This window comes from Paenibacillus sp. PK3_47 (assembly GCF_023520895.1).
Lineage (GTDB): Bacteria > Bacillota > Bacilli > Paenibacillales > Paenibacillaceae > Paenibacillus_AQ.
Map to the genome: position 1 here is coordinate 1267138 of NZ_CP026029.1, position 461373 is coordinate 1728510.

392 protein-coding genes, 2 tRNA genes, 3 rRNA genes, 5 pseudogenes, 3 riboswitches and 1 other annotated feature (1 of these 406 only partly in view) are annotated in these 461373 nt (G+C 50.9%); of the genes and pseudogenes, 107 read left to right on the forward strand and 295 right to left on the reverse strand.

Features of this window, described 5'->3' with window-relative positions; all coding sequences use genetic code 11:
• Nucleotides 1-58: 58 nt before the first annotated feature.
• From C2I18_RS05785 to C2I18_RS05805, 5 genes are all read right to left on the reverse strand, one after another.
• Complete coding sequence (locus tag C2I18_RS05785) at nt 59-1246, reverse strand: GGDEF domain-containing protein (RefSeq protein WP_249900318.1); 1188 nt, start codon at nt 1244-1246, stop codon at nt 59-61.
• Nucleotides 1247-1439: 193 nt separating this feature from the next.
• The gene (gene murC, locus C2I18_RS05790; protein WP_249900319.1) at nt 1440-2828 is read right to left on the reverse strand and encodes a UDP-N-acetylmuramate--L-alanine ligase; all 1389 of its coding nucleotides are present in this window, start codon (nt 2826-2828) and stop codon (nt 1440-1442) included.
• A 7-nt stretch (nt 2829-2835) separates the two neighbouring features.
• A complete protein-coding gene (locus tag C2I18_RS05795; RefSeq protein ID WP_249900320.1) occupies nt 2836-4212 on the reverse strand; it encodes a bifunctional folylpolyglutamate synthase/dihydrofolate synthase in 1377 nt (458 codons plus the stop codon).
• Between the two features lie 5 nt (nt 4213-4217).
• Nucleotides 4218-6914, reverse strand: coding sequence for a valine--tRNA ligase (locus tag C2I18_RS05800; RefSeq protein ID WP_249902016.1), 2697 nt, complete (start codon nt 6912-6914; stop codon nt 4218-4220).
• Nucleotides 6915-7465: 551 nt separating this feature from the next.
• Entirely contained in the window at nt 7466-8788 is a 1323-nt protein-coding gene (locus tag C2I18_RS05805; RefSeq protein WP_249900321.1) for a LysM peptidoglycan-binding domain-containing protein, read from the reverse strand.
• A gap of 292 nt (nt 8789-9080) precedes the next feature.
• Between C2I18_RS05805 and C2I18_RS05810 the strand changes: the two genes are divergently transcribed.
• Nucleotides 9081-10316 (forward strand): GGDEF domain-containing protein, encoded by a 1236-nt coding sequence (locus C2I18_RS05810; RefSeq protein WP_249900322.1) that lies wholly within the window; start codon nt 9081-9083, stop codon nt 10314-10316.
• A gap of 113 nt (nt 10317-10429) precedes the next feature.
• On the opposite strand, the gene C2I18_RS05815 is transcribed toward C2I18_RS05810, so the two are convergent.
• A complete protein-coding gene (locus tag C2I18_RS05815) occupies nt 10430-10990 on the reverse strand; it encodes a TetR/AcrR family transcriptional regulator (protein ID WP_249900323.1) in 561 nt (186 codons plus the stop codon).
• 135 nt (nt 10991-11125) lie between these two features.
• On the opposite strand from C2I18_RS05815, the gene C2I18_RS05820 reads away from it, so the two are divergent.
• Complete coding sequence (locus tag C2I18_RS05820) at nt 11126-11761, forward strand: GNAT family N-acetyltransferase (protein ID WP_249900324.1); 636 nt, start codon at nt 11126-11128, stop codon at nt 11759-11761.
• Nucleotides 11762-11861: 100 nt separating this feature from the next.
• Here the strand turns inward: C2I18_RS05820 and ypfJ are convergent, their stop codons facing one another.
• Nucleotides 11862-12722: a KPN_02809 family neutral zinc metallopeptidase gene (gene ypfJ, locus C2I18_RS05825; protein ID WP_249902017.1), complete on the reverse strand. Its 861-nt coding sequence runs from the start codon at nt 12720-12722 to the stop codon at nt 11862-11864.
• A 179-nt stretch (nt 12723-12901) separates the two neighbouring features.
• Nucleotides 12902-13789, reverse strand: coding sequence for a helix-turn-helix transcriptional regulator (locus tag C2I18_RS05830; RefSeq protein ID WP_249900325.1), 888 nt, complete (start codon nt 13787-13789; stop codon nt 12902-12904).
• A gap of 240 nt (nt 13790-14029) precedes the next feature.
• On the opposite strand from C2I18_RS05830, the gene C2I18_RS05835 reads away from it, so the two are divergent.
• Nucleotides 14030-16294 carry an FAD-dependent oxidoreductase gene (locus C2I18_RS05835; protein ID WP_249900326.1) on the forward strand — a complete coding sequence of 755 codons (2265 nt, stop codon included), beginning with the start codon at nt 14030-14032 and terminating at the stop codon, nt 16292-16294.
• A gap of 525 nt (nt 16295-16819) precedes the next feature.
• Here the strand turns inward: C2I18_RS05835 and C2I18_RS05840 are convergent.
• The 8 genes from C2I18_RS05840 to hemA all read right to left on the reverse strand — a co-directional run bounded on the left by C2I18_RS05840 (nt 16820) and on the right by hemA (nt 27062).
• Nucleotides 16820-17962: an RluA family pseudouridine synthase gene (locus C2I18_RS05840; protein ID WP_249900327.1), complete on the reverse strand. Its 1143-nt coding sequence runs from the start codon at nt 17960-17962 to the stop codon at nt 16820-16822.
• Nucleotides 17959-19260 (reverse strand): glutamate-1-semialdehyde 2,1-aminomutase, encoded by a 1302-nt coding sequence (gene hemL, locus C2I18_RS05845; protein ID WP_249900328.1) that lies wholly within the window; start codon nt 19258-19260, stop codon nt 17959-17961. Before hemL ends, C2I18_RS05840 begins: the two co-directional genes overlap by 4 nt.
• A gap of 28 nt (nt 19261-19288) precedes the next feature.
• Nucleotides 19289-20287, reverse strand: coding sequence for a porphobilinogen synthase (gene hemB, locus C2I18_RS05850; protein ID WP_249900329.1), 999 nt, complete (start codon nt 20285-20287; stop codon nt 19289-19291).
• 1205 nt (nt 20288-21492) lie between these two features.
• Nucleotides 21493-23037, reverse strand: a complete 1545-nt coding sequence (gene cobA / locus C2I18_RS05855; protein ID WP_249900330.1) for a uroporphyrinogen-III C-methyltransferase — start codon at nt 23035-23037, stop codon at nt 21493-21495.
• Nucleotides 23038-23042: 5 nt separating this feature from the next.
• The gene (hemC, locus tag C2I18_RS05860; RefSeq protein ID WP_249900331.1) at nt 23043-24014 is read right to left on the reverse strand and encodes a hydroxymethylbilane synthase; all 972 of its coding nucleotides are present in this window, start codon (nt 24012-24014) and stop codon (nt 23043-23045) included.
• A 112-nt stretch (nt 24015-24126) separates the two neighbouring features.
• Nucleotides 24127-24774 carry a precorrin-2 dehydrogenase/sirohydrochlorin ferrochelatase family protein gene (locus C2I18_RS05865; RefSeq protein ID WP_249900332.1) on the reverse strand — a complete coding sequence of 216 codons (648 nt, stop codon included), beginning with the start codon at nt 24772-24774 and terminating at the stop codon, nt 24127-24129.
• Between the two features lie 72 nt (nt 24775-24846).
• The gene (gene ccsA, locus C2I18_RS05870) at nt 24847-25665 is read right to left on the reverse strand and encodes a cytochrome c biogenesis protein CcsA (protein ID WP_249902018.1); all 819 of its coding nucleotides are present in this window, start codon (nt 25663-25665) and stop codon (nt 24847-24849) included.
• 5 nt (nt 25666-25670) lie between these two features.
• Nucleotides 25671-27062 (reverse strand): glutamyl-tRNA reductase, encoded by a 1392-nt coding sequence (gene hemA, locus C2I18_RS05875; RefSeq protein WP_249900333.1) that lies wholly within the window; start codon nt 27060-27062, stop codon nt 25671-25673.
• A 518-nt stretch (nt 27063-27580) separates the two neighbouring features.
• A riboswitch (purine riboswitch) is annotated at nt 27581-27682 on the forward strand.
• A 136-nt stretch (nt 27683-27818) separates the two neighbouring features.
• Here hemA and C2I18_RS05880 point away from each other — a divergent pair.
• From C2I18_RS05880 to hpt, 3 genes are read left to right on the forward strand one after another with little or no spacing between them, the layout of a single operon-like run.
• Complete coding sequence (locus C2I18_RS05880) at nt 27819-28379, forward strand: phosphoribosyltransferase (protein WP_249900334.1); 561 nt, start codon at nt 27819-27821, stop codon at nt 28377-28379.
• 28 nt (nt 28380-28407) lie between these two features.
• Nucleotides 28408-29919 carry an IMP dehydrogenase gene (locus tag C2I18_RS05885; protein WP_249900335.1) on the forward strand — a complete coding sequence of 504 codons (1512 nt, stop codon included), beginning with the start codon at nt 28408-28410 and terminating at the stop codon, nt 29917-29919.
• 33 nt (nt 29920-29952) lie between these two features.
• The gene (gene hpt / locus C2I18_RS05890) at nt 29953-30480 is read left to right on the forward strand and encodes a hypoxanthine phosphoribosyltransferase (RefSeq protein WP_249900336.1); all 528 of its coding nucleotides are present in this window, start codon (nt 29953-29955) and stop codon (nt 30478-30480) included.
• Between the two features lie 75 nt (nt 30481-30555).
• Here the strand turns inward: hpt and C2I18_RS05895 are convergent, their stop codons facing one another.
• The 37 genes and pseudogenes from C2I18_RS05895 to C2I18_RS06075 form a co-directional block, all read right to left on the reverse strand.
• Nucleotides 30556-30918, reverse strand: a complete 363-nt coding sequence (locus C2I18_RS05895; protein ID WP_249900337.1) for a hypothetical protein — start codon at nt 30916-30918, stop codon at nt 30556-30558.
• 186 nt (nt 30919-31104) lie between these two features.
• Nucleotides 31105-31749, reverse strand: coding sequence for a CueP family metal-binding protein (locus tag C2I18_RS05900; protein WP_249900338.1), 645 nt, complete (start codon nt 31747-31749; stop codon nt 31105-31107).
• Nucleotides 31750-32003: 254 nt separating this feature from the next.
• A complete protein-coding gene (locus C2I18_RS05905; protein ID WP_249900339.1) occupies nt 32004-32159 on the reverse strand; it encodes a hypothetical protein in 156 nt (51 codons plus the stop codon).
• A 118-nt stretch (nt 32160-32277) separates the two neighbouring features.
• Nucleotides 32278-32841: a YdcF family protein gene (locus C2I18_RS05910; protein ID WP_249900340.1), complete on the reverse strand. Its 564-nt coding sequence runs from the start codon at nt 32839-32841 to the stop codon at nt 32278-32280.
• 70 nt (nt 32842-32911) lie between these two features.
• A complete protein-coding gene (rfbB, locus tag C2I18_RS05915; protein ID WP_249902019.1) occupies nt 32912-33919 on the reverse strand; it encodes a dTDP-glucose 4,6-dehydratase in 1008 nt (335 codons plus the stop codon).
• A gap of 29 nt (nt 33920-33948) precedes the next feature.
• Nucleotides 33949-34509 carry a dTDP-4-dehydrorhamnose 3,5-epimerase gene (rfbC, locus tag C2I18_RS05920; RefSeq protein WP_249902020.1) on the reverse strand — a complete coding sequence of 187 codons (561 nt, stop codon included), beginning with the start codon at nt 34507-34509 and terminating at the stop codon, nt 33949-33951.
• A 19-nt stretch (nt 34510-34528) separates the two neighbouring features.
• The gene (gene rfbA, locus C2I18_RS05925; protein WP_249900341.1) at nt 34529-35407 is read right to left on the reverse strand and encodes a glucose-1-phosphate thymidylyltransferase RfbA; all 879 of its coding nucleotides are present in this window, start codon (nt 35405-35407) and stop codon (nt 34529-34531) included.
• 18 nt (nt 35408-35425) lie between these two features.
• On the reverse strand, nt 35426-36592 hold the full coding sequence (locus C2I18_RS05930) for a nucleotide sugar dehydrogenase (protein WP_249900342.1): 1167 nt from the start codon (nt 36590-36592) through the stop codon (nt 35426-35428).
• Nucleotides 36589-38028 (reverse strand): flippase, encoded by a 1440-nt coding sequence (locus C2I18_RS05935; RefSeq protein ID WP_249900343.1) that lies wholly within the window; start codon nt 38026-38028, stop codon nt 36589-36591. Before C2I18_RS05935 ends, C2I18_RS05930 begins: the two co-directional genes overlap by 4 nt.
• 7 nt (nt 38029-38035) lie before the next feature.
• Nucleotides 38036-39169 carry a glycosyltransferase gene (locus C2I18_RS05940; RefSeq protein ID WP_249900344.1) on the reverse strand — a complete coding sequence of 378 codons (1134 nt, stop codon included), beginning with the start codon at nt 39167-39169 and terminating at the stop codon, nt 38036-38038.
• A 50-nt stretch (nt 39170-39219) separates the two neighbouring features.
• Nucleotides 39220-40326, reverse strand: coding sequence for an EpsG family protein (locus tag C2I18_RS05945; protein WP_249902021.1), 1107 nt, complete (start codon nt 40324-40326; stop codon nt 39220-39222).
• Nucleotides 40327-40382: 56 nt separating this feature from the next.
• A pseudogene (locus C2I18_RS29790) lies at nt 40383-41616 on the reverse strand (ISL3 family transposase).
• A gap of 196 nt (nt 41617-41812) precedes the next feature.
• Nucleotides 41813-42736, reverse strand: coding sequence for an alpha-1,2-fucosyltransferase (locus C2I18_RS05955; RefSeq protein ID WP_249900345.1), 924 nt, complete (start codon nt 42734-42736; stop codon nt 41813-41815).
• A gap of 11 nt (nt 42737-42747) precedes the next feature.
• Nucleotides 42748-43620, reverse strand: coding sequence for a glycosyltransferase (locus C2I18_RS05960; protein ID WP_249900346.1), 873 nt, complete (start codon nt 43618-43620; stop codon nt 42748-42750).
• A 56-nt stretch (nt 43621-43676) separates the two neighbouring features.
• Nucleotides 43677-44513, reverse strand: a complete 837-nt coding sequence (locus C2I18_RS05965) for a glycosyltransferase (RefSeq protein ID WP_249900347.1) — start codon at nt 44511-44513, stop codon at nt 43677-43679.
• 17 nt (nt 44514-44530) lie between these two features.
• Nucleotides 44531-45382, reverse strand: a complete 852-nt coding sequence (locus C2I18_RS05970; RefSeq protein ID WP_249900348.1) for an NAD-dependent epimerase/dehydratase family protein — start codon at nt 45380-45382, stop codon at nt 44531-44533.
• Nucleotides 45383-45406: 24 nt separating this feature from the next.
• Nucleotides 45407-46018 (reverse strand): sugar transferase, encoded by a 612-nt coding sequence (locus C2I18_RS05975; protein WP_249900349.1) that lies wholly within the window; start codon nt 46016-46018, stop codon nt 45407-45409.
• 106 nt (nt 46019-46124) lie between these two features.
• A complete protein-coding gene (locus tag C2I18_RS05980; RefSeq protein ID WP_249900350.1) occupies nt 46125-47144 on the reverse strand; it encodes a copper amine oxidase N-terminal domain-containing protein in 1020 nt (339 codons plus the stop codon).
• On the reverse strand, nt 47144-47809 hold the full coding sequence (locus C2I18_RS05985; protein WP_249900351.1) for a hypothetical protein: 666 nt from the start codon (nt 47807-47809) through the stop codon (nt 47144-47146). The genes C2I18_RS05980 and C2I18_RS05985 overlap by 1 nt, the downstream gene beginning before the upstream one ends.
• 22 nt (nt 47810-47831) lie before the next feature.
• Complete coding sequence (locus C2I18_RS05990) at nt 47832-49664, reverse strand: polysaccharide biosynthesis protein (RefSeq protein ID WP_249900352.1); 1833 nt, start codon at nt 49662-49664, stop codon at nt 47832-47834.
• A 43-nt stretch (nt 49665-49707) separates the two neighbouring features.
• Complete coding sequence (locus C2I18_RS05995) at nt 49708-50397, reverse strand: CpsD/CapB family tyrosine-protein kinase (RefSeq protein ID WP_249900353.1); 690 nt, start codon at nt 50395-50397, stop codon at nt 49708-49710.
• Complete coding sequence (locus tag C2I18_RS06000; protein WP_249900354.1) at nt 50378-51157, reverse strand: YveK family protein; 780 nt, start codon at nt 51155-51157, stop codon at nt 50378-50380. Before C2I18_RS06000 ends, C2I18_RS05995 begins: the two co-directional genes overlap by 20 nt.
• A 104-nt stretch (nt 51158-51261) precedes the next feature.
• Entirely contained in the window at nt 51262-53241 is a 1980-nt protein-coding gene (locus tag C2I18_RS06005; RefSeq protein WP_249900355.1) for an S-layer homology domain-containing protein, read from the reverse strand.
• Between the two features lie 185 nt (nt 53242-53426).
• The gene (locus tag C2I18_RS06010) at nt 53427-54176 is read right to left on the reverse strand and encodes a tyrosine-protein phosphatase (RefSeq protein ID WP_249900356.1); all 750 of its coding nucleotides are present in this window, start codon (nt 54174-54176) and stop codon (nt 53427-53429) included.
• Between the two features lie 137 nt (nt 54177-54313).
• The gene (gene yihA / locus C2I18_RS06015) at nt 54314-54973 is read right to left on the reverse strand and encodes a ribosome biogenesis GTP-binding protein YihA/YsxC (protein ID WP_249900357.1); all 660 of its coding nucleotides are present in this window, start codon (nt 54971-54973) and stop codon (nt 54314-54316) included.
• Between the two features lie 140 nt (nt 54974-55113).
• Nucleotides 55114-57492: an endopeptidase La gene (gene lon / locus C2I18_RS06020; RefSeq protein WP_249900358.1), complete on the reverse strand. Its 2379-nt coding sequence runs from the start codon at nt 57490-57492 to the stop codon at nt 55114-55116.
• A 181-nt stretch (nt 57493-57673) separates the two neighbouring features.
• Nucleotides 57674-58075: a VanZ family protein gene (locus C2I18_RS06025; RefSeq protein WP_249900359.1), complete on the reverse strand. Its 402-nt coding sequence runs from the start codon at nt 58073-58075 to the stop codon at nt 57674-57676.
• A gap of 397 nt (nt 58076-58472) precedes the next feature.
• A complete protein-coding gene (locus C2I18_RS06030) occupies nt 58473-58976 on the reverse strand; it encodes a DUF2798 domain-containing protein (protein WP_249900360.1) in 504 nt (167 codons plus the stop codon).
• A 202-nt stretch (nt 58977-59178) separates the two neighbouring features.
• Entirely contained in the window at nt 59179-60888 is a 1710-nt protein-coding gene (gene lonB, locus C2I18_RS06035) for an ATP-dependent protease LonB (protein ID WP_249900361.1), read from the reverse strand.
• A gap of 162 nt (nt 60889-61050) precedes the next feature.
• On the reverse strand, nt 61051-62211 hold the full coding sequence (locus tag C2I18_RS06040) for a LolA family protein (RefSeq protein ID WP_249902326.1): 1161 nt from the start codon (nt 62209-62211) through the stop codon (nt 61051-61053).
• Nucleotides 62174-63637, reverse strand: coding sequence for a sensor histidine kinase (locus C2I18_RS06045; RefSeq protein ID WP_249900362.1), 1464 nt, complete (start codon nt 63635-63637; stop codon nt 62174-62176). Before C2I18_RS06045 ends, C2I18_RS06040 begins: the two co-directional genes overlap by 38 nt.
• Nucleotides 63634-64344, reverse strand: a complete 711-nt coding sequence (locus tag C2I18_RS06050) for a response regulator transcription factor (protein ID WP_249900363.1) — start codon at nt 64342-64344, stop codon at nt 63634-63636. The genes C2I18_RS06045 and C2I18_RS06050 overlap by 4 nt, the downstream gene beginning before the upstream one ends.
• A gap of 178 nt (nt 64345-64522) precedes the next feature.
• Complete coding sequence (gene ispG / locus C2I18_RS06055) at nt 64523-65662, reverse strand: flavodoxin-dependent (E)-4-hydroxy-3-methylbut-2-enyl-diphosphate synthase (RefSeq protein ID WP_249900364.1); 1140 nt, start codon at nt 65660-65662, stop codon at nt 64523-64525.
• Between the two features lie 120 nt (nt 65663-65782).
• Nucleotides 65783-67039 carry an ATP-dependent protease ATP-binding subunit ClpX gene (gene clpX / locus C2I18_RS06060; RefSeq protein WP_249900365.1) on the reverse strand — a complete coding sequence of 419 codons (1257 nt, stop codon included), beginning with the start codon at nt 67037-67039 and terminating at the stop codon, nt 65783-65785.
• Nucleotides 67040-67051: 12 nt separating this feature from the next.
• Nucleotides 67052-67642, reverse strand: coding sequence for an ATP-dependent Clp endopeptidase proteolytic subunit ClpP (gene clpP / locus C2I18_RS06065; protein ID WP_249900366.1), 591 nt, complete (start codon nt 67640-67642; stop codon nt 67052-67054).
• A gap of 286 nt (nt 67643-67928) precedes the next feature.
• Nucleotides 67929-69257 carry a trigger factor gene (tig, locus tag C2I18_RS06070; RefSeq protein ID WP_249900367.1) on the reverse strand — a complete coding sequence of 443 codons (1329 nt, stop codon included), beginning with the start codon at nt 69255-69257 and terminating at the stop codon, nt 67929-67931.
• Between the two features lie 95 nt (nt 69258-69352).
• Nucleotides 69353-70198 carry a hypothetical protein gene (locus C2I18_RS06075; RefSeq protein WP_249902022.1) on the reverse strand — a complete coding sequence of 282 codons (846 nt, stop codon included), beginning with the start codon at nt 70196-70198 and terminating at the stop codon, nt 69353-69355.
• A gap of 221 nt (nt 70199-70419) precedes the next feature.
• On the opposite strand from C2I18_RS06075, the gene C2I18_RS06080 reads away from it, so the two are divergent.
• Nucleotides 70420-70493: transfer RNA gene (locus tag C2I18_RS06080), tRNA-Arg, on the forward strand.
• 1343 nt (nt 70494-71836) lie between these two features.
• A complete protein-coding gene (locus C2I18_RS06085) occupies nt 71837-72370 on the forward strand; it encodes a CDP-alcohol phosphatidyltransferase family protein (protein WP_249900368.1) in 534 nt (177 codons plus the stop codon).
• Between the two features lie 271 nt (nt 72371-72641).
• Here the strand turns inward: C2I18_RS06085 and C2I18_RS06090 are convergent, their stop codons facing one another.
• From C2I18_RS06090 to C2I18_RS06120, 7 genes are all read right to left on the reverse strand, one after another.
• Nucleotides 72642-74315 carry an MGH1-like glycoside hydrolase domain-containing protein gene (locus C2I18_RS06090; protein WP_249900369.1) on the reverse strand — a complete coding sequence of 558 codons (1674 nt, stop codon included), beginning with the start codon at nt 74313-74315 and terminating at the stop codon, nt 72642-72644.
• Nucleotides 74316-74437: 122 nt separating this feature from the next.
• Nucleotides 74438-75928 (reverse strand): glycoside hydrolase family 43 protein, encoded by a 1491-nt coding sequence (locus C2I18_RS06095; protein WP_249900370.1) that lies wholly within the window; start codon nt 75926-75928, stop codon nt 74438-74440.
• A gap of 28 nt (nt 75929-75956) precedes the next feature.
• A complete protein-coding gene (locus C2I18_RS06100; RefSeq protein ID WP_249902023.1) occupies nt 75957-76799 on the reverse strand; it encodes a carbohydrate ABC transporter permease in 843 nt (280 codons plus the stop codon).
• A 54-nt stretch (nt 76800-76853) separates the two neighbouring features.
• The gene (locus tag C2I18_RS06105) at nt 76854-77747 is read right to left on the reverse strand and encodes an ABC transporter permease (protein ID WP_249900371.1); all 894 of its coding nucleotides are present in this window, start codon (nt 77745-77747) and stop codon (nt 76854-76856) included.
• An 89-nt stretch (nt 77748-77836) separates the two neighbouring features.
• The gene (locus C2I18_RS06110) at nt 77837-79501 is read right to left on the reverse strand and encodes an extracellular solute-binding protein (RefSeq protein WP_249900372.1); all 1665 of its coding nucleotides are present in this window, start codon (nt 79499-79501) and stop codon (nt 77837-77839) included.
• Between the two features lie 107 nt (nt 79502-79608).
• On the reverse strand, nt 79609-81273 hold the full coding sequence (locus C2I18_RS06115) for a response regulator (protein ID WP_249900373.1): 1665 nt from the start codon (nt 81271-81273) through the stop codon (nt 79609-79611).
• Nucleotide 81274: 1 nt separating this feature from the next.
• On the reverse strand, nt 81275-83008 hold the full coding sequence (locus C2I18_RS06120; RefSeq protein WP_249900374.1) for a sensor histidine kinase: 1734 nt from the start codon (nt 83006-83008) through the stop codon (nt 81275-81277).
• Between the two features lie 366 nt (nt 83009-83374).
• On the opposite strand from C2I18_RS06120, the gene C2I18_RS06125 reads away from it, so the two are divergent.
• The 4 genes from C2I18_RS06125 to lepB all read left to right on the forward strand — a co-directional run bounded on the left by C2I18_RS06125 (nt 83375) and on the right by lepB (nt 85950).
• Nucleotides 83375-83827 carry a hypothetical protein gene (locus C2I18_RS06125; protein ID WP_249900375.1) on the forward strand — a complete coding sequence of 151 codons (453 nt, stop codon included), beginning with the start codon at nt 83375-83377 and terminating at the stop codon, nt 83825-83827.
• Between the two features lie 75 nt (nt 83828-83902).
• Nucleotides 83903-84664, forward strand: a complete 762-nt coding sequence (locus C2I18_RS06130) for a hypothetical protein (RefSeq protein WP_249900376.1) — start codon at nt 83903-83905, stop codon at nt 84662-84664.
• A 119-nt stretch (nt 84665-84783) separates the two neighbouring features.
• Complete coding sequence (locus C2I18_RS06135) at nt 84784-85311, forward strand: hypothetical protein (protein WP_249900377.1); 528 nt, start codon at nt 84784-84786, stop codon at nt 85309-85311.
• A 30-nt stretch (nt 85312-85341) separates the two neighbouring features.
• Entirely contained in the window at nt 85342-85950 is a 609-nt protein-coding gene (gene lepB / locus C2I18_RS06140) for a signal peptidase I (RefSeq protein WP_249900378.1), read from the forward strand.
• A 46-nt stretch (nt 85951-85996) separates the two neighbouring features.
• Here lepB and C2I18_RS06145 read toward each other — a convergent pair whose 3' ends face one another.
• The 11 genes from C2I18_RS06145 to C2I18_RS06195 all read right to left on the reverse strand — a co-directional run bounded on the left by C2I18_RS06145 (nt 85997) and on the right by C2I18_RS06195 (nt 100711).
• Nucleotides 85997-86647 (reverse strand): response regulator, encoded by a 651-nt coding sequence (locus C2I18_RS06145; RefSeq protein WP_249900379.1) that lies wholly within the window; start codon nt 86645-86647, stop codon nt 85997-85999.
• A 614-nt stretch (nt 86648-87261) separates the two neighbouring features.
• Nucleotides 87262-88968: an extracellular solute-binding protein gene (locus tag C2I18_RS06150; RefSeq protein WP_249900380.1), complete on the reverse strand. Its 1707-nt coding sequence runs from the start codon at nt 88966-88968 to the stop codon at nt 87262-87264.
• 75 nt (nt 88969-89043) lie between these two features.
• Entirely contained in the window at nt 89044-89922 is an 879-nt protein-coding gene (locus tag C2I18_RS06155) for a carbohydrate ABC transporter permease (RefSeq protein ID WP_249900381.1), read from the reverse strand.
• 20 nt (nt 89923-89942) lie between these two features.
• Entirely contained in the window at nt 89943-90872 is a 930-nt protein-coding gene (locus C2I18_RS06160; protein ID WP_249900382.1) for an ABC transporter permease, read from the reverse strand.
• A gap of 255 nt (nt 90873-91127) precedes the next feature.
• Nucleotides 91128-92762 carry a response regulator gene (locus C2I18_RS06165; RefSeq protein WP_249900383.1) on the reverse strand — a complete coding sequence of 545 codons (1635 nt, stop codon included), beginning with the start codon at nt 92760-92762 and terminating at the stop codon, nt 91128-91130.
• Complete coding sequence (locus tag C2I18_RS06170; protein ID WP_249900384.1) at nt 92762-94561, reverse strand: sensor histidine kinase; 1800 nt, start codon at nt 94559-94561, stop codon at nt 92762-92764. The genes C2I18_RS06165 and C2I18_RS06170 overlap by 1 nt, the downstream gene beginning before the upstream one ends.
• Before the next feature lie 1266 nt (nt 94562-95827).
• Entirely contained in the window at nt 95828-96703 is an 876-nt protein-coding gene (gene pstA / locus C2I18_RS06175; RefSeq protein WP_249900385.1) for a phosphate ABC transporter permease PstA, read from the reverse strand.
• Entirely contained in the window at nt 96703-97647 is a 945-nt protein-coding gene (pstC, locus tag C2I18_RS06180; RefSeq protein WP_249900386.1) for a phosphate ABC transporter permease subunit PstC, read from the reverse strand. The genes pstA and pstC overlap by 1 nt, the downstream gene beginning before the upstream one ends.
• A gap of 88 nt (nt 97648-97735) precedes the next feature.
• Nucleotides 97736-98599 carry a phosphate ABC transporter substrate-binding protein gene (locus C2I18_RS06185; protein WP_249900387.1) on the reverse strand — a complete coding sequence of 288 codons (864 nt, stop codon included), beginning with the start codon at nt 98597-98599 and terminating at the stop codon, nt 97736-97738.
• 61 nt (nt 98600-98660) lie between these two features.
• Entirely contained in the window at nt 98661-100064 is a 1404-nt protein-coding gene (locus C2I18_RS06190) for an LpqB family beta-propeller domain-containing protein (protein WP_249900388.1), read from the reverse strand.
• Between the two features lie 203 nt (nt 100065-100267).
• Nucleotides 100268-100711 (reverse strand): hypothetical protein, encoded by a 444-nt coding sequence (locus C2I18_RS06195; RefSeq protein ID WP_249900389.1) that lies wholly within the window; start codon nt 100709-100711, stop codon nt 100268-100270.
• A gap of 182 nt (nt 100712-100893) precedes the next feature.
• Between C2I18_RS06195 and C2I18_RS06200 the strand changes: the two genes are divergently transcribed.
• The 4 genes from C2I18_RS06200 to C2I18_RS06215 all read left to right on the forward strand — a co-directional run bounded on the left by C2I18_RS06200 (nt 100894) and on the right by C2I18_RS06215 (nt 106902).
• Entirely contained in the window at nt 100894-101625 is a 732-nt protein-coding gene (locus tag C2I18_RS06200; RefSeq protein WP_249900390.1) for an ABC transporter ATP-binding protein, read from the forward strand.
• A complete protein-coding gene (locus C2I18_RS06205) occupies nt 101622-102665 on the forward strand; it encodes an ABC transporter permease (protein WP_249900391.1) in 1044 nt (347 codons plus the stop codon). The genes C2I18_RS06200 and C2I18_RS06205 overlap by 4 nt, the downstream gene beginning before the upstream one ends.
• A 58-nt stretch (nt 102666-102723) precedes the next feature.
• A complete protein-coding gene (locus C2I18_RS06210; RefSeq protein WP_249900392.1) occupies nt 102724-103419 on the forward strand; it encodes a TetR/AcrR family transcriptional regulator in 696 nt (231 codons plus the stop codon).
• Nucleotides 103420-103647: 228 nt separating this feature from the next.
• Nucleotides 103648-106902: a DEAD/DEAH box helicase gene (locus C2I18_RS06215; protein ID WP_481857919.1), complete on the forward strand. Its 3255-nt coding sequence runs from the start codon at nt 103648-103650 to the stop codon at nt 106900-106902.
• A gap of 87 nt (nt 106903-106989) precedes the next feature.
• On the opposite strand, the gene C2I18_RS06220 is transcribed toward C2I18_RS06215, so the two are convergent.
• Nucleotides 106990-108357: an exosporium glycoprotein BclB-related protein gene (locus tag C2I18_RS06220; protein ID WP_275100965.1), complete on the reverse strand. Its 1368-nt coding sequence runs from the start codon at nt 108355-108357 to the stop codon at nt 106990-106992.
• A gap of 42 nt (nt 108358-108399) precedes the next feature.
• Complete coding sequence (locus C2I18_RS06225) at nt 108400-108756, reverse strand: hypothetical protein (protein WP_249900394.1); 357 nt, start codon at nt 108754-108756, stop codon at nt 108400-108402.
• Nucleotides 108757-108983: 227 nt separating this feature from the next.
• Between C2I18_RS06225 and C2I18_RS06230 the strand changes: the two genes are divergently transcribed.
• The 3 genes from C2I18_RS06230 to C2I18_RS06240 all read left to right on the forward strand — a co-directional run bounded on the left by C2I18_RS06230 (nt 108984) and on the right by C2I18_RS06240 (nt 113719).
• Complete coding sequence (locus C2I18_RS06230) at nt 108984-109289, forward strand: hypothetical protein (RefSeq protein WP_249900395.1); 306 nt, start codon at nt 108984-108986, stop codon at nt 109287-109289.
• 220 nt (nt 109290-109509) lie between these two features.
• Nucleotides 109510-109729: a binding site (T-box leader), on the forward strand.
• A 41-nt stretch (nt 109730-109770) separates the two neighbouring features.
• On the forward strand, nt 109771-111765 hold the full coding sequence (locus C2I18_RS06235) for an arginine--tRNA ligase (protein WP_249900396.1): 1995 nt from the start codon (nt 109771-109773) through the stop codon (nt 111763-111765).
• A 751-nt stretch (nt 111766-112516) separates the two neighbouring features.
• Nucleotides 112517-113719: an IS4 family transposase gene (locus tag C2I18_RS06240; RefSeq protein ID WP_249900397.1), complete on the forward strand. Its 1203-nt coding sequence runs from the start codon at nt 112517-112519 to the stop codon at nt 113717-113719.
• 174 nt (nt 113720-113893) lie between these two features.
• Here C2I18_RS06240 and C2I18_RS06245 read toward each other — a convergent pair whose 3' ends face one another.
• From C2I18_RS06245 to C2I18_RS06255, 3 genes are all read right to left on the reverse strand, one after another.
• Complete coding sequence (locus C2I18_RS06245; RefSeq protein ID WP_249900398.1) at nt 113894-114157, reverse strand: hypothetical protein; 264 nt, start codon at nt 114155-114157, stop codon at nt 113894-113896.
• A 267-nt stretch (nt 114158-114424) separates the two neighbouring features.
• A tRNA-Arg gene (locus C2I18_RS06250) sits at nt 114425-114498 on the reverse strand.
• Between the two features lie 216 nt (nt 114499-114714).
• Nucleotides 114715-115071 (reverse strand): hypothetical protein, encoded by a 357-nt coding sequence (locus C2I18_RS06255; RefSeq protein ID WP_249900399.1) that lies wholly within the window; start codon nt 115069-115071, stop codon nt 114715-114717.
• A 144-nt stretch (nt 115072-115215) separates the two neighbouring features.
• On the opposite strand from C2I18_RS06255, the gene asnB reads away from it, so the two are divergent.
• On the forward strand, nt 115216-117060 hold the full coding sequence (gene asnB, locus C2I18_RS06260; protein WP_249900400.1) for an asparagine synthase (glutamine-hydrolyzing): 1845 nt from the start codon (nt 115216-115218) through the stop codon (nt 117058-117060).
• A gap of 422 nt (nt 117061-117482) precedes the next feature.
• Here the strand turns inward: asnB and C2I18_RS06265 are convergent, their stop codons facing one another.
• From C2I18_RS06265 to C2I18_RS06285, 5 genes are all read right to left on the reverse strand, one after another.
• Nucleotides 117483-118319 (reverse strand): aldo/keto reductase, encoded by an 837-nt coding sequence (locus C2I18_RS06265; protein WP_249902024.1) that lies wholly within the window; start codon nt 118317-118319, stop codon nt 117483-117485.
• A gap of 528 nt (nt 118320-118847) precedes the next feature.
• Nucleotides 118848-119303, reverse strand: a complete 456-nt coding sequence (locus C2I18_RS06270) for a cupin domain-containing protein (RefSeq protein ID WP_249900401.1) — start codon at nt 119301-119303, stop codon at nt 118848-118850.
• 83 nt (nt 119304-119386) lie between these two features.
• On the reverse strand, nt 119387-120322 hold the full coding sequence (locus tag C2I18_RS06275; RefSeq protein ID WP_249902025.1) for an SPFH domain-containing protein: 936 nt from the start codon (nt 120320-120322) through the stop codon (nt 119387-119389).
• The gene (locus C2I18_RS06280) at nt 120322-120744 is read right to left on the reverse strand and encodes an NfeD family protein (RefSeq protein ID WP_249900402.1); all 423 of its coding nucleotides are present in this window, start codon (nt 120742-120744) and stop codon (nt 120322-120324) included. The genes C2I18_RS06275 and C2I18_RS06280 overlap by 1 nt, the downstream gene beginning before the upstream one ends.
• Nucleotides 120745-120987: 243 nt before the next feature.
• Nucleotides 120988-122697, reverse strand: coding sequence for a glycosyl hydrolase family 18 protein (locus C2I18_RS06285; protein ID WP_249900403.1), 1710 nt, complete (start codon nt 122695-122697; stop codon nt 120988-120990).
• 502 nt (nt 122698-123199) lie between these two features.
• On the opposite strand from C2I18_RS06285, the gene C2I18_RS06290 reads away from it, so the two are divergent.
• On the forward strand, nt 123200-123985 hold the full coding sequence (locus C2I18_RS06290) for an ABC transporter ATP-binding protein (protein ID WP_249900404.1): 786 nt from the start codon (nt 123200-123202) through the stop codon (nt 123983-123985).
• Nucleotides 123986-124200: 215 nt separating this feature from the next.
• Nucleotides 124201-124533, forward strand: a complete 333-nt coding sequence (locus C2I18_RS06295) for a hypothetical protein (RefSeq protein ID WP_249900405.1) — start codon at nt 124201-124203, stop codon at nt 124531-124533.
• Here the strand turns inward: C2I18_RS06295 and C2I18_RS29795 are convergent.
• The 5 genes from C2I18_RS29795 to C2I18_RS06315 form a co-directional block, all read right to left on the reverse strand.
• Entirely contained in the window at nt 124465-124860 is a 396-nt protein-coding gene (locus C2I18_RS29795; RefSeq protein ID WP_481857920.1) for an SPASM domain-containing protein, read from the reverse strand. The two genes, C2I18_RS06295 and C2I18_RS29795, sit on opposite strands and share 69 nt — an antisense overlap.
• Nucleotides 124814-125272 (reverse strand): radical SAM protein, encoded by a 459-nt coding sequence (locus tag C2I18_RS06300; protein ID WP_249900406.1) that lies wholly within the window; start codon nt 125270-125272, stop codon nt 124814-124816. The genes C2I18_RS29795 and C2I18_RS06300 overlap by 47 nt, the downstream gene beginning before the upstream one ends.
• 225 nt (nt 125273-125497) lie before the next feature.
• Nucleotides 125498-126136, reverse strand: coding sequence for an XTP/dITP diphosphatase (locus C2I18_RS06305; RefSeq protein ID WP_249900407.1), 639 nt, complete (start codon nt 126134-126136; stop codon nt 125498-125500).
• A gap of 1 nt (nt 126137) precedes the next feature.
• Nucleotides 126138-126899, reverse strand: coding sequence for a ribonuclease PH (gene rph, locus C2I18_RS06310; RefSeq protein ID WP_275100966.1), 762 nt, complete (start codon nt 126897-126899; stop codon nt 126138-126140).
• Between the two features lie 151 nt (nt 126900-127050).
• Nucleotides 127051-128271, reverse strand: coding sequence for a GerMN domain-containing protein (locus C2I18_RS06315; protein ID WP_249900408.1), 1221 nt, complete (start codon nt 128269-128271; stop codon nt 127051-127053).
• Nucleotides 128272-128758: 487 nt separating this feature from the next.
• Here C2I18_RS06315 and C2I18_RS06320 point away from each other — a divergent pair, with 487 nt between their 5' ends.
• Nucleotides 128759-129355 (forward strand): phosphatidylglycerophosphatase A family protein, encoded by a 597-nt coding sequence (locus tag C2I18_RS06320; RefSeq protein ID WP_249900409.1) that lies wholly within the window; start codon nt 128759-128761, stop codon nt 129353-129355.
• Between the two features lie 1510 nt (nt 129356-130865).
• Here the strand turns inward: C2I18_RS06320 and C2I18_RS06325 are convergent.
• From C2I18_RS06325 to nifB, 15 genes are all read right to left on the reverse strand, one after another.
• Nucleotides 130866-131903: an MBL fold metallo-hydrolase gene (locus C2I18_RS06325; RefSeq protein ID WP_249900410.1), complete on the reverse strand. Its 1038-nt coding sequence runs from the start codon at nt 131901-131903 to the stop codon at nt 130866-130868.
• Complete coding sequence (locus C2I18_RS06330) at nt 131904-132638, reverse strand: class I SAM-dependent methyltransferase (protein WP_249900411.1); 735 nt, start codon at nt 132636-132638, stop codon at nt 131904-131906.
• 155 nt (nt 132639-132793) lie between these two features.
• Nucleotides 132794-134485 (reverse strand): glycoside hydrolase family 13 protein, encoded by a 1692-nt coding sequence (locus C2I18_RS06335; protein WP_249900412.1) that lies wholly within the window; start codon nt 134483-134485, stop codon nt 132794-132796.
• Between the two features lie 120 nt (nt 134486-134605).
• The gene (locus C2I18_RS06340; RefSeq protein ID WP_249900413.1) at nt 134606-135022 is read right to left on the reverse strand and encodes a hypothetical protein; all 417 of its coding nucleotides are present in this window, start codon (nt 135020-135022) and stop codon (nt 134606-134608) included.
• A 129-nt stretch (nt 135023-135151) separates the two neighbouring features.
• Complete coding sequence (locus C2I18_RS06345) at nt 135152-135925, reverse strand: Cof-type HAD-IIB family hydrolase (protein ID WP_249900414.1); 774 nt, start codon at nt 135923-135925, stop codon at nt 135152-135154.
• Between the two features lie 191 nt (nt 135926-136116).
• Nucleotides 136117-137265, reverse strand: coding sequence for a homocitrate synthase/isopropylmalate synthase family protein (locus C2I18_RS06350; protein WP_249900415.1), 1149 nt, complete (start codon nt 137263-137265; stop codon nt 136117-136119).
• Nucleotides 137262-138014 (reverse strand): HesA/MoeB/ThiF family protein, encoded by a 753-nt coding sequence (locus tag C2I18_RS06355; protein WP_249900416.1) that lies wholly within the window; start codon nt 138012-138014, stop codon nt 137262-137264. Before C2I18_RS06355 ends, C2I18_RS06350 begins: the two co-directional genes overlap by 4 nt.
• A 39-nt stretch (nt 138015-138053) precedes the next feature.
• A complete protein-coding gene (locus tag C2I18_RS06360; RefSeq protein ID WP_249900417.1) occupies nt 138054-138611 on the reverse strand; it encodes a DUF269 domain-containing protein in 558 nt (185 codons plus the stop codon).
• The gene (nifX, locus tag C2I18_RS06365; protein ID WP_249900418.1) at nt 138604-139014 is read right to left on the reverse strand and encodes a nitrogen fixation protein NifX; all 411 of its coding nucleotides are present in this window, start codon (nt 139012-139014) and stop codon (nt 138604-138606) included. The genes C2I18_RS06360 and nifX overlap by 8 nt, the downstream gene beginning before the upstream one ends.
• On the reverse strand, nt 138989-140317 hold the full coding sequence (nifN, locus tag C2I18_RS06370; protein ID WP_249900419.1) for a nitrogenase iron-molybdenum cofactor biosynthesis protein NifN: 1329 nt from the start codon (nt 140315-140317) through the stop codon (nt 138989-138991). The genes nifX and nifN overlap by 26 nt, the downstream gene beginning before the upstream one ends.
• On the reverse strand, nt 140307-141671 hold the full coding sequence (gene nifE, locus C2I18_RS06375; protein ID WP_249900420.1) for a nitrogenase iron-molybdenum cofactor biosynthesis protein NifE: 1365 nt from the start codon (nt 141669-141671) through the stop codon (nt 140307-140309). The genes nifN and nifE overlap by 11 nt, the downstream gene beginning before the upstream one ends.
• Nucleotides 141672-141811: 140 nt before the next feature.
• A complete protein-coding gene (gene nifK, locus C2I18_RS06380; RefSeq protein WP_249900421.1) occupies nt 141812-143371 on the reverse strand; it encodes a nitrogenase molybdenum-iron protein subunit beta in 1560 nt (519 codons plus the stop codon).
• Complete coding sequence (gene nifD / locus C2I18_RS06385; protein ID WP_249900422.1) at nt 143368-144825, reverse strand: nitrogenase molybdenum-iron protein alpha chain; 1458 nt, start codon at nt 144823-144825, stop codon at nt 143368-143370. The genes nifK and nifD overlap by 4 nt, the downstream gene beginning before the upstream one ends.
• A 24-nt stretch (nt 144826-144849) precedes the next feature.
• The gene (gene nifH / locus C2I18_RS06390) at nt 144850-145716 is read right to left on the reverse strand and encodes a nitrogenase iron protein (protein WP_249900423.1); all 867 of its coding nucleotides are present in this window, start codon (nt 145714-145716) and stop codon (nt 144850-144852) included.
• A 6-nt stretch (nt 145717-145722) separates the two neighbouring features.
• Nucleotides 145723-147099, reverse strand: a complete 1377-nt coding sequence (gene nifB, locus C2I18_RS06395) for a nitrogenase cofactor biosynthesis protein NifB (protein ID WP_249900424.1) — start codon at nt 147097-147099, stop codon at nt 145723-145725.
• 640 nt (nt 147100-147739) lie between these two features.
• Here nifB and C2I18_RS06400 point away from each other — a divergent pair.
• Complete coding sequence (locus C2I18_RS06400) at nt 147740-148567, forward strand: TerC family protein (RefSeq protein ID WP_249900425.1); 828 nt, start codon at nt 147740-147742, stop codon at nt 148565-148567.
• Between the two features lie 76 nt (nt 148568-148643).
• On the opposite strand, the gene C2I18_RS06405 is transcribed toward C2I18_RS06400, so the two are convergent.
• The 4 genes from C2I18_RS06405 to C2I18_RS06420 all read right to left on the reverse strand — a co-directional run bounded on the left by C2I18_RS06405 (nt 148644) and on the right by C2I18_RS06420 (nt 153773).
• Nucleotides 148644-150986, reverse strand: a complete 2343-nt coding sequence (locus C2I18_RS06405) for a YcdB/YcdC domain-containing protein (protein ID WP_249900426.1) — start codon at nt 150984-150986, stop codon at nt 148644-148646.
• A gap of 243 nt (nt 150987-151229) precedes the next feature.
• The gene (locus C2I18_RS06410; protein ID WP_249900427.1) at nt 151230-151952 is read right to left on the reverse strand and encodes an ABC transporter permease; all 723 of its coding nucleotides are present in this window, start codon (nt 151950-151952) and stop codon (nt 151230-151232) included.
• A 23-nt stretch (nt 151953-151975) separates the two neighbouring features.
• Nucleotides 151976-152752 (reverse strand): ABC transporter ATP-binding protein, encoded by a 777-nt coding sequence (locus tag C2I18_RS06415; RefSeq protein ID WP_249900428.1) that lies wholly within the window; start codon nt 152750-152752, stop codon nt 151976-151978.
• Entirely contained in the window at nt 152733-153773 is a 1041-nt protein-coding gene (locus C2I18_RS06420; RefSeq protein ID WP_249900429.1) for an ABC transporter substrate-binding protein, read from the reverse strand. Before C2I18_RS06420 ends, C2I18_RS06415 begins: the two co-directional genes overlap by 20 nt.
• A gap of 504 nt (nt 153774-154277) precedes the next feature.
• Here C2I18_RS06420 and C2I18_RS06425 point away from each other — a divergent pair.
• On the forward strand, nt 154278-154463 hold the full coding sequence (locus C2I18_RS06425; protein ID WP_249900430.1) for a hypothetical protein: 186 nt from the start codon (nt 154278-154280) through the stop codon (nt 154461-154463).
• A gap of 129 nt (nt 154464-154592) precedes the next feature.
• Here the strand turns inward: C2I18_RS06425 and C2I18_RS06430 are convergent, their stop codons facing one another.
• From C2I18_RS06430 to C2I18_RS06445, 4 genes are read right to left on the reverse strand one after another with little or no spacing between them, the layout of a single operon-like run.
• On the reverse strand, nt 154593-154973 hold the full coding sequence (locus C2I18_RS06430; protein WP_249900431.1) for a LytTR family transcriptional regulator DNA-binding domain-containing protein: 381 nt from the start codon (nt 154971-154973) through the stop codon (nt 154593-154595).
• 14 nt (nt 154974-154987) lie between these two features.
• The gene (locus tag C2I18_RS06435; RefSeq protein ID WP_249900432.1) at nt 154988-155125 is read right to left on the reverse strand and encodes a cyclic lactone autoinducer peptide; all 138 of its coding nucleotides are present in this window, start codon (nt 155123-155125) and stop codon (nt 154988-154990) included.
• Nucleotides 155122-155628, reverse strand: coding sequence for an accessory gene regulator B family protein (locus tag C2I18_RS06440; protein WP_249900433.1), 507 nt, complete (start codon nt 155626-155628; stop codon nt 155122-155124). The genes C2I18_RS06435 and C2I18_RS06440 overlap by 4 nt, the downstream gene beginning before the upstream one ends.
• 16 nt (nt 155629-155644) lie before the next feature.
• Nucleotides 155645-156157 (reverse strand): hypothetical protein, encoded by a 513-nt coding sequence (locus tag C2I18_RS06445; RefSeq protein WP_249900434.1) that lies wholly within the window; start codon nt 156155-156157, stop codon nt 155645-155647.
• Nucleotides 156158-157330: 1173 nt separating this feature from the next.
• On the opposite strand from C2I18_RS06445, the gene C2I18_RS06450 reads away from it, so the two are divergent.
• From C2I18_RS06450 to nagA, 5 genes are all read left to right on the forward strand, one after another.
• Nucleotides 157331-157555, forward strand: a complete 225-nt coding sequence (locus C2I18_RS06450; protein WP_019908812.1) for a helix-turn-helix domain-containing protein — start codon at nt 157331-157333, stop codon at nt 157553-157555.
• A gap of 164 nt (nt 157556-157719) precedes the next feature.
• Nucleotides 157720-158697, forward strand: coding sequence for a LacI family DNA-binding transcriptional regulator (locus C2I18_RS06455; protein WP_249900435.1), 978 nt, complete (start codon nt 157720-157722; stop codon nt 158695-158697).
• A gap of 355 nt (nt 158698-159052) precedes the next feature.
• Nucleotides 159053-159931, forward strand: coding sequence for a MurR/RpiR family transcriptional regulator (locus C2I18_RS06460; RefSeq protein WP_249900436.1), 879 nt, complete (start codon nt 159053-159055; stop codon nt 159929-159931).
• Entirely contained in the window at nt 159931-160659 is a 729-nt protein-coding gene (gene nagB / locus C2I18_RS06465) for a glucosamine-6-phosphate deaminase (RefSeq protein WP_249900437.1), read from the forward strand. The genes C2I18_RS06460 and nagB overlap by 1 nt, the downstream gene beginning before the upstream one ends.
• Nucleotides 160647-161831, forward strand: a complete 1185-nt coding sequence (gene nagA / locus C2I18_RS06470) for an N-acetylglucosamine-6-phosphate deacetylase (protein ID WP_249900438.1) — start codon at nt 160647-160649, stop codon at nt 161829-161831. The genes nagB and nagA overlap by 13 nt, the downstream gene beginning before the upstream one ends.
• A gap of 106 nt (nt 161832-161937) precedes the next feature.
• Here the strand turns inward: nagA and C2I18_RS06475 are convergent, their stop codons facing one another.
• Entirely contained in the window at nt 161938-162906 is a 969-nt protein-coding gene (locus C2I18_RS06475; RefSeq protein ID WP_249900439.1) for a YhcN/YlaJ family sporulation lipoprotein, read from the reverse strand.
• A 247-nt stretch (nt 162907-163153) separates the two neighbouring features.
• Here C2I18_RS06475 and C2I18_RS06480 point away from each other — a divergent pair, with 247 nt between their 5' ends.
• Nucleotides 163154-164224, forward strand: a complete 1071-nt coding sequence (locus C2I18_RS06480) for a glycosyltransferase family 4 protein (protein ID WP_249900440.1) — start codon at nt 163154-163156, stop codon at nt 164222-164224.
• An 81-nt stretch (nt 164225-164305) separates the two neighbouring features.
• On the opposite strand, the gene C2I18_RS06485 is transcribed toward C2I18_RS06480, so the two are convergent.
• From C2I18_RS06485 to C2I18_RS06565, 17 genes are all read right to left on the reverse strand, one after another.
• Nucleotides 164306-165346: a glycosyltransferase family 4 protein gene (locus tag C2I18_RS06485; RefSeq protein ID WP_249900441.1), complete on the reverse strand. Its 1041-nt coding sequence runs from the start codon at nt 165344-165346 to the stop codon at nt 164306-164308.
• Nucleotides 165343-166068 carry a glycosyltransferase gene (locus tag C2I18_RS06490; RefSeq protein WP_249900442.1) on the reverse strand — a complete coding sequence of 242 codons (726 nt, stop codon included), beginning with the start codon at nt 166066-166068 and terminating at the stop codon, nt 165343-165345. The genes C2I18_RS06485 and C2I18_RS06490 overlap by 4 nt, the downstream gene beginning before the upstream one ends.
• A gap of 33 nt (nt 166069-166101) precedes the next feature.
• Complete coding sequence (locus tag C2I18_RS06495) at nt 166102-166677, reverse strand: class I SAM-dependent methyltransferase (RefSeq protein WP_249900443.1); 576 nt, start codon at nt 166675-166677, stop codon at nt 166102-166104.
• A gap of 67 nt (nt 166678-166744) precedes the next feature.
• Nucleotides 166745-167464: a glycosyltransferase gene (locus C2I18_RS06500; protein ID WP_249900444.1), complete on the reverse strand. Its 720-nt coding sequence runs from the start codon at nt 167462-167464 to the stop codon at nt 166745-166747.
• Between the two features lie 2 nt (nt 167465-167466).
• On the reverse strand, nt 167467-168429 hold the full coding sequence (locus C2I18_RS06505) for an NAD-dependent epimerase/dehydratase family protein (RefSeq protein WP_249900445.1): 963 nt from the start codon (nt 168427-168429) through the stop codon (nt 167467-167469).
• Complete coding sequence (locus C2I18_RS06510) at nt 168426-169262, reverse strand: dTDP-4-dehydrorhamnose reductase family protein (protein ID WP_249900446.1); 837 nt, start codon at nt 169260-169262, stop codon at nt 168426-168428. Before C2I18_RS06510 ends, C2I18_RS06505 begins: the two co-directional genes overlap by 4 nt.
• Nucleotides 169259-170245: a polysaccharide biosynthesis protein gene (locus C2I18_RS06515; protein WP_249900447.1), complete on the reverse strand. Its 987-nt coding sequence runs from the start codon at nt 170243-170245 to the stop codon at nt 169259-169261. Before C2I18_RS06515 ends, C2I18_RS06510 begins: the two co-directional genes overlap by 4 nt.
• Nucleotides 170235-171329: a non-hydrolyzing UDP-N-acetylglucosamine 2-epimerase gene (wecB, locus tag C2I18_RS06520; RefSeq protein ID WP_249900448.1), complete on the reverse strand. Its 1095-nt coding sequence runs from the start codon at nt 171327-171329 to the stop codon at nt 170235-170237. The genes C2I18_RS06515 and wecB overlap by 11 nt, the downstream gene beginning before the upstream one ends.
• A gap of 34 nt (nt 171330-171363) precedes the next feature.
• Nucleotides 171364-172932: a glycosyltransferase family 4 protein gene (locus C2I18_RS06525; protein ID WP_249900449.1), complete on the reverse strand. Its 1569-nt coding sequence runs from the start codon at nt 172930-172932 to the stop codon at nt 171364-171366.
• Between the two features lie 407 nt (nt 172933-173339).
• A complete protein-coding gene (locus C2I18_RS06530) occupies nt 173340-174473 on the reverse strand; it encodes a CgeB family protein (RefSeq protein ID WP_249900450.1) in 1134 nt (377 codons plus the stop codon).
• Between the two features lie 32 nt (nt 174474-174505).
• Entirely contained in the window at nt 174506-175603 is a 1098-nt protein-coding gene (locus tag C2I18_RS06535; protein WP_481857881.1) for a CgeB family protein, read from the reverse strand.
• Between the two features lie 233 nt (nt 175604-175836).
• Nucleotides 175837-176010 (reverse strand): aspartyl-phosphate phosphatase Spo0E family protein, encoded by a 174-nt coding sequence (locus C2I18_RS06540; RefSeq protein WP_249900452.1) that lies wholly within the window; start codon nt 176008-176010, stop codon nt 175837-175839.
• A gap of 133 nt (nt 176011-176143) precedes the next feature.
• A complete protein-coding gene (wsfD, locus tag C2I18_RS06545) occupies nt 176144-177583 on the reverse strand; it encodes a glycan biosynthesis hexose transferase WsfD (RefSeq protein WP_249900453.1) in 1440 nt (479 codons plus the stop codon).
• Nucleotides 177584-177591: 8 nt separating this feature from the next.
• The gene (locus tag C2I18_RS06550) at nt 177592-179490 is read right to left on the reverse strand and encodes an LTA synthase family protein (RefSeq protein ID WP_249900454.1); all 1899 of its coding nucleotides are present in this window, start codon (nt 179488-179490) and stop codon (nt 177592-177594) included.
• 183 nt (nt 179491-179673) lie between these two features.
• Nucleotides 179674-180906 (reverse strand): hypothetical protein, encoded by a 1233-nt coding sequence (locus C2I18_RS06555; RefSeq protein WP_249900455.1) that lies wholly within the window; start codon nt 180904-180906, stop codon nt 179674-179676.
• Entirely contained in the window at nt 180906-181550 is a 645-nt protein-coding gene (locus C2I18_RS06560; RefSeq protein WP_249900456.1) for an RNA polymerase sigma factor, read from the reverse strand. The genes C2I18_RS06555 and C2I18_RS06560 overlap by 1 nt, the downstream gene beginning before the upstream one ends.
• Before the next feature lie 1186 nt (nt 181551-182736).
• Entirely contained in the window at nt 182737-184074 is a 1338-nt protein-coding gene (locus C2I18_RS06565) for a 5'-deoxyadenosine deaminase (protein WP_249900457.1), read from the reverse strand.
• 67 nt (nt 184075-184141) lie between these two features.
• Nucleotides 184142-184240: riboswitch (purine riboswitch) on the reverse strand.
• 245 nt (nt 184241-184485) lie between these two features.
• On the opposite strand from C2I18_RS06565, the gene C2I18_RS06570 reads away from it, so the two are divergent.
• From C2I18_RS06570 to C2I18_RS06585, 4 genes are all read left to right on the forward strand, one after another.
• Nucleotides 184486-185136, forward strand: a complete 651-nt coding sequence (locus tag C2I18_RS06570) for a GntR family transcriptional regulator (protein ID WP_249900458.1) — start codon at nt 184486-184488, stop codon at nt 185134-185136.
• Nucleotides 185137-185198: 62 nt separating this feature from the next.
• Nucleotides 185199-186491, forward strand: a complete 1293-nt coding sequence (locus C2I18_RS06575) for a cytosine permease (RefSeq protein WP_249900459.1) — start codon at nt 185199-185201, stop codon at nt 186489-186491.
• Between the two features lie 34 nt (nt 186492-186525).
• On the forward strand, nt 186526-188037 hold the full coding sequence (locus C2I18_RS06580) for an amidase (RefSeq protein ID WP_249900460.1): 1512 nt from the start codon (nt 186526-186528) through the stop codon (nt 188035-188037).
• 61 nt (nt 188038-188098) lie between these two features.
• Nucleotides 188099-188872 carry a LamB/YcsF family protein gene (locus C2I18_RS06585; RefSeq protein ID WP_249900461.1) on the forward strand — a complete coding sequence of 258 codons (774 nt, stop codon included), beginning with the start codon at nt 188099-188101 and terminating at the stop codon, nt 188870-188872.
• Nucleotides 188873-189600: 728 nt separating this feature from the next.
• On the opposite strand, the pseudogene C2I18_RS06590 reads toward C2I18_RS06585, so the two are convergent.
• From C2I18_RS06590 to C2I18_RS06645, 12 genes and pseudogenes are all read right to left on the reverse strand, one after another.
• A pseudogene (locus C2I18_RS06590) lies at nt 189601-190877 on the reverse strand (IS110 family RNA-guided transposase).
• 517 nt (nt 190878-191394) lie between these two features.
• Nucleotides 191395-191919, reverse strand: coding sequence for a GNAT family N-acetyltransferase (locus C2I18_RS06595; RefSeq protein ID WP_249900463.1), 525 nt, complete (start codon nt 191917-191919; stop codon nt 191395-191397).
• A gap of 252 nt (nt 191920-192171) precedes the next feature.
• Entirely contained in the window at nt 192172-192606 is a 435-nt protein-coding gene (locus C2I18_RS06600; protein ID WP_249900464.1) for a hypothetical protein, read from the reverse strand.
• Nucleotides 192603-192923 carry a hypothetical protein gene (locus tag C2I18_RS06605; RefSeq protein WP_249900465.1) on the reverse strand — a complete coding sequence of 107 codons (321 nt, stop codon included), beginning with the start codon at nt 192921-192923 and terminating at the stop codon, nt 192603-192605. The genes C2I18_RS06600 and C2I18_RS06605 overlap by 4 nt, the downstream gene beginning before the upstream one ends.
• On the reverse strand, nt 192920-193261 hold the full coding sequence (locus C2I18_RS06610) for an alpha-helical endospore appendage domain-containing protein (protein WP_249900466.1): 342 nt from the start codon (nt 193259-193261) through the stop codon (nt 192920-192922). The genes C2I18_RS06605 and C2I18_RS06610 overlap by 4 nt, the downstream gene beginning before the upstream one ends.
• 25 nt (nt 193262-193286) lie before the next feature.
• Entirely contained in the window at nt 193287-193580 is a 294-nt protein-coding gene (locus C2I18_RS06615; RefSeq protein ID WP_481857885.1) for a nucleoside-diphosphate sugar epimerase, read from the reverse strand.
• Complete coding sequence (locus C2I18_RS06620) at nt 193564-194103, reverse strand: hypothetical protein (RefSeq protein ID WP_249900468.1); 540 nt, start codon at nt 194101-194103, stop codon at nt 193564-193566. Before C2I18_RS06620 ends, C2I18_RS06615 begins: the two co-directional genes overlap by 17 nt.
• A gap of 101 nt (nt 194104-194204) precedes the next feature.
• Nucleotides 194205-194936 (reverse strand): sugar phosphate nucleotidyltransferase, encoded by a 732-nt coding sequence (locus C2I18_RS06625; protein ID WP_249900469.1) that lies wholly within the window; start codon nt 194934-194936, stop codon nt 194205-194207.
• A 49-nt stretch (nt 194937-194985) separates the two neighbouring features.
• A complete protein-coding gene (locus tag C2I18_RS06630; protein WP_249900470.1) occupies nt 194986-195723 on the reverse strand; it encodes a glycosyltransferase family 2 protein in 738 nt (245 codons plus the stop codon).
• The gene (locus tag C2I18_RS06635) at nt 195720-196751 is read right to left on the reverse strand and encodes a glycosyltransferase family 2 protein (protein WP_249900471.1); all 1032 of its coding nucleotides are present in this window, start codon (nt 196749-196751) and stop codon (nt 195720-195722) included. Before C2I18_RS06635 ends, C2I18_RS06630 begins: the two co-directional genes overlap by 4 nt.
• The gene (locus tag C2I18_RS06640) at nt 196748-197596 is read right to left on the reverse strand and encodes a glycosyltransferase family 2 protein (RefSeq protein ID WP_249900472.1); all 849 of its coding nucleotides are present in this window, start codon (nt 197594-197596) and stop codon (nt 196748-196750) included. Before C2I18_RS06640 ends, C2I18_RS06635 begins: the two co-directional genes overlap by 4 nt.
• Nucleotides 197597-197764: 168 nt before the next feature.
• On the reverse strand, nt 197765-202819 hold the full coding sequence (locus C2I18_RS06645) for a WIAG-tail domain (RefSeq protein ID WP_249900473.1): 5055 nt from the start codon (nt 202817-202819) through the stop codon (nt 197765-197767).
• Between the two features lie 236 nt (nt 202820-203055).
• Between C2I18_RS06645 and C2I18_RS06650 the strand changes: the two genes are divergently transcribed.
• The 3 genes from C2I18_RS06650 (at nt 203056) to C2I18_RS06660 (ending at nt 207367) form a co-directional block, all read left to right on the forward strand.
• Nucleotides 203056-204150 (forward strand): YheC/YheD family endospore coat-associated protein, encoded by a 1095-nt coding sequence (locus C2I18_RS06650; RefSeq protein ID WP_249900474.1) that lies wholly within the window; start codon nt 203056-203058, stop codon nt 204148-204150.
• Nucleotides 204151-204238: 88 nt separating this feature from the next.
• Nucleotides 204239-205030, forward strand: a complete 792-nt coding sequence (gene asd / locus C2I18_RS06655; protein WP_249900475.1) for an archaetidylserine decarboxylase — start codon at nt 204239-204241, stop codon at nt 205028-205030.
• Nucleotides 205031-205312: 282 nt separating this feature from the next.
• Nucleotides 205313-207367, forward strand: a complete 2055-nt coding sequence (locus C2I18_RS06660; protein ID WP_249900476.1) for a methyl-accepting chemotaxis protein — start codon at nt 205313-205315, stop codon at nt 207365-207367.
• A gap of 180 nt (nt 207368-207547) precedes the next feature.
• Here C2I18_RS06660 and gpmA read toward each other — a convergent pair whose 3' ends face one another.
• The 4 genes from gpmA to pdxR form a co-directional block, all read right to left on the reverse strand.
• Complete coding sequence (gpmA, locus tag C2I18_RS06665; RefSeq protein ID WP_249900477.1) at nt 207548-208297, reverse strand: 2,3-diphosphoglycerate-dependent phosphoglycerate mutase; 750 nt, start codon at nt 208295-208297, stop codon at nt 207548-207550.
• A 116-nt stretch (nt 208298-208413) separates the two neighbouring features.
• Nucleotides 208414-208686 carry a hypothetical protein gene (locus C2I18_RS06670; protein WP_249900478.1) on the reverse strand — a complete coding sequence of 91 codons (273 nt, stop codon included), beginning with the start codon at nt 208684-208686 and terminating at the stop codon, nt 208414-208416.
• A 375-nt stretch (nt 208687-209061) separates the two neighbouring features.
• A complete protein-coding gene (locus tag C2I18_RS06675; RefSeq protein WP_249900479.1) occupies nt 209062-209847 on the reverse strand; it encodes a helix-turn-helix domain-containing protein in 786 nt (261 codons plus the stop codon).
• 142 nt (nt 209848-209989) lie between these two features.
• On the reverse strand, nt 209990-211540 hold the full coding sequence (gene pdxR / locus C2I18_RS06680) for a MocR-like pyridoxine biosynthesis transcription factor PdxR (protein ID WP_249900480.1): 1551 nt from the start codon (nt 211538-211540) through the stop codon (nt 209990-209992).
• A gap of 141 nt (nt 211541-211681) precedes the next feature.
• Here pdxR and C2I18_RS06685 point away from each other — a divergent pair, with 141 nt between their 5' ends.
• The 4 genes from C2I18_RS06685 (at nt 211682) to C2I18_RS06700 (ending at nt 214575) form a co-directional block, all read left to right on the forward strand.
• A complete protein-coding gene (locus C2I18_RS06685) occupies nt 211682-212299 on the forward strand; it encodes a pyridoxamine 5'-phosphate oxidase family protein (protein ID WP_249900481.1) in 618 nt (205 codons plus the stop codon).
• Nucleotides 212300-212342: 43 nt separating this feature from the next.
• Entirely contained in the window at nt 212343-212894 is a 552-nt protein-coding gene (locus tag C2I18_RS06690) for a hypothetical protein (RefSeq protein ID WP_249900482.1), read from the forward strand.
• Nucleotides 212895-213006: 112 nt separating this feature from the next.
• The gene (locus C2I18_RS06695) at nt 213007-214308 is read left to right on the forward strand and encodes an aminotransferase class I/II-fold pyridoxal phosphate-dependent enzyme (protein WP_249900483.1); all 1302 of its coding nucleotides are present in this window, start codon (nt 213007-213009) and stop codon (nt 214306-214308) included.
• Between the two features lie 156 nt (nt 214309-214464).
• Nucleotides 214465-214575 carry a hypothetical protein gene (locus C2I18_RS06700; protein ID WP_020429695.1) on the forward strand — a complete coding sequence of 37 codons (111 nt, stop codon included), beginning with the start codon at nt 214465-214467 and terminating at the stop codon, nt 214573-214575.
• 488 nt (nt 214576-215063) lie between these two features.
• Here C2I18_RS06700 and C2I18_RS06705 read toward each other — a convergent pair whose 3' ends face one another.
• The 5 genes from C2I18_RS06705 to C2I18_RS06725 form a co-directional block, all read right to left on the reverse strand.
• Nucleotides 215064-216281, reverse strand: a complete 1218-nt coding sequence (locus C2I18_RS06705; RefSeq protein ID WP_249900484.1) for an ABC transporter permease — start codon at nt 216279-216281, stop codon at nt 215064-215066.
• Nucleotide 216282: 1 nt separating this feature from the next.
• Complete coding sequence (locus tag C2I18_RS06710) at nt 216283-217029, reverse strand: ABC transporter ATP-binding protein (RefSeq protein ID WP_249900485.1); 747 nt, start codon at nt 217027-217029, stop codon at nt 216283-216285.
• Nucleotides 217026-218486: a DEAD/DEAH box helicase gene (locus C2I18_RS06715; RefSeq protein WP_249900486.1), complete on the reverse strand. Its 1461-nt coding sequence runs from the start codon at nt 218484-218486 to the stop codon at nt 217026-217028. The genes C2I18_RS06710 and C2I18_RS06715 overlap by 4 nt, the downstream gene beginning before the upstream one ends.
• 107 nt (nt 218487-218593) lie before the next feature.
• Nucleotides 218594-219370 carry an SDR family NAD(P)-dependent oxidoreductase gene (locus C2I18_RS06720; protein ID WP_249900487.1) on the reverse strand — a complete coding sequence of 259 codons (777 nt, stop codon included), beginning with the start codon at nt 219368-219370 and terminating at the stop codon, nt 218594-218596.
• A gap of 30 nt (nt 219371-219400) precedes the next feature.
• Nucleotides 219401-219856 carry a chemotaxis protein CheX gene (locus C2I18_RS06725; RefSeq protein ID WP_249900488.1) on the reverse strand — a complete coding sequence of 152 codons (456 nt, stop codon included), beginning with the start codon at nt 219854-219856 and terminating at the stop codon, nt 219401-219403.
• Between the two features lie 356 nt (nt 219857-220212).
• On the opposite strand from C2I18_RS06725, the gene C2I18_RS06730 reads away from it, so the two are divergent.
• Together C2I18_RS06730 and C2I18_RS06735 are read left to right on the forward strand one after the other, a co-directional pair.
• The gene (locus tag C2I18_RS06730) at nt 220213-221115 is read left to right on the forward strand and encodes a LysR family transcriptional regulator (RefSeq protein ID WP_249900489.1); all 903 of its coding nucleotides are present in this window, start codon (nt 220213-220215) and stop codon (nt 221113-221115) included.
• 136 nt (nt 221116-221251) lie between these two features.
• Nucleotides 221252-222064 (forward strand): histidinol-phosphatase, encoded by an 813-nt coding sequence (locus C2I18_RS06735; RefSeq protein ID WP_249900490.1) that lies wholly within the window; start codon nt 221252-221254, stop codon nt 222062-222064.
• Between the two features lie 91 nt (nt 222065-222155).
• Here C2I18_RS06735 and C2I18_RS06740 read toward each other — a convergent pair whose 3' ends face one another.
• The 8 genes from C2I18_RS06740 to C2I18_RS06775 all read right to left on the reverse strand — a co-directional run bounded on the left by C2I18_RS06740 (nt 222156) and on the right by C2I18_RS06775 (nt 230271).
• Nucleotides 222156-222902, reverse strand: a complete 747-nt coding sequence (locus tag C2I18_RS06740) for an NADPH-dependent oxidoreductase (protein WP_249900491.1) — start codon at nt 222900-222902, stop codon at nt 222156-222158.
• 214 nt (nt 222903-223116) lie between these two features.
• The gene (locus C2I18_RS06745) at nt 223117-223653 is read right to left on the reverse strand and encodes a GNAT family N-acetyltransferase (protein ID WP_249900492.1); all 537 of its coding nucleotides are present in this window, start codon (nt 223651-223653) and stop codon (nt 223117-223119) included.
• Between the two features lie 66 nt (nt 223654-223719).
• On the reverse strand, nt 223720-224649 hold the full coding sequence (locus tag C2I18_RS06750) for a metallophosphoesterase (RefSeq protein ID WP_249900493.1): 930 nt from the start codon (nt 224647-224649) through the stop codon (nt 223720-223722).
• A 50-nt stretch (nt 224650-224699) separates the two neighbouring features.
• Entirely contained in the window at nt 224700-225428 is a 729-nt protein-coding gene (locus tag C2I18_RS06755) for an ion channel (RefSeq protein WP_249900494.1), read from the reverse strand.
• 31 nt (nt 225429-225459) lie between these two features.
• On the reverse strand, nt 225460-226305 hold the full coding sequence (locus C2I18_RS06760) for a DUF3891 family protein (protein WP_249900495.1): 846 nt from the start codon (nt 226303-226305) through the stop codon (nt 225460-225462).
• A gap of 262 nt (nt 226306-226567) precedes the next feature.
• Nucleotides 226568-227332: a succinate dehydrogenase iron-sulfur subunit gene (gene sdhB / locus C2I18_RS06765; protein WP_249900496.1), complete on the reverse strand. Its 765-nt coding sequence runs from the start codon at nt 227330-227332 to the stop codon at nt 226568-226570.
• A gap of 311 nt (nt 227333-227643) precedes the next feature.
• The gene (gene sdhA / locus C2I18_RS06770; RefSeq protein ID WP_249900497.1) at nt 227644-229386 is read right to left on the reverse strand and encodes a succinate dehydrogenase flavoprotein subunit; all 1743 of its coding nucleotides are present in this window, start codon (nt 229384-229386) and stop codon (nt 227644-227646) included.
• Between the two features lie 219 nt (nt 229387-229605).
• Nucleotides 229606-230271 (reverse strand): succinate dehydrogenase cytochrome b558 subunit, encoded by a 666-nt coding sequence (locus C2I18_RS06775; RefSeq protein ID WP_249900498.1) that lies wholly within the window; start codon nt 230269-230271, stop codon nt 229606-229608.
• A gap of 449 nt (nt 230272-230720) precedes the next feature.
• Here C2I18_RS06775 and C2I18_RS06780 point away from each other — a divergent pair, with 449 nt between their 5' ends.
• Nucleotides 230721-231620: a LysR family transcriptional regulator gene (locus C2I18_RS06780; protein ID WP_249900499.1), complete on the forward strand. Its 900-nt coding sequence runs from the start codon at nt 230721-230723 to the stop codon at nt 231618-231620.
• Nucleotides 231621-231718: 98 nt separating this feature from the next.
• Here C2I18_RS06780 and C2I18_RS06785 read toward each other — a convergent pair whose 3' ends face one another.
• From C2I18_RS06785 to C2I18_RS06810, 6 genes are all read right to left on the reverse strand, one after another.
• Complete coding sequence (locus C2I18_RS06785; RefSeq protein WP_249900500.1) at nt 231719-233371, reverse strand: type 2 periplasmic-binding domain-containing protein; 1653 nt, start codon at nt 233369-233371, stop codon at nt 231719-231721.
• Between the two features lie 56 nt (nt 233372-233427).
• Nucleotides 233428-234327, reverse strand: coding sequence for a carbohydrate ABC transporter permease (locus C2I18_RS06790; RefSeq protein ID WP_249900501.1), 900 nt, complete (start codon nt 234325-234327; stop codon nt 233428-233430).
• Between the two features lie 14 nt (nt 234328-234341).
• Nucleotides 234342-235298, reverse strand: coding sequence for an ABC transporter permease (locus tag C2I18_RS06795; RefSeq protein ID WP_249900502.1), 957 nt, complete (start codon nt 235296-235298; stop codon nt 234342-234344).
• 240 nt (nt 235299-235538) lie between these two features.
• Nucleotides 235539-237806 carry a helix-turn-helix domain-containing protein gene (locus C2I18_RS06800; protein WP_249900503.1) on the reverse strand — a complete coding sequence of 756 codons (2268 nt, stop codon included), beginning with the start codon at nt 237804-237806 and terminating at the stop codon, nt 235539-235541.
• Nucleotides 237807-238156: 350 nt separating this feature from the next.
• A complete protein-coding gene (locus C2I18_RS06805) occupies nt 238157-238825 on the reverse strand; it encodes a potassium channel family protein (protein ID WP_249900504.1) in 669 nt (222 codons plus the stop codon).
• 14 nt (nt 238826-238839) lie between these two features.
• Nucleotides 238840-240198: a TrkH family potassium uptake protein gene (locus C2I18_RS06810; protein ID WP_249900505.1), complete on the reverse strand. Its 1359-nt coding sequence runs from the start codon at nt 240196-240198 to the stop codon at nt 238840-238842.
• 267 nt (nt 240199-240465) lie between these two features.
• Between C2I18_RS06810 and C2I18_RS06815 the strand changes: the two genes are divergently transcribed.
• Together C2I18_RS06815 and C2I18_RS06820 are read left to right on the forward strand one after the other, a co-directional pair.
• Nucleotides 240466-242178: a CPBP family intramembrane glutamic endopeptidase gene (locus tag C2I18_RS06815; RefSeq protein ID WP_249900506.1), complete on the forward strand. Its 1713-nt coding sequence runs from the start codon at nt 240466-240468 to the stop codon at nt 242176-242178.
• A 1118-nt stretch (nt 242179-243296) separates the two neighbouring features.
• Nucleotides 243297-243971 carry a hypothetical protein gene (locus C2I18_RS06820; protein WP_249900507.1) on the forward strand — a complete coding sequence of 225 codons (675 nt, stop codon included), beginning with the start codon at nt 243297-243299 and terminating at the stop codon, nt 243969-243971.
• Nucleotides 243972-244109: 138 nt separating this feature from the next.
• On the opposite strand, the gene uvrC is transcribed toward C2I18_RS06820, so the two are convergent.
• Both uvrC and trxA (C2I18_RS06830) read right to left on the reverse strand, forming a co-directional pair.
• Nucleotides 244110-246155 (reverse strand): excinuclease ABC subunit UvrC, encoded by a 2046-nt coding sequence (uvrC, locus tag C2I18_RS06825; protein ID WP_249900508.1) that lies wholly within the window; start codon nt 246153-246155, stop codon nt 244110-244112.
• Between the two features lie 128 nt (nt 246156-246283).
• Nucleotides 246284-246601, reverse strand: coding sequence for a thioredoxin (gene trxA, locus C2I18_RS06830; protein ID WP_249900509.1), 318 nt, complete (start codon nt 246599-246601; stop codon nt 246284-246286).
• Between the two features lie 349 nt (nt 246602-246950).
• Here trxA (C2I18_RS06830) and C2I18_RS06835 point away from each other — a divergent pair, with 349 nt between their 5' ends.
• On the forward strand, nt 246951-247109 hold the full coding sequence (locus C2I18_RS06835) for a YqzM family protein (RefSeq protein WP_249900510.1): 159 nt from the start codon (nt 246951-246953) through the stop codon (nt 247107-247109).
• Nucleotides 247110-247183: 74 nt separating this feature from the next.
• Here the strand turns inward: C2I18_RS06835 and C2I18_RS06840 are convergent, their stop codons facing one another.
• On the reverse strand, nt 247184-249040 hold the full coding sequence (locus C2I18_RS06840) for an ABC transporter substrate-binding protein (protein ID WP_249900511.1): 1857 nt from the start codon (nt 249038-249040) through the stop codon (nt 247184-247186).
• A gap of 147 nt (nt 249041-249187) precedes the next feature.
• Here C2I18_RS06840 and C2I18_RS06845 point away from each other — a divergent pair, with 147 nt between their 5' ends.
• The gene (locus tag C2I18_RS06845) at nt 249188-250405 is read left to right on the forward strand and encodes an MDR family MFS transporter (protein ID WP_249900512.1); all 1218 of its coding nucleotides are present in this window, start codon (nt 249188-249190) and stop codon (nt 250403-250405) included.
• Between the two features lie 79 nt (nt 250406-250484).
• On the opposite strand, the gene dnaI is transcribed toward C2I18_RS06845, so the two are convergent.
• The 3 genes from dnaI to C2I18_RS06860 all read right to left on the reverse strand — a co-directional run bounded on the left by dnaI (nt 250485) and on the right by C2I18_RS06860 (nt 253514).
• A complete protein-coding gene (gene dnaI / locus C2I18_RS06850; protein ID WP_249900513.1) occupies nt 250485-251441 on the reverse strand; it encodes a primosomal protein DnaI in 957 nt (318 codons plus the stop codon).
• 17 nt (nt 251442-251458) lie between these two features.
• Nucleotides 251459-252994: a replication initiation and membrane attachment family protein gene (locus tag C2I18_RS06855; protein ID WP_249900514.1), complete on the reverse strand. Its 1536-nt coding sequence runs from the start codon at nt 252992-252994 to the stop codon at nt 251459-251461.
• Between the two features lie 223 nt (nt 252995-253217).
• Nucleotides 253218-253514, reverse strand: coding sequence for a YuiB family protein (locus C2I18_RS06860; protein ID WP_249900515.1), 297 nt, complete (start codon nt 253512-253514; stop codon nt 253218-253220).
• Nucleotides 253515-253820: 306 nt separating this feature from the next.
• Between C2I18_RS06860 and hemQ the strand changes: the two genes are divergently transcribed.
• Nucleotides 253821-254579: a hydrogen peroxide-dependent heme synthase gene (hemQ, locus tag C2I18_RS06865; protein WP_249900516.1), complete on the forward strand. Its 759-nt coding sequence runs from the start codon at nt 253821-253823 to the stop codon at nt 254577-254579.
• Between the two features lie 107 nt (nt 254580-254686).
• Here hemQ and C2I18_RS06870 read toward each other — a convergent pair whose 3' ends face one another.
• Both C2I18_RS06870 and C2I18_RS06875 read right to left on the reverse strand, forming a co-directional pair.
• The gene (locus C2I18_RS06870; protein WP_249900517.1) at nt 254687-254974 is read right to left on the reverse strand and encodes a hypothetical protein; all 288 of its coding nucleotides are present in this window, start codon (nt 254972-254974) and stop codon (nt 254687-254689) included.
• 1 nt (nt 254975) lies between these two features.
• Complete coding sequence (locus tag C2I18_RS06875; protein ID WP_249900518.1) at nt 254976-256169, reverse strand: NAD(P)/FAD-dependent oxidoreductase; 1194 nt, start codon at nt 256167-256169, stop codon at nt 254976-254978.
• A 326-nt stretch (nt 256170-256495) separates the two neighbouring features.
• On the opposite strand from C2I18_RS06875, the gene C2I18_RS06880 reads away from it, so the two are divergent.
• Entirely contained in the window at nt 256496-257470 is a 975-nt protein-coding gene (locus tag C2I18_RS06880) for an NAD(P)/FAD-dependent oxidoreductase (protein WP_249900519.1), read from the forward strand.
• A gap of 133 nt (nt 257471-257603) precedes the next feature.
• Here the strand turns inward: C2I18_RS06880 and sda are convergent, their stop codons facing one another.
• Nucleotides 257604-257747, reverse strand: coding sequence for a sporulation histidine kinase inhibitor Sda (gene sda / locus C2I18_RS06885; RefSeq protein ID WP_249900520.1), 144 nt, complete (start codon nt 257745-257747; stop codon nt 257604-257606).
• 317 nt (nt 257748-258064) lie between these two features.
• Nucleotides 258065-258727 carry a YheC/YheD family protein gene (locus C2I18_RS06890; RefSeq protein ID WP_249900521.1) on the reverse strand — a complete coding sequence of 221 codons (663 nt, stop codon included), beginning with the start codon at nt 258725-258727 and terminating at the stop codon, nt 258065-258067.
• Between the two features lie 225 nt (nt 258728-258952).
• Here C2I18_RS06890 and C2I18_RS06895 point away from each other — a divergent pair, with 225 nt between their 5' ends.
• On the forward strand, nt 258953-259162 hold the full coding sequence (locus tag C2I18_RS06895; RefSeq protein ID WP_249900522.1) for a hypothetical protein: 210 nt from the start codon (nt 258953-258955) through the stop codon (nt 259160-259162).
• Nucleotides 259163-259237: 75 nt separating this feature from the next.
• On the opposite strand, the gene C2I18_RS06900 is transcribed toward C2I18_RS06895, so the two are convergent.
• Both C2I18_RS06900 and C2I18_RS06905 read right to left on the reverse strand, forming a co-directional pair.
• Nucleotides 259238-259780, reverse strand: a complete 543-nt coding sequence (locus C2I18_RS06900; protein WP_249900523.1) for a GNAT family N-acetyltransferase — start codon at nt 259778-259780, stop codon at nt 259238-259240.
• 108 nt (nt 259781-259888) lie between these two features.
• Nucleotides 259889-260248 carry a HesB/IscA family protein gene (locus C2I18_RS06905; protein ID WP_249900524.1) on the reverse strand — a complete coding sequence of 120 codons (360 nt, stop codon included), beginning with the start codon at nt 260246-260248 and terminating at the stop codon, nt 259889-259891.
• 334 nt (nt 260249-260582) lie between these two features.
• On the opposite strand from C2I18_RS06905, the gene mqnE reads away from it, so the two are divergent.
• Both mqnE and C2I18_RS06915 read left to right on the forward strand, forming a co-directional pair.
• Entirely contained in the window at nt 260583-261689 is a 1107-nt protein-coding gene (mqnE, locus tag C2I18_RS06910) for an aminofutalosine synthase MqnE (protein ID WP_249900525.1), read from the forward strand.
• Between the two features lie 69 nt (nt 261690-261758).
• Nucleotides 261759-262820, forward strand: coding sequence for an NAD(P)/FAD-dependent oxidoreductase (locus C2I18_RS06915; protein ID WP_249900526.1), 1062 nt, complete (start codon nt 261759-261761; stop codon nt 262818-262820).
• A gap of 23 nt (nt 262821-262843) precedes the next feature.
• Here C2I18_RS06915 and C2I18_RS06920 read toward each other — a convergent pair whose 3' ends face one another.
• Entirely contained in the window at nt 262844-263098 is a 255-nt protein-coding gene (locus C2I18_RS06920) for a YuzB family protein (protein WP_249900527.1), read from the reverse strand.
• An 82-nt stretch (nt 263099-263180) separates the two neighbouring features.
• Between C2I18_RS06920 and C2I18_RS06925 the strand changes: the two genes are divergently transcribed.
• On the forward strand, nt 263181-263429 hold the full coding sequence (locus tag C2I18_RS06925; protein WP_249900528.1) for a NifU family protein: 249 nt from the start codon (nt 263181-263183) through the stop codon (nt 263427-263429).
• Between the two features lie 150 nt (nt 263430-263579).
• Here the strand turns inward: C2I18_RS06925 and C2I18_RS06930 are convergent, their stop codons facing one another.
• From C2I18_RS06930 to C2I18_RS06990, 13 genes are all read right to left on the reverse strand, one after another.
• Nucleotides 263580-264458, reverse strand: coding sequence for a MetQ/NlpA family ABC transporter substrate-binding protein (locus tag C2I18_RS06930; RefSeq protein WP_249900529.1), 879 nt, complete (start codon nt 264456-264458; stop codon nt 263580-263582).
• Nucleotides 264459-264511: 53 nt separating this feature from the next.
• A complete protein-coding gene (locus tag C2I18_RS06935) occupies nt 264512-265141 on the reverse strand; it encodes a methionine ABC transporter permease (RefSeq protein ID WP_481857921.1) in 630 nt (209 codons plus the stop codon).
• Between the two features lie 38 nt (nt 265142-265179).
• Entirely contained in the window at nt 265180-266196 is a 1017-nt protein-coding gene (locus tag C2I18_RS06940; RefSeq protein ID WP_249902027.1) for a methionine ABC transporter ATP-binding protein, read from the reverse strand.
• 100 nt (nt 266197-266296) lie between these two features.
• Nucleotides 266297-266437, reverse strand: a riboswitch (SAM riboswitch).
• Between the two features lie 103 nt (nt 266438-266540).
• Entirely contained in the window at nt 266541-267272 is a 732-nt protein-coding gene (locus C2I18_RS06945) for a Cthe_2314 family HEPN domain-containing protein (RefSeq protein ID WP_249900531.1), read from the reverse strand.
• A gap of 71 nt (nt 267273-267343) precedes the next feature.
• Complete coding sequence (locus C2I18_RS06950) at nt 267344-269116, reverse strand: UbiD family decarboxylase (RefSeq protein ID WP_249900532.1); 1773 nt, start codon at nt 269114-269116, stop codon at nt 267344-267346.
• A 48-nt stretch (nt 269117-269164) separates the two neighbouring features.
• A complete protein-coding gene (locus C2I18_RS06955; protein WP_481857922.1) occupies nt 269165-270142 on the reverse strand; it encodes a COX15/CtaA family protein in 978 nt (325 codons plus the stop codon).
• Between the two features lie 104 nt (nt 270143-270246).
• The gene (locus tag C2I18_RS06960) at nt 270247-270591 is read right to left on the reverse strand and encodes a thioredoxin family protein (RefSeq protein WP_249900533.1); all 345 of its coding nucleotides are present in this window, start codon (nt 270589-270591) and stop codon (nt 270247-270249) included.
• A 110-nt stretch (nt 270592-270701) separates the two neighbouring features.
• The gene (locus tag C2I18_RS06965) at nt 270702-272327 is read right to left on the reverse strand and encodes a putative polysaccharide biosynthesis protein (protein ID WP_249900534.1); all 1626 of its coding nucleotides are present in this window, start codon (nt 272325-272327) and stop codon (nt 270702-270704) included.
• Between the two features lie 26 nt (nt 272328-272353).
• Nucleotides 272354-272839 (reverse strand): DUF456 domain-containing protein, encoded by a 486-nt coding sequence (locus C2I18_RS06970; RefSeq protein ID WP_249900535.1) that lies wholly within the window; start codon nt 272837-272839, stop codon nt 272354-272356.
• A gap of 34 nt (nt 272840-272873) precedes the next feature.
• A complete protein-coding gene (locus C2I18_RS06975) occupies nt 272874-273647 on the reverse strand; it encodes a Cof-type HAD-IIB family hydrolase (RefSeq protein WP_249902029.1) in 774 nt (257 codons plus the stop codon).
• A gap of 78 nt (nt 273648-273725) precedes the next feature.
• Nucleotides 273726-275828 (reverse strand): peptidoglycan D,D-transpeptidase FtsI family protein, encoded by a 2103-nt coding sequence (locus C2I18_RS06980; protein WP_249900536.1) that lies wholly within the window; start codon nt 275826-275828, stop codon nt 273726-273728.
• Between the two features lie 142 nt (nt 275829-275970).
• Entirely contained in the window at nt 275971-277116 is a 1146-nt protein-coding gene (locus tag C2I18_RS06985; protein ID WP_249900537.1) for a transglutaminase domain-containing protein, read from the reverse strand.
• A gap of 54 nt (nt 277117-277170) precedes the next feature.
• Complete coding sequence (locus C2I18_RS06990) at nt 277171-277617, reverse strand: hypothetical protein (RefSeq protein WP_249902030.1); 447 nt, start codon at nt 277615-277617, stop codon at nt 277171-277173.
• Between the two features lie 266 nt (nt 277618-277883).
• On the opposite strand from C2I18_RS06990, the gene C2I18_RS06995 reads away from it, so the two are divergent.
• Together C2I18_RS06995 and C2I18_RS07000 are read left to right on the forward strand one after the other, a co-directional pair.
• Nucleotides 277884-279062, forward strand: a complete 1179-nt coding sequence (locus C2I18_RS06995; protein WP_249900538.1) for an MFS transporter — start codon at nt 277884-277886, stop codon at nt 279060-279062.
• Nucleotides 279063-279284: 222 nt separating this feature from the next.
• Nucleotides 279285-279635 (forward strand): DNA primase, encoded by a 351-nt coding sequence (locus tag C2I18_RS07000; protein WP_249900539.1) that lies wholly within the window; start codon nt 279285-279287, stop codon nt 279633-279635.
• A gap of 93 nt (nt 279636-279728) precedes the next feature.
• Here the strand turns inward: C2I18_RS07000 and C2I18_RS07005 are convergent, their stop codons facing one another.
• Nucleotides 279729-280577, reverse strand: a complete 849-nt coding sequence (locus C2I18_RS07005) for a manganese catalase (protein ID WP_249900540.1) — start codon at nt 280575-280577, stop codon at nt 279729-279731.
• 270 nt (nt 280578-280847) lie between these two features.
• On the opposite strand from C2I18_RS07005, the gene C2I18_RS07010 reads away from it, so the two are divergent.
• A complete protein-coding gene (locus C2I18_RS07010; protein WP_249900541.1) occupies nt 280848-281198 on the forward strand; it encodes a DUF2512 family protein in 351 nt (116 codons plus the stop codon).
• A 121-nt stretch (nt 281199-281319) separates the two neighbouring features.
• On the opposite strand, the gene C2I18_RS07015 is transcribed toward C2I18_RS07010, so the two are convergent.
• The 4 genes from C2I18_RS07015 to cyoE form a co-directional block, all read right to left on the reverse strand.
• Nucleotides 281320-282870, reverse strand: coding sequence for a glycoside hydrolase family 30 protein (locus C2I18_RS07015; RefSeq protein ID WP_249900542.1), 1551 nt, complete (start codon nt 282868-282870; stop codon nt 281320-281322).
• 89 nt (nt 282871-282959) lie between these two features.
• A complete protein-coding gene (locus tag C2I18_RS07020; RefSeq protein WP_249900543.1) occupies nt 282960-285602 on the reverse strand; it encodes a beta-glucosidase H in 2643 nt (880 codons plus the stop codon).
• 1047 nt (nt 285603-286649) lie between these two features.
• Complete coding sequence (locus tag C2I18_RS07025) at nt 286650-287273, reverse strand: SCO family protein (RefSeq protein ID WP_342760334.1); 624 nt, start codon at nt 287271-287273, stop codon at nt 286650-286652.
• 9 nt (nt 287274-287282) lie between these two features.
• The gene (gene cyoE / locus C2I18_RS07030) at nt 287283-288215 is read right to left on the reverse strand and encodes a heme o synthase (protein ID WP_249900545.1); all 933 of its coding nucleotides are present in this window, start codon (nt 288213-288215) and stop codon (nt 287283-287285) included.
• A gap of 252 nt (nt 288216-288467) precedes the next feature.
• Between cyoE and C2I18_RS07035 the strand changes: the two genes are divergently transcribed.
• Nucleotides 288468-289472 carry a metal-dependent hydrolase gene (locus tag C2I18_RS07035; RefSeq protein ID WP_249900546.1) on the forward strand — a complete coding sequence of 335 codons (1005 nt, stop codon included), beginning with the start codon at nt 288468-288470 and terminating at the stop codon, nt 289470-289472.
• Between the two features lie 230 nt (nt 289473-289702).
• A complete protein-coding gene (locus tag C2I18_RS07040; protein WP_249900547.1) occupies nt 289703-289897 on the forward strand; it encodes a hypothetical protein in 195 nt (64 codons plus the stop codon).
• Here C2I18_RS07040 and trpS read toward each other — a convergent pair.
• On the reverse strand, nt 289894-290883 hold the full coding sequence (gene trpS, locus C2I18_RS07045; protein ID WP_249900548.1) for a tryptophan--tRNA ligase: 990 nt from the start codon (nt 290881-290883) through the stop codon (nt 289894-289896). The genes C2I18_RS07040 and trpS overlap by 4 nt on opposite strands.
• A gap of 439 nt (nt 290884-291322) precedes the next feature.
• Between trpS and C2I18_RS07050 the strand changes: the two genes are divergently transcribed.
• Both C2I18_RS07050 and C2I18_RS07055 read left to right on the forward strand, forming a co-directional pair.
• Complete coding sequence (locus C2I18_RS07050) at nt 291323-292297, forward strand: aldose 1-epimerase (protein WP_249900549.1); 975 nt, start codon at nt 291323-291325, stop codon at nt 292295-292297.
• A 100-nt stretch (nt 292298-292397) separates the two neighbouring features.
• Nucleotides 292398-292637: an alpha/beta-type small acid-soluble spore protein gene (locus C2I18_RS07055; protein ID WP_249900550.1), complete on the forward strand. Its 240-nt coding sequence runs from the start codon at nt 292398-292400 to the stop codon at nt 292635-292637.
• Nucleotides 292638-292755: 118 nt separating this feature from the next.
• Here C2I18_RS07055 and C2I18_RS07060 read toward each other — a convergent pair whose 3' ends face one another.
• Together C2I18_RS07060 and C2I18_RS07065 are read right to left on the reverse strand one after the other, a co-directional pair.
• Entirely contained in the window at nt 292756-293169 is a 414-nt protein-coding gene (locus C2I18_RS07060; RefSeq protein ID WP_249900551.1) for an O-methyltransferase, read from the reverse strand.
• 369 nt (nt 293170-293538) lie between these two features.
• Entirely contained in the window at nt 293539-295338 is a 1800-nt protein-coding gene (locus C2I18_RS07065; protein WP_249900552.1) for a M3 family oligoendopeptidase, read from the reverse strand.
• Between the two features lie 167 nt (nt 295339-295505).
• Between C2I18_RS07065 and C2I18_RS07070 the strand changes: the two genes are divergently transcribed.
• Both C2I18_RS07070 and C2I18_RS07075 read left to right on the forward strand, forming a co-directional pair.
• Nucleotides 295506-295691 carry a YycC family protein gene (locus C2I18_RS07070; protein WP_249900553.1) on the forward strand — a complete coding sequence of 62 codons (186 nt, stop codon included), beginning with the start codon at nt 295506-295508 and terminating at the stop codon, nt 295689-295691.
• Nucleotides 295688-295918: a hypothetical protein gene (locus tag C2I18_RS07075; RefSeq protein ID WP_249900554.1), complete on the forward strand. Its 231-nt coding sequence runs from the start codon at nt 295688-295690 to the stop codon at nt 295916-295918. Before C2I18_RS07070 ends, C2I18_RS07075 begins: the two co-directional genes overlap by 4 nt.
• A 156-nt stretch (nt 295919-296074) precedes the next feature.
• On the opposite strand, the gene C2I18_RS07080 is transcribed toward C2I18_RS07075, so the two are convergent.
• Together C2I18_RS07080 and C2I18_RS07085 are read right to left on the reverse strand one after the other, a co-directional pair.
• Nucleotides 296075-296779: a DUF2225 domain-containing protein gene (locus C2I18_RS07080; RefSeq protein ID WP_249900555.1), complete on the reverse strand. Its 705-nt coding sequence runs from the start codon at nt 296777-296779 to the stop codon at nt 296075-296077.
• Between the two features lie 31 nt (nt 296780-296810).
• Nucleotides 296811-297194: a globin domain-containing protein gene (locus tag C2I18_RS07085; RefSeq protein WP_249900556.1), complete on the reverse strand. Its 384-nt coding sequence runs from the start codon at nt 297192-297194 to the stop codon at nt 296811-296813.
• A gap of 359 nt (nt 297195-297553) precedes the next feature.
• Here C2I18_RS07085 and ylbJ point away from each other — a divergent pair, with 359 nt between their 5' ends.
• The 4 genes from ylbJ to C2I18_RS07105 all read left to right on the forward strand — a co-directional run bounded on the left by ylbJ (nt 297554) and on the right by C2I18_RS07105 (nt 302625).
• Nucleotides 297554-298828 (forward strand): sporulation integral membrane protein YlbJ, encoded by a 1275-nt coding sequence (gene ylbJ / locus C2I18_RS07090; protein WP_249900557.1) that lies wholly within the window; start codon nt 297554-297556, stop codon nt 298826-298828.
• Nucleotides 298829-298951: 123 nt separating this feature from the next.
• Nucleotides 298952-299755: an NAD kinase gene (locus tag C2I18_RS07095; protein ID WP_249900558.1), complete on the forward strand. Its 804-nt coding sequence runs from the start codon at nt 298952-298954 to the stop codon at nt 299753-299755.
• 196 nt (nt 299756-299951) lie between these two features.
• The gene (locus tag C2I18_RS07100; RefSeq protein WP_249900559.1) at nt 299952-301127 is read left to right on the forward strand and encodes a copper amine oxidase N-terminal domain-containing protein; all 1176 of its coding nucleotides are present in this window, start codon (nt 299952-299954) and stop codon (nt 301125-301127) included.
• Between the two features lie 55 nt (nt 301128-301182).
• Nucleotides 301183-302625 (forward strand): S41 family peptidase, encoded by a 1443-nt coding sequence (locus C2I18_RS07105; protein ID WP_249900560.1) that lies wholly within the window; start codon nt 301183-301185, stop codon nt 302623-302625.
• 173 nt (nt 302626-302798) lie between these two features.
• Here C2I18_RS07105 and C2I18_RS07110 read toward each other — a convergent pair whose 3' ends face one another.
• Nucleotides 302799-303407, reverse strand: coding sequence for a YutD family protein (locus tag C2I18_RS07110; protein ID WP_249900561.1), 609 nt, complete (start codon nt 303405-303407; stop codon nt 302799-302801).
• Between the two features lie 658 nt (nt 303408-304065).
• Nucleotides 304066-304968: a lipoyl synthase gene (gene lipA, locus C2I18_RS07115; RefSeq protein ID WP_249900562.1), complete on the reverse strand. Its 903-nt coding sequence runs from the start codon at nt 304966-304968 to the stop codon at nt 304066-304068.
• Between the two features lie 199 nt (nt 304969-305167).
• Here lipA and C2I18_RS07120 point away from each other — a divergent pair, with 199 nt between their 5' ends.
• Complete coding sequence (locus C2I18_RS07120; protein ID WP_249902031.1) at nt 305168-306262, forward strand: M23 family metallopeptidase; 1095 nt, start codon at nt 305168-305170, stop codon at nt 306260-306262.
• Between the two features lie 25 nt (nt 306263-306287).
• Here the strand turns inward: C2I18_RS07120 and C2I18_RS07125 are convergent, their stop codons facing one another.
• Nucleotides 306288-307988, reverse strand: a complete 1701-nt coding sequence (locus C2I18_RS07125; protein ID WP_249900563.1) for a glycoside hydrolase family 13 protein — start codon at nt 307986-307988, stop codon at nt 306288-306290.
• 260 nt (nt 307989-308248) lie between these two features.
• Between C2I18_RS07125 and C2I18_RS07130 the strand changes: the two genes are divergently transcribed.
• Entirely contained in the window at nt 308249-309259 is a 1011-nt protein-coding gene (locus C2I18_RS07130; protein ID WP_249900564.1) for a LacI family DNA-binding transcriptional regulator, read from the forward strand.
• A gap of 190 nt (nt 309260-309449) precedes the next feature.
• Here the strand turns inward: C2I18_RS07130 and C2I18_RS07135 are convergent, their stop codons facing one another.
• From C2I18_RS07135 to C2I18_RS07160, 6 genes are all read right to left on the reverse strand, one after another.
• Nucleotides 309450-310127, reverse strand: a complete 678-nt coding sequence (locus tag C2I18_RS07135; RefSeq protein WP_249900565.1) for an alpha/beta hydrolase — start codon at nt 310125-310127, stop codon at nt 309450-309452.
• Nucleotides 310128-310318: 191 nt separating this feature from the next.
• A complete protein-coding gene (gene yunB / locus C2I18_RS07140) occupies nt 310319-311479 on the reverse strand; it encodes a sporulation protein YunB (protein ID WP_481857888.1) in 1161 nt (386 codons plus the stop codon).
• Nucleotides 311480-311615: 136 nt separating this feature from the next.
• A complete protein-coding gene (locus C2I18_RS07145; RefSeq protein ID WP_249900566.1) occupies nt 311616-312227 on the reverse strand; it encodes a TVP38/TMEM64 family protein in 612 nt (203 codons plus the stop codon).
• 189 nt (nt 312228-312416) lie between these two features.
• Nucleotides 312417-313292 carry a glycine betaine ABC transporter substrate-binding protein gene (locus tag C2I18_RS07150; RefSeq protein ID WP_249900567.1) on the reverse strand — a complete coding sequence of 292 codons (876 nt, stop codon included), beginning with the start codon at nt 313290-313292 and terminating at the stop codon, nt 312417-312419.
• A 12-nt stretch (nt 313293-313304) separates the two neighbouring features.
• Nucleotides 313305-314141 (reverse strand): ABC transporter permease, encoded by an 837-nt coding sequence (locus C2I18_RS07155; protein ID WP_249900568.1) that lies wholly within the window; start codon nt 314139-314141, stop codon nt 313305-313307.
• The gene (locus tag C2I18_RS07160; protein ID WP_249900569.1) at nt 314128-315336 is read right to left on the reverse strand and encodes a quaternary amine ABC transporter ATP-binding protein; all 1209 of its coding nucleotides are present in this window, start codon (nt 315334-315336) and stop codon (nt 314128-314130) included. Before C2I18_RS07160 ends, C2I18_RS07155 begins: the two co-directional genes overlap by 14 nt.
• Nucleotides 315337-315595: 259 nt before the next feature.
• On the opposite strand from C2I18_RS07160, the gene C2I18_RS07165 reads away from it, so the two are divergent.
• Nucleotides 315596-316153, forward strand: a complete 558-nt coding sequence (locus C2I18_RS07165) for a GbsR/MarR family transcriptional regulator (RefSeq protein ID WP_249900570.1) — start codon at nt 315596-315598, stop codon at nt 316151-316153.
• 145 nt (nt 316154-316298) lie between these two features.
• Here C2I18_RS07165 and C2I18_RS07170 read toward each other — a convergent pair whose 3' ends face one another.
• Nucleotides 316299-321398 carry a carbohydrate binding domain-containing protein gene (locus C2I18_RS07170; RefSeq protein ID WP_249900571.1) on the reverse strand — a complete coding sequence of 1700 codons (5100 nt, stop codon included), beginning with the start codon at nt 321396-321398 and terminating at the stop codon, nt 316299-316301.
• Nucleotides 321399-321704: 306 nt separating this feature from the next.
• Between C2I18_RS07170 and C2I18_RS07175 the strand changes: the two genes are divergently transcribed.
• Complete coding sequence (locus C2I18_RS07175) at nt 321705-322721, forward strand: LacI family DNA-binding transcriptional regulator (RefSeq protein WP_249900573.1); 1017 nt, start codon at nt 321705-321707, stop codon at nt 322719-322721.
• A gap of 1097 nt (nt 322722-323818) precedes the next feature.
• Here the strand turns inward: C2I18_RS07175 and C2I18_RS07180 are convergent.
• The 7 genes from C2I18_RS07180 to C2I18_RS07210 all read right to left on the reverse strand — a co-directional run bounded on the left by C2I18_RS07180 (nt 323819) and on the right by C2I18_RS07210 (nt 331841).
• The gene (locus C2I18_RS07180; RefSeq protein ID WP_249900574.1) at nt 323819-324829 is read right to left on the reverse strand and encodes a ketoacyl-ACP synthase III; all 1011 of its coding nucleotides are present in this window, start codon (nt 324827-324829) and stop codon (nt 323819-323821) included.
• A 277-nt stretch (nt 324830-325106) separates the two neighbouring features.
• Nucleotides 325107-326465, reverse strand: a complete 1359-nt coding sequence (locus C2I18_RS07185) for a glycoside hydrolase family 28 protein (protein WP_249900575.1) — start codon at nt 326463-326465, stop codon at nt 325107-325109.
• Nucleotides 326466-326489: 24 nt separating this feature from the next.
• Nucleotides 326490-327365 (reverse strand): carbohydrate ABC transporter permease, encoded by an 876-nt coding sequence (locus tag C2I18_RS07190; RefSeq protein ID WP_249900577.1) that lies wholly within the window; start codon nt 327363-327365, stop codon nt 326490-326492.
• A 23-nt stretch (nt 327366-327388) separates the two neighbouring features.
• Nucleotides 327389-328357: an ABC transporter permease gene (locus tag C2I18_RS07195; protein WP_249900578.1), complete on the reverse strand. Its 969-nt coding sequence runs from the start codon at nt 328355-328357 to the stop codon at nt 327389-327391.
• A 103-nt stretch (nt 328358-328460) separates the two neighbouring features.
• The gene (locus C2I18_RS07200) at nt 328461-330026 is read right to left on the reverse strand and encodes an extracellular solute-binding protein (protein ID WP_249900579.1); all 1566 of its coding nucleotides are present in this window, start codon (nt 330024-330026) and stop codon (nt 328461-328463) included.
• Nucleotides 330027-330821: 795 nt separating this feature from the next.
• Nucleotides 330822-331370 (reverse strand): GNAT family N-acetyltransferase, encoded by a 549-nt coding sequence (locus C2I18_RS07205; protein ID WP_249900580.1) that lies wholly within the window; start codon nt 331368-331370, stop codon nt 330822-330824.
• 126 nt (nt 331371-331496) lie between these two features.
• Nucleotides 331497-331841 (reverse strand): winged helix-turn-helix transcriptional regulator, encoded by a 345-nt coding sequence (locus tag C2I18_RS07210; RefSeq protein ID WP_249900581.1) that lies wholly within the window; start codon nt 331839-331841, stop codon nt 331497-331499.
• 106 nt (nt 331842-331947) lie between these two features.
• Here C2I18_RS07210 and C2I18_RS07215 point away from each other — a divergent pair, with 106 nt between their 5' ends.
• Nucleotides 331948-332331 carry a RidA family protein gene (locus C2I18_RS07215; protein ID WP_249900582.1) on the forward strand — a complete coding sequence of 128 codons (384 nt, stop codon included), beginning with the start codon at nt 331948-331950 and terminating at the stop codon, nt 332329-332331.
• 101 nt (nt 332332-332432) lie between these two features.
• On the opposite strand, the gene C2I18_RS07220 is transcribed toward C2I18_RS07215, so the two are convergent.
• Nucleotides 332433-333875, reverse strand: coding sequence for an extracellular solute-binding protein (locus tag C2I18_RS07220; RefSeq protein WP_249900583.1), 1443 nt, complete (start codon nt 333873-333875; stop codon nt 332433-332435).
• A gap of 273 nt (nt 333876-334148) precedes the next feature.
• Between C2I18_RS07220 and C2I18_RS07225 the strand changes: the two genes are divergently transcribed.
• The gene (locus tag C2I18_RS07225) at nt 334149-336488 is read left to right on the forward strand and encodes an AraC family transcriptional regulator (protein WP_249900584.1); all 2340 of its coding nucleotides are present in this window, start codon (nt 334149-334151) and stop codon (nt 336486-336488) included.
• 75 nt (nt 336489-336563) lie between these two features.
• Here C2I18_RS07225 and C2I18_RS07230 read toward each other — a convergent pair whose 3' ends face one another.
• The 3 genes from C2I18_RS07230 to C2I18_RS07240 all read right to left on the reverse strand — a co-directional run bounded on the left by C2I18_RS07230 (nt 336564) and on the right by C2I18_RS07240 (nt 340057).
• Nucleotides 336564-337274, reverse strand: coding sequence for a hypothetical protein (locus tag C2I18_RS07230; protein WP_249900585.1), 711 nt, complete (start codon nt 337272-337274; stop codon nt 336564-336566).
• A 421-nt stretch (nt 337275-337695) separates the two neighbouring features.
• A complete protein-coding gene (locus C2I18_RS07235; protein ID WP_249900587.1) occupies nt 337696-339525 on the reverse strand; it encodes an APC family permease in 1830 nt (609 codons plus the stop codon).
• 115 nt (nt 339526-339640) lie between these two features.
• Nucleotides 339641-340057, reverse strand: a complete 417-nt coding sequence (locus C2I18_RS07240; RefSeq protein ID WP_249900589.1) for a MarR family winged helix-turn-helix transcriptional regulator — start codon at nt 340055-340057, stop codon at nt 339641-339643.
• A 134-nt stretch (nt 340058-340191) separates the two neighbouring features.
• Here C2I18_RS07240 and C2I18_RS07245 point away from each other — a divergent pair, with 134 nt between their 5' ends.
• Nucleotides 340192-340665, forward strand: a complete 474-nt coding sequence (locus C2I18_RS07245; protein WP_249900591.1) for a DUF2798 domain-containing protein — start codon at nt 340192-340194, stop codon at nt 340663-340665.
• A 106-nt stretch (nt 340666-340771) separates the two neighbouring features.
• Nucleotides 340772-341140, forward strand: coding sequence for a hypothetical protein (locus C2I18_RS07250; protein ID WP_249900592.1), 369 nt, complete (start codon nt 340772-340774; stop codon nt 341138-341140).
• Nucleotides 341141-341233: 93 nt separating this feature from the next.
• Here the strand turns inward: C2I18_RS07250 and C2I18_RS07255 are convergent, their stop codons facing one another.
• From C2I18_RS07255 to C2I18_RS07280, 6 genes are all read right to left on the reverse strand, one after another.
• On the reverse strand, nt 341234-345037 hold the full coding sequence (locus C2I18_RS07255) for a GH32 C-terminal domain-containing protein (protein ID WP_249900594.1): 3804 nt from the start codon (nt 345035-345037) through the stop codon (nt 341234-341236).
• Nucleotides 345038-345125: 88 nt separating this feature from the next.
• The gene (locus C2I18_RS07260; protein WP_249900595.1) at nt 345126-346016 is read right to left on the reverse strand and encodes an ROK family protein; all 891 of its coding nucleotides are present in this window, start codon (nt 346014-346016) and stop codon (nt 345126-345128) included.
• A 14-nt stretch (nt 346017-346030) separates the two neighbouring features.
• Nucleotides 346031-347515, reverse strand: a complete 1485-nt coding sequence (locus C2I18_RS07265; protein WP_249900596.1) for a glycoside hydrolase family 32 protein — start codon at nt 347513-347515, stop codon at nt 346031-346033.
• Between the two features lie 284 nt (nt 347516-347799).
• Complete coding sequence (locus C2I18_RS07270) at nt 347800-349350, reverse strand: ABC transporter substrate-binding protein (protein ID WP_481857923.1); 1551 nt, start codon at nt 349348-349350, stop codon at nt 347800-347802.
• A 125-nt stretch (nt 349351-349475) separates the two neighbouring features.
• Nucleotides 349476-350357: a carbohydrate ABC transporter permease gene (locus C2I18_RS07275; protein ID WP_249900598.1), complete on the reverse strand. Its 882-nt coding sequence runs from the start codon at nt 350355-350357 to the stop codon at nt 349476-349478.
• An 18-nt stretch (nt 350358-350375) separates the two neighbouring features.
• A complete protein-coding gene (locus tag C2I18_RS07280) occupies nt 350376-351233 on the reverse strand; it encodes an ABC transporter permease (RefSeq protein WP_249902033.1) in 858 nt (285 codons plus the stop codon).
• Nucleotides 351234-351772: 539 nt separating this feature from the next.
• Here C2I18_RS07280 and C2I18_RS07285 point away from each other — a divergent pair.
• The 3 genes from C2I18_RS07285 (at nt 351773) to C2I18_RS07295 (ending at nt 355479) form a co-directional block, all read left to right on the forward strand.
• Nucleotides 351773-352813 (forward strand): LacI family DNA-binding transcriptional regulator, encoded by a 1041-nt coding sequence (locus tag C2I18_RS07285; protein ID WP_249900599.1) that lies wholly within the window; start codon nt 351773-351775, stop codon nt 352811-352813.
• Between the two features lie 170 nt (nt 352814-352983).
• Nucleotides 352984-354189, forward strand: coding sequence for an IS4 family transposase (locus C2I18_RS07290; protein WP_249898578.1), 1206 nt, complete (start codon nt 352984-352986; stop codon nt 354187-354189).
• Between the two features lie 393 nt (nt 354190-354582).
• The gene (locus C2I18_RS07295; protein WP_249900600.1) at nt 354583-355479 is read left to right on the forward strand and encodes an ATP-grasp domain-containing protein; all 897 of its coding nucleotides are present in this window, start codon (nt 354583-354585) and stop codon (nt 355477-355479) included.
• Here the strand turns inward: C2I18_RS07295 and C2I18_RS07300 are convergent.
• Nucleotides 355476-356183, reverse strand: coding sequence for a metallophosphoesterase family protein (locus tag C2I18_RS07300; protein WP_249900601.1), 708 nt, complete (start codon nt 356181-356183; stop codon nt 355476-355478). The genes C2I18_RS07295 and C2I18_RS07300 overlap by 4 nt on opposite strands.
• Before the next feature lie 168 nt (nt 356184-356351).
• Here C2I18_RS07300 and C2I18_RS07305 point away from each other — a divergent pair, with 168 nt between their 5' ends.
• Genes C2I18_RS07305 through C2I18_RS07315 form a run of 3 tightly spaced genes read left to right on the forward strand, consistent with a single transcriptional unit; the run spans nt 356352 to nt 359916 of the window.
• Nucleotides 356352-357818, forward strand: a complete 1467-nt coding sequence (locus tag C2I18_RS07305; RefSeq protein ID WP_249900602.1) for an FG-GAP repeat domain-containing protein — start codon at nt 356352-356354, stop codon at nt 357816-357818.
• A 14-nt stretch (nt 357819-357832) separates the two neighbouring features.
• On the forward strand, nt 357833-358528 hold the full coding sequence (locus C2I18_RS07310; RefSeq protein WP_249900603.1) for a response regulator transcription factor: 696 nt from the start codon (nt 357833-357835) through the stop codon (nt 358526-358528).
• Nucleotides 358522-359916, forward strand: a complete 1395-nt coding sequence (locus tag C2I18_RS07315; RefSeq protein ID WP_342760335.1) for a sensor histidine kinase — start codon at nt 358522-358524, stop codon at nt 359914-359916. Before C2I18_RS07310 ends, C2I18_RS07315 begins: the two co-directional genes overlap by 7 nt.
• 26 nt (nt 359917-359942) lie before the next feature.
• Here C2I18_RS07315 and C2I18_RS07320 read toward each other — a convergent pair whose 3' ends face one another.
• The 3 genes from C2I18_RS07320 to C2I18_RS07330 all read right to left on the reverse strand — a co-directional run bounded on the left by C2I18_RS07320 (nt 359943) and on the right by C2I18_RS07330 (nt 362525).
• Nucleotides 359943-360536 carry a flavin reductase family protein gene (locus C2I18_RS07320; RefSeq protein WP_249902035.1) on the reverse strand — a complete coding sequence of 198 codons (594 nt, stop codon included), beginning with the start codon at nt 360534-360536 and terminating at the stop codon, nt 359943-359945.
• A 26-nt stretch (nt 360537-360562) separates the two neighbouring features.
• Nucleotides 360563-361501, reverse strand: coding sequence for a ring-cleaving dioxygenase (locus C2I18_RS07325; protein WP_249900604.1), 939 nt, complete (start codon nt 361499-361501; stop codon nt 360563-360565).
• 247 nt (nt 361502-361748) lie between these two features.
• A complete protein-coding gene (locus C2I18_RS07330; RefSeq protein ID WP_249900605.1) occupies nt 361749-362525 on the reverse strand; it encodes an NAD-dependent epimerase/dehydratase family protein in 777 nt (258 codons plus the stop codon).
• A 151-nt stretch (nt 362526-362676) separates the two neighbouring features.
• On the opposite strand from C2I18_RS07330, the gene C2I18_RS07335 reads away from it, so the two are divergent.
• On the forward strand, nt 362677-364296 hold the full coding sequence (locus tag C2I18_RS07335; RefSeq protein ID WP_249900606.1) for a carboxylesterase/lipase family protein: 1620 nt from the start codon (nt 362677-362679) through the stop codon (nt 364294-364296).
• 50 nt (nt 364297-364346) lie between these two features.
• On the forward strand, nt 364347-365135 hold the full coding sequence (locus C2I18_RS07340) for a sulfite exporter TauE/SafE family protein (protein WP_249902036.1): 789 nt from the start codon (nt 364347-364349) through the stop codon (nt 365133-365135).
• A gap of 282 nt (nt 365136-365417) precedes the next feature.
• Here C2I18_RS07340 and C2I18_RS07345 read toward each other — a convergent pair whose 3' ends face one another.
• The 14 genes from C2I18_RS07345 to C2I18_RS07410 all read right to left on the reverse strand — a co-directional run bounded on the left by C2I18_RS07345 (nt 365418) and on the right by C2I18_RS07410 (nt 385030).
• Nucleotides 365418-366125: an SDR family oxidoreductase gene (locus C2I18_RS07345; protein ID WP_249900607.1), complete on the reverse strand. Its 708-nt coding sequence runs from the start codon at nt 366123-366125 to the stop codon at nt 365418-365420.
• A 48-nt stretch (nt 366126-366173) separates the two neighbouring features.
• Nucleotides 366174-366728 carry an NAD(P)H-dependent oxidoreductase gene (locus tag C2I18_RS07350; protein WP_249900608.1) on the reverse strand — a complete coding sequence of 185 codons (555 nt, stop codon included), beginning with the start codon at nt 366726-366728 and terminating at the stop codon, nt 366174-366176.
• A gap of 75 nt (nt 366729-366803) precedes the next feature.
• Complete coding sequence (locus C2I18_RS07355; protein ID WP_249900609.1) at nt 366804-367382, reverse strand: TetR/AcrR family transcriptional regulator; 579 nt, start codon at nt 367380-367382, stop codon at nt 366804-366806.
• Between the two features lie 89 nt (nt 367383-367471).
• Nucleotides 367472-367891, reverse strand: coding sequence for a hypothetical protein (locus C2I18_RS07360; protein ID WP_249900610.1), 420 nt, complete (start codon nt 367889-367891; stop codon nt 367472-367474).
• 154 nt (nt 367892-368045) lie between these two features.
• On the reverse strand, nt 368046-369956 hold the full coding sequence (locus tag C2I18_RS07365) for a beta-N-acetylhexosaminidase (protein ID WP_249900611.1): 1911 nt from the start codon (nt 369954-369956) through the stop codon (nt 368046-368048).
• A gap of 979 nt (nt 369957-370935) precedes the next feature.
• Nucleotides 370936-371052, reverse strand: a 5S ribosomal RNA gene (gene rrf, locus C2I18_RS07370).
• A 77-nt stretch (nt 371053-371129) separates the two neighbouring features.
• Nucleotides 371130-374177: ribosomal RNA gene (locus C2I18_RS07375) — 23S ribosomal RNA — on the reverse strand.
• Nucleotides 374178-374577: 400 nt separating this feature from the next.
• A 16S ribosomal RNA gene (locus C2I18_RS07380) occupies nt 374578-376135 on the reverse strand.
• Together the 16S, 23S and 5S rRNA genes form the textbook arrangement of a ribosomal RNA operon.
• A 601-nt stretch (nt 376136-376736) precedes the next feature.
• Complete coding sequence (locus tag C2I18_RS07385; protein ID WP_249900612.1) at nt 376737-377711, reverse strand: glycosyl hydrolase; 975 nt, start codon at nt 377709-377711, stop codon at nt 376737-376739.
• A gap of 193 nt (nt 377712-377904) precedes the next feature.
• Nucleotides 377905-379611, reverse strand: a complete 1707-nt coding sequence (locus tag C2I18_RS07390) for an ABC transporter substrate-binding protein (protein WP_249900613.1) — start codon at nt 379609-379611, stop codon at nt 377905-377907.
• Between the two features lie 88 nt (nt 379612-379699).
• Nucleotides 379700-380536, reverse strand: a complete 837-nt coding sequence (locus C2I18_RS07395) for a carbohydrate ABC transporter permease (protein WP_481857924.1) — start codon at nt 380534-380536, stop codon at nt 379700-379702.
• Between the two features lie 125 nt (nt 380537-380661).
• Nucleotides 380662-381618 (reverse strand): ABC transporter permease, encoded by a 957-nt coding sequence (locus tag C2I18_RS07400; RefSeq protein WP_249900615.1) that lies wholly within the window; start codon nt 381616-381618, stop codon nt 380662-380664.
• A gap of 87 nt (nt 381619-381705) precedes the next feature.
• Nucleotides 381706-383253 (reverse strand): response regulator transcription factor, encoded by a 1548-nt coding sequence (locus C2I18_RS07405; protein ID WP_249900616.1) that lies wholly within the window; start codon nt 383251-383253, stop codon nt 381706-381708.
• A complete protein-coding gene (locus C2I18_RS07410; RefSeq protein ID WP_249900617.1) occupies nt 383246-385030 on the reverse strand; it encodes a cache domain-containing sensor histidine kinase in 1785 nt (594 codons plus the stop codon). Before C2I18_RS07410 ends, C2I18_RS07405 begins: the two co-directional genes overlap by 8 nt.
• A 247-nt stretch (nt 385031-385277) precedes the next feature.
• Between C2I18_RS07410 and C2I18_RS07415 the strand changes: the two genes are divergently transcribed.
• Nucleotides 385278-386117: an AraC family transcriptional regulator gene (locus C2I18_RS07415; protein ID WP_249900618.1), complete on the forward strand. Its 840-nt coding sequence runs from the start codon at nt 385278-385280 to the stop codon at nt 386115-386117.
• Between the two features lie 182 nt (nt 386118-386299).
• Nucleotides 386300-388128, forward strand: a pseudogene (locus C2I18_RS29710) (ATP-dependent DNA helicase).
• On the opposite strand, the gene phnE (C2I18_RS07425) reads toward C2I18_RS29710, so the two are convergent.
• The 4 genes from phnE (C2I18_RS07425) to C2I18_RS07440 form a co-directional block, all read right to left on the reverse strand.
• Nucleotides 388118-388924: a phosphonate ABC transporter, permease protein PhnE gene (gene phnE, locus C2I18_RS07425; protein ID WP_249900619.1), complete on the reverse strand. Its 807-nt coding sequence runs from the start codon at nt 388922-388924 to the stop codon at nt 388118-388120. The pseudogene C2I18_RS29710 and the gene phnE (C2I18_RS07425) sit on opposite strands and share 11 nt — an antisense overlap.
• A gap of 16 nt (nt 388925-388940) precedes the next feature.
• Complete coding sequence (gene phnE / locus C2I18_RS07430) at nt 388941-389756, reverse strand: phosphonate ABC transporter, permease protein PhnE (RefSeq protein ID WP_249900620.1); 816 nt, start codon at nt 389754-389756, stop codon at nt 388941-388943.
• Complete coding sequence (gene phnC / locus C2I18_RS07435) at nt 389746-390531, reverse strand: phosphonate ABC transporter ATP-binding protein (protein ID WP_249900621.1); 786 nt, start codon at nt 390529-390531, stop codon at nt 389746-389748. The genes phnE (C2I18_RS07430) and phnC (C2I18_RS07435) overlap by 11 nt, the downstream gene beginning before the upstream one ends.
• Nucleotides 390532-390631: 100 nt before the next feature.
• Nucleotides 390632-391732 (reverse strand): phosphate/phosphite/phosphonate ABC transporter substrate-binding protein, encoded by a 1101-nt coding sequence (locus C2I18_RS07440; RefSeq protein WP_249900622.1) that lies wholly within the window; start codon nt 391730-391732, stop codon nt 390632-390634.
• Between the two features lie 194 nt (nt 391733-391926).
• Between C2I18_RS07440 and C2I18_RS07445 the strand changes: the two genes are divergently transcribed.
• Nucleotides 391927-393546 carry a bifunctional metallophosphatase/5'-nucleotidase gene (locus C2I18_RS07445; RefSeq protein WP_249900623.1) on the forward strand — a complete coding sequence of 540 codons (1620 nt, stop codon included), beginning with the start codon at nt 391927-391929 and terminating at the stop codon, nt 393544-393546.
• Nucleotides 393547-393950: 404 nt separating this feature from the next.
• Here C2I18_RS07445 and C2I18_RS07450 read toward each other — a convergent pair whose 3' ends face one another.
• Nucleotides 393951-396224 (reverse strand): beta-glucosidase family protein, encoded by a 2274-nt coding sequence (locus C2I18_RS07450; protein ID WP_249900624.1) that lies wholly within the window; start codon nt 396222-396224, stop codon nt 393951-393953.
• Nucleotides 396225-396359: 135 nt separating this feature from the next.
• Here C2I18_RS07450 and C2I18_RS07455 point away from each other — a divergent pair, with 135 nt between their 5' ends.
• Nucleotides 396360-397673 (forward strand): helix-turn-helix domain-containing protein, encoded by a 1314-nt coding sequence (locus C2I18_RS07455; protein WP_249900625.1) that lies wholly within the window; start codon nt 396360-396362, stop codon nt 397671-397673.
• A gap of 52 nt (nt 397674-397725) precedes the next feature.
• On the opposite strand, the gene C2I18_RS07460 is transcribed toward C2I18_RS07455, so the two are convergent.
• A complete protein-coding gene (locus C2I18_RS07460; protein ID WP_249900626.1) occupies nt 397726-398790 on the reverse strand; it encodes a suppressor of fused domain protein in 1065 nt (354 codons plus the stop codon).
• A 186-nt stretch (nt 398791-398976) separates the two neighbouring features.
• On the opposite strand from C2I18_RS07460, the gene C2I18_RS07465 reads away from it, so the two are divergent.
• Nucleotides 398977-399435 (forward strand): RidA family protein, encoded by a 459-nt coding sequence (locus C2I18_RS07465; RefSeq protein ID WP_249900627.1) that lies wholly within the window; start codon nt 398977-398979, stop codon nt 399433-399435.
• A gap of 3 nt (nt 399436-399438) precedes the next feature.
• On the opposite strand, the gene C2I18_RS07470 is transcribed toward C2I18_RS07465, so the two are convergent.
• Nucleotides 399439-399792, reverse strand: coding sequence for a thioredoxin family protein (locus tag C2I18_RS07470; RefSeq protein ID WP_249900628.1), 354 nt, complete (start codon nt 399790-399792; stop codon nt 399439-399441).
• 563 nt (nt 399793-400355) lie between these two features.
• Here C2I18_RS07470 and C2I18_RS07475 point away from each other — a divergent pair.
• The 3 genes from C2I18_RS07475 to C2I18_RS29800 all read left to right on the forward strand — a co-directional run bounded on the left by C2I18_RS07475 (nt 400356) and on the right by C2I18_RS29800 (nt 403510).
• Nucleotides 400356-400646 carry an ArsR/SmtB family transcription factor gene (locus C2I18_RS07475; RefSeq protein WP_249900629.1) on the forward strand — a complete coding sequence of 97 codons (291 nt, stop codon included), beginning with the start codon at nt 400356-400358 and terminating at the stop codon, nt 400644-400646.
• Nucleotides 400643-403129: an FAD-dependent oxidoreductase gene (locus C2I18_RS07480; RefSeq protein WP_249900630.1), complete on the forward strand. Its 2487-nt coding sequence runs from the start codon at nt 400643-400645 to the stop codon at nt 403127-403129. The genes C2I18_RS07475 and C2I18_RS07480 overlap by 4 nt, the downstream gene beginning before the upstream one ends.
• A gap of 72 nt (nt 403130-403201) precedes the next feature.
• Complete coding sequence (locus C2I18_RS29800; RefSeq protein ID WP_481857891.1) at nt 403202-403510, forward strand: DNA-directed RNA polymerase subunit alpha C-terminal domain-containing protein; 309 nt, start codon at nt 403202-403204, stop codon at nt 403508-403510.
• Nucleotides 403511-403592: 82 nt separating this feature from the next.
• Here C2I18_RS29800 and C2I18_RS07485 read toward each other — a convergent pair whose 3' ends face one another.
• From C2I18_RS07485 to C2I18_RS07510, 6 genes are all read right to left on the reverse strand, one after another.
• A complete protein-coding gene (locus C2I18_RS07485) occupies nt 403593-404531 on the reverse strand; it encodes a GNAT family N-acetyltransferase (RefSeq protein WP_249900631.1) in 939 nt (312 codons plus the stop codon).
• Nucleotides 404532-404673: 142 nt separating this feature from the next.
• A complete protein-coding gene (locus C2I18_RS07490) occupies nt 404674-405423 on the reverse strand; it encodes a tyrosine-protein phosphatase (RefSeq protein ID WP_249900632.1) in 750 nt (249 codons plus the stop codon).
• A 60-nt stretch (nt 405424-405483) separates the two neighbouring features.
• Nucleotides 405484-406263 carry a phosphonate ABC transporter ATP-binding protein gene (phnC, locus tag C2I18_RS07495; RefSeq protein WP_249900633.1) on the reverse strand — a complete coding sequence of 260 codons (780 nt, stop codon included), beginning with the start codon at nt 406261-406263 and terminating at the stop codon, nt 405484-405486.
• Between the two features lie 15 nt (nt 406264-406278).
• Nucleotides 406279-407133 carry a PhnE/PtxC family ABC transporter permease gene (locus C2I18_RS07500; protein ID WP_249900634.1) on the reverse strand — a complete coding sequence of 285 codons (855 nt, stop codon included), beginning with the start codon at nt 407131-407133 and terminating at the stop codon, nt 406279-406281.
• The gene (phnE, locus tag C2I18_RS07505) at nt 407133-407927 is read right to left on the reverse strand and encodes a phosphonate ABC transporter, permease protein PhnE (RefSeq protein ID WP_249900635.1); all 795 of its coding nucleotides are present in this window, start codon (nt 407925-407927) and stop codon (nt 407133-407135) included. Before phnE (C2I18_RS07505) ends, C2I18_RS07500 begins: the two co-directional genes overlap by 1 nt.
• Nucleotides 407928-407950: 23 nt before the next feature.
• Entirely contained in the window at nt 407951-408841 is an 891-nt protein-coding gene (locus tag C2I18_RS07510; RefSeq protein ID WP_249902037.1) for a phosphate/phosphite/phosphonate ABC transporter substrate-binding protein, read from the reverse strand.
• A 223-nt stretch (nt 408842-409064) separates the two neighbouring features.
• Between C2I18_RS07510 and C2I18_RS07515 the strand changes: the two genes are divergently transcribed.
• Nucleotides 409065-409703 (forward strand): GntR family transcriptional regulator, encoded by a 639-nt coding sequence (locus tag C2I18_RS07515; RefSeq protein WP_249900636.1) that lies wholly within the window; start codon nt 409065-409067, stop codon nt 409701-409703.
• A 109-nt stretch (nt 409704-409812) separates the two neighbouring features.
• Here the strand turns inward: C2I18_RS07515 and C2I18_RS07520 are convergent, their stop codons facing one another.
• Together C2I18_RS07520 and C2I18_RS07525 are read right to left on the reverse strand one after the other, a co-directional pair.
• A complete protein-coding gene (locus C2I18_RS07520) occupies nt 409813-411168 on the reverse strand; it encodes an MATE family efflux transporter (RefSeq protein ID WP_249900637.1) in 1356 nt (451 codons plus the stop codon).
• A 138-nt stretch (nt 411169-411306) separates the two neighbouring features.
• Complete coding sequence (locus C2I18_RS07525) at nt 411307-412167, reverse strand: helix-turn-helix domain-containing protein (protein WP_249900638.1); 861 nt, start codon at nt 412165-412167, stop codon at nt 411307-411309.
• 117 nt (nt 412168-412284) lie between these two features.
• On the opposite strand from C2I18_RS07525, the gene C2I18_RS07530 reads away from it, so the two are divergent.
• Complete coding sequence (locus C2I18_RS07530) at nt 412285-414603, forward strand: beta-galactosidase (protein ID WP_249900639.1); 2319 nt, start codon at nt 412285-412287, stop codon at nt 414601-414603.
• A 144-nt stretch (nt 414604-414747) separates the two neighbouring features.
• Here C2I18_RS07530 and C2I18_RS07535 read toward each other — a convergent pair whose 3' ends face one another.
• The 7 genes from C2I18_RS07535 to C2I18_RS07565 all read right to left on the reverse strand — a co-directional run bounded on the left by C2I18_RS07535 (nt 414748) and on the right by C2I18_RS07565 (nt 427045).
• Nucleotides 414748-414993 carry a hypothetical protein gene (locus C2I18_RS07535; RefSeq protein WP_249900640.1) on the reverse strand — a complete coding sequence of 82 codons (246 nt, stop codon included), beginning with the start codon at nt 414991-414993 and terminating at the stop codon, nt 414748-414750.
• 156 nt (nt 414994-415149) lie between these two features.
• The gene (locus tag C2I18_RS07540; RefSeq protein ID WP_249900641.1) at nt 415150-416709 is read right to left on the reverse strand and encodes a stalk domain-containing protein; all 1560 of its coding nucleotides are present in this window, start codon (nt 416707-416709) and stop codon (nt 415150-415152) included.
• Between the two features lie 174 nt (nt 416710-416883).
• The gene (locus C2I18_RS07545; RefSeq protein ID WP_249900642.1) at nt 416884-421794 is read right to left on the reverse strand and encodes a glycosyl hydrolase 53 family protein; all 4911 of its coding nucleotides are present in this window, start codon (nt 421792-421794) and stop codon (nt 416884-416886) included.
• 41 nt (nt 421795-421835) lie between these two features.
• A complete protein-coding gene (locus tag C2I18_RS07550) occupies nt 421836-423383 on the reverse strand; it encodes a DUF3502 domain-containing protein (RefSeq protein ID WP_249900643.1) in 1548 nt (515 codons plus the stop codon).
• 111 nt (nt 423384-423494) lie between these two features.
• Nucleotides 423495-425087, reverse strand: coding sequence for a DUF3502 domain-containing protein (locus C2I18_RS07555; protein ID WP_249900644.1), 1593 nt, complete (start codon nt 425085-425087; stop codon nt 423495-423497).
• A gap of 83 nt (nt 425088-425170) precedes the next feature.
• A complete protein-coding gene (locus tag C2I18_RS07560) occupies nt 425171-426052 on the reverse strand; it encodes a carbohydrate ABC transporter permease (protein WP_249900645.1) in 882 nt (293 codons plus the stop codon).
• Nucleotides 426053-426070: 18 nt separating this feature from the next.
• Entirely contained in the window at nt 426071-427045 is a 975-nt protein-coding gene (locus C2I18_RS07565; protein WP_249900646.1) for an ABC transporter permease, read from the reverse strand.
• Nucleotides 427046-427250: 205 nt separating this feature from the next.
• Between C2I18_RS07565 and C2I18_RS07570 the strand changes: the two genes are divergently transcribed.
• From C2I18_RS07570 to C2I18_RS07580, 3 genes are read left to right on the forward strand one after another with little or no spacing between them, the layout of a single operon-like run.
• The gene (locus C2I18_RS07570) at nt 427251-428807 is read left to right on the forward strand and encodes a response regulator transcription factor (RefSeq protein WP_249900647.1); all 1557 of its coding nucleotides are present in this window, start codon (nt 427251-427253) and stop codon (nt 428805-428807) included.
• 4 nt (nt 428808-428811) lie between these two features.
• Nucleotides 428812-430590, forward strand: coding sequence for a cache domain-containing sensor histidine kinase (locus C2I18_RS07575; protein WP_249900648.1), 1779 nt, complete (start codon nt 428812-428814; stop codon nt 430588-430590).
• 29 nt (nt 430591-430619) lie between these two features.
• Nucleotides 430620-431240 (forward strand): NAD(P)-dependent oxidoreductase, encoded by a 621-nt coding sequence (locus tag C2I18_RS07580; protein ID WP_249900649.1) that lies wholly within the window; start codon nt 430620-430622, stop codon nt 431238-431240.
• Between the two features lie 125 nt (nt 431241-431365).
• Here C2I18_RS07580 and C2I18_RS07585 read toward each other — a convergent pair whose 3' ends face one another.
• The 6 genes and pseudogenes from C2I18_RS07585 to C2I18_RS07610 form a co-directional block, all read right to left on the reverse strand.
• Nucleotides 431366-432046 (reverse strand): hypothetical protein, encoded by a 681-nt coding sequence (locus C2I18_RS07585; RefSeq protein ID WP_249900650.1) that lies wholly within the window; start codon nt 432044-432046, stop codon nt 431366-431368.
• A 106-nt stretch (nt 432047-432152) separates the two neighbouring features.
• A complete protein-coding gene (locus C2I18_RS07590) occupies nt 432153-432647 on the reverse strand; it encodes a hypothetical protein (RefSeq protein ID WP_249902327.1) in 495 nt (164 codons plus the stop codon).
• A gap of 96 nt (nt 432648-432743) precedes the next feature.
• Nucleotides 432744-432872: pseudogene (locus C2I18_RS29715) on the reverse strand (MarR family transcriptional regulator); the annotation flags it as partial.
• Nucleotides 432873-433071: 199 nt separating this feature from the next.
• Complete coding sequence (locus C2I18_RS07600) at nt 433072-433440, reverse strand: GNAT family N-acetyltransferase (RefSeq protein ID WP_249900651.1); 369 nt, start codon at nt 433438-433440, stop codon at nt 433072-433074.
• A 16-nt stretch (nt 433441-433456) separates the two neighbouring features.
• Nucleotides 433457-433933: a metallophosphoesterase family protein gene (locus tag C2I18_RS07605; RefSeq protein WP_481857893.1), complete on the reverse strand. Its 477-nt coding sequence runs from the start codon at nt 433931-433933 to the stop codon at nt 433457-433459.
• Between the two features lie 607 nt (nt 433934-434540).
• Entirely contained in the window at nt 434541-434759 is a 219-nt protein-coding gene (locus tag C2I18_RS07610; protein WP_249900652.1) for a hypothetical protein, read from the reverse strand.
• Nucleotides 434760-435034: 275 nt separating this feature from the next.
• On the opposite strand from C2I18_RS07610, the gene lgt reads away from it, so the two are divergent.
• From lgt to C2I18_RS07635, 5 genes are all read left to right on the forward strand, one after another.
• Nucleotides 435035-435772: a prolipoprotein diacylglyceryl transferase gene (lgt, locus tag C2I18_RS07615; protein WP_249900653.1), complete on the forward strand. Its 738-nt coding sequence runs from the start codon at nt 435035-435037 to the stop codon at nt 435770-435772.
• 436 nt (nt 435773-436208) lie between these two features.
• On the forward strand, nt 436209-436526 hold the full coding sequence (locus tag C2I18_RS07620; RefSeq protein WP_249900654.1) for an ArsR/SmtB family transcription factor: 318 nt from the start codon (nt 436209-436211) through the stop codon (nt 436524-436526).
• Nucleotides 436519-439020: an FAD-dependent oxidoreductase gene (locus tag C2I18_RS07625; protein ID WP_249900655.1), complete on the forward strand. Its 2502-nt coding sequence runs from the start codon at nt 436519-436521 to the stop codon at nt 439018-439020. The genes C2I18_RS07620 and C2I18_RS07625 overlap by 8 nt, the downstream gene beginning before the upstream one ends.
• Before the next feature lie 204 nt (nt 439021-439224).
• On the forward strand, nt 439225-439920 hold the full coding sequence (locus C2I18_RS07630) for an ArsR/SmtB family transcription factor (protein WP_249900656.1): 696 nt from the start codon (nt 439225-439227) through the stop codon (nt 439918-439920).
• Entirely contained in the window at nt 439917-441230 is a 1314-nt protein-coding gene (locus C2I18_RS07635; RefSeq protein ID WP_249900657.1) for an MFS transporter, read from the forward strand. The genes C2I18_RS07630 and C2I18_RS07635 overlap by 4 nt, the downstream gene beginning before the upstream one ends.
• Nucleotides 441231-441290: 60 nt before the next feature.
• Here C2I18_RS07635 and C2I18_RS07640 read toward each other — a convergent pair whose 3' ends face one another.
• The 10 genes from C2I18_RS07640 to C2I18_RS07680 form a co-directional block, all read right to left on the reverse strand.
• On the reverse strand, nt 441291-441740 hold the full coding sequence (locus C2I18_RS07640) for an Lrp/AsnC family transcriptional regulator (RefSeq protein ID WP_249902038.1): 450 nt from the start codon (nt 441738-441740) through the stop codon (nt 441291-441293).
• A 102-nt stretch (nt 441741-441842) separates the two neighbouring features.
• Complete coding sequence (locus tag C2I18_RS29805; protein ID WP_481857894.1) at nt 441843-442253, reverse strand: rhodanese-like domain-containing protein; 411 nt, start codon at nt 442251-442253, stop codon at nt 441843-441845.
• A gap of 57 nt (nt 442254-442310) precedes the next feature.
• Nucleotides 442311-442652, reverse strand: coding sequence for a thioredoxin family protein (locus C2I18_RS07645; RefSeq protein ID WP_249900658.1), 342 nt, complete (start codon nt 442650-442652; stop codon nt 442311-442313).
• Between the two features lie 92 nt (nt 442653-442744).
• Entirely contained in the window at nt 442745-443110 is a 366-nt protein-coding gene (locus tag C2I18_RS07650) for a YidH family protein (RefSeq protein WP_249900659.1), read from the reverse strand.
• Nucleotides 443111-443324: 214 nt separating this feature from the next.
• Nucleotides 443325-443501: a rhodanese-like domain-containing protein gene (locus tag C2I18_RS07655; RefSeq protein WP_249900660.1), complete on the reverse strand. Its 177-nt coding sequence runs from the start codon at nt 443499-443501 to the stop codon at nt 443325-443327.
• Between the two features lie 29 nt (nt 443502-443530).
• Nucleotides 443531-443878, reverse strand: a complete 348-nt coding sequence (locus C2I18_RS07660) for a GerMN domain-containing protein (RefSeq protein ID WP_249900661.1) — start codon at nt 443876-443878, stop codon at nt 443531-443533.
• On the reverse strand, nt 443875-444198 hold the full coding sequence (locus tag C2I18_RS07665; protein WP_249900662.1) for a thioredoxin family protein: 324 nt from the start codon (nt 444196-444198) through the stop codon (nt 443875-443877). Before C2I18_RS07665 ends, C2I18_RS07660 begins: the two co-directional genes overlap by 4 nt.
• Nucleotides 444199-444215: 17 nt before the next feature.
• Entirely contained in the window at nt 444216-444809 is a 594-nt protein-coding gene (locus C2I18_RS07670; RefSeq protein WP_249900663.1) for a TlpA family protein disulfide reductase, read from the reverse strand.
• Nucleotides 444791-445513 carry a cytochrome c biogenesis CcdA family protein gene (locus tag C2I18_RS07675; protein WP_249900664.1) on the reverse strand — a complete coding sequence of 241 codons (723 nt, stop codon included), beginning with the start codon at nt 445511-445513 and terminating at the stop codon, nt 444791-444793. The genes C2I18_RS07670 and C2I18_RS07675 overlap by 19 nt, the downstream gene beginning before the upstream one ends.
• Nucleotides 445514-445915: 402 nt before the next feature.
• A complete protein-coding gene (locus tag C2I18_RS07680) occupies nt 445916-446188 on the reverse strand; it encodes a hypothetical protein (RefSeq protein ID WP_249900665.1) in 273 nt (90 codons plus the stop codon).
• A 136-nt stretch (nt 446189-446324) separates the two neighbouring features.
• Between C2I18_RS07680 and C2I18_RS07685 the strand changes: the two genes are divergently transcribed.
• Nucleotides 446325-447044 carry a class A sortase gene (locus C2I18_RS07685; protein WP_249900666.1) on the forward strand — a complete coding sequence of 240 codons (720 nt, stop codon included), beginning with the start codon at nt 446325-446327 and terminating at the stop codon, nt 447042-447044.
• A gap of 51 nt (nt 447045-447095) precedes the next feature.
• Here the strand turns inward: C2I18_RS07685 and C2I18_RS07690 are convergent, their stop codons facing one another.
• The 3 genes from C2I18_RS07690 to C2I18_RS07700 form a co-directional block, all read right to left on the reverse strand.
• Nucleotides 447096-447782, reverse strand: a complete 687-nt coding sequence (locus C2I18_RS07690) for a response regulator transcription factor (protein ID WP_249900667.1) — start codon at nt 447780-447782, stop codon at nt 447096-447098.
• A 162-nt stretch (nt 447783-447944) separates the two neighbouring features.
• Nucleotides 447945-448265, reverse strand: a complete 321-nt coding sequence (gene trxA, locus C2I18_RS07695) for a thioredoxin (protein WP_249900668.1) — start codon at nt 448263-448265, stop codon at nt 447945-447947.
• A 29-nt stretch (nt 448266-448294) separates the two neighbouring features.
• Nucleotides 448295-448735: an OsmC family protein gene (locus C2I18_RS07700; protein WP_249900669.1), complete on the reverse strand. Its 441-nt coding sequence runs from the start codon at nt 448733-448735 to the stop codon at nt 448295-448297.
• A gap of 198 nt (nt 448736-448933) precedes the next feature.
• Here C2I18_RS07700 and C2I18_RS07705 point away from each other — a divergent pair, with 198 nt between their 5' ends.
• A complete protein-coding gene (locus tag C2I18_RS07705; protein ID WP_249900670.1) occupies nt 448934-449614 on the forward strand; it encodes a GntR family transcriptional regulator in 681 nt (226 codons plus the stop codon).
• A 78-nt stretch (nt 449615-449692) separates the two neighbouring features.
• Here the strand turns inward: C2I18_RS07705 and C2I18_RS07710 are convergent, their stop codons facing one another.
• On the reverse strand, nt 449693-451015 hold the full coding sequence (locus tag C2I18_RS07710) for a 6-phospho-beta-glucosidase (RefSeq protein WP_249900671.1): 1323 nt from the start codon (nt 451013-451015) through the stop codon (nt 449693-449695).
• Between the two features lie 159 nt (nt 451016-451174).
• Between C2I18_RS07710 and C2I18_RS07715 the strand changes: the two genes are divergently transcribed.
• Entirely contained in the window at nt 451175-452140 is a 966-nt protein-coding gene (locus C2I18_RS07715; protein ID WP_249900672.1) for a LacI family DNA-binding transcriptional regulator, read from the forward strand.
• A 281-nt stretch (nt 452141-452421) separates the two neighbouring features.
• Here C2I18_RS07715 and C2I18_RS07720 read toward each other — a convergent pair whose 3' ends face one another.
• Nucleotides 452422-452832, reverse strand: coding sequence for an Lrp/AsnC family transcriptional regulator (locus tag C2I18_RS07720; protein WP_249900673.1), 411 nt, complete (start codon nt 452830-452832; stop codon nt 452422-452424).
• A gap of 168 nt (nt 452833-453000) precedes the next feature.
• Here C2I18_RS07720 and C2I18_RS07725 point away from each other — a divergent pair, with 168 nt between their 5' ends.
• Both C2I18_RS07725 and C2I18_RS07730 read left to right on the forward strand, forming a co-directional pair.
• Nucleotides 453001-453759: an MBL fold metallo-hydrolase gene (locus C2I18_RS07725; protein WP_249900674.1), complete on the forward strand. Its 759-nt coding sequence runs from the start codon at nt 453001-453003 to the stop codon at nt 453757-453759.
• A gap of 36 nt (nt 453760-453795) precedes the next feature.
• Nucleotides 453796-454209 (forward strand): ester cyclase, encoded by a 414-nt coding sequence (locus C2I18_RS07730; protein WP_249900675.1) that lies wholly within the window; start codon nt 453796-453798, stop codon nt 454207-454209.
• On the opposite strand, the pseudogene C2I18_RS29810 reads toward C2I18_RS07730, so the two are convergent.
• From C2I18_RS29810 to C2I18_RS07775, 9 genes and pseudogenes are all read right to left on the reverse strand, one after another.
• Nucleotides 454183-454530: pseudogene (locus tag C2I18_RS29810) on the reverse strand (hypothetical protein); the annotation flags it as partial. The gene C2I18_RS07730 and the pseudogene C2I18_RS29810 sit on opposite strands and share 27 nt — an antisense overlap.
• A gap of 131 nt (nt 454531-454661) precedes the next feature.
• Nucleotides 454662-456074: an MFS transporter gene (locus C2I18_RS07740; protein ID WP_249900677.1), complete on the reverse strand. Its 1413-nt coding sequence runs from the start codon at nt 456072-456074 to the stop codon at nt 454662-454664.
• 26 nt (nt 456075-456100) lie between these two features.
• Nucleotides 456101-456568: a YdhK family protein gene (locus tag C2I18_RS07745; RefSeq protein WP_249900678.1), complete on the reverse strand. Its 468-nt coding sequence runs from the start codon at nt 456566-456568 to the stop codon at nt 456101-456103.
• An 81-nt stretch (nt 456569-456649) separates the two neighbouring features.
• On the reverse strand, nt 456650-457270 hold the full coding sequence (locus C2I18_RS07750; protein ID WP_249900679.1) for a nitrite reductase: 621 nt from the start codon (nt 457268-457270) through the stop codon (nt 456650-456652).
• A 23-nt stretch (nt 457271-457293) separates the two neighbouring features.
• A complete protein-coding gene (locus C2I18_RS07755) occupies nt 457294-459729 on the reverse strand; it encodes a heavy metal translocating P-type ATPase (RefSeq protein ID WP_249900680.1) in 2436 nt (811 codons plus the stop codon).
• 30 nt (nt 459730-459759) lie between these two features.
• Nucleotides 459760-459960 (reverse strand): cation transporter, encoded by a 201-nt coding sequence (locus C2I18_RS07760; RefSeq protein WP_249900681.1) that lies wholly within the window; start codon nt 459958-459960, stop codon nt 459760-459762.
• Nucleotides 459961-460043: 83 nt separating this feature from the next.
• Nucleotides 460044-460316 carry a metal-sensing transcriptional repressor gene (locus C2I18_RS07765; protein WP_249900682.1) on the reverse strand — a complete coding sequence of 91 codons (273 nt, stop codon included), beginning with the start codon at nt 460314-460316 and terminating at the stop codon, nt 460044-460046.
• Between the two features lie 128 nt (nt 460317-460444).
• On the reverse strand, nt 460445-460783 hold the full coding sequence (locus C2I18_RS07770; RefSeq protein ID WP_249900683.1) for a metal-sensitive transcriptional regulator: 339 nt from the start codon (nt 460781-460783) through the stop codon (nt 460445-460447).
• A 182-nt stretch (nt 460784-460965) separates the two neighbouring features.
• Nucleotides 460966-461373, reverse strand: the 3' portion of a protein-coding gene (locus C2I18_RS07775) for a universal stress protein (protein WP_249900684.1). Its footprint extends 12 nt past the window's final position; only the last 408 of its 420 coding nucleotides appear in the window; its start codon lies beyond the right edge, outside the window; its stop codon occupies nt 460966-460968.

Here is a 461373-nt window from a genome sequence, read left to right on the forward strand (position 1 = left end):
TCACCTTCCTGATCCCGAATATCCATATGTATGTCCGTTCCTGCCGGCTGCACTGATATCACCGGGATCTGACTACCCTGTTTCTGCCCTCCTGCTTGGCCTGGTACAGCGCCCGGTCACAGAGCTTGTAGAGCATATTCAGTGATGTCCGGTGATCCGGAAGAACGGTAATGACGCCTATACTGACCGTATATTCAAAAGAATGGCTGGATCTTGAGGAGTCAACGACCGCCTGGCGCAGCTGTTCTGCCTTGATATCACTGGCCTCTTCATCCAGCCTGTAGAGCAGTACAGCGAATTCTTCCCCGCCGACTCTGCCGAATAAATCCCCGTTGCCCAGATTCCGTTCAATGGCTTTGGCAAAATCCTGCAGCACCGCATCGCCCTTCTCATGTCCGTATGTATCATTGATCTTCTTGAAATGATCCAAATCCAGCAGCAGCAGTGAATAATGTTCCTGTTTTTTGGCGGCAAGCGCCAGCTTGAGCTCGGCTTCCAGCAGAAACGTTCTGCGTCCCAGGATGCCGGTCAAAGAGTCATAGGAGGCTATTCTCTTCAGCTTCTCATAGGAATGCTCATTCGAGAGCAGGATAAATGCCAGGGTTCCCCCGAGCATGAAAAAGAACATGCACAGGTAATAGGAATACTGCGCCGAATTTGCCGACAGCGCTCCCATCTCCGGTTCCACAAACAGTGCGGCGAACGATCTCCACAGCATGGCGGCGGCAAACACATAAAAGATCATGCCGAGCATGCTCTGCAGCGGCGTCTTCTCCTTCATACGCATCAGGCTGTGACCCGGATAGATTACGAACAGCATGACCCAGAAGGATGTTGTCGCCACCCGCAGGTTCGGCTGGTTAAAAAACAAAACTACGAAAATAAAGCTGATGATACTGCCCGCCGTAATCAGCAGATAATACAGCTTTTCGGTGCGCCCCAGCATCCCCATCATAAGCAGCAGTGCAGCAATCTCAAGACCGCCTCCGGCGAGAATCAGGCCGTTGCTTAGCGGAATCACGATATAATCGGGCATTTTGTTCCACAGCAGAATAGAGCTCCAGTACAGCACCTGCAGCCATTTGGCTGCAATAAAAGCCACGGAGGCTATATCTTTGGAAAAATGAACCCGGTAAAAGGTAATCAGCAGAGCGATAAATAGATTACCTGTAATAAACAGGTACAACAACGTTCGGATATCAAGCTGGAAACCCATGAATACACCCACCATATGCGCGGTAATCATTGTATTATTATCTGAAAACTATAGCATTCCCCTGTTATTATCGGCAACTATTCTTTACTAAAATTTGGAGCTCTCTAAAATTACAATAACAGAAAAATATAGGAGATTCATCGAGTTCCCCAAAAAAACACCTTCAAGGTGACAGTCTCTTGAAGGTGTTCTAATGGGTATTGTAATTTTTGCGTTGATCAGCTTATTCCTGTGCACCCGGTTTGCGCAAGCCGTCAGCAAGCGTGTAGCCCACTTTCCAGATATCCCCTGCGCCCATAGTGAGCACCAGATCTCCCGGGGCAATCCGGTTCTGCAGATCAGCCAGCACATCTTCCTTGGTCGGCAAATGCCTTGCGCTTGCGTTACTGTTCTGCACAATCAGTTCCACAAGCCTGGCGGAGGTAACACCTTCGATCTGCTTCTCCCCGGCCGGTGAATAGATGTCGGTGATAATAACCTCATCCGCTTCGCTGAAGGCACGGCTGAAAGCATCCAGCAGGAAGAAGGTGCGGGTATACCGCTGCGGCTGGAATACGGCAATAATCCGTTTGCCTGTTGCCTTGGCTGCGCTGATGGTCGCCTGAATCTCCGTAGGGTGGTGGGCATAATCATCAATAACGAGAATGTCATTGACCTCTCCCAGCACCTGAAAACGCCGCTTGGCGCCATGGAACTTCACAATCGCCTCAGCAATGGCTTCAAACGCCACGCCCGACTTCAGACAGGCGATTACTGCAGCCATGGAATTGTACAGATTGTATTGTCCCGGAATAGACAGCTCGATCCGGCCCAGCACTTCCGCCCCATGGTTCATGGTATAAGATACCAGACGGTCACCAAGTACGATATCTGTAGCAATATAATCCGCATCAGGCGAGTTAATGCCGTAGGTAATGACATTGCCCTTCACTTCAGTCAAAAGCGAACGGGCTGTCTCATCATCCGCACAGACAATCGCCGTGCCGTCTTCGCGCAGCTGATTCATAAACTGCACATATGCGGCTTTGAGCTTGCCGAAATCACCGCCGTAATTCTCCAGGTGATCGGCTTCAATATTCGTAACAATCGCCAGCCAAGGATGGTACTGCAGGAAGGAGCCGTCGCTTTCATCCGCTTCCGCTACAACAAACTCCCCTTGTCCCGCCTTGGCATTCGTGCCGACATTCATAATTTCCCCGCCGATAATGTACGTAGGGTCCACGCCGCACTCTTCCATAATCAGGGCGATCATCGAAGAGGTGGTGGTTTTGCCGTGCGCCCCTGCAACAGCAACTCCCTTGCGCTCATTCAGCAGGCGGGCCAGCATTTGCGAACGGTGAAGAACAGGAATTTTGAGCCGTTCCGCTTCCACCCATTCCACATTATCGCTTGCGAGCGCCGTCGAATATACGACCAGATCCGCACCTTTAACCTGCTCGGCCGTATGGCCGATATAGACCTTGGCCCCTTTGGCAATCAATTTCTCGGTCAGTTCCTGGGCCGCCACATCGGAGCCCGTAACCGTGTATCCCATTTCCAGCATTACCCGGGCAATCGCGCTCATTCCGTAGCCGCCGATCCCTATAAAATGCACACGTTCAGTAGTATCCAACAGTTTGTCACCAGCCTTTTTCAGAATCGGGTTGCTGCAAAAGCGTACCGCGCACATCAGAAATCAGATACAGCGTTCCGGACACGACAGCAAGGTCGTCCTCTGCCGTGATACTCTGCAGCAGTTGCAGCGCTTTTCCCCAATTACGTTCTACTATAATTTTCAAGTTTGGTTTGGCATATTTCTCCCGCAGCCGTTCTGCAATGGCCTGCAGATCTTCCGCGTCCATTTTCTTCCGGAAATCCGGTTCGGTCAGGATGAGCGTATCCACTATAGGCAGTATATGCTTGAAGTATGACTCATGATGCTTATTTGCCAGCATCCCCATAAGCAAATTTAATTTGCTGTACGTATAGAACTGCGGCAGGCTCTTTGCCAGGCTCTCCGCGCCTTCAGGGTTATGCGCCCCGTCCAGCACCATCCGCGGAGACTTGCTGACTTCCTCCAGTCTGCCGGCCCAGAAGGTGCGGCGGAAACCCTCCAGCACATCCTCATCCTCCAGCATAAACGCCATATACTGGCGCAGTACCTCCAGTGCCATCATCGCCCCGGCTGCGTTGCTGAGCTGATGCTCGCCCTTCATGCCAATGCCGACTTCAAGTGAACGGAAAGGTCCCTTGAAGTTAAAGCTCTGTACGCCGTCCTTGATCCGGACATCGTCATAGCTGAATTGTTCTCCGGCAAGATAAAGAGTGGAACGGCAGGCGGCCGCTTTGGCCTTCAGCACCGCAATGGCTTCAGGCTGGCTGACACAGCTGACGGCCGGAACGCCGGGCTTGATAATTCCGGCCTTTTCTCCGGCAATGAGCTCCAGTGTATCTCCCAGCACATCGGTGTGATCATGGCCGACATTCGTGATGATGGATACGATCGGGGTGACGATGTTTGTAACATCCATCCTTCCCCCAAGACCTGTCTCCCATACGACCACATCAGGGTAGCAGCATTCCGCGTAATACAGAATCGCCAGTGCTGTGGCCACCTCGAACATTGTAGGCGAGCCAAGCTCACCCTCTGCAATCTCCTGAACAAGCGGATGCAGGGTATTCGCGAGCTGAGTCAGCGTATCTTCCGGAATATCCTCGCCGTTATATTGAAAACGGTTGGTAAATTTGGTGATGTAGGGAGAGGTGAAGGTCCCTACGCTGTAGCCGCTTTGTATCAGCACGCTGGTCAGGAAAGCACAGGTCGATCCCTTTCCGTTCGTTCCTGCAACGTGAATGAATTTCAGCTTGCGGTGCGGTTGCCCCAGCTTCTCCATCAGCAGTTCGATCCGCTCCAGGCCCGGACGGATGCCAAAAGGGATGAGGCTGTTGATCCAATCTACCGCTTCAGTATAAGAATTTAAGGGAGCGGTACGGCCGCTCCCGATCAGTTCTTCCATGTCCCTTATCCTCTCAGCTCTGCGATGCGGGCCAGCACTTTCTCGCGTTTTGCGGAATAGTCTGCCTGTTTTGCCCGTTCCTCTTCGATGACTTTAGCCGGAGCCTTGGCAACAAAGCCCTGGTTGCTAAGTTTCTTCTCTACACGTTCCACTTCGCTGTTCAGCGTCTGCACTTCTTTCTCAAGACGGATAATTTCCTGATCAATATCGATCAGCCCGGACAGCGGCAGCAGCAGCTCCGCTCCAGTAACAACAGCCGACATCACCTTATCCGGCGTTTGCGGCTGCAGTCCCGCTTCGAAAGAAGAGGTATTGCAGAACCGGCTGATGTAATTGCCGTTACGGCTGATAATGCTCAAGGTCTCTTCGCTGCCTGCCTTGATGATCAGCTCAACCTTTTTGCTCATTGGAACGTTCACTTCAGCTCGGATATTCCGCACTGCACGGATGATGTCCATCAGCAGGTTCATCTCCGCAACCGCTGCGTCATTCTCAAGTGCAGGGTCGTATTTAGGCCATTCCGCCAAAGTGATGGTCTCACCTTCATGCGGCAGATGCTGCCAGATTTCCTCGGTAATGAACGGCATGAACGGATGAATCAGGCGCAGCGTGCGGTCCAGCACATAGGCCAGCACCGATTGCGTCTTCGCTTTGGCAGCAGGATCTGTACCGTAAAACGACAGCTTCGCAAATTCGATATACCAGTCACACAGATCATCCCAGATGAAGTTGTACAGCAGGCGGCCTGTCTCACCATACTCGTACGAGTCAATTAGACGCGTAATATCGCGAGAAGTTTCGTTCAGGCGGTGTAAAATCCAGCGGTCTGCTGTCGAAAGCTCACCTGTGATGTCGATATCCTTAAATTGTACGCCTTCCAGATTCATCAGTGCAAAGCGCGATGCATTCCAGATCTTGTTGGCAAAGTTCCGCGCCTGCTCTACCTTTTCCATCCGGAAACGCAGATCCTGTCCGGCAGTGCTGCCGGTGGAGATCATATAGCGCATGGCATCCGCACCGTACTGCTCGATAACATCCAGCGGATCGATCCCGTTGCCGAGCGATTTGGACATTTTGCGTCCTTCGGCATCACGTACCAGACCGTGCATGAGCACATCGGAGAACGGCTTCTTGCCGGTGAACTCCAGGGCGGAGAAGATCATCCGTGCCACCCAGAAATAAATGATGTCATAACCGGTAACCAGAACATTGTTCGGATAGAAGCGCTGATAGTCGGCGCTGCTCTCGTCCGGCCAGCCCAGAGTGGCGAAAGGCCACAGGTTGGAGCTGAACCAGGTATCCAGAACATCCTCATCCTGTACCAGATCATCGAGACCGCTGATTTGACGGGCTTCCTCAATATCATTTGCAACAAATACTTCACCGGTAGACTCTGAATACCAGGCCGGGATACGGTGTCCCCACCACAGCTGGCGGGAAATACACCAGTCGCGGATATTTTCGATCCAGTTCAGATAGGTTTTCTCAAAACGGTCCGGCACGAATCTAACCCCGTCGCCGTCCTTCTGCGCAGCAATGGCCGCTTCAGCCAGCGGCTGCATTTTAACGAACCACTGTGTGGACAGGTAAGGCTCGATAACAGCTCCCGAACGCTCACTGTGCCCCACCTGATGCACGTGGTCCTCGATGGAGATCAGCACGCCCTGCGCTCTGAGGTCTGCAACGATATTCTTGCGGCATTCGCTGCGGTCCTGGCCATTGTAAGGGCCGGCTTCTTCGTTCATAACGCCGCCTTCATCCATCACGTTAATCTGCGGCAGATTGTGGCGCAGGCCTACCTCGAAGTCATTCGGGTCATGGGCCGGGGTGATCTTCACCGCACCGCTTCCGAATTCCTTGTCTACATAGTCATCCGCAACGACCGGAATCTCGCGGCCGATGATCGGCAGGATCAGCGTCTTGCCGATCAGATCCTTGTAGCGTTCATCCTTCGGATGTACGGCAACCGCAGTATCACCCAGCATGGTCTCAGGACGCGTCGTAGCTACTGTAATGAAGCCGCTGCCGTCCTTAAGCGGATACTTCAGATGATAGAGATGTCCGTTAACTTCCTTATATTCAACCTCGATATCCGAGAGGGCCGTACGTGCAGCCGGATCCCAGTTGATGATGCGTTTGCCGCGGTAGATCAGGCCTTTGCGGTACAGCTCAATAAAGACCTTTCGCACACCGCTGGACAGCCCTTCATCCAGGGTGAACCGTTCCCGCGAGTAGTCGAGGGACAGGCCCATTTTGGCCCATTGCTGATGAATGGTTTCGGCATACTGGTCTTTCCAGGCCCATACCTGCTCCAGGAATTTCTCGCGGCCGAGATCATGACGGGAAATGCCCTGCTGGCGCAGCTTCTGCTCCACCTTGGTCTGGGTAGCGATCCCCGCATGGTCTGTTCCCGGCAGCCAGAGGGTGTCATAGCCCTGCATCCGTTTCACGCGGATCAGAATATCCTGCAGGGTGAAGTCCAGCGCGTGCCCGATATGCAGCATGCCTGTTACGTTCGGCGGCGGGATAACGATGCTGTAAGGCTCGGCGTCAGGACGCAGCCCGGCCTTAAAAAATTCGTTCTCCATCCAGTAGGTGTACCATTTCTGCTCAGCCGCCTTCGGATCATATGTAGTCGGCATGTCGCTTTGCTTGTTATTTGCAGCCGCAGCGTTCTCTGCCGTATTCTGCAGGTCCGTCATCTCAGCCGCGTTGTTAATGTTGTCAGCCATCTCTATTCCCTCCACTGTGCTCATAGTCCAAAATAAATACAAAAAGGCCCTTCGTCTCAAAGGACGAAAGGCCATTCTTTCGCGGTACCACCTTTGTTTCGCGCATATACAAAAATAAACTCTGCCCGGTTCCTCACGAACCCTAAGCTTAGCGCGACACTCATGCAGATAACGGCTGCGTCCGGCCACTTCCTAACCTGTACTCGATACACAGAGGACAAGCTCAGAGGGGCGACTCCGGGGCGACTTCGGGGGCTGCATCCTGCGGAAGTTCACAGCAATTACAATTCCGCTCTCTGAAGGGCTGACCGCCTACTCTTCCCGTTCCCAGTCTTTACGTCAGATATTACTTATTAACATAATACATTTAGTGCTATTCCTAGTCAACCAGCATACACACAAACCGCCAGGTATATACCGCCCGTTGCAAAAATTCGCCGTACCTGTCCCAAACGCACAAAAAATCCCGATCGCTTCCGATCGGGACCCCGCGCCGGGGCAGGCTCAAGCCTGCCTGAATCCTAGGGAATGTACAGCACCTGGCCTTCTTCCACGCTCTGCCCGGAGAGCCGGTTGTACATGACGAGCTCTCTTGCACTCAGCTGATATTTCTCGGCGATGGAATCCAGTGTCTCCTCACGCTGGACAATGCACAGCCGCACTGTGCGGAACAGATCCTTCCCGCCCAGTCCGCCGATGAAGCGGCTTTTCCATTCACTTTCATTGCCGGCTTCCCTGGCTGCTGGTGCAGCAGGTGCAGCAGCAGTATCCTCTTCAGCCAAATTCTCCGGCTCCTTCCGCAAGCGGCTGGAGCCAAGCAGAGTGGAGAAGGTGAGCGGATCTTTGGTAGACAAGGCTTCTTCTTTTTTGCTGCCCAGTGCGACCTTGAGATCCTGCTTCTCTTCCTGCGGAGGCGCTGCATCTATAGCTGAGAACAGTTCATCTGCGCTCCCCTGGTCAATGAAGACTGCCGCATCCTCCTGGACAGGCTGTGTATCGGGCCCGCTTGAGTCCGCAGAGAGGGTGGGTCCTTCGTCATGGACTACATGTATTTCTAGGGGCGCCGCTGCCTGTTGAAGCGGAACCGGATCAGCAGCAGGCTCCTCCTTCTCCCTGGCGGCAAAAAAGTGATTGGTCAAAGGCTCAGCACTGCCGGAACCTGCGCCTTCAGGACGGGCATTAATACTATGCGTCTGCACCTTGGCTTCCTTCTCCCGCTGTACTGTGGAAGAAATTCCGGCGGACTCGGTTATTTCAGCATCCTCCGGCAGCGCGGGGCTGACAGCTTCCCCGGCAAACACCGTATGAAGCTGTTCTTCCGGCTGCTGCTCCCCGGCTCCTTCGCCGAAGGTCCACAAGGAATTCTCATACAGGACTTCATTCTCCTGCTCCCGGAATTCTGCCGTTATGTCCTTCGCCTGCCCTTCCTCTTCAGGTGAATAGGCAACCGTATACTCTTCCTGATGCCAGGCAGGCTGTGAGTCCGCTCCGCCGATCCCCCGCAGCGAGAGTACACCGGTAATATTGACAGTGCGCATTGTAAGCAGGTCAATATCGAAATTTTCGATCTCCACCCCTATGTCATCGAGCGAGCTGACCCGGGTCAGCGGAACTGTGATTTCCACAGGTATGGCATGCTCCAGACGCTCGGTCCGGTCATTTTCTCCCCGGTAAAGACCGGTGAGCAGCAGCTGGCCGTACAGCTCGGCCCGGTCCTCCCGCTGAATCACCTGGATTTCCGGAATCAGCTCCACCTCTTCCAGCTCAGCGATTCCCGGAAGTTCATCCGATAGGTGGATGCGTTCATAAATATCAAACCGCAAACCGTGGGACTGGTCAAACACGGGAAATGTCCTCCTTCTTGGCATAATCTAACCCTGAGACAAGCCCAGAGTATAAGCCCAAAATGTTACTCCTCTCATGTATATGCTTCTTTCATGAAGGCATGCCAATTTTGGAGACATCCTTTCAGTCCTTCCGCATGAACAAAGTATTATATGAACCGGACCGGCTGCCGGACATGGATATGCGTCTTTTTCCATTTGAAAATACGCTTTGTAAATCTATTCAAAAGCACTTTCGCATTTCAGCTTTTCAGGTATAATCGTTATAAATCCTGAAAGGAATTCCAATGTGATGTCCAAAGAACGGATATTCGACTTCTCGCTGTTTGCCGCTGCCGTCGCTATAGCCTTCGCCTCCGGCACCGGAATAACATTTGATCATATATATATAACGGCTCTGCTGCTGTACTGGGCCTTCTCAAGCTTTTACTTTCACCTGCGCATTGTAAGCCGGAGCGGCAACTCTACGATTGACTACGCCATCAGCTACAGCTCCTCCTTCGGCATTTTTGCCGGGCCGCTGGGCACCTTGGCCTTTGAGTGCATTTACCGCTTTACCGTATATTTTTACAAAAAGAAAACCAAAACGGCCGATCCCGGAGAATTCCTGGATACTTTTTATAACATCGGTTCAGCTACGCTTGCCGGCTCCATGTGTTATTATCTCTACAGATTTCTCTATCCGTATGTAGAAGGAATTCCGTTCGGCTACTGGCTGCTGTTCCTCTTTATCGTGTGGATCACTTCCATGGTGACTTCCACGCTGCTGGTCCTGGTCTTTATCATTTCGGGGGATGTGAAGAACTGGAACGAGGCCAAGCACCTGCTGTTCAAGAGCAGAACGCTGCTGGATTTCAGCAAAATCGCCCTGACCAACGCCCTGCTGCTGCGTCTTGTACAAGCGGAACAGTGGGAGATGACGGTCGCCCTCTTTCTGCTTAATTACATTGTCAGCATCTCGTTCTACTCCAAATCGCAGAGTGCCCAGGATAAATTTGAACGGGACAAGTTCGAGCAGATGGCTTACCGCGACTTTTTGACGGGGACGTACAACCGCGCGCATATGGACCTGATGATGAAAGAACTCGGCCAGGGCACGGAATGGATCGGCATCGTTGTCGCAGATATCGACCGGTTCAAAAAAATCAATGATAATTACAATCACGCCGTCGGCGATAAGGTGATCATTCATTTTGCCGATACGCTGAGAGCGCATTTGCAGGAGGAAGACATCCTGTTCCGCAGCGGCGGGGAAGAATTCACCATGTTCCTGAGAAATAAGACCTTTGAGCAGTGTTATGCCGCGATCGGGGCCATACTCAATAATGGTGACGGGTACAAAGCCAGCGCTGATTTTGAGGATCAGGAGATTCAGGTCCATTATTCCGCCTCATTCGGCCTGTATTATTTCCGGACCGACCCAAGGCAGAAGACTTCCATGGAAAAAGGGTATGTCAGCGCCGACCAGCTGCTGCTGGAATCCAAGAAGCTCGGCCGAAACAGGCTTTCCAGCAAGCAGGAGCTTTAGGGCATTGATGTATTAAACCAAGTAGGCGTTTACGCCCGTATAGAGCAGGAATCCGTCATATCCTGCCTGTACGGGCTTTTTGCGTACCCTCCGCCTCAGCTGTCGCTGTGCGTTCACTCTTCCAGCTTCAGCAGCAGCTGCTGTATGCGCAGAGACATTCCCGCCGGTTCCTCCTCCATGCCGCGCATGATCCAGTTTTCAAGGACTCCGGATACTCCTGCCGCAATGAACAGGCTTTCCGTCTCTTCAAACACCGTGGGTACATCCGGGTATTTCTCTTCGTTAAGCATTTCCTGCAGAATTTTCCCTTTGAAAAACCGCTTGAATTTGTCGGGCGTCAACAGGGTGTCCTCCGGATTAATCATCATGTTAAACAATGTTTTGTTGTGATAGATATATTCCGTTATTTTGTTAAAAAACTGCAGGATATCCTGGCGGTCTCTGATTGGGAAAGACGCATCGTAGAACTCGTTTAACTGATCAAACATCTCCGCTTCAATTTCACTGTATAAGTGGTAAATATCCCTGTAATGCAAATAAAAAGTACCTCTGCCGATATCGGCCAGCTCCGTAATCTCATAAATGGTTATTTTAGAAATAGACTTTTTATCCAGCAGTGTCAGAAAAGCTTGTTTAACCGCTGCCTTGGTCCTGGCCGATCGTCTGTCTCCCACCCAATAACCCCCCGTTTCTGTACAATGATGATCATTTTGTTCATTAATGGACACCCGGAAGTACATTCACTATATTTTTGCGGATGCCCGCTTATTACAATAAGAAAAATCAAAACATTAAGCAGGGAGGCTGTCATGAATTCATACCGCTTGGCTAAAAAAAATGAACTGCATGAAGTTGCCGCATTGTTTACGGAGTCTTTCAGGGAATATCCTTTGTTCCAGCTGCTTCTGGCACCCGGCAAAGATTATAACAATCAGTTATTTAAGCTTAATTATACCAATACCAAGTCTTACTTCCAGCAGAACGCCTGCTTTGTCGGAACAATGGATGGTACAATCGTCTCTGCTGTCCTGCTTAAAAAAAGCGAGGTGAACCCTCCCGGGTTCTTTCAATATTTGTTCAATGGCGGAGTGGCGCTGGCGGCAGGGGCCGGTATCCGGAGGATTATCCATATTTTAAAAACGCTGGATACGATGAAGGAGGCTGTTAACCGTTACGGGCAGGACAGCTGGTACATTGATTCTTTGGCCGTTGCGGAAGGCTATCAGGGGAAGAGCCTGGGGAGCGGATTGTTTAATACCTTTATTTTTCCTTATGTCAGCAGGCACGGGGGTGGTCCCATTACACTTGTTACCCACACAGAACTGAACAAGAAGTTTTATTGCAAAAACGGCTTTGAGGTTTTTAGCGAATACAGCATCGGGCCAGAGGGCAATCAAATCACCAACTATAGTTTCCGGCAGGTTGTACCTCCCGGCAGTCCATAAATGAATATCTTCCGTAACCTCCTCCTGTATGGCGGTCTTAATGCAAAAGCCGTTCACCCGGATTCCGGAATGAACGGCTTTGTGATGTGCCGGATGAACCTTATAATGCTGTTGCGCCGAACGTGTCGCCGCCTTCAATGGTACCGGAATTAAAGCCTTTGTAAAACCATCGTTTGCGCTGTTCAGAGGTTCCGTGGGTGAAGCTGTCCGGCACCGCATAGCCCTGCGCCTGCTTCTGGATCGTATCGTCACCGACCGCGCTCGCCGCAGTCAGTGCCTCCTCCAGATCGCCTTCCTCCAGCAGGTTCATCCCCTGCGCATGATGCGCCCAGACCCCGGCCAGATAATCGGCCTGCAGCTCAAAGCGGACCTGATACTGGTTGTACTCTTTTTCGCTCAGGTTCTGGCGTGCCGCATTCAGCTTCTGTGAGGTGCCCAGGAGCGTCTGGACATGATGGCCGACCTCATGGGCAATTACGTAAGCCATCGCGAAATCACCCGGTGCCTGAAAACGCTGCTGCAGCTCATCATAAAAGCTGAGGTCAATGTACAGCTTCTGGTCCCCCGGACAATAAAACGGGCCTACCGCCGAAGTCGCCGTACCGCATGCCGAGCTCACACTTCCGCTGTAAAGCACCAGCACCGGCTCCTTATAAGTCATTCCCTCTGCCTGGAACACTTCTCCCCAGACCTCCTCCGTATCCGCAAGCACCACAGACACAAATTCCGAAAGCTCCTGCTCCTGTGCCGTCTGCTCATAAGGGGCGGAACTATTGGAGGTTGTCCCGCTGCCAGTCAGATTTCCCAGAATATCTCCGGCATTGCCGCCGCTAAGCAGCGTCACAATCACCACCAGAATAATCCCGCCGATTCCGCCGCCGATCATCTTTCCGCCGCCCATACCGCCCCGGCCCCTGCGGTCTTCTACATTCGAGCTGCCTCTTCTGCCCTGCCATTTCATCGCCATGCCCCCAGTCGTATTTATGATAAGACCCCCTGACCTCTGCCAGGTTCGATAGAAGTGAAAATAGCTTATTAGTGTTATACCCAAATTTTGCAGTTTATCACTTCCACTTGCTGGGGGCTGGCGGCAGGGAATTTAAGAAGGCATATATGACAGGTACCTATCCTCCCGCGCCCCTACACGTGGTGATTCTTCCGGAAGGCGGAGGGGGTGATGCCGAAAGTCCGCGTAAATACCCGGCTTAAATAGAAGCCGTTGTCGTAACCGGCCGCCTCGGCAATCTCGGCCAGCGTCATCTCTGTGTCCCGGAGCATCATCCGTGCCCGCTCCAGCCTCAGCGCCTTCAGATATTCGGATGGGGTCTGTCCATACGTCCGTCTGAAGCGGCGCGTCATTTGGACCGGGCTGAGTCCCAGCCCGTCCGCCAGGTCCCGCAGGTTGAAGGGCCCGGCGGCACCCGAAGCGATTCTCGCTGCGGCTTCCATCATAAGTGCATCGTCCTTCACCCCCTGCCCCTGCGTTTCCTGCTGTGCGGCGTTCTCAAGCTCCAGCAGCTCCAGCATGTCATGCAGCAGATGCTCCTTCCAGCGCCGGACTGCTTCCCTGCCGTCTTCGGCATAAAAACGCAAATAAGCATAATCGGCGAACAGCCGCTGCTGATCAAGAGGACGGTGTTTGCCAAAAAAGTTCAAAGACGGCAGCGCGGAAGTATGGGAAGCCTGCGGGCTTACCGGTGCGGGTGTGTGACGCATGCTGATGTCCGGTACAGACACGGCTGGCCCGCCGCAGGAATCCGGCTTCTGTTCGCTAAACTGTATGTAATGGAAGGTCAGCGGCGTTACTGTTCTTCTGGCGAACCGTACGCCCGGCGGACATACCACAATGTCACCGGGACCCGCGCTGCCGCCCGCCCGGCGCCCCTCTTCCCTCTCGTCCGCATCCCCGCCAAGCATGTACTGGAATTCCCCTTCTTCCACCGCGAAGGCAACCCAGTTGTCGTACAAGTCCGCCTCCAGCGCAAACCGGGTTTTATGCTGCCAGTAAATATGGTTTAGTAGCTTCAAACAATCTCCTCCTGGTTCCTGTCCGGCAGCTGCGCGCCTTCTCAAGGGTCTACCGCTGCCTGCCCGTGTACAGCCTGGTCAGTGCCGGACCTACTGCAGTGAAATAAAGTATATGGTTTATGATATAATAATGCATTTTAAAACTTTTTTCAGCCGTTATGATGAAATAGAGGACAATACTTCAAGCAGCGCACCTTACGCTCAGCTGCTTATAAAACCATTCGGGGAGTGTCTATATACATGAAACACGAGCAAGCGGTTTACGACGTGACGGTCATCGGAGGAGGACTGGCGGGCGTGTGTGCGGCGGTCGCTGCGGCCAGACAGGGAAGTAAGGTTGCACTGGTGCAGAACAGGCCGGTGCTTGGAGGCAATTCCAGCAGTGAGGTACGGGTGTGGGTATGCGGGGCAACAGCGCATGGAACCAACCGTTACGCCCGGGAAACGGGTATCATGGGCGAGCTGTTCGTGGAGAACCAGTACCGCAATCCGGAAGGCAATCCGTATATGTGGGACCTGATTTTGCTTGAAGCAGTAAAAGCGGAATCCAATATCACGCTGTATTTAAACACCGACGTGCATGAAGTTCAGGCAGATGGACCGGCAGAAGACCGGGTTATTCGTTCTGTTACCGGCTGGATGATGGGTTCGGAAAGGCGCATCACGCTGGAGAGCAGTTTGTATATCGACTGCACGGGCGACGGGCTTGTCGGATTCCTGGCCGGAGCCGAGTTCATGCTGGGCAGGGAAGCCCGGTCCCGTTTCGGCGAGGAATGGGCACCGGAGGTTGCCGATTCCATTACGCTCGGCAGCACGCTGCTGTTCTATACGAAGGACGCCGGGGAGCCGGTAGATTTTGTCCCGCCCTCCTTCGCCAAGGATATTACACACACGCCGATTCCCCTCCGGCGCGTTATCCGCAGCGGAGACTCCGGCTGTTATTACTGGTGGATCGAATGGGGCGGCGAACACGACACTTTGCATGACAACGAAATGATCCGCGACGAGCTGTGGTCAGTGATTTATGGCATTTGGGATTATATCAAAAACTCCGGCAATTTCGAAGCCGCCAATATGACGCTGGAATGGGTAGGCTCGTTGCCCGGCAAGCGCGAATACCGCCGTTTCACCGGCGATTACGTGCTGAACCAGAACGATATTATCGGACAGCGGGATTTCTCCGACGCCGTTGCTTTCGGCGGCTGGTCGATCGACCTGCATCCGCCGCAGGGCATGTACGCCGAAGAAAGCGGCTCTAAGCATTGGCATTCCGATGGCGTATACCATGTCCCTTTTCGTTCGCTCTATTCCGCCAATGTGCGCAACATGCTCATGGCAGGCCGGAATATCAGCGCGTCCCACGTCGCCTTCGGCACGACGCGCGTCATGGCTACCTGCGCATGCCTCGGCGAAGCGGCAGGCACGGGCGCGGCGCTGTGCGCAGCACTCGGCCTGACACCGCGCCAGCTGCACGGCGGGCAGCTAGGACTGCTGAAGCAGACGCTGCTGCGTGCGGACGCCTCTATCATCGGACTGCGCAGCAGGGATGAGCGCGATCTTGCACCGCGGGCGGATATCAGCGCTTCCAGCGCCTGGACGGAGCCTGCGCGCGAGGTCTCTGCCGGGACGCACCGCCTGGTGGCAGACGCCGCTCTGCTGCTGCCGGTGGACCCGGCGCTGGACGGGATCAAGCTGCTGCTTGATGCCGCAGACACCGCCGCCGTCCGGCTTGAGCTCTGGGATACAGGGAGAGCGGAGAACTACGTGCCGCATTGCCTGCAGGCGGAGGCGGAGGTCATCGTGACGCCAGGCGAGCGCCAGTGGGTGAACTTCGGCTTGCACTGGAAGCCGGAACATCCGCAGAATGCCTTCATCATCGTGAAGGCGAATCCTGCCATATCGCTGCACCAGTCGGAAGAGGCAGCGGGCGGTGTGCTGGTCTTCTTCCGTAATGACGGCAGCGGGCAGACGCGGGACTTCGGCGATCTTCAACCGGATCAGAAGGTGATGGAATGGCAGATGCGGGGCGAAAGCCGGCGGCCTTTCTGCTTCCGGCTGGGGAATCCGAGCGAAGCCTTTCTGCCCCGTCAGGCGGTTAACGGCTACCGCCGGCCGTACGGCGGTCCTAACATGTGGCTGTCTGCACCGATGCTTCCCGGCCGTGCGGAGTGGCTGCGCCTCAACTGGGATAAGGTGCAGACAGTGGCACAGGTGCATCTTATATTCAATGACGACGTCAATGAAGATCTTGTCAATCTGCACCATCACCGGACCCCGTTCCGGGTGATGCCTGAGCTGGTAAAGTCCTACCGGCTCGAAGCGCTGGCGGATGAAGGCTGGATCTCCGTGGCCGAAGGCCTGGACAACCGCCGCCGTAAAGCCGTCCATGTGCTGGCGCAGCCTGTCCGTACCTCCTCGCTGCGGCTCGTCGTGGAGGAAACCAACGGCAGCCGGCATGCTGAGCTGGTTGAAATCCGGGTGTACGGGGACGAGCAGCACGAGTAATGGGGATGCGTCTACCAATGATGAACCTAAGTGGAATTTCTCCAGCTAATTCTCCAGTAAATACGAGTATTACAACACTAGATGGAAAAACTCCACTTAAATGGACGCAATGCGTCTCCAAAACGATGTATCCGCCCAAATAGCTGGAGATTTTCCAGCTAAAGCTCACAAATGAGGAAAAAGGCTAAAATTAGGTGGAGAAAATCCAACTACGGCCCGGCAGCCATCTCACTGAGAAGCCGGATAGAATGCCTTCTTCAATACCCGCAGCAACACAAATAAAACGCGCCGGAAGCAGGGGATGACCCGCTTCCGGCGCGTTATTCAAGTTACTTGGGTGGCGGGAACTCCAATTGCAGCGCTTCTGTCAAAAGCTGCGTATACCATAGAGCTTAAACCACGCAGTGAAATTAATGTGCCTTTTGTATCGCCTGCAGCATAGCGTGTCAACCACAACGCCTGCATGTACATTACTGTGTACCTAATAATCATAAAAGCGACAGTGCAGCGTGCCCGCTGCCCGTTCTACTGCCCGCCAAGCTGCTTCCGCAGGCGCAGCATATCCTCCGGCCAAGGATCGGCGACCTCGATCCGCTCCTTGCTCCAGGGATGGCGGAACACCAGTGCTTCGCCATGCAGGGCCTGGCGGGCAAACACACCGGAATTCGCGGGAGTCTCTGCGGTCCCGCGGCGCCCGGTGCCGGCAGAATGTGCGGCAGCTGTGCTCCTGCCGGAACCGGAGCGATCCTGTCCGGCCGGGCCGGTTACCGGGCCGCCTTGTCCCCCGGCAGCCTTACCAAACCCGGGACCACCCGGCTTTCCGGTATCCAGCCACACGCTGGATCCATTCTGCACATCCGCGCCATAGCTCCAGCTCCGGCCGCTATACAGCTCATCGCCAATCAGCGGATGGCCCATATGGCTGAGATGGACGCGGATCTGGTGCGTGCGCCCGGTCTCCAGCTCTACCTGAAGCGAAGTTCCGCCGTTCAGCGCTTCGCGCCCGACAATCCGCGTCACCGCAGCCTGGCCGCCGGGCGAGACTCTTCTGCGCGCCGCATGATGGCGGTCCCGGCCAATCGGGGCATCGATCACCTTCAGCCCCGGCGGCACCGCTCCCTCCACAATCGCGGCGTACAGCCGCGATACTGCCTTGGCGCGCATATCTTCATCCAGCACCAGCTGCGCGTATTCATTCTTCGCGTAAAGGACAGGACCCGTGGTGTCCTTGTCCAGACGGTGAATATGCCGGACAGCAATCCCTCCGCCGGAAGCGGCATAATGCCCGGCAACAATATGGTCCAGCGTAACCTCCCTGCCGCTGCCGTCCGGGTGAACGGCCATCCCGGCAGGCTTATGGACAACAAGGCAGAAGTCATCCTCAAAAAGGACTTCCGCCTCCTGCCATACCGGCTCAATGCCGGCTTCCCGGAACGGGAACAGCGCCAGCCGCAGCCGGTCGCCCTTCCACTGGATGCCGCCCTCGCGGCGCAGCCGCGCGTGCAGCTTCGCCGGCATGCCTGCCGTCTCCAGCAGCCAGCGGTCGATGGCCACCTCCCGCTCGGCAGCCCCGGTTACTACCCGTCCGGGCATGACCTCCAGCCACTCCCCGCGCCGGGTCCAGGACCCCCCGCCCTTTACGGAGCTTCCTTCTCCGCCAGACGTCACAGGGATTTCAAGGCCTTGTAATGGGCCTCAATCGTATCATCGATATCCTGCTCGCTGTGCACCGCAGAGACGAACATGCCCTCGAACTGCGATGGCGGAACGCTGATGCCCTGATCGAGCATTTTGCCGAAATAGCTGCGGAACATGTCCAGATTACTGGTCTTTGCCGTTTCGAAGTTAATGACCGGCCCTTCGGTAAAGAACGGGCAGACCATGGAACCTACACGGTTAATCGTCAGCGGTATGCCGATTTCTTCACTGTTGCGTCTAAGGCCTGCTTCCAGACGTGCGCCCAGTGTTTCCAGACGGTCATAAACCTCCGGAGTCAGGAGCTTCAGCGTGCTGTAGCCTGCTGCCATCGCCAGCGGATTTCCGCTCAGTGTACCCGCCTGATAGATCGGACCGGCCGGAGCGATCTGCTCCATAATCTCCTTGCGTCCGCCATAAGCGCCCACCGGAAGCCCGCCGCCGATGACTTTGCCGAAGCAGGTCAGATCCGGCTCAATGCCGAACAATCCCTGCGCACAGCCCTGGTTCACCCGGAAGCCTGTCATGACCTCGTCAAAAATCAGCAAGGCCCCATACCCCGTAGTCACCTTGCGCAGTCCATCAAGGAATCCCGGAAGTGGCGGTACAACGCCCATATTTCCGGCGATCGGCTCCACAATCACTGCGGCAATCTCGTTGCCGTAACGTTCGAAGGCGATTTTGACACCTTCCAGGTCATTGTACGGTACCGTAATCGTATTTACTGCCACGCCTTCCGGCACACCGGGGCTGTCAGGCAATCCCAGAGTAGCTACGCCGGAGCCGGCTTTGATCAGCAGACTGTCCGCATGGCCATGGTAAGAGCCTTCGAATTTTACAATTTTGCTGCGTCCTGTGTATCCCCGGGCCAGCCGGATCGCACTCATTGTAGCTTCAGTGCCGGAGTTAACCATCCGGACGATGTCTACGGAAGGAACACGTTCTACAACCAGTTTGGCCATTTCCGTCTCCAGCAGGGTAGGTGCGCCGAAGCTTGTCCCTTTTACCGCGGTCTCCTGCAGCGCCTTCACCACCTCAGGGTGGGCATGACCCATAATGAGCGGTCCCCATGAGCAGACGTAGTCAATAAAGCTGTTGCCGTCAATATCATAAATGCGCGAACCCGCGCCGTGATCCACATACACCGGTGTTAAGCCTACGGATTTGAACGCCCGCACCGGGCTGTTCACCCCGCCGGGAATATACTGCTTCGCTTCTTCAAAAGCCTTCCGGGAAGCGTCTTCCCGGCGCGATAATGGCACATTGCCCATTCTTTACCCACTCCTGTCCTGTTGTTGGTTACCCGCGCAGCCAGCGTGCTGCATCCTTGGCAAAATAAGTAATGATCACATCGGCACCGGCCCGCTTCATCCCGGTCAGCATTTCCATCACGACAGCCTGTTCATCGATCCAGCCCTGCTGCGCCGCCGCCTTAACCATGGAGTATTCTCCGCTCACGTTATACGCAACAAGCGGCAAATCGAACTGGTCGCGGATCGTCCGGATGACATCAAGGTAGGCCAAAGCCGGCTTGACCATCAGCATATCTGCACCTTCCAGCACGTCAGAATCCGCCTCGCGGATCGCTTCACGGAGGTTGGCGGGATCCATCTGGTAGGTTTTGCGGTTGCCGAACTGCGGCGCTGAATCCGCTGCTTCACGGAACGGCCCGTAGAACGCGGAGGCGTATTTTACCGAATAAGACATAATCGGCACATGCTCGAACCCGTTATCATCCAATCCGGCGCGAATCGCCTGCACGAATCCGTCCATCATGTTCGAAGGTGCAATAATATCCGCTCCAGCCTTGGCCTGGGATACCGCAGTACGGGTCAGCAGCTCAAGCGACGCATCGTTGATGACATCACCGTGTACAACGCCGTCAACGGTATGCGTATGAACCATACCGCAGTGGCCGTGGTCCGTAAACTCACACAGGCAGGTATCAGCTACGACCAGCAGGTCCGGATACCACTTTTTGATCAGCCGTGTCGCTTCCTGCACAATCCCGTCATCCGCAAAGCCCGACGTACCGATAGCATCCTTCGTCTCGGGAATACCGAACAGCAGAACCGCCGGAATGCCGAGCAAAACGATTTCGTCGACTTCAGCCTTCAGCATATCCAGCGAAAAATGATACACGCCAGGCATCGAGCCGATTTCATTCTTGACGCCTGTTCCGTAAGTGACAAATATAGGCTGGATAAAATCCAGCGTGTTAAGCACCGTCTCCCGCACCATCCCGCGGATTCCCGCTGAACCGCGCAGACGGCGGTGCCGTGTAATTGGAAAGCTCATGATTACATCCTCCTGTTAATTTAATATGTAAAAAACCGGCATCGGCGCTTCCTTGTTGCTGATATTTGTTCACGGCAAGGAAGCTGCAGCATTCCATGTGCTCAGGTCTTGATAGGGAGCGCCTAAACACAGCGCTATCGTAAAGTTCATGGGCCGCACCGACAGCCTCACCTGACCGCAGTTATTACAAATTCGTACGCTGCACTGACAGTCTAATGCTGCCTGCAGTTATCATAAATTCGTACGCTGTCGGACAGGCAAATCCTGCCCGCAGTTATCACTAATTCGTACGGTGCACTGACAGTCTGACGCTGCCTGCAGTTATCCCATTAGCCCTATGCTTCCCAGACAGATTTGAACCGCCCAACTCCGCCGTAGTTGCACTTTATACATCTAAATCGCCAATTTTCCTCGGAGTAACTGGCATAGCTGTATTCTGTACAGTTATTTTAGCGGATATTGATAGTTTTAGCGGTTTTGGGCAAATTTAGTTGTACAGACTGCAATTATACGAAGCAAGCGCCAGAAAAGGCTGGTTTTAACTGTACAAAGTACAATTACTCGATATTAGCCGAACCGCCACAACCATTTGTTACCTGCCGCAGCCTCAACTTTAACGCTTATATACAAACTAGCTACCTTGCCACAGCCTCAACTTTAACGCTTATATACAAACTAGCTACCTTGCCGCAGCCTCAACTTTACCGATATATACAATCTAGTTACCTGCCGCAGCCTCAACTTTAACGCTCATATACAAACTAGCTACCTTGCCGCAGCCTCAACTTTACCGCTTATATACAATCTAGTTACCTGCCGCAGCCTAACTTTACCGATATACAATCTAGTTACCTGCCGCAGCCTCAACTTTACCGCTTATATACAATCTAGTCACCTGCCGCAGCCTCAACTTTACCGCTTATATACAAACTAGCTACCTTGCCGCAGCCTCAACTTTACCGCTTATATACAATCTTGTTACCTGCCGTAGCATCACTTTACCGCTTATATACAATCTAGTTACCTGCCGCAGTCTCAACTTTACCGCTTATATACAATCTAGTCACCTGCCGCAGCCTCAACTTTAACCGTTATATCAAGCCATTATACTAAGACGGAACCGCCAAACGTGAGTACCCTATTCTTCGCACCCGCCGCTTCTATACCCATTCTCCCGGCTATAAGCGATCAGCGCCGCGAGCCTATCAGGCTCTGGTGGATTCGTTCCAGCGGCACAGCTCCTGGATGAGCCCTTCAATCGTCGCTTCGTCAGGCAGCAGCCCCGGTGTCAGCCCGGCCTCTACGGCGGTCTGTTCGGTCACGGGACCGATGCAGGCGATCTTGACGCCTTCCAGCAGTGCAAGCGGATCTTCAATTCCCATCCGCTTCAGGATGCTCATGAAGTTGCGCACTGTCGAAGAGCTGGTGAAGGTCACCGCATGAATGCGTCTCTCTTCCAGCAGCTTCAGCAGCTCGATATCGTCTTCGCCGGTGACCACCGTCTCGTAGGTGTCCACCTCTGTCACTTCCAGTCCAAGCTCCCTGAGCTTGTCCGGAAGCCACCCGCGCGCCAGGTCGCCGCGCGGGAGCAGCACCTTCTGCCCCGGCTGCAGCCGCGGGCCGAAGGCTTCGATCAAGCCCTCTGCCTGGAACACGCCAGGCAGCTCCTCGGCCAACACCCCGCGCTCCGCCAGCGCCGCGGCTGTGGCCGGCCCCACCGCGCCGATCCGGGCGCGGTACAGCCCGCGGACATCCATCTTCAGCTCCGCCAGATGGCGCCAGAAGAACTCCACGCCGTTGGCGCTCGTGAAGAACACCCAGTCATAAGCTTCCAGCGCCCCCAGCGCGGAAGCAATGGCGGCTTTCTTCTCTTCGCCCTCCGGCATGACCGTCTCAATGACCGGGAACTCGTACGGTTCCCCGCCGAGCTCCTCAATCCGCTCCACCAGCTCGCTGGCCTGGCTGCGCGCACGCGTAACCACGATCCGCTTGCCGAACAGCGGCAGAGCTTCCGCCCACTTCAGCTGCTCGCGCTGCAGGACCACATCGCCGACGACAATGACCGCCGGCGGCTGGAAATCCGCCGCCTTCACCTTCGCCTCAATATCGGCGAGGGTGCCGGTCAGCGTCTCCTGGTCCGCACGCGTGCCCCAGCGCACCAGCGCCACCGGTGTTTCCGGCGGCCGTCCGTGCTTGATCAGCTGCGAGCTGATATAGCCGATTTTGGCCACGCCCATCAGGAACACCAGTGTTCCGGTAGCATTCGTCACCTTATCCCAATGAATGGAATGGTCCAGCTTATCCGGGCTTTCGTGGCCGGTAATGATCGACAGCGAGGAAGCCATATCCCGGTGGGTTACCGGAATACCGGCATAGGCCGGTACACTGATCGCCGAAGTAATGCCGGGCACGATCTCATAATAAATGCCGTGCCTGCGCAGCAGCTCCGCTTCTTCACCCACACGCCCAAAAATCGTCGGGTCCCCGCCCTTCAGCCGCACCACCGTCTTGCCCGTAAGGGCCAGATCGACAAGCAGCTGATTGATTTCCTCCTGCTTCATCGTATGGCGGTCCGGCAGCTTGCCGACATATATTTTCTTTCCGCCGGGCTTCATCCATTTGAGCAGCCTGGGACTCGCCAGCCGGTCGTAGACCAGCACATCCGCCTTTTGAACGCATTCAAGCCCTTTGACCGTAATCAGCTTCGCATCTCCGGGACCTGCACCTACAAGATATACCTTCCCCTTCATCTCCATCATCCCCTAACGTCCGCCAGAATCTTCTCCGCTCCCCGTGCAATCAGCTTGCCCGCAACCTCCTGGCCGAGCTTGACCGGATCTTCTCCGGTGCAGGTCTCCTTCAGGATCACCGAACCGTCAGGCGTTCCCACCATGCCGGTCAAAGTAATGGACTTTCCTGCAGCAGTACCGCCCTGTTCCGCAGCTTCCCCGCTGCCTCCGCCTTCCAGCACCGCATAGGCTCCAATCGGAACCTGGCACCCGCCGTTCAACGCGCCCAGGAATGTCCGCTCCGCCGCTACGGTAAGCGCCGTCTGCTCATCATTATACAGCGCCAGCAGCTTCCGCAGCTCGGCATCATCCTCACGGCATTCGATGCCGAGCGCCCCCTGGCCTACGGCAGGCAGGCATTGCTCCGGCGGCAGGTAAGCCGTTACCCGGTCCTGCCAGCCCATCCGGAACAAGCCGGCCGCAGCCAGCAGGATCGCGTCGTATTCACCGCTTTCCAGCTTTTTGAGGCGGGAGTCGATATTGCCGCGCACCGGCTCAATCGTAAGGTCCGGCCGCAGCGCAGCAAGCTGGCTGGAACGGCGCAGGCTGCTTGTGCCCACACGTGCGCCCTGCGGCAGCTCCGCAAGGCTTGCTGCTCCGGTAGCGATCAGACAGTCGCGCGGATCAACGCGCCTCGGAACAGCTCCGTTGATCAGCCCCTCCGGCAGTTCGGATGGCATATCCTTCATGCTATGTACCGCCATATCAATGACATGATCCAGCATCGCCTGCTCGATTTCTTTTACGAACAGTCCCTTGCCGCCCACCTTGGACAGGGTGACATCGAGAATGCGGTCGCCTTTAGTGACGATTTTGTGCACCTCAAAAGTAAAATCGAAGCCGTGTTCCTCACACAGCCGTTCCAGATCTGCTATAACATGCCCTGTCTGTGTAAGCGCCAGCGCGCTTTGTCTGCTGCCTACGATAATTTTACGCATATATACACTCCCCCTGGTCACTTGCTCTGCGTTATTCCTTTTATGTTCCACAAGCACTTCCCGGGCACCTGCTGCGCCGGAACCGCATTTTTACTGCATTAACTTTCCTGCTCTAACGCTCACGTTCTGCGGCGATCCATGCCTCAATGACCCCAGGGGTCCACTCTATAAAGGTACCCTGTCTCATCTCATTCAACACATCGAGACTGCCCAGCCTGCGCAAAAGACGGCTTCTCACTTCCGCTGACGGCTCCCGCCGCTTGATCTCGCTCCTCATTCTGTGCAGGAAGTCCAGATAAGGCTCATATTCAGCGCCCAGCACTCCGGCAAGCTGATCCGTGATCTTCGCAGCAATGCCGGGGCCTGCCCCGGAGGTCGATACGGCTACCGTCAGCCGGCCCCGGCGCAGTACACCCGGCGTGATGAAATTTCCCGCTTCTGCATGGCTGGCCACATTGACCGGAATCCCCAGCTTCCGCGCCTCTCCGGCTACTGCTTCATTGACCTCCGGCTGATTGCTTGCTGCATAGACAAGAAAAGCCCCGGCTAATTCACCTCCGGCATACTCTGCATTCATCCAGGTCAGCCTGCCGGCCGCTGCATGTGCAGCAAGCATATCCGTCAGCGAGGGGCTGATAATTACCACTTCAGCCTCCGCTTCCAGCAGCGGGCCGGTCTTACGCTCGGCAACAGCACCGCCGCCGACCACAACCACCCGCCGGCCGCCAAGATCCAGCATAACAGGCAAATACTTTTTCATGCGAACCCTCTCCCGCTGCTGCTAAATAAAGTCTTCATTCTATAAGCCTACTCCTCCATCTGCGGCCTCTCCTCAGCCCCAGCCGTGGAATTCAGACCAGGAGTTCAGCAGGAAATTCAGAATTATGAACACATAACCTGCAATCGCCCAGCGGGCCATGACCGTGCCGCTTCTGCGCCCCGACAGCTTCAGCACGATATAGATGATGTAGATTCCCAGCCCGGTAAGCGTGCTGAGCACCTTCAAATCCTGAAATAAAGGAATTTGCCCTTCCGCAATAATCGATATCCCGGCAAGCACCATTGAAGCGGTGAGCAGCGGCGCTCCGGCAAGGATCGAGGTGTACGAATATTTATCCATCGTTTCCAGGCTGGGCAGACGGCGGATCCGGTCATCCCACTTTTTGCTCTTCAGCCGGGTATGCAGGAACAGATACATTATCGCAAAAACTGTCCCCAGTGTCAGTGCGGCAAAGCTCAGATTAGCCAAAATCACATGCATCGCCAGCCAGCCGTGCACCGCACTCCAGCTCTGCAGCGTATGATCTTCGGCGGTCAGCCAGACCCGGTTCAGCAGGAACGCGCTGAAGCCTGCCATACTCAGCAGCAGAATCGTAAATTCACCGCCGCGGGTATAGGCTATGGCCAGCGAAATCACCACAATGCTGAAGGAGAACCAGAAGAGAAAGTCATACGGGGTAAAAATAGGCAGTCCGCCCTCCTGCGTGAACCGGATGAACAGCCCGGTAGCCTGCAAAAGGCCGACAACAGCAAGAAGCCCCGTGCCTAGCCGCTTCCCGCCCGGATTGCGCCGAAGGCAATCCGAGAAAACAAACAGCAGGCTCAGGGCATATAGCAGCAGAGCGGCATCATATATTCCGTCCAGCAGCATCAGGCTCACCCGCCCAGCAGGCCTGCCGGAGCAAAGACTGGTGCGGGCACTGCAAAGTCGCTGCCGGAAGCACGTTCAGTGTCCTTACGGTTAACGGGTGCAGGGCTGCCGCCGTCCGGGCCATTTCCGAGCTGCTCCTGCAGGGCAAAGATCTGAGTAAAATAATCAAGCGCCTCATTAGCCTGTTTGCCGCCGGAGAGCTCCTTGATGACATTGATCGGATCATGCATCATCTGATTCACAATACTCTTGGTAAGGCGGCGGATCACCTTGCGCTGGTGCTCGTCCAGCTCGGGCAGCTTGTTGAACAGACTGTCCATAGTGTCTTCATAAATTCCGTTAGATTTCTCCTGGAGCGCACGGATTACCGGCCGGACACCAAGTGTCTTCAGCCAGACCTGGAACTCCTCCATCTCTTCGGCAATCATGCGTTCAATCTTGACGGCTTCACTGCGGCGCATTTCGAGATTGCTCTCCACAATGCCCTCCAGATCGTCAATATCATAGAGGAATACATCCGGAACGCTGGCCGCTGCGGGCTCAATATCACGCGGAACGGCGATATCAATCATGAACAGCGGACGCGAAGGACGGCGTCTCATCCCTTCCGCGACCTGGCTTGCCGTGAGTACATATCCGTCTGCTCCGGTGGAACTGATCACGATATCCACTTCATCCAGATGCTTCAGGGCTTCATCAATCGTACTCGGTCTGCCCGAGAACTTCTCAGCCAGCTCTCTGGCCCGCGACAGCGTACGATTGGCGACAATCACCTCGGCTGCCCCGCTGCTGTAGAGATGCTTCACGGTCAGCTCGCTCATTTTGCCGGCGCCGAGAATCAGCACTCTTTTGCCGGTGAACATGCCGAAGATCCGCTTGCCCAGCTCCACAGCCGCATAACTGACGGACACTGCGCTTTCGCCGATCGATGTCTCGCTGTGCGCACGTTTGCCGAGCGTTACAGCCTGCTTGAACAGCTGGTTGAACCATGTTCCGGTTGCACCTTCCGTCTGGGCAGTCAAAAAAGAATTGCGCACTTGTCCCAGGATCTGCGTCTCGCCGATCACCATGGAATCCAGGCCGCAGGTCACACGGAACAGGTGGGCAATCGCCTGCTCGTCTTCATATATATACATATGCTGGGTAAATTGTTCACTCTTCACGCCGAACCACTGCTCCATAAAGCTGCGGATAAAATATCCGCACATCTGGAGGCGGTCCACGACCACATAAATTTCCGTCCGGTTACAGGTGGCAACAACGACCCCTTCCAGAACGCTTTTTGTTTCCATCAGCTGATGGAGCGCTGCCGGCAGGTCCTTCTCCGCAAAAGCAAACTGTTCTCTCACCTCTACGGGAGCCGTACGGTAATTCAGGCCAACGACGACGATATGCATCGCTTGTCACCATCCTAGTCTCTATTCATTGGTGTAGGCACTGGTACCTCATCCATAACATCCGAATTCGCTGTGTTAAGTATATCACATCAAAATAGAGCTTTTTACAAAACCTTTGAACTATTTATGACATCCAGATAATAATTATTATAAACAAGAAAAAATAAAATATCTATCCTGAAAACAGGATATTACAGCATATTCACTTGCAGTTATCTTGTTAAAATGTGATGTTTTCCGGATTTTTAATCACCCGTAACGTAATCTCCACATTCGCCCGGAGCGGATTTCGTTCTCCCTTTCCTTAATTATTTTTAACGTGCCCTATAATAAGGAAGGTTAGTATAAATAAATTTGTTGCAATCCCCCAAAACCTCACACCAAAAACGCATATTGACAGAAGCCAACAGCGATGATAGCATGATGAAAATCAAATGAAGTCACATTTATTAACATCAAAAGTCCCATTGTAGAAATAACAAATGAACAACCATCACAATCACGTCATATTTTATAACAAAATAATGATCTAATCTCCTTGTATAAGCCTGTTGATTGGAATGGGCGTCTCTACAGGCAACCGTAAATTGCCCCAGGCTACAAGAGGTACGGCAGACTTATGTCCCGGCCGGGAACCTGCAGTTATGCGCTGCAGCACATTCTCCAGGGCGACGAAGTGATGCCTGTGCCTCTTGTGACCTGGGTTTTTGCTATTTTCCGCTGGAATAAAGCAGTTTAATGAGGGAGAGTGACCGTATGAGCGCAAATTATGCCCGGTTAACGGAGTCGATCAGCAGCGCCAGGAATGTGAGGATTTATAAAAGCAAAGAGACCGCTTATGATTTCAAGCTGTATCCTTTCGGGGAACGGGGCACATATATCGACCCTGAGCTGATCACTGAAATTACGGATAGTCTTGCCAGCAGCATTACTGCGGAATTCCCTGACTTTGACTATATTGTCTCTCCAGAGCCGGGCGGTCATACGTGGGGGATGCTTGCGGCCTATAAGCTAATGAAGCCCATCAATATTCTGCGTCTCAGCACGGAGCTGTATGAGAATTATGAGATCTGTATCCGGCGGGAGACGGCGTATAACGAGAATTATATTTATTTTGACGGATTCACTCCCGGAGACCGTGTCCTTCTTCTTGATGATGTCATCAGCTCCGGCGCCACCATCCGCTGTATTGCTGACCAGTTCGCGAAGATGGGGATCAGGCTCATCGGTGTCCAGGGCATTTTGGCAAAAGGAGAGCATTATAAGGCACTTGAAGCGGACTATGGAATCCCGGTACGGGTACTGTCGGGCGTGTAAGCATATAACCTTGAGGGAGTGAAAACATATGGCTTTTTATTATGAGCAGCCGTCCAGAACCTTCAGCGAATACCTGCTGGTTCCGAATCTGACGACCAAAGCATGCATTCCGGCAAACGTGGATCTCAGAACACCTGTAACCAAATTCCGCCGGGGCGAGACGCCGGCCCTTACCATGAATCTGCCCGTGACCTCTGCGGTCATGCAGGCCGTATCCGACCACAACATGGCCATAGCGCTGGCCAAAAGCGGCGGGATCTCTTTCATCTACGGCTCCCAGTCTGTAGAACAGCAGGTGGAGATGGTCCGCAGGGTCAAAAAATTCAAAGCCGGGTTCGTGGTCAGTGACTCCAATCTCTGTCCGGAGGATACCCTGAAGGATGTGCTTGAGCTAAAAGCCCGCCGTGGGCACTCCACCATCGCGATTACCGACGACGGGGAAGCGACCGGCAAGCTGATGGGCATTGTCACCAGCCGGGATTACCGCGAGAACCGCCTGCCGCCGGAATGCCCGATCACCGAATTCATGACTCCCCTGTCTTCCCTGATCTACGCCGAAGAAGGAATTACTTTAACGGAAGCCAATGATATGATCTGGGACCACAAGCTGAACTGCCTTCCGGTTGTCAGCAGCACCGGACACCTGCTCTATCTCGTCTTCCGCAAGGATTATGACAGCCATCAGGAGTATCCGCTGGAGCTGCATGACAACAACAAACAGCTCATTGTCGGTGCAGGCATCAACTCCAGGGATTATAAAGAGCGGGTGCCGGCGCTGGTAGAAGCGGGTGCCGATGTCCTCTGCATTGACTCATCAGACGGCTACTCCGAATGGCAGGCGGAGACGATCCATTATATAAAGGAAACTTTCGGAGACGCCGTTAAGGTCGGCGCGGGAAACGTCGTGGACAAGGAAGGTTTTCTCTATCTGGTGGAAGCCGGAGCGGATTTCATCAAAGTCGGGATCGGCGGCGGCTCCATCTGCATTACCCGGGAACAAAAAGGCATTGGCCGCGGCCAGGCCTCCGCTGTGATCGAAGTGGCTGCCGCCCGCCAGGAGTATTTTGAGAAGACCGGTATATATGTGCCTCTCTGCTCTGACGGCGGCATTGTTCATGACTACCATATCGTACTGGCTCTGGCCATGGGTGCTGACTTTGTGATGCTGGGCCGTTATTTTGCCCGATTCGATGAGAGTCCCGGCCGCAAGCTGCTGGTGAACGGGAACTTCGTCAAAGAATATTGGGGCGAAGGCTCCAGCCGGGCCCGCAACTGGCAGCGGTACGACTTCGGCAATCCAGGCAAGGAGAGCAAGCTGGAATTCGAGGAAGGCGTCGATTCGTTCATCCCTTATGCCGGCCGGCTCAAAGACAATCTGGATCTCAGCATCAGCAAAATCAAATCAACCATGTGCAACTGCGGCGCGCTGAGCATCCCCCAGCTGCAGCAGAACGCCAAAATCACCCTCGTTTCCTCCACAACAATATACGAAGGCGGTGCACATGATGTAATATTGAAAGAAAAGGATAGATCCTCCTGAGGCTCATCCTGATTCATAAGGAGATTGCACGTAATGACTCAGATTCAACATGTATTGGTAAGCAAAGCAGATCTGGAACAAAGAGTAAGGGAACTGGGAGCCGAAATCTCCCGCGATTATGAGGGCAAAGAGCTGGTGCTTGTCGGGATTCTCAAAGGCGCAGCCGTGTTCATGTCCGACCTGATGCGGGAGATCACCTTCCCTGTCGGCATTGATTATATGTCCGTATCGAGCTACGGCAACAGCTCCACTTCCTCCGGTGTCGTCACGATCAAACATGACATCGACACGGATATCCGCGGCAAGCATGTCCTGCTTGTTGAGGACCTGATTGATACCGGCCTGACCCTGCAGCATCTGCAGCAGCTGTTCCTTATGCGCGAAGCTGCCAGCGTCCGCATCTGTACGATTCTAAGCAAACCTTCCCGCAGGCTCGTGGATGTCCCGATCGACTACTGCGGAATCGAAATCCCCGATGAATTTGTCGTCGGCTATGGTCTCGATTATGCGGAGCAGTTCCGGAATCTGCCGGAAGTATGGGTGGTAAAGACCGGGGAATAAACCGTTTGTCTCAACGCAAAATAAATCCCCTCTTTTCCGGCATTCACCTTTTGGATGCCGGAAAGAGGGGACTTTTTAATCATAAACCTCATATACACTGCCTGAACGGGAACACAAGTGCATTCCGCCGCCTTTCAGCTTATCCCACAGCTCCCCAGCTACGCTTGGATTATTCTCCTGCGGGTACATGAGTACCGTAACACATAACGTAATCCCGATGATAAACGGCCAGATCAGAATCGAATAACGGACGGACAACCGGCTGCAGACGAACAAGGCCAGACCAATGAGCAGCAAATTCATGAACACAATAATCGGCAGGGCAATCATTCTTCCTGCTCCCATATGCGGAAATCCTCTGACCAGCAGCAGCATCATAACCACACTCGGAAGAAGTGCAGCCACAGCCTTCAGTACAAATTGATATGATCTTCTCAATCCCCATCGGTCCTCCTTACGGGCTGGAATCAAGCTACCGGCTTACACCGCACACCTTCTCTCTATCGTCCAAAATTTTACACATTACCAATGTAAGCAGTTTTACCATATTAATACACCATTCAGCCTCTAAAATAACAAACAGGCTAACTTTGGACAAGTCCAAAATCAGCCTGATGTTCTTGCTTAACTCAACTGCATCGTAGTAATACAGGTATTATCCTCCTGGAATGTCGAAATCTCAGTCTCCGCCCGCTTTCCTTCATGCTCCACCGTTACCTGATACGCCTCGTCGCGCGGCAGCCACAGATCAATAAATCCGTTAGGCTGTGATTTCATCGCCTGCCTCTCCACGACCGGATTACCCTTGTCATCTTCAACCGTTACATAGAACTCTTCCTCCACCATCTCGCCCTGGCAGCCGGTCAAGCTATGGATCGCACAGGGATGGGTCTGATTCACATAAGGCGCAATCGATACAAAAAACTCATTTCCAGGCAGCTCGTAAGCGGTTGAGCTGGAACTGTCTTCGGTCACTATGAGCTCTGTAGACGAAATCGAAGCCGACTCCGCCTTCATGCTCCGCATACTGAACCCATGCACCAGCTGCTTGATCCCCTGCAGATCCAGTTCTTCAGTGGCTGCGCCTGCTTTGGGGCTGTGGGAGTCTCCGGTATTGTGCGCATCTGCTTCACTCCCGCTAGAATCTCCTACTGCGACGGTATCCCCTACTCTGGCAGAATTGTCTTCACCTTGGCTTGCTGTAAACAGATATGTCCCTGCTATAATGACGACTATTAATCCGGCCACAACCAGGATTTTATTGTTCATAGAATGAGCAGCCTCCTATCTTTTACCTATTATTATAAAGCAGGAATAAGGCTGGAGGGTGAGACGAAAGGGTGACAATGTAGTACAGCTGGTAAAGGCGTGGTTTGATGGGTCTTCAGTACATACATACTGCTGCTCACCGAAGGAACAATCGTACTGCTGCTCACCGAAGGAACAATGGTGCATATCTACACTCTCTCTGTCTGCGCCTTGAACTTTTCCGTTTGCTTATGCATAAAGGAAAACGGAGGCCCTCAAGCCTCCGTCTCCGTCTTATTCTCCTGCCGGCTCAGCAGCTGCCGCCGCCGTGACCCCAACTTGATCCACACCCGGTCATCATCATCCCGGAAAAACCGGATCTGCACCCATTTCAAGGGTGTCCATATTTCTTTGAAATAGTAGTTAGGCATAGAACTTCGCTCCCGGCTATGTAACTAGATTTAACTCTAATTATAGACCGGGACAACTCATTTGTTTGTCGGAACATGTCTCCGCTAACAAGGAAATTCCCAGCTATTTAAGCCAGAACTACCGGAACCACTGCTTAATCTCTCTCAATACACCCTTCGCTTCCGGTCCGTTATAACCAATAGCGTTGCCGATCATTTTCACATATTCATTAAACGTAGTCTCCCGGCTCCTCGGGTCACTCCACCACCACTTCGCATCATAACTCGAATCCGCCCCCACATACGTCAGCCTGATCCCCGAATCCTTATACACATGATCGAAGATGAACTTTACCCTGCGCATATGAAAGTCAGAAGACACTACAATGGCTGAAGTGAAACCCTGCTGTTTCATAATCGGGAGCGTGAACTCTGCGTTCTGGTACGTGCTGAGCGCTTCGTTCTCGGTAAGCAGGGCCTCTTGAGGGACGCCCAGGGACATAGCCGTATCCTGCATGTCTTTGCGATAGCTGCCGCTCTCACTTGCGTTAGACAGCAGCAATTGGGGAGCATACTTTTGTGAATACAATTCTGCTCCTTTTTCGATGCGTCCCCAGCCTCCGCTTAAGATCATGATGACATCCGCATTCTGCGGCGTTTGCGAGAGTGCCAGGAAGCGGCCAGCGAATAGGAGGAGGAACAAGATTAAAAGAAGAGGCAAACATAGAAAGAGGAGTCTCTTTTTGCGTTTGCCTGGTTTGGTTTTGATAGATTTAGTTCTCATAGGCTTTCCGGTATTCGCCGCTAAGGATAGACTTCCACCATTCGGTGTTGTCAATATACCATTGAATAGTCTGGGCTATTCCTGTCTCAAACGTATACGTAGGTCTCCAGCCCAAATTCTCCAGCTTGGTTGGATCAATCGCATAACGCTTGTCATGACCTAACCGGTCGGTCACAAATTCAATTAAATCTTCCGATTTACCTAATGTTTGGATGATGGTCTTAACGACTTCAAGGTTCGTCCGCTCATTATGGCCACCCACATTATACACTTTGCCACTTACACCTTCATGCAGCACGAGGTCAATAGCCGCACAGTGATCCCATACATGCAGCCAGTCACGGATATTCTTGCCATCACCATAGACCGGAACCTTCTGCTCATTCATTACCTTGGAAATCGTCAGCGGGATCAGCTTTTCAGGAAAATGATAAGGCCCATAGTTATTAGAGCAGCGCGTAATATTCATCGGTAGACCAAAGGTCTCATGATAAGCACGGACGAGCAAATCTGAAGCAGCCTTGCTTGCACTGTACGGGCTGTTTGGCTGCAATGGAGTTTCCTCTGTGAAAAATACAGTGGGATCAAAATCCAGTTCTCCATACACCTCATCTGTAGATACATGAACAAACTTGGAGATTCCAATTTTTTTGGAAGCATCAAGCAACACTTGTGTACCCATTACATTCGTACGCACGAATACCGCCGGGTCCGTAATAGATCGGTCTACATGGCTTTCAGCGGCAAAATGCACCACATAATCAAACTTTTCTTGTTCAAAAAGCGACATCACTGCCTCACGGTCAGCAATATCAGCCTGTACGAAACGGTAATTGGGCTTTTTTTCAGTCTCAACATGCTTAGCCAGTTCACCCGCATAAGTCAGCAAATCCAGGTTAGTAATATCATAATCAGCGTATTTATCAACCATGTATTGTACAAAGTTACCGCCGATAAAACCGGCACCACCTGTAATCAGCAATTTCTTCCTGCTCATCATGCACCTCAATTCATTCTTTCAGGGTTTTAGCTTTCATATGTAAAATTTATTGCAGCATCTTTCAGGAGCGGAGCATTCTCATCTTTACCGGATAGTATAGGTGTTATATCCATAGGCCACTCCACACCAATCGCAGGGTCATTCCAGAGAATACCGCCATCGCATTCCGGCGCATACAGCTCATCACATTTATACTGTACTTCAACATCCTCTGTCAACGTCATGAACCCATGTGCAAAGCCTTTCGGAATGAGCAGCTGCTTCTTATTCTCCGCACTCAATTCCACACCGAACCATTTGCTGTAAGTAGGACTTCCCTCTCTGATATCTACAGCTACATCATAAATGACTCCGCATGTGCAACGGACAAGCTTGGTCTGCGCCTTCGGATTTAATTGATAATGCAGGCCTCTAAGTGTTCCTTTTACAGCTGAATAGGACTGATTATCTTGTACAAAAGTAATATCAATCCCCTGCTCTTTGAAATTCGCATCACTGAAGGTTTCCATGAACCATCCACGATGATCTCCAAATACTGCTGGTTCCACAATATAAACACCTGGCAGCGCCGTTTCTGTCAGCTTCACTTCGTTCACCCCTCAGTGCTTAATATTGAATTTTCCCGGTAGCCACTTTAATCAGATATTGACCATAACCCGTCTTGCTTAACTTCTGGCCACATTTCAATAAGTGCTCTTTAGTAATCCAGCCATTGATGTAGGCAATTTCCTCAAGCGCTGCGATTTTAACTCCCTGATGATCCTCAATCGTTCTGACAAAATTAGTCGCATCCACAAGACTCTGATGCGTTCCAGTATCCAGCCAAGTGAAACCCCTGCCCAATAACTCTACATCTAATTCACCAAACTCAAGATAGGTTTCATTAATCGAGGTAATCTCAAGTTCGCCTCTTACAGAAGGCTTAACATTCTTGGCAATCTCAACAACACGATTATCATAGAAATACAAACCCGTAATAGCATAATTCGATTTAGGATCAGCAGGCTTCTCTTCTACGCTTAGTACCTTGCCATCTTCATTAAACTCTACCACGCCAAAACGCTCCGGATCTTGTACATGGTACCCAAATACAGTGGCACCCTGTTCCTTTTCCGAAGCCCGCTTCAGCATTTTCCGCATCCCATTACCGTAGTAAATATTATCACCAAGAATCATTGCCACGGAGTCGTCCCCGATAAACGATTCTCCTAAAATAAATGCCTGAGCCAAACCGTCAGGGCTTGGCTGCACTTTGTATTGGAGTGAGATACCAAACTGTGATCCGTCTCCCAAGAGACTTTCGAATCTCGGGGTATCTTCAGGTGTAGAAATAATGAGAATTTCCCTAATTCCTGCTAGCATAAGGGTAGAAAGTGGGTAATAGATCATGGGTTTGTCGTACACGGGCAACAGTTGCTTACTGGTTACCATGGTTAGTGGATAGAGGCGGGTTCCGCTGCCGCCTGCTAGGATTATGCCTTTCAAATAAAGCACCTCCGCAAATTAATCTCTTCCAAATAGATCTCTTGTATATACTTTATGACAAACATCTTGTAAATCATCTGATAACCGGTTTGCTACGATTACATCAGAAAGCTCCTTGAATTTTGAAAAGTTATTAACCACTCGAGAGTTATAGAATTGTTCATCCTGAAGATTAGGCTCATACACAATGATTTCAATGCCTCTAGCCTCAATCCTCTTCATGACTCCTTGAATTGCAGACTGACGAAAATTATCCGAATCAAGTTTCATTGTTAATCTATAGATACCTACAATTTTTGGTTTTCTTTGAAGAATCATCTCAGCAACATGATCTTTCCGGGTACGATTAGCATCAACAATAGCAGCAATAATATTGTTAGGGACATTCTCGTAGTTGGCTAATAACTGTTTGGTATCCTTAGGCAGACAGTAACCGCCATAGCCGAATGAGGGATTGTTATAGTGATTTCCAATTCTCGGATCAAGTCCCACACCATCAATGATTTGTTTGGCATCAAGGCCTCTAACTTCAGCATAAGAATCCAATTCATTAAAAAATGCGACTCTCATTGCTAAATAGGTATTAGCAAATAGCTTAATAGCTTCAGCTTCAGTGGAATTTGTAAAGAGTACTTCAATCTCTTCTTTTAAAGCTCCTTGAATCAACAAGTCAGCAAATATTTTGGCCCTTTCTGATTGTTCACCCACTATAATTCGAGATGGATATAAATTATCATGAAGTGCTTTTCCTTCTCTTAAAAACTCAGGTGAAAAGATAATATTACTACTTTCATATTTTTCTCTAATGGAGTTTGTATAGCCAACAGGAACTGTAGACTTAATAATTACTGTTGCAGCAGTATTAAATTTAATCACCTGCTCAATTACTTCTTCTACACTACTAGTATCAAAATAGTTCTTTTCCGGATCATAATTGGTAGGTGTCGAAATAATAATATATTCAGCTTGATCGAACGCTTGGGCTACATCGGTTGTAGCAGTCAAATTTAATTTTTCACTTGCAAGAAAGTGTTCAATATCATTATCAATAATAGGTGATTTTTTATTATTAATCATGTCCACTTTCTGACTGTCAATGTCAAATGCCGTTACTTCATTATGTTGGGACAGTAAAACTGCATTCGATAATCCAACATATCCAGTTCCTGCTACTGCAATTTTCATTTATCTATTTCACTCCTTTTTTTGTATTTTATCATTTCAAGTTTTTCTTTATTCAAAAGAAAATAAATAGCACTTAAACTTAAATAAAATAAAAAACCTACTACAATTTGAATAATAAGAGACACTACCGTGGTACCGAAATATTGTCCTATCAACCTCACTAAAAAAAACATCGCCACTCCAATTACAAAAAATGGTATTGAATCTTTGAGGTAACTGCTGATTTTCAATTGCAATCTAACAACCCACATTTGATAAATCATTACTGTAAACTCAGCGATTACTGTTCCTATAGCTGCGCCTTTTGCTCCTAGGCTTGGTATCAACAATAGATTAGCAATAAGATTCACCAAAGCCCCTATTATCACTGAAATTATATAAACATTCACATAATTATTAGGTATTAGATATTGAGTACGAATAACATTAGCCCAAGCAATAAATATTACACTTATTGATAAAATTATCATAATATCACTAGTAGGTATAAAATTCTTACCAAAGAATATTGGTGTGAAAATAGGTGAAATAGCCGCCAGACCAGATGAGATTGCAATTGAGGTGACAGATGAATAAAGCATAGAATTAGAAATTAAAAGATTTATTTTACTTGTTTCATTTTTCGCAATTAAATTAGATATTCTTGGCAACATCACAGTTCCTAAAGCTGTAATTAAACTTGTTGGAACTATCATTATTCTTTGAGCACTATCAAAATATCCAGTTTCCTCCATCCCACTCAACTTACCTAACATAATTTTATCCATGATTGTATAAATGCTCACTGCAATCACTGGTATAAACAAAGTGATAATTGGTAGTACATGTTTCTTAACTTCTATAAATTTCACAAGGGAAAAGGTGATGTATTTTTTAATTGTCACCCATAAAACAGCTTGACTTATTAGTGCACTCAACGCAGTAATAAGGGCGTAAACCCATACATCCTCTTTTGAGTGAACAAACAAAAATATTAAAAGAACAGAGATAACTTTAATAATCATATTCCGTACAACGGTTAGTTTGAATTTTTCCAAGCCAAAATAAAACCAATTGATATCGAAGGCCGTAGAACATACATATATTAACCATATAATTAGAAGTAATGATTCATCCTTAGTAAAAAAAATAAACAATATGTAAAAAAATATAACAATTAAAGAACTAATTAATTGTATTACATAAATACTCAAAAAAGTTTTACTTAATATTTTGTTATTATCTTTAACAGAAGCTATAGTTTTATTTCCATAATTATTTAACCCTAACATAGCAATAACTACAAAGTAATATGCAATTGATTGAGTATAAGAGTATTTACCTAGCATCTCAGGACCAATTACTCTAGATAGATATGGAATTGTTATTAAAGGTAAAATAATATTTAAAATCTGATAACTTACATTATACAGATAATTTTTCGTGATTTCTTTCATCTACTATTTACCTTTCATAACTCATTTTTTCCAAAACATTTTTCATTTGTTTTACATAAAGCAGGTTATCTTCAGCAAATCTTATCATTTCATTCTTATAATCTTCGTCCTTAAAACTTTTATACCAACTTATTATCATGTCCCAATCAAAAATTGTTTCATCTTTTGATATTTGAAATTGATATTTGAAACTTTGGGGAAATGACAAATCAGTGTTTGTTATTATAAAAGGCAAGCCTTTAGCGCAATACTCTTTATTCTTTATAGAAGTATCATATTTTGCATTTCTTCTAAAATATCCTATTCCTCCTAGCGCAACATGATAATTTGATAGCATAGCATCTAAATTATCTACATCATTATATTTTATAAAATTAACATTTTTCTCTATCCCAAGTTCTAAAGACATTTTTTTCAAGTTTAGAATTTCTTGAGTTTCGTCGCTAATTATATCCAAAATAATATTTAATTTCCCCTTGTATAACGCTATACTCTTTAATGCTCTATCATAACCATGCCAGTAGTTAACATGTGCCAAGGCCAATACATTTATTGTATTAGATAATTCAGTTTGGTTTTCATTTTTGGCAGTTAGCATTTTTTCATCAATTCCATTATTAAAAGGAATCATTTTTTTATCTAATACACAATCATTTTGTAATATAACAGGAATAAAATCTAAATACTTGTAAATAAAAAGGTTGAAATAGATTTTTTCAAATAAATTAGCCACCTGATATTTCATTGTTTTTATCTTATCAAAAGGATAGGTAGGAAATTCATAAAAAATCAATCTAGTTGAATCTTCTTTTATTTTTTTAAATATCCCTGCCCATCCTGTAATATCAAGTCCCAACCTTCTAAAATAAATAGCTTTAAAATCATATTTCAAGAGATATTTTTGAATTAGATCTCTCAAATTCCTCCTATTTACTAATGTATATTTTTTATAGCCATTTATTTTCACTCGCTCAATCTCAATTAAATTTTTATTTACATATTCATATAAAAAACATTCCCCCTGGGCATTAATTGTTAATAAAAATGTATTATAACGATAAGCCGAAATAGCGTTAAGTTGACCGGAAATTTTATTCTTATAATTTTCATAGTCATAAACTATATATAGAGCATTCCGCATATAAGACTTCCTCCAGTATTAAGTTCAAAATGCTTTTTCAAATAAAAAAATTAATTCGAAACAAAGAAGCTAAAAATATAATTATTTTCCAATAATATTAAAGCTGAGTCTTTCATCATATAAAATCTTAAAAAAAGTATGGTTAATAAACTAAAAAGCAGAACTGCCCTTGCTCTAGAGTTTAAATTAAATACTTCTTTTGAGATTACAGCATAATTAATGAACAACACTGGCCTGATAAACCTCTCAAAATCAAGTGATACTAAAAGAAATGGTAAAATGAGCAAATTAATAATATTCAATAACAATAAATAATTTGTGGTATGGCTTTCGTTTTTTTTATTTATATAGGTTATTATAAAAACAAAAAATATCATAAAAAAAATAATTGCAAAAGAAGTTAGAGGATTCAAGTCATAACCAATATTCCCCACAGAATATTGTTCAATTTTATCATAAGATATAATATTATTAATGATATTAACAATACTTATATTTGAGATAAATAAATATAATGTAATAATAAAACTCAATATACCTAAAGCTTTTAGAAGCGTTTTAAAATTTAGAAAAACCAAAAAATACACAAAATAAAAAAGAGCCGTCAAATGAAATAACGATGCAAATAGTACTAATATAAAATATTTCTTATAATCTTTATTATTTTCAAATAATAGATATCTGAGAGCAAAAACTATGATTGAATAGGCAAAGAAAAATCTAAATTGGATGGCATCATAAAAAAATGGAAATATAGTATAAAAAACCAGGACAGCATTATAATTATTGGTTATCTTCTTAACAGTGGATCTTATCAAAAAAAAGCTGATTATTGAAATCAAAACCAAAAAAGCGTTATAAGTAATATTTAGTTTTGATACCCAATACAACAAGGTCATATAACCAAAATCAGTCTGATAACCAGCAATATTTGCTAGAGTTCCACCATTCAAAAAATGATTGTAAAGATTGGAGTATGCTCTATAATCACCGTTCTCTCCATTACTATTATTAGTGGCTGTCATTAAAATAAACATTAGGACAAAAAGCAAAATTGCAAAAAGTCTTGACTTTTTCTTAAAAACTACAGTAATTAAATTTAAAAAATAAATACATGCAGAAAAAAAATAAAGGATCATGGCAGCCTCCAAAATCATTTTCAAAATAATAAGAACTTATACGGGCTCAACCTAATAATTAGCGGTTGATATTCTCACCCTGATAAGCGTTGCCGATTGCATTCAATTAAAATCCTGGCTTTGTAATATCGACGATTGCGCGTGAAATAATGTCGGCGTTGGTACGCTTTAATACGATTATGCCGTCCTTCGACTGTCGCGTTCGTCCAACGGTAATGATGGGTTCACGATTTCCTCTTCCCAGTTCCGCATCGTTTTCAAAGCGTTTTGCACAGCTTCATGCTCGATACCTTCTCCTTGCTGACACCAACGAATAAAACAAAGCCGTGCCACATCAAAGTTCGGGGAATAATCATACCACCGGGAGAAGGATTCTTTCCATTCCCATACCTCACGCAATATCGGAGAGAAGGCCAGTAGTTGAATGAGCTGAGTTTTGCTCTTATCCGGTAAGGAATCTGCCGGTGGATTTAACAGTCGATGATGACTTTTTAAGATCCCTTTAGCCCGGGGGGAAAGAGTAGATTGAACGGATTTCCGGACGGCTTGGACACTTTCAATGACATAACCATGAACGTGAAAGCGGTCAGCAATTCAAATCGCCTTTGGAAAACACTCACTGATCCAGGTGTGATACGCTTGAGCCAGATCCATGACGACAGCCTTGGGATTCAGGTCTAAATTCAGGATGCTGCTCGGCATACGTGCGTAACGCATCCAGCTTTCGACCCAAAAGTAGGTCGAGCATAGTTTCGCCTCGAAGATCGTGAATACCGGTGTTGTAGGTGTGACCCTTTTTAATCGCAAAATCGTCGATGCCGAGCACTAGATCCGTCTGTTCTTTCGCTTGATGCCAGGCTTGCTGGAGCAAACGATCGCTCTTTGCTGGAAGAGCTTTCTGATGCATGCGCTGAACGGTGCTAGTCGGTGCTTCTTGCATTCTGGCACTATGCGCTGCCGTGGAGCCTAATGCCTGGTTTACGGTTTGCAAGCGAAAAGCACGACTATATCGTTCCTTGGAGCCCACACACGAATACGACCAAACAAATCCAATATTGCAGCACGAGCAGGCCAAGCGTAGTGAGGGAATGTGTAAAAAACACTTTTTACCATGCTGATATGACGAATCTTACGCGTCGTATTACGGCCGTCTCGCTTTACCGCTTCTTCGGAGTGGCAGAGGGGACAGGCTTGTTTGTAGGCTACCGGTGAGGCTTCTAGATGTACTTCTGTTTCCTGGATCGAGACCACGCTAAGAAGTTGTAGCTCTGGTAATCCGAGCAGTTCGTTGATATACTGGATGGGCATCTGTCATATCCTTTTCGTGTTGTTTGGTAGGACTTACAACATTACAGGATTTGCAGATGTTTTTCCATTTCTATCCACGTTTTTTTACATTTTAATTTTCAACCGCTATTTTTGGTTTTGGGCCAAAATTATTCATTATATTTATAAAATGTTTAAAGCATTTGCATAAATATAATCGCTGTCTATTTGCCTATCCTTACATCCGTATCATATTTGGCAAATATATATCTTCACCTTCATTTTTTTTCCTATACCACATTTTTGGAGCGATAATAATCTTATCAACATTAGTTGATAAGTATGCTCCAAACCATGAAAAAGAACTATTTGAAATAACGAAGTGCTTGCAATTCGTCATAATAGAAATACCTTCATAATCGGTCATATTATCTAAATAGGTTACTTCTTGTTTAAAAGAAAAAAGTTCTTTACACTTCTTAATATCATCACTAAATATATAAAATTTCGCATCACTAACATGGTTTTCAATATGTTTCATACTCTTATAAAAAAATTCCTCGGAAAAAACATTTAAATCAGTACTAAGATAATCTGAGCCGCACCTAATACTCACTGCAACACTATTAGTCGAAGAAACTTCATTCAATAGATCATGATGATTGTTCATGAATTCCTTCTTAACAATTAATTCTTTTCTCAATTCTTCCTCGATAAGATCAAAATAGAATGGGCTTTGAAAATAACCATAAACAAATAGATTTCTGACTTTATCAATCTTTTTATGCTTGTAATAAAATACATCGAAGTTATATATAAGCCCCATTCTCGTAAGTAAATCAAATAAGGTATTTCCCATTTTATTTTTCCTGGTAATTTTCCTTACACAATATTGCATCAAATGATACATCTTCCTAGTAATTGTATATAGAAGAAAATCTTTTTTTGAAATTTTATTTTTATCGAAAATATGAATTCTATCGTTAAGTTGGAAATTGTCTAATGAAAAGCTACGTACCTTATACTTCTTGTACTCTTGTAAATCCAAATAAATATCAGCATCATAAATTTCTTGAAGATACCTGGCATATCCGTATTGGAATAACTGATTCCCCAGCCCCCCCATAACACGTAATATTATCTTCTTCTCTCTAAGCATCATTCATTTCACCATCACCTAGTTGGATTATATTTATTCATTCTTCTCTTTACATAATCTTGATAAGCTTTAATTATCATTCTAATTTTCTCACTTTTATTTTTGTCAAAAAGTATAATAAAAAAAATCTGTCTTAACCCTCCGAGGAAGCTAAACGTAAACTTTTTTAATCCCACAAGATGTTTATCTGAGTAATACAGTCTATTTCTGAAGATATAATAGTTTCTCAAAGTATTGTGTTCCGAATATTGAACTCCAAATAAGTTCCTAGTACCTTCACCTAGTCTTTGATTCAGAAAAGACCTATTTAGAACAACTACCTTAAATCCCAAGGAGTTTAACTGCTTACAGTAATCATAATCTAATCTGTCAATAAAGTAGTTCTCATCAAACCCAGAAGTGCTCAAGTACGCTTTGAGATTCATTACACTACCCGATGTAATAACCCAATCAACAATACTATTTTCATTAGAGTCATTACTTGCCTTTAGTTCTTTTTCAATCGTGTTAGATTTCCAATTGGAGTACAATATCTTAGGAGCAATAATTCCAACATTTTCTAAATTATTAGTTAAAATAAACTCTAATAGTACATTTAAATTTGAATGTTCGAAAACACTGTCTTGATCCATGGTAATAATATAATCATATCCGTCTTTAATTGCTCTATTGCATAAATCGTTTAGAGCCTTAGCCATTCCCATGTTTCTTTTTTGAGGCATATAACAATAGAACTCATTATTTGAGAATAAATCCGCATTTTTTAAATCGGAATCTTCTGTATTATCATATATATATATCTTGTTTATAAATTTTGAATACAAAAGTATATTATTTATATTATCTTGACTGGGATAATATAGAACAACCCCTAAACATAAATTCATTTATTATCCCCCTAACATCTATTGTAAAAACTATTGAATCCTCAATCTATCAGGCTTTATATATTATTCTTTGTATCAGTTCTTAAAAAGATCTTATAAATCTTCATTCTTATATTATTAGGTAAAACTGCCACCGCGCCCTGAGCAAATGCAGACGTAAGAAAATCGAAAAACGAATAAAACCCTATCTTTCTTAGATGCCACTTAAAATGAATGATACACTTAAAATAAGAAATTCCTCCTCTCCTCTTATACATGTTTCTATTAGCACGCATATAGAGTAAAGGTTCATCGATATTCGCACCGATGGCATTGTTCATAAGAATTCTTGCCCATAAATAATAATCTTCAAACAGCTCAAAATGCTTATATCCCCCAGCCTGTAACACGACTGACTTCTTATACATTACAGCAGGATGATTAAATGGATTTCTTTTTTTCGCAAACTTTAGAATTTGTTCATGCGTTAATGGAAGTCTTTTTATTGCCTTCACATTATCCACATCAACCTCAAATTCCATAATTGATGAACTAACAATTGAGAGCAACTCATTTTCTTCAAACAGTTTAAATTGCTTCTCGCATCTATCTTTTTTAGAAATATCATCTGTATCCATACGAGCTATAATTTCATTTTTACAATAATCCATACCGATGTTTAAAGCTTCTCCCAAGCCTTTGTTCTCGCTTAAAGGTATGATTTTCAGACAGGGCTCATTAGCAAACTCATTCAATACCTGCTCAAGGGCCGGTGTCAGAGTACCATCCTTAACTATAATTATTTCATCTGGCTTTAAAGTTTGCTGCAGCATACTTTCTATACTTTCACGCAAATAATTAGGATTTTCTTTGAAATATATAGACATTAATACAGAATATTTTTTATCGCCCATAGTATATACTCCAATTATTAATTACTTTTTTTAATTGTATTTTCAAACTCCTCAACTTCCACTAAGTTATCTCCTGATAGCTTATAATCATAAACTAATGAACCAAATAGCTTGTTGAAAATTTTAAATTCAGGAATAATCGAAATAAATCTCGCGAGAAGACTAGAAAATACTATCCGCTTATGATTAGTTGATGCTATCTGATTAACAAGCTCTTGAATATCAACATATTGTTTGTTTTGAGGATGAAACGTACCTCTTTCCCCCCGATCGATTAACCCGCGTATGTAATCAGATAAGTTATCTATATAAAGCATACTTCTCTTATTATTTATTCGAGGAAACAGCGGGGTTATAAGCACCAACTTTTTCAACTTCGAGTAATTTCCTGGACAATCCGGTCCATAAATAATAGGAGGTCTGATTATTGTTACTTTAAAATTCTCACTTTCCATCTCTTTAATTTCATTCTCAGCTTTAAACTTCGATTTTCCATATAAAGTGCTAGGCTGTTCTGTAGTACTGTTACCTATTATTACCTCACGTCTTGTACTCCCTTCCACTCCAAAAACTGCCATTGAACTCAAGAACACAAATTGACTAACTTTATCCTCTTTTGCCTTCTTTGAAAGTTCAACTGTCAGATCCCTATTAACTTTGTCATATAATTCACTCAACTCTAGCTTTTCTTTTTTGTGAACTAATGCTGCTGTATGAAATAAAACGTCATATTCAGAAAAATCCCGTTTCTTCCACTCATTATCTCTAACAGATATAAAATCCACTTTATAATCCTCTGGCCATTGTTTCAACCACGCAGCAAACTTATTGCCTACATAACCATTTTGACCTGTTATAAGTATTTTCATATTAATCTCCAAACCATTGTAATCTCAATATTTATAGGTCCTAGATTTCTCATTCCCTTCAATAACACCTTCGCTCTTTAATACATTGAAAATAGTCTTTAAAAACACTTTAAAATCAAATGAGAGTGACAACAGGTTTAAGTACTCACCATCAAACTTAGCTTTCTGTTCAATAGGCAGTTCATCCCGCCCATTAATCTGAGCCCATCCTGTTAATCCAGGCTTAATATCGTTTGCTCTATATTTATCCCGTTCAGCAATCAAATCATATTGATTCCATAGAGCTGGACGGGGCCCAATAATACTCATTTCACCTTTAAGAATATTTATGATCTGAGGAAGCTCATCCAGGCTTGTTTTCCTCAGGAATTTACCGACATTAGTAATGAAGAAATCCGGATCTTGCAATAAATGCGTAGGCATTTCTGCAGGAGTATCTGTACGCATAGTTCTGAACTTAAGTATGTAAAACTCTTTCTTGTTCTTACCGATTCTCTTTTGTCTGAACAAGATTGGTCCCTTGGAGCTTAACTTAATTGCAATAGCAATAATCAAGAAAAAAGGCCATAACAGGAGAATTCCGATTAGAGCCAATAGAAAGTCGATGATTGGTTTTACAATGACATAAGGCCTCATAGCTTCACTTCACCTGATCCTTTAAGAACTGATATTTTATTACTTGAACACAACCTCAACTTCATTAATATGTGAGCGGAGGTTGTGCTCCATAAATGAATAATTTCTAATTCCCCATAGATTCAGCTATCTTCTTCCCTGCTTCCAATTCAGCTTCAAAAGTTGCTCTGTACTGGTTAATAATCTCTGTGCTGTAGCCATTAGCAGTCAGCTGCTTCTCGGCATCCGCAATGATGTTATTGAAGCTGGCAGTGAAAGATGAAAGCTGCTGTTGGCCTTTAGCAAGCAGGCTGGATTTCGTAGCACTATCCGTTGCACTGACATATTGAATGGCAAGACTAGTTAAGGCAGAAGCACTTTCAGAGCGTAATGCTGTAAGCTTGGCTTCTGTCGCACTGGTAATCTGATTATATGTGACTGTACCTGTACCTGCTCCGCCACCGCCAGCTGCTGCTCCACCTGCCGGTGCTGGAGTTGCTGTTGCAGAAGGTTTCGTAGTATTGGATGCATTACCACCTGTTGTATTACTTCCAGTTAAATTATTGTTCTCTTCCTGATAACCAGCGGAAGCCGCAGTTATTGTTTTTGTCTTCTGATCCCAGGTAATCTTGTTTCCTACCGACTCAGACAGGAAGCGAAGTGGAACGTACATTGAACCATTGAGCATATAACTGGCTTGACCGGCAGGTACAGCCTTAACCGATCCGTTAAAGACGTAACTTGCTTTCACCTTATTAAGAACGATACTTTTGTTTGCCGTTGCTGCATTGTTTGTGTTGCCGGCATTCATCAGATATTCTTTGATGATCACCAGCTCGGAACTTGTTGGTTCAGCAACAGTAACCTTCAGATTCTTGGCATCCCAGCTCACACTTTTCTGAAGAGCATACGAAACAAACCGGATTGGTACATAAGTAGTGTTGTTATAAATGAATACATGTTGACCTGCCGGAGGCTGGATATTCACCCCGTCAAAGATCATCTTTACATTCATACTCTGTACTTTAATAGAGTCCGATACAGCTGCCGCAGAAGCCGATATTGGAGCAGAAGCCGTTAAGGGAGCAGCACCTGTTAAAATGACTAACAAGAGCGCTGCTGCTGGTATTTTAGCTTTTGACATCATTACTCACTCCCTTGTTCCTGAGCTTTAATCTGTTCTTCTTCAGCAATAATTTGATCACGCGTTCTGCCTTGACTCACACCATATTTCTTCGCGATCTGTGAGAGTTCATTATATTGTTCTTCCGATACTTTCCCGAGAATAATACTGCGTGCTTCGCGCTTTTCTTCATTCGTTAATCCACCACTGGCCAACTCCTGAAGTCTCTTAATATCCGAAACACTCAGTTGTTGAGCCACAATCGCAGCAACATTTGCTTTATCTGTTAAAGTGACACTATCTTGTACTTCCAGCGCTTTGTCGGTCGATATATGAGCGATCCCGTCAACACCTTCAGCTGTTGGAACAGGAGTAGCCGCAGGCTTATCGGTAGCAGAAGCTGATTGTTCTCCACTATTCTCTTCATTAGTATATGCTTCAGCAGCAGGAGTACTCGCAGGTGCTTCTGTTGCTACTGGATTTTCCGTTGCAGCTGGTTCAGCAGATGCATCTCCTGCAGCCACTGCCGGTTCAACAATAGCGCTGTTATCATCCGCTTCAATCTCAAAACCGCCAGCCATCGAATTCATCAGCTTGTCCACTGCATAATTTGCAGCAAACAAGCCTCCCACTCCAAGTACAACGACGACTGACAACGTCCAGATCAATACTTTCTTCCATCTCTTCACGTCTTGTACCTCCACACAATAGTTAGCTGATCGCCGCTTGGACTACAGGCTGCATCGGCACAATCTGATTGATTACTTCACGAATAGCTTCCGGCTCTTCGGTCAATACACGTTCCAGTCTCTTAAATTCCAGCTCAAGCTGATTCTGACTGATCACATTTGGTTTACCTATATATATACGGTTATGCTGCGTAGATCCCAGATTCTCTTCGTCGGTCAACAGCTCTTCATAGAGCTTCTCACCTTCACGAATACCGGAGAATACAATATCAATGTCTTTGTAAGGCTCATAGCCGGACAATGTAATCAGGTCTTCCGCCAGTGTTAGGATCTTAACCGGTTTGCCCATATCAAGAACGAATACTTCCCCGCCTTTGGCAAAAGAACCAGATTGAATAACCAGCTGTACCGCTTCAGGAATGGTCATAAAATAGCGGACCATCTCGGGATGGGTTACAGTGACCGGGCCGCCGGCAGCGATCTGCTGCTTGAAGGCTGGAATCACACTGCCTCTGCTGCCGAGAACGTTACCGAACCTTACAGCCGAGAATTTGGTGCGGCTTGTGGTGTGTAAACTCTGTACATACATTTCGGCAATCCGTTTGGTTGCGCCCATCACACTGGTCGGGTTAACGGCCTTGTCCGATGAGATCATCACAAAACGTTCCGCTCCATAACGGTCAGCGCAATCTGCCACATTCCGGGTTCCGAATACATTGTTCTTAATTGCTTCAGAAGGATTACGCTCCATTAAGGGAACATGTTTGTGCGCTGCCGCATGAAAGACCACATGCGGTCTAAAGGTCTCGAATACATCCATCATCCGGGCGCGGTCCTGCACATCGGCGATTACTGTTACGATCTCAAGTTCTGGAAACTTCTTGCGCAGCTCCATTTCAATTGTATAAATACTGTTCTCCCCGTGCCCCAGCAGCAGCAGCTTCTCCGGAGCAAAAGGCAGCACCTGCCGGCATAGCTCCGAACCTATAGACCCCCCGGCACCCGTTACCATAACCGTCTTGTTATGTACATAACCAAGAATCCCGTTAAGATCCGCAACAATAGGCTCACGTCCGAGCAAATCTTCTACACTGACATCTCTAAGCTTCTTGACTGATATTTTACCGGCGATCAGGTCATTCAGCGCAGGAATAATCTTCAGCTTCGCGCCAGTTGTCTTGGCAAGCTGGATAATCTCTGAAATTTCTGTCCGTGATACGGAAGGCATGGCAATAATAATCTCATGAATATTCTTCTCTTTGACAATACGCGGCAGATCATATCTGTTGCCCAGCACGGGGCATCCAAGAATGGATAGGTGATATTTGTTGGGATTGTCGTCTATGAAGCCGATAATTCGGGTATGGGCAAACGAAGGCCCCATCATTTCCTTGGCAATAAGAATGCCGCAATCTCCGGCACCTACGATTAAGGCATGGGTTTCCGTATTCTTGTTGTTGATCCGGTCATTATGGAAGACTCTCCAGATGAACCGCACTCCCCCGACCAACACCAGGATTGTCTCCATCGATCTGACTTCCACGCCAAAAGGCACGCGCGCCGGAAGCAGCAGCATAGCCAATCCGTACGATAATAATGCACCTACCAAGATCGCTTTTAGGATAGATACTATTTCACCAATGCTGGCATACTGCCACATACGCCGGTATAAACCGAAATAAACCAAGGTTCCCCCAATGACAAGAGACGAGATTAATCCGAATTGCAGCATTTGCACCACATAATCATCCGGGATTCCATCCTGGAACCGGAACATATATGAAGTAACTATACTGAACCATATGATAAGCAGATCAAGGAGGAATAACAAGAACACTCTTGTTTTTGCTGTCATTTTTAGTGCCTCCAAAAATAACAATTTTCTTTACGCAACAATATTAATTTCCGTAGTAATAGTAATAATAGCCTTCACTGGCTTTACGCTTAACATTATTGAGGACTACCCCCAGCATCTTGGCACCCACACGATCCAGATTCCCCTTCGCTTTGGCAGCAATATCACGTTTTACTTTGCCGTAGCTGACCACCATAATGACCCCGTCACTCTTGGAGGCGACAATCTGTGCATCAGTAACAGCCAGCAGCGGCGGAGTATCGACCAGAATGACATCGAATTGCTGGCGGAGTTCCTGCAGCACTGTGCTCATCCGGTTAGAAGCCATCATCTCAGCGGGATTGGGCGGAATCGGTCCTGAAGTCATAATGGATAGATTCGGAACTCCTGACTCCTGAAGCACCTCAGCCAAATTGGATTGTTGGGACAATAGCGAAGACAGTCCATAGCGGTTACTTAATGAAAATGTCTTATGTGCCGTAGGCTTCCGCAAGTCGCCATCGATCAGCAGCACTTTCTTGTCTGCTTGAGCATAGGCTGCGGCCAGATTGGCTGTAACTGTAGACTTTCCTTCTTCAGGGCCCGTAGAGGTCACCATAATAATCTGAATTCGTTCATCCACCGAAGAAAAATCAATATTCGTACGCAAAGCGCGGAACGCTTCCGACACCGGAGAGCGCGGGTTCGTCACGGTTATGAGATGGCGTTGTTGTTTATTTGGCTGCTGTGACATGTTCGAGTTCTCCCGCCTTTCTGGATAACTTCTGTGCTTGCAGTTCTGTGGACTTTGTCTCTTCCTGACCAAGTCTGGTAATCATTGCGATGGTAGGCAGACCCAGATATTTCTCGATATCCTCTTCCGTCTTCAATGTATCGTCCAGATACTCCAGCAGGAAGGCAATGCCGAGGCCGATCATTAGCGACACGATAAAAGCAATCGCCAGGTTCATCACTACATTCGGTTCAACCGGTCCCGGTGCTACAGGCGGATCCAGCTTGGCCTCATTCAGAATCGATACATTCTGTACATTGAACAGGGAAGGGATCTCCTGCTTGAACACAAGTGAAATGGCATTCACAATCTCTGCGGCTCTCTGGTACGAATTATCTCGAACGACAAGTGTCATCACCTGCGTATTATTTACGGAACTCACATTAACCTTCTTCAGCAGCTCTTCGGCAGTTGTAGCAAACTCCGGGTAATTCTTGGCCACAACATCGAGAATGGCCGGGGTCTTGATAATTTCCTTGTACGTATTGATCAATTGGATATTGGTGTTAATCTGGTTCAAATCCAGCTGAGATGCTGTATTCTGTACCTGCTGTGTCTGATTTACAATAATCTTGGTCGAAGCTTCGTATACGGGTTCCTTAATGTAGAGGCTGTATACGCCGGCAAGAAGACATACTACGATAACAATACTGACAATCATGAGCAGTCTCTTCCTGACAATCTGAAAATAATCGCGCAGATCCAATTCTTGTGCTGACAAGTGAATTTCCCTCCAAGCTGTTTCTATAATTGTTCAATTCCCGCTAAAAAAGTGCCCCCTCTCACACTGACGAGAGGAGGCTCTCCACTTGCTTCATTATTTACTTACTTGAAGTTAATTGTACGATAGATAATTACGGCTGCTTCAGCACGGGTAGCAGTATCGTTCGGGTTGAATTTGCCTGCGTTACCGATGACCAGATTGTTGCTGGCTGCAAAAGCTACACCATCTTTCAGGGAAGCGCTAATCTTTGCCGCATCCGAGAATTGGTTCAGCGCAGTTGCACTGGTTGTTGCTTCAGAGTTAATTCCTTTGAATGCACGGGAGATCATGGTAGCCATCTCTGCACGTGTAATGGTTGCCGACGGATCGAACTGGGAAGCCGAACGGCCAGTGATGATACCTTTCTCAGCTGCTACAGCCACATACGGAGCATACCATGCTGTGGAGCTTACATCGCTGAAGTTCTCAGTGGCAGTGCTGTTCTCCAGGTTCAGTGCACGGATCAGCATTTTGGCGAATTCAGCACGGGTAACATTGCTCTTAGGCGCAAACTTGCCGTTGCCGATCCCTTCAATGGCACCCTTGGCAGCTACCACTTGAATCTGTCTGCCAGCCCAAGCTTGTACGTTCGAGATATCGTTGAAGGATACCTTGTTCTCAACGGTTGCATATGAAGAGAATGTGTCGCGCGGCTCAACGATGTAATCCCCGTCAACCACACCACCTTGGAATTGCAGCTCATCGTATACGATCTTCGCTACAGACAGCAGTTCTTTATCAAGACCTTCTGTGCCTTTAAGCGGAAGCTTGATCGTCAGCGGCTGCTTGAAGGTAGTTGTAGCCACACCGCCAACAGTCAGACCGAAATCATATACGCTGGAAGCGAGCTTCAGGCTTGTGATTGAAGTTACGGCTGTATCAGCAGCTGTAGTAATGGACAGAGCAACGGATTCACCGAATTGGCCTACTGGGATCGTAACTGTCAATCCGTTCACTGTAACAGCTACATTAGCGATACCTTTAGCTTTGGCTGCTTCAATAATCGCTTTGGACAGCGGAACTTCAACGGTTGGAGCAGTTACAGTACCCAGGTTCAGTGTAAGCGTGAGATTAGTCTTATCCGCGCTTGCTGCTACCAGAGCATCAAATGCTTTCAGTACATCAGCTTCCACCAGATTCAATGTTGCTTTGTTACCTACTACAGTTACCAGCTTGGATACATCATAGCTGCCTGGGGTTGCAGTAGGGTTGGTAACCGGAGGAGTGACCGTACCAGTACCGCCACCATTATTGCCACCCGATCCAGGGTTCTCAGGATTAACAATCGGGTCCGCTTGCAGGTAAGCATTGTAATAAGCATGAGCCAGAACTAAAGCCGCTGCTTTTGCTTTGGCAGGAGATACAGTCTGCTCCAGATTGGTCTTCACTGCGTTAAGATCTGCTTTGGTAACTCCGAAATCATTAAGACCGTAAACGACATCATTAACGGTGGAAGTACCAACTTTGACTCCCCGAACCGCTGTTTCCACTTGTTTGAACAGTTCACTGTCCGGATCAAGCAGCGCAGATGCAATCACAGTCTCGCCTTTACCTTTGAGAATCGGAATCAGAGTTTGTTCTACACCTGTTGGGCCAAAGAGTGCATTGTATACATCGTCAACTGTAAGGCTTGGCAGACCTACGTTGACTGCAACTTTCTTCAACAGCTCTTTGTATTGCGGATAGTTCGGTGATTGCTGAATATCAGTTACTGCTGAATAGTCAGGTGTAAAATAAGAATTAACAAGTTCATTATAAAGTTCAACAAACAGTGTCTTATCGGTATCGTTCAAGAAAGTGAGCTTGTTCACTACTGGTGCAAAAGCTGCTTTCAGTTGTGCTTCAGTCACAGCCTGCAGCTCAGTACGGAAATCGCGAAGAATTGTTTTTTCTTCAGGAGTCAAAGAGCTGTAGAGCACAGTAGCACGAGTCTTAACGATATTAAAAATATCAGTGCTGGTTGCTGCGGATGCAACACCACTCAAATGCTTCGTAAGTCCTTCGCTGCTGAACGGAAATCCTGCAACGGATGCTGCAGCCATGCTTACAGCCAAAGTTGACACTGCTAATTTCTTCTTCAAATTCACTTTTCATCCACCTCTTGGTATGTATTTAGTACTATTACCGCTGTTATAACAACTCTCTTTCCGCCCTACCTACGCCTGGTTTGGCAATAAGTAACTTTAAAACCAATAAAACTCATTCTACCACTATTAATTTGCTGCGTTCATGACTTACGCGAAAAAAATCCGAACATTCTATGAAGTTTCTTGTTGGTTTTGGTATAAATCACTCGGATTAGCTCCTCATTTGCGATAATGCTCTGCGAATTCTGGCGGAAGATTCCGCTTACCACAGTCCCCAGCTCTTCCTCCAGAACCTTGAAAGCTTCGCTTAGTCCGAAAGGACGGTGGCGGCTGTCATGCGCATCGGATGCGATCACATGGACAGCATTTCTGCGGCATAGTTCAAGGGACAGCTTCTGCAGCTTGCTTCCGAAGGTTCCGGCCAGACTCTGGGCGGTTACCTGTCCAACAGCACCCAGCTCGATTAATCGTTCTAATCTGGCAGGACTCGCGGCAACCTCAGCATTGCGTTCCGGGTGGGCGATGACCGGAACGAAGCCCTGGATTACCAGCTCGTGGCAGGTCTCCTCCATTGTGCGCGGCACGAGTGACGAAGGCATTTCCAGCAGGATATATCTCGAACCCGCAAGCGTCAGCAATTGACTCTGCTCCAAATCATCCAGCAGATCCCCGTACATGCGAATCTCCTGGCCGGGAAGCACAAGCAGCGGAATTCCTGACTCCTGAATTCTCTCATTCAGCAGCCGCACTGCTTCTCCTATATTTGGAGCGGGATTCATATATACTCCATTAGCATGATGTGGTGTGGCAACAACGGTGGAAATGCCATCTTGTACGGCATCCTGTGCCATGGTGAGGGCCGCTTCCCAGTCGGCAGCTCCATCATCCATAAAAGGCAAAATGTGGCTGTGAATATCTATCATATCCTTTATATCGGTCCTTTTCTATTAAAATTGAAGAGAATTCACAAAAAAAACAATCATTTCCCTTGGAAATGATTGCTAGCTCGATGAATTCCCGCTTGATTTTAGAGAGATTCATCACTCTGATGTTCTGGTTCATTTGTCTCATCCGGGCTATCCGGCACTGTCTCTTCTTCAGCATTCCAGCTGTAGCTCTCAATCAGCGCCCACAGCTCGTCCTTGCCAAGACCGATTTCCGAGGAGAAGGGTATGAAGTTATCACCCGGCAGCACACCGAGCTCCTGCTTCATAATCTTGATATGCTTCGGCCAGCGGGTCTTCGGAATTTTGTCCGCCTTGGTGGCAACCACACAAAGCGGCAGATCATAATGCTTCAGCCAGTCGAACATCATTTTGTCGTTGGCGGTTGGCGGATGCCGCAGATCCACGACGAGCAGAATCAGCTTCAGCGTGTCTCTTTCCTCCATGTATTTCTCAACCATTTTACCCCACGAAGCACGCTGGGTCTTGGATACCTTCGCATATCCGTAACCCGGAAAATCGACAAAATACATATCCTGATTCACACGGTAATAGTTCATATGCTGGGTCTTGCCGGGAGTAGAGCTGGTTCGGGCCAAATTCTTGCGGTTGATCATCCGGTTAATTAGAGATGACTTCCCCACATTGGAGCGCCCTGCCAGAGCGATCTCCGGCAAGGCATCCGTCGGGTATTGATCAGGGCCCACGGCACTGATAATAAATTCTGCATGATTAACTTTCATAAGACTTCCTTTCTAACCTGAAATAACGATGTCCCGACTGAGGACATTGTTATGGAAGCCTCGAATTCGGCAAAGCCGAATTGAGGGTCTTCTGCGAAATTGCATCATTTGAAATGCCGCTTCAAAAGCGGCATGAATGTCTAATGCACACTACTCTGCGCTTCATTGCTGCTGACTACTGATTCCGGTTCTGAACGGTGCTCCACCAGCGCATGCTGCAGCACCTGATCCATGTGGGATACCGGGACAAACTCGACATCATTACGCACACTCTCCGGAATATCCTTGAGGTCGCGTTCGTTATCCTTCGGCAGAAGGATTTTTTTGTATCCGGCACGGTGGGCAGCAAGGGATTTCTCCTTCAGTCCGCCTATCGGCAGAACGCGTCCGCGCAGCGTAATTTCGCCTGTCATCGCTACATCCTTGGAGACATAACGCTTGGTAAGAGCGGAGATCAGCGCCGTAGCAATCGTAATCCCAGCGGACGGGCCATCCTTCGGTATCGCACCTTCGGGAATATGAATGTGGATATCGTTCTTCTCATGAAAATCCGTTGCCAGGCCGAGCTCCACCGCTTTAGACCGGGTGTAACTGAAGGCGGCCTGCGCCGATTCCTTCATGACATCGCCCAATTGTCCGGTCAGCGTCAGCTTGCCTGTTCCTGGAACCACAGTTACTTCGATCAGCAGCGTATCGCCGCCGACTTCAGTCCAGGCAAGGCCTGTAACTGTACCGATCTGATCCTCAAGCTCTGCCATCCCATAGCGGAATTTGGCTGCACCCAGATAATCCTTGATCTCTTCCGGAAGAATGGTTACCTGTTCGCTGTCTCCGGAGACGATTTTTTTGGCAGCTTTGCGGCATAGCGCAGCAATCTGCTGCTCCAGATTCCGCACCCCGGATTCCCGGGTATATTCGCGGACAATCTTCAGCAGGCTGTCACCTCCGATCGTCAGCTGTCCGTCCTCCAGGCCATGATTCTTCCGCTGCTTCGGCAAAAGATAACGGCTGGCAATCTGCAGCTTCTCCAGCTCCGTATAACCGGGAATATAGAGCATTTCCATCCGGTCCAGCAGCGGACGCGGAATGTTGTGCACGGCATTGGCAGTGGTGACGAACATAACGTTCGATAAATCGAACGGCAGCTCTACATAGTGATCGCTGAACGTATTATTTTGTTCCGGATCCAGCACTTCAAGCAGCGCCGCTGATGGGTCGCCGCGGAAATCCGCCGCCATCTTGTCGATCTCATCCAGCAGGAACACCGGATTGAGGCTTCCCGACGTCTTCATCCCCTGAATAATCCGTCCCGGCATTGCCCCGACATACGTACGGCGGTGACCGCGGATCTCCGCTTCATCCCGCACGCCGCCAAGCGAAATACGGACGAATTTGCGGTTCAGGGAACGGGCGATCGAACGGGCAAGTGATGTTTTGCCGACACCCGGAGGACCTACCAGACACAGAATCGGGCCCTTCAATTGCTTCACAAGCTTCTGGACAGCCAGGTATTCAAGCACACGTTCCTTCGGCTTATCCAGACCGTAGTGGTCGGAATCGAGTATCTCTTCCGCCTTCTTGAGATCCAGATCATCCTCTGTAGACTCACTCCACGGCAAACCTAGCAGCCAGTCCACATAGTTGCGGATTACACCGCCTTCTGCCGAGCTTGCCGGCATTTTCTCGAGACGGTCAATTTCCTTCTCAATCTTCTCCTGCACGCGCTCCGGCAGATTCTTCTCCTGCATCTGGCTGCGCAGCTCATCGGCTTCGCCGGCCCGGCCTTCTTTCTCCCCGAGCTCCTTCTGAATGGCTTTCATCTGCTCACGCAGGTAATATTCCTTCTGGGTCTTCTCCATCTGCTTCTTGACCCGCTGGTTGATCTTGCGTTCCAGCTCCAGCACCTCACGCTCATTGTTGAGGATATCCAGCAGCTTCTCCAGACGTTTGCTGACATCGATGGTTTCGAGAATCTCCTGTTTGTCCTTGATCTTCAGCGACAAATGGCTTGTAATTACATCGGCCAGGCGGCCGGGTTCTTCAATATCGGAGACAGCGGCGAGTGTTTCGGGCGTCACTTTTTTGGACAAAGTGATATAGTGCTCGAATTGGCTCAGCACCGTACGCATCAGAGCGTCGCTCTCCTGATCGACATCCTCCTGCTCCGGCAGCTCGCGCGCCATGACTTCATAGTATTCCTCGTTATCCATATAATGAATAATCTCGGCCCGCTCCACGCCTTCCACCAGCACGCGGATGGTTCCGTTTGGCAGCTTCAGCATTTGCCGCACGTTAGCAACGGTCCCGACCCGAAAAATATCCTCTTGTCCCGGCTCCTCAATATTCACTTCCGACTGGGAGCAGAGGAGAATCAGGTTATCTTCAACCATAGCTTTTTCCAGCGCCCGAACAGACTTCTCACGCCCTACATCCAGATGAAGAACCATGCTAGGGTATACAAGAAGACCTCTAAGCGGCAATAAAGGAAAACGACGACCTTTGGCTTTGCTTTGTATCATCGCTTTCGCACCTCCCATGGCTCTCAAGTTATGTCATATGCATCCATTCTAACAAAAGCGGCATCAAAACACCAACAGGGCAGCACTTAATCATAACAAACCGGACCGGTTCTGTAACAGCAAATTCTGTGCAGTTTGTAGTATTTGCTTGTTGCGGGGGGAGTATGCTTGACTACATGGATCAGGCAGAACCGATCTTTCTAATACCGATTGCCAAAAGTAAACCAAACAACACTCCGGCACTGTCGATTCCTACGTCATACAGTCTTCCGTCGCGTCCGAAATACAACTGCAATACCTCCGTAAAAATAGCATATCCCACAGATAGAACCAAACTCACGCTCACTTTCTTACTCATATGCAGAATCAACCCTGCAAGTATTGCAAAACCGGAAAAATGGCCAATTTTCCGGATGATATAACCTGGTGTTAATTTTAGATCCGTTAACAGCATTTTGTGAAAGTCTGGCGTCCCCTTCCAATGAAAGTAAGGAAGATCTCCTGCTGACCAAAAGCCAGAGTCACCAGCACAAGTAAATACAAACAAGATAAATCCCCATATCAATACCAAGACAACTTTCATTTAAATCCCGCTTTCTATCCGTGTTCATTTATACATTACAGTATGATATGACATTATAGCATTTTAATTAATCACGGTAATCCATCCGATTTTGAAAACAAAAAAGACGCCTCACGGCGTCCGGCTTAATCTATACGATCTATATGAATACTCGCGGGCTTTCAATTGGAGCTCCATCCGTTTCTCAGGAATGAGGCAGTCTGCATGAAGGGTTTCGTAATACCCGGCAAGAAAGTCGTTCCACTTCCGTCTAAGTTCCCGTAACATGAAAAATCCTCCTTTACCCTTAGCTATTCAGTATTAGTAATTAACCATAAGTTCCGGGTATTAAGCAGATAAATACTGGTCCCGCTGCAATAAAAAAGAACGCCCTGAAAGGACGTTCTCTGCGGCGTGCTTATGCACTTATATTGTCCGTTGCACGGGCCTGCCTTGCATGTAATGTTCTCATTACGAATCTCGCAACCGGCTGCGCAACCAAAAGTTCAATCCAAAAGGCTATACCAAAGTTTCTTGGCCAGATGTGAAGATAGTTCCTGAGAGGCGCGAGGCTTACTTCCCGGGTCCCCACCCAAGTGCCGATAATGGACATTAACATAGATATCACTGTAACATTCAGCAGGGTATTTAATAAAATTCGGGCATTAAATCCGTCGGTCTGTCCCGCGAATTTCGGCATTAACATTCCTGCAAGCGGACCTGCCACTAACTTCACCAGCAAAACAACGATTACCCACATGACCGGAATAATCTTCAGTGTATCCAAGTACACTTCCTTGCTGAAGCCGCGCTCCAACCCTACAATAACAGGGGCAATGGTGTTTGCTGAGATCATCGAAATGATCAGTAAAAATAAAAGTCCTTCCTTGGCGTTTCTGGGCAATCTTGCGTCTCCATGCATAGCTGTCATCTCCAAAAATTAGATTTCAGATGGCAGACGTATCATTGAGACATATATTTTCGGCCGGTAACCCTGACCGATATCTCTACACACTGATTTCATTATTATATCATTTTATTAAAAAACGGTCTAAGTAAAAAAAGATGACCACCCGCCGATTGCTGCCGGATGACCATCTTAACATGAACCCAACGTTTGCGTACTAACCCTGCGCACTCTCGCCCGAAGCATCCGCTTTGAACAGCGAAGGCCCTGCGGAGAACGTCTCGCCGGATACGGCCGGCAGCCTTACATCGGCCGTGTCCGAACCGAACAGGTGGCGGAACACTTCCTCTACGGACTCCACGGGAATGACTCTCAGCTCGCCCAGATCTGCAAATAACGACTGCCAGTTTTCCTTTGGAATCAGCACCGTGGTTGCCCCCGCCTGAAAAGCTGCTTCCACCTTGGCAATGACGCCGCCGACCGGTTTGACCCGGCCATGGATGCCGATCTCCCCGGTAATTGCTACGGTGTTATCCACCGGCAGCCGGCGGATCGCGGAGACAATGGCTACAGCCATTGCGACTCCTGCAGAAGGCCCGTCAATCGGCGTTCCGCCGGGGAAGTTCACATGCAGGTCATAGCGGTCAGGCTCAAGGTTCATCATGCGCAGAACGGTCAATACATTCTCCACCGACCCCTTGGCCATACTCTTGCGGCGGATCGTCCGCGAGCCCCCGCCGATCTCTTCCTCATCAACTACACCGGTGATGTTGAGTCGTCCCTGCCCGCTCAGTGCAGGTGCAGCGGAGACCTCAATCTCAAGCAGGGTGCCCATTCCCGGACCATAGACGGCGAGGCCGTTGACGAGTCCGATCTGCGGCGCTGTCGGAACTTTGCGTTCTGTACGCAGCGGCAGCTGGCTGCTGCCCGCTACCCATTCCACATCTGCGGCGTTTAAGGTATCACGCTGTTCCGTTAGTGCAAGCCCCGCCGCCAGCTGGATCATGTTCACCGCTTCCCGGCCGTTGGTGGCATACTGCTGCACTACAGCTACTGCGTCCGGGCTAGGCCTTAGGCCAATCTTCTGGACCGCATCACGCGCGATCACGGCCACCTCATCCGGCAGCAGCGGACGGAAATAAATCTCCATGCATCGCGAACGCAGCGCAGGCGAAATTTCATCCGGCGACCGGGTGGTCGCTCCGACCAGCCGGAAATCGGCCGGCAGGCCGTTTTGAAAAATATCATGAATATACGCAGGCGTATTGCTGTCCTCGGAGTTGTAATAGGCGCTCTCCAACAGCACTTTGCGGTCCTCCAGCACCTTGAGCAGCTTGTTCATCTGAATCGGATGCAGCTCCCCGATCTCATCCAGAAACAGAATGCCCCCATGCGCCTTGGTCACCGCACCCGGCTTCGGCTGCGGCACGCCGGCAATGCCCATAGCACCTGCGCCCTGATAGATCGGGTCATGTACGGAGCCGATCAGCGGATCGGCAATGCCCCGTTCGTCAAAACGTGCCGTAGTCGCATCAATCTCCGTAAATTTGGAGTCATTTTTAAAAGGGGACAGCGGGTTCCGCTTCGCTTCCTCCATGACGACGCGCGCTGCTGCAGTCTTGCCGACGCCCGGCGGCCCGTAAATGATCACATGCTGAGGATTGGCGCTGCACAGCGCCGCCTTGAGAGCGCGCAGCCCGTCTTTTTGCCCGACAATGTCTCCGATCGATGCAGGACGTGTCTTTTCCGAGAGCGGCTTGGTGAGGGAGATCATTCGCATTTTGCGCAGCTTGTCCAGCTCCTTGCGTGATTCCCGGTCTACCGCCGTCTTATTGGTCTTCTGTCCCCGCAGCAGATTCCAAAAATAAACGCCGATAACCAGCGCGAAAAAGAGCTGCACGATCATCAGCAATATACTTAATTCCATAGGTCATCCTCCCGTTTCATTCAGTCTACCTGTCCTTCGCTCTTGGCTGCTACTAGGTAGTATAGCCTTTTCAAACATTCATAAACGCTGTTTCGCCTGTAATTATGAAAGTTTAGCAGGACAGGGGAGTGAAACGGGACTACAGGATGCCTGACAACCGGTTTATTTATTGGATAACTTCAGTTCCTCCGCCCATGCCTGGAGCTTTTCCTGAGTCCAAGCCTCATTCCCCCCCATAGCAGAATAGCGCAAGCCTTCCTCATCCCAGGAAAGGTTCCGGATGCTTTTCATAAAAGAAGCTTTAGCACCGCGAACCTGGGTGGCCGACTCATCCGGCAGCAGCATATCATCTATGTTCCCCTCGGGCTTTTGGAAGATGGACAGGCTGACCTCAACCTTATCGCCCTGCACATAATACAAGGTCACTTCATTTCTGCCGAGTTCTCCCTGCGAGGTATACAGCTCAATCCGCGACAGCTTAAGCTCTCCGCCCGCATCCTGCAAAAAAGGCTGCCCCAGCGCGTCTTCCGCCTCCTCCAAAGTCACTTCCGAGGTCTGCGTAAGTTCACTCATGTCCTGCACCTCCACGCCCTCGGGAATATCAAGTGTGAACGTATCTGCCGCAAATTCAGGATTATACTGTACCGGATCATAGATAAGCTCTGATTTTCCGTCCCCATAGGAGCTGATCACCTTGACTACCATCCAGGTTGCGGGATCTACCCAGTACTCGGATGAGAGGGATAATGTGCCGTCTTCCTTGGGTGTAAGTTTAATGTGAAAAGTATCCTGGCCGTTCAGCTCCGCTTCCCCAACCATCTCTACATCATGTGAGTCCCGCAGCTGTTCCAGCTGATCGACCAGCGCCTGCTTCTGGGTCTGCCCCGCCTGTTCACCCAATGCAGTTACATCCATCGAATACGCGGTTTCCGTCGCTTGCTCATAGACCAGGATCTGTGTCCCGTCATTAAGCGCATAGCTTACATTTCCGTTCTCCGCTGTTTCAGTACGTTTCCGCCCGGTTGAGCCGTCCACCCATTCTTTTATAGTCAGCGTGTTCGTCAGCTTCTCATCAGTCCATATCTTCATCTCACCTTCAGCAAAATAGGACACGGGCTCCGCCTCGGCCGCAACCACCTTATCGATCATCTCGTCACCGGACAAGCCCAGCACCTCACCGTTCGCACAACCTCCAAGCAGCGATCCGGCAAGCACCAACGTACCGAGTGTCATCCCTATATTTTTCATCGTTACTCTCATCCTCTCCTGATTCATGTCCGTCTCTTTAAGTCTCCGGCAACCGGCAGGCTGCCAATGTTCCATATCCCTCTAAAGACCACATCCGGAGGTCCCCTCCGTGCCTGACAGCAATCCGTTTTGCAATGCTCAGTCCCAGCCCGTAGCTGCCGGCATAACTTTGATCTCCGTGATTCTGCAGCTGGACATACGGCTCAAAAATGCGCTCAAGCTGCCCCGCAGGGATCGCCGGCCCTTCGTTCTGCACCAGGATCAACGTTCCCCCGGCCCGGTAATCGTTCAGCTCCGGCCCCCATAATAGATGAATCCACTCCGGCAATTCCTGATCTGAAGCGATCACCGCAAGCCCCATCACACCACCAGCCCGGGTATAGCGGACGGCATTGCCGATCAGGTTGTCGGTCAGGCGCGTCAGCTGCTCGGGATGAACCTTGTACATATGATCCGTACGGACCACTGACTTGACTGCAATCTGCTTCTGCTCTGGAAGTCCCACATAGCTCCCGAGCAGCATATCGAAGAATTCTTCCCCTTCCACCTCAAGCAGTTCCAGCTCCAGGCCACCGGAACCCAGCGCCGTATACATCTCCAGCTCACCGATCATCTGCTTCATCTGCTCTACTTTTCCGGACAGCACCTTCCGGTATTCCTCCCTCTCCGCGGCATCCAGCCGGGAGTCACTGCTGAGAGCCTCGGCATAGGCGCTGATCGACATTAACGGTGTTTTCAGATCATGGGATAGCGAAACAACCATAAGCTCTTTTTCCTGCTGCTCCCGTTCTACCTGAACTTGAGTCCGGGTAATTTTTTTCTGCATATTGTCAAACTGCCCAATCAGCCTGCCCATTTCGTCATGACGGACCGGTACCTCCACCTCGGCCGGTTTGCCCTTCGCAAAGTCATCCATCCGCTGCATCAGCTGCTTCATCGGCCGGAAAAGCTTTCTGGACAGCAGCGAGATCACCGTACCGTACAGCAGGATGAAAAAAGCGGCAGCACTGCCGATGACCCAGGATGTCCGCAAGGAGATGCCTTCCAGCCACTCCCCGCGCAGCATAACGATTTCGTAAATGCCGATCAGCTCACCCTTTTGCCAGACAGGTTTTTTGAGCGAGAAGGTGCGGTGGCGGATCTGCAAATCATAGAGGTCACGGTATAATTCCGGCCCGCTAACGGTGTACAGCCCTGCAGACCATGCCCCTCCGCCGGATGAATACACTTTGATGCCTGTGGGCAAATACAGCTCGAAGCTGACCTGATCGCCCGCAAGCGCAGAGAGTTCCGTATAGGCATCTGACGGCTGCAGGCGGTACAGATCCGGATCGGATAAAGCCTGCTCAATGGGTGCCATCTCTCCGGATAGCTTCACATACTCGGTTAAGCTGCGCTGGTCGTTATAATAGCTATACAGGGAGAAGAGTGAGAGACCCGCCACGACCGGCAGCAGCATGACAATGAGAAAAGCGAGCATTAACCAGTACTTCAGCTTCATGGTCTCCGCTCTCCCGTGAACCGGTAGCCGCTGCCCCATACCGTCTGAATCCAGCGCGGAGCATGCGGCTCGTCCCCGAGCTTGGCGCGCAGGCTTTTGACATGTACGGTCACTGTCCCCATGCTTCCGCCTGCCGGCTGGTTCCATACATGCTCATACAGCTCCGCCTTGGTAAAGGCCCGGCCGGGATGAGCGGCCAGCAGTGTCAGCAGTGCCCATTCCTTCGCGGTTAAATCAAGCGCTTCACCCTGAAGCTGCGCCTGCTGGTTCATGTGATCAATTGATAGTCCATCGTTATACCGCTCTGTTGAGGCTTCCGGCTGAATGCCCTGGTATCTGCGGTACCGGTTCAGATGGGATTCGATACGGGCTGTGAGCTCAGCCAGGCTGAAGGGTTTGGTGATATAATCGTCCGCCCCCAGGCCCAGGCCTCTAACCTTGCTCTCCTCTTCGATCCGCGCACTCATCATTAGCAGCGGAACGTCGCTGACCAGCCTGATATTCCTGCAGACCGTAAAGCCATCCATCTCCGGCAGCATGAGATCCAGCAGAACCATCTGATAGCTCCCCTGCTTGAAATCTTCCCAGCTCTCCAGGCCACTTGAAGCCCAGGTGACCCCGTAACCCTCACGCCGTAAATGGTCTCTTAGAATACGGGCAATCTCCGGGTCATCCTCCACCAGCAATATGTTTACACTCTCCTTCATCGCTGTCTCATCCTCCCATGATTGTATTGTAGCGGGGAAGCTCCGCTTCTTCGCAAAGTTCATACTTTCTTTATAAATTCCTGCAGTCTGTATAAAAGAAAAACGCCCCGTTTCACCACCGGACCACCGGGGCAAAAGGGACGTTCTCCGTCACTTCGTTAACATACAATAAGTTCGGTTAAGCTTCCGTGCTTCCCACCTGCACGGCAGGAGCAAGATTCGCATGTTTGCGGCCGGGGATTTCACCTGTAGCCTCATAGGCGACCACAATGGCGTCAATCTCCTTCTTCAGCTCAGACACAAGCTCGGCCTCAGGTACTTTGCGGATCATCTGGCCGTAGCGGAACAGCAGGCCTTCTCCGCGGGCACCGGCGATGCCGATATCCGCTTCGCGGGCTTCTCCGGGACCGTTGACGGCACAGCCAAGCACAGATACCTTAATAGGCACCTTAAGCTTGGAAATGTACTCTTCCACTTCGTTAGCGATCGAGAAGAGGTCAATGTCCAGACGTCCGCAGGTCGGGCAGGAAATCAGTGTGGCTGCATTCGAAATCAGACCGAAGGTTTTCAGCAGCTCACGGGCTACCTTTACTTCTTCTACAGGATCAGCGCTCAGCGAGATCCGCACAGTGCTGCCAATGCCCATGGAGAGCAGCGCACCGATACCGGCGGAGCTCTTCACCGTACCGGCGAACAGCGTACCGGATTCTGTAATGCCAAGATGCAGCGGATAAGGAATGACCTCTGCAGCTTTGCGGTAAGCTTCGATCGCCATCGGCACATCGGAAGCTTTCAGGGATACGATAATATCGTGGAAATCCAGCTCCTCGAGAATCCCGATATGGTACAGGGCACTCTCAACCATAGCTTCAGCAGTAGGGTAGCCATATTTCTCCAGGAGATGGTTCTCCAACGAACCGGCGTTCACGCCGATACGGATGGGAATCCCTTTCTCCTTACAGGCCTTAACCACGGCTTCTACCTTATCACGGCGGCCGATATTACCTGGATTGATCCGCACCTTGTCGATGCCGTTCTCAATCGCCATCAGCGCCAGTTTGTAGTTAAAATGAATATCCGCTACAAGCGGGATATGAATCCGTTTCTTGATCTCCTTGATCGCCGCAGCGGCTTCTTCATTGTTGACCGTAACACGGACGATCTGGCAGCCCGCTTCCTCCAGCCGCAGAATTTCCGCAACTGTTGCTTCCACGTCAGCTGTTTTGGTCGTACACATGCTTTGAATAGCGACCTCGTTGTTTCCCCCGATAATGACCCCGCCGACGTTAACGGGACGGGTCTGGTGTCTCAAGAACATGGTTTTCTCCCCCATAACGATCAAAGCTCCACCTCTTTCTCCCGCTTCCGCCAGCAGTAGACGGATGAGCGGGAGAGCGGTGGAGACTGTGACTTGTATTGTTAAGGAAAGCAGCCTGTATTAGGCGCTCTCCTCTTTTTTCTTGTCTTTCTTAATGCCCAGCTCAGGCAGTGCCTTCTCCTGGACAACCTGCTCCGTAATGACACAATCCTTAATGTCATCGCGGGACGGCACTTCGTACATTACGTCGAGCATGATGCTCTCAATAATCGCACGCAGGCCACGGGCACCCGTGTTGCGCTTGATGGCTTCCTTGGCAATTGCCTCGAGAGCCTGCGGCTCGAACTTCAGCGCTACATTGTCCATTTCCAGCAGCTTGATATACTGCTTGGTCAATGCATTCTTCGGCTCGGACAGAATCCGCACGAGTGTAGTCTCGTCAAGCGGCTCCAAAGTGGAGATGACCGGCAGACGGCCGACGAACTCTGGAATCAGACCGAACTTCAGCAGATCCTCAGGCAGTACCATGGAGAGGTATTCGCCCGGTTTCAGATCCTTTTGCCCTTCAACAGCTGCGTTGAAGCCGATCACCTTTTTGCCGATACGGCGTTTGATCATTTGCTCCAGGCCGTCAAAGGCACCGCCCACGATGAACAGAATATTCGTCGTGTCGATTTGGATGAACTCCTGATGAGGATGCTTGCGTCCGCCTTGCGGAGGTACGGAAGCTACAGTTCCCTCGAGGATCTTCAGCAGTGCCTGCTGCACACCTTCACCGGAAACGTCGCGTGTAATGGACGGATTCTCGGATTTACGTGCCACTTTATCAATCTCATCAATATAGATAATGCCGCGTTCGGCCTTTTCAACATCATAATCTGCAGCCTGAATCAGCTTCAGCAGAATGTTCTCCACATCTTCACCGACATAGCCGGCTTCTGTAAGGGAAGTTGCATCTGCAATGGCAAAAGGAACGTTAATGATCTTCGCCATAGTCTGCGCCAGCAGCGTCTTACCGGAACCTGTCGGTCCAAGCAGGAGGATATTACTCTTCGTCAGCTCAACATCCTCGATCTTGCTCTGGCTGTTCACACGCTTGTAGTGATTGTATACGGCAACGGAGAGCGATTTCTTCGCCTGCTCCTGGCCGATTACGTACTGGTCAAGAATGTCGCGGATTTCCTTCGGTTTCGGAATATCCTTCAGATCCAGCTCTTCCTCATGGCCGAGCTCTTCCTCCACGATCTCCGTGCACAGCTCGATGCACTCGTCGCATATATAAACACCAGGTCCTGCTACAAGCTTACGGACCTGTTCCTGAGATTTACCGCAAAAGGAACATTTCAGCTGTCCTTTTTCATCGTTAAATTTAAACATCTTACCACCCCTTTAAGATATGATCGGTGAAGAGAGTACCTGGTCAATAAGCCCGTATTCCTTCGCTTCTTCCGCGCTCATGAAATTATCGCGGTCTGTATCCCGTTCGATTTTTTCAAGGGGCTGACCCGTGCGATCCACATATATTTGATTCAATTTTTCTCTAGTTTTGAGAATCCAGTCGGTATGAATCCAGATATCGGATGCCTGCCCCTGAACGCCGCCAAGCGGTTGGTGAATCATAACTTCACTGTTCGTCAGCGCGTATCTTTTGCCGGGAGCCCCAGCTGTAAGCAACAGCGATCCCATACTGGCCGCCATCCCTACACAAATCGTTGACACATCGGGTTTGATGTATTGCATCGTATCATATATACCCATGCCGGCTGTAACAGAACCACCAGGCGAGTTAATGTATAGGTGAATATCCTTCTCCGGGTCGTCAGCTGCCAGAAACAGTAACTGGGCAATAATCAGATTGGCGACATCATCGTCAATCGCATTGCTCAGGAAAATGATACGGTCCTTGAGCAATCTGGAATAGATATCGTATGAGCGTTCTCCCCGGTTCGTTGATTCAACAACCATTGGTACCAGACTCATGCCACCAACCTCTTTTCTCTATACAGATTAGTTTTGCCGTTTCAGAAATATTTTAACACGTTCATGGCGGGATGTCATTTTTCACAGCTTCATAAAAAACGCATTGCTCATGTGCCTGCCATTATAGCGCAAATCGGAGCACAATGCCAACTTCTCACCGGTTATGTACCTTTATATATGCGCCGCCGATAAAAATAAGGCACGTAACTTAAATTACGTGCCTTATCTGCTCTGTATGGAGGCCGTACTGCTTGGCCGTTCTAGGTTAAATTAATTCGAACGAATATTACTCAGCGCTTGCTTCTTCAGCAGGTGCTTCAGCTGCTTCAACTTCGACGCTGTTAGATACCAGCAGGTCGATCGTCTTACGCAGGGAGATTTCTTCGTTCAGGCTGCTCAGGGAACCGTTAGCTGCCAGGATGCTGCGGATTTCTTCAGGGGAACGTTTGAAGGATTCAGCCATGGAAGCCAGCTCTTGGTTAACTTCCTCTTCGGATACTTCAATGTTCTCTTCCTTAGCAATCACTTCAAGCACCAGGTTGTTGCGGACGCGCTTCTCAGCATCGCCCTTCATTTGGCCCTCAAGATCTTCACGGGTTTGGCCGGAGAAGCTGAGGAACATGTCCATGTTCATGCCTTGTTGACGAAGACGGTTGTCGAAATCACGAACCATGTTAGCCACTTCGCTGTTGATCATTGCTTCAGGGATTTCAACTTCAGCATTAGCTGCTGCTGCATCAACTACAGCATTTTCGCGAACGCCTTTCAGTTCATCCTGCTTGCGGGACTCCAGCTGTGCCTTCAGGTCTGCTTTGTATTCTTCCAGAGTGTCGAATTCACTAACATCCTTAGCGAACTCATCATCCAGCTCAGGAAGCTGTTTGCGTTTGATTTCGTGCAGCTTCACTTTGAATACTGCAGCTTTGCCGGCAAGGTTCTCTGCATGGTAAGTCTCAGGGAATGTCACTTCAACATCCTTGAAATCGCCAGTAGCCATACCTACAACCTGCTCTTCAAAGCCAGGGATGAAGGAGTTGCTGCCCAGCTCCAGGGAGTGACGCTCAGCGGAACCGCCTTCGAACAGTTCACCGTCAACGGAACCTTCGAAGTCGATTACAGCGATATCGCCGTTAGCTGCTGCATCTTCTTCAACGACAACAAGCTCAGCGTGACGCTCTTGCAGGCGTTTCAGTTCAGCGTTCAGCTCGTCTTCAGTAACTTCGGACTTTTGAGCCGGAACTTCCAGACCTTTGTACTGGCCCAGTTTCACTTCAGGCTTCACTGTGATCTTCGCTTTGAAAATGAAGGATTGGCCTTTGCCGAATTGCTCGATGTCTACTTCAGGACGGTCAACAGGGAAGATGTCAGTTTGTTCAACGGCTTCGCTGTATACTTCAGGAAGAAGAATGTCGATTGCATCCTGGTACAGGCTTTCTACACCAAAGCGGGATTCAAAAATCGGCCGTGGCACTTTACCTTTACGGAATCCAGGTACAGTTGCTTTCTTAACTACTTTATTAAAAGCTTTGTCGAGTGCTGCAGCTACGCGTTCTGCTTCTACTTCGACTTCAAGAACTCCAAGGTTCTTCTCTATTTTTTCCCAGGTTGCTTTCATAATATACTTTTCCCTCCAAAAATAGGTTGCATATTTACTTGAAAAAACATGATATTCACGCACAGAATAACCATTATATTATATACAACATTACTCTAATTATCAAGTATGGAAGTCTTCACAAATCCCTTCAGAGACCGGTAGGCTCCTTCAAATTGAAAGCGCATGCCGTCTGTGATTCCATACATCGCCCGTGTTTCCTCTTCCTGACGGCTTCCGTTCAGGCTTTCCGACACCATCTGATGCAGCGCTCCCGCCCAAATGTCGAGAATGTCGTCGTCACCATCCAGCAACTTGCGGTACTCTGCCGAGCCATAAATCGACATCATAAACTGTCCCCACAGCTCCTGGGCAAAATAATACAAAGTCGGCTCATGCACCTCCGCCTGCTCGGCTACCCGCTCCATCACCTGGCTCACCTGCGGCGGGAAGTCTTCATTCTGCAGCGGCACGGATTCAATCTCGACGAGGGAGGTTTCGTGTCCGCGCTTCAGCCGGATCGTCCCCTGGGCTCCGCGCCGGCGGAGTGTCTGGAGTGCACGGAATTGCAGCAGCGGATGAACCGCGGAATTTTGCAGCCATTCTGTCAGCTTCTCATCGATATCGCCGCCTTCCAGGTAGGACAGCTGCTCCAGCGCCAGGATCGTGTTCTCGGACAGCGGTTCATTCATGATCCGCCCCAGCAGCTTGGAAGGATATTCAGCATCCTCTTCCAGCTTCGAATTCGCCAGAATCCGGGCCATATCTTCTTCTCTGAGATCCTGGTCGGATTCTTCCGCTGCTCCTTGATGCTCACTATTCTGCGCCGCATAGGGAAAAGCCGCCTCCAGCCAACTAAGGAGCGACTGCCACTCTTCGTAGTGCCGCTCTTCCTGACCTTGGCATTGCAGCAAAAAACGCAGCAGCTCCATCGCTTCCCCGTAACGTTCACTCTCCAGCATTACCGTAAGTTGAATCTGGTAGTAATCCAAGGTCTTCGGGAACAGCACGATATTCTCTTTCGCGGGGGAATTGAATTGATTAATGAGGGCACCTCCTTTATTCCGGACCTTAGTCAATTGTAGATTATAGCATATCCTTCAGCGGTTTCAAAAAAACAGGTTGAAAAAGTTATCCATGTATGATAACATAATTTTTGCTTGCTTTTGAGTAAGCTGCTTTTGTCCCGGTAGCTCAGCTGGATAGAGCATGCGCCTTCTAAGCGCACGGTCGGGGGTTCGAATCCCTTCCGGGACGTCATACAGAAACAGCCTTCCTTTGGGGAGGCTGTTTTTGCGTTTGGATGACGCTGGGTAACGCCATGCGGCTCGATTCAACGGGACTTTTCCCGTTGATTTCCCGCCTTCGCGCCTTTCGGCTCGATTCAACGGGACTTTTCCCGTTGATTTCCCGCTTTCCCGCCTTCCGGCTCGATTCAACGGGACTTTTCCCGTTGATTTCTCACTTTCGCGCCTTTCGGCTCGATTCAACGGGACTTTTCCCGTTGATTTCCCGCTTTCGCGCCTTTCGGCTCGATTTAAAGGTACTTCTACCTCTCATTTCCCGCTTTCTCACCATTCGCTCCCATTCAAAGGTACTTCTACCTCTCATTTCTCACTTTCTCACCATACGCCCTAATTCAAAGGTACTTCTACCTCTCATTTCTCACTTTCCCGCCATACGTCCTTATTCAAAGGTACTTCTACCTCTCATTTCTCACTTTCGCGCCATTCGCCTCAATTCAAAGGTACTTCTACCTCCCATTTCCCGTTTTCCCGCCATTCGGCCCAATTCAAAGGTACTTCTACCTCTCATTTCTCACTTTCTCACCATTCGCCCCTATTCAAAGGTATTTCTACCTCAGCACCTCATAACCGCGAAAACACTGGTTAGTTCAATTCACTGTGCTGTCTAAAACTATTCGGCACTATAATTAACATGCAGTGGAAGGCCGCTCAAACATGTAAGGTAACGCTCAGAGTTAATCAGATAGCCTAAGACATATCATTTTCTGCAAATCCATTAACCTATCAGAGTCTGTGAAAACCACTAACCTGCTGATTTCTGCAATTTACGTCTTACCCTTGACCGTGCTATCTATGTTACCAACCGATTGGATCAGATCATGTTACTTAAGGTATTAACAGGCCTGGAACGAACGACTTAACGTCCTTAATAAGTAATAAAGTAATATGTCTTGCCATTGAAGTCCTGAGTGTGTACAAAACAGCTGCTATATCCGCACCGCAACAGGAGCAACAACTTGGCTGTGAGCAGATCACCTGCTAAATAATGAATTCTGACATATTATAGTCTGTAGCCAACAGGTTAAAGTGTGTGTAAATACAGGCTGGTGTGCAGGCAAACGAAATAGTCGAGTATAGCCATCACTACGTACCAGGGAGGAACCGATGCCTAAAGGATCAGATAGAGGTCGCCTAAACTGTAGAAGCCCCCGCCAAATAAAAGACTGCCAACTCCGAAGAGCCCGCTGGAAGTGTGTCCTTAACCGGAACAGAAGCGGGAGAAGCGGGAGAAGCCGGGGAAGCGGCGGAAACAACAGCGGCAGCAATGACTTGCAACGGAACATAAGCGCCAACATGAATAAAACTAATCCCCTCCCCAATATTCTAAGCCTGATGCGGATGTTGTGCTCTGCGATCCTTCTATTAGTAGCACCGTTGTCTATTCTGTTCTATGTACTCTACTTACTGTGCGGGGTGAGTGACGCTCTGGATGGATACATAGCGAGGAGAACGAACAGCACCAGCTCCTTCGGGGCAAGTTTGGATAGTGTGGCTGATTTCGTTTTTATCGGTGTAACATTAATAGTTTTTCTCCCTATTCTTCATTTATCGTTATGGTTACTGTGCTGGATCGGAGCGATTACACTCGTTCGCATAAGCTCGCTGATCATCGGGTTTGTTAAATACCGGGCTTTTGCCTTCATCCATACCTATGCCAACAAGGCAACGGGATCTGCACTATTCTGTTTCCCCTTTCTGTACCACACTACCGGACTGACTCTGACCTCATGCATACTGTGCGGATTAGCGACTTATTCAGCAGTAGAGGAACTGCTTATTCATGTACGCTCCAAAGAACTGCTAAGAGACGCCAAGCGTATCCATTAAAACCAAAACCAGCGTTCATCCACACACCACACTAAGCGGCTCTAAGACACATTCGGCAGAAGGAGAGGGAGAGCCTTACCCGTTTTACCAATACACCTTCCATTATAAAAAACGATAGAAAAACGACCCCGCCTCCCGGCAGGGCCCCCGCAACTAGTTACTATTAACTCACAAGACTATTCCAATTAACACACACTACTCTCCATACAATTCACACTACTCTCCATACAACTCACACTTCTGTCCAAATAACTCACATCACCCACACCACTCACACCACTCCACGCGCACGCCCTGCATCATACTCCGGCACAATCACCCCGATATCCGAGCCTTTTTCAAACTTCCCTTCATTAAAAATAATCCGCTCGTTGCCTTGTAGGGTCACGAAGTACGTCTGTCCTTCCCATTCCACCTGCCCCTCTGCAGGCTGTGCCATCATGCCGATTAGGCTGGTCAGCTTTCCGCTGCGGTCAGTGACGGCTCTTATGCCGTATGGAAAAGAAAGATGGGGCCGCCCATTCTTGTACAGCTTCGCCCGTTCCCGGTTATTTACCAGCTCGTAGACATCGCCACCCACTGTGCGGGAATAACCCGTCGATGCTGCAACCTCCTCCCCGTGATCCATCGGATAAGGGACAAGCCCGGTGAACCACAGCTCCCCGTCCGGAGTTGGCAGAATACCGCAGGTCCGTTCCACGAAATCGAGTACGCACAGAATCGCCGGTGAATAGGTGTCCGTGTAGCCTTCTGCTCCGGTCCACGGGCTCAGTGTCTGGGAAAAACGCTCCATTCTCGCCGCCGCATTCAGAATCGGATTCATGATCCACGTCAGCTCCACAAACCGGCCATGCGCTTCAAACGCATGCGGCGTACGGATCAGCGTCAGAAAATTAGTTGTCCCCGCCCAGCTGTTGTATGCCGACGACGGGTCGAAGCGCGGATCATCCAGCGCGATGGAGGTCAGCGGGTATTTGGCGAAGAACTTGGAAGTGTTCAGCAAGTACCGCTTCAGCGCCTCATCGAACAAACTGCGGTCACCTGCCTCACAGGCCAGGACACGCAGCAGTACATCCGATTGAACCCGGACGAAGCTGTCATTACGGTCCAGATCATAGAAGAAACCGTCAACCTCGTCATAACAGTACTGAAAAAGACTCTCCAGGCTCTGCGCCGCTTTCTCCTCCCAGTCCGTTCCGCCGTCCTCACCCAGAATCCGGGCCATGCGGGCCAGATATAGGCGCTGGCAGTACACGTTGGCTGTAAGGTCAGGGGCCAGCAGCGGCAGAACCGGCGATTCCGGGCTGAACAGGCGCGGGTCCCCCAAATGCGGAGTATCCGGGATATGCCAGAAGCGCGGTGATAAGTCATGCCCGGTATCAAAAGTGCAGAACGCTTCTACACAGCCTGTTCCCCGTGTATTGCGGTACTGCGCAAGCCAGCCGTCGAATCCGGCCATGGCAGAATACATGGTCCGCAGAAATTCCTCATCCTGTCCGTTCAGGGAATAATGATTCCAGACGCTTCTGGCCAGCGGCGTTACCATCTGGATCTGCCTGTACGCCGGTCCGGCAGCCGTAACCTTATATGGGATAAGCCCGTCCTCTCTCCGGTATGCAGCGAACCGAAGGAAGGTGGCCTGTGCTACCTTAGGCATGAACCGTGACAGAAGTTCGGCATTGATCGTCCCGGTACTCTCCAGCCAGGTGCCGTGGTAAGCGCCTCCTTCATGAAGCACCGGCGTGCCTTGCTGATCCGGGACAATGCAGTCCAGCAGCTTCCGGACCGCATTGTAGTAGACGTCTTCCAGTCTGCCGGAAGAGGCGGCGAACTTCACGCCGGAGCCCACCCATTCCTGCAGCACCTGCTCATCTGACAGTTTCCCCAGTTCCCCGACGACTGCTGCCGTATCCAACCCTCTCAGCCTCTCAAGCAGTTCCTTCATTATTACGCACCATCCTCATTCACGTCTTGTTGCACCGGTTCAGCCCAGTCTTTGCGCATCGCCACTATTCTTGTCATGACTCTCAGCGCTATCCTCGCCTTTACGCATCGCCTCTGTACCAGTCATGGCTTCCCGCCCCGGTCCACATCATAATGAAACCAGTGGAACCCGGCGCTGCCGCCGCTCCCGCCGGCCGTATAGCTGAACAGCGCTACCCGCGCGCCCTTCCAGAATCCGGAGGTCATCCGGCAAGGACCGCCGAAGGAAATCCAGCCCTCACCCGGGCTGAAGAACAGCCGGGTCTCTCCGTCCAAATCAATGACGCTGCCCAGCCCTAATGTATCACCGGTCAGCTTCGGCCCGTGATATACCGTTCCTCCCGTGACCGCCCGCAGATAGATGCCGTCCGGCTCCGCGGCGGCTCCGATCCAGTTCTCCTCCCGGGCGCACAGGAAGGCGAGTCCGGCGAACTGGCCGGGCTTCATGTCCGCAACGGACAATCTGGTGCAGACGGTTCCCCGGGGGCCGATGATTTTTTGCGTTAACGTGTTGCGGGCTTCCAGCAGGCCCGGAGCTTCCAGAGCATCAAGCCGCAGCCCTGTCCCGCCAAGCGACCAATGCCCGTCTGCGGGATTATGGTTCCACTGCCACTGGAGCGCAAGCTCCGGCCCGGCAAAGTCATCCGATGCTGCCGGCAGCATCGGCTCACAGCCCTCAGCTACCCCCGGTTTGGCGTACAGCTCAACCGGTTCTCCTGCTGCGCCGATGACCGGCCAGTCCTCCTCCCAGCGCACAGGCTGGAGATGGCAGACCCGGCCCAGAGCTCCCGCACTCTGGAAATGCAGAAACCAGGTTTCCCCGCTCTTCAGCTCCACCAGTGCGCCCTGATGCGGACCGTTAATCTTCGTAGCGCCCTGGCGGAGTACAACCTTCCGCTCAAAAGGTCCGTACATACTGCGGGAACGCAGCACCGTCTGCCAGCCGGTTTCCACGCCGCCTTCGGGAATGACGAAATAGTAGTAGCCCTGTCTTTTATAAATCTTGGTTCCCTCGGCAATTTTGCCGACATACACGATAATGCCGTCATCCAGCAGCTCGCGCCCGTCCGCACTCATGCGGTGTACAATGATCGGGCCGGCTCCCACCGTGCTGTGGCCGAGGTAAGCCTGGCCATCCTCATCCCAGAACGGGCAGGGATCTTCCCAGCCGCTTACACGGACTACTTCATGCAGCGGCTCCCACGGACCGGCCGGATCGGCGGCGGAGCTCATATACAGCCCTTCATCCGGTGTGCAGAAGTAGACGTAATAACGCCCGTTATGATAGCGCAGCGCAGGCGCCCAGCTTCCTTTGGCATACGCCCGCATTTCGTCATAGGCCGGATCGATCTCGAGCCGGTCATATATTTTTCCGAGGAGACGCCAGTTCACCAAATCCCTGGAATGATACACCTGCATGCCCATAAAGTGAAAGTCCGAGCAGACCATATAGAAATCATCTTCCACGCGGATCACGTCAGGATCGGATACATCCATATTCAGCACAGGGTTGCGGTAATAACCGTTCCCCAAATCCCCCCAGCAGGACAGCCCGGCAGAATTGTTTATGCTCACAGACATCTCACCTTCCCGGATGCCCGGCTTATCCTTTGACACTGCCCATCACCAGACCCTTCATGAAGTATTTTTGCAGGAAAGGATACACGAGCAGAATCGGCAGTGCCGCCAGGAACACCTGAGCCGCCTTGAAGGTCCGGTCCGAAATCGCCGACATATCAAGCAGATCATTCGTCGCTGCCGTGCTCGGATCTACATTAATGATGATGGTCTGCAGATAGCTCTGCAGCGGATAATTGGAGGTCGAGTTCATATAGATCAGGCCGTCGAACCAGGAATTCCAGTGGAACACCACGATAAACAGCGTAATGGTCGCCACCGCAGGCTTGGATAACGGAAGATAGATGCTCCACAGTGTCCGCCAGTGTCCGGCCCCGTCGATGTTGGCCGCCTCCTCAATTTCTTTGGGCAACTCCCGGAAAAAGTTCATCAGCAGAATCACATTGAACACCGATACGGCAGACGGCAGCACCAGCGCCCAGATCGTGTCCAGCATGCCTACGCTTTTAATGGTCATATAAGTGGGAATCAGCCCGCCGTGGAACAGCATCGTTACAATGAAGAACCAGGCGTAATAATTGCGTGAACGCAGCACCTGCTTTTCCTTGGAGAGCGGGTAGGCGATCAGAATGCTGACGGCGATGCTGATGGCATACCCCAGGACCACCCGCTGGAGCGATACCCAGAATCCGTCGACAAACTCATGTTTGGTCAGGGCAAATTTATAGGAGGCGACGGTGAAATCCACCGGCCAAAGCTTGACATACCCCGCCGCCGCTGCGCTGCTGGAGCTGAAGGAGATCGCCAGCACGTTGATCAGCGGCAGAATGCAGGCAATCGCGGTGATGCTTAAGATCACGTAGTTCATAATCAGAAAAGCTTTTCGGCTGGCAGTAGGCTTATGCACATTCTTTCCTCCTTATTAAAATATCCGGTAGCCCGCATAGCGGTTGGCCAGCCTGTTGGAGACCACAATCAGCACCAGCGAGATGACAGACTTGAACAGCCCGACCGCTGTCGCCACCCCGTACTGCGCCTCCACCAACCCCAGCCTGTAGACAAACGTATCTATAATATCACCGGTGCTGTAGACCATCGGGCTGTAGAGATTGAACACCTGCTCAAAGCCGGCATTCAGCACATTCCCGAGGCTCAGCACGGTCATCAGCGTAATTATAGGCAGCATCCCCGGCAGCGTTACATTCAGCATCTGCTTCCAGCGGCTTGCACCGTCCACGGTTGCTGCTTCGTACAGGCTCTGGTCAATCCCCGTCAGTGCAGCAAGATAGACGATCGTGCCGTACCCGAAGCCTTTCCAGGTATCCGTAATTACCAGCGTGTAAGGGAACCATTTGTCATCCCCGAGGAAAAAGACAGGCTTCACCCCGAACCACCCCAGAAATTGGTTCACAATCCCGCTGGATGGCGAGAGGATATCGATCAGGATTCCGCCCAGAATGACCCAGGACAGGAAGTAAGGGAAGTAGATCGTGGTCTGGATCGTGCGTTTAAAAAAAGCGCCGGAGACCTCATTAAGCAGCAGGGCAAAAATAATCGGAATGATCAGCCCGGCCACAATCTTCAGAACCGCAATAAAAATGGTATTCCACAGCACACTTGAAAAGTTCGGCATATCCAGCATGTAGCGGAAATTATCGAACCCGATCCATTTGGAGTTGAAGATCCCTTTGGAAGGGACAAATTTCTGGAAAGCAATCACGATGCCCATAATCGGGATATAGCTGAATACCAGGGTTAAAATCACGCCCGGCAGCAGCATCAGATGCAGCGGCAAGGTCTTCAGTTTGTTTCCCATACCGTCTCTACTACCTCGCTTCCATTCTTCCGTTCCATCCGGGGAAGCGTGCTCAAGGCTGCTTCCCCGCAGATGGAATACAGAATCTCTTATTTATTTTTGGCCGCCCATTCATTAACTTCCTTCGTAATCTGCTCGCCGCCGAGCTTCTTCCAGTCCTCTACGAACTTGTCAAACGTATCGATAGACTGGCCCATGACAATCTTCGTGAATACTTCCTCCTCCATTTTCTGGAGTGTGGCATTTTTCTCAACCATGGTAGCTGTAGGAGACCCGTAGAAGGCGTCAAAAATATAGTTATCCTCCTGCACATACTGGTCAATCACATCGAAGCTGCTTGGTGTACCGAATACGCGCTCGGTTCCCCAGTTCGATCTGTCCCCGCCGCGGAAAGACAGAATCCGGTCGTAATACCCCTTATCCTCGGCGGACAAGCCGGAAGGATCATTCGCTTCAAGTGCTTTAATTGCGTTGTTATGTGCATTCAGGTTTTTCTTGGCCGGATCTGCTGCAATGAAATTGTAGAGGTAGACCGGAATATTATTTTCGCTGATGCCGAATTCGTTATTCTCCTCCGCGTTCTCGTCATAGCCCTGCATTCCAAAGTTCAGCAGTTTGAAGATAGCCTCCGGATGCTTGCTGTCCTTGCTGACTCCGTAGTACGTAGTAATCGGCATGATCCCGATCGGCGTAGCCGGTTCAGTATCGACAGACACCAGCGGCAGCGCTTTCCATTCGGCGTCCGGATCATTATCCACATTCTTCTGGATGACCGAGAGCGGTGCGGACATGGAGCCGTAGAACAGGCCAACTTTTCCTGCAGCAACCGATTCCGTCACCTTAGCCCGGTCCTTGACGCCGAACTCCTGGTCCAGCATTCCCGCCGCATACAGATCCTGAAGCTGCTTCAGTGCGTCCTTGACTCCAGGCTGAGTGCTGCCGTATACGAGCTGGCCGGAATCATCCTTCACCCATTTGCCGGGATGCACATGAAAGCCGGAGAAGTAGCCGGAGGTCCCGAAGTGGGAATCTGTCAAAAAGGTTTTGGTCAGCGCCAGCCCGAAGGTATCCGCCTTGCCGTTGCCGTCCGGATCCTTGGTTGTGAAGGCTTCCGCCACCGCCATGGCCTGCTGCATCGTCTTCGGCTCAGATAATCCCAGCTTGGTCAGCCAGTCAGTGCGCACGTACAGAATCGGCAGACCGTCTACAGCCGAGGAGGTGCGCGGCAGGGCCATCAGCCTTCCGCCAATCTTGGCCGTGTCGAAGCTGGCCTGGTCCTGCAGCATGATTTTTTTGGATAAAGGGGAAGCGTATTTCTCGAACAGGTCGGTCAGATCATACAGCATATCATTTTCGGCCAGATCGGTAAGCTGCTTGTTCTTCAGCCACATAATATCCGGAAGATCGCCGGAGGCAATCGAGACATTCATTTTCTGGTCAAACTGCTCTATAGGCACGGTCCAGTCATATTTAAGATTGATGCCCAGATCACTGGCATAGGTTCTCGTGTAAATATTGTTCTCAATCGTATCGCCATTCTCGTATTTGTATGTGGACTCCGTAAATCTCCAGCCGGTAATATCGACCGGCGGATCATATTTGGCATTGATATCAATCGTGGTGTTCTCTGCATTCGCGCTGCTGCTGTTATCTGTCCCCGCCCCGTTATCCCCTCCGTTGCCGCATGCGGAAATGACCAGCATCCCCGCTGCGCCAAGCAGTGCCATGCTCTTGATTCTGCGATTTGTCTTCATGTGAACCTCCCTAATGAATATTCTGTTAACTGGGCCCCCGGTAATTCAATGATAGAACTGATACCGCTTTCATTCAATATTCATCTCTTTACTTTTGAATCTCCTGTTTACCTGCTCAGCACAAGCGAACGGTATTCCTGGGGAGTCATATTCATAACTTTGCGGAAGGAGCGGGTGAAGTTCGTGGCGGTTCCATAACCTACCCGCTCGGCAACCTCCTGTATTTTGATATCCGGATCACCCAGCAGCTGCTTGGCTTTCCCCATCCGCGCGCCGGTAATATATTCGGACAGATTGATCTCGGTCACCTGCTTGAACAGCCGGGACAGATAAGATGGATTGAAATAGACCAGCTCGGCCAGACGGACCAGTGAAATTTCATCCGGGTCATGCAGATGCTCCAGAATATGCTTTTGAATAATTGTGACAACTGCCTTCGCTCTGCGCTCCTCCTCCTGGGTCTGGAGACTGAACAACAGCTCGCCCACCTGAATCATATACCCGAAGGCTTCCTGCCAGGAAGCATGTTCGCCGGGCTGCATCAGCTTGTGGAGTCCCACCTTGGGCGCTGCGGTATCGACCAGGTTCCAGCGGTTCATATATGTCAGGAACACGAGGCCGATCGCGTAATATACCTCCATTGCAGGGGTATAGTGCATACTGTCCACAGCGTTAAAGGTAGCCGCGCACTCCTGCAGTGTCTTTCCGAATTCCTCGCGCTGCCCATGCTCCAGCTGGTCGCCGAGCAGCTCCAGCCGGGCGTGGCGGAAGGATGGCTTCCGGCCCGCTGGCTTCTCTGTCTGGAGCATCTCCTGCCGGATCAGCTGCTTGTCCAGCAGCAGCATCCCGCCTCCCTGGCCGATTCTGTAGTTCATCATCATCTCCAGGACCGAGAACCGGCCTGCCGCCTGCTCCCAGCTGACCGGACTGTCATCCAGCACGAACGAGAGCACTTCGCCCACCGATTCCCGGCAGGCCAGCTGGATCAGCTCCAGATTGCCTTTGATAAAAGTCAGCACCTTGTTCCATTCTTCTGCCGGATTCTGTCCGGGCTGCGGCTGGATCAGCCAGATGAGATCGGACTGCTCATTAACCGTCTCTACAAATACAGCATGGGCGGAGATATACTGCCGGGCAATCAGCCGGATCCGGTAGAGCTGGCTCATCCGGTGGGAATACATCGATTTGTTCTGGAAGCTGTTGACCCGGCCCAGCAGAATTAACACAGAGTGATCGGCACGCAGCTTGATACCCAGCTCGTCCAGCTGCTCCTGGTTCATCTCCCGGATGTTCAGCTGCTCGTTCAGAATGCCTTTGATATAATCGTTCTGCCGCATTTCCCGGGTCAAATCGAGCTGTTCCTGCGCCTGCTGCAGCAGCGACTCCGCCTTCATCTCTGTCTCTATCTCCCCGACGGCCTGCCTGACCAGCTGGATTACCTTGTTGTAGCCTTCCGTTTTGAGCAGATAGCTGACTCCGTCATATTGAATGGCTGAATAAATATAGGAGAACTCATTGTGGCCGGTCAGAAAAATAACCTTGCACGCCGGCCATCGCTCCCTGATCCGGTCCAGCAGCTGCAGCCCGCTGATTCCGGGCATACGTATATCCGTCAGGACAATGTCAAAGCGGGTCCGGTCAAACAGCCTCACTGCTTCTTCCCCCGAATAGGCCTTATATACATCCAGTTCCGGCTCAGGGATGCCCTGCAGCACCTCATGCAATCCGTCAGCAATAATCCGTTCGTCATCTACTACCAGCAATCTGAACATGTTAAGGCTCCTTTCCTGTGTCCGCAATACGAATGGTTGCTTTCAGGCCGCCAAGCCCGCTCCGTTCCAGCAGCAGCCCGCTGCCCTCACCGTATTTCAGCCTAAGCCGCAGGTGGATATTCAGCAGACCGGTGGTTTCCACGTCTTTCCCTGTTAAAGAACGGTTCATGGCCTCAAGCCGCTCCCCGCTTAATTCTGATCCGTTGTCTTCAACCATGAGCAACATTTCATCGGCCGTATGCTGAAAGTGCACCTTGAGAATCCCGCCCTCCGGTCTCTGCTCCAGTCCGTGATTAAATGCATTCTCAATGACCGGCTGCAAAATCAGCCGCGGAACCATCAGCCCGCCCGCCTTCTCCGGAAGCTCTCCGAACTCAGTCACGTTGCGGCCATAAAAACGTGTGGTCTGAATTTCCGTGTATACCTTGGCATGCTTCACTTCGTCGGCCAGCGTCACTTCCTCCGTATGGCTGCGAGTAATGAACTGAAAATAAACGCCCAGCTGGTTGGTGAACTGCTCCAGATTCTCGTTGTCGCCCAGCCGGGCCAATGTGTTGAGAATGAAGAAGCTGTTGTACAAAAAATGCGGATTGATCTGGGACTGGAGCTGCTTCAGCTCCGCCCGGTGGGTCAGAATCTGCTGCTTGTACACCTGGTCAACCAGCGACTCCACATTTTCCAGCATGCTGTTGAAGCGGGCATAGATGTACCGGAACTCATCATCGACATCATGGGCGATCCGCACGGAGAAGTCCTCATGCTCCACCTTCCGGAATGCCTTGACCAGCTTGAACAGCGGCTTGTGAATGTATTTGTAGGCGTAAAGGGAATAGAGCACGATGATCAGCACCGATACGGCTGCCAGCATGACAAACCAGCTCTTGAACTTCTCCAGCGGCTCAAACACACCGCTTACCGGCACATATTTGCTCAGTACCGCATCAAAAAACGGGGAGTAAGAATACACCGCCAGATAGCGCGTATCCTGAAAGTCAACAGTTCGGGTGCTGTTCATGTCTCTATGATCCGACAGAAATGCCGGAATGACCGGGTCGGAGCTGATCTCCCTGCCTGTAGCGATCGTGTACTCCGGATTGCTAAGGAGCAGCTGCTCCTCAGGGGAATTGGCCATTTTCATCAGATTCTCCTGAAGCTTAGGTTTGGAGAACTCTACCGTAAGCATAAAAATAGGCTTCCGGCTGCTTCCCGGTGAAGTCGTAGGATAAGCTGCGCTTAAGGTTAATCCGCCGCTGTGATCACGCAGCTGGGAACCCGGCTGATTCTGCACGTCCTTCAATTCATTGAACTCGTCCAGATTCAGCGACCCTACAGTCAGCGCGGACACCTTCTTCTGGATTGAAGGAATGTAGGCGTAGACATCAACAATGTAAGTGCTGCTGTTCCGGATCGCATTCAGCCGCTGCTGCAGTCTCAGAATGCTCTCCATCCGCTCGATATTGTTCATCGATTCGGGAATGGAGCCCAGCGCATTCAGATTGTCGTCTGTCAGACAGTCATACTGCAGCAGCTGGATTCTGCGGAACTCCTGCTCCAGATTGCCGAAATACTGCGACACCTGTGAGCTCATGGAGCGGGAAATCTCCTGCTTGAGAGTGTGCACCCCCCAGTTGTAAATGATCATGCTGAGCACAAAGAGCGGCAGAAGGATGCAAATGAATGAGAAGATCAGCCTGCGCAGCACATTTTTCTTCCATGGCAGCTTGTGTATGTTCATATAACCCCCTGTATGATAGCGTTTTCTTTCACTTTGAGTTGTAGCACACCAAGGCGGCGCAGGCAATGCAAAATTAATGACGGATACGGCTCTGTCCCGTCATAAACCGCCTGAAGGTAGAAGATGATCCGGTACTTTGGAGCGAGAAGACTGGCGGGCCGGGGGAAATAACAGGCTCGGTCGGGAGACTGTCCTTGAGCCGGCAGTAGAATCCGGAAGTCTCCCGGAGGGGCGGATTGAACCTATTGTGTTACTCTGCAAAATTATCCTTTGTAGTGACGAATCGCCCGTTAAAGGGTTCTATACTTAAGTCATTCCCGCAGCGAAGCACGCTGCACACACAGGAACGAAGGAGACAGGAAAACGATGCGCAGAAGGCTGAAGACAGGAATTGCCGCTGCAGGCATTATGGCAGCACTCGGGTCAGGCAGCATCTATGCCGCCCTGGATTCCGGGAACACCTGGGGGAACTGGTATCACCATCTGTTCACCTCTGCTTCAGAGCCGGTCGCTCATGACCGGATACAGGAAGCAAACCGTGCTGCATCTGCCCTGTTGAAGGATGATGGGCTGTCCGCCGGGGCAAGCGAAAGCATCGCTGCCGAGGAGGACAAGGTGCTGGGGCAATCGCTTCATGAAATCGGAAGCCGTCAGCGCAGATACATACAGAACCTCGAAGAAGCTGCTGATGAAGCTGCCGGCAGTATTGCAGGCCAGTTTACGGCAGCGGAAGAGGAGCAAAAGCAGCAAATCGATCAGCTGCTGGAGATGGCAGCCAAGGAGCTGCTGGATCAGGCTGGCCGGAAGCTGGAACGTTAGGAAGAAGGTTGTTCGCAAGCAGTCTTGTTTTCAATGAAATTCCACTATAAACCCCATTAAAGGAGAAATGAACAAATGAAATCAGTTAAAAGCAAAGTAGCAGTAGGCGTAATCGTAACCGGACTTATGGCAGGAATGGGTACCGCTTTTGCAAGCACAGATGCCGGAGTCCAGTTCAAAGCCTGGTACAGCACAGTATTTAACACGGCTTCAAGCAAAGTAACCAAGGACATTACAAGTACTTATCAGGCGAAGCTGGGCAGCTACAATGCAGAGTATGAAGCGCTGAAAAGCTCCTCCGTGCAAAGCATCAAGGACAGCACGGAAGCCAAGCGGATTGATACCATGAAAACGATCAATGCCGCCAAAAACAACTATATCTACCAGGTAGAAAATGCAGAAAAAAGCACCACCGTTGAGACAGATTTCGCCGTGTTCGCCAGAGGGATTAACGAGCAGGTAGACGCTGTTAAGGAAGGTGCCAAAGCCTATGGGGAGACCGATCTGAAGAACAAGCTGAATGCCCAAGGTTCCGCAAGTGTAACAGAGATCAACAAACAGGTCGCTTCCCAGCAGAAATCCTCCACCGAAGATTTGACCAAAAAAATCAAGGAAGCCCAAGACAATATTAACGCCCTTGTAAAACAACACAGTGAAGCTGCCGACAAGGATATCCGCAGCCACATTGAAGCCAAAATTGCCGAGCTGAGAGCGGAGCTGACCAAATATGCCGCAGATCTGACTGCTGCTAAGCAGGCTGAAGTTGCAGCTGCCGGTGACAAAGCTCAAGCAGAAGCACTTGCTGCGCTGGATGCCATTGCCGCTTCGATTAAATAAGGAATATGCAGCAGAGGCCTCTCCTCCGGGAGACGGCCTCCGGCTTGCTGCCGACATGCAAAGGAGATCATAGCATGAGAATGAGAAAAGCAAAGGGTTGCCATTCCAAGCATAGAAGCATGAAACAGAGACTCCTGATTGGAATTGTTTCTGTAAGCACGCTAACCGTCTTCTCTACGGGTCTGACATTTGCCGATACCGATCTGAAGGCCAAGGTCCGTATTTGGGCTGATCAACAGGCCGGGTCTGCCCTGTCTGTGCTGAAACAGAGCATCAGCTCCGAGACCGAGGTGCAAAAAGCGCGTTTGCAGGAAGAGTTACGCCTAGGACTGCAGCTTCAAGCTGAGGAGATGAACAAATTTACGGAGCAGCAGCGCAGCAAGTACAGCGATGAGCTGCGGGCGCATGCCGATTCCTTGATTGCCGGGCTTGAGTTCGAAAGTGAAGAAGACAAAGCGGAGATGCTCCGTAAGCTCGAAGCCATCGCCGCAAGCGCGGAGCAGGCTATGAACCATCTGGAAGACAGCTATACGCCGCCCGCCCCTGTCATGGAGAACCGGGAACAGGCAGTGACGGCTCCGGAATCACAGACCATAAGCGGTGAAGAGACTCCATCTTCTGTTACGGACGATGTATACAGCGAATAAACGAAATGGCCGGATAAGGAGATGAACCACGTGGCAATTCCCCACCTTCAGGATTCAGAAAAAAAGGACGAAGCTCCAGTCTTACCCGGTTCAGGTAATGCTGTCTCTCCGTCCGCTGCGGGCGGCAAAAGCGGGTTCTGGGGCTGGGTGCGGTTTCTGGCTGTTCTGGGGATATCCTGTTTTCTGATCTTTCACAGCATTGGCCTGACTAGAATATCGGGAAATTCCATGAATCCCAGTCTGAATAACGGTAACGTGCTGCTCGTCAACAAATGGCCGTTGTATACGGGTTCACCCGGATTCGGCGACGTAGTTGTCATCCGTACTCCGCAGCTTCCCTACGATATTATCAAAAGAGTGATCGGCACAGAAGGTGACACTGTAGCTATTAAAGACGGAACTGTCCTGGTTAACGGGCATGATTTCCCTGAACTGTATGCTTACGGCATTCCGGAAGATATGGACGAAGTGTATGTAGGTGCGGGCGAAGTCTTTGTACTCGGCGACAACCGCACTCCGGGAGAAAGTCTGGACAGCCGCAGCCCGGAGCTGGGGCTTGTCCCGGAAGAGTATATTACGGGTTACGGATTCATAAAACTGATTCCCTGGGGAGCTATTGCACGTCCCCTGGAGTTCTAGCCTGCTGTTCCTTCACGGGAATGGCGGGCTGTTCCTGCTTGTCCTGTTAAACGCTCCCGGCAAAAAGCTTCTGGCTGGCCTGGACATTGTGACTGTGAAAATACAAAGCGGCCTTGGTCCGGTCCGGAAGATTGAGCTTCGACAGTATCTGGCTGACATGCTTCTTCACCGTATATTCCGTAACGATCAGTCTTGAAGCAATCTCTCTGTTGGACAGCCCTTCACTAAGCATGGCGAGCACTTCCTGCTCTTTGGGTGTCAGATCATATTCATTATCTGCCGTCTTCTCCATCAGCTTGGACTCCAGTAGTTCAAAATCATAGTACCTCCGGCCCCTGCCGACATGCCTGATCGCATACAGCAGCTCTTCCGGCAGCGCTTCCTTGAGCAAAAGTCCTTCCACTCCAATCGACAGCGCCTTGCTAAGCTCGGAAGGATGAAGCGAAGAAGTCAGATAGACAAACTTGCAGGCGGCTCCGGCATGCTTGAGCTTTTCGATGACATCCAGGCCATTCTGCTGGTTAATCCGGTTGTTCATAATACACACATCGGGCTGCATGGATTCAATGAGTGCCATGGTCTCTTTACCGTCCGATGCCTCGCCGCAAATCTCGATATCGGGATCCCCCGACAAAATGGAAGTGATGCCTCTGCGTACCAGTTGATAAGGATCGACCACGATTACTTTGACTAACATTTGCAAGTCCGTACTCCCTTCTCCCAAGAATCTAGGTGTTCAGTCCTGTTAAAAATAAGATAAGATATGTAAAAAGTCCTATTTCTAACTATACAATTCTTACCAAAAACCGTCAATGAAGTTTTTCTCTGTATTTTGGTACATTTGTCGTTGTTTGAGGTACTTCAAAGACATGACGGTACGGCCTAAGTGTACTTTGTACAGCTAATCCGCCGCATTTTTGGGATAATTTGAGTTTAGTTGTATTCTGTACAGTTAAAGTCGGGGATTCTGTCCAAAAATGCTTGTTCCGGTGATTATAGTTGCAGCGAATACAGTTATATCCCTTACCCGCCACTTTTCACGAGGAACAGGTGTACAAAGTGCAATTATCTCCTCTCAGAGCACCTTCCCGCTGCTGACACGGCCATTATAAGGTCCCGCGCCCGCTCCGCAATCCCGACCACATAATAGAGTCTCTAAGAGACTCTGCCCTGCCTTGCCTGCCTTGCATGCCTTGCATGCCTTGCCTGTCTTGCCCGGCTCCACCCGGAACGTCCTGTAAGCATAAAATACAGCGGACGGCCGGATATCCGGCCGCCCGCTATGGCGCTTACTCTCCCTCTATTGGACTGCTACAACCCTTTTTTCTTGAGGTCATCCAAATGGCGCTGGTACATCACCTTTTCCACTTTTTCTGCGCCGACCTGATCCATCTGTTTCACAAATTCATTGTAGGCGGCATCGAATTCGGCGTCGGATTTGGACAGAACCAGCTTCGGAATCGTTTTGTTCCACAGATCCTTCACCTTCGCATTGATTGTGCCTTCTGCGGTTGCGCCGTCCGGCTCCAGGTTTTCCATGCCGAGCGGGTAATTGTCGAAATTGTATTTCTCCAGCATCTTCATCGCCTCGAATTGCACCGGCTGGCTTTCTTTTAAATCTCGTGCAGAAGCATCATCCCACAGCTTGCCGGCTCTCATGAGCAGATGTGAATTGTTGAAGCCGTACTTGGAGTTGAACGTGGCGTTGTCCTTGATGGACATCTCTAAGATTTCCGGTTTGTACTTCGGAAGCCCGTCAACCATGTCATAGGTTTCACCTTCGGTACCGTATCTCATATCCAGCTGGCCTTCATCTGACCAGGCATATTCCGCGAACTGGATAATGCGCTCCGGGTTTTTGGCATTCTTCGTAATGAACAGCCCCTGCCAGCCCATTAAGCGGGAAGCCGGATAACGCGGGTCCTGACCATCTACCTTCAGGCCGTCCAGAATGGTGTACGTCTGCTCCTTGCCGAGTGTGCTTTCAATTTTCGGGTTGTACTGTGTATACATATTCGTCATGAACTGGGAGGCTACTGCATATTGCGCGCCGTACAGCTTTTCTTCATATTGTTCCTGCTTGTAGATCAGCAGCTGCGGATCAAACAGGCCTTCACTGCTCAGCCGGTTCAGGAACCGGAAGGCTTCAATAAATCCTTGGTTGCGCATCGGGTACTCCACAATTTGCTGGTCATCCTTCACCCGCTCTTCAAGCAGGTGCGGCGAGAAGGAATAGATCAAATAGTCCATCGAGTTGCTGCCATGGAAACCATTCTTCGCCACGTCAAAGAACTCCACGCCTACAGGGCTCACATCCGGGAACTTCTCTTTGGCCTGCTTAAGCGCGTTGACGAGATCATCCGGTGTCCCGATAGCAGGGCTGCCGATCGCCGCATAAATGTCAGAGCGGATGAACCAAGGCCGGACCGGAGTGATCGGCACGCCGCTGGTCAGACGGTCTGCGGTCTCATACAGGTTCGGGAGATACCAGAGCTTGCCGTCGATGGAGTGGTATTTGACCATGTCGGGGTCCAGCTGGGCTTTGAGCTCTGGCGCATACTTGTCCATCAGCTCATCCATGGAATAGACCATTCCGTTCTTGATCAGCTTGGTCACTGCCGGGTTGTTCCAGTCCAGCATGATGGTATCGGGAAGGTCCCCTGAAGCAATCATGGTGTTCAGGTAGTCATCATCGCTGCCGGTTGCCAGCTTGCGGTCGATGGTGACACCGGTTTTTTCGGTAGCAAGCTTCATGGCAAACTGGTCTTTCCACAGATAGTTGGACGCCCAGTTGCCGTAGAAATATTGGGTGAAGGTGAATGGCGAAGTATCCTTCTTCCAGGACGGGCCAGTCTCGGCTGCCGGAGCGGAAGCCTGGGCATTTCCGCTGTCCGCCGCAGCCGTTTCCGCAGGAGTTGCATTGGTATTGCTGTTTGCATTGTTTCCGGAATTACAGCCTGCCAGCATACTCATTGCCACAATGGCAAGCGCGCTTATCTTGAAACCCTTTTTGTTCATAAACTGACCTCCCTGATATTTGTAATTGCTGTTTGCTATATGCATGAACGCCCGGGCCGGAAATCCTGTTCCGGCTTATCCCTTCACCGAGCCTATCATGACTCCCTGGACAAAATATTTCTGGACGAAGGGATACGTAAATACGATCGGCAGCGTCGTAATGACCATCGTCGCCAGCTTCAGCGAGGCCGCTGAGACTGCCCCGTAGCCAAGCTGGCTGGCCAGCTGGCTGACATTGCTGTTGGAGCTGATAATCTGCATCAGAATCTGCTGCAGGGTCAGCAGCTTGTCGCTGCCGAACAGCATCGCGTCATACCAGGAGTTCCAGTGGAACACGGCGTTATACAGCGCAATCGTGGCCAGCACCGGCTTGGATACCGGAAGCACCAGCTGGAAGAAGATCCGCAGATCATTGGCACCGTCAATTTTGGCCGATTCTTCAATCTCCTTCGGCAGTGCCTTGAAAAAAGTCAGCATAATGATCGCATTAAAAACATTGAACAGATTCGGGATGATGTAGACCAGGAAATGCCCTTTCAGATGAAGGTATTTGGCCACTACCAGATAATAGGGAATAATGCCGCCGCTGAAATACATCGTAACAATCGCCAGCAGCAGGAATATCCGCCGTCCAACCAGCTCGGTCTTGGAAATCCCGTAAGCAAAAGCCCCAGTGAACAACACCGCTGTCGCCGTGCCGAGAAGCGTACGGGCAATGGTGACAACAAAGGCGCGCAGCATATTCTCGTCCTGGAACACAATCCGGTAGTTGTCAATGGAGAATACGCGCGGCCAAAAAGTTATCCCGCCCCGTGCTGCATCCGTCGGATCATTAAACGAGGTAATCAGTATGTTATAGAACGGATACAGTGTGATCAGACACAAGGCGAGCATGACAACAATGTTAAACACATCGAATACCCGGCTGCCTAAGCTTCGCGAATGGGTTAGCATACGTTCCTCCTCCTCCTATCCTAGAACAGGCTTTCTTTCGTAATTTTGTTAGATGCGAAGTTGGCGATGTACATCAGGATAAAGGCTACAATAGACTGGAACAGCCCGATGGCGGTTCCGTAGGAGAAGCGTCCGGCGACGAGCCCCATTTTGTAGGAATAGACCGAGAGTACATTAGCCGCATCCTGAGTCAGGGAGTTCTGCATCATGAACATCTGGTCAAAGTTGGAGTTCACCAGCCCGCCGATCGCCAGGATGAGCAAAATAATAATCGTCGGCTTGAGCGCGGGCAGCGTGATGTGCCACACCCTTTGGAAACGGTTCGCTCCGTCTACCACTGCCGCTTCATAGAGCTGGGGATCAACGCCGGCGATAGCTGCGAGATAGATGATGGAGTTCCAGCCGATATTTTTCCAGATTTCCGTAAATACGACGAGCGTCAAGAAGGAGCTTGAATCGCCCATCAGCATGGTATCGCTTCCAATAATTCCGAGGTTGACCAGCAGCTTGCTGATAATACCGGTATCCGGATCAAGCAGCGTGTACATAAAGCCGACGACGAGCACCCATGAGACAAAATACGGGAGATACGTGAGCGACTGCACGATGCGCTTGAAACGTTTGAAGACCAGTTCATTCAGCAGCAAAGCCAGGATAATCGGAGCCGGGAAGCCGAAGACAAGCTTGGCGATGCTGATTTTAAAAGTGTTGTACAGCGAATCCCTGAAGGTCGGATCGGCGAAAAGCTCCCTGAAGTTGCCAAGCCCGAGCCACGGGCTGTGAATAAAGCCCTGAAACGGCGTGTATTCCTGAAAAGCAATAATTAGACCGTACATTGGAATGTAATTGAACACAATCATCCATAGAACTACAGGCAGGGTCAAAATCAATAGATAGCGCTGCTGCCAGATGCGGTTTCTCAGCCTGTGCTTGGCGGGTATGCTGTTCATGGTCCTACTTCCTTTCCTGCGGTGTGGGTTCTGTTGTCTATAGGCTTATTATAAAAACGGTTTCATCTGCAGGAAATATTAAAAATGCACGGCAGTATCAAAAACGAACGGCTTTTGTAAGCGTTATCTTAACGATGAAGCTTGCAGGCAATTTGCGGTAATGCCGTAAAAAAATCCGCCTGATCAGGCGGACGGGTGAAGGATGCTATCTGGTTTTACATGAGCGTGCAAAATGTGGAACACCACTATGCAGGCTCAGCGCTGCGATACTGCCTGGTATTCTCCCGGGGACATGCCGTAAGCCTGCTTGAACAAGGTCCCGAAATAGGAAGTATTCGGGATGCCCACCTGCCCGGCGATAACGGCAACCCGCTGTTTCGTCGTCCGCAGGAGCTCCTCGGCACGGGACAGCCGGTACTGCTGAATATACTCAATCGGGGTCCGTCCCGTATTCTTCTTGAACAGCATGCCGAGATGATTCGGGGAGATAAACGTCTCAGAGGCCAGATAGGCCAGGCTGAGCCCGGGGTTGCCGTATCGCTCCTCAATCAGCGAAATGACACGGCGGACCACGTAATCCTCCTTGTGTTCCCGCTTTTCCTGCAGCCGGGAAGCTATATTGCGGATCATGGACAGCGTCTGCCGCCTCATCTGTTCCCGGCTCCCGCAGGCCAGCAGGCACTCCAGACTGCCCGGGGTTGTCTCCGGCTGGCCGGGATGACCCGGTGCGGCAAGTGCCTGCAGATGATCGATCAGCCCGCTCAGCAGACTTGCAGTATAGTGCCGTCCCGCGCCGGGATAAGCGGCGAACAGGTCAAATACATCACCGGTTAACGTTTCCGCCTCCTGCAGCTGCCCGCTTCCAAGTGCGGCGCGGATGCGCTTCTCCAATTCCTTGAATCCTCTGGTCAGTTCCTCCGCATCAGAGGCAAAGCTCTGGCGCGCCGCTTCCGCTTCCCCCGCAGCGGTAATGCCGGACAAGCCGGTCCAGACCGCATATCCCAGCGAGCCGGCGGCCTGAATGCCCGCGTCCGGCAACCGCGCAAGCTCCTGCACCGCTACCCCGTACACGATGATCCAGCCATCTTCCGAAGAGCTCACTGGTGCCGGTGACTCTGCGGTCTCTGCTCCGGCCAGCCCGCTCAGGAGCAGCTGCGCAAGCTCCCGCTGCTCTTCGTCCGCTCTCAGCGCATACAGCAGCACGGACTGTCCAATGCCGCCGCCCGGAAGCGCCGCCGGAAGCACCGGCCGGTCCAGCAGCGCTTCTGCCAGACTGGCCGGCAGCTCGGGACCGGCATGTGCCGGAACGTGCACTGCAACCAGTGCATAGGCCTCCGGCTGCAGCTCTCCCTGCCGGGTAAGATGAAGCTCAAGCTCTGCCGCAATCTCCGGCAGCTTTTCCGGCCCCGCTGCCCGGCCTGCCAGCAGTCCGTCCAGCGCATGGCGGAGAAAAGCCAGGCGACCTGCTTCAAGCAGGTCGAGCCTGTTCGCTTCTTCGAGCCGGAGCTGGCGCTCTTCCCGGCACCGGCCCACTACCCGCGTGATTACGGCGAGCATCTCCGCCTCTTCAACAGGCTTCAGCAGATACTCCGCAGCATGAAAGCGGATCGCCTCACGGGCGTAAGTGAAATCGTCGTATCCGGTCAGAATGACGATATGCACATGCGGCAGCTGCGCCCGGATCTCCTTGGCCATATCCAGCCCGCTCATGCCGGGCATCCGGATGTCAGTGACAATGATATCGGGCTGCAGCAGCAGCGCTTTTTCCAATCCGTCGATGCCGTCAAAGGCAGTCTCCACCCTGCTTATCCCGAGCGCAGGCCAGTCCAGAAATTCTGCCAGCCCTTCACGTTCCCAGCGTTCATCTTCAACAATCAGCATTGTAAACATCAGGTCAGCCTCCTGGCTTGGAAGGTGATAGTAATTACTGTGCCGATGCCCGGCCTGCTGAAAAGCTCCAGCCGGTGCTCTTCACCATAATGCGAGCGCAGCCGGCTCGTAATATTCGCCAGCGCGTATCCGCTGCCGGCCGATTCAAGCGGCCGCTGCTCACGGACATCTGCCAGCCGCCGCGCCGTCATGCCCACACCGTCATCGATAATCCGCAGCACGACCCGGCCGTCCTCCACGCCCGCCTTGATAATAATCGTGCCATGGGAACGTTTCGGATCGATGCCGTGGACAAGCGCATTTTCTACCAGAGGCTGCAGTATATTTTTAAGGGTGACATACTCCCCCACCTCATCTTCAATCTCGAACACCGTATCAAAACGCTCCTCAAAACGGAACTTCTGGATCACCAGATAAGCCTTGACCATCTCCAGCTCATTCGCAACCAGCGTCTCCGAGCTCCCCTTGTTCAGCACCAGCCGGTAAAATTTGGCCAGCGAATCAGAGATCCGCGTCACATCCGGAGCGTTGGCCTTGCGCGCCACCCAGGAGATTGTCGCCAGCGTATTGTACAGAAAGTGCGGGTTAATCTGCGATTCCAGCGCCTTCACCTCCGCTTCCCTCTCCAGCAGCTCGGATTTGTACACCCGCTCCACCAGATCGTGAATCCGCGTGGTCATATGGTTAAAGCTGTGCGTCATCTGGGAGAATTCATCATTGCCGGTAACCGGAACCGACACGCCCAGGGAATCCTCGCGTACCTGCTTCATGGCCTTCAACAGCATTTTCATCCGGGACAGCAGCTTGACCGTGACAAAATAGACGAGCAGACTCAGCACCAGCAGCGCCGCAGCCAGCACGAACAGGGTGGTATAGAGCGAATCCTGCACTTTTTCGACGACATGGCTGACCGGGAATACGCCGATAATCCGCAAGCTTGGACCGGCAAGCGGAATGGAGATGACAATCGAGCGGCTTCCGTTCACCTCGGCAAGCGTGTTGACAGACTCACCGGAAATCCATTCCTCAAGCCCCATCTGCTCCGCGCTTGCCCTGTACGCTTCAGCGACATGATCCGAAACGATCACGCCCTCGCCATCCGCAATGTAAACGTCACCAATATTACCCGACACTGAATCCCGTACAGGCTTGAACAGCTCGCCTTCCGTAATTTCAATTTCAACCAGCCCGGCAATGCCAAAGTCGTGGAAGGAATAAATTTTGCGGTTATACGAGAACACATCTGCTACCGGAGAAACATCCGGCCGTACAAGCAGCAGCTTTTCCTTGTGTATACTCCGCCATTCCGATTTGATGGTGTTGTCGTCCAGCAGGCTGCGGTAATTCTCATCGTCCTCAATTCTGCTAATGCTGAAAAAGCCGTCATACCCTCCGTACAGCTCCGGGATTTGCGGATTGCTCATATAGACATGAATGGAGTGGATGTATGGATTCTGCCTCATAATATTGTCGATGCTGGGGGCCACATTGTCGCGGTAATCCTGCAGTTGAAAGCTCTCATTGGTAAAATTGCTGTCCAGCAGCGTCTGTATCCGCGAGTCGAAGGCGATGATCTGAGAAATATTCTCGGTCATCTTGACCTTCTCCTCAATGCTGGTCTTGGTCTGCAGCAGGTTCTGCTCCATAATCACCTGCGCCTGCTCAATCGCCGATTCAGCCGCCTGTCTGTAAAGGGTATAGCCGGTCAGCAGCAGGGATACAAACAGGATGGACACAAAAATAATGACAAACTTCGAGGTCACGCTCCAATTATGATAAAACCGCAAAATCCGCCTCATCCCCATCCACCCTCCCCTGGCTATCACCATTTATTAGCCACCATACATTAGTCACTATTTATTAGTCAGCAAACATTAGTCACCATTTATTAGCCACTACTTATTAGCAAACATTGGTCACCATTTATTAGCCACCATTTATCGTTCTCCCATTGTACTACTCCGTAAGCGCTTCCGCTACAGGAATTGAATTGGTGAGACTTCTATTTTGGGATTGGTGGTCACTCTGTTGATTTGCCGGAAAAAGGTGATAAAAAAAGGGGAGGATGGGCTGATGGGCTGATGGGCTGGTTTAGCAACGTCTTTCTGTAATTATAGGAGTGTGTGAAAGTCTGCTGCAGTGATAGGCTTCAAAGAGAGCGTATGTTTTAGGGGCGTGTGGTTCAGTGAGCGTGTGTTCAGTGAGCATGTGGTTCAGTGAGCGTGTGTTCAGTGACCGTGTGGTTCAGTGAGCTTATGGTTCAGTGAGCGTGTGTTCAGTGAGCATGTGGTTCAGTGAGCGTGTGTTCAGTGAGCATGTGGGTTCAGTGAGCGTGTGGTTCGGTGACGTGTGTTCAGTGAGCATCTGTTTCAGTGAGCGTGTGTTCAGTGAGCATGTGGTTCAGTAGCGTGTGTTCAGTGAGCATGTGGTTCAGTGAGCGTGTGTTCAGTGACCGTGTGGTTCAGTGAGCTTATGGTTCAGTGAGCGTGTGTTTCAGGGGCGTGCTCCAGAGCTTAGCGGGAATTCCTCCACCTAATTCTGTCCTTTTCCATCATTTATGAGCTTTAGTTGGAAATTCTCCAGCTAATCAGGACGATAATGGCCTATAGAAGCTAATCCAGTACATTTAAGTGGAGTTTTTCCAACAAGAATTGGAATACCGGGATTTACCGGAGGATTAAATGGAGAAATTCCACTTAGCAGGTTCTGTACGCGCTCCCTAGGATACCCCCGCTCCCTAGGATCTGTACACAATCTGTACGCACCCCTAGAATGACCGCACTCCTTAGGATCTGACCACACCCTAGGATGACCGTACTCCCTAGGATCTGACCACACTCCCTAGGATGACCGTACTCCCTAGAATGACCGCACTCCTTAGGATCTGACCACACTCCCTAGGATGACCGCACTCCCTAGGACTGTCCACGCTCCCTACAATCTCAACACGCTTTCTAAAATCCCGCTGTATCACGGCGGATCACAGGCCTGCACTTTCTTATCCCTCCCGTACGAAACAGGCCGCCGGGTAATTCCGGCGGCCTGACAGTGGAACATCATCGGTATTATCCCTTGCGGCGGTTGCCCAGCCACAGCGGGAAGCGGAAAATAAAGTTGATCAGCAGCACGACGAAGACAAGCACCGCCGCCGATTTGTCGGCAATCTGGCGGGCGTCCTCCACAATCGCTTCGGACTGCACATACCACAGATGGACTGCAAGCGTCTCGCCCGGCGAGAACAGGTTGAAATCCCACATCTCACCGGAGGTGCTTAAGCCTGCGGTCAGGATAATCACAGCCGATTCTCCGAATGCGCGTCCCGCAACGAGACAAATCCCGGTAATGATGGCCGGCAGAGCGACCGGCAGCACCACCTTGCGGATGACGTGGAACTTGGTCATTCCCAGCGCATACCCGGCTTCACGGATGTCGCCCGGAACTGCCCGGACGGCCTCTTCCGTTACCCGGGCAAGCATGGGCAGGTTAAGCAGCGCCAGCGACACACCCCCGCCGAGAATGGTCAGTCCGATCCCGAAATATTCGGCGAATATAGCCAGACCCAGCAGACCGAACACAATCGAAGGCACGGAAGACAGCGACTCCACGCAGATGCGCAGCGCACCGGTGAAGCGGTTGTCCGGAGCGTATTCCGCCATATAGATCCCTGCTCCCACACCGATCGGGATTGAAATCAGCAGGGAGATGAACAGGATGTAGAACGAGTTGAACAGAACAGGGCCGATCCCGCCGCCGGGGTCGATTTCTTCCGGAAGCTTGACCAGAAATTCAGGTCTGAGCTGCGGCAGCCCTTTGCTGAGAATCGTAAAGAGCAGCCAAAAAATCAGCAGCATCACCAGGGCACCCAGCGTATAGAAGCCGATGGTGGCTATCTTGTTGTTGCGCTGGGAACGTGCACTATGGCGTGTACGGGTAAAGTTCATCAGGCATCCTCCCTTTTCCGGCCCAGGACACGGATGATGAGGATCAGCACGAAGGAAATCAGCAGCAGCAGGAAAGCCATCATATGCAGGGCATGGTTCCACGTCGAATCAAATTCCACGTTGGAAATCTGCATCACGATGTTGCTGGTCAGCACCGAAGACGGTGTGAACAGGCTTTTGGCCAGCTGCGGCGTATTGCCGATAACCATAACTACCGCCATAGTCTCACCGACCGCCCGGGTCATTCCGAGAATAATAGCCGAGATAATCCCACGCTTGGCTGCAGGCAGCACCACTCTCATGATCACCTGCAGTCGGGTGGAGCCGAGGGCATAAGCAGCATCCCTGTACTTGCGCGGTACGGCAACGATGGCATCGTCGCTGATCCGGCAGATCGTCGGCAGCACCATCAGTGCCAGGACAAGCGCAGCGGCCAGGATTCCGTCACCAAGCCCCTCACCGCTGACTCTGCGCAGGAACGGCAGCAGCACGGTGAGACCCAGGTAGCCATATACAATAGAAGGAATGCCGACGAGCAGGTCCAGCACCGGACGGATAAAGCTTTTCATCCACTTCGGGGCAATCTCCGCACAGAGCACTGCCATTCCGACCGAGACGGGCACCGCAATCAGCAGGGTAAGCGCGGTCAGAGATAATGTATTTACAATAAAAGCGGCTGCCCCAAAAATATCCTCCTCCGGTGTCCAGTTAAAGGACAGGAAGAACTCGGCCGGAGAGACCTCTCCGAACAGGAGCAGCGCCGTTTTTCCGATGAATACAATAACAAGTCCAAGCACGAAACAGAGCGCCAGGATGCTGAAAAAGAAATAATAGCGGGATAACGTGTTGCCAAGCAGATGTCTTTTGTGGCGTTTATCATTTAAGATGCTGTGTTCAGCCTTCTTTGGCGCTTTGGATGCCAGGCTCTGGAGTGGTGCCCCCATACTTTCCCTCCTGTAAGCGGCCACCCCCGTACTTTCCGGAGCTGGCCGCTTTACCGTTCAATATGATGAAACTTTGCTTAACTCTTGATTAACCCTTCATTGCTGCAATCGGGATGAACTTAAGCTTTTTGAGCGATCCGTTCTGGAACTTCTTGCTTTGTACATACTCGATGAATTCCTTGGTTGCTCCGGTCGGCTGGCCTTTAGTCATGTAGTAACCGTATGCCCATACCTTGTAGGAGCCGTTGATCACGTTATCTGTAGTTGCTGCAACACCGTTGTGTTTTACGGCTTTAATATCGCTGCCTGTTACATATACGAGGTCGATGTAGCCGATGGCGTTAGGTGTTGTTGCCACAGCAGTCTTCATGTCACCGCTTGAGCCTGTTTCCTTGTAGTTCTTTTCTTTCTTCACGATATCACCGCCGCCCAGCGCTTTAGCCTGGTAGTTAACGCGTGTGCCGGAACCGAACGCACGGGTGATGACCACGATGTTGGCATCCGATCCGCCGACTTCCTTCCAGTTGGTGATTTTACCGGAGTAAATGCCGGCCAGCTGTGCAGTCGTCAGGTTGTCTACACCGACATTTTTGTTCACGATCGTGGCAAAAGGAATAACAGCTACCTTGTTCGCCACCTGTCCGTCAAAAGCCTTGAAGCCCGGAACGTCCATGCTGGCATCCCAGTCACAGGCGCCGATATCGGCGATGCCCTTCTTCACAGCCTGCGGCCCGGTTACGGAACCTTTGCCGGAGGCAGCGATTTTCACTTTCGGATGCAGCTTCTGGAATTCCTTAGCCGCCTGAAGGGTCAGCGGAAGCAGTGCTGTAGATCCGTTAATGGTGATTTTACCTTTCAGCGTATCAGCCGCTGCTGCAACGCCTGCGAATGATGCGGTCACCGCGATTACTGCGGTCAGTGCTGTTACTGTGAATTTTTTGAAAAGCTTCATGTTTGATTTCTCCTCCCGGCGCTATGCCGTTATATTGTGTGGGTGGTGAGCGGGACCTGCCCTATTTCGTGAGCTGCACAGCTTTGCCGCCCTGGATCAGCAGCACTTTACCGTCGCTTACAACCGCCAGCCTGCTGCCGTCACGGGAAACCGCAACCTCGGATACATCTTCAGCAGTCTGATACAGTACGGTTTTATTGCCGCTTGCATCGATGGAATAGATTTTGGTGCTTCCGTCTGTTGCTGCGCCGGCTACAACCAGGCCTGTAGTCACACCGGCAGACCAGACAGCTTCAACATCAAGTGCGATATCCGTGATTTTTCCGTCCGCACCAATAGTTTTTAGGGTGTTAGCTGCATTTCCATCCGGGTCTGCGCTCAGGTATACCACTCCGCCGTCTGCTGCAATTTCAGGGTACAGCTTGTTATCGAGCGCCGTAGTCAACGCTGCAGGCTTGGCATCTTTGGTTGCGAGGTCCAGCTTGTAGAGCTGTTCTCCGGCTTTACTGTAGTCAACAGTCAGTGAATCTTCAGTGCTGTCGGCGTCATTCTTGGCCACACCGGTCACATTTACGATGTAAACTGCGCTCTTGCCGTCTGCCGAGAAGCGCAGTGCGGATTTGTTTTCCACTTTATCCTCAAGCAGTGCCTTAACGGTTCCGGTCTCCACAGAAATCTGGGCAATCTTCTCCTGCTTGTCGCCTTGGATAAAATAGATCGTCTTGCCATCCTGCGACCAGACCAGGTCTGTTTTTACGCTTTTATCGGTACCCAGGGCAGTGATTGCGCCGCTCGACAGATTCAGCAGATTCAGCTGGCCTGTCTCATCTGTGAATGCACCCCACTTCTGATCGGCGGAAACCGCGAAATCAAGTGCACCTTCATTGGAAGTGAACAATTCGTAGTCGCCCGGATAAGCGCTGAACTTGAACAGCTGCGCCGTTTCGGCATCGCTTTTGTTCGCAATGATGCTGCCGTCAGCAGTCCAGTGCAGGGTATCATATTGGCCTTCCGGACGTGCAAAGCTCATAATCTCCTGGCCTTCAGCTGTAAGCTCCCCGCCCAGTGCGGTTACGAGTTTAGTCAGCTCCACATATACTTTTCCGTTATATACTACAGGGGCTACTGTGAACTGCTGTGCTTCGCCGTCCACCAGATAGCTTTTGGATCCTGCTTGAAGTTGTACATTATGTAATCCTTTGCTGTCGTTCAGTTCAAAGCCGTTATTGCTGAGAATCAGCTTGGCGCCAAGCTCTCCGGCGACCTGGCTAAGCGAATACAGCTTGTAGCCGCTGTGGTCTATGGTGCTGAATGTAACCGGAATGCTGTTCACATTCCATGCAGCTGTCCCTGTGGTGACAACGGCTGCAGCATTCACGCTGGTTGCCCCCAAAACATTAACCGCTCCCCCTGTTACAAGAATTGCAGAAGCCAATGCCGCGCTGACCCATTTACTTTTCTTCAATTAAATTCACCCTTTTCATATAGGTAACTGCTAATGTTATTTTCATCCACGAGTGTCAATTCTGTTCCAGAGGATTGTTTGGCAAATATTAACTGAACAAAAAGACCGGCCCCCAAAATTGCCCGGGCCAGTCCAAAGGTAAACGCTGTGTAAAAAGTCCTACTTCTAGTTAATAAGAAGCATTGATATAAATATGTGCTGTGTTAATTCTCGACCCAGGTCACAATGATTTCGGCACCGCCCGGTTTTTCCGCTGAGCTGCTGCCTATAATCGAATAGGAGTAATCGCCCGCGACTTTCCCGTTAATAATCAGGTTGTCTTCATCGATAATTTGTGTCCCCTGCTCCAGTTCCTTGTCCTTCACGTATTGTGAATATGTATTTCCGAGAAGGGCCATGCTCTCTTCGGTCTCGTAGATCAGCATAGCGGATTTTTTGCCGCCGACAACCTCACCTTCGGTATAGGTGATGCCTGCTCCGGCCGGAATCGGCAGATCCCCGGGAAGATACTGGGGTGCGCTTACCTCCTCCTGAGCCAAAGTGTGAAAATCAGTACCGCCCGCTTCCCGCTCCGGGTTGCTGCATGCACTAAGTCCGGACGCTGCAGCCAGCATCAGCAGGGATAAAGTAAGCCCCTTGACGGCCATCCGTTAACCTCCTCCATTTCGCTTCAGAGTGTCGAGTTATGTCTTATACCCACATTTAACCAAAACTGCACTATTAAAACCGTTTTATCTAAAATAACAAAACTATTTACAGTTCTCCCACTACACCCTACAATAATGAGTGAGTACTCACTCATTATTGATGTGAAGGCAGGCGATCTGAGATGGATCAGGCAAGCACCATAATTTCCGTCAACCATGTCAGCAGGGCATTTGGCAGCAAAGAAGTGCTGAAGGATATTTCACTGCAGGTTAGCAGGGCCGAGACTTTTGGCATACTTGGACCTTCCGGTTCCGGCAAAACCACACTGGTAAAGCTGCTAACCGGCATCGACGAGGTGTCCGCAGGCAGCGTAGATGTTCTGGGGGTGACCATGCCAAAGCTCGCAATGCTGCAGCAGATCGGTTATATGGCCCAGTCGGACGCCCTGTACACCGAGCTGAGCGCAAAAGAAAATCTGGAGTTTTTCGCCGCAATCTATGGATTAAAGGACGGAAACCGGACCCGCCGGATCCGCGAGGTGATGGAGCTGGTCAACCTGCAGGAGCATTTGCGTAAAAGAGTGGATCAATATTCGGGCGGAATGAAGCGCCGCTTGTCGCTGGCCATCGCTCTCCTGCATGAGCCGCCGCTACTTATTCTTGACGAGCCTACAGTCGGCATCGATCCCGTCCTGCGCCAGTCGATCTGGCGTGAGCTGAAGGCGCTGAACCGCAAAGGCACAACCATTGTACTCACCACCCATGTGATGGATGAAGCTGAGAAATGCGACCGGCTGGCGATGATCCGTGACGGGAAACTGCTGGCTGTGGATACCCCGGCGGGACTGCTTCAGTCGACCGGCGCTGCTTCAATTGAAGCAGCATTCCTGTTTTACGGAGGTGTCCGGTCATGAAAATCCGTGCCATTACCCTGAGAATTCTCCGGCAGTTCATCCATGACAAAAGAACCATGGCGCTCATGTTCATCGCTCCGCTGATCGTCCTGAGCTTAATGAGCCTTGTGTTCAACGGCGATGCCTATGAGCCGAAAATCGGCGTAACCGGGAGTGCTGCAATCTTCACAGGCGCGCTGGAAGCGCAGAACGTTGACGTTATTGAATATGCCGCTGACGGGCCGGGGAATACCGCTCTTAAGGACGGGACCATTGATGCCCTGATCAGTCTTGACGGAGCCTTGCCCGTTGTTGTCCTCGAAGGAAGTAATCCTTCAGCTAATCAGGCTGTAATGATAGCCCTGCAGGAGAGCATGCTGAAGGAGAATCGGCTGCCGGGAGTTTCCTCACCCCAGCAGATCCGGCCGCAGATCAGTTATCTGTACGGTTCTGCTGACATGAAGACCATCGACCGCTTCGGCCCCATTATGATCGGCGTGTTCGTGTTCTTCTTCGTCTTTCTGATAGCCGGAGTCTCCTTCCTGCGGGAACGGACCACCGGAACTTTGGAGCGGCTGCTCTCCACTCCCCTGAAACGCCGGGAAATCGTACTGGGTTATGTGTGCGGCTTCGGAATATTCACCCTCATACAGGCTGCGCTGATCTCCTGGTTCTCTATTCATATCCTTGGGATTATGATGGCCGGCAGCTTCGGCTATGTCCTGCTGATGACTCTGCTTATGGCGGTGACAGCATTGACGCTGGGCACCCTGCTGTCCGCTTTTGCGGGTAGTGAGCTGCAGATGATCCAGTTCATCCCGCTGGTGATTGTCCCGCAGATTTTCCTCAGCGGCCTGTTCTCTCTGGACACACTTCCGCTGTGGCTGCAGCGTATCGGGCTGGCCACCCCCATCTATTACGGCTCTGAGGCGCTGATGGATATTATGATCCGTGGCAAAGGCTGGACTGCCATCGCGCTGGACGTCTATGTACTGATCGGGTTCTCCCTGCTGTTCATGCTGCTGAACGTATTGGCCCTGCGCAAGCACCGCAAAATGTAACTCCGGTCAAGCCTGTGTTAATATAGACGTCAAAGAAAATATTTGGAGGAACGGCAAAATGGGGAACGACAAGACCGGGGAACAGCGGAACGGCGATCTGTGGATTGAAGGGCTGCTGGCGATCGGCAGGGATCAAAAAATGACGCCCAAGCAGAAATCCATCCTGCAGGCGGCGATTGAGGTATTTTCCGAGAAAGGTTACTCTTCTGCAGCTACCAGTGAGATTGCCCAGAAGGCAGGGGTGGCCGAAGGAACAATTTTCCGCTATTACAAGACGAAAAAGGATCTGCTGCTGTCCATTGTCGGGCCGGCGATGGGCCAGATGATTGCCCCCTTTGTGCTGCGTAATTTTAACGGCGTGCTGGATATGCCCTTTGAGCGGTATGAGGATTTTCTGCGGGCGTTTATGGTCAACAGGCTGGAGTTTGCCCGGAAGCACTTTAAGATCCTGCGGATTCTGATCCAGGAAATCCCGTTTCAGCCTGCGCTCAAAGAACAGTTCATAGAGAACGTCCTCGGCCAGGTTGTTGAGCGCGTTACCGCCATTACGGAGCATTTTAAAGAAAAGGGAGAAATCAGCATAGAGGTGCCTACGCCTGCCGTCATACGGTTCACAGTATCCTCGATCTTCGGCTATCTGCTTGCCCGCCTCCTGCTGTTCCCGGAATATGACTGGAACGACGCAGCGGAGATTGATCTGACGATCCAATTCATACTGCACGGGATTGGCGGTCCTGCACTGAATGCTGAGTGAACTGTGCATGATCTGACCTTTACCCTGATAAGCCCCTTCCTCCGCCCCATAACCTGCTGCAGGAATGGGTTTCTTTTCTTTGTAGGCGTACGCTTGTTCTGTTATTATGGGTACTATACGCAAACTCGGCTTGCAGGACATTGTAAAAGGAAGTGGAAAACGGTGGGGTACCATGTGCCGGAACGTGTCATCAAATTATTGTGCGGCAGGGCCGCTCTGGATCAGGGAATGGCTTTTTACGAGTCGGACCGGGTCCTGCTTACCTATTCGGAACATAACGAGCAGCAGGAATATTCGAAATACCGGGCAACCGTCCAGGGACTTGAAGATTATCTGGTGACGCTCACTATCGACAACGACGGCGATGTGGACGGGGAATGCAGCTGTCCGGCATACTACCGCGGAGGGCCATTTTGCAAACATATTGCGGCCGTACTGGTGAATGTGCTTAAACTGGAAGAAGATGATTCAGCTGCAAAACCGGGAGCCTCATCCGGCAGCGGACTTGAAGCTTTTACCGGAGATACCGGGGAGCTTACACCGCGTTATAGAGAATCCGAAGGGAGCAGCGCCGACCGGAAGTTCGTCAGCACAATGCTGGATATGTTCGGTCATTCCCGCCAGCGTCCCAGCAGTACCGGAACCTATGTCGATCTCAGAACGCCGCTGCAGGTGGAATTTATTTGCCGGCCTTTTTCCTATAATTACGGGCACCAGATGATGGGGATTGAGCTCAAGGTTGGACCGAAACGTCTGTACGTTGTCCCAAAAATCAGAGCCTTTCTGGAGCGTGTGCAGCATGGCGAGCCATTTGAATTTTCCAGGCATTTCAGCTATGATCCCGGCCTGTACAGCTTCAACAAGGAAGATAATGATGTTCTGCTGAGGCTGATTGATATTTTGACCAATGAGAAAATGTACCGCGCCACGCCGCTTGCTCCTTATTCCGGCCAAATGGGCGGTGAGCGGCTGCTGCCGGTTCTGCCCTTTTTCTGGAACGGTCTGCTCCCGTTACTTACGGCTGCGCCTAACGTGCATTTGCAGCATGGAGGAACCCTGACGGAAAGGCTTGAGCTTTCGCTTGACGTGCCTCCGCTGAATTTCGAAATTGACCGGGCTGCCGGAAACGGATACCGCCTGGCGATTCAGGGCCTCTCCCGGGTGATGGTCATGGAGGATTATGGCCTGGTACTGACGGAAGGCAAGCTGCTGAAGCTGCCTCCTGATGAGACGCGCCGGCTCGCGGAGCTCAAAAAAATGCTGGCCCATTCCCGCAGGGATGAGGTTCAGATTGCTCCCGGGCAGATGGAGTCTTTTATGGACAAGGTGATTCCAGGATTGAAAAAGCTCGGTGACGTGCATATTGCCGAAGCCATCGCTGACCGGATTGTGCAGAGCAAGCTGCAGGCGAGGCTGTTTCTGGACCGGGTGAGGGACAGGCTGCTGGCAGGACTGGAGTTCCAGTACGGGGACATTGTGATCAACCCGCTGGATGAAGCGGCCCGTGAGCGCGGCAATGAGATTATTCTGATGCGGGACAGCGAAGCCGAGCGGCGGATTCTGGAGCTGATGGGCCATGAATCTTTTGTACAGACTGAAGGCGGATATATTATGGGTGATGAAGAAGGCGAATATGACTTTCTCTATCATACCGTGCCGCTGCTGGAGCCCCTGCTGCAGGTCTTCGCCACCACGGCCGTCAAAGGCAGAATAGTTACCGGCACACCGGCGCCCAAAGCAACCTTAAGCTGGAATGAGAAAACGGACTGGCTGGAATTCAAATTCGCCATGGACGGCATTCCCGAATCGGATATTACGCTGCTTCTTCAGTCCCTGCAGGAAAAACGTAAATATTACCGCCTTCCGGACGGCGCACTGCTGCCGCTGGAAAGTGCGGAGATGCTTGATATCATCAACTTCATGAACGAGCTTGGTGTGCAGCGGAATGATCTCAAAGGAGGGGCCGGCTTCTCCCTGCCGCTGGTGCGCGGCCTTCATCTGAATGCGGAACGGAATAAAGGGGATGCCGTTACCCTCGGGCGGTCCTTACGGCGGCTGCTGGCCAACATGCACAATCCCGAAAATCTGGATTTCCCGGTACCGGACAGCCTTGCCCCTGTGCTCAGGGATTACCAGCTCTACGGGTTCCAGTGGATGAAGACCCTGGCGCATTACCGGTTCGGCGGGATTCTGGCTGATGATATGGGCCTCGGCAAAACCCTGCAGAGCATCGCCTTCCTGCTCTCCGAGCTGGATTCTATCCGCAGCAGCGGCCTGCCGGCATTAATTGTAGCCCCTGCCTCCCTGCTCTATAACTGGCAGAATGAGCTGCAGCGTTTTGCCCCGGAGATTAAGGCTGTTATCGCAGACGGAAGCCTGGCCGGACGTACCCGGACGCTGAAGAATACCGCAGGAAATGATGTCATTATCACATCCTATCCCCTGCTGCGCAGGGATGTTGCGCTGTATGCCAAGAAGTCTTTTCATACACTGGTGCTGGACGAAGCGCAGATGATCAAGAACCATGAGACCCAGACTGCCCAGGCGGTAAAAGCACTCCAGGCACGCTACCGCTTCGCGCTGACCGGAACGCCGGTGGAGAACGCGCTGGAGGATCTGTGGTCGATCTTCGGAGTCGTCTTTCCCGGGCTGTTCCCGGGCAAGAAGGCCTTCCATGACCTGCCGCGCGAGACGGTCGCCAGACGGGCCCGGCCTTTTCTGCTGCGCCGCCTGAAGAGCGATGTACTGACAGAGCTGCCGGACAAAATCGAAACCCTGCAGGCCTCCGAGCTGCAGCCGGAGCAGAAAAAGCTGTACGTCGCCTACCTGGCCAGACTGCGCAAGGAAGCGCTCAAGCATCTGGACGCAGACAGCTTCGGCCACGGCAGAATCAAGGTGCTCGCCGGGCTTACCCGCCTGCGCCAGCTGTGCTGCCATCCGGCGCTTTTTGTGGACGGCTATGCCGGCGGCTCGGGCAAATTCGAGCAGTTGATGGAGATTATGGAGGAATGCCGCAGCTCCGGCAAACGGATGCTGGTCTTCTCCCAGTTCACCGAAATGCTTGGCCTGATCAGCCGTGAACTGGGCATGCAGGGCATCTCCCATTTTTATCTCGACGGCAAAACGCCTGCCCCCAAACGGGTGGAGCTGTGCAGCAGATTCAATGAGGGTGAACGCGACCTGTTCCTGATTTCTCTAAAAGCAGGCGGTACCGGCCTCAACCTGACAGGTGCCGACACGGTGATTCTCTATGATCTGTGGTGGAATCCCGCTGTAGAGCAGCAGGCCGCTGACCGCGCCCACCGGATCGGACAGAAAAAGGTGGTTCAGGTCATCCGCCTGGTCGCCCAGGGCACTGTCGAGGATAAAATGTATGAGCTGCAGCAGAAGAAAAAAAATCTGATCGACGAGGTCATCCAGCCTGGACAGGAGGCGCTCTCCTCCTTGAGCGAGCAGGATATACGCGAAATTCTGATGATCTGATCTATGTAATAACAGGAACTATCCCGGCTTCAGGCAGGGATAGTTCCTGTTTGTTTATTGCTGTATTCTATGCGAAGCCCGGATGCATCAGACAATTGTAACCCCGGCACTGGCATATCCGGCAACGGTTGTCGCAACATCCAGACCTGCCGTCACTGAGGATGAGAACACCATCAGCAGTCGTGTTCCGGCAGTGACCGGGATGCTGAGTCCCGAGGTTAGACCGCTGCTGATTGTACCCAGAGCGATCACCCCGGTCAGCGGCGGAGCTAAGGTTACGACTGCTCCGGGCACTGCGGTAAAGCTGTTATTCGGTGCGGTGGACTGGAATAATTGGGCGGTAACAGTGATTGTGGAGCCTACTAAGGCAAGTGCGGCAGTGGTACTGAAATAAGCAGCCAGCGAAGTAATCGTTCCGGCACGGGGTACAGAGAAAGCAAAGTTGAGCAGCGTACCTGCCGCTCCGGTAAGGTCGATGACCCCGCCGGCAACGGTGACTCCTGCAGCGTTGTTGCCGAAGGCTACCAGACTGGAGGTGTTAAGCAGCCCGCCAAGCACGGTGGACATGACAGCCGGAAGCCCGGAAGCGTACGGTACAATCGCACCGGATCCGGTTGCACCTGTGGCTCCCGTTGCGCCGGTGGCACCCGGCGTACCTGTGGCACCCGTTGCGCCGGTGACGCCCGGCGTGCCTGTGGCCCCGGTTGCGCCGGTGACGCCCGGCGTACCTGTGGTTCCCGTTGCGCCGGTGACGCCCGGCGTACCTGTGGTTCCCGTTGCGCCGGTGACGCCCGGCGTGCCTGTGGCCCCGGTTGCGCCGGTGGCACCCGGCGTACCTGTGGCCCCCGTCGCGCCGGTGACGCCCGGCGTGCCTGTGGCCCCGGTTGCGCCGGTGGCACCCGGCGTACCTGTGGCCCCGGTTGCGCCGGTGGCACCCGGCGTACCTGTGGCCCCCGTTGCGCCGGTGGCACCCGGCGTACCTGTGGCCCCGGTTGCGCCGGTGGCACCCGGCGTACCTGTGGCACCCGTTGCGCCGGTGACGCCCGGCGTGCCTGTGGCTCCCGTTGCGCCGGTAGCTCCCGCCGCTCCTGTAATCCCTGCGGGCTGGCCCAGCAGCTCAGCAGATACGACCCGGTGTGATGTCACCAGCTGTCCGGCGGCATTTTTTCCCCAGACAGAAATCTGGATGGGATCGTCAGCCGTCTCCGGCGTAGTGAACAGAAATTCAAAAGCGTCCAAATCTGCAAAATAGCTGACCGTTATGACCTGGTTAGGCGTCAGGCTGAGGAATTCACTTACATATAGATTTCTCGTGCCGGTTAAATAATACCCCTGGATCAGCACGGTCGAATTTGCTGTATCGCTGCGGTTGTCAACTCTGACCGTTACCTGCTGCGTAGGCCTTAAACCGTTCACCATCATATTTTCAATAGGGCCGGTAGATAAGAAACTCATGGGTCACCTCACCTTTTCATCACAAATTTGCATTACTTTGAGCTATTCATCCCCGCCGCGACCTTGCTCAAGTGCCACAACCCTGTGGGCATCGACCAGTTGGCCTGAGGCCTGTTTGCCCCATACCGATATCCCGATCTCCTCTGCCTCTTCCGCTGTAAACACAAATTCGAACGCATCCAGATTGGCAAAATAGTTCCGGGTCAGCACCTCATTAGGTGCAATATTAACCATTTCGCTGACATATAAAGTCCTTGCAGCACCAAGCAGGTACCCTTGTATGCCTACAGAAACAACGCCCAAAGTATCGCGTGCGGCAATTTTCACCGTTACCAGCTGTGTGGGTCTGACTCCGGCTACGGGATTGTTTTCTATAGGTCCTGTAGATAGAAATGCCATCTTTGTCCAAACCTCCCTTCGTTTCTCTCAGCTGTCATATGAACCTCTGATTCTAGCGTGCTCTACTTCCGGCTGCACAATATATTCTTATTCGGATGTTAAAAGGACGGTGTAGACGTAAGACAGGCTCCATTCACCAATAACTTCCACGCCGCATAAAGTATACACAGGAGAGAAGATCCGCAGTATGCCGTTTTCCTGAAAAGTATACGGAAGAAGGGAGTCCCATGCCCCCTCCTGCAAAAGGCAAGAAAACAAGCACCAAAAAACAGCCGGCAAATCCCAAGGCGCAGAGCCCCAAAGGGCTGGAGTTCGCGGTAGCTGCGCTTTTGCTGACAGGCAAGCTGAAGGTCGACTCTGTTCAGATGTTTACGGATGCTTCCCTGCTCGTCAGCCTGGTCGGAAAATATAAATCGCTCGACAATTTAAGCCAGAGCAATGTGGATAAGCTGGTCAGTTTTCTCGATGATAACAGCAGCCTGACCTTGAACGAAATTATGACCGCCTTGAAGCAAAAAGCGGATAACTCATAACGGACTGCAGCGTAATAAAAAGGGAGGCCGGGAGCAAATGGACAACTTTGACGGAGAAGATTTTGCCGGGGGAATATTGCTGGTGATTGTAATTGCCCTGCTGATTTTTGGTTCCACTGATATCAAGACACTTACCGCTGCACCAACCTCCGATTAACATAAAGTTAAGGTACGGCTCTTGATTTCTGCCAAAAATTCGCTATACTGATAAAAATCAATATTGCGATCGATGAACGGGATAGTAGTAAACCTAAGCCTAGTCACAGCGAGCCGGAGCAAGTGTGAACCGGTACAGGCCGGTTAATGAAGCGCACCCGGGAGATGGACTTCTGAACGGACAGTAGGAAGCCCCGGCCAAAGACCGTTATTCTGTCAAGCGGCTGAACCCTGTGTTCGGCAACTAGAGTGGTACCGCGAGCGCCCAGGCCTTCGTCTCTTTTTAGAGATGGAGGTCTTTTTGTATTCCAAGGAGGTCATTCCCATGCTTAGTCAACTTATCAAAAACAATCTGCAGCAAAGTGTATCCCAAGTCTTTCAAAATCTCGGCATGCCGGGAGATGAACAGGTTCAGGTTGGTGTTGAGCAGCCTTCCAATGCTGATTACGGCGACTACTCCAGCAACATTGCCATGCAGCTGGCCAAAACACTGCGCAAATCCCCCTTGGCCATCGCCGAGCTGATTACGGCTGAGCTTCATAGACAAGGTACCGCGGGCGGACTGTTCCGGACCATCGACATTGCTGCTCCCGGATTCATTAACCTGTACATCGATTGGCAGCAATGGGCGGAGTACAGCTTTGAACTGCCGCAGCCGCAGGTGGGCGGGCAAAAAGTGATTGTCGAACACACGAGCGTGAACCCGAACAAATCGATGCACGTCGGTCACCTCAGAAATGCCTGCATCGGAGATGCGCTGGTCCGGATACTGAGAAGGACAGGATACAACGTGGAGGTACATAACTACGTCGATGATCTCGGCAATCAGCTGGCGGATACCGTCGTAGGCTTGCTGAATGTACCGCTGACGGGGGAACATGTCCGCTTCGGCGATTACTGCTGGGATATTTATGCCGGAGTCAATAAGGAGTATGCGCAGCACCCCGAGTCAACGCTCAAACGTACGGAGACTCTGCATGAGCTGGAGCAGGGAGACGGCAACACAGCCTGGCTGGGCAGCCTCGTCGCTGAGCGGATTGTGCGGGAGCATGTTCAGGAGATGAAGAACTTCGGCATTCACTATGACCTGCTGGTATGGGAGAGCAGCATTGTGAAGGAGGGCTTCTGGTCTTCGGCGTTTGAACTGCTTGCGGGGACAGAGCATTTTGTACAGGAAACTGAAGGCAAGCTGGCAGGATGCTGGGTTCTGAAGCAGGCTGCCGCAGAAGATGACGGTGCAGATGATGATGAGCATTCAAAGGATAAAGTGCTGGTCCGGTCGAACGGAATTTTGACCTATACCGCCAAGGATATCGCCTACCATCTGTGGAAATTCGGACTGCTGGATAAGGATTTTGCCTACAGCGAATTTAATAGCGGGTTATGGACGACCGGGTTAAGCGGAGAGCTGATGCCTTTTGGCAAAGCAGACAAGGTGGTTAACGTCATCGACTACAGACAGGAGTATCCGCAGCTGATGGTGAAGCAGGCTTTGGAGATTCTTGGCTATACTGAGCAGGCCCGGGGGCTGCATCATGTCAGTTACGGCGTGGTTTCGCTGAGTCCCGCTTCTGCGGCCGTGCTCGGCATTGACACTTCGGATGCCAAAAGCTCCTACGCCATGTCCGGCCGCCAGGGTATCGGTATTAAGGTTACGGATCTGGTGGAGCTGATGGAGAAGGCAATTGACGACACCCGTTCCGATAAAAGCGGGCTGTCCAGCCGGCTCATTGCCACCGCTGCCATCCGCTACTATCTGCTGCGGTTTAACCTCGGAACCGAGATTGTATTCGACTTCAAGCAGGCGACTGAAATCTCCGGCAATACCGGAGTGTACCTCATGTACACTTACGCGCGTGCGGGCAGCGTGCTGGGGAAGGCCCGGGTACCGGAGGTGCAGATGGGGCACGGGAAGCATTTGCAACAAGGGCTGCATGCGGAATATACGAAGCACAGAGAGCCTATGGAACTGAGGCACGCGGAATATACGAAGCATGCCGGGCATAGCGGACACAAGGAGCGGATGGCCGGGATCCCACAGTTCCCCGCTGAACTGGACAAAGCAGAGCTTGCCCTGCTGAGGCATCTCAGCACCTGGCAGGACACCTTGTTTACCGCAAGCGTGGAGCTGACGCCGAATACCATCTGTAATTTCGCGCACACTCTGGCCTCGCTGTTCAACAACTTCTATTCCGCCTGTCCGATCCTAAAGGGTGATGAAGCTTCTGTCACCTTCCGTGTCTGGCTCACCTCCAGGTTTCAGGAGACACTGGGCGAAGTGCTGGAGGCACTCGGACTGCCGAAGCCGGAGCGGATGTAATACAGGGGTAGGATCATGCTAACTTTACGGCTGCAGGTGATGAGCTGGTAGCGGAGGAAATAATGGTTACTGTACGGGAGGGGGATTCATGCAGCGGAGACGGAATAGCATGGGCATGGATTTGCTCCAGTTACTATGAAGAGGACTGTGTGCCATATCCTCTCAAGGCAGCGTCTGCGGGATTTCCCTGCTCCGGTTACCAATGCGAGAGACGTTCCCGCTAATAATGACAATGACAGTGACACTGGCGCTAGGAGTGGCAGCGACGCTTGATCTAGAAAATGAAAATGACACTTGAGCTTATCGGAAGGGCTCTGCTGCAGCTGATGATGGAATAGGTTCTGGCTGGGGTAAGAAGAGTAACTGTTGTTCTGAGATCTTATAAAATTGGCGCGTCCTCCATCCCCCGCTAAGTTCCTCACACCAAACTTGCAATCGGCAGAGTTACTTGGCCCCGTTAACAAACTTCTAACTTCCTGGTGCTGCTCCGGATAGCGCGTTAAAAGAAAATCAAGAGTAGAATTACCTTCGATTCGGGCCGATCCGCGTGCATGCGTGATATCAAGGGTAGAAATACCTTTGATTCAGGCCAATTCGCGTGCATGCGTGATATCAAGTGTAGAAATACCAGTAGCGTTGCATAAAAGCTGACATTAACTAAATGGGATAAACTAACTGTCCAGACACAGAAAAAAACTCTAATGTAAGAAGGTAGGCACGTTGTCCATACCCCCTTACAAAGGAGCCTCTAATGGATAACGTTAAACCAAATTCAGTCATTCGTCAATTCGTATCTTTACTGCCGGTCCATGTTCTGGAACCGACCGTGTTCGATTACTACACTAAAAAGCTTACCGTGATGAAAAGTATCTTCATTTTCGTTGCCGCCCAGTTAAACCGCTGGTCTTCTTACAGCGAGATCGAAGCTCAGATTCGTGCACAAACCGAACTTCAGCGTCTGTTTCATCTGGAGAGCATCAGTGGTTCCCAATTATCCCGTTCGTTGGATCGTCTACCCACGGAACTTCTGGAGTGGCTCTTTCAGCAACTGGCCTTGCGTGCCAAACGGCGGACCGCTTCTCTACACGGAATGTCCAAAATTATTGGTAAACTGAGCATCGTCGATGCTTCCACGATTTCGTTGCCGCTAACTTTGGGGAATTGGGCACAGGTGAGTCGTAAAGCCAGCAGCGTCAAGATGCATCTGCGCCTCGTTGCTGCCTCACCTGACACCATTTTTCCCGACGCCATGGTGCCTACGACAGCCAATGTAGGGGACCGTGCATGTGCCGTCGATCTCGTCATTCCTTCGGACACGACTTACGTCATGGACCGTGGCTACGACGACTACAAAAAGATGGAAGCCTGGAGTACAGAAGATATCCGATTCGTCATGCGTCTGCGTGACCGGGCCTTTACCACGATTTTGGAGGAGTCCACCGTCGAGCCGGAAGGCCGAATCCTTCGGGATGCCAAAGTCCATATGGGCAGTGCCTCCCGTGCCGACAAGCAAGAACTACGGCTCATTGAGTTCATGGACGAAAAGGGCCGCCGTTACCGTCTGGTCACTTCCATTTGGGATCTGTCAGCTGAGGACATCGCTCAAATTTACAAATGCCGCTGGCTCATCGAGTTGTTTTTTAAATGGATAAAGCAGCATTTGCAGGTCGTGCATGTGCATAGCTATAAGCCACCACAAGCCATCTGGAATCAGTTATTCCTGGCTTTAATTACAGCGCTTCTGGTACAAGAGATGAACGCCTCGCTGCCCCGCAAAATAACACCCTGGCAGTTACTAAAACTGATGCGGGTCTATCTCTATCTACCGTGGTCTGCCTTGGAAGACGAGTTACTTCGCGTGCGAAGAACCTCCAATGGGAAACCAGCAGGAACGAGGCAGAAACCAAAGATCTTGCGGACAAGCGTAGGAGAACTCCGGCCGAGCAAGAAGTAATTCGAATGTAAATATGGATTAAATTGACAACTAGTGACCTACATTTAACTCCTCCTTCTCTTTGAATCTTAGGAGAAAAATAACATGTTAAAAATATTCATTTAAACCAAATATTAAACATCTGTTAGTCTTATGTCAGGGTTAATGCAACGCTAGTGTAGAAATACCTTTGATTCAGGCCAATTCGCGTGTAGCTGCGAGATCAAGGGTAGAAATACACTTGATTCGGGCCGAGCCGCGTGTATGCGTGATATCAAGGGTAGCAATACACTTGATTCGGGCCGAGCCGCGTGCATCCGCGATATCAAAGGTAGAAATACCTTTGATATGAAAGGCAAAGCCCCATAACATGAAGTCAACGGGAATTCTCCCGTTGATTTGAGCCGTACAGCCCCAAATCATGAATTCAACGGGAATTCTCCCGTTGATTTGAGCCATACATCCTCAAAACATGAATTCAACGGGAATTCTCCCGTTGATTTGAGCCATACAGCCCCAAATCATGAATTCAACGGGAATTCTCCCGTTGATCTGATCCATACAGCCCCATAACATGAATTCAACGGGAATTCTCCCGTTGATCTGAGCCGCACAGTCACAACGGGCTGATCGCGCACGAAGCTTACCCTCCAACGTCCCCAACCCAGGGGTTCTCACCCCCGGAACGCAAAAAACAGCCTCCCAAAGGAAGGCTGTTTCTTATCACGTCCCGGAAGGGATTCGAACCCCCGACCGTGCGCTTAGAAGGCGCATGCTCTATCCAGCTGAGCTACCGGGACAAATGTAAAATAAAATCTTTTAATCAATATGTATTAACGCAACGTTATCTATTATAACGTATTCAGCAAATTTTTCAAGGCCGGGTAAAGAAAAAAAATCAATTCCAGGCATTTCTGCCCCCGGGGCGGAAAATCCAAGCGCATAAAACCGCTTGTTACCGGTTCCGCCACCGGGGCAGATTAGCGGCATGTCTGCCGCAGCACAACCCTAAAGGCTCAGGAGTATGCCCGGAAATGCCGCTCCAGCTGTTTTTTCAAATCCCCAAAAATCAGCAGTTCACGCTGGAACTTCGAACGTTCATCCTCAGGGCTCATTACGATGCTGCCGGTAAATGCGCTGTACGTCACGTCCTGAAAGGCATCATGCATGTTGTTATCAAACCAGTCCGTTTCAGTGTCCGCGTCATTCGTCAGAATGCGTACAATCTCGTACCCATCCTCCCGGCGGTCCTCAACAATGTACACTAAAAGCGCGGAATCTTGTGCAGCCCCCGGCAATACACCCACCTCTGCACAAGGTGCACCGTCATACTCGGTCATTCTGCGGATTTTGGCGTCTTTAATGTAATACACTTGTCATCATCCCTCCTGGCTAATTTCCCTCTCCCTTAGTGTTCGGATAAGGACATACATTTTATCCCTTCAATCGGCATATATCTGTATTACTTGGCAAAAAAGAAAGGACAACAATCGCACAAAAAGAGAGGATGAACCATCATGTGCGGAATAACCGGATTTATCCAGTGGCGCGGCGACCTTACCCAGCACTCGCAACTGCTAGTTAAAATGACTGAAACTTTGGCCAACCGCGGACCGGATGCGGCCGGAACCTGGATCTCAGGCCCCTGTGCCTTCGGCCACCGCAGACTTAGCGTCATCGATCCCGAAAACGGCGCACAGCCGATGATCGCCCGCCATGAAGACCATGTGTACGCCATTGTGTATAACGGTGAATTATACAACGCCCCGGAACTCAAACAAGAGCTCAAGCAGCGGGGACATCATTTTCTCACCCAGTGCGACACGGAAGTCCTGCTCCATGCTTATATCGAATGGGGTCCGGAGTGCACGGAGAAGCTGAACGGCATCTTTGCTTTTGCTGTCTGGGACGGCAGGCATGACAGAGTGTTTCTGGCCCGCGACCGTCTCGGTGTAAAGCCTTTGTTCTACAGCAGGGTAGATGATGTGTTTGTGTTTGGTTCCGAGCCTAAAGCGCTCCTGCAGCATCCCAAGGTACAGCCGAAGGTTGGTCCGGAGGGACTCTCGGAGATTTTCATCGTCGGTCCGGCCCGGACACCGGGACATGGTGTATACAAAGATATATTCGAGCTTCGTCCAGGTCATGCCATGATTTACAGCCGGGAAGGAATCCGCAGCTATGCATACTGGAATCTGGAGAGCTATAACCACACCGATAATGTTGAGCAGACAGCCGCCAAGGTACGTGAGCTGCTGCAGGATACGCTGGAACGCCAGCTCGTCTCTGATGTTCCCGTCTGCTCCCTTCTCTCCGGGGGACTGGATTCCAGCGCGCTCACTGCGCTCGCCGTAAATTACTACAACAAGAACGGCCAAGGCAGGGTGGATACTTATTCTGTCGATTATGTGGATAATGATAAGCATTTCAAAAGCCACTCTTTTCAGCCTGGCGCAGACGGGCCATGGATCAAGCGGATGGTCGATGAACTGAACACAAATCATCATTATATTTCATTTGATACGCCAGAGCTTGTGGCAGCACTCGACAATGCGCTCTATTCCCGGGATTTGCCGGGGATGACGGATGTGGACTCCTCGCTGTACCTGTTCTGCGGAGAGATCAAAAAGAACGCGACCGTCGCCATTTCCGGCGAAGCCGCGGATGAGATCTTTGGCGGATATCCCTGGTTCCACCGTGAGGATATGCTGTCTTCCGGCACATTCCCCTGGTCTGTGGCACCCAAAATGCGCGCAAGCCTGTTATCTCCGGAAATCCATGAATGGATCCGTCCGCTGGAGTATTTGGGCGACAGATACAGCGACGCAGTGGCAGAAGTGCCAAAACTTGACGGCGAGACCGGTAAGCAGGCCCAGATGCGCGTGATGTCTTACCTCAACATTACCCGCTTCATGCCGACCCTGCTGGACCGCAAGGACCGGATGAGTATGGGCGTAGGGCTGGAGGTCCGCGTTCCTTATTGTGACCACCGGCTCGTACAGTATGTATTTAACATTCCCTGGGAAATCAAGACCGTTGGCAACCGTGAAAAGGGGATTCTGCGCAAAGCTCTTGAGGGTGTCCTGCCGGATGATGTACTTTACCGTAAAAAAAGCCCTTATCCCAAAACGCATAATCCCGCTTATTTGAACGCTGTACGGACACGGATGCTCAACATTCTGGATGATAAAAGTTCACCTATTCTGCCCTTAATTGACGCCGCCAAAATCCGTGAAATCGCAGCATCCCCGGAATCCTCCAGCAATTTGCCCTGGTTCGGCCAGCTGATGTCCGGCCCGCAGCTGTTCGCTTATCTGGCCCAAGTGGATCTCTGGCTGCGTAAGTATAATGTGTCCATTGGTTAACAGCGCGCACGGGACATTCCGAGCCGTGTAGAGTTGCATAGAATTCCGTTGACTCTGCTCCAAGACCGCCATCTGAGCTTTAACTGCATATCGTGCAATTAAAACCGGCTACTTTTGTAGAGGAAGGACTATAATTGCATTCTCTGCAGTTAAAAACCCCCGTATAGCCTCCAAGAAGGCAATAAGCCAATTTTAGATGTACAGAATACAGTTAAAGCCCCAAATCCGCTATTTCACGGTTCTTTAACTGCAGGAAGTACACTTAAAGTTACTACACTTCACATAAGCTATCAGCGATGGGTCTGGCGCAGGGGTTAAGGAGCAGTATTCTCCGGTTCGATTTTATGCAGCCATCACTTCACTTCTCAACGCAAACCGGCACGCTTCCAGTAGGAGACGTGCCGGTTTTATAAATCTATACCTTAGAAATTAAAATTATCCGGATCCGGACCGAACCGGTGATTCTGATTCAGATCCTCAATCGCCTTCACATCTTCATCGCTGAGCGTGAAATCGAAGAAGCCGGCATTCTCAACGATCCGCTCGGCATGCACCGATTTCGGGATTGTGATTACGCCCTGCTGCAAATCCCAGCGGAGCACAATCTGCGCTACGGTTCTGCCGTATTTCTCGGCCAGCTCCTGCAGCAGCGGCACATCCAGGTTCCCCTGCATCAGCGGGCTCCAGGCCTCCAGCTGAATATCATGCGCGCGCGTGAATTTCAGCAGCTCACGCTGGGTAAGCAGCGGATGGAACTCGACCTGGTTAACGACCGGTACCACGCCGGAATCGTCGATAATATCCTGCAGGTGATGAACCTGAAAGTTGCTTACGCCAATCGATTTGACCAAGCCTTCCTTCTGCAGGTGGATCAGCGCTTTCCATGTATCCCGGTATTTCCCGGCCACCGGCCAGTGGATCAGGTACAGGTCGATGACATCCAGCCCAAGCTTTTTGCGGCTCTCCTCGAAAGCCTTGAGCGTTGATTCGTAGCCCTGATCGGGATTGCGCACCTTAGTGGTGATAAACAGCTCGTCCCGTGGTACACCGCACTCCCGGATGGCCTGTCCGACGCCTTCTTCATTATTGTAACCGGCCGCCGTATCAATGCTGCGGTAGCCGGTCTCTATTGCTGTTTTCACCGCGTTGATAACCTCTTCGCCGTCTTTGGTCTGCCATACGCCCAGCCCCAGCCACGGCATCGTTACTCCATCATTTAACGTGGGTCCACCTGAAAATGGTCCGTTTAATTGACTCATCATTAACCCTCCAAGCCTATTGGTGTGATCAAACTTCCTTTAACCGTAAAAGCGGTCTCATAATCATGCAGAGTTCAGAAACAGTATAGCAGATGACTGCGCAGGAACCAAAAAGACGGAAAAGTTGAGAATTTCAAAGGGGAAGGTCCTTCCAGATCAGACGTTTCAGCATCGATTAGAATAATCCGGTCTGAATAGTTCTCGCAGAAGGCGCACACAAACCAAGCGAAGTGGATTTTATCCATCTAATCCTCCGTCAAATAGCGTTTTATGAATACTAGTGGGAAAATCTCCATTTAACTAGACTAATTTAGTCACTAAAGGCCTGTATCCGCCTGAATAGCCGGAGTATTTCCAATTAAATCTCATAAATCAGGAAAAAGGTTAAAATTAGATGGAGGAATTCCTGCTACGTATTATCACATTTTTGTGAAGCGGATTTTGTCACACCTGTTGAATTACGAAATCTGTACACGCAGCAAAAAAGCGCCCCTGCATCTGCAGCCGGCGCTTCTTCTGTAATCCGCCTTACTTCTCGATCATCTTGAAATCGTCAAAATGGAACTCCGGAGATACAATGCAGGAGACCAGTACAGGCTCATCGCCGAGTACCCGTGCAGCCTGCCATACGCCTTCCGGAATTACCACCTGGGGCTGCTGTCCGGCTGCGATGTCGATGCCGAGGATGACCTCTGTGACGTCTTCCGGCTTGTCGCCGCTGCCGCCCAGACTCAGTACGATCGGGCTGCCCGAATGCCACAGCCAGATTTCCGAAGACAGCACCGTGTGCCATTCCGAGGTCTCACCCGGATGAAGCAGGAAGTAGATGGACGAAGCCGAGGCTCTCGGTCCGGAATAGCTGCCGCCCAGCGTATCGTGCGGGATTTCAAAGGATGAATTCCAAAGTCTCTTGTACCATCCGCCTTCAACGTGAGGCTGCAGCCCCAGCGCTTCCACCAGCGGGGAAATTTCTTTGTGCGTCACAGTATCTTCTCCTTAAAGTAAATATACACACCAATGTGCTTTTACTTTAACGGAATGTGCCGCATTTGTCTAATACTCCCGGCTTACTTGCCGTCCTTGCCGGACTTGAACACCTCGGCGATGGCCCCCAGGCTGCCCAATGTCTCGACGGCGCTGGTCGGCAGGAACACCTTGTTCGCTGCACCCTTCGATATATCGGTCAACGCTTCAAAAGACTGGTAAGCCAGCACCCGCTCATCCAGCCCCGCGGTGCTGATCAGTGCAATCCGCGCCTTCTCGGCTTCGGCGACCGCTTCGATCGCTTTGGCCTGACCCAGCGCTTCCAGCTCCTGCGCCTGCCGCAGGCCTTCCGCCTGACGGATCCGGGCTTCCTTGTCCCCTTCCGCCTTCAGAATCTTACTCTGCTTGTCACCTTCGGCCCGCAGGATCATATCCTGCTTGGCAGCTTCCGCCTCAAGTACAATCGCCCGTTTACTGCGCTCTGCCTTCATCTGTTTATCCATCGCCTCCTGGATATCCAGCGGCGGCTTGATGTCGATCACTTCGACGCGCTCGATCCGCACGCCCCACTTCTCAGTCGCTTCATCGAGGGCGAGACGGATGTCCGAGGAGATTTTTTCCCGGCCGGACAAGGTTTCATCCAGCTCCAGCTTACCGATAATCTGCCGCATTGTTGCCGTAGAGATGTTGCGGACACCGTATACATAATCGGAAATTCCGTAAGTTGCTTCTTCCGGGCCAACGACCTGGTAGAAAATAATCGTATCGATCTGCACCTGAACATTATCCTTCGTAATTACCGTCTGCGGCGGAACATTCGCCTGCTGAATCCGCAAATCATGATACGTGCGCACCTGATCAATTACCGGAATCAGAATATTCAGCCCCGGTGTAAGCAGGCGGTTGAATTTACCCAGACGTTCTACAACACCTACTCTTTGCTGCGGTACAATTTTGATCGTCAGTGCAATAAAAACTACGACTACAACCACAATAATACCGATAATCGCCCATTCCATCAGTACATATCCCCCCATCGCTCTACTTCAATAATAGTGTTGCCTCTTCGGATCACTCTGACTACCTCATCCTTCTTCAGTGCCTGAACAGAGGTTGCGCTCCAGGTATCCCCGCCTATCTTGACCTGGCCGTAACGGCCCATCTCAATCGGCTCCACCACAATTCCCTGTCTGCCTACGATTTCTGTCCCTGTATCCTTGAACCCCCGGGAACTGCGGAATCTCGCCACCAGCGGCTTCGAGAACAGCGTCAGCAGCAGTGCAGCGGCACAGCCAACGGCCACCTGCAGCAGAAAAGCCTCCGGAAACAGCAATGATACCAGACCTGCTGCCAAAGCCCCGATACTGAGCCACAGCAAGTAAAATGTGGTTACCATCATTTCAATCACGAACAGGATGCCGGCTGCGATCAACCAAATCACCCATACCTCCATCGGTCAACACACCACCTTCCTCTATATACTCCTATAACGTAATAAACTGCAATCCGTTGCAAAGTATGTCAAAGATGGGCACTGGCGTATGTAGTTATTATATTTCAGCGGATGGAAGCTTATGAGCGTCTCTGTTAAAGTCTATAAGCATGCCGCGGCAAAAAAAAGCCTGCAGAGCAAAGGCAATGCCTTCTCTGCAGGCTCTTCGGATTACATATTAAACAGGAGTTCTTATCTCAGCAGCCAGAGAGCCGGTACAACAGGCGGCTCCCAGCCCTGCAGCGAGGTATGGGACTGCCTGCACGTATACGTGGCACCGTTGTAGGAGACAACATCCCCTGTTTTATACGCTACTCCGGCGGCCCATGCGGATACACCCGGGGTTGGCGTCGGTGTAGCGCCAGGTGTTGGCGCCGGAGTCACTGTTGGCGTTGCTGTTGGCGTGGCGCTAGGCTTTGGCGTCGGAGTCACTGTTGGTGTTGCTGTTGGCGTTGCTGTTGGTGTGACGCTAGGCTTTGGCGTGGGAGTCACTGACGGCGTAGGGGTAGGCGTTGGAGTAACAGTTGGTGTCGGTGTTGGCGTAACCACCCCGCCGCCAAGCTCGGCGAACAGCTTGTTTGTAAGCGTTCTGTTGCGGTCACCGCTGGTCTCCCAGAACATGGCACCCGCCAGCCCTTTGCTTTTCAGATAGCTGGCCTTATGACCGATCGATTCTGCATCATCATAGCTGATGAAGGTTTGTGTGGACGGATTATACAGATAAGGAACCTTGGAGGTGTTGTTCCAGTAACGGGTGTAGCCGTTTTTGTTGATATAATTTGCTTCCAGATCATAAAAATCGTAGTTGCCCTTCTCCCAGGTCCCTGTAGAGGAGATTCCGGCGGATACCTGATACTGTCCGTTGCTCGCAGCAGGAGCTCCGCCCCATCCGCGGCCGTAGAACGGCATTCCCAGCACGAGCTTGCCCGCCGGGACTCCTGCAGTCAGATAGCTCGTTACCGCCTTGTCGATATTGTAATTCGCCGGCTCTGTCAATCCTGTTGAAGCAGCGGCGGGATCATAGTAGAGAGGGGCATTATGTCCGGTTGTTGTATTCCAGCTGCCGTTAAAGTCATAAGTCATAATATTAATCCAGTCGACAACCGCAGCAATGCCGCTAAGGTTGTTATTTTGAACATAGGCCGGTGAGGCACCGGAGGCAATCGTCAGGAGATAGGTTTTGCCGTCAGCAGCGCCGGCGGCATTCAGTTTTTCACGGATTTTTTGCAGGAGCAGCACATAATTCCCTTTGTCCTCAGGTCTGACGCTGTTGCCGGCCAGCCCTCCGCTTACAGGGTATTCCCAGTCCAGATCAACACCGTCCATTTTGTATTTGCGGATGAAATCCACCGCAGAATTGGCAAACACCTCACGGGTAGCTGCCGTTGCCGCCACATCCGAGAACCGGTTCGACCAGGTCCAGCCGCCGACGGAAATTACCGTTTTGAGATTCGGATTCCGCTCTTTCAGCTTCCACAGCTGTTTCAGGTTGCCTTTGATGGGATCATCCCACTTGTCATCGCCGAAGCTTTTTTGGGCATCAATCCAGGGATCGCCAAGCACAATTGTACCGTTAGGCACACTGATTGTCTGGCCTTGTTCATTCTGGCAGCTCCAGGTGACCGGGTTCGGACCGGTAGGATCAGGATTGCCATGGACACCGTTCCAGCAAATATCGGCAAAGGCGTAATTGATGACATTCATTTTGGTCGGATCAATATCACTTACATTAAAAGTCCGTCCATAGGCAGCCCACGAAGCATAATAACCAACGATCTTGTAGTCTGCTGCCGCACTTACCGTCTTTGCACTGGTGCCAAAAACCGGAATAAGCGAGAAGAGAATCGCCACGATGATGCCGAGCGTAAAGCTTTTACGGGATCTGTTATTAGTGAACTTCATTTCGGTATCTACCTCCTTAGGTTCAAAACACAGCACACACCCTGTTCAAAAAGCCCCTGCGCTCACCCCCCGCTCGGATTTGCCTTTACTCTGCCTTTCTATCAACCTTCGTACATTCCTGATGATAGACAAGCTTAAAAAGCGCACAAAAACTGCACTTCCCGGTGTTTCGCTCCTTCAAGAGGATACTTTGCTGATGCTGTCAGTAGATAGGTGTCAGGAAATATGTCTGGCAGGAGGGATCTTTTACAATGTGTGGAGGGATGGCATGGAAATGTATGAAGGCAATTCTATTCTCTTACAAAGCACCGGATTATACCAGGGGGAAATTTCCATAATATAGGGATATTATTATCTTGTTTCTAATTCCTTGAGGGCTTTTAACTTCTTTTAAATCGGTGATGATTTGCATTAAACTTTGTTCTATATTTCACAATATCTATATTTTCTTCAGCTGGGTGCCAACGGCGCCGGAAAGTCCACTCTGATGAATATTCTCGCCATGATTGATAAGCCGTCCGGCGGGCGGATTCTTTATGAGGGCCAGGATGTTTATAAAGCCTCCAGTTATTACAAAAGCAGGCTCGGCTATCTTCCCCAGAGTATCGGACTGATCCCTGCCCTGAGCGGACGGGAATTTCTGATGTACATCGCTGCCATGAAGGGTCTGCCGGGACGGGAAGCTGCCCTTGTGGTAGAGGAGCTGCTGGAATCTCTTAATCTGTCCGGGATCGGCGACCAGCCGATCCAGAGCTACTCCGGCGGGATGAAGCAGCGGGTCGGCATCGGCCAGGCTCTGCTCAATCAGCCCTCTGTCCTGCTGCTGGATGAACCCACTGTAGGTCTCGACCCGGATGAGCGGGTGTTCTTCAAGCAGCTGATTGCCAAGTATGCCGAACGGTCCACAGTCATATTATCTACCCATATTGTCTCCGATGTTGAGGCACTTGCCACACATATTATCATTATGAAAAAGGGCCGGGTTCTTGCCTCCGGCGACTCGCGTACCCTGAAGCAGTCCCTTCACGGTAAGGTCTGGAGAATTCCGGCGGCGGGCACCGGGACAGATCTGAAGGTGCCTCATATTTACGGCGGCAGCCAGATGAACCGTGAGGGTCTGGAGACCCGTGTCCTGTCCTATACGCGCCCTGCCCCTTACGCAGTTGAAACAGAGCCTTCGCTTGAAGATGTCTACTTATATTATATGCATCAGAACCAGCTGGTCCAGGATTCCTCCGGCAGAAGCCATCCGCTGGATGGCCATGGCGGATTGGCGGGTGGCCTGTGATGATCAAACCGTCGGTTTCCGGACAGCTGCAGCTTGTCCCTCCGCAGGTCAAAGAACGGACCCGCAAACGCACATTTATATGGACACTGCTGCTGTTTGCCATACTAACCTTTTTTTAGTTTCCATCCGGCAATGCAGCCTATACAACACTGACAACAGTCATTCACAGCAGCTCGTTTGAAGGCGGTTACCGCGGAGTATACAATTAAGCCTGGATGGGGCTCCTGGTGGTGCTGTTCCTTCATACCGTCCTGATATTCAGCGGGATCTACTTCATCCGCAGCTCCATCAGACAGGACATGGACTCCAAGCTCGATGCATATATTAAAAGCTCTCCGCTGCCCTTTCACCGTTACCTGGAATCCAAAAGATTGTCTAATTTCATCTACTTGTGCTGCATCGCCGGCGCAGTGGAGGTAATGGCCGTGGTAATGCAGCTCAGCCGCGGGGAAAGCGGGGAGATCGTCCTCCTGTCCTATCTATTGCCTTTTATATTGCTTGTTGTGCCCTTTCTCTACGTTCTGGCCAGGTTGAGTTGCAACGGGTGACGGCTCCGCTGCTTTGACTTCATGAATCAGCCAGATCATATGTTTGGCGTTATAGCGGATGGAGTCACAGCGGGGATCTTTTTTTAGCGCCGCGACGTAAGGACAGCCGCCCAGACAAGCAGGCAGTACCGCACAGTCCGAGCATTTGGTGACCTTGAAAGGATCATATTCCATATAGTTAACAAGAACCGAATTATACTTCACACCGCCGCTTACCGTTCCGACACTGCAGTCTTTTCTGCCGATTTCATTCCAGCACTTATAGAGATCCCCAAGCGGGTCAATAACATAACTGGACGGAGAAACGGCTCCGCATCCGGATCGTATTAAAGCCGCGCTGCAGCGCCTTACGGTATACCTGCATTTCTTCCCCTGAAAACTCGTAAGAAGAAAAGCAGTCCGGATTGGCGCAGGAGCTAGCGGAATCATCCACAGCCGCAATGTAAAAGCCCACTTTGTTCCTGAGCCCATGCTCCTCCAGCAGGTCCAGAATCTGATCTACATGGCCGATATTCGTTCTGTCGACATTGACGCGGATATTGATTTTGATCTCTTCATGCACATCCTTGATATTCTGCAGAATCCTGTGGAATGTAGGACCTGCCTTCCGGCCGTCACGGCCGATCAGAAATCTAAAAAAAGCGGATGTATACCTGTGTGACGAAATATCTTCGGCTCTCGATCCCGAAAACCAGCAGCTCGTAGCAGAATTATTGTCCGAGTTATCGCAGCGCTCCATTGTGATCGCTGTATCTCACCACCAGGATGCCGGGAGCCTCGATACAATAACGGAATATAACGGCCGTAATTCCCCTGTCCGGATTTCCAGACTGCGCAGCATCCAGGAACTTAGTCTGGCTGTAACATAATTTCTGATTCAGCTGTCCTATATGCTGCCTTGCGGGAATTTCCAAATATAAAGGGGCTATGCTCACGCATAGCCCCTTTTCTGTATTTTATAAAACTACAATCCGTTCTGCTTCGCGGCAAGCTTCCCGGTCAGCAGCCGCAGCGCCATTCCCCGGTGGCTGATCTTCTGCTTTTCTTCCAGCGTAAGCTCTGCCATTGTCTTGTCATACTCTGAAAGATAGAACAGCGGATCATAACCGAAGCCCCCGCCGCCGGCCGGCTCAGAGGTGATCCAGCCTTCCACCGTTCCTTCAGCGGTCAGCTCCTGGCCGTCAGCCGGATCATACAGCGACAACGCACAGACAAACCGCGCCGTGCTGAGCAGCGGCTGACCGGTGTCCTCGCCCTGTTTCAGCCGTTCCAGCTCACTCAGCAGCTTCAGGTTATTCTCGCCGTCTTCGGCTCCTTCTCCCGCATAACGTGCGGAGTAGACACCCGGTTTGCCGTCGAGGGCATCCACACACAGCCCGGAATCATCCGCGAGCACCGGCAGTCCGAGGGCATCGCCTACGGCTTTTGACTTTTTGAAAGCATTTTGGGCAAAGGTCTCCCCGTCCTCGACGACATCCGGCAGTTCCGGATAATCGAACATGCTCTTCACAGTCAGTCCAAGCGGCGCAAAAGCATGCTGAAACTCCCGCACCTTGCCTTTATTCTTCGTCGCAACAATCAGAATTCCGCCGCCTGAGCTCATATTACACCTCTTGTCCCGGCAAGCCGGAATTAATTTTGAGTGCGATCGGGCCCAGCACTTCCTTTTGCACGGCGATCAGCTCGTAGATCCCCTTCTCTCCAAGACCCAGCAGCTGGTCCAGCTCCTGGCGGGTGAACGGACGTTCCTCCCCGGTACCCTGCAGTTCAACAAACGCACCGCTGCCCGTCATCACCACATTCATATCGACCTTCGCCTTGGAATCTTCCTCATAATTCAGGTCCAGCAGTGCTTTGTCGCCTACCACACCGACACTGATCGCCCCAAGGTAGTCTGTAATCGGGAATACGCTCAGCTTGTGCTGAAGCGCGATTTTGTTGATGGCAAAAGCCATAGCTACAAAAGCACCGGTAATCGAAGCCGTCCGTGTCCCCCCATCCGCCTGAATAACATCGCAGTCCAGTGTGATGCTGCGTTCGCCAAGCGCCTGCAGATTCACTACGGAACGGAGTGCCCGTCCGATCAGACGCTGAATTTCCATCGTCCGTCCGGTCAGCTTGCCGCGTGCGGCTTCACGCTGGTTGCGTGTCTGCGTGGCCCGGGGAAGCATCGAATATTCGGCGGTTACCCAGCCTTTTCCCTGTCCCTTGAGGAACGGCGGGACTTTTTCATCTACTGTTGCTGTACAGATGACCTTGGTATCTCCCATTTCAATAATTACGGAGCCCTCGGCATATTTATTCGTCTCGGTTGTTATAGTCAGCGGCCGCAGCTGGTCGTCGTTTCGCCCGTTTGATCTCATCATTATTTGCCTCCTGCATCTTGGGTAGAATTGCGGTATTTCCGCATAAAACGGATAACATCCCTGGTCCGGGACATTATCCGTTTCTTATTGGCAAGCTTTATTCTACCAAAGAGAAGACGCAAAAGCATCTTTTTGAGCCTGCGGTTTAATTTTATAAAGGCAGAACGTTGACATACTCAGGTGCGGATACCGGCTTGCCGTAGTCCACCTTGTTCGTTCCGGTAACCGTATCCAGACCGTTCAGACGGATCTGAACCGGTGCATCTCCGGCATTCTGGGCCACCGTAAGCACGACTGATTCCAGCATCTCCTCAGGCACATTTTGGCCGTCTGCAAACATATCGTCCTTAAGCGATACAGTGACTACACCGTTCTGCCCCGCTTCGATGGAATCCAGTACCGTTCCCTGGGTCATAACCATTTCAAGACCGTTATTGGAATCAGGTCCGGCGATCAGCTCATTCAGCGCTGCCTTCACAGGTTCTTCCCCTGCGGGTACAAATCGTGTAACCGGAACATAATACTGATGAATACCGTCAGGCGCCTGTGCGGAAAAATAAACCGTTACCGCGCTTGAGTTCATCAGCATCGGCCCGTGCTTCGGCAAATTGATGCCCATGGTGCGTGACAGCGGACGGTCCAGCGGAATGCCCTGCAGCGGCATCTCGGTCAGCTTTTTGCCGTCCACCCAGAGCTGGACGCCTTCAATGCCTTCCTGGCCGGTCAGCGTCCAGGTGATGGCTTCGAGGATTTTACGTTCATCCCGGGGCTCGTAGTCATTAAAAGAGGCGTTAAATTCAACAACGGCCAAGTTTGACTTGTCTACCGAAACATTTTTCACTTCTGTTCCGGCAGGAAGCACCGCCTGGAAGCCTTCAGGCAGGGCTGCGGCCAGGGTGCCCTTGCTTACCAGTGCCGTGATGGAATCCTTGAGCATCGTAACTTTGTCACCTTCCGGCAGGCTCAGCGATACGGGTGCGAGGAGACCGTTGCCGTCCTCCAGGAAGACTGTTGTCCGTTCGCCAGCCGCCGCTGCTGTTTCAGTATCGGCAGGGCTATCTGCTGCTGCAGCGGAATCCTCTGCAGCAGCCGAATCGTCTACGGCAGCGGAATCCTCTGCAGTAGCGGAACCCTCTACGGCCGCAGTTTCCGTGCTGTCTTCTGTGACCGGCGCAAACACTCCGGAATCAAGCGTGTTATTCTCGCTGAACTCCAGCATTTGTGCCTCCACCTCACCCGGGGGCGGATCGACCGCTGCCGATTCCGAGCCGAACAGGCCGCAGCCGGACAATGTCAGGGGAACCGCCAGCAGGCAAGCCGCGGACAACCCGCGGATTTGTTTCATAGGCTTCTTATGTTTCTTATGTTGCATCTAATCATTACCCCTTTCAAAAGCTAATGTCAGTTGGTACTGCTATGTATACGAGCCCTTTGTCCAAAAAATAACACAGCTTATCCAAAATATTCGGACAAAGGCTGTGCGGAGAGCGGTAAGTGTTTTACAGGCGAGGAATCAAGGCAGAATCCTTGCCATATAGGTGTGCAGAGAGTCTGCTTCAGTGGGAATGTTACAGCTAAAGAGCTTAGTTGGATTTCCTCCGTCTAATCCGGTCTTTTTCATCGTTTATGAGCTTTAGTTGGAAATCCTCCAGTTATTCGGGCAGGTAAAGGCCTCTGGTGGCTTTTCCAGTACATTTAAGTGGAGTTTTTCCAATAAAATTTGTATTACCAGTGCTTATCAGAGAATTAGACGGAGAAATTCCACTTAGCTTTATTTGTACACGTTCCCTAAGCCGCCAGTGCCGAATTAGGGTAATATATTTTAGCAAAATAAAACTACTACCTTAGGGGTGACGAAGATGACTATTGAGAAAATTCCCTACAGCCTTAACAGCAAGGCAGTGGCCGAGGCCACCAAGCAGTGGATGCATATACGCGGGGTAACTGTGGCGGAAATTGCCGAGCTGGTCATGCTGCTGCAGCAGAAATACTATCCGGATCTGACGATGGAGGAATGTATCCATAACGTGGAGATGGTACTGAGTAAACGTGAAGTCCAGAATGCTGTGCTTACTGGCATCCAGCTTGATGTGCTGGCCGAGGAAGGCAAGCTCTTCCCTCCGCTGCAGGATATGATTGAACATGATGAAGGGCTGTATGGAGTCGATGAGATTCTGGCCTTTTCCATTGTCAATGTATACGGCAGTATCGGCTTCACCAACTACGGATATGTGGACAAGCTGAAGCCCGGTGTACTCGAGCGGCTGAACGACAAAACAACCGGACAAATCCACACCTTCCTCGACGACATCGTCGGCGCAGTCGCCGCTGCCGCCAGCAGCCGGATCGCCCACCGCAAACAGGCTGAGCGCGAAAAGGAACTCGGTGAGCCACACGTGCCGGAAGATGCCGAAGAGGCCGCCAGAAAGCTGGAGGGTAAGGATAGGATAGAATAAAAACAGACATGCAGGCGTACGGTGTTAACTTGAGCGGCCAGACTGGATTGGTGAGGCTACGACGGTTTGAGGAATGTTCGCGGGATTGCTGAATTTGCGTCGACCCGAAGATTAGCATGGTCAGTAAGTTAGTGTTTGCTGGCGGTTGCTCGGGGAGTGACGTATGTTCGTTGAATCAGCGTTGATCCGAGGAGTTACATTGTCAGTAAGTTAGTGTTTGCTGGCGGTTGCTCGGGGAGTGACGTATGTTCGTTGAGTCAGTGTTGGTCCGAAGAGTAACATTGTTAGTAAGTTGGTGTTGCTGGCGGTAGCTCGGGGAGTGACGTAGGTTCGTTGAATCAGCGTTGGTCCGAAGAGTAACATTGCCAGTAAGTTGGTGTTGCTGGCGGAGCTCGGGGAGTGACGTAGGTTCGTTGAATCAGCGTTGGTCTGAAGAGTAACATTGTTAGTAAGTTGGTGTTGCTGGCGGTAGCTCGGGGAGTGACGTAGGTTCGTTGAATCAGCGTTGGTCCGAAGCGTTACACTGTTAGTAAGTTGGTGTTGCTGGCGGTAGCTCGGGGAGTGACGTAGGTTCGTTGAATCAGCGTTGGTCCGAAGCGTTACACTGTCAGCAAGTTAGTGTTTGCTGGCGGTTGCTCGGGGAGTGACGTATGTTCGTTGAATCAGCGTTGGTCTGAAGAGTTACATTGTTAGTAAGTTGGTGTTGCTGGCGGTAGCTGGGGGAGTGACGTATGTTCGTTGAATCAGCGTTGGTCCGAAGAGTAACATTGTTAGTAAGTTGGTGTTGCTGGCGGTAGCTCGGGGAGTGACGTATGTTCGTTGAATCAGCGTTGGTCCGAAGAGTAACATTGTTAGTAAGTTGGTGTTGCTGGCGGTAGCTCGGGGAGTGACGTAGGTTCGTTGAATCAGCGTTGGTCCGAAGAGTAACATTGTCTATAAGTTAGTGTTGCTGGCCGTGGCCTGCGGATCGGCGAAAGTACGGTGCAGCGTACACGTGGAGCTTGCAATAGACGGCGATAAATTTAGCATTGGGGTCTGGGAGCCCGGTGCTCCAGGAACTTAGCTGTATTTTGTACACTTATTTTGAGTAGACAGACCACTAATTTGTTGTTTAATTGCAGAACGTACATTTAAATATTCACTTTTACTCTAAATAGGCTGTTTTGCTGAAATTTAGCTGTAGAGAATGCAATTAAACCTGGGAGCGAGCGAGTAACAGAGCTTTTAACTGTACGAAGTACAACTATAAGTACAACTATATCAAACCGGTCCTGTAACGGGTAACCATAAAGTTACCCGAACGGAATGAAGCTGCCTATATACCAACCACAGCAACCAGCAGCCAAACTAATAGCCGGATTAAACGCCAAGAACCACGATCAAGCTAAAAAGCCATGCCGCACATGGGAAGCAGCAGTCTCCTGCTCCCCCATGTGCAGCATGGCTTCTTTACGTTAGTACATCCCATCATGCTTAAGGTCAGCAGCTACCGTTCTGAACGGTCGATCCTTCAGTTCAGCGCCGCATACAGGATAATCCCGTCCCCTGCGGGCTCCACCTCCGCCGCCCGCTCCCGGCGGACCAGCTCAGTGAGATGCGCCAGCGTTTCGCTCATGGCAAAGCGCATCTGGTGCGCGCTGCTCACGCGGCTGCGGAACAGCGCCTGGCACACGGCGAACCCGCTCAGCGGTCCGCCTTCCAGCAGGCGGCTGACGGTGTCCAGCCGCTCCTCATGGTGCCGGAGCAGGCTGTCCGCCCGCTCCGCAAAGCCCGTGAACGGTACCCGGTGCCCCGGGAACGCACGGGTAACCCCGAGGCTGCGCAGCTCACGCAGCCCCTCCATAAAGGTCCGCAGCGGCTGCGGATCGCTGCCGGGCTGCAGGCCGACATTGGGCGAAATCTGCGGCAGCACAGCATCGCCGCAGAGGATCAGCCCGCTGGCGGCCTCATACAAAGACACATGGCCCGGCGCATGGCCGCCGGTCGTAAGCGGCCTCCACGCCCGGCCGCCCAGCACAAACGGCGCCGCAGTATCGATATAGCTGACTTCCGGCTGCGGCGTAACCTGGATCAGGAAGCTCTCCAGATGCTCCCTGACCCCCTGGACCGTCTCCTCCGGCATGCCGTGGCGGAGGAACAGCTGCGGCAGCGTCTCGTTCAGACTCGCCCCCGTGCCCCAGCTCATCCGGGCCTCGGCATGGGCCCGCTCCGTCATCCACACCCTCCCGCCGCTTGCGGCCTGCATCCAGCCCGCAAGCCCGTAATGGTCGGGGTGGTGATGGGTCACTACAATCTCCCTGACCTTATCCCAGGTCAGGTCCAGCTCTGCCAGCACGGCCTGCCAGGCAAGCTCTGCCTCCGGCTTGTGCGGGCCCGGATCAACGACCGTAATTCGGCCGTCCGGCCCGGTCAGGATATAGCTGTTCACCTGACGCAGAGGAGGGTCCATCGGCACCGATACCTGCAGAATGCCGCCCTCCCATGATGTCATCTCCGCCTGCTGCATGGAGCTATCGCCGCCTTCTCTGAGTCTTTTTCCTGATACCATCTAAGGCCGCACTCCCCTGAAAATCATCCTTGCCGAGTGCTCCGGAACATACTTCTCCTCATCATAGCTTCCGTGCACCTCATCCAGCTGCAGCCCGGCCGCGGCAATCATCTCGCTGAACTGCTCCCGTGTGTAAAGCTTTACCCGTTCATGATAGCGGCGCGGCTCCCCTTCAGGCCCTGTGGTTAGCACAATATCCTTTTTGACATATCCGTCTTCAATCCGGCGGGTCTCATCAATCAGCACCCCGTGCTCCTCGCGGACGGAATGGGGCACCAGATGGCGGATGACATGCTCGGGATTCAGAAAATCAATAATGAATTTACCGCCCGGTCTCAGCATCCGCTGAATTTCCCGCAGCACTTTGACCTGCTCCTCATCCTTCTCAAAGTAGCCAAAGGAAGTGAACAGATTAACCACGGCATCGAAGCCGCCCGCAAGCGGCAGCTCCCGCATATCGGAACGCATCCAGGTCACCGCCTCCGCGCCTTTCTGGGAACGCGCCTCTGCCAGAAGCGTCTCTGAGAGATCCACACCGGTAACCTTGTAACCTGCTTCAGCCAATGCCAGCGAATGGCGGCCCATGCCGCAGCAGAGATCCAGCACCCTGGAGCCTTCCGGCAGGCCAAGCCAGCCTATCATCTTCTCCACCTCGTGCCTCGCCCCGCTGAAATCCCTGTGCCTGTATACGATCAGATAATCCTCTCCGAAGCTCTTCTCATACCATTCGCTCATCTTCCCCGTCTCCTCCCGCAGTCAGACTCCTGCAAACTCTCTCTATGTATGACAATGTAAAGCCATTGTACCGTCTTTTGCAGTGATCTGAAACAAAAGTTGCCATTTCGCCATACTTCCCGCGCCGTGGCAACTCTTGTCATCCAACTGATTTATTAAATTTGGCGCTGCAGATAGACTCTGGCTTCATACGGGCGGAGCTTCAGATTCCGGAGATCATCCTCTTTGGCTGGCGGATAGTTGGAGATCAGCAGCTCCTGCTTTCCGGCATCGAAGCCTTCAGGCAGTTCAAAGACCGGCTCATGCTCAAAGAAATTAAGGATCACGAGCAGCCGCTCATCCTCCAGCGTCCGGGTATAGGCGTAAATCTCCGGATGGTCCTCCAGCAGCAGGCTGTATTCACCATATACAATCACCTTATGCGTCTTTCTCAGCGCAATCAGCTTCTTATAATAATGATAGATGGAATCGGGATCCTTAAGCGCATTCGCCACATTGATCTCCTGCGAATTGGAATTCACCCGGATCCACGGCACACCTGTGGTGAAGCCGCCATTCTCGCTGTCATCCCACTGCATCGGGGTGCGGGCGTTGTCCCGGCTTTTTTTATGGATATTGGACATGATCTGGGCTTCGGGAAGCCCCTGGTTGCGCTTTTCCTCATAATAATTCAGCGTTTCGACGTCCCGGTAGTCATCGATGGACTCAAAGGAGACATTCGTCATCCCGATTTCCTCACCCTGATAAATATAGGGCGTTCCCTCGAGCATATGAATGAAGGTCGCCAGCATTTTGGCCGAAGGAACACGGTAGTACAGATCATTGCCGAACCGCGAAACCGACCGGGGCTGGTCATGGTTGCACAGATAGTTGGCGTTCCAGCCTTTGTTATGCAGGACGGTCTGCCAGTTGCTGATGATTTTTTTGAGCTCAAGCAGACTCCATGCGACCGTATCCCATCTTCCCGCGCCCGGTGCCGCACAATCGATATTCATATGCTCGAACTGGAAGGTCATATTCAGCTCGCGGCGACCGTCACCGACATAATCCAGCGCCTGCTCCGGCCCGAGGCCCGAGGTTTCGCCGACTGTCATAATATCGTAGAAGTACAGCACCTTATCGTTCAGATTCTGCAGCAGGGTATGGACATCCGCCAGGTTGGAGAACTTCTCATACGCGCGGACGGTCGCAGTTCCTTCGGGGTTATGCGCATCCGGAAACCCTTCCTCTTTCACAATGTGGGAAATGGCATCAAACCGGAAACCGTCGACGCCTTTTTTCAGCCACCACTCCACCATATCATGCAGCTTTTCAATCACAACGGGATTCTCCCAGTTCAAATCAGGCTGGTATTTGGAGTACAGATGCAAATAATATTCATCCGTTGCCGGGTCCAGCTCCCAGACCGAGCCGCTGAAATAGGATTCCCAGTTGTTCGGGGGCCCGCCGTTTTTGGCTTTTTTCCATATATAATAGTCGCGTTTGGGATTGTCCTTCGAGCTCCTTGATTCAATGAACCAGGGGTGCTCATGGGAGGTATGATTCAGCACGAGATCCATCATCAGCTTCATCCCTCGCAAATGCATCTCCCGGAGCATCACGTCAAAATCCGCCATCGTCCCGAATTCCTTCATTATGTCGCAGTAATCACTGATATCATAACCGTTATCATGGTTCGGCGATTTATAAATCGGACAGACCCAGATGACATCGACACCGAGATCCTTCAGATAATCGAGCTTGGATATGATGCCGCGCAGATCGCCAATACCGTCGCCGTTACTGTCCATGAAGCTGATCGGGTAAATCTGGTAAGCCACACTTTCCTTCCACCATTTGGGGTTCACTGGCCTTCCCTCCACTTCGGTTCCTGTTCTGTTTTTTTGCAGACATATTAATATATCTTAACCACAGAACTTAAGACCAATAACAAAAATCCGGTTAAAACATGACATCATCTTTGTGATTTAAGCCTCCGGATCCGCCAGCAGGAGAAGGTCTGCAACCGCCCCTTTAATCTTGGCATCCAGCTCCTGCTCTACAGCCTGGCCGAAATCCTGAACGTAATACAGCAGCAGCGAACCCTCCTGATAAACCTTGTACGGAACGGGATCCGCCGTCCTGGTGTGCTGTTCAAAATCCTCCATACCCGCTTCTCGCTCTTCAGCCGAAGGGAACGGGTAGAGGGATATCTCGTCGCCATTCAAAAGAAACACCAGCGGCTCCTGTCCGTTCAGCTCCCTCTGAAAAATACTCTGCGGCCGCACATCCGCCTGCGTCACCTCCAGCCCCCGGCCTTCAAAAGCAGCAACAATCTCCTCAGCCGTAAGTATTCCTGCCCTGGCCCCGCCAGCCTCATCCGAATGGCCGCAGCCGGTAAGCATCAATAAGCATATTAGCAGAAGCAGTATATTCCTCCGGTACATCGCCTTCCCCCGCTTCCTCAAGTATCCTGCTGTTCATCCTATTGACGTAACGGCCGGGGGAAGGTTGCACGCCTCAAGCCCGCCGGGCTACAGCAGCCCCACCATTTTCAGCCCTTCCAGAATCCCGTCCTCGCTCACATGTTTTGTTACATAACGGGCGGCTGCCTTGGCTTCCTCCTCCGCATTGCCCATCGCAATCCCGTGGCCGACAAAGCTCAGCATTTCCAGATCATTCAGACCGTCCCCAAAGGCATAGATATCCTCCTTCTGCACCCCGAGCGCCTTCATCATTTCAGCGATCCCCTCCGCCTTGGAGCCGTTCCCCGGCAGCACATCCATACAAAGCGGGTGCCAGCGGACGAAATTAAAGGCGGGATACGCTGCAGCATACATCTCCTGGCTCTCCGGCTGGCAGAAGACCAGTGCCTGATAAATCGGATTCTGCAAAAAATACTCCGCATCATGCGTCGGAAAAGCCAGCTTTAGCGTTCCGATGCTCGTAGTGATATACTCATGCTCCGCAACGCTTACTTTCATGTCAACATCATCGATATAACCTACCGGATGGTCATGCTTCTCTGCAAACAGGGTCAGCTCCTTCAGCAGCTCCGTATCCAGCGCATTGCTGTACACCACTTTCCCCTCAAACACCACATACTGTCCGTTAAGCGATACATAGGAATCAATCCCCAGCTCTTCACGCAGCTCCTTGAACATATAGGGTGCTCTTCCGGTGGCAATTGCCACATTGTGGCCCCGTCTCTTCAGTTCCGCAATGGCTTCCCGCGTGGAAGAAGGAATTTGCTTGTCTTCATCGTAAATGGTGCCGTCAATGTCAAAAAAGATCGTTTTTACAGTCATGGTCAGCTGTTCTCCTTAGTCTCTCTTGTTTATGGTTTCCTTCAAAAGATTGTAGAGGCTTGTTACCGGGGATGCAAGACAGGCTGCCGTAAGAACTGCATTTCCCGCAAAAAAAGCAAGCAGCAACTGCCCTCACGGGAATAGTCTGCTGCTTGCACCGGCAACGATACATTGCATCCATTTGATATATTCTAGCCCCACATCATATTATGGGTCCGCTGCTGCTCTTCCATCAGCCACTGCACCAGCATATACTCCGGTACATGGCCCTTACTGGCTTCCGCATATTCCCGCACCTTCTCCAGCAGCCGTGCCGCCGTCTCCTCGGTGATCGTCAGCCCCCGCTGCTCCAGGACATGGGTCACACCGCCGGAGCCGGAATGCTTCCCGAGCACAAAACGGTGGGCCCGGCCCAGCTCTGCCGGGTCAAAAGTCTGGTAGGTCGACTTCTCCTTTATCAGCCCGTCCACATGAATGCCCGACTCATGGGTAAACGCCAGCTCGCCGACAATCGCCTTGGCGTCGCCGACACTGCGGCCCGAAGCGGCAAGGACCTTGTCAGCCAAAAGCTTCAGCCGGTCCAGCCTTACACCGCATTCGCCGCCGTATAAAAAGCGCCAGGCCATGGCAACTTCCTCCATGGCCGCGTTGCCGGTCCGTTCACCTATACCGGCCACCGTAGTACTGGCCCAGACTGCCCCGGCTGCAATGCCGCTCAGCGTGTTGGCCGTGGCCAGCCCGAAATCATTGTGGCAGTGCACCTCCAGCTCCACATCAGAGGGCACGTTGCCCAGCAGCATGCCCACACGCTCTGCCATTTGTCCCGGATGATGGGCGGACACCGTATCCGCATACCGGAACCTTGTGATCCCTTCACGGTGCAGGGTATTCACGGTCTCAATCAGAAACCCCATATCCGCCCTGGAGGAATCCTCCAGACCGGCCGACACCGTCATGCCCTGCCGCAGGCCGTATTCCGCTGCACGCAGCAGCTTGTTCAGCCCTTCGGCCGGTGTCAGCCCGAGCTTGCCGTGCAGCTGAATCTCCGAAACCGGAATGGAGACATGGCACCAGTTCACCCCGGTGCTCCGGGCCTTGTCGATATCCCCGGCCACCGAGCGGTTCCAGGTCATCAGCTTCATCGGAAGCCCCAGCTCCGCTATGGCCGCGATATCCTCCTGCTCCCGCTTGCCCATTGCAGGAATGCCTACCTCTGCCTGTTCTACTCCGCACTCCGACAGCAACTTTGCGATTTCCAGCTTTTCCGCCCGCGTGAATGATACTCCAGCCGCCTGTTCCCCGTCCCTCAGTGTCGTGTCACATAACTTGAGACTTTTCACGGTGTACCTCCTTCTCCGCAGCAAGCGCAGCCCGGATTACGGGTAATAGTGACGCTGTAACAGGCGAAGTCGAGTGAGCTGAAGCGATGCATTACGCCCGCATAAGTTGTCCCTACCCCTGTAATCCATTTTACGGCCTCCAATGCGGCCAGACAACCGGCAATTCCCGAGGTTGCCCCCAGCACCGGAAAGCCCAGCGGCTCCCACTGCGGCTGCAGATCCGGGTACAGACATTCAAGACATGGCGTTACACCTGGAATCATCGTCGTGAGCGATACTTCGAACCCGTACATCGCAGCCTCTACCATAGGTGTTCCGGTATCCACACACAGCCGGTTCAAGGCATACCGTTCCGGAAAATCATAACGGGCGTCGATGACTATATCCGCCTCTTCCACCCACGGCTTTGCCGCGGGATATTCAACCCGTGCATTGTAGCCTTCGATCTCCACATGCGGATTCAGGCGCTGCAGATGGGCTATGGCTGTGCTCATTCTTTCCATGCCCAGATGCCCGCTGTCCATCAGAATCTGGCGGTTGAGATCCGGCTCCGCAATGACTCCCTCATGGGCAAGAATCAGCTTACCCACTCCGGCCGCCGCCAGATACAGTGCCGCTGTCCCCCCCAAGCCGCCGATTCCCGCCACCATCACTGCAGCATCCTTCAGCGCACGCTGTCCCTGTTCACCCAGCAGCTTCAGCTGCCGGGCATACCGCATGCTCTCCAAATCTGCGGCAAGCTGCTCCATCCGGCCCTCACCCCTGTGACTGATAATTAATTTTCGTCCCTAGCCTTCCAGGCTTAACAAACCGTGAAGGGCCGTGACCTCCTTGTATTTATTCAAAAAGCATAGGCCCTCCTCAATGCATTCCACCCCGTAACGGATCAGCTTCTCTTCCGAGGTGAACGGGAAAGGAAAGCCGGCGCGCAGGCTCTTCAGAACCAGAATGACACGCCCGCTGTACAGCAGTCCCCGGCCAAAACCCTCACCGTTAATCTCCGCTGTGCTCTGAACCAACGCCCCGCTTTTTTCCTCCATGACTCCCGCTGCCGCCTGAAAGACCAGCGGAACCTGCTGACGGACCTTCGGCGAGACCGCGCAATTGAAATCAGACTGCTCCCGGTCTGCAATGGAAGCCAGAAACTGCTGCGCGATTTTGCCCTGCGGCGTTAAAGATGATAATCTTCCGAAGTAATCCCCGGCATCCAGAAGGCTGCACAAACGGCGGACAAATGCATCCGCCGTCTCAGGATCCACTTCCCGTGGGGTTCCCCGTCTGCGGTTCTTCAGCGCACGGACTTCACGGACAACCGTCTCCCCAAAAGCCGCGGCTTCTTTAGCCATGGGTTCCATCTGCATCCTCCCCTTCGCGTATGTCATCCGCCTCAGCCCGCAGTACCTTAGCCAGCCACATCGGCGGCTTGCCCTGCAGCATTTCGGCGAGCCGCTTCACCTGCTCCTCTATCGGACTGCCATGCGGCACCTTGACCGGCATAATCTTGCGCCGTGTCACCCGCGCAGCCGCTGAAGCGCCAATCTGCATGATGAACAGCAGTGTGCAGTCACTGACTGCTTCAAGGCGGCTGTCTATTTTGCCCGCTTCGTCCTGATTGAGTACTACCGGCAGCCGGCGCAGCTCCAGGAATTCCCCGCCGTTCTTCGTAACATTATAGACAGCGAACATCGGGCTCTGTCCGAAATGGGCATTCACCCGGCTTCCATCATCTGTGGCGAACGCTACTTTCACGGCGCTCCGCCTCCCTTCGCATTAAGAGATTGCCTGCCTTGTTGCTCCATTCCATCGCTCCCCTGTAGCCGACCGAGACTGACATATAAGCGCCAAGCTCGCTCCAGACCGGAAATCCGGCCGGCATAAAGGCAGCTTCAATCCGGCCGGCTCCGGCAATGCCATGCGAGCTGCTGATCCACAGATCTGCACCTTTGCCCAGCACTTCGGCATCATCCAGATCCCCGATCCACACCTCGCGTTCCATTCCGGCAACGAGCGGTGTCTCATAGGAAGCTATGAGCGCCTTCTGCTCCACGCCGAGCTCCTCCAGCCACCCGGATACCGAATAGAGGTGATCCGGCTCCAGCGCTGCCACCGCCGATATGCCGGCGAACTGGAAATGCGCGTCCAGCATGCCATCAAGCAGATTCTCCCGCTGCCAGCAGTAACGGAGCGGAACCGGTTCTCCGCTGATCTGATGCAGAAAATGCAGCAGCTCATCAGTGGCCTTAAGTCCCATGGCTCCGCTGAACACCTTGTATGGCGTGCCAAGCGCATTATGCAGCCTTCTCGCCGGTCGTTCCATGCTGCCCCCTACGGCAATGGTCAGTCCGGATTGCAGGCTCTGCAGCATGGAATCCAGCGGTACCCCGCCTCTGGTCAGCGGGGAGAAGCCTGTCAGCAGATGTCCGGAGAGAGAAGTGGAGATATCCGGCACTGAGATGACATCGAACCCGAAGGAAGAGATCATCTCCTTGAGCTCCATCACGTCTGCCGGGGTGAGAAATGAACCCGGAAGCAGTGTGATCTGCCGGGTGTTCACGTTTCTTGAACCCCGGTGTCCCACCTGCTGGATCAATTCATCAATCATTGCCTCCACCGCGCTGCTGAATCCCGACTCCAGCGAACCTCTGAAGTCCGGCAGCACGACAGCAAAAGCCAGTCCGCCGCGCATATTCCGCTCCCGCTTGTAGGTCTTGAGCATGGTCTGGTAATCCACTCCGGCGACGTCGGTAAGCTCTGTGCCGACAATCCCGATAATATCGGGGCGGTGCTTGCTCAGCACGATGTTCAGCGCCTCTTCCAGATTGCGGTTCGCATCGAAAATCACATCCATCTCCTGCAGCGCCGAGGTCTGTACGGCAATCGGCTCCCGGAAATGCCGGGTCAGCAGCGCCTTGGGAAAAGCGGAGCAGCCCTGTGAGCCGTGGATCAGCGGCATAGCCCGGTAGCAGCCCTGCAGCGCCAGTACTGCGCCGAGCGACTGGCCAATCTTGACCGGATTAACCGCAGCCGGCTTCTTCCTTCTGTTAACGGTCATACGGCGGTGCCTCCCTATCCCATGGAGCAGGGCTTGCCGCCAGCTTCCAGACCGGATTCGCCAGGGAGTACGTAAGCTCCTTGGCCAGCCGCAGCAGGCCCTCATAGCCGGCATAGGCTTTATGCCGCTCCTGGTTGATGTCGATGAACGGGATCTGCTCCTTCATGGCCACATACATATTGCGCCCGCCGGCGATCATGATATCAGCCTTACGTTCCTTTACCGTCTTCAGAATCCGGCTGGCCCCGCCTTCCGGGATATACTCCGTGTCATCGCCTACCCGGTCTGCAATCCGGCGCACATCATCCTCCGTGCTTTTATTTGTGCCGACGCCGACCACCTGTACCCCAAGCTCCTTGAGCGCGGAGATTACCGACCAGCTTTTAACACCGCCGGTATACAGCACAGCCTTTTTGCCTTTAAGCAGCTTGCGGTAAGGCCGCAGGTCCTGGGCCAGACGGTTCTCCTCCCGCTCGGTGAGCCGGTCCACCCGGCGCTCCATGTCCCTGTCATTCATCAGATAAGCCATCTGGCGCAGCGAATAAGTTGTCTCCTTCGCCCCGTAGAAGGAGCCTTCGAAATACGGAATTCCGTATCTTGACTCCATCTCCCTAGCGAGTCCCAGCAGCGCCCGGCTGCAGACGACCATGTTCACCCTGGCCCGGTGCGCCCAGGCAATTTCCTTATATCTGGCATCGCCGGTGATGCGTGAAGTCACAGCGATCCCTGCGCTGTTCATCAGCTTCTCAATATCCCACATTTCGCCGGCGATGTTGTATTCGCCGATCAGGTTCACGCCAGGCTGCATTTCCGGTTCGGGTTCTCCTGTCCCGATCACATACTGCAGCAGGGCGTCGCCTGCCAGCCGGTTGCCGAGATTTTTGCTGCCGACGAAGCCCGGGCTGTTCACAGGGACTACAGGAATGCCCAGGCGGTCTGCCGCCTCCTTGCACACAGCATCCATATCCTCGCCAATGAGTGCAGTCACACAGGTTGAATATACAAATATTGCCGGAGGCGCAAAGCGCCCGGCAATATAGTCGATACTCTCCTTCAGTTTCTTCTCTCCGCCAAAAATAATATCGGAATCATTCAGATCCGTAGCGAAGCCGTACTGCGACAGGGAGGGGCCGCTCGAAAGAGCGCCTCTGCTCTCCCAGCTGTTCCCTGCGCAGGCTATCGGCCCATGGACCAGATGCGCAGCATCCATGATCGGCAGCAGTGTAATCTGCGCGCCGTCGAAGGAGCAGCCTCCAGCCGCTTCTCCCGGCTTGGGCCGCGGACAGGCCTTGGTTTTGGGGGCCAGGCTGCCGCAGGCTCCGGAATCAAATTCCTCTTTCCGAACAGGATCCATCGGCTCTTCATCTCCTTCGCAAAAGGTGGATGCCAGATATACAAATAAAACTATATTTAGGATAAATTATCACTTTGCATTTTTTCAGTAATTTTCATCACTATTTTCATCGAACACTTTGTCTAATCAGACTATACGTTTTACCTTACCAGATCATAATTGAAGCCGGAGTTATTGCGGTCCAGCTCATCCAGAACCGTATTTACAATCAGCCCGATTAAATTCAGCGCTCCCTGATACCCGATAATCGGATGTCGGTGCATGTGATGGCGGTCAAAGATCGGAAAGCCTACCCGGATCAGCGGAACACCCGCATCTTTGGCGGCAAACTTCAGGTGGGAGCTGCCGATGGCCAGATCCACAGGGTCGTTCAGCAGCAGGGAGCGCATATGCCACAGGTCGTTCCCCACATAGACGGCCGCCTCTGAGCCGTAAGGGCTGGCTGACAGAAGCGCCTCCGCTTCCTCTTTGAATTTCACACCGTCAAAATCCACATCACCGTTGGAGCAGACAATATGCACCGGCTCCATGCCGGTCTCCAGGCAGAAGCCGATCAGGCCAATGAGCAGGTCAGGATCGCCGACAAGCGCAACCCGTTTGCCGTGAATGTACGGATGGCTGTCTGTAAGGGCATCGACCACCCGGCCCCGTTCTTCTGTCAGCGATGCCGGAACCGGAAGTCCTGTCAGCTCACTGATTGCCTCCAGCAGCTTGTCGGTACCTGTGATTCCAAGCGGCGCAGATAGGGCAGAAATCTGCTGTTTCCAGGTTCCGCTGATGTACTCTTGGGTTTTTCTCAGCGTGTATTTCTGCAGGGATAATGTGCCAAGCGCCTTCGCGGCCAGCGGAACATCTTCAAGCTTTGTGCCGCCGTAGTAGTATTCGTATTCACCTGTGGCAGGTGAATCATAATTGCCGCTGTGATCACCGAGCAGGGTGTATTTGGTATCAAAAGCATCCAGAATTTTGCGGATCTCGGCAAAGTTGCCGGTATAGGGCTCGAAGCCGAGCATCACGTTCAGCTTTTCCCCTGTTTCTTCACCCCTGCCCGGAGCCGCCTCAACACCGGAACGTTCATACAAGTAGCTCAGAATGCCCTTGAGCATGGAATCATAGCCGGTAATATGGGAGCCGACGAAGCTTGGCGTATTGCAGAAGGCTACCGGGAAGTCCTCTGCAATGACTCCCTTTTGGCGGGCATTGCCGATAAACGCGGACAAATCGTCACCGATAACCTCGGCCATGCAGGTCGTACAGACCGCCACCATCTCCGGTTTGTACAGCGCCACACTGTTCTCCAGGCCGTCAATCAGGTTGTTCATGCCGCCGAATACCGCTGCATCTTCCGTCATGGATGAGGAAACTGCCGGTGTCGGCTCTTTAAAATGGCGGCTTAGATGACTGCGGAAATACGAGTTGCAGCCTTGGGAGCCGTGTACGAAGGGCAGTGTCTTCTCGAAGCCGAGCGCGGCCATAATCGAGCCCAGCGGCTGGCAGGCCTTATGCGGATTAATAACCACCGCTTTGCGGCTGAAATTCTTCTCCATATACTCTGCAGATTTCGAATAGGCGAGCGCTTCCGCTGTCTCCTGCTCACTGCAGGGTGCTTCGAACTGCTGCTTGTTGAGCCGCTGCTCGACGAACCGGTGCTCCGAGAACAGCGTGTTATAGTCCGGTATATCCAGTTTGTCCTTGCTCATATGCTCGCCCCCTCTTTTTGGACCGGCGTCTTCTTCCGGATCAGATTCCAGACCGGACTGTTCACAGTCATATCCATATCCTTGGCAAAAATCTTGAAGCCGTCGAAGCCGTGATACGGTCCGCTGTAATCCCAGGAATGCATCTGGCGGAACGGGACACCCATTTTGTGATACACGTATTTCTCCTTGACTCCTGAACCTACCAGATCGACATTCATCTTCTGGGCCAGCTCCTCCAGCTCATAAGCGGTCGGGTCATCCATAATGATCGTGCCTTCCTTCATCATCGGGAAGGTTTTTTCGTAGTCATCCTTATGGGCAAACTCATAACCCGAGGCGACGATATCCATGCCCAGATCCTCATAGGCGCCAATGGTATGACGGGAACGCAGGCCGCCGATCATCAGCAGCACTTTCTTATTTTCAAGACGCGGTTTGAATTTATGGATAATCGCATCCATGGCCGGCTTATGCTTGGCAATCATCTTCTCGCAATTTTCCTGGATCGTCTCATCGAATAATGCGGCAATGGCCCGCAGGCTCTCATAGGTTTTGGAAGGGCCGAAGAAGTTGTATTCCATCCACGGAATTCCGTAGGCCTTCTCCATATGCTCCACCATATAGTTCATGGAACGGTGGCAGTGAATCAGATTCAGCTTGGCCTTGTGGGCGATCTCCAGTTCATTCAGGGTACCGTCACCGGACCACTGGGCAATGACCCGCAGACCCATTTCTTCCAGCAGGATACGTGAAGCCCATGCATCACCGCCGATGTTGTAGTCACCGATAATATTGACATCATAGGGTCCCGTTTCCGCCAGGTCCGCTTTGCCGAGCACAAAATCACGGATTGCATCATTGGCGATATGGTGCCCAAGCGACTGGCTGACACCGCGGAAGCCTTCGCAGCGGACCGGCACCACCGGCATTTCCAGCTCCTTCGCCATTTTTTTGGAGACTGCTTCAATATCATCGCCGATCAGGCCGACCGGGCACTCCGATTGAACCGAGATCCCTTTGGCCAGCGGGAACATTTCCGTAATCTCGCGCATAATGACTTCCAGCTTCTTATCACCGCCAAAGACGATATCCGTCTCCTGAAAATCACTTGTAATCTGCATCGCGGTAAAATTATCAATCCCCAGTGTCCCGTTCGCATAGTTGCGGCGCGTGCCCCAGCTGTACTGGCCGCAGCCGATCGGGCCGTGGCTGATGTGAACCATATCCTTGATCGGGCCCCAGACCACGCCTTTGGAGCCTGCATAGGAGCAGCCGCGCGGTGTCATGACGCCGGGACGGGATTTGATATTGGACTTCAGGGCACAGGTGCCGCAGGATTGCGATTCTTCAGTATTGATCTGGTAATGCTTCTGGCGGTCTTTCCGCGCCTTTTGGGGATAGGCTTCCAGCACCTCTTCTACCAGCTTTTTATTTGCCTCGATATCCAGTCCCATTGGGTTGACCCTCCTTCTTTAAGCTTATTGTCCGGAAGCCTGCAGCTTCTTGATCGCAGCTTCTTCGTCCTCGATGATTCCGAATTCCATCAGCAGCTCTTCCAGCTCCTCCATGGAGATCGGGGTAGGAATGGTCAGCATTTTGTTGTTGAGGATTTTCTCGGCCAAAATTTCGTATTCCTTCGCCTGTTTATGCTCAGGGTTATACTGGGCAACCGTCATTCTGCGCAGCTCGGCATGCTGGACAACATTGTCGCGCGGCACAAAGTGAATCATCTGCGTATTCAGGCGGCGGGCCAGCTCTGTGATCAGTTCATCTTCGCGGTCCGTGTTCCGGCTGTTGCAGATCAGTCCGCCAAGCCGTACCCCGCCGCTGGTCGCATACTTCAGAATCCCGCGGGCGATATTATTGGCTGCGTACATCGCCATCATCTCGCCGGAGCAGACAATGTAGATCTCCTGGGCCTTGTTCTCGCGGATCGGCATGGCGAACCCGCCGCAGACCACGTCACCCAGTACATCGTAAGATACAAAGTCCAGGTCACTATAAGCGCCTTCCTGCTCCAGGAAGTTGATGGCTGTAATGATCCCGCGGCCTGCGCAGCCGACACCCGGTTCAGGTCCGCCGCACTCTACGTTGATAATGTCGCCGAAGCCTGTCTGCAGCACATCATCCAGCTCCAGATCCTCTACCGAACCCAGCTCAGCCGCCAGATGCAGTACCGTCTGCTGCGCTTTGGTGTTCAGAATGAGCCGGGTGGAGTCCGCTTTCGGGTCACAGCCGACGATCATAATGCGCTGTCCGAACTTCGTCGCTAACTGAGCCAGGGTGTTTTGCGAAGTCGTGGATTTACCGATACCGCCTTTACCGTAAAAAGCTATTTGTCTCATTGTTCATCATCCCTTCGAAATGTTTGTATTTTCAAAATAAGAGCTGTACTTGACGCTTTCGAGAATCGCCTCCTGTATTCCGCCTTTGCGGACTAAGGGCAGCACTCCGGCTTTGTTCAGGCTGGCCCGCGGGCCGTCACCGATTCCGGAGCAGAGCAGAATGCGGCAGTCGCTTACAATAGAGATAATTTCCTGCAGTGTTCCGGCTTTGTCGCCGTTGCAGTCGGCTGTGCCATGGCAGTACGCCTGAATCTTGCGGACACCGATCAGCTTCACCTCTGTACCGTCGGTATCATAAATCAGGAACTCTGTCGCATGCCCGAAATGCTGGTTAACCTTGTCGCCGCCCCGGGTAGCCACTGCGAGTCTTGTTTTGTGCGCGCTGTCCCACTGGCCTTTGGTTCTTGCCCGTCTTGCACTGGCCCGTTCACGGATTTTGGAATCCAGATCACTCTGGAAAAGCGCCCTCGCTTCCGTGTTGATGATCGGATCAGCCTCCATGGCCTCAAGCGGAAAGTCCCCGTTGCGGTCCTGGCCCAGCAGCCCGATCGCATCCGCCCGGCACTGCCGGCAGTGGCGCATCACCTTCATCCCGTCACGCCCCAGCAGCTCCTGCAGATTGTGCAGTTCCTTCGGACGGGGGGCTTTGCGGCCCTCCGCTTCATACTGGCTCCCCGGTGCGATTATCAGCGGAGTTACATTGTGCAGCGTGGCCCCGAGCTCTTTTACTCTTTTGGACACGGCAGGAAGATGATGATCGTTGACCCCCGGAATCATAATGGAATTGACTTTGACGAGAATCCCCAGCTTCGCCAGCATCTCCAGGCCTTGCAGCTGACGCCCGATGAGCAGCTCCGCCGCTTCCCGTCCTTCATACCGGATCCCCTCATCGTACACCCAGGGATAAATTTCCCGGCCGACCTCTGGATCAATCGCATTGATCGTAATTGTGACATGGCGGATACCCAGCTCAAGGATTTCATCCACATGCCGGTAAAGCGTAAGACCATTCGTGCTCAGGCATAGGGCTACATCAGGCACATGCTTTTTCACCCGGGCAAAGGTATCGAAGGTCTGCTCCGGATTGGCCAGCGGATCACCGGGACCGGCAATGCCGACCACCGAAAGCTGCATGAGCTGGGCGGCCACGCCCTTTACCTTGCGCTCCGCCTGATCCGGTGTCAGCACTTCGCTTACAACACCCGGCCTGCTCTCATTTACACAGTCAAATTTGCGGTTGCAGTAGTTGCACTGGATGTTGCAGGCGGGAGCAACCGGGATATGCATTCTGGCATAATACCGGTGGGCCTCCTCGCTGTAGCACGGGTGGCGGCTGATCTCCTCCTCTGCTTCATTGGATATGCACGGCGACGGCTGCATCATTTCCCACCTCCTGAAAGTCTGTTTTGGTTGGCCTGAAATCAGAAACGACAGAGACTGTGACTGGATAGTTTCAGTGTTTGTAAGGTTTCATTACAACGGCTATGCTTGATCTCTTGAATTAACTTCATCATATTTTCAAGCCCCCTTATCGTCAATGTGAAACAAGCTTAAAAAGCCTATATTTTCCTTATGTTTGCATTTTCGCCATATCAAACGTTATGTTAATTGACATACACATACCATGTTTCCGTTTCCATTCTTCTCACGATTTCAGCAGTTATTTGTTTTATCAGCCATTGACAACGACTCTCAGCTCATATATGATACTTTTAGTAATCACGCAAATCACAAATTTAATATATCCCGTAAAGGGGAGTAGCTGAGTAATATAAGAGTGCAGTATAGCGCTTTGGCCTGTACTTCTTATATCTAAATAAAGTCGTCAATACGAGAATATGAGGATATTCTCCGGCTTTATTGGCAATTAACCATTGTTAGCGAGACCTTTACCAAATAGGTTAGACCTTTATCCCAAAGGCTGATCTGTTTGGTAAAGGTCTTTTTTATATAAATTTGGTTACACTAAGGATGTTGTGGGTATCTTTTCAACATACTTACATCCATATGAGGGGGAAAGTTAATGGATTGGGGATTATTATTAGAGTATGGCTGGGTACTGCTCGTTCTGGTAGCACTGGAAGGGCTGCTCGCCGCAGACAACGCACTTGTATTGGCAATTATGGTCAAACACCTTCCGGATGAAGAGCGTAAAAAGGCACTCTTTTACGGATTGGCAGGAGCGTTTGTGTTCCGGTTCGGATCACTGTTCGTTATTTCATATCTGGTCGATATCTGGCAGGTACAAGCTATCGGCGCAATCTACCTGTTGTTCATAGCCGGTAATCATATCTTCCGAAAACTTCTGATTAAGAAGCCGGTCACGGATGAAGCCAACGAGAGCGGCACCCAAAAAGCTGTCGACAAAAAGAAAGCCGGTTTCTGGTTTACTGTACTGAAGGTTGAAATAGCTGACATTGCGTTTGCCGTTGACTCCATTCTGGCGGCGGTTGCCCTTGCTGTAGCTCTTCCGCCAAGCGGCATCGGCCACATCGGCGGTCTTGACGGCGGCCAGTTCCTCGTCATCTTCGCCGGCGGATTTATCGGTCTGATCATCATGCGGTTTGCAGCTTCCTTCTTCGTTAAACTGCTGCACACCCGTCCGGGTCTCGAAATCGCTGCCTTCTTCATTGTAGGCTGGGTAGGGGTTAAGCTCGCTGTTATCACACTGGCCCACCCGTCCCTCGGCGTTCTGTCTGAAGACTTCGCCCACAGCACCTGGTGGAAGACAACCTTCTACGTTGTTCTCATTATCATCGCCGCTACAGGCTGGTTCATGAGCAACAAGGTTGAAGAAGTAAATACAGGCGAAAACCCTGTTAAGGAAATCGATAGAGAGCTTGGCAAATAATAAATAAACATAAAGATCGGCCTGAGGTTCAGCTGTACAGCTGCACCACAGGCCGATCTTTTGTATTTCTGTGTAATCAGTATCGTTCACCAATGGCCTGATCGACCCTGCCCTGCAGCTCCACCAGCTTCATGACGATGGCAGCGGCCTGCGCCTTGGTTACATTCTGCTGCGGATTGAATTTGCCGTTCTCAGCCTGCAGCAGCCCCAGTCTGACCGACAGAGCAGCTGCTCCTTTATCCTGGATGGCAGCACTGTCACTGAATCCGTTCAGGACAGCGTCATCCTGCAGGAAGGCAGAGAGCTTGGTATATTTCAAAAATGTGACCAGCGTGACAGCCAGCTCTTCACGGGTAAGCTTCTTCTCCGGCTGCACAACCTCATCGCTGCTGATCCATGAACGGGTGACGGCATAATTAATCGCGTTATAATACGGACTTTCGGGATGTACGCCTGCAGCATCCTTGGCTTCACCAGAGGAATAGCCGGAGAAATACGGTGTCGATGCTTTGGCAATGATGGTGTACCAGTCCCCTACCGTAATTTCCTGATCCGGGTTAAGCTTCCCTTCTTCATCAGGTGTCAGCACACCATACTTCAGCAGCTCAGTAAGCTGCTTCTCCGCAGGATGTCCCTTAAGATCAGCAGCAGAGTCCGCTTTTGCACTCAGCCCTGCACCTTCATACACGGTCACCCATTTGCCTGACACGGCATCGAGCACTCCAAAAGGCCTGTCGGAATCTTTTTGCTGCGGACTGTATACAAGCTTAATCTCCGGTTCAATATAGCCGGTCATGTAATAGCCCCCGATACGGCTGTATTGCAGCTTTAATTCATACATATCCAGGTAGCTTTGCAGCGCTTTAGCCTTGGGAACCGCCGGCACCGGAGGCTCTGCAATATCCTCGACTCCCGAGTCGCCTCCGCCATAATAGGCCGTTACTACTCCGTAATTATCAAGCTGAAGGGTAACATACCCGTCATTTACCGGAATACCTTGGTGGTAACGGATGAACTGGTACCGGTAACCTTGTTCTTCCGGGAGCACGCTCCAGGTTCCGCCGTGCTCAATCAGCTTGAGTTCACTGCTGGCATTGTTATACAGACGGCTGATCAGCGCAACCGCTTTTTGCTTCGCTTCAGCCGGTGTCAGCTTCTTTCCCGCAGCTTGAGCCTTTGGTTTATCGTTAACCGCCGAAGAAAACTGGTCCAGCTGAAACTGGCTGATTTCGCCTGTAGAAGCGTTAATTACTGCAAAAGAACGGCCGGGCATGCCTCCCCGCATATCCCCCATAGCATCTCCCCAGTTCAGCATCCACTGATTCTCACCCTTCTTCAGATAAGAAGGACTGAGCGTTTGGGAGACCAGCTTGCGCTCCTTGGGCAGTCCTACAGCTTCCTGCACCCGCTTGGCCGCTTCCTCGGCGGTAAGCTCTTTACCGGAACTTACCGGCTGGAATAGCTGCTTGCCTGGCGGAACAGCCTCATAAGACAGCGGGCCGTCAGCAGCTTCGCTGCCTTCAGAGTCGATTTTGCGGCCGCTCTGGGCATCAATCGCATATACAGACTGCTCCTGAGGCTGCCAGCCCAATACCCACTTCTTAATGGTTCCATTCTTGTATACCGGGATATAGGAAAGTGCGACCTCAAAGCCATCCTTAAATTTCTTCTCCGCCTGCTCCAGCGTAACCGCAGGTTTGGCAGAAGGATACTGCTTTGATGTAGATGGTTTGTTAAAGCTAGTTACATTCCCGTCGCCGTCCAGGACAATCATCAGGGAATCGGATGAGGGAAGCCCGTTCTTCAGCAAATTGAAACTGAACGAATGCTGTACCGGCCCGAACAGCGCCTGACCATTCCCTACATAAACCGTGTTCTCGTCCAGCTGCAAATCACCGCTCTTCAATGAAGGTGCCGCTGCGGTAATAAAGCTCTTTGCCTTCTCCAACGCTTCTGCCCGCGTTACCTTTGGAGGATAATAAGAGACATCTTCGGCAAAAGGGAAGTGGAGATATGTAGATATTAAATCTCCGTTCATGGCATCGACCGTACTTGAAAACCCGTAGCTCGAGTTGCCAATACTGTATTGCCAGTTGATGTTCCAGATCATCTGATTCTCTGCAGGAGGGTAAACGGTCCCATTGTCGCCCAGCTGAACATTGGATACGGTTGCATCTTGAAGTGCAGGGAATAATTTACGCACCTTGGCCACTGCTTCGTCCTTAGTGATCTTCGCATCCGCCGGATCCGGCGTCCCCTTGCTTACAGTTTCTCCTGCAGCCTGCTGCAGCCCCTCTGCCGGCGATACCGCCTTGACGGATTCTGCCGCAGCTAAGTTACCAGGCAGCAACAGGGCCAATGCCACCGTAGTAATCAGTGCAGCTTTGGTCGTCTGATGAATAATTTGGTTACTCTTCAAAAGGTCATCCTCCTTAAAGTTGTAATGCTTGATAAAACTGGATACAAGCAGATCTCTTTGATTATACCCCTGATTAGTACAATTTTCCATATTTTATTGGTCAAAGGAAATCCGAACAGCTGCAGCGGGCTGCAGTTTCAGGCTGTCAGACTGCACAGCAAACAGCCTTTTCTCTACCGCTTAAGGGTAAGAAAAGGCTGTTGATACGAGACTTATAATAGCGGCACAGGTGAACGTCTCCCGTTACCTCCGCCATTTCATGAACTTGTAATCCAGCAGGTCAACCAGCAGAAACAGCACAAACCCGACAAAGCTGAACAGCAGGATTCCTGCATACATCTCCGGATAATCCAGCCGCAGCCAGGCATCCATGATGAAGAAGCCCATGCCGTGCTCTGTTCCGTAAATTTCGGTAAAAAACAGCACGGAGATCGCGGTGCCCAGAGAAATCCGGATGGTACTGAGGATAACGGACAACGCTCCAGGCAGGGTCACATTCCAGAATTTCTGGGCAGAACTGGCACCGATGCTTGTCAGGACATCATACGTGCTCTCCGGGATGGCCTTGATGCCGTCCCGGACGGAAATAATGACCTGAAAGAGCAGAATCAGCATAATCATCAGCACCTTGGAAGTTTCGCCAAGACCGAAGAACAGCATCACCACTGGCAGCAGGGCAATTTTGGGTACAGGATAAGTCAGATAGACTACAGGATCGAGCAACCGGTTCCAGAGCGGGGAGCGTCCCATGAGCAGTCCGACAAGCAGCCCCAGGATCAGCGCCAGCAGGACGCCTTCAAAAATCCGCAGCAGACTGTATCCGACATTCTGCGCTACATCCGCCGCCCCCAATTCGAACATGGCCTTATAAACTGAACCGGGGCTGGGCAGAATGGCATGATCCATCAGCAGAAAGGCAATATACCAGAGAACATTCATGCACAAAAATACGAATAATAACCGCAACAAGTGAAATAACCGCTGTCTGTTCACCATTTTTCCTGCATTACCTTTCTGATCGCCTTGGCCTGCTCAAAATACTCATTACTGTCCCGCTTGTCTGTATGCTTCATTCCAAATACGCCTGTATTATCAAGGATTATGGGAGCGTCCTGTGCCGCCGGAGCCATCATGATGATCTTCTGGCCCAGAAGGATTGCTTCTTCCACATCGTGGGTAACGAACAGGGTCGTTGCCGGATGCGCCTGCCAGTTATCGAGAAAAAGCTGCTGCAGCGCTTCGCGCGTAATGGCATCCAGTGCCGAAAACGGCTCGTCCAGCAGCATAATAGTCGGGCGGATGGCAAACGCCCGGGCAATCGCCACCCGCTGCTGCTGGCCTCCGCTCAATGAGAGGGGGTAACGGGCGGCCAGGTCTGCAATGCCCATCGAGGTTAGCCAATAGGTGATCTGCGCCTCCCGTTCCTCCTTCCCCGTACCTGCAGAATTTGTAATTTTCATTGCAATCCGGATATTATCGCGGACTGTTTTCCAGGGCAGCAGCCCGTAATTCTGCGGGACCAAGCCGATCAGCGTGTCCTTGTCATGGACGGATTTCCCGTTGAAGGACAGTTCTCCTTCATAGCCGGGCAGCAGGCCGGCTATGGCCCGCAGCAGTGTCGACTTGCCGCTGCCGGACGGGCCGATAACCGTGTAGATGCCATGCTCCGGCAAAGCCAGATTCATTTGCCCCAGAGCCAGCCGGCCGCCTTTATATTCTACTTGAAGCTCCTGAATCTGCAGCCCGCTATTCCTTAAACTGGACATCGGAGATCACTTCTTCAGCCGAAATAGTTTTGGTTAAGAGCCCCTTTTCCCGTGCCCATGCAAAAGCAGCCTCCACTTCCTTCACATCCACCTGATTGGCAGGCAGGTATTCCGGCACTGTGATCTCGTCCTTCAATGTCTCCGGATATCCCACTTCCTCAATAATCAGGTCAATATATTCCGTTTGATCATGAGACTTCATATATTCAACAGCTTCATCATAGGCTGCATACATATCACGGATCGCCTGTGCTTTGGCATCAATTGCGCTCTGCGGGAATGCCAGTACGAACGGGTTCACGCCGGCGGATACCGTAGAGCTGAGCACGCGCAGACCGGAGGTTACACCCATCGTGACAAACGGTTCAGGCAGAATAGCCGCGTCAGCCTTCTTGTTCTTCAGCAGCTCAAGCCGGGTTGGAATCTGCGGTACCTCAGTCACGGTAATGTCGTCTTCCGTCAGTCCCGCCTGCTTCAGCATCATCGCCACGGTATACTGGGTAGAGGTGTTCTTGGACAAAATCACCGTCTTGCCCTTCAGATCCTTTACCTCTTGCACTTCGTCATTGCCGGTCAACAGATCAAATTCCCCTGTAGTTGTACTGGTAATCTTCACATCCAGTCCGGCTTCGTTGTAAATCGAGATCGCCACCAGATCCGCACTGATTCCGTCCAGCTTACCGGCCTGGAACGCTACATCACGGTCTTTGGCACTTTTAAAGGTCTGGATATCCAGGTTCACATTATGCGCTGTATCAAACCCCTGCTCGTGGGCAATGATGAACGGAATAGCGTCTATGGAAGGCAGCAGACCCAGCGACAGCGTTGCAGCTTCAGCCGGTGCCCCGCTTGGCTCCGGCGTTCCTCCAGTATTGTCTGCGGCATTCCCCGCACCGGCGCCGGCAGCATTATTACCCGCGTTGTTTGCAGCATTGTTATTACCGCAGCCTGCTGCCACCATACTGACCGCAGCGATCAGCATTAACAGCATCATCAGGTTTTTCAGGTTCCTTCTCTTCATGAATCTTCTTTGCCTCCATCTCATTCTCTAGTAATATCCCGCATGCGTAATTATTCACATACCTGCATGCAAAGACCCCTATGCTTCCCCGGGAAGCACCAAACAATGCCATTTTACACCTATTGTCCTATTTTGTATATTTATAAATTTTAAATATTAAGCCTCGACAGAACAGACCGGTGTTGCCTGATCCGTGAAAGCGTTAGAGCTTTTTCTGCTTCCCCTGTGCTTTCCCTGTGCTTTTTCCGCCGGATTTTTCCTTGGTTCATAACCCGCCGAAATTATCCGGATCAGCTGATCTATAGCGGTCAATCAATTGTCCTCTGTACAGAGACAACAATCTTTTGTATGAGCACAAAACCTTCCAACCATCATATTCCGTTAAAAAAATTTGTCTTTTCAGAGCGGACACCCCTTCCAAAAAGATGAAGTTATGTTATAATGTAAGCGTAACCAAAGTTGTTCATAAAAACTATTTTTCATCTCTCAAGGAGGATGAACGCAATGCTGGCAGGACTGAAAGAATTCAAAAATTGGGTAACCGGAATGTGGCAGCCGGGAATGGATTCGGACCAGGAGGACTATTGGAAAATGGAGTACTCCATGAATCATCATCTGCACACCTCAAGAGTTCCAAGCCCGCTTACTTACGAAGAAGAGTCCCGCATCAAGACGGTTAAATATCAATAGTCTCAGCGCAGAATATATATAATTAACATAGGCCGCCAGTGCCGGAAGCTCCTTCCGGATGCTGCGGTCTTTTATTGTTGCAGTCAGGGAAATGCCGGAAGATAAAAAAAAACTACCCCGGAGGATAGATCAATTAAATACCACTTGTGAATTGGTTTCTCCAACAAGCTGGCACACTTTTTTGAGTCCGCTCTTGGACATCGTACAGTATTTGGAGTTCTTCGTACGTTCCCGCTCGAAATAAGCGATTTTAAGAAAAGTGTTAATCTCCACAATATTCCGGATGTTGATGCTGTTGTTGCGGTCGGCAAGATAAAAGGTATAACCTGAAGCATTGAGTACTCTTGTCCAATACTTTAGTGTGCCGGTCGTGTAATAAACAGAATCTACAGTATGCAGTAAAATAATACTCGCTGAACTTTCTGTGCCAAGAAAGATAATATCCTCAGCTTTTACAGAAACAAGGCCGGAACGTCCCTCTAAATCTCTGGTTGCGCTAATAATACACATTTTATACCTCCAAACTACTTCAACAGCTCTTCGGGTACTTCCGGCTGGTTGACGTAAACGATACTGGCGCTCACAGTAACTATCAATGCAGCCATTCCCGACAGCGCAGTTGCAAGCCTGTAAACCGCTTTGCGCTGCAGCTTCTTGATCATGCAGAGTTCACCCCCTTCCTGGCAATCAGCAGACTGACGGATTGAGCCAGGAAGCTTGCTGCAATGACAGATGAACCTATCAGGAAGTTGGACAGGATCAACGCGGCAGCAATTACCTTAAGAAGAGGCCAGTACCGCTTGGGGATCCTGGTCTGCCTGTCGATGCCTATGGGAGCCAGCCACAGTACAAGCGACAGGCTGATCAAATTCATGGACTGGATGTAAATACCGGGAAGGTCTGCGTAAGATAATAAAGTGAACAGGGTAACCGTAAATAAAACACATTTGGTTCCTGACTTGAGATGCACTCCGCCCGAGACCTGCCGCAATAAGGCAAAGGAGATCAGGATTAACACGGCTTTACTTGTCTGTCCGGTAAACACGGAGATCCCCAGAGTCAGGGAGATAATAAATGATACATTGAGAACGGCCGCTATGGCAAATTTAAGAACTGCATGGGATGCAGGATGCTCCGGTACTGTATTTTTAATACCAGCTGCCATTTTAGCAGACATTGTATCAATCACTGTCTTCCTCGGTCTCCTTCCGGATGGCGTAATACAGCAAAAACATCATGACTGCAGCGAAGAATACGATGTTTACGAACAAATCATTATAATAGAAAATGACTGAAACGGAGATCAGGAACACAACGATCAGCATAATGATGAAGATATCCTCGAATCTGAAACGGAGCCGCTCAAAATCGAACTTAAAGCCCATGCCAATCTTGTAGAGTCCTACGGACAGCAGTATCGTAATCAATCCGCTGGCAAATTGCAGTAAGTACCCGTTGGAGATATCTTCTTGAGCAGCTGCTATGGAGCCGAACAACAGCTTTGCAAATCCCGTCTGTAAAAAAGCGTACGCTACATATCCAAGCACTGTAACGATTACGGACCAGATCAGGGGAATCTTCACTACCACTTTAAAGAAAGCTGCAAACAACAAGATTGTGATCAACGGAACAAGGAAGGCGAGCGAAAGCTCATTCCTCATTATGTAGCTCTGCAGATTGATTAACAGAACCATAAATAAAGCCTGCCAGATATGATTCTGGAATTTGAATCTGAAGAGAGACATGATCAGACAATATACCGATATTGTCTCAATTGTAGAGAAAAACATATACCCAAAGGGCTCCCAAGACATAATGCACCACCTGCGACGTATTCTTTTGAAACTATTATATATCTTAGGTCCTAGTCCCGTATAGAATAATTACCTGAATTTAATAGACTTTTTCTGTTAATTTGGTGAAGATGTCCACGGGCGGCATGGGTCTATGGTACTTTGTGCGGCAGAAGCTTTTATCCGGGCTGCTTTGGTGTGGAACGGTGGGCTTTTGTCCGGCTTTTTGTCTGCCTATGCTCCACAACAATAGCACTATTTAAAGATTTAATCGGAAAAACTCCACCTCATTTGAATGTTTTTTGTAGATTAGGCTCATTAATTGGAAAACCTCCAGCTATTTCGGTGTATTTATGCTTTTAAGGGTGAATTAGGTCCATTTAAATGGACTTTTTCCTACTAATATCTTGATTCGGGCATTTGGAGGAGAATTAGCTGGAGAAATTCCACTTCGATTTTGTGTGAGGCTGCCGGGCTGCCTTTGACGTTTAGCTTTCGCTTTACATTGGAGATGTGGTTGCGAACCAAAGCCAGTATAAGGGTAAGGATGTGTAAAAACCCCGAGGTGATGATCATTATGAGAAGTTTGTTAAGGAAATACTTCTCCGGCAGGCGGGTTGTAAGTATCAAAGGCTATTTGTTGTACCTCCTGTTCTTTCTGCTTTCTTGCCGCCGTACTGATTATCCGGTACCTTGGCGGGTAGCGTTTGATTCAAAGGAAAGGGTCAGCTGCCGGCACTATATTTTCCGCAACAAAACCCTTGCTATGGAATCCATTTCATAAATTACACTGGAGCAGTACCAGGCTTACCGGAAAAAACCGGCGTGACCGCAAGGGCGTGACGGGCCGGTACGTCTCCCTATATGCCGCCGTCAGGCGGTTTTTTGCTGTAATCAGACGAAATAATTGTACTTGTCCGGCGTTCCCCGGTACCCCGTCCATCCTTTGATAGATTGCCCCGCCCATTTTAGAGCCGCGACAGCACCATTGACATTCCCTATACATAAGATGTTTTGACTGTATCCCTTTACCTTGTTATACCAAACAAACCCGAGCAAGGAGGGGTGACACCATTGAAGGGGAACGAACACCATAGCAAATTTCTGTTGACTCATCGTGAGCGCGAAGTTTTTGAGCTTCTCGTGCAGGACAAAACAACACGCGACATCGCTGGCCTGCTGTTCATCAGCGAGAAAACGGTTCGCAACCACATCTCCAATGTTATGCAAAAATTAAACGTCAAAGGCCGTTCGCAAGCGGTTGTCGAGCTGATCAAGCTTGGGGAGCTGAAGATATAGCTGCCGTGCTTCGATAGTGACACGTTTAAGCCTTCTTTTACCCTTAGGGTGAAAGGGGGTTTTTTGTTGTTTGGATTGCCGAAGCTTCAGCCGCAGCCCGAAGGAACCCGGGGATGTGCTAAAATAAAACCATTATCCACTCTGATCCGGGAGGCTTAAGGCCGATGGCAAACATTAAAGAAATTGCCCGCATTGCCGGCGTCTCCGTGACGACCGTTTCGCGCGTGCTTAATAATCATCCTTATGTCAGCAAAGACAAAAGAGCCGCAGTCCTGGAAACGATCGAGCAGCTCAATTACACGCGCAATATGAACGCTGTCCATCTGATAACCGGACGTACCGGAGCGGTCGCTGTGGTTCTCCCCTACATCAATTACTTTTATTTCTCCATCGTGATGGACGGTGTGGCCCGTGAAGCGCTGCTCAGCCAGTACCGGCTTATTCTCTGCCAGACCAACTATTCAACTGAAGCTGAAATCAAGGTACTCGAAATGCTGCGCAATAAGGAAATCGACGGCGTAGTCATTATATCAACGGCACTTCAGCCGGAAGTCATAGAGGAATATACCGTTTACGGCCCGATTGTTACCTGTCAGGATAGCGGCGAACGCGGTTACTCCTCTGTATATATTGAGCATTATGCCGCTTTCCGCCACGGCCTGCAGTATCTGCTGGACAAGGGTTACCGTAAAATCGGATACTGTGAGGGAAGGCAGAACGGCAGCAGCGCGGTGATCCGGCAATCCGCCTTCCGGGATTTTCATGACGAGAACGGTCTCCGGTTCCAGGACGAATGGCTGGTCTATGACTGTATCACTGAAGAATCAGGCGCTGCGGTGGCACGTTCGTTGCTTGAAATGAAGGAGCGTCCGGAAGCGTTTATTATTACCGGTGACCATGTGGCCGCAGGGCTTATTATAGAAGCCAGGAAACATGGACTGAGGATACCCGGGGATCTGGCCGTTTTGAGTTTTGACAACCAGCCGATCGGCCGGCTGCTGGATATCACTACGATCGATAACCAGCTTAATGAAATGGGAGCCGAAGCCTTCCGTATCATTCACGGGCAAATTAACAATGACTGCAACAGCCCCGTATACCGCAAGCTCGACTACCGGATTATTGAACGCGGTACGGTGTGACTGAGGAGAGCCGGCCGGCGCTCCTGGGCAAAAATCTGAAATTAGCAGCAAATTGCAGAGCTAAAAGATGACTTCACAAGAAGCAGAGCAGCAGTTCTTCCTGTACGGGAGGGGTGCTGCTTTTTTTGGCCCACCCGGGATTAACGGATCCTGTGTCCGTTAGCTTCCGCAGCACCCAAGCCCAGCCTCAGCTCCCTGGATATTTTTTTGGTAAATCCCCCTTGCATCCCTCCGCTTAATGCTCTATTCTATTAGTGAAAATAATTTTCTTATAAATAAAAATTTTGTTAAAAATATTTTCAATAAAATAAACTATCCTATACTGCCTAAAAAGCTACAAAGAAAGGTGACCCTCATGTCCCCCATTCTGCATGCCCTGGAGCACGACAAAAACAAACTCTCCCAAATGGAGCAGCGGCTGGCCGAGCGAATTCTGGCATCACCGGCAGATATTATCCATATGGGAATCACGGAGCTTGCGGAGCAATGCGGTGTAAGTCCGGCTACGGTTACACGTTTTTGCAAAGTGCTGCATTTCAGGGGCTTTCCTGATTTCAAGGTTAAGCTCGCCGCTGAAATTGCCCACAGCGATGCCTCACCCCAGGATGGCGGCACATCGTATCAGGACATCGTCGCCGGCAATCCGCTGTCTGTAATTGTGGAGGCGATGCAGAACAACCATTTGGCCTCCATCCGCGATACGACTTCACTGCTTGACCTGGAGCAGCTGCAGGCGGCCGTTCATTTACTGTGCCGGGCACGGCGGGTCGACCTCTACGGGATGGCAACCTCTTCCATCGTCGCGCAGGACTTCTACCAGAAGCTCGTCCGCATCGGTGTAAACTGTACGGCTTTTGCCGATTCGCATATGCAGATTACTTCCGCCTCTTCACTGTCGAAGGACGATGTCGCCTTTGCCGTCTCCTACTCCGGAGAAACCCCGGAGACGATCGATGCCCTGAGCTGTGCAGCAGCCAGCGGTGCGGCCACCATTTCACTGACGTCCTATGGAAGCAGTTCACTTGCCTCACTGGCCGATATCCCGCTGTTCTCCTCATCGCTTGAGCAGGGGATGCGCCGCGGGGATATGGCTTCGCGGATTGCGCAGCTGCATATTATTGATATTTTGTTCACCGGAATGGTTAGTACGCGGTTTGGGGATTTTATTCCCAAGCTGGAGCAATCTTATCTGAATGTCCAACATTACCGTCATAAAAGGGGAGGCCAATCGTAATGAACATTTTAAAATTCCGCAGTGAAGAAGACTTTGCACAGACCGGAGCCAATCTTATTGCCAGTCTGCTGCAGAGCAATCCCAAAGCCGTGCTCGGCCTGGCTACCGGAAGCTCTCCCGTCGGCGTCTATGCCAAGCTCGTGGAAATGCACCGCAAGGGCATCGTCAGCTTCGCCAAAGCCTCTTCTTATAATCTGGATGAATATGTCGGTCTGCCTGAAGATCATCCGCAAAGCTACCGCAGCTTCATGAACCAGCATCTGTTCAATCATATCGATATTGACCTTGCCCGTACCCATGTTCCTGACGGCAACGCGCCGGATCTGGAAGCGGAATGCCGGGCCTATGACCGGATGCTGGATGACAATGGTCCGGTGGATCTGCAGATTCTCGGCATCGGAAGCAACGGCCATATCGGCTTCAATGAACCGGATGCCAGCCTCAGCAGCGGCACGCATGTAGTCGATCTGCTGGAAGAAACGCGTGAAGCCAATGCCCGCTTCTTCGCAAGGCTTGCGGATGTGCCCCGCCAGGCGGTTACCATGGGAATCGGCGGTATCCTCAAAGCCCGGCAGATCGTACTGCTGGTACGCGGCGAGGAAAAGGCCGAAGCGGTTAAAAATGCGCTGGAGGGCCCGATTACGACACAATGCCCGGCATCCCTGCTCCAGAGCCATCCGAACGTTGTCGTGCTGCTGGATGAAGGTGCTGCAAAATGGCTGAAATAAATATTGCAGCAGGCGAGCTGCTTTACGGCAAGGTGCTTACCCCGCAAGGGCTGATTGAAGCGGGTGTCATCGCCGTATCGGATGAAGCCATCCTCTATGCCGGTGAAGCCGCCTGGCTGCCGGAGGCTTATGCGCATTGGCCGTCCGCCGCAAAGGAGCAGGGCGGATATTTGATTCCCGGGTTTGTCGATGTGCATGTCCACGGCGGCAACGGACATGACTTCATGTACTGTGACAGCCAGTCGCTGGACAGCATCACCGGATTCCACGCCTCACAAGGAACAACCACCATGCTGGCCACTACGATGACGGCTGCCAAAGGAGATATTGACCGGGTCCTTGCAGAGGTGAATGCCTACCGCAGCCGTACGATGCGTTTTGCCCAATTGGCCGGCGTGCATCTGGAAGGCCCGTTTATCAGCCCGAAATGGCCGGGAGCCCAGAATCCGGGGCATATCGTTCCGGCCAATACGGGGTGGCTTATGGAATGGGAGCAGCGCTACCCCGGCTTGATCCGCCAGGTTACACTGGCACCTGAACGCGAAGGCGCGCTGGAGGCTATCACCTGGCTGCGCAAGCACGGCATTACGGCAGCGCTCGGTCATACCGATGCCACCTTCGAGGAGGTCATCGCCGCAGCCGATGCCGGTCTGAACCAGGCGGTGCATATGTTCAATGCCATGACTCCGCTGCATCACCGCAAGCCCGGGACTGCGGGTGCCGTGCTGTTTGATGAACGGATCCGCGCCGAAATTATTGCCGACGGCATTCATGTGCATCCGGCAGCGGTCCAGCTTGTTACCAGGCTCAAGAGCAGCAATCTGCTGCTCATTACCGATGCCATGTCTGCGGCCGGACTTCCTGACGGGGAATATGCAATCGGAGACCTGCCTGTCCTCGTCAAAGACGGAGTTGCAACACTGAAGGATAATCCTGAGGCGCTTGCCGGCAGTACACTGACCATGATCCGCGGCTTCCGGTACCTTGTCCGCGAAGTGGGGCTCAGTCTGGAGGAGGCTTCCCGTGCGGCGAGTATGACCCCCGCCCTTTCTCTTGGCCTGGATCGGAGCATCGGCTCTCTGGAAGCAGGCAAACGCGCCGATATTCTCCACCTGGATGATGAGCTTCAGCTGCGCGGAGTATGGATTTGCGGACGCCGGCTTGATAGGTAAGCCTGTATATAGAACAGCCATCCAATGCCGGAATCCCGGCAGGATGGCTGTTTTGCTGTACTGTCATATTTTCCGCTTGATGAAGGCACAATAGCCGGACAGCCTGTTATTGTCCGCTTCGCGTCGGGAAGATACGCTCCACCATGGTACGCAGTTCATTTGCAAACCCCCTGAGCGGATGTCCTGCCCGGAATTGTTCAGCATATACGTTGGCCCGTTCAACAAAATCGGGATTTGCTGACACGTAGACATTCGTAATGCTGCGGTTATTTTGCTTAACCAGGACTGCAATTTTGTCCTTTACCCCTCTGGATACATCCGTACCGCTGATGATATTGCTGCCGCTGCTGTCCGGAGTCGTGCTGCGCATGCCGATACTCCCCCTGCCCATGCTCTCATCGATATCACGTCTCATCCGGGTGCCGTCCACATAATTGCTTCCGGAGAAAATTCCGTTTCCGCCGTTACCGGCATAATGTTCCGGATTGGCCATTCCCGTGCCCCCTGTCGTTCCGGTTCCGGTCAGGCTTTTGGGAACACCAGCCATGGAGCCTCCTGTTCCGGTCATGCCCGGATTGGCATCAGCTGACCCGCGTCCCCCGTTCAATCCTGCTGCCGTATTGCCCGTATCTCCGGCAGCCGCGCTTCCGGTGCCGTTCATATTCCCGGTATCCATGCCCTGCATCGGCCTTCCGGAGCCGGTCATCCCGTCAGCGGTAAAATTTTCACCTCCCAGGCTTTTAGAACGAATGGAATTGTTATTGGCCTGTACTCCGCCCTGAGCGTGAACCAGCTGCACGGCCACATAAGCATTTTTGCCTACGAGCATGACATTGGCAGTACGCACCTCAGGCATGGCAGCAATCCGGTCCGCAAGCCCCTGGCTCATCTTCATGCTGCTAAAGTTATTATCCTGCGCGGAATTTACATGAATCCGGCCGCTCTCTTCGCCCCGGACATTTTTGGTTTCAACCTGATTGCCGTTTGGCGTACTGCTTGTACCGCAGCCGGCAATGCTGACCATGCCCAGCAGCAGCGCAGCGGAGACTGACATGCTGATCTTTGATCGCAACAATAGCTCCATCCTCCATCTCTATAAATGTAATGAGAGTGCATTGTAACAAATCTTAGGATTACCTTGGCCGGACCAGGCTATAACTGAAAGGATTTGGCACATCCCCTGAACATCGTCACATGCGGAGGAACATTCGCGTATTCTGTAAAAGACAATCATGCTGTGTGTTTGTGGCAGCATTTTCAGAGGACCCGGACACTGTTATTTCAGGATAATATCTCCGCAAAGTATATCAGGAGGGGTGAGCATGAAGGTTTTATTCACGTTTTATGTACCCAGTGGCGGGGTGGAGACGCTGAACAAGCTGCGGTGTGAAAGCCTGCAGCGCTCCGGAATCGAAAGTCATGCCCTGTATCTCATGCCGGGATCGGGAAACCTGAATACACCGGGTTTTCCGGTGTTTATCACTTCCCTGGATGAAGAGATCAAGGCACTGATAGATCGGGAACGTTATGATGCCATCATTGTTACATCGGATTACTTGATGCTGGAACGTCTGCGCAGATTGGGGTACGGCGGCATTCTGATCTATGAGTCCCAGGGGCTGGGCCAGCGCCGGGATGCGGAGAATCTGATTCTCGATGCCATTCCTTATTTGCGTGCCCATTGCAATGCTGTATTAATGCCGCCGACCTCCCATATGCTGGAGCTGTTTATAACCATCTGCCCCTGGCTTCACCGCTATGTCATCCCCAATATTGTAGATGTGAATTCCTTCCGGCTGATTCCCGGAGAGCCCCCGCGTGACCCGGTTATCGCCTGGGTGGGGCGTCTGGAGAGCAACAAAAACTGGAGCGAATATCTCAAAATCGCCGCCCGGCTCCGTCTCAGGAAACCTGATCTGCATCTGTGGATGTTCCACGATCCGGATCTTGCTGCAGAGGAGGAGAAGCTTAAATTTAACGATGAGCTGTACGCCCTCGGGCTGAATGACCGGCTGAACGTATTTACGAACATCCCCAACCATGTCATGCCGGTCTACTATTCTTCTATCGCGGGATCAGGCGGGTTTCTGCTGTCCTCCTCCATTACAGAGGGATTCGGATATGCGGTTGCCGAAGCGGTCTGCTGTACCTGTCCGGTACTCAGCACCGATTCAGACGGTGTCAAGTCGTTTATTGTCCATAATCTGTCCGGCAAATTCTATCCGCTTGGAGACGTGCAGGCAGCCGTTAACGAAGCCCTGGAGCTGATGGATAATATCCCGCTGCGCAACCTTATCCGTGAGCAGGGCAGGGAGCTGATGGTATCCCGGTTTGGTTCCGATAGCTATGCCCACTCCTTCCGCCAGATGATGAACTCTTTTTCTATATTCTGATCCCTCTCCGACTAAAAAACCTTCAAACCACGCTTATCCGTGGTTTGAAGGTTCTTTTTATAGGAACCGGGCAGATAAAGTTCAGCCCTGTCTGGACATAATATATAAAAGCTCATTCTGGAAAATTTCAGCGCTCCTGGCCCAGGTGTACCGCTGTGAATCATTTTCCCCCTTGCGGGCAAGATGCTCACGCTTTGCCTTATTGCGGATTAAGGTGATGATATCTTCTGCGAGGCGGTTCTCGAACCGGTAAGACATCAGACAGTTATGGCCATGCACACCATATTCCATATTACCTCCGGAATACAGTGTAACCAGTGCCGCTCCGCAGCGCATCGCTTCCAGCCCCGGCAAAGATCCGGTATCATAGGTGCTGGAGCTGACAAAAATGTCGCTTTCATTATAATGATAGCTCAGTTCAATGTCATCGGAAGGCGTCCGCACCTGGTAGCGCTCGTCTGCCAGCAGGGACTGCAGTATGGCCGAGCTTGCATATTCACCCGGTGGGGTGATTAAATACAGCAGCACCTCCGGATGAGCCTGCTTGACAAGATTCAGCTGCTGAAGCAGGTATTCCTGCTCGCGGTGGCCGGAGAAACCTCCCTCCGGCTTGCGCATGATGGCAGATACAATAAGCTGTCCAGGCTGTGCCTCGCGCAGGTTCATATTCCTGAACTCCTCGTTGACTCCGACCGGCACGATTCTGCCCTTAATTCCATGGTTAAGACGGACAATCTCCTGCTGCCAGCGGGACAACACGAGCAGATTGCGGGTAATGCTGTAGGACGAGAAGGACAAATTGTTGTCAGGCAAAAAAGACGGCTCATAACATAAAGCCAGACGGACATGCACTCCCTTGCCTTGTTCACTGGCCCGCTGGGCTACAGGCACTGTAGTGTAGTAATTGGAAATGATGCAGTCACCATAAGGAAAATCATTCTCTGACAGCACAGGCCCCGCACCAAACAGGACGGGACAGGCCAGCTCATATTCCACTATGCCATCGGCAGGCATCAGGATAACCACTTTGTGGCCTATTTCTGTCATCCGGTTGGCCAGCTCTGCCAGCATCCGCTGGGCACCGCCTCTGGATAGTGTCAGAATCGGGAACGTCAGCTTCATCTCCCTCTCCCCTTTCTGAGCAGCTGCGCAAGAACCGCTGTATGCCGTGCCTGTACCACACCAATCTCCCGGGTCTGTGCCTCCCTGTGAATGACGGAGCCCATTCCCTGATGCACACGGTAGTCAAGCAGAGGCTCCTCAATATAAGACCACTCATAATGAGGCAGAATGCGCAGCCACAAATCATAATCCTGCGTGTAGAGCAGCTTTTCATCAAATACCCCGACTTTACGGAGTACATCCATATCAAGCAGAACAGAGCTGCCATTAACCGGGCAGCCCATCATCATCGTCTCAATAAGCTCGCTTCTGCTGCGGAAAGGAACACTGATAACCGCCGAAATCCGTTCGCCGTGTTCATTTATATAATAGTAGGCAGTGTGGTTAAAGGAGGTCCCCGTGTTTGTCAGAGTATCCAGCTGGCGTTTGATTTTATCAGGATGAAATTGGTCATCCGCGCTTAACCAGGCAAAATAATTCCCGCTGGCCAGCCTAATCCCCATATTGAGCGCCGAGCCGGTGCCGCCGTTGGTTTTACGCGCATAAATAATCCTGTCTTTATAAGGTTCAAGCTTCTCTGTATACTGCTCCGACCCGTCATCCACAACAAGGATTTCGATATCCGGATAACTCTGGTTAAGGACACTCTCTATGGCCAGATCCACGTAAGGACAATTGTAAAACGGTATCACCACCGAAACTCTCTGATTGCTCCGGTTCATGCGCTCACCTCCTTTCTTTTGTAGCGGTATGGTCTACACTGTTTTGCAGGCTATCAGGGCATCCAGAGGCTCATGATTCTCTCCGAAGGCCTGAACAAAAGCGGGATTCTCCGCATGATGATAACCTTTAAGCACAGTGACCGAATAACCCAGCCTCTGAAAGTCCTCAGGCTCCCATCCGCTCCAATGCCTCTGGTAATGCTCCCCGTTCAAATGGAAGTGATCCGTCCCCTCCTGCGGGAAAAACCCGCGCGGCGTAAAAACCACCACGCGGTTCGAGGCAATGATTTCCGCTTTTCTCAGCAGCTGCATTCCGTCACTCATCGAAAAATGCTCCAGAGAATCGATAAGCGTTACTGCGGAGAAGGTTCCCGGCAGAAACAGCTTATCGATATGGGCTGCATCGGCATGGACCGGAATAATATGCGGCGATGTGTAATGGCGGTGAACCAGATAAGGTCTGTGAATATCAAGGCCGATAACAAGCGAAGCTTCATAACGTTCAAGCAGAATACCGGTGCCGCTGCCGATATCCAGAATACTCTCGGAGAACTTCAAATGCTCCAGCAGGACCGGCAGGAAGTCCTTAACCTCAATCTCCCGGTACATAATACCCCTCCCCGCTTCCATTAATAAATAACAGCCGGCTGCCAAGGCAGCCTGCTGTCCTGGCGGGTCAGCCGCCCATTGAAGTTATCAGATTGCGGAGCATGGGCTGATAACGGGCGTTGGTAGCCGCAGCTTCAGCCATAATCGTGTTATAGTGCTTGATGGTGCCCATGCCGTCATGACGGCGGTAAGCGGTCAGAGACTGGTTCAGCATAATCGGCGGATAACCGTTGAGAATCGCCCGGAACCATAAATCGTAATCATGGGTATAAGGCAGCGACTCATCAAACAGGCCGATTGCCGCGAATACCTCCCGTTTGAACATCACGGTACAGCCGTTAATCGGGTTGCCGTGCAGGAAGCAGCGTAAATATTCAAGATGGTTCGGGAAAACCGGGGAGGCATTCATCTCCGTTGCCTGGGAGGCCCCGTTAATAAAGTTGAAGTTGGTATAGGAAATCATCAGGTTGTTCTGTTCCATAAACTTGACCTGATTGTTGATTTTGTCATGGTAAAACATATCGTCCGAGCTGAGCCAGGCTACATAATCGCCCGAGGCACGGGCAATGGCATGATTCAGCGCCGAAGCGGTACCTCCATTGCTCTTGCCGAGATAATGGATTCGGGATAAATAAGGCATGATCCGGTCGGCATGAACACTTGATCCGTCATCGACAACAATAATTTCATAAGGCTCCCAGCTTTGCGCCAGAGCGCTCTGCAGCGCCTGCTCTATATAAGGGCAATTGTAAAAAGGGATGACTACCGACACTCTTGGAACCCTCATAGCTACCTTCCTTCCTTGCCGTTCCGGTAATAGTCCAAAATATCCGCAAGCGATTGCTCAATCCCCGTTTCCGCTCTCCATCCGAGCCGGGATACATTATCAGCGGAGGCTTCAGGCGGTTCCGGTTTCCCGGCAGCTGACTGTACCGGCGGCGGAGCAGCGTGATCACCGGGCTCAGGTCCCCAATCCATGGGTACAGGCGTCTTTGCAAGAGCCAGCAGCCTGCCGGCGATTTCACCGAGCTCCCTTTCAGTTCCGGAATCAATCTTGTACACCTTGCCGGTTTCCCCGTATTTCAGGATATAGTCATAAGCCCTGACCGCATCCCGCACATCCAGAAAGTCCCGCAGGGTATGTCTGGAGCTGAGCTTGAACGGCTGCGGCAGGCCCTCTGCTCCGCCGGCAGCCTCACTCCGCACAATATGCTCTGCAAGCAGGGAACAGAAACCGGTAGAGGGCCCGGGTCCGATCAGATTGCACGGCTCTGCCAGCAGCACGGGCTGCTTGAACAGCGTTCCCCAGGCAAGGGACACCAGCTCCTCCAGCGTTTTGCTGAGACTGTAGGGATGGGGCGGCCCGGCATCTTCTCCGGGTCTGTATTTCAGCCTGGAGCCGGCCACAAGTATTCTGCAGCCCGGCCGGGAACGCAGTCCTTCAAGCAGATAGAGGGTCGCCATTACATTCGTCTCCATGTAAACAAGAGGATCCCGCCAGGATTCCGGCACAGAGTTCCTGCCGGCCAGATGCAGCACTTCATCCGGCCGGACCTCATCCACCATAGCCTGAACTGCCTTGCGGTCACTTAAATCACAGACATAGGGCTGCGCCCCGTCCTGTACGGCGGATACCGGGGACGGCTTACGCACCACAGCGGTTACTTCTGCTCCGGCTGCCTTGAAGTAAGCCACGGCATGCCTGCCGGTAAAGCCGGCGGCTCCGGTAATCAGCAGCCTCCGCCCCTTCATGCCTCGGCCATCCCGTTCATCCACTCCGCCAGCTCAGCCAGCATGACAGGATAGGATGGAAGCTGGTACTGTACATCCTTTCTTGTGTTTACCAGTGTCCGGTCCTGGACGTGGACCTGATCGGGAATGATTTCAACATCATCCTTATGAAAGGCATGCTGCATATGCCGCAGCAGCTCATATTTACTGAGCGGCTCCGGATGAGCCAGATGAATCAGACCGGAAACTTCGGAATCCAGCAGGGAGTCTACGGCTTTGGCCAGCTCCAGCGTGGTCACCCCGTTCCACATCACCCGTTCATAACCCGAGACTGGTCCTTTTTGGGCGAGAAACCACTCCATCAGACCGATGCCGCCGGCACGGATTTCCGGCCCGATAATCGAAGTACGGATCGTCAGATGACCGGGTGCCCGGACCTCCCCGAGACTTTTGGTGATGGCATACACAGAGTTGCCGTCCGGCGTATCCTCTTCCGTATAACCGCCGCGTGTTCCTTCGAACACGCAGTCGGTGCTGATATGAATCAGCCGGGCTTGAACGCTATCCGCTGCCCGGCGCAGCCGGTGGGGAAGAAATCCGTTCACATGATAAGCCTGGATCCGGTCACGTTCGGCAAATTGGTTAAGCACGCCCAGTGCATTGATAATGCACTGGGGGGAGACGATTTCGACCAGCTTTTCTACTCCGGCGATATCATCTGCATCTATATACAGCCCGCCAGGATCACGCTTATCCCGGGTTGTATGGAAGACGTGATGTTTGCCCTGGCGGCGGAAATAATCCGCCAGCATATGACCCGCCATACCGTTTCCGCCGAGGATAAGCAGCTTCATTGCAGAAACCCTCCCCGGATCAGGATGCTCTTGATCTCCTCCTGATCCATCAGGTTGTTCTCCGAGCTGAAGCTGTTGAAGGATACATGCGGATAACTGCTGTAATGGGCTTTCAGCTCAGGCATATCCAGCGTCGGAAGAATGACCAGATACTGCTCATCATAGACGACGGTGGTCAGGCTCTCGAAATCGCTCATCAGGATTTCATGGATTTTCTCGCCCGGACGGATGCCCGCTTCGACGATGCTTACATCCTTTTTGCCGGAGGCTTCAATCAGCACCTCGGCGAGATCGCTAATTTTGCAGGTAGGCATGGTCATGACGAAGATTTCACCGCCGATGCTGACCTCCGAAGCTTTGAAGAGCAGGGTAATGGCATCGCGCAGCGTGAAGAAGAAGCGGGTCATTTTCATATCGGTAATGCGCACCTGGCCCTTTTCCTGGATCTGCTTCATGAACAGATGGACCACACTTCCGTTCGTTCCGAGCACATTGCCGCCGCGTACCGTTACGAACCGGGTGCCGGTGCCGAGCAGATTCGCATAGACGAACAGCTTCTCGCCGATTGCCTTGGTCATGCCGTAGAAGTTGGAGGGATTGGCGGCTTTGTCCGTGGAAATATAGATCGCTTTTTCCACATTGTTGACGACGGCGGCTTCAATGACATTCTGGGTGCCGACTACATTTGTTTTGAGCGCCTCGTAAGGCTGATCCTCACAGACGGGAACATGCTTCAGCGCTGCCAGGTGGAAAATATAATCCACGCCGCGGCAGGCTGCCACGAGCGCTTCCTTGTCGCGGATATCCCCGATGACAAAGCTCAGGCGGTGATCCTCAAACTCACGGCTCATCGACACCTGTGCCGATTCACTGCGCGAGAAGATTATGATCTCTTTTGGATTCTGCGGCAGAAGCTGCCGGATTAATTCATGCCCCCAGGAACCGGTGCCGCCGGTGACCATAATCCGTTTATTATTGAACATGCAGGTTCCCTCCAAGCAAAAATTTAACTACCTTTGCCGAGACATCCGGGGTCATATAGCCTTCCGGTGCCTCCCATTCAGGACGAAGTGACGTCATCAGGCGGACGCAGCGCAGAATGCTGTTCTGTTCCACGCCCGATACTACATTACTGCCGCAATCTACCGTCTCCGGACGTTCAGTCGTCCTGCGGATGGTGACCGTCGGCACTCCCATCAGGCAGCACTCCTCCTGCACGGTTCCGCTGTCGGTAATCGCACACAGGGCATGCTGCTCCAGATGGACAAAATCAAAAAATCCGAAAGGCTCATGGAATTCTACAAGAGGGTTCATCGTCAGCGGGAACTGCTCCGTCAGTTTGGAGCGTGTACGGGGATGGATGCTGCAAATCAGGCGGATTCCAAAATGCTCTGCCGTGAGGTTGAGTCCGGCCATAATCTGCACCAGCGACTCGGGATCATCGACATTCTCTGCCCGGTGGGCAGTGACCAGCATATACTCCTTCGGCTTCAGGTTCAGCCGCTGCAGAATATCGCTTTGGCTGATGCGTTCTCCGTAGTGCGTGATGACCTCGTGGATGGGGTTGCCGGTCAGCACGATACGCTGGCTGGGGAAGCCTTCGCTGAGCAGATGTCTTTTGCTCTGCTGCGTATATGGCATATTAATGGTGGAAACAGCGTCTATGACACGGCGGTTTTTCTCCTCCGGCACTTTTAAATCGTAGCAGCGGTTTCCCGCTTCCATATGCACAACCGGAATCCCCATCCGCTCGGCGAGAACGGCACACAGTGCACTGTTCGTATCGCCCAGCAGCAGAATACGGTCCGGCTGTTCCCGGATCAGGATGCTCTCCAGGCTGCCGAACATGGCGGCAAGCTGTCCGCCAAGGCCGGCCTGCTTATCCTGCAGCACATAATCGGGTGCCCGCAGCCCCAGCTCGGCGAAGAAAATGCCGCTGAGACTGGCCGTGAAATTCTGGCCCGTATGCACCAGCACATGCCGTTCCGCATGCTCATCTAGCAGCGGAATGATGACGCTGAGCCGGATGATTTCAGGCCGCGTGCCCAAAATCGTCATGATCTTCATGGGTTCACTCCCCTGCCTTATTGGTTTGATCTCTTCAGGCCGCTTTGCGGCGGCGTTTCACGCCCCGCCGCGCGCGGTGCCCCTGGCGGCGCTGCTTGCCGCCGCCACTCTTCCGGCGCGCGGGCTTCACCGCGCGCCGCTTGCGGGCCGGGCGCGCTGCACGCCGCGCCCGGGCTGCGGCGCGGCGGAGCCTGCCGCGCCGGAGCTTGCCGCGCCGCAGACGGAGGCGGCGGCGCACGATCAGCCTGCGCCGCAGCGCCTGCGGCGGCGCAGGAGCCCCGGCGGCAGCAGGCGCGCTGCCGCCAGGATCGCCGCCTGCCGGCACGGCGGCGGCCGGAACTTCATCGATCACCACGACGGTGTCGGTGATCTCGGGGGCTGCCGCCGGCTCCGCGCACGGCGGCTGCGGCTGCGCCTGGCAATAGCGCAGGTACCAGCGCTCCGCCAGGCCCTGCAGCCGCGCACGGTACGCATCCGGCCCGTACACGGCCACAATGCGCTCCCTCGCCATGCTGCCGACACCCGCAGCATATCCCGGCGCGGCCAGCAGGGCATTGACCCGCTCGGCCAGCGCCGCAATGTTCTCCGCCGGGGCGAGCTGGTCCCCGCAGCCGGCAGCAAGCAGAATCTCCCGCAGTCCGCCGGAATCATAGGCGACAACCGGCTTGCCGAAGGCCATTCCCTCCAGGGCCGTCATGCCGAAGCCCTCGCGGATCAGGCTGGGGACAACCAGGATATCCATCGCGCAGTAGGCTGCCGGAAGACATTCTTCATAGCCGGCGAATTGGAACTTTGCGTTCAGCCCTTCCAGCTTGACTTTGCGGACACAGCGGTCGTAATAATTTTTGTCGCCGGGGGTTCCAATAACGAGAAACTTTGCATCAGAGTGGAGCGCGCTGACCTGGACCGCCATTTTGACGAAATGCTCCAAGCCCTTCTCTTTATTAATGAAGGATGAAATATATCCGATCAGCGGTTCGTTTGGTGCAACCTTCAGCTCACGGCGGCGCTCGCCCCGGAGCATGCTCCAGGCTTCAAGCATCATATCCTTGTCATCCCAGGACGGCGGGAGCTGGGTTACCTTAAGCTCCCGGATCTCCTCGGGAAAACAGGCGGCAGCCGTATGCGAGATCGCCAGAATCTCATCACTGTTGCGGTGAATCAGCTCCACACTGAGCGGAGTGAACTCGTTGTCCGTGATCGTCTCCGATATTTTCCAGACTACCGGAATCCCCAGCGATTTCGCTGCCATCGCCGGCAAAGCATGCACACAGGTACTGGAGATTATAAATGCCGGGCGCAGAGCCGTGAGCCAGTCACATAATTCGAGATACTCCCTGCCTTCCTGAAACTTGCGGATATCCGCCTCCAGGCCGGCATACGGTGTATACATCCCGTAAACAAGGGGGATCGGCAGCAGCTCTACATTCATTCCGGATTTGCGGGCCAAGCGGGTCAGCTTGCCCTCTTGAGGCGCTACGAGTATGCAGTTGAAGTATGGAGACAGCTCCCGGCCGAAGAACAGCAGCAGCTTCTCCGCACCCGTTATACTGCGTGAATTGGAAACATGGGAAAAGAGGACGATTGTAGCTTTGTCGGCCATGGTGTTTCGGCGCTCCCTGGCATAGACCCCGAGCGACCATTCACCTCCCTAAAAGTTTTACGAAGCATCCGCTACGGAGAAAATTCTTCGCAGTAAAACTCGCTTCGGAAGCATCCGCTTAGTTTTACGAAGCATCCGCTACGAAGAAATTCTTCGCAGTAAAACTCGCTTCGAAAGCATACGCTTAGTTTTACGAAGCATCCGCTACGAAGAAATTCTTCGCAGTAAAACTCGCTTCGAAAGCATCCGCTTAGTTTACGAAGCACTGTGCTGCCCGGCGAACCCGGCCGGCGGGCTAACGCCAAGGTCCGGTACTCCAGTATATTGAGGGGGCACAGATGCCGGCACGACACCTGTCCCCGGATATACGCACAATTTTCGGGTGTTTGCTGATGCCCTTTGTCCGCTTAGCCGTAGATTACTGTCAACAGCTGGTTCAGGCGTTTGGTATACGTGTGGTCTTTCAGGGTGCGTTCAAAGGCACGCAGGGCCATTTCCCGGCGTTCCTCCTCATGGGTCAGGTAATAACGCACCTTTTCCATCAGCTCCAGCGGAGTGGAGAAGGTGTCTATTTCCTCGCCTATTTTGTAAAAGGTGCCCATATCCTCTCTTGCATCACTCAGCTGCAGCGTACCGGCGGCTGCGATCTCGAAGGTGCGGGGATTGGGGGAGACAGCGGGAATGGACAATGCATTATTATTTTCCACTTCATCTACATGGGCACGGTGAAGGTTGATTACTATTTTGGAGCCGCTGTAGGTAACGGCTGTCTCCTGGGGCGACATCCATTTGCCGACCTCAATCCGGTCACCGTAAAGAGGAGCCTCGGGCAGACGGTCCCACCAGATTCCGTTAATTACAGTGTTGTAGCTCATCAGCTCAGGCATGATATTGCGGAAAAAGCTTACCCGGTTCCAGTAAGCAGAGCCGATAAAGCTGACATCACGGATGATCTGCGAACGGCCGGTTACCGGGCGGTAATGCTCACGGTGTGCGGCAAAAGGCAGATAATGCACCTGTGCGCAGCCAAGGCTGCGGTACACTTCCACACAATTGCGCTCCAGCGTGAAGACATAGTCATAGTGCACTACGATTTTCATCGTGTAATCGGTATAATAAGGATCATCTGTCAGCCATATCGCGGTCTTGAAGCCCTTGCTCCGGAGTTCGGCGATTTTCTCGGTCGACAAGTCCAGCCCATCCAGGACCAGGATGAGATCAGGGCGCTGTACCGCTGCCTGTTCAACGAGATTCTGGTGAACATCCGTAACCGTTACCTTGGCCGTCAGCTTCTGCAGGGAGTACAACACCGCGTCATCCAGCGGAGAATACGGATAGCCCTTGCCGGAGGCTACATACATAACATGAATATTGCGTACAGGGAGCGGTTCCTCCGGCCGGCCGTCCAGGATGGCAAGCCGCCCCCGCAGATACCCCTCATCATAACCGGCCTTGAAGCCGGTCAGGCGTCCGCGCAGCTTCTCATCCTCCGCCGGGGTCCGCGGAAAAGGCGGGACGGGCATAACAAATTCAGTGTTCATGAATACTCGCTCCTTCATCCCAATATTGGATTTCACATTTTCGCGGTAATAACATTTAACAATTGAGGCAGACGGGCGGTGAATGTATGCCTCTGCATCGTCGTTTTAAGGCCCCGCAGCGCGTATTCCCGGCGCTCCTTTTCATGGTTCAGGTAATAGTCGATTTTGTGCTGCAGCTCTTCGGCAGAGCCGAAGGTTTCCAGATCACGCCCGGCACGGTAATGCCGCCCCAGATCATCGCGGATATCGGTTAATTGCATCGTTCCGCAGGCGCTGATTTCATAGGTCCTGGGATTTATGGAGCGCGACGGCAGCTGGTAGGAGTTGCGGTTATCCATGCCTCCCTCCCAGGGGCGGTGGATGTTAATGACCAGCTTCGCGCCGCTGTAATAGTTCGCTGTCTCCTCTGGAGGCATAAAGCCGTCCCTGATAAACGGTGAGAGCTGCTCGTAATTGGCCAGACGCTCCCAGAAGCCGCCGGCGATCAGCACCTTTTTCCCCTGCAGGAATGAGCTGAGCTTATCAAACAGCTCCGTGCGGTTGCGGAAGGCATTGCCGACGAATACAACATCGTAATGGTAATTGCGGCTGGTCCGCCGAGGATAGAACATGTTCGGATTTACACAGAGCGGAAGATAATGGACGGAAGCCGCACCCAGCGAGCGGTAAAATTCCACACAGCCAAGCTCATGTGTAAATACATGGTCATAATAGTGGCAGATCACTGAAGTATCCTCTGTAAAATAGGGGTCATCCGCAAACCAGATTGCTGCTGTGATGCCCAGCTTCCTGATTTCCGTGATCTGGTCCAGATGATTCTCCGGAAACACATGCAGCCCGTTCATTACAAGCACAGCCCCCGGCCGCTCGCGGGCCGCGGTCTCCAGCATATTCTCGGGACTGCTTATAACCAGTTCGCTGACGAGCTGCCCGAGCGCTTCCGTAATTCCCGTATCTATCGCCTGAAATCCCTGGGGTACATACATCAGCTTGAGCGGCCGGCATGCCTCCACCTCCGGAATGCTCAGGCGCTTTACGGCTTCATACAAGCCGAGATGATATCCTTCCTGATAACCTTCGAGGTAATCCGGCGGATGCTCTTTTCGCTTTTTCGCTTTCACAGCCTTCACCCTGCCCCGTCATATTCTCAAGACAGTATAACTATATGCGGAGTCAGCATCCGCCTCATGGACATCTGTCCTTCTTCCGCCGAAATTGGCAGATGCCCCCTGTCTTCCGCCCGGCTTGCCCGAACCTTTGCCAAATCCGTCCACCCGGGCGGCTTGACACAACACAAAAAAAGACACGTCAACATCTCTGTTAACGTGTCTTCTGATATTTATTACCTTCTTCAGGCCAGGACCTAATCGGGTAAATCATCCTTGTCCGTAAGGCAGTCGGTATACTCATTCAGCAGTGCATCCAGCTTCACGGATTGGCGGAGAACCCTTACATCCTGCATGCCGTATTTAAGTGCCAGCCGGTTCAGTTCCTGCCTGGCCTCTTCAATTCTATCCCTGTGGCTATCATTTCCCATAGCGGCCCCCTTACCCGGATAAAGCTGTTCTTCAAGCCCTTTCAAAATGTTGCAATAAACTTCCAAACACATTGTATTCTATTATTCAGAGAGGGTCAATTCATCTCCCTGTAATTGGAATTGGGGTAATTTCTCAGTACCTGCGTTTACGTCCGGAAGCATTGTTCCAGAGGCCGGCAAGGAGATGCACAATCCAGCCGAACATGGCCACAGCCATCATATCAAAGCACACATTGAACATAAATAAGTGCTTGCCGATATCTGCCCGGCCGTCGCCAAGGATCGGAACCATAAAGGAGAACAGCCCGATCAGCCCCAGCAGCATCATCAGTTCTCCGGCAATCCGTCCGCTGGTCTCCCGTGTGCGGAAATACTGGAACAGCACTCCGGCGTAATAGACCAGATAGAATATAATGAGGAAGCCGAGTGAATCCGGCAGCCGGCTATTCTTGAACTCGCTCCAGCCGCTGTATGTCATGGCAATTGCCCCTGCCGGTTTGCCTTCACTTTTCTCATAGCTTCCCAGATAATAAGGGCGGATCGCCATGCTGTTCTCGGCTGCATATTTCATATTGTCTATCAATCTTCCGGGATGCTTCAGATAAAAGAACAGCACGTCTTTATGGGATACACGGTCATAGAAATCCGGCGTAAGGGAAGGATCATCCTGCTTGATCGCCGTATCTGTCTGGAAATAATTCGTCCCCGCCAGCACCTCAAGCCGCTCCGGCAGTCCCAGATCACGCAGATCGCCCTTCACGTCCGGTGATTCATTAAGTATTCCGAAGAACACCGTCTGGTAGAGATTGATATGCTTCAGCTCCTTGGGTGCAGCCACATATATAATGATCGATACGAGTGCTACTGCCACAGCAAACCGAAGGGCCAGCTTCCGCCATTTGCTCTCCCCCTTGAGGGCAGCGATACGCAGGAAGATCAGCGCAAAGGCGAGGCCGACCGGCGCATTCTGGATTTTGGAGCATACCAGGAACAGCACAGCTACAAAAAACAGCGTCATTCCCTTGCCTGTAGGATGCTCCTGCAGCACCAGCCTTAATCCGAGCGCAAAGGTCAGCAGCATGAATACCATCGACACCGGCTCGCCGAACAGCGAATTGAAATAAGCCAGATAGCCGATGTCATAAAAAACAAACAGGATTGCCGCACCGAGCAAAATTCCGGTGATATAGGAGCTGCGCGTCCCGATTTTTACAATCAGCCAGGTGGCAGCCAGCAGCAGCAGGGCGTACACCGCACCCAGCACGCGGATATCGAAATAACTGCCGTGAAACAGCCCTGCCAGCAGCCTCGGCACCAGGATAAGCAGGATTTGCGAGGAAGGATAGAACCCCCTGAACAAATTGTCATAGGCAAATTCCGAATGGCTGAAGCTGAAAAACCGGTCGGCATAGCTTTCTGCGGCATCATAATAATTCAGCCCGACCGTATTCATCATACGCAGGAAATCACCGTTGTCGGCAACGCCGACGAACGGCTTCAGAAACAGCAGATAAACAATAAGTCCGCAGCCGGCGAGGGCTGTGAGAATTTGTGGCTTGAACAGCTTTTTCATGGTTCCCCCTATCGCTGCGGAAGCAGCTTCACGTATTCATCAGACAGGTCCATCAGTTTCAGAATGTAGTCATAATCGCTTTTGTATTGGCTGAAGTCCTCTACAGGCTCCAGCGTATCGAGCGATATGGCCTCTCCGTCCTCAAAGCCTTTGCCGGGAACGAACAGAATCTCATCGTTAAGGAAGGTGCCGGACGGCGAGTAATAACGCATGCCGATCACATTCCGGTCAATGTTAAGCAGATCATGTCCGAATGCCGTATACCCTTCTTCTTCCAGTGACACACCGAGGAGATTGGCTACCGTCGGGAGAATGTCAAGCTGGCCGCCAGTCCGTTCCAAGGTCTGGCCTTCGGTCATTCCCGGCACACGCACAATCAGCGGAATATTAAATCGGCTGATCCGGGAATCGTATATCACTCCCAGCGCCTCTTCCACCTGCTCCGGCGGCACATCCTTGGTCTGGAGCCCGAAATGATCCCCGTACAGCACCAGCACCGTGTTGTCCCACAGTCCGTTTTGCTTCAGTCCCTCGATTAGCGTGCCAACGGCATAATCCGTATAATTAATGGCCGTCAGGTAGTCGCCTAACATCGTATCCTGCAAATTTGCGGGCAGCGTAATTCTTTTGTAGGCATCCGGGATTTTGAAAGGATGGTGACTCGAGGCCGTGACAAGCTGGGCGTAGAACGGTGTGCCTTTCTTGTGCAGCGCCGACAGCTTCTCTACAGCCGTAATGTAGAGCTGCTCATCGGAAGCGCCAAAGGCGTTAAAATGATCATTCTCAAAATCATCCTTCTCGTAGTACCCGTTAAATCCAAGCGCCGGATACATCTCATTGCGGTTCCAAAAGCCGACCTTGTTGACATGGAAAGTGTAGGCCTCATACCCCTTGTCCCGCAGCAGGCGCGGCAGACCCGGCAGCTTCCGGTCCCCGAAGCCGGTGGACATAGCCAGCGTACCGATCGGGTAGATGGAGGTATTGCTCATGAATTCCGCATCCGAGGTATTCCCCGGGCCGATCTGCTGATAGACCCGCGGGAAATAAAAGCCCTCTCCCGTCAGCTTATTGAGCACAGGTGTCAGCTCCTGCCCTTCCAGCGACTGATGCAGCGGAAAATTCTGAAAAGCCTCCAGCTGGATGACGATGACATTCCTGCCTTTTTGCGAACCGAAGTATTGCGGCACTGTACCTTCCGGCTTGTTACTGTAAGGATAAGTGTCTTTCAGCGCATTAACCTTGGCTATCGTTTCATTAATGTCACCCGTTCCAATCAGCCCGTTGTCCTCCTGGGCCTTGAGGGTAGCCACTACTTCGTAGTTAAGAAAGCCTGCGCTTTCCGCCTGGACCAGCTCATTGGTGATATCACGCGCTGCATGTATGGAGTAGGCTGACAATGCGCTCCCGCCGAGAATTGCCACCAAAATAACCACCAGATGAACTCTCCGCACCCGTGGTGTGATGTAACTGCGTACCGGAACCGACGGCCCGCGCTGCCATCTGCGGATTAAGGCATAGATGATCATGATTACAATATCCGCAAAAAACAGAAAGTCTACAGGTTGTATAGTGGACTCTACACTCTCTTTAACCTGAAACACCTGGTTCAGCTCATAAAAGGCCAGATAGGTCGGTACGGAGCCGAAGTGGTTGAAGTAGACACTGGCCGCAAACAGCAGCAGCGACAAAATCCCGTTAAAGCTCCAGTAGACCGCCGTTTTCATCCTCCCGGGAATAACAACAGCCAGAATCCCCATAATCAGCAGCACCGGAGCAAGATCCGCGGCAATCCACTGCCAGGCAATCCGGTCAAAAAACAGCATCCTAAGCAGCAGCAGTTTCAGCCAGATCAGTCCGGATACAATATAGAAATGGGCATTCAGCAGCCCGTATTTATTCCTGCTCATTCAATCGCCTCATAATATATAATATAGTTCTGTAAATTCTGTTCTAGTTTTCTGTAAATGTTCAGATTTATCTAGTATAGCAAACTTGAAATATTTATCAAAACTGCGGATTCATGCCGCACAAAAAGGACGCTGCGCTTGTTGGCGCACGTCCTTGGGGGCGGATGTCTTTATAGCAGATCGTTACGGCACAGGAGTCTGCTCTATACTGTAAATCTCCCCTTTCAGATTAAAGGAGGCATTAACTACGAGGTCTCCATCCGGGCTTTTGAAGGTAAGAAGTCCAGGTGCTGTCTGGTCAACCACCCTATAATCTTTCAGCCGGATGCCGAACAGTTTATCAGCAAGGGCAGCGGCCGAGATTTGCAGCTTGCTTTCATCCATATTAAGCAAATTCGCATCCTGCTCGCCGCGGATTTTGGAATCATATGACTTTTCAATGTAGAGGGCCAAATCGGATACCTGCAGTATTTCCTGCGTGGCATAATCCATCATTACTGAAGCAGCCGCATATTCATCCTCCCCATACGTCAGAACGAGCATATCCCACTCCGGCGCTACGGTACGCTCGATGGAGTATAGATGATCCGTCCCCTGGTCCCTAAGCAGTTTAATAGCCTTAAGCCCCGCCTCCCTCACTTCAGCACCTGCTTCATTCTCACTCATTTTATAGGTTGAAAGCTTGTATAAGCCGTTTACATAATCAATTGTGGCTTCCTCTCCCATAAGGCCGTCATTGGTCTGAATGCCCGGCTCATCATTTGTTCCATAGTGAGCAGAATGCCTCAGGCCGGTGACCGTGAATTTTCCTTTATAGCCGGCTCCCTGCAAATTCTTCGTCGCTTCTTCAATGAACGCAGGGTCTATTTCTTTAACACTATAAAAGGCGTCCATCACCGTCCGGATGACCTCGCCTGTCTCTGTATTGAACCAGACCCTGGCTGAATGATCTCCTTCCTGAAAAAGAACCTCCGCTTCCTCAACTCCCTCTATCGGATTTTCAAGCCGCTTCAAGCTGATGTACGGATATTTCTTTCCTAGCTGTTCCTGCATCAGCCGCTCAGCGGTTTGTTTAAACCCGGCATCTGTAAGATCCGCTGCGCCCTCCTCAGGAGAATCATACATGACAGCACTTGCTGCCACTGACGGATTAAACCCCCTGTTCCTGCCGGAAAAGTCACTTCCCAGGTAAAGTACACCCGCACCCAGCAGCAGCAGGACGACAGCAGCAGAAAGCATCCGTGCGCGGAATGCTCTGCGGCGCCGGACGGCCGTCATCTCCCGGCTACGGGCAGTCAGGCCTTCCTGAAGCTGCCGGACGATATTGTCGGCATTCGCTTCACTGAATTTTGTACGGGGGAATGGACCTTTGCGGGCCAGATCATACCACTGCGGCTTCTGCTCATGCTCCTCCATTACTCCATCCTCCTTAATTTGTCCTGGACTTTGCGGCGCGCACGGTGCAGCCTGGATTTGACGGTGCCGGGGGATATCTGGATTAATTCAGCGATTCCCCTGACCGACAGCTCTGCCTTGAGATCAAGCACCAGTACTTCGCGCAGCTTATCCGGCAGTCCCATAATGAGGCTCCAGATTTCATCGATCTGCCGGCTGCCGAGATACTCCATTTCTGCTGAGCGGGCAGCACCTGCTGTAACGCCACTATTTTCACGCTGCCCTGTATCATTCTCTTGTGTTAACGGCTGTACTCCGCCCCACAACCCCGCTCGGAAAAAACGCGACTTCCGGTAGGTGAACACCGTATTGCGGGCAATGGTGAACAGCCAGGTTTTTAACGATGAAGCGCCGCGGTATGTCCCGATCCGGTAGTAGCATTTGATGAACACCTCCTGGGTGAGCTCATCCGCCTGATCGCTGCTTTTGGTAAGAAAATAAATATAATTCCAGACATCCTCGCCGTACAGCTTCATGATCATCCGTAATTGTTCTTCGCTGATAGCCTCTGCCTGCTCCAGTCCATTCAGTTCCAATAGGTTCACCTCACTTGATTTGACCTCATAAACGGAGAGACGGTTCATTTTTTCAAAAAATAATTTCACAAGTCAAAACATCCGTCTAACGGATGGGTTGTTCGTGGTGTATATCTCGGGGTATAACCCCCACACATTTCGCTTGCCCACGGCTTGCTCTTGCACATGTATACCTCTCGTCTCATCCCTGCCCATTTACAGCGGAAAAAGGGTCCATTGGACACGAAAAACCGAATACATTGAGCCACTGCGCAGGGAATGTAGCCCATTAAACTCGAAAAACCGAGTACATTGAGCCACTGCGCAGGGAATGTAGCCCATTAAACTCGAAAAAGTGAGTACATTGAGCCACTCTGCAGGGAATGTAGCCCATTGTACTCGAAAAACCGAGTACATTGAGCCACTTCGCAGGGGAAGTAACCTATTAAACTCGAAAAAGTGAGTACATTGAGCCACTCTGCAGGGAATGTAGCCCATTGTACTCGAAAAACCGAGTACATTCAGCCACCACGCAGGGAATGTAACCAATTAAACTCGAAAAACTGAGTACATTGAGCCACTCTGCAGGAAATGTAGCCCATTGTACTCGAAAAACCGAGCCATTGAGCCACTTCGCAGGAAATTTAGTCCATTGAACTCGAAAAACCGAGTACATTGAGCCACCGCGCAGGGAATGTAGCCCATTAAACTCGAAAAACCGAGTACATTGAGCCACTGCGCAGGGAATGTAGCCCATTAAACTCGAAAAACCGTGTACATTTGAGCCACCGCGCAGGGAATGTAGCCCATTGTACTCGAAAACCGAGTACATTGAGCCACCGCGCAGGGAATGTAGCCCATTAAACTCGAAAAACCGAGTACATTGTGCCACCGCACAGGGAATGTAGCCCATTGAACTCGAAAAACCGAGTACATTGAGCCACCGCGCAGGGAATGTAGCCCATTAAACTCGAAAAACCGAGTACATTGAGCCACCACACAGGAGATGTAGCCCATTGGACACGAAAAACCGAATACATTCAGCCACTCTGCAGGGAATTTCTGTACTTAAAGTACCTACAAAGAGTTTTATGCCTCTCCATTTGCCAGTAGCCCAGCTCCGGTAATTCCTTAGGGATTTGCTCCCCCCGCCCGAACAGCGGCTGATTTCTCATTTTGCGCATTTCACGCACTCCTCTGCCTGCGCACAAAAAAAGAGGACCCCAGGTCCCCTGCACATTGTAGCTTTAAATTTCATAATCCACTATTACCTCGGTCACCCCAGCGGGGAGCGGGCCAGCAGTCTTTTAATGGAGCGGTTGGCTTCATGGAGTACGACTTCCTTATCGACGGTCTTGAGCAGCCCTTTATCCATCAGGATCTCACCGTCTACAATGGTTGTCTCCACATCCGCGCGGGTAGCCGAATATACAATTCGGGAGATCGGGTCCACATCATAGGAAGGGAACGTGTGAAAATTATAAAGGTTGAGGATGGCCAGATCGGCTTTTTTGCCTACCTCGATGCTGCCGATTTTGTCCTCCATGCCCACCGCCTTGGCTCCGCCGATCGTCGCCATCCGGAACACACTTCTGGCATCCATGGTCGTCGGCCCGTGCAGCGGCTTTTGAATAATCGCAGCGAGCCGCATCTCGTTGAACATATCCAGATTATTGTTGCAGGGCGCCCCGTCCGCCCCGAGGCTTAAGTGCACATGCTCATGAAGCATGCCCGGTGTGTCGGCAATCCCGGAGGCCAGCTTCAGATTGGAGCCCGGACAGTGGCTGACATGAACTCCGCGGTCCCGTAAAATCCTTTTCTCCTCATCGTCCAGCCAGACGCAGTGGGCCAGGATCAGACGCTCATTAGCAAGACCCAGATGATCCAGATAGACCACGTTGCGCATGCCGGTCATCGCCTGGACAATTTCAATCTCCCCCAGATTCTCCGACGCATGGGTATGAACCTTAACCCCGTAACGGGCAGAGAGGTCGCGGACCTCTTTTAACAGCGGTTCTGTACAGGAGATCACAAACCGCGGGGAAAAAGCATACTGGATCCGTCCGTCTCCGTAGCCGTTCCATTTCTCCAGCAGGTCCATGCTTTCCTGTAAAGATGCGTCGGTCTCCTCCTGAAGCGCTGCGGGAACATCATCGTTTTTCTGATCCATCATCACTTTACCCGACAATGCGCGGATACCGCTCTTCGCAATGGCCTGAAAAGCAAAATCCGTATGATGCACTGTCTCCATATCCACTATGGTCGTCGTACCGCTGGTGATCAGCTCTCCAATTCCGAGCATGGCGGAGTAATACAGCGAATCCTCGTCATGCGCCGCCTCCAGCGGCCAGATCCGCTTGCGCAGCCAGTCCATCAGCTCCAGATCATCGCCCTTGCCGCGGAACAGCGTCTGGCATAAATGAATATGGGTCTGCACAAACCCGGGGATTACCGTGCGGTTCGTTGCATCAATGACCCGCTCATCCCCCTGCGCCTGCAGGCCGCTGCCGATCTCTGCAATCATACTGCCCCTGATCCGGATATCCCCGTACAGAATTTCCTCCTGTTTGTTCATCGTAACAATCTCCGCGTTTTTGATCAGTATATTTGCCATCGCCGTTTCCCCCTTGATTGTAAGGTAAAACTTCTTTAGTGCCAGATAACACAAAAAGGCCACAAAATATGCCTCAGCATATTTTCGTAGCCGGAAATTTACGGTTCCCGGTAGAGACCCTTAAACCAATTATTAAGGATATACGAAAAAGTGGATTATGCAATTGCTGTTGAATAAACCCATAATATAGCACGGACAAGTTTTATGTCAATATACCTTACTTATAATTATAAAAAATCAACTTTTTAAACAATACGACCAACATAATGTTATGTATTTTAACCTATTATTCAGTAATTTAAGATTTTTTTCATAAAAAACATTGAATCACGCTCTATTTAGTGTTATGTTACTTAACAATAAATTCAAAGTGTGATCACACATCACAAATCATCTATGAAAGGAGCTCCTATGAAATCAGACCATATCCAGGTCACCTCCATTAATGATGAGGTCTATAACCGCTTAAAACATCAAATCACCCATGCGCAGATTGCACCCGGCGAGAAAATCTCGATCCGTCAAATCGCTGAAGCCTTCGGCGTAAGTACAATGCCCGTCCGGGAGGCGCTGCGCAAGCTTCAGGCGGAAGGCTTTGTCCATTTTGAAACGAGAAGTGTCATTGTGCGCAGTCTCTCCCAGCAGGAAGTCAAAGAGATTTTTGCCATACGCGAGCGTCTGGAATGCCTTGCTACCGAATGGGCGATTGGCCAGGTCAAACCCGAAGATATTGAAGCACTCCGGGAAACCCTTGATGCCATGGATGACAAAGAGGTCGGGCTGACGGACTGGCAGCGGATGAACAGGGAATTTCACCTGCAGCTGTATGAGTTGTCGGGGTCCCCGAAGCTGATTCAGCTGATCACGAACGTATGGGATATGGTAGAGCCCTATATGCATATCTACACTTCGTCCGTAAGTTCCCTGCAGACCGCACAGACCCAGCATCATGAAATGCTGAAGCTTGTGGAGCTGGGCGAACTGGAGGAGCTGCTGGACTGGATCCGCAGTCATTTGTCCTACACATGCGAGGTAATTCTCGAGGCACTGCCGGAGTCCTGACCCCCAAACTTTATAAGATTACGGCATAACAAATCAGAGATATTTTAAGGAGGGAACCTGTAATGAGCAGCACTTCTGCAGACAATCAGTTACTGGAAAGCGAATATGAGAGCACCCCGATTCCCGCTGATAAAAGAAAATCCCTGTTCAGCAACTCGATGGTCTGGGTAGGCTTCCCCATGATTATCACCAGCGCGGTTACAGGGGCAACCATTGTGCATGGACTGGGTTTCTCCAAGGGACTGACTGCCATCGTGCTCGGTAATCTGCTTCTCTTCTTATATGTCGGGCTGCTAAGTATGCTTGGCGCCAAATATGGCATTAACTTCTCCATGCTCGCCACGCGCACCTTTGGCAAAAAAGGCTATGCCGTCTCTTCCATACTGCTCTCAACGCTTGTTGTCGGCTGGTTCGCTGTCCAGACAGGTCTTACAGGCGTCAGCATGGAGAGCGCATTCGGCTCGAATCCTGTAACCATCGCACTCATTGCCGGAATTCTATACGTACTGCTTACGCTTGTAGGCATCCGTGCCCTTTCCTTTATCGGCATGATTTCCGCACCTCTCTTCTTCCTGATTGCGATTTATGCGGCTGTGGAGGCCGCAAGGGGCGGCGGCAGCGCCTGGGACTACCAGGGAACAGGAACAGGGCTGTCCATCGGCGCGGCTGTAACCCTTGTCTTTGCTCTTTTTGCCGACTCGGGCACCATGACCGCCGACTTCACTCGCTGGGCAAAGAACCAGAAGCATGCAGTCATCGCCACCTTCTCAGCGTTTCCGCTGGCTACGGCGTTCGCCATGATTATGGGCGGATTCATTGCTGCAGTATCCGGCGGCGGCGGCGACGTCTTTGGGGTTATCGCCGAAAAAGGCGGTATCTTTGGAATCATCGCCGTCCTCTTTCTCTTCGTTAATCTCGGCTCGGTCTGCAGCCATTGCTTGTATAACGCAGCGGTTGGCTGGTCGTACATTCTCGGCGGCCGGATGCGCATGCTTACGCTGATTCTGGGCGTAATCGGCACTGGAGTAGCCGCGCTTGGCGTGTGGGATTACTTCGTCAACTGGCTGAATCTGCTTGGCGTAATCGTTCCGCCAATCGGCGCCGTAATTATCATCGACCAGTTTCTGGTCAGAAGAAACCTGGAAGAATCCCGGGCGCTGCGGATCAAACCGTTCATAGCTTGGGCTATCGGCTCTACGGCCGCCCTGATTGTCCATTATGAATTCCCTTCCCTGTCTGTCGCAGTCGCCGGGATCATCGTGTCCGCAGCTGCTTATCTGGTCATCAGCCTTGGCGATATGAAAGCTGCCAATGAAGCGAGCACTCCTGCCCGTCCAGTTAAAACAAATGCATAAACAACTAAAACATGTGACATGGAGGCGTTAACCAATGGGAACAAATGCAGTTACTTATACGGAGATTACAATTGCAGAGGTCCAGCAATCGATGCTGGCGGGAGAACTGACTGCGGCGGAACTTGTATCCTGGTACCTGGAGCGTATTGGCTCACTGGATAAAGAGGGTCCCTCCATTAACGCGATCGTCAATGTCAATCCCCGGGCGCTTGAGGAAGCCGAAGCACTGGACCGCTATCTGAAAGCAAACGGACAGCTAAAAGGGAAGCTGCACGGCGTTCCTGTTCTCGTCAAGGATCAGGCGGAGACAGCCGGCATCCCTACGACTTTCGGAAGCAAGGCGTTTCATAATTATATCCCCGAGCAGGACGCTACGCTGATCACCCGTCTGCGCGAGGCAGGGGCCGTCATTCTGGCCAAGACCTCTATGTGCGATTTCGCGGCAGGCTGGTTCTCATTCTCCTCCGAAACGGAGCATACCCGCAACCCCTATGCGGGAGAGCGGGAGACCGGCGGATCAAGTGCAGGCACAAGCGCAGGGATCGCCGCCAATTTCGGCCTTGTCGGAATCGGGGAAGATACGGGCGGTTCCATCCGTCTTCCCTCCTCCTTCAACAATCTGTTCGGTCTGCGGGTGACGACGGGCCTCGTCAGCCGCGCGGGCTTCTCTCCGCTCGTTCATTTTCAGGATACTCCGGGCCCGATTGGCCGTACCGTAAGAGATACAGCCCGGCTCCTGGATGTTATAGCAGGCTATGATCCGAATGACAGCTTCACCGCCGCAGCCGTTCAATCTGAAGAGATCGGACATTATGAGGACATGCTGGAATCTGCAGACCTTACAGGCAAAAGAATCGGAATCCTGCGGGAAGCGTTCGGTCCGGACAGTGACCCGGACTGTGAACCGGTTAACCGCCAGGTATCCGAAGCGATAGAGCGCCTCCGTTCCCTCGGTGCAGAAATCGTAGAGGACGTAACGATACCGGATTTGCAGGAGTATTTGGCTGAAACTTCATTGTATGCCATGCAGTCAAAGTTCGATATTGATAACTTTTTAAGTAAACGTCCGGATGCGCCGCTCCACTCCTTCATGGAAGTGTATGAATCGAACGGCTTTCATGAATTAAACGACCTGTTCCACGACATCGCGGCAGGGCCTGACGATCCGGCCGAATCGCCGGATTATTACCGCCAGCGGTTGGCACAGGAGGAATTCCGGCGGGCTATTCTGGGCGTATTCGCCAAGCATTCACTGGATACGATCATCTATCCCGCGGTACGGGTTCTTCCGCCGACAAGGGAAGCTCTTGCCGCCGGCAAGTGGACCTGTCTGACCTTTCCGACGAATACGGTTATCGCTTCACAGTCCATCCTGCCTTCACTCTCGGTCCCTGCCGGATTAACGGAGGACGGAATTCCGGTCGGATTGGAGATGCTTGGCCTGCCTTTTAAAGAAGGCAAGCTGCTGCAGCTGGGATATGCTTATGAGCAGGCTGTCCAGCCGCGTCAGGCTCCGGTTTTGGCAGACCGCCTTTTAAGTAAATAAAACAGCAAAACGGACCGCGAGGGCCGTCCAATTCCAAAAAGTACAAGCAGAGGTGAACTCCATGCAGCAAGAAATCGATATCAACTGTGATCTTGGGGAGAGCTTCGGCGTATACCGCTACGGTGCTGACCATGAATTATTCCCTCTGGCCAGTTCAGTGAATGTAGCCTGCGGCTTCCACGCCGGTGACCCGCGGATTATGCGGGAGACCATTGAAGCAGCCGCAGCATTTCACGTAAAAATCGGAGCACATGTAGGCTTTCCCGACCGGCTCGGGTTTGGCCGCCGGATGATGGATATAAGCCCGGAAGATGCCTATGACTATTGCCTGTACCAAATGGGAGCCCTGGAAGCCTTTCTGAAGGCTGCCCGGCTTCCGATGTCCCATCTTAAGCTTCATGGGGCCTTCTACATGATGGCGGCCGTCCGTTCTGATGTGGCAGGCGCGGTCGTCCAGGCCGTGCTGCGGTTTAACCCGCAGCTGGCTGTGTACACTCTCCCGGATTCGGAGCTGGCCGTTCAAGCCGCCGGTGCAGGTCTTACTGTTGTAAATGAAATTTTTGCCGACCGTCCTTACGATGCGGACGGGGTAAAGATGTTCGGCTGGACCCTTCAGGAAGTAGGCGGGCTTCAGGAGATCGGCAGCCGGGTCCTCCGGCAACTGCAGGATAACCGTAATGCCGGGCCAAGCGGCCGGGTTGGTACGATTTGCGTCCATAGCGATACACCGGATTCACCGGCAATCGTCAGGCATGTCCGCAGCGTTCTTGAGCAGGCAGGCTGGACCATCGGTAAGGCGGCGGCAGCGGCAGCAGCAACGGATCTTCGTCCATAACCGGATACTCTCCCGGCAAAAAAAGCCTCTTTCAGAGGCTCAGGCTGTCGAGAAAGCCTTGACAGTCTTATCTGTGTGATTTTATTTCATATGACACCGCGATAACAATTTCCGGCTCCAATCCATTGCCTTACGCGCACCAGAACCTATTAATTACTTGGCAATATTAAAGCTAACGGACAGGAGGTCCGTTATTTTGCGCAGAAGGTGTGTTTTGAAATTCTAACGGACCCTGGATCCGTTATTTCATCCGAATGGGCGTTATTTATCCAGCCTTTGGCAGATTAAAGGAACTACGGTCCGTTAGCAGCGAAAACGGGGCGAACTCCGGCAAATAACGGACTCAGGGTCCGTCCCTCGTATTTAAGGGGTTTTCTCACGAATACTCACTCATTCGCAGGATTTCATCGTCATGAAACGGTGGAGATGGTTGGTTTGTGGTGGAGGTTGAGCCGTTAGTCTGCTGGCGGGCATGCAGGAACAGAAGCAACGCATGACGTGCTTTTTGAGACATCGATTCCTGCACACTCCACTTGGCCCACGGAGGTTCACCCTCCCAGATCTCAACGGGTCTATGCCCTTACATTCCTTCGTTACACCTGTCCATGGCGTGGAGACCGATAGCGTTTAGTTAACGGGTCAAAGCCCTTCCGGACCGCGTATTCGGTTCTCTTTGTGCACGTTATGCTGTACAATCCTGCGAATAAGTCAATGCCCGTGGTTCGGATTTACGCGGCAGCCGGGGCTGGAAGTGGACTGCGGTAGGTTTCTTCTCGCTGCACCATGCCAATCAGAATGCGGGCCAACTTGCCAATCAGCTTAAACAGCGAAGCCTGTTTCTTCATCCCTCGCGCCTGGTTGTTCGCATGCCACCGCTTGAAATCAGGATTTTGCCGCACCAGGCCCAGCATCCCCCAGTATAAATGTTTACGGAGCATACTGTCGCCACGCTTGGAGAGCTTGATTTGCCCTTTGAATTTACCAGAGGTGCACTCGGCCAGATTCAGGCCGGCTCGTCGCAATAATTGCTTGCCATGCGCATAGAGGCGCAGGTCGCCAGCCGAGGCCAGGACGGCTGCCAGCGTCATGTTTCCAAGCCCGCAGATGCTCCGTAGTTGCTCGGCCAAGGGGATTTCCGTCAAGACCGATTGGATGGCCTCATCCATTTCACCTAGCATAGCGCTCACGTACTCGTAGGTTTGAAGCAGGCGGCAGCTGTCTTGCCGGGCTTCTTCCGTTGCCCTTGTATCCCCAATGCTTCGCTTTGCTGCTGCCAGCAAGGCTGCTGCCTTCGCTCTGCCGCTGACACCGGAGGCACGCTTCATCCCTTGTTCGCGCCAATGGTCAATGACTTCGTCGACGCTCAGTCTCTTTAGGTCGCACGGCAATGGACAAGCGCGGAGTGATGCCAGCGACCGAAGCACCGTCCAGTCCGGGAAGACTTGGCGGAATTCCGGAAAGTACAGGTCAATCCAGCGGACGATCCGGTTACCCAGACTTGTCAGTTGCTTCACCCAGTATTCTCTGTCGCTCATCAGTGTCTTTAGCCGCTCAAACGCTGCGGCCTGAGTCACGTAGTCTGTATAATACCCTCGGCTGACGACGTCTGCAATGACAAGCGCATCCTTTGGATCGTTCTTGGATGGGCTATTGTCCCGATTTTCCTTATTGCGGTGAGTCGTTACGGGATTAACCAGTACCACCTCAATCCCTTGCTGAAGCAGCCAATTCGCGAGGTTAAACCAGTAATGTCCGGTGGGCTCCAGACCGATGAGGAGGGACGTCAGCCGATGTTTTGACTGAACCTCTTTGACCCAGCGCAAGAGTTTCTCAAAGCCTTCCAGCGTGTTTGGAAAAGACAGGTGACGCGGAGTCAGGGAACGTCCACGAAAGTCAGTCATTTGTGCGGCATGCGTATCCTTAGCGATATCGATTCCGACCACGGCATGTTGCATAGTAATTCGTCAATACGTTGATTCGTTGTATGGTTTCGGTTAGACTTCATAGTAAGCGCCTCCTGATGGGTTTTGGGCTTCGGACCCCTTATACCCCCATCATACGAGGCGCCCTTGTTTTTGTCTAAGCCAAAAACTTAGCGTTTACAGGAATGTTTAGCGAGCGAAAGGGGAGGGGGCAACTAACGGATGAAGCGTCCTAATCATTGAGATTCGCGCCCAGCAGCCTTTCATCCCTGCCCAAATATTTTAGCGGCGCACTTTGGCCGGAGTGCAAACTATGTCCTATTTACTGACCAAGCCCGGCGCCCACGCCGACGGATGCACAAGTCTTGCACGGACTGCCACATGTCAGGGAACAGGTGCGGTTAACGGCAGCTGTGCCGGACATGAAGAAAAGGTTAATCCAGCTGAATCGCGGGAAAAACGGCCTTATTTCATCGTTCCCGGCACGTACAGCCATGGAAACATAGAAAAGAAACCCAGGCCATTAAATGAGCTGGGTTTCTCAACACTCTGAGCCTCTTTTCAGAGGCTTTTTACAGTTAAACGTCTGATATATGGCGGTTAATTATTGCTGTCTGTCAGCACTTTTTCAAACACCGGAAAGCTTGCCGTACGGCCCGGAAAAAAGATCTCGCCTCTCTTTTCATAACCAAGGTTCGGATAGATCGCCAGCGCTCTTGTATTTCTTGCATATGTATCCATCCGGATGCTTGTATATCCTGCCAGGCGCGCGTGCTCCTCGGCAAAAGCGATAAGCTTGCGGGCAATGCCCTTCCCCTGTACCTCAGGGTGAACCGCCAGACGGTGCATGACCAGATGCGGCCCCTGCTCCTGTGTCCACTTGATGTCACGGTACTGCTCCGACTGGTTCTCATCCAGTACAAGAATACCTGCGATCGCCCCGTTGTCCACATAGGCATATAATGTACCATTCTCTATATCTGAACTGATAATTTCCTGGTTTGGATAGCTGTCATCCCACTGATCGCTGCCGCCGGCCTGCATGACTTGTACACATTTGGCAATCAGCTCCATGATCTCTCCGACTTCTTCTCTCTGTGCTTTGCGAATCTCATTCCCGCTCATGTGTATCCTCCAACGTTCTGTAGACTTGTGAATCCGTTAAAGATTCTGTATTGAAGTCTACCATATCCGGAGGCACAACCGGAAGTGTGGAGGTTATGGAAACGGAAGGGAGGCTGCATCAGCTCCAGCGGAGCCTGCTTCCTGTGCTGAGCAGGCCCCCTAATGGGCAGGGACCGGAAGAAACAGGGGCATTCCTTTCCTGCCTGTAACTCTTGAAAATCCCCTTCATTATATACCGGTTAGCGGCGTGGCTCAGCCCAGCTCCAGCTTATGCCCGTCCTCGAAGCCCTTGGCGAAACCGGCGTCGAACCCCACGTTGTATGCTTCGGTGTAGCCCTGCTGAAAGGCGTCGCCCGGCGGAGTTTCCGGAGGAACGCCAAGATCCGGGGGGAGCTGAACGACCTGCTGAACAGGCACCGGAGGGATTTCTATGACCGGCACCACCTCTACCGGCGCTTGAACCAGCTGAACGCTCTTCACTGGCGGGGGCAGAATTCTTCTTTTTTTGCGGATGATGATATACTTCCGGGTTCTTCTGGAACGCACCTTACGGGCTTTGCGGCCTTTGTGGATCTTACGGGCTTTTGGGCCGTATGGTTTACGTACTCTGGCCTTGCGCACCAGCAGCAGTGTACGCCGTCTCCGGGTGGCGCCGCCGGTACGCTTGATGATTTTCTTCCTCTTCATTCTTCGACTCCTCCTGTACTCCATGTACTTCTTGCGCTTTTTGCGGTGCCGTCTGCACACGTCTTGCTCAGCCATGGCGCAGCAGGAATTCCCTGTTTGGGCTGATGCAGGGAAATACCGGTCATCATCCGGCACATGGCGCTTTGATACTGGCTCAGGATACGGATATTGTCGCTAAGCTTGCGGGCTGTCAGCTCCGATTGCCCCGTAATTTCGGCGATGCTCTCCAAGATCGCTGCGAGTGCGGCCTGGCTGCGGGCAATGGAGCGGATCATCTCCAGCTTTACGGCATGTTCGGAGAGGAGCCCGCCGCTCATTTGTCGTCGTCCCCGAAACTGAAGCCTTCGCCGCTCATATCGCCAAAGCCGTCCCCGCCTCCGTCTTCACCGCTGCCCAGCACTGCTTTTAAGTTACTGTACAGCCCGTTTTCCAGCTTGGTTAACCCCTCCACCATCTCCACAATGACCTCATGAATGGATATGGTCTGCTTCAACTGATCTTCATGGGAGTCGAACGCTCTAGCGTGGATATGATGCTGCGTCCACTGCTTCACCTTTTCCGCTTCCACCGCCTTGGCTTCGAGAATCATCGCGATGTTCCACTGGATAGTAGCGGTCGACTCCAGCATTTGCAGATAAGCTTTTTCCCTGCTCATCTCTCGCCTCCTGCTCTTCTAAGCGCTACTCTTCTTCCTGGCCGTCCAGTTCCTTGATGACCCTGCCTACCCCTTCAGCCATCGCTTCTTCCAGATCAGCCAGCGCGTTCAAGTAAGCTATAATATTCTTGTTAACCTGACCTGAGCTTTCCACGAGCTCGCTGAATCCGCCAAAATCAGGATCGGTATCCGGCAGATCGTGGACGATTTGCGACATACGGACGGCAACGTGGCGTTCGGCGTCAAGAATCCGTGCCATCTGTTCGTGCGTATGGGCCATGTGCTGCAGGATTTTTGTTATTTTATTCTGCACCTTCATGTCTCCTTTGCTCAAACGCCCTGCTACAGCATATGCGGCTAACGCCTTGGCGGTGCAGGCTGATATTAGAATGGGGGACCGGGTTAGCCGGCGGCGGCGGAATCAACGGAACTTTTACCGTTGATTTGGCCGGTTTAGCTGGAAGCAGCAATTTCAAAGGTACTTTTACCGTTGATTTGTCCGGTTTAGCCGGCGGCGACGGAATCAACGGGACTTTTACCGTTGATTTGTCCGGTTTGGCCGGCGGCGGCGGAATCAACGGGACTTTTACCGTTGATTTGGCCGGTTTAGCCGGCGGCGACGGAATCAACGGGACTTTTACCGTTGATTTGTCCGGTTTAGCCGGCGGCGACGGAATCAACGGGACTTTTACCGTTGATTTGGCCGGTTTGGCCGGCGGCGGCGGAATCAACGGGACTTTTACCGTTGATTTGTCCGGCTTGGCCGGCGGTGGGGGATTCAACGGGAGTTTTACCGTTGGTTTGGCCGGCGGCAGCCTTTCGCCCGCATACAGCAAATTCAAAGGTACAATTACCTCTCATTCCCACCTTTCACCCCACAATTGCCCGCATTCAATATTGTCAGAAGCACGCCTGTCCTCCCCTTCACGGAAAAAACGCCGCCCTAAGGCAGCGTATCTTTCAGCTTTTCTCCGGCCTCGAATAAGGATTGGAAGGTTCCCGCGTCGCTCCACCATTCCTGCAGCACGTCATAGGTCAGCTTGCGGTCGGCGGCATAAATGTTGTTCACATCGGTAATTTCCAGCTCCCCTCTCTGGGAGGGCGAGACCCGGCGGATAATATCGAATACAGCTTCGTCATACATATAAATGCCGGTTACGCAGTAATCAGTCTTGGGCTGCTCCGGCTTCTCTTCAATATAGGCGATCAGGGATGAATCCTCGCTGTCGAACACCGGAACACCGTATCTTCTTGCATCCTCCACCGGTTTCAGCAGTACCTTGGCCGTCCCCTGAGGCTGCTGCAGATAACTGTCCACATAAGGTGTCAGATCATCCATAAAAAGATTATCACCAAGCAGCACGACAAACCGTTCCCCCGGGGGAATGAACCCCTCCGCCAGCTCCAGCGCTTCAGCGATGCCTCCTGCGGCCTCCTGGATTTTATAAGTCAGAGACACGCCAAATTCCGCACCGCTGCCCAAAAAATCCGTATACTGCCCCGCAGACTGCTTGCTGATGACCAGGAGAATATCGGTTATGCCCCCCCGGCGCAGCCGGTCTATACCGTAACACACCATAGGATATTTGCCGACCGGAAGCAAATGTTTGTTCATAAGCCGGGTCAGCGGATAAAGCCTTGTTCCAGTCCCGCCCGCCAGTATGACTCCTTTCACTTACTTTCCTCCTCTTTGTCTGTGTCTTAAGCCACCCGGGCAATATTGATCAGAAGTACTGCAACGGATCCACTCTCCACTTTTCCATAAAAATACTGCGGTTGCGCTCCACAAGCTCCCGGAGTCCGGAGGCGTATACTTCCTTGAAGCTGGCGCTTCCTTCATGATGCACCAGACAGTCCCCTGCAATCAGCAGCCGGTAGCCGCGCAGCCGGGCACGGTAACAGTAGTCGTCGTCTTCGTAATGCCCCGGCGAAAACCGTTCGTCAAGCAGACCTATGGCGTTCAAGAGTTCTCTTTTGAACAGAAAACAGAGCCCTACCAGCCGCCCCGTCTCCATCCATTTCGCGGGATCCGGAATATTCACCCTCTGTGCTTCAGCATGGAAACCGGGCATATCGCTGTAAGCCACCTGTACCTGCTGCCGGCCGCTGGCGTAGTTCGTCAAAGGGCCGACGATGCCGATATCCGGGGCGCTGTAGAGTGCTGATTTCAGATTGGACAACCAGCCCTGCGAGACGATCACGTCATTGTTCAGCAGCAGCAGTTCATCACCCGAAGCCATCTGCAGCCCCATATTGCAGGCTGCCGGAAAGCCGCAATTCACCGGCAGCGAGATAAAAGGAATACCGTTGATCCGGCAGTACTCGCCGGTACCGTCAGTCGAGGCATTATCGATCACTATAATTTCATAAGGAGTGTCTGTGTATGTCCGAATGGCCTCAATACAGGAGTGAAGCAGCTTCAGCCCGTTGTAGGTTGGAATAATGATACTGGTCAGTGTCATAGCCCGTTCCTCCAGTCGGCCATTTGCGCGCGCTGCCTCAGCAGCTGCTCCCCGGTGACAAATCCGGAAATCTCCCGCTCTGCAAAATAAGCCCCGAGCGCTTCAGCGTGGTCGCCGGCAATCAGCTGCGCCACCGCATTGCCTGCTCCTGTATTTTCTTTACGCAGCCGGTTATGCTTGATGACATTTACGCTTGCTGCCTTTTCTACGCGCAGGCCTTTTAGAATCGAGATAGCCTGCGCTTTGGGAGGAACCATCAGCTCCCGGCAGCCAATGGCGCTCAGCGCCTGGCGGGAGAGCGCATGCGGAACTGCCGTCATGGAGCTGGCGCCCAGATCACTGCGTCCCAGCACCATATTCAGATACATTTTATAGCGGCTGACATCATCGCTTGCACCGAATGGCGGAAGAAGATTATCCAGATCATTCAGCGCAACATCAACCCCTTTGTCTACGGCAGCGGCAAAAGCAGCCAGCTTGCCGGCCGGAATGGCCATGTCCCCGTCCAGGAAAAGGAGGATGTCCCCACGGCTAACCTTGGCGCCCATCGCACGCCCTACATCATGGCCGGCGGATTGCGGGCAATGCATAATGATTGCCCGGCTGCACATTCTGGCACACTGAAAGCTGTTGTCCGTGCAGCCGTTAAGCACCACAATGATCTCTGCAGGATTCAGCAGTTCTACCTGCTTCAGCAGGGCAGGAAGCGTAGAAGCTTCATTCCTGGCGGAGATGATCACGGACAGTGTACCGCGCAGTCCGGGACCAAACCGCACCGGATTAGACCCGGAAGAAGACTTGGCAGGTAAGGGCCGGGCAGCTGGCCTGCCTGCCCTATGTTTCCGCCGCACGCCGGATTTGCCGGAATCTGGAGCAGCTGTCTTGTTCGGGTTCTTACGCTGTACCGCTCTGCTGACTGAAGAGCGGCCTGCAGGAACCTTCAGCCCGTTCCGGCGGGGAGTAGAGCTGGCGGAACCTCCCCGCTTGCGCTGCGGCAGGCTGACAGACTGTGTGGCGGCAGCAGTCATCTCACCATCTCCCTTCGCCGGTTACCGTCGCTGTATCCCGCTCTGTCCCCCTTGTGCTCAAGAAGCTGCTGCACGGCATCCAGATGATCCCTGATGACGGCCTCCTGCAGGGGATCTTTGCCCCCTGTCTTACGGCGGACGGCATTCAGTTTACCTACAGGCACCCTAACCACCGGCTTGATGAGCAGACCGTCCAGCACCGCACGGGCATAGGCCATGGGGGGGCGGGATAACAGGCTGCTTCCCAGAGCAGCCAGCGCCTTACGGCTGATGGCATGCGGAACTGCCGTCAGCGAGCACCCCTTCAATTCCGGACGTCCGAGCATCATATTCAGCACATGCTTGGAGAGCACTACAGGATGAGGAAACCTGCTGCGGACCGGACCCGAATAATCATTCAGAGCCAGGTCGGCTCCGCCGCTGATGGCGGACACAAAAGGACGCAGCTGTTCTGCAGGGATCACCAGGTCACCGTCTGTGAACAGCAGTATCTCACCCTTCGCCGCCTCTGCTCCGACACTGCGGCCAACATCGTGTCCAAGCGGCTGTTCAAAGGCAATCACTTTTGCACCTGAGGAACGGGCAACTTCCGCTGTTTTATCGGCAGAGCCGTTAACAATTACAATAACCTCACAGCGCGGATGAACTCCCCTGGCACCGGCAATCACCTTGGCAATCGTCCGCGCCTCATTCATGGCCGGAATAATGACCGACACATAAGGCTCGGGGTGATTTCCTGCAGGCTTTACCGCCGCATGAGGCCCGGGCCGGGTGTTCCGCCGCACTGTCTGAGAAGCCCGCCGACCCTTGGGGCGGGCAGATGTTCGTTTTATTTTCAAGCTCATCCACCTTCCTTGCAGGGCATACTGCCGGGCTTAGGGTTACATCACAGTCTATGTAATCCGGGACGCCGGGTAACGGCAAATGTCTCCCTGCCGGGCCAAAATTGGACAGATGCCGCGTCCGCAGCGAAGGCGCAGCCAGCGGCTGCGCCTGTTAATGACAATCCTTATTTAATCAAACACCCGGTTTTCCGTATGCGGTTTGGTCAGCGGAGAACCGAGGGCGATCCAGGACAGCACGCCGTAAAAATGCTGGGTTTCCCGCAGACGGCACACCTGAATGACTGCATCGCCGCCGCCTCTGCTCTTCAATGAAGCATGGAAGAAAGGTTGATTGGTCATGGCAACCAGCACATAGCCGGTATGGCCAAAGTTTTCGTCGAACGAGACGCTGACTTCCACACTCTCTTCATCGCCTTTGAACATAAATGCGGTCATTCCAAACTGCTGCAGCACCTCGCGGTTGCCGGCACTCTGCACCGGACTGAAGGACAGGTGCTCTGGCCCTACTGCGCCGCGGGCCAGATGCGCTCCCGTTACTGCGCCGGAAGCAATGTGGTGGTTCTGCACGCTTTCTTCTTCCAGGTGGCGGGATTGGACTGCAAAGGAAGCAATTTTGGAAGCATCCACCGCCTCTTCCTGCAGTTCTGCCGGACCCACCGCACCTTCAGCAAGCTTAGCTGTTCCAATACTGCCGTCAGCCAGCTTTTCTCCGGTAATACTGCCGTCCAGAAGCAGTCCGTCACTGCGGACCTCATCATCCAGATGGGCCAGCTTGATGACTCCCGGAAGCAGATGACGCTCCTCCAGGATGCCGTCAACCAGATGTTCGCCGTACACGCTCTCGGGCTGCAGATGCTGCGGACCCACCGCCGCGTCAGCCAGCTTCTCTCCGCCAAGGCTTCCGTCAGGAATCAAATCCGGAGTCAGCGCGTCTTCAGCCAGATGCTTCAGCGTAATACTGCCGCTGCGGATATGGCGGCTGTCTACCGACTCTGCCGATAAATGGCCGCTAAAGACACTGCCAGGAGCCAAATGGGAGGCGCCAACCGATCCGCCTGCCAGCTTCGTCCCGCTGAGTCCTCCATCCGGGATCAGATCCGCAGTCAGAGTGTCCTTAGCCAAGTGGCTCAGCGTAATGCTGCCGCTGCGGATATGGCGGCCCTCCACTGCTTCAGCTGCCAAATGCTCTTCGTACACAGCGCCGGAAGCGAGCTGCGACGGGCCGATTGCTCCTTCTGCCAGCTTCTCTCCGCCAAGGCTTCCGTCAGGAATCTGATCCGCGGTCAGCGCGTCTTCAGCCAGATGCTTCAGCGTAATGCTGCCGCTGCGGATATGGCGCCCCTCCACTGCTCCTGCACTTAAATGCCCGCCATTGACACTGCCAGGGGCTAACTGAGAGGAGCCTACCGACTCTTCCGCCAGCTTCTTCCCGCTCAGGCTGCCGTCGATAATCAGATCCGGGGTCAGCGTTTCAATGGCAAGATGCTGCATGGTAACACTGCCGCTGCGGATATGGCTGCTGTTAACGGTGCCCGCGGCCAGATGTTTTCCGTTTATGCTGCCTTCGGCCAAATGGCCGGAGCTGACTGAACCCGCAGCGAGCTTCTGTCCGCCAAGACTGCCGTCAGGGATCAAAGCCGGGGTCAGTGTCTCTGCTGCCAGATGGTTCAGCGTAATGCTGCCGCTGCGGATGTGCTGTCCTTCAACAGCCTCCGCCGCCAAATGCCCGCCGTTCACGCTGCCAGGGGCTAAGTGAACCGATCCGACGGATGCGCCTGCCAGCTTGTTACCGCCGAGGCTGCCGTCAGGGATAAGCTCAGAAGTCAGCGTTTCCTCCGCCAGATGCGCAAGCGTAATACTGCCTTCGCGGATGTGACGGCTCTCCACTGCTTCCGCCGCCAAGTGCCCGCCATTCACGCTGCCCTGGATTAACTGGAGCGATCCGACGGATTCTGCAGCCAGCTTCTGTCCGCCAAGACTGCCGTCAGGGAGAAGATCGGGGCTAAGTGTCTCAGCCGCCAGATGCTTCATAGTAATGCTGCCGCTGCGGATATGGCGGCTTTCCACCGCTTCTGCAGCCAGATGCCCGCCGTACACGCTGCCGGCAGCCAGATGGAAAGAGCCTACAGCACCTGCAGCCAGCTTCTTCCCGTTCACACTGCCGTCGGGAACCAGGTCCGGGCTCAGCGTCTCCGGGGCCAGATGCTTCATAGTAATGCTGCCGCTGCGGATATGGCGGCTTTCCACAGCCTCAGCTGCCAAATGCTCTTCCCCCACACTTCCGGAGGCCAGCTGGAAGGAACCGACAGCATCCTTGGCAAGCTTCTCTGCACCGATACTTCCGTCAGGGAGAAGGTCCGGGCTTCTCGTCTCTTCTGCCAGATGCTTCAGGGTGATGCTGCCTTTACGGATGTGGCGGCTTTCTACAGCTTTTGCCGCCAGCTGTTCCCCGTTCACACTGCTGAGAGCCAGATGTGAGGAGTCTACCGACCCTTTTGCCAGCTTCTCCGCACCGATACTGCCGTCCGGAAGCAGGTCTTGGCTCAGTGTCTCTGCGGCCAGATGCGTAAGAGTGATGCTGCCGCTGCGGATATGACGGCCATCCACTGCCTCTGTGCTCAGATGCCCGCTGCCTACACTGCCCTGAGCCAGCTGGAGCGGGCCGACGGAACCTTCTGCCAGCTTATCTGCACCGATACTGCCGTCCGGAAGCAGGTCGGGACTCAGTGTTTCTGCGGCCAAATGCGCAAGGGTGATGCTGCCGCCGCGGATATGACGGCCGGTAACCGACTCTTCGGCCAACTGCTCTCCGCATACGCTGCCGGAGGCTAACCGTGTGGCGTCAATGGTACCCTGGGCCAACTTATCACCGGTGATGCCTCCTTCAGGCAGCCACTCCGCGCTGCGGACCTCTCCGGCCAGATGATCCAGGGTAATCCCGCCCTGACGGATATGCCGCCCTTCCACTGACTCTTCTGCCAGATGGCTGCCGGTTACAATTTCGGGGAGCAGGTGGCGGGAGGATACAGCCCCATCAGCGAGCTTGGAGCTGCTGATGACGCCCTCCTGCAGCTGAATAGCCGAGATAGAGGCGGGCAGGATATGTCCGTTCCCGATGGTCATCGGCCGGATATGCGCCCCTCCTACACTTCCCGGTGCCAGATGTCTGCCCTGCACCGCCGTATCGCTGATCGAAGACGGCCCTACCGCTCCAGCCGCAAGATGCTCGGGACCAACCGCAGAAGCTGCCAGTTTCACGGCATCCACGCTGCCATCGGCCAGCTTGCCGGAAGTGACTGACAAATCGCTGAGCTTATCTGTAGAGACGCTCTCCGGTGATAATTTCAATGAAGTAACCGCATGATCGGCCAGATGATGCGGCTGCACTGCTCCTGCGGCAAGATGGATTTCCTTCACGGCGCCCGAGGCCAGCTTATCGGCTGAGACTGAGCCGGATTGCAGGGCAGATGAAGTGACGCTGTTCTCCGCCAGATGTCTGCGTTCTATAGCTCCCGGAGCCAGATGCTCCGCATCCACCACCGCACCCTGAAGTACTCGACCGCTGACGCTGCCGTCTGCCAGATGTTTCTCCTCTACCGTGCAGACAGCAATATGCTCTCCGCTGACCGCTTCCTTCGCGATTGCATTTGCGGCAACTGCCCCTGCAGCAAGCTTGGAGGCAATAATGGCGCCGTCCGCCAGCTTCGCGGCTGTAACACTTGACGGCTGCAGATGTTCTCCTGCTACAGCCTCATCCGCCAGCTGGTCACCGGTCACCGCACCGGATGCAAGGTGGCTGGTCAGAACCGACTGTTCCTGCAGCTGCTCTGAACCTACGGATTCCAAAGCCAGGTGGGAGTGATCTATAACCTCCCGCTGCAGATGGACCCCGGAAATCGCCTGCATGGCAATCTGCGGGCCCCGTATGGCTGACTTGGCGATATGCCGGGTAGTGACGGCTTCGTCTGCGATTTTGTTCGCCACAATACTCTGATCTGCAATTTTGGATGAAGTCACGGCCTGCTCGATCAGCTGGGCGGTTCCTACCGCCCCTTCCGCCAGTTTTACGAAGGAGATACTGCGGTCAGCCAGGTGGCGGCCGGATATTTCGCCGTCGGCGATATGACTGCCGTTCACACTTTCCGGGTTTAAATGCTGGCTCCGTACAGCTTTATCCCCAAGCTGCCGCGAACCTACTGCACCGTCAGCGAGATGGCTGCTGTCGATCACGCCCGCCCCCAGCTGATCTTTGCCGATCAGCCGGCTGGCCAGCTGCTCCCTTCCGATCGCGCCGGGGGCCAGGTGCTTCGCCGTAACGGCACCGTCACTCAGGTGCCGGCTTTCAATGACCGCATCTCCCAGCTTGGCGCCGCTGACTTCGCCGTCGGCGATTTTGTCGCCGGATACAGCGCCGTCAGCCAGCTTGGAGCGGTCGATGCTTCCGTTGACCAGATGACGGCCGACTATGCTGCTGGTCAGAATTTTCTCGCCGCTTACCGCGCCGTCCTCCAGCAGATCCGCTGTAATCAGCAGCTCGCTGAGATGGCGGCTGGAAATCGCGCGGTCGGCAATCTGCCCGCCGCCGATAATCCGGTCGGCCAGCTTTTCCGGACCGATGCTGCCGTTCTTGAGCTTTTCGCCGCCGATCGAATGATCGAGAAGCTTTCCGCCGCTTACGCTTCCTTCCGCCAGGTGCTCACCCGAAACAGACTCGGGGGCAATTTTGGCAGAGGTGATCGCCTTGTCCGCGATGTTGATGCTCTGGACTGCGTAGTCCTGCAGCCACGGTGTTCCGATAATGCCGAATTTCAGCTTGGACCCGTCAATAGTGCGGGGAGCGATTTTTTGGCCGGTAACCGCAGCATCTGACAGATCGTCGGTGTAGACAGTCTGCAGACGCTCTTTTTCCGGCACAGGCAGCGCCCGTTCCGGCACCGGCGGCGGAATTTCCTCCATTAACTGCAGCTGATGCACCGCAGGTTCCTCCTGCTCCTTATCCGGCACAGCAGGCTGCGGCGGAGCTTCAAGCTCAGCCACATCTACCCCGCTGACCTGCAGGGACTGATCCTGGACATCCGGCTCATCACTGCCCGCTGGAGCCTCTAACCCTCCTTGCAGCTTTGGACTGCTGCCCAGCATGCTCAGCTCTGTTTTATTAGGATTATCCACGTAATAGAGTCGCTTTTTCGAATTGCGGTACCCGTTCTTTCTGGAGCCCTTCACAAGCAGTCTCCTCCTTCCATCTGATGTTTCTCCTAGGCATCATATGCAGGGAAGTGGGCGAATGACACCCTTGCAGCTTTCAGTTTACTTTACGGCAGCACCGGATATATCCATTCTGATACTTAAAAAAAGGCTCCTGCCTGCACACATTCGTCCATCCTGACTCCCCCGTACAAACATACAATGGGAAATGAAGGGAAGATCCGTAAATAGGCAAGTTAACAGGAGGAACACACATGGGGCAAAAGCTCGTTGGAATACTGCTAAATGCCGCTATGCACCGGGGCGTTCCCCGGTCTGAGACGGGACAGGAGTCCATTGCCAGCTATGAGGAGGCAGCCTCCGCATACGGGCTGGTCCCCTGTTTTCTGAAGCTGTCCGATATTGATCTGGAAACCGGATTCAGCATGGCTTATATGAAATCCCCCCAAGGCTACCGGAATGTCGTCATTCCGACGCCCGGAGTTATTCATAACCGGGCGATTTACAGCCCTGAAAGCAGCGGAATTGACCGGCTGATCCGCAAGGGGATTCTGGTATACAATTCCTGCAACCGTTACGGCAAGGACCAGATTCACGCTCTGCTGGAGCAGAATGCAGAACTGCAGGACTATCTGCCGGCCACAGCGACCGGACTATCCGGCCTCAAAGAAATGATGGAGGAATTTCCCGATCTGATCCTTAAGCCGTGCCGCGGGAGCATTGGCGCCGGAGTCATGCGGCTCTCCCGTGTCAGCCCGCAGCGCTGGATCTGGAGCTATCAGCCTGGCGGGTCCAATGAGTGGATCAACACTTTTGTCGATCAAGACAGCCTGCCGAAGGCGCTGCGGATGTTTTTTGCGAAAAGCCATTATCTTGTCCAGGAACGCATTCCGCTGGCTGAGATCGGCGGCAGGCCGTATGACCTGCGGGTTACGGTGCAGCGCGGCTGGGGCGGCGGATGGCGGGTAACCGGTATGTTCGCAAAGCTTGCTGAAGCAGGCAGCTTTGTCTCGAACATTGCCCGGGGCGGCGAAGCGCTGAACTGCGCAGAGGTGCTGGAGCAGACCTTGGGAGGAGAGACCGCGGCCCGCATCCGTATGCTGGTTACGGACCTCAGCCTCAGCATCGCCCGTGAGCTTGCACAGAGCCTGCCCGGACTTGCCGACATCGGTCTTGATATCGGCGTCACCCGTGACCAAAAAATCTATTTCATTGAATGCAACGCGCGTGATCAGCGGTACGGTTTCCAGAAAGCCGGACTGGGTGCCGCCTGGAAGGAAAGCTACCGCAGACCCATGGGGTTCGCGCGCTATCTGCATGAATACCCCTCACAGTATAACGGTTATTGATTTGTCTCTTATTCTATGTCAATATAATGCAGAGCGGAGTGCGGTCCCGAAAGGGGCCGTACCGCTGCATCATGGAAGGGAGATGGGCATGGTTAAACAATTGCTGCGGCTGATGACCGAGCTGTCCTCACACCGGTGGCTGTCCCGGTTAATGGGAGCTTTTTCCCATAGCAGACTCAGCCGTTTTCTGATTCCGGCATTTATTCGAATGTATCAAATCCCCGCCGACGAAGCGGAGAAGCATTCCAGGGAATACCGTACGCTTAACGAGTTTTTCAGCCGCAGGCTGAAGCCGGATATGCGTCCTGTTGCGGGCGAAGCAGATGCGGTAGCCAGCCCGGTAGATGCGATAATTACCGCCATGGGCGATATCCATTCCGGAACCATTATGAATGTAAAAGGCCAGGATTATGAGCTGGAAGATCTGCTCAATCACTCTCCGCACCTGGAGCTCTACAAAAAAGGGTTCTATCTGGTGCTGTATCTCAGCCCGACGGACTATCACCGGATTCATTCTCCCTTAACCGGGCGGAAGATTGAGAGCGACCATATCCGCGGCAGGGCTTATCCTGTCAACGAGTTCGGCATGAGACACATGAAGGGTGTATTGAGCCGCAATGAACGGCTCATTACATATATTGCGGGAGCAGGCGGCGAAGCCGCTGTTGTCAAAGTCGGTGCAATGAACGTAAGCAGTATCCGCTACAGTGATGAGCAGGCTGCCGAATGGCAGATCGGCGACGAGCTGGCCTATTTCGAGTTCGGCTCCACCGTGGTATTGCTGCTGGAAAGCGGCACCTTTACTCCGCGCCCCGGACTTGCCGTAGGGACCAAAGTGAAGATGGGCGAGCTGCTGGGCGTCCTGCGGCGTCCTTCTTAGAACGACTACTGATTTCAAAAGCTAAAAGCCCCGTTCCGGAAGTGTGCCTGCGCTCTTTTGGACGGGGATTTTTAATGAATAGACATCCCCTCTTTTCACAGTACTTCACCTATTGAAATTCCGCAGAAGGAACTCCATTCAGTCTCCAAAAGCAACCCTCCCGTTGTTTCACGAATTCCCTTTAAACTTAAAATATTTGTAAAATCATTCCTCTATAAAATCCAGAATCCCCCTCCGATAAAGGGTTATGACGCAACATGACATCCAGGGGGAGAATTACAGATGCGCAAAGTAAAGCAAGCCTTCACCAAATTAAGCAACGTCTCATTACAGATTAAACTGCCAGCACTGATCACTTTGTTAGTGATTGCCAGTGTGCTACTTTTGTCTGTTTCCGTATACCGCATGGGCTCAGGTCTGCTCCTCAAAAAGAGCAAGGATGAAATTACCGCGAACGCGGACAGAATCGGGGAGGGGCTGTGGACAGCCGCGCAGCTGCAGATGCAGTCTTCCTATCTGATTTCCTCGGAGGAACTGTTCCGCGTAATGTTGGAGCTCCGGGAGTCAGGGACGATGTCCGATGACGAATTTTTTTCCGGGGAAAACCCGTACCTGAACGCCGCCAATCAAAAACTGGCGAACTTCCTTAAGAATACACAGGGCAGCCAGTCCCTTACCCTCCTCGATACCAATGGAATCATTGTAGCCGGAAGCAATCCGGAGACCGTCGGGGATTCGCGTGCGGATCGCGAGTATTTTCAGAAGGCCCTGCTGGGCCAGCCTTTTATCAGTGATGCCATCACCTCCGCCAGTACGGGCAAGCTGATTGTTGCCTTTTCACAACCGGTTAAGGATATGAACGGCAAGATCATCGGCGTATATTCCACCAATATGGACTCGTCCTTTTTTACAGATAAACTGGGGAGAATCTCCATCAACGGGCAGGGCCAGATCGAAATCCTGAGCAGAAGCGGAATTGTGCTGTACAACTCGAGGGATGAGACAAAAATCGGGGTGAAACCTGAAGGCATCGAATCTCTGCTGGAAATGAAACCTGAGAACGATATTATCACCGGGGAGGCAGATCTCGGAACGCAGTATTTACGGTATAACAAAATTCCCGGATCGGACTGGAGTGTGTCGGTCATCGATTCATACAAAGATATTAAAATGCCGATCTACTCCATGCTGAAGCAGATTGTACTTCTTGCGGTTGCGGCCGTGGTGATCGCCACATTCATTGGCCTGCTGATCTCCAGATCGATTACCCGGCCGATTGTCAAGCTCAGCAGACTGTTCACACAGCTGGCTTCAGGAGACCTGAAGGTTACAGCAGACGGCGATTACACGAGTGAGTTCAAGGAGCTGGCCGGCAGCTTTAATACGATGGTTCAGCACAACCGGGCGCTCATTACGAATATGAATGCTTCGATCACTGTGCTCAATGCCAGCACCAGGGAGCTGGACAACTCCTCCAGTCAGACGGCAAGATCCATTTCCGAGACCACAACCACTACCGCTGAAATAGCGCTGGCCATGGAATCGCAGGCGAATGATACCGGAACGATGGTGGAGAAATTCTTCAGCTTTGGCGGAAAAATCGTCTCCATGAACGATAAAGCCCAATCCGTGAAGGAGCGGGCGGATGAGATCGTCACCGTCTTCCATGACAGCAGCAGAGTGATTGAAGAGCTGGCCAGAGTCAGTGAAAATAATGATGCCGAGGTAAGGAAAATCTCTGACATCACCCGGAGGCTGCAGGAAAGCTCGGACAGCATCGGCAGAATTACCGGCGCGATCAACAACATTGCCAACCAGACCAATCTGCTTGCCCTTAACGCTTCCATTGAGGCGGCAAGAGCAGGTGAACATGGCCGGGGGTTCGCAGTGGTTGCTGCCGAAATCCGCAAGCTTGCCGAACAGAGCGCTGCGCAATCCAATGAGATTAACGGGATCATCGGGCAGAACATGGCTTTTGTAGAAGAAAATTATCAAAGCGTGCAGCAGATCCGGGATATCTCACAGCTGCAGGATGAGTATGTAGAAAAAACAAAACATGCCTTTGAAGCCATCCATCACAATGTGCTGGACATCACCGGACAAATTAACAGCATGGCCGGCGACATCTCGCTTATGCAGCAGGATAAAGACGAGATGCTGGAGTCCTCCCAGAATCTGTCCGCTTCCGGTGAGGAAGTATCCGCTTCTGTAGAAGAGGTTACGGCCACGATCCAGGAGCAGTCCTACATGGTGCAGCAGCTGTCGGAGATGGTCCGGACCATTGACCGGCTGTCAGGGGATCTGGCCGAAGCGGCATCCAGATTCAAGACGGAGTAATCCGGTCCGTAAGCATACAATAAGCAGCATGTCCCTCGGGAACTGAACCTGCCAGAGTGTGATCTGCAAATCTCTGTGTCGGCTGGTTCGCCGGATGGGACATGCTGCTTTTTGGCTGTTCAAGCTCAGGTATTGATGTCCGCCGTGCCGGCACAGACATGCTATAAGCCTTATATGCTGTTATTCTGTCACCTTGCCCGGGTTCGCCACCTCGCGGGCTTTCTGCTGGACTTCTTCCGGTACACCCAGATAAAAACGGCTGAGCGGCTTCACATCATCATCCAGCTTGTATACCAGCGGCACACCGGTCGGCACATTGAGGTCGAGCAGCTCGGTCTCGTCGATGTCCTCCATATATTTAATCAGTGCCCGCAGGGTATTGCCGTGTGCCGAGACCAGCACCCGCTCCTTCTTGCGGATCAGCGGTACAATCCGTTTGTTCCAGAAATCGCCGACCCGGTGGACGGTATCCTCCAGGCTCTCTCCGCGAGGGATATCACCGGGCCGCACATCCTTGTACCGGACATCACTGCGGGCATACCGCGGATCATCCGGCGTAAGCAGCGGCGGACGGACCGACAGGCTGCGCCGCCAGATGTGCAGCTGCTCGTCGCCGTATTTCAGCGCGGTTTCGCTTTTGCTCAGACCCTGCAGGGCACCGTAATGGCGCTCGTTAAGCTTCCAGGATTTCTGTACAGGAATCCAGAGGAGATCCATCTCCTCAAGCACGTAGTGCAGTGTTTTGATCGAACGCTTCAGCACAGAGGCAAAGGCCAGGTCGAATGTATATCCCGCCTCTTTTAAAAGCCTGCCCGCAGACTTCGCCTCCTGCACCCCTTTTTCCGTGAGATCCGGATCGCTCCAGCCGGTAAACAGATTCTGCCGGTTATATTCACTTTCCCCATGGCGTAACAATACGATTTCGTACATGTCCTCACTCCTTCGGCTTTGAATGTATTATTGTATTAATACAGCTTTGGGCTGCCGATTGCCGGGTTTCTCTTGTGGGTGGGATGGGTTGGAATGGTTAGTTGGAATTCCTCCGCTTATTTTGGCTCACTTGCCGCAGATGAGGGGAAATACATACTTTTAGGTGGAGTTTTTCCCGCTACGCTGCTCATTCCGCGCTTTTTTCTAGCATTAGCTGGAGTATTTCCACTTCGCTGAATCAGCTGCCCCACCGCCGCGCCAAGACCTGCTCCAATTAACCTTATGCCCTGAAAAAAGCAGAGAGATACGCATTCCGGTCCGCCGTCTGCACGATATATGTTTTCTGGGTTGCCGTCTGCACTATATATGTTCTGCGCTGCTGTTTCCATCCGCCACTTGTGGGTCCTCCGCTGTCTGCCCTGCCGCTTTCACACACACTTTACAGTTAATCCCAAGCCATCTGTCCGCCCGGCCAATCATTACAAAAAACCGGCGCCTCCTGGCCCCGGTTTCTCTGCTGTATATGTTCTATGTTGTACGCTCTATAATTAGAACCAAGTTGCGGCCAGTTCGCTGGCCTGCTTCAGACGTCTCCAGCGGTTACGGCATACTCCGGTGCCCCCACCCTTGCATGCGTTATTGAATATCCGGCGTCCTCTAATCATCTGGTCGTTCTCCCTTCTCAAGCTGCTATGTAAATCCTCTGTAAACCAGGTTGCAACGTATTTACCCTTACGGCAATAACCTGAAACAACGGAGGAGCATCAGCGGATTTCGGAGGGACTTTTACCGGTATGCTGTTTGAACTGGCGGCTGAAAAAGAAAATATCACGGTAGCCCAGCGCATCAGCCACCTCTGTAACGTTCATTCCGGCATACAGCAGCAGGTGCTGCGCCCGTTCAATCCGTGCCCGGATGACGTAAGACTGGACGGATGAACCGGTAATTTCCTTGAATTTGATGGAAAAATAACGCGGCGACAGCCCCGCCCGGGCTGCCAGATCCTCGACCCGGTGCGCAGCACCCGGATGCTGGCTGATATAGTTGGCCACTTCATGAATGACCTCCGCCAATTGGTTGCTGACATGCCGCTCTACCGGAACCATCCGGTCCTCGCGCAGCAGATGAATCATCAGCTGCTTCAGAATGAGCTGGCCCTCCTCTTCGGCAGCAAAGGTCTTGACCAGGAAGAGCCGGACATAACGCGCGAGCAGATGCTCGAACTCCACCGTCTCGGTCAGGATATGGTAAGGCTCGGGAATATCCGTTACCTCTTCAGTTACATCAAAATGGATGTATGTAATAACAAGCGGTTTTTGCGGATTATGCGTCGCATAGGTATGGTCGCCCGGACGGAACAGGAAGCAGCTTCCCTTGCCGACCTGAAAAGGCACCCCGTTGCGCACAACCGTCCCTTCCCCGCTCCAAATATAAAACAGATCATAATTTTGCAGCGGCTTCTCTCTCTTTTGCCATTTCCAGCTGGGCTCGCAGACAATTTTGGCCAGGGCAGGCAGGACTACAAAAGAGGACGGCGATGCATGAAGCATAAAATCCCCTCCTAAAAAGCTTACTTCTTATTAAATAACGGTCCCGACGGGGACCTGGCTATTTCAGCTCAAATTTGGCGGTGCCAAACTGAGGCCTTCTGCGGAATTTCGTTATCCGCATGGATGTCTATATCATACCTTGTCACCTCATGTTTTGCACATCCTCCCAGGCTGAACGCAGCCGGAAAATCCCTTCCTCCAGCTCTGTTTCATTCAGATGCGAGAAATAAAAGCAGGCAGCGGGCGCTCCGGGAGACATCCGGTACAGCCTGGCATCGCGGAAGCCCGTACTGCGCAGTGCGGCAGCTGCCTGGAAGGCGGCGAATTCCTCTGCACTCCGCAGCCACCTCGCGTAAATATGCAGCCCAGAATCTCCGGGATGCGGCTCGAAGAGCATGCCCAGCTGCTCTGACAGCAGGCTGCGGAAGAAGCGGGCCCGCTCGCCGTAGATCCGGGTCATGCGCCGCAAATGGCGGCTGTACTCCCCCGTATTCATAAAGCGCGCCAGAGCCCGCTGCTCCAGCTGGCCGCCGGGAAGCGGCTCATACAGCGCTTTGGCGGCAGTTACGGGAGCTGTAAGCGCCGGGGGAAGCACAGCATAGCCAAGCCTTAGCCCGGAGAACATGCTGTTTGAGAAGGAGCCGATATAGACCACCCGCTCCTCCCGGTCCAGCGCCTTCAGCGGCTCTATGGGCCGGCCTGTCCAGCGGAACTCGCTGTCATAATCGTCCTCGATAATGACGGCTTCATGCCGCTTCGCCCATTCCAGCAGGCTGCGACGGCGGTCCAGCGGCAGGACGGCTCCTGTAGGAAACTGGCGGCTTGGTGTCACGAACAGCAGCCGGGCATCCCAGTCTTCAGGGACAAGCCCGCTCTCATCCACCCGGCCGGGCAGCAGATGCCCTCCGCTGATCTCCACCGCCCTGCGGATCCCGTGGAAGCCGGGTTCCTCGACAACCGCAGCGCTCCCGGGTTCCAGCAGCAGCTGTGTCAGGAGAACAATGCCCTGCATCGAGCCGCTGAACAGCACGATCTGCCCGGCATCCGCGCGGATGCCCCGGGTAATCCCCAGATGGGCGGCAATCGCCCGCCGCAGGCTCTCGTCGCCCTGCGGCGGACAAAAACTCTCCATCCGTCCGCCGCCCTTGCCACCGGCGTAATTGAGCGCACTCCGCCATTCGCTGTACGGGAAATGCTCCATCGGCATGGCAGAGCTCTGGAAGCTGATAGAGCCTTCGCCGGCGTCCTTATAGACGGATATCTGCCGGTTCATCAGCCGCTCTCCCCAGGCCGAGAGCGGGATGACGGGGCGCGGCGAAGCTTGATGTTCACCGGTTCCCGGAGAGGACCTATCGGACGCGTCGGCAGCGGATACTGCGCCTGCATCAGCCGGCGGTGTCTGCACTCCCCCCTCTGCAGCGCTCCCCGCATCAGGCGGGAAGCTGCCGTCCGACACAAAGGTGCCCCGCCCCGTTTCCGTCTTGATGTACCCGTCAGCCAGCAGCATATCATATACCTGGGACACGGAGCCTCGGGACATTACATACAGTTCTGCCAGATGCCTGGTAGACGGCAGGCGTGTCCCCCCGGGCAGCTTACCTTCGAGAATGGCTGTGCGGAGTGCATGGTACAGCGCCAGATATTTGTAGCGGTAGATGGACAGATAGTGGTCATACGGCAGCGTAAAGTTCATGCGGATTTCCTCTTCATTTTATAGTGGACTACTAATTTTAATGTAAACTGGTCCTTTTTTATTGTCAATTGTTCCACTACTCTAAGTAAAACCTTAACAGCTCCCAAGCTTGGATATTTCATAGAGAGAGGAAGAACCGATATGCGCAGACAAGAATTTAAGATTGAACAGGAAGAGGAAGTGACGGAGTTTCTGCAGGGGATGAGCTTCGGCTTTCTCGGCACCAGCGATGAAGCCGGATTTCCGCGGGTAACTCCGCTTAACTTTGTCTATACGGAAGGCTGCTTCTATTTTCATGGCAGTCATGCCGGCGGCAAAATGGAGGCCATCCGCCGGCAGCCTCAGGTTTGTTTTACCGTAGCTGATGAATATGCACTGATTCCTTCCTACTTCAGTGACCCCGAGCTGGCCTGTCCAGCCACGGCCTATTTTAAAAGCGTAACCGCTTATGGAAAAGCCGAGCTTGTGGAATCCCCTGACGAGAAGGCTGCCGTGCTGTCACAATTTATGAAAAAGCTTCAGCCCGAAGGCGGTTACGCCCCCATCGATGCCGGGGATCCCAAATACCGTCCCCGCCTGAAGGGTGTAGCCGTGATCCGCATCGTTCCCGAAGAGCTGACGGCCAAATTCAAATTCGGCCAGAACCTGAAGGAAGACGCAAGGGATAAAGTGACCGGGGGCCTTGCCGGAAGGAACGGGGCGCGGGATGCCGAAACCATAGAGATGATGAAAAAATACTGCCCTTACCACAACGGCTAAGCTTCTGTTTCCATTAAGACTACTGCAGATTGGCGGAGATTATATGGATTACTTATATCACTATTATGATGAATCTACCGGCCCCTTCCGGAATCTCTCTGACTTGAGTCCTGAGGAAGCGGAGAACGTTCTTGCAGACATCCGCCGTAACAAAAAGGGGTTCGCAAGCAGGCGTTCTGCCGATTACCTTGAGATCCGCCGCGCGCTGGAGCTGAAGGCAAGGGAAGCCTTTATTGCCAAAGGGGGCCGGCCGCTCCGGCAGCATCCCCACTGCATGACGCTGGGCAGATGCCCCTGGCTGCTGGAGTGGTATCCCGAGGGAAAGGAGCTGCAAATCCCGCTGTCAGCGTTCGCTGATGATACGGTCAGTTTTACATACGGCGACCTCTTCCCGGCCATGCGGTTTCAGGACGGCAAACCGTACCGCGGGCAGGTCTATACACTGGACGAAATAGGAACTGTTATAGAGCGGTTCGGGCTGCCGCAGGACTGGAATCCGGACGGCGGCCTGGGGCCGGAGCGTTATATTGAGGTCCAGATCTGGGATGATGCACCTTTGGACAAGTGGTATGTACAAGCGCCACAAATTTTCTGAAAAGTATTTAAAAAAATGACGCTTTCTTCAGTGACGACAGCATGGTGCGGTGATATAATGTTAGGCAATGTTAGCGTATATATCCCAGAAGAATACCGGAAGGATGAAACTGATGAATCCACTGGCTGGACAATTGAACGAAAGCATCAAGGCAGGCAATGAACATGTGTACGATATGCTCTCTGATCTTGGCAAAGCGATCTATTTTCCCAAAGAGGGCATCCTGAGCCAATCGGCTGAAGCAACAGCTCACGCCAAGAAATACAATGCAACCATCGGTATCGCTACCGAGAATGGCTTGCCTATGCACCTGGGCGTTATTCAAGATAAGCTCTCCGCCTACAGCCCCAAAGACTTGTACGGGTATGCCCCGCCGGCAGGCAAGCCGGAGCTGCGCACCGTATGGCGTGAGAAAATGCTGCGCGAGAATCCGTCCCTTGAAGGCAAATCCTTCAGTAATCCTATCGTTACCAATGCCCTGACCCACGGGCTTAGCATAGTTGCCGATCTGTTCGCTGAACAGGGTGATGCCATCATCTATCCGGACAAGAACTGGGAGAATTACGAGCTGACCTTCGGAATCCGCCGTCTCAGCGAAACGGTCAATTATCCGCTTTTCACTGAAGATATGAGATTTAACAGCGATGGGCTTCTTGATGCCCTGCTCGCCCAGAAGGACCGGGGCAAAGCGATCGTGCTGCTTAACTTCCCGAATAACCCGACAGGCTATACTCCCGGCCTTGAGGAAGGCGAAGCCATTGTGGCCGCCATTCTCCGCGCCGCTGAGGAAGGCATCAACATCGTAGTTGTCAGTGATGACGCCTATTTCGGACTGTTTTTCGAGAACTCGCTTAAGGAATCCTTGTTCGGCCGCCTGGCGAATATCCACCCGCGCGTGCTGGCTGTGAAGATCGACGGGGCAACTAAGGAAGAATTCGTCTGGGGATTCCGCGTCGGCTTTATCACTTTCGCTTCGGAGAACAAGGAACTGCTGGCTGCTCTGGAACAAAAGACGCTCGGCATCATCCGTGCCACGATCTCCAGCGGAGCCCATCCGTCACAGACTTTTGTACTGGATGCGCTGAAATCGCCGCAGTTCACCGAGCAGAAGGAAGAGAAATTCCAGATCATGAAAGGCCGTGCCAACAAAGTGAAGGCGCTGCTGGACAGCGGCAAGTATGGCGATGATGTCTGGACTTATTATCCTTTTAACTCCGGTTATTTCATGTGCCTGAAGCTGCATACCGTCTCGGCTGAAGCCCTGCGCCAGCATCTGATTCATAATTATGGTCTCGGGACCATTGCTTTGGGTGAGACCGATCTTCGTATCGCCTTCTCCTGTATCGAGGAGGAGCAGCTTGAGGATCTGTTCGACATGGTGTATGCCGGCATCCGCGACCTGGAAAAGGCCTGATCTTATAACCGTTCTTTATACCCCTCAGCTCCGGATTAACCGGGGCTGATTTTTTTATGCCGCCTGACGGCATTGGCCTATACACGTTGTTCCCCCGGCACATACAATACGATGTACTCAAGTACAAACGACCAACATCCGAAAGGGGAATGAACAATGAGCGAAGAAGTAAGAGGCGGATACGGATACCCTGGATTTACCAGCACAGGTGCAATTCTGGTACTCTTCATCCTGCTGGTTATCATCAGCCGTTCACTTTTTGTCTAATCGGGACTGATCCTTCCGGGAAAGAGCCTCGCGCTCTTTCCCTTTCCCGCTAATCGGCAACATTCCCTATAGCAAACAGGGATGTATCAGGCTCCGGCCTTCTTTAGGATGTAGCACAAAGACGCCTTAACGGAAGCTTCCGCTCCCGTTAAGGCGTCTTTGGTGCTTACTCATCGTCGATCAAGCATTCTTGTTCTCATGCTAAGGGACACTGGGTCCGTTATTTGCCGGAATTCGCCTCATTGCCGCCGCTAACGGACTGTAGTTCCTTTATCCGCCAAATGTTGGATAAATTAAGCCCTTTCGGATGAAATAAGGGACCTGGAGTCCGTTAGAATTTCAAAACACACTTCTAGCGCAGAATAACGGATATGTTGTCCGTTAGCAATAGCATTGCCAAGTAATCAATATGTTCTGCCGCACGTGAGCGGATATCATTCGCATTAAATCATGGGTCCATGCCCTCATAAACAATTGATCATGACCAGTTACAGGTCCTCGTCATTTACAGCTTCCTTGCGCTTTAAATGGCCCATGAAGAGATACGCGAGCACCGCGCCGGCAGCAAGTGTACCGATGGCTTCAAGCGGACGGTCTCCCAGTGTAACCAGAAAAGGCAGGCCTGTCAGCAGGGCCAGAAACAGATGACTCCGGAAAACAAACCGGGTCGTGCTCTTGCCTCTGCTGCCATCCGGCAGAGGGTATACGGTCAGCCAGAAGGACTCGCTGTGCAGCTTGCGGAGTGCAGTCAGCTGAATGCCCATAATGAACAGGAAGAACAGGTAAATGCCGCTGCCGATGTAGCTGCTGCGGTTCCACCAGACCAGCAGCAGCGCCAGGACGGCCATCCGCAGGATGATCCCGAAGATATCTCCCCTGGCAAAGCTCTTGGTCAGCAGAAAGCGGTAAGCTTTGCTTTTCTGCCAGGGAAGGCCTGTACCCCAGCGGGACAGGTACCGGCGGGGATAGACACGCTGCTCCCGTCCCGGAACATCCACGAACCAGCCCAGAACCATCAATGCCCGCGTTCCCTGGTTCTTCTCCATGGCAATCAGCCGTTCCCAGGGGACGGGATGACGCCCCGGAACTGCAAGCGCCGCCACGTAAGCCGCAGCCAGGATCACAATGAAGATCAGGGCCCGGCCCTGCGGCTGCCAGAACCAGGCAGCAATCATCAGGCCGCCTGCAGCCCAGCGCAGCAGACTGTACCCTGCTGCAGCCGGACGGGACAGCATGGCTGTCTCCCGCCACAGTCCGAAGCTGGACAGCAGCTTCACTAGAATAAGCACCAGAGCGGTGGATAGCAGCCCTCTTGGCGACTCTTCAGCACGTATGTATAACGGCCAGATGGTGATCAGCACGACGGCCAGCCTCAGAATCTTCCATACATTGCCGCTCACCCAGGCTGGACGGAAATATTCCTTCATCCGGTGTCCCTGCGGGAGCAGAAAAATAGTGTCCGGCGTCTGCAGATAGGTCCGGAAGCTGCTGTGCACTGCTGCCGGCAGCAGCAGAACCAGCATAATCCAGCGGATCGGAATCCCGGGCGGAATGTCGCGGAGCAGTGCGGTGTACCATGCTGAGAAAATGATCAGTACCAGAATGAAGACCATGGCCACGCCGCTCTGGATAATATAGCCCATGTAGGGCAGCAGGCTTCCCATAAAGCGGCTGCGGCGCTGCCGGCGCAGCTCCTTCAGATCCATATCATTTCCCTCCCTGAACCAGCTCGTAGAACAGCTGCTCCAAATTCAGCCCCCGCAGCCCTGCAGCTTCGCCCATCTCGGCAAGCGTGCCTTGTGCAATAACCTTACCGTGATGCAGCACAATAAAGCGGTCGCAGTAATTCTCAATCGTAGACAGAATATGTGAGCTTAGCAGGATGGAAGCCCCGGATTGCTTCAGATTCATCATAAAGTCCAGCAAAGAACGGATCCCCAGCGGATCAAGCCCCAGAAAGGGCTCATCAATGACATACAGCGCAGGACGGGCAACGAAGGCACACATGATCATTACCTTCTGCTTCATCCCTTTGGATAAATGGGAGGACAAGGTATCCATCTTATCCTCCATATTGAACAGTCCGGCCAGCTGCATACTGCGGGACTCGTAATCACTGCGTTCCACGCCGTAAGCTCTTGCCGTGAACTCCACATGCTCGCGTACCGTCATCTCCTCATAGAGCAGCGGAGATTCCGGTACAAAGGTCAGCGCGTTATGGTAGCCTTCCGGATCGGCACTGCGCGACTTGCCCTGTACGGTGATCTCGCCTTTATGTGGCGACATCAGCCCCAGAATATGCTTCATGGTTGTGCTCTTGCCCGCTCCGTTAAGCCCGATCAGCCCGACCATTTCTCCCGGCTTCACGTGAAGTCCGATATCATGAAGTACCGGCTTGTTCAGGCTGTATCCGCCGCTTAATCCCGTGATTTCAAGTACGGGGGCTGTGTTCATTGACCGTTACCTCCCGGATTTTTGTTCTTGAGCCATTTCGGGGCTCCCTTGTTCTTACGGTTCTTCTCACGCTCTGCACTGCTGCGGGCTTTACCTGCGGGAGCTCTGCCGGAGGCACCGGCTGCCGGTCCTGAGCTGCGGTGCTGTCCGCGCCGTACTCCGCCGTCTGTATCCTGTCCTGTCTGCCTGGTGCGCAGCGGCGCTGCTTCGGCATTTCCCTGTAGACCGGAGACCGTAACATCCGGACGGCTGTTCCGGGAGACCTCACCCTCCCGGCGGGCCCCGCTGCTCTCGCCGCGCCCGCGGCTGGCCCGTGCTTCATCTGCCCCGAGCACCTTGCCTGCGAACAGTTCACGCTGCTCCAGATTAATATCCAGCTCACGGGCAAATTTGCGCATGATGAAGGTCTGCTGCTCTGTCACAATGGAGACGGAGAGTCCACGCTTGCCCATACGTCCGGTGCGTCCGGCCCGGTGAACATAATGCTCCGCATCGAAGGCCGGATCGTAGCTGACTACAAGCGTCAGGTTCTCAATATCCAGCCCTCTGGCTGCTACGTCACTGGCTACCAGCACGCGGAACTTGCCGTCCCGGAAGCGGCTAAGCACATTGCTGCGGGTGACCTTGTCAGCATCGCCGTACAATGCTGCTGCAGTCAGACCAAGATGGTTCAGCTTCGCTTCCACCTCGGCAATATCCTCGGTGGCGTTAACGAATACAATGGCCCGCTGCGGGTTGTAATGGCGGATGACCCGGCGCAGCATGTCTATTTTGTTGCGTTCCTCAGTCACCACGTAATGGTGCTCCAGACTCTCTGCAGTCATTACGCCGGGATCAATACCAACCTCTGCCGGATCCTTCATTTCCCGTGCGGCTAACGCCTTCGTATCCGGTCCGATCGTCGCCGAGAGCATGACCAGCTGGCGCGTACGCAGCGCACTGCTGACAATCTTCGCCACTTCTCCGGCTCCGCTGAGCTGGAACATCTGGTCCGCTTCGTCGATTACAATGGTCGTTACCTCATGCATCTTCAGCTTCCGGAGTCCGATCAGCTCGCGGATACGCCCCGGAGTGCCCACGACCAGCTGGGGATGCTCGCGCAGCTTGTCGATCTGGCGTTTGATCGCCGCTCCGCCGATCAGTCCCATGACTTTGATCCCGCGATGGGCTCCGTAACGCTCCGCTTCGCGGACGATTTGCATCGCAAGCTCCTGGGTCGGGGCAAGCACCAGCTTCTGCATCACCCTCTGCTCGGGATTGATACCCTGAAGCAGCGGCAGAAGATAGGCCAGGGTCTTGCCTGTTCCAGTCTGGGAAGCCGCCAGCACGTCTCTTCCCTCCAGCAGAAGCGGGATCGTCTGCTCCTGCACAGGGGACGGTTCGGTAATGCCGAATTCCGACAACCGGGCAGCCAGGTCTTCCTGGATACCGATCGCCGCAAAAGAAGCTTTAGTCATAACTATGATTCATCCTTTTCGCTTAAGTTAATATCTTCATTATATGCCAAAAAGGCCTCTCCACCAAATGGGAGGCCCCTTCAGCCAATCTTTCTTACAGGAAGGCTCTACTTTCTGTTCATCAAATTATAGGTAAGCTTGTCCGCAAGCCGCGGAAAAAGGCCGTAAAGCCGGATGCCAAGGGCTGCAAAGCCCGGAAGATCCACTTCCTCCCTGCCCTTCTCCATCAGCTTAACAATCTTTCCGGACACATGCTCCGGCGTCATCATCATTCTGGCTACGCTTTTCTCGTACTTGCCGGAAGGGTCTGCCGTTTTGAAGAAGTCAGTGGCAATCGGTCCCGGATTCACTGCCGAAACCACGATTCCGCTCTTCCTCAGCTCCTGGCGGAGCGCATTCGTAAAGCCGAGCACTGCATGCTTGGTAGCTGTGTATGAAACCGAACGTGCGGTGCCGATCTTGCCGGCCATGGAGGCTACGTTGACAATCTGGCCGCTTCCCCGTTCCAACATATTCGGGACAACCGCTTTGGTGCAGCGGACTATCCCCATATAGTTGACGTCCATCATGTCAGCGAATTCTCCGGTTTCCATGTCTGTAAAGGACGTAAATTTCCCGTACCCCGCATTGTTGAGCAGAATATCGATTCTTCCGTACACCTTGAGTATTTCGGCAAAAGTATGCTTAACCTCCGCTTCACTGGTGACATCACAGGTATACAGTCCAAAGACGCCCGGGATACCGGCCGCCGTCGGCTTGAGCTTCTCCTCCGAGCGGGCAAGCAGGACAGGCACTGCGCCTCTCTTGCTTAACATTTGCGCCGTAAGCGCTCCAATCCCGCTTGAAGCTCCTGTAATAACTACAATCTTGTCCTTAAGTAGCATGAATGTTCTTCAGCTCCTTGTCCCCTAAGCCTAAGAGATCATCACCTGAATATCGAGTTCCCCGATGCCTTCCATCACGAGCGGAATGCTGAGTGCCTTGCGCGGCAGGGAGGCCATGCTATCCGTTTTTACCAGCTTCGGCGGGGTAATATCCACAGCGACACCCTGATTGGAGAGAATCGTGCTTGCGTTGCCGCTGATCATGTTGCCGAGCTCGGAAATCGCACTTTGCCCCATCTCGTCCATCTCTGTGATGACATATCCGCCCATCATAGCCGATACCATCCGCAGTGCTACACTCTCGGCAATCCCAAAAATAATATCACCACTTAATTGACCTGTCATTCCCACTTGAATCCATATATGATCATCGATCAACTCAATATCCTTGATACCCAGATTACCGGTGGATGGCGAGACTTGGATCACCTGCTCAATTACAATTCGTGCAGACTCTAAAAACGGATTAATTACTTCTGCTTTCATTAAAGTGTTATCCCCCCGCTACCAGGCTTTAGTCATATACCAAAAGTCCTAAGCAATATTGTTTAATTATACTTCATATATCGGTATTATTCACCAAAAATTAATGGCTTTGTCGAAGGAATTCATAAGATACTTTGGGAAGCAACATTGCTCTGCCCCGTGGAATCTCCTATAATTTAATCAAATGCCGACACCCTGCGTAATATATACTTGTATATTCACGCCGGGAACGGCTCCCGTTCCGGCCTGAAATCAGGCGGAATAACGGCTTGGCGGTTCTGGAAACAGTCATGATTCTTGTCATTTATGCAACACACGGCGGCACCATTCGGTAGGCCAAAAGGGGGGCAAACGCTATGAATATCAGCCAGCTGGAGACACTGATTACGATCTCCAAAACGATGAGCTTCCGGAAGGCAGGCGAACTGCTTAATCTGACCCAGCCTGCAGTTTCAGCACAAATTAAAAGCCTGGAGGAAGAGTTCAAAACACAGCTCGTGGACCGGAACCAGCCTGTTACCCTGACGGACAGAGGCAAGGTATTTCTCACCCATGCCGAGCAGATTGTGAGCATTGTCGAAGAGCTTAAGCAGCGCCTTGCGGATCTCGAGGAGAATCCCCAGGGGCATATTATTCTCGGTACGACAACCTCAATCGCCATTCAGATTCTGCCGCGCATTCTGTCTTATTTCCAGGACCAGTTCCCGCATATCAAAACTTCGATTTCCTCCATGTCCTCATCGCAGATCTATCAGCAGGTGGAAAACGGGCTGGTCGATGTCGGCATCGGCTACCTGATCGGACGGAATCCGGGAATGACGACTTCAGTGCTGTATTACGACACCTTTGAACTCGTTGTCTCACCAAGGCATCCGCTGGCCCAGGCCAAAACCGCCGGAATCGAAGCGCTGGGCAGGACACCGCTGATTCTGCTCTCGCCGGATACTGTCGGGCGTAGATTCGCCGAGGATGTGTTCGCGAAGCACGGCATCCAGCCGCAGGTGATTATGGAGCTGACCAGCAGTGAGGAAGTGAAGCGGATGGTCGAGCTTGATCTCGGGGCGGCGATTATTTCCAAACAGTCAGTCACTGCGGAGGTCCGCAGCGGGACGCTCAAGATTGTACCGATTATAGAGCTGGAGGTCACCCATCCTGTAGGGGTCATCACCAAGTCGGGAAAATATGTGAATTCGGCCATGAGGCAATTCCTGAGCGATCTCAAAGGAATGCCTGAAACACAATTTATCGGCTCGGAATGAGCCCGGCACAGTGAAGCTTGGAGAAGCTTGGAGAAGCCTGCATCATTTACCCGGGACCTGAGAATAACCCCATTATGTGGGGCGTATGCTGTGAGTCATGGTTCCGCATACTTTGGCCTAAGGAGATGTTCAATCGATGAAATTTGACCTGCATACCCATCATTTCCGCTGTGGCCATGCCGACGGAAACATCAGGGATTATATTGAAGCCGGTATTGCCGCCGGTCTTAACGTTATCGGAATATCTGATCACACACCTTATTTTGGAAGCCCTGAAGAACAGGCTTTTCCCAAAATAGCCATGGCCAAGTCCGAGCTTGCCCGTTACGTGGATGAAGTGCTGTCTCTCAAAAAAGAGTACGAAGGAAAGATTGATGTCCTGTTGGGGATCGAATCCGATTATTTCCCGCAGCATGCCGAACTCTACCGGAAGACCCTTGCCGCCTTTCCTTTTGATTACATTATCGGTTCTGTGCATAGCGTGGATAATGTCAGTATTTTTAATAAAGGACGCTGGAAGGGGCTGGGTACAAGGGAGAAAGTTGCTGCCAAAGCAGAGTACTACCGGCTGATCGCCGAGTCCGCCCGCAGCGGCATGTTCCAGATCCTCGGCCATATTGACGCGATGAAGGGCAACTATCCTAAGTTCTGTGAGATTCCTGCTGCCGCCGAGATTGATGAATGCCTGCGTGTCATCGGTGAATGCGGTACCGCAATCGAAATTAATACCTCCGGGGACACCAAGCTGTGCGGCGGCTGGTATCCGTCAGATGATATTCTGGAGCGTGCGCTTCATTACGGCGTGGAGGTCACCTTCGGCTCCGATGCGCATAAGCCTTCACGGGTCGCTGACCAGCATGAAGCGGTTGCCGCCCGTCTCAGGGAAATCGGCTTCACTCACTGGGTCTACTACAAGCAGCGTGAGAAGGTTACCGTTCCGGTCTCGTAAAAAGTACAGGATTGCTAACTCCCAAAAAATGCACCGCAGAAACACGGATGGAGAGCTCTCCACTCGCGTGTTGTCTGCGGTGCATTTTGTTCTAATCTTTAAGATTATCGCAGGTAAAGCCCTGCTGCGGAAGAGTCCGGCCGGAATCTCCGTACTGCGGGTTGAGCGCATAAAAATGGGCCACCGTTGCGCTCCAGTCTCTTTCGGTCAGCCCCACAGTGCCCAGGTATTCACGGAACGCAGTGTTGTACTCCACAATATGCCCTTTTAAATCCGGATGATATCGCTCCTCATGGTACACAGCCTCCAACGGAAGACGCGGCTTCTTCGGCAGCTCCTCATCAGGATATCCGACACATAGGCCGGCAACCGGAAATACATATTCGGGCAGCTGCAGCAGTTCAATGACCTCTGCAGTATTTCGGCGTATTCCGCCTATCGGGATGATGCCAAGCCCGAGAGATTCCGCAGCAGCGGTCGAATAAGCCAAGGCAATTCCGGCATCGGTTGCCCCGACGAGCAGGGCATCCACATCACGGGCGGCCTCAAAAGGCTGTCCTTCCAGCTCGCCGGCCAGCTTGGCCCGGTAGAAGTCAAGGCAGAAGACCAGAAAGACAGGCGCGTCTGCCACATGCTTCTGATTTCCGCTCAGCACAGAAAGCTGCTGCTTCCGCTCTTTATTGGTTACAGCGATAATCGTCACCTGCTGCCCGTTAACCCACGAAGGCGCCGCCTGGGCCGCCCGGATCATCAGCTGCAGCTTCTCCGGCTCCACAGGCCGCGGGCTGTATTTGCGGTAGGACCGGTGATCCATTAACGTCTTAAGTACATCATTCACTGTATGAGATCCTCCTAAGGGTAAAATTGAATTGTAAATATCATATACCAAGAGACTGGAGAACCGCCAGTCTGTCCCCTGCCCGCTGACCCGCAAGTCTGAGAGGGCAAAAAAATGGACCCGATTTCTCGGGTCCCAACAGCATTTATATTTCAAAAGGGGGTCATGTACTTAGTTTAACCGCTGACTGTTAGAGTTTGATAACGGCATTATTTCAATTGTGTAACAATGTGAATACTTTCATTACATCACCCGAGCCATCCGCCATCGGCATGATCCGTCCGAGCTTCATGCCGTTGGCCAGCATAACCCTTTCGGACCGGTAGTTATCGCCGCGGCAGCGCCCCTCCACCTGGACCAGACCCAGCTCACGGATACTGTAATCCAGCAGCAGGCCTACAGCTTCAGATGCAAGACCGCGCCCCCACCATAACGGATCTACCATATAGCCGAGCACCGCCTTGCCTTCATGACGGTTCCAGCTCTGCAAAGATACTGTTCCCACCAGCTCCTCATTACCCTTGAGATGAATTCCGGCATGCAGGGCACAAGGGTCGTAAGGATACAGCATCCTCTTCACCAGCTTATCCAGCTGCTGCGGACCGGCTCCGCTGCGCATCAGGATATGACGGCGCACTTCCGGGTGAGAGAGCATCGTCTTAAGCCTGTCACGATCCTCTTGTTGCATTGCCCGGAGGCAAGCCTTTTGCCCTTGCTGGGCTATGACGGATACGGTCTCATAAGTACTCATGCTGCAGCTCTCCTTCCCGGAAGTTATGCGCTTTAAGCATCCTGTTCCATGGCCGGTTCCCTGATTCTAGCCCCGGCGCAGCGTAAGTATCGTCAGCTCCGGCCTGCACAGCAGGCGGAACGGCATGTAAGTCTCGCCAAAGCCTCTGTTCACATATACCGGCAGCTTCTTCGCGGTATAGTACAATCCGCTTATGTATTTAAGTGAGCCGTAAGGCGTATAAGGTGCGCCCACAAAGGGCAGGCGGATCTGCCCGCCGTGGCTGTGTCCTGACAGCTGGAGATGGACAGGATAGCCTTCCGCCGTGTCGGCGTAGTCCGGCTCATGCATCAGCAGCAGGGTAAATGTGCCCTCCGGAACGTCTTTCAGTGCAGCAACCGGATCGGGAGTGCTCTGCAGCAGGTCATCCAGGCCGGCCACCGCCATAACCGCTCCGCCCTGCCTGATCAGAAACGACTGGTTTCTGAGCACCGTGAAGCCGGCGGACTGGAACAGACGGCCCAGCAATTCTGTATTTTTGTAATCATGATTGCCGAAGATGGCGTATTTACCGAGCGGGGCCTGCAGCTCTGCAAGCAAGGCAGCAGAGTCGGTCAGATCTTCCGCATCGCTGTCCACGATATCACCGGTGAAGCAGATGATATCCGGCTGCGCTTCCTTAATGTGCTTCGTCAGCCGGGCCAAATCTCCGGCATCCTTGTTGAAGCCGAGATGCACGTCACTGAAATGGACAAGCCGGGTACCGGAGAAGGCGGAGGGCAAATCAGGCAGCGGCAGTTCCATCCTGGTTATATCCAGCCAGTTGGGCTCTCCCTGCCAGACATAGCCCCCTGCGAGCAGGCCGGCACCGAACACAGCCGCTGCCCCGCGGGTCAAGAACTGCCGGCGGGTAATTTTGCGTCCGCCCCCGCTGCCTGGAACAGGGCCGCCGTACCGGCTGTATTCCGCACCTGCTGGAGCATGATCGGGAGAAGCCCCGGAGGATTTATGGTTCATAGGGAGTTTCTCCTTCCTTGGAACAGAGCATACAGTGCTCCGGTTAAGTCTTATTTTTGTTCACAATCCGCTTCTTCCTTTATTTCCTCTTTGGCGCCATCTACCGCTTCGCCCACAGCTTCATCAACCTCACTGTCCACCTCCTGCTTAATTTCCTGTTCCGTGCCGGGACCAAGAATCTTCCGGAACAATCCCAGCATGGAGAGCGCGTAGGCTACGGTGATGAAGCTGAAGCTGATCTGCATAATGACCACAAGCCGGGAAGTATTGTCTACAGGCGCCACATCCCCGTAACCTACGGTTGTAAAGGTGGCCACACTGAAGTACAAAAAGGTAATCAGCTGGCTTACAAGATCATCCCCGAGCCCCTCACCATTAAAGGAGGACTGGCCAAACAGCTTATATATGGATGTATATACGATCGTAAAAAAGAAAATGCAGGTGATCGCGGCAATACTGATCCGGATGAGCGTCTGCTGCAACTTGACTTCTTCGCTGTTGGATACCTTGATTTCGTGAAAAATAAACAGGATGTAAAAAATCACTGAAGCCAGCACAAAAAGCAGAATCAGACCCTGCAGCCCCCGGTTGCCCGGTACAATATCACCAAGCTCAATCCACCCCAGCAGATCCTCCACCGAAATCAGCGTGTAGATCAGAACGGGTGCGAGCAGGATGCCTTTTCCCATCCAGCTCATCTTCATCCGGTAAAACCACAGGGCCAGCGCAGCAATAAACGCCAGATTTAAGGTCCATACCCACCAGTCCACAGTCCTCATTTCCCTGTTCCCCTGGCTATTGTCATTGGCATCAGTCCTGCTCCCGGTTCCGCTCTGCCATCCGGCTGTCAGCAATAGCCTTCAAAGGAGACTCCGGCCGGCAGGTGACGGTAATCCGGCATTCTTCCTCCGGTGTTTCACTGTATGCAAGGGCAATTCCTTTGCTGTTAATTGCTGTTTTGCTCACTCGGCGGATGTTAAAAGCGACTTCGACATCTCCTGTGAACGGAAACGGTTCGAGCAGCAGGGTCGAAGCATCCTGCCATTCCGCAGAAATGGCCCGGCCGGAGGTGAAACTGAAATCCTCGGTTCCCGAGAACCCGTCAGTCCACCATGGATGCTCCTCTGACTTGGGACTTCCCGGCTCATTCAGGGCCAGGTACAGCGAGAGATCGTCGCAGAACTGCAGCAGCCTGGCATCATAATACAGCTCACCTTCACTGATAGGCGCACTTTGCTCCAGCTCGCGGTGGATGCGGGATCTGCGCTCCTCCTCATCCTTGAGATAGGCAGTCAGCTCCGGACTCTGTTCCCCGGACACTTCGATCAGCCGTTCAAAATGCAGACTGCACAGCAGCGCGCCGTAGGCTGTCTCTGCTTCAATCTCGTTAAGTCCCCGTTTGTAGAACGTCAGCTTCGGCACCACCGGAAAATCAATAAAGCTGTACGGCGCACCCTCCGCATCATTCCAGAACGGCGTCTCATCCAGATCAATCCATCCCCGGTCATGGTTGCTGATGGCCCATACCACTTCTTCCTGTCTTTTACCCGCCGGCACCTGCTCTTCCTTGAAGTGAAGCGCAAATTCCCCGGCCACACGGCCATGCTCATGCTGCTTAACCATTACAAATACATCGTCCTGCTCACGGCTGATCATTCCGAACCCTCCCCGATTGTTCACTGCCCCTGGATATGTATGATTTAGTGTAGATTATAACATATACCTCTAGATTTGCTTAAGTTTGGTTATTCTGTCCTGTAAGGACTGTCTAAGAATGTACCCGTTTCAGCCGTTATAAGAAACACCATACACTCAAGCTTCACAACTCTGGAATCTATTGGCACAATCCAAAAAGCCACACCTTCAGGCAGGTGCCTTCGGGTATGGCTCTATGAACAATTTTGGTCAGACTGCTTCTTTATACACCCAGCCAGCGTTTGAACATATGCTTTGTGGTCTGCTTGTTAATTTCGGCAATCGAGGTGGTCAGCGGAATGCCTTTCGGGCAGGCACGCACACAGTTCTGCGAGTTGCCGCAGCCGTCGATTCCGCCGTCTTCCATCAGCGCGTCCAGACGGTCGTCGGCATTCATCTCGCCCGTTGGATGGGCGTTGAACAGACGCACCTGGGAGATCGCTGCAGGGCCGATGAAATTGGTCTTCTCGTTGACATTCGGACAGGCCTCCAGGCAGACCCCGCAGGTCATGCACTTGGATAGTTCGTAGGCCCATTGGCGTTTTTTCTCGGCCATCCGCGGACCGGGGCCCAGGTCATACGTACCGTCAATCGGAATCCAGGCCTTGACCCGCTTGAGCGCATTGAACATCCGGCTGCGGTCGATAACAAGGTCACGTACGACCGGGAAAGTCTTCATCGGCTCAATGCGTACCGGCTGCTCCAGGTTGTCAATCAGGGCGGCGCAGGCCTGGCGCGGCTTGCCGTTGATCACCATGGAACAGGCACCGCATACTTCCTCCAGGCAGTTGGAATCCCAGCAGACCGGAACCGTGTTATCGCCTTTGGCATTGACCGGGTTACGCTGAATTTCCATCAAAGCGCTGATTACATTCATGCCCGGACGGTAAGCCAGCTCAAACTCTTCGACATATGGTGAGCTTTCTGGTTCGTCCTGGCGGGTGATGATAAACTTTACGTTTTTGGGAGCTGCAGCAGTTTCCGCCATATCTGTTACCTCCTAAAGTGTTTTACGTTACGGTGATGTTACGATTCCGGAATAACTGCACTCGGTGCAATTAAAACCGGCTTTTTTCTGCCCGGCACACGAGTTAACTGCACTTTATACATTTATATTTCAGAAAATTGCTGAATTCCGCCTATCCGCCAAATTATAGCTGCATAGAATACAGTTATTCCGCCTGAAGGTCCACAGGGTGGGTATTATAGTTGTATAAAATACAATTAGCCACCGTGTTCTGCATGTAGCGTGTTATACCGGCTGCGGTACATTGATGTTCAGCCGCCAAGGTCTATCTATTAGTCCTTCGAGTAATCGCGTACCCGCGGAGGAATGAGCGAGACATCCACGTCCTCGTAAGAGATCTGCGGGCCGTCTGCTGTCCAGGCTGCTTTGGTCGTCTTCAGGAACTCCTCATCGTTACGGTTCGGGAATTCCGGCTTGTAATGCGCGCCGCGGCTTTCGTTGCGCAGCAGTGCGCCAAGCGTCATCGCTTCGGACAGCTCCAGCATATTCCACAGCTGGCGGGTGAAGGCCACGCCCTGGTTGTTCCAGCGCGAGGTGTCACTCATGTTAATCCCGCGGTAGCGTTCCTTGAGCTCTTTGATTTTACCGATCGTAGACTCCAGCTTTTTGTTATCCCGGACGACCGTCATGTTCGCCGTCATCCATTCGCCAAGCTCTTTATGGATGACATAAGCGTTCTCTGTACCGGACATATTCAGCAGAGACTCGTATTTGTCGGTCTGCTTTTTATGGAAGCCGTCGAACACCCGGGAGGAAACATCCTGCACCGATTTCTTCAGTCCCTTAATATATTCGACAGCCTTCGGACCTGCGACCATCCCGCCGTAGATTGCCGATACCAGCGAGTTCGCGCCCAGCCGGTTTGCACCGTGGTACTGGTACTCACATTCCCCTGCTGCAAACAGCCCGGGGATATTGGTCATCTGGTTGTAATCCACCCACATGCCGCCCATCGAATAGTGTACGGCCGGGAAGATTTTCATCGGTATTTTACGGGGATCATCGCCCATGAATTTCTCATAGATTTCGATAATGCCGCCCAGCTTGACGTCCAGCTCCTTCGGATCCTTGTGGGAAAGGTCGAGGTAAACCATGTTCTCGCCGTTAATTCCCAGCCCCTGATCCACACATACGCTAAAGATTTCCCGGGTGGCAATATCGCGCGGCACCAGATTTCCGTATGAAGGGTATTTCTCTTCAAGGAAGTACCATGGCTTGCCGTCCTTATAGGTCCAGATGCGTCCGCCCTCGCCGCGGGCCGATTCCGACATCAGCCGCAGCTTGTCATCGCCGGGAATCGCCGTCGGGTGAATCTGGATGAACTCCCCGTTGGCGTAATGTACGCCCTGCTGATAGACAGCACTTGCTGCCGTGCCTGTATTGATAACCGAGTTGGTTGTTTTGCCGAAAATAATGCCCGGGCCGCCGCTGGCCAGAATGACCGCATCCGCCGGAAAGGTCTGAATCTCCATTGTCTTCAGATTCTGTGCGCTGATGCCGCGGCAGATGCCCTCGTCATCGAGGACTGCCGAGAGGAATTCCCAGTTCTCGCTTTTGGTTACCCGGCCTTCCGCTTCCCAGCGGCGCACCTGTTCATCCAGCGCGTAGAGCAGCTGCTGGCCGGTCGTTGCCCCGGCAAAAGCCGTCCGGTGGCGCTTCGTTCCGCCGAACCGGCGGAAATCCAGCAGACCTTCCGGCGTGCGGTTGAACATGACGCCCATCCGGTCCATCAGATGGATGATTCCCGGAGCGGCTTCGCACATCGCCTTGACCGGCGGCTGGTTGGCCAGGAAGTCACCGCCGTATACGGTGTCGTCGAAGTGCTCCCAGGGCGAGTCCCCCTCGCCCTTCGTATTAACGGCACCGTTAATGCCGCCTTGCGCGCATACCGAGTGCGATCTTTTGACAGGTACCAGTGAGAACAAATGCACATGCGCGCCGGACTCCGCCGCCTTGATGGTAGCCATCAGACCAGCCAAGCCGCCGCCCACGATAATGATATCGGCAGATGCCATAATTGTTCACTCCTAAAGTTTTGTTAGGGATACTTCTACTGATATTGCTTCGTACAAAACTTGCTTCGGAAGCATTAGCTTAAGTTTTGTGAGGGTTACTTCTACTGATATTGCTTCGTACAAAACTCGCTTCGGAAGCATTTGCTTAAGTTTTGTGTGAGTATACGCTTTCTTGAATTACATCATAAAGGCCGTGCACCGGACAGGCGCTGCCCTGTGTTAAGTAAAGGTCCGCAATACTTCTGCAGCAGAAGCAGCGATTTTGAATTCATCGTCCCGGAAAGCAAACAGCGAGATCAGGAACATGAATGTAACAATGGCGAAAAGGCCCATACAGATATAAGAGGACACTCTTTGCGAACGCGGCCCCACGGTAATGCCCCAGCTGATGAGGAAGGACCACAGGCCATTGGAGAAGTGGAAGCAGGCTGCAATAATGGCAATTACATAAATGACAAGCATCAGCGGCTGGGTTGCAATGTCATGCATCACTCCGCCGAGCTCTTCGTGCTCAACGTTACCTACGGCAACCTGAACCCGTGTCTCGAACATATGCCATACGATGAAGACGAAGGTGATGACACCGCTGATCCGCTGCAGGGTATAACGCCAGTTTCTTTCCAGGTTAAAACGGTTCAGGTTCGGCTTGGATTGATAAGCAATGTACAGCCCGTAAACTCCGTGGTAGAGCAGCGGAAGCCAGATACCGAACAATTCCAGGAAGAAGACGAGCGGCAGGCTGTTCAGCCACAGCACACTGTCGGTGAAACCAGAAGCGCCACCCTCTACTGCTGCGAAATTCGTCATCATATGTTCGATGAAGAAGAATCCGAGCGGGATAACGCCGAGCAAGGAATGAATCTTTCTGGAATAAAATCCTCTCATGCAAAGTGTCCCCTTTCCAATTAAAACAGCGTTTTCATTAATGAGCATACACTCCCGGGAGTACAGTTGAAACAGGGGAAGCCGGAGGCCGAAATGCCGCCTGAATCTCTATTTGCAACGTTATCCGTGCTTTTCCCGGACTTTGCTGAATAATTCACAATATGTGAATATCTTGTGTCACTTTGTATGTTACTCTTTTTTAGCTTATAAGGGAATTGCAATCTAATTATTAAACGTTATAGAATAAACGCATAAGAATATTTTTAATATGATAATAATTCTCATTTAGAAGAAAGAATCCCAGGAAATCCGTTCTTTTTTCATACATTTCAAAATAAAAGGAGCGCCGCGGCTATGCTTTTTGTCACTTTCAAGCCCGGCATTTACACGTACAGTAAATTCAGATTACCGCTACTACTATACTATCTGGACCACGGGAGGCCTCTGTTATGTTTGACGATTTGGATATCTTCGCCGCAGTGGTGGAGCACTCCAGCCTGAACCGGGCATCACGCCAGCTCAATCTGTCCCAGCCCGCCCTTTCACGCAAAATCTCCAAGCTGGAGGAAAGGCTCGGCGTGGATCTTTTCAACCGTTTCGGCAAACGTCTGGAGCTCACTGAGGTGGGCCGCCTTACTTATACCTATGCGCTTGAGCAGCGGCAGCAGCGTGCCAAATTTCTGGAGGCGCTGTCTAAATTCAAAGAGGGTGAGCCCCAGCTCGTGACGCTCGGCGCCAGCCTGACCACGCTTCAGACTACCCTTCCGCCGCTGGTGAATGCTTATACAGAAAAATATCCGGCCGCCGAGCTGAAGCTGATCACCGGAAAAACGCATGAAATCGTCTCCTCGGTCAGTGAAGGCAAATCCGATGTCGGCATTATTGCCTCCTCCATTCAGGAGCCGGGCCTGCGCTGCATTCCGCTGTTTGAGGATCAGCTGAGACTGGTCGTTTCGGAGAATCATCCCCTGACCCGGCCTGCCAAGCTGACGATGGATCATCTGTCCAAGCTGCCGATGATTCTGTTCTCCAAGGGTACCTGGTACCGCCGGATGACAGACGAGCTGTTCCAGCGCTGCGGCGTCGATCCCGATGTGCGGATGGAGATTGACTCCTTCGAGGCGATCGTCCGCCTGCTGCCGACGATCAAGGCGGCGGCACTGCTGCCGAAGTCTTATCTGCGCCCGGAGCTGCTGAACGGCGGCGGGCTGATGTCCCTGCATATCAAGGAGCTGGAGCAGACACAGCGGACCACCTGTCTCATCTATCCGACCAGCGGCGGGCTGAGCACGGCCGCACGCTGCCTGGTCCAGGTCACCGAGGAAGTGTTTCTCTCGGGACATGAATAACATGAAATCCCCGTTGTTTCAGTCCACTGTTCAGTGGACCGGACCAACGGGGATTGTTCAATGGTACGGCTGTTCAGTTATGTTCTTGACTTACTGGATTAACGGAACTGGCCAGCGTCGATCGCTTTTTGCTTCTCATCAAGGATTTCCTGGTAGCCTGCATCAAGGTATGCTTTCTTGGCTGCTTCATAGTTGGCATCGAATTCAGCTTCAGGGCCCAGCACAATTTTTACGTACTGCTCCTGGAACAGGGTGTTGAGATCTGCCTTGTACTCATTAACCTTTTCAAGGACAACAGTGAACATGGCGTCAGGTGTGCGGAACTCTGCAGTTTCGTTATAATATTTCACCAGATCTTCAGCAAGATATTCATGCCCGGCCGGTGCCCAGTTGCGGAGATTCGCCTTGAGCGTTTTGTCAGCATCCGGATACTGTGCAATCTCGGTTACAAGGCCCCAGTAGTCTTTGTTGTTGTTCTGTGACAGGACAGACTCGCCTTTGTAATCCGGGTTCTTCACAGCAATGCCTTCTGCGTCAAGCGTATAGTTTTCGCCTTCAACACCGTTCTGGAACTTGAACAGGTTCTCCGGCTGGCTCAGCCACTCGAGATACATCCAGACTGCAGCGCGTTCTTCATCTGTAGTTTCATAGTTGATCCCCATGATGAAGCCAAACGGCCAGTATGCCCGTCCTTGCGGCTTGCGGCCTTCCGGAACACCTGCGTATGGAGGCACTACCGCAAATTCGGCATCCGGATTGTTTGCCAGGGTTGAAGTAATAACATCCGTATTGTTGGTCAGATAGAATCCGAAAGTGCCTGTTTTGCCGGACACGAATTCAGCTTTGATCTTATTCTCGTCGGTACGCAGATAGAACTCCTTATCAATGAGGCCGTTGTTATACTGATAGTTCAGGTTGCGCAGCCAGCGCTCTGTATCAGCAGTGGTGAGATCAGCAACGCTCAGGTCGGAATACAGCGCACGGTAGTTAGCGTCGACCGGCCAGTCACGGAAAGCATAGTTGTAGTTGAAGCTGTTGGCAGTCAGGCTGCCGCCGGTTACCCCGAGTCCTGCTTCCTTCCATTTCACCAGCATCTCATTGTATTTCTCAAGAGAAGTCAGATCTTCAACCTTCATACCGACCTTCTCCACCCAGTCCTTGCGGATGATGTTGACAAAGTTATCGGCTTCAGGGCGTGCAGCATAGAAAAAGATATTCTTGTCATCTACAACACCGTACTGCTTAATCGTCTCGCCCATGTTTTTCCAGTAGGTCGGTGCGTAATTTTCGATTTCAGCCCAATCCAGCGGCTGCATAACATCCTCACCATAATAAGTAAGCGCTTGCGGCATATCGTAATGGAAAATAATATCCGGTGCCTTGTGCGATGCCAGCAGCTGCTCAAAGTCAATAACCTCGCTTTTCCGGGTAATCGGAATATAGTTGACGTCGATATTGTACTTGTCGCCGAACTCCGACTGAACCCAGCGGGTGTAGTAGTTATCGGTTACATTCCAGCCTTCAAAAGCGCGCTCATAGACCGGGATATCGATCGTAACTCTTTCTTTAAAACCTTGGGAGTAATCGGCGAATCCGCCTTCGGCCTGGTTATTGGCTGCCGCCGTTTCTGCAGGGGCGTTCGGCTCATTCGCGGCACTCGTGTTATTGTTATTTCCTCCGGAGCAACCAGCCAGCATACCCGCCGTCATCACGGATGCCATCATTAACGATACAAATCTTTTTTTGTTCATTGCAATTCCCCCATTTCGATTTTCGTAAAAGTAGAATTACTAAAGAAGCTGTAAGATTACTCTTTGACTGCCCCCAGCATAACGCCCTGAACGAAGTATTTCTGGACAAAAGGATACACGCAGAGAATAGGCAAAGTTGCAAATACAACAACGGAGGCTTTAAGCACTTCAGGATTACTTAACTGTACCGTGGTCGCTTCCAGCTGGAAGCTTTCACTGGCCTGAATGACAAGATAATACAGCTTCAGCTGCAGCGGCCGCAGATCAGTCGCATGCTTGATATAGAACAGGGCATCCTGGTAAGCATTCCAGCGTCCGACCGCGTAAAAAAGTGAAAGGGTGGCAATAATCGGTTTGGACAGCGGAATTACAATGCTCCACAGAATCCGGAAATGTCCGGCACCGTCAATCCGTGCGGATTCTTCCAGGCTGACCGGAATACTGCTCGTCAGAGAGGTCTTCATGATCAGCAGGTTGAAGGCACTGAAAGATAACGGCAGGACCAGTGACCAGATCGTATCCATCAGTCCCAGGTTATTAATGTTCATGTAATCCGGGATAATCCCACCGCTGAAATACATCGTGAAGAGGAAAATGAAGGTGATGACCCGGCGGCCCTTGAATTGGGTTCTGGACAGCGGATAAGCTGCGCAGATGGTCAGAATCATCCCCAGAATCGTGAACAGCACGGTTACGATGACCGAAATATACAGGGAGCGGAGGATACTGGCATCCGCAAAAATCTTCTTGTACGCTTCAATGGTGAAGCCCTGCGGCCAAAGGAAGACCTTGTTGGCTATGACAAAAGAGTCGGCACTGAGGGATTTGGATACGACATGTACAAACGGCAGTAAACATACCAGCGAAGCTATAACCAGGGCAATTTTGATCAGCAAATCCCAGATGTCTAAACGCCCTCTGCTTGATACGGCAGGACTTACGGTTGATGCTCTCATGGGTTCTCTCCTTTCTAGAGTATTCCGTCCTCGCCGAGCTTCTTGGCAATGCGGTCAGCCGTTATGACAAGCACAATACCGATAACGGACTGGAACAGGCCCACCGCTGTCGCCCGGCTGAAGTTGCCGGATTCAATCCCCCAGCGGTATACCAGAACCGGTATGGTTGTTGTGAACTCTGTGGTGGCTTTGTTCTGCAGGGACCAGATCCGTTCAAACGAACCGTCCATCACTTTACCCAGGTTCATAATCAGCAGGGTGACAATGGTTGCACGGATCGAAGGAAGCGTAATATTCCATACCTTTCTCCAGCGTCCGGCTCCATCCACGGTGGCCGCTTCATACATTTCCGGGTTAATCCCGCTGATGGCTGCCAGATAGATGATCGTTCCCCAGCCCATGCTGTGCCAGACACCAATGGCCAGATAACTGATCAGCCAGTTCGTGTCCTCCTGCAGGAACGGAATCCGGGTCCCGCCGAGCAGTTCAATTAAGTTGTTGACGACACCGCTTCCTTCACTAAGCAGCTGGTACGCAATGGCCCCGATGATAACCCAGGACAGGAAGTGCGGCAGATACAGCAGAGTCTGGTTAACACGTTTGAACCTTACACTTTTGACTTCATTCAGCATCAGCGCCAGCACGATCGGCATGGTAAAACTGAAGCAGAGGTCAAGCACATTAAGCAGCAGTGTGTTGCGGACGGCACGGCCGAAATCCGGCTTGGAGAAAATCTCCTGAAAGATTTCAAAACCGACCCACTCACTGCCCCAGAAGCCTCTTGCGATCTTATAATCTTTAAAAGCGATTACAAGCCCGCCCATCGGCAGATACTTGAAAACGATTACAAAAGCCAGCGGTAAAAATACAAGCAAATACAGCTGCCAGTCACGCTGGAGATAATAAAGCGGCCCCTGCTTTCTGCTTAATAAAGTAGTCTGATTTGTCTTTGAAGCGTTTACAACTTTCAAAGTTTCACCTCCTGCCCCCAATGTTCCCTCACCAGCCTGTGCTGCCTGGCTTGAATCCTATGCTAGCTCCTTTAGCCGGTCTTGAAAATCATGAGTATTGATGATCCCCATCAAATTTGATTAGAACCCGGTATTATCGGCTAGTGCAGCGGTTAGATAATCAAATATGATAGGCATTCCCAAAAATAAAACGCTTTCATTAACAAAAAAGGGCCGCCGGCCCCGGCCAGGAGCAGCCCTCTAGGAGCTTTTACTCTTGGCCGACTTGTAGCTGCTCGGCGGCATTCCTTCATATTTACGGAAAAAACGGTTGAAGCTCTGTACATTGAAATAGCCAACCTCTGCGGCAATCTGCTTGATCGTCAGTTCGCTGTCCAGCAGCAGCTCCTTGGCTTTGTCGATGCGCAGCTGGTTCAGGAAATCGATCATGCTTTTTCCGGTTTGCTCGTACACGATTTTGCGCATATAGGAGTAGCTGATCCCGATCTCTTTTGCCATATCCTCGAAGACGATTTCTTCACGGTAATGCTCTTTTAAATATTGAATGATCCGTTCCCCGTGATTGCTCTCACCAGTGCTGTGATCCAGGCTCTGCACAATTTCCCGGAACAGCTCATGCAGATATCCCTCCAGCTCTTCCAGTGTATCCATAGCAGCCAGGATGCTGTAAATGTTGCCTTTCCCCATAATCATTCTTCCGGTGCTGATATGATTCTCACGCAGATGCTTAATCGTCGCACCTAGCAGCTGATGGTAAATGAACATGATGTTATCATAAGAAATATTCTCTTCGGCGCTAATCTGGCTGCGGATAACCTGCAGCTCTTTGAAAATCCCGTCCAGATTGCCGGCGTCCAGGAAATTGAGAATCCGCCGCTCGCTGCAGTCGAAGTCGATATATTTGCGTCTGCTCTCCTCTTCTTCCTCCCAGTACATAATGCTGCCGGCTCCGTTAATCATCCGCTGCTTAATCAGCTCCATCGCTTCAAACAGCCGCTCTGATACCAGTTCAGGCGCATCTGCCGTATCACTGACTGCGATCGTCACAGAATGCGTAAGCAGCGCATGGGATTCACTCCGGATCGTCTCCATGACCTGATGGATCTGCAGCCTGCTCTCCTCTTCCTCCTGCGGTGCAAAGTTCATTACAATCACTATGCAGCCGTCGTTATGATAGACAGAGGTGGCCAAAATCCCTTCCGGAAAAAGACTTTCGTACTTCGTATTCAGCAGATACCGGTGATAGCTGCGGGTCTCCACATTGGTGTTGCCTACATACACCCTGTACCGGTCGATGGAAACTACGGCAATCCTGTAACACGCTTCCGGAAACATCTCCGTGATCCGCGGCGGAATTTCACCGCGCAAAAGACGGTGGACGGCCAGACTCCGTGCATCCTGCTCACGCTCCTGCAGCAGCTGGAACAGGCTCTCCTCTTCCTCCTGCATCCGCCTGAACGCCATATCCAGGAAGGCAAGTTCATTCCTGCCTACAACACCGAGATCGCTTTTGGAGCGTATCGTCCGGACCAGCTGCCTGAGCGGCCTTGACAGCCATGTGGCGAGAAAGACAGCCAGTACCGTCCCCAGCGCAATAATTGCCCCTGTAAGCAAAATAATATTCCCCTGCATATCCCGAGACTTGCTCATGAGGTCGTCCAGAGGACTCCAGCTTACATACCACCATCCGGACGATTCTGAACGGTTCCACGCATAAACCATCCGTCTGCTGTCAAGATCATGAAACGTATAGCCTTCTCCTGACTCAAGGGTCAGCATATCCCGCAGAAAAGGCAGCTCCAGGCCGTCGGTGAGCAGCAGTGCTTTGTCTCTGTGGGAAATCACCCGCCCTTCCGCATCCAAAAGCAGGTGGCTGGTGTCTCCGTCCTCTGAGGAATGCAAATACTTTCCGATCTGGCTCTCCTTCATGTTGACGACAATGATTCCGTTGGTAGTAGTGGACAAGCGGTTGAGGGGGTAGACATACGAAACAACATTGATGCCGGATTCAAGCTTGCGCGGAACCCATATGCCGCTGATTCCCCGCTGCTCCGCAAGAGCCTCTGTTGTCCAGTCGATGGATTCATAGCGGTCCAGGGTTGTGGCCCCGCTGTCCGTGGAAATCACATAATCCGAATCTTTCAGATAAAAGTATGAGGAGGCTACACCATCTACCCGGCGGTTTAAATTAACCAGCTCCTTGGTCACTGACTGCGCCCGGCTTACATTGTTGTAGTTGGAGTTGAGTTCGGAGTAGGTATAGATACTGCGGATGCGGTCAAAAATATTGGTTGCAGCCAGACGCGACGTATCCTGCGCCAGGTTGGCCAGCGCATTCTCGTTCAGCTCACGGCCGGCATTCAACCCGGCAAGCATGGATTCCCCGATGGCTGACTCGGAATTCTCAATAATCTGTGCTCCGCTGTACCAAGTCAGAACGGCAGTAGGAATGGCCATGATGCAGAATAGAATCAATGCCAGCTGCAGCATCATCGGTATCTTTTTCATTGTTGATCCCCCTATTGTTTCTGTAAATCCTTGAGCAGCCCTCGTTCTCCCCAGCAGCAAACAGGCTCACACCACATATATAAGCGCTTACATTAATCCTAATATAATATGAAACACCAGCTGGCGTATATCCCGATTATTATTATTTTATCATTTTAAGAAACATTTCATATATATCCCTCAGGAAATTTCCCGGGCAAATTTGTAAAAATTTTAAAATATTCCAGTTGACGCAGCAATACACACCCAGCCGCCTCTCCGCAAAGTCCGGAGTCATCATCATAAAAAAATAACCCGGACACGTGTCCGGGTCTGCTTTGTATTTTAACCTAAAGTATCTTGATCCCTTTCTACTCCGCGTTCACTGCCTCCTCCTCAAACTCTTCAATACTCTCATTAGAGCCGATGACAACCATAATATCGCCCTCATTCACATAATCATGTGCGGTAGGCGCCACGATAATCCCGTCGCTGCGGTTCAGGGCAATAATGCTGCACCCGTATTTTGCCCGTGTATTGAGATCAGAGAGGCTTTTGCCGTCCATACAGGAGGGCACGGTCAGTTCAACTACTTTGTAATCCTTCGATATCTCAAAATAATCCAGCAGATTCGGAGTCACCAGCTGATGCGCCACCCGGATGCCCATATCCCGCTCCGGAAAAATAACCCTGTCCACCCCCAGCTTCGACAATGCGCGCCCGTGCAGAATGGAAATGGCTTTGGCCACCACCTGTTTCACACCGAGCTCCTTGAGCAGAATCGCCGCCAGAATGCTGCGCTCCATATTGTCCCCGATCGCGACGATGCCGCAGTCAAAGTTACGCACACCAAGCGAACGCAGAATCCCTTCATCTGTAGCATCGGCCATCACTGCATGCGTCAGCTGTCCGGTCATTTCCTCGACCCGCTCTTCCTGATGATCGATGCCAAGCACTTCATAGCCCATAGTCATCAATTCAAGCGCCAGACTGGCACCGAAGCGGCCCAGGCCGATCACAACAAACTGCTGTGGTTTCATAATTCCATTAACCCCTATCCAATTATCATTTTACCTTCCGGATACTTATACAATGGTTTACCCTGTTTCGGCCCCAGCGCAAACGCCAGCGTCAGCAGGCCGAGCCGTCCGGCGAACATCGTGAGGCAGAGCAAAACTTTCCCGATCTCCGTTAATTCCGGTGTCAGCCCCATACTTAGACCTACAGTGGCGAATGCCGAAGTAGTTTCGAACAGAATCATTAAGAACGGACGCTGTTCCGTCGTGGAGAGCACCATGGATACCGTTACGATCAGGAGCAGGGCCAGCAGGGCGATAGTCAGCGCCTTGAACACTCGCTCCTGTGCCAGACGGTAACGGAACAATACGATATCCTCGCGCCCGCGCAGCATGGAAATGACCGCGCCGACCATTAGAGTAAAGGTAGTGGTCTTGATCCCCCCGCCGGTTGAGCCGGGCGAAGCCCCGATGAACATCAGAATGATAATAAAAAACTGTGTAGCCTGGCGCAGCCCGGCAATATCCACTGTATTAGCCCCGGCTGTCCGCGGCGTGGCCGATTGAAAGAAGGCAGCCCATAGTTTGCCCCCGAGATCCAATGCCCCGAGTGTACGGGGATTTGTAAATTCAAAAATAAAAATCACTGCAGTTCCGGTCAGCAGAAGCGCTGCAGTCATGGACAGCACCACTTTGGTATGCAGCAGCAGCCTGCGCTTTTTACGGTAATCCACCAAATCCGACATCACAATAAAACCGATGCCCCCGGACACAATCAGGAACAAAACGACAAGATTGACAACAGGATCGCTGACATATCCGGTCAGACTGCGGTATTCTCCGAACAAATCGAACCCCGCATTATTGAACATGGATACGGCGTGAAAAACACCGTAATACAGCGCCCGGCCAAACGGCATGTCAAAGGCCCACCGGAGCGTAAGCACGGAAGCTGCCCCGGCTTCTATAACAAGCGAATACAGCAGCACCTTTCGGATCAGCCGCACGATGCCCTCGATCGAACTCTGGTTCATCGCTTCCTGCAGGATCAGCCGGTCACGCAGTGAGATTTTGCGTCTCAGCAGAAGAGCGAACAAGGTCGCCATCGTCATAAACCCCAGGCCTCCGATTTGAATCAGCAGCAGGATGACGGTCTGCCCGAAAGTGCTGAAATAGGTCCCCGTATCCACCACCACCAGCCCGGTAACACAGGTCGCAGACGTCGCGGTAAACAGCGCATCAGTGAACCGCATGGGAAGCCCAGAGACACTGGATACAGGCAGCATCAGCAGCAGGGTACCGATCAGTATAACAGCGGCGAAGCCGGCAACGAGAATCTGCGGCGGAGACAGCTTCAGGATTCTGATTCCGGTTATTTTGTTAAATGGTGAAGCCAAACTTCTCATCCTCCCGCGGTCATGCTTGTTTATATCTGCACGTGTAATGAAATATCATACATTTATATTTCGGAGTAGAAACATACAAATTATATACGTTATTGTCCAACTTCACAAAGGCAGATTACAAAACAAGCATAAGCCTGGCCACACTAACGTAAATGTAGAACAGACACAGGAAATTTTTTGTAAGTTTCCGTCCTGTTCCATTATAATGAGACAGGACACATACTGAACAGAATTGAATTGAACACAAGGAGGCGTTTCATGAATTCCGTCGGCCAGCCCTTACAGCAGCGGCCTCTTACCACAAGGCTCATCCTCATGGGTATTCTGGGTCTAGTTGTATTTGTGATGTTCCAGGTGGCTCCCCAGCTCCTCGCCGGTACCTCAGGAACCAATACGAAAGTTATCAGCAAAGCTGAAGCGCGGGAGCAGGCTGCCGCCTTTGCAGCCCGGCAGCTTGGGCATACGGAGACCGCAGAGGACAAGTGGACGGTAAGTTACCGTACAGACTCTGCCTTTTACGGCTACATGTCCCGGGAAAAGCTCCTTGAGGACTATACCAAAAGAAAGCTCGACCAGTCTTACCCGTTTGATGTATTTCATGCAGTACTACATAGCCCGGACGGAGCGGATGCGCTCTTCGCTATTGATCTAAATATGTATACGGGAAAAGTTGTCGCTTTCGCTGCGGGGGCTCATGCCGATTCCGGCGAAGGGCTGGATTACGGGGAAGCGCCTGCATCTGCGCTTGAGGGCAATCGATCCGGTGTGCTCCGCAGCGACGGCCTCACGCTGGTGCAGAAGGAAAGCCTCGCCCTCCCCTGGCTTAAGCTATGGGGTGCAAATCCTGCCAGCCTGCAGATTGAGTCCAATACGGACGGATACGGTCTTGTCTACAGTGACAGCTCGGTCAAAGTCGGGGAATCTCCGCTGCGCTACAATTTCAACTTCCAGAATGGAGAGGTCTCCTATTTTCAGGCCGGATTCTCTGCTCCTGCCTGGCATGTGACCTATGTAGAGGACCAGACCTCGCTGGCCGAGCGGCTGACTCTGCTGGGATATGGCCTGCCCACACTCGCACTGGGCATTCTGGCGCTGATCTACAGCATTTTGCGCAGGGAGAGCACTTCCTTTAAGCGCGGAATCTTCCTCAGCTCCGTTCATTTTCTTATTATGATGGTCAGCACCTACAATTCGCTGCCCGAATCCGGCGACCACAGCCCGGAAGCCCGGGTCACGGCTGTAGTTCTGTTCATTATTTATACGCTGTACAGCCTGCTGATGTCCTCGCTGCTCTACTTCTCACTGGTTGGCGGTGATGGTCTATGGCGCCAGGAGGAAGGCCTGAACCCGTGGGCGCGTGCCAAAGAGCCCGGCTACGGTAAATTTGTGCTGGACAGTATGCGTATAGGTTATGTATGGGCGTTCATTCTGCTCGGTGTGCAGACGGTCCTGTTCATTATTCTCTCGCTGACGCTGGACAACTGGTCCACCACGGATGCGGGCCAGTCGCCTTACAACATGAGATATGCCTGGCTGCTGCCGGTTGTTGCCTGGCTGGCCGGTCTGTCCGAGGAAGCGGTGTACCGCCTGTTCGGCATCCGGATGCTCAAAAAAATCGTACGCAGCACGTTTGTCGCCTCGCTGATCACTACCGTGATCTGGGCCTTCGGGCATACGCTGTATCCGATCTATCCGATCAGCTCGCGTCCGCTTGAGCTGACGGTGATCGGCCTGCTGTTCAGCTATATTTTCCTGCGCCACGGCTTCATTGCCGTCATGTTCAGCCATGTGGTGTTCGACAGCATTCTGATGGGAGCCACGCTGATTTTCATGCAGGGTACAGTAAATATCGGAGCCGGTATTGTCACGATTGTCCTGCCGTTTATCGTCGGATACATCGTCTACCGCTTCAATCCCCCGACAAAACCTGACCGGCCCGAACCCTCCGCTCCGGCAGGCAATCTGATGTAAGTGACAAGGTGTTCCGAAGGCTGCTTGCAGCCTTTGGAGCACCTTTTGTTGTGCTGGTGTGCGGCGGGTGCGGCGGGTGCGGCGGGTGTGCGGCGGGTGTGCGGCGGGTGTGCGGCGGAATGACAGGCGGTTTGCCGCTTTCCTTTCATTTCCTCCGCCAGTCGCACCTTTATCTTTGTAGCAGCACATTGTGCTGGGGTTTTCGTGTATAGGTGGTTCGTTTGACTTCACGGTAACGTATTGTGCTCGGTTTTTTGTGTATAGTCGGCTCGTTGGCTCCCCGGTAGCGTATTGTACTCGGTTTTTCGTGTATAGTTGGTTCGATAGCTCCCCGGTAGCGTATTGTACTTGGTTTTTCGTATATAGTTGGTTTGTTAGCTCCCCGGTAGCGTATTGTACTCGGTTTTTCGTGTATAATTGGTCCGTTTGACTTCACGGTTGCGTATTGTACTCAGTTTTTCGTGTATAATTGGTCCGTTTGACTTCACGGTAGCTCATTGTACTCGGTTTTTCGTGTATAATTGGTCCGTTTGTCTTCCCAGTAGCGTATTGTACTCGGTTTTTTGTGTATAATTGGTCCGTTTGACTTCACGGTAGCTCATTGTGCTCGGTTTTTTGTGTATAGTTTGCTCGTTTGACTTACCTTTAGCGTATTGTACTCGGTTTTTCGTGTATAATTGGTCCGTTTGTCTTCCCAGTAGCGTATTGTACTCGGTTTTTCGTGTATAGTTGGTCCGTTTGATTACCTATTAGCGTATTGTACTCGGTTTTTCGTGTATAATTGGTTCGTTTGACTACCTATTAGCGTATTGTACTCGGTTTTTCGTGTATAGTTGGTTCGTTTGTCTTCCCAGTAGCGTATTGTACTCGGTTTTTTGTATATAATTGGTCCGTTTGACTTCACGGTAGCTCATTGTGCTCGTTTTTTTGTGTATAGTTGGCTCCTTTGACTTACCTTTAGCGTATTGTACTCGGTTTTTCGTGTATAGTTGGTTCGTTTACCTTCTTATGAGCAAGCATGCCTTAAGCAGCATTCACATCAAGTGAAGTCAATCAAGACACAAAGGGCCGTCTCGATGGAATTAGAGGTAATTATACCTTTTATTTCGGCCGATCGTATGATTTCGGCGGAATCAGAGGCATTTATACCTTTGATTTCAGCCGATTGCCTGATTTCGGCGCATTCAGATGTATTTATACCCTTCATTTCGACCGATCGCCTGATTTCGGCGGATTCAGATGTATTTATGCCTTTGATTTCAGCCGATTACCTAATTTCGGCGAATTCAAAGGTATTTATACCGTTCATTTCACTCGCCAGCCGCATTCCCGCCAATTCAACGGGATTTTTCCCGTTCATCTTACTCGCCAGCCAAATTCCGGCCAGTTCAACGGGAATTTTCCCGTTCATTTCCGCCGACAGCCGCAATCCGGCCAATTCAGCGGGAATTTTCCCGTTTATTTCACCCGCCAGCCGCATTCCCGCCAATTCAGCGGGAATTTTCCCGTTCATTTCACCTGCAAACCGCTTTTCGGCCAGTTCAACGGGAATTTTCCCGTTCATTTCACCCGCCAGCCGCTATCCGGCCAATTCAACGGGATTTTTCCCGTTTATTTCACCCGCAAGCCGCTATCAGGCCAATTCAACGGGATTTTTCCCGTTTATTTCACCCGCAAGCCGCTTTCCCGCCAATTCAACGGGATTTTTCCCGTTCATTTCGCCCGCCTCATTCCGGCATGACCTTATCCCTTACTGGAAGGTCTGCATCCTTTGGCGGCCTGATACTCTATGACCGCTTCTTCAAAAAGAGATAACAAAAAAGGACTGACCCTCAGGCCAGCCCAACTAAAGAAACAAAAAATAATTATTCCTCGCCAACCAAAAAGCTGCCCTCAACCGGTAAAACGGCTCTTTGTACAATAGCCTCTTTTTATACCGACGGCTCCTCATCCCTAAGTGCCTCCAGGATTTGTCCGGCCAGCTTCTCACCGATGGAGAGCGGACGGAAATCCTCGATGGAGGCCTCCTTGATCTTCTTCAGCGAGCCAAAATGCTTCAGCAGCGCCTTCCGCCGCTTCTCGCCGATGCCGGGAATGGAGTCCAGCTTGGAGGTAACCATCGATTTGGCGCGCTGCTCACGGTGGAACGTGATCGCAAAACGGTGCACCTCATCCTGAATACGCTGCAGCAGGTAGAATTCCTGGCTGTCCCGCGCCAGCGGTACCGGCTCAGCGGAATCGCCGATCAGCAGCTGGGCCGTCTTATGCTTATCGTCCTTGACCAGACCGCACACAGGGATGTACAATCCCAGCTCGTTCTGCAAAATATCAATGGCCGAGGAGATCTGCCCCTTCCCGCCGTCGACCACGATCAGATCCGGCTGCGGCAGATCTTCCTTCAGCACCCGTTCATAACGCCGCCGGATAACCTCACGCATCGTTTCGTAGTCATCCGGTCCCTGCACGGAACGGACTTTATATTTGCGGTATTCCTTCCGGGCAGGCTTGCCGTCAATGAACACGACCATGGCAGAGACCGGATTACTCCCCTGGATGTTGGAGTTATCGAACGCCTCAATACGGTTCAGCGACTCCAGGCCCAGGCTTTGCCCGAGGCTGAGTGCTGCACCGGAAGTACGCTCCTCGTCCCGTTCAATGAGCCGGAACTTCTCGTCCAGCGCCACACTGCTGTTCTTGCAGGCCATGCCGACCATCTGCTTCTTCAGTCCGCGCTGCGGCACCAGCACCTTCACGCCCAGCCACTGCTGCAGGGCAGCCGCTCCGCCTGCCGCATCCACATTGCCTGCTGCCCCGGCCTCAACTCCTTCACCTTCGCCTCCTGTAATAGCTGCTGCCCCGGATTCCGCCGCAGCCCCTTCACGCCCGGCGGCATCTTCATCCTCACCAGCTGCACCGGACACCTCCTCTGCCGCCGCTTCCGTCTCCTGCTCATCCTCTTCCTTGAGCAGGGCCTCTGCGTTAGGCATCTCTGCGGTGCCTTCCGCTTCAGGCGGCTTCGACTTGCCCCCGCTTTCACCCAGCACTTCCGGAAGCAGAATCTCCTGCGGCAATGCCGGATTCTCGCTGTAGTATTGGGTCACATAAGACATAAAGTCGCTGTAGGCCTCGCCATAGAACGGAAACACGGAAGAGTGGCGCTGGATCATTTTACCCTGCCGCATATACAGGATCTGCACACACATCCAGCCCTTATCCACCGCATAACCGAACACATCGCGGTCCTTCGTATCTGCAGTATTGATCTTCTGCTTCTCCATCAGGGCATCGATATGGATGATCTGATCACGCAGCTCCTTGGCCCGCTCGAAATACAGCTCCTCCGCGGCTTCCTCCATTTTCTTCTGGAGATCCTTTTTCACCGCTTCGTGGCCGCCCCCGAGAAAAGAAGAAATGCTCTGAATGATCTCATCATACGCGGACTTCGGCACTTCTTTCTCACAAGGCGCCAGACATTGGCCCATATGGTAATACAGACAAATCTCCTTCGGCATCACACCGCATTTACGCAGCGGATACATCCGGTCCAGCAGCTTTTTCGTCTGATGGGCCGCGTAAGCATTCGGGTACGGACCGAAATATTTGGCTTTATCTTTAATCACCCGGCGTGTAACCTCAAGGCGCGGATGAGCTTCATTCGTAATTTTTAAATACGGGAACGTCTTGTCATCCTTCAGCAGCACATTATAACGCGGCATATGCTTCTTGATCAGGTTGCACTCCAAAATGAGTGCTTCCATATTGCTGGAGGTAACGATATATTCAAAATCAACAATGTTGGCGACAAGCCGCTGTGTTTTACCGTTATGGCTGCCTGTAAAATAGGAACGCACACGGTTCTTCAGCACCTTGGCCTTGCCCACATAAATAATGGTGCCTTCTTCATTCTTCATCAGATAGCACCCGGGCAGGTCAGGCAGCAGCGCCAGCTTGTTGCGGATATTATCCATATAGTCCATGATTTCTCCCCCACCTAGACTTGCTTGAGCTTATAAGCCAAGTGTAGCACACAAAGCGCCTCCGGAAAAACCGAAGGCGCTTTGCGGCCGGGCCGGAAGGCCCGCGTACAACTAATGGTTCATTACTATTATTGATGCTTAGCTACAATATTCTTCAGGGATTCCTTGGAGTTCAGTCCAACGACTTTGTCCACCGGTTGACCGTCTTTGAAGAAGATCAATGTAGGGATACTCATTACGCCAAAGCGGGAAGCCGTTTCCGGGTTCTCATCCACGTTCAGCTTAGCAATTTTTACGCTGTCTCCAAGTTCGCTGGACAGTTCATCCAGGATAGGGGCAAGCATTTTGCAAGGGCCGCACCAAGGTGCCCAGAAATCTACTACTACAGTACCTTGACCTTCCACTTCGTTGCCGAAAGTTTGGTCAGACACGTTCACGATAGCCATGATATTGTTCCTCCTTCAAGTTTTGCGAAGCAATATCCGCTTCTATAGCCTGCGCTAAATGCGGCGAATTCACTCCGAAAGGTTAGGGTTAAAATGCTTCATGTAATATGATAACCAGATTACCATATACCGACACATGAACAGTATAACATATATATAGTGCATTTGTTAATTATTTTATAAAACTAGATTGTATAAAATCATTTTTCGGGTGCACAGACTTTCCTTTACATCTTTTCAGGGAGTCACTATAATTGAGGAAAGCGCATTATTTGTCAATGACTTCTCTCACATGTATAACTGTAACTTAACAAGTAGCAGGCATGCAAGGCCCAAGGAGGATGAAGCTATGGATGTCAACGCGCAGGTCCGTGACCCGCGGGAGCATGTCAACGAAGAGCCCCGCAATGATCTAGGCGATCTAATGGCCGGTTTTTTCGGCATGACGGGATTTATGACTGTGGTCTTTTTCGGCATGGTTATCGTCAAATTTATTATGTCTGACTGATCAGCTTAGCAAGACAGCCTCACAATCCGGGCCTTCCCTGCGGGAAGAGACCGGATTTTTTTGTATCACAATGATTAATGGACCAGCTTCCGGTGTGCACCCTGGGGATGGAACCAGATTGTATGAAAGTCAAGCCAGCCGTAGGCGTTAATGGAGACTCCCCGGACGGATTCATGGTGGGATGCATTGCTTTTCTTGTGAACGAGGAATAATACCGCAGTTGTATCCCTGAGAATCTGTTCGAGTGCGGCCAGCCCATGCTGCCTTTTCCCTTCATCCTCTTCCCTGAGTATTTGCCTGATTTGATCATTTACAGCTTCAAATGTGGGCTGATCGAAGGCGGACAACAGATAGTTTTTCTGCAGGTACATCTGAAGCTCGCTTACTTCATCATTTCCGAGCACACTGCCAAACAATCGGGCATCATGCTGTGAAGACATATACCCGCCCTCCCCCTCCTCAATACGGTCAATGACTTCAACTTCCACTTTGATCCCGTACCTTTCGGCTTGTTTCTGAATCCAGAGTGCATCCGCATAGTGAAAAGAACCCACGGCCAGCCGGAATATTTCACCGCGGTAGCCGCTTGCTGCAAGCAAGGAAATAAGCTGTGAATCATCAAGCTTCGGACTGCTTTCTGCCCCCTTAACTTGCCCGCCTTCCTGGTAGCGGAATCCGTATGCCGGATGAATGCGGTCTTCCCCCAGCTCGGATATGATGCGCTCACGGTCAATGATGTGATCAAGCACTTGCCGGAACAAAAGGCGGTTATGTACCCCCTTCTTATCCTGATTGAATACAAGCAGATTGCAGCAGGAGAACAGCGTCTCCACATCAAGCCATACACCGCCGCCGTCTCCAAGCACTTTCCGGTGTTTTTGTGAAGTATCCCCGTGTGAGGACATAACCACCGTCCAGTCAGGCTCCCCGAAATAACCCGATTCCACGCCTGAAAAAATAAGAATCTCCACACGGTCCAGATGCGGCCTGCCGCGGAAATGGGTCTGGAAGGCTTCCAGGCTGCAGATCCCTTCATCCAGCCGTACCATGCGGAAGGAACCGGTACCTACCGGCTGGAGTTCAAACTCCGCCCCTTTATTACGCATTACATCCTCAGGCACAACACTGGCTTGGACGGTACACAGAAATCTCAAAAATAAATAATTCGGTTCCTGCAGACGAATCCGTACAGTTCTGGAATCTATAGCCTCTATCCCTTCAATATCCTGAAACATCCAGCTTGCTTCATAGGCACCGGGGTTACGAAGGAAACGGTTCAGTGTAAAGATGACATCATCCGCAGTCAGCTCTCTTCCGTGATGAAACATCACCCCTTTTCTTAAATGGAAAATCCATTCGCGCGCATCCCCGCTGCATTCCCAGGAGTGGGCAATACAAGGCACCACTTTCCGTTGTTCCTGGTTATATTCCACCAGTGTATTGAACAGCTGGCCGGCCACGTGGCAATCAAAAGCATAATAGACCCGGCCCGGGTCCAGCGTAAATATTTTGCGGTACACAGGGAACTGCAGCGTATCCTGCAAGGTATTGAGCACTGTCCGCGTAGAGAAGCCCATCTGTTCAGAGAGCCAGTTCCTGAATCGCTCTTTGGTTTCATACCCTCCGAACCTGTTCATCAGCTCCATCGCCTCTGTTACATTTCCCTCTTCCATTCTGAGCTTTGATTCACGCAGCAGAATATTGTCGAAATCGCCCACCAGGGTCAGTAAAGAGGTATTTCCGCGCCCCTGGCCGGCCTGCCACTGAACAAGCCCTAACCCGCAGAGCTTCCGGATAATCAGCTTTGAATACCGCGGCGTGCAATGCCAGATCTCGGTAAGTTTAGCGACAGTGGTGTGGAAAGGCTCCTGCAGCTCATGGTCGGCAAAGTAACGGCGAAGCTCTAAAAAATGCAGTGTGGCAGTCAGCATATAGGACCTCTTTTCAAACCCGTAAAAGGTGAAGTAGTTGGGTAACATTGTACCCTTTTCGTCACCTTTTAGATAGCTATACTTAAGCAAAGCGGGATATTCCCACAAAGAATCGGCCCGGAAACCTGACAGCAAAGGATGAGCAAGATGAAGTTAAAAATGAATTTGAAGGCAGCGGACTTTCATCCGGTTGCCTGGGGTGTAATCTTGGGTACCTTTTTATCACGCACCGGCTTTTTTATGACCATTCCATTCCTTGGCATTTACCTGGGTAAAGTTAAGGGAATGGACCCGGCAACGATCGGTGCCATATTGGCGGTAAGCCTGTTCGCAGGTACCTGGGGAAGCTTTATAGGAGGTGCAGTATCCGACCGTCTCGGGCGTTATCCGGTGATGATTGTCTCCATGGGCTTGTGGAGTCTGGTTTTTGCCGGCTTCGCTTTTGCAAATGCCACCCCGGCATTTTTCATACTAAGCGGCTTGAACGGCCTGTTCCGCAGTCTGTTTGAACCTACTGCACGGGCATTACTTGCGGATGTAACCCCTGCTGAACGCCGTACAGACGTGTTCAACGCCAGATATTTTGCAATTAATGTCGGCGGAGCCATCGGTCCTTTAATTGGGCTGCAGCTCGGTATTGGGGGCACTTCGTCCATGCTGCCCTTTATGCTAAGTGCCGCTATCTACGCCCTGTACGCGGTTCTTCTGACCGGCTTCAGCTTCAGATACAAACTTCAGTCCGGGCAGAATGCGGATGCAGTTCCGGTAAGGCAAATGGTGACCATCATTTTTACCGACAGGGTGTTCCTTTACTTTCTGATCGGAAATATCTTCGTGTTCGGAGCTTATTCCCATTTGGATACGACCTTGTCCCAGTATATCGGCCATGACCGGATCGGCGTGTATTCGTATCTGTTTGTCATCAATACACTTTCAGTCATCCTGCTGCAATATCCGCTGGCGAAGCTGATGAAGCGGTTCTCGTCCATGCTTGCCTTAAAGGCCGGATGTATATTTTTCGGGCTCGGCCTGCTCGGACTCGGGACGTTTGACCATTTGTTCCTGCTCGGCTTTTCGATGGTAGTGTTTACGGTGGGTGAAATTCTCTGCTTTGTCATAGGCGATGTGCTGATCGGAGAGATTGCACCGGCACACCTGAGGGGCTCTTATTACGGGGCAAGCGGATTTGCCTTTATCGGACAGAGCCTGAGCACCTGGATAGGCGGTATGCTGCTCCAGCATCTGGGCTTTGACCAAGGCCCCCTGATATTCAGCATCCTCATGCTGCTTACCTTTATCGCCTATCCTTTCTTCTATAAAGGGCAGCAGCTGCGGGAGCAGCAGATATCCAAAGCCTCCGTATAACAACAGTTTACAGCCTGGTTAAAAAACAAACAGCGATGCTGTGGATTGATATCCCGGCATCGCTGTTTACGTATATTATCTATTTCCCCCTGCCGCGCTGATTCTCCCCATGCAGAGGGATCACTTCCACGAACGGGGCAATCCGGTCCATCAGCCGCTGTCCCTTATAGGCCTCTTCGCCGTCTTTACTGGTAAAGCTCAAGTGCTTCTCCAGCCCGTCCAGCGGATAATTGGAGGTATAGAAGGTAGGCTTGCGGTTCATGCGGTAGTTGAGGATTGCCCCCAGCACATGATCACGCGCCCACGGATTCAAATTCTCCGCCCCGATATCATCAAAAATCAGCAGATCACAGTTCTTTAGAGTATCGACAGTCTCCTTCAGCTTCTGGCCGTCCATCATAATGGATTTCAGATCCTCAATAAAATCAGGCATATAGACGATCACGCCGCTGTAACCGGCCACCGCCAGCTCGTGGAGCAGATAGCACATCAGAAAGGTTTTGCCTGTTCCGAAGGTGCCGTGCAGATAGATCCCCTGGGAAGTCAGACCCTCGTCCTTAACTCCTGTGATGTAATCAAATATTTTATTTACGGCTGAGGCCCGGCGCGGGTCCTTGCCCATAATATCCATCTCGTCATAACCGCCGTTCAGCACGCGTTCATCCACATAAAAACTGCGGATCCGTTTGCGGATGCTGTCCTGGTTGTCCTGGGCCACTTTGAGACCGCAGGCTGTCTTGCGTTCATACAGATCCGGAAAGCCATTAACCGTTTCGACTGTCAGCTTGCTGTAGTGTCCCTGAAAATCATTGGGACACCGTTCAAGGCCGGGGCAGTTCGCACAGTTGCGGGCCTCCTCAGTATATTGATACAGCCGGCTCAAGTTAATCTTCAGCCGCGACTCATCCAGCTCGGGATGCTCCGCCTGCAGCTGCTTGACCAGCGGATGATTCAGCAGATTGTGCTCAAGATCACGGGAACGCTGGCGCAGAGCGGAATTGTTCATCGAACGCAGCACATCGCCCATAGATTCCATTGCTGCACCTCACTTTCTTATGGCGTTTTGGATACGCCTTTTTTCTTGCTGGCCTTAATCTCGGCCGCCTTCTTCATCATCGCCGCGAATTCCTCTTCCGATACGGTTCCGGCACTGCCGTCATCCGCCACCATCGGAATTTCCGGCTTGGGTGACCGTCCGCCGCTCTTGGCATAGGAACGCTGGCGCGTACCGGACGCTGGCGCTGCACCCGACCCTTTGCCTTTGACCTTGGACTGGTCCCGGATATAACGTACCGCCTTCTCGTACGTGTTCACCTGCTTCACAAGCATGTTGGAGGCAATCGCCTCAACGAAATTGCGGTTCATCCGCTGTTCGCCGCCGGAGGCCACCATGGTCATCAGATAGTGAATCAGCACATTGATGACTTCACCGCTTAATTTATAGTTCAGATCGATTTTCTCGAAGATATCCATCAGCTGACCCGGAACAGCTCCCGGAAAAAAAGTCTGGAGCAGCCGTGTATAAGGCTCGTTCCGCAGCATCATATTATATTGGTGTATATCGCATTTGCTGAGGAACTGCGGCGGAACCTCCACATAATATTCCATCTCGACGGATTGCTCCGGCGGAGCAATGGCTTCATCTTCTCCGCTGGCGGCAGAGCGCAGGGCTACGACTTTGGCTGCGGCAATCTCCCGCTTCTCCTGGCGCTTCATATCCTGGCGGAAATGCTGGCTGGCCTTATACTGCAGCGCGTCCAGAATCACCTCGCCATCCGGCGTGAATACCCCGTCCTCATCAAGCAGGCGGCATAAATCCTGCGGACTCAGCTCGTACTTATGCGCTACATAATTAATTATGCCCATCTGGGCATGATCAAAGCGCAGCTTCTCGACATGCATCCGGTTGACCGATTCCCGCGGAAAACGCAGGATAATGTCACTGTAGCCGATAGCCGGCTCACTTTTCTCGTGCATACCCGGCTGACGGACAGTCGCCACTTCGGCCAATGCCTGCTCCAGCTCATAATCTATAACATGTGTATTTAATTGAAAGATATCATAAAAGGGCAGTGAAATATTCTCTTTGCCGATCGACTGGCGGCTCCATTCCTCCGGTTCCCGGTTCCAGAACTGCTCGCGCAGCGACAGCACGGCGAATTTGCCGATCTTGTCACGCAGCAGCAGCGTCAAATGCTGGGTTGCAAAAAAATCAGCCGGCGAAAGCGGCGGCAGCAGTTCGTACTCATACATATAATCATCGGATTCCGCAGCATAGATCCGGCAGGTCTGGAGCAGTCCCACCGCCTCAAGCCGGGAAGCCTGATCCACTAAATATTTACGGCCCTTCTCATTCGGTTCCACTCCCAGTGTCATAAACAGCCTGCGCTGCTGCTCCACATCGGAGTAGCCGATGGCCTCGGCCGGAATATGCTCGAACAGCAGCCTGTACAAACTGATAGCAAAAGCCCCGACCATCGGCTGGTATACGGAGCTGAGCATACGGCTGTCTACACTACTCAAACCGAATTCGCGGGAAACACAGTACCGGTGATGTTCGGTGAAATGATGCAGGTTGCTCATGCGCATCTGCGGATACTTCCCCCTCTTTTATACGAATTCATATAGATTTCTATTCTATCACAAAACACCACGCCGGAAATGTAAAAAAAGAACCAAATAAGGCGCTTTTCGCCGCAAAACAGGCCCCATCTTAGCACTTGCTGGCGATAGCTGTCCAAAAAGAAAAAAAACGGCTTTGTCCTCATTATGCAAGGAAAGCAGCCGTTTCTTATATCTAAAACGCATGTAATCAAAACATTTTGTAGCCGCCCAGCCGCAGCTTCTGGATGGTCCAGCCGCTGAGCACAGCGCCCGCCAGCCCGGCGATACCGGTAAGATAATCCACCAGATGAAAGGTCGTCAGATGCTGCCACAGCGTCATGGCGCTCCGGTCCCAGATCGAATAGACCACAACAGGCAGAATGACAATTACAAACAGGTAGGCAGGAAACCAGGTGGTCTTCATCAACATATTGAGGATAAAACCGATGCCGAACATCATCACGAAGAACAAAACGGCCAAGACAAACACAGGAATAAATCCCATGAAACTGCCATCCCCTCTCTCTATAAAGAACCGCACACCAAGCCTTAATTAATAGTAAGTTTACTAGAAAAATTGTAACGAAGCAATGAACTTTATTGTTACGAAAAGGCTTTCTCCGTGAAAACAGGGGGTGTGCGTTTGCTCTCTCCCATCACCTTGCGATACAATGCAAATAGATCACACGATCGTTACATATAAGCATATGTTTGCGATACAGATTTTACGCGGTTTATTTCTGACGGAGCCCACGCTTCGTGCAACTAAGCGCAGGATTCCGATGCAAGTAAAACTTTAAGGAGTGAGAACATGAACGAAGCCGCTTTGACGCTGGAAGGCTGGTATGCCCTGCATGACTTCCGCTCGCTGAACTGGACAGCCTGGACGGCTGCCGATGACGAGGAACGTGCTGTAGCCCTGGAGGAATTGCATGCTTTTATGCAGGAATGGGGACCGGTGGAGGAAGCCAAGCAAGGAAGCTCGGCAGTATACGCTATCGTCGGCCAGAAGGCTGATTTCGTGATGATGTTCCTGCGCGAAAGCCTGGAAGCACTGAATGCACTTGAAACTGCCTTTAACAAAATCGCGTTTGCCCAATATACGACCAAAGCCTACTCTTATGTAAGTATTGTTGAGCTCAGCAATTACGCTGCGGGCGGCAGCGCGGGAGACGGCAGCGATCCGATGCAGAATCCGCATGTAGCAGCACGGCTCAAGCCGGTTTTGCCGCAAGCCAAGCATATCTGCTTCTACCCGATGAACAAGAAGCGCGAGCTTGCCGACAACTGGTACATGCTCGATATGGAGAAACGGCGGGAGCTGATGTATTCCCACGGGCTGATCGGCCGCGGCTATGCCGGCAAGGTGAAGCAGATCATTACCGGTTCCGTCGGCTTTGACGATTGGGAATGGGGCGTAACCCTGTTCGCTGAAGATGCGCTGCAGTTCAAGAAGCTGGTCTATGAAATGCGTTTTGATGAAGTCAGCGCCCGTTACGGCGAATTCGGTCCTTTCTATGTCGGCAATCTGCTGACTCCGGAGACCTTTGAAGAAATGCTTAAATTGTAATAACCCCCCAAGCGGGGCTTTCCTTACGAGCTTACGCTGATTGTCAAAAAAGGGTGTGTCCTCTGTTGAACAGAAGACACACCCTTTTGTATATTCCATTAACCGGCTCACACTGTGGAGCCGTTACGTTCATCCTCATCTTCCTCATCATCATCCATATCGATTGTCCGCAGGCTTTCCAGATATTCCGCCGTGGCCCGGTCACGGGCCCGGCTCTTATCCTTCAGGCGTTCAATCGCCGGGAGAATGAGCACATCAATTTCCTTTTGGATTATGTAAGCCAGATCGTATTTGTTCTGATCCTCCAGGTAGGAGCCTACCTCGATCAACCCGTTGTACCGGTCCAGCTCTTCACGTGTCAGCAGTCCGCGAACTTGTACACTGCAGTGGCGCATCTTAAAGGAATCTTCCTTTTTTGAGTACAAGCGATATGCCGCCGATGATGAACAGGTAGCGCATATCCACGAGCTTCTTGAGCTGGGCTGCCGTCCAGCCTTTGTAGGTCTTGTCACCGACAACGGCAATGCCTTGTCCTTTACCGAGTGAAGCGACAGTACCTTTGTTGCTGAAGGCAAATTTCTTCGGCTGCTGGCCGCGGATCGCAGCTACAAGATTATGCGCACAGCATTCGCCCTGCTGCATGGCAATCTGGGCTGTCGGCGGATAAGGACGGCCCTCCGGATTAATCATCAGGGACCCGTCACCGATAATGAAGATATTCTCATGTCCAGGAGCATGCAAATAATCATCCACCTTCACACGTCCGCGCATAGCTTCAAAGCCTGCCGCTTCAATCAGACGGTTGCCCCGGATTCCGCCGGTCCAGACAATCGTGGAAGCCTTGATCTCTTCCCCTGTCGCCAGAATAACACCGCCCGGCAGGCACTCCTTGATCGCCACTCCCATCTTGAAGGTTACACCCTTCTTGGAGAGCACGGTCATGGCATGCTCTACCAGCTCGGGAGCAAAGCCCGGCAGTGCTGTAGGTGCAGCTTCAATATTGTAGATATTAACCATACCCGGATCCACATCATATTCTTTGCACAGGGCCGGAATGCGGTCAGCCAGCTCGGCTACGAACTCAATGCCGCTGAAGCCCGCGCCGCCGACGACGAAATTGATATGCTCCTGCGCGCTGTTCTCATTCTTGTATTTGGCAAATTGATATTCAATATGTTCACGGATCAGACGGACGGAATTAATGCTGCGGATGGTAAGCGCGTATTTATCAAGTCCCGGAATGCCGAAGGTTTCCGGCTCGCCGCCCAGTGCAATTACAAGATAATCATAAGATAATGTACCGTCTTCAAGGATTACTTTTTTCTGTTGGGTACGGATTTCCTGCACGGAAGATTTCACAAGATCAATCTTGAATTCATCAATCAGCTTGGAAATAGAGACGCGTGTATGTTCAATGCTGTCTGTTCCCGCAGCGGGCATATGCAGGTGTGTGGTGAAATAGTGGTACTCATGGCGGTTAACCAGCGTTACATCCGCTTCATTATAGTTCAAAGCTTTCTGCAGCCGCTGGGCGGTCAAAATACCTCCATATCCCGCGCCTAGGATAACAATTTTGGGAATACTGCTCATGTTCCGGCTCCTTCCAACAGGTAAATCTGTCTATGTGTTATTTTTTGTCAAAAAGTTCATGTTCTTTTGTGAATTTATACACTTAAATTCAGAAGAATTTCCAATTAAACTTAAAGGATTACTAAAATAATCATATCCATTGTAAACCTTAGTATCGTATTAATCAAATATAATCATACAACAAAATGTCACATTTTTCGGCCTGCTCAAAGCCTTTGCAGGTCGCTCTTACTATGTTTATAATGAGTAGGTATACACAAGTATGGCAAATTGAATATATCAACTCGGAGGTGTAATAATACGTGACACTAGAGCAATCCGTACCTATGAGCGATCTGCTTATTATAGGTGGAGGGCCGGCCGGCATGTTCGCCGCTTTTTATGGCGGGATGCGCCAGGCATCGGTAACACTTATTGAAAGTATGCCCCAGCTGGGGGGGCAGCTCGCTGCTCTTTATCCTGAAAAATATATCTACGACGTAGCCGGATTCCCCAAAGTGACCGCACAGGAGCTGGTGGATAACCTCTCCCGGCAAATGGACCTGTTCCAGTCTGATATCCGGCTGGAAGAGAAGGTTGTATCCGTTGAGAAGCGGGATGAACGCCATTTCGTCGTGACTACCGATAAAGCGGAGTACCACAGTAAAGCGGTAATTATTACTGCAGGCGTAGGCGCCTTTGAACCACGCCGTCTGGAGCTGCCTGAAGCACCGCGGTTTGAGAAGGCGAACCTGCATTACTTTGTAAATGATCTCAATGCCTTCAAGGACAAAAAAGTGCTGATCAGCGGCGGAGGCGACTCTGCAGTGGATTGGGCGCTGATGCTGGAGCCGATCGCAGAGCAGGTAACACTGATTCACCGCCGCGATAAGTTCCGCGCACATGAGCACAGTGTAGAGAAGCTGATGGCTTCCAAGGTAAATGTGATTACCCCTACGGAGATTACCGAACTGCACGGGGAAGAATTCATTACCAAGGTAACCCTGTCGCATATCAAAACCAAAGAAACCCAGGAGATCGAAGTGGACAGTGTCATCGTCAATTTCGGCTTCGTGTCCTCGCTTGGACCAATTGCACAGTGGGGCATTGAGATTGAGAGCAATTCCATTGTCGTGGATTCACGTATGGAAACAAGTATTCCGGGAATTTTCGCCGCCGGCGATATTACCACTTATCCGGGCAAGCTGAAGCTGATCGCTGTCGGATTCGGGGAAGCGCCTACCGCTGTGAACAACGCCAAGGTGTATATTGACCCTGATGCCAAGCTGTCACCGGGACATAGCAGTAACCTCAAGCTCTAAAGCTTAAACACCCATACTTAAGCATAATAAAAGGGTATCCTTCAGTTGATTCACATCAACCCGGAGGATACCCTATTTGTGTGCCGCTTGCGGTTTCAAGGTAAGCAGCTGCTGCGAATGTAATCTCTGTTCTTTAATGAAGAACCGCATGTTCTGGAGAGTGTAAGTTCCGTTTGCGAATTTCAGCGAGGAGCAGAGCGATGAAATCATGCTCCAGTTGCAGCTCAATTGCTCTATGGTAAGAGTCAAGCAGCATCTCATCCGACAATTCAACCATAACGTTCACCTACCTTTCCTTTATTTGGATCTGAATCTATCATATCAAACTATCATTAATCGAACAAGCGTTCTTAGTATCCACAAGCTGCTGTGGAAATCCTGTGCACAAAATGTGAGTAAGGGCTCTGAGTGGCTAAATTCCGCAGTGGAGTGTGGGGATAATAGTTATACACAGGGCCGGACCGCCAAAATTCAGTGAAAAAAATTTTTCAAACGTTCACACATATTAACATTATTTACCTCAATTCTGGCATAACTAAACGCTATTCTAGCGCATTAATATATTTATCGTCAATTCTTTAAAGATTAATTAATTTATTTTGGTCTCGTATTCACTTCCAGTATCCAAATCCTTCCCGCCTGGTCCACAGCATAATCAAAACCAAGCTCACCGATGCCCGGAAAACGCCGCTCCATCAGTTCTATGCATGTTATAGTCAGACGGCGCATCTCCGCTTTTTTGGCAGATGTTTTAACAGATGGAAGAGATCCTCTAAGCCCTTGGCGGCAGCTGAGAATCGTTCCCCCTTTGCACAAATTCGTTACGAACAAGCCGGGGCGGGCCAGCCGTCCCACCATTGAGCGGAACTCCCAGCGCGGACCGTTCTTGACTACTTTTACACGGTAATCTATGGGGCGTCCGTTAATGCGCGCCAGTGAAATCCCCTGCTGGATTAAATATTTCCGTCTGACCTTTGCCCGTTCAAGCGACCGCCTCATTGCCGGAAAACTGCTGTATACCCGTGTTCTGTCCATATAAGTAAAGCCGTATCCCCGCTGGTCCCGGAACACCTTGATGACCCCGTAACCCCCGCCGCCGACAACCGGTTTGATCACTACATTCCCGTATCTTTTCAGCATTTTGAGCAATCCGGCAGCACTGTACTCCATCGTTCTCGGAATGTAACCGGCAATCCGTGCATCGCTAAGCAGCGCCTCGGTTTTCAGCCATTTGCTGGCCAGTTGTCTTCCCGCCATTTGCCTCCCTCTCCTTTCGCAATCCCAGCCTACTACCCTATAGATTACTCAGAAAAGGTTCTGCCCTCTTGTATGATTGTCCGTGTAAGAATGCGTTCACAGCAAAAAAGGGCATATGGCTCCGGGCCTTATGTCCTGATAAAATCCTATTGACCGGCGCTTCCCGGAAACCGCTGGAAAAAGCTTAAAATTCATTGTATTATATCTGCAAAAGGAGGTCTGGACATGGCACAGTTATTCGAGGTTCTGTATTGGGTCGCTATGATTGGAATGTCTGTTGTTCTAGCCGGCACCACGATTCTGGTGTGCGCACTGGGGTTCAAATTCATCAAAGACCGCCGCAGAGTCCTCGGCGCGAGCTGTATCGCCTTTTCCCTGGGAGCCGCCGCCCTGGTTGTCTTCATGATCAACTATAAGTTCATACTCGCAGCCTGACTGCCGGATGCCTTCGCAGAGATGCTACTATACTCTATGAAAAAAGCGGCACCCGGCTTGTGCAGATAGACAGCTTCATTCGCTGAAATCCTTTTTATACTCTTGCTCAAGTATCGAATACTGGCAGGAGTCATGCCATTTTCCCTTATGCCACTTATGCTCTCTGAGATGGCCCTCAAAGGTCATTCCGGCTTTTTGCATGACTCTGGCAGAGGCTTTATTCCCCGGCCGGCAGGTCGCGTAGATTCTGTGCAGGCCCAGATCTTCGAATCCGAAGGCAATCAGCCTGGCAGCCGCCTCAGCCGCAAACCCCTTCCCCCAATATTCCCGGTGAAAACAATACCCGATCTCCCCCTGGCGGGGAGGTGAAATATGTATTCCGCAGCCGCCGATCAGCACACCGCCGGCCCGCAAAACTACGGCGAACTCGAAGCCTTCACGCGGGATCTTCTGCTGCATGTCTATAACATAATTATTGTAGCTTTTCGTTTCTTCTTCCGAATTCGGTCCCCAAATCATATGCTCCGCTACAGCCGGATCTGATGCATAGCTGTGAACAGCGGGGAAATCTTCAGGCACAAACTCCCGGATCAGCAGCCGCTCTGTTTCAAATAACATGGTTAAACTCCCTTCCTTCATGCACCAAATTCCTCTTAGCAAAAAAACCTCCAGAATGTACACCATTCAAGAGGTTCAAAATGCAATTTGCAGTTCACTGATTAAGTTTTAGCAAGGCTCCGCGCTCGGATTCCCCGCTTCTTCCTTCGTACGGAACGAAGATCCGCAGCCGCAGGTAACCGTTGCGTTCGGGTTGTGGATGGTGAAGCCTCCGGTCATGCCGGATTCCTCGAAGTCGATCTCCAGGCCGTTAAGGTAGCGGATATCGTCTTTGGTGACAACGACCTTGAGGCCCTCTACATCCATATATACATCTTGATCAGATTCGTTATCGTCAAAGCCCATTGCATATGAGAATCCGCTGCAGCCCCCGGCTGTCACACCAAGGCGCAGGAACATATTCGGCACTTCCTGTTCAGCCAGCATCGCTTTTAATTGTCCTGCCGCTGTTTCACTGATTGTAATCATGTGCTTAACCTCCTTAAAATGGTAGTGCTATAGCAGCCTTCCGGCCAAAAGTAATGTTCTATATAAAATCAAGTATACTCCACTATGCCTTCACCCTCAAGTCATAACTGTACTGCAATAGGAGATATGCAGACTGGGCATATCCTCCCGCCTGTATGGATGTTGCTCACCTTTGGAGAGAGGTTTATAATAAAGCGAAAGCAGTAAAATTCAGAAATTTGTCACGGAGGCCGTACCGCCTCTATTTTTTATGCTGGACAGCTGCATTTATATCATTGCGGTAAAGTTATAAGCGGGTGTACGCACACCGCCAACCGCTTCAGGAGGATATCATATGTCTACTCTTATTACGCCTCACACAGATGCCAGAATGGCGAACATCATCGAGAAGGTTCGCGGCGGAGAACGATTGAATCTGGAAGACGGTGTCTACCTGTATGAGAGCAACGATTTGCTCACGATCGGACAGCTGGCCAATGAAGTGAACCAGCGCAAGAATGGAAACAAGGTGTATTTTATCGAGAATATGAGCCTGTATTTCACCAATGTCTGCGAATCCCGCTGCGCATTCTGCAATTTCCGCAAGGATGACGGGGAAGAAGGCGCATATACCCTTTCCGGTCCGGAGATGGTGCAGTATGTTGAACAGCATATTCATCCGGGTGTGCGCGAGTTCCATATTGTCGGCGGCCATAATGATAAGGTTCCCTTCCAGTATTATGTTGATTCATTAAAAGCCTTGAACGAACGGTTCCCGGAAGTGACTCTGAAGGCCTACACTGCGGCTGAGATTGATTTCTTCACCCGGATCAGCGGCTTGAGCATCCGTGAAGTGCTGGAAGCACTGCGTGCTGCAGGACTCCAGTCACTGACCGGAGGCGGGGCAGAAATTCTGTCCGACCAGTACCGCAAAAAAATGCGTGTCGACAAAGCCAACGTGGAGGAATATCTCGAAGTTCACCGGGTTGCGCACCAGCTGGGGATGAAGACACACACCACCATGCTGTACGGATCGATCGAATCCCGCGAGGACCGTATCCGTCATATGCTGCAGATCCGCGAACTGCAGGATGAAACAGGCGGCTTTATGGTATTCATCCCGCTGTCGATGCAGCCGAAGAACAAAAATGCCGGAATTATGCGCCGCAACTCCGCTTATGAGGATCTCAAAACCATTGCGGTCAGCCGATTAATGCTGGACAATTTCGACCATATTAAGGCTTACTTCATTAATATAGGTGCACAGCTGACCCAGGTCGCCCTCAGCTTCGGGGCATCCGATGTCCATGGCACAATTCTTAAAGAACGGATCAGCCATGCGGCAGGCGCATTAACACCGGAAGGGCTGACACGTGAAGAGCTGATCTGGCTCGTCAAGGGCGCCGGCAAAATTCCGGTGGAACGCGATACCTTCTATAACGAAATCAAGGTATACGAGTAACTGGTGCAGTCGGACCGTTAAGAATGTGAATCATATCATTGAGCTGTACTCGAAAGGAAGATTGGTCATATGAGAACACTGCTTGTACTAGGAGGCGGCTATGGCGGCCTCGCTCTAATTCAGGAATTGCTCAAGAACCATCTCCCCCATGATGTAGAGATCGTTTTAATTGATCGCATGCCTTACCAGGGAATCAAAACAGAGTACTATGCGCTGGCCGCAGGTACTGTAACCGATTATCATCTGCGCATCCAGTTTCCGGTACATCCGCGGCTGACCGTCCGTTACGGAGAAGTGGGCTCTATTGATTTAGAGAGCAGAATTGTATTCATGGACAGCGGAGAGCCGGTTTCTTATGATATTTTGGCGATTGCATTAGGATGTACGGATAATTATCACGGCATACCGGGAGCCGAAGAACACAGCTGCAGTATCCAGACTTTTTCTGCTACGCGTGAAACCTACCGCCGCCTGAACGACGTGAAGCCTTATGGAAGTGTCAATATCGTGGGCGGGGGTCTAAGCGGAGTGGAAATGGCTGCCGAACTGCGGGAGAGCCGTCCGGACCTGAACATATCGATTCTCGACCGCGGGGAACGGGTACTGTCTGCTTTTCCGGCGAAGCTGTCCCGGTATGTCGAAGAATGGTTCAGCGAGCATCATGTGGAGACACTCAGCCGCATCTCTGTCTCCCATGTAGAGAAGGATGCCGTGTATAACGGCACGGAAGCTATTCCTGCCGATGTAACGGTATGGACGGCGGGAATCCAGCCTGTGCAGGTCGTTCAGCAGCTGGAGCTGCCGAAAGACCGCGGCGGCCGGGTCATTCTGGGACAATATTATAATGTACCGGATTATCCCGAGGTCTATGTGATCGGGGACTGCGCCAGCCTGCCGTTTGCGCCCAGCGCACAAGCTGCAGGAGCGCAGGGCGAGCAGGTAGCCCATATTCTTCATGCATTATGGCGTGATGAAACGCCGAAGCTGCATGCGATCAAGCTGAAAGGGACGCTGGGATCGCTCGGCAAAAACGCCGGATTCGGACTTATGGGCCGGCGTTCTGTCATGGGGCGTGTTCCACGCCTGCTCAAGAGCGGCGTACTCTGGATGTCCAAACGTCATTTCGGGTAGGAACGCTTGAGCAGCGCAGCGGGCTAATCGATTTCCAGATTGGCCCAAGCCTCCTGCTCCTTAATCGCGGCTTCGACCGCTGCTTCCAGTTCTTCGGGGGTATCGGCTGTAATAATCTCACCGTCGACCATGACGAACGGCTGCAGGTAGCATTCACCGCAGTTGTTCAGACAGCCATATTCAACGACGTCGTAATCCGGGTTTTGTTCCAGCTTATTTTTGAGCTGTTCCGTGCCGTGTCCGATGTTGCTGGCACAAAATTCAATAATTGGTCGCATGTTGTTCTCCCTATTCTGTCCTAACCATTTTATTTTTTAACTTTTTGTACTATAATGAACTTACGAAAGGAGTGATTGAGAAATGAGTGAGAATGCACAAAGCACCACGATGTACGATGAGGTACTTGAAGTGCTCGATAAACTTCGTCCGTTCCTGCAGCGCGATGGCGGTGACGTGGAACTGATCGATGTTGAAGACGGCATTGTCAAGTTGAAGCTTATGGGTGCCTGCGGCAGTTGCCCGAGCTCCACGATCACGCTGAAAGCCGGGATCGAACGCGCCCTTGTTGAAGAAGTAGAAGGCGTTGAAGAAGTCGTTCAAGTATTCTAATCCCGTTCTATAACCGTCCCGTCTCTTCCGTTAAGGAAGAGCGGGATTTTTTATATTATAGAGGATTTCACTGAGGGTAACAACTGCTGAACACAAAAACCCCGGCATCCCAAATGGGCAGGCCGGGGTTTTGCATTATGGATATTGTTCTTAGAATGCCGGGATGATCGAACCTTGGTATTCCTCTTCAATGAAAGCCTTGGCTTCAGGAGAGTTCAGTGCTGCAGCCAGCTTCTGGATCGCATCGGAATCCTTGTTGTCAGGACGGGCTACCAGCAGGTTGGCGTAAGGGGAATCTGCACCTTCGATGAACAAAGCGTCTTTGGTTGGAACAAGATCAGCTTCAAGCGCAAAGTTGGTGTTGATCAGGGCCAGATCCACTTCATCCAGCTGGCGCGGCAGCATAGCTGCATCCAGTTCGATGATTTCCAGGTTCTTAGGATTTTCAGTGATATCAGCTTTGGTGGAAGTGATGTTCGTGTCGTCTTTCAAAGTGATCAGGCCGTTCTTGGCAAGCAGGATCAGCGCGCGGCCGCCGTTAGTGGCATCGTTCGGGATCGCAACCTTTGCACCGTCAGCCAGCTCGTCAACGGATTTAATTTTTTTGGAATAGGCACCGAAAGGTTCAACATGAACAGGAACTACAGATACAAGGTCAGAACCGTTCTTGCTGTTCTGGTCATCCAGGTAAGGCTGGTGCTGGAAGAAGTTCGCATCAAGCGCCTTCTCGGAAAGCTGTGTATTCGGCAAGATGTAGTCCGTGAATTCTTTGATTTCGAGCGTGATGCCTTGTGCTTCAAGCAGCGGCTTGATTGCGTTCAGGATTTGCGCGTGCGGTACAGGAGATGCTCCAACCACCAGTGTTACCGGTTCTGCAGCCGGTTCGGTTGTTGGCTCTGCAGAAGCATCTGCAGCAGGTGCATTGGTTGCAGCGGAATTCGCCGCATTATTAGTGGTGTTATTGTTGCCGCAAGCTGCCAGCACCAGCACCAAGGTCAAGCTGAAGAATGTAAGCAGTACTTTTTTCATCTGTAAATCCCCCTCCAATAAATTGTATGAATAAGGCTATATATGGTTGTACCTTATTTCCGTGTGAAATATCTGACCAGTCTGTCCCCGGCCATCTGCAGCAGCTGTACCAGGATAACCATCAGAATGACCGAGATAATCATGACTTCCTTCTCATAACGGTAGTAGCCGTAACGGATCGCCAGGTCGCCAAGTCCGCCGCCGCCGATCATTCCCGACATCGCTGTATAGGATACCAGGGTGACTAAAGTAATGGTCACTCCGGCCAACAGACCCGGACGAGCCTCTGGCAGCAGCACCCGCATCACAATCTGGCCCGCAGACGCTCCCATTCCCTGAGCGGCTTCGATAACCCCGCGGTCTACCTCACGCAGCGCCGTTTCCACCAGTCTGGCAAAAAAGGGTGCAGCCCCGATGACAAGCGCCGGAATGGTTCCCAGCACACCTATGGAGGTCCCCATAATTGTCTTGCTCAGAGGAATCAGTGCCACCATCAAAATGAGAAACGGAACAGAGCGCAGGATATTAACTAGCAGTGATAATACCGAGTAAATACCTCTGATAACAATGTTATTTGATCTTCCCCATAAATATAACACAATTCCGAGTGGTAAACCAAGAATAATTGTGAATATTCCTGAATAAGTTAACATTTGAAGCGTAGCGACCGTTGCATCAAGCATTTCTTCCCAGTTAATATCGTTAAAATTCAAACCGCCCACTAGGAAATCACCTCCACATCAAGCCCTTGTGCAGTCAGCTCCGCAATGGTTGCCTCAACTGCTTCAAGCGGTCCCTCAAACCGGACGATCAGCTGGCCGTATGGCACATCCTTGATCGTCGAAATGGTTCCCTGCAGGATGGCAAAATTGACGCCTGTACCGCGTGCCACATGCGATAATGTGGACTCGTACGTTTTTTGTCCGAGGAAGGTAATTTTGACGGCTTTATTGAACTCCCCGTTCACCGCTTCTATTGCCGTACGCAGCGGCCCCTCATTCTGTGTCTCGCTGCGGATGAATTCCTTCGTAATTTCATGCTGCGGCTTCAGGAACACCTTGGCCACTTCACCCTGTTCAACAATGCCTCCGCCATGAATGACGGCAACGCGGTCACAAATGCTCTGAATGACATGCATCTCGTGGGTAATCAGGACGATGGTCAGGTGGAACTTCTTGTTAATATCCAGCAGCAGGCGCAGAATGGAATCCGTCGTCTGCGGATCCAGCGCCGAGGTCGCTTCGTCACAGAGCAGCACATCCGGATCACTGGCCAGCGCCCGGGCCACCCCCACGCGCTGTTTCTGCCCGCCGGACAGCTGGGCCGGATATTTATTGCGGTGCTGTTCCAGGCCGACAAGCGCCAGCAGATCCTTCACCTTATGTTCGATCTCCGCCTTGGAGGTCCCCATCAGCCGGAGCGGAAAGGCAATATTGTCATATACCGTTGCCGAAGACAGCAGATTAAAATGCTGAAAGATCATCCCGATCTTACGGCGTTTTTCCTGCAGCTGCCCCTGACTGAGCGATGTAAGCTCCACACCGTCCACCCATACCTCGCCCTCTGTCGGACGTTCCAGCAGGTTAATGCAGCGGATCAGCGTACTTTTGCCTGCACCCGAATGGCCGATAACGCCAAAAATCTCACCCTTCTTAATGGACAGATTCAGTCCGGAGAGTGCTGTGGCAGCCTTGCTGCCCTTTCCGTATACCTTGGTCAATCCTTTCAGCTCTATCAATTCCCGTCCCCACTCCTTCATAACAATCCTGATATCCAAAAAAGACCCCTCACGATCGATTGCAGATCGCAAGAGGCCCTGTGCGTGTATTTACAATGCCTTCTCATCTGCCAAAGACCGCAAACCCTGCGGCATTGTAGGAATTAGCACCATGACATTCATGCAGAACACGTGACCGTGCTGTACACAAATCGGTTGCCGGGCTTCATCGGGCCTATCCCTCCGCCGCTCTCGATAAGAAAAATATGAAGTTAGCTTTTGATTTCATGTAAGCAGCTAATGCAAGCCTAAGTATAGATAGTTTCAGGATTTTTGTCAAAGGTAACTTTTAGCGGGGTAACCAGTCATTTCTCCGCCTGCCGGCCTGCTGTATTGCGGTGCCACTGCTCATTGCTGTACCTGAAGGCCACGTTCAATGTTTGGCACACCATTTCCAGTCCCTGCTTCAAATCCTCCAGATGGCTGTCCAGATCCTCAAGCCGGATTTTGTCATGCAGTCCCTGGTGTCTTTGCCATAGATCATCCTGCATTTCCGAATTCATATAATGAACCTCGGCATTGCGGCGTTTACGCAGGTTTTCCAGCGGCTCCCGGTAAGAATCCTTGATCCGCTCCAGCTCCTCAGCCAGCGGAGCATGCACCTTAAGCAGCTGAAACTGCCGCAGCACCGTAAAATATGAAAAATGCGCTTTGACCCTGGAAGTATTCAGATCATACAGGCTGTTCAGCACCGTACCCAGCTTGTCCAGCAGCGAGAACACTCGGATAAAGCCGTTTTTGTAAAAATAGACATATCTGGCGTACTCCCCTTGTTCCTTTACCGACATATCATCCATATACCCGGCGACAACCGACCTGCGGTAAAAGGCTGCGGCGAACCAGCTCTGCTCCAGTTCATCCAGTGAAGAGATCAGCCCGCGTGTCCATATCTCCAGCTTACGGTATTCGTGGTCATGGTCTTCATGAGCATTCATCTCTTTGCGCAGCATGGATGCGGCCTCTGCCATATTGTCCATGGCTTCCGCCAGCACACCGCTGTTCTCGCGGGGCGGTTCTCCAAGTAATATCCGCAGCATGATTGCCCTCCTCAAAGTGTAATGCAGTAAATCCGGCTCCGGAAGAATCGGTTAATTTTGCGAAAGGTATGCTATACGCCGGGAAAATATTGCTTCCAGTTCTGTTCCACTTTTTGCACAATATCTTCAGACGGATGCAGCTCTTCAGGATCATTTGGTTTTCTTCGTGCATCAATCACAATGGGCAGCTTATAGCTGATATGATGGCGGTTCACTTCCGATGCGGCATAAATATGATCCGCCGGATGGAGGCGGCTGAATACGGACCATAAAAAAGATGTCTGTGAAGCAGCACATTCAGCAGCGTTATCGGCCAGGATGACCAGCGGCCACGCCGTCTCCTTCTCACGCAGTGCAGTAATCAGGCGCCGGGCAAGCTCCGGATCTTCTTCATAGGATGCACCGGAAACGGCCAAACATCCGCCGCAATAGGGAATTGCATCAGTAATGCCTGGAAGTCCCCCTTCATCGTAGCTGCGGGGAAGCTCACGGACAGGAAGCCCTACCCCCATGATAATCCCCTTACTGCCAAGACTAGGCTTCGGGGAGCTGTCATCCGGAAGATCAGGAGACATATTGTCCAGCACAAGCAGATCTGTGGCCGGATCGAAGCGCTCAAGCACGGTCTCCAGCAGTTTCGGGAAATCGCCGAGATCAACCGGTTCACTGGTCAGCAGCAGCAGCTTGCTTAAAGACAGTTGGCCTTCTCCAAGAATCCGGAAGGCGGATACCAGCGCTTCACGCGAATAGCTTTCCCGTACAACAGCTGAGACAAGGGCATTTGTCCCTGCTTCGGTATAACTCCACAGGGCTCTGACTGACGGCATAAGCAGGGGATAGGCCGGAGCCATGAGCCGCTGGATAAATTCCCCCAGATAGTAGTCCTCCTGGCGCGGCTTGCCGGCAATCGTTGCCGGATAAATCGCATCCTTCCGGTGCCACATCCGCTGCACATGCATCACCGGAAGATGACGCTGTCCGGAATAATACCCGGAACGCATCCCGAACGGCCCCTCAGTGCGCCGCTCCAGCGGCGGAACCAGTCCGCGGATGGCAAATTCCGCTTCAGCAGGGATCCGGTGGCCTCCCAGAGGATCATCCACCATCGGCAGCCGCCCGCCCATGACGAACGAGGCCATCAGCAGCTCCGGGAGCCTTTCGGGCAGCGGTGCTACTGCCGCTGCGGTCAGCGCCGGCGGGCCGCCGATAAATACCGATACCGGCAGGGCTTCACCAAGAAGCTCTGCTTCACGGTAATGAAAGCTGCCGCCTTTATGATTGTGCCAGTGTATACCAGTAACGCTGTCGTCATGAAGCTGAACCCGGTACATGCCAAGATTATGGTTCTGGGGATTGGTTATACTCTCCGTATAGACAAGAGGGAGGGGAATCGCGGATCCGTTGTCCTTATGCCAGCTTGTAATACGGGGAAGTCCCCTGAGCGGGTCAACGCTGTGGCAGACGCCAAGTACTGGTGCCTCACCCTGGGGTACATTACGGACGCCAACCTTCAGCATATCGAAAAAGAGCCCCTTTTCCTTCCAGATTCCGGATGCCGTCGGCGGCAGCATCGACTCCACCGCTCCCGCGAGCGACTTCATCAGCTGCTCCGGGCGTGTTCCAAATACCTGATTCACCCTGCGGACAGATCCGAACAGATTGGTCGCTACAGGAAAAGCAGTTCCTTTTACCGAGGTAAACAATAAGGCCGGACCTTCCTCCTGTACGACGCGCCGGTGAATTTCCGCCAGCTCCAGATGGGGATCCACCGGGGTATCAATTACCGCAAGATCTTTGTCTTTTCTCAGCTGCTCGATCCATTGACGCAAATTACCATATGCCACTTTATTGTTCCTCCTAACAACAGAGCTGACTCCGGAGTATGACCGGATTTATTCATCAGAGCTGGCAAGGCTGACGGAGGATACCGTAAGTCCTGCAGCTTGTGTCTCTGTTCTGCTCATCTGCCATACGCGAACACTCATATAGCACAGGACGCCGAACAATCCGGCAATCAGTACGATATGGGATAAGGCAGCAAATATGTACAATCGTTCGTTATACAGTGTGTGGACTACGGCCGCGCCGCTAAGCACCTGCATCAGACAGAGCAGTACCGCAGCAAGCCCCAGTGCCCTCAGTTCAGGAAGATTTTTATGTCTCCAGAAAGCCAGATGTCCAAGCACAGCCACCAGCACGAACAGCAGCGCTGCAGCAATCCGGTGAACAAATACGACAGCGACGCCGCCCGACAGCTCCGGTATAAACTCACCGTTGCAGAGCGGCCAGCCGGAGCATCCGCCCTGTGAATCGGTGTGGCTGACATACGCTCCAATATACACGACAACATAGGAATAAAGAGCCGTAATCCAGGTCAGGTTGCGGAAGCTTCTGCTTACCGTATAATTACCGGCTGCAGGATCTGAATCTGCCGATTCCCGCCTTTTCGCTCCAAGCGCCAGCATGACCGAGCTTGCAAAAGCGATTAATGAAAAGCCCATATGCAGCGCCATGACCGCAGCAGACTGCGGTTTCGTTACCGCAAGCGCTCCCATTCCGCCCTGCACGACAACAAAAATAAGCGTCAGCAGCGCATAGGCAAGCAAGTCCTTCCGCTCTCTGGCGTAACGCCAGAAGGCATACATGGAAGCCAGGGACAACAAACCCGCCAGTCCGCTGAACAAGCGGTGTGTGTACTCAATCATGGAGCCTACTGTATAAGCCGGGATCAGTTTTCCATGGCAGAGCGGCCATTCATTTCCGCATTCCAGTCCGGAGCCGGTTTTGGTTACTACAGCGCCTCCAAGCAAAGCAAGAAACATAATAAGGCAAGTGACATAGCTGAGCCGCTTCAATTGATTCATCGTCAATGTGATCACCCGCATTTCCATAGGAATGAAATGGAGAATATGCTGCCCGATTTAAAAAAACACCGCTTTTGCTCTGACAGGGCGAAAGCGGTGCAGCAACTTCATTACTTGTGAATGCTCTGATATACCTCAAGCGCCGTATTCAGGAAATTTTCGATTTCCTCACGCGACTTGCGCAGCTTGTTGACGAACCGGACCAGCTCCCGTCCGTCACTGTAAGCAACGAAGCTCGGGATACCAAGAATATTCTGTTCCTGGCTGACATCTCCTACCGCATCCACATCCACTTCAACCAGCGTGAGCCGGCCGTCGTATTTCTGTTCAACATCCGGCATAAACGGATCTATAAATTTGCAGTCGACACACCAGTCCGCCTTAAACACCGCTACGGTCAGCCGCGGAGATTGAATCGCCACCTGAAACTCGGCAGGGGAAGTAATTTTATCCATCAAACATCCAGTCCTTTCTAATTCTTACTGTGGAAAGCCTTGCTATAAGTGAAGCAAAATGTGCTTAATAAGTCAATCAAAAGAAGAAAATTAAGACAAACATCACAGCCTTATTCGTGTGTACGAACCCTTGCAGGCTGCAGCTTCATCAGCGGGTTCAGAAGCTTCTGCAGGGCACGCGGATAACCGGCAATTTCCTGGCGGGTAATCACACCCAGAACGATCAGCAGGACAAGGTAGATCACAACCACTGCAGCCCCGACAACCAGGCATGTAATCAGGAACGCAAGACGATCAGGCATGAGACGGGTCAGTATAATTCCGGCTTCGTTCAGACCGTATCCGATTCCGCCGGAGGCCAGAACCGCAACGGCAAATCCGCTCCAGCGTCTGCCCATAATCTCAAAAGACACAATGGATTTCAGCATGCGCAGGTTCAGATAAGTAATGACGAGGAAGCAGAGCGCTGTCGCTCCGATAATGCCGTAGATCCCGAAGATTCTGCTGAACAGGAGGCTGCCCGCCAGCTTCACCAGGATTCCCGCAAACACATAATACATGGAGATACGTGATTTCCCCATACCCAGCAGGATGGAGTTGGTGGTCATCATCGTAATCTGAAAGATCGCCCCGAAGGTAAGCATCGCAATAATCCCGCTTCCGTCCAGACTGCTGAACAAAAGACCGTTAACAGAATATGACGCAGCAACCAGCGCGAGAACAATCGGAGTACCGGTAAGAATCGAGATCCGCAGCGCCAGGGTAACCTGGCGTTTCAGATGCTGCTCGTCCTTCCGCGCAAAGGCGGCAGAAATAATCGGAATCAGCGAAGTACTAAGGGCAATCGATAGTACAGGCGGTATGCCTGCCACACTCTGTGCCCGGCTGCCGAAAATCCCCAAAGCCCGGGTCGCTTCCTCTATTCCCAGCTGTCCGCTAAGCAGCGGCACGATCAGGGAGGTATCAATAAAGTTAACAACCGGCACAGTGACCGAAGACAGCACGATCGGGATCGATAATTTGAAAATATCTTTATAAATACCGAGCAGCGGCAGTCTGGCTGCACTGCTGTCATACAGCGCCGCCTTCTCTTCCGTCCGGCGCATCCGGGCCGCGTAATACAGCATGATTGCGAAAGCCCCCACGCTGCCGAACACGCTGCCGAAGGAAGCTCCTGCAGCCATCCAGGTATTATCATACCCTTGGCGGAGCAGGATATAAGCTAACAGGATTGCGGTGGATACCCGGGCGATCTGCTCGACAATCTGCGAGATGCCCCCGGCCATCATGTTGTTGCGTCCCTGGAAATACCCGCGCATCATGGCGATGGCAGGGAACAGCAACAGCGCCGGAGCAATGGCCCGGATAGCCAGCGTGCTCTCGGGAACCTTGGCATATGCCGCATAATAAGGAGCGCCTATGTACAGGATGGTGCTCATCAGCACCCCGACAATGGCGGCAAAGATCAGTGCCGCCCGGTAGATCTGCTGCGCCTCATGCGGCCGGTTAAGCGCATAACGCTCGGAGACCATTTTGCTGAGCGTACTCGGAATTCCGGCTGTAGCGAGAGGCAGCAGCATCAGATATACCGTATTGGCCTGTGTAAAGGATGCGTTGCCGATATCATTGAATAAATGCTCCAGCGGCACCCGCTGGGCCAGCCCCAGCACGCGGGCCACGAGCGCCGCTGCAGCCAGAATGAGTGTACCTTTGATAAAAGACTCTTTCTTGGACAAACCGTTTCGCCTTCTTCGCTGTTAATTTAATTCACGCTGATCCAGATAAAGAAAAGAACGACCATGGCAATCTGCAGCACGATTTTGACAACAGTACTGCTGAATAGTCCAAGCAATGAACCGAAGCTTACCTTCACCGCTTTGCCTGGCTGGGAACCTGCAATCAGTTCACCTACAAAGGCACCGATAAATGGACCCAGAATCAGGCCAAACGCCGGAATCACGAATGGACCGATAATGATGCCGATCGTACTGCCGATGACCGAAGCGCTTGAGCCGCCGAATTTCTTGACTCCCCACGCGCCGACGACATAGTCGGCAACAAACAGAACCACAACAATCAGCGTCTGGATAATCCAGAACCACACGCCGAAGGATTCGAACGAAAAGAACCATCCATATACAAAAAAAGCCAGATATATCGCCAGGGCACCGGGCAGAATCGGATACACCGCCCCGGCTAGCCCTACCGCAAATAAAGCAATAATTAGTATCCAACCCAGGATCGCCAATGGCCTCAACCTCCATCGTTATAAAAGCTGATTTTTATTTGCCGGAATGCTCAGCAGGAGCCTCAGCATCACTTAAAATATACTTTTGAATCACTTCTGCGATACCGTCCTCATTATTGGAGGAGACTACAGCATCCGCTTCCTGCTTCACGGTCTCCTGGGCATTGCCCATCGCTACCCCAAAGCCGCACTGCTGAATTGCCGCCAGATCATTCAGACTGTCCCCTACGGCAACCACCTGGGACATATCAAGCCCCAGCAGCTTGCAGACTTCACGGATGCCGGAGGCCTTATTGACGCCAAGCGGGTTAATCTCCAGATTCGTCGGTGATGAATTCGTAATCTCAAGGCCGCCCAGATCCTGAAGCAGCATCAGCAGCTTATGGCGAATTTCATCATCTTCTGTGGAATAACCGAATTTCAGCCATTCCCTCCCCTGGATGTCACCATCCCAGTTGTGCTTGTTGTACACTTCATCTACAGAATACGCCCAATACCAGATCCCCAGCTCCTGGGCAATATCGTACATCTTCTGGACGAGCACCGGGTCCATCAGCGACCGGCGGTACAGCTCATGAGGCGCACGCCAGACTTCGCTGCCGTTCACCATAATCATCGGAGTCTTAAGGCCAAGCTGCTCAGCGTAAGGCATCGCACTGCGCGAAGCGCGACCCGTGGACAGGCAGACGTGCACCCCGGCATCGATCGCTTTTTTGATCCATTCCACAGTTTTGGGTGTAATCAGCTGTTCATCATTCAGTAAGGTTCCATCCATATCCAGTGCAAGCAGGCGGTATTTGGCAGCCATGTGCCACCCCTCCATTCTCACAGCCCCCTATATTTATAGAGGGCTGCATTTTAGTTGTATTATTCCTTTTATTCCAAGTTAGTCGTTAGCTGCTGTATCAGCATTTTCACCATCAGCATTCGCCGCTTTTTCCAGCGACTTCTTCGGAACGCCATCCAGACCGTATTCATAATCGTATGCGTCAAAAATCTTCCGTGCAACCGGAGCCGCACTGTTGGAACCAAAGCCGCCTTCCGGAATAACAACGGCTACAGCCAGCTTCGGATTCTCGCGCGGGGCAAAAGCAATAAAGACCCCGTTATCACGGTTTTTATTTTTGCGGTCTGTCTGTTGCGAGGTTCCTGTTTTGCGGGCAAAATCATACGGGAAATCAGAGAAGGCACTGACATCACTGTTCATGCCCTTAATCACTTCTTTCCAGTAGGAATCCTTGAAGGTAGTTACTTCATCCAGCACTTCGCGTCCAAACTGCTTCACCACATTTCCGTTCTGGTCGGTGATTTTGCTGACGAGCTGCGGTTTGATGCGAACACCTTTATTCGCCAGAGTTGACGTATACTGGGCAAGCTGCAGTACAGTGTATCTCCCCTGCTGGCCGAACGAAGCATATACAAGCGCCGCCTGGGCACTGCCCGCTGCCTTCGTATCCGTATAGTTGATCTGGCCCAAATATTCGTTAGGCAGACCGCTCTGGGTGGAGACGCCAAGACCAAATTCCTTCATATAAGTATCCCAGATCTTGATCCCCTCATCCCGGTACTGCTCATACAGCTTCTCTCCGACCATATCTACCATAAACGCATTGGACGATTTCTCAATCGCCCGGGCCGGATCCATGGCACCATACACGTGACCGGAAGAGTTACGTACAGAGGCATTGTCGTTTTTACCGAAATATGCAATCCCTTTGTCGTTATAAACAGTTGATGTAGTGAAAAAGCCTTCATTCAGTCCAATCAGTACGGTCAGGGGTTTAATGGTCGATCCCAGCAGAACGGTTGAGCCGAATTCATTACCGGACATTCCGGAGGAATACGGCGTAATGGTCCCGTTCTGATAGTTACCCATAATCTTGTTCCATACCTCACTGTCCAGCTTCTCCGCCGTCCATACATTCGTATCATAGTCAGGCATGCTGGCCATGGCCACGATGTTTCCGGTATCCACTTCCATGGCTACAGCATAGCCGGTAAGGGCATCCCTGTGTGTCTGGCCTTGAACAGGATGCGTATGCAGCCAGTCAATCTGATCAAGGATGGCCTGTTCGGTCTTGAGCTGTACGTTCTTGTCAATGGTCATCCAGACGTCATTGCCCTTCACAGGAGGAACAACGTCTTCAATTTTCTCGGCCATGTTCTGCGGGTTGACGGAAATGACCTGATATCCGTTTTTACCGCGCAGCTCGCGCTGATACTGGAGCTCCAGGCCGTCGAAGCCGACAAATTCATCATCTTTATAGCTTAGGCCGGGATCGGCATCGATCTTCTTCATCGCATTCTGAATATTCTTGTAAATATTAAGGGTGCTGGATGATTTGAACGGCTTAATGTAGCCTACCGTCTGCACAGCTACAGTGTCTTTGTCATAATGCCTGTTGCTCTCCTCGACAATTTCAAGCCCGGGGTACTCGCTCTTATGTTCCATAAAATAAGCCACTTCACGGGTAGTCAAATCCGTCTTGATCCGGCGGGCCATAAAACCGGAATACTTTCTGAAGTATAAGTCCAGCGAATCAATAATGTCCTCTTGTGTCAGCTTTGCGGCATTCGGATCACCGTATGTGTTAAAATCTTCAACCAGCTTTGCCGCCAGCTCGTTCGATTTGGCCTCTGCCTCCGGAGAAAGCACCGTCTTCCCGGTTTCCTTATCGGTGACCTTTGCCGTATATTCTTTGGTAAGTGTAATGTACAGCGAATTCACAGCTGACGAATAAGCAATTTCCTCCCCGCCCGCTGCCCGGATCGATCCTCTGATGGCGGCAAGCGGCACATTTTTGGTGTCACGGCTGGTTTCCACCTCGGTCAGCGTAGGGCCTTCGACAAACTGCAGCACAGCAAGCCGGATAATAATGACACAGAAGATCACAAACGTGCTGAAGAAAAACACATTTATCCGCAGGCCGAGAGTGCTCTTGCTGCTGGTTTCTTCTGTGTTTGAGGCCTGCTTACGGAAAAAACTCAAAGTTTTTCACTCCTTTACATCTAAAAAATAACCTGTTGTCCAGCAGTGGACTCCGGCACAACGGTCAGGCTGACTCAGGGTACAATAACGGCATTTGCTCTGCAGATATTGTACCATATAACCTGAGCCTCCTGCCTCCATATCAAAGTATGCTTTCTTTAATGTGGGTTTTATCGAAATCCTTGGAATTGAACCAGTCTCCGCTGCCCGCCCAGGTGGAATCCAGCGGTATCCAGGCCTGCCGCTCAGCGATATAGACTTCATTCCAGGCATGCGAACCATATCCGCCCTGGCCGTCATACCCCAGGCCGGTCACCACGCGCACCTGGAGTCCCTGGGACCGCGCCATCACTGCATACAAACGGGCATAATCAATGCATACGCCAAGCTTGGTATCAAAGGTATCCTGCGGGGTCTGCTCATGCCAGATCCCGTTCTGCACGTAGTTCTCCGCTTTACTGTAATCATAATCAACCCGTGAGCCGATCCAGTCGTACAGAAGCCTCGCCTTCTGCTCATCACTTCCGGCTTGTCCGGCAATATCCGCGGCAGCACCTGTAATATCAGAGGAGACTTCGCGGTCAATAACCTCATATCTCCGGCGCAGGATATCATTCATCTCCGCAGTTACCGCTTTGGTCAGTACCGGCAGCCTGCTCCGGACTTGTTCACCGGCCAGCGGCTCAAATACCGCATCCGCACTCTGACGGTAGATCGGAGAGGATTCCACATACCGGCTGAAGCCGCTGCCCGGATTCAGACCTACGCTGATGTAAAGGACAAACACCACCACCAGTCCGCGCACCAGTCCTGCAGCCGTCCCGATTAAAGCTCCGGATAACCTGCTCGCCAGTGTAATCTTCCTGCCGTGGGGTTTCACCTGACGGCTGGGCATGCGCAGCGGCATCAGCATGAACAGCAGTCCAAGCACCATGCGGATGGCACCATAGGATAATCCCAGCAGCAGCAAAAACCGCACCAGCGGCGAATCCGCCAGAACGGATACAAAAGTGTAATAAAGCTGCTGCCACTGGTTCAGCTGAATATCGGGCGGTACAACACCGCCGGCCCAGCTTTCTGCGCGGGGGGACAGATAAAAGGCGGCAGGCAGGGATAAAGCCAGTGAGGCTATTGTAAGCAGGCCCGTACCCAGCAGGCCGAACAGCCCTCCGGCCGCCCGGCTGAAGCCTTTTCTCCAGCCCTGCAGCAGTGAGAACAAGACGATCAGCAGAAGGAGAATGGAGACGACATTAGCCTCGCTAAGACTATCCAAACACTTGTTCAGCATGTCTGGCCCTCCTTTGTCTGCGTAATCATGCCGGCTGAATGTGTAACAGTTATATTAATTCGCGGTCCCGTGCTTCCGGGCCTCGTCGATAAATGTTTTGGTTGTATCGGTAACACTCCATTTCCCAAGACTCACTCCGCGGAAAATCACTTCTACTTTATCCTCACCCGCTGCACCCTTGACTTCCAGATTCGGAGTGGTGATCGTAAAAGTACCGTCACCGCCGGAGGTATATTTTGCTTCCTTCGCTTCCTTCAGCATAACTTCCTGTGCTTCGCTCTTCAGCGTGTTGACCGTACCGTCAGCCACTTTATTAACAGCGTCTCCAATCTGGTCCATCGTAACCCCGCTGTAGATGAACAGCCCCGCTACGATTACAATGACAATCGCCCATTTCAGCACGGTCTTAACCAGATTCACCACAGCAAACAGCAGGACAAGCGCTATAACGATAACGAGCCAATTCTCTCTAATAAATTGTGACCACACTGCCGGATCCATCAATTTCACAACACCCCTATTCAAATTCATCGCCCCGGAAGCCTTGTCCCGGGACATTTCATTACTATTCATTATTATACATGAATGCTCCTTATAATTCATGGGAACGCCGCCGGCATTACAGCTGCCAATAAATTGGTATAAGCCCATGCCTGTTCACGTAGAGTACAAGTAGGCCTGTATTATTCGTATGAGCCGGATAAAAAGCTTAAGATGCCCGCCTGCGCCTGGAGCGCAGTGACCGGCCCTTCCCGGAGGTGTTATCTGTGAAAACTGCACTGTGGCTGTATCTGTTTTTATTCCTGGCATTTTTTGATCTGCATGCCCAGTATCCTATTCTTACGCCTTTTGCGATGTCACTGGGCGCAGGGCCGGCTTTTATCGGCTGGATGATGGGGATGTATTCCCTGACCCACCTTCCCGGCAATCTGCTGGCAGGGGTACTGGTGGACCGCAACGGCAGCCGGCGCTACATTGTGTTCAGCCTTACCGTGGCAGGGGTCATCCTGCTGCTGCAGGCCCATGCCCAGCTCCCCTGGCACCTGCTGCTGCTGCGCGCAGCCAGCGGATTCGCGCTGGCCTTTCTCTCCCCGGCCTGCATGACACTGCTGGCTTCGCTCTCTTCCAATCCCGCGGTCCAGGGCAAATACATGTCCGGCCACGGCATCATCCACACCCTGGCCTCCGTTGTATCCCCTGCTGCCGGCGCCTATATTGTGCATCAGGCCGGTTACTCCGGCACCTTCAGCACACTCGGCTGGCTGCTGATTGCCACCGGGGTGATGGCCTTCTTCAGTGTTCCGAAGCATGCCGGTTCAGCACTGCCTGCTGCAGATGCCCCCGCTGTGCCTGAGCCGCAGGCCGCTGCCAAACCTTTGCGGGAGAGCCTGCCGTTCACCAAACGGTATTATCTGCTGCCTTTTTTCGTCTCCTGCTCCCAGGGGGTCCTGTTCTTTGAGCTGCCTCTGTCACAGGGCAAGGACGGGATGGTCTCGACCGGCATCCTCCTGTCCCTGTTGAGCCTCGGGGCACTGCTCACCCTCAGCCTGCTCTTTCTGAACCGGCTGTCGCCGGGAATCCGCATTGCCGCAGCAGTGCTGGGCATGGCCCTCTGCTTCTTCACACTTGCGGCTTTCCGCAGCATACCTGCCGGAGCGGTTCTGTTCGTGCTGGGTGCCGCCAAAGGCGTGCTGTTCCCGGCGATGGCCTCACTCTTCATCAGTCTGGGAAGCGGCGGGCGCATGGGCCGGACCTTTTCCCTGCAGTCGATCGCCATGTCTCTCGGCGCCTTTGCCGGTCCGGTGGTCGCAGGACAGCTGCGCGACTCCATTTCCCCTTATTTTATTGCTTTTCTCCTGCTGATGACTGCACTGCTGCTTTTGCCGCCCAAAGACCCGCAGAGCCGCACGGCCTATCTCCCCGGCTGGAACAGCCCTGCAGCCTGATACTGTTTCGTCTTAAAGATCATGCAATCACCCGGCTGGTCAAGTCGGGTGATTATTTCTTTTTACGACATTTCCCGGGGAATGAAGGTTCATCGCCTCCAGACTCTGTTAAAAATGATGAACGTTAGGTACAATATGAGCAGGAATAGCAATACACCTTATATATGCTAGAGGCAGAACAACCCGCCAGCACACACTTATACTGACAGGGGGCGACAGAATATGTCCATTACCATCATTGTCGAAGGCAAAAATGACCGCAGCCGCTTGCGGCGTCTGCTGACGCCTGAGGTTGACATTCTTTGCACCTTCGGAACGCTCAATACGCTCAAACTGGATACCCTGCGCCGCAAAATTGGCGATGACGACGTTTATTTATATCTCGATAATGACAGCTCAGGCAAAAAAATCCGCGGTATTCTGCGCGATGCTTTTCCGGATGCCGTTCATATCTATACAAGAAGGGGATATGCCGGAGTGGAAGGCACTCCTGACGAGTATAATATTACCCAGCTCGAAAAAGCAGGACTGGAAGAGTACATTGTCTACCCGCAGCCGTTCCCGTTCTATTAATATAGGCGTCAAAATATATGTATCAAAAAAGGCTCCCCATACAGCGGCACTCATTGCTGCCTGCTGTATGGGGAGCCTGTTATTTTACGGCAATTAAGCTTTGCCTTTATTCACCACATACGGTCCAGTACCCGGTACCGAGTGCTGATGATCCGCCGGAGTGTTCAGCACCGGAACGCCGCCCATCGCTTGCGGCTTCGGTACATATTCGAAATTGCCCGTACCATCCGGCAGCGGGCCGTTGGCCCAGGCTCCCAGGCTGCTCTCTTCACCAGCCGAGAAGTTCATGAATTGGCGTGTCGCCGGTTCCACGGTCAGCTCACGCGGGAAGGATGCCGGAGCGATCGGACCGTCGATGGCCTCAATTTCTTCAATCGCAGCCAGCCACTGGTTCTGGTGCAGAATATCCCGGGAGATCATGAACTGCAGCATGTCACGCACGCCGGGATCTGTAGTTTGTTCATACAGGCGGACCACCTGAAGCAGGCCCTGTGATTCCGCGTTCAGATTGGCACGGAAATCAGCCAGCAAATGTCCGCTGGAGACAATGTAACGGCTGTTCCAAGGGAAGCCGTTGCTGTCTGTAGGCGCAGCGCCAAGGCCCGATACAATGGCATGCTGCGGATTCATGCCGCCAAGTACAGAGGCGATAAGCGGGTCTTTGGCCGCTTCATCCACCTGGTCTGCAGGCGCCCCGTCCAACAGCTGCGCAATCATGGTACACAACATTTCCACGTGACCAATCTCCTCAGTCCCGATGTCGAGCAGCATATCGCGGTACTTCTGTTCAGCACGGCAGTTGAAGCCCTGGAACAAATACTGCATCATTACCGACATTTCACCGAACTGTCCGCCAAGCACCTCCTGCAGCTTTCTGGCGTAGACCGGGTCCGGCTTTTCAGGCTTTGCACGAAATTGAAGTTCTTTGATGTGAAAAAACATTATGGTTTCCTCCTTCATCATGTAGGTTACGTGTTGCGTTCCTCTATGTCTTACCCCTGCCAGTTCTTGGTCAATCACCCCCGGAGCAGTCAAAAAACTTTCTCTTTACCTGGCTTCACTGCGCTGAATGGTGCATTAATGAAAGAAAAAAAGGAGATTATTTAAAGGGGGCCGCAAAAAAAATCAATGCCGTTAAATGACGTTTACCGGAGGAAATAGAGGGTTATAACATATCCAGAAGACAATTCAACCACGAAAGGGGCAACAAAGATGGAAAAGCTGATCGTTAAACTGCTTGTGCACGGTGTTATGATTACAGCTCTTCTGGTGGCGCTGTCAAATGCGACAGTAGGTTACGCATTGCTCGCAGCTCTGGGCATCGGGATTGTAGCTTATCTGCTGGGTGATCTTGTCATTCTCCCGAAAACCAATAACATTATTGCCACTGTATCGGATGCTGTGCTGGTCTTTCTGAGTCTGTGGGTCATCAGAGAGGCCGCGGAGTGGACACTTTCATTCGGCGACATGCTGATTATTACGCTGCTGGCAGGGGTGTTCGAATACTTCTTCCACATCTGGCTGCTTCGTGATCATGATCCGGTCAGAAAACAAAGAGCGTAAGAACAGATCGACTGATACAGGTATACTGCTGCAACTGGCAGTATTTCCGACACGGCAAAAGCCATTGCCTGCGCATGTTACGCAGATAATGGCTTTTTTGGCGTCATATTCATTCACGTGCTTAATCCTGCTCTGTATCCCATTTGAAGGTTGCGGCCGCACGGGCCGGGAGTGTGAAGGTATACATGCGATTTTCCCACTGCACCTTGAACGTCCGGTTCTCATCCCAGGTATTCAGTGCGATCAGTACGAGCGAATGATCGGGATTACGGAAGGCAACATTCTCGATCCCGTCATTCTGCGACGAGCCGATCCGGACTGCACCGGGATCGACGAACCTGCTGGCATGTCCCAGAGCATAATACTCCACATTCCGGGAATAGCCTTTCTCCTCTCCGCCGTCTACTGTTACGACCCCGCGGCAATTCCGGCATCCCCCGTTCTGCGGCCCTCCTTCAGAGTCAAGGGCAAGATTCCACAGCAGGACGGTCTTCGCCCAGTTGCGCGGCCCGCCGATGATCAGCTTTGACATCAGCCAGCCCAAATTGCCGCCGAAATCCTCGCTCCATGCGCCTCCGCTGCATTCCGTTACATAAATAGCTTTATCGGGATAAGCTTCGTGCACCCTGCTCATCGCTTCAGGCGAGCCCGCATAACAATGATAGGCCGTACCGTCAGTGTAGTCATTGGCCTGTGAATTCCCCAGCACACTATCGACATAGCTTTCTGCGATATCCCAATTATGGTCGAATGCCACAATTTTAGTGGTGATTCCGTTTCTGCTGAACTCCGGTCCAAGGTAATCTCCGATGAACCTGGCCTGTTCCTCCGCTCCCATGCTCATACTGGGGTAGTCCGGTGTCGTAAATTCCGGTTCGTTCTGCACGGTCACCGCATAAACGGGAATTCCCAAGGCCTCATAGGCTTTAATATAGCGTGCCAAATACTGTGCATAAGCGGAATATACGCGCGGCTCGGCATAGTTCAAATACCACCCGCCAAAAATCTGCTCACCGTATTTCATCCAGGGCGGAGCAGTCCAGGGCGTCCCCATCACTTTAACGTAATTGTTCACGCTAATAATACGCTGAAGCAGTCCTGTCACATCCCCGTCTTTGGCGACGGAAAACCGCTCCAGCCCGTAATCCTCCCCGGACTCTAAATCATCATAGGTGTAGCTCGCAGGATTGCCTTCGGCGTCCACCGAAAAGTCAGAAGCGCCGATAGAGTGGCGGACAAACGTCAGGCGTATCCCCTGCTGTGTAAACAGGTCCTTCAAGAGGTCATCACGCTGTGCAGCGGACATCCGCTTATTGATCAGAAACGCGGAGGAGCCGGTAACAGATGCGCCAAAGCCGTCCATTGTCTGATACTCCTCTTCCGGATTCACCGAAATTACAGGCAGCTCAGCAGAGGACTGTCCCGGCTCACTGTCTCCTTGCCCCGAATCAGCACCGCCGGCAGACCCTTCCGTAAAAAAGAACGGCTCCCCGGGAGCAAGCAGGCTGGACTGGTCCGCTGTGGTCACCCAAGCCTGCACTTGTACCGGGGCCGGGGGCTTCTTATCAGGCTCTCCCGGCTGATACATGAATCCGAACAGTTCTACTGCGGCCGCCGCTGTCAGCACGACTGCGACAGCGGCGGCCGGCAGCAGCAGCTTCCGTCTGCGCATATCCGGATACCTCCTTTGTTATTTTGTAAGAAAAGAAGCCGGGGGTTCCACCCCCCGGCTCCGTGAATTTGTGTCAGTTCATTTAAATCCTATTTAATCGTCAAGCTGGTCTTCAGACGGATATCATCCGAGGAGCTGCCGACATAAACCGGCACATTACCGGAAGGCATTACCCACTTGTCTGATTTCTCATCCCAATAGGACAGTGCTTTGGAATCCAGCTCAATCTGAACGCGCTGCTGCTTGCCAGGCTTCAGCTCTACCTTGGCCCATCCGGCCAGCTGCTTCGGTGCAGTCTCAACCTTGGTCGGCAGCTGACCTACATACACCTGGACTACCTCAGCCCCCGTGACTTTTCCGGTATTCCGCAAATTCAGGGATACCGTCATTTTGCGGCCAGTACCTTTGCCGCTTACGTTCGCATGCACATTGCGGTAGTCAAAGGTTGTGTAAGACAAGCCGTGTCCAAAAGCAAACGCCGGCTTGATTCCGGATTGCTCGTAACCGCGGTAGCCAACCATAACGCCTTCACTGTACTCGGACTTGCCGTTCACTCCCGGGAACTGCTCAGGTGACGATACCGGCGTACTGCCTTCATCAACCGGGAACGTGACCGGCAGCTTGCCGGACGGGTTCACATCTCCGAACAGCACCCGTGCAATGGCGTTACCCTGCTCCTGTCCAGTGTACCAGGCCTGAACAATCGACTTCACCTTATTCTGCCATCCGTCCATTTCGACCGCTCTTCCGCTCATGGACACCACAACTGTATTAGGGTTGGCAGCGGCCACCTCGGAGATCAGACGGTCCTGATTGTTGGGCAGATCGAGATCCGAACGGTCGAAGTAGCCCTCGCTCTCATAGGTACGTACAACTACAACGGCAACATCCGATTTTTTGGCCAGATTAACGGCTTCCTGCATCTTCGTTTCAACGGCACCCGCCGGCGGCTCCCAGCCAAACCGGACCGTACCGCCGAAGTCGGTGGATGCACCTTCCTTGTAGTACGTTTTGTATTCAATTTTAACCTCATGGCGTTCCCCTTTAGTCAGGGTTACAGCCGCTTTTTCGGTCTTCAATGTCGTTCCGTCGCTGTCGATCAGCAGCTTGCCGTCCAGATACAGCTTGCCGCTGCCGACACTGGTCAGGCTAAGATTGTACTTGCCTGTCTTTGGAGCAGTCAGGTAACCGTTCCAGCGCGCAGACATCATGCTGTTCAGATTACCCGGCGTCTGCGGCAGCTTGGAGGACTGTCCGTTCAATCCGTCAAAGTTATAGAAGCCAAGATTCATATTCACCTGGCCGTCCGTCCGGGTAAGTGTAGGCTCGCCTTCCATCTTGTTGTTAGGCCAGTATTCACCGGTAAGACCGGAACCTTCACCGCCCCCAGCAGGAGTCAGAACCGTTGACGGAATTGCGGAAGGACCGTTGACGATATCGCCGGTCGATACCGGATCCGTACCCGGCGCATAGCTGACCTTAATTCCTTTGCCTGCACGTTCGTTAATGGCATCCAGCGGACTGACCGTGTACGTTGGAGTAACAAGCGAGCTTCCTCCGACCGTAGCATACTTGTCAGCATCAGGACCGATGACGGCAATCGACTTCAGCTTGTCCTCATTCAAAGGCAAAGCTTTGTTCTTGTTCTGCAGCAGCACGAGACTGTCCTCGGCAATATCAAGCGCCGCCTTTCCGTGCTCTTCCGCCGGAATCTGGACATTAACCGGTTTGCTGTCAAACAAGCCTTTGTCGAACATTTGTGTCAAAGTTCTTCCGGCCATAAGATCAAGCTGCTCTTCGCTGACCTCACCGTTCTGCACGGCGGTCAACAGCTGATCTCCCCATTTACCGTACGGCTCGCCCGGTGTCTCCAGATCGAGGCCGGCCAGCGCCGATTTCGTGGTGCTGAGATTAGCGCCGTAGTCACTCATGACAAAGCCCTGGAAGTTCAGTTTATCCCTCAGGACATCAGTCAATGCATACTCACTCTCACAGGCAGAAGTACCGTTGATCTTGTTAAAAGAGCACATGGCCGAAGCAAGGTCCGCCTCCTGGATAGCCGCAGCGAACGGTCTGGAGTAAATCTCCATTATGGCACGTTCGCTGGCCACGGAATCCACGGTAAAGCGGTCCGTCTCCTGGTTGTTAAGCAGATAGTGCTTGGCTGTCGCCATGACCGGGTGGCTCTGCACACCATTTACATAAGCCACTCCCAGCTTGGACTGCAGCAGCGGATCTTCCCCGAGCGATTCGAAGTTACGCGAGCCCCATGGCAGCCGGGCGATGTCGAGCCCCGGTCCCAGAAGGACATTATGTGTTGTATTGAACGCTTCTTCTCCGACCAGGTCACCGTATAGGGCTGCTGCCTTGGTGTCCCAAGTTGCGGCAAGGGCGATCGGTGTCGGGAATGCGGTGGATTTCTTGTTTTGGATATCAGGATTGGCAATACGCACGCCTGTCGGCCCGTCGGCCATCGTTAGTGCGGGAATCCCCAGCCGCTCCAGTGAATCATTATAGAAGCCATAAAAATTATTTACATTCCCTGTAACAAAATCAACTTTTTCTTCAGTGGTCATTTGCTGCAGCAGCAATTTCGTACGTTCTTCCGGAGAACGCGATGAGTCCAGCCACGGGCTGGCAGCATACGCTCCGGCCATCTGCAGAGGCGCGAGTATGGATATGCTGAGCGTAACGGCGGCAATTACCGCATGAAACTTGAGCGATATTTTCATGTTCTGTAGTTCCTCCTAGATGTCACTTTCTCTTGTCTCTGTCTCTTTCTGCCGGCCTGTCCTCACATTCCAGTCTGTCCAGCGTTTGGCATTCCTTGTGGAGCGGCAATTCGCAGTAACCAGGTCCCCTCCCCCCGTCTCATATTGCTGGAATATGTATAAGCTTCATGTCTGTATGTGCCCGATGCTTTCATGAGCACAGGCAGCTTTTGAAAGGCCGGGTATAACCTTAGCGTACTTTTTCTTGTCTTGCATCCGACATTTTCTGGTAACGGAAAGCGCCCTGTATCCTTAAAAACTGAAAATCACCTGAAATTTTCCTGAAAGTTAGCTGAAAACAGACCAAAAACAGGTCTTTACTCCCTTGCATTTCCGTAACCTTATTGTAACCTTTTTGTAACTTTTAAGACAAAAGAATCATAAAAATGAGTCTCCCTGATATATCCCCCGAAGGATTAAATTGGATTATTTAAACCAATATTGATTGAACTTGTGATTCTTCTATTTGAATAGACGTGACTCCAGAGTATGTTTGGACTTCCGGCCGCTAAATCTGCAGACTGCCTATGCTTCTAAAGAAAGCTTTCCTACGGAAAAATTCCAGGCGGACGCTATCGCTCCTACAGTTCCAAACTAAACTCCTCCTCCGCACTATTCCTTATAGGATATTTTCAAATTCAATCTATATAAGAGGAATTTCTCCATCTAACTCTCCGCCAAATACCGTTATTACAATATTAGCGGGAAAGACTCCACTTAAATGTACCGGATAAGTCTCCTGAAGCCTTTCTGCGGCGAAATAAATGGAGAATTTCCAGCTAAAGATCATAAATGAAGGAAAAGGTAAGAATTAGGCGGAGAAATTCCAACTAAGCCCAATAGCATTCCCAAGAACAAGAAGGCAGACTTCTTCATAACATACGTTCCAGTGAAACGTTGTTAACTCACTTAAATTAATCTCCCGTTACCTTTCTCCAGCCCATTAAATAAAAAAGCCACCGCCTGCGCATAATGCGCTGACAATGGCTTCAGACTATCTCACATCTTTTATTCACGTGCTAAATCCTTCACGGTATCCGCCAGAAACTCCGGTGTCACATTCTCCGTATCCCCTGCGTCATACAGCCCGCGGAGGCGGTTGTCACGGTCCACCAGACCAATAAGATTGGCATGGGCAAAGTTATCCTTGTTATTGCCGGCAATCAACACTTTAAAAGAATCAGCCGCCAATTTCCTCACCTGCTCCTGATCCCCGCGCAGAAAGTACCAGCCGTTATAATCGGCCTGGAAACGGTCGGCAAATGCCTTGATCGCCTCACGTGTGTCATTTTCCGGGTCAAAGGAGACCGACACAAACTCCACGTCCTTACCGAAGCTGCCGTCCTGTTTCAGCAGATCCTGCGTCTGGGACAGCATAAAGGTGGTTATAGGGCAAACGTCCGGGCATTCCGTGAAAAAGAAATAGACCAGCCTCGCCTTCCCCTGCGTATCAGCTAATGTAATCTGCTCACCGTCCACATTTTCGAGGGAGAAATCCTGTACCTCCCCGATCACCGGCAGTTTTTCTTTGCCGAAAGCCGTGGAATCAGCCACCAGATAAACAGCCATTCCCAAGGCAAGCACGAGCAATATCCAGGTCCATTTGTATTTTTTCAAGGTCTGCACAGGCATTCTCCCTTCTTAACCATGAATCGTATTCAGTACAAGTACAATCAGACTGACTGTCAGATAATTAATGGAGAAAAAGAAGTTCTTTTTGGCCCAGGCATCGTCATCCTTCGCCTTGAAGCCGTTCAGGGTCAGATACAGCCACGCCAGAGACAGGGCGGTTGAAATGACCAGATAGAAAATACCGGCATAATCGTATACGTACATCAGTACAGGAATCGGCAGCAGCAGCGCCACGTAAGGAATCATCTGGAACTTCGTGCGCCGTGTTCCTTTGACTACCGGAAGCAGCGGAAAGCCCGCGGCTCTGTACTCTTCCTTGCGGCGGATGCCAAGCGCCCAGAAATGGGGCGGCTGCCACAGGAACAGCATGGCGAACAGCAGCCAGGCACCGAGATCAACCTTGCCCGTAACAGCCACATAGCCGATAACCGGAGGCATGGCACCTGAGATCGCTCCTACCGAGGTGCTCCAGGTGGATGTTCTTTTGAGCCAGAGGGTGTACACTACTACATACACGAACATGCCGACAATGCCGAACAGCCCTGCAAGCACTCCGCAAAAAGCAAACAGCACGGCCAGACCGGCTATGCCCAGCCCGATGGCGTACAGCAGCACCGTGTTTGGCTTCAGTCTTCCGGTAGGCAGACCGCGTTCCCGGGTTCTTTCCATCTTCATATCCAGGTCACGGTCAAAATAGTTATTAAAGACACATGCCGAGGCCATCACCAGCATCGTGCCGAGCAACGTTAAAATCAGTTTGCCGTATTGCACGTCCCAGCCTGATGCCACCCAATATCCTGCAAATGCGGCGATCAGATTGGAGCGGATAATACCCGGCTTGGTGACCGTAATAAAATCGCGCCAGCTGGCGCCTTCCGGGGGCGATTTGGCAGACATGGCTGCGGAATCAGAAGAAGCTTGATATCTTATTTGATTGTCCACGTTTTGGTGTTCCTCCTTCTTAGGGACTTCTGACGTTCCGCTGGAGTCGGAATCAACGTTCTTTATTGAGAAAGTTATCCGCTCCGCTGTTAAGTTTATCATAACAAACCGCGAAAGACTTTGACAATCATTGACCAAGATGTTCATCAATTCGACAATTACGTGAATTTATTTATTTACTCCTTCCTAAATAACTGAACGCAAAAATGGGTAGTTATTAATAGAGAACTTCCGTACAAAGGAGATCTGCCAATGGATACCGCTACACATTTTGTCATGGGCCTGGGACTCGCCGGTCTGTCCTTCGTTGACCCTGTTGTCGCCTCCGAACCGAGACTGGCCGCGGCTGTAATGGTGGCCACTATTCTGGCTTCACAGGCACCGGATGCCGACACTGCACTGCGCCTCAAGGACAACGCGCTGTATATCCGCAACCACCGGGGCATTACCCATTCACTGCCCTTTTTGCTGCTGTGGCCGGCTTTAATCACACTGGTTATCGGACCGGTATTCGGTTTGACGGACGGGACTTCTCTAAGTCATATTGCACTGTGGAGCTTCATCGGCGTCGCCGTCCACGTGTTCTCCGACCTGTTCAATACGTACGGTACCCAGGCAGCCCGCCCATTCACAGAGAAATGGATTGCCTGGAATATTATCCATATCTTTGATCCGTTTATATTCGGCAGCCACACGGCAGCCATTATACTCTGGATCACCGGGATTATTCCTCCGGCGCCGCTGTTTGTATCACTGTATGCCTGTACTGTGCTTTACTATATATGGCGGACTATTGTGCATGCCCGGATTACCCGGAATATCAAAAACAAGGATGTCCACCATGATGCAGGCGACCGCTATTACGTTATACCTACAATCTCACCGACCCGCTGGAATGTGGTCAAAGCAAAGACGGACGGCAGCTACAATGTCGGCCTGCTGAACGGAGGCCGGCTGGAATGGTTCAAACATGCGGTGTGCTCCACTCACCCCGCGGTTGAGCATTCCAAGTCCCATCCGGATATCCAGGCTTTCCTGTACTTCACTTCTTATGCTGTGGCCGAGGTTGAGGAACTGCCCTCAGGCTATATTGTACGCTGGGGAGATGTGCGTTATTTACACCGCAAGCAATTCCCTTTCGTCGCCGTGCTGGTCATGGACCATCAATACAACGCGCTGAATACCTATGTAGGCTGGCTGAGCAGCGAGAAGCTTGACGAGCGGTTCGCTATCGATCCGGGAACAGTCAAACTTTAAGGATCAGAAAGAGATGTCCGGCTTGCCGGCATCTCTTTTTGCTGTATGGAGATATTCCGCCACTTGACGCCAATCCGCTTCTAAGGCACAATCACCATAAAGCGTTTACACTTTAAAAAAGTGAATCAATCCGTTACAGCCGGCCATTGTATCTCACATACCAAAATCCCGCAGCGCGGGAGCGCTGCGGGATTATTCAGACTGTTATTCAGAAAGGAAGGCTGACATTTATGGGCAAAGGTCTCTCACTCTGGTTCGCATGCTCTTCAATTCTCATTCTTACGGCTGCTTCAATTTCGATCAGCTTTAACATCTGGATTTCACTGCTGCTTGGCGTTCTCTGTATCCTGAATATCGGCTGGGGATTTATCCTCAAGGCTAAACTGAGACGCAGGCAGGAAGGCAGCGCCGGGCAATCCTCTTAACGTACAGGCAGGAAGCCCATCCGCTCCTTAACACCGGCAAGCGTCTGCGCTGCCACAATCCGGGCACGCTCAGCACCTTCAGCCAGGATATTGCCAAGCTCACCGGAGCTCCGGATTTCCTGGTATCTTTGCTGGAGCGGTTCAAGCGTCGCTACAAGAACCTCACCAAGGTTCTTCTTGAATCCGCCATACATTTGCCCTTCATACTGGTCGGCAATCTGCTGCAGGCTCAGCCCGGAGCATTCGGCATAAATACTCATCAGATTGCTGATTTCCGGCTTGTTCGCCGGATCGAACACCACTTCACGGCCCGAGTCGGTTGTTGCCCGGCTGATTTTTTTGCGGATGACATCCGGCGGATCCAGCAGTGCAATATAGCTGCCGGCATTCGGGTTGCTTTTGCTCATTTTTTTACCGGCATCATCCAGGGACATAATCCGGGCCCCCACTTCCGGAATGTACGGTTCCGGTACGGTAAAGAAATCGCCAAACCGGTGATTGAACCGTCCGGCCAGATCACGGGTCAGCTCCAGATGCTGCTTCTGGTCTTCACCAACCGGTACCAGATCGGCATTGTAGACCAGAATGTCGGCAGCCATCAGCGAAGGATACACGAACAGGCCCGCTCCGACTGAATCTTTTCCGGAAGATTTATCCTTGAACTGGGTCATCCGTTCCAGCTCGCCCATTGCAGTCAGCGTTGTCAAAATCCAGCCCAGCTCGGCATGCTGCGTTACATGGGACTGCATATAGACGTTCGCAATTTTAGGGTCGATACCTGCCGCAAGATACAGTGCAGCTACAGATTCAGAATTCTCGCGGAGCGCTGCGGGGTCCTGGGCAACCGTAATGGCATGCAGATCCACGACCATGAAGAAGCACTCATGCTCCTTCTGCAGCTTCACGAAATTTTTGATCGCGCCAATATAGTTTCCGAGTGTCAGTGAACCGCTGGGCTGAATGCCTGACAATACTTTTTTACTCATAAAATACACCCTCCATAAATTTAAAATCCATCTTCCAGGAACACAAAAAAGCCCACATCCGCAAGGGACGTGAGACCGTGGTACCACCCTTATTCGCTGTCTGCTCCCCTGTGTAGGGACGTAAACAATACAGCCTTGGCTTCCGTTAACGGGGAAGAGACGGCCGGTCTACTGGGGCTTCTCAGCCTGTTCAAGCTCGGCGCTCAAGGGTCCATTCAGCCGGAAGTGTTCTACCGGTTCGCATCACCCACCGGCTTTCTGAAGAAGCAATTTCCGCTTACTTGTCCCTGTCATCACATTGTCATCATTTATGATTGCATTCATCATAGAGCGATACAGGGAAGTTGTCAAATCGTTTATCCATGTAAAAGATAAATCTGTTATGATAAAGGTATCCGCGTTCTATCAGATAAAGTTAAGTTAAAGGAGCATATCTCTCATGAAACAGGTGACCAAAGGGCAGTGGTGCGGGTATGACACCTACATTTTGCATAGCCGTGAACTGGATGTCACGCTTTTGCCGCGACTGGGAAACAACGTGATTTCCATGTGGGACCACAAGGAGAACCGGGAAATTCTCCGCCGGCCTGATGAAAGCGACTTGGACTATTATTTGGAGAAGCCGTACCATTTCGGCATGCCGCTGCTGGTACCGCCCGGACGGATTGACAAGGGTCAGTTCAGCTTTGAGGGCACAAGCTACCAGTTCGACAGGAACGCGCCCGGAGACCATCATATTCACGGCCTCCACCGCAAGCAGTCCTGGTGCGTCAGTGATATTGAAGAGGACGAGGACGGCTGCGCAGTAACTACAGAGTTCAAGACAGCGGATGATGAGCAATGGATGAGGCAGCTGCCTGCACCGCTTAAGCTTGAAATGACCTTCAGGCTTCAGGATGCCCGGCTCCAGCAGAACCTCAAAATTACTCACCTGGGAGACCGGCGGATTCCTTTTGGCATCGGCTACCACACCTGGTTCATGATTGACGGCGAACCTGAACGCTGGAATCTGAGCCTGCCTGCTGACAGCGTGTATGAATTGAACAGTGAGCTCATGACCAGCGGCAACCTGCTTCCGCTAGGCAGCCTCCAGTCCCTGAACGGGAAGCTGAATCTTCAAGGCAAGAACCTGGATACAGTGCTGCGGATCGCGGACGGGCAGCCTGCAGAAGCTCTTCTGCTGCGTGATGACGGATACGGGCTCCGCTATACTGCAGATCCGGATTATTTCCGCCACTGGGTTGTTTATACCAAAGGACAGGCGGAACAGTTTCTGTGCATTGAACCCTACACCTGGCTGCCCAACGGGCCCAACCTTCACAAAGACTCTTCTTTTACCGGAATTATCACGCTGGAGCCGGGTCAGACACTGGTATTGAACAGTGCGCTTGAGATGATCTATCCCAGCCTTTGAATTGCATATAATTACCATCCTTAAAAACTTCCGAAACCGTGCATGATTTGCTCACCTCGCGCCCATACTATCTTCACAACGGACGAAGGAGGTGACACACATGGGTCAAGCAGGTCAAGGAGGTCGTCAAGGTCGTAGCAGCCGTAACAACCTGGTCGTTCCACAAGCGACTGCAGCGCTGCAACAACTGAAATTTGAAGCAGCTCAAGAGCTTGGAGTAACGATTCCACAAGATGGTTACTACGGTAACTATACTTCCCGCGAAACTGGTTCTTTGGGAGGTTACATCACTAAACGTCTTGTACAACTGGCAGAGCAACAACTGTCCGGTCGTGCGTAACACAGCCTTATCTTAAGTAGATTGATCCGGCAGGCTTTGGCCTGAAGCCGGAGAAGCTTTACAGCCCGCCTGCGCTTCTCGCCGAAGCGCAGGCGGGCTTTTTGGTTCTATGTAATCATCAGCCGTAAGACTGGTCAGAGGACTCGGCAGTCTGAGGATTGCGGGGGTACCTTATCATCAGGTTGGCCATATTGTAGTTAGACTCCAGGGTGGCATCGACAACTATCATTCCCTGGCGGACGGCAAACTCATAGCTGATTTCGCCATGGGTCCAGCGCCGCTTGTATTTCAGGCTCTCCAGCGCCATAAGACGGAAAGAGGATTGCTGTCCCGGGGTCAGCCCCTCCTCCGCTGCCGTAAATGCCCCGCTCCGCCCGGTTAACGGATTATGGCGGATGCCAAATTTGCCGATGGCATTATTCCTGATTTGTATGAACACTGTACCCGAAGATAATCCCGACAATTCCTCCTGCAGCTCCTTGAATACCAAATCCACCTGTCTTGCAAGCGATAGCTGTTCCGTTCTTAACATAGAGATCCCCCTAAAAGTTTTGTTGTGCTCCATAAGCATCAACTTAGATTATGAACGTGGCTTACTCACTTCATTTCATGACATAAAACCTGCTTCGCAAATGTTCTTAGCAGCCCTTATATAAGGCTTTAGGCTCATTATAGGACAGTAACTTATGGCGTACAACATTATTCAACATAATTGGGTGAATATCCCTATATATGCGTGTTTTCATAAAAAAACAAGGTATTCCACATCACAATATGAGATATTTCGACATATAAGCAGTCCAAAAAAGCCCCTAAACAGGGGCTTTTGCGTATTTCTACTTCATGTATTTCATTTTACTTATTCAAAATAATATGAATTTGTCTCAGTTCAGACATATTCTCAGGCAAATTGCGAGGTCATTTCCAAAAATTCATTGATATCCGCAATAATCAGATCAGCAGCCCCCTGCCAGAAATCCGCTTCGGAGAGGTCAACCCCGAGATGCTTGGATACCAGGTCCTCAAGGGTCATCACACCGGTATCCCGCAGCAGATTATCATACTTGTCAGCGAAGGATGGCCCTTCCTGCAGCGCAAGACGGTACAGCCCTGTGCTGAACATATAACCGACAGTATAAGGGAAGTTGTAGAACGGCACATCTGTAGCGTAAAAATGCAGCTTGGACGCCCAGAAATGCGGGTGATACTCTGACAGCACGCCGCAGAAGGCTTCCTTTTGCGCCTCTTCCATCAGCGCTGACAATTCTTCAGCATTCACAAGACCTTTCTTGCGCTTCTCATAAAACCGTGTCTCGAACAGGAAGCGGGCATGGATATTCATAAAGAAAGCCACACTGTTCTGAATCTTCGCTTCGAGCAGTGCCAGCTTCTCTTCGCTGCCGGACGCCGCCTTCACCTGCGCATCAGCCACAATCACCTCTGCAAAAGTAGAAGCCGTCTCCGCTACATTCATGGCGTAATTCTGGTTAAAATACGGCTGGTCATCCAGCAGATAGGAATGATAAGCATGTCCAAGCTCATGGGCAAGTGTCGATACATTGGACGGGGTACCGCTGTAAGTCATGAAGATGCGCGACTCTTTGCTTTCCGGGAAGGAAACACAGAAGCCGCCGGGGCGTTTGGCCGCACGGTCTTCAACCTCAATCCAGTTGTTGTCGAATGCATGCTCGGCAAAATCCGCCATCTTCGGACTGAACTTGCGGAATTGCGCAACAATGTCGTTTGCCGCCTGTTCATACGATATTTTGCCGGAGGATTGTCCGACCGGTGCATCCACATCAACCCAGGCCAGGGATTCAAGTCCAAGCACCTTGGCTTTACGCTGGAGGTAGGAGACAAGTGCCGGTTTGCTCTCGGTAATGACCTCCCACATCTTATCAAGCGTCTGCTGCGACATGCGGTTAATGGCCAGCGGCTCCTTCAGCACATCATCCCATCCCCGGCCTTTGTACAGGTTCAGACGGAAGCCTGCCAGATGGTTAAGCGTATCTGCACAGAAGTCTGCCGCTCCGGACCAGGCCTCTTCCCATTTGCGGAACATGGCCGCGCGGACCTGCGGATCGGAATCATCCAGCTTGTTAAAGGCTTGGCCGACAGACAGCTGCTGCGTCCCTTCCTCATCCTCGTAAGGAATCTGAATCGAGCTGACGATCGTTTCATAATGCTCGCTCCAGCCGTGGTATCCGTCAACTGCCAGCTCAAGTGCCAGGCTCTCCAGCTCCGGACTCATTTTTTCACGGGCCAGATCACGGCTCTCACTGAGCACGAAGGCGAGCGGAGCCGTCTCCGGACGCTTCATCCAGGCCGACCATACGTCATCCGGCGTCAGTCGCAGCACATTATCGAATTGCGAGCTGATCCCTTCAAAGCCGGCGCGCATGCCTGTTACCTTGGAGGAGAGCCGCACTGCGCCCTTGTCCTGCTGATTCTGTGCCCCGAGACAACCGGTGAATTCGGAAGCCTGGATCAGACGGCCTGAACAGCTCTGCAGCAGCTCAATGACCTCATCCAAGGATTGTGCAGCTTCCACATCTGCCGGAGGTACGGAATCCGCAACCTGCCGGCTCAATTTTTCAATATCAGCCTCAAGCTTGGCCAGAAATTCTGCAAACTGCGGAGAGGCCGAGCCTCCCGGAAAAATTGAATCGAGCTCCCAGGTCAGAGACAACGACTGTTTCATAATTCCACCATCCCTTTGTTCATTTGGTTTTCTTTGTATTTGGCCCTAGGCCATGGTAAAGTGAAGTACGAATAACTTTAAGTATATAGCGTATGCTTCCGATGCGAGTTTTGCCGAAGTCATTCCAAGCGAAGCAACGCTAACAAAACTTTTAGGAGGGCTGCAACATGAAGCCACTGCAAATTTCACCGGAGACAGCGATCACCTTATCCAAACAGCTGGGCGTTCCTCTGGAACACTTGATGCATATGCCTCAACATATTCTGCTGCAAAAAATTGCCGAGCTGTCCAAGAAGCCGGGCACAGAACCATCTGCGGCAGAGGCTGCGTCTGAAGAGAAGGATGAGCAATGATTCCTTTTAGCCACACCTGGCCTTATGACATTATCCTGGGCGATATGTACGTGCAGTACTGCCCGTTCTGCAACAAGGAGAACGTACTCCTTCCAATGAGACCCAAGGAGCTGCAGACTGTCCGTGACGGTAAAAAGAAGCTGCTGGTCTTCCCCTGCTGCAATGTAAGCCTCGCGGTAATTGATACAGACGGGGACTATCTGCTGTTCGACCGCGCTGTCCGCTAACGCTGCAGGCAGTTTCACAGTACAGACTTACTGGCGCAAAAAGAGACCGCCCTCTTTTTGCGCCTTTTGTTTATTCATTTAAACAACACAGATATGGGGTCCCCGCAAAGTACCTGAATACGTGCCGAAGCAAAGCCACACTTTGTGGGGATTATTCTAGAACCCGGACTGCAGCCTTTCCGGATCGGTATCCTCCCCGCGCATCTGCTCACGCAGCAGCGTCCACTGCTCACGCGCCGCACGGATCATCGCCGCATCCATAATCCGCTGGTCGTTAATCAGCCGTGAGAACCACTTCACAGCACTCGAAAAATCTCCTACCCTGCGGTGCAGCTCGCCGATCAGATACATCAGCCGCGCGTCATTTCCGCCCATTCCGTCATTTTCGAATACTTTGATATATTCATCAAGTGAATAACGCAGAAAGCGCTGTTCCTGCTCCACATCTCCCTGATAGCGGTACATCCAGGCAATATGATGCAGAAGACTGGCAAGAATCCGGTTCTTGTCGTTAATGCTCTGGGCACAGAGCAGCGCCAGCTTGTACGTTTCCAGCGCTGTCTCCAGGCTGCGCTTCTCTCCGAAGTCACGGGGGGTCCAGCGGCTGCCCACCTGCTCATGGAACGCTTTGCGCTGCCAGTCAGCCAGCTTGTCGGCCGAATTCTCCGTAGAAGCAAATCCGCATTTGGGGCAGACACGCACCACGTAATAATCCGGATTCTCATTCTTATAGTATGAACAGAAGTCGCTGTCACGGCGTACGGCTCTTTTGAGGCTTGGACGTACCCGTGAGGTCGTAAATTCATGCTCACAGTTACAGCATGTAACCTTTATGGAGTACAGGGGTATTAATTCTGACAACTGCCCTCATCCTTTCACGATCATCTACTAATTATTCCTGGGGCGTGTTGACAAAATGATGTGCGGGACCGGACAGGCGGCTGATTACAAAGGAGCGCAGCGGTTCCTGGACCCCGGTCTCCTCCAGTGCCTCCTTCATGCATTCCAGCCATTCGTCTGCATGGGCAGGCGTTATGGGAATGTGCATATGCCTTGCTCTCATCATCGGATGGCCGTGCAGTTCGGAATACAGCGCAGGACCGCCGAAGAACTGGGTCAGAAACTGATACTGCTTCTCCATGACAGGGGCAATGTCCTCAGGAAATAACGGGCCAAGCTGCGGATGCAGCTGCACTTTGGCATAGAACACTTCCACGAGGCGGTGAAGTCCCTCTGCCCCTCCCAGATTGTCATAAAGGCTTTTATTTGGATTCATCGGAGGTTACCCGCTTTCTGCTTATTAATATAATGTCTTTGTTCATTATAACAAAAAAAGACGCTAAACCTAGGTTTAGCGTCATCATTATTTAATAGGTCCGAAATTCCTCATCACCAGGGGGGACGAGGGAGGCCCGGATCACATATACAAACGCACAAACAAGAACTCCGGCAACTACGCTCATCACCATCACTCCATCCCTTAATATCATTACAAAAAAGGTGTCGTTATTTAACTTAATGATATCATAATCCAGGCAAAAAAACACCGCAAAAATGCAACCGCTTTCCTATTTTTTTGTGCTGTTTGTCCTTCTTTGGGCATACATCTAACCATAGACTTTGGAGGCGTTGCTTATGATTCTAAAAAGGCTTGCAGTCCCTGTGCTGGGGCTCCTCCTTGCCGGATGCATGCTGCTGATGCTGGTTCATCCGGCAAGCTCGCTGACCGCCGCACTGCGCGGTCTGTCCATCTGGTGGGACGTGCTGTTCCCCTCCCTGTTTCCGTTCTTTGTCATCTCCGAGATTATGCTCGGCTTTGGCGTTGTCCACCTGTTCGGCGCCCTGCTTGATCCATTGATGCGCCCGCTGTTCAACATTCCGGGAGCCGGCGGATTTGTGGCCGCGATGGGATACGTATCAGGATATCCAGTTGGCGCGAAATTAACCGCCAAACTGCGGGAGCAGCAGCTTATAAGCCGGGTCGAGGGGGAGCGGCTGGTTGCATTCACCACCTCCTCTGATCCGATTTTCCTGCTTGGTGCCGTATCTGTCGGTTTTTTTCATGATGCGTCCCTTGGACTGGTACTTGCGCTTGCCCACTACGGCGGGGGTCTGATCGTCGGTTTTTTAATGTCATTTTATGGCCGCCGGGACAAGGAAGCTCCGAATTCAGTCAGCCAATCCGGGAAGCCTGCACCCCGTACTACAGTCCGGGAGGCTTCAAATGAACTGCACACCGGACGCCTGCGCATGGCACTGCGTTCCATGGCAGAGGCCCGGCGCAAGGACGGGCGAAGCATTGGCGAGCTGCTGAAAGGAGCCATTCAATCCTCGCTGCAGCTTATTATTGTCGTTGGAGGGCTGGTTGTATTCTTCACCGTGCTGATGGAGCTGCTGGACCGCGCCGGAATTATGTCCTCACTGTTCACGTTCACTGACCGGCTGCTCTCCCTGGCAGGGTTCCCCGAAGAGATGTCGGCAGCGCTTGTCAGCGGCTTGTTCGAGGTGACCCTTGGAGCACGTTCGGCGGGAGAAGCTTCAACCTCTGTTCCCCTGCAGTTCAAAGCAGCCGCAGCCGCCTTTATCCTCTCCTGGGGCGGATTATCGGTCCATGCCCAGGTGGCGAGCATCCTGAACGGAACCGGACTGCGTTACCTGCCTTTTATGGCTGCCCGTCTCGTTCATGCCCTGCTGGCAGCCGGACTCCTCCTTATCCTTTGGGAGCCTGTGATGAATTCAGGGCTGTCCGTGTCCCTCCGTTCATTGCCTGCTGCTGCCGGCCTGTCTTCACCGGTTCAAGGATTTGCCTTCAGCCTTAGCCTGCTGGCTATGCTGCTTATTGCTGCTTCACTTCTGTCCCTGCTGATCCTGCTGCTCCGCAGGATGCAAGGCCTTTGGCAGCGCCGCTGACCTGCAAAAGCGTCCTCTGGCAGCTCCGCGGTTCCAGTCTTTTCCCTGTTCAAATATTGTTTTCCAGGTCAAGATTGATTATGATCGGAGTATGACTGAATCAGACAAAGGAGCCTGTACATCTTGAGATATTATGTTCTGGACCGCGGAGACGACTTGTCCATTAAACTTGCGGAGCAATTTCACAAGCTGGCGGCGGAGCGGGATTTGGAGCTGGATGCCGAGTCTCCGGAAATCGTCATCTCGATTGGCGGAGATGGAACCATGCTGCATGCTTTTCATACTTTTATCGACCAGATCCCTAATCTGGCATTTGTAGGCGTCCATACCGGCCACCTCGGCTTCTACGCAGACTGGCAGGCCGAAGAACTCCCGACGCTGATCGACTATATGTGCGGAACCGGAGATGCAGCTCCGCATAAACCGCGCATCGTGCAGTACCCGCTGCTTGAGCTGGAAATTCACAAGAAATCCGGTTCCACCTCGCATATTGCCCTGAATGAGTTCACGCTTAAAGGCGTTGACGGAACGGTTGTCATCCAGGTCGACATTAATGATGTTACCTTTGAGATGTTCCGCGGGGACGGCTTGTGCCTCTCCACACCTTCAGGCAGTACTGCATATAACAAAAGTCTTGGAGGCGCCATGGTTCACCCTTCCATTGAAGCCCTCCAGATTGCCGAGATTGCCTCAATTAACAATCGTGTGTTCCGTACCATGGGCTCGCCGCTGTTGCTGCCGAAGCATCATCACTGTGATATTTTTTCGCGCAAGGATCAGCGCCTGCTGCTCACCATAGACCACAACAATATTCCCGTAGATGATCTGATCTCTGTACGCTGCCAGGTCTCTGACAAAAAAGTCAGCTTTGCCAGGTACCGTCCGTTCCCCTTCTGGAACCGGGTACGCGAAGCCTTTCTGGTCTGATAAGAGGAAGATTATGTTTAAGCCGGACAATGCAGCCTGACCGCATTCCCGGCTTTTTTTCTGCCTGTCTGCCATTGAAATATTTAATATTTTATTTGACTATAGCTAACATGAATGGATAGACAGAGGGAAAAATCAAATGGTATAATGAACCTATTTTACATAGTGCTGCTATATTAAAGGGGAGAGAAAACTGTTGAAGAAATTAGTATCATTCATAGGGGCCGGACTGCTGGCACTGATGCTGGCCGTTCCAGCCTTTGCGGCTGACAAACCGATCAAGGTCTATATTAACGGCAGCAATATTTCGTTTACCGCCGGTACTCCGTATCTGGAGAATAATTCGGTTCTTGTACCCTTCCGGGTCATTTTTGAGAAACTGGGGCTGCAGGTGCTCTGGGATGCCAAAACAGGCACTGTAACCGGTACAAGCCCCGATCTGACGATCAGCCTCAAAATCGGAAGCAACCGGGCAACCGTTAACGGCACCGTCAAAAAAGTCTCCACAGCTCCGGTCACCCGCGCCGGCACCACTTATGTCCCTCTCCGTTTTGTAGCTGAAGCTACCGGCGGTACAGCCCTCTGGGAAGCTGCTTCCAGAAGTGTGCAGATCCATACATCTGTCTCCACCGCAGCAGCCGACGAGAAAGCCATCAAGGAATTAATCCAACTGTCCAACAAATATTATAATGAAGAAAATGCAGCCGGCTTTTATTCGCTTATAGTTGATGATGGCAGCAACGCGGATCTGACAGCCGAGATGGATGCCGGTTTTGAACTCTATGACAGAAAGACTACGATTGAGAGCCTCAAAATCCTCAGTCTCCAAGGGAACGAAGCTACCGTCTATACCTCCGAGAAGGAAATCCGTACAGGCGGTTATTATATCCCGGATGAGCAGATTGAGTATCTGTATACCCTTGTCCGCAATAACGGGGTATGGCAAATTTCCGGCATGGACCTGGAGAACAGCACCGTTCTGCTCACCCGTGAGCAAGGCATGAAGGCGGCCCCTGTTCCGCAAAACGATGCTGCAGCGATTAAAAGCAGTGTCAGCAAATATTATCAGGCCATGACTGAAGAGAACCTAGACGGGACCCTTGCCGTAATGACCTCCTACGGTGAAGACTATGACGATGCGCTCAAGGCTGACATGCTGGACTACTTTGATGCTTATGATTTCAGCTATACCCTTGACGCCTCCAACATTTATTACTTTGCTGCAGGCGAAGCAGCTGTATTTACCGAGTCTACCGTGACGGAAGCAGAGACCGGGGAGAGCTACAAGCAGTCGCAGATTCTGATTCTGTCCCAAACAGCCGGCGATGACTGGACCATTGATGAATTTTATAGCCTGTATTACGACAATTAATCTTCAGGACGGTGCTTCTGCCCTAATAAATCGGAGATAAAGGATGTATGTATGTATGAAACCAGCTAAATTAGCCGGCGCTGTGCTCAGCGGCTGTCTGGCTTTGTCCGTTATTTTTGCACCGGCTGCATCAGCCGCGGACAGCGCACAGGAAGCTTCCAAAAAGGCCTTGATTGATGAGGTTATGGAGTACCTGATCAATTATAATCTGGAGGGAGTCGATGAGGACACCTTGATCCGCGGGGCTATTGACGGGATGGTCGAGACCCTGAATGACCCTTACAGCCAATATTTTGACAGTGCGGAAGCTGAAGAGTTTGAGCATCAGGTAGACCTGGAGTATGTCGGTATCGGCATCAAAATGGCCATAAGCGAATCTCCGGAAGAGCTCTACATCGAGGAGGTTATGCCCGGTTCTCCGGCAGAGAAAGCAGGGCTGAAGCGCGGCGATACGATCCTGAAGATCAACGGGGTTCCGGTCTTGGAAACCGAAGGCGATGAGCTCAGCGGGGCTGCCGGTACCAAAGTCACTCTGCTCGTGTCCAGAAACGGCGCTTCCAAATCTATAGTGGTTACACGTAACGCCATTGCTTCAACTTCGGTTACGGGCAAATTGATGGGTCAAAAGATCGCCTACATCTCCATAAGCGGCTTCACGCAAACCGCAGATGAAGAATTCGCCGCTGTTCTGGAGCGTATGCGCAAAGGCGGCATGAAATCAATGGTCCTGGATCTGCGGGACAATACAGGCGGTTATATGGATTCGGCCTACAACATTGCCAGCAAATTTATTGATTCAGGCATCATGCTCTACACCTCCGACCAGAGCGGGACGCTGACACCAGTAACGATTACAGACGGCAGCAAAATCGGCGTACCAGTTGTTGTACTGACCAACGAATACACCGCCAGCGCCTCGGAAGCATTAACCGGAGCACTGCGTGACAACAAGCTGGCTACTATTGTCGGCACACGCTCCTTCGGCAAAGCGAGAATTCAAAGCCTGCTGCCTCTGTCGGGCGGAGATATGCTGAAGCTGACAACCCAGAAATACCTGACGCCCAACAAAGAGGATTTTAACCATATCGGCCTGAAACCGGATATTATAATCCAGGGCAAAACTGCCCAGCTGATTACGGCCCTGCAAATTGCCGGAATGACTGGCATTACAGCCTCCGGTGACAGCCACATCCTTGATATTAACGGCAGCCCCTTTGCCGGGAATGTCGGCCTGGTGAAGCAGAACAACAAAACCTATGCTTCGGCCGAGGTACTGTCTGCCCTCATGGAAAGTGATTATACATGGGATGCCAAGAACAAAAAGGCCGTCCTGACCAACGGTGCAGGCAAAAGCTTCGGCTTTACCCAGGCCTCGGGCGATGCTCTTTCTAAGGGGAGCACGATCTATATCGAGCTGAGTGCTTTCCAGAAGAAATTCCCGGCCTTGACCTGGAGCTATAATGCGGGGACCAAGCAATTGAAATTATCTGTAAAATAATTTTTTTAAAGCTTTCAGGCGGACGCTAGCGCTCCTACAGTTCCAAACTTCTCCTCCGCCGCTTCTCCCAAAATCTAGTTTTACGTTCAATCTATATAGTGCAGCAGAAAAAGAGCCGCAGCAGCCATGAAAATGGCTGCTGCGGCTCTTTTTAAATAAAATATTGTGAAGGTTTAACCCTCAGTACGGTTTGTATTCTGCGGCTGATTCTGATTCTCCCGCGGCGGGCGGTTGTTTTTTTTGTGATGGGATTCCTTGCTGCGGTGATTCCGGCTTTGATGCTCACGCACAGGTCTTTCCTTGGCCGAATGATCTCTTCCGCCTGCTCCGGCATCCCTGTCTCGGGCTGCTGCCGTCTGGCCGGAGGAAGTTCTGGCCGGATTCTCCCGCTGCTCTCTGACCGCAGCTGCCGGTTCTGCAGAAGCTTGTTCTGTGCCGTCCTCTGCCCGGGGCTCGGGAGTATGGGTATCCTTAACCAGGATGTCCTTGTAGGTACCGTCCTTCGGAAGTTCCTTCAGCTTATGCAGCACGAAATATGCACAGCCGAAGTTGCAGTATTCATTAATGTAATCCACCATGCCTGAAATTGCTGTATCCCGGTTCACCTTTGGATGGTTGTCCCGGTAAAAGCCCTTCAGGCGCAGCTGGCTGTAGCCCCAGTCACCGATAATATAATCGTAACGGTCCAGCACCTCGCTGTATCTCCCGCGAAACGCCTCCGGGTTCCAGCCGTCCTTATGATCGAGCACAAGCTCGTAGCCTTTTCCACCTATAACGATCAAGCGTTTGTCGCCTGCCTTTCAATTTGAGTTAGAGGAGAGAGTTGATGGAGCGGTCACTCCGGTGGATTTTGAATTTCCGGCCGCTGTTGTTGTCTGATTTCCTGATCGAACCGCACTGCGGTTGAAATCAGACAACAAAGGCGGACGCTGCCGCTCCTCCAATTTCAAAATCCCTCTCCATGACTCCATCAACTCTGCGGGGGGAGCAGCAGCAGTTCCCGAGAGCTTCTTTCGCTGACGCTCAAATCAGCTCTCTCACCCCCAAAAATCAAAAAACCTTAAGACCTTAAGAATCTGAACCCTAAGATCTGAAAACTAAAAACAAAAAAACCAAAGACCAAAAAACCAAAGACTAAAAACCCAAAAGACTAAAAACCTAACCACTGTGACTCCGTCACGCGGCGGCCTGGCTCCACGCCAGGCCTTTTCACACGCCCCAGTTAATAGTTAGTTTAAGTAATAAGCGGGTTGAAGCCTAGTTGGATTTCCTCCACCTAATTCCGGCATTTCTTACGTTTTGCGGGAGTTAGTTGGAATTATGCCACTTATTTCAGGCCAAAAGCAGGTTAGCACGCGTAATCGGTGCAATTAAATGGAGTTTTTCCATCTACTATCGTCATTTCGGTTTCTGAATGAAAATTAGATGGAGAAAATCCAGCTACTTCAGAACCGAACGCTCCTCACGGGTCTTCGCAGCAGACTTGACCTGCTCATGCGCATGATAGGAACTGCGGACGAGCGGACCGGATTCCACATGGCTGAAGCCGCGCCGGAGGCCCTCCTCCTTCAGAAGAGCAAACTCCTCCGGCGGATAGTACTTTTCTACCTGAAGATGCTTGGGTGAGGGCTGAAGATACTGCCCTAACGTTAATATATCACAATCCACTGCCCGCAGATCATCCATAGCCTGCAGGATTTCGTCCCATTCCTCGCCTACCCCAAGCATGATGCTTGATTTGGTAGGGATATCCGGCTTCATCTCCTTGGCCCGGCGCAGCAGCTCCAGGGAACGGCGGTATTTGGCTCTGGCACGCACACGGTCAGACATCCGTTCCACGGTCTCAATATTATGGTTCAGTATATCCGGGTTGCTGTTCATGACAATCTGCAGGCTCTCCCGGTCTCCAAGGAAATCCGGTATCAGCACCTCCACACTGCACAGCGGGAGCCGCTTGCGGATCGCAGCGACCGTTTCGGCAAAGATCTGCGCACCGCCGTCCTTCAAATCATCGCGGGCCACACTGGTCACCACACAATGCTTCAGCATCATTCCTTCAGCTGCCTCCGCCACACGTTCCGGCTCCAGCAGATCCAGCTCGGTGGGCAGTCCTGTATTGACCGCACAGAAGCGGCAGGCCCGGGTGCAGATATCCCCCAGGATCATAAAGGTTGCCGTGCGGTTCGCCCAGCATTCATAAATATTCGGACACCGCGCTTCTTCACATACTGTATGTAAAGTTTTGGAACGCATCATGCCTTTTATATCCTGATAGTTATCTCCGGTTGTTAACTTGATCTTGATCCAGTCTGGCTTGGGCTGTTTGGCTGTTTTCTTAGTCAAAATGGTAGACCCCGCTTTCGCCTGAATAATAAGCTTCACCTGCAGAAAGTTGCTGCCTCATATTATAGCATGTGATTCCGGCAATTGCCTGTTTTTGTGAAATTTCGCTTTCATCTGAAACGGATAAAAACAGCCATTTTGCCTCAAATTAAAGAAAAAGCAATTATCCGGAGCTAATCGAACTTAGGAGGTAGTGATGATGCCGGCCCTGTTCAGAAACACAAGAAACCGCAAAGCCGTAATCTGCCTCTCTGCAGCTCTTCTGCTGTGGGGAGCCGGACATACCGCTGCCGCAGACGCCGCCAGGAACTACAGCCTTGCAGAAGCCGGATCCGGCAGTGCTCCGGTAAGAAGTGCAACCAGCCTGACTGATGCGCGCAAAGAGCTGTATGATCAAATGAGCGCTGCCACCGGAATCCCCTGGTTCCGGTTCGCTGCCATAGACCAATACGAGCGCAGCATCGCCAAGAAAAAAGCCAATGCGGAAGCTCCTGCGCGGATATGCGGAATTACCGTTCCTGCACCGGTATGGTCCGGTCCGCTGAATCCCGACCAGGAGGACACATCCCCGGATTCCATCCAGTTCTTCGGAGGCTTCGGCCGGGACGGCTCAGGAGACGGCAAAGCCGATCCGGAGAATGACGCTGACCTTTTGTACAGTATGGCCAGCCATCTGCTGAAATACGGGCATTCGCAAAGCGACTTCAATATCGGCGTCTGGGAATATTACCGTAACGGCCGCGCAGCCCAGCGTATCGCGCAGTTCGCCAGGCTGTACGAACATTTCGGCCGGCTGGATCTGTCGGGCAGCGCCTTTCCGCTGCCTGTCGGAACAACCTATGCCTACCGCAGTACCTGGGGTACCGGCAGAAGCTGGGGCGGGGCGCGGATTCACGAAGGCACCGATTTATTCACCCCGCACGGCATGACCGTACGCAGCACCTGCTTCGGCATAGTGGAAACAAAAGGCTGGAACCGGTACGGAGGCTGGCGGATCGGTATCCGTGATATCGAGAACCGCTACCATTATTACGCACATCTATCCGGGTTTGAGAAATCCCTCTCCCGTGGAGACATCGTTTCGCCCGGTCAGACCATCGGCTGGGTCGGCAGCTCCGGATACGGCAAGCCCGGAACACAGGGCAAATTCCCGCCGCATCTGCACTATGGCATTTACCGTGACCGGGGGATTACCGAGTGGGCCTTTGATCCCTACCCTCTGCTCAAGCAATGGGAGAATCAGGAGTTCCGGGACCTCCGCAAAAACAAAAATAAAAAACTGACCAAAGACTAACCTGCCTGCGCTGCAGCAGCTGGCTTCAGTTCAGCATCAGGCAGCCAAACGGCTCGATTTCGACAAGAATCCGCCCTGTATTCCGGATGGTCAGCCCGGTCAGCAGGTCGGTGAGCACATTTTTGCCCGGACAGAAGGTGTGCAGCTGCAGCTGGTAATGGTTAGGGGAGTTATTGATAATCATGCCGGTTTTATTCTGCTCAAAGCGTCTAACATACCCAACGACACCCCGCACTTCATCCGTAAACCAGGGACGGAAGGAGCCTTTTTGCAGGGTGTCATATTTTCTTCTCAAGGAAATTAACTGCTTGTACCACTTGTAAAGCTCTCCTGCAGGCTCCTGCTCCTGCCATATCATCGGCTTCCGGCAGTGCGGATCGGTGGCCCCTTCCATGCCGATTTCATCTCCGTAGTAGATCATCGGTATCCCGGTATAGGTCATCTGAAAAAAAACAGCCAGCCGCATCCGCCGCATGGCCGTGCTCTCTCTGTCCCAGCCGCGCCCGCCTTCTTTGCAGGCCGTCAGAAAGCGCAGCGTATCATGGCTGCCCAGCAGCTGGAACATCCCCATGTTGGCTTGATCATTATACAGGGCTTCCTGATGCAGCACCTGCTCCATGAACCGGATAGGTCCTGTTGACTGCTGGGCAAAAAATTCCAGCACGGCCTCACGCAGAACATAATTCATCCCGCCGTCGAACTGGTCTCCCCTTAACCAGGGGCCGGAAGCATGCATAATCTCTCCTATGAGCAGCAGCTCAGGAAATTCAGCCTTCAGCTCCCTCCGGAAACGCTGCCAGAACAGCGGATTCACTTCATTCGCCACATCCAGGCGCCACCCGTCGATCCCTGCCTCACGCACCCAGTATTTGGCCACAGCGAGCATATAATCGGCTACCTCCGGATGATTCATATTCAGCTTAGGCATCTGTGCCACACCGTTCGCAAACGTCTCGTAAGCAGGTGACGGATGCTGCTGCACCGGAAAGGAGCGGATAAAGAACCAGTCCTTGTAACGGGACTGTTCACCATTTTCCAGAACGTCCTTAAAGGCAAAAAAGGTATCCCCCGCATGATTGAATACCGCGTCCAGCAAAACCCTGATGCCGCAGGCATGCGCCTCGTCCACCAGCTGTTTCAGATCCTCTTTGGTTCCAAAGCCGGGATCAATTCTGTAATAATCCGAAGTATTATATTTATGATCAGAAGGAGATTCAAAAATCGGAGTCATGTATATTGCGGTCACGCCCAGTTTTTGCAGATAGGGCATTTTTTCTGTGATGCCTTCCAGGGTTCCGCGGTTATAGCTGCTGGGATAAATCTGATAGACAACGGCTCCCGTGCTCCATGCAGGCAACACCAGCGCTGCGGGAGCATGCAGATACGCAAACTGAAAAGAACCTGCCCTCTCCCTGTTTTCAGAAGTCCCGCGCTCCCCGAACCATACATATTCACCGGCGGGATTTCTGGCATGGAACAAGTACCGGCATTTGCCGGTCTCCGTCCGGACCAGAGCTTCATGAATCTCATAGGCTCCGGCTGAGCCGATTCTCTCCATCTGCAGGGGGACCTCGCTTCCAGGTGAATCATACCGGTCCGAGTGAATGACGGTACAGGACAATTGAAGACCGTTCTGCACAAATAAACGCAATTTCAGAATACCCTCGCCTGCCGGGTACGCAAAGGGATCCTCAGCAGTATGATACAAAAACCAGCGGTTAGGCATATTTTACAGTCTCCTTCTGTATTGTGCTGTAATGAAATCAATCTTTTGGACCGATAGGATTTAAACGCGTGAATTATCACATTTGCACGAACTCTGTTATTATGGCAAAGTAACGCCGCAAAATGAGTTCATAACCTGCAGCTCATTTTCATTCATACTCCCCATACACTGCCGATCCTGTTTCTTTTGAAAAAAGAGCAGAACTGCACCAACTTACATCTGCCATTTGTACAAATTCCGTTATGGCGAGAGGATTGATTATGAAAGTTACCATTACTGATGTTGCAAGAGCAGCAGGGGTTGCCAAGTCGACCGTATCCAAGGTGCTGAATGATTCCCCCAGAATCTCACAGGAAACTAAGCTCAGGGTCAGGGCCATCATGAAAGAGATGAACTATACCCCAAGCAGCACGGCAACCCGGTTAGCCAGACAAAACAGCTCCACCATCGGCCTCTTGATTGATATGTCCAAAGAAAGTGAATTCCTGAACCAGTTCTTTTACAGCATTATCGGAGGTATTGAAAGCGTGCTAGGTACGTTAAAGTATGATCTGACCATTGCCAATGTCCAGAACAGTGATCCGGAAGGGGGCTTCCTGAGCTCTCTGGTGCTGGGCAAACGGGTTGACGGTATTATCGCCAACACTTCGGTGCTGACTGAGGAGATGTGTGCGGAGTTGAACAGGCTCGGGTTCCCTTACGTTTCCATAGGGGAGCTGCCATCTGCAGGAGCCTGGGTTGACTGTAACAATGAGGCAGGAGGGGCAATGCTGACCGGACATCTGCTGAAGCAGGGCTATACGGACGTAGCTTTTGTAGGCGGGCAGCAGGAGAGTATGCTCTTCACCCGGCGTCTGGCCGGTTATGAGGGTACTCTGCGGCAGGCAGGCCTCACTGTGCGGACCGACCGGATCATAAACGGGGCTGCAGATGAAGAAGACGGCTATCTGGCAGCCCGAGGGCTGCTGCAAAGCGGAGATCCGCCGGATTCGATCATCTGCATGAGCAACTATGCCGCATTCGGCGTGCTCAAGGCCGCCAGCGAGCTGGGCGTTGCCATCCCTGCACAGCTTGGCGTCGCCACATTCGATGACTATCCTTTGTCCCGCTATACAACCCCCCCGCTAACCTCGTTAAATATGGATACCTTTCAGCTGGGTGCAGCTGCGGGCCGTTTACTGCTTGAACAGGTTGAAGGACAGGGAGGCCAAGGTGACCGTTTACTGCTTGAGCCTGAGCTGATAGTGCGGTCATCCACCTGGAGGAGCTGAAGCAGGCCGGCGCTTGCAGGGAGCGGTCCTGTATAGGAGCCGTTCCTGCTCTATCCGCTTATTTCACCCTTGTTCTTGTGTCTTAAAAGCCTATGTACAGGTCATTCTGGATACCGGTTACGAGAAACCGGTTTCCTTCAATAAAAGTTATCATGCGCTGTATGCGTTGTCAATGTAACCGGCCGAACATTTATACAGAAATCTGCTCTCCGGTACCTTTAATAAACTGCAGCACTTCCTTCATAATCCGCTCACTGTCCTGGCAATGGCAGACCATATGTCCGCTGTTCTCCACCATCATTACCTGTTTGAGGCTGGAAGGGATCGTCTGCTGCAGAAAGCCGGCACTTTTGGTCTTCACCAGATGGTCTCTTTTACCTTGAACAATCAGGGTCGGAATCTCAATACGCGGATAAATCTCGAAGCTCTCGCGGACCAGCCGCTGGAATTCCCTTGTCGCTTTCGCCGGTGTGGAGCCGAATTTGCGCAGATAATTTCTGAGCATGCTTACACTGCCCAGCGTTTTCAGAATTTCTAAAGTATTCAGCGGAAAGACCGGCGCGGAGAGCAGCGTAAGAGACTTGATCCGCGCCTGGTACTGCACTGATAAATAGGAAGCGATAAGCGCCCCGGTAGAAAAACCGATCAGATGGACACGGTTCCCCGTCTTCAGCAAGCCTTGCAGTTCCTCCTCTGCCACTCTGCGCCATTCATGCCGGTCCGCTTGAAGCAGATCCTGTCTGCTGCCCCCGAGACCCTTGATTGCGAATGTTCTGGAATGATAATTATGCTGCTCCATGAATAGCGACAATGGAGAAATCTCATGAATCCCCCCGGTGAAGCCATGAATAAACAGACAACTGTCCATAGCCGTTCCCCTTTTCTGCAAGTTTTACCGCCTGTCTCCCTTATCTTATCCATTTTAAGAAAAATGAACCTTAACTTCCAGGCAGTGAAACGGGGTTTCGCAAAACAAAAAAAGCCATACTCCATAAGAGTAAGGCTTGATTTAACAGTAAAGTAATCACAGCTTTGGAGTAAGCGGTGTCCGCTCTCCCCCTATTCAGCACTTCCCGTGTCTGTTCCGCCGTTCCCTGCATTGCCCGTATTGCTGGAATTGTCAGCGGAGCTGCCGCTTTCAGGCGGAACATTTCCGCTTCCGCTGTTCTGCTCCTCACTGCCTCCGGTCTCTTCCTTTACCGGATGATCCTGTGCAGCTCCGGAGGCATCCCCGCTTACAGACGGTGCAGGAATCGCGATCCCGGGAGCGCTGCTGCCATTCTCGCCGACAGGCTGGCCCTGATTATCGTAGTAATACATCGGCACATCCCCGACAACCATCAGATAGGACACGGGGATTTCCGTATCCACCACCTGCGGCTCCATATCAAAAGGAATGACGACCGCCACCTCAGTGACGATATGAATATAGACCTCGACCAGAATCATATTGATTCCGGCATTCTTCTGGCGGGTATTGAGCTCCACTTTCACTGCGCCCTGGGGCTCAATTTTGATCGGCACATCCGGCCCGAAGGAGGCAATCAGCGGACTGCCCAGCGCCTGCCCGAGCGGAATATATTCCGTCTGGTTATGCAGCTCCTGCAGCGTGGATTGGATGACCTGCGCCGCCTGTGAAGTGATCCGCATATGCTCTTTATAATTGAGCATAAATCCGGATATTTTGCCTTCTTTATCCGATTTCCAGTCAATCAGTGCCTCGGCATCGCCGCCGTCGGCCACCTGGGAAGTAATCGCCTTATTAATCGATTCCGTGGCAATCTGTTTGACCCGGATTTGTGCCAGATGAAGAATCGGCGGCTTCAAATGCTGCTCCACATAACGCAGCCCCTGGATGACAGCCAGAATCAGCAGCAGGCTGACAATCAGCCAGTAACGTCCCCGTCTGCTCCGCTTATGTGTCTTTCCGCCTGATGTCCGCTCGCCGCCGCCCGCCTGTCTGAACAGGCTGCCTGCTTGCTTGGCCCCGGATGTGGCAGCCGTTCCGGACATCATCCCGCCTGTCCTTGAAGGTTTTGCTTTGAAGGCCGCACTCTTCCCCGCCGGCCTTGGAATTCTCTGCTTTACCGGTTTTGCCTTGAAGGACGGGCTGCGCCCCGGCGGCTTCGGCAAGCCGCTCCAGCTGACCTTCGGCAGCCGCAGGCGGCCGAGATTTGGCATAACCGCCCTCCGGCTGCCCCATTTCCTGATTCTGCCCATGAGCTCTTCCTCCTCCCGGCGGCCTGCGGTCAAGCCGCTTCTGCTTACTATAGGCTATTCGGGAAGCGGACAAAAAAGAAGAACGCTCTCCGGGCAGCCGCCTAAAGAACGTTCTTTTGCAATTAAAAAATAAGTACTATTGCATCCGGCTCCGCTTATCCTCCTGAAGGTGGCCCCAGTGGCGCCGTACAAACACTGCCAGCAGAATAAAGGCAAATACAGCATACCAGCCGAGAAATCCGTTCCATTCCTCCCTGGGGACAATCAGTGAAGAGCCTATCGTGCCGAACAGCCAGATATAGGACAAATTTCCGAGCACGGTTCCCCAGATGTATGCCGAAGCCTTGATCGGTGAAACTGCCGCCATAAAATTGATGATGTTGCTGGGAACGATGGGGACGGTACGCAGCAGGACCAGCGTCCAGATGCCATACCGGTCCAGATACCGCTGCCACTTGTCATACCGCTTCAGCTTAGAACGCCATTTGCCGTCGAACCAGTTAAAAAGATATCTGCGGAACAGGAAATACACCAGAATTGCACCCAGATTACAGGCCAGCCAGCTGACAGCCATACCGCCGATTACATTAAATTCCGATACATGCAGCACAATCAATATGGCCAGTGGAAAAAATCCGAACAGGCTCTGCAGAATCGTCAGCGGAACCGTTGCGAACAAAATATACGGCCCGCTTAAGCCCAGACTTTGCAGCAGCCAATCAATCCAGCCGTTAATGACCTCTGTCACGGGCGGTCTCCTTTCTTCAAGAAAAACACCCCTTACGGGGTGTTTATACATGAGTGTATGCATATGAAATCGTAATAAAGAACGTTTAGGCCGTACAAGTTACAGAATTGTAGCCTTAGATGGAATTAATCATAGCACACAATTTAAAAGGCTGCAAAATCATTGCCGGCTGGCTATCTGCAGGTTTAATTACTCGGCAGCTTCTGTTCCGGCAATCCAGGCATTTACCTTGTCTGCATTGGCTTCAACCCATGCTTTGGCTGCATCCTCAGGCGATTTGCCCCCTTGAATGTCTACCATCACCTGCTCCATCTCTTCAGGCGTCCACTGGAATTGATCCAGGAAGGTATAAGCCTCCGGCATATCCTCTTTCAGGCCTGTACGCACCATAGTATGGATCTGTTCAGCCCCGCCGTATACACCCTTAGGATCTTCCAGATACTTCAGGTCCATGTTGGCGAACATCCAGTGCGGAGTCCAGCCTGTCACTACAATCGGCTGATTGTCGGCATAGGCCTTCTGCAGCTCCTGCACCATCGCAGCCGAGGAGCTTTCCAGCAGAGTATAATCACTCAGCTCATAATCCGTAATAGCTTTCTCTGTAGACATCATAATTCCGGCTCCCGGCTCAATGCCGACAATCCGGTTCTGGAGAGAAGATGCCAGATCCGCATTCTTCAGATCCTCGATCGAGCTGATCTCCATGTAAGTCGGGACTGCAAGCCCTGTTTTGGTTCCTTCCAGGTTGGGACCCAGATCCTCGATATCATTTCCGTACTGTTCCATGTAGGAAGCATGCGTACCCGGCAGCCACGCGGCTACCATCGCATCTGCGCTTCCGTCGGCAACCCCTGCCCACATAGGACCGGCATCAACCTGAAGCATTTCCACGGACATCCCCAGCTTCGATTCCAGCACTTCCTTCACAACATAAGTACTGGCAATTTCCGAATCCCAGGCCACATAGGCCAGCTTCACTTTTGTACTTCCTCCCTGTGACGAACATCCGGCCAGAGCGGCCACCAGCAGTACCAGTAACAGTAATCCTATACTTTTCTTCTTCATCCGGTCACACTCCTATTTCTGTTTTTTGGGTTTAGCTAGATTCTGGGTCAGACGGTCCAGCAGAATCGCGATAATGACGATGGCAATCCCCGCTTCAAAACCCGCGCCCGTCTTGGCCTGCGATACTGCTCTGTAGACATAGGCACCTACACCCTGTGCACCGATCATGGATGAAATAACAACCATGGACAGCGAGAGCATAATCGTCTGGTTAATACCAGCCATAATGGTAGGCATGGCAATCGGCAGCTGCAGCTTGAACAGCTTCTGGCCTGCCGTTGAACCGAATGCATCCGCAGCCTCCACAAGCTCAGGAGACACCTGGCGGATACCCAGATTCGTCAGCCGGATAGTTGGCGGAATCGCAAATATAATAGAAGCAATTACACCGGGAACTACGCCAAGCGAGAAAAAGGATACCGCCGGCAGCAGATACACGAACGCCGGCATGGTCTGCATAAAGTCCAGAATCGGCGTTACCGTGTTCTGGACAGCTTTGCTCTGGGCACACAGTACACCAAGCGGAACCCCGATCAATACAGCAAGTACCGAAGCTGTCAGTACAAGTGCCAAAGACTGCATCGAAGGATCCCACAGACCGAGATTGTCGATCAGCAGCAGTCCGATTACCGCGAATAACGCCATCCGCCATTTGCCGATCCAGTACGCCAGAGCGGCGATAATAATGGTCAGCACGATGGACGGAAGGAATGTCAGTGCGGCTTCAATGCCGCCTACCATTCCGCCGATGATGGTGTGAATCAGATCAAAGAACGGGCCGAAGTAAGTCATGAGCCAATCTTCGAGCCACTCTACAGCTGATCCGATTGGCATCTTAGGAAAGTTCATGAGTCAGGCCCCCTTCCAGATCCGCATTGCCCGCCAGGGCGGACAGAATAGCCCCTTTAATGACAATCCCCTTCAGCTTATCGCCTTCATCAACGACAGCCACCGGCAGATGCGTCTCCGACATCATCTCGAACAGGTCATTCAGCAGCGTATCCGGACTTACGCGGGGAATTTCCCGCTGCATTACTTCAAGAATGCTTTTGTTCTCCTTTAGTGCTCTTGAAGCATCGTCCGCGGTAATCACACCCTGCAGCTTCATTTCATTGCTCGCCACATACAGACTCGATACCCCGCTGTCCCGCATGAGCTGCAGGGCAACCCGGGGACCCCGCTCCGGCCGGATCATTTCCGGCTGGCGCATGACATGGGCAGCAGTCAGTACCTTGGACAAGTCCACGTCCTCGACGAAACGCTCCACATATTTGTTGGCAGGCTGGATCAGGATTTCTTCCGGTGTGCCGATTTGGACAATAACACCATCCTTCATCAGGGCAATCCGGTCTCCGATCCGCAGCGCTTCATCCAGATCATGTGTAATAAAGACAATCGTTTTTTTCACTCTCGCCTGCAGCTCCAGCAGCTCCTGCTGCATATCCTTGCGGATCAGCGGATCAAGCGCACTGAACGCTTCATCCATCAGCAGAATATCGGGATCATTGGCAAGACCTCTCGCAAGACCTACACGCTGCTGCATGCCTCCGCTCAGCTGATCAGGACGGTGGTTCTCCCAGCCCTTAAGGCCTACCAGCTCCAGCGCCTGCATAGCTTTCTGTGTTCTTTCTTTTTTGTCGACGCCTTGAACTTCAAGGCCGTATTCAGCATTGGCCAGCACAGTGCGGTGCGGGAATAACGCAAACTTCTGGAATACCATTCCGATATTTTTACGCCGGAACCGGCGCAGCTCTTCGGGGTTCATTTTGACAACATCAGATCCTTTAAAAAGAACCTGGCCCCCGGTGGGCTCGATCAAACGGTTCAATAAACGGACCAACGTCGATTTACCGCTGCCCGATAACCCCATAATGACAAAGATTTCTCCCTCATCGATACTAAACTCGGCCTTGTTAACCCCTACAGTCAGCTTGGCCTCCCGGGCAATCTTCTCTTTCGACCACCCCTGCTCCAATAATGGAAGGGCGCGTCCTGCATCGTTACCGAATACTTTGGTAAGTTGCTTCACCTCTATAATTGCCATGGTGACCTCCTTTTCCCCTTTGATATTCAGGTATGTTTTTTTCGTCTCACTAAGTGTAACGGAGTTGTGAAAAGAGACGCAAAGCTCGTATACGCTAAAAAATTAGTGTACAGTTTTAACTTTACGTACTTTACGTATAGAATACTCTGTTTTTCGCCATATTCCGTTTCCCATGATTTCTTTACTTCTTGACAGGGATATGTTTACATTACATTTGAGAGGTTTGCACTTTATAAGCCTAATCCTCAGGAGGGACATCATGAACGATTTAGAAGGGCTGCCGCCCGAACAAATAGAGAGAATCAGCAAAGCGCGTGAGCGTGTCATAGATTCCATCGGCAAAAATATGGATTTGTACGGAATCACCTTATCCATCGGGCATTTATACGGGTACATGTACTTTAATCAGGGACCTGTGACACTGGACGAACTGAGCCGGACGATGGGAATGAGCAAGACATCCATGAGTACGGGCGTGCGCACGCTGCTGGACCTGAAGATGATCGACAAGGTTTGGGGCAAAGGCACCCGTAAGGATCTTTTCGAAGTTGTTCCCGACTGGCACCAGAACTTCAGTGATTATTTCTCGATCAAATGGAGAAAAGCAGTGGAAGGCAACATGTCCGCACTGTCCAAATCGCTAACCGAAATCAGACAAATGAAAACCGAATATGCCGGAGACGAGCAGCTCACCGTGCTGCTGAATACCGATGAAATCAAAATTGAAGAAGCGATTAAATACTACCGCTGGCTGCTCAAATTGATCGAATCGCTGGAAAACGGCAAAATTTTCGAGTTTATCCCTAAAGAAACTTAAATATAGCTTTCCCCGTTTTGCTAAAAAACAATAAAAAGGCCATGATTCCTGATCAGGAACCATGGCCTTTTCTGTATTATAATCTAAACTGAAGCAATGATGTCCGGAGTGCCGCGATTGGGCGGCATGAATGTCTGCCCGGAAGCTACGGCGTTCCCGTTAAGCTTACCTCGTCGATGTAAATCTTATTTCCGGCATTGATGGACGCATTCGTCTCTGCGCTGTTGCCGTCAATCAGCCCCAGCAGAAAAACAAGATGTGCACCGTCATCCGCAGCGCCTTCCATGGTGAAGGTGTAGCTGTATTCCGTCATCTGACCCGTTAGAGCAACCTTTTGTGCCGGGAGATACTTCGTATAATCCCCGCCGTTATGCTCCACGGCCACCTCGATCAGCCGGTCAATGTCCGAGCGCGCCGAGAACTTCAGGGTGTAGCTTTTGCCCTGCTCAAGCTTCAGCTTGGCATAGTCGACCTGGGCGCTGTAACTTGCCATCCCGGTCCAGGTCAGCGAAGCCAGCAGTTCACCGTCCAGCACTTCCGCCGAGCCTGTTCCATCGAAATAGGAGGTCCAGCCTGCCATCCCCTTTTCCGGATCAAAGCTGCCATTATCCAGTGTTCCGCTTACAGGCGGCGGTACCGTGCCGTCCTGTGCAGGCTGTACAATGATATCGTCAAAAGTAAGGGTATGCGGTGTTCCATTCGCCGTCTGGTCGTCCCCAAGCGCTGCACCGATCAGGTAATTGAGCTTCAGCTTCATGGCTCTGTCCGCGGTAAACTTCCCAGTGTAGGAGTCCCAATCTGAACCGAGCTCAAATTTGGCCTGCACCGGAGGCTCGGATAACCCGGTATATTCAACAATAATCTGCCTTGGGACTGTTGACTTGGCCCGGAAGCTCAGCTCATATGTTGTTCCGGCTTCCAGCGGAATTCCCTCCTGGAAGAACTGCGTATGCCAGGCCTGCGACCCGGCCGCTGTGATCCCGATTTCGGCTGCGCCTTCGTTTACCTTGAAGCTGGAGACGCCGCCTTCCCCGGACCAGGTACTCCAGCTGGCTGCCCCGCTGCTGAAGGAGCCGTTAACGACAAGGTTGCTGCCGGCCGGCAGAATACTCTGCTGCACCGTCGCGCTTACATATCCTTCTGCCTCTACAGTCACCGTGTAACTGCCTTCACCGGCAAAAGCTTCTGCAGCGATGATCATCTTACCGGGCTGAATACTGTATTGCCCGGCTGGAAGTACCGTTTCGCCTACTTTAACCGCCGTGATCTTCCCCCGCCATTCCGGATTGTCGATGAAGCTCAGCTCAATTGGCTGTCCGGTTTTGTTACTGGTAGTGTCACCAAGCAGCTCCTGCGGTTTGGCCGGGGCATTCTTGATCTGGAATTTTACATTATCGATGATTACATCATGCCCCTGCGGGATGCTCACACCCTCCACCTTGCCCAGCAGGAATTTCAGCGACAGCGTGTCTTTCACACCCTGGCGGAATTCGAACTTATAATGTGCAGTATCCGGCGTTAATTCAACAACTTTGCTCAAAGAAGGCTGATATGACGCATTTTCCGCATTAACTGTAATCTTGCGGGCCACGCTGGAGCTGGCATCGAATTCAATCACATAATCCATGCCGGCGGAAGTCTTCAGCCCGTTCTGGAACAGCATGACGGAATACGGCTGGCTGCCTGTATTCGAAATGCTGAACTTCGCGGCCCCGGTATCCGCAGCTGCCGTACTCTGCCCTCCCTGCTCCGTCAGCAGCCGTTCCCAGCTGTTAAAACCAAAGCTGAAATCTCCGTTCACAAGCGGATAATACACCAGTGACGGATCAAAATAAACGCTTGTGCGCTCGAGCATAAAGTTATCAAGCCTCACCGTACCCGCTGTGCCGCCCAGATGCAGTACAAACTGGGCCTCGGGATCTGCCCTTCCGGCCAGGTCTTCAAAAACCGCCTCAACCTGCTGTACTCCTGCGGGCAGTGTCAGCTCTTTGGATGCATATAATGTTCCGTCCTTAGCCAGCAGTTCAATAACTGCTGTACGTGCGGCAGAGGCTTCCACATCAAAGGTTACCTTGTAATCCTGCCCCTGCACGAGCTGGATGCCCTTCTGCAGCAGCGTGACATCAGCCTCTTCACCGGCCTCCCCTGCAATCTGCAGCTGCAACCGGCCGTCTTCATCCACGGCTGCGCTGACTTCAGCGCCTCCATCGGCTAATGTATGCCAATAGCTCATCCGGTTCATCTCGCCCAGATCAAAGGTGCCGTTATAGAGATGGTTGCCGCTGCCGAGCGGTGTTTTGGAGCTGTCATGATCAAAAGGAATGCTCTCCAGCTCGACCAGCGTGGCATTGCCGATCCACACCGGAAGATTATTCGTCCCGAGATTGAATTCCACCCGCGTGGCAATATCGGAATTCTCCTTCATCTGGAAGCTCATTTCGTACCGGGTCAACGTTGAACTGAGATCTGCCTTGAGCGACGGGGAATAGGCCTGAAAGCCCCTCGATTCGCCGCCGGTCAGCCTGGCGCTGATATTGCGTGTACCCTCTGTTTTGGCATCAAAGCTTAGTTTATAAAATCTTCCCTTGGCCAGCGAGACAATCGCCTGAGGCTGAATGGAGTAGGAATTGCCGCCGGGACTGCTGATGTTTACCTTAAGGAAATTCCGCCCGTTCAGCGGTTCAACCGATACGGCTGCGTCCGCACCGGCCTCCTTGTACAGCACCCAATGTGCAGTATTCGGTATGCCCATTCCGGCATCGCCTTCAGCCTGCTCTGTGAAATTGTTATTATGAATCAGATTGCCGTCTTCAAGTGCCGGCAGGTAGCCTTCAGGGTACGGCTCCTTCCCAATCTGCACCGGCTGCGGCTCCCGGTAAGGCCGGCCCGTCAGCTCATACACCCGGACATAGTCGATCTCCATCGACTGCGGGAACACGGTCTCTGCCGTAGGGCTGCCGTCAAAATTGCCGCCGACAGCCAGATTCATCAGCAGATGGAATTCCTGGTTGAACGGTGCCGGATACGCATTATTGGCCGGCTGTCCGCTGCTGATGCTGTACCAGTCATTTTTGGTCGAATACAGGACGCCGTCGACATACCAGCGGATCTCGCCGGGCTCCCATTCAATCGCATACGTATGGAAATCGGCAATCGTTGAATTTTCCGGGAAAACATATTCCTTGCCGGTATATAAGTTATCGGGCCATCCGCCGCCATGATGAATCGTTCCGGCAACGGTGTCCGGGCGGCTGCCCCAGCCTTCCATAATATCGATCTCGCCGGAAGCGGCCCAGTTGCCGTACACATAATCCTCAGGCAGCATCCAGATAGCAGGCCAGAGCCCTTTTCCCGTAGGCGCCTTGGCGCGGATTTCAAATTTACCGTATTTCTTGCTGAACAACCCCTTTGTTTTGATCCGCGAAGAAGTGTACTCCTTGCCGCCCACCGCTTCTTTCCGTGCGGTAATAATCAGCTTGCCGTCCTGCTCCTTCACATTCTTCTCATCATCCGTATACCATTGCAGCTCATTGTTGCCCCAGCCCGGATTGCCGACCACCGTTCCGTCTCCCAGGTCGTAGGTCCATTTCAGCGGGTCAATACTCTCATCATCGAACTCGTCGTTCCACACCATCGTCCACGGATCAGCCGTTGGTACCGGTGTCGCGGCCGGTTTCGGTGTAGCCGTTGCCGTTGGTGCCGCGGTTGGTTTTGGTGTAGCCGTTGGTGCCGGCGTTGATGCCGGAGCCGGTGCAGGATTGTATCCTGAAGAGCCGCCGCCCGCCGGTGCCTGGCTTGCAGCTGGCGGGGCCAGCGTCAGCTTGCCGCTGCTGCCCTGCTTCAAAACGGTTCCGCCGGCCGTAATTCCTTCGGCCTGATTCTCCACCGTGCCGAAGCTGCCGCTGCCTTGAATCGCTGTTCCCTTGGCGCTTGCCGTAATCAGCAGCTCCGCAATTTGCACATGATCGGCCAGCGTAATTTTGCCGGGACTGCCCAGCTTCAGCTTCCCAATCTTCCCGGACAGGGTGAGCGCCAAGCCTGCTTCAGGAGAGTCCAGTGTAGCTACTGAAGCAAACTCTCCTTTGAGTGTTACTGTTTTAAGCCCGGCGGGGATCTCCACACTGGAGAATCCGGTACCGGTCAGGGTGCTGTCTTCTTCGAGCACAGCTCCGGATGCCAGAACCGTATTTCCTGCCGAGGTAGTTCCGCTGGCGTAAATACGTATTTTCCCGCCTGGTTTGTCTACCTGCACCGCACCAAGCTCACTGTTAAGCAGCCCGATGCTCTTTTCCCCGCCGCCGCGGATGTACGTTGTACCTGTCACCTTCACGCCTTGAAGCTGGACGCTGCCGTCACCGATGCCTTCAGTCAGATAGAGATTGCCTTCGATCACCGTATCCTTCAGCACAATATCCCCGCGGCTCAGAACTACATTTCCCTGTATCGTTCCGGGAGCGGCATCCCCTGCTTCAGACACCAGTCCTGATACCATAAGATCGGCTATTTTGGCAAACTCGGCACGGGTCAGCGTCTTGTCCGGCTTGAACTGGCCGCCGGGATAACCCTGGATATAGCCTGCTGATGTAAGCGCCTGCACAGCTTCAGCGGCCTCACCGCTAACACCGTTCAAATCCGCATAGGCAGGTTTCTCTGTACCGGCATTCAGCCGGAAAATCCTCTGCAGGGCCACAGCCGCCTCTGCGCGCGACAGCTTGGCGGAGGGAGCAAGGGTATTGTCCGGACCGGCGCTGAAATATCCGGCGGCTATGGCCTTGGCGATATCGCCGGCAAACCATGCGTTTCTGCTGACATCATCCGGAAGCTTAGCCGCCTCTGCCCGGTAATTAAAAATCCGGTTGATCATCACCGCAAACTCCGCCTTGCTTAATTCCGTACCCGGCCGGAACGTCCCGTCACCATAACCGCTGACTACACCCAGACTGTTCCAGCGCTGCACAGAACCGGCGGCCCAATGATTCGGACTCATATCAGTAAACGCTTTCAATTCTACAGCTGCTGAAGTCCGGTCTGCAGAAGCTCCTGCCAAAGCTGACGCACTTCCCCCTGGCTTACCTGATTGCGCTGCGGCAGATGCCGCCATATCCGGGCGGGCTGTAACTGCCGCCGTTCTGCCTGCTTCCGGCTGCCAGGATACTTCTGCTGAAGCCGTGCCGCTTCCGAGCGGAGCAAGCAGCCCGGTAATCAGCCCTACAGCTGCCAGAGCCGCAGAAACATTTTTTCTCATCCTCTTCATGCCTCCTCGAATTCGTAATTTCGTTATTCAAGCCAAAGATCGAAATCGGTTTCGACAACCCTATTGTTGCTTACATTCCAAGGTTTGTAAAGGCGCAAAATTTCGGTTTTGGGTGTCCGAATTTCTGGATCAGGCCTCTGGTTATGAAGGATGTGTTTGACTTGCAATACGGATATGAATAGACTTTAAATGATACTTTCTGCCAGCAGGAACAAGAAATTCATACATAATCCAGTATGCTTATTGCAAGCTTTTTCAAGATATAGATCTCATGTGGAGGGTGGCTGTACCATGGTAATGAATATCAAAAAAATCGCCGAAATGGCAGGCGTCTCCGTCTCCACAGTTTCGAAAATCATGAACAATTACAGTGATGTTTCGGAAAAAACAAAAAAGCGGGTCCTGGAAATTATCGAACAGACGGGATATTCCCCTTCCAACTCTGCCAAAACGCTGGCCACCAAGAAGTCCAACCTGATCGGGGTTATTTTTGCGGGTGAGCTTAATGTGGAGTTTACGCATCCTTTTTTTGTGGAGGTGCTGAATTCTTTCAAGAAACAGATGGGGGTGCTGGGCTACGATCTGATTTTCTTTTCCAATGAGAAATTTATCAGCGGCGGGGATTACTTCTCAAGATGCCAGCATTTCCATGTGGACGGCTGTATTATTGTCTCCGGGCAGCAGATGGAGCCGGCAATACGTGATCTCGATAGGAGCAGCATTCCCTGCATCGGCGTGGATTTGGAGCTTCAGGGCAGCAAGTCGGGGTATGTGATGTCAGATAACTATAAGATTTCCTCCAAAGTGGTGGAACATTTCTATCTGCTGGGCTACAGGGAACTGGGCTTTATCGGCAGCACAGCGGATTCGGATATTTCCAACCGGCGGGAAGCGGGATACATCAAGGCTATCGAGGACTTCGGACTGGCGATGAACCCGGACTGGTTCGTGCACGGCGGGGATTTTTTTGAAGGCAGCGGATATGAGGCTATGCGGTCCATGATTGAAGCCGGTCCCCTGCCCCGGGCAATCTTCGCCGCTTCCGATCTGCTGGCCCTTGGCGCTATCCGCGCTTTGAAGGAGCACGGGCTGCGTATCCCGGAGGACATCGCCATCATCGGCTGCGACGATATTGAAGCCTGCAAATACACCAGCCCCACACTGAGCACCATCCGCCAGAACAAAGAACGTCTCGGTGTGCTCGCAGCACATATGCTGTTTGACCTCATCAACAACCAGTCCGAAGGCGGCTCCTTCGTCGTTGAACCGGCCCTGATTGCGCGCGAATCCTGCGGGAGTCTACTGAAGGGGTAAGGACGAACGGCTCCTGTAATTCCCCGGCCAAAAATGTGCAATCCATGGGATGAGTGTATTTTGTGCAATAGATTGTTAAGAAACGGAGCTAAAAACTGATTCTATTGTAAAAGGGGGAGCAGAATTCGGGAATATCGCCCCAAAACAGCACATTCTCAAAAATCTGCTGCACAAACTGCAGCAGATCCTGTTTTTCGGCTGATTTAGCTTCTTTCTGCTGCATAAGGTGCAATCCGTTCACTTCATATAACCATAAAAAGTAAAAAGGCGGTGTGCGGTGTGCGGTGTGGGATGGTGTTCTAAGTGCTGATAATTATCGTCTTTCTGTAATTATCAGGGTACGGCAGAGTCCCCATCTGTTAGAATGATCAGGCGCTTTATAGCTTAGTTGGATTTCCTCCACTTAATTCTGTCTTTTTTCATCATTTATCAGCTTTAATTGGAAATTCTCCAGTTATTCGGGCGGATAAGGGCTGTTGGAGCTTAATTCAGTACATTTAAGTGGACTTTTTCCAACTAGTATTTGAATGCCGGTGTTTATCGGAGAATTAGATGGAGAAATTCCACTTAGCTTGATTCGCACTTGATCTGTACTTGATCCGCACAAGATCTGTACCTGATCCGCACTTGATTCGCACTTGATTCGCACTTGATTCGCACTTGATTCGCACTTGATTCGCACTTGATCTGCAATTGATCCGCAACTGATCTGTACACGCTCCATGAGACCATTTTCGATAACACGGCTAGTCAACAAGGCAGTCAACAGTACAGCAGACTGATCTGCCGCTTTTTAAGGCAAACCAAATCATTGAATATTATAAAGAGCAGGAAGCTCCTCCCTCTGGCTTCACCAAGTCAAGGCTTACGTAACCGATTCCCTGCGCAGACTTCCTCCCACTCTCATAATTCGACGAACATCTTCGTTAACCACACCATACAACGCAACGAAAGCTCCGCTATTTTCCAAAACATTCTCTAAACCATCCCGAAAACAAATCTTGTTACCGACGATTTCACTACATAATCCAACCTGAATTTTCGGAAAACAGGCCTCCCCTATCCAATCGTTTCACATTCCCCTGCATAAAACCCTATTAAAGAGGGGCAGGAAGCGCAGCCGCTGGATCTAATGACAGCTTAAGAAGCTGGCCTGCATGCGTCAATCCGGCACCAAATCCGTACAGGAGAATCTTTTGTCCATTCTGCACTTTTCCTTCCCGGATGCCCAGATCGAGTGCAAGCGGAATGCTGGCCGCAGAGGTATTGCCGAAATACTCCAGGCTGTATAACGCCTGCTCCAGCGGATAGTTCATCCGCTCACAGACCGGTTCAATCATCCGGAGGTTGGCACTGTGCGGAATAAACCAGTCGACCTGCGCCAGCTCCGCCCCGGCATTCGCCAGCACCTGCTGCACACCCTGAGGTACCGTTCTCACCGCCCAGCGGAACACTTCCCGGCCATTCTGCACCAGCATGCCTGTATCCGCCAGTTCCATGCCATTGACCGTCCGGGACAAGCCGCTCCGGTACACATGATGTCCGCCGCCGCCGTCACTCCCCAGATGGAACCCCAGGAAGTGATCCTCCCGATCATCCTGCTCCACAAGCACGGCCCCTGCCCCATCGCCAAACAAAATGCAGGTGCTGCGGTCGCTGTAATCTGTAATTTTGGAGAGCGCATCCGCACCGACAACGAGCACTTTACGGTGCAAGCCTGACCGGATATATGCATGGGCAGTATGCAGAGCGTAGACAAAGCCGGCGCAGGCAGCACTCAGGTCAAAAGCTCCCGCAGTCAGCGGAATCCCCAGCCGGTGCTGAATAATGGATGCTGTAGAGGGAAACGAAAAGTCAGGCGTGCTTGTAGCCACAAGCACCATATCAATATCATCTGCAGATTTACCATACCGTCTCAGCATATCCTCTGCGGCAGCAACACACAGATCACTGGTGTATTCATTGTCACGGCTGATTCTCCGCTCCCGGATGCCGGTCCGCTGGACAATCCATTCATCATTGGTCTCCACCATCTGCTCCAAGTCATTATTGGTTAATCTCCGCGCGGGCACATAAGATCCGATCGCTGTAATTTTGGCACCTGTCAATGAAATCACCTCTTCGATATAGTAATTGCTTTATTTCAAACTCATTATATCATCTGGTACTAGTACTTGGTACTAATCATACACAAACCCTGCTTCCTTTGCAAAGGAAAAGAAGAGCAAGGGGCTATTTTCCATTCGTCTATAATTGTATATAACCAAATACCACCGGACTGGTTCCCGCTAAGCGAAAACAGCTGCGTAAGCCTCCTGTTCATCCCCATATAACGCCATTTACAGCAAAAAGCAGACCCTCCCGGTCTGCTTTCTTCATCCCTTTTTACATGCGCTCAAAAGACTCTGTCTCTGCACCAACCCGTTCTACCAGCACTTCGGGCTTGACTGTATTTCTGGATCGGCAGTTCAACATTTCAACCTTGTCCCCGTTCTCGATATAAAAGGCCGGGCCTTCATGGTTCTCAACCGTCACCTGCTGAAATTGAACCTCCCGCACATTGCCCAGATAGAATCCGCGGTTCTTCATATTCTCGATCCCTGTCATCATGTCGGGGTGGCCAGGCACGGCATTATGGGCCATGGAAATATCAATGTTCGTGAAGGTCACTTCCGTGACAAACTGTTCAGCCAATCCATACAGAAACCCTGCCGCAGCATGAACATTACGTGCCGTAATATTGGCAAAATGAATCCGTCTGAACAGCGGCGTGTCCGCCGTAACCGGATAAGGATTTTTGTCCCATACGTATTTCTCCTTGCCTTTGGGGCCGCAAAAATAATACAGGTTCATCGTAAACGGACAGATGACATCCTCCATCACGATGTTGCTGACCCGGATATCTTCAACCGTCCCTCCGCGCCCGCGCCTCGATTTCATCCGGATACCGCGGTCCGTCTGCTTGAACACGCAGTTGCTGATGGTTACATTGCGGATATCACCGCTCATCTCGCTGCCCAGCACTACAGCCCCGTGGCCGTGAAGCATGGTGCAGTTGGTGATGGTGATATTTTCGCAGGGAATGCGCTCACTCGTATCCTCGGTTCCCGCCTTGATTGCAATGCAGTCATCACCTACATCGATATGGCAGTTGCTGATCCGCACGCCTGAACAGGACTCCGGATTAATGCCGTCCGTATTGGGGGAATCCGCCGGATTCAGAATGTAGACATTATCGACAGTAACGTTGCTGCACACTACCGGATTTATCGTCCAGCTTGGAGAATTCAGCAGAGTCACGTCTTTGATGGTCACCCTGCTGCAGCCGTAAAATCCGATCAGCGTCGGACGCGGAAATTCCAGCTCCTCCGGATGATTCCGGTGTTTGTCCCACCAGGGTGCCCCGTTTCCTTCCAGGATGCCGCTTCCGGTCACGGAGACATTGGTCAGATTCTCTCCATAAATACAAGGGGCATGCACCTGCCGCTGTACGCCTTCCCATCTGGACAGCACCGGCGGATAATCATCCGGTTCACTGCTGAAGGAAAGCACCGCTCCGGGGCTGAGGTGCAGCTCGATATTGCTGCGCAGCCGTACAGCCCCCGTCCTGAAGGTTCCTGCCGGAATCACAACGGTACCGCCACCGTCCAGGCTGGCTGCTTCAATCGCATCCGCAATCGCCCCGGTCGCCATTATTCCGCTGTCCCTTATTGCCCCGTAGTCTGCAATATTATACACAGTCATTACTCCCTTCCTGCCAACTGGCGGTTAGCCCTTCATCGAACCCAGCATCGCACCTTTGGCAAAATGCTTCTGAAGGAACGGATACACCATCAGAATCGGCAGGGTTGCCACCACGATAACAGCCATTTTGATCGTCTGATCCGGCGGCGGCACGGCAGCATCCAAGGTAGAGCTGTAATCCATACCGCTGGCAAGTACGACGATTTGTCTCAGCAGCACCTGGATCGGCCATTTTGCACTGTCATCCAAATACAGAATGGCGCTCATGTACGTATTCCAGTACGTTACGGCGTAGAACAAGGAAATCGTTGCAATGGAAGGCAGCGACAGCGGCAGCACAATGCGGAACAGGATACCGAAGTCATTGCAGCCGTCGATTTTGGCGGATTCCTCCAGCCCCTCCGGGATATTCTGGAAAAAGTTTTTAAGAATAATCATGTTAAACGCACTGATTGCCGACGGGAGAATAAGCGCTGCATAGGAGTTGATCAGTCCCAGTTCTTTGACTACCAGGAACGTGGGGATCATCCCGCCGTGGAACAGCATGGTGAATACAACGAGAAAGTTGATCACATTGCGTCCGTCCAGATCTCTGCGGGCCAGCGCATAAGCCATCAATGCTGTGATGAACATACTGAATGCTGTGCCGATGAGTGTAACCCCGATCGAAACCCCCATCGCCCGGAAAATCGTATTCGTTGAGAAAATAAACTCGTATGCCTCAAAGCTCCAGACTTTTGGAATGAGCACGAATTTGTTAGCCGCCAGCTCCGCGCTGGTGGTGAAGGAGCCTGCTACTACGTGGATGAACGGCAGCACCGTAACCAGCGTGAACAGGGCCAGCAGTATAAAGTTGACAGCGGAAAATATTCTCCCGCCTATCGTTCTGTCTTCTACCATTTTTCCGATACCTCCCGCTTACTCTAATAAACGCCTTCTTCGCCCATTTTTTTGGAGAGCCGGTTGACCGCCATGACCATAATGAGCCCCACGATCGACTTGAAGAAGCCGATGGCTGTACTGTAACTGAACTGTCCTTGCTGCATACCAGCGGTATACACATACGTATCAATAATTTCCGCGACTCCCCGGTTCATGGAATTCAGCATCAGGTAGACATGCTCAAATCCAAGATCCAGCACGGAACCTATTTTCAGAATCAGCAAAGTAATAATGACACTGCGGATTGCCGGGAGCGTAATATGCCATACTTGTCTTAAGCGTCCCGCTCCGTCCATCCGCGCGGCTTCATACAGCCCCGGATCGACGGCCGCAATGGCTGCCAGGTAGATAATCGTGCCCCAGCCCGCTTCGCGCCAGATGACCTGAATGATATACAGCGGTCTGAACCAGCCGGGATTGAGCAGGAAGTTCACCTTTTCGAAGCCGAAAACGGTCAGCAGCTCGTTGATAATCCCGCCGTCCATCGTAACCATAACGAAGGTGATGGAGACCACGATAACCCAGGACATAAAGTGCGGCAGATAGATCAGCGTCTGGAACGTTCTTTTGAAAAAGCTGCCCCGCAATTCATTCAGCATCAGGGCCAAAATGATCGGGACCGGAAAATAAATCAGGATGTTCATGGCGAACAAAATCAGCGTATTGGACAAAATGTTGAGAAAATCAGGCTCGCTGAACAGGCGGCGGAACTGCTCCAGCCCCACCCAGTCACTGCCGAGAATCCCCTGGTAAGGCTTATAATCCTGAAACGAAATAACCAGGCCGTACATTGGTAAATATTTAAAAATCAGAAAATACAGCACTCCCGGCACCAGCATAATATACAGCAGCTTATTCCTCCACAGCCGCTTCTTCAGCTCGCTGCTACTTTTGCGGGCCTTCGGCTTCCGGTCAGGAATAACACTTGGCTGCGCGGATACCTCCTGCATGGCTCTCTTCCTTTCTGTGTCAAATCAGATTCTTTATCTCTAGTTCAGCGGGAAGACCGCCCGTATCAACGGATCAGGCCCTCCCGTGAACCCGGTCTAACTGTTACTTTTTGTAAGCGGCATTGTACTCTTCAATAATTTTGGCACCGCCGCGGCTCTTCCAGTTCTCAACTTCTTTTTCAAAACCGGCTTTGTCGAGCTGGCCGTAAATATAGTTGTAAGTCGCATCCGTAATAATCTGCTGCAGCTCTACACCCTTAGTAGTGTAAGTTTCCGAATCAAGGGCGGCAGTCGGGTCAGCTACCCCTACTTTCACATTTTCCAGAACCAGCTCTTCGGCATGAATCCGGCCAGGCAGCACATTGTAAGGCTGATACATCCCGTTGGTTTCGGCTTCGCCAATTACGCTGTCCTTGTAGCCCTTAACTTCGCGTTCGATCAGTTCCTTGTTATCCGTAGCCTTAGCTTTGCCGTCTTCCACGGTATAGTGGGTGCCTTCAATTCCCCAGTACATGAGGTTGGAGATCTCCGGAGTCATCATTTTATCGAAGAAAGCCAGAATGCTCTTCAGCTCCGCTTCATCCTTGACGGCCGATTTCGGGAACAGCACCACGTTGTTGTAGCCCGGAATCATCCACTGAGCAAATTTGCCTTCAGGGCTGGCAACCATACTGTGTGTATCGAGTACGGCAGTCGGAACGTTTTTGATCAGATCCTTATTGAGGGAATCAATGTCCTGCATAGAACCGCCGATATAGAGGCCGGCTTTGCCGCTGGTGAACATATTCACCGCATCTGTTTTACTGGTAGCTGCAAAGTCCTGGTTCATGTATCCGCCTTCACGAAGCTTTTTGAAAAAGTCCATCGTAGCGATGTATTCCGGGAAGGTAAATTCCGGAGCCAGCTGGCCGTCCTTTTCGCCCCAGTTATTCGGAGTTCCAAACCAGGAGGAAACGGTTTTGAAGGCGCCATAGACCAGTTCGTTGCGGTCAACCACACCGGTTGTATCCTTTTGGCCGTTGCCGTCCGGATCCTGCTCAGTGAATGCTTTGGCCATAGCGAACAGCTCATCGACATTGGCCGGAGCCTTCAAGCCCAGTTTATCCGCCCAGTCCTTGCGGTAGATAATTCCCTGGCGTGCCAGCGGACGTCCGATATACAGCGTGTAGAGCTTGCCTTCCACCTTGGTGTTATTGAGAATTTCCGGTTTCAGCTTGTTCAGGTTCGGGAATTCGCTCAGGTAAGGCCCGATCTCCCAGAACTGGCCGTCCTTGATCGCTTCCTTCATCTGCAGGAATGTCGTCTGATTCTTCAGATAAGTAACCTGCGGCAGTGAGCCTGTCGCAAAGGAGGAGTTCAGCTTCTCTTCATACGTATCTGCCGGGAAGAACTGATAGGTAAGCTTGGTATTCGTCAGCTTTTCCACTTCTGTTTTAATGGTGTCAGGCGGTGTTTCCGATGTGTTCAGCGGGAGCATGATTTTGATCTCTGTCGGCTTGGACGGCTCAGGTGCCGGTTCCGTGGTCGCAGCGGTCGTGCCGGAATTCGTTCCCGGATCTTTTGTCGCCGCCGCTTCATTACCGCCGTTATTGTTGTTGTTGCCGCACGCCGCCAGCATGCTCATCGTCAGCAGCGCGGACAGGAGCAGGGTGAAGGATTTTTTCTTCATACCTTTTTTGACCTCCGTTTAACTTGTATTGGTTACAAGCAACACACTACAGCGAAGGCCTGGTTACGAAAACAATCATTTACCCATAATGGCGGGTTTGGGGGATGGGGCTGAGAAAATGATTATTGGGTGATGGGGTTGGATGTAAATGGAAAAAGTGAGGGTGTAAGAGGTGGGGCGTAACTGCGGGAAGCGTCCGAGAGGTGGGGCGTAACTGCGGGAAGCGTCCGAGAGGTCGGGCGTAACTGCGGGAAGCGTCCGAGAGGTCGGGCGTAACTGCGGAGAATGTTTGGACTTCCGGCCGCTGTTATGTTTGGATTTCCTCATTTAAACCGCTGTCCGCGGTAGAAATCCAAACATAAAGGCGGACGCTGACGCTCCTACAGTTCCAAACTTCCCCTTCGTTACGGTTACCTCTCTGAGGGTAGAGCCTTTCCATTTACATCCTTGGAAAGGTGGGCAGAATTAAACCCGTCGCTTGGTTCTGCGGCGGGGAGGATTTAGCGGATTCGAGAGGTCGGGCGTAACTGCGGGGAATGTTTGGACTTCCGGCCGCTGTTATGTTTGGATTTCCTCATTTAAACCGCTGTCCGCGGTAGAAATCCAAACATAAAGGCGGACGCTGACGCTCCTACAGTTCCAAACTTCCCCTTCTTTACGGTTACCTCTCTGAGGGTCGGCCCTTTCCTTTTACATCCAGGAAAGGGCGCAGCAGAAAAACCCACCGCTATTATCTGCGGTAGGTGAAGGAACGTAACTGAACAACGTTCCAGGTTAGATAATTTAAATGTAACGCTACAATTCCTTCCACTCGTTATTCAAAATGGCATAAACGCAATCATCAAACCACTCATTATTCATACGGTAACTTTTAATAAAATGAGCTTCTTTCCTAAATCCCATATTCTCCAGAAGCTTGATTGACTTCAAATTGCCAGGGTCTACCGACGCAGTAATTCTATGCTTACCCAGCCCGTTGAACAAATAACCGATCACTGCCCGGACTGCCTCGGAGGCATAGCCTTTGCCTTGGAATTCAGGAGAAAGCGTGTAACCCACTTCAATTTGAAAACCATCATCCATAAAATGAATACCGATATCACCAAGAAGCTGTCCATCTTTCGAGCATATAGCTACTTGGAGCCATGAACCGCCGGTATTTGGTACAACAGCCATATTCCCGGAGATAAACTTCTCCACCTCGCCGATCTCTTCTGGCTTCCATGATTGAAACTTATACACCTCAGGCATAGCACGATATTTGAAAAAAGCATCCTTATCTTTCATTTCCAGCGTTCTTATGATTAACCGGTCTGTTGTAATCCTTTCGAATGCAATCATCATGTGGTTCCTCCAGCTTTTTAGTAAATCTTAACATCCATACCCATCCTTGTGAACTGCAACTTCCTTCACCTGATCGGCGGGAGCCAGCCTAGAGCAAGCGGTCTTGTTCCTGTATGAAAAGCGTCTCTACTCCCCGGGCCGGTTTCTTACTCCCCACTCACATAATCCCTCCAGCACGGGCAGGAGTGTCTCTGCTTTATCAGTGAGACTGTATTCGACTTTCGGGGGAACTTGCGGATATTCCCTGCGTAACACCATTCCATCGGCTTCCAGCTCTTTGAGCTGTGCACTCAGTGTCTTAAACGTAATTGCTCCTATTTGTCTCTTCAGATCATTGAAGCGGACAGGCTGATTTTCGGCCAGGAGATACATAATTACCATCTTCCACTTCCCCCCGATCACCGATAACGTATACCCGAAGGGGGTATCCTTGACATTTTTCACTTTGCCCTTATATTCCGCCATGCTCATGTTAACGCTATCCTTTCAGATAGTACCTATCAAAATAGTGCGTACTATATTTTTATTTGCGTTCATTTTATACTGACCATACTTTGAAAGTAAAGGAGAGAATATAATGACTTCTATTAAAACTTACAATCATGATCTTTGGGATCACGGCATCAGCCAGGGCTACAGTGTTAACGGTACCATCTACATTTCGGGACAATTTTCCCATAATACGGAGGGCGAGTTCGTTGGTGTGGGTGATATCGAAGCCCAGACCCGGCAGACACTGGAGAATCTTGATCGCGTACTGGCGGGTTTTGGGGTCACGAAGTCGAACCTCGCTTATGTGGAGGTCTATCTGACTAATGCGCCGGAGCACTTCGAGCCATGTATGCAGCTGTTCAAGGAATACATGGGACAACACCGCCCGGCCGGCAGCTGCATCGGCGTGACCTATCTGGCCTCCCCTGTACAGCTGATCGAAATCAGCGCCATCGCACACGAGGGCTAACCCGCCCACCGGAGTAGGCTAGCGCCAGCGGATCGGCCGGGCTCCAGAAAAACAAGGCTGCCGCACAACTCATTCGAAATGGCCAGAGTTTTATTGTTTTGTCACTCTGCCTTCGCCTGTGCCGCAGCATACTCCTGCATTACCAAACTGCCGCCGCTGGACTTCCACTCCTCAATTTCCTGCGCGAATTCCTCAGCGTTCATGTTGCCGATGATGTAATTGTAGGTCGCATCCACAATAATGCGTGACAGCTCCATATTTTTCTCGTCATAGGTTGGGGAACTTAGGCCCAGTGTGGGGTCATTGACCAGGAACTGCTCGTTGTCCTTGCTGAGCTGATCGGCAAGGGCAGTGAGCTGCTCTTTTTGCCCGACTTCCATAATATTGGCGTTGCCCACATCAGCGATCATCAGCGAATAGAGCGGACTCACTTCGTTCACCCGCAGCTTGGAGGTCTCCTCGGGAAGAATGACTTTGCCGTCTTCGAGCTCATAATGCCGCCCCTCTATGCCGTACATCATCAGATTGGCCACATCCTTATCCATCGACCGGTTAAAAAATCCAAGCACCTCCTTCAGCTCCGCCTCTGACGCGATAGCTTTTTTGGAGAACAGGTACAGTCCGTTGTAATTTGGAATCGACCACACCTTATAGCCCTGCGGCCCTTTGATCCGGTTGATCAGAGTGAGCTCCGCGTCCGGGTTAATCACTTTAGCTTCAATAGAGAGGCGCTGCACATCTGTCATGCTGCCGATAAATACCCCTGCTTTTCCGCGGATGAACGTATCCCTCTGGACCTCCTTGCTGGTCAGGGCGAAATCCTGGTTGATAATTTTCTCATTATATAATTTCCGCATAAAATTCATTGTGTTCATATATTCAGGCGTCACAAATTCCGGGATGAACCCTCCGTTCTCCAGTTTCCAGTTGTTTGGGGTGCCGAAATAGGAGCTGAGCGTCTTGAATACCCCGTATACGAGATCATTGCGGTCAACCAGGCCGATCGTATCGTCTTTGCCGTTGCCGTCCGGATCATTGTAGGTGAACTGCTTCATGACTTCGTAAAGTTCATCAATCGTTTCCGGTTTGCCGAGGTTCAGGCGGTCCAGCCAATCCTGGCGGATAATTACCCCTTGTCTGGAGGAAGGACGCTCTGTGTATAAGCCATAAAATTTACCGTCCACAGCAGCCTGGTTCAAAATGGAATTGTCCAATGCTTTTAGATTATGAAAATCCTGCAGATAAGGCCCGATCTCCCAGAACGCGTCGGAACGGATCGCATTTTTGACCAGATTATAATCGGTGAACTTTACAAAGGTGACCTTGGCCAGCGAATTAGTGGTCAGTGCGGTATTCATTTTGTCGGTATAGACCCCTTCGGGAACCCAGGTCATGTTCAGCTTGACCCCTGTCAGCTTCTCGATCTCGGCCATAATTTCCTTGGAGGGCTGCTGCGGAAAATGCAGAGGTGCCAGAATAGAAATGGACGGAGTGCTGCTGCCGGAATCCTGTGCGGAATCCCCTCCGCTGCAAGCGCTTAACAAAATGAATGTAAGTATTAAAGCCAAGCTGCTAAGGCAGGTAACCATACCCCTTCTGAATCCCCTGTACATTACTGCATCCCCCTAAAAATTAATACATAAGCATTATTCTGATCCAAGCCTGTGCACACCTGCTAATAATAGAATATTTTACAATTTCTAGCGATGATTTGAGATAATGATTATTGCGGTACGAGATGATTATTGTTATTATCCAAGCTGATGAATACACTTAGATAGGTGACTGCTTTTACCGAAAGATGAGGTGCTGAATCTGTGAGACATTGGAGCTTCCTGACCAAATTAACTTTATTCGCCTTTATGATCAGTACGCTGCCTGTGCTGTTCATCGGGTCTTTTTCTTACCTCACATCTTCCAATGAAATTCAAAAAAATGTTAACAAAAGCAAAATGGAACTTATTTCACAAATTAATTCAAATGTAGAGCATAAGCTGACCACTGTCAACCAGGCGCTGAACCAGGTCGTCAATTCTTCAGTCCTCAAAAAAGCATTGAACAACCCGTTAAATGTAACCGATTTCATTTTATATAATGATTTACGCAACGAAATTCGCAACATGCAGTCCTTCGATACCAAGCTGGAGGATGTTATTCTGCTGAACCAGCGTGAGAACTGGATGATCAAGAACTCGGGTCTCTACCGCCTGAATGAATATCCGAACTATGAGCAGCTGAGCAACCTGATGAATGTTCCCGACAAAACCTCCTGGGTGCTGAGCCCTTCTTCCCTGTTCTACAGTGAGGAAAGTGTGAATGTGACCGGCTGCGATTACACCATCAGTCTGATCAAAAAGCTCCCGACGTCGAAGCTCCAGAAATACGGGCTCGCGCTGGCCAATATTCCCGCCTGCAGTCTGCAGGACTTCATTAATTCCGATGTGGATCCGCTCGACAGTACCATTGTTCTGAATGAATCCGGCACGGTTCTGCTCCATCCCGACCGCGCGCTGATCGGCAAGCCTGCCGGGGAGAGCGGTTTTTCCGATTTATCTTTTGTACAGGATACCGGCAGGACCTCAGGGCAGTTCAAGACCGTTATCGATAAAAAAGAATTCTCCGTTACCTATTTGCGTTCGCAATTGAACGGATGGGTCTATTTGTCCGTGACTTCCATCGGCGGGCTGACCAAGGAATCCGATAAAATCGGTACCTATACCTTTGCCGTCTGCGCTGTCATGCTGCTCCTGTCCATTTTATTTGCCTGGCTCGGCTCGCGGCGGATGTACAGCCCGATTGAACGACTGCTGAATCAGATGGGCCAGCGCAGACCCGGGATCAAATCCAGACATACCGATGAATTCCAGCTCATAGGCGAGCAGCTGCATCACTTGTTCCAGTCGAAGTCACAGCTTGAAAAAGAGGTCAGCCAGCATATCCGGCAGGTCCGCACCTTTTTCCTGACCAAGGCTTTTCAGGGCAATCTCAAAAACCGCGAGCTGCTGGAAGAGCTGGAGCATTACGGCTATCAGTCCCGGGTCGACGAATGGCAGACCATGGCCGTGATTACGCTGAGTATCGATTTCTCTGAAAAAACCAGTTATGAGAAAAAAGATCTCCATCTGCTCCTGTTCGCCGCGCATAATATGATTGAGGAGCTGGTCCCGCAGGACAGCAGACTCGATCCGGTCATCATCGACCATGAAGTGGTAGCGCTGATCGGCAGCGCTGACGGCAATGCGGAATCTTTTCACCGGACCCTTTATTCACTCACGGAGTATCTGCAGCAGGAAATTAACAACTACCTGAAGCTGGAGGTCAGCATCGGGCTCAGTCTGCCTTTTCATTCGTTTGATAAAATTTCCATCGCCTACAGGGAAGGGCTTGAGGCGCTCAAACACCGGATTACGCTCGGCAAAGGGATCATTATTCAATATGAGAATATCAACTCCGGAAAGCATTATCTCAACCTCAACTATCCGGCCCATACCGAAAATGACCTGATGGATGCCATCAAGCTGGCGGACACCGATAAGGCGAAGGAGCTGCTGAACAAGCTGCTTGCTTGTATCTTCAAGCCGGGGCTGTCGCCGCAGGAATATCAGATTCCGCTGACCCGCCTGCTCAATAATACCCTCATTATGATGCAGGAATCGGGGATCAGCCTCAATCAGATTCATCCTGTGAACGGTTCTCTGTTCGAAGAGCTGACGGATCTGCATACTGCAGCGGAAATCGGGGAATGGTTCTGGAACGTGGTCATTCAGCCGATGATTAAAATTTTCCACAGCCGGCAGAATGCCCAGTATCATAACATCTCCGAGAAGATTATCGATATTGTGCAGCATGAATATGACCGGGATCTTACGCTGGAGGAATGCGCCTCGCGCCTGCACTACAATGCCAATTATATCAGCAGTGTGTTCCGCAAGGAGACCCAGTATTATTTCAGTGAATACCTGGCGATGTACCGGTTCAAAATGGCCAAGAAGTGGCTGGAGGAGACTGACATGCCGGTCAAGGATATTGCCGCCAAGCTGAGATACAACAACTCGCAGAACTTCATCCGTTCCTTCCGCAAGCAGGAGGGGATGACGCCGGGGCAGTACCGGGACAATGCCGTCTCGAAGCCCCGGGCGGTTACAGATGATTATTGAACAGCAGTCATGTATACCAAAAGCCGCCAGCTTAACCTTGTAAAGGCTAATGCCGGCGGCTTGGCGCGGTTATTCTCAGGCAGACTTTGGCCTGCGCGCTTTTCTTTTTCTAATAAATACGGTAATAACAACAGCTATAACCAGCAGCACACCGCCGGCGGCAATGGCTACGTTCGTGATATTAGGCACGTAGATGATCATCTGCAGCGGTTCCGAATCGGCCATCGTAATATGCCAGGTTAACGTGCTGCCGTCCTGGCTGTCGGCATTGTTGTCACCATACAGATCGAAAGGCAGGGTTAATTTGAAATCCAGGGCCAGGCTGCCCAGCACCAGCCGAACCAGTGATTCCGGTACGCTGAGCGAGCCTATGCTCTCGATGATCTCATCCGAATAAGCCGTCAGCTTGGGCTGGACTTCGATATCGTATACAGTGTACAGCCACTTATCACTCTGTTCGACCTGTGTATCCACTATTTCAAAATTGCCGGCGTTCGCTGTCAGGTCTTTGATCGAGCCGTAGCTTTTGAGGAACTGATACTCCGTGGAATCGCCGCTCCGGCTTTTGTCCAGCTCAATACCTGCACTCTGCAGGCGGCTGGCCAGCACCTCCTCCACTTTGCCGCCCACCAGTGATTCTGCCCGGGCATCCAGCAGCAGATTGAAGGCGATATCCATGCTTCCATCCTTCTTCACGGTCATATGGGCTGTCCCTTTGGCGCAGCCGGTTAGAAGAATGAGCACGGAAAAGAATGCTATGATGAGGCCTGACTGTCTCTTGTTCAATCCTATACCTCCGTTATTTCCAGGTTAAGTTATTATGTTGCCTGTACCCTGGCTGTTGAAGTACTTTAATTGCATTTGGTACAGCTAAAACACCATCCTTTTCACTCAAAAAAGGAATAGCTGCATTTCATACACCTAAAATGACATAAAAACTTCTAAGGTAACCAAAACCGCAATTTTAAGTGCAGCAAATACATCTATTCGGCTGATAGCACGTCTGCAGGCGATTATAGCTGTAAAAAATACACTTAAGCTCAACAGAGCCGCATTCTCCCTGTATAATCAGCCTTCTATCAACTACACTCGGCAAATCTACCAACCTATTTTATGATAGCAGGCAGGCGCAATAAAGTCTAAATATTCACTGCTCCTGCAGCACATAACAACCCCCCTGCCGGATCTGTCCGGTTCAGGGGGGGTGTTATTTTTTCAAGTGGTAGGGAACCGTAGTGATGATTACATTCCGCCGGTACAGCAGATGTGCGCGGATCAGCAGACTGGACTGGTTGTGGAGGATATTATGCCAGCCTTTCTTCGGAATGAACTGCGGCACGATCACGGTAACCTGGTAATCCGCTTCGCCGGCTTTGCGCTGTACGGTATCGATGAACTTGGTCAGCGGATGGATAATGCTGCGGTACGGCGAATACAGGGAAACCAGGCGCACTTCGGGATGAAACCTCTGCCATTTGTCTTCAAAAGTATGCTCGTCATCCCGCTCGAACGGGACATGAACGGCGATGATCTGATCAGGTGACAGCGATTTTGCATACCTCAGTGAGTTCTCGACGACATGTGTGATGCCTGCCACCGGCAGGATGATGACATTCCCCTCAATCGCCAGCGGATCTTCTTCACAGGTCGACAACCGCAGCTGGTCTGCCACCGCCTCATAATGTTTGCGGATCCGGAAAAAGAGCAGAATAATCAGCGGCAGGAAGACCAGCACCGGCCACACCTGCGTGAACTTTGTCAGGAAGAACATAATCGTTACGATGAAGCTGATCAGGGCGCCTGTGGTGTTGATCATCAGCTTGCCGACCCAGCCTTCCGGCTTTTGACGGAGCCATTTCAGCATCATCCCTGTCTGGGAGAGAGTGAACGGAATGAACACCCCTACCGCATACAGCGGAATCAGCTGCTCCGTCCGGCCTTCAAATGCAATGATCAGAACAATCGACAGGATGCCGAGGCTCAGAATGCCGTTGGAGTAACCAAGCCGGTCTCCCCGCACCGTGAACATTCTGGGGATAAATTTATCCTTGGCCAGATTGACCGCCAGCAGCGGAAATGCCGAATATCCGGTATTGGCCGCAAGCACCAGGATCAGCGCCGTAGTCCCTTGAACAAAGAAATACATGAAGTTCCGGCCGAAAACCTGTTCGGCAATATCCGAGACTACTGTAACCTCTTCCCTCGGGGCAATCCCATAATAATACGCCAATATAACAATTCCGGAAAAGAGTACAGCCAGCAGGATGCCCATCGCGGCCAGTGTTTTGGCTGCATTATTCGGTGCCGGAGCTTTGAAGTTGGGAATGGCATTCGAAATGGCTTCTACACCTGTTAATGCTGAGCTCCCCGACGAAAAAGCTTTTAACAGCAGGAACAGGCTGATCCCCGCCACCGGAGTACCGACAGGTGTGTGTAACCCCATGGATACCTGACCGGTTACAATTTTGAACAGCCCCAGCCCGATCATCAGGAATAACGCAAGCACGAACAAATACACAGGATAGGCCAGAAAAGAAGCAGACTCTGTAACCCCGCGCAGGTTCAGTGTCGTAATTAGCAGAACAAAAAAGATGGCAATAAGCACATTATACGGATGCAGGCTTGGAAAAGCGGAGGTAACCGCGTCCGTACCGGCGGATACACTAACCGCAACTGTCAAAATGTAGTCCACCAGCAGCGAGCCGCCGGCCACAAGTCCCGGATATTTGCCCAGGTTCTCTTTGGAGACGACATAAGCTCCTCCGCCTTGGGGATACGCAAAAATAATCTGGCGGTACGACAATATCAGGGCCAGCAGCAGGATCAGAACGCCCGCAGCAATTGGTATGGAATACCAGAATGCAGCGGCGCTCAGTGTCACCAGCACCAGCAGAATCTGCTCCGGTCCATAGGCAACAGACGATAAGGCATCTGAAGACAGAATGGCCAGCGCTTTTGTCTTGCTCAGCTTCTGGTCGCCCAGCTGATCCGATTTCAGCGGCCGTCCAATCAGAAATCTTTTTACCGAAGATATCATTTGGCCTCACCCGCACTTTTTTAGTGTTATGTTGCCCGGGGATTTACGAAATAACCTGGCCATAATATACATCTCATAAAGAAAAAAAGCCTCCGGCTATTAAACCGGAAGCACTTTAGAGCCAATCCTCGGCAAGCAGCTTTTTCAGCAGCTTTACCTGTTCCTCACCAATAACGCCAGCGATCTCCTGTTCAATCCCCTGCTTGATCTCCAGCATCCGGCTGCACGCGGCATTGCCCTGCGGAGTCAGCACAACATGCTTGTCCCTGCTGTTCCCCTCGACCAGCGCCGTCTCCACATAACCTTCAGCGAGCAGGTCATTAATGTATTTTTGCGCCCCTTGGCGGGAGATATTGATCAGTCTGCTGATCTCTGAAATGGACAGTCTGCCGTGGAGCTCAAGCTTGGCCAGGATATGGGTTTCCGTCTGGTTCAGCCGTTCATTGCTGATCGCGTTCACCTTTTCCCGCAGCGCTTTGTGCTTCTCACTGATTAAATCGATCAAATTCAGATCAAGTATATAGTCCTTCATATCTAAGCCCTCCAGATAAAAATATAGCAGAATAGCCTCCACACTACAATAATGTCAACTATGTTGACAATAATTCTTCCCCCTGATACTATGAGTAAAGTTTCTAAAAAACATATTTCAAGGGAGTTTGAGCAATGGGCAAAAATAAAAAAGAAGCACTGATCTTTACCAGTATCATGTGCTTCCTGATGGTTGTCGGAATGAGCTTTTATAACGTAATTATAACTACTGGCGCGAACAGCAGATTGTTCATTAATGTGGCGGCAGGCTTGATCCCCGCACTTGTTGTTGCGCTGGTTCTGGATATTTTTGTCGTCGGCAAAATCGCCAAGGGCATCGCCTTCAAGCTGGTTAAACCGGCCGATCCCATGATCAAAAAGGTGCTGTTCATCTCCTTCTTTATGGTCTGCGGCATGGTTCTCTGTATGTCTTTATACGGCACCTTAGCACACTACGGATTCGGTGGCAACTTTTTGGGCCGCTATCTGAAAATTGCAGGACTCAACTTTATCTGCGCACTGCCGCTGCAGCTGATCGTGGTTGGTCCGCTCACCCGGTTCCTCTTCACCCGGATGTTCCCGGCGGGCGCCCCCGTGCAAAACGCATAAGCACTGCTTATTCCCGCACAGCCTTGGGTAATAATGGATATCAATCACAGCATTCCAGAGCTTTAGCGACAATAAGACTATTCCGGCATAAGAAAGGATGTTTGCCATGATGACCAGAAAAGACGGCATCTCGCTCTTCATTCTAGTCGTAGCACTTATACTCGTTAATGTATGGGGTTCATCGATCGATTCCTTTATGTGGCCCAAATTCACATTGTTCGTGAACTGTATACTTGCCCAGGGCGTATTCATCACCCTCGTGAATCTGTTCCGGTTCAGAGGCAACCGTTCAGCATCCAAAGGATTAATTCTGCTGTCTCTGCTTACCGGTCTGATCTCACTGGTGATTATCATGACTTCCGAAATCGGCCTGCTTAATCAGATCTTCCTTATTTTCGTCCAAGCGCTGATTACCTATGCCGAATCCCTGCTGCTCCGCAAGGAGCTGAAAGGCGAGGACGGGAAACAAATCTAGAGCTTTGCTTAGGATATGAATATGAAAATAAACAACAGTCCCGGACGACGGTAAGATGCCGTCCGGGACTGTTGTTGGTTATGGCCATTCTGTTCAGAAAACGAAGTGCCATTGTTGCCGGGATTCACCGGTCCGCGGCGGTTCTAACGTGAGACCCGTTCCATCCTCCGTGACTGCCAGCGCCATCTGATGATGGGCAGACAAGATGGCTGCTGATCCGTCTTCATTCCTGGAAATGATCCAGCGCTGATTGTTATATCCTAGATAGGTGTAGAGCTGAATTTTATTCTGACCGGTGTCCAGATCAAGGGCCTGGCCTGAAGCTGTCCGTATCGAAAAAGAGCCTGCTTCATCTCCTGTCGGTACAAGCACCCATCGCTGATCTGACGCTTCATTTGCCTCGCGGACAGTCACGGCCTCACCATTCACCTGCCTTGCCGAATATACAGATTTATTGGACGCTTTGTTCACCAAGGCAGTTGTCTGCAGTTCAGCCGGAGCTGCCCCGCTTACATTTACGTTCTGATAAGAAACCGTACCTCCGAACACATGCAGTCCAAAGTATCCTGAAGCAAAGGTTCCATCCTGCAGATCCATGATTTGCCGACCGTCCAACTCTACCTTTATGCCAGGACCTTCCGCCTGTACCTTCAGTTTATATTTCCGGTCCGGCTGAATGAAGGCAGGCACCTTTGCCAATACCTGCCGCTCTTCGAATTTCCCGTCAATCTTATAGAACAGCCGGACAGCCTTCATATTCGGATCCAGATTTAAATAATATCCGCTGCGCCCGTCAGGACTTGCCCGGAACAGGAGCGAACCGGCCCCGCCGGAGCTGCCCAGCTTCATTTCAGCTTCATAGTTGAAATCCCCAGCCTGTTCACCGGCAACATAATTCGCGTCGCCGGAGTGACTCCCGCGGATACCCTCACCGCTTGTAAGCCATGATGCCATGGATAAGTCCTTGGTCCAGCCGCTGAGATTACTGTGGAACACGCCGCCCCAGACCTTTACAAGCATGCTTGCGGAGGCCTTTCCGTTCGGTGTCGATACAGTAATGACAGCCTCCCCAGGCTTTTCGGCCTTAAGGACGGCCTGTGAGCCGTTGGCTGCATCCATGCTTACAGTAGCGGGATTGCTGGACTTCCACTTCAGCGGCTGTGCTCCTTTTCCGGGTCCGTTTTCGACAGCCGCCTGAAGGACATCGGTTTGTCCGGCAGCCAGCTCCCGGGTACCGGTGTCCATCACAATCCGTGCAGCGTTAACGGGCTCCGGATTCCATACCGATTTCAGCTGATGGACTTTCAGGGATATAACCTTCACATTGCCTCCCTTAGCATACAAGCTCATGGCTCTGCTGGCCGGGTCCGGGAAGATCACATCGGAGAACACCACCTTGCCTCCGTTTACAAATACCTCAACTGAAGATTCATCGACCAGAATCCGCAGCTTGATGACTCCATTCTCTGCCGGTGCCTGCGCTTCATGTCTGGTACTGAACAGGCTGGAAAAGTCCGTTGCTCCGGAAAGAGAACGGTCCACAAACACGCTGCCGTCACCCGGCTTGTAGCCGATTACCGTCTTCTGACCGGTACCTTCGCGTACATTAAAGCCAAATTCCGACACACTGCTGCCGGCCGGAACTTCCAGCGCCGCTTCAATTTCATAGGCTCCCGCAGTGATTCCCTTCAGCAGGTTGCCGGAAGAAGGACTTATATTCTTGTCCGCTGCCGAATAAAGTCCGCTGCGCAGTGATTCCAGCTCTCTTACAGGACTCTGGGCAAGCCGGAGGCCATCAGAGGTACGTATCAGCGTCACTTCTCTGGGGATTGTCAATTCCCCCTTCCAGCCTGTTGTCGGAAAAGCAAACGGGTAATCCCAGTTCGCCATCCAGGCGAGCATCACCCTGCGTCCATCTTCCATATCGGAGAAAGACATAGATGCATAAAATTCCTTGCCGAAATCGGTCTTTAACACAGTTCCCGGAGAATTATCATTTACAAATCTGCCATCCGCCGTCAGGCTTCCCACAAAATATTCCGCATCTGAACCGCCGGTTGCCGGATTCGCCCCTGTGCTGATCATCAGCACCCATTTCTTCTCTGCCGTTCCCTGTACGGTAAGCGGGAACAAGTCGGGACACTCCCATACACCGCCACGGATGTAAGCCCCATATCCCCAATTATCAGTCAAATTCCAGTCCAGCAAGTTGGTTGACGTAAAAAAGCGGATATGATCACCTCCGGAGACTACCATCACCCAGCGGTTATTGTCTTCATCCCGGATAACTTTGGGATCACGGAAATCCCATCCTCCTGCATCCTGCCCGTTGTTCCCTGGATTCTCGATCACAATCGGATGATCCTTGGCATATTCCCACGTACGCCCCCGGTCTTTGCTGTAAGCAAGGCCAATCCGCTGATTGCCGTTCGGGGCATCCGGATCGAAGGAGGTATAGTAAGCCAGAAGACCTTTGCCTCCTGAATCCGTGAACAGTCCGGAGGCGTTCTGCAGATCGGCTACTGCAGAGCCGGACCACACATGCCCGTAATCATTCCATGGCAGGGCAATCGGGAGGCGTTTCCAGTTCAGCATATCTTCGCTGACCGCATGAGCCCAGGTTCCGCCATCCTGATGAAAGAGATGGTATTCGCCTTCATAGTAGACAAGGCCATTCGGGTCACTGACAGACCCGCGCATCGGCGTATAATGATATTGAGGCCGGTATTTTTCATTGTTATAGCTGCCGGCACCGGTAACATAAGTATTCTGAAAATAGGCGGTTCCATGGCTGACCGTCAGCCCGGCATACCCGCTTGCATAAGAGTTATCCTTAATATCGATGGCAGCCGGAGTATATCCATCGACAAAAATCTGAATCCGGTTCCCCCTCGCCTGAACCTCCACAGCGTGCCCTGCACCTGCCGGACTCGGATAAGAGCGGGTTGAGCTTGCGATAACCGTGCCGTCTGCCCTGGTCAGAGAAGCCCGAACCCCGCCGCCTTCCTTCGCAAGCATGGCTATGTAGCCATTCGCCCCGTTAGCAGAGGCGCGGAAGGACAGCCCGGCGGAAGCATCTGTCCGGAACGAAATCTGGCCTTCGTACACCAAATCGGCAGCTTGCCTGTTATACAGTTTCTGTGCCTTCCTTCCATTAACAGAACTCCCCTTTTGGCCGCTCAGGTCAGGCTGCCACTGTCCGGTGCTTGCCAGCACACTTCCCAGATTCCCTTTTAAATCACTGATAAGGATGTTCTGGAATAAAGCCGCCCCATCCCATACATGAAGCCCAAGCCGTCCGGAGGCATAAGCTGTGTCCTGGACATCTATCACAGGCTTATATTGGTTTCCCCAATACACCTTGAATGATGTTCCTTCCGCCTTCACCTTTAGATGGTAGATTTCACCCTGCACCATGTTAACCCGGCGCTCTTCCTTCAGTTTGCCTTCTCCTGTGTCCGCGTCCCGTAAACGTATAATTCCAAGATGCGGAATGATCTGCAGCATATAAGAATGCTGTCCATCTTCATTAGAACGGAAAAACAGGGAAGCATCGGGCTGCCGGTCTTTAATCATAACATCGGCTTCATAAATGAAATCATCTGCCATGGTCCCGGAGACAGCCATTACATTCTCTCCAGGGTCTGATGTCAGCTGAAGACCCTCGGGCGTATTCTCAAGCCTGCCTTTTCCGGCCATACGCCAACCGGTCAGGTTGGTGTTTATATTGTTAGCGGTTTCAGAAATAAGAAACTCCTCCTTCTGCTGAGCGGCTGGCTTTTCAGCTGCCGGTGCTGCCCCTGCTGCAGCCGGATTGGCCCCGTACAATCCTGACGAAATTACCATAATGCCTGCTGCCAGTAGTACAGACAGCGCAGATTTCAATTTTCGTTTCATCCTTTACCCCCGCTTTCTCCAGATGATAAGACCTTTTTAAGAGCAGGGCCGGCCCTCAGTGTATCTGACCGGCCGGCCCATCTGTTATTTAAATAGTAGAAACCTGGTAATTTAATGCTTCAACCCCCAAGGCCAGTGCACCGCGTAATCCTGCCTGTTGACCAAGGCCCGGAGCAGCAATGTATTCATCCATGTGGTCCAGAATGGCAGGGGAACTGACATATCCGTTCAGATTCCGGAGTACAGCCTTCCGGATCAGCGGATACAGCTGCGGCTGCTGCATGACACCGCCGCCGAGAATAATTTTTTGCGGGGATAAAAGTAAAATCATATCTGTCAGCGACTGGGCAATGTAGAAGGCTTCGATCTCCCATGCCTTGTGGTCCGCCGGAAGCTCGTACCCCTTCTTTCCCCATCTCGCTTCAAGGGCAGGACCTGCCGCCATCCCCTCCAGACAACCGCCGTGATAAGGACAGATGCCCGGGAAATCATCCTCAGGATGGCGTCTAATCCTCACATGCCCGCCTTCGGGATGTACGAGTCCATGAACCAGCCTGCCTTCCGAATAGATGCCGACGCCGACACCTGTCCCCACCGTCATGTACAGGCAATTCGTAAGTCCTTGCGCAGCACCCCATCTAACCTCACCGTATACTGCCGCGTTAACATCCGTATCCCAGCCGAACGGAACATCGAAGACTTGCTTCAGCGTGCCCAGCAGATCAAAATTCGCCCATCCCGGCTTGGGTGTTGTAGTCACGTAACCGTAAGTCCGGCTCTCCGGCCGGAGATCCACCGGACCAAAGGAACCAATGCCCATGGCTTGCACCTGCCGGTCCTGAAAATACTCAATGACTTTGGGCAGCGTCAGCTCCGGATGCTGTGTCGGGAAGCTGATCTGTTCTTCAATGTTCCCGTGCCCGTCTCCGATCCCGCATATGAATTTGGTGCCGCCCGCTTCAATCGCTCCTATACGCATAAGTGGCCTCCCGGTTAACGTCTGCCGCCGCCGGCATCTAAGGAAGACAGCCTGTAAATATTCACAGACAGGAACAAGTCATCCTCATTTCCGGCGAACGCGGCAAGACCATTATCATCAGGACCCGGGAATATCAGATCTGATATCACTGCCTGCCCCCCGTTGCTGAATGCCTCCACTGAAGTACGGTCAACATATATCCGCAAATCGATGGTTGTTCCCGGCTCCAGCAGCTTTGCGCTATGGCGGCCCGGGAATACCTCGTGGAAATCAGTCCTACCTGAAGCTTTCCGGTCTACGTACAGTTCTCCCGCCTGTGCATCGATACCGGTGAGGGTCTGATGCTGCGCACCGGTTCTGACTTTAAAACCGGCAGATGTTCCGCGGCTAAGTACGGCCTCTATCTCGTAAGCATCCAATTGAAATCCGGCACAGGCAGCATTCATCTCCGCTGCAGACACATTGTTCAGTGAAATAAGCGGTACGCGCGCCGCGTCCAGCTCCCGTGCAGGCTTTTGGACCAGTGCAGCCGTACCTTCTCTGGCTTCAAGATACAGTTCTCTTGGAATGGTCATCGCCCCGCGGAATCCTTCAGTCGGAGTCTGTCCGGCGTACTTCCAGTTGCTCATCCAGCCGATGAACAGACGTCTTCCGTCCTCCTGCGGAATATCGGACCAGCTTACTCCTGCATAATTATCTCTGCCGGCATCGATCCAGCGGATGTTCCTGGATGCTTGATCAGGCGTGAACGTTGATCCGTCGAAATCTCCGGTGAAATATTGTGTTCTTGAGCCCTCCGCAAAAGCCGGGTCCGCCCCGATACTGACCAGCATCACCCACTTCGTGTCCGAAGGATTGCCGTCAACGGCCAGCCGGAACAAGTCCGGACATTCCCATACCCCGTCATGCGATCCGATCCCCTCGCCAAATTCGCTGGCAAAGGTCCAGTGGATCAAATCAGGGGAATGGTACAGGCATACGGTCTGGCCACAGGCAACAATCATCACCCACCTGCTTGTCTCCTCGTGCCAGAATACTTTCGGATCACGGAAATCGATGAAAGTCTCATGGGTGATTACCGGATTCCCCTCGTATTTCGTCCAGCTTCTCCCCTTGTCTTTGCTGTAGGCCAGACTCTGGCGCTGAATTGCAGGCTGCCCCTCCGGCATATCCAGGTGATGCGTAAAAATCGCTACCAGCCCCGGTTTATCCCCGAAAAATCCCGTCGTATTGTTCCAGTCCACCACTGCACTTCCGGAGAAGATCATGCCCAGCTCATCCGGTGCAAGCGCAATCGGCAGTTCCTCCCAGTGGATCAGGTCCCTGCTGACAGCATGGCCCCAGTGCATATCCCCCATTGTCATGCCTGCGGGATGATGCTGGAAGAACAGATGATATTCGCCCTCGAAATAGACCAGCCCGTTAGGGTCGTTCATCCAGTTCTGCTGAGGTGAAAAATGATAGGCGCTGCGGTAATTGGGTTTGGTTGTGATAGACATTTATGGTTTCTCCTTTTTTCCTGGATAAGCTGAACCTTAGATCTTCCAATTAGCGTATTACGCAGACTGCGGTGAATGTTTGGACTTCCGGCCGCTGTTGTCTGCAGATTTCTGTGATTTGTACCGCTGTTCGCGGTGGAAATCCGCAGACTGCCTATGCTTTCGAAGCGAGCTTTCCTTCGGAAAGCTTTCAGGCGGACGCTATCGCTCCTACAGTTCCAAACTTCCCCTCCGCTGCTCCCGCCATTAGGCCGTACTTCTGTCCAGCTTATATTTTTTATTTATTAGTTTTGGGTTGCTCTGTCGTAGCCGGCTTGCTTGATCTCCATCCATTCCTGAAGACCAAGGCGGTCCAGTTCTTTTAAGTAGTCATCCCACTCGGCATCGATTTTGCCGTTCTGGTACCATTCGGTACGCATTCTGAGCACATAGGCGAACAGGTCGGTTTCGATCGTAGTCAAGCGGTCCAGCTCTTCAATGGAATGGAAGACGCTTGGCATTACATTCTCCGCCTTCATCTGCGGAGCCATGATGTTCTTGATGATATCCATCCGGCCTTTGGCGTCATCCGGCATGGTGGTGTATTTATTATAGTAGGAATCCAGAATTGCCAGCGGTCCGCCGATGCTTGTTTTCTCGCGGAGCTCCACCGGAGCGGCACCCTCAAGCGGCAGATGCTTCAGCATTCCCTGTGCTTCATCGAATTCGAAGATGTTCTGCTGTGACTCGTCCCCGTAGGTCCCCCAGTTGTTCTGCACGGACTGGATCGGATCATACAGCTGATCTACCCATTTGGCCGTCGTCTCCAGGTTTTTATTGGCGCTGGTTACAACCATTTTGCCGCGTCCAAGCCCAAGACCGTTCGTCCGGGTCACGTTCACCTCTCCATCCGGACCGGCGAGCGGCGGCATCACCTCGTAAGCATCGTTGGCTCCGGAGATGTTCGCTTTGTCCCATGAGAAGTACAAGCCGTATTTCTGATCCTTGCCTTTGGCCAGATAAGTGCTCCAGTCCTGCGTATAAGCTTCTATATCAATGAGTCCTTCTTTATACAGCTCATGAATAAAAGACACCGCATTCTTATACCCTTCCTCCGCTGCTGTAAATACTACTTTTCCGTCATTGCTTACAACCGCATGGTCAGGATTCTCGCCCAGTCCGAAGGAACCGAACAGGAAGGCCAGATCCTCCGCTCCCGGCTTATTAATGAAGGACAACGGAATTTCATCAGCCTGGCCGTTGCCGTTCGGGTCTTGCGTTTTGAAGGCAATCAGCACTTTTTTCAGCTCATCTGTCGTTGCCGGCATCTTCAGTCCCAGCTTATCGAGCCATTCCACATTGATCCACGGCATGCTGTCCACCGCCTGGATTCTTTCTTTGCCTTCCCCAAGCTCTTCAATCCAGGGAAACGCATAGATATTGCCGTCAGGTGCTGTAATCATGCTTTTGTACTCAGGAGCTTCTTCCAGCACCTTTTTAAAATTAGGCATGTTGTTCTCAATCAGCTCATTCAGCGGGATAATGGCACCGTCTTTGGCCAGCTTCAGCAGCTCATAGTCACTGTAGTCCGCATTAAAAATCGCATCGGGAAGATCCCCGCTGGCGACTGCCAGATTTCTTTTTTCTACGAAGACGTCCCGGGTGAAGTTTTTCCAGTTGATATGCACATTTGTTTTTTCTTCAAGGCGCTTATTGATCAGCTTGTCGTTCGGATCGGCCGGGGCCAGCGGTGAGCTCTGTGTAATGAAGTTCAAGGTGACTTTACCGTTCGGGTCCTGCTCCTTACTGGCAGCATCTCCGCCTCCTCCCCCGCCGCCGCATGCCGCAAGGAACATCAGGGAAGCGATTACTGAAGCAGAGCCGGCTTTCGACAGCACTTTGGATCGTTTTGCTCTTTTCATAAGATATGACCTCCAGATTGAATAGAAATAGAAGAAGCTTATCTATGTGCAGCCTGCCCCTACTTGATGGAACCGACCATGACACCTTTTTCAAAATACTTCTGGAAGAACGGATACATAATGATCAGCGGCAGACTGGAGACCACAATGGCAGCATATTTAATGATTTCCGACAGCCGTTTCATCTCCGCCGCAGCCAGCTGGTCGCTGATCATACCGGGGTCCACCTGGTTCTGGATCAGGATTGAACGGAGCACGAGCTGCAGCGGGTGCAGGTCCGGATTATCGAGATAAATCATCGCGTCAAAATAGGAATTCCATTGTCCGACGAACGCATACAGCGCCAGCACGAAAATAATCGGTTTGGAAAGCGGCAGCACAATATTGAAGAAGATCCGCATCTCGGACGCCCCGTCCACATTCGCCGCTTCCTTGAGTTCATTGGGCACACCTTTGAAGAACGTTCTGGACAAAATAATATTCCACACATTGACGGCCCCGGGGATGATGACAGCCCAGACGGTATCCAGCAGCCCCAGATTTTTGACCAGGAGATATGTGGGGACAAGCCCTCCGCCGAAGAACATGGTGAAGAGGAACAGGGTCATAAACAAACCTTTTCCCTTCAGCCTGTCATCCGACAGGGCATATCCGGCACAGATGGAGACCATGACTGTCAGGGCGGCAAAAGCGGTGGCATAAAAAATAGCATTGGCAAATCCCCGCAGCATCGCCGGATTGGTAAGAATCATCTCATAGCCTTCCAGGGACCAGTCCGAAATACGGAACGACAGCCCTTGGCTGAGCAGAACCGACGGATCCATAAAGGATGCAATCACCACGTAAACCAGCGGAAGAATGACCACCAGCACGGCCAGCGTCAAAAACACGGCGTTCAACGAGAGCATAAAGCGGTCCAGCCGGGAATGTTTTACGAACATGACTTGTTGACTCCTTTCTTAGTAGAGGCCTTCGCCTTCGTTCAGCTTCTTCACAGTGAAATTCACGGTAATGAGCAGGATGACGTTAATGATCGAGTTGAACAGCCCCACGGCTGCGGAGTAGGCATAGTCGCCGGACTGCAGGCCGATTTTGTATACGTAGGTTGGAATAATCTCTGAAGTTGGCAGGTTCGTGGCCGTCTGCATCAGATAAGCCTTTTCAAATCCGATCGACATAATCCCGCCTGCAGCAAGGATAAATACAATTGCCATAATGGGCCGGATGGTCGGCAGATCAATATGGCGGATTCTTTGCAGGAGGTTGGCTCCGTCCAGGTTGGCTGCGTTATGTAACTCAGGGTCCACATTGGCCAGCGCGGCCACATAGATAATGGAAGCCCAGCCCGCACCCGTCCATATGTCGGACAGAATATAAATCCAGCGGAAGTACTCCGGACGTGACATGAACATCACCGGCTCGCCTGTAATCCAGCTGAACAGCTGGTTAATGGGACCTGTCGGGGATAAAAAGATGAACAGCATCCCCACCACCACGACAACAGAGATGAAGTTAGGCGCGTACAGAAACAGCTGAATGTTCTTTTTGACGCCCGCCCGGCGGACCTGATTAAGCATCAGTGCAAGCAGGATCGGCACCGGGAAACTCAGAATCAGGCCGAACAAGCTTAATTTAAGCGTATTCATAAAAATCACTTCAAAGTTTGGGGAAGACAGGAACTTCTCAAAGTTATACAGGCCGACCCATTCGCTGCCCAGAATCCCTTTGATCGGACTGAAATCCTTAAAGGCAATAATGGCCCCGTACATCGGACCGTATTTGAATATCAGCGTCAGGACTAAAGCCGGGGCGAGCATTAAATACAGAAAGTAGTGTTTCTTTAAGTAATCCCACAGCGGACTCTTCTGCCTGGCCGCCAGTTTCCGGCGGTCTATTTCTATTGAATTTTGCAATACCTTGACCTCCATTCATGTAGAAGGGTGATAGCCTGCTGCAAATGCGCCATTGAAAGGCTTACATTTTTACGTATACGCCCTTAAGTTCATTTACAATTTATCAGAGACCTGGCATTGAGTCAATACATTTTGTAAAAATAAATTTGTTCATTTGACAACATGTACCCGGCTTATATTTCGTTAAAAGTAGGCAAAAATCAATAGAAGGTGCATTTTTAGCGCTACCAACCGATAAACTCAGAGTAATACATTCATTTTTATCGATATTTATGGAAATTTTTACATATATATCTTTTATAAAATGTAAACATAATTGTGCATTTGTAAATTCAACATTGCATTTTTTGTGAAATTATTGTACATTTAAGGGAGTAAAAAAGGCTGTGAGGTCTGTCTGTTAGAGGGCAAGAACACAATCATACCGAGGTGAAATTACATATATGGCAAGAGGAAAAGTAACGATTCAGGACATCGCCGATGCGCTCGGGATTTCCAGAAACACCGCCTCCAAAGCCTTGAACGGGACAGAAGGCCTCCCTGAGGAAACCCGCAACAAGGTTATTAAGAAGGCCATTGAGTTAAAATACAAGCAGTTTTCCATGATGGAGCCTGAAAGCATCCTGCCCAAAAGCTCCCGCAACATTGCATTACTGACAGAGAACCTGCCGAATACTTCCCATTTTGGCTCGACGCTGATCAGCGGGCTGGAGAAGCATATCAGTGCCGAAGGCTACAATCTGTCCATTCATATCATCCGGGAGATCGAGCAAAAATCGCTGTCCCTCCCCAATAATTTTGATGTATCCAATGTGGACGGCATCATCTGTATTGAGCTGTTCAATCTGGAATACAGCAAGCTGATCACAGACCTCGGGGTGCCGACCATTTTTATCGACTGTTCCGCACATGTCTGTTACCCGGAATTCCATGCGGATATCCTGCTGATGGAGAATGAGCACAGCACTTATCACCTTACCAGAAAACTAATTGATGGCGGTTACACAACCCTCGGGTTTATCGGCGATTACAGTCACTGCATGAGCTTTAATGAACGATGGACCGGCTTCAACCGTGCACTGAAGGAGGCAGGAATCCCGCTCAACTTGGAGCAGTGTGTACTGGACGAGGACCGGCTGTTCTTCGCCACCCCGGAGTGGGCGGGCGGGAAATTACAGGACATGCCTGAGCTTCCCTCTGCTTTTGTATGCGCTAACGACTACATCGCCGTAAATTTCATGAAATCCCTGAAGCAGATGAACCGTTCCATTCCCGGGGATATCGTTATCTGCGGTTTCGACAACGGTCCGGAAGCAAGCATCATTGAACCGCATCTGACCACCGTGCATATCTTCAGCAATGAAATGGGGATTAAAGCCGCGGAAATACTGCTGTCACGGATTGATAATCCGGAACAGCCCTATCAGGTCTCGCATATTTACACCAAGCCGGTGTTCAGAGATTCAACGCTGAATATCCGATAAGTGGATTTTCTCCACTAGACATGCGGCAAAGCTAACATGAAAATTTATTTGAAATAGTTAGCTAATTATGGATAAAAAAGATGAGTTTACTCTGGTGAAAAAAGAAAAAAAGCCCTAATGTAGAGAGAGTAGGCAGGTTACCCACATCTCTCCACAAAAGGAGCTCAACCATGGGTAACATATCGCAAAATTCAGTTTTACGCAAGTACTTACAGCATTTAATGTTAAATTCTTTTCGTTGTCCGTTCGCAGATCATTATGCTAAAAAACTTACCGTCGGAGCCGCGATTACACTTTTTGTAGAAGCTCAGTTGCAGCAAAGGCGTACTCTCTCCGACATTGTGCTCAATTTGGAAACGAATGCGGAGCTTCAGGACATTACCGGACTCACGACCATTCACGAATCGACCTTGAACCGTAAGCTTGACACCATCCCTCTCGCTTATCTCGAGTGGTTGTTTGCCGAACTCGTTCAGGAGTTAAAAATGCGAAAAGCGAAAGCTAAGGGCATCAAGCACCTTGGAACGTTGGCACCTGTCGATTCAACCAGCCTTTCGCTACCCAAAATACTCGGCGACTGGGCGTTTTATCAAAACAAGACCAAGGGTGTCAAAATCCATACACGGCTGCTTTCGCTGGAAGCCGGGTGCCATTTTCCGGATGAGATTGTCCTTTCCACCATCGGTGTGTCGGATCAACAAGCGGTCAAATATCTCGTTGTCCCCGGAGAAATCACCTACATTTTCGACCGTGGCTACGTGCATTACGGAAACTTCAGAGAATGGTCGGAAGGAACGGTGCTGTTTGTTGCCCGGATCCGTGCAAAAACAAAGTACACCGTGCTGACCGAACATCCCGTTTCGGGTAGCAGCCATATGACTCGGGACGCTTACGTTGAGATTTTGGATAAAAATTCGGGCCAAACGTTTTGTGTCCGCCTTGTACAATTCCAAGATAAGCATGGAAAAATCTACGAGGTCATCACCAATCGCCAGGATCTTTCAGCCAAAGACATTAGTGAAATTTATCGCTGCCGCTGGCAAATTGAGCTGTTTTTTAAATGGATTAAGCAGCATCTGGCCACCGTAACTTTCCACAATCATCACCCGCATGCAGTGTGGGTCCAATGTTATATTGGAATCATTACGGCGTTGCTATGTCAGCTCATCCATTTAGAAGTACAGCCTACCCTAAGTGTGTGGAGCATGCTGCGAAAGATGAGATACTACGCCATGAAAGACTGGGATGTATTTGTTGAAGCGCTGAATCGCGAACCGACCCGTCGTTCTAAAGGGCGGCAAAAGATTCCTAGGCCCGCAGAAACTCCAGTACAAACGAAAGAAAAACGAGCGACGGTAAAAATAATTCTGGAATAACCAATAACATATACCTTTATTTGGTAACTAAACCTACGACTTAAGGAGCCACTGTTCTTTTTTCGTTGAGTCCACAAAGCTTACTGTAAAATTATTACTTTCGGTTTGGTTTAGCTCCCATGTAAGTTTGTATGCATGTCTAGTGGATTTTCTCCGGCTAAATCCAACAATTTTCATCCGTTACGATATTTAGTTGGAAATACTCCATCTATTCCGGGATAAGTATGCCTTTGAAGCCAACCGGTGAGATATTAAGTGGAGTTTTTCCCACTAGTCTTGTAATACTGGTGTTTGTTGAAGAACTAGATGGACAAAATCCACTTAGATAATTCACCATAAGTCCCATAAAACTTTTTTCCATAGACGGGATGATGATATATAAGGGAGGCCAATATGATCATTATTTTCTGCCAGGACCCGCTGGATGCCAAGAAACCGGATATGGACTATGAGGCCGAATGGCATGCGGCGCAAGCCGCAGGCTTTCAGACCGGGCTGCTGTCCCTGGAAGCACTGCTGGAGGGGCAAGCCGCCCGTTCTATCCGGAAGGTTACGCCTGCGCTTCATAGGGAAACTGCTGTGTACCGGGGCTGGATGATGAAACCGCAGCATTACGAAGAACTCTATCATGCACTTCTTGCGAAGAATATAGAGCTGATCAATGATCCCGCTGCCTATGCACACTGCCACTACCTGCCCCATTCCTATCCCGGAATATCATCCATGACGCCGCGCACCATTTGGCGCAGTTGTCCGGAAACGCCCTCCGATTGGGAGGACTTGTTCGGACAGCTTGCCGTGTTCGGAAGGTCTCCCTTAATGGTGAAGGATTATGTGAAGTCCAGAAAACATGAATGGGCAGACGCCTGTTACATGCCGGATGCTTCAGATCACAGCAATGTGCAGCGTGTAGTATCCAACTTCATGGAAAGACAGGGGAACGGACTGAGCGAAGGCCTCGTGATCCGTGAATTTGTGCAATTAGAAACTCTTAAGTCCCATGATAAGAGCGGCATGCCGCTGTCCAAGGAGTACCGGATCTTTTTTCTGGATCATCAGATGATAGCCTTTCTGAATTACTGGGATGATGCTGCCTATGACGGGGAACATCCGGATCTGGCGCCTTTTGCGGAGATTGCCCTGAATATCCCCAGCCGCTTTTTTACGATGGATATCGCCAAAACTGCAGAGGGCCGCTGGATCATTATCGAGCTGGGAGACGGCGGAGTTTCGGGGTTACCTGAGCAGACGGATATCCGTGCTTTTTATGAGAAGCTGCAAGAAGGCTAATACCGCCCGATCACCCGCTGCTCCAGCTTTTTTTCCGACTGCTTATATACAAGGTACGTCATTTCGGTCAGATTCACGATTCCAAGGCCTCTCTCACTTATAATTGAATACGTATTTGAGCCCATATCACAGTTCATCCTCACGCCGTCATAATAGATCCGTTCCACCGGTGTATGCCCGTGAATTACCGCCTTGCCCCGGGTTAACCCCAGCAGCACTTCCCGCGGATATTGATAGAAATCATATTCATTCATCCACAGGATGTCCCGGTCCTGCTGCTCCAGCGGATTGCGGGGATCAAGCCCGGCATGGGTGTACACATATTCATCATCTTCATACAATAAAGGCAGCGTGTACGCCCATTCCATATGCTCCTTCCTTATTGCCTCATCTGCAAAAACAGTATCAAAGCTCTTCAGCGTCTCCCGCCCGCCATGCTGAAGCCACAGCTTGTCCCCGCGCAACAAATAATCGGCCATCATTTCTTCGTGATTTCCCATGACAGCATGAACAGTGTCCAGATTCTGTTCAATCAGACGTTTGACCAGCTTTACTACACCCGCTGAGTCTTTCCCGCGGTTGATCATATCGCCGCCGAACACCAGCTGATCCAGGCCGAAATTGACCCCCGCTTTCTTTATGAGCAGCTTCAGCCCCTGTTTATCCCCATGAATATCGGTAACAAAAAATTTTCTTATCCCCATTGTCTCTTCCCCCTTTAAGTCCGACCACTAAAGCACCCGAATCTTATCCTTTTTTTATCATAACCCTCCGCACCGTCCCGGGACAGCTTCGCCTTTACCATTTTGCAACTATTTTGCAGGGGCGTTAGGATATACTAGCCACAGATGAATTTAAGGAGATTATGACTGATGAACAAATCCGGCCTAAGTGCCCTTCTCTTAATAACACTGTTATGCGCAGCTTGCGGAACGCAAAAAACACCCGGTGAACTGCTCAAAGCCCCCTCCCAGGGCAGTACGGATGGGACCTTGACGGGCATTGTCAGAGCTTACCTGCCTTCCAATGCCCGGCTGACCGTGCCTGTGCACTCTGAATCAGGAAGCGCCATCCAGCTGCAGGATCTGGACAATGACGGCCAGGATGAGATTATGGCCTTCTACAAAACAGACAAAACCGATTATGAGGTCAATGCGCTTGTCCTGGCGCAGGCCGGCGGAGACTGGAACAAGCTGACTACGATTACCGGAGTCGGCAGTGAACTGGATTACGTGCAGTTTGCAGATGTCACTGCCGACGGGGCTGCCGATATGCTGCTCGGGTTCAGCGGCGGTAAAGGACTGAGCAAAGAACTGTCTGTCTACAGCCTGAACGACCGTACACTGTCCGAGCTTCTCAAGCAGCCGTATGACCAGCTAGCTGTCGGCGATCTGACCGGCGAAGGCGTGACGGATATTGCCGTCCTGCAGGCCACTTTCGAGACGGATATGCAGCCGGTGTCCCGGCTGCAGTTATTCAGGCTTCAAGGTGGACAGAAGCAGCGCTTAGCCGATCAGGCCATGGACGGTGCGGTGATTCAGGCACAGTTCGCCAAGGCGGCTCCCGGGGCCAGTGCCCTGATCGTCGACGCCGCTGTCGGAGCCCATTCCGCCTATACCCTGCTTCTTAATTGGGAGAATGGACAATTTATTGATATACTTGCAGCAGATGATTACCAGCATGAGAAGCTGGCAGAGAGCAGCAATATTGAACTGCAGACTGCTGCTCCGCAGCCTGAAGGCAAGCTCGGGGGCAACAATATGGCAATCAAGGACTATCCGCTGGACAGCGCAGACGTTAACGGTGACGGGATTGTCGAGATCGGGTTCCTCGTTCCTCCTGCAGGTACGGAGAGCATGGCACCGCTGGCCACCCCGTTCATCAGCAAATTTTATCAGTGGGACGGGCAGCAGGGCCTGAAGTTTGTAGAGGAGCGCTTTGACAGATGGGGCTTTAACTTCCGTATTCCGGAGACCTGGGCGGGCAAATATGTCCTGAATATTGCGGAGGAATCCCCTGCGCCATGGGAGCAGATGGTCTTCAGCTACCGTGACGCCGATTCCGGCCAGGAAGCTCCGCTGCTTACGCTGCGACTGCTGACGAAGCAGGAATGGCAAAGTGCCGAAGCTGAGCTGAAAGCACAGAAGGCAGCTTACCAGCTGCTCTATGAGCTGCAAAATACAGAAGCCGCCGCACCGACTGTGCTCGTCGCCGTTCTTCCGCCAGCGGATGCTGCCGGCAAGCTGAGCGGTTCCTCCCTTCAGGAGTACGATCAGCTTAAGCTGTTACCCGAGGATGTGAAGCAGCTGGCCGGCACACCGCAGCAGCCTCTGCAATAAGTAAGGAGGACCCCATGAAGGTGCTTGTACTGGAAGACGAGAAGCCTATTCGGGATTTTCTGCTGGTCAATCTGAAGCGCGCCGGCTTCGAGGTGGTTGAAGCCGGCACAGGCGAGGCCGCCCTGGCTGCCGCCAGAGAGCAGCGGGATGTGGACGTTGCCATTCTGGACCTCATGCTTCCCGGCATCAGCGGCTTCGAGGTATGCAGTCAGCTGCGCAGAGAATTTCCCCGGCTCGGGATCATCATGCTGACGGCCAAAAGCCAGGAAATTGATAAGGTCATGGGCCTCGATTCCGGCGCGGATGATTATGTAATCAAGCCGTTCAGCCCGGTTGAGCTGTTGGCCAGGGTCCGTTCACTGTACCGGCGGATGTATCCGGGAGAGGCCGTGCTGCAGGAGAACAGCCTTCAGCTGCCCCCTTTTACCCTTATGCCGGATGAACGCAAGCTACTGAAGAACGGGCTGGAAATTTCTTTGACGCCCACCGAATTTTCAATCGTCAAGCTGCTTATGGAGCAGCCTAACAAAGCTGTAAGCCGCGACGATATCCTGACCTCTGTGTGGGGGCAGTATTTTATGGGAGAGCTTAAAATTGTCGATGTCAATATCAGCCGGATCCGGCAAAAAATCAGCCAAGACGCCTCCGGGCTGCAGTACCTGGAGACGGTGTGGGGATTTGGCTATCTATGGAGGGTACAACATTGCTGAAAGGTATCAGGTCCCGGCTCATCGTCTATATCACCATCGTGCTCCTGCTGATCGTCCTGCTGCTGGAAGGCGTATTTATTGTCGCTGTCCACTACTACTATCTGGGCACCGCCATGGAAACGCTGAACTCCCGGGCTGTAACCTCCGCCACTTTTTTCAATAAATATCTGGAGGGTTATTCCATTCATGACCGGGCCAGATACATCCTGGAGAATCTCTCCCCCGAGGAGAGCAGCAAGGTGGAGGTACTGAACATGGATGGTATTGTCATCATTAATTCTTTCGGCTTCTCTACCTCGGAGCAGATCAGTACGCCTGATGTAAAAACCGCGCTGGCCGGTGGCAAAGGAACCTACCAGAGCCTGACACCGGTGAACGGTGAGCGGATTATGGCGGTGTCTCTTCCCCTCCGCGAAGCCGGTGCAAATATTGGTGTACTGCGCTACTCTGTCTCTACGGAGCCTTTGTACAGCGTGATTTTCCGGATTGTGATGAATGCCGTATGGGTAGGGCTGCTGGTCGTCCTGTTCGGCTTTGTGCTCAGTCTCATTATCGCCAAACGGATTGTGGGGCCTATCCGGCAGCTAACCTCTGTCGCCAAAGAGATGGCCACCGGCAACTTGGGTGCCAAGGCAACCAAACATCATGACGATGAAATCGGCACACTTGCTGTCACCCTGAATTACATGTCGGAGGAGCTGCTGAGGAGTGAAAAAATCAAATATGACTTCATTTCTTCCGTCACGCATGAGCTGCGTACGCCTCTGACCTCTATAAAGGGCTGGGGCGAAACGCTGCTTATGGGTGATTTGTCCGATAAAAAAGAGACCCTTCAGGGTCTCGAGGTCATGACCGGTGAAACGGACCGGCTGATCGGTCTGGTTGAAGATCTGCTGGACTTTTCCAAATTCCAGGCCGGTGAGATCACGGTGGAGCTCCAGCCTTATGACCTAAGGGGACTGCTGGAGGATCTGCTGCTGCAGTTCCGGTACCGAGGCCAGAATAAGCAAATCCGGCTGTACGCCGAATTTCCGGACCAGCCGCTGCCGGTCAACGGGGATTTTAACCGCCTGAAGCAGGTGCTTGTCAATTTGCTCGACAATGCCTTCAAGTTCACGCCTGCAGACGGGGAAGTCCGGATCACCGCCGCCGAACAGGACGGGCTCATCATCGTTACGGTTCAGGATAACGGAGAGGGCATTGAAGCAGAAGATCTGGAGAAGCTGGGCACCAAGTTCTTCAAAGGCAAATCACGCCAGTCCGGAAGCGGTCTCGGCCTGGCCATCTGCAAGGAAATTATCGGGCTGCACGGCGGCCGCCTGCGTTTTGAAAGTGAATTAACCAAAGGAACCTCTGCGATTATAGAACTGCCGCTGTACCGTCTGTAGCAGCGGATATGCTGGCCGCTCTGCACTCAGAGTGGTCTTTCTATAGTGAAAATCTCACCTACCGCTGCATAATTGTTCCCGGCCAGGCGGCTCACTGCCGCCAGCTTTACCGGGTCAATCCTTCCCCCGTCATAGATTTCATCCGCAATGTGAAACTGTACGACCCTGCCGATGAGCAGCTCAAATCCCGGAAATTCGACAGCGCGTTCCAGTACGCACTCCATTCTGACCTTGGCTTCCTTGACTCCCGGTACAGAAATCACCCTGCTGTCTACAGGCGTTAACCCGGCTTCAGGAATTTCACTTTGACCGGGAGAGAGGGAAGCCGCGGTGATATTAACCTGCTCCACATTGTCCCGGTCCACAATATGCACCACAAACTCCCCGGTGTCCAGAATATTTCTCGCCGTATCCTTAGGTGTGCCCCCGGAATGCTGAACCGACAGGGAGATCATCGGCGGATTCGAGGAGACAATATTGAAATAACTGAAGGGTGCACCGTTCAGCACCCCATCCTGCGACCGGGTCGTTACAAAGGCAACCGGCCGTGGAATAATGCTGCCCGTCAGCAGCTTGTAGTTGTCTCTCTCCGTATTGTCTTTCGGGTCAATTGTAATCACAGTCATCATCCCTTCTCAGCCTTTAATTAATCCAGTTCTCTGACCACAAAAGGCAGGAGAACCTTCTCGATTTGTGCTCTATGAGGTTCATACTGCGCAGGCAGTTTCAATTCCGAGCCCATAGTCTCCGGCGTTTCATCATGGGCAAAGCCCGGAGGATCGGTAGCAATTTCGAACAGAATTTCGCCATGCTCTCTAAAGTAGACTGCGTTGAAATAGTTCCGGTCCTGCACTGCAGTTACACCATATCCATGATCATGCACATAGTCCTGCCATTCCAGCTGATCCTGGTCATCCTTGGCTCTCCAGGCAATATGATGCACTGTTCCGACACCCATTTCGCCGCGCGGCAGGGCCGTCATTTTCAGATCAACCACATTTCCGAGTTCTCCGGCAGAACGGTAGCGTGCGATATCATTTTCCCGGCCGGTATACGTCAGCCCCATCACCTTTTCCAGCAATTCAGCTGTTGCTTCCGGCTGAGTGGACAATAATGTGGCACCTCCGAACCCCTTGATCGCAACCTCCGGTGTGACGCCGCCGAAATTCCAGGAATTAAGCCCGCCTTCCTCCCGCTCCACCAATTCCAGATGCAGGCCATGCGGGTCATCGAATTCCAGTACCTGCTCCCCGAACCGTTCCATTTCTGTAAATTCAACCTTGAACTTCGTAAGTCTCTCCTTCCAGAAGCCCATCGCCCCGACAGGGATAAGATAAGTCGTTACGCCGACCTGTCCGCCGCCGAGTTTGCCCGGATAAGCATTCGGCCATGGGAAAAACGTAATAATCGTTCCCGGCTTTCCTCCATCATTTCCGAAATAAAAATGGTACGTGCCCGGATCATCAAAATTGACCGTCTGCTTCACCAGCCGGAGCCCCAGCACCCCTGCGTAAAAATCCATATTTTCCTGCGGATGGCCGACAATTGCTGTAATATGATGAATCCCCGTCGTTTGCTTTGTCATTATAAATCTCTCCTTTTGATTGTTGTATTAGATTGGTTTATTTTTGTCGTCGTTAACAATAATCTTAATATTAATATATTAGATAAATAATTATCTTTACGTTAAGATAATTTCCTTGATTTCAATTTACTCACTTTTTGCCGAAAAGTCAAGGGTTTGAAGAAGATATTTTAAAGTTAAGATAATAAGGCCCTCAAATAGAGAGCCTCGTTACGTAAATCATCCACTTTATGCTATTTCATGCTGCTTACCCCTCTTGTCCACCCTGAAATTCCGTTTCATCCTGAGGCACCTTCCTGCCTGCGGCCTTAGCCTGCTCAAGCAGCTCCGCTCCGTCATCCTGAGGTTTATAGCCGATCAGATCCTTCAGGTAAGCGATATCGTAGTAGTTGTCGCTGTTGGCAGACGTCCCGTACAAATTTAAATATTTCATCCCCTCATCCGCCTCAATACAGCAGGTGACCAGCTGCAGCATATCGCGTTCAGAAATCCAGATGTGGCCTGCGCGCTCGGTGTGAGGGCGGTCGTCTTTCGGAAAGTTGCCGATACGGATGTTGATGGACGATATTTTGCCCTGATCCGCATACAATCTGCCCAGCAGTTCAATATAGCACTTGCTCAATCCGTAAAAGCTGTCCGGACGGTAAGGGTCACCCGGATCGATTTTCTCATCTGTTTTGTAGAAACCGGTTGCATGATTGGAGCTGGCGAATACAATGCGCCGTACCCCGTTCTGAACTGCTGCTTCAAACAGCTTATAGGCACCGGCTACATTTCCCTGCAGCACCTTGCCCAGAAAATCATCCTCATCCTTTATCCAGGCAAAATGCAGTACCGTATCCACACCCTGCGTCAGCTCCGTGAGGCGTGCTTCATCCGCGATGTCCATCTGCAGTATGCCCTGACTCCCGTCCGCCTCTATATCCGTTCCCGTCACGTCATATCTGCCGTCTTCCTTCAAGCCCCGGTAAATTACATTGCCGATTACCCCTGCTGCACCTGTTACAAGCAGTTTACGTGTCATCAAATGCCAGCTCCTCTCACCGTTCATTGGATGGTTGCGCTGTTAGTTATTACCCGCAGGGGAAGGAAAATATACAAAATAATCTAAGCCTCAATATTTCTCATCACCGCAGCACCGTTCTATAATAGAAGGAAGTCAAAGGAGGGTATTTATGAGCGCAGAAACACCTGTTGAAGAAACCATCACCATTTCAGACGGCCGGCTTCAGGGGTTGCATCTGGCAGAGAGCGGGACACTTGCCTGGCTGGGTATTCCGTATGCAATGCCTCCGGTCGGGAAGCTCCGCTGGAAGGCACCGCGTGCAGCCGGACCTTGGAGCGGCATATTACCCGTACGTGATTTTAATAACAGCAGTATGCAGCTCATGGATGGGGTCCCCGGCGGCAGTGAAGACTGCCTGTATTTGAATATCTGGCGGCCGGATCATAAGGAAACGGGCTTACCTGTATTTGTCTATCTTCACGGAGGCGGCAACATCAGCGGGTCAGGCCGGGATTTTGCAGGCGAAAAGCTGGCACGTGAGACGGACGCTATTATAATTACGGTGAATTACCGCCTGGGTGCGCTGGGATTTTTCCGGCATCCTGCCCTGCGGACCGGCGATCCGCTGGACGACTTGGGAAATTACGGTCTGCTCGATATTCTGCATGCGCTGAAGTGGGTACATAAAAACATTCACTATTTTGGCGGCAATCCGGGAAATATAACGCTGGCAGGCCAGTCTGCAGGTGCAAGAAATGCCCTGGCCGCTTACCTCTCTCCGCTGGGTAAAGGGCTGTTTCACAAGCTGTACATCATGAGCGGAGGGTTAACGACAGCCCCTGCTGAAGATGGTGACGCAAAGGCTAATGACATGCTGAAGGCATTGTTAGTACAAACCGGGAAAGTGTCTTCACAGGAGGCGGCCACCGAATGGATTGCCCGGCAATCTCTAGAAGCAGTCTCCGATTATCTGTACAGCACACAGGCTGAACGTTTTGCCGGACTTATCCGTGATACCGGTCTCCGGATGGCGGCATTTCCCCATTTGTTCGAAGACGGCACCGTCTTACCGGAAGGCGGCTTTGACAATCTCCATAAGCATAGTCATGAAGGCTTGCCGGTTGTCTTAGGAAGCACGGCCAGTGAATTTTCCGGCTTTGCGTTAGGCGACTCTCTCTTCTCAGACCACGTACACAACGGGAAGCTGACAGATAATATGGAGCACAAACTGCTTTTTGCAGCGGCAAGTCAATATGGAGATGAGCTGTATGCCTCATTTAATGCAGAGCAGACAGCAGTAAGGCTGACTGCCGTGAACCCTGAGATACCGGTTTTTGCTTACCGTTTCCGCTGGGGACTGCATGATGGAGTGACCGCCCCGGTGGTGCGGTTTCTGCTGGGCGCTCCGCATGGCGCAGATGTACCTTTTTATACGGGAAAATATGACGGCAATTATGCCGAAGGTGTAATTTCTGCCGATAATGAACCCGGACGCAGCAAGCTCTCTTCGTTAATGTGCCAATATTTGCGTCATTTTATCTATACTGGTGATCCTAACGCTGAAGGGCTGCCCCGGTGGCGGCGCTTTACCGGTAATCCTGAATATGCTGAAATCCTGTCGCTGGATGCTACAGAGGAACAGGCAGTTGTCCAGGGAGAACCCAAGCTCTTCCGGCAAGGGATTTTGTCCAGAATGATGGAGGATTCCCGGTTAACCGGTGAGCAGCGGAGCTGGCTTACAGGGCAGCTGTTTGCGGACCGCTTTTTCTGGAAGGACAAAACGGGTTAAATACAATAGACAATGAACTCCAACTAACGAAAGGGACATGACGTGTGATAATGTATTTTGTTCTGTTCGGGCTCGGGCTGTTCGCCGGCATCTCCGGTTCGCTTGTCGGACTCGGCGGCGGCTTCATCGTCGTGCCTGCGCTTGCCTTTATGTATCCCGATATGCTCCCGGCCCACTTGGCCGGTACATCCATGGCGATGCTGCTGTTCAATTCAATTTCCAGCACTTATGTGTATGCCAGGCAGAAACGGATTGACTATCAGGCGGCGCTCTGGTTCGCTGCGGCCTCGATACCGGGCTCGGTGGTAGGTGCGCTGTTTGCAGAGCGTGTGGAAGGAAGGGCGTTTTTCGTCAGCTTCGGGATCTTCCTGATTCTCATTGCCCTGCTGCTCCTGTTCAAGCCGAAAAAGCCCCTCGTCTGGCCGTTCAAACCAACGGTCCAGCGGAGCTTTAGCGATGCCGGCGGCACGCGTTTTGATTATGCCTACCACATGCCAACCGGCGTAATTATCAGTTTTTTTGTCGGCTTCCTGGCCAGCCTGTTCGGCGTCGGGGGCGGTAGTCTGATGGTTCCGACGATGACGCTGCTGCTTGGTTTCTCAACGCATATTGCGGTTGCCACTTCCATGCTGCAGATTTTCCTGTCTGCTATCGTAAGCACCTCTACGCATGCCTACTTGTCTAATATCGAGTGGCTGATGGTGCTGTGCCTGGCGCCCGGCGCCATTATCGGCGGCCAAATCGGCGCCCGTCTGGCCAAACGCCTGCCGGCCAAGCTGCTGCTCAGGCTGCTGGCGGTATTCCTGATTATCGTATCAGTGCGGTTGATGATGAAATAACAGGAAGGCCTGACCAATGAACTTTGGATGTACCATCAGGAGGGTTAAACACAACTGCGTGGAATGTTGGGACTTCCGGCCGCTCTTGTCTCCAGATTTTTCAGTTTATATCGCTTTTAGCGGATGAAATCCGGAGACAAAGCGTATGCTTCCGAAGCGAGCTTTCCTGCGGAAAGCTTTCAGGCGGACGCTATCGCTCCTACAGTTCCAAACTTCCCCTCTGTTGCTTCCCGCCTCCAGACAACCCTTTGGTTCAGTAATCAGGACACCTCCTGTTTTACCTCACCAGGGAAGCCGGTCCTCCATATAAAAGAACCCGCCGGTCGGCCCATCCTCTGCCAAGGTTGCATAACGCACTGCAGTCTTGGCACCTTCTTCAGGGGACAGCTCCGCTTTGTCTCCGCCCATGCGTGTTTTCACCAGGCCCGGATGTACGGTGTTGATCTTCAAATTTGTATTCGCATATTTATTAGCCCAGTATACTGTCAGCATATTCAGTGCCGCTTTGGAGGCTGCATAAGCAGGAGTAGCGATCCGCTGTGCCAGCTCATTGCTTAATTGAAACTGGATCGAGCCCAGGGCGCTGCTCTGGTTGACGATTCTGCCCGCATTACTTTTCAGCAGCAGCGGCAGCAAGGCTTCGGTAATATGATAAGGCGCAAAGGTATTCACCTCAAAAGTAGTCTCAAACGCACCCTCGGCCCCGGTACTCTCCGCCCAGATTCCCGCATTGTTCACCAGGATATCCAGCTTTCCGTACTCTTCCCCGATCCATTTGGCGAGTGCAGCTATGTGCTCCTTATTAGTCACCTCAAGCTCTACACCAACCGCTTTAATCCCTTGAGCCTGCAGCCTGCCGGCCGCTTCTCCGGCATCACCCTTCGTACGTGTCGACACGAGCACTGTCATGCCCTGTTCCCCTAATTGTCTCGCCACCTCATATCCGATTCCTTTGCCTGCTCCCGTTACCAGCGCAATTTTGTTGCTCATCCTACATTCCTCCTAATTTATATGTTAAAAGCTTTGCTAAAACTACGGTTAACGCGTAATCAGCTCCGGTGATTTGATGTTGTGGACCGTCTCCAGATGCTTGAGGTACGCAGCCGCGCTTTCGGCAATTTCTTCATCCGTCACACGGTTGGCATTATGCAGGGCAAATGGCTGCAGATACAGCGCACTGACATAATTGGCCAGCGCCTCGACCGGTTTGGCAATATCGCGGATAGTGAACAGGTTGTATCCTCCAGGCTGATAAGAAGCTGCTGTTCCTACGGTGGAAATGGCTATCCCGATTTCTTTGCCTTTCAAATGTTCACCACCCGGCCCGAACGCCCAGCCGTATTCGAGCACTTCATCGAACCACTGCTTTAGAATCGGCGGTGTGCTGTACCAATACAACGGGTATTGAAAAATAATCCGGTCATGCCCGTCCAGCAGTGCCTGCTCTCTGGCGATGTCGATCTTTTTGTCCGGGTAGGCCCCGCTGAGCACATGGACAGTAATATCCTTTTGCTGCTCCAGCACCTCAGTCCAGGCCTTGCTGATCCGGGAGCTGTTTAAATCGGGGTGTCCTACTATAACTAATGTTTTCATAGTTTTTCTCTCCTTTCGAATTTGGGAATGATCGTTCTAATTAGATTAAAAAAAATTTGCGCAATGCGCGTTTTTTTATTTTTTTAAAATATGCATGGATAAATCTGCAATCCGCTGCAGCTGCTCCTTGGCCGCGGACGTCCGTGCCATTACCCGGAGCCCGACGAGGCTGTTGTGCAGGTAAGCTGCCAGATCCGCTGCGCTGAACTGTGTGTTAAATTCGCCGTTTTCCTGTCCACGGACTACAATCTCGCGGATCATCTGCTCTGTGTGTGCAAAGCCTGCCCGGGATTTCGCATCCACTTCCATGTCCCTGATGGCAAGCTCCGTAGCTGAGTTCACCAGCATACACCCCGGGGGCATATTTTCCTCGCCAAAAATCATATAATCGAACACAAACTGCAACGCTTCAGCGGCACTTCCGGCCTGCCGGACTCCGGCGGTCAGACTTTGGTTCACCTTTTCGCCAAAACGGTCGATAGCTTTGAGGAACAGCGTGTGTTTATCTGTAAACGTATCATACAGGCTTCTGCGGTGAATACCCATATGCTCGACCAGGTCGTTCATGGAGGTTTTCTCATATCCCTGTTCCCAGAACAGCTTCATTGCTTTATCCAGAACCTCGTTCTCCTCAAACTCCTTGCTTCTTGCCATTGCTGAGCTCCCCCCTTGATCATTATAAGTATAGCGGGCTGCGGCCGGTAAGGAAAGGGATGGATGATGAAGCTTGCTGCTGCCCCCGTTTAGCTGACCGCAAGCACGGAAGCTTCGTTGATACCTTCGAGCCACCGGGATGCCTCTTCTAAGCCGGTAAAGCTCTGCTGCTGATAGGGAAGTGTTCCCAGACCGTTAACGGTGCGGTTAATGCTCATTTTGGCGATTACGCTGCCGGGTTCAACCAGAGCGAGATAACGGAGCCCGCTATTATAGACATGCTGTACAAAAAACTCAGACATCCAAATTTTATCCAGCTCCTTGATCGCTGAACCGTGACGGGTGTCCATCAGCACCTTGTCACTGTTCTTCAGTTTCAGCAGTTCGGCTCCCTTCAGCAGAATCAATTGAAACTCCTCTCCGTAAGAAAAGCCGTCCCATGTAATCGTCACTCGCTTCATACCCTCATCCCAGGTTACAGTGCCATGTGCAGATTTAAAATAATTCATCTCCATCAGCTCCTTAAGCTTTATGTATCGGGAACGATCATTCTATTTTGTCGGTATTGATCTCTGTTCCCTTGCTTTATGAACCCATCTTAGCATATTGGGAATGATCAGTAAAGAATTATTTTTACTGATCATTCCCAATAGAAAAATTTGCTTAAAGGGGATTCAGTACATGGAAAAAAGCATTGGGCGAAGCCATGCGGTAATAATAGCTGCACCAGCCCGTACCTTTGTTATTGGTCCGGTTATGGGAGCTGAACGGCAGCCGCTCCTGTTCCAGCTCTTCAATCTTCGCGATGCGACCTGCGGTGTAGTCCGTTAATCTCTGCGCAGCGGAATCAAGCCGGCTCAAGACGCCCCCATAACGGATATCGAGCACCTCCCAGCCGAACGGCTTGAACATGCTGTACCATAGCGTACGGTGGGCATCCCGCAGTTCAGACACAGCCTCTGCAATGGCAGGGAGTTCTTCCGCAGCTAACTGTTGCAGAGCCTCCATATCCTGATCATCATATGCCTGCTTCAGCGCTATGCCGATCTGGCTTTTGCGTTTCAGGACTCCGCACAGCTTCTCGGGTACAGTTAATATCGTCTCTGCTTTGGGAGAACCGGCCCGTGCGGAACGGATTCGCTGTTCGAGCTGTTCATAATGATCGTTAAGCGCAAGTCCTTCAATCTGCAGATCAAACAGTCCAAGCAGCACATCCTGATACAGCAGGAATTTAGAAGGGTTGCTCTGAATGCGGTTGCCCGGTTCCGAGCCGGGAGTTTCATCCAGGTCCTTCATCAGCAGATAGCTCTCAGCAGAAATACCGGTGCAGAATTCCGCGCGCTCTGCTATCTGCTGCCATTCCGGCTGCACAGGCGAATATGCATGCTCTGCATAGAGCTGGAGCCCGAGCAGTGCCGCAAAAGGATTCCCTTCGTTTCCGTCGTCCCCCCACAAGGTGGCATATACCTCACGGATGCCTTCTTTCTTGCACACCTGCAGCGCTGTATCGGAAGCGGGCAGAGACAGGCCGTAATTCACACCAAAGGTATTAAAAATCCACACAGCACCTGCAAACGCCAGCCTCGTGCCCAGCGGCCGGTGCTTGGCGATCTGCTTCTCATACTCTACCGCTTCCTTATGGCCATAATCCCAGTAGACCATCTCCATATCTTTGGGAATACGGTTTGCCATGTCTTCCGGGATCTGTGTTTCCGAATCATAGTAATCGCTGCCGCTATCCGATGCCAGCTTGAGGAACATATCACTCCACATCATCGGCTTTAATCCGTGCTTGCGTACCTCGTCCAGCACAATCTCCAGATGGGCAGTCATGATCTCCAAGCGGTCTATGTACCCGTTGCGGTCCAAATATTTACCGCGGCCCAGCTCCTCCGCCTCGTCCATGCCGATATGGATTTTGCGGCTGCGGAAGGGAGCACTAACCGAAGATATCATCCGCTCTACAAGTACCCGGGTCTGCTCTTCCCCCGTAAGAAGAGCTCCCTTCGTATCCCGGTAATAGGATACCGGTTCCCACTTCAGGAACTCCTCCAGATGGGCAAGCGTCTGAATGCTGGGAAATGCTTCGATGCCGAACTGGTCGGCATAGTCGTCAATCTCCTTCAGTTCTTCCTGCGTGTAACGGCCCCGCATATACCCGAAATAAGGCTCCTCCTGAATCTCATAGGTATCCTCCATATAGAGCATCACGGTATTGAGTCCCATCATCGCCATCTTGTTTAGCATCAGCTTGAAGCTGGCTGTCGTAAGCACGGCATTGCGGGACAGATCGAACATGGGTCCAACCAGGTCGAATTGCTGCTGTTCCCGGATATGAAACGGCTTCCCCGTGCGCCAGTGCTGAATAAAAAGCCCAAGCCCGCGGAAGAACTGATGCTTCTGATGATAACGGATATAACCTGTTTCCTTCTCCCATCCGACCTCAAGGCCGCTTTCCAAGGTTTCGACCTGTACGGTAAGTCCGTCTTCCCCCATCTCCATGCCCAGTTCGGCAGACAAAACCTTCACCCCAGACAGCAAAGAGGTTATATCCCCTGCAAAATGAATCTTCATCGCCCTGCCTCCGCTCCAATAAGTATAGAAAACTCTCCTCGACCCAAAAACAAAAATATTCCTCAATCCACAGAAAGGCAACTTTCAACCAACAGAGAAAGAATCTTCAATCAAAAGAAAAACAACTCCAATCAAAAGAAGAACACCACCCATTAACATTATAACGTTATACTGATTACTCGTTTTCTATGCTATCTTAAATGTATAAGGAAGCGCAACACATGTTTTTCCGCTGCAGCTGCAATGAACATAGAAAGAGCGGATTTCATCCGGTATGTTACCGCAGAAATCCGCCTCTTAGCTAATTGTAAGTGGGTTGATAAACAAACGTGTTTATGGATAGCCGCCTAAGCATGGTGATGTACTTCTACTAATCAGGCTCTAAGCAAGCTAAGTGGATTTTCTCCATTTATTTTTCTATCAGACACCGAAATTACAATGCTAGTTGGAAAAACTCCAGTTAATTTCACTTAATTTGTCTTGAAAGACCTATATGACCTAAATTAAAGGGAGTATTTCCAACTAATCATCCTATAGAGTAAAAATTCGCGAAATTAAGTGGAGAAAATCCCACAAAACTTAGGGCATACTTTGGATAGTAAAATAACCTAAATTTTTCGAGGTTGGTTAAAGGAACATAAAAAAGCCACTGCTGATTTTCAGCAATGGTTTCATGTGCTTGGTGGCGTCCCTAGCTCTAAGCAAGCTAAGTGGATTTTCTCCTTCTATTTTTCGTTCAGACACCGAAATTACAATGCTAGTTGGAAAAACTCCAGTTAATTTCACTAAATTTGTCTTGAAAGACCTATATGACCTGAATTAAAAGGAGTATTTCCAACTAATCATCCTATAGAGTAAAAATTCGCGAAATTAAGTGGAGAAAATCCCACTAGAGCATACTTTGGAAAGTAACCTCAATTTCCCGAGGTTAGTTAAAGAACATAAAAAACCAGCTCATCATTATGAGCTGGCTTTGTGTGCTTGGCGGCGTCCTACTCTCCCAGGACCCTTCGGTCCAAGTACCATCGGCGCTGGAGGGCTTAACGGTCGTGTTCGGGATGGGTACGCGTGGAACCCCTCCGCTATCGCCACCAAACGGGCATCTGCGGTGCAAATGCTTCAGGAACTTGATTCCTGAAAACTGAATCCGAAACGAATTTGTGTGTTAGTTTTTTGGATAAGCCCTCGACCGATTAGTATTGGTCAGCTCCATGCATTGCTGCACTTCCACCTCCAACCTATCTACCTCGTCGTCTTCAAGGGGTCTTACTAGTTGGGAAATCTCATCTTGAGGGGGGCTTCACGCTTAGATGCTTTCAGCGCTTATCCCGTCCGTACGTAGCTACCCAGCCATGCTCCTGGCGGAACAACTGGTGCACCAGCGGTACGTCCATCCCGGTCCTCTCGTACTAAGGACAGCTCCTCTCAAATTTCCTGCGCCCACGACAGATAGGGACCGAACTGTCTCACGACGTTCTGAACCCAGCTCGCGTACCGCTTTAATGGGCGAACAGCCCAACCCTTGGGACCTACTTCAGCCCCAGGATGCGATGAGCCGACATCGAGGTGCCAAACCTCCCCGTCGATGTGGACTCTTGGGGGAGATAAGCCTGTTATCCCCAGGGTAGCTTTTATCCGTTGAGCGATGGCCCTTCCATGCGGTACCACCGGATCACTAAGTCCGACTTTCGTCCCTGCTCGACTTGTAGGTCTCGCAGTCAAGCTCCCTTATGCCTTTGCACTCTTCGAATGATTTCCAACCATTCTGAGGGAACCTTTGAACGCCTCCGTTACTCTTTAGGAGGCGACCGCCCCAGTCAAACTGCCCGCCTGACACGGTCCCTGTACCCGCTTAGGGTACCAGGTTAGAACCTAGATACGATCAGGGTGGTATCCCAACGGCGCCTCCACAGAAGCTTGCGCTCCTGCTTCTACGGCTCCCACCTATCCTGTACAGATCGTACCCAAATTCAATATCAAGCTGCAGTAAAGCTCCATGGGGTCTTTCCGTCTTGTCGCGGGTAACCTGCATCTTCACAGGTATTAAAATTTCACCGGATCTCTCGTTGAGACAGCGCCCAAGTCGTTACGCCATTCGTGCGGGTCAGAATTTACCTGACAAGGAATTTCGCTACCTTAGGACCGTTATAGTTACGGCCGCCGTTTACTGGGGCTTCGGTTCATAGCTTCGGATTGCTCCTAACCACTCCCCTTAACCTTCCAGCACCGGGCAGGCGTCAGCCCGTATACTTCGCCTTGCGGCTTCGCACAGACCTGTGTTTTTGCTAAACAGTCGCTTGGGCCTTTTCACTGCGGCCCCCTCGGGCTATTCACCCTACCGAGGCACCCCTTCTCCCGAAGTTACGGGGTCATTTTGCCGAGTTCCTTAACGAGAGTTCTTCCGCGCGCCTTAGAATTCTCTTCTCGCCTACCTGTGTCGGTTTGCGGTACGGGCACCTTCTCCTGGCTAGAGGCTTTTCTTGGCAGTGTGAGATCATGACCTTCGCTACTGTAATTTTCGCTCCCCATCACAGCCCAGCCTTACGGTATGCGGATTTGCCTGCACACCAGCCTCACTGCTTAGACGGACATCCATCAGTCCGCGTCACTACCCTCCTGCGTCACCCCATCGCTCATAGCGGATTACGGTGGTACAGTAATTTCAAACTGTTGTCCTTCGACTACGCCTGTCGGCCTCGCCTTAGGTCCCGACTTACCCTGAGCGGACGAGCCTTCCTCAGGAAACCTTGGGCTTTCGGCGGATCAGATTCTCACTGATCTTTTCGTTACTCATACCGGCATTCTCACTTGTATGCTGTCCAGCGCTCCTTACGGTACACCTTCAACCCACATACAACGCTCCCCTACCCCTGGATCGACTTCACTCCAGCTTCGAAGCACATGTGTTTATCCCCTGGAAGCATTTAGCCATTCATCCTTGCAGATGATTCCTGGCAACAATGTCCTCCGGACAAACACCGCCTCAAAGACGCAGTGAAGTCGATCCAAGCCATAGCTTCGGTGGTGTGTTTAGCCCCGTTACATTTTCGGCGCAGAGTCACTCGACCAGTGAGCTATTACGCACTCTTTCAATGGTGGCTGCTTCTAAGCCAACATCCTGGTTGTCTGTGCAACTCCACATCCTTTCCCACTTAACACACACTTGGGGACCTTAGCTGATGGTCTGGGCTGTTTCCCTTTTGACAATGGATCTTAGCACTCACTGTCTGACTCCCGGCAAGAAGTAAATGGCATTCGGAGTTTGACTGAGCTTGGTAACCCTTGCGGGCCCCGCACCCAATCAGTGCTCTACCTCCACCACTCCATTCACCGAGGCTAGCCCTAAAGCTATTTCGGGGAGAACCAGCTATCTCCGAGTTCGATTGGAATTTCTCCGCTACCCCCACCTCATCCCCGCACTTTTCAACGTACGTGGGTTCGGGCCTCCAGTGCGTGTTACCGCACCTTCACCCTGGACAGGGGTAGATCACACGGTTTCGGGTCTACGTCCACATACTTAGTCGCCCTATTCAGACTCGCTTTCGCTGCGGCTCCGGCTTCTCACCTTAACCTTGCATGTTAAACGTAACTCGCCGGTTCATTCTACAAAAGGCACGCCATCACCCATAAAAAGGGCTCTGACTTCTTGTAAGCACACGGTTTCAGGTTCTATTTCACTCCCCTTCCGGGGTGCTTTTCACCTTTCCCTCACGGTACTGATTCACTATCGGTCGCCAGGTAGTATTTAGCCTTAGCAGATGGTCCTGCTGGATTCATACGGGGTTTCACGTGCCCCGCACTACTCGGGATCCGTCTCGGAGAGAACACAGTTTAGGTTACAGGGCTTTTACCTCTATCGCGGGCCTTTCCAGACCTCTTCACCTACCATATTCTTTTGTAACTCCATGTGAGACGTCCCACAACCCCAGGAGGCAAGCCCCCTGGTTTAGGCTGTTCCGCGTTCGCTCGCCGCTACTGACGGAATCACTATTGTTTTCTCTTCCTCAGGGTACTTAGATGTTTCAGTTCCCCTGGTCTGCCTCAACACACCCTATGTATTCAGATGTGAGTGACTGCGAATTACCACAGCCGGGTTTCCCCATTCGGACACCCCCGGATCAAAGCTTGCTTACAGCTCCCCGAGGCAGTTTCGTTGTTCGCCACGTCCTTCGTCGGCTCCTGGCGCCTAGGCATCCTCCGTGTGCTCTTATTAGCTTAACCAACGCTACGGTGTTTCGCTTGTTTGCTCATCTTGTTTTGAATAGCGCGTCCGGATCACTCCGTACGCTAGAATATTCAAAGCCAAAAGTCGCTTCACAATCGAAAACCTTCGCTTTCAGCATCGCTATTAAATCTTCACTTGTTTACACAAGTTCAGCTTAAAGGAATGTTCTAAAACGCAAATTCGTTTCGGTATCCAGTTTTCAAGGATCAAGTGTTCCGGATTTAACCCCGGAAGAAGATCATATCATATTTCAAAACCTCTTGACTACAAGCAAGTTTTGGAAAAGATATGCCTTTGAGAGCTTAAACTCTCAAAACTGAGCAACGAGTGAGCAACTAACCGACCGGTTAGATTTAAGATTTGAATGTTTCCGTTGCAGGAAACGATTCTCCATAGAAAGGAGGTGATCCAGCCGCACCTTCCGATACGGCTACCTTGTTACGACTTCACCCCAATCATCTACCCCACCTTCGGCGGCTGGCCCCCTTGCGGGTTACCTCACCGACTTCGGGTGTTGTAAACTCTCGTGGTGTGACGGGCGGTGTGTACAAGACCCGGGAACGTATTCACCGCGGCATGCTGATCCGCGATTACTAGCAATTCCGACTTCATGCAGGCGAGTTGCAGCCTGCAATCCGAACTGAGACCGGCTTTGCTGGGATTGGCTCCACCTCGCGGCTTCGCTTCCCGTTGTACCGGCCATTGTAGTACGTGTGTAGCCCAGGTCATAAGGGGCATGATGATTTGACGTCATCCCCACCTTCCTCCGGTTTGTCACCGGCAGTCACTCTAGAGTGCCCAGCCTTACCTGCTGGCAACTAAAGTCAAGGGTTGCGCTCGTTGCGGGACTTAACCCAACATCTCACGACACGAGCTGACGACAACCATGCACCACCTGTCTCCTCTGTCCCGAAGGCCGCCTCTATCTCTAGAGGATTCAGAGGGATGTCAAGACCTGGTAAGGTTCTTCGCGTTGCTTCGAATTAAACCACATACTCCACTGCTTGTGCGGGTCCCCGTCAATTCCTTTGAGTTTCAGTCTTGCGACCGTACTCCCCAGGCGGAGTGCTTACTGTGTTAACTTCGGCACCAAGGGTATCGAAACCCCTAACACCTAGCACTCATCGTTTACGGCGTGGACTACCAGGGTATCTAATCCTGTTTGCTCCCCACGCTTTCGCGCCTCAGCGTCAGTTACAGCCCAGAAAGTCGCCTTCGCCACTGGTGTTCCTCCACATCTCTACGCATTTCACCGCTACACGTGGAATTCCACTTTCCTCTTCTGTACTCAAGCGACCCAGTTTCCAGTGCGACCCCAGGTTGAGCCCAAGGTTTAAACACCAGACTTAAATCGCCGCCTGCGCGCGCTTTACGCCCAATAATTCCGGACAACGCTTGCCCCCTACGTATTACCGCGGCTGCTGGCACGTAGTTAGCCGGGGCTTTCTTCTCAGGTACCGTCACTCCGGCAGCAGTTACTCTACCGGACGTTCTTCCCTGGCAACAGAGCTTTACGATCCGAAAACCTTCATCACTCACGCGGCGTTGCTCCGTCAGGCTTTCGCCCATTGCGGAAGATTCCCTACTGCTGCCTCCCGTAGGAGTCTGGGCCGTGTCTCAGTCCCAGTGTGGCCGTTCACCCTCTCAGGTCGGCTACGCATCGTCGCCTTGGTGAGCCGTTACCTCACCAACTAGCTAATGCGCCGCAGGCCCATCCCGTAGTGACAGATTGCTCCGTCTTTCATTCTTTCTTCAGGAGAAAAAAGAAATTATCCGGTATTAGCTACCGTTTCCGGTAGTTATCCCAGGGCTATGGGGCAGGTTGCCTACGTGTTACTCACCCGTCCGCCGCTAAGCAACGGTTTCCCAAGGGAAACCGTTAGCTCCGCTCGACTTGCATGTATTAGGCACGCCGCCAGCGTTCGTCCTGAGCCAGGATCAAACTCTCCAATTAGGACGCTTGCGAAGCAAGCGTCGCCTGTATCCTCTTCAGTCCAGCTCAGCTGAGCGGATGAAGAGGATACAGTATAGAAAGAGCGATAGCTCATTTTGAAACATCTGACGAGAATTTGCATTCTCAGGATGAATTTCTAAAGCGTACGAGACGCTGTGAAAATCATCAATTTTTGGATCTCACCGAAGTGATTTCCAGGTACTCACTCGTTGTTCAGTTTTCAAAGATCAAGCTCGTCGTCACTGTCGATCGCCTCGTCAGCAGCAACTCTTATAATATATCATCTTTCGAAGATTAATGCAAGCTTTATTTTTTCAAAGCTTATTTTTCTTCATTCGGTCATTCCAATTTAGCTTGTGTTCAACGACCGGAATAAGAATATATCATATTTCGAAACAATCATGCAACCTGTATTTTCTTCCAGCCTGTATCTCTCTTTTATAACTTGCGGCCGGACAATTAATATAGCATTCCTATAACATGCAGCACAACACTCAAAATATCCCAATACATTAATACATACCTTTTTATAAAACACCCCCAGCTCCCGCATATAATAAACGCCGGACCTGAGGGCTTCTTCTATAGTATAGCCGATGAATCAATACAGCTTAGGCAGTTTGTCCAAGGTGACTGCGTAGGGATGATTATAAGCACCCCGGAGCTCCTCATTCGTTGTCCATTCTTCCGAAGAGCCATATTCATTGGACCAAGTCATGTACCACAACCACGGGACACGTGTTTCAGCAAGCATAGGAATGCTTGGTATTACCCCGATTTCTCCAAGCGCCGTCAACTTATTGGCTGGCGTTATTTTCACTAATCTTGAATATTCACTCTCCAAATCCGTATGGGTATGTTTTGGAGGATACAAATCCATGGAGATTACATCGCACACATCATCGCCCACATAGCCTTCCGCAAGCGGAGAATTCCAGACCCAGATCAGATTATTCAGTCCATGATAATTTGTATAGCGTTCGTACATAATACGGTACAGCTGTCTGGCAACCTCCGGTCCCTTGACTCCCCACCAGAACCAGTCTCCCTCAGCCTCGTGGAACGGGCGCCATAAAACCGGAATCCGCTGCTCGCAGAAAGGCTTAAGTAACTGCGCCATGTGGTCCATGTCGGCAATGAGTCTTGTATGCTCTTCCGTTCCTGCTATAACTGCCTGAGAAGCGTCAAAAGTGGTATTCTCGGCATAAAAACCTTTGTCACGGCTGCCGAACGGAGAGAACCAGTGCCAGGTAAAGGTGATCAGCCCGCGCTTGTTCAAGGCCCAGTCCCAGGCATTATCCAGCGTATTCTTATTCTCCTCCACCTCAATCAGGCAGTCTTCACCGGCATCACTGTAATTAATATTAGGAGAGTAAGCAAGCAGCTCAAATCCGCATAAGGCCGGGAGCTTTCCGGTAATATCTTCGATATAGTGCAGTTCTTTCTGCACCGTAGTCTGGGTGTGCTGGCCGGTCAGAATCCCCTTGCCGGACAACCCGCTTAAGTAGCGCAGCACGTTCTTCACTTCATTTATCGCATTAGGATTGCAGGGCGCAATCTGGATTTCATTATTCATAACTATTTTCTCCTGTCGCTCTAATCTTTATTAATTGACATTATCCCGCAATCGCTTAAGTATAAGGGCTGCCCGCGCGCGGCTTTCCGGACCTGTGCCGTATGAAGGAACAAACATCACTGCGTATAATAGACAGGCCCATTCCCGATTTAATAAAGTGGGTAACAGGCCCGGTAGAACCTGACAATAATAATTATTTGGAGGACCACAGTTCAATACGGTTTTTGATATGCTGAGTGTAGACTTCTTCCATCTCTTCAACGCCGGCCTTATCCAATTCCGCCATATAGGCATCCCAGATCTTATCGAATTCCTCCGGCTTGGCCATCACGGCTTCAGGAATCCGCTTCCAGGTAATGTCCTTCATTTTGGCTCCCAGAATGACAGCAGGATCGTCGCTGGCGAGTGACATCGTATAAGCCGCACCGTATGCTCTTGGCTCAAATTCCTCTTCGGCCGGGAAAAGATCCTTCCAGTGCTCCGCACCATAAGCCTTCAGCGTTTCCTTCTCCGGTTCACTGTAGCTGGCCGTCAGCTGTTCCGGATAACTGCGGGTGAAGTAATTGCCGGTCGAATCTTTGATTCCGTCCCCGTAATGGACCATCATATTCCAGTACAGCCCGACACCCGATTCTTTCTGGAATGCTGCATTATCAGTATCCATACGCTCCTGTACAGCCGGTATAATCACCCGTGTACCGTTTTCTACCGTATAATGCTTACCTTCGATTCCCCAGTTATTGAGAATCTGTCCTTCTTCAGAGGCCAGATAGTCAAGGAACCGGATCGCACGTACCGGGTCTTTACACTTGCTTGAGATCGAAATGCCGTAACCTCCGTCAAAGCCTGCCGGCCAAAAGCTGGTGTCTTTATATTCCTTGCTCATCGTAACCGGATAATGGCCGTAGGTCTGATCCAGCTTCCCTGCTGCCTTCAGCGCATTCTGGGCATCACCGTAATCCCATTCGGGATCAGCCAGTCCGAGTACCCTGCCCGAAGCTACCTTTGCCTTAAATTGGTCAGTCTTCTGCACAAAGCTCTCCGGATCAAGCAGCCCGATGTCGTTCATGTGGTTCAGCCAGCGGAAGTATTCCTTCTCCTCCGGACGGCGGAAATGATAAGTTGCCTCATGTGTTTCCTGATCAATGTAATATTCCCCGTCATCCGGTCCTCCGGTGGTCTGGAAACCCGCATTGGTCACCTGGTACATATGCCAGTCGTCCCCGTTAAGCGAAAATCCGATATTCTTATTGCCGTTTTCGTCCGTAGGGTACTTGGTGATATAATCCTGAATCACTTTTTCAAAATCCTTCACCGTCCGGATTTCGGGATAACCCGCCTCTTTGACGACACGGTGCTGAAGCTCAAAACCGCCGTCGGCTTTAAATTTCTTCTCATCCACCGCAGACCATGTCGGAACCGCATAGATCGCTTGATCCTCCAGACTGTATTTGGCACGCACCAGCTTGTCCCCCAGCATCTTTTTGATATTCGGGGCATGCTTGTCGATCAGCTCTGTCAAATCGATCACCGCACCGGCATCGACAAGCTTGCCGACATCCGATTTGGCAGCGATCAGATCCGGATAATTGCCAGTTGCGGCAATGAGCGAGATTTTCTGCACCGGATCGCCGACAGCAAACTCCGCATCCAGCGTTACACCGGTTTTTTCCGTAATAATTTTGCCGACCTCATCGTTCATGTTATTCCAGTTCGTGCTGGAATCCTCCGAGAAATACGTAAGTGTAACCGGCTTGGTATCTGTTCCGGACGCAGAGCCCTCTGCATTACCCGCCTCTCCCGCAGTGGAGCCGTTATTTCCGCCGCAGCCTGCAAGCGTTGATGCCAAAGTCAGTGCCAGTATGGAAGACAGCACCCGTTTGTTTTTTTCCGCCTTCATGAAGCTAACCCCCTATATAATAAGTAGAATGTACCTGTAACCTTGTATGAGACCGGCCGTTAGCCAGGGCACATCTGTTAAGCAAGTCCTAACTTTTTACCGCGCCGAGCGTCATCCCTTTGACAAAATATTTTTGCAGGAAAGGATAAACGATCAGAATCGGAACAGTGACTACGATCGTGATTGCCATTTTGACCGACTCCGGTGAGATTTGCGCCATACGCTCTGCCATATTCGCCGCGTCCTGGGAATTGGTTGCGCTTGAGGTCGTACTCTGCAAAATCTTCATTAACTCATACTGCAGTGTGGTCAAGGATTCATTGGAGCCGTTAAACAGATACGTATCGAACCAGGAATTCCATTGGCCGACCGCGAGAAACAGAGCTACCGTCGCTAATGCCGGCTTGCACAAAGGCAGAATAACGCGCCAGTAGATGGTAAAGTCGTTGGCCCCGTCCAGCTTCGCCGATTCCTGCAGGGCATACGGCAGTCCGTCGATAAACGAGCGGATCACGAAGATATTAAACGCGCTTACAAGACCAGGCAGAATATAGACAGCAAAGGTATTGATCAGATGCAGATCCCGCATCAGGATGAATCCCGGAATCAGGCCCCCGGACACATACATCGTCACTGCAAGGAACATGGACACAAACCTTCTCGCCTGAAAATCGCTCCGCGCAAGCGTAAATGCCAGCATGGAACCGCTGACCAGCCCTGCGAGCGTACCGATGACCGTGCGGAGAATGGATATTTTAAAGCCGGTAATAAGAGTCCCGTAAGTAAAAATCAGACTGAAGTTATCCAGGGTAAACTGCCTCGGCCAGATGGTAATGCCGCCCCGGACGGTATCCACTGAATCGTTAAGCGAGATCGCCAGCACGTTCAGGAACGGATACAGCGTCAGTACAGTCACAACGATCATGGTAAAATACACGACGATTTCAAGTAGCCGGTCCTGCGGCGATTTCGCCTGGCGGTTTGTTTTTAACCGGCGGGCCGGCGCACTGCTGTTACTGCTGTTCACGAATCCCATGTCATCCTTCCCCCCTACATGATGCTTTCATTTGTAAAACGCTTGAAGATTCCGTTCGCCGCAAACAGCAGCAGCAGGCTGATCACCGAGTTGAAGATATTGATCGCCGTCCCGAAGGAATACCTTCCCATGGCCAAACCATAATTAAGCGCATACAAATCAAGCACCTCAGAGTAATCGATGACAAGGTGATTGCCCAGCAGGAACTGCTTTTCGAACCCTGTCCCGAGCAGATGCCCGATGGACATGATCAGCAGGACAATGATGGTCGGCCGGATTCCCGGCAGCGTGATATGCCACATTTGCCGGAAACGGCTCGCGCCGTCGACCCGTGCAGCTTCATATAATTCAGGACCAATGCCCGAGATGGCCGCGAGATAGATAATCGCATTCCAGCCTGTTTCCTTCCAAATATCCGCACCGGTGACGATTCCCCAGAACAGATGGCCCTGGGCCATGAACTGGATTGGCTGATCAATAATGTGCAGGCCGAGCAGAATATCATTGATGACACCGCCGTCTGTAGAGAGCATTTTGCTGACAATTCCGGCAGCCACCACCCAGGAGACAAAATGCGGAAGATAAGACACAGTCTGCACGAACCTTTTCATGGCCTGGACCCGGACCTCATTCAGCAGCAGGGCAAAAACGACCGGTACAACCAATCCGGCAATCAGCCCCATGAAGCTCATAGCGAGCGTGTTGCGCAGGACCTGGTAGAAGTGCTCATCTGCAAACAGCGCGCGGAAGTGCTCAAAGCCTACCCATTTCTGTTCAAAAAAGCTTAACCCCGGCTTATATTTCTGGAAGGCCATGGTCCAGCCCCATAAAGGAAGATACTGAAAGACAAACGCCCACAATACGAAGGGTATGGACATAAGATAGAGATACTTCTGATTTTTAAATTCCCTCCAGGCATTCTTTTTGGCTGGTTTGTATACGGTTTCGGTACTTGGTGTGATCGTTTTCATGCTTCCTCCCCTCTCTCTTGATTACAATCATAATTCAGAGGGAAGACGGAACCCATACTGCGGATTTCGGATAAAATCATACACAAACTATGGATTTTTATAGTCTGAGGGAGAGCGGCCCTCGTATTTTTTAAATTTGCTGAAAAAGTAATTCACACTGCCGTAACCGACATGCTCGGCCACTTCATAGACCTTCATCCCCTGATCCAGCAGCTCTTTGGCTTTGCCGATGCGGACCTTGTCCAGGTAGGTGTTAAAATATTCGCCTGTTTTGTTACGGAACAATTGTCCCAAGTAAGGGGTACTGTAATTTAGCAGGCCGGCCATCGTGGAAAGCCTCAAGTCCTCCGAATAATGCCTGTGAATAAAGCCGAGCATTTGCCTGATTTCCTGATCCTTGCCCTTGGGTCCCGTGTCCTCCGCAAATTCCAGCAGGAAAGAATGGGTCTCTTCCAGGAGATCCGTCAAATAATCATGCTGATAAATCCGGTCCAAAAACCTTGAGACCCGCTCCATTGCTTTCAACTCTATGCGGGAAGCCGCAGCCAGCTTATGAATGATCGCGTTGCACAAAAAGAAGAAGGACTGTTTGACCTGCTTCTCCTCCTGTTCCTGCCTGCAAAATAAAAGCGCAGCCTCATTCAGCAGCGGCAGCACCATCGTCCTGCTGCCTGCATCGAGGCTGTAATACAGACGGAAGATTAAATCGTCCAGCTGCTTGTCAAACTCACCTTCAGCCTTGGCGGCGGCAGGCTCCGGCGCAGCAAAAAGAGTACGGCCCGGCTCAAGCAGAGTCCCCTTCCTGCCAAAGAAGGCCTGCTTCACTGCTTCCTGCGCCTTCGCATAGGCACTGTAAATATGTCCGGGTTCACGGACGGTTCCTCCGGTAGCCGCACTAAACGGGATATCTCCTGCGGTGCTCTGAATCTCGGCGTACAGGCTGTCCCGCCGCTGCCTTCCGTACAAGGGGGTGTTCAGCAGCAGGATCATATGAGCCGGGAAGACGGTTACGATCCCTCTTCCTTCAACGGCTTGCCGGAGGCCTGCCGCCAGGTGCTGCAGCTGTTCCGCACGCTCCCCTTCTGACACCCGCAGGGCAATAACAACGATCTCGTAATGGCTCCACAGCAGCTCGGCATCCCCGAGTTTGCTCCGCAGTACAGCCGGGTCTTCCGGCATCTCCCGGGGAGCCAGCAGACGGTGCAGATACACCTCCCGGTCAGTCCCCCCTTCCATATCCCTATCCCTCCGCTGGTGTTCCTCTTCAATCCGCATACGCACCTGCTTCAGGGTAGCCGACATCTCGGTGACATTCACCGGCTTCACCAGATACCCCTCTACTCCATATTTAATGGCCTGCTTGGCATATTCAAAGTCGGCATAGCCGCTGAGAATAATACAATGCATCCGATGACCGGCTGAGCGCAGCTGCTGGATGAGCTGCAGACCGTCCATCACCGGCATCCGGATGTCGGCAATAACGAGCTCCGGCGCTTCTTCCCCGATAATCTTCAGGGCATCCCTGCCGTTGCCTGCTGCCGCAATAACAGTGAATCCGAGACTCTCCCACGGAATCAGTGTCTGCAGCCCCTGCCTGAGCTTGGGCTCATCGTCCACAATTACAACCTTAATCACTAGGCATACCTCCCGGAATAAAAAATGTGATGGTCGTGCCTGCCTCCTGCGTGCTTGCAATTTGCAGGGCACTGGCTTCCCCGTACAGCAGAACGAGCCGGTCGTTCACATTCCGCAGGCCGATCCGCTGGCTCTCCCGCTCATGTACGGCTCCGGCAAGCTCTGACCGGATATCTGCAAGACGGTCTGCCGGGAACCCGGCGCCATTGTCATATACTTTGAAGATGGCTCCTTCCGGCATTTTACGGACTTCCACGGCAATGACCGCGCCTTCTTCGCGGTTATCCAGACCGTGAAGGATCGAATTTTCCGCTAACGGCTGAATAATCAGCGGGGGAACCGCCATTTCCTGCAGGCCCGGATCAACCGTGATGTGATACGTCAGACGGTCTTCATACCGGAACTTTTGCAGGTCGAGATAACTGCGTACCCGCTCCACCTCTTCGCGGAGCGGAATATTGCCGTTCCCCGCCTCCAGACTGCTCCGCAGCAGTGTACTCAGCAGCCATACCGCCTCCCCGATATCATCCTGCTTGCGGATGTGGGCTTCCATCCGGATAGATTCCAGTGCGTTAAAAAGAAAATGCGGATGAATCTGGCTGGCCAGCATTTTAAATCTGATTTCGTTTTGTTTCTGCTCCACCAGCATTTTCTGATGATTGCTCTCCTTCACTTCCCCGACCAGATCATGCACGCTTCTGAGCAGCGCATTAAATTGTTTGGAGAGAAGACCGACCTCATCTTTACCGTCGATATGGATATACGTCTCCCAGGACCCCGCCCCCACTTTGGACATATGCCTGCTTAAGCGAAGCAGCCTCCGCGATAACAGCAGCGCGGATGCGTAGATAAGCACCACGGCAAACAGCAGACTTACCGTTATGACGACTGTCCCAAGCCGGATGACCTGATTGGCTTCGCGGGTAATCTCGGAGACGGTAAACACGGAAATAACCCGCAGCCCGTTCCAGCTGTTCTCCGGGTTAAGGTTCGCAATAACCACCTTCGAAGCTTTGCCGCCCACGTCTGTGTCATAGCTGCCCTCCTGCCGGGAGAAAATCTCTGCATCGCCTTTAACCGCTGACAGACTCTTTCCGGACAACCCCGGATCATTGGAGCCGACAACCCGGTTCCGGTCATCCACAATCAGCGTAGTGAAAGACTCCTGCTCCAGAATGGAGTTCAACTGCTGCTGGTCCACATTGATGGCAAGCACCCCTGTTTGTCCTGTGGTTTCCAGCGGGAATGAACGGATAAGGCTGAGCTGGCCGGTGCCGTACCGTTCATCCGGGATGAGGCTCCAGCCGGTCAGCCCCTTCTGTGCCAATGCCTCCCTGTACCAGGTCTCTTCCATAACCGCCTTGTCCGGCTGGATGAATTCCCAATTGTTGAGCGCAGTCGGATTCACGGCATATACACGGATACCGGAAATCTCCTTATACAACTGGATATAATCACGGATATCCGTATACTCCCGGTAGGCCTGAATTACTTCGCCGTAATCGGCATACTCCCGTGAAGCTACCCGCTTCATCCGGTTATCGAACGTCAGCCGGTAAGAGATGTCCAGCGGAACCTTGAGCAGCTCCTCCGTCCGTTGACGGACACGCTCCACATTATCCGATACCTGCATAAAGGCATCATTGATAACAAATTCCCTGAGCTTTCCGGTCAAAAATACCCCCGATAACACCAGCGGAAGAACCGCAGCCGAAATAAAGGTGAACGCCAGCTTTTTCTTCATCTTCATATCATTCATCATCCGGACAAAAAACATGGATCATCCTCCCGGGCCAGTTCATAGGCTTCTGCACGCAAAAATACCCCTGATCATACAGAAAGGGGTACAGTCTATCGGTGGCCTTATATGGTTCAGAACATGGTTTAATACTCGATCCCCTCATGCCAGCTGTCTGCCAGTTCTACAAAAATGATATATTACATCCGGGCAGGGAGTACATGGCATAGTACTGACTAATTATGTTATAATGCTGGATGTTTATTTGGCACCGAGGAGAATGACTATGATAGAGTACCTGCCGCACAGTGAACAGCATACAGAACTTTACCTTAACCAGTTCGGCATAGAAGAATGTATTTCAGGCCACTGCTTCGGCCCTGCGGTAAGAAGCCATTACCTGCTCCATTATGTCTTGAGCGGGGAGGGGCGCTATGAAGTCGGCGGAACGGAATACCGGCTGCAGAAGGGACAGGGCTTTTTGATTGTCCCCGGTGTTGTCACCCGTTATCAGGCAGACCAGGACGACCCGTGGTCTTACTGCTGGTTCGGCTTTGACGGGACATTGACCGGGCTGCTGCTTCAGCAGGCAGGGTTAAGCAAGACTGCCCCCATCTTCAGTTATGAACGCGACGATCAGATTGTTACGTATTTGCAGCAGATGAAAGAGTCCCAGGGATTTGCCAAAGCCCGGGAGACCCGGCTTACAGGGCTGCTGTATTTATTATTGTCGCTGCTGGTGGAATATGGACCGGTAACTTTCCCTGAAACAAGCGGGAGCCGGGCAGAAGATTACATCAGACAAGTGAAGGATTTTATCGAAATCAATTATCCCCGCAAAATAACCGTCCAAGACATCGCCCAGTGCATAGGTCTTAACCGGAGCTACCTGAACTCTCTGTTCAAACAGCAGATGCATACCAGTATTCAGAGTTACCTGATTCACTACCGTGTCCATAAAGCCTGTGAAATGATTGAAAATACCGGGTTGTCCATAGCGGATATCTCCCGGTCTGTAGGGTATACGGATGCATTATTATTCTCCAAAGTTTTTAAAAAGGTGATGGGCTCTTCCCCGAAGCATTACCGGGCCGAGCATGATCCCGAAAAGGGGCGGTTGTCATGAGCTGGTTAAATGATCTATATCAGTTGCAGAATCAGAAAGCGAAGAAGGAGACCGAGTCTGCCCTGGTCAATGCCGTCTTCCGGGTCTATGACCGGTTTCCCAGGCTTGGCCTCAGAGAGCGGACCGGTCAGCAGGATATGTCGCTAGATATAGTTGATGCATATATTAATGGACGTAACGCGATGATCGAAGCCGGTGTCGGGATCGGAAAATCTTTTGCCTACCTGATCCCCGGCCTGCTCATTAATCGTATCTCGCAGCAGCCCGTAATCATCGCGACCTCCTCCATACAGCTCTCTGAGCAGATCCATAAAGACCTCAGGCTGATTGGAAGCCGGCTTGGCTTCTCCACAGTGCGCTCTGTAGTCGGTAAAGGGATGGGGCAATATGCCTGCCGTCTAAGGGCAGCGGACTTGTTAGGGCCGGATGAAGCTGGCTCTTCCCTGTCCGGACTTGCCCGGCGGGTTGTGGATTTTGAGATTGATGAGCGGGCAGATATCAAAAGCGGGGTCAGCGATGCGGAATGGTCGGGCGTAAATGTGAATGATTGCAAATTCGAGCGCTGTCACTACAGGAGCACCTGCCTGTTCTACGGTATGAGATTCAAAATGAACGCCAAAGCCGGCGATATTGACTTCATTATTGTGAACCAGGATTTGCTTATCCGGGATTTAATGAAGAAAAAGGAAGGCACCCAGGGGTTAATCAGTGAACGCCCCGCGCTGATCGTTATCGATGAGGCTCATAATCTGGAAGCAAAGGTCAGGGATGCAGGAACGCTCGAATTCACCTACAGAAGATCTGTCCGTATTCTGGAGGACACGGTGCAGATTCTTTTCAAGCAATCGCGGGATAAGGATCTGATGTCCCGATTCAAATTTGTCAAAAGAAGCTTCGGCGTAATCTTCAAGCAGATCGAAGCGGATTTGCACCATACAGCCAGGCAGGATAATGACCGCATCAAAATATCGGATATCCGCGGCGTACCGCTCACCCGGGTGCTGCAGGATTTAAAGGATTTCTCCCTCAGCCTGTCGGTTCTTGCATCCCGGAATGAGCGGGAGATTGACGAGCTTTTTGAAGCCGTGAACGGGCTGGTCAAGCTTACGGCGATACTGGCCGGTTCAGAGGAGAACTATCTCAGTTGGGCCAGCACAGCCCTGAGGGAAGCTGTTATCAGCATCTGTCCCAAAAATATCAGCCAGTTTCTGAAATACACCTTATTTAAGGGTAAAACCTCAGTGATCTTAACGTCTGCAACGATGTGCCAGGGCGGCGAAACACTGGAAGAGCAATACTCGTATCTGACGCAATCTCTCGGTTACAGGGGAGATTATATGGAGCGCCAGCCCTCACCTTTTGATTACGACAGCCATGCCATGATGTATATCTCCAGGGACGTCCCCTACTATAACCATGAGAACCGCGAAGGTTATCTTGAAGCGGCATACAAGGAAATGATGAGGCTGTGCAATCTGACGGGCGGACGGACACTGGTGCTTTTCTCAGCCAAAGAGGATATGAAGTATGTTCATAAGAAGCTCCGCTCCGAGCGGCTGTCCTGGGCGCTGCATATGCAAAAGGAGGGCTCGTCCCAGGACGGGGTTATCGCAGAATTCCGGGACAGCAAAGGCGTTCTGCTCAGCACCGGTGTGTTCTGGGAAGGGATCAACATTGAGGGCTCCGACCTGTCGCAGGTCATCGTGTTCCGTCTGCCTTTCCGGTGCCTTCCGATCCTGTCTATGAATACAAGGCCTCCATGGCAGGCAACGCCTTGAAAGAGGTGTTTGTACCGGACATGCTGCTCCGCCTGAGACAGGGTACCGGACGTCTGATCCGCAGTGAAACGGACCTCGGTGTGCTCAGCATTCTCGACTCCCGTCTGTCTGCTGCAGCCCGTAAGGATTACCGGAACACCGTGCTGGAGGCTTTGCCTTTTAAAAAAGTTACCGAGGATTTCTCTGTGCTGGAGAGGTTTGTGAAGGAGAAGCGCATTAGGCCTACCCCTTAACCAGCTTCCCGCGGACCCGGGTCGAGAAATACTCAATAATCAGAATCAGCACGACAAGCCCGATCAGAATGGAACCGACCTGATCCCATTTGTAGCTCCGCATGGCGAAAATAAGCGGCGCACCGATCCCGCCGGCGCCGACCAGGCCCAGAATCGAAGCCTCGCGCATGTTCATGTCAAAGCGGTAAATGATCACCGACAGGAAGGTCGACATGAGCTGCGGGATGATGCCGAAGCGGATTTTTTCAAAAGTAGTACAGCCTACCGAGGTCATCGACTCCAGGACACGTGTATCCAGCTCCTCAATGGCGTCCACATACAGCTTGGCCAGCATCCCGATCGAGGTGATCCCCACTGTCAGTACTCCGGCAAAGGCTCCGGGTCCGGTTACACGGATTAACATGAGACCGTACACCAGCGCCGGTACAGTGCGGATCACGATCAGCACAAGTCTCGTAATCCAGGATACGGGCTTTGGCACGATATTGGACGCTGCGAGGAAAGCAAGAGGCACAGCCAGTACTGCACCTACCACCGTTCCCAGAAAGGCAATCGCCATTGTCTCCAGCAGCAGATACAGCACACTCTGTTTCGATACGTTGAACAGCAGCTCTGTATCCGGATGGGTCAGGCCGTACATAATATTTTTGGCGATTTTCAGGCCGCTTTGTTCAATTTGGTTAAAGTTAACCGCCGTCAATGACCATAAGAACAACGCGGCGACTATCGCCGCAATCGTCCCCAGGTACAGCCCTTTGCGGGGAGCGGCTGACAGTTGTTTTTCAATGGTGTTCATGAATATAACGTCTCCCTTAAATAAGCTTTTTGCGGAAATGCTCGCTGACTCTTTCAATCACATATACCGTGACAATCAGAACCAGAATAATCATTCCGACTGCAGGGTAATCCCGCCAGCCGAGCCCCTCGTTAATGAGCAGGCCGATACCGCCGGCGCCGACATAACCGAGAATGGCCGCATACCGCACATTTCCTTCAAAACAGTACAGGGATGTTGAGATATAGCCTGGAAGCACCTGCGGCATAATGGCAAAGCGGAAAGCCTCCAGCCTTGTCATGCCAAGCGACTCCATCGCTTCAAAAGCCCCCATATCCACATTTTCAATCTGTTCATAGAGCAGCTTGCCGACGTAAGAGATCGTAAACAGCATAATCGCCACTGTTCCCGCCATTGGTCCAAGACCGAACACGAAGGTTGCAATAAGCGCCGAGACGAGCGTCGGAAGGGTGCGCAGCAGACTGAGTACCGCCTTGCTGAGGATGATGATAATCTTCGACTGTACAATATTGGAGGCCGCCGCCACCGCCACAGGCAGTGCAATCAAGGCACCGATGATGGAGCCGAGCAGCGACATTTTGATCGTATCCAGCAGCGGGGACCAAATCCGCGGCAAGCTTCCCCAATCCGGCGGAATCATCGCCCATATAATCGTAAAGAACTGATGGATCCGTTTAAAAAGCACCGGAAAGCTGAAGCCTGTAAACTGTGCCGACAATACCGTCAAAACAATCAATATAAGGACTATGAGCGGCGTACGGGACCGCTTCTGCAGCACGATTTTTCCGCCGGGGAGCACGATCTGTTTGGGGGGGAAAAGTTTATCGAACATGGGCCGCCTGCTCCTCTATGGCTGCTTTCTCCGCTTCCCAGTTTCCGCCGTAAATTTCCTGGAGAATCTCCTGGGTTACTTCAGAGCTGTCCCCGTCAAATACAACGGCCCCCTTGCGGATGCCGATAATCCGGTCAGCATACTCCAGTGCAATCTCGACATGATGGATATTCATAATGACGGAGATGTCCATATCCTCATTAATTCTCCGGAAGTCATCCATAACGATGCGGGCAGTTACCGGGTCGAGGGAAGCAATCGGCTCATCTGCCAGGATGATATCCGGATTCTGGGCCAGTGTGCGCGCCAGCGCCACACGCTGCTGCTGCCCGCCGGACAACTGGTCGACGCGGACGAAAGCTTTATCCAGGATCCCCACTTTGTCGAGGGCTTCCAGCGCTTTGATTTTATGTTCCTTTTGAAAGATTCCCGTCAGCTTCCGCCACAGGGGAAGGTCCGGCACAAAAGATACCAGGACATTGTTGATCACCGTCGTGCGGGTTACAAGATTAAAGGACTGAAATATCATCCCGATTCTGCGGCGGAATTTACGGATATGGCGTCCCTTCAGCTTCGCTACATCGACATCATCAACCAGGAGGGTACCGCTGGAAATATCATGTATACGGTTAATGCAACGGATTAACGTTGACTTCCCGGCTCCCGAAAGGCCGATGACGGCAACGAATTCACCTTGCTTGATTTTCAAATTAATGTTGCTCAGCGCTGTGGTGCCGTTTGTATACGTTTTGGTCACATTCATAAACTGAATCATGGGGCGTTCAATCCTTTAGTAAAAGTTTGGAGTAGCAAAAAATGAGAACATCATGATCTCATGATGCTCTCATCCATGTTCATGTAAATTGTGCAGTTCCTTATTTCATGCTGCGGATCAATTCCTGCGCATCCCGTTCGCCGTCATAATCGGAAGATTGGGCCACTTTGTAGCCTTCATGGGAGTAAATGGCGATAACTTCCTTACCTTCCTCAGTGCCTGCAATCGCGATGAATGCATCCTGCAGGGCTTTCTTCAGCTCATCGTTCATGATTGGGGAGTTTTTGCTTACGCTGACGGTGTCATTGTAGATCGGCTCTGTTACACCGATAACATTGGTCTGGTCCCAAATCGAGCCTGTACCGCCGTATTCGCTTGTCCACTTCTCTTCATTGTCGCGGCGTGCATCTGCAAAGGCCACGAGAATGTCAGCTTGTCCAACCGCGAGACGTGCGAAGGAGCTGCCGTAGGAATCGGATTGGGTCACTTTGGACAGGTCTGTCAGGCTCTTTCCGTATTTCTCCTGCAGCCACAGGGTAGGGTAGATATAACCTGCGGAAGAGGAAGTCGACATTACCGCCCAGTTTGCGCTGTCCAGGTCTTCCCAAGTCAGCTCTTCACCGTTGTTTACTTTAGCCGCAAGCTCTTGTCCCTTAGCAGAAGGACCGGCAATGAGCAGGGAACGGTAGTAGGAAGCCTGCTGATCATCAAGGCCTGTAGTCGGCTTATTGTCGTTCCAATCCTTCGGATTGTCGGAATCATTGGACAGTGCTTTGCGTGTGGAAGTCAGAATGACTTCAGCGCCGTCATCATACAGCGTGTATGTACCGCCAGGAATCAGGCCGACATCCGTTGTTCCCGCACTGAGTGCTTCGCCGACCGCTTCATATGTTGTACCGACATCGATTTGCACATCGCCTACCGTGTAGCCTTGAGTACCCAGCTGTTGTTTCAGCAGTTCTTTCAGCGGCTCGGTTGCCGTAATAATCTGATCCGGATCCTTGGAAGGCACAAAGCTGACCTTCAGAACGTCAATGGCTGTATTCGCCGGTTGAGTTGCTGCTGCTGTATTGTTTGCTGCTCCATTATTTGCCCCTGTATTATTAGCTTCGCTGTTACCTGCATTGTTGTTTGTACCGCAGCCTGCCAGCAGGCCGATTGCAAGTACCCCCGCAAACAAGTGTTTGATTCTTTTTTTCACTTGGAAACCCTCCACTTTTTTTGTCTTGTAAAAGACTGTAATTTTTGAATGCTTATTCACTATATAATTCATTTGTAAACTTTCCGGCCTGTTAATGTAATCTTTATGATAAATCTCACCAGGTCTGTCGGACCATGAAATAGTGTGATAGAATAAGCCAATCTTTTCAGAATTGTGTGTAAAGGAGAGCACCCATGTCATTGGAGCAATGCGAAGTGGTCCTGCTGGAAACCAGCGATCTGCACGGATTTATACTGCCGGAAAGTTATGCAACACGGAAAGAGGTCCCGTACGGGCTTGCCCGCATTGCGAGCATCGTACAGGACATACGGCGGAATCATTCCAATACGCTTTTGATCGATAATGGAGACTGTCTGCAAGGTACTCCGCTGACGTACTACCATGCAAAGGTGAACAGCGGTCTGCCGAATCCGGTGATCGGATGCTTGAACGGGCTGCGTTATGATGCGGCTGTTCTGGGCAATCACGAGTTCAATTACGGACTGCCGTATCTCCGGAATGCCGTGGAGGCTTCGGACTTTCCGTGGCTCTCGGCCAACATTGTGGATGCCTCCACCGGCCGGCCCCTGTTCGGTAAACCGTATATCATCAGGGAAATGGAGAGTGGGGTACGGGTCGGGGTTCTGGGCCTTACAACTTCCTACATCCCTGTCTGGGAACAGCCGGAGCATATTGCGGGGCTGCGTTTTGAAGATCCGGTCCAAACGGCGCAGCACTGGATTCCTGTAATGAAAGCTGAGGGTCAGGCGGATGTTATCGTCGTGTCCTATCACGGGGGCTTCGAACGCGATCCCGGAACCGGAACGCCAACGGAGCCTTTAACGGGTGAGAATGTTGGCTATGCGCTCTGCGAGCAGGTGGAAGGAATCGACGTTCTGCTTACAGGACATCAGCACCGTGCCATAGAAGGCTGTAATATAAACGGTGTATGTGTGGTCCAGCCTGGAAATGAAGGCAGGTATCTAGGCAAAATAACACTGCAGCTGGAGAAGAAGCCGGAAGGCTGGAGTATAACCGGACGTACGTCAACGTTAATTGCAGCTGCGGAATTTGAGCCGGACGGGGACATCACGCAGCTTGTAAGCGGCATTGAGGGACTGACACAGAACTGGCTGGACCAGCCGTTTGGTTATCTGGATGGCGATATGACGGTCCATTCCCATGCTGGCGCCCGGCTTCACGAGCATCCGCTCATTGAATTTATCCACCGGGTACAAATGGACGCCTCCGGAGCAGACATATCGGCTGCAGCCTTGTTTGATAACATTGCTCCCGGATTCGGTGAAGTCATCACCATGCGCGAGATCGTGTCCAATTATATCTATCCCAATACACTGAAGGTGCTCCGTATCTCGGGAAGGGACATTAAAGCCGCGCTGGAGAAATCCGCCGAGTACTTCGAAATCGATGCAGAAGGCCGCATCGTTGTCAGCCCGCCCTTCCTGCTGCCCAAACCGCAGCATTTTAACTATGACATGTGGGAAGGCATTGATTACATACTGGATATTTCGCAGCCTATCGGCCAGCGCGTGACCAGACTGGAGCGGAACGGGCAAACGCTTAGTGAAGAAGCCGAGTATGACGTGGTCATGAATAATTACCGTGCAGCCGGAGGCGGCAACTTCACGATGTTCCAAGGCAAGCCGGTTGTTAAGGATATCCCGATGGATATGGTCGAGCTCATCGCCGATTTCATCCGCGGAAGGGGCCGCATAACAGCATCGGTCAACAATAACTGGAGCGTGGTGGGCGGCGCAGCAGAGGAATTAAAGCCGGTCAGGAATGACAGGTAAACTTCATGTTTAGAAGCAAAAACAAGCCCGGGGATGATCCCCGGGCTTGTCAGAGTATGGAGAAACCCGGCTCTTTTAATGGCCCAGGGTTTCTCTTCTGTATATTTCAGTGTCTGCGTACGCTGCATCCGTTATATGTCCCTCCCCTTTCTCACGCTAACGGACACTGTGTCCGTTATTTGCCGGAATTCGCCCCGTTTCCACCGCTAATGGACCGTAGTTCCTTTATTCCGCCAAAAGTAGGATAGATGTCGCCCTTTCGGACGAAATAACGGAACTAGGGTCCGTTAGGATTTCAAAACACTTCTCCAGCGCAAAATAACGGATCTGGTGTCCGTTAGCATTAGCCATTGCCAAGTAATCAGTATGTTCCGGTGCGTATTCAATTGGCAGCCGAATTTGAGTTAAGCCTGATCCGTAACCAGCGAGTTAAACAGCTTTAGATCCTCGGCCAAATCCGCCTCGGTGAACCGGCCCTGGCTGAAGTTAATCAATGCCCGCAGCGGCATATATTTCATCATCGCCAGCACCATTTCCTCGTTATCCTCCATTAAGCCGTCGAAGCCGGCGATCTGGCTGTATTTCTTGGCAGCTTCGGCTGTCCTTGGATCTGCAAACAGATCACCCATGGTTGTGTTGCGGTGGAACAGTGCCGGCAGCTGAGTCTGTGATTCCACTTCCAGCTCTGCGCTAAGGCGGATATCCCGGGAGGAGGAGCCTGCAGCAATCCGGAATACACCGCTCTCCACATGCCAGTCACCCAGCTCTGTATGGTAATAGGCGAAGGAACGCTTATCCAGTGTAAAAGAAACCTCCTGCGCTTCCCCCGGCTCCAGATGAATCTTCGCAAAACCCTTCAGCTCCTGCAGCGGACGGATCACACTGCTCTCTGCATCGCTGACATACAGCTGGACGATCTCCTTGCCCGGAAGGCTGCCGGTATTGGTAACGGTAAGCGACACTTCCACCGTCTCCGTATCGCGGATTTGCTGCTTCCCAAGCTTCAGGCCGCTGTATTCGAACTTGGTATAGCTGAGGCCGAAGCCGAACGGGAACAACGGTTCAATTTCTTTTTTGTCATAGTAACGGTAGCCGACAAATATGCCTTCACGGTACTCCACCTTATCCCCTTCTCCCGGGAAGTTGAGGAAGGACGGATTGTCGCTAAGCTTCACAGGGAACGTCTCCGCCAGCTTGCCGCTGGGGCTTACGGCACCGAAAAGCAGATCGGCAACTGCTCCGCCGAAAGCCTGTCCGCCCAGATAGCCCTCCAATACTGCCTTGACCTTTGGCAGCCACGGCATTTCCACAGGTGCACCGTTACTCAGCACAACAATAATGTTGTTCTGCACCGCACTCACTGCCGCCAGCAGCTCCTTGTGGTTCTCCGGAAGCGACAGATGCGTACGGTCATACCCCTCGGACTCATAACGGTCCGGCAATCCCAGGAACAGCACTGCCGCATCCGCACGTTCCGCCGCCTCCACTGCGGCCTGCTGCAGCACCGGGTCCACCCCGTCGCGCTTTAGCTCATAGCCTTGCGCGTACTCGAGGCTTACACTGCCGCCGGCGGCAGCCTCGATCTCGGCAAATGCATCGTCAAGCTTGGTCGGATTCACGTGGGAGCTGCCGCCGCCCTGGTAGCGCGGATTTTTGGCAAACTCGCCGATAACGGCCAGCTTCCCCTGCTTTTTCAGCGGCAGGATGCCGTTCTCATTTTTGAGCAGCACCATGCTCTCGCGGGCAACCTCCCGGGCCAGCCGATGATGATCCTCCTTGTTAAAGGCCGCTCCGCTCTTCCGGCTTTCAGCGCTCTTCAAGATGAAGTTCAGCAGCCGCCCGACGGCCAGATCCAGTGTTTCCGGTGCCAGTTCACCGCTTTTAACGGCTTCGATGATTTTGGCGTCACCTATACCGCCGCTCGCCGGCATTTCAAGCTCCAGTCCCGCTTTCAGTGCCTGCACCCGCTCGTTGACCGCGCCCCAGTCCGATACGACAAAGCCTTCGTAGCCCCATTCCTCACGGAGAATCCGGGTCAGGAGGTATTCGCTTTCAGAAGCAAACTCCCCGTTCACCTTGTTGTAGGAGCACATGACACTCCAAGGCTGTCCCTGCTTTACCGGTCCTTCGAAGCTGGCCAGATAAATCTCCCGCAGCGTCCGCTCATCGATCACTGCATCGGTGGACATCCGGCGGTGTTCCTGGTTATTGGCGGCAAAATGCTTCAGCGAGGTGCCCACACCCTGGCTCTGCACACCCTGGATATGGCTGGTTGCGAGCTCCGAAGCCAGATAAGGATCTTCCGAGAAATACTCGAAGTTGCGCCCGTTCAGCGGAGACCGCTTAATATTATTGCCGGGTCCCAGAAGGACGGCGACATTCTCGGCCTGACACTCTGCGCCCAGCGCTTCCCCGACCCGCCGGATCAGGTTACGGTCCCAGGACGAGGCCAGTCCGGCTGCAGATGGAAAACAGGTAGCCGGTACGCTGTCATTCAGCCCCATGTGGTCGGCTCCCTCTGCCTGCTTCCGCAGGCCATGCGGGCCGTCAGTAACCATTACAGACGGAATACCCAGCCGTTCAATGCCTTTGGTATGCCAAAAATCAAGACCGGAACACAGACCCGCCTTTTCTTCCAGAGTCATTTGCGAAATGAGCTGTTTGATGTCGGTTGTCATGGAATGCCTCCTCGTAATGAACGATTGTGTAACTACCTCCATTTTAATATACTTAATTCTATCTTTATGGTACTCATTTCGGAAATTTGGTATTTAATTCAGGTTTAAATCTTGCAAAAAAGGAGTGCAATGATCATGCTTCCGCCTGCGGACAACACCATTAACATTCCCTATATTTGCCGGCTGATGTATGAGGCTTACCGGATTCCGGTCTTTTGGCTGGATGAAGCCGGCAGCATTCTGCTGGCACTCCCGGAGGCGCCGGTATTGCGTCCGGACAGCGGGGCCGCAGGCGTCCTCAGCGGAGTGCTCGCAGGCGTGACCGGGGTAGCCGCTGGCTCCGGAATACCAGGGACCGAACCGGACCTCCCGGATTCGGGGACAGCACAAGACTCTGCACCGGCTGCACCGCTTCCTGCGGTACTCACTACAAGACAGGCCGAGAACTTTATCGTTCTCGGCCTGTCTGAAGGCGGCTGTCTGGTAGCCGGCCCTTCGCTCGGCAGCTCCATGAGAGAGGAGCATACCGCTCTTGTGCTGGGCGATCTTGGCATTCCGGCATCCCGAAGGGAAGAATGGCTGCATTATTACCGGCAGCTGCCGGTTGTGGAGTGGAACAGACTGTATCATGCGGCCATGCTGCTGTATACGCTGGTCACCGGCAAAGCCTTGTCTGTCAGTGAACTGCTGCTGGACAGGGCACGCATCGCTGCGTCTCTACCGCCTGCATCACAGAGTCCCGATCTCGATTTGTCTTTCCGCCGCGAGAATACATGGCTGCATCATGAACCGGCACTGGAGAACGAGCTGTTCCGCCATGTCCGCAGCGGAGATTCCGAAGGGCTGCTGCACTCCATGTCCGCCTTTTCCGAAATGAATTCCGGTCTGCTCTCCAAAAAAAGCCGGCTGCGCAGCCAGAAAAACCTCGCCATCTCCTCCATTACACTGGCGACGCGGGCGGCCATTGCAGGCGGACTGTTCTGGGAAATTGCGTATACCCTGAGCGATTTCCACATTCAGCATATCGAAGAACTGCCGGACCTGAAGGCAGTGGAGAATGCACAGCTGGCGGCACTCTGCGATTTCGCCGACCATGTCCGCGACAGCCGCCGGAGCAAATCATCACGTCCCTCCGCACTGTGTCAGAATTATATTTTTAACCATTTGTATGAGGACATCACCTTGGACAGACTTGCGAAAGCCGCCGGACTCCATCCCAGCTACCTCTCCCAGCTGTTCAAACAGGAGAACGGGATGACTATCAGCGATTATATTCAGCGTGAACGGATTGAAGAAGCCAAACGGCTGCTGGAGCTGCCCGGCATCAACTTGTCGGATATCGCCACCCGGCTGCGTTTTAATGATCAGAGCTATTTCACCAAGGTATTTAAAAAATTTACCGGCAAAACTCCGCGGCAATTCCGCCAGCAGTGGGGAGACACGGAATAACGAGAATAGGGGCAGCCTCTTTACGAGACACTGCCCCTTCCGTTAGCACCGGTCAGCCGATGGTATCTACAACATTGCCTTCCTGGTCCTTAATATAGGTTTTCCTTACCCGCACCATCAGCTCTTTGGCCATTGACAGCTTGAATTCCCCTTCCCGGGGAACGAGCTTCGATTCCAGCTCCAGCACTGCTGCTTCATTTAAGCCGATGCGGACAAAACCCGCACCTTCTTCACAGCTGTTCTCCTCTGCCGGTTCCAGCACAACCTGCAGCTCCGGGCTGGTAAGAGTCAGCTCCTTGCCCTTCAACAGCCGGCCGCGCAGCAGCTTGGCTACGGTCCCGGCCTGCCGTGCCCCCATGGTCAGACAAGCCGGCGTTTTGCTGAGCAGACGCTTCTTGCCGGATTCATAATCCAGTTGATCCACATACAGGATGCCCGTCTTGGAGCCGTCACGGTCAATCCCCTGCCGCACCGCTTCAGCTATCACGGGCATACCCAGCAGTGAATCCCGTGACAGATCGGTGATATAAAAGGGAAACACATCCTGGGAAGCGCACAGAAAGGCGTTGGTATTCCAGGACATCATCGCTTCCAGCTCATCGGCTGTAATCCCTACCATCTGCAGAAACTCTACCCGCCCGTTTGGCGTATCCATAGCGAGAAGCTCCGGGTCATCCGTAAAAGCCAAGGCGGTCAGCTTGGTGTCTGCGCCCAGGCAGATCGGCCCGTTGGCATCCAGATGATGTCCTGAAGCGAAGATATTCCCGCTGGAGAACACATATCTGGCCATATTCTGCAGCAGATTTATTGCCCAGGCCGGAGGCTCCTGTTCTTCGGCCGTACGCGCCAGCCGGAAGGTCAATTCAAACCCATACCCGCTGTATTCGGGATCTTCAGATTCTTTTTCGTACAGTTCCGAAAATCCGAAGGTGACAAAATGCCAATGGGGATACGGCTGTTCGGCTTTATAGGCACTGATTCCGTTCAGCGGGTCGTTGCCTCCCAGCATATAGGGCAGCATGGCAGCATAATGCCTCGGCTCCTGATGCCCGTACAATCCAATCATCTGCTCCTCAATAGCGTCCCAACCGGTGGCTTCCACTTCTTTTTCGCTCATTATGTTCCCTCCGCATTCAATATCATTTATGTACAGCTGACTCATTCACCTTATTACCTGAATTTACAAGTCTTGAAGCAGCGAAGGATCGGGCTCTGTGTTATGGATTGGCATTATGGTTGTATTGACGGTTTTTGAAGCGGTAACGTATAATTCTTCCAATTAGATAAATTCAGGAGGAACACTATGTCCGAACAAACAGTAACCGGCAGATTGGAGACATTAGGCATTGTTCTGCCACAAGCCAGTGAACCTGCAGCTAAATATGCAAACTTTGTTGAGGTAAACGGACTATTGTTTGTCTCAGGAAAGGGGCCTGCGGGCAGACCTAGCGGAAAGTTAGGCAAGGATTATTCAACTGAAGAAGGTTATGCGTTTGCCCGGCAGGCCGGGATTGAGATTCTGGCAGTATTACATTCGGCATTAGGTTCTCTGGAAAGGGTCAAAAGAGTTGTTAAGATTCAAGGTTTTGTAAATGCAGATCCAAAATTTGAAGAACATCATAAGGTGTTAAATGGCTGTTCTGACTTAATGATGGATGTTTTTGGTGAAAAGGGTATTCATGCACGTTCAGTTTTCGGAGCCGTTTCATTGCGAGACAATCTTCCTGTTATCGTTGATTCTATTTTTGAGGTTGAGGTCTAGAGATTAAACTTCGGGGTTGTTTTCACCGTTGAACATCCGGTAGATACGATCCAGTTTTTCCTGCAGGACGTCAAAGCGCACAAACCGGTCCTCTCTCAGAACCTCTTTTTGTCCGATCATCAGCAGCATGACAGGTGCACTTAATATTAGGAATTTTCCCGCCACTTCCTGAACTTTGCCGGCATCAATATGCCCGAAGATGATCAGCGGATATCGGGATAGCAGCTCCTGAAGCTTGGGCAGCAGAGCATGGCAGATACTGCAGCCGGGGGTGGATACGTACAGAAAGCTCAATTCATTTTTTTTAAGAAAATCATCAATCTCCATGACTGAAGTCAGTTCGATTACTTCTTTCATTCGGCTTCCTCCTTTTTGGAATTATTGCGGATTAAAAATTGACGATACATTTCATTATTAACCGGTTTTACTCGATATGGCTAGAAACGGCATATAAAATTCACAGCATAAAAAGACCCACAGACCGGATGCGATCCATCCCCACATTCTGTGAGTCTTTTAGTTTTGCGGTATAGTAAAATAATCTTCCGAGCACGACTTGATTAGGTTTTCCCGCTCATTTTCATAGATCTTTACCAGCTGGTTTAAAACAAATATGCGCTGCACGATATCCTCAGTAAACCGCAATTGATTGATATAGTAGTTTATTTCTTTTTGATAGGGAGAACTGCTCTTGCTTTCGTATGAAGCATAGCTTCCGAGCAGCTGAATATGAAAATCATAAATCCTGGAGTAGTCCATTCGGTTAACCCTCCTCCTATACTCTATTTGCTAGCATTTTATCCAAAACTAGAGAGGGATATACGGAAATGATCCGGCAGCGATTTGCTTTTTATAACGTTATATCGTAATATTACGATATAACGTTATAGAGATCAGATTATCAAAGGGGGAACATCAGCATGGATAATAATTTCGAACAGTTCAATGAGGCCTCGGACTTACTGAAGGCGTTGGCTCATCCGGTTCGTTTATGTATTGTCAAAGGTCTTCTGCAGAAAGGTTATTGCAACGTCGGGTATATGCAGGAATGCTTACATCTTCCGCAGTCCACAGTGTCCCAGCATTTACAGAAGCTGCGCAGCTCCGGCATTGTCAAAACGGAACGCAGCGGGCTTGAAGTCAACTACACCATTGCAGATGACCGGATCAGACAGCTAATTCAAGTTTTCTTTAAGGAGGATCAATCATGAGTAAAAAGGTACTGATTATCGGAGGCGTTGCCGGGGGAGCTTCAGCTGCCGCACGCCTGCGCCGCTTGGATGAAGAAGCACATATTGTGATGTTTGAACGCGATGAACATATCTCTTTTGCCAATTGCGGGTTGCCTTACTATATCGGTGATGCAATCAAAGACCGTTCCAAGCTGATTGTGCAGACACCGGAAGCCATGTACAAGCGTTTCAACCTGGATATCCGCACCAAAAGTGAAGTGACCGGCATCGACCCGGTTTCCAAAACTGTCCGCGTGAACAGCAGCGACCGCGGCATCTATGACGAAAGCTATGATTATCTTATTTTAGCACCGGGAGCCAAGCCTGTTCGTCCTGCTCTGCCCGGCATAGACAGCTCCAAAATTTACACTCTGCGTAATATAGCGGACACGGACCGTATCAAAAAACGCATAAGCGAAGCTAACTCCAAATCTGCGGTTGTGATAGGCGGAGGCTTTATCGGAGTGGAAATGGCAGAAAATCTTAAAGAAGCCGGGCTGGAGGTCACCCTGGTTCAAGCCGATCAACAGCTTTTGGCACCTTTTGATATCGAAATGTCCCATATGTTAGCCCAGGAATTAGAACAGCATGGCGTCAACCTGCTCTTTTCTGAAAGTGCGAAGGCATTTAAGGAAATTGACGGACACATCCAGGTCGAGTTAGCCAGCGGAACAACGTTAACTGCGGATCTGGTCATATTGGCTATCGGCGTTACACCTGACACGTCCTTTTTAAAAGACAGCGGCATAGAACTTACCTCCAGAGGCCATATCGTTGTAAATGATCAACTAGAAACGAATATAGATGGCGTATTTGCAGTGGGGGATGCCGTACAGGTTGTTGATTTCATTAACGGAAGCAAAACGGCTATTCCCTTAGCCGGACCTGCCAATAAACAAGGGCGTATCGCTGCAGACAATGTATGCGGTTTGGGTGTGACTTACAAGGGTTCCCAAGGGACCTCAATTATCAAAGTGTTCAGCTTGTCAGGAGCCACTACAGGTAACAACGAGAAAACGCTGCAAAGGTTGGGTATTCCTTACCAGGTATCCTATGTTCATCCAAGCTCCCATGCCTCCTATTATCCGGGTGCCGTCCCTCTGACCCTGAAGCTGCTTTTTGATTCTGCAGGCACTGTGCTGGGTGCTCAGGCCGTAGGACCGGACGGGGTGGATAAGCGGATTGATGATATAGCAACCGTTATTCACTTCCGGGGGAAGGTTAGCGATCTGGCCGGGCTTGAGCTTTCGTATGCCCCGCCCTTCTCGTCTGCAAAAGATCCTGTTAATATGGCCGGTTATACGGCCGAGAATATCCTTGCCGGCAGAACTAGGGTGTTTGTACCCCGGGACTTGGCCACCCGTAATTCCGGGCAGACCATTCTGGTGGATGTCCGTTCCGAAATCGAGCACAACAACGGCCACATTCCCGGTTCTGTCCATATTCCTGTAGATGAGCTCCGTTCGCGGCTGAGTGAGCTGGATCCCGCCAAAGAGATTTGGGTATATTGCCAGGTTGGATTAAGAGGATATACGGCCTCCCGGATTTTGCAGCAGAAGGGTTATCGTGTCCGGAATTTAACCGGCGGCTACAAGACATATAAAATGTCTAATTACACGCCATCCGGCAATTTAACAACTCCAACTCCGCCGGCACCACAGTTAACAGCAGTAAGACAAGAAACGGCTGCAACAGCCGAGAAGCAGAATGACGTATTGCAGGCAGACCTGGAACTGGATGCTTGTGGACTCTCCTGCCCCGGTCCGCTCATGCAGGTCAAGCAGGAGATGGATAAGCTCGGCGGCGGCCAAGTGCTGCACGTTACAGCATCGGACCCCGGTTTTTATGAAGATATTGCGGCGTGGGCGCAAATGTCAGGAAATCTGTTAATCAGGGCGGGGAAGACTCCGCAGGGAATGACCGAGGCCTTTTTAAGAAAAGGAAACCCGGATACTCCCCGTTCCGCTGCGGCGGAACCTGCACCGTCCCGTCTGGAGGGAAGCTCCATGGTTGTGTTCAGCGGTGATCTCGACAAAGCCATAGCCTCTTTTATAATTGCTAACGGAGCTGCATCCAGCGGAAAAAAAGTGACGATGTTCTTCACCTTCTGGGGACTGAACGTGATTCGCAAGCCGGAGAAGGTTCCGGTAGCCAAAAGTCTTGCAGGACGCATGTTTGGGGCCATGATGCCGCGCGGCAGTCAAAAGCTGACGATCTCCAAGATGAACATGCTGGGTCTGGGCACCAAAATGATCAGAGGCGTTATGAAAGGAAAGAATATTTCGTCTTTGGAAGAATTAATTCAATCGGCCATTCAGCAGGGTGTGGAAGTCGTTGCTTGTTCGATGTCCATGGATGTCATGGGAATCACGGAAGAAGAGCTGATCGACGGCGTCAAAATCGGCGGTGTCGGCTACTATCTCGGTCAGGCAGACCGGTCCGGCCTTAATCTGTTTATTTAATATATTATTTGGTGCAATGCAAAAAATGGTATTGAAAATTGCACTTAAATATTTATAATAATTAACAGATAAATGAAGGGAGACATCAAGGGTTTGTCTACTAGAGATACTCTTCCCCTCCTGTCTTACATTGAAATTGATCACAGCTTATATCCGGAACCTATTCACTCTTTAAGACATAGATCGACCAGAAACCCCAAAAGTATTTCTCGTATTCTTAATTCGTTATATGAGAGCAATTATGTCACTGTCGGTGATCTGATGAAGGCTTCATTGGCTGAATTGCGCTGCTTGAGGAATTTTGGCGTCACGGGGCAAATCATTATTGTAGAGTTGTTAGAGGCTCATACCACAAAATGTTCAAAAGTTTCATCCTGCTAGAACCTTTATTTTAAAGGTTCTTTTTTCCTGTCCGCCACAAATAACCGCCTGTCCAAGGCGGTTTATTTGTGGCGGGCATCATTTATATTGATTCCCCCGAAACAGCTTTCTCATAGATGCTGATTTCATAGGCAGGTGTCATTCCGGCCTTCTCATAGAGCCGGTAGGCGCCTGAAGGGTTAGCGGCATCTACACCTAACGAGAGGTGCGGCTGCCCTGAACAATAGGATGCGTTGAACACGTTTTTCAGCAGCGCAAGTGCAATACCGCGGCCGCGGAAAGCCCGCCGGACACCGATCTGCTCAATAAAAAGGAGATCCTCACGCATACGGCAGAGTGCGAAGCCTGCAGCAGCACCTTCGGGATCTCTGGCGATTAGCCACCACTTTTCGTCGAAGGTAGGCAGCAGTGTTTTTTCTGCCCATTTTTCAAAGGAAGGCGCTGTGAAATCCCAATGATCGGCAAAAGACTCTACATAGGCATCATATACAGCCTGCTCGTCCCTCCCCTTCACAAAGGGGGCAATCGTAATGCCTTCAGGCGCGGCAACTGCTGCAGGAGCGGCAGCCAGACGGATTTCCAGCCGCTTGAAATAGCGGACCGCGCTGAAGCCCCGGGTTTCAAGCAGCCGGACGGCATCTTCGCATAATGTGGGGATCATGCTCTGCAGGCGTTTGGAGATGCCCGATTCCTTCTGGAGTGAGGCAGCACGTGCTTCTATCGCCGCAATGAGTGCTGAACCCACGCCCCCTCCGCGGGCCTCAGGCAAGACGCATCCGCAGCTGAACAGCTTCTCCTCGCTGTCCTCCTCAAGAAAGGCGTAACCGATTAATGCGGAATCCGTGTCTTGTGCGACCCACACATTGTTCTTGAGATCCATTCGTGACCACATGTCCAGAATGTCGTCGAGCACAATGTCCGGTGCCCCTAAATCATAGGTATCGCAAGCGGCCACAAGATCACAGACTGCCTGGGCATCATCCAAGGACGGGTGACGCAAATGAACATTGGTCGGAAGCATATCAGGCCATCTCCTTCATCCTTATGTACTGTAATATTTTCACAGGGTTATTACCGAATTATAGATGAATTCATGCCACAGAGCCACACTTTACTTTCATAAAAAAAGCCCCCGTGAACTTCATCGGGGCTTTCAATACGCTCTATTCTCCTGATTCACCCAGCAGCATCCGCTTCAAAGCTTCAATCTGGGCCCCGCTAATCCCAACCGACAGCAGATAGTCTTCCGCCCCTCCATACACTCTGTGTAAATGGTCCAGCATGAGTTCCATGTTCTCCGGTGCACTTCCAAGAAAGGCTTCATAAATTCCGCCCTGCATGATTTCAGGCATCTCCGCACGGAACTCCTCCATTAATGGAAGAAGGTTCGTCTCTGTCTCTGCGTAATCTGCTGCAATGTTCGGGACAGGTACTCCAGCCAAATCCAGCAGCAGGGCAGCCACTACACCGGTCCGGTCTTTTCCGGCCGCACAATGGAACAGCACCCCAGTCCCTTCCGCCTGAGCGATCAGCTCAAAGACCCGGCTAAGCTGAGGGCCGCACTCATCCAGCATATTCTTGTACATATCGCCTAAAGAACGGATATTCGCTGCCATGGTAGTTGCCGGATTAATCAGGCTTACATTGTAATAGGCCACATCGCCGGAGTCTGCAAACACGTTTCTTTTCTGGAGCAGCTCATCGCCGTGCCTCAAGTCAATGACCGTACGTATCCCCCTGCCGAGCAAGGATTGCTGGTCCCCTTCTGTCAGCCTATGCAGCCCGTCGGCGCGGAACAATCTGCCTCTTTGTACAACAAGGCCGTCAGCAGTGCCGTAGCCGCCGATATCCCTTACATTATAAGCGCCTTCCAGTTGGAGCAGCCGTGCCGTGTGATCTGTAGTAATCGTCATAAATTTCCCCGTCCTTTATCATGGAATATGAATTATTGTCAGTCTTATACCGGAAAACAACTACCCGCCCGATACCTTGGCATGCATCTCATGCTCTTTGCCTTGATAAATATGATAAATCATCTCTTCCGTAAGCTCCTCAGGAGGACCGTCGAACACCTTCGCGCCGCCTTTAATACCGACAATCCGTGTAGCGTATTTCTTCGCCACCTCCACCTGATGAAGGTTGACCAGACATGCAATTCCGCGCGAACGGCAATTTTCGTAAATCGTATCCATTACAACTGAGGAGGATTTCGGGTCCAGTGACGCGATAGGCTCATCGGCCAGTATCAGCTTTGGCTGCTGCATAATGGCCCGGCTGATGCCCACACGCTGCATCTGGCCGCCGGACAGCTCATCCGCCCGCTTGAAAATTTCGTTGCCAAGCCCCACCTTGGTCAGCAAATCGACAGCTGCCTGTTTATCTTCCTCACTATATCTGCCGAGCACACCGGCAAGCGGAGACATGTACCCGAGCCGTCCATGCAGCACGTTCTCCAGTACACTTGAGCGGTTGACCAGATTATAATGCTGAAAAATCATTCCGATCTGCGCTCTCCAGCGGCGGAGATGACGTTTGCTTGTACTGTTCATTACTTCTCCCAGAAAGGAAACTCTGCCTTCCGTCGGTTCAATCAGCCGGTTGATGCTGCGCAGCAGCGTGGATTTACCCGCTCCGCTTGGACCAATGACGGCAATAAATTCGCCTTCCCCGACAGTCAGATCAATGCCTTTCAGCGCGAGCGTTCCCCCTGCATAGGCTTTGACCAAACCTTCCACTTTCAAAATCGTTGTCATCCTGTACCTCCCGGGTTATCGTCTGGCCAGCCGGCTGCGGACGCGATTGGATATAAGTTCAACAGCAAAGATTGTAACAAACACAATGATGATTCCTAGTGCCAGATCGGCGAATTCATAGTAGGAAATGTAGTCCTGAAGAAGAACGCCGATCCCCCCGGCCCCGACCATCCCGAGCATAACTGTTTCCGCCACTTCCATCTCGAACCGGAAGGACACAATGGCAAGAAAGGGCAGCAGCAGACCCGGCAGAAGCCCTTTGAATACAATCTGGAGCCATGATGCTCCGACGGCTCTCATCGCCTCAATAGTCTCATCTCCCGATTCTTCGATCTGGGCGGCAAAGGACTTAATCAAATAGGAGGAGGTTGGGAAGAGGAGCCCCAGTACCCCTGCCATCGAGCCGAAGCCCATACTCGCTACCGCCAGCAGTACCCAGATGGTGGTGGGTACCGTACGGATGACCAGGAGAATATAGCGCAGCACACGCCCCGCCCATTTTACCGGAGTAATATTCTCTGCAATCAGGAAAGCAAGCAGAATGGAGAGCACCACACTGATTACCACCGTAAGAAACGCAATAATAATGGAAGTCAGCATCCCGTCCGTCAGTTCCGGCAGAGCGTCGAAGGAAATCGTCATCACCTTGGAGGCAATATTGGGAATGCTGGAGAGACCGTTCCTGAACTGCTCCCAGCTCAAATCCAGAAAGCTGACGCACACCAGGAACAGCACTGCCGCCGATGCAAAAAACAGCCGGTTCTGAAGCTGCGTTTTGCGGTGTCCCACCTTGATTTTTTTTCCGGAACGGTGAACAGGCTTCTCCAGCCCGGACGGGGAGTATGTCTGAAATGAAGTTTCCTGCTGCATTATAGAATCCGCTCCCTTATCTTTTGAGTGAGAAATTCGACCGCCAGAATCAGCACGATCAGAATGACGATAATCATGGAAGCTCTGCCGTACTGGAACAAATCCATGGATTGCTTCAGATTGCTGCCGATCCCGCCCGCCCCGACAAGTCCGAGAATGGCCGACGACCGGATATTAATCTCGAACATGAACAGCGTCCATGAGAAATAGGCAGGCATAAACTGTGGAATAATGGCATGTTTAATAATCTGGGTGTAGCTTGCGCCGCTCGCTTCGAGCGCTTCCGTTGCCTCTTTGTCGAGCTCCTCAATGGATTCCGCATACACTCTCGCCAGGAAGCAGGTTCCGAATACGAGCAGAGCGAACAGTCCGGGCATCGTACCGACACCGAAAATCACCACCAGGAGCGAAGCCCATACGAGAAAAGGCACATTGCGTACAAAAGATACGATTCCGCGGAGGATCACCCGGATAACCGGATGAGGCGATGTATTCCGGGCCATCAGAAATGCGGTCACCAGCCCCAGTGCAGAGGAGATAAAGGTCCCCACTACTGCAAAGATGAGCGTGTCCAGCACCGGACCGATATAGCTGTTGATGTTCGTCAAATTGGGCGGCAGGAAATCAGCAAAGATAAAGGTAATAAAAATCGGGATCCCGCTAAGGAACTCCACCAGATCAAACTTTACATACCAGACCGAGAACACCAGTGCAGCTGCCAGCAAGGCAAGCGACACGACACGTTTTGCTTTCTTCTGTCTGTGGAGCACCGGAGCTGCCGTTTCATTGTACATACCTTATTGGCCTCTCTTCTGTGTTATTTAAGCAATTCTTCCGTACTCAGATTCAGCTTCTTCGCAATGTCACGGATGTTATCGAAGTCACTGTCCTTCACTTCAACAAATTTGGCATCAGGCATGCCGAACAGGTTCTCGAAATATTCCGCATTATCGTACCCGAGCAGGAATGACTTCAGCTTCTCCTTCGTCTCTTCAGGCATGGTAGAGCGGATACCGACAGGTGTTGCATTCAGCGGGCCGGAGCTGGCAATGACACGGTAGGAATCCTCCGCAATCAGGCCTTTGGCAGCCAGCATGGCCGGATACATGCCGGATACGCCTGCCGCATCGTATTGGCCTTTGACTACACCGAGAATGGCGGTATCATGCTTCCCTGCAAACTGGATATTGCTGAAGAAATTCGTTTCCAGCTCTTCGGGATCAAGGCCGAGCTCATCCACAATCATCGATTTCGGGAACAGGTGCCCTGTGGTCGATACCGGATCGACGAAGCCGATGGTTTTGCCTTTCAGGTCGGCAATGCTTTGGATATCAGAGTCTTTAGGAACGATAATGACCGATGCCGGGGATTCTGCAAGGGATGGAAGGCTGACACCGACAACAGGCTCCACCTTGGCCCGGTCAACCGCTACAATATAGGAGAAGGGGCCGAATGTCGCCATGTCGGCTTTCCCGTTTTTAATCGCTTCAATCGCTGCGTTATAGCTTGTTGCTTTATACGATTCCACCGGAAGTCCGATCGCTTCTGACAGACTGTCTTCAAAGTCCTTATTCAGCTTGGCTGCACTGTCGTTTGACTCACTGGGCAAGTAAGCAATGACGAATTTGTCCATCGCTCCCGCCTGGGCCGAGCTGCACGCGGATAATACAGATACTGTTGCTACAATGAGCAGAAGCAGGCTTAACATTCTTTTCACGGTTTTTTAATACCTCCAGTTAGTGGTGTGTTTCTTTTGAATACAACTAGAATACTACATGTATTTTGTTAACTCTGTATTAGCTTCCAGGATTGTTTCTGTTAAGCTGGCGCCTCATCTGCGTATACATTCGTTTACATAAACTTAACTTTACGTCTTCTTCCATTTCGTTCTATACTAACCACATGACTAAGGGAAAGGCAGCGATAACTGAATGAAAGAGTCCGGAAGCCTGATAGATACAGCCTACACCTATCTGAGGAATCAGATTATACACGGAGAAATCATGCCGGGGACCATGCTGTCGGAGAATGATTTGGCCTTACAGCTTGGTATGAGCAGAACCCCCGTGCGGATCGCCATCTCGCGTCTGGAATCCGCCGGTATTGTCCAATCCCTGAAGAAAAGAGGCGTCCTGGTCAAAGAAGTCTCCTATCAGGAGTCTGCCGAGCTGGCCGAAATCATGCTGGCCATGCAGCTCTACGCCACAGCTGTAATGGAGCGTGAAGGCTTCAGGGAGCTTGCCCAGCTGCGGGGGCATTACGGACAGCAGCTTGAGGCTACGCACAACGGGGATTATATTACGTATATACAGAAGGCCATGGATTTCGGCCATTGTCTCATTTCCAGCGTACGCAGCAAAAGCATGCTGCAATCCCTGGAAACCGTCCAGAACAAAATCCAGCTGATCGCCATTATGAACTTCCGCATGACACCGCTTGAACCGCATTTCAGCGCCACACCGCTGAACGGAAGCATTCTGGAAGCGTTAGAGAAAGAGGATTACGAGGAATTGAGGAATGTCCTGCTCAGCACCTCCCTGCGCATCCGCCAGAACCGTTCATTTTATTAAATTTCCTGCATACCAAAAATCCGGGATGCCTGCGTTAGCGGGGCGTCCCGGATTTTTGCCGTCTGGTAATATAGAGAAAGTCTGGGGAACTATCGTGCGAAGCGGAATGTTATGCCTGAAGGTGGCTATTGTTAGCCAATTTAAACTTCTGGTTTTTCACCCTCCAGCGTATCAGATAAAGTGTGCTTCGCAGCAATTCATCACCTATCATAGCTATAAACACTCCAAGTAAGCCGTACTGAAAATATACGCCGAGAACAAAAGACCCGCCGGCAGTAAAAATCCACATGCCTATCACAGCCCACACGGCAACTGCTTTGGCTTCACCTATAGCATTTAAAGCACCAGAAGCACAGAAACCGATGACCCGCATAGGCTGCCAGATCAGGCACAGTGCAAAAGCCGGATATGCCAGATGTATAATCCCGGTATCTTGAGTAAACCACCTCATTAAAGCAGAGGAGGACAAAAGAAGTCCTGTTGTCACGAGAGAAACCAGAATAACACCCGGCCAAACAGCTTGATATAAGCTTTTAAACATCTCCTTGATTAACCCCGCACCGTAGAACTGAGCCACCCGGATTGAAAGTGCCATACCGATTGAAGATGCAATCAGCCAAGGAAGTTGTTGAATCGTAGTAAGGTACGTATAAGCAGCTAATGACTTTTCACCCATGGCTGATATTACGGACATCAATATTATTTGTGAGTACCCCCAGGAAACTGCCGTTACCGAAACGGGCAGCCCGATCCTCATTACTTCCTGCCAAAGCCCCTGTGTTTTTCCAGTCAGAATCATATGTACCGATAATTCCGGAAACGCGCGTATAAGAAGAATAATAGAGGCTGCCAGTGCCGCTCCCCGGCTTATACAAGTTGATATTGCTGCCCCCTGTATCCCCAATGAAGGAAATCCCCACTCTCCAAAGATAAGCACATAATTCAAAATGAGATGAATCACATTCATGCCAATGGCTATTTTCATCGGTCCTTTGGTATTCCCGATACTCCGGACTGCAGCTGTAACAAATGTTTGAAGTACGGTTATCAGTGTGCAGCTCCCTACGATTCTCAGGTAATCTTCGGCGTAGCCGCGGACACCGGCAGGTGCTCCCATCATGTCAAGAAGCAGACCCGCGAAAAAAAAGAAAAACAAACTTAACACTACACCGATGATCAAATTGACTCTTATACTAAATGTAACTGTTTTTTGCGCCTGGTTACGGGAGTTTGCTCCCCACGCTCTGGCAATCAGGACGGTTGCTCCAGCGTTAATAGCGGCAAATAAGGTAAGCACCGTCTGAGTAATCTGGTTGGACAAACCTACGGCAGACACAGCATTATCACCGATCCTGCTTACCATCAAGGTATCAATAGTCCCCATTATAAATTGAAGCAGCATCTCAATCAGGATGGGCCAGGTTAAGACAGAAAGTGATAGGGCCTTACGTTCTTTTTCATCCATAGCTGTACCCCGCCCCAGGAAATTGATTTATGTAAAGTTTTTGTTAACTCCACTCTACAAGGTCCCTTTAGCCGCTACAATTCAGTAAGTTCGGAATAAGATGGACAATTCTCTTTTAAGGGAGAGCAAGCTGAAAGGTTAGAAACTGTCGGCACTCTGCAGCTCCTCACGCTTTCGTTTCCGGTATATCGATGGCGTCTCACCAAAGGTGTCACGGAACTTGCGTGTAAAATGAATTGCACAATCAAACCCGACATCGGCAGCAATCTCTGCCACCTGACGCTGGGTACCGGTTAGAAGCTGCGCGGCCCTCTCCATTCTAAATTTAGTCAGTGTATTCAGAATCGTATCACCCACCTGCTCTTTAAATAGATGGGATAGGCGGGAAATGGAGAGACAGCTTTTCTTCGCAAGCTCCGGCAGACTGACCTTTTGTGCCGGATTCAGCTGCAGATCACGCAAAATATCAGCGATTCTCGGGTCCATGGAAACGGTATGATCCGGGTCTGCGTTTATCTGAGCATGAGCAAGTGCTTCTTCCAGTCCGATTTCAGACAGCCTGCGGTGAAGAATAGAGGTTACGCCCGGAAGCTCATGAGCGACCATCCGCATTAGAGCCTCCTGAATGGACTGGCGCATCTTTATAGAAGAGATATGATGAAAAATAAATTGCCGGTCCGATTCCGGTATTTTCAGCCAGGTGCTCCACTGGGGATCAGGGATGAAATGGGCCCATATGAACTCCCATTCATTCTTTTTGGTGCTGTATTGATGAGGCATTCCAGGCAGCAGAATAGACATATCTCCTGCGGAGCATGTCACAGCCTCCTGGCCCCGTTGTATTTGCCCTTCACCGGAGATGGTATAAATCAGCAGCCAGTCCCTGCTGCCTGATGGCCGGTGGATCGCGTAATCAGCTGTTACACTGAAATGTCCGGCAATCAGAATGCCATAGGAACGCTCTCCGTGAATAGCATAATCCGTCGCTTTTTTAGCCATATCCACTCTACCTTCCCTTCCTATAAATGCCCTAAAATACAAGAGAAATCTGATTTATCTATTAAATCAGATAACCATATCCATCACAAGTGACTTATTTGAGGAGGGCTAAACGCAATGACTGCAGTAACCAGACTTGATTTGACTGATACGCCGCAATTTGAGATTTTCCCGGGCAAACTGGGAGCAAACGGCGGCTCTAACCCTAAAGGTGAAACCTTTGGTTTCACGAACTACTATATGACCCGCAACGGCAGGCCTTTTATTCCGGTTGTAGGCGAGTTTCATTTTTCCCGCTTCAGTTATCTCCAATGGGAAGAGGAATTGCTCAAAATGAAAGCAGGCGGGGTGCATATTGTGGCCAGCTATGTTTTCTGGAATTACCATGAGGAAGAAGAAGGCGTGTTTGACTGGAGCGGCAGCCGCAATCTGCGTCACTTTGTTGATCTGTGTGCCAAGCTGGATTATCCGCTGATTCTGCGTATCGGGCCTTTCTGTCACGGTGAGGTCAGAAACGGCGGCATTCCGGACTGGGTGTTCGCCAAGCCGCTGGAAATCCGCTCAAACGATCCGGCTTATTTGGAACTCTCCAGAAAGCTCTACCGTGAAATTTCCAAACAAGTTAAAGGAACATTCTATCAGGAGGGCGGCCCCGTTATTGCTGTCCAATTGGAGAATGAATATATGCACTGCAGCGCTCCTAACGATGCCTGGGGCTACACTTCAGGCAAGTTTATGAGTTCTGGTACCGAAGGCACAGCCCATCTGGCCGAGCTTCGCCGGATTGCTGAAGAAGCCGGAATCCATCCTCTGTTCTTTACGGTTACGGCCTGGGGCGGAGCAGCTATTCCAACAGAAGATTTCCTCCCGATGCTTGCCGGTTATGCCTATACTTCCTGGCTTCCGGATCAACCGGCAAGCCGCGAATTTCTCTACCGTGATTTACATGCTGTCCCCATGGAGGAAGTTGATTTTAATACCCGCGAATATCCTGTTGCTTATTGTGAGATGGCTGGAGGAATGCAGGTCAGCTATAAAGCCCGTCCATTTGTTCCTGCCGAGAGTGTGGAAGCCATGACTCTGGTGAAACTTGCCAGCGGCAGCAATATGCTGGGCTATTATATGTACCATGGCGGTTCCAATCCAGTCGGAAAGAAAACCTACATGAACGAGCAGTTTCTTCCGAAAATTTCGTACGATTATCAGGCCCCGCTCGGAGAATTCGGCCGGATCGGCGAGTCATACGACCGTATCCGTTCCCTTTCACTCTTTATGGAGTCCTTTGGGCATATTCTGGCGCCAATGCCGACTGTACTGCCTGAGGGGCAGGCAGATCTTGAGGTTACGGATACTGAGACGCTGCGCTGGTGCGTCAGACAACAGGACGGCAGCGGGTTTGTATTCCTGAATAATTTCCAGGACAGCGTGGATATGCCGGACCGCAGCTTCCGGATTGAGCTGGAGACCGCTCTTGGTAAGGTCTCTTTCCCTCATGAAGGAGAAGCTGTGCTGAACAGCGGCACAGGTGCTGTGCTTCCATTTAATCTTGATTTGCACGGAGTATCACTGGTCAGTTCAACAGCTCAACTGCTGACGGAAATCTCAACAGATGAGGAACAAGTTATCTTTTTCTACGCTCATGATGGGCTTGCTCCGGAATATGTTGTGGCAAAATCGTCTATTACCAGCCTGACAGCAGTTGACGGCCAGGTTCAGGAGAACAATCAGGAATATGTGATTCATCCTGCTGCAGGTAAAAACAACGGCGTTGTATTCCGTACTACTCAGGGCAAGCAAATCCGTTTTATTACGCTGACGCGTCAAGAAGCGCTGCAAACTTACCGTTTTAACCTATGGGGCCAGCACGTAGTAGCAGTCAGCGATTGTCCGTTAACCGCTCAAAACGATCAGCTGGTATGTAATTCTCTGGGATTCCCTTCATTCAGTGTGTCTCTCTTTCCTGCTACGGCAGAAGGATTACGCTCCACCTTTGGTCAGTTAGCCCCTGTTCAACAGGAAGGTGTGTTCAGCACTTACTCCCTGCAGCTCCCGGAGTACGCACCGGAAATCAGTGTAGTGAAACCGGCAGAGAAATCGGCTGTCATTGAAGTGAGTACCGCCTGGCCGGTCCATGTAGAGGATGTTTGGCTGGAAGTCGACTATGACGGAGATGTTGCAGAAGCCTTCCTTGGGGATAAGCTGCTTACGGATAATGTGCATTTCGGCCAAACCTGGAGCATTGGTCTGAAGTCCTCCTACAACCAGCTGGAGAAAGACAAGCTTCATATTTCTATTACACCGCTCCGTAAAGGTACCGTCCATACGTATATCAACCAGGCACAGATCGAAGTTTTCGACGGCGTTGAAATTGCTGTATTCCACCGTATAGAGGCCATTCCTCAATATCGTGTAGCCTTAGTAGCCGATAAAAAATAATCATCTCTAATAAAATGTGCCCCGCAGCCGGTTCATTGCCGGTTGCGGGGCACATTTGCTTTGTTATCTAAAACACCTTAGAAAGCGGAAATTCAGAAATGAGGAGTAAGTGCTAGACTGTCGTTTCATTTGTTAAGCTAACGTTTACAGAGTTTCAAGCTCATTTTCAAAAAAATGTAGTTGATAACCACCATTTGATCTAAATATTCCATTTCTCATTTCTCCTAATAAAGCACCATATAGTTTAAAAGCATTTGGTATCGGTCTACCTGTTGATATTCCTGTGATTGAAGAGTAGGGAATTTGCAACTCTTTATCTAATTTTAAAAAGGGTGAGTTTCCAACGTCGATATTTATGTAGGTTTCCATTAGTTGTATTTTACGTTCCATATTTTGATTTCCCCATTTCCAAGTAATCCACTTATTTCACAACTCGAAATTACATATAATACCACAAACACCTCTATTCTTCTTAAAAGTCTAAACTGCACGTTAAATGAACAAAGCAGCCGATCGCGTTACTGGCCAGCTGCCTTACTTCTGATGCTAGTTTATTTTTATACTTTTTAATATTTCGTTGAATTCAGCGATAGCTTGCTTGCTGACCTGCGATGGAGAAGCTAACAATAAGGTATAGATGTCATTATTTTGCTCAAAAAGAATCACGTGAAATTCGATCGTTTCATTTCCGATGCTTAAGCTATAGGTAAACTGCTTTGCATTGAGTTTCCCTACAGTCACGGGCTGCTCAGTGATTTCCACCTCATAATTGTCAGTTATATCTTTTTTGATCGAGCTAACATATTGTTCGAAGTTCACCTCTAAATCGCTCTTACTATAATGCTGAATAAGCATCGTGCTATGCTCGGGTGAGATTAAGATAAGCTGGTGATCGCCTGTATTCTCAACTGAAGATGTTACGTCACTCCAATCACCGTAGCCTGTGACTTGGACTTTTTTATCTTTGGTCGCAAATGGCTGCTTCGTATAAATTGTGGCTGCTTGAATCTCCGCCAGCCAGTTCACCTTCGCATCCGTTGCTTCGCCGATAAAACGTAATGGAACATAGGTGCTGCCCTTTATGATAGAGGGGGCTATTGTCAGTTTTTTCTGATTGCCATTGACCTCAGCAGTAGTTGAACCCACTTTAAGCTTGATAAGCGTACCTGGTTTACTTCCCTTGATTGTTTGCGTTTTTGGATCCCAGTCCACCTTCAGTCCCAATGCTTCGAAAATAGCGCGGAACGGAACAAGTACAGAACCATTTTGCCGGATCGGCGGGGCTTGGAATGTAACGATCTCCCCATTCAACAGGACCAGGATTTCGTCAGGATTTGAAGACGGTGCGGGTTGGTCATCTCCATCTTCTTCAAGCACTTTGACGCCTTTGGCAGTGAGTTCGGCCAGAATTTTCTCTGCATTCGCATCCAGAGGGTTGTTGCTGAGTGAAACCTCCTTGAGCTTCGGAAGACTTGTTAAGACGCTAATATCCTGGACCAGATTATTCTCAAAGTATAAATGCTCCAGTTCCGGGTGATTTCTCAGCGGTTCAAGAGACTGGATCTGGTTATCGTTTATGGCCAGCCAATTCAGTTTGACTAAAGATTGAACCGGCGACAGGTCCTTAAGCTGATTATGGCCGATTAACAGGTCCGTTAAGTTGGTTAATCCCGATAGTGCATCAAGATTCTCTATGTTGTTTGAATCCATCATCAGCTGCTCCAGCTGGGACAACGCTTGCAGCGGCTCAATTTGAGTGATTTGATTGTCATTCAGAGCCAGGAAGGTGACTTTATGCAGATTTTTAAGCGGCTCAATATTGGTAATGCCAAGTCCCGGGAGCATTAAGCTCTCTAAATTAACAGCATGCTCCAGTCCGTTTAAACTGCTGATTTTCTGCTTAGGATCATCGGGATAGAGCGACGTAATAGTCTGTAGATCTTCTTTGGTAATGGGGCCAGCCGGTTTCTTTAACTCGACCCGAATTGCTTGTTCCAAATTTTTGTCTGGGATAAGAGAGGCCTCTGCAAACGCGGATGGAATGGAAACGAGGCTTAGCAAAAAAGCAAATACAATGATCAGTTGAAGTTTGACCGGTTTACGCAAAATGGATTCACTCCTCGAATTGTCATAGTGACTAGATTCGACATTTGTAAACCATTTCCTTTAATCAGTAGGCGGGGGCGGCAACAGACGGCTACTGCTGGAGCAGGATTGGCACTTTTTAACGAAACAGGACACTAGCCAGCTTCCTTCCCCGGCTTGTGTCCTGTTTTTTATCTATTCCATATTCAAAAGGCGATTGATAATAACAGCCGCTTCAGCACGTGTAGCATGCTTTTTGGGTGCAAAGCTTCCATTTCCCATACCGTTAATAATGCCCTCCGAAGCGAGCTGCCGGACTGCTTCTGAAGCATATCCGCTAATGGTATTACGATCAGTAAATGAGACTCCAAATTGTCCTTTACCTAACGTGATTTTTACAGCCTGGGCAGCCTTATAAATCATGACAGCCATATCTTGGCGGGTAATTGATTCTTCTGGAGCAAAGGTTCCGTCTGCCCGTCCTTGAATAATACCAAGCTGCTCTGCTGCCGCTGCCGGAGCAGCATACCATGAATCCTCCGGAACATCGCTGAAGCTGCTATCAGCTAATGAACCTTTCAAATCAAAAGCACCCAGCAGCATACTCACGAACTCGGCACGGGTAATATTACGTGCCGGAGAGAATACCTCTGCCGCAGTTCCTTTTATAATATCTCTGGCTGCAAGCGCCTCAATACTGGCCTGTGCCCAAGGAACGGTACTTAGATCAGAGAATGATACTGGCGAATACGCCGCTGCGTATTTGCTGAAATGCTTCACTTTGAAAGATACTTTTCCGCTTGATAGCTCATACCCTCCGTTCTTTATAATCTCCAAAGCTCCGTTATCATTAATAGAGTAAACAACGATATTCTGTGGTTGCTGTCCAGGTTGCAGTGTATAAGGGAGAGCTACCTGAGCAGTGCCGCCGCGCAAGTCGGCCGGAACTCCGTCAATGGACAGCGTAATATCGAGAACGTCTGCTGTACCCAGCTGATTCTTCACATCAGGAGGCAATGTGCCAGTATCCGATTTCACAACAGTTAACAGGATATTGCCTGCCGGACTGGCATCCGTCTTCAGAAGCAGTGAAGGATGCAGCGAAATGGCTGCCAAACCTGTATCGATTGTAACGGAGGTAAGAGCATGCTTGCCGGTAACCGGTGCTGCCGGAAATTGTAATTGTACTCCTGCAGCGGCTTTGTCTGGTATGGCAGCGATCTTCAGTTCTCCCGCAGCTGCATTTACGGCAGCAGTAAGATCATCGGCACTTATGACTGCTTTTGCTATACCATCCGTGCCGGATGTTGTAGTTACGGTTACCGTGCCGCCAACAATCTTTACCCCTGCCGGAGAAGCTGAAGGCGGGGCCATTGGCGTCCCTGAAATCCCCCCGGATAATGGCACTTCTGATGCTGGGGTTGGTGTTGCTGCCGGCGATGGTGTCGGTGTCGTTGCCGGTGTCTGCGACGGAGTGGGTGTCGGCGTTGTCACCGGTGCTTCAGGTTGCGTTTTTTGCTGCCCTAAGTACCCGAGTTTTACATCATCCACCAGTGCCCAGTTTCCGCCAATCGCATCGGCCTGGAATCCGAAAGTCAGCTCGCCTCCGGTTACTGCAACTTTGAGGTTCATAGCAGTCATTCCACCGGTTGCCGGGATATTCAGCTTAGCCATATCGCCGCTTCCCGGTTGAGCGAACATATAATACTCTTTCTGCCCTCCGCCTGAGTAGAACGAAGCCGATACCACATAATCCCCGTCCGTAAGACCGGTTACCGTCTGAGAAGCCTTTGTAACATAGGCTCCCTCCATCCAGCTGGACAGTGCATACTCCCCCTGCCTTACTGCACTATGCTTTTGAACATAAGAAGCGTGCTCCGTCCCTTCCAGTGTCCAGCCCGGTACATCATACTGTGAGGTTCCTTGCGTTTCAAATCCGCCATTGACGATCGGCACTTCGGTACCCATGCGCAGATGCGTATCCGAAATGTCCTTCAGTGCCTCCACCTTAACTTCAGCCAATGTCCCGTCCATGTATCCGGCTTTTTCAGCGGTAAGCTGATACAGGATGCCTGCCAGCATATCCGGTAAGGAATATTTCCCGGCACTGTCTGTTACTGTGCGGTATATATGTTCACCGGACACTGCTGTGACCTCGGCTCCGGGCACCGGCTCGTTATCGCTGTTGGTGACGGTTCCGGACAGTCTTCCCAAGTTTAAATCCATTGCAAAATCTACATGAGCCGTTACCTGCCCTACAGAAACAGAAACCTCTCTGATTTCGGATTGTACATAGTTGTTTTTGGCTGCTGTAACGGTATAACTTTGGCCCGCAGGCACATGAAGCAAAGTGTACGAGCCTGTAGCATCAGTTAACGTTATGAGCTTTTGGCTGCCCGCTGTCACTTGTACCTTAGCGCCTGCAACAGGTACGTTTTGGCGGTCAGTCACCTTCCCTTGAATAGTACCGGAGCTAAGCACGATATCCAAATCCACACCCCGTGTTACCTGGCCGTTCAAAACTTCAACTCCGGCTTGAGAACCGGAAGTAAACCCCGGTTTGCTTGCAGTAATCGTTAATGGCTGCCCTTCCGGCAGATCCCCAAGTGTATATTCACCCTTTTCACTACTCCGCACCGAATGAACAATGCCCGCTCCGCTGACGGAAATGACGGCATCTTTAACCAGCCGGCCCTGCTCATCTCTGACAATGCCAGACACTGCGCCGCCGGACACTTCAATATCTGCCGTTGTAATTTCTCCATATACTACGGCAGACACGCTGGCCATTCCACCCTGGTAGCCGGCTTTGGCTGCACTTAGCGTGTATCCGCCGCCTACGGGAACATCCGGAATTAAATAATTTCCGTTAGAATCCGTGACAACTCTGCGCTTGGCTCCATGTATATCCGCCAGAATTTCCACACCACTTAACCGGTTCCCGCTTTTTCCGCGGATAACACCGTTAATCAGGCCTTTTGTAGACCCGTCGGCATTTTGAGAATAGGCATCATGAACAGGAAGTGCCCTTCCTTCGAAATCGAACAAGGTAGTATTAGAGACAGCGTTTATATCTGCCTGATCGTCAGCTTCCTTTAAAGCCCAGCCGACACCAGGCACTTCAATCATAATCGGGTCCCAGTACAGGTCGCCGATGATTCTGCCGTTATTTGCGCTTTTTAAGGCATTAAATAACTCAATCATAAAGTTTTTTTGGCCTTCAGGTGTGCTTGAATCCATAGGGTAAGGTCCGTTATCTGTCAGCTGCCCCGGTGACCCGTTAGGAACAGTAGGGTTCCAGTTATACCCCGTCTCCATAATCATAATGTCCTTATCATATTTTTCGCTCATGTCGTTACAAAACTCCACCATTTGCTGGATCGTTTTGTTGGTCCAGAACGGGTAGTACGACGGTCCAATAATATCATAGGGTACAGCCAGCTCTTCAGCTTTATCAAAGAAACCTTCGTACTTATCGTAATTCCCGGCATCATCCAAATGCAGAATCACTTGGGTTGAGGGGGAAACCGATTTAACAGCATTTGATCCGGCGGTAAGAAACCGCGCCAGGTTCTCCCAAGTCGCTGCTCCCGCTCTGCCGTACGGGTACAGAATGCCTGACTGCATTTCATTACCCAGCGATACATACTCGGGCGTTGTCCCCTGATCCTTCATAGCCTGCATGACTTCTACTGTATATCCGGCCAGCAGCTCTTCCAGCTTGTCAACCTTGGCCGCATCACTTGCCAGTCCGCTGATTTGTTCCTGCCATTCATGCGGGATATACTGCAGGGAGCCATTGGTCCAATAATCACTGTAATGGAAGCTGAGCTGAATCTGTAGTCCCGCATCCTTAGCCCGCTTGGCCTGCTTCAGTATATCTGCTTTGTCCATAATGCCTTCAGGAACGTAGTAGGTGCCGTCTCCCCGTCCCTTGCCAGGATTGTTGTAGAGACGGAGCCTGACGATATCCTGGCCGTTTTCTTTCAGAATCTGAAACAGATCCTTTTCGATACCATTCCGGTCATAGTATTTGCCGCCCATTGATTCTACATAGGTAATCTCGGATGTATCCCCGCCCTTTAGCAGCCGGTAAGGCTTGTCGTCCTTAATGAGTTCGACATCATCGAGCTGTGACCAGCTGCCGCCCGAAGCATCAGAATATAATCCGAATGTAATATTCCCAGTTGTTACATGAATACCCCGAACCGTTACCTTCGTCCATTCATCTCTAACCGGTATGGCCGTTCTGGATTCAGAGGTTCCATTATTTTTTGCGAACAAATAATTGGCTTTCTGCCCTCCACTGCTCCGTGTCCATCCGGTAAGCGTATAGTATCCTTCTTCTACATTTGAAATGGTCTGGAACGTAGAAACCTGATACGAATCACTATTTCCGTGCCTCAGGCTGTGTCCGCTCTTATACCCGGATTCTGAAATAGCTGAGTCCCCCTCATCTCCTTCCACTGACCAGCCCTCTGCTGTTCCTGCAGTGCCTTCATCCTCAAACCCCCGGTTTACAATGGCAATACCGGCAGGAATGGGAGCCGTCTCTTGCTGCTGTGATGTCAAAGATACAAGGTCGAAGCTGATCCATTTATTAGCCGGTCCATCTGCGTAAAAACCGATCTTCAGCGTATCACTTGAGACTGTAACGGGCAGATCGATTTTGCTCCATCCGGAGCTGGCAGGAATATCAATCTTTACATCAGGCGCATTTCCAGAACTGGCATACATATAGCTCTGATTAAACCCGCCGCTGCTGTCAATCCATGCAGACAGCATATAATTACCGTAGGTGAGCCCAGTTACTGTCTGATGGGTATCCGCTGTAAAAGCTGAGTCAGACCAATAGCTAAGCCTTTTATCGCCGCCTCCTTGGGGAGCCCAACCGGATTGAATGGTTACGGCCGGATTGACACCGGCATCCCATGAAGTGATACCGTTTTCAAAACTCCCGTTTCTAATGTAATCAGTTACCAGGCCGGGTTCTGTATCCTGTTCAGCATTGGCCCATCCTGTGGATGGGAACAGGCCGATCAGGATTACACATGCCAAAATAAGATGAAATCCGGCCCGCAGGCCCTGCTTACTGCTCCGATTCATACTCATTCCTCCTGTTGTTGGCTTCATTTATGGCCGGCTGCTTACTTTGCACTCTTATGCATCAAGTATTGATTGGCTTGTCTTCGGGCCTCGTTCAATACTTTCGGGAAGCCTGCCGCTGTCACCGCCCGCTGCATCCGGTCATATGCCTGATCCACGTCGGAGACCATTCCTCCCTGCAAAGGGCTCAAATATTGGAGTGCCGCCTGATTGATTTGCTCCAGTTCACCTTTAACGGGTGTCGGATTGAAATTGAACGAAGTATACCTGTAGGGAACCAGCATGCTGCTTATCTGCTTCCGATGCTCCCGGTACATAGCGCTCCATGAGGCAAACGCCGGGAATTTGCTCTTATTGGCAAACCAGAATCCTGCAGCGTCCGGCGGATAATCATTGGTATCTGCCGAGATTCCTTCAGGCAAAGCAATCTCCCCGTTTTTCAGGACATAGTTTTTACCCTCAATGCCGAAGTAAACAAGCCGGCTGTAAGACGGGTCTTCCATAATTAAATCCATAGCCTGCATAGTTAATTCCGGATGTTTGGATTCAGCAGGCAGGGCCACCCCATTATTTATATAAGGGTCAGTGATATAGGTCCCCTTAGCAGAAAGTGACGGAATAATCTCAATCTCCCAGCCCTTTTGTTCTGCCGCAACCAGGGTTGCCTGAATGTCATTGGAATTTCCAAAGGCAACTGCCGATAATCCTTGTTCAAAAGAATCCTTGCTTCTAATTTTATTGGCGATTGCATCATGGTTAATATACCCATGGTCGTACCACACCTTCACAATCCTTGCTGCCTCCAGGTAGCTGCTCCGCAGGGGCTCATCGAATATAGATAACAGCGCACCGTCATTACTGTCCCAGCTTGAGAATACCCCTGAGAAGCCATTGGTCGTTGTAATAAGATCGACTACCGCAGGACCCAGCTCCCACTGCAGATTAGAGTGTATTTTTGCAAAGTCGTACTGTTTATCGACCCGGATAGGCACCATTTCCGGCTCATTCGCCTTTACGGCTGCTAAATAGGGCTGCAAATCCGAGAAACGTCTGATTTCAGAAAGGCCGTATTTTTTACGCAGATCGCCGCGGATCAGTGTAACCGGAACCTTTAGATCGGGAGAAGCCGAAGGAATCATGTAGACATTTCCGCCCACCTCAGCCTGCTTCCAGGCCTGCTGATCGGTCGCCTGGTAGTGAAGAGGCATGTAGGTTTTCATCATTTCAGGGGTAATGGCACGGAAGCCGCCCCGGGCGGCAATTTGGGAGTAATACGTCCAGTTGCTGGCAAAGATGAAGTCCACATTTTCATTGGATGTCAGGACCAGCGGATACCGGGCGGCAAGCTCTCCCCATCCGATATAGCTTATATGAATACGTACATTCAAATCTGCGGCAAGTTTGTCATTTATCCGTTCCATCACCTCATTTAGTCCCGCTGGAGCACTGCCAATCAAATATCCGTTAAGCGTAACTGTTTCTGTATCCTTCCGGGAGTCCGGCTGTTCTGCTTTTGTACACCCTGCAATAAGCAAGATCAATAAGGCCGGCACAACGATGACCAGCCTCTGTATTTTCCTGTACCTCATTGACGTTCTCCCCCTTAATGACTTATAGACGGGTTCGCTGCGGCAGGGGAGAAACCCTTTTGTAAATATATAGATAAGGAGCCGGTAGACCTATCGACTCCTTATTTATCCTCACTGTTGATTAGCGAGGAACTCCTTGGCTTGCTTTTGTGCTTCTGCAACAATTTTATCGAGACCGGCATCCTTCGCCTTCTGCTCAAGCTCTGTAAAGGCCTTGTCGATATCTTTCACAATTCCGCCCTGAATCGGCAGATAGTATTGTGTTTTGACTGTATTCATATTGGCAAGCTCTGTTTTAATATTCACTGTATCCATCGCCAGCGAATTAAACACATAAGGAACTAGAATGTCTTTTAATGACTCCTTATGCTGGATATACTGCTCTGTCCAATTAGCCATGGGCGGAAATTGGCTTTTGTTCGTAAACCAGAAGCCTGCTGCATCCGGGGCATAGGTATTGGACTCTGCCGTAACTCCTTCAGGAAGGTCAATCTTCCCATCTTTTTCAACGTAGTTAACACCTTCGATACCGTAATACACTAATTTGTTGTAGCTTGGTTCTTCCATAATCAGATCCAGGGCCATCATTGCCCGTTCCGGATTTTTGGAGCCAGCTGCTATGGAGACCCCGTTATTAATATAAGGATCCATAGGATAGGTTCCGTTGGCAGACAGATTTGGAAGAATCGCTACCTCCCATCCCTCCTGCTCAGCCTTGGCCAGCGTAGTCTGAATATCGTTGGTATTCCCGAAAGCTACAGCCGATTTCCCTTGCTCAAAAGCATCTTTACTGCGGACTTTATTAGAGATTGCATTTTTATTGATATAACCCTTGTCGTTCCAGGATTTTACGATTGCTGCCGCCTTCTTCTGCGGTTCCATAATGTAAGGATCAAATTGGGAATACACCGTACCTGCCTGATCGTCCCAGTCTGTGTGTGTGCCGGACCATCCATTAGTAATCAGAACGCTATCCACAGTTCCTGCTCCAAATTCCCATTGAAGGTTGAAGAAGTACTTTCCAAAGTCATATTGGCTGTCGGCATTGATCGGAATCATAGCCTTTTCATTCTGTTTGACTGCTTCCAGATAAGGTTCGATGTCCTGAAATCTCTTGATTTCGGGCAAACCGTATTTCTTCCGCAGGTCATCGCGGATCAAGGTTACCGGAACCTTCTGGTCAGGTGAAGAAGTTGGAATCATATACATCTTCCCGCCCACCTGTGCTTCTTTCCAGGCCACCTCATTTGTGGCGGCAAAATGCTTCGGCATATACTTCTCTACTTCATCCAATGTAATTTCGCGGAAAGCACCTTTTGATGCTTCCTGATTGTAATAGGCCCAGTTAGCCGAGAAAATAAAGTCTACATCCTCACCTGCAGCGAGTACCAGTGGATACTTGGAGGCAAGGTCTCCCCAGCCTATATAGCGGAATTCAATTTCAGCATTGATATCTGCTTTCAGCTTTTTATTTAGTTCATCGACCACGGCATCCATCCCGACGGGTGCTGCTCCGAGCAGGTATCCTGTAAGCTTCGCAGGTTTCGATAGATCTGCTCCGGAATTTGTACTTGCCTGTGCATTGCCGGTTGCAGCGTTATTGCCGCCGCCGGCATTATTGTTGTTTCCTGAGCAGCCTGACAGCACCATCCCGGCCATAAGCCCGGCTGAAATCAGAGTGAGCAATGTTTTTTTGATCTGCATGAAGATCCTCCTTTTTTCTGGTAACCCCCAAAATAATCATCACAACAAGCTGACGCGCATCACCTCCCTTAGAGGAGAGGCCTTTATCCTTTAACGGCCCCTACAGTAATCCCCTGAACAAAGTACTTCTGAACGAACGGATACAAAAGAACAATAGGGCCTGTAGCCACAATGGTTAAGGCGAGTTTCAGTGATTCCTTTGGCATATCCAGACGCGGGACACTGTTTACCATCTGACTGGAGAAGTTAGCGCTCGACAAGATCTGGTAAAGCGTGTACTGCAGCGGAAACAGGTCTTCCTTTTCGATAAACATCATGGGTGTCCACCAGTCATTCCAGTATCCGAGTGCCGTGAACATACCTATTGCAGCCATTGCCGGTTTGGAGAGCGGAATTACAATCTGCAGGAAGATCCGGAAATCACCAGCCCCGTCTATTTTGGCAGATTCTATCAGTGCGTCAGGAAGCGAGCCGTTAAGGAAATTGCGCAGGATCAGAATATTAAAGACATTGAACATTCCCGCTAACAGAAGCACCAATATCGTGTTTTTAAGATGAAGATTCTGCACAATCAACAGGTAGTAAGGAACAAGTCCCCCATTAAACAGGGTTGTGAAATATAGAAAAAATGACAGTGAGTTGCGGTAACGGACATCTTTGCGGAACATCACATAGGCAGCCATCATGGATAAGAATAACGAAACTGCCGTACCCGCTCCGGTTACAAAAATGGTTACACCGTAAGCACGAAACATTTTTTCCGGGTTTTGAAAGACCATCTGATAGGCTTCCAGTGAAAATTCACCTGGCCAAAAGGAATAGCCATTATAAATAATGGAATGTTCCGAAGCAAAGGAATTGATCAGAACGATAAGGAATGGAACAACAGCAACGAGTGCAAAAAGACTTACGATGATATAAGAGATTGTGCTCATCATTTTTTCATCGCGTGTACGGATAATCATGTTATGGACCACTCCTTCCTAGAACAGTGCCTGATCCCGGTCATAACGCTTCACCAGGCCATTGGCAATCATAATAATGACAAAGCATAATACGGACTGGTATAATCCGCCTGCAGAGGCCATCCCAAAGTCCTGGCTCACAATCAGAGACCGGAAGACCAGCGTGTCGATGATGTCGGTTGCATCCATCAGAATGCCGTTATTACCGATCAGCTGGTAGAACATATCGAATTCACCGCGCATAATCCGGCCGATACCGAGCAGCAGCAAAATGATTGTTGTCGGCTTTAACAGCGGAATCGTCAGATAGCGGACACGCTGGAACACATTCGCTCCGTCAATCTTAGCGGCTTCATATGCAGAAGTATCAAAGCCCATAATCGCTGATAAATACAGGACACTGCCAAATCCAACCCACTTCCAGACATAGAAGAACGGCAGGATGAAATACCAATAGGAGGTTGAAGAGTAAATATCAACGGGATCTAACCCAAGCCCTGTCAAGACGGAGTTCAGAAGGCCGTATTCGTAATTGAACAGGTTATATACGATGGCCGCTACGGCTACCCAGGACAGAAAGTACGGCAGAAACAGCAAAGTCTGTGTGGTTTTCTTGAAAATTTTCCCTGACATCTCCGCGATTAACACCGCTACCAGGATGGAAAAGAACAAATAGGCTGCCAGAAATACGGAATTGTACATAAAGGTATTTTTGGTGACCAGCCATGCCTTTCCGGAGCTGAAAAAATATTCGAAGTTGTCAAAGCCGGTCCACGGACTGCCGAACATGCCCTCCTGATAATTGAAGCTTTTAAAGGCAACTACGATTCCAGCCATCGGGATATAGTTGAAAATAATGAAATAGAGCGCGATCGGTACAAACATCAGGTACAGCACTTTATTACGCGCCAGCTCTTTAAAAAGTCCTCCGCCTTTTCTCTCCAGTTTCGTACGCTTTACCGCTTTCACAGCAGTTTTGACTTCAGCCGCCATACACTCCCTCTTTTCTCTTCTTCGTTGAATGCGCTTTCGATTTCTCATAACAAATTATAGTGGAGCCCTTCTGCCGGCAACATAATACAGGTTTACGTTTTTCTTGGTAGAATTACGGAGTCTTGTTTTTACAGCATTAGCGGTTGCGCCAGGCTTGAAGGAAGCTTTATATTGAGAACAGCAGAATGAAAAGGAGGGGCTATCCATGCGGGCCATGCTTGTCGATGATGAACCTCTCACCCTTGAGAGCCTGAAGCAATATATAGAGTGGAGTACGCTTGGTGTGGATCGTTTGGAGACCGCTTCCAATGGTGCAGAAGGACTTAAGCTTGCAATTACATTTAAGCCGCAAATTATTATTAGTGATGTCAGGATGCCGCGTATGAACGGAATTGAATTCGCTACAAAAGTCCGGGAATTCGATCCGGAGGTTAAAATTATTTTCCTGAGCGGGTACTCAGATAAAGAATATTTGAAGTCGGCCATTCATTTAAAAGCCGTCCGGTACGTAGAAAAGCCGGTGAAACTCACAGAAATAACCAGTGCTCTCCAGGAGAGCATCCGGCAGTACCGGTCTGAGCAATATACACGTAACTTCACACGCTCCTTTATTGAACAGAAGTGGTTAACCCGTTTTATTAAAGAAGAAAAAACATATGCGGAGCTGCAAGCTGAAGAAGGACCCGTCCCCCGGTTGGACTTTCTCGCAGGAATGGTTCTTCCGCTGGCTATCCGGCTTACAAGCAAACTGGATGGTGTTGAAACCCGTCAGGAAGAATCGACAGAACGCATTGTGCAGTGGCTTTCACAGTATTTCGGGGAATATTCTTTGACGGGGTACGTAGAGGCCTATACCCTGCTTGTTTTAACCGGGGCTTCAAGTCTCCAACCGGATGTGCAGATTGAGCAGGCAGAGCGTTTACTTGAAGAACTTTATGAAGTCTTTGGTGTTGATTTTGAGTTTGCCGTCGGGATTGGTCCGGTGACGGAAACCGGGATGGGAATTGGCCGCGCCTGCCGCCTGGCAACAGAAATATCAAGGCAGCAATTCTTTAAAGGCTACGGCAAAGTGCTTATTGGAACGAAGGAGGGAGATAGCCGCGGGATTACACAGGAACGTGAGGATACTTTTATCCGTGAATTCCGCTCCGCACTCCGTGCAGAACACCAGGCAGACGTCCACAACCTTTTGGCTCAGATCACTGATGAATTGCGCAGTCTTATGGACACGGATACCAAGCGGATTACGAATATCTATTTTCGCTGCTTAATTACACTGCATGAATTCACGGTAGACAAAGGCTTGTCAGTCATTGAGACTACCCAGGAGGAGCGGTTCCTCTGGCAGGAAATCAGCAGGCTGTATACTTTGGAGTCATTGCACGATTATGTTGCCGGTAATGTGGGGGCAGTGTTTTCCCAGCTCATAGAGAAATCGGCTGTAAGTGCCCGGGTATCCGTTATCCTGGACTTTATCCAAGCACATTATATGGATAAGGGGCTTACCATAAGGCAAATTGCAGACAACACGTATTTAACCCAAACCTACCTATGCGCTCTTTTCAAAAAAGAGATTGGCAAAACGGTCAACGAATATGTAACAGAGATCCGCATGGCTAAAGCAAAGGAACTGCTGCAGAACCGGCGGTTAAAATTGTACGAGGTTGCCATGGCCATAGGGATCACGGATTCCAACTATTTTTCATCGCTATTTAAAAAATCTACGGGACTGACGCCTTCCCAATACCGCGAGAGAATGTGAGAACATGCGGCGCATACTGCAACAATTTTCAAATCTAAGCATACGGAAAAAGCTGTTTATCTCGTATTTTCTGCTCCTGGCTATTTCCTCTGCCCTGTTCATTTCCGTGAATTCGTACATCACCTCAAGGGATACCGAGAAACAATCCAGGTATTCACTGGAAGCCATGCTGCAGCAGTCCAGCTCCTTTCTGAATTACAAGACAAGCTCCGTCCGGAATGTTGTTGATGTTATGGTGCTGCACGATACGATTCAGACGCTTGTCAAAAAGTCTGCGGCAGAGTACAGAGATAATATTGGTAACTGGCTGCTGGACGAATATTTTTTTAACCAGCTCATTTATAATGTGCAGACCAATCCGGATATTCAGAACATCGGGCTGTATATGTACGAAGGGATGGCAGCCGTTCAGGCTTCCGACCAGTTTCTGCTGCTGGAATCTGCTAAAAATGAACCTTGGATGAAGCGGATTGCTGAAGAAAACTCTTCTTTTCTTTGGCTCCCGCCCGGAATGGTTAATACGAAGCAGCGGAACACCGTCACATTTATCCGCAAAGTGACCGATCCGCTGGAAACCGGCGATTTTGCCGGACTGCTGCGTGCGGAAATGCCCAAGGCTGTACTGGAGCAAATTCTGGATCAGTCCCTGTTCACCCCCTCCAGCGCCGCACTGCTGATTAACAGTCACCAGGAGCTGATCGCCAGTTCGACCAAAACACAAGTGAAGCACCCGGAATCCATCATGGAGGCTCTTCAAACGCAAAACAGCTTAGGTGTACAACAGGTGGATTCGCTTACGCTGAACGGTGAAAAAACGCTATTGGCTTCCATTTCTGTTGACAATACGGACTGGAGATTCGTTCTCGTGGTACCGCACAAGGATATCGCAGCCATCTCGACGAAGGCACGGAATCAGCTGCTGCTCATTTTTGTAGCGGTCGCTGTACTGACACTTCCTATGGCATATTACGTTTCTTCTTCAGGCACACTCCGAATCCGCAGACTTAGTACAACGATGCGCAAGGTCGGTGTCGATGATTTCAAAACTAAACTTGACCCTAAAAACGACGATGAGATCGGGGAACTGATAAAAACCTTCAACCGGATGCTGTACCGCATCGAGGATCTGGCCTCAGATAAGTATCAATTGGGATTGGATGTCAAAAATATGGAACTGCGTGCCCTTCAGGCTCAGATCAATCCGCATTTTTTATACAACACACTTGATATGGTTAACTGGCTGGCCATGAAGTATAATGCTGAAGATATCCAAACGCTAATTACATCTCTCTCTGATTTCTACAAGATCAGCCTAAGCAACGGGGAGGATATTATTCCAATCCGTGCGGAAATTGAACATATCCGTGCCTATGTGCTCATTCAGAATATGCGTTTCCGGAACCGGATTGAGCTGATCATCGAAGTGCCGGAGGATGTCCTTATAGCCTCTACACTCAAATTAGTGCTGCAGCCGTTAGTCGAAAATGCAATTCTGCATGGAATTATGGAAAAGGATCATCCTTATGGTACTATCCGTATTCACGGTTATAAAGACGGCTCCGGAATCCGGCTAATTGTTGAGGATGATGGTGTCGGAATGGATCATAAGACCGTCCAAAGTATTATGAACGGTACGCTGGAGAGGCACAATGGCGGCTATGGAATGAGGAACATTCACCACCGTCTGGAGATCATGTTCGGATTCCCTTACGGTCTAAAAGTCGAGAGCCGCTTAGGAACCGGAACAACAATAACACTGCTGCTGCCTTTGGATGGGTCTTGAAGTAAACCAATATAGAGAGGCTTTTGCTTATGAATATATTAATTTTGGGTGCTACCGGACGGGTTGGGAGCCATATAACGGCCCATGCTCTTCATGATGGACATCATGTGACGGTATTAGTCCGCAACCCGGAGAAAATCCAGCGAATGAATCAAAACCTGACTGTGATACAAGGCAATGTCTTGAATAAAGCAGATATCACCCGTGCAGTACATGGAAATGATGTAGTTATTAGTGCGCTAAGTACCGATGGGACAACAACGCTATCGGATAGCATGCCTTTAATCATCGAAGCGATGTATAACGAAGGTATAAAGCGTATCTTAACTATAGGTACTGCCGGAATTCTGCAAAGTGAAAGCTCCCCCCATCTGTTACGGTATCAATCCAGCGAATCCAAACGCAGGTTAACCCGTGCAGCAGAAGAACATCATCAGGTCTATCAATTGCTGCAAAAATCGACTCTTGATTGGACGATCATATGTCCTACCTTTTTGAGTAATGGAGAACGTTTGGGGAACTATCGTGTGGAGCGGAATGTTTTGCCTGAAGGGGGGGCTGAAATATCTGTGCCGGATACAGCAGAATTCACCTATAACCAAATAAGGGACAGACATTTTATCAAATCACGTGTGGGGATTGCTTACTAATTTTTCTTTATGTATAACTGCCGTTTATAAAAAAGAGCGCCCAGTCCTGTTGAGGGCTCTGGCGCTCTTTTAAAGAGATCTAGAGGTTACGTCTCTTTGTTGGACTAACTTTTCCGTTAGCGCAATCAATCACTCGATCTCACCCATACATTAAGCGAACCTACAGTTGTCCATCCCGATTGAAGTGCTGCTGTAAGACCATCACCTCGTTCGTATCCCACCATGGGTAACCCCGGGAAATCAAATGACACTATTTTATCAATGTCAGACCACACATTATCGCTGTTAACACTTGAAAATACGTTGGATATTCCCACAGCATCTGCACCTAAGCTGGCTATAAATCCGGCCATTTCACCCTTCTTCTTATTTAAATAAATTTTCACATCAGGGCGCTCTAAAAGTTCGGGTCTAATCACATTTTCGGATCCATGGACGGATGTCCAATCTGCTAGATCTTTTTCCGCTGTGACATGGCACCATCCCGCTTGAACGGGCTCCAAGTTAGCTGCCGGCGCATGATAGATCCATTCGGCTGTAAATAACCTTTTAAAATCAAAAGGTGACAACTCGAGATTAGCAAAACTATCTTTGATGGAGGATATATCTTTATTACCAATGATGTCCATTACCTCATTCATAGTTACACACCTATTTGCTGTAATTATGTCCGGGTAAAACGTCGGCGCTTTCGATGTTGTCCTCCAAATATGTTTACTTGAAGTTGCAGTAACACCGTGCGTCTCGCATACTATTCCGCACCAAGCTATATTATTGAATACGGCTGTAACAACCTTTTCACTCATGATCGATTCCCCCGCCTTTGTGGAACTCCGACATTCTTATTCCTAATATAATTCATTCCTGTACGTCCGTCATTGGTTGATTGATCTGATTGTATTTTCAGTTGGCTTAATGGTTAATGGAACCTAAGCTCATAAGTCTGTTCAATGAGACGCTTCCCCCAGGATTCAACTTCATGTTCAGATTTCTTTTTAAAACCTGCTTTTTCATACATGCCAATAGCCGTATTCTGATCTCCGGTCGTGTCCAAAAAAATAAACTTAAAGCCTCTATCTTTGCAATAAAGGATCGCCTCTTGTAAAAGCGATCCTTGTCCGGGCTGTAATTTTGAAGAAATTCGTAAAACGTCTTACAGACATATCCTTCAAAATGATGATTATATCCGCACTCCTCTGCATAAATCCATCCGTGCATATGAATGAGCATCCCTACATCTCCCGGTCTCAACTCATTTCGGATACTTATACTGCGTTTTGTAGGCTTGTCCGATAGCTCCCTCTCAATAGTGGTCATGCTTCTGGCAATGCTCATTTGGCTTACGTATGGCAATCCAAGGATCAAATTGCGTATTTGTTCTTCAGACAAGGTGTCCATTTTGGACAAGGCCTCTTCTCCGAGACTAGATAAAAACAATAACGACGATCTCCCATCCTTCTCGGATTGAACCCGGTAAGTTAAACCCAGTTTATCGAAACGTTTAAGAATCCGGCTTAAATAACCTGCATCAATACTAAGATGTTCGATGAGCATTTTGGCTGTGCAATGCTTCGTATTTCCGATCTCATATAGAACCCGCGCTTCCGATAGTGAAAAATTGCTGTCGAGCAAATGTTTATCAAACCTAGAACTTTTGTGTATAACCGATTGAATTTCCGAATAACCGGCACTAAAGATGTGTCCAACTCCATAAGGGACTTCCAGGCATAATAAATAATATATTTGACTTAGTCAATTAAAATAGCATGGAATGAATGTGCATTATATAGCAAAATGCCCATCAGGTTCCTGCCTGGCGGGCTATCTTATGCTACAATAAATTTTTTTCAAAACAAATAGCCTCAGTCCGGCCAATATATCTTCCATAGTTAGGGATACAGTAATATCCTTTACTTCCATAAAATTGAATAGCTTTCTTGTTAATCTTTCGGGTTTCTAGCCTAATAATAGAGTAATTTAAGTTAATGGCTTCTTTTTCTAAATAATTCAAAATTGACGAACCTACGCCCATTCTACTTTTTCTGGAGTACATTCTTTTAATTTCAGCGGTGGTTTCGTTTAATGGACATAATGCACCACAACCTAATGGCTGCCCTTGGTAACGGCAAATCGCAAATATAGAACGCGGGTTGCTCATATCATCTAAGTTAAAGGAAGTTTCCCCTGTTTCACCAGTCATTTCCTCGTATTTCCCCTTAAATTCTTCCTGTTTGAAGTGCTACAGCCCAATCTGTTCTTCCATTTTTTTCACTTTGCAGGATAGCCGCATCTCGATTATAAGGTATAGATATTTGTTCTATCATCCAGTCGTCTTCTATTTTTGTTACAATTGTATACTTTGCATGATGCGATCCAGACTCCATTTTATGATATATTGGCAATTCATCCGCATAAGCAGGTAGTCCAACGCTGCCCGGATTAATAACAATTTTATTATTCGGCAAATATACAACTCTTGGGATATGAGAATGCGCACAAAAAACAACGTTTTGCGTAATTCCTTTAATCAACCCTAATATATCTTCTGTCTTCTTAAAACTAGAGCCATTTGGACTCATTTCCTCTAATAAATGACTTTCGTCACTAGTGGGGGTACCATGACAAAAATAAAAATCTTCAGTTTGCAAAGAAAATGGTATAGCAGAAATCCAATTCTTCTGCTCATCATCCAATAAATCTTGGCAATATTTTATTGTTGGATTATCGGTATTGATCTCTAATAAAATTCTATCGCCATTACCAATAGTACCGCTTGCAATGCATCTACATTTCCATGAATATCAGATAGGATAGCCGTCTTCATTACCAATGATTTATCGCATTTTTGCATATTGTTTAACTCCTTACACATATAATCCCGAATTTGAATACGCCAGTCTTAATGAATCGAATGTGCTTTGCTTCACACATGTTATTAATTTTAGTAATTGTTATTCCGCTGTATGAAAAAGTTCAACGACGTCCGGAAGCGAGGCCATAGGTAAGTCGAGCTCCTGTGCGGGAACGATGAATCCCCAGAAGTGAACTCAAATAAATAAGCGGCGACGATAAATAATATTGCGACGTTGGTATATGCACTACGGTAAGAGCTGGCCTGCATAACTGGCAGTGTCTCGAATCCTTCTTCTGTTTACAGGTATGTTGGCATCGGCTCAGACGGTACTGCCCATCACATGGTTCCGAATACATTTTTAAAACAGAAGCCCACCAGCTGAGCCAATGGGCAGTATACTTATTATGAATTTTGTGCATAAAAAAAGCCACTCCATTGAGCGACTATCACGGTTTGAGTTTGGTAATTGCTTCTAGAATGTTCTCCTTAAGGTACAAATGATTTACAGGTAAAACAACATCCTTAGTATCAGAAACTAAAACTCCTTGCGCACGCGCTTGTTTCTCTACAGCTTCAGCATATGACATACTGTTATCTTCGACATTTACTAGAATGTTATGAACGTCCCAAAGATCGAGGACTAGTATATGGTTTGATTGCTCCATAGCAAACAGCTCCTTTCGCATTTTCTCTATTGTGTCATATGGTGTCACTTTATGCTATGCAATAATTAACAAAAAACCTTCAGTTGGCTTCTTCCGTAGGCAACAGACAGCTCGAGTAATTTTTTCTGAACTCCTTTGGAAACATTGGTTGTACTTATGTGCGAAACTCTACATAAAGTGTAAAGCGGTCTGTGCTCAGTGACCCGAACCTTGATAATAAATATTATCTGGTATACTTATACTCAGTTAATAAATAAAAGGATGTGATAGAGAGTATGTTGAACCCGATTGCTTTTTCACTTGGACCGGTTAAGGTACATTGGTACGGCATCATTATTGGAATAGGTGCCCTTTTGGGCTTAATGCTCGCCATTCGAGAAGGAAAGCGATTTTTAATTGGTGCAATAATTGCAGCAGTAATCTATACACGACGGAAAGGATATAGTTTTTGGAGGATTGCCGACATTTGTGCACCAGGATTAATTACGGGACAAATGATTGGACGCTGGGGTAACTTTGTAAATCAAGAAGCTCATGGTGGTCCTGTCTCTGAGAATTTTCTGAGCAGTAGCTTGCATCTTCCTAAATTTATAGTTAATCAGATGTACATAGATGGTCAGTATTATCATCCAACATATTTGTATGAGTCAGTCTGGAGTCTACTCGGGCTTTTCCTGTTATTCTTCCTTCGGCGAAGAACTTTCTTAAAATCAGGTGAGCTCTTCATGAGCTATTTAGTATGGTATTCACTAGGACGTTTCTTCGTGGAGGGCGTGCGTACAGACAGTTTATCCTTTGCTGGACCGCAGTGGCTTGCCTCCTTATTAAGAACCATATGGAATCCGGTTAAGTTCCTGGGTTGGGGAACAATGCAGACCGGTGAAAATATCCGAACTTCCCAGGTTTTAGCTATCTATATCATCTTATCTGCAGTTGCTTTCATTATCGTTCGGCACATTCATGGACGACCTACAATACAATATTATTCGGATATGAAAGTCAGCAATCGTTAATAACACTAAGACACATTCAAATATTCCAGTTTAGAAAACCTTTTAATACAGCAGTCCAAATAGAAACTGTACGGCTTTTAATATTTCAATTTCATAATAATATAAACAGCGGTAAGTCCTGGACAAGAAACACAAATCCAGACTGCCGCTGTTTATTATTACACTGAGTAATATTTAGCCTTCACAAGTGGAATGTCCCTCCTGCTATTAGAACCTAGCCATTGGCAATGCTCTTCTCCGTTATTAAATAAATGCTATAACTTCACATTATGCTTGTCTACAGAAATCGTACAAATCGTATTTCATCCTATAAGCCCCCTAATACCCTATAGGTAAATTATGTCCTAAGCCTATTAAAATACAATTTGACATGTACCTATCTATATCGTATTATTCTAATATATTAATATTGCGATATCGGAAAGGTGATCATGATATGAACGATACTGATTTTAATAGTACTAATTCTAAACTGTTCGACGAACATGCTAATTTGTTAAAAGCTCTGTCTCATCCGATTCGCCTATGCATTGTTCGCGGGCTCATGCGTAAAAAGAAATGTAACGTTTCCTATATGCAAGAATGTCTGGACCTTCCGCAATCTACGGTATCCCAGCACCTGCAGAAGCTTCGCAGTGCTGGGATAGTCGCGACGGAGCGCAACGGCCTGGAAGTTAATTATGTAATAGCTGATCAACGGATTGAAGGAATTATAACTATTTTATTTGGAGAGGAAGACTTAAACCATGAGTAAGAAAGTACTGATTGTCGGCGGGGTAGCTGGTGGTGCATCAGCAGCAGCACGTCTGCGCCGACTGGATGAGCATGCAGAAATAATTATATTTGAAAAAGGGCCTTATATTTCTTTTGCCAACTGTGGCTTACCCTATTATATTGGCGGCTCGATCGCTGACCGCGAACGCCTGCTGGTTCAAACACCTCAAGGCATGGCCGACCGTTTTCGGATCGATGTGCGTACGAAGAGTGAGGTTATTGCCATCGATTCGCATAAGCGTACGGTTCTGGTACAAAGCCATGAGCGCGGGCAATATGAAGAAAGCTATGACAAGCTGATTCTGTCTCCAGGTGCCCGTCCAGTTATTCCTGATATCCCCGGGAAAGATCATCCGCATATTTATACTGTCCGGAATATACCTGACATTGACCGTATTAAGCAGCAGGTAAACACAGATAACAAACAATCTGCAATTGTTATAGGTGGTGGATTTATCGGTGTTGAAATGGCAGAGAATCTGAAGGAAGCCGGGCTTGATGTCACACTGATTGAGGGAAATGAACAGCTGTTAGCTCCTTTTGATGCTGAAATCGCCGCGGCACTGGCACAGGAAATGGAACAGCATGGCGTAAAGCTGCTGTTTTCACAGCGTGTTCAGGGCTTCCGTTCCATTGAGCATGGCATTGGTGTAGAGCTTGCGGGCGGCAATGTTCTTGCTGCAAATATGGTTATTCTCGCGATCGGGGTCACTCCGGATACTTCTTTTCTAAATAATAGCGGTATTGCCCTCGGTGCGCGTGGACACATCATCGTGAATGAAGCACTGGAAAGTAATATCGCAGACATATATGCTGTGGGTGATGCTATCGAGGTTAAGGATTACATTCATGGCACTCAAACAGCAGTTCCGCTTGCAGGCCCTGCAAATAAACAAGGCCGAATCGTTGCAGACCGGATTGCAGGACTGAATTCTACCTATAAGGGAACTCAAGGTACATCCATCATTAAAGTGTTTGGCATGACCGGAGCTTCTACCGGCAGTAATGAGAAAACACTAAGACGTCTTGGTACCGAGTATCGTTCTGTTATCGTTCACCCCGGCAGTCATGCATCCTATTATCCGGGAGCAAGCGCGATTACTCTTAAACTCCTGTTTACTCCAGATGGTAAAATCCTAGGCGCCCAAGCAGTCGGGTACGATGGTGTGGACAAACGGATTGATGACATCGCCACCGCCATTCATTTTGAAGGGTATATCAACGATCTGACAGAGCTTGAGTTGAGTTACGCACCGCCTTATTCCTCGGCCAAAGATCCGGTAAATATGGCCGGTTACGCAGCAGAAAATATTATAGCCGGACGTGTACAATCTTTTACGTATGATCAGCTTAGCTTACGCGAGCCACAACGGTCTATGCTAGTAGATGTACGTAGTGAGATGGAGCACCTTAATGGGCATATTCCTGGTTCGCTATCCATTCCGGTCGATGAGCTACGGCAGCGGCTAAATGAATTGGATTCCTCTAAGGAAATTTGGGTGTACTGCCAAGTTGGTTTACGGGGATATACGGCTTCACAAATTTTGCGTCAACATGGTTTTAACGTTAAAAATCTCAGCGGAGGCTATAAAACTTACCGTCAGGCACAATACAAGCCCGCTCCATTGTCTGAACGAAACGATGGCCACAATGGTGATCGAAACCATAGGGAGCTGACTCCTGAGTTGCAAAGAACGGTTGAACAGCCGAATGCACAGTTCTCTGACCAACCGCTGCAAATCGAAAACGAATTGAATGTATGCGGCTTAAGCTGTCCCGGACCGCTATTACAAGTCAAACAGACAATGGATCAGCTTGCCGAGGGGCAGATTCTCCGTGTAAAAGCTTCAGATCCGGGATTTTATGAAGATGTGAAAGCATGGGCAACCATGTCTGGCTCCCCGCTCCTGCAATTGGAAAGAGGCAAAGGCGGTATTATCGAGGCGGTGATTGCCAAGCAAACAAGCTCAACTCCATACTCTTCAGTTGAAACCTCTAACCCTGAACCTGCCAGCACTATGGTCGTCTTCAGTGGTGATCTGGATAAAGCGATCGCATCCTTTATTATTGCAAATGGCGCGGCTGCAAGCGGACGCAAAGTAACGATGTTTTTTACATTCTGGGGTCTGAATGTTATCCGCAAGCATCAGCCACAGAAGCTATCTAAAACCATGATCGGCCGTATGTTTGACATGATGCTGCCACGCGGCAGCCGCAAGCTGGGCTTATCCAGAATGAACATGCTAGGTGCCGGACCGAAGCTTATCCGAAGCATTATGGGGAGCAACAATGTGGCTTCTCTGGAAGAACTCATGCAGAGCGCAATTACTCAGGGCGTAGAAATCGTCGCCTGTCAGATGTCAATGGATTTAATGGGTATCCAGCGTGAGGAACTAATGGATGGGGTCAAAATTGGCGGTGTCGGCTATTATCTGGGACAAGCAGCTGAAGCAAATCATAACCTATTTGTTTAGAATTTCAATCGTAAACCTAGGAGAACAAATAATTCACAGTAAAAAGGTCCCTTCCGGTCAGGAACGGGCCTTTTTACTTTAATCATTCTGTATATTAACCCAGTTTTTATTTTTAATAAAAACCCGTTTGACATTCACAATAACTAATATTACAATTCCACTATTCAATTAATAAATTGAATATAGGATGAGGTGATAAAACTAATGAATATGAATCGAGCTTGGAAAGAACGGCTGTATCAAGAATTTGCACGCGTTGGAAAAAGTCTTTCCAGCCCAAAACGATTGGAAATCCTTGATTTATTGAGCCAAGGTCCTAAGTCAGTAGAGCTTTTATCCAAAAGCTCCGGTATGAGCGTTGCGAATGTTTCACAGCATTTACAAACCCTTTATGAAGCGAAATTAGTGAGATTTACGAAAAAGGGCACATTTGTAATTTATCAACTTGCCGACCCTGCAGTTGCTGAATTTATGTTGTCATTGTACAGCTTTTCTGAAAAAAAACTTGTAGAAATCCAGAGCATTAGATCAGAGATTACAAATAATTATGAAGATATGCAGCCTGTTTCTTTGGAGGTGTTGATGGATCGTATGGAGAAAGGTGAAGTCCTATTACTGGACGTTAGGCCGAGGGAAGAATACGATGCAGATCATATACCTGGAGCGATTTCCATTCCTATCGAAGAGTTGGAGAGTCAAATATCCGAATTGCCCTATAGCTTGGATATAGTTGCATATTGTCGCGGTCCCTATTGCTTCATGTCGTTTCAAGCCGTAGAAATATTAAAAACAAAAGGCTTACATGCTTTCCGTTTGGATGAAGGTGTTTTGGAATGGCGTCAATTTACTGAACGACGCAGTTTCGGCTGCCCAGATAATTATAGTCAGGAGACACAATGAAAACCAAAAACAGTTTTAATTCACCTAAGAATCAACAACCATTATGGTTAAACAGCTATATTAATTCACCAGAAAAACATAAGCAATTACAACGCCGGACGCTGCTGACCGTTGTTCTTTCACAAATATTCGGCGGGGCAGGACTTGCGGCCGGTGTAACAGTCGGTGCACTGCTAGCGCAAGAAATGCTCGGCACAGACAGCTATGCCGGTGTTCCTACAGCTCTATTCACATTGGGTTCTGCTGGTGCAGCTTTATTGGTTGGTTGGCTTTCTCAGCGTCATGGTCGGCGCCTGGGTCTTGCAACCGGTTTTTTGAGCGGCGGCATTGGTGCCGTTGGGGTAGTCCTTGCAGCAGACCTAAATAATATTGTTCTTCTCTTCCTTTCTCTACTCGTCTATGGTGCAGGTACTGCAACAAATTTACAGGCACGTTACGCAGGGACGGACCTTGCCAGCCCGGCTAAGCGAGCGACTGCGGTTAGTATTGCAATGGTATCCACTACTCTTGGTGCTGTTGCAGGTCCTAATCTCGTTGAACCTATGGGCCAGTTTGCCAAGGCAATTGGAGTCCCGGCTCTGGCAGGCCCTTTTATTCTTGGAGCGGTTGCTTACATCCTTGCCGGCTTAGTGCTTTTAGTTTTTCTTCGTCCTGACCCGCTCCTCGTTGCTAGTGCAATTGCAGCTACACAAAAAAGTAATGATGCAACTCTCTCCAATAACCGTCAGGATAACTTAGCAAAGAACCAGCGTGGGGTAATTGTCGGAGCAACTGTCATGATTCTAACACAAATAGTTATGACTTCTATTATGACAATGACGCCTGTACATATGAGACATCATGGGCACGGTTTAAGCCAGGTTGGTCTTGTAATTGGATTCCATATTGGGGCTATGTATCTTCCTTCTTTGATCACGGGGATTCTAGTAGATAAGATTGGGCGAACTGCAATAGCCGTTGCAGCTGGAACTACGCTTCTTGCTGCAGGTATTCTTTCCGCTGTTGCTTCCACTGATTCTGTGACAATGCTAATTATTGCGCTTGCACTGCTTGGCTTAGGATGGAATTTTGGCCTGATTAGCGGTACAGCAATCATTGTCGACTCTACAAATTCTGCCAACCGTGCAAAGATTCAAGGCTCTATAGATGTCCTGATTGCTCTGGCTGGTGCCTTGGGAGGCGTGTTGTCCGGTATGATTGTAGATCATTTCAGCTTTGCAACGCTATCCTATGCGGGGGCTCTTCTTGCCCTGCATCTTATACCTGTTATTTTGTGGTCCCGAAGCAATCGTAATCAGGCTACCCAATAATTCGGTTGACTTAAACTCACATCAAACTAGAAGCCTCACTTCAATGGCGAAGTGAGGCTTCTAGTTTGATAATTTGATACTTAACGGGTTACGTTGTTTAACCTCTTGTACGGATATGCTCAAGGTATAATTTCCGTAATAAAGAATTTGTTCAAGAAAGAGATTTAAATTTTCCTGGGAAGTTACGTTTATTTTTAAATGGTAGCATCCTCCCCCCGATATACGGTGAGCTTCCACCACTTCGTCCCGTTCATTAATAAAACGTAAAAATGAATTGTGGTTAGCTTCATTCATAGTGATAGTGAGAAACCCCGTATAAGCAAACCCTAGTTTGATCTCATCTATAATAATGGAGTAGGCTTTAATTACACCGTTATCCTCAAGTTTTTTTATACGTTTTCCTACTGCTTGCCCCGTCAAATGAATTTGATGCCCTAATTCCTTCCATTGAATACGTGAATTTTCGGTTAGCAGCCGAAGGATGAGAATATCAATGTCGTCAATTTCCATACTCAATTCCTTTCCTCTTGAATTTGTGCACGCAGATGTATCTGTATAGATATATTATCGCCTATTTTGAAACGAATAATAACCTAAGCTACAACTTGCTTTTTATTTACAGTATTCTGAGCTATAATTGTTATTTTTCGAGAGGTTACGAACATTTATAGATAGATAACACCTTCTAATGGCATACAAGTTCTGGAACCCACGACGTGCCAAAATCCGTGCAGCTTTCTTTCTCTGAAACCAGCTGCGGGCAAAAATAATCACCTCATCATTTGGTGCAAAACTTTTGCTCCATAGGAACGGTAATCTGCCAGTAGATATATTTATCGATCCGGGAATATGCCGAATCGAATATTCACTTGCATCTCTAACGTCCAGTATCTTTACATTTACCCAACGTTCACGAAATAGATCCCACTCCTCACTTCTAATAAAAGTGAGTGCTCGCAGAGGCCACAACTGGATTAACAACCACAAACCAGAGAGTGCCGTCAAACTATATACCAGTGTCATATGGAAGCTCCTTCTGTTGACTCTAATACATAACCTTGAAACAAATGAAGTCGGAGTTTAGCCTTCCTGAGTGTATGCCTCATAAAGCTGATCCAACTTTCGTTTTAATTCCTCAAACCGGACAAACCGATCTTCCCTCAAATACTCTTTTTGTTCGATAAACACGAGCATCATTGGAGCACTTAAGATCATAAAGTGTCCCGCAACTTCTTCGACTGTGCTGGCATCGATATGCCCTAAACAGATAAGTGGGTAATGAGACAAAAACTCTTTGAGTTTAGGTAGTAAAGCATGGCAAATACTGCAATTTGGCTTGGATATATATAAGAAACTCAGCTCATGCCGTTGAAGAAAAACCTCGACTTCCTGAATGGAAGTCAGCTCATATACTTCTTTCATAGCTTGACAGCTCCAGTCTTCGTATTAAATTCGTTCTTTTTTATTTTGGCCCAATTCAATTGGACGTAACGTACAATATGCAAATGTAGATATTAATAAAGCAACAATAAAACAACCAGAATCAATAGAAAAAAAGATATGAGAGCCATCCCCACTGCTGTAAACCAAATTATAGTTTTAGGTGATTGGAATGTTTCCTGGTTAATTCCTCTCTGTTTCTTCCGATAATTCACAGTTGCCATATAAATGATAATGCATCCGATGATTACTGCTCCAATTCCAACCAGTGCAGCAATCGTATGCCCATAGTGCTCAAAAGTTGCAGTGCGAAAAACGACTCCCGCTGCTAAAAATCCCAATCCAATAATCGTGATTGACGTTCGTATCCATGCAAGAAAAGTGCGCTCATTAGCGAGATGTTGCTGAACATATTTATAATCGTTATGTTTTTGCTCCATTCCTCAAACCATCCCCCTCTAAATTAGCAGTTAACTCTTCGTGTATGATTACCCTAAATAATCTGATGATATTCTTGCTTCTATAACAAGGTTTCCTTCTCTTTAATACATCCAAACGCGACAATCCCAATTCCAACAACGATCGGTACGAAGATTCCTGAAATAACAAGCCATAAAAAACAACTCTAAAATGAGTTGTTCTCAATAATCATGATTACTTTATTAAAGAGCCCGACCAGGAGCCAAGCCCGCCATTAAGATGTGAAATCTCCGAGAAACCATTCTTCAGTAATATTTTTGCGGCACTCTTGCTCCTCATACCGCTTTTGCAATAGAGCAGCAGTTCCCGCTCCTTTGGGATCTCGCCAAGCCGGCGGCTTAATTCGGACAAAGGGATATTCTTGGCTCCTTCAATAGATACTAAGAATCACTTTTCTTATGAGACTCTGCCCAATATATTTGGACTTCTGAAAGTCCATAAGCTTTCATTGTGTAGACGAGCAGCAATTTCATACGCTCTCTTTCTTCTGCCTCTGTCTCCATCTTCGAACTAAGTGTAACCAAGCAAACGTCGCGATTAAAGGATACTCGTTCAAATGAACAATCTACCGGAAAAGGGTTGAAAAATCCTTCAGGCCGACTGGCCAACAATTGCTGAATCACAGTTATTCTGGGTGCCTTAATGGAAGTCTTGTTTATTACATTAGTTTCTATAGGGACAGCAATATCATTTCTGTATAAAAAGATGGTATAAGTTTCAGTACTCATCCGGTTGGCTTCCTGCGGAATTTTTTACTCAGCAACCCCTTTTTTAACTGATTAGTCAAACGCCGTACATCTTCTATTTCTTTGAAGCCTTCTATCCGATACAACTCCATGCTGTCGCCATCTAAGAAGATTGTGGTCGGGTTTACCTTAATTCGGTACCGGTTAGTTGTTTCGGGATCAACATCTACATAGATCACATCAAAAGTAATACCATATTCGTTTTCAGAGGCAAGCCATTCTTCTAAGACTGTTTTCATGGAGCGGCCCATCGGACAAGCAGATAAGGTAAATAAGAGTATTTTATCTATCGTTTGACGCATGTTTAACACTCCCTGCTTTAATCCAATTCGGATAAATATTTTTCCATGATTTCATAGCTGATCGCTCCTTGGAATTTTTCCCGGATCACTCCGTTAGCATCCAATAAATAGGTTGTGGGATACGCCATAATTTCATAGGTCTGCATAACATCTCCATCCTTGTCCATAACGATGGGAAATGTGAGTTGCTGCTCATTCACAAATTCATCAACAGCATCTGGATTTTCTTCGGTAAGTGTCATGTTAACTCCTAATATTACAACATCCTTTGTTTGATAATCGTTATAAATATTCTGCATATGCGGCATCTCTACCTTACATGGTGGACACCATGTAGCCCAAAAGTTAACCAATACTCTCTTGCCCTCAAAATCAGACAGCTGAACCTGATTCCCCTGTAAGTCTGTAAGAGCAAAGTCTGGTGCCTGTTGCCCCTTCTGAATACCTGTCTTTATTTCCCCGCTATTAGACCTTGCCATTTGTGATGTTCCTGGAAGGGATTTTTGATAGTATTCGTATCCGCCATAAACGATAAGTCCTATCAATACAAAAATTGCAATTATATTTTTTCTCAACGAATACCTCACCACCGTTAAAAATTGATATCCCAAAAGGTAAATTGGGCTAGCCATGCACTGATTCTCTGCAGTTGGCCAGTAAATAACAGCAGACCCAACCCGATAAGCAGCCAACCATTCAATTTTGACAAAAGTGGAACCCATTTATTGATTTTTTTCAATAACTGTAGAGAATATGTTAATAACCATGAAATTAGCAAAAAGGGTACTCCCATTCCGAGCGAATAGATGGAGAGTAATCCAACCCCATTCCATAGCGTTTCACTGGAACCGGCCAGAAACAAAATAGCTGACAACGCAAAACCTACACAAGGGCTCCATCCTGCACCAAAAGCCACACCGGTAAGCAGCGAGCGGATAACCCCCCGGCCCCTGTCCGTCTTGATTTCCCATGTCTTTTCGGACATTAACAAACGCAAATTGAGAATTCCAGCCATCTGTAAACCAAAAATTATAATAAGCAATCCGCTTAATTTTTGGATCAGCTCGCGCTCCTTAGCAAAAAGATGGCCTACAAAGCTTGCAGAAGCCCCCATCACAATAAAGACAAGGCTAAAACCTGCAATAAAAAAGAATGACAGCATAAACATTTTTCCACGATGTACAACCAGCTTGCCATTCTCAACGGAAGAACCGGTTAAGTGAGAAATGTAAGCGGGAAGGAGCGGGAAGATACACGGGGATAAAAATGACAGAACCCCTGCAGCAAAGGCTGAAAAAAGGCTAAGGTTATCCATTTGTTCCCCCTCTCTGCAGTTTATCGCTCAACCAGCCCGTTCCGGCCAAAGCTGCGGCGGCAAAAACGAAAAACACCTGCTGCTTATTAAAGGATACTACCCAGGCATGCCGCTCGGGAATGAAAAACCAAAGTACGATATGTCCGATACAGAACCAGAAAGCATAATTGAATCTCGCAGAATATATATTGGATGATCTCGAATGTACCAGTATGAGTACAAGAAACAAAATGGATATTAATAAGCTTGCCACATGAAACCAGATGGTCTCCGTTTGGGTCATCAACAGCAGCATTTGTGAAGCTAAGTAACCAGCCAATAGATATACAATCAAAAGATCAGCCCAAGCTGTAAAAGAAAGGATCCTTTTTCGGGCCCCTTTCCAAATATAAAACGCCGAAACTAAGCTTGCAGCCCTATCCCGCGTTCCCCGCCATCAAAATAAACGAGAGACATTGGCTGTTGAATAACCTCTCCCGGATGAAAGAGCAGAAAACTCGCTTTCCAGACCAACATCCATAGCCAATATGCATTGGATATAATGCTCAAGACTTCCTCCTGCGCCGGTTTGTTTCGATGATGAAAATACACCATTAGCCAGCCCGCTACACCAAACCCTAAATACAATATCAGCTGCCCATTCAAGACTAAAGAACCGATTTGAAAATTGTGCACTAAGCCCCTCCCCCCTACAAATGAGCATAAAGCATATTTTTAAAGAAATGATTAAGCAGACCTTTCTAAAACTCTGATCAGCCTCTTTAACGTTTCTTAACAATACAAAAGTAAGATGGTAAAAAGGAGGAGTCTTATGAATCATATTAAAACTGCGCGACGTTGGTATAAAATAATCCCAATTTCACTAATCCTGCTTGGAACCATTCTGATTTTATATAGACCCGTTATTAATTACTGGATAGCTCCAAATCATTTCAAGAAAATATATCAGGTCAATTTGGGAACAGAGGGAATCAAACAAAATGTGGAATTATTAGAGTCGCAAAGTCAGGAACGGATAACCCAAAACTTTGACTTCTCGGAAGTAGAGAACCTGAGTGTCCTGGATGTAACCTCATCAATTCGAACCGAAAACGTCATCGGGGGTATATATATCCCCAGTACAGGTATTAACCTGCCAATTCTATATGGGGCTACTAATGAAAACTTGCGGGTGGCCAGCGCTACCTTGAAGCCTGATCAGGTTATGGGTACTGGAAATTATGCCATTGCTGCGCATAACTCAAAAAACCCCAAAGTTTTGTTCGGTTCTTTAAGGAAAGTACAAATGGGTGCTGAGATGTACTTAACCGATAAAAATAAAGTTTATATATATAAGATGGTCGATCGTAAGGTTGTTATGCCGGAGAGAATAGATGTTATTGATGATGTAGAAAATAAGAAATTATTAACACTCATCAGCTGTTTTAGCTGGGACGGATCTGATCGGCTCGTGGTCACCGGGGAGCTTACTCAAGTTGTAGATTATATTGACGTAGATAAGGAAGTCTTTACTGCCTTCGAATCTCTGTAGTCATGATTTGAACGCTCATATTTCTTGGAAATAAGTCATTCCCTCTAATGCTTAAAATGCAATAAATCGATACCCCATTCCTCTAACCGTTTCAATAAAGCAGGGGCCGCCTTCCTGGGTTTCGATCTTTTCCCGGAGTCGGCTAATATGGACATCTACAGTTCTCTCAATTACATTGCGTTCCTCATTTGGGTAAAGTTCCTCCAATATTTGTTCTCTACCCAATATCTGATTTGGATGTCTCATCAAAAAATACAGAAGCTTAAATTCATGCATTGTAAGTGGAATGAGTTCACCGTTCAATTTAGCTTCTCTGCGAAGCGGTTTTACTGTTAGTCCGTTATAACTGATTTTGCTGCAGCGATTCGCTGTTCTACGTAAAACAGCTTCCACCCTGGCCACAACTTCACGTGGACTAAACGGTTTGGTAACATAATCATCTGCTCCCAATTGGAGGCCCTGAATACGGTCTTCCTCAGCTGCTTTAGCCGTAAGCATCATAATGGGAATATCGCTCTTCCTATCAGTACGGATCCACCGGCAAAGCTCTTCCCCGCTTTTGTACGGAAGCACGAGATCCAGAATAACAAAACAGGGGTCTAGTTTATCAAAAGTCTCCATTCCTTCATACCCGTCAGCCGCTAATATGATTTCATAGCCCTCTTTTTCAAGATACGATTTAAGCAGCTTTCGTATATTTGCGTTATCCTCAACGATCAAGATCGTTTTGCCTTTCATGAAATCGTACCTCCATTGAAGTTTTAAGTTCGTCGGCCAATTTACGTTGAGATTCGGCTGAATCCTGATTCTATCCTACCGGGTTCTATGAATGCCTGATTGTAAAAAAGGAACCAGCTGAGCGGTTCCTTTTTAAAGAAATGATTTTCTTGTTCTTAAGTGTTATTTTCCTGAAACATTCAGAATTTTATTTTTGAGTGAATCCTTTGAATTTACTCCGACCATCTGATCAATCAGTTTGCCGTCTTTAAACAGCAGTAAAGTTGGAATGCTGCGTACACTAAATTGTGCAGCTAATTCCTGCTCCTCATCGACATTTACTTTACCAATGTTGGCTTTCCCCTTAAACTCATCTGCCAATTCTTCAACTATAGGAAGCTGAACCCGGCATGGGCCACACCAGGGTGCCCAAAAATCAATTAGAGAAACTCCTGATTGAATATGATCTTTAAACGAATCTTTTGTCAGAGCAGTTGCACTCATATGAATATCCTCCCTCGAAATCAAATTTATTATAATTTAATGGAGACATCACCGCTGATGTCAATTTGAACTCCGGCCTTTTTAAGCAAATTTCCGATGTCGCAGTTACGGTCGGCCGCTGCGAGGGTCCGGTCAACAGATTGAATCTGCTCTTCAGTCGCACCAACTGGCAGCTTAATTGCCGGATAATGAGTGATCTTGAAACCCTCTTCTTTGGAAACACTTGCTTCCGAACGCATCTTCAAGCTTTCTACAATAAGGCTTCTAGCCTCCAGCATACCTACTAGCGTCATCAGAAAACAGGTCGCGGCGGAAGCGACCAGTAGTTCCTTGGGCTCTGAACCTTCGCCAGTACCTCCAAAGGATTGAGGCACTGCAATTTCTGTTTTGAGATATTCAGCTTCAATTGTTCCGTTTCCGCTTTTATTTCCGTTCCATTCCATATTCAAGATTGTTTTTGACCGATCCATAATCCGCATCTCCTTTAGATTAGTTAACTAGTTAATTAGTCATTTATAATCATATTTTAGCCCTCTTCATATCATTTGTCAAGCCAGCGCCTAATTAGGCTACGACCAAGGATGAATGCTTGATTTTTATCTGCCACTTCATTAAGCTGTACATATCTAAATTAATAGACAACTCACCAAGAAAGCAGGTCGTTCAAGATGGAAGCTTCAGGCTTGCTCTTTAATATCGATGCCGATTTCCCCTTACCTATTCATATACAGCTCAAGGAACAAATCAAATGGCTTATAGGAAAAGGTCTGCTAAACCCGGGAGATACCCTCCCCTCTACCAATCAGTTGGCCGAACAGTTATCGATCAACCGCAATACCATTCAAAGCGTGTATGCCCAATTGAAAGAAGAGGGACTTCTTCTGATGCAGAAGGGCAGGGGAACGCAAGTTGCCGGGGAAGAAGAAATCACCCGGTTCAAGATAAACCATCCTCATTTCTCTTTTGTAGAGCAAATGATTGATGAGGCTCACCAATCTAATTTTGTAATCGATGATCTGCTGCTATCAGGATTTGCATATGTGCAATTGTTTGGCCAGCGACAAAAAAGGAAGCAGCGTTATCTGTTTATTGAGTGTAAAATGAGCTCCTGCATCTTTTATCTGGATGAGATCCGAAGATTAACCTCTGCTGAGATTCAAACGATTGATGTAACATCACTTCCAGAAGAGGATTTGAAACAGGCTATACACAATGCAGACGTCATTATTACGAGAAGCGATTTGGCTGAACAATTAAGAAAGTTTGTTGATGAAGCTAAAAAGACACTCATTTCGGTCGGTTCCACAGGTGACGTGTCACTGCTGCTTAATATGATAAGGCAGCCTTAAACTGACTGTCTTTCGCCTCTGCGGCAGTAGAAAAGCCGGTCAGCTGACCGGCTTTTTAATCGTTGTGTTCCTATCCCGTTACTTAAAAAATTGAGGAAGATATTCACAATGAGCTTCTAACATTTCATCCAAAAGAGCCTTTGCCCCATCTCCGCTCGTTACAAGCGGGTTCAATGTGAAGGCCTGCAGGGCTGTCGCATAATCTCCTGTGATGGCAGCTTCGACTGTCAGTTCCTCCATGGCTTTCATCACCTGCAGCAGCCCGCGCTGGGCTGGCGGAAACGCTCCAAAGTGGACCGGCTCCGCACCATGTGCAGTGATAATGCTCGTTACTTCAATGGCACTCTCGTAAGGAAGGTCGCTTATCGTTCCCCGGTTACGTGTGTTTACTACCATTTTTGTCCCTTTATTATTATAAATCGAGTTGATGATCTCACAGGCTGCATCGCTGTAATAAGCTCCTCCGCGTTTCTCTAGCTCCTTCGGCTTGTAATCGAGTTTCGGATCTTTATACAGTTCAAAAAGACTCTCCTCCAGACACTTGACGACCTGGCCGCGGGTACCTTCTCTGTTCGCCTCGTCCACTTCTTCTTTTAACATACTGTCTGTCATGTAGTAGTAACGGTGATAAGGACACGGCAGCATTTCCAATTGAGCGATTTGTTCAGGCAAGAACCGCATTTCTTTAATATTCTCAACAAGTTTCTCCGGCTTGGCATTCGGTCCGTACAATTTATCAATAATTTCTGCCGTGAGCTCTTTTCCTTTTTGGTCATATACTTTATGCCAATGTAGGTGGTTAATGCCGGCAAATTTAAAGAAAAGGTCTTCTTCTGCCTTTTCAATAACGGCTGCCTCATTCTTGACCGCAATTATTGGAACATTGCATAGCCCGATTATTTTTTCCCATTGTCCGTACCGAAGTACAGCTTCCGTAACCATCCCTGCCGGATTTGTGAAATTGATCAGCCAAGCCTCCGGACACAGCTCTTTCATGTCTTCGACGATCTCAAGGACGATCGGTATAGTCCGAAATGCCTTCAGCATACCGCCCGCCCCGTTTGTTTCCTGTCCGATCATACCGTGACGTAGGGGGATAGCCTCATCTTTAATGCGTGCATCAAGCAAGCCTACCCGGAACTGGGTTGTCACAAAGTCCGCCTCCGCAAGCGCCTCTCTGCGGTCAAGTGTCAAATGTATATCACACTCAATCCCTTCTGCTTTGATCATCCGCTTCGCCATGGCACCTACAATTTCAAGCTTTTCTCTACCTGCCTCTATGTCCACCAGCCACAATTCACGGACCGGAAGCTCATGGTATCTGTTGATAAAACCTTCAATTAACTCCGGTGTATAGCTGGAACCGCCGCCGATTGTCACAATCTTCAATCCTTTTTTCAAAGAGAACGCCTCCTGTATGACTCTTTTTTCTACACTTTCACTTTATTTTATGGAATGCATTACAGGTCAAGCTCTCTTTTTTCTGGGTTTAAAAAGGCCGGAATGGGAGGTTTGAATGGACCTTAAATATGCTATGCTTTAGACTAGAGGTGAAAATTCATGACCAATATTCAGGAAATCGCGCGACTTGCAGGCGTTTCCACAACTACGGTCTCGCGTGTCATCAATCAACATCCATATGTAAATGAGGCCAAGCGCAAAGAAATACTCAAAATCATTGAGCAATTGGATTATGTACCTAACTCAAATGCAAAATCCCTTAAAGAAGGAATGACCCGGATCATTGGAGTTCTAACCGGAACTCATACCACCTTGTCTACAGCATTCATTCAAGCTTTTAACACTAGCGCAAATAAGCATGGATTCAATGTAATGCTGTTTATGACAAACGGAGACCGCCAACAGGAACTTACCGCGCTTGAAATGCTGCGCAGTAAGCAACTCGATGCCTTGATTTGTCTGTTTCGAACCAACGAATGGTCTGTCATCGAATCTTATGCCAAATACGGTCCGATTGTAACTTGGCAAAGGCTTGTGAGCCATACCATCCCCTCAGTCTTCATGGACCAGTATCAGGGCTACACGCTAGGACTTGAATATTTGTACGCCAAGGGCTACCGCAGGATCGCAAACGTATTTTCCTCAAAGGGATTAAATACGCCGGAACGGATCAGAGCTTATAACGATTTTGCAGATAAGTATCGATTAAAAGCCAACCGCTTCCCGGATTTCCATGATAAGCTCACCATTTATGACGGAGAAGAGGTGGCAAGATGGTGGATCAGACAAAATGACAGGCCCGATGCTATCGCTTGTTCGAATGACAGTGTAGCTGCCGGACTTCTTACAGAACTTAGGCGTGCAGGATTCTCCGCTCCGCGCGACGTAGGCATACTGGGATTCGACAACACCGAGTTGGCTCATCTGCTCGATCTGACCACCATCCATTCCCCCGCAAACAAACAGGCCGAGAACGCCTTTTATATCATTCTGGATATGCTGGGTCAGCCTGCTCCCGAAGTTCACACTTTGGAATTTGAACTGATCGAGCGGAAATCCACATGAAGTTGAAGAAAAGAGATCCATCAGGATCTCTTTTTGAATGACACCGCCGCTCAAATTTCTCACCTTAAAGCCATGCTGCCGTAATATTTGTGTAGCCGTATATCCCCGTAAACCAACCTGGCAGTCCCCCCCTTCAATCTACACCGGAGTGGAAGGCTGATATGATAAAGAAAAACCACATGGAGTTGTAAACTCAAATGTGGCTGAATTATATTGTGACATTGCAGAAGCCCTCAACCTTAGACTCCCCTATATCCCCTCATCTTCTAAATTTCTGATCATCATGATTTTTTTATAACCACAGATATTTTGTAATTTGCATGTTCGCTCAACTCGCCCAGGAATTGATCCAAAAGCTCATTGGATGGAAACCGGCACTCTAAAAGATAACAACCATCCCCGCTAATTTTGTAGCTGTTTAATACATAGCGTCCTTGCTTTTCTATAAAGGTAAGTATTGTTTGGTGGTTATGTGTGTTTGTATAGATTGTAATAAATGCATGCATATAGCATCCTAATTTCGATTGATTAATTTTAATCGTATACCCCTCGATTACCCCGCAATCCTCCAGCTTCATAACACGGCTTGCAGCTGCTTGTCCGGTCAAATGCACTTTTCCCCCTAATTCCTTCATTGTTATGCGGCTATTATTGTGCAATTCGGATAAAATAATCAAATCGGTTTGGTCCATAGCATTTACCTCCAGTGAAATGAATCCTTAGCAATTGCAGTAAACGTATTAAATCTTATTTTGTTTCAAAATTAAAGTCAAATCATTAAAAGACCTGATTTATTATATGTTAATCAAATGGTCTTTTAGATACAATTAATGAACAACAAAAGAAAAGGAGCTGTTAAAATGAAAGTTACATTAATTAGAAATGCAACCTTGGTTGTCGAATATGCAGGCAAGAAATTTTTGGTAGATCCATTTTTAGGTGATAAAGGTGCATACCCTCCGTTTCCAAACTCTTTAAGACAAGATCAAAATAACCCTTTAGTGAGCTTGCCTGTTTCCCTTGAAAACCTAACAGATGTCGATGCTGTTATTGTAACCCATCTCCATCTGGATCATTATGACGCTAAAGCCGTAGAGGTTTTGCCGAAAGAAATTCCAATGTTTGTACAAAATGAAGAAGACGCAGATAAAGTTCGCAGCGATGGCTTCAAGAACGTAGAAATACTTAGTGAATCATCGCACTTCGACAATATTCAATTGATCAAAACAAAGGGAGAACATGGCCGCGGGGAAATCTTAAAACTTGCCGGTGAAGTTTGTGGGGTTGTATTTAAGAATACCGCCGAGAAAACCCTTTATTTAGCTGGAGATACAGTCTGGTATGAACCTGTTCAGGACGTAATCAACACATACAAGCCTGAGATCATTGTAGTAAATGGCGGAGATAATCAATTCCTGCAGGGCGGTTCTTTGGTTATGGGTAAAGAGGACATTTATAACGTATATCAAGCTGCCCCTGATTCCACAATCATTTCAGTTCATATGGAAGCTGTAAATCACTGGACCTTATCCAGAGAAGAATTAAAAAGCTTCCTCACTGAAAAAGGAGCATCCTCTAATGTGCTAGTACCTGATGATGGTGAAGCTTACACATTCTAAATAAAGCAGCCCGCAGAAAAGAAAGGAAAGTCTTAGATGGAAACCGAATCAAATAAGGAATTGGTTTGCCGTTTTTATGAAGCTATACAACAAGAACAATATGAATCACTAAAAGAATTTTGTCACCCGGATTTTGTATTTTACCCGCAGGTTGATACGCCTTATCATGGGGTAAAGGGTCTTGTGGAATCAGAAAAGAGAAACTTCGACGCTTTCCCGGGATTTAAAATGCCTATTCAAGAGATAATCGCTGAAGGTAATCAAGTTGCTGTGTTTTTCATTTTTGAAGGTACTCATACAGGGAGCCCTTTCTTCTCCTTGCCTGCCACAGGAAAAAAGGTAAGATTTTCTCTTATGATGCTATTACGAATAAAAGAAGGGAAAATAATCGAGAAAAGATCTCATGTGGATGTGCATGACATTCTAAAGCAACTTAATGCAAAAATATAAATTGTAGCTGCCGGATGGATTTTCCGGCAGCTTTTTGGGTATACCCAGTTTGAAGTTTCTCCCCAGAGACGAGAGTGCTGTGGAGGTAACGAATATTTTTACAGGTATGACGCTGAATCTGTAGACTTTGGAGCGTTCCCGCCTGCACAGCGCGGATTGGTGCAAATTATGAAAGCAATGGGAGAGCTTAAGGTGGGGGATTTTGGGATTTTCTTTGAAACATTTGCAATGAATCCTCTTGAGATTTTTAACATTAAAACCACACTGGCGCAATATTTGTGCAGCAGTATAGCCCCGAAGGCCAACCTGGCAGTAGACCCAAAAACCGGATTCAGATCTATAATAGATGTTAAAAGAGGCCCTTTATATATAAGGGCCCTTTTCCTCTGAAAATTATTAAAAGAAACAAATTTCAATTCAGAAATGCTCCTCAAAGGTTTATCTTACTGATTTCACTTCCTGGCGGGCCGAATAGATAGCATTGCTATTACGGCACCTGCAAAAGCAACTACACCACTCCAAAAGAATGCTTGTTGGTACCCCTCATTAAGGGCTGCTATAGTGTTTCCTCCTACACTGGAAGACGTCGCCGCTGCAATGGAAACCAAGATAGCCAAACCAACCGCTGATCCCACCTGATACGTCGTGTTGTATAAGCCAGATGCAAGACCGGACGATGCTGTATCAGCCTCAGACACAGCTGCCGTAGTTGCTGGAAGATAAGCAAGTGCATTGCCGAGAGCTGCCAGCAAAAGAGCGATAAACACATCACTCCAATAGTTCCCATCCACAGTATTTCGGGATAACAGGAGAGCAGAACCTCCGAGTAAGACAAACCCGATGAACATTGTAAACTTCATACCCAATTTGGCCATTACCTTTTCAGCCAATAAAACCATAAAGATGGCCATCAGTACTGGCGCCGGCAGCATACCCATCGCGGCCATGAAGGGTTCAAATTTCATCACTTGCTGCAAATACAGAATTAGAAAATAAATCATAGGAAACCAGGATGCTGCTAATAAAATTAGCGAAATGTTCCCTGCTGCCAAATATGGTGTTTTAAATATGCTCAGCGGAACGAGCGGTTCTTTTCTAAAAACTTGAATAAGGATAAAGCCGATAAACAAAACGGCCCCGATTACCAGCGGCAATATAGTTGAAGATGCTTGCCAGCCTTTCTGTTCCGCGGTAACAATGCCGTAAACAATCATTACTAGTGCTGAAGTTACAGAAATTGCGCCTGCGTAATCAATACGACCAGCCTTACGCTTACCACTCTGTAGAAGCTTGGGGGCTAAAAATAAAATAAAAAGACTAACTGGTACGTAAAATAAAAGGGTCCATCTCCAGCTAAATAACTGTGTAATCATACCTCCGAGGACAATACCGATAGAGCCCCCAGCTGCCCCTGAGAGCCCCCAAAATGCAAGTGCTTTACCCATTTCTTTCTTATTTGCGCTGAATAAAATCATAATAATGGAAAGTGCTGCCGGTGCAACTAGGGCTGAAGCTGCACCTTGAATGGCACGTCCTAAATTGAGTGACATTTCATTCCAGGCTAAACCGGCAAATAAGGAGGCAATAGTTAATATAGAAACTCCCCACATAAATATGCGCCGGTGTCCTAACAAGTCAGCCAGCCTTCCTCCAAGGAGCAAAAGCCCTCCGAACATGATAAGGAAAGCATTCATTACCCATTGTAAATTCGCCTCCGTGTAGCCGAGTGAATCTTTTATGGCTGGTAGAGCAACTTGAATAATAGCGGAATCCATCATTACAAGGAAATTCGCAAAGCATAACAAGGCAAGTGCTTTCCAGCGCTTAGGATCAACTTGTTCTGAAGTCTGTGAATATGTTGACATGCTCTTTCCCCCGTTTGTATATAGCCTTACAATATTGTTTGTAGTTCACCTTCAGTAACCCATTTATGGTTCTTCACATGTTCGCCATCGGTTGTCGAAATAAAATCAACCATATAAACAATACTTTCTTCCGCTGAATCAATGACTGCGTTTGCCCCAAGCATACCTTCCATGTGATCCGTATCCACAACAACTTCATTCCCGGGCTGATAGGGTCTGGTGCCAGCATCCTTAATTTCTTCGTGTACAATCCATTTGTGCTTTGATACTTTTTCTCCACCAGTTGTAGGTGTGTATGAAATTGTATAAACGGTAGTATCGAATGCGCCAACAATAGTTGCTTCGGCTCCATCCATCCCTTCCATATGATCGGAGTTCATAGTTGCTGTACTTCCAACCTTAAATTTTGGATTTACGGCTTCTTTAATCCCTGCAGGCAGCTCACCTGAACTGGAATGATGCATATGATGGTGGTGCTTATGATTATTATTCATTGTTTACCTCCTCTCTAGGTCATTTTTGTTATTATGATCAGCAGCGATACAACGATTTGTCTATTTCGCCATGCTGCTATATTAAATTGCAACTTGTTGCATTTTCTCAAGCGTAACCCGATCAACGAACCTACCGAATTTTTCTTTCCCTTTAGCGTTCGCCTTATAATAGCCGATAATTGCTGCAATCACTGGTACAAGCCGATCTTCTGTTACTCCGGATACCAAGCGTTTGGCAACCATAGCTTTAATCCCTTTTGGTTCACCACCCACATAAATGTCGAATGCTTCCCTCATCTTGACAATACCGATATCCTTCAGCAAGGGTTCACTCGTTCCAAGTGCGCAACCTGCAAAGCCTATCTTCAAAGGTGTGGGTGTTTCGATTCCTGCAATAGCCTGATTTACTTTTCTGGCTACGTCTAATCCTGCCTCCTCTGCTCCCTTACAGAAATTGCAGGCAATTAATCCTTTTACCACGAAGCCAGGCTGATAAACTTCAAGTCCAGCTTGTCTCAGTTCTTCTGTAATCCGTTCCCGCTGTTCAAGCGGCACTTCTATATATAATTGCTTGAAAGGTGTTAATTCAATTTTTGCTTCCTTGCCTGCCAAATTTCCGATTGCTGCAAGCTGTGATGGCGTAAATAGAGAACCACCTACTTGAATAGGTGGATTAACAGCAATCTTCACAATATTCCCCATAAAAATCCTCTCCTTGCCAAATGTCAATGCTTCAACTTCACACGCTGTAACCGCAAAGCGTTAAGGACAACGGACACGGAACTGAGCGCCATCGCTGCACCTGCCACCCATGGAGCCAGCAGCCCTATCGCTGCAATTGGAATACCGAGCGTGTTGTACCCTAACGCCCAGAAGAGGTTTTGGCGGATGTTCCCCATCGTTTTGCGGCTCATGTAGATTGCATCTGGAATACTCGTCAGATCACCGCGCATCAGGGTGACATCCGCAGCCTCCATGGCCACATCCGTACCTGTACCGATAGCCATTCCTATGTCTGCCATCGCCAATGCTGGAGCATCATTGATACCGTCACCGACCATCGCCACCTTCTTACCCTGTGCCTGCAGCTTCTTCACTTCTTCTGCCTTTCCTTCCGGAAGCACTTCAGCGCGGACTTGATCAATGCCGACTTGCTCCGCAATCGCACTTGCGGTTCGTTCGTTGTCACCCGTAATCATAATGACCTCAATACCCATTTTTTTCAGCCGCATCACAGCCTCTTTTGACGTTTCTTTAATTGTGTCAGCTACGGCTACAAGCCCTGCATACACTCCGTCAACCGCGATCAGCATCGCTGTTTTCCCTTCCTCTTCAAGGCGTGTCATCGGATTAGTCATTTGATCAAATGAAACATTATATTTAGCCATCAGTTTGCGTGTACCCGCTAAAACCTCTTTGCCCTCTACGATAGCTCGGATTCCAAACCCCGGAATCGCCTCAAACTGTTCCGTTTGCGGAAGTTCAATTCCTTTCGCCCTGATTCCGGCAACGATCGCTTCTGCCAGCGGATGCTCCGAGTCTTTCTCAGCAGCACCTACCAAGCGCAGGAAAACTTGCTCGTCCATATGTTCGACCATAACATCTGTAAGCTCCGGTTTCCCTTTTGTTACTGTGCCTGTTTTGTCGAGAATAATCGCATCGATCTTATGGGTTGACTCCAAATGTTCGCCGCCTTTGAACAGAACGCCAAACTCTGCGGCACGTCCGGAACCCGCCATAATTGATGTCGGTGTAGCGAGCCCTAATGCGCATGGGCAGGCGATGACCAAGATCGCAATCCCTTTCTCCAGCGCATTCGCAAAATCACCGGGTGTCACCCAGAAGTACCAGACGAGAAACGCAACAATTGCAATTCCTACGACGATTGGTACGAAGATTCCGGAAATAACATCAGCTACCCGTTGGATAGGTGCTTTAGAACCTTGTGCTTCCTCTACAACTTTAATGATTTGAGCAAGTGCTGTTTCCTTCCCCACTTTAGTCGCTTTTAGTTTCAGCCTGCCGTTTTTGTTGACAGTAGCGCCGATTACACTATCTCCGGCTTTTTTCTCAACAGGGATGCTTTCTCCAGTTAACATGGACTCATCAACTGACGAATTCCCCTCCAGTACTTCTCCATCCACCGGGATCTTCTCTCCTGGCTTCACCACTACAACATCGCCAACCAGCAGACTCTGAACCGGAACCGTTATTTCTTGTCCATCCCGAATGACTAGTGCTGTTTTCGCTTGAAGACCCATAAGCGTCTTGATCGCTTCAGATGTACGGCCTTTAGCCAGCGATTCAAACAATTTTCCTAAAAGAACCAGTGTTATGAGCACCGCACTTGTTTCATAGTACATGGATGGTCCATGATGAGCCATGCTCCCCATGGATGCCCATTCTATAGTTAGATACAAGCTATAGAAGTAAGCAGCAGAAGTTCCCAGCGAGACGAGCACATCCATATTTGCACTTTTATTTCGCAATGCTTTAAACGCACCCACATAGAACTGTCTGCCGATATAAAATTGAACGGGTGTAGCTAATGCCAATTGGAACCACGGATTCATGAAGAGCTCTGGCATCCAAATCCACGATAGGAAAGAAAAGTGACCCACCATGGACCATAGTAGCGGAAGCGACAGAATAGCGGAGATAACCAGTTTGCGCTTTTGTTGTGAGATAGCCTTTTCCCGATACTCCGAAGGATTGGACTCTTCTTGTTTAGGTATCGCTTTGTAACCCAATTTTTCAACCTTCTGCTTCATATCATTGATTGATACATCAGCAGCATTATATTCGACCCGGGCGGTTTCCATCGCGAAATTCACGGAAGCATTGGTGACGCCAGGCATTTTGCCAAGCCCCTTCTCAATTCTGTTTGCACAAGCCGCACAGGTCATACCTTCCAGCTTGAAATCAACGATTTCTTTGGCAGTATCATAGCCTAGTTTTTGAATGCTTTGTTCCATTTGCGCAACATTTACTCTTTTCGGATCGTACGTAACTGTTGCCCGTTCAAGCGCAAAGTTAACGTTCGCTTCTGTAACTCCTTCGAGTTTCCCCAAGCCCTTCTCAATCCGGTTTGCGCAAGCAGCGCAAGTCATACCGGTTAACTGCAGAGAAGTTTGCTCTATTTCCTGTTTGCCTGCTTCCATACTCAGGCACCTCTTTTCTCCTGATGTTTTTTACACAACGTCGTATCCTTGTTCTTCAATAGCTTCTTTAATAGCATCAACCGTCAGTTCGTTTTCTTCATACAGGACTGTGACCGTTCCTCCTGAGAGATCGACTTTGCCATCAGCTCCAATTGTTTTTAATGCTCCTTCAATTGAATTGACACAGTGTCCGCAAGACATACCTTCAACATTTAAAGTTACATTTTTCATGGATTCATTTCTCCTTTAATGATTAGTTATTTCATCAATTTTTGAATGGTCACCAGCAGTTCATCTACGACTTTGGCATCTCCTTACTGGATACGTTCCACCACACATTCCTTAAGATGTCCAGTTAGAAGAACTTTTCGTACTCCGTTAAGTGAAGCTTGAATAGCGGCAATCTGATTTAAAACCTGATCACAATAAATATCTTTATTAATGAACTCTTTTACTCCTCTGACTTGTCCTTCAATACGGTTTAGTCGTACGGCCAGATCTGATTTTACAGGATGTGAATGGTGACTTTTACAGCCATCATCAGACAAATAACAATCTTCTGTAACCGTCACTTCCAAAGTGCTCATCGCTGTAACCTCCTTCGATGTATACTATACCCCCCTACCCTATGTAAGTCAATATATTTTATTATACCCCCTCCCCCTATATGTTAATCAAAATAAAAAGAGATTCTCTCGAATCCCTAGAATACATTTTATTTCATCAGCTTATTAATAGTGACAAGAAGTTCGTCAATCACCTCATTCTCTCCATCCTGAATGCGTTCAATTATGCAACTTTTCATATGGTGCTCTAACAGTAGCTTTCCTACACCGTTCAAGGCAGATTGGACCGAAGAAATTTGATTCAGTACATCGTCACAGTAGGCATCTTTATCAATCAGACCTTTAAGCCCACGAATTTGACCTTCAATTCGGTTGAGCCGGTTGATCAAATTATTTTTTGTCTTTTCAGAATGGTGACTTTTCCGCTCATTGGTGCTGCATGAATCGTGATTAGGTTTTTGAGCAGTATATTGCGTAAGGTCTTCCATTTAGATCACTCCCTTTTCATATCTAATATCATACTATAGGCCATTAATTTAAATAAAGCCCGGTAATCTTCCCATTTATCACTGCCAGTGGCACTAAGCATCAGTACCAGATCGACTATTGGAATCAAAAACAACCCCGGAATTACGAGGTTGTCTTGATGTAGATATGCACAAATTTCCGGTTATTTAACAACCATCACAGGACAATTGACCCTTTTTACAACCTTGTGACTGACACTTCCGAGAACCATCTCTTGAAGTGCATTCAACCCCCGGCTGCCGATAATAACCATCTCCACTTTTTCCTTATTGGCATATTCGATAATTGTCGGACCTGGTTCTCCATGCAAAATCTGTAATTTATAAAGTGCATTTCCTTGCTTCAGTATCTCTTCGACAGGCACCAGTTTTTGTCGTCTTTTCAGTTCAAGTTCTTCTCTGCTTTGGGCGTGCAGAATTTCATTCTTTGATTTAGACATGTCAGCCACGCTTATCACATCAATCTGGCAGTCTGGCGCTAAAGATACCAGCTTTACTGCTTCTTTGGTAGCTCTCAGCGAATTTTCCGATCCATCCACAGCTAATACGAT

Bases quoted from the DNA above. Each gene is read 5' to 3' on its own strand.
- C2I18_RS07025 (WP_342760334.1), bottom strand. From the start codon at position 287,273: ATGCCTGTGCAGACCTTGAAAAAATACAAATGGACCTGGATATTGCTC.
- C2I18_RS07620 (WP_249900654.1), top strand. From the start codon at position 436,209: ATGAACGATACTGATTTTAATAGTACTAATTCTAAACTGTTCGACGAA.
- C2I18_RS06115 (WP_249900373.1), bottom strand. From the start codon at position 81,273: ATGTTCAGATTGCTGGTAGTAGATGACGAACGGATTATTGCTGACGGA.
- C2I18_RS05835 (WP_249900326.1), top strand. From the start codon at position 14,030: ATGAAACACGAGCAAGCGGTTTACGACGTGACGGTCATCGGAGGAGGA.
- C2I18_RS07510 (WP_249902037.1), bottom strand. From the start codon at position 408,841: ATGTTAAGCCTGCTTCTGCTCATTGTAGCAACAGTATCTGTATTATCC.
- C2I18_RS06945 (WP_249900531.1), bottom strand. From the start codon at position 267,272: ATGCTGCGGATATTACTTGGAGAACCGCCCCGCGAGAACAGCGGTGTG.
- C2I18_RS06025 (WP_249900359.1), bottom strand. From the start codon at position 58,075: ATGAAAGTTGTCTTGGTATTGATATGGGGATTTATCTTGTTTGTATTT.
- C2I18_RS06775 (WP_249900498.1), bottom strand. From the start codon at position 230,271: ATGAGAGGATTTTATTCCAGAAAGATTCATTCCTTGCTCGGCGTTATC.
- C2I18_RS07480 (WP_249900630.1), top strand. From the start codon at position 400,643: ATGAGTAAAAAGGTACTGATTATCGGAGGCGTTGCCGGGGGAGCTTCA.
- C2I18_RS07035 (WP_249900546.1), top strand. From the start codon at position 288,468: ATGGATACCGCTACACATTTTGTCATGGGCCTGGGACTCGCCGGTCTG.
- phnE (WP_249900620.1), bottom strand. From the start codon at position 389,756: ATGTTCGATAAACTTTTCCCCCCCAAACAGATCGTGCTCCCCGGCGGA.
- hemQ (WP_249900516.1), top strand. From the start codon at position 253,821: ATGAACGAAGCCGCTTTGACGCTGGAAGGCTGGTATGCCCTGCATGAC.
- C2I18_RS07085 (WP_249900556.1), bottom strand. From the start codon at position 297,194: ATGAATCCAAATAAAAGCCTTTATGACAATCTGGGAGGGGCAGAGGGA.
- C2I18_RS07285 (WP_249900599.1), top strand. From the start codon at position 351,773: ATGGCAAGAGGAAAAGTAACGATTCAGGACATCGCCGATGCGCTCGGG.
- C2I18_RS07195 (WP_249900578.1), bottom strand. From the start codon at position 328,357: ATGCAGGAGGTATCCGCGCAGCCAAGTGTTATTCCTGACCGGAAGCCG.
- C2I18_RS06960 (WP_249900533.1), bottom strand. From the start codon at position 270,591: ATGGATAAAATTACTTCCCCTGCCGAGTTTCAGGTGGCGATTCAATCT.
- C2I18_RS07335 (WP_249900606.1), top strand. From the start codon at position 362,677: ATGAGCGCAGAAACACCTGTTGAAGAAACCATCACCATTTCAGACGGC.
- C2I18_RS07560 (WP_249900645.1), bottom strand. From the start codon at position 426,052: ATGATTATCCGTACACGCGATGAAAAAATGATGAGCACAATCTCTTAT.
- C2I18_RS06920 (WP_249900527.1), bottom strand. From the start codon at position 263,098: ATGCGACCAATTATTGAATTTTGTGCCAGCAACATCGGACACGGCACG.
- C2I18_RS07005 (WP_249900540.1), bottom strand. From the start codon at position 280,577: ATGTTTTTTCACATCAAAGAACTTCAATTTCGTGCAAAGCCTGAAAAG.
- C2I18_RS06635 (WP_249900471.1), bottom strand. From the start codon at position 196,751: ATGACTGCTGCCGCCACACAGTCTGTCAGCCTGCCGCAGCGCAAGCGG.
- C2I18_RS06420 (WP_249900429.1), bottom strand. From the start codon at position 153,773: ATGAAGAGAAGGAACCTGAAAAACCTGATGATGCTGTTAATGCTGATC.
- C2I18_RS07410 (WP_249900617.1), bottom strand. From the start codon at position 385,030: ATGTTTTTTGTCCGGATGATGAATGATATGAAGATGAAGAAAAAGCTG.
- C2I18_RS05930 (WP_249900342.1), bottom strand. From the start codon at position 36,592: ATGAAAATTGCAGTAGCAGGAACTGGATATGTTGGATTATCGAATGCA.
- C2I18_RS05900 (WP_249900338.1), bottom strand. From the start codon at position 31,749: ATGAACAATAAAATCCTGGTTGTGGCCGGATTAATAGTCGTCATTATA.
- C2I18_RS07235 (WP_249900587.1), bottom strand. From the start codon at position 339,525: ATGATATCTTCGGTAAAAAGATTTCTGATTGGACGGCCGCTGAAATCG.
- C2I18_RS06890 (WP_249900521.1), bottom strand. From the start codon at position 258,727: ATGGCGGGAAGACAACTGGCCAGCAAATGGCTGAAAACCGAGGCGCTG.
- C2I18_RS06300 (WP_249900406.1), bottom strand. From the start codon at position 125,272: ATGGAGCGCTGCGATAACTCGGACAATAATTCTGCTACGAGCTGCTGG.
- C2I18_RS07255 (WP_249900594.1), bottom strand. From the start codon at position 345,037: ATGAAACGAAAATTGAAATCTGCGCTGTCTGTACTACTGGCAGCAGGC.
- C2I18_RS05795 (WP_249900320.1), bottom strand. From the start codon at position 4,212: ATGGAAGAACTGATCGGGAGCGGCCGTACCGCTCCCTTAAATTCTTAT.
- C2I18_RS06120 (WP_249900374.1), bottom strand. From the start codon at position 83,008: ATGAACATACACAAGCTGCCATGGAAGAAAAATGTGCTGCGCAGGCTG.
- C2I18_RS05935 (WP_249900343.1), bottom strand. From the start codon at position 38,028: ATGAAAGAAATCACGAAAAATTATCTGTATAATGTAAGTTATCAGATT.
- C2I18_RS07150 (WP_249900567.1), bottom strand. From the start codon at position 313,292: ATGAAGAAGAAAAGTATAGGATTACTGTTACTGGTACTGCTGGTGGCC.
- C2I18_RS05965 (WP_249900347.1), bottom strand. From the start codon at position 44,513: ATGGGCGATAAAAAATATTCTGTATTAATGTCTATATATTTCAAAGAA.
- C2I18_RS05865 (WP_249900332.1), bottom strand. From the start codon at position 24,774: ATGAAAAAGTATTTGCCTGTTATGCTGGATCTTGGCGGCCGGCGGGTG.
- C2I18_RS07635 (WP_249900657.1), top strand. From the start codon at position 439,917: ATGAAAACCAAAAACAGTTTTAATTCACCTAAGAATCAACAACCATTA.
- C2I18_RS07050 (WP_249900549.1), top strand. From the start codon at position 291,323: ATGAAACAGGTGACCAAAGGGCAGTGGTGCGGGTATGACACCTACATT.
- clpP (WP_249900366.1), bottom strand. From the start codon at position 67,642: ATGAGTCTGGTACCAATGGTTGTTGAATCAACGAACCGGGGAGAACGC.
- C2I18_RS07500 (WP_249900634.1), bottom strand. From the start codon at position 407,133: ATGCAGCAGGAAACTTCATTTCAGACATACTCCCCGTCCGGGCTGGAG.
- C2I18_RS06495 (WP_249900443.1), bottom strand. From the start codon at position 166,677: ATGTACCGGGAGATTGAGGTTAAGGACTTCCTGCCGGTCCTGCTGGAG.
- C2I18_RS06925 (WP_249900528.1), top strand. From the start codon at position 263,181: ATGAGTGAGAATGCACAAAGCACCACGATGTACGATGAGGTACTTGAA.
- ispG (WP_249900364.1), bottom strand. From the start codon at position 65,662: ATGTTCTTGAGACACCAGACCCGTCCCGTTAACGTCGGCGGGGTCATT.
- C2I18_RS06045 (WP_249900362.1), bottom strand. From the start codon at position 63,637: ATGAAGCTGAAGTACTGGTTAATGCTCGCTTTTCTCATTGTCATGCTG.
- C2I18_RS06455 (WP_249900435.1), top strand. From the start codon at position 157,720: ATGGCAAACATTAAAGAAATTGCCCGCATTGCCGGCGTCTCCGTGACG.
- hemL (WP_249900328.1), bottom strand. From the start codon at position 19,260: ATGGGCAATGTGCCATTATCGCGCCGGGAAGACGCTTCCCGGAAGGCT.
- hemC (WP_249900331.1), bottom strand. From the start codon at position 24,014: ATGCGTAAAATTATCGTAGGCAGCAGACAAAGCGCGCTGGCGCTTACA.
- sda (WP_249900520.1), bottom strand. From the start codon at position 257,747: ATGGTTGAATTGTCGGATGAGATGCTGCTTGACTCTTACCATAGAGCA.
- C2I18_RS06415 (WP_249900428.1), bottom strand. From the start codon at position 152,752: ATGTCCAGTTTAAGGAATAGCGGGCTGCAGATTCAGGAGCTTCAAGTA.
- C2I18_RS06575 (WP_249900459.1), top strand. From the start codon at position 185,199: ATGAGCAGCACTTCTGCAGACAATCAGTTACTGGAAAGCGAATATGAG.
- C2I18_RS07125 (WP_249900563.1), bottom strand. From the start codon at position 307,988: ATGCCTAACCGCTGGTTTTTGTATCATACTGCTGAGGATCCCTTTGCG.
- C2I18_RS07625 (WP_249900655.1), top strand. From the start codon at position 436,519: ATGAGTAAGAAAGTACTGATTGTCGGCGGGGTAGCTGGTGGTGCATCA.
- C2I18_RS06170 (WP_249900384.1), bottom strand. From the start codon at position 94,561: ATGAGGCGGATTTTGCGGTTTTATCATAATTGGAGCGTGACCTCGAAG.
- C2I18_RS06265 (WP_249902024.1), bottom strand. From the start codon at position 118,319: ATGAGTCAATTAAACGGACCATTTTCAGGTGGACCCACGTTAAATGAT.
- C2I18_RS07475 (WP_249900629.1), top strand. From the start codon at position 400,356: ATGGATAATAATTTCGAACAGTTCAATGAGGCCTCGGACTTACTGAAG.
- C2I18_RS07550 (WP_249900643.1), bottom strand. From the start codon at position 423,383: ATGAGGTACAGGAAAATACAGAGGCTGGTCATCGTTGTGCCGGCCTTA.
- C2I18_RS06510 (WP_249900446.1), bottom strand. From the start codon at position 169,262: ATGAAGCTGCTTATCCTCGGCGGAAACGGTATGGCGGGTCATATGCTG.
- C2I18_RS06870 (WP_249900517.1), bottom strand. From the start codon at position 254,974: ATGCGCCACTGCAGTGTACAAGTTCGCGGACTGCTGACACGTGAAGAG.
- C2I18_RS06150 (WP_249900380.1), bottom strand. From the start codon at position 88,968: ATGAACAAAAAGGGTTTCAAGATAAGCGCGCTTGCCATTGTGGCAATG.
- C2I18_RS06485 (WP_249900441.1), bottom strand. From the start codon at position 165,346: ATGAAGCTGACGTTCCCGATTCTGACACTATCCAGAGGCGGTGCCCAG.
- C2I18_RS07165 (WP_249900570.1), top strand. From the start codon at position 315,596: ATGAACGATTTAGAAGGGCTGCCGCCCGAACAAATAGAGAGAATCAGC.
- C2I18_RS06845 (WP_249900512.1), top strand. From the start codon at position 249,188: ATGAAGTTAAAAATGAATTTGAAGGCAGCGGACTTTCATCCGGTTGCC.
- C2I18_RS06285 (WP_249900403.1), bottom strand. From the start codon at position 122,697: ATGAAGTTCACTAATAACAGATCCCGTAAAAGCTTTACGCTCGGCATC.
- C2I18_RS06325 (WP_249900410.1), bottom strand. From the start codon at position 131,903: ATGGTATCAGGAAAAAGACTCAGAGAAGGCGGCGATAGCTCCATGCAG.
- C2I18_RS07570 (WP_249900647.1), top strand. From the start codon at position 427,251: ATGCGGGCCATGCTTGTCGATGATGAACCTCTCACCCTTGAGAGCCTG.
- C2I18_RS07690 (WP_249900667.1), bottom strand. From the start codon at position 447,782: ATGAAAGGCAAAACGATCTTGATCGTTGAGGATAACGCAAATATACGA.
- C2I18_RS06225 (WP_249900394.1), bottom strand. From the start codon at position 108,756: ATGGCATTTCTATCTACAGGACCTATAGAAAACAATCCCGTAGCCGGA.
- C2I18_RS06345 (WP_249900414.1), bottom strand. From the start codon at position 135,925: ATGACTGTAAAAACGATCTTTTTTGACATTGACGGCACCATTTACGAT.
- C2I18_RS06440 (WP_249900433.1), bottom strand. From the start codon at position 155,628: ATGGCAGCTGGTATTAAAAATACAGTACCGGAGCATCCTGCATCCCAT.
- C2I18_RS07470 (WP_249900628.1), bottom strand. From the start codon at position 399,792: ATGAAAGAAGTAATCGAACTGACTTCAGTCATGGAGATTGATGATTTT.
- C2I18_RS07580 (WP_249900649.1), top strand. From the start codon at position 430,620: ATGAATATATTAATTTTGGGTGCTACCGGACGGGTTGGGAGCCATATA.
- C2I18_RS06290 (WP_249900404.1), top strand. From the start codon at position 123,200: ATGATTGATAAGCCGTCCGGCGGGCGGATTCTTTATGAGGGCCAGGAT.
- C2I18_RS07260 (WP_249900595.1), bottom strand. From the start codon at position 346,016: ATGCGTATAGGAGCGATTGAAGCGGGCGGCACCAAATTCATATGCGGG.
- C2I18_RS07190 (WP_249900577.1), bottom strand. From the start codon at position 327,365: ATGGTAGAAGACAGAACGATAGGCGGGAGAATATTTTCCGCTGTCAAC.
- C2I18_RS07515 (WP_249900636.1), top strand. From the start codon at position 409,065: ATGAAAGAGTCCGGAAGCCTGATAGATACAGCCTACACCTATCTGAGG.
- C2I18_RS07585 (WP_249900650.1), bottom strand. From the start codon at position 432,046: ATGAGTGAAAAGGTTGTTACAGCCGTATTCAATAATATAGCTTGGTGC.
- C2I18_RS07250 (WP_249900592.1), top strand. From the start codon at position 340,772: ATGATGACCAGAAAAGACGGCATCTCGCTCTTCATTCTAGTCGTAGCA.
- C2I18_RS07665 (WP_249900662.1), bottom strand. From the start codon at position 444,198: ATGCGTCAAACGATAGATAAAATACTCTTATTTACCTTATCTGCTTGT.
- C2I18_RS07010 (WP_249900541.1), top strand. From the start codon at position 280,848: ATGGAAAAGCTGATCGTTAAACTGCTTGTGCACGGTGTTATGATTACA.
- C2I18_RS07020 (WP_249900543.1), bottom strand. From the start codon at position 285,602: ATGAAAATATCGCTCAAGTTTCATGCGGTAATTGCCGCCGTTACGCTC.
- C2I18_RS07330 (WP_249900605.1), bottom strand. From the start codon at position 362,525: ATGACACGTAAACTGCTTGTAACAGGTGCAGCAGGGGTAATCGGCAAT.
- asnB (WP_249900400.1), top strand. From the start codon at position 115,216: ATGTGCGGAATAACCGGATTTATCCAGTGGCGCGGCGACCTTACCCAG.
- C2I18_RS07455 (WP_249900625.1), top strand. From the start codon at position 396,360: ATGCTTCCGCCTGCGGACAACACCATTAACATTCCCTATATTTGCCGG.
- C2I18_RS06565 (WP_249900457.1), bottom strand. From the start codon at position 184,074: ATGGCAAATATACTGATCAAAAACGCGGAGATTGTTACGATGAACAAA.
- C2I18_RS05945 (WP_249902021.1), bottom strand. From the start codon at position 40,326: ATGATTTTGGAGGCTGCCATGATCCTTTATTTTTTTTCTGCATGTATT.
- C2I18_RS07555 (WP_249900644.1), bottom strand. From the start codon at position 425,087: ATGCAGATCAAAAAAACATTGCTCACTCTGATTTCAGCCGGGCTTATG.
- C2I18_RS06805 (WP_249900504.1), bottom strand. From the start codon at position 238,825: ATGAAACCACAGCAGTTTGTTGTGATCGGCCTGGGCCGCTTCGGTGCC.
- C2I18_RS06875 (WP_249900518.1), bottom strand. From the start codon at position 256,169: ATGAGCAGTATTCCCAAAATTGTTATCCTAGGCGCGGGATATGGAGGT.
- C2I18_RS07155 (WP_249900568.1), bottom strand. From the start codon at position 314,141: ATGAACTTTCCTAAGATGCCAATCGGATCAGCTGTAGAGTGGCTCGAA.
- C2I18_RS07725 (WP_249900674.1), top strand. From the start codon at position 453,001: ATGAAAGTTACATTAATTAGAAATGCAACCTTGGTTGTCGAATATGCA.
- rfbB (WP_249902019.1), bottom strand. From the start codon at position 33,919: ATGAGCAGGAAGAAATTGCTGATTACAGGTGGTGCCGGTTTTATCGGC.
- C2I18_RS05810 (WP_249900322.1), top strand. From the start codon at position 9,081: ATGTCCAAAGAACGGATATTCGACTTCTCGCTGTTTGCCGCTGCCGTC.
- hpt (WP_249900336.1), top strand. From the start codon at position 29,953: ATGACTCAGATTCAACATGTATTGGTAAGCAAAGCAGATCTGGAACAA.
- C2I18_RS07070 (WP_249900553.1), top strand. From the start codon at position 295,506: ATGAAGCCACTGCAAATTTCACCGGAGACAGCGATCACCTTATCCAAA.
- C2I18_RS06705 (WP_249900484.1), bottom strand. From the start codon at position 216,281: ATGGATCTGAAGGAGCTGCGCCGGCAGCGCCGCAGCCGCTTTATGGGA.
- C2I18_RS06915 (WP_249900526.1), top strand. From the start codon at position 261,759: ATGAGAACACTGCTTGTACTAGGAGGCGGCTATGGCGGCCTCGCTCTA.
- C2I18_RS07535 (WP_249900640.1), bottom strand. From the start codon at position 414,993: ATGGAACGTAAAATACAACTAATGGAAACCTACATAAATATCGACGTT.
- C2I18_RS05980 (WP_249900350.1), bottom strand. From the start codon at position 47,144: ATGATGTCAAAAGCTAAAATACCAGCAGCAGCGCTCTTGTTAGTCATT.
- C2I18_RS06220 (WP_275100965.1), bottom strand. From the start codon at position 108,357: ATGAGTTTCTTATCTACCGGCCCTATTGAAAATATGATGGTGAACGGT.
- C2I18_RS06690 (WP_249900482.1), top strand. From the start codon at position 212,343: ATGGATTACTTATATCACTATTATGATGAATCTACCGGCCCCTTCCGG.
- C2I18_RS06660 (WP_249900476.1), top strand. From the start codon at position 205,313: ATGCGCAAAGTAAAGCAAGCCTTCACCAAATTAAGCAACGTCTCATTA.
- C2I18_RS07415 (WP_249900618.1), top strand. From the start codon at position 385,278: ATGATAGAGTACCTGCCGCACAGTGAACAGCATACAGAACTTTACCTT.
- phnE (WP_249900635.1), bottom strand. From the start codon at position 407,927: ATGTACAATGAAACGGCAGCTCCGGTGCTCCACAGACAGAAGAAAGCA.
- C2I18_RS07130 (WP_249900564.1), top strand. From the start codon at position 308,249: ATGAAAGTTACCATTACTGATGTTGCAAGAGCAGCAGGGGTTGCCAAG.
- C2I18_RS06695 (WP_249900483.1), top strand. From the start codon at position 213,007: ATGAATCCACTGGCTGGACAATTGAACGAAAGCATCAAGGCAGGCAAT.
- C2I18_RS06400 (WP_249900425.1), top strand. From the start codon at position 147,740: ATGGATTGGGGATTATTATTAGAGTATGGCTGGGTACTGCTCGTTCTG.
- tig (WP_249900367.1), bottom strand. From the start codon at position 69,257: ATGAAAGCAACCTGGGAAAAAATAGAGAAGAACCTTGGAGTTCTTGAA.
- C2I18_RS07645 (WP_249900658.1), bottom strand. From the start codon at position 442,652: ATGAAAGAAGTATATGAGCTGACTTCCATTCAGGAAGTCGAGGTTTTT.
- C2I18_RS05960 (WP_249900346.1), bottom strand. From the start codon at position 43,620: ATGAATTTATGTTTAGGGGTTGTTCTATATTATCCCAGTCAAGATAAT.
- C2I18_RS06760 (WP_249900495.1), bottom strand. From the start codon at position 226,305: ATGATCAGCCGTGAGCAGGACGATGTATTTGTAATGGTTAAGCAGCAT.
- C2I18_RS06435 (WP_249900432.1), bottom strand. From the start codon at position 155,125: ATGATCAAGAAGCTGCAGCGCAAAGCGGTTTACAGGCTTGCAACTGCG.
- C2I18_RS07520 (WP_249900637.1), bottom strand. From the start codon at position 411,168: ATGGATGAAAAAGAACGTAAGGCCCTATCACTTTCTGTCTTAACCTGG.
- C2I18_RS06605 (WP_249900465.1), bottom strand. From the start codon at position 192,923: ATGAGCGGCGGGCTCCTCTCCGAACATGCCGTAAAGCTGGAGATGATC.
- C2I18_RS06675 (WP_249900479.1), bottom strand. From the start codon at position 209,847: ATGCTTCATGCATCGCCGTCCTCTTTTGTAGTCCTGCCTGCCCTGGCC.
- C2I18_RS06525 (WP_249900449.1), bottom strand. From the start codon at position 172,932: ATGGCCGACAAAGCTACAATCGTCCTCTTTTCCCATGTTTCCAATTCA.
- C2I18_RS06800 (WP_249900503.1), bottom strand. From the start codon at position 237,806: ATGAAAAAGATACCGATGATGCTGCAGCTGGCATTGATTCTATTCTGC.
- C2I18_RS06615 (WP_481857885.1), bottom strand. From the start codon at position 193,580: ATGAAGGTGCAGAATAAAATAACAAAAATCCTGCAGCACATGGCCCAT.
- C2I18_RS07120 (WP_249902031.1), top strand. From the start codon at position 305,168: ATGCCGGCCCTGTTCAGAAACACAAGAAACCGCAAAGCCGTAATCTGC.
- nifB (WP_249900424.1), bottom strand. From the start codon at position 147,099: ATGATGCAGCCGTCGCCGTGCATATCCAATGAAGCAGAGGAGGAGATC.
- C2I18_RS06790 (WP_249900501.1), bottom strand. From the start codon at position 234,327: ATGAGAGCATCAACCGTAAGTCCTGCCGTATCAAGCAGAGGGCGTTTA.
- C2I18_RS06595 (WP_249900463.1), bottom strand. From the start codon at position 191,919: ATGAGCGGGAATGAGATTCGCAAAGCACAGAGAGAAGAAGTCGGAGAG.
- C2I18_RS07600 (WP_249900651.1), bottom strand. From the start codon at position 433,440: ATGACTGGTGAAACAGGGGAAACTTCCTTTAACTTAGATGATATGAGC.
- C2I18_RS06860 (WP_249900515.1), bottom strand. From the start codon at position 253,514: ATGGGATTTATTCCTGTGTTTGTCTTGGCCGTTTTGTTCTTCGTGATG.
- C2I18_RS06710 (WP_249900485.1), bottom strand. From the start codon at position 217,029: ATGAACACAGCCCCCGTACTTGAAATCACGGGATTAAGCGGCGGATAC.
- C2I18_RS07525 (WP_249900638.1), bottom strand. From the start codon at position 412,167: ATGGCTAAAAAAGCGACGGATTATGCTATTCACGGAGAGCGTTCCTAT.
- C2I18_RS06720 (WP_249900487.1), bottom strand. From the start codon at position 219,370: ATGCTACTTAAGGACAAGATTGTAGTTATTACAGGAGCTTCAAGCGGG.
- C2I18_RS07350 (WP_249900608.1), bottom strand. From the start codon at position 366,728: ATGAAAACATTAGTTATAGTAGGACACCCCGATTTAAACAGCTCCCGG.
- pstA (WP_249900385.1), bottom strand. From the start codon at position 96,703: ATGAACTTTACCCGTACACGCCATAGTGCACGTTCCCAGCGCAACAAC.
- C2I18_RS06670 (WP_249900478.1), bottom strand. From the start codon at position 208,686: ATGGAAACAGCAGCGCAGAACATATATAGTGCAGACGGCAACCCAGAA.
- C2I18_RS06555 (WP_249900455.1), bottom strand. From the start codon at position 180,906: ATGGAGGAGCATGAGCAGAAGCCGCAGTGGTATGATCTGGCCCGCAAA.
- yihA (WP_249900357.1), bottom strand. From the start codon at position 54,973: ATGAAAGTTAATCATGCAGAATTTATTATCAGTGCCGTGGGCCCTGAT.
- C2I18_RS06515 (WP_249900447.1), bottom strand. From the start codon at position 170,245: ATGTTCAATAATAAACGGATTATGGTCACCGGCGGCACCGGTTCCTGG.
- C2I18_RS06530 (WP_249900450.1), bottom strand. From the start codon at position 174,473: ATGAACACTGAATTTGTTATGCCCGTCCCGCCTTTTCCGCGGACCCCG.
- C2I18_RS06930 (WP_249900529.1), bottom strand. From the start codon at position 264,458: ATGAAAAAAGTACTGCTTACATTCTTCAGCTTGACCTTGGTGCTGGTG.
- C2I18_RS06195 (WP_249900389.1), bottom strand. From the start codon at position 100,711: ATGGCCGTCAAGGGGCTTACTTTATCCCTGCTGATGCTGGCTGCAGCG.
- C2I18_RS06320 (WP_249900409.1), top strand. From the start codon at position 128,759: ATGACTATTGAGAAAATTCCCTACAGCCTTAACAGCAAGGCAGTGGCC.
- C2I18_RS06005 (WP_249900355.1), bottom strand. From the start codon at position 53,241: ATGGCTGCAGCATCCGTTGCAGGATTTCCGTTCAGCAGCGAAGGACTT.
- phnC (WP_249900633.1), bottom strand. From the start codon at position 406,263: ATGACAACGATTTTGAAAGTGGAAGGTTTGGTCAAAGCCTATGCAGGG.
- C2I18_RS06145 (WP_249900379.1), bottom strand. From the start codon at position 86,647: ATGTTAGTCAAAGTAATCGTGGTCGATCCTTATCAACTGGTACGCAGA.
- C2I18_RS06985 (WP_249900537.1), bottom strand. From the start codon at position 277,116: ATGCTGAACAAGTGTTTGGATAGTCTTAGCGAGGCTAATGTCGTCTCC.
- C2I18_RS07040 (WP_249900547.1), top strand. From the start codon at position 289,703: ATGGGCAAAGGTCTCTCACTCTGGTTCGCATGCTCTTCAATTCTCATT.
- dnaI (WP_249900513.1), bottom strand. From the start codon at position 251,441: ATGGAATCTATGGGCGATGTGCTGCGTTCGATGAACAATTCCGCTCTG.
- C2I18_RS07445 (WP_249900623.1), top strand. From the start codon at position 391,927: ATGTCATTGGAGCAATGCGAAGTGGTCCTGCTGGAAACCAGCGATCTG.
- C2I18_RS06855 (WP_249900514.1), bottom strand. From the start codon at position 252,994: ATGCGCATGAGCAACCTGCATCATTTCACCGAACATCACCGGTACTGT.
- hemB (WP_249900329.1), bottom strand. From the start codon at position 20,287: ATGAGCTTTCCAATTACACGGCACCGCCGTCTGCGCGGTTCAGCGGGA.
- wecB (WP_249900448.1), bottom strand. From the start codon at position 171,329: ATGAAGATCATGACGATTTTGGGCACGCGGCCTGAAATCATCCGGCTC.
- C2I18_RS07300 (WP_249900601.1), bottom strand. From the start codon at position 356,183: ATGGGGATAAGAAAATTTTTTGTTACCGATATTCATGGGGATAAACAG.
- C2I18_RS06040 (WP_249902326.1), bottom strand. From the start codon at position 62,211: ATGGAACATTGGCAGCCTGCCGGTTGCCGGAGACTTAAAGAGACGGAC.
- C2I18_RS07465 (WP_249900627.1), top strand. From the start codon at position 398,977: ATGTCCGAACAAACAGTAACCGGCAGATTGGAGACATTAGGCATTGTT.
- C2I18_RS06730 (WP_249900489.1), top strand. From the start codon at position 220,213: ATGAATATCAGCCAGCTGGAGACACTGATTACGATCTCCAAAACGATG.
- nifE (WP_249900420.1), bottom strand. From the start codon at position 141,671: ATGGATCCTGTTCGGAAAGAGGAATTTGATTCCGGAGCCTGCGGCAGC.
- C2I18_RS07200 (WP_249900579.1), bottom strand. From the start codon at position 330,026: ATGAAGAAAAAATCCTTCACCCTGCTCCTGTCCGCGCTGCTGACGATG.
- C2I18_RS06030 (WP_249900360.1), bottom strand. From the start codon at position 58,976: ATGCATGGAGACGCAAGATTGCCCAGAAACGCCAAGGAAGGACTTTTA.
- C2I18_RS07740 (WP_249900677.1), bottom strand. From the start codon at position 456,074: ATGTCAACATATTCACAGACTTCAGAACAAGTTGATCCTAAGCGCTGG.
- C2I18_RS06010 (WP_249900356.1), bottom strand. From the start codon at position 54,176: ATGGATGATGGAGCTGCCGACTGGGAAGCGGCCCTCACCATGGCACAG.
- C2I18_RS06815 (WP_249900506.1), top strand. From the start codon at position 240,466: ATGAATTCCGTCGGCCAGCCCTTACAGCAGCGGCCTCTTACCACAAGG.
- C2I18_RS07295 (WP_249900600.1), top strand. From the start codon at position 354,583: ATGATCATTATTTTCTGCCAGGACCCGCTGGATGCCAAGAAACCGGAT.
- C2I18_RS06685 (WP_249900481.1), top strand. From the start codon at position 211,682: ATGCGCAGACAAGAATTTAAGATTGAACAGGAAGAGGAAGTGACGGAG.
- C2I18_RS07240 (WP_249900589.1), bottom strand. From the start codon at position 340,057: ATGAAGGACTATATACTTGATCTGAATTTGATCGATTTAATCAGTGAG.
- nifH (WP_249900423.1), bottom strand. From the start codon at position 145,716: ATGAGACAAATAGCTTTTTACGGTAAAGGCGGTATCGGTAAATCCACG.
- asd (WP_249900475.1), top strand. From the start codon at position 204,239: ATGGTTAAACAATTGCTGCGGCTGATGACCGAGCTGTCCTCACACCGG.
- C2I18_RS07135 (WP_249900565.1), bottom strand. From the start codon at position 310,127: ATGGACAGTTGTCTGTTTATTCATGGCTTCACCGGGGGGATTCATGAG.
- C2I18_RS06185 (WP_249900387.1), bottom strand. From the start codon at position 98,599: ATGAAGCTTTTCAAAAAATTCACAGTAACAGCACTGACCGCAGTAATC.
- C2I18_RS07310 (WP_249900603.1), top strand. From the start codon at position 357,833: ATGAAGGTGCTTGTACTGGAAGACGAGAAGCCTATTCGGGATTTTCTG.
- C2I18_RS07485 (WP_249900631.1), bottom strand. From the start codon at position 404,531: ATGCTTCCGACCAATGTTCATTTGCGTCACCCGTCCTTGGATGATGCC.
- C2I18_RS06650 (WP_249900474.1), top strand. From the start codon at position 203,056: ATGGGGCAAAAGCTCGTTGGAATACTGCTAAATGCCGCTATGCACCGG.
- C2I18_RS07720 (WP_249900673.1), bottom strand. From the start codon at position 452,832: ATGGACCAAACCGATTTGATTATTTTATCCGAATTGCACAATAATAGC.
- C2I18_RS06330 (WP_249900411.1), bottom strand. From the start codon at position 132,638: ATGAGCGAATGGTATGAGAAGAGCTTCGGAGAGGATTATCTGATCGTA.
- pstC (WP_249900386.1), bottom strand. From the start codon at position 97,647: ATGGGGGCACCACTCCAGAGCCTGGCATCCAAAGCGCCAAAGAAGGCT.
- C2I18_RS07715 (WP_249900672.1), top strand. From the start codon at position 451,175: ATGACCAATATTCAGGAAATCGCGCGACTTGCAGGCGTTTCCACAACT.
- C2I18_RS07000 (WP_249900539.1), top strand. From the start codon at position 279,285: ATGTCCATTACCATCATTGTCGAAGGCAAAAATGACCGCAGCCGCTTG.
- C2I18_RS06505 (WP_249900445.1), bottom strand. From the start codon at position 168,429: ATGAAGGGGCGGAGGCTGCTGATTACCGGAGCCGCCGGCTTTACCGGC.
- C2I18_RS06240 (WP_249900397.1), top strand. From the start codon at position 112,517: ATGGATAACGTTAAACCAAATTCAGTCATTCGTCAATTCGTATCTTTA.
- C2I18_RS06155 (WP_249900381.1), bottom strand. From the start codon at position 89,922: ATGCTAACCCATTCGCGAAGCTTAGGCAGCCGGGTATTCGATGTGTTT.
- lonB (WP_249900361.1), bottom strand. From the start codon at position 60,888: ATGGAATTAAGTATATTGCTGATGATCGTGCAGCTCTTTTTCGCGCTG.
- C2I18_RS07360 (WP_249900610.1), bottom strand. From the start codon at position 367,891: ATGAATTATTTTAAATCTGCACATGGCACTGTAACCTGGGATGAGGGT.
- C2I18_RS07340 (WP_249902036.1), top strand. From the start codon at position 364,347: ATGTATTTTGTTCTGTTCGGGCTCGGGCTGTTCGCCGGCATCTCCGGT.
- C2I18_RS07705 (WP_249900670.1), top strand. From the start codon at position 448,934: ATGGAAGCTTCAGGCTTGCTCTTTAATATCGATGCCGATTTCCCCTTA.
- sdhA (WP_249900497.1), bottom strand. From the start codon at position 229,386: ATGGCATCTGCCGATATCATTATCGTGGGCGGCGGCTTGGCTGGTCTG.
- C2I18_RS07065 (WP_249900552.1), bottom strand. From the start codon at position 295,338: ATGAAACAGTCGTTGTCTCTGACCTGGGAGCTCGATTCAATTTTTCCG.
- lon (WP_249900358.1), bottom strand. From the start codon at position 57,492: ATGATACAAAGCAAAGCCAAAGGTCGTCGTTTTCCTTTATTGCCGCTT.
- C2I18_RS06360 (WP_249900417.1), bottom strand. From the start codon at position 138,611: ATGGCTAAAGAAGCCGCGGCTTTTGGGGAGACGGTTGTCCGTGAAGTC.
- C2I18_RS07210 (WP_249900581.1), bottom strand. From the start codon at position 331,841: ATGAGCATGGCGGAATATAAGGGCAAAGTGAAAAATGTCAAGGATACC.
- C2I18_RS06110 (WP_249900372.1), bottom strand. From the start codon at position 79,501: ATGAAGACAAATCGCAGAATCAAGAGCATGGCACTGCTTGGCGCAGCG.
- C2I18_RS05820 (WP_249900324.1), top strand. From the start codon at position 11,126: ATGAATTCATACCGCTTGGCTAAAAAAAATGAACTGCATGAAGTTGCC.
- C2I18_RS29805 (WP_481857894.1), bottom strand. From the start codon at position 442,253: ATGACACTGGTATATAGTTTGACGGCACTCTCTGGTTTGTGGTTGTTA.
- C2I18_RS06540 (WP_249900452.1), bottom strand. From the start codon at position 176,010: ATGGGAAATGATAGCCACAGGGATAGAATTGAAGAGGCCAGGCAGGAA.
- C2I18_RS07650 (WP_249900659.1), bottom strand. From the start codon at position 443,110: ATGGAGCAAAAACATAACGATTATAAATATGTTCAGCAACATCTCGCT.
- C2I18_RS06210 (WP_249900392.1), top strand. From the start codon at position 102,724: ATGGGGAACGACAAGACCGGGGAACAGCGGAACGGCGATCTGTGGATT.
- C2I18_RS05995 (WP_249900353.1), bottom strand. From the start codon at position 50,397: ATGTCACAGCAGCCAAATAAACAACAACGCCATCTCATAACCGTGACG.
- C2I18_RS07630 (WP_249900656.1), top strand. From the start codon at position 439,225: ATGAATATGAATCGAGCTTGGAAAGAACGGCTGTATCAAGAATTTGCA.
- C2I18_RS05940 (WP_249900344.1), bottom strand. From the start codon at position 39,169: ATGCGGAATGCTCTATATATAGTTTATGACTATGAAAATTATAAGAAT.
- C2I18_RS06340 (WP_249900413.1), bottom strand. From the start codon at position 135,022: ATGCTTACCGGCTGCGGCCATTCGGATGAGGCTGGCGGGGCCAGGGCA.
- nifK (WP_249900421.1), bottom strand. From the start codon at position 143,371: ATGAGCAAGGACAAACTGGATATACCGGACTATAACACGCTGTTCTCG.
- C2I18_RS07700 (WP_249900669.1), bottom strand. From the start codon at position 448,735: ATGGATCGGTCAAAAACAATCTTGAATATGGAATGGAACGGAAATAAA.
- C2I18_RS07450 (WP_249900624.1), bottom strand. From the start codon at position 396,224: ATGACAACCGACATCAAACAGCTCATTTCGCAAATGACTCTGGAAGAA.
- C2I18_RS06580 (WP_249900460.1), top strand. From the start codon at position 186,526: ATGGGAACAAATGCAGTTACTTATACGGAGATTACAATTGCAGAGGTC.
- C2I18_RS06200 (WP_249900390.1), top strand. From the start codon at position 100,894: ATGGATCAGGCAAGCACCATAATTTCCGTCAACCATGTCAGCAGGGCA.
- C2I18_RS06600 (WP_249900464.1), bottom strand. From the start codon at position 192,606: ATGAAGAGGAAGAAAATCATCAAGCGTACCGGCGGCGCCACCCGGAGA.
- C2I18_RS07175 (WP_249900573.1), top strand. From the start codon at position 321,705: ATGAATATCAAAAAAATCGCCGAAATGGCAGGCGTCTCCGTCTCCACA.
- C2I18_RS06610 (WP_249900466.1), bottom strand. From the start codon at position 193,261: ATGAGCAGGGAAAAAGCTTATCTGCAAATGCTGGAGTCGACCGCTACT.
- C2I18_RS07545 (WP_249900642.1), bottom strand. From the start codon at position 421,794: ATGAATCGGAGCAGTAAGCAGGGCCTGCGGGCCGGATTTCATCTTATT.
- C2I18_RS07325 (WP_249900604.1), bottom strand. From the start codon at position 361,501: ATGACAAAGCAAACGACGGGGATTCATCATATTACAGCAATTGTCGGC.
- C2I18_RS06840 (WP_249900511.1), bottom strand. From the start codon at position 249,040: ATGCTGACTGCCACACTGCATTTTTTAGAGCTTCGCCGTTACTTTGCC.
- C2I18_RS07765 (WP_249900682.1), bottom strand. From the start codon at position 460,316: ATGAGCACTTTGGAAGTGACGGTTACAGAAGATTGTTATTTGTCTGAT.
- ccsA (WP_249902018.1), bottom strand. From the start codon at position 25,665: ATGCTGCTGGACGGAATATATGATGCCGCTCTGCTGCTATATGCCCTG.
- C2I18_RS06445 (WP_249900434.1), bottom strand. From the start codon at position 156,157: ATGGTTCTGTTAATCAATCTGCAGAGCTACATAATGAGGAATGAGCTT.
- C2I18_RS07185 (WP_249900575.1), bottom strand. From the start codon at position 326,465: ATGACTGTGTATAATATTGCAGACTACGGGGCAATAAGGGACAGCGGA.
- C2I18_RS06630 (WP_249900470.1), bottom strand. From the start codon at position 195,723: ATGACACTGACCAGTATCATTATTCCAACCTACAACGGGCTGAAGCTG.
- C2I18_RS07640 (WP_249902038.1), bottom strand. From the start codon at position 441,740: ATGGAAATTGACGACATTGATATTCTCATCCTTCGGCTGCTAACCGAA.
- C2I18_RS07755 (WP_249900680.1), bottom strand. From the start codon at position 459,729: ATGGAAGCAGGCAAACAGGAAATAGAGCAAACTTCTCTGCAGTTAACC.
- C2I18_RS07265 (WP_249900596.1), bottom strand. From the start codon at position 347,515: ATGTCTATCACAACCAAACCCAATTACCGCAGCGCCTATCATTTTTCA.
- C2I18_RS07530 (WP_249900639.1), top strand. From the start codon at position 412,285: ATGACTGCAGTAACCAGACTTGATTTGACTGATACGCCGCAATTTGAG.
- C2I18_RS07575 (WP_249900648.1), top strand. From the start codon at position 428,812: ATGCGGCGCATACTGCAACAATTTTCAAATCTAAGCATACGGAAAAAG.
- C2I18_RS07685 (WP_249900666.1), top strand. From the start codon at position 446,325: ATGAATCATATTAAAACTGCGCGACGTTGGTATAAAATAATCCCAATT.
- C2I18_RS07290 (WP_249898578.1), top strand. From the start codon at position 352,984: ATGGGTAACATATCGCAAAATTCAGTTTTACGCAAGTACTTACAGCAT.
- clpX (WP_249900365.1), bottom strand. From the start codon at position 67,039: ATGTTTAAATTTAACGATGAAAAAGGACAGCTGAAATGTTCCTTTTGC.
- trxA (WP_249900668.1), bottom strand. From the start codon at position 448,265: ATGAGTGCAACTGCTCTGACAAAAGATTCGTTTAAAGATCATATTCAA.
- C2I18_RS06500 (WP_249900444.1), bottom strand. From the start codon at position 167,464: ATGAGGGTTCCAAGAGTGTCGGTAGTCATCCCTTTTTACAATTGCCCT.
- C2I18_RS06480 (WP_249900440.1), top strand. From the start codon at position 163,154: ATGAAGGTTTTATTCACGTTTTATGTACCCAGTGGCGGGGTGGAGACG.
- ypfJ (WP_249902017.1), bottom strand. From the start codon at position 12,722: ATGAAATGGCAGGGCAGAAGAGGCAGCTCGAATGTAGAAGACCGCAGG.
- C2I18_RS06490 (WP_249900442.1), bottom strand. From the start codon at position 166,068: ATGAACCGGAGCAATCAGAGAGTTTCGGTGGTGATACCGTTTTACAAT.
- C2I18_RS07160 (WP_249900569.1), bottom strand. From the start codon at position 315,336: ATGGCAATTATAGAGGTGAAGCAACTTACCAAAGTATTCGGTAACGAT.
- C2I18_RS07170 (WP_249900571.1), bottom strand. From the start codon at position 321,398: ATGAGAAAAAATGTTTCTGCGGCTCTGGCAGCTGTAGGGCTGATTACC.
- C2I18_RS06725 (WP_249900488.1), bottom strand. From the start codon at position 219,856: ATGAAAGCAGAAGTAATTAATCCGTTTTTAGAGTCTGCACGAATTGTA.
- phnE (WP_249900619.1), bottom strand. From the start codon at position 388,924: ATGAACACCATTGAAAAACAACTGTCAGCCGCTCCCCGCAAAGGGCTG.
- C2I18_RS05785 (WP_249900318.1), bottom strand. From the start codon at position 1,246: ATGATTACCGCGCATATGGTGGGTGTATTCATGGGTTTCCAGCTTGAT.
- hemA (WP_249900333.1), bottom strand. From the start codon at position 27,062: ATGCATATCGTCGTCGTTGGCCTGAATTACCGTACGGCTCCCGTAGAG.
- nagA (WP_249900438.1), top strand. From the start codon at position 160,647: ATGGCTGAAATAAATATTGCAGCAGGCGAGCTGCTTTACGGCAAGGTG.
- C2I18_RS05800 (WP_249902016.1), bottom strand. From the start codon at position 6,914: ATGACGGACCTGCAGAATACGGCAGAGAACGCTGCGGCTGCAAATAAC.
- C2I18_RS06085 (WP_249900368.1), top strand. From the start codon at position 71,837: ATGAATAAAACTAATCCCCTCCCCAATATTCTAAGCCTGATGCGGATG.
- yunB (WP_481857888.1), bottom strand. From the start codon at position 311,479: ATGGGCAGAATCAGGAAATGGGGCAGCCGGAGGGCGGTTATGCCAAAT.
- C2I18_RS06935 (WP_481857921.1), bottom strand. From the start codon at position 265,141: ATGCTTGATGCAACGGTCGCTACGCTTCAAATGTTAACTTATTCAGGA.
- C2I18_RS05975 (WP_249900349.1), bottom strand. From the start codon at position 46,018: ATGAGGCCTTATGTCATTGTAAAACCAATCATCGACTTTCTATTGGCT.
- cobA (WP_249900330.1), bottom strand. From the start codon at position 23,037: ATGAAGGGGAAGGTATATCTTGTAGGTGCAGGTCCCGGAGATGCGAAG.
- C2I18_RS06275 (WP_249902025.1), bottom strand. From the start codon at position 120,322: ATGGAATGGGCGATTATCGGTATTATTGTGGTTGTAGTCGTAGTTTTT.
- C2I18_RS06160 (WP_249900382.1), bottom strand. From the start codon at position 90,872: ATGAACAGCATACCCGCCAAGCACAGGCTGAGAAACCGCATCTGGCAG.
- trxA (WP_249900509.1), bottom strand. From the start codon at position 246,601: ATGGCTATCGTGAACGTGTCTGACCAAACTTTCGGCAACGAAGTGGAA.
- C2I18_RS07610 (WP_249900652.1), bottom strand. From the start codon at position 434,759: ATGGAGCAATCAAACCATATACTAGTCCTCGATCTTTGGGACGTTCAT.
- C2I18_RS06315 (WP_249900408.1), bottom strand. From the start codon at position 128,271: ATGCAACATAAGAAACATAAGAAGCCTATGAAACAAATCCGCGGGTTG.
- C2I18_RS07730 (WP_249900675.1), top strand. From the start codon at position 453,796: ATGGAAACCGAATCAAATAAGGAATTGGTTTGCCGTTTTTATGAAGCT.
- nagB (WP_249900437.1), top strand. From the start codon at position 159,931: ATGAACATTTTAAAATTCCGCAGTGAAGAAGACTTTGCACAGACCGGA.
- C2I18_RS07770 (WP_249900683.1), bottom strand. From the start codon at position 460,783: ATGGAAGACCTTACGCAATATACTGCTCAAAAACCTAATCACGATTCA.
- C2I18_RS07760 (WP_249900681.1), bottom strand. From the start codon at position 459,960: ATGAAAAATGTAACTTTAAATGTTGAAGGTATGTCTTGCGGACACTGT.
- C2I18_RS06105 (WP_249900371.1), bottom strand. From the start codon at position 77,747: ATGGGAAACAAACTGAAGACCTTGCCGCTGCATCTGATGCTGCTGCCG.
- C2I18_RS06295 (WP_249900405.1), top strand. From the start codon at position 124,201: ATGGGGCTCCTGGTGGTGCTGTTCCTTCATACCGTCCTGATATTCAGC.
- C2I18_RS07280 (WP_249902033.1), bottom strand. From the start codon at position 351,233: ATGCTCGCCCCGGCTTTAGTCCTGACGCTGATATTCAAATACGGTCCG.
- C2I18_RS05970 (WP_249900348.1), bottom strand. From the start codon at position 45,382: ATGAAAATACTTATAACAGGTCAAAATGGTTATGTAGGCAATAAGTTT.
- gpmA (WP_249900477.1), bottom strand. From the start codon at position 208,297: ATGTACGAAATCGTATTGTTACGCCATGGGGAAAGTGAATATAACCGG.
- C2I18_RS07385 (WP_249900612.1), bottom strand. From the start codon at position 377,711: ATGAATAATGAAATCCAGATTGCGCCCTGCAATCCTAATGCGATAAAT.
- C2I18_RS06975 (WP_249902029.1), bottom strand. From the start codon at position 273,647: ATGGCTGCCAAATACCGCCTGCTTGCACTGGATATGGATGGAACCTTA.
- C2I18_RS07675 (WP_249900664.1), bottom strand. From the start codon at position 445,513: ATGGATAACCTTAGCCTTTTTTCAGCCTTTGCTGCAGGGGTTCTGTCA.
- nifD (WP_249900422.1), bottom strand. From the start codon at position 144,825: ATGGGACTGGATATCGAGGCAAATAAAAAGCTGGTAGAAGAGGTGCTG.
- C2I18_RS07060 (WP_249900551.1), bottom strand. From the start codon at position 293,169: ATGTTAAGAACGGAACAGCTATCGCTTGCAAGACAGGTGGATTTGGTA.
- C2I18_RS07075 (WP_249900554.1), top strand. From the start codon at position 295,688: ATGATTCCTTTTAGCCACACCTGGCCTTATGACATTATCCTGGGCGAT.
- C2I18_RS07460 (WP_249900626.1), bottom strand. From the start codon at position 398,790: ATGAGCGAAAAAGAAGTGGAAGCCACCGGTTGGGACGCTATTGAGGAG.
- C2I18_RS06750 (WP_249900493.1), bottom strand. From the start codon at position 224,649: ATGAACCATAAATCCTCCGGGGCTTCTCCCGATCATGCTCCAGCAGGT.
- C2I18_RS07015 (WP_249900542.1), bottom strand. From the start codon at position 282,870: ATGCGCAGACGGAAGCTGCTGCTGCCGGCCGCCGCTGTCGCAGTCGTG.
- C2I18_RS07490 (WP_249900632.1), bottom strand. From the start codon at position 405,423: ATGACGATTACTACAGATCACACGGCACGGCTGCTCCAACTGGAAGGC.
- C2I18_RS07400 (WP_249900615.1), bottom strand. From the start codon at position 381,618: ATGAAAACGATCACACCAAGTACCGAAACCGTATACAAACCAGCCAAA.
- C2I18_RS06075 (WP_249902022.1), bottom strand. From the start codon at position 70,198: ATGCTGGAGAGTGAACGTTACGGGGAAGCGATGGAGCTGCTGCGTTTT.
- C2I18_RS06245 (WP_249900398.1), bottom strand. From the start codon at position 114,157: ATGGCTCAAATCAACGGGAGAATTCCCGTTGAATTCATGATTTGGGGC.
- C2I18_RS06895 (WP_249900522.1), top strand. From the start codon at position 258,953: ATGGCACAGTTATTCGAGGTTCTGTATTGGGTCGCTATGATTGGAATG.
- sdhB (WP_249900496.1), bottom strand. From the start codon at position 227,332: ATGGCGGAAACTGCTGCAGCTCCCAAAAACGTAAAGTTTATCATCACC.
- C2I18_RS07355 (WP_249900609.1), bottom strand. From the start codon at position 367,382: ATGGCAAGAAGCAAGGAGTTTGAGGAGAACGAGGTTCTGGATAAAGCA.
- C2I18_RS07275 (WP_249900598.1), bottom strand. From the start codon at position 350,357: ATGTTCGTAAAACATTCCCGGCTGGACCGCTTTATGCTCTCGTTGAAC.
- C2I18_RS07660 (WP_249900661.1), bottom strand. From the start codon at position 443,878: ATGAGTACTGAAACTTATACCATCTTTTTATACAGAAATGATATTGCT.
- C2I18_RS06755 (WP_249900494.1), bottom strand. From the start codon at position 225,428: ATGAGGACTGTGGACTGGTGGGTATGGACCTTAAATCTGGCGTTTATT.
- C2I18_RS06125 (WP_249900375.1), top strand. From the start codon at position 83,375: ATGCGCAGAAGGCTGAAGACAGGAATTGCCGCTGCAGGCATTATGGCA.
- C2I18_RS06745 (WP_249900492.1), bottom strand. From the start codon at position 223,653: ATGAGTACTTATGAGACCGTATCCGTCATAGCCCAGCAAGGGCAAAAG.
- C2I18_RS07055 (WP_249900550.1), top strand. From the start codon at position 292,398: ATGGGTCAAGCAGGTCAAGGAGGTCGTCAAGGTCGTAGCAGCCGTAAC.
- C2I18_RS07395 (WP_481857924.1), bottom strand. From the start codon at position 380,536: ATGATCGTTGTGACTGTACTGACGCTGTATCCGTTCCTGAACGTGCTG.
- lgt (WP_249900653.1), top strand. From the start codon at position 435,035: ATGTTGAACCCGATTGCTTTTTCACTTGGACCGGTTAAGGTACATTGG.
- C2I18_RS06640 (WP_249900472.1), bottom strand. From the start codon at position 197,596: ATGAGCTTGAAAATAAAACGAACATCTGCCCGCCCCAAGGGTCGGCGG.
- C2I18_RS07390 (WP_249900613.1), bottom strand. From the start codon at position 379,611: ATGAAGGCGGAAAAAAACAAACGGGTGCTGTCTTCCATACTGGCACTG.
- C2I18_RS06990 (WP_249902030.1), bottom strand. From the start codon at position 277,617: ATGGATCCGGCAGTGTGGTCACAATTTATTAGAGAGAATTGGCTCGTT.
- C2I18_RS06460 (WP_249900436.1), top strand. From the start codon at position 159,053: ATGTCCCCCATTCTGCATGCCCTGGAGCACGACAAAAACAAACTCTCC.
- C2I18_RS06235 (WP_249900396.1), top strand. From the start codon at position 109,771: ATGCTTAGTCAACTTATCAAAAACAATCTGCAGCAAAGTGTATCCCAA.
- C2I18_RS07270 (WP_481857923.1), bottom strand. From the start codon at position 349,350: ATGTTCCTTGCGGCATGCGGCGGCGGGGGAGGAGGCGGAGATGCTGCC.
- C2I18_RS07750 (WP_249900679.1), bottom strand. From the start codon at position 457,270: ATGGGGAATATTGTGAAGATTGCTGTTAATCCACCTATTCAAGTAGGT.
- phnC (WP_249900621.1), bottom strand. From the start codon at position 390,531: ATGATTCAGTTTATGAATGTGACCAAAACGTATACAAACGGCACCACA.
- C2I18_RS07565 (WP_249900646.1), bottom strand. From the start codon at position 427,045: ATGGCGGCTGAAGTCAAAACTGCTGTGAAAGCGGTAAAGCGTACGAAA.
- rph (WP_275100966.1), bottom strand. From the start codon at position 126,899: ATGATGAGATCAAACGGGCGAAACGACGACCAGCTGCGGCCGCTGACT.
- C2I18_RS05955 (WP_249900345.1), bottom strand. From the start codon at position 42,736: ATGATGCTTAGAGAGAAGAAGATAATATTACGTGTTATGGGGGGGCTG.
- C2I18_RS05880 (WP_249900334.1), top strand. From the start codon at position 27,819: ATGAGCGCAAATTATGCCCGGTTAACGGAGTCGATCAGCAGCGCCAGG.
- C2I18_RS06430 (WP_249900431.1), bottom strand. From the start codon at position 154,973: ATGTGTATTATTAGCGCAACCAGAGATTTAGAGGGACGTTCCGGCCTT.
- C2I18_RS06165 (WP_249900383.1), bottom strand. From the start codon at position 92,762: ATGTTTACAATGCTGATTGTTGAAGATGAACGCTGGGAACGTGAAGGG.
- C2I18_RS07105 (WP_249900560.1), top strand. From the start codon at position 301,183: ATGAAACCAGCTAAATTAGCCGGCGCTGTGCTCAGCGGCTGTCTGGCT.
- C2I18_RS06135 (WP_249900377.1), top strand. From the start codon at position 84,784: ATGAAACAGAGACTCCTGATTGGAATTGTTTCTGTAAGCACGCTAACC.
- C2I18_RS06880 (WP_249900519.1), top strand. From the start codon at position 256,496: ATGAGCGATCTGCTTATTATAGGTGGAGGGCCGGCCGGCATGTTCGCC.
- wsfD (WP_249900453.1), bottom strand. From the start codon at position 177,583: ATGAAAAAGCTGTTCAAGCCACAAATTCTCACAGCCCTCGCCGGCTGC.
- C2I18_RS06785 (WP_249900500.1), bottom strand. From the start codon at position 233,371: ATGAACAAAAAAAGATTTGTATCGTTAATGATGGCATCCGTGATGACG.
- C2I18_RS07305 (WP_249900602.1), top strand. From the start codon at position 356,352: ATGAACAAATCCGGCCTAAGTGCCCTTCTCTTAATAACACTGTTATGC.
- uvrC (WP_249900508.1), bottom strand. From the start codon at position 246,155: ATGGACTATATGGATAATATCCGCAACAAGCTGGCGCTGCTGCCTGAC.
- C2I18_RS06100 (WP_249902023.1), bottom strand. From the start codon at position 76,799: ATGAACTACGTGATCTTAAGCATCACCGCGATTGCCTGCATTCTGCCG.
- C2I18_RS05885 (WP_249900335.1), top strand. From the start codon at position 28,408: ATGGCTTTTTATTATGAGCAGCCGTCCAGAACCTTCAGCGAATACCTG.
- C2I18_RS07215 (WP_249900582.1), top strand. From the start codon at position 331,948: ATGACTTCTATTAAAACTTACAATCATGATCTTTGGGATCACGGCATC.
- C2I18_RS07745 (WP_249900678.1), bottom strand. From the start codon at position 456,568: ATGAATAATAATCATAAGCACCACCATCATATGCATCATTCCAGTTCA.
- C2I18_RS05905 (WP_249900339.1), bottom strand. From the start codon at position 32,159: ATGCCTAACTACTATTTCAAAGAAATATGGACACCCTTGAAATGGGTG.
- ylbJ (WP_249900557.1), top strand. From the start codon at position 297,554: ATGATTCTAAAAAGGCTTGCAGTCCCTGTGCTGGGGCTCCTCCTTGCC.
- C2I18_RS06780 (WP_249900499.1), top strand. From the start codon at position 230,721: ATGTTTGACGATTTGGATATCTTCGCCGCAGTGGTGGAGCACTCCAGC.
- C2I18_RS06090 (WP_249900369.1), bottom strand. From the start codon at position 74,315: ATGAAGGAACTGCTTGAGAGGCTGAGAGGGTTGGATACGGCAGCAGTC.
- C2I18_RS06570 (WP_249900458.1), top strand. From the start codon at position 184,486: ATGAAATCAGACCATATCCAGGTCACCTCCATTAATGATGAGGTCTAT.
- nifN (WP_249900419.1), bottom strand. From the start codon at position 140,317: ATGACCGTTAACAGAAGGAAGAAGCCGGCTGCGGTTAATCCGGTCAAG.
- C2I18_RS06820 (WP_249900507.1), top strand. From the start codon at position 243,297: ATGATTTCGGCGGAATCAGAGGCATTTATACCTTTGATTTCAGCCGAT.
- C2I18_RS06230 (WP_249900395.1), top strand. From the start codon at position 108,984: ATGCCCCCTCCTGCAAAAGGCAAGAAAACAAGCACCAAAAAACAGCCG.
- C2I18_RS06130 (WP_249900376.1), top strand. From the start codon at position 83,903: ATGAAATCAGTTAAAAGCAAAGTAGCAGTAGGCGTAATCGTAACCGGA.
- C2I18_RS06735 (WP_249900490.1), top strand. From the start codon at position 221,252: ATGAAATTTGACCTGCATACCCATCATTTCCGCTGTGGCCATGCCGAC.
- trpS (WP_249900548.1), bottom strand. From the start codon at position 290,883: ATGAGTAAAAAAGTATTGTCAGGCATTCAGCCCAGCGGTTCACTGACA.
- C2I18_RS07205 (WP_249900580.1), bottom strand. From the start codon at position 331,370: ATGATGATTGCATTCGAAAGGATTACAACAGACCGGTTAATCATAAGA.
- pdxR (WP_249900480.1), bottom strand. From the start codon at position 211,540: ATGAACTTTACGCTGCCGTATGACCACTATCTGTCCATCTACCGCTAC.
- C2I18_RS29800 (WP_481857891.1), top strand. From the start codon at position 403,202: ATGAAGGGAGACATCAAGGGTTTGTCTACTAGAGATACTCTTCCCCTC.
- C2I18_RS06905 (WP_249900524.1), bottom strand. From the start codon at position 260,248: ATGATTACAATCAGTGAAACAGCGGCAGGACAATTAAAAGCGATGCTG.
- C2I18_RS07245 (WP_249900591.1), top strand. From the start codon at position 340,192: ATGGGCAAAAATAAAAAAGAAGCACTGATCTTTACCAGTATCATGTGC.
- C2I18_RS06215 (WP_481857919.1), top strand. From the start codon at position 103,648: ATGGCTTTTTACGAGTCGGACCGGGTCCTGCTTACCTATTCGGAACAT.
- C2I18_RS06700 (WP_020429695.1), top strand. From the start codon at position 214,465: ATGAGCGAAGAAGTAAGAGGCGGATACGGATACCCTGGATTTACCAGC.
- C2I18_RS07365 (WP_249900611.1), bottom strand. From the start codon at position 369,956: ATGAAGATTCATTTTGCAGGGGATATAACCTCTTTGCTGTCTGGGGTG.
- C2I18_RS06305 (WP_249900407.1), bottom strand. From the start codon at position 126,136: ATGAGCTCAGGCGGCGGAATTCTGATTGTTGCGACGAAGAATAAAGGC.
- C2I18_RS06205 (WP_249900391.1), top strand. From the start codon at position 101,622: ATGAAAATCCGTGCCATTACCCTGAGAATTCTCCGGCAGTTCATCCAT.
- C2I18_RS06835 (WP_249900510.1), top strand. From the start codon at position 246,951: ATGGATGTCAACGCGCAGGTCCGTGACCCGCGGGAGCATGTCAACGAA.
- C2I18_RS05990 (WP_249900352.1), bottom strand. From the start codon at position 49,664: ATGACAGCAAAAACAAGAGTGTTCTTGTTATTCCTCCTTGATCTGCTT.
- C2I18_RS06355 (WP_249900416.1), bottom strand. From the start codon at position 138,014: ATGGAGCAGCTTGCCGCAGATTTGGAGAGCATGCGGTATGCCCGGCAG.
- C2I18_RS06585 (WP_249900461.1), top strand. From the start codon at position 188,099: ATGCAGCAAGAAATCGATATCAACTGTGATCTTGGGGAGAGCTTCGGC.
- mqnE (WP_249900525.1), top strand. From the start codon at position 260,583: ATGTCTACTCTTATTACGCCTCACACAGATGCCAGAATGGCGAACATC.
- C2I18_RS07345 (WP_249900607.1), bottom strand. From the start codon at position 366,125: ATGAGCAACAAAATTGCGCTGGTAACGGGAGCAGGCAAAGGAATCGGA.
- C2I18_RS06715 (WP_249900486.1), bottom strand. From the start codon at position 218,486: ATGACTAAAGCTTCTTTTGCGGCGATCGGTATCCAGGAAGACCTGGCT.
- C2I18_RS06550 (WP_249900454.1), bottom strand. From the start codon at position 179,490: ATGAGCAGGAATAAATACGGGCTGCTGAATGCCCATTTCTATATTGTA.
- C2I18_RS06425 (WP_249900430.1), top strand. From the start codon at position 154,278: ATGCTGGCAGGACTGAAAGAATTCAAAAATTGGGTAACCGGAATGTGG.
- C2I18_RS06050 (WP_249900363.1), bottom strand. From the start codon at position 64,344: ATGAAGGAGAGTGTAAACATATTGCTGGTGGAGGATGACCCGGAGATT.
- C2I18_RS06900 (WP_249900523.1), bottom strand. From the start codon at position 259,780: ATGTTATTTGAAACAGAGCGGCTGCTGATCCGGGAGTTTGTGCCTGAA.